432 protein-coding genes and 1 pseudogene (2 of these 433 only partly in view) are annotated in these 449569 nt (G+C 68.7%); 258 read left to right on the forward strand and 175 right to left on the reverse strand.

All coding sequences use genetic code 11. The features are described 5' to 3' along the window. From ACZ5BU_RS21895 to ACZ5BU_RS21905, 3 genes are all read left to right on the forward strand, one after another. A protein-coding gene (locus ACZ5BU_RS21895; RefSeq protein ID WP_465701509.1) for a carbohydrate ABC transporter permease crosses the window boundary here: on the forward strand, nucleotides 1-344 show its 3' portion. It extends 607 nt beyond the left edge of the window; only the last 344 of its 951 coding nucleotides appear in the window; its start codon lies off the left edge, out of view; it ends in the stop codon at nucleotides 342-344. Nucleotides 345-388: 44 nt separating this feature from the next. Next, nucleotides 389-2074, forward strand: a complete 1686-nt coding sequence (locus ACZ5BU_RS21900) for a type 2 periplasmic-binding domain-containing protein (RefSeq protein WP_465701511.1) — start codon at nucleotides 389-391, stop codon at nucleotides 2072-2074. A gap of 61 nt (nucleotides 2075-2135) precedes the next feature. After that, the gene (locus tag ACZ5BU_RS21905; RefSeq protein WP_465701513.1) at nucleotides 2136-3554 is read left to right on the forward strand and encodes an alpha-L-fucosidase; all 1419 of its coding nucleotides are present in this window, start codon (nucleotides 2136-2138) and stop codon (nucleotides 3552-3554) included. A gap of 10 nt (nucleotides 3555-3564) precedes the next feature. Here ACZ5BU_RS21905 and ACZ5BU_RS21910 read toward each other — a convergent pair whose 3' ends face one another. The 9 genes from ACZ5BU_RS21910 to ACZ5BU_RS21950 all read right to left on the reverse strand — a co-directional run bounded on the left by ACZ5BU_RS21910 (nucleotide 3565) and on the right by ACZ5BU_RS21950 (nucleotide 13788). Beyond that, complete coding sequence (locus ACZ5BU_RS21910) at nucleotides 3565-6087, reverse strand: LamG-like jellyroll fold domain-containing protein (RefSeq protein ID WP_465701515.1); 2523 nt, start codon at nucleotides 6085-6087, stop codon at nucleotides 3565-3567. Next, nucleotides 6054-7109 (reverse strand): LacI family DNA-binding transcriptional regulator, encoded by a 1056-nt coding sequence (locus ACZ5BU_RS21915; RefSeq protein ID WP_465701517.1) that lies wholly within the window; start codon nucleotides 7107-7109, stop codon nucleotides 6054-6056. The genes ACZ5BU_RS21910 and ACZ5BU_RS21915 overlap by 34 nt, the downstream gene beginning before the upstream one ends. An 11-nt stretch (nucleotides 7110-7120) precedes the next feature. Continuing rightward, nucleotides 7121-8266, reverse strand: a complete 1146-nt coding sequence (locus tag ACZ5BU_RS21920; protein ID WP_465701519.1) for a glycoside hydrolase family 99-like domain-containing protein — start codon at nucleotides 8264-8266, stop codon at nucleotides 7121-7123. A 28-nt stretch (nucleotides 8267-8294) separates the two neighbouring features. Next, on the reverse strand, nucleotides 8295-9065 hold the full coding sequence (locus ACZ5BU_RS21925) for a carbohydrate ABC transporter permease (RefSeq protein ID WP_465701521.1): 771 nt from the start codon (nucleotides 9063-9065) through the stop codon (nucleotides 8295-8297). A 22-nt stretch (nucleotides 9066-9087) separates the two neighbouring features. Continuing rightward, complete coding sequence (locus tag ACZ5BU_RS21930) at nucleotides 9088-10008, reverse strand: carbohydrate ABC transporter permease (RefSeq protein WP_465701523.1); 921 nt, start codon at nucleotides 10006-10008, stop codon at nucleotides 9088-9090. Between the two features lie 3 nt (nucleotides 10009-10011). After that, nucleotides 10012-11340, reverse strand: a complete 1329-nt coding sequence (locus ACZ5BU_RS21935) for an ABC transporter substrate-binding protein (RefSeq protein ID WP_465701525.1) — start codon at nucleotides 11338-11340, stop codon at nucleotides 10012-10014. 134 nt (nucleotides 11341-11474) lie between these two features. Beyond that, nucleotides 11475-11714, reverse strand: coding sequence for a hypothetical protein (locus ACZ5BU_RS21940; RefSeq protein ID WP_465701527.1), 240 nt, complete (start codon nucleotides 11712-11714; stop codon nucleotides 11475-11477). Then, on the reverse strand, nucleotides 11711-12709 hold the full coding sequence (locus ACZ5BU_RS21945; protein WP_465701529.1) for a molybdopterin-dependent oxidoreductase: 999 nt from the start codon (nucleotides 12707-12709) through the stop codon (nucleotides 11711-11713). Before ACZ5BU_RS21945 ends, ACZ5BU_RS21940 begins: the two co-directional genes overlap by 4 nt. A gap of 44 nt (nucleotides 12710-12753) precedes the next feature. Further along, on the reverse strand, nucleotides 12754-13788 hold the full coding sequence (locus tag ACZ5BU_RS21950) for a LacI family DNA-binding transcriptional regulator (RefSeq protein ID WP_465701531.1): 1035 nt from the start codon (nucleotides 13786-13788) through the stop codon (nucleotides 12754-12756). A gap of 154 nt (nucleotides 13789-13942) precedes the next feature. On the opposite strand from ACZ5BU_RS21950, the gene ACZ5BU_RS21955 reads away from it, so the two are divergent. From ACZ5BU_RS21955 to ACZ5BU_RS21965, 3 genes are read left to right on the forward strand one after another with little or no spacing between them, the layout of a single operon-like run. Next, nucleotides 13943-15202, forward strand: coding sequence for an ABC transporter substrate-binding protein (locus ACZ5BU_RS21955; RefSeq protein ID WP_465701532.1), 1260 nt, complete (start codon nucleotides 13943-13945; stop codon nucleotides 15200-15202). 1 nt (nucleotide 15203) lies between these two features. After that, nucleotides 15204-16163: a carbohydrate ABC transporter permease gene (locus ACZ5BU_RS21960; RefSeq protein WP_465701534.1), complete on the forward strand. Its 960-nt coding sequence runs from the start codon at nucleotides 15204-15206 to the stop codon at nucleotides 16161-16163. Then, nucleotides 16160-17011 carry a carbohydrate ABC transporter permease gene (locus ACZ5BU_RS21965; RefSeq protein ID WP_465701535.1) on the forward strand — a complete coding sequence of 284 codons (852 nt, stop codon included), beginning with the start codon at nucleotides 16160-16162 and terminating at the stop codon, nucleotides 17009-17011. The genes ACZ5BU_RS21960 and ACZ5BU_RS21965 overlap by 4 nt, the downstream gene beginning before the upstream one ends. On the opposite strand, the gene ACZ5BU_RS21970 is transcribed toward ACZ5BU_RS21965, so the two are convergent. The 3 genes from ACZ5BU_RS21970 to ACZ5BU_RS21980 form a co-directional block, all read right to left on the reverse strand. Further along, nucleotides 17001-17996 (reverse strand): TRM11 family methyltransferase, encoded by a 996-nt coding sequence (locus ACZ5BU_RS21970; protein WP_465701536.1) that lies wholly within the window; start codon nucleotides 17994-17996, stop codon nucleotides 17001-17003. The two genes, ACZ5BU_RS21965 and ACZ5BU_RS21970, sit on opposite strands and share 11 nt — an antisense overlap. 32 nt (nucleotides 17997-18028) lie before the next feature. Further along, nucleotides 18029-20824 (reverse strand): glycoside hydrolase family 3 protein, encoded by a 2796-nt coding sequence (locus ACZ5BU_RS21975; RefSeq protein ID WP_465701538.1) that lies wholly within the window; start codon nucleotides 20822-20824, stop codon nucleotides 18029-18031. 152 nt (nucleotides 20825-20976) lie between these two features. Beyond that, nucleotides 20977-22167: an ROK family transcriptional regulator gene (locus tag ACZ5BU_RS21980; RefSeq protein WP_465701539.1), complete on the reverse strand. Its 1191-nt coding sequence runs from the start codon at nucleotides 22165-22167 to the stop codon at nucleotides 20977-20979. 273 nt (nucleotides 22168-22440) lie between these two features. Between ACZ5BU_RS21980 and ACZ5BU_RS21985 the strand changes: the two genes are divergently transcribed. Genes ACZ5BU_RS21985 through ACZ5BU_RS22005 form a run of 5 tightly spaced genes read left to right on the forward strand, consistent with a single transcriptional unit; the run spans nucleotide 22441 to nucleotide 28889 of the window. Beyond that, a complete protein-coding gene (locus ACZ5BU_RS21985; protein WP_465701541.1) occupies nucleotides 22441-24105 on the forward strand; it encodes an extracellular solute-binding protein in 1665 nt (554 codons plus the stop codon). Next, nucleotides 24089-25081 carry an ABC transporter permease gene (locus tag ACZ5BU_RS21990; RefSeq protein WP_465701543.1) on the forward strand — a complete coding sequence of 331 codons (993 nt, stop codon included), beginning with the start codon at nucleotides 24089-24091 and terminating at the stop codon, nucleotides 25079-25081. The genes ACZ5BU_RS21985 and ACZ5BU_RS21990 overlap by 17 nt, the downstream gene beginning before the upstream one ends. Beyond that, the gene (locus tag ACZ5BU_RS21995; RefSeq protein ID WP_465701545.1) at nucleotides 25078-25983 is read left to right on the forward strand and encodes a carbohydrate ABC transporter permease; all 906 of its coding nucleotides are present in this window, start codon (nucleotides 25078-25080) and stop codon (nucleotides 25981-25983) included. The genes ACZ5BU_RS21990 and ACZ5BU_RS21995 overlap by 4 nt, the downstream gene beginning before the upstream one ends. Before the next feature lie 2 nt (nucleotides 25984-25985). Then, nucleotides 25986-28151, forward strand: coding sequence for a WD40/YVTN/BNR-like repeat-containing protein (locus ACZ5BU_RS22000; protein ID WP_465701547.1), 2166 nt, complete (start codon nucleotides 25986-25988; stop codon nucleotides 28149-28151). A 45-nt stretch (nucleotides 28152-28196) separates the two neighbouring features. Then, the gene (locus tag ACZ5BU_RS22005) at nucleotides 28197-28889 is read left to right on the forward strand and encodes a glycoside hydrolase family 12 protein (protein WP_465701549.1); all 693 of its coding nucleotides are present in this window, start codon (nucleotides 28197-28199) and stop codon (nucleotides 28887-28889) included. 43 nt (nucleotides 28890-28932) lie between these two features. Here the strand turns inward: ACZ5BU_RS22005 and ACZ5BU_RS22010 are convergent, their stop codons facing one another. After that, entirely contained in the window at nucleotides 28933-29637 is a 705-nt protein-coding gene (locus tag ACZ5BU_RS22010) for an NUDIX hydrolase (protein ID WP_465701551.1), read from the reverse strand. 69 nt (nucleotides 29638-29706) lie between these two features. On the opposite strand from ACZ5BU_RS22010, the gene nadA reads away from it, so the two are divergent. Together nadA and nadB are read left to right on the forward strand one after the other, a co-directional pair. Further along, entirely contained in the window at nucleotides 29707-30687 is a 981-nt protein-coding gene (gene nadA / locus ACZ5BU_RS22015; protein ID WP_465701553.1) for a quinolinate synthase NadA, read from the forward strand. After that, nucleotides 30684-32195 (forward strand): L-aspartate oxidase, encoded by a 1512-nt coding sequence (nadB, locus tag ACZ5BU_RS22020; protein WP_465701555.1) that lies wholly within the window; start codon nucleotides 30684-30686, stop codon nucleotides 32193-32195. Before nadA ends, nadB begins: the two co-directional genes overlap by 4 nt. A 27-nt stretch (nucleotides 32196-32222) precedes the next feature. Here the strand turns inward: nadB and ACZ5BU_RS22025 are convergent, their stop codons facing one another. Together ACZ5BU_RS22025 and ACZ5BU_RS22030 are read right to left on the reverse strand one after the other, a co-directional pair. Beyond that, on the reverse strand, nucleotides 32223-33128 hold the full coding sequence (locus ACZ5BU_RS22025) for a zinc-binding dehydrogenase (protein ID WP_465701557.1): 906 nt from the start codon (nucleotides 33126-33128) through the stop codon (nucleotides 32223-32225). A gap of 78 nt (nucleotides 33129-33206) precedes the next feature. Continuing rightward, complete coding sequence (locus tag ACZ5BU_RS22030) at nucleotides 33207-34082, reverse strand: LysR family transcriptional regulator (RefSeq protein ID WP_465701559.1); 876 nt, start codon at nucleotides 34080-34082, stop codon at nucleotides 33207-33209. A gap of 89 nt (nucleotides 34083-34171) precedes the next feature. Here ACZ5BU_RS22030 and ACZ5BU_RS22035 point away from each other — a divergent pair, with 89 nt between their 5' ends. Continuing rightward, complete coding sequence (locus tag ACZ5BU_RS22035; protein ID WP_465701561.1) at nucleotides 34172-35050, forward strand: LLM class F420-dependent oxidoreductase; 879 nt, start codon at nucleotides 34172-34174, stop codon at nucleotides 35048-35050. A gap of 3 nt (nucleotides 35051-35053) precedes the next feature. Here ACZ5BU_RS22035 and ACZ5BU_RS22040 read toward each other — a convergent pair whose 3' ends face one another. After that, entirely contained in the window at nucleotides 35054-35485 is a 432-nt protein-coding gene (locus ACZ5BU_RS22040) for a PRC-barrel domain-containing protein (RefSeq protein WP_465701563.1), read from the reverse strand. Nucleotides 35486-35768: 283 nt separating this feature from the next. Further along, nucleotides 35769-36554: a polysaccharide deacetylase family protein gene (locus ACZ5BU_RS22045; RefSeq protein ID WP_465701565.1), complete on the reverse strand. Its 786-nt coding sequence runs from the start codon at nucleotides 36552-36554 to the stop codon at nucleotides 35769-35771. 266 nt (nucleotides 36555-36820) lie between these two features. Between ACZ5BU_RS22045 and ACZ5BU_RS22050 the strand changes: the two genes are divergently transcribed. Beyond that, nucleotides 36821-37813: an NHL repeat-containing protein gene (locus ACZ5BU_RS22050; protein ID WP_465701567.1), complete on the forward strand. Its 993-nt coding sequence runs from the start codon at nucleotides 36821-36823 to the stop codon at nucleotides 37811-37813. A 33-nt stretch (nucleotides 37814-37846) separates the two neighbouring features. On the opposite strand, the gene ACZ5BU_RS22055 is transcribed toward ACZ5BU_RS22050, so the two are convergent. Beyond that, on the reverse strand, nucleotides 37847-39094 hold the full coding sequence (locus tag ACZ5BU_RS22055) for an MFS transporter (protein WP_465701569.1): 1248 nt from the start codon (nucleotides 39092-39094) through the stop codon (nucleotides 37847-37849). Nucleotides 39095-39149: 55 nt separating this feature from the next. Here ACZ5BU_RS22055 and ACZ5BU_RS22060 point away from each other — a divergent pair, with 55 nt between their 5' ends. Next, nucleotides 39150-40109: an ArsR/SmtB family transcription factor gene (locus ACZ5BU_RS22060; protein ID WP_465701571.1), complete on the forward strand. Its 960-nt coding sequence runs from the start codon at nucleotides 39150-39152 to the stop codon at nucleotides 40107-40109. A gap of 24 nt (nucleotides 40110-40133) precedes the next feature. Here the strand turns inward: ACZ5BU_RS22060 and ACZ5BU_RS22065 are convergent, their stop codons facing one another. Continuing rightward, nucleotides 40134-40994, reverse strand: coding sequence for an alpha/beta fold hydrolase (locus ACZ5BU_RS22065; protein WP_465701573.1), 861 nt, complete (start codon nucleotides 40992-40994; stop codon nucleotides 40134-40136). A gap of 136 nt (nucleotides 40995-41130) precedes the next feature. Between ACZ5BU_RS22065 and ACZ5BU_RS22070 the strand changes: the two genes are divergently transcribed. Both ACZ5BU_RS22070 and ACZ5BU_RS22075 read left to right on the forward strand, forming a co-directional pair. Next, nucleotides 41131-41763: a TetR/AcrR family transcriptional regulator gene (locus tag ACZ5BU_RS22070; RefSeq protein ID WP_465701575.1), complete on the forward strand. Its 633-nt coding sequence runs from the start codon at nucleotides 41131-41133 to the stop codon at nucleotides 41761-41763. Between the two features lie 189 nt (nucleotides 41764-41952). Beyond that, nucleotides 41953-42924, forward strand: coding sequence for an NAD-dependent epimerase/dehydratase family protein (locus ACZ5BU_RS22075; RefSeq protein WP_465701577.1), 972 nt, complete (start codon nucleotides 41953-41955; stop codon nucleotides 42922-42924). Here ACZ5BU_RS22075 and ACZ5BU_RS22080 read toward each other — a convergent pair. Then, nucleotides 42914-43348 carry a substrate-binding domain-containing protein gene (locus ACZ5BU_RS22080; RefSeq protein WP_465701579.1) on the reverse strand — a complete coding sequence of 145 codons (435 nt, stop codon included), beginning with the start codon at nucleotides 43346-43348 and terminating at the stop codon, nucleotides 42914-42916. The two genes, ACZ5BU_RS22075 and ACZ5BU_RS22080, sit on opposite strands and share 11 nt — an antisense overlap. Nucleotides 43349-43418: 70 nt before the next feature. On the opposite strand from ACZ5BU_RS22080, the gene ACZ5BU_RS22085 reads away from it, so the two are divergent. The 4 genes from ACZ5BU_RS22085 to ACZ5BU_RS22100 all read left to right on the forward strand — a co-directional run bounded on the left by ACZ5BU_RS22085 (nucleotide 43419) and on the right by ACZ5BU_RS22100 (nucleotide 46857). Then, a complete protein-coding gene (locus ACZ5BU_RS22085; RefSeq protein ID WP_465701581.1) occupies nucleotides 43419-44414 on the forward strand; it encodes an NADP-dependent oxidoreductase in 996 nt (331 codons plus the stop codon). Nucleotides 44415-44459: 45 nt separating this feature from the next. Next, complete coding sequence (locus tag ACZ5BU_RS22090) at nucleotides 44460-45326, forward strand: alpha/beta fold hydrolase (protein ID WP_465701583.1); 867 nt, start codon at nucleotides 44460-44462, stop codon at nucleotides 45324-45326. Further along, on the forward strand, nucleotides 45323-46132 hold the full coding sequence (locus ACZ5BU_RS22095) for a hypothetical protein (RefSeq protein ID WP_465701585.1): 810 nt from the start codon (nucleotides 45323-45325) through the stop codon (nucleotides 46130-46132). The genes ACZ5BU_RS22090 and ACZ5BU_RS22095 overlap by 4 nt, the downstream gene beginning before the upstream one ends. 122 nt (nucleotides 46133-46254) lie before the next feature. After that, nucleotides 46255-46857, forward strand: coding sequence for a TetR/AcrR family transcriptional regulator (locus tag ACZ5BU_RS22100; RefSeq protein ID WP_465701587.1), 603 nt, complete (start codon nucleotides 46255-46257; stop codon nucleotides 46855-46857). A gap of 25 nt (nucleotides 46858-46882) precedes the next feature. Here ACZ5BU_RS22100 and ACZ5BU_RS22105 read toward each other — a convergent pair whose 3' ends face one another. Continuing rightward, nucleotides 46883-47521 carry a TetR/AcrR family transcriptional regulator gene (locus ACZ5BU_RS22105; protein ID WP_465701589.1) on the reverse strand — a complete coding sequence of 213 codons (639 nt, stop codon included), beginning with the start codon at nucleotides 47519-47521 and terminating at the stop codon, nucleotides 46883-46885. 93 nt (nucleotides 47522-47614) lie between these two features. Here ACZ5BU_RS22105 and ACZ5BU_RS22110 point away from each other — a divergent pair, with 93 nt between their 5' ends. Both ACZ5BU_RS22110 and ACZ5BU_RS22115 read left to right on the forward strand, forming a co-directional pair. Continuing rightward, nucleotides 47615-48544: an NADP-dependent oxidoreductase gene (locus ACZ5BU_RS22110; RefSeq protein WP_465701591.1), complete on the forward strand. Its 930-nt coding sequence runs from the start codon at nucleotides 47615-47617 to the stop codon at nucleotides 48542-48544. 148 nt (nucleotides 48545-48692) lie between these two features. After that, nucleotides 48693-48839 (forward strand): hypothetical protein, encoded by a 147-nt coding sequence (locus ACZ5BU_RS22115; RefSeq protein ID WP_465701593.1) that lies wholly within the window; start codon nucleotides 48693-48695, stop codon nucleotides 48837-48839. Nucleotides 48840-48842: 3 nt separating this feature from the next. Here the strand turns inward: ACZ5BU_RS22115 and ACZ5BU_RS22120 are convergent, their stop codons facing one another. Beyond that, complete coding sequence (locus ACZ5BU_RS22120; RefSeq protein ID WP_465701595.1) at nucleotides 48843-49685, reverse strand: alkaline phosphatase family protein; 843 nt, start codon at nucleotides 49683-49685, stop codon at nucleotides 48843-48845. Between the two features lie 192 nt (nucleotides 49686-49877). On the opposite strand from ACZ5BU_RS22120, the gene ACZ5BU_RS22125 reads away from it, so the two are divergent. Both ACZ5BU_RS22125 and ACZ5BU_RS22130 read left to right on the forward strand, forming a co-directional pair. Continuing rightward, entirely contained in the window at nucleotides 49878-51200 is a 1323-nt protein-coding gene (locus ACZ5BU_RS22125; protein WP_465701597.1) for a TIGR01777 family oxidoreductase, read from the forward strand. Nucleotides 51201-51309: 109 nt separating this feature from the next. Next, the gene (locus ACZ5BU_RS22130) at nucleotides 51310-52284 is read left to right on the forward strand and encodes a cytochrome c oxidase assembly protein (protein WP_465701599.1); all 975 of its coding nucleotides are present in this window, start codon (nucleotides 51310-51312) and stop codon (nucleotides 52282-52284) included. 4 nt (nucleotides 52285-52288) lie between these two features. Here the strand turns inward: ACZ5BU_RS22130 and ACZ5BU_RS22135 are convergent, their stop codons facing one another. The 4 genes from ACZ5BU_RS22135 to ACZ5BU_RS22150 are packed head-to-tail and all read right to left on the reverse strand — an operon-like array spanning nucleotide 52289 to nucleotide 57217. Next, nucleotides 52289-54229, reverse strand: a complete 1941-nt coding sequence (locus ACZ5BU_RS22135) for a glycoside hydrolase family 127 protein (RefSeq protein WP_465701601.1) — start codon at nucleotides 54227-54229, stop codon at nucleotides 52289-52291. An 8-nt stretch (nucleotides 54230-54237) separates the two neighbouring features. Then, nucleotides 54238-55062, reverse strand: coding sequence for a carbohydrate ABC transporter permease (locus ACZ5BU_RS22140; protein WP_465701603.1), 825 nt, complete (start codon nucleotides 55060-55062; stop codon nucleotides 54238-54240). Further along, on the reverse strand, nucleotides 55059-55919 hold the full coding sequence (locus ACZ5BU_RS22145) for a carbohydrate ABC transporter permease (RefSeq protein ID WP_465701605.1): 861 nt from the start codon (nucleotides 55917-55919) through the stop codon (nucleotides 55059-55061). The genes ACZ5BU_RS22140 and ACZ5BU_RS22145 overlap by 4 nt, the downstream gene beginning before the upstream one ends. After that, on the reverse strand, nucleotides 55916-57217 hold the full coding sequence (locus ACZ5BU_RS22150) for an ABC transporter substrate-binding protein (protein ID WP_465701607.1): 1302 nt from the start codon (nucleotides 57215-57217) through the stop codon (nucleotides 55916-55918). Before ACZ5BU_RS22150 ends, ACZ5BU_RS22145 begins: the two co-directional genes overlap by 4 nt. Nucleotides 57218-57382: 165 nt before the next feature. Here ACZ5BU_RS22150 and ACZ5BU_RS22155 point away from each other — a divergent pair, with 165 nt between their 5' ends. The 11 genes from ACZ5BU_RS22155 to ACZ5BU_RS22205 all read left to right on the forward strand — a co-directional run bounded on the left by ACZ5BU_RS22155 (nucleotide 57383) and on the right by ACZ5BU_RS22205 (nucleotide 69987). Continuing rightward, nucleotides 57383-58402: a LacI family DNA-binding transcriptional regulator gene (locus ACZ5BU_RS22155; RefSeq protein WP_465701609.1), complete on the forward strand. Its 1020-nt coding sequence runs from the start codon at nucleotides 57383-57385 to the stop codon at nucleotides 58400-58402. Nucleotides 58403-58418: 16 nt separating this feature from the next. Further along, nucleotides 58419-59441: a LacI family DNA-binding transcriptional regulator gene (locus ACZ5BU_RS22160; protein ID WP_465701611.1), complete on the forward strand. Its 1023-nt coding sequence runs from the start codon at nucleotides 58419-58421 to the stop codon at nucleotides 59439-59441. Between the two features lie 95 nt (nucleotides 59442-59536). Continuing rightward, nucleotides 59537-61201, forward strand: coding sequence for a ribulokinase (gene araB, locus ACZ5BU_RS22165; protein WP_465701613.1), 1665 nt, complete (start codon nucleotides 59537-59539; stop codon nucleotides 61199-61201). Further along, nucleotides 61198-61875 (forward strand): L-ribulose-5-phosphate 4-epimerase, encoded by a 678-nt coding sequence (locus tag ACZ5BU_RS22170; RefSeq protein ID WP_465701615.1) that lies wholly within the window; start codon nucleotides 61198-61200, stop codon nucleotides 61873-61875. Before araB ends, ACZ5BU_RS22170 begins: the two co-directional genes overlap by 4 nt. 13 nt (nucleotides 61876-61888) lie before the next feature. Next, complete coding sequence (gene araA / locus ACZ5BU_RS22175) at nucleotides 61889-63406, forward strand: L-arabinose isomerase (protein ID WP_465701617.1); 1518 nt, start codon at nucleotides 61889-61891, stop codon at nucleotides 63404-63406. A 310-nt stretch (nucleotides 63407-63716) separates the two neighbouring features. Beyond that, nucleotides 63717-64856, forward strand: a complete 1140-nt coding sequence (gene chvE / locus ACZ5BU_RS22180) for a multiple monosaccharide ABC transporter substrate-binding protein (protein ID WP_465701619.1) — start codon at nucleotides 63717-63719, stop codon at nucleotides 64854-64856. 74 nt (nucleotides 64857-64930) lie between these two features. After that, the gene (gene mmsA, locus ACZ5BU_RS22185) at nucleotides 64931-66469 is read left to right on the forward strand and encodes a multiple monosaccharide ABC transporter ATP-binding protein (RefSeq protein WP_465701621.1); all 1539 of its coding nucleotides are present in this window, start codon (nucleotides 64931-64933) and stop codon (nucleotides 66467-66469) included. Next, nucleotides 66466-67731, forward strand: a complete 1266-nt coding sequence (gene mmsB, locus ACZ5BU_RS22190) for a multiple monosaccharide ABC transporter permease (protein ID WP_465701624.1) — start codon at nucleotides 66466-66468, stop codon at nucleotides 67729-67731. Before mmsA ends, mmsB begins: the two co-directional genes overlap by 4 nt. Before the next feature lie 21 nt (nucleotides 67732-67752). Next, entirely contained in the window at nucleotides 67753-68838 is a 1086-nt protein-coding gene (locus ACZ5BU_RS22195) for a LacI family DNA-binding transcriptional regulator (protein WP_465701626.1), read from the forward strand. A gap of 47 nt (nucleotides 68839-68885) precedes the next feature. After that, complete coding sequence (locus ACZ5BU_RS22200) at nucleotides 68886-69509, forward strand: VOC family protein (protein ID WP_465701628.1); 624 nt, start codon at nucleotides 68886-68888, stop codon at nucleotides 69507-69509. A 19-nt stretch (nucleotides 69510-69528) separates the two neighbouring features. Continuing rightward, nucleotides 69529-69987 carry a GyrI-like domain-containing protein gene (locus tag ACZ5BU_RS22205; RefSeq protein ID WP_465701630.1) on the forward strand — a complete coding sequence of 153 codons (459 nt, stop codon included), beginning with the start codon at nucleotides 69529-69531 and terminating at the stop codon, nucleotides 69985-69987. On the opposite strand, the gene ACZ5BU_RS22210 is transcribed toward ACZ5BU_RS22205, so the two are convergent. Beyond that, nucleotides 69968-70825, reverse strand: a complete 858-nt coding sequence (locus tag ACZ5BU_RS22210) for a ZIP family metal transporter (RefSeq protein ID WP_465701632.1) — start codon at nucleotides 70823-70825, stop codon at nucleotides 69968-69970. The genes ACZ5BU_RS22205 and ACZ5BU_RS22210 overlap by 20 nt on opposite strands. Nucleotides 70826-71030: 205 nt before the next feature. Here ACZ5BU_RS22210 and ACZ5BU_RS22215 point away from each other — a divergent pair, with 205 nt between their 5' ends. Both ACZ5BU_RS22215 and ACZ5BU_RS22220 read left to right on the forward strand, forming a co-directional pair. Next, nucleotides 71031-72611 (forward strand): flavin monoamine oxidase family protein, encoded by a 1581-nt coding sequence (locus ACZ5BU_RS22215; protein ID WP_465701634.1) that lies wholly within the window; start codon nucleotides 71031-71033, stop codon nucleotides 72609-72611. After that, a complete protein-coding gene (locus ACZ5BU_RS22220) occupies nucleotides 72608-73264 on the forward strand; it encodes a Rid family hydrolase (protein WP_465701636.1) in 657 nt (218 codons plus the stop codon). Before ACZ5BU_RS22215 ends, ACZ5BU_RS22220 begins: the two co-directional genes overlap by 4 nt. Here ACZ5BU_RS22220 and ACZ5BU_RS22225 read toward each other — a convergent pair. The 3 genes from ACZ5BU_RS22225 to ACZ5BU_RS22235 are packed head-to-tail and all read right to left on the reverse strand — an operon-like array spanning nucleotide 73246 to nucleotide 75668. Continuing rightward, entirely contained in the window at nucleotides 73246-73998 is a 753-nt protein-coding gene (locus ACZ5BU_RS22225; RefSeq protein WP_465701638.1) for a dihydrofolate reductase family protein, read from the reverse strand. The two genes, ACZ5BU_RS22220 and ACZ5BU_RS22225, sit on opposite strands and share 19 nt — an antisense overlap. Nucleotides 73999-74050: 52 nt before the next feature. Then, nucleotides 74051-74845: an alpha/beta hydrolase gene (locus tag ACZ5BU_RS22230; protein WP_465701640.1), complete on the reverse strand. Its 795-nt coding sequence runs from the start codon at nucleotides 74843-74845 to the stop codon at nucleotides 74051-74053. 34 nt (nucleotides 74846-74879) lie between these two features. Then, nucleotides 74880-75668 carry an SDR family NAD(P)-dependent oxidoreductase gene (locus ACZ5BU_RS22235; protein WP_465701642.1) on the reverse strand — a complete coding sequence of 263 codons (789 nt, stop codon included), beginning with the start codon at nucleotides 75666-75668 and terminating at the stop codon, nucleotides 74880-74882. A 110-nt stretch (nucleotides 75669-75778) separates the two neighbouring features. On the opposite strand from ACZ5BU_RS22235, the gene ACZ5BU_RS22240 reads away from it, so the two are divergent. Further along, the gene (locus ACZ5BU_RS22240; protein ID WP_465701644.1) at nucleotides 75779-76903 is read left to right on the forward strand and encodes a LuxR C-terminal-related transcriptional regulator; all 1125 of its coding nucleotides are present in this window, start codon (nucleotides 75779-75781) and stop codon (nucleotides 76901-76903) included. Between the two features lie 19 nt (nucleotides 76904-76922). On the opposite strand, the gene ACZ5BU_RS22245 is transcribed toward ACZ5BU_RS22240, so the two are convergent. Beyond that, a complete protein-coding gene (locus ACZ5BU_RS22245) occupies nucleotides 76923-78260 on the reverse strand; it encodes an aminotransferase-like domain-containing protein (protein WP_465701646.1) in 1338 nt (445 codons plus the stop codon). 63 nt (nucleotides 78261-78323) lie between these two features. On the opposite strand from ACZ5BU_RS22245, the gene ACZ5BU_RS22250 reads away from it, so the two are divergent. After that, nucleotides 78324-78938, forward strand: coding sequence for a DJ-1/PfpI family protein (locus ACZ5BU_RS22250; protein WP_465701648.1), 615 nt, complete (start codon nucleotides 78324-78326; stop codon nucleotides 78936-78938). On the opposite strand, the gene ACZ5BU_RS22255 is transcribed toward ACZ5BU_RS22250, so the two are convergent. Continuing rightward, nucleotides 78929-79708 carry a helix-turn-helix domain-containing protein gene (locus ACZ5BU_RS22255; protein ID WP_465701650.1) on the reverse strand — a complete coding sequence of 260 codons (780 nt, stop codon included), beginning with the start codon at nucleotides 79706-79708 and terminating at the stop codon, nucleotides 78929-78931. The two genes, ACZ5BU_RS22250 and ACZ5BU_RS22255, sit on opposite strands and share 10 nt — an antisense overlap. A gap of 157 nt (nucleotides 79709-79865) precedes the next feature. Between ACZ5BU_RS22255 and ACZ5BU_RS22260 the strand changes: the two genes are divergently transcribed. Continuing rightward, complete coding sequence (locus ACZ5BU_RS22260; RefSeq protein WP_465701651.1) at nucleotides 79866-82982, forward strand: sugar-binding protein; 3117 nt, start codon at nucleotides 79866-79868, stop codon at nucleotides 82980-82982. A 13-nt stretch (nucleotides 82983-82995) separates the two neighbouring features. Here the strand turns inward: ACZ5BU_RS22260 and ACZ5BU_RS22265 are convergent, their stop codons facing one another. Further along, nucleotides 82996-83604 carry a hypothetical protein gene (locus ACZ5BU_RS22265; protein ID WP_465701652.1) on the reverse strand — a complete coding sequence of 203 codons (609 nt, stop codon included), beginning with the start codon at nucleotides 83602-83604 and terminating at the stop codon, nucleotides 82996-82998. 148 nt (nucleotides 83605-83752) lie between these two features. Between ACZ5BU_RS22265 and ACZ5BU_RS22270 the strand changes: the two genes are divergently transcribed. The 3 genes from ACZ5BU_RS22270 (at nucleotide 83753) to ACZ5BU_RS22280 (ending at nucleotide 85106) form a co-directional block, all read left to right on the forward strand. Continuing rightward, complete coding sequence (locus tag ACZ5BU_RS22270; RefSeq protein WP_465701654.1) at nucleotides 83753-84196, forward strand: Hsp20/alpha crystallin family protein; 444 nt, start codon at nucleotides 83753-83755, stop codon at nucleotides 84194-84196. Between the two features lie 19 nt (nucleotides 84197-84215). Then, the gene (locus ACZ5BU_RS22275; protein WP_465701655.1) at nucleotides 84216-84530 is read left to right on the forward strand and encodes a hypothetical protein; all 315 of its coding nucleotides are present in this window, start codon (nucleotides 84216-84218) and stop codon (nucleotides 84528-84530) included. A gap of 132 nt (nucleotides 84531-84662) precedes the next feature. Continuing rightward, nucleotides 84663-85106 (forward strand): J domain-containing protein, encoded by a 444-nt coding sequence (locus tag ACZ5BU_RS22280; RefSeq protein WP_465701656.1) that lies wholly within the window; start codon nucleotides 84663-84665, stop codon nucleotides 85104-85106. 19 nt (nucleotides 85107-85125) lie between these two features. On the opposite strand, the gene ACZ5BU_RS22285 is transcribed toward ACZ5BU_RS22280, so the two are convergent. Beyond that, nucleotides 85126-85710: a CBS domain-containing protein gene (locus tag ACZ5BU_RS22285; protein WP_465701658.1), complete on the reverse strand. Its 585-nt coding sequence runs from the start codon at nucleotides 85708-85710 to the stop codon at nucleotides 85126-85128. Between the two features lie 289 nt (nucleotides 85711-85999). Beyond that, the gene (locus tag ACZ5BU_RS22290; RefSeq protein ID WP_465701660.1) at nucleotides 86000-87139 is read right to left on the reverse strand and encodes a site-2 protease family protein; all 1140 of its coding nucleotides are present in this window, start codon (nucleotides 87137-87139) and stop codon (nucleotides 86000-86002) included. A gap of 392 nt (nucleotides 87140-87531) precedes the next feature. Between ACZ5BU_RS22290 and ACZ5BU_RS22295 the strand changes: the two genes are divergently transcribed. The 4 genes from ACZ5BU_RS22295 to ACZ5BU_RS22310 all read left to right on the forward strand — a co-directional run bounded on the left by ACZ5BU_RS22295 (nucleotide 87532) and on the right by ACZ5BU_RS22310 (nucleotide 91096). Beyond that, nucleotides 87532-88017 (forward strand): pyridoxamine 5'-phosphate oxidase family protein, encoded by a 486-nt coding sequence (locus ACZ5BU_RS22295; protein WP_465701661.1) that lies wholly within the window; start codon nucleotides 87532-87534, stop codon nucleotides 88015-88017. Nucleotides 88018-88440: 423 nt separating this feature from the next. Next, on the forward strand, nucleotides 88441-88659 hold the full coding sequence (locus tag ACZ5BU_RS22300) for a hypothetical protein (protein WP_465701663.1): 219 nt from the start codon (nucleotides 88441-88443) through the stop codon (nucleotides 88657-88659). A gap of 286 nt (nucleotides 88660-88945) precedes the next feature. Beyond that, nucleotides 88946-89584: a hypothetical protein gene (locus tag ACZ5BU_RS22305; RefSeq protein ID WP_465701665.1), complete on the forward strand. Its 639-nt coding sequence runs from the start codon at nucleotides 88946-88948 to the stop codon at nucleotides 89582-89584. A 159-nt stretch (nucleotides 89585-89743) separates the two neighbouring features. Continuing rightward, nucleotides 89744-91096, forward strand: coding sequence for a serine/threonine-protein kinase (locus ACZ5BU_RS22310; protein WP_465701666.1), 1353 nt, complete (start codon nucleotides 89744-89746; stop codon nucleotides 91094-91096). 55 nt (nucleotides 91097-91151) lie between these two features. Here ACZ5BU_RS22310 and ACZ5BU_RS22315 read toward each other — a convergent pair whose 3' ends face one another. The 12 genes from ACZ5BU_RS22315 to ACZ5BU_RS22370 all read right to left on the reverse strand — a co-directional run bounded on the left by ACZ5BU_RS22315 (nucleotide 91152) and on the right by ACZ5BU_RS22370 (nucleotide 99979). After that, a complete protein-coding gene (locus ACZ5BU_RS22315) occupies nucleotides 91152-91364 on the reverse strand; it encodes a hypothetical protein (RefSeq protein WP_465701668.1) in 213 nt (70 codons plus the stop codon). Further along, nucleotides 91361-92140, reverse strand: a complete 780-nt coding sequence (locus tag ACZ5BU_RS22320) for a COG4280 domain-containing protein (protein ID WP_465701670.1) — start codon at nucleotides 92138-92140, stop codon at nucleotides 91361-91363. Before ACZ5BU_RS22320 ends, ACZ5BU_RS22315 begins: the two co-directional genes overlap by 4 nt. Before the next feature lie 70 nt (nucleotides 92141-92210). Then, on the reverse strand, nucleotides 92211-92774 hold the full coding sequence (locus ACZ5BU_RS22325) for a Chromate resistance protein ChrB (RefSeq protein WP_465701672.1): 564 nt from the start codon (nucleotides 92772-92774) through the stop codon (nucleotides 92211-92213). Nucleotides 92775-92780: 6 nt separating this feature from the next. Continuing rightward, on the reverse strand, nucleotides 92781-93494 hold the full coding sequence (locus ACZ5BU_RS22330) for a VIT1/CCC1 transporter family protein (protein WP_465701674.1): 714 nt from the start codon (nucleotides 93492-93494) through the stop codon (nucleotides 92781-92783). Between the two features lie 114 nt (nucleotides 93495-93608). Further along, entirely contained in the window at nucleotides 93609-94637 is a 1029-nt protein-coding gene (locus tag ACZ5BU_RS22335; RefSeq protein WP_465701675.1) for a cation diffusion facilitator family transporter, read from the reverse strand. Further along, nucleotides 94634-95014 (reverse strand): ArsR/SmtB family transcription factor, encoded by a 381-nt coding sequence (locus tag ACZ5BU_RS22340; RefSeq protein WP_465701677.1) that lies wholly within the window; start codon nucleotides 95012-95014, stop codon nucleotides 94634-94636. Before ACZ5BU_RS22340 ends, ACZ5BU_RS22335 begins: the two co-directional genes overlap by 4 nt. Before the next feature lie 84 nt (nucleotides 95015-95098). Next, nucleotides 95099-95938, reverse strand: a complete 840-nt coding sequence (locus ACZ5BU_RS22345; RefSeq protein ID WP_465701679.1) for an SAM-dependent methyltransferase — start codon at nucleotides 95936-95938, stop codon at nucleotides 95099-95101. 84 nt (nucleotides 95939-96022) lie between these two features. Then, on the reverse strand, nucleotides 96023-96862 hold the full coding sequence (locus tag ACZ5BU_RS22350) for a MerR family transcriptional regulator (protein WP_465701681.1): 840 nt from the start codon (nucleotides 96860-96862) through the stop codon (nucleotides 96023-96025). Nucleotides 96863-96877: 15 nt separating this feature from the next. Then, the gene (locus ACZ5BU_RS22355) at nucleotides 96878-97636 is read right to left on the reverse strand and encodes an ABC transporter permease (RefSeq protein ID WP_465701683.1); all 759 of its coding nucleotides are present in this window, start codon (nucleotides 97634-97636) and stop codon (nucleotides 96878-96880) included. Beyond that, nucleotides 97633-98382, reverse strand: coding sequence for an ABC transporter ATP-binding protein (locus ACZ5BU_RS22360; protein ID WP_465701685.1), 750 nt, complete (start codon nucleotides 98380-98382; stop codon nucleotides 97633-97635). The genes ACZ5BU_RS22355 and ACZ5BU_RS22360 overlap by 4 nt, the downstream gene beginning before the upstream one ends. A gap of 69 nt (nucleotides 98383-98451) precedes the next feature. Continuing rightward, on the reverse strand, nucleotides 98452-98619 hold the full coding sequence (locus ACZ5BU_RS22365) for a hypothetical protein (RefSeq protein ID WP_465701687.1): 168 nt from the start codon (nucleotides 98617-98619) through the stop codon (nucleotides 98452-98454). Then, on the reverse strand, nucleotides 98597-99979 hold the full coding sequence (locus ACZ5BU_RS22370) for a rhodanese-like domain-containing protein (protein WP_465701689.1): 1383 nt from the start codon (nucleotides 99977-99979) through the stop codon (nucleotides 98597-98599). The genes ACZ5BU_RS22365 and ACZ5BU_RS22370 overlap by 23 nt, the downstream gene beginning before the upstream one ends. A gap of 111 nt (nucleotides 99980-100090) precedes the next feature. Between ACZ5BU_RS22370 and ACZ5BU_RS22375 the strand changes: the two genes are divergently transcribed. Then, nucleotides 100091-100348 (forward strand): metal-sensitive transcriptional regulator, encoded by a 258-nt coding sequence (locus tag ACZ5BU_RS22375; RefSeq protein ID WP_465701691.1) that lies wholly within the window; start codon nucleotides 100091-100093, stop codon nucleotides 100346-100348. Between the two features lie 19 nt (nucleotides 100349-100367). On the opposite strand, the gene ACZ5BU_RS22380 is transcribed toward ACZ5BU_RS22375, so the two are convergent. The 5 genes from ACZ5BU_RS22380 to ACZ5BU_RS22400 all read right to left on the reverse strand — a co-directional run bounded on the left by ACZ5BU_RS22380 (nucleotide 100368) and on the right by ACZ5BU_RS22400 (nucleotide 103580). Continuing rightward, on the reverse strand, nucleotides 100368-100925 hold the full coding sequence (locus ACZ5BU_RS22380; protein WP_465701693.1) for a hemerythrin domain-containing protein: 558 nt from the start codon (nucleotides 100923-100925) through the stop codon (nucleotides 100368-100370). Then, nucleotides 100922-101350, reverse strand: a complete 429-nt coding sequence (locus ACZ5BU_RS22385) for an SRPBCC family protein (RefSeq protein ID WP_465701695.1) — start codon at nucleotides 101348-101350, stop codon at nucleotides 100922-100924. Before ACZ5BU_RS22385 ends, ACZ5BU_RS22380 begins: the two co-directional genes overlap by 4 nt. Next, nucleotides 101343-102320, reverse strand: a complete 978-nt coding sequence (locus ACZ5BU_RS22390; protein ID WP_465701697.1) for a TIGR03557 family F420-dependent LLM class oxidoreductase — start codon at nucleotides 102318-102320, stop codon at nucleotides 101343-101345. The genes ACZ5BU_RS22385 and ACZ5BU_RS22390 overlap by 8 nt, the downstream gene beginning before the upstream one ends. Before the next feature lie 90 nt (nucleotides 102321-102410). Further along, nucleotides 102411-103403, reverse strand: coding sequence for an SDR family oxidoreductase (locus tag ACZ5BU_RS22395; protein WP_465701699.1), 993 nt, complete (start codon nucleotides 103401-103403; stop codon nucleotides 102411-102413). 9 nt (nucleotides 103404-103412) lie between these two features. After that, nucleotides 103413-103580, reverse strand: a complete 168-nt coding sequence (locus ACZ5BU_RS22400) for a hypothetical protein (protein WP_465701701.1) — start codon at nucleotides 103578-103580, stop codon at nucleotides 103413-103415. Between ACZ5BU_RS22400 and ACZ5BU_RS22405 the strand changes: the two genes are divergently transcribed. From ACZ5BU_RS22405 to ACZ5BU_RS22415, 3 genes are read left to right on the forward strand one after another with little or no spacing between them, the layout of a single operon-like run. Further along, on the forward strand, nucleotides 103579-106428 hold the full coding sequence (locus tag ACZ5BU_RS22405) for an FAD-binding and (Fe-S)-binding domain-containing protein (protein ID WP_465701703.1): 2850 nt from the start codon (nucleotides 103579-103581) through the stop codon (nucleotides 106426-106428). The two genes, ACZ5BU_RS22400 and ACZ5BU_RS22405, sit on opposite strands and share 2 nt — an antisense overlap. Continuing rightward, a complete protein-coding gene (locus ACZ5BU_RS22410; RefSeq protein WP_465701705.1) occupies nucleotides 106425-108212 on the forward strand; it encodes a thiamine pyrophosphate-requiring protein in 1788 nt (595 codons plus the stop codon). The genes ACZ5BU_RS22405 and ACZ5BU_RS22410 overlap by 4 nt, the downstream gene beginning before the upstream one ends. 7 nt (nucleotides 108213-108219) lie before the next feature. Continuing rightward, nucleotides 108220-109296 (forward strand): enolase C-terminal domain-like protein, encoded by a 1077-nt coding sequence (locus ACZ5BU_RS22415; RefSeq protein ID WP_465701707.1) that lies wholly within the window; start codon nucleotides 108220-108222, stop codon nucleotides 109294-109296. A 10-nt stretch (nucleotides 109297-109306) separates the two neighbouring features. Here ACZ5BU_RS22415 and ACZ5BU_RS22420 read toward each other — a convergent pair whose 3' ends face one another. Then, nucleotides 109307-110611, reverse strand: coding sequence for a cytochrome P450 (locus ACZ5BU_RS22420; protein WP_465701709.1), 1305 nt, complete (start codon nucleotides 110609-110611; stop codon nucleotides 109307-109309). 136 nt (nucleotides 110612-110747) lie between these two features. Between ACZ5BU_RS22420 and ACZ5BU_RS22425 the strand changes: the two genes are divergently transcribed. The 5 genes from ACZ5BU_RS22425 to ACZ5BU_RS22445 all read left to right on the forward strand — a co-directional run bounded on the left by ACZ5BU_RS22425 (nucleotide 110748) and on the right by ACZ5BU_RS22445 (nucleotide 114912). Then, nucleotides 110748-110891: a GPGG-motif small membrane protein gene (locus tag ACZ5BU_RS22425; RefSeq protein ID WP_465701711.1), complete on the forward strand. Its 144-nt coding sequence runs from the start codon at nucleotides 110748-110750 to the stop codon at nucleotides 110889-110891. Nucleotides 110892-111058: 167 nt separating this feature from the next. After that, nucleotides 111059-111481, forward strand: a complete 423-nt coding sequence (locus ACZ5BU_RS22430; protein WP_465701713.1) for a low affinity iron permease family protein — start codon at nucleotides 111059-111061, stop codon at nucleotides 111479-111481. Between the two features lie 18 nt (nucleotides 111482-111499). Continuing rightward, entirely contained in the window at nucleotides 111500-113095 is a 1596-nt protein-coding gene (locus tag ACZ5BU_RS22435; RefSeq protein WP_465701714.1) for an alpha-amylase family protein, read from the forward strand. Nucleotides 113096-113167: 72 nt separating this feature from the next. Further along, nucleotides 113168-113893: an endonuclease/exonuclease/phosphatase family protein gene (locus ACZ5BU_RS22440; protein WP_465702672.1), complete on the forward strand. Its 726-nt coding sequence runs from the start codon at nucleotides 113168-113170 to the stop codon at nucleotides 113891-113893. 5 nt (nucleotides 113894-113898) lie between these two features. Beyond that, nucleotides 113899-114912: a DNA topoisomerase IB gene (locus ACZ5BU_RS22445; protein WP_465701716.1), complete on the forward strand. Its 1014-nt coding sequence runs from the start codon at nucleotides 113899-113901 to the stop codon at nucleotides 114910-114912. A gap of 32 nt (nucleotides 114913-114944) precedes the next feature. On the opposite strand, the gene ACZ5BU_RS22450 is transcribed toward ACZ5BU_RS22445, so the two are convergent. The 3 genes from ACZ5BU_RS22450 to ACZ5BU_RS22460 all read right to left on the reverse strand — a co-directional run bounded on the left by ACZ5BU_RS22450 (nucleotide 114945) and on the right by ACZ5BU_RS22460 (nucleotide 117347). Next, nucleotides 114945-115457, reverse strand: coding sequence for a GAF domain-containing protein (locus ACZ5BU_RS22450; protein ID WP_465701718.1), 513 nt, complete (start codon nucleotides 115455-115457; stop codon nucleotides 114945-114947). A 286-nt stretch (nucleotides 115458-115743) separates the two neighbouring features. Further along, nucleotides 115744-116967 (reverse strand): NRAMP family divalent metal transporter, encoded by a 1224-nt coding sequence (locus tag ACZ5BU_RS22455; RefSeq protein WP_465701719.1) that lies wholly within the window; start codon nucleotides 116965-116967, stop codon nucleotides 115744-115746. Beyond that, nucleotides 116964-117347: a hypothetical protein gene (locus ACZ5BU_RS22460; protein ID WP_465701721.1), complete on the reverse strand. Its 384-nt coding sequence runs from the start codon at nucleotides 117345-117347 to the stop codon at nucleotides 116964-116966. Before ACZ5BU_RS22460 ends, ACZ5BU_RS22455 begins: the two co-directional genes overlap by 4 nt. Nucleotides 117348-117481: 134 nt before the next feature. Here ACZ5BU_RS22460 and ACZ5BU_RS22465 point away from each other — a divergent pair, with 134 nt between their 5' ends. Together ACZ5BU_RS22465 and ACZ5BU_RS22470 are read left to right on the forward strand one after the other, a co-directional pair. Then, on the forward strand, nucleotides 117482-117898 hold the full coding sequence (locus ACZ5BU_RS22465; protein ID WP_465701723.1) for a CBS domain-containing protein: 417 nt from the start codon (nucleotides 117482-117484) through the stop codon (nucleotides 117896-117898). A gap of 199 nt (nucleotides 117899-118097) precedes the next feature. Beyond that, nucleotides 118098-118475, forward strand: coding sequence for a hypothetical protein (locus ACZ5BU_RS22470; RefSeq protein WP_465701725.1), 378 nt, complete (start codon nucleotides 118098-118100; stop codon nucleotides 118473-118475). Nucleotides 118476-118615: 140 nt separating this feature from the next. Here ACZ5BU_RS22470 and ACZ5BU_RS22475 read toward each other — a convergent pair whose 3' ends face one another. Then, nucleotides 118616-118777, reverse strand: a complete 162-nt coding sequence (locus tag ACZ5BU_RS22475; RefSeq protein ID WP_465701726.1) for a hypothetical protein — start codon at nucleotides 118775-118777, stop codon at nucleotides 118616-118618. Between the two features lie 455 nt (nucleotides 118778-119232). On the opposite strand from ACZ5BU_RS22475, the gene ACZ5BU_RS22480 reads away from it, so the two are divergent. The 7 genes from ACZ5BU_RS22480 to ACZ5BU_RS22510 are packed head-to-tail and all read left to right on the forward strand — an operon-like array spanning nucleotide 119233 to nucleotide 123653. Further along, the gene (locus tag ACZ5BU_RS22480) at nucleotides 119233-119727 is read left to right on the forward strand and encodes a Na+/H+ antiporter subunit E (RefSeq protein ID WP_465701728.1); all 495 of its coding nucleotides are present in this window, start codon (nucleotides 119233-119235) and stop codon (nucleotides 119725-119727) included. Next, the gene (locus tag ACZ5BU_RS22485; protein ID WP_465701729.1) at nucleotides 119720-119980 is read left to right on the forward strand and encodes an MrpF/PhaF family protein; all 261 of its coding nucleotides are present in this window, start codon (nucleotides 119720-119722) and stop codon (nucleotides 119978-119980) included. Before ACZ5BU_RS22480 ends, ACZ5BU_RS22485 begins: the two co-directional genes overlap by 8 nt. Further along, nucleotides 119977-120309, forward strand: coding sequence for a monovalent cation/H(+) antiporter subunit G (mnhG, locus tag ACZ5BU_RS22490; protein WP_465701730.1), 333 nt, complete (start codon nucleotides 119977-119979; stop codon nucleotides 120307-120309). Before ACZ5BU_RS22485 ends, mnhG begins: the two co-directional genes overlap by 4 nt. After that, the gene (locus tag ACZ5BU_RS22495; protein WP_465701731.1) at nucleotides 120309-120599 is read left to right on the forward strand and encodes a Na(+)/H(+) antiporter subunit B; all 291 of its coding nucleotides are present in this window, start codon (nucleotides 120309-120311) and stop codon (nucleotides 120597-120599) included. The genes mnhG and ACZ5BU_RS22495 overlap by 1 nt, the downstream gene beginning before the upstream one ends. Continuing rightward, nucleotides 120596-121546 carry an MnhB domain-containing protein gene (locus tag ACZ5BU_RS22500; protein ID WP_465701733.1) on the forward strand — a complete coding sequence of 317 codons (951 nt, stop codon included), beginning with the start codon at nucleotides 120596-120598 and terminating at the stop codon, nucleotides 121544-121546. The genes ACZ5BU_RS22495 and ACZ5BU_RS22500 overlap by 4 nt, the downstream gene beginning before the upstream one ends. Further along, nucleotides 121543-121911, forward strand: coding sequence for an NADH-quinone oxidoreductase subunit K (locus ACZ5BU_RS22505; protein WP_465701734.1), 369 nt, complete (start codon nucleotides 121543-121545; stop codon nucleotides 121909-121911). Before ACZ5BU_RS22500 ends, ACZ5BU_RS22505 begins: the two co-directional genes overlap by 4 nt. After that, complete coding sequence (locus ACZ5BU_RS22510; protein ID WP_465701735.1) at nucleotides 121908-123653, forward strand: complex I subunit 5 family protein; 1746 nt, start codon at nucleotides 121908-121910, stop codon at nucleotides 123651-123653. Before ACZ5BU_RS22505 ends, ACZ5BU_RS22510 begins: the two co-directional genes overlap by 4 nt. Before the next feature lie 3 nt (nucleotides 123654-123656). Here ACZ5BU_RS22510 and ACZ5BU_RS22515 read toward each other — a convergent pair whose 3' ends face one another. From ACZ5BU_RS22515 to ACZ5BU_RS22555, 9 genes are all read right to left on the reverse strand, one after another. Next, complete coding sequence (locus ACZ5BU_RS22515; RefSeq protein ID WP_465701737.1) at nucleotides 123657-124427, reverse strand: GAF and ANTAR domain-containing protein; 771 nt, start codon at nucleotides 124425-124427, stop codon at nucleotides 123657-123659. 93 nt (nucleotides 124428-124520) lie between these two features. Then, nucleotides 124521-125210, reverse strand: a complete 690-nt coding sequence (locus ACZ5BU_RS22520; protein WP_465701738.1) for a GAF and ANTAR domain-containing protein — start codon at nucleotides 125208-125210, stop codon at nucleotides 124521-124523. 86 nt (nucleotides 125211-125296) lie between these two features. Continuing rightward, nucleotides 125297-126076, reverse strand: coding sequence for a sigma-70 family RNA polymerase sigma factor (locus ACZ5BU_RS22525; RefSeq protein WP_465701739.1), 780 nt, complete (start codon nucleotides 126074-126076; stop codon nucleotides 125297-125299). A 98-nt stretch (nucleotides 126077-126174) separates the two neighbouring features. Next, a complete protein-coding gene (locus ACZ5BU_RS22530; RefSeq protein WP_465701741.1) occupies nucleotides 126175-126663 on the reverse strand; it encodes a DUF6328 family protein in 489 nt (162 codons plus the stop codon). 28 nt (nucleotides 126664-126691) lie between these two features. Beyond that, nucleotides 126692-127159 (reverse strand): SRPBCC domain-containing protein, encoded by a 468-nt coding sequence (locus tag ACZ5BU_RS22535; RefSeq protein ID WP_465701742.1) that lies wholly within the window; start codon nucleotides 127157-127159, stop codon nucleotides 126692-126694. 43 nt (nucleotides 127160-127202) lie between these two features. Next, nucleotides 127203-127982, reverse strand: a complete 780-nt coding sequence (locus ACZ5BU_RS22540; RefSeq protein WP_465701744.1) for a hypothetical protein — start codon at nucleotides 127980-127982, stop codon at nucleotides 127203-127205. A gap of 37 nt (nucleotides 127983-128019) precedes the next feature. Then, nucleotides 128020-128481: a hypothetical protein gene (locus ACZ5BU_RS22545; RefSeq protein ID WP_465701746.1), complete on the reverse strand. Its 462-nt coding sequence runs from the start codon at nucleotides 128479-128481 to the stop codon at nucleotides 128020-128022. Further along, complete coding sequence (locus tag ACZ5BU_RS22550) at nucleotides 128478-129278, reverse strand: ABC transporter permease (RefSeq protein WP_465701747.1); 801 nt, start codon at nucleotides 129276-129278, stop codon at nucleotides 128478-128480. The genes ACZ5BU_RS22545 and ACZ5BU_RS22550 overlap by 4 nt, the downstream gene beginning before the upstream one ends. Beyond that, nucleotides 129271-130023, reverse strand: a complete 753-nt coding sequence (locus ACZ5BU_RS22555) for an ABC transporter ATP-binding protein (protein ID WP_465701749.1) — start codon at nucleotides 130021-130023, stop codon at nucleotides 129271-129273. The genes ACZ5BU_RS22550 and ACZ5BU_RS22555 overlap by 8 nt, the downstream gene beginning before the upstream one ends. A 98-nt stretch (nucleotides 130024-130121) precedes the next feature. On the opposite strand from ACZ5BU_RS22555, the gene ACZ5BU_RS22560 reads away from it, so the two are divergent. Further along, nucleotides 130122-130805: a response regulator transcription factor gene (locus tag ACZ5BU_RS22560; RefSeq protein ID WP_465701751.1), complete on the forward strand. Its 684-nt coding sequence runs from the start codon at nucleotides 130122-130124 to the stop codon at nucleotides 130803-130805. 9 nt (nucleotides 130806-130814) lie between these two features. Next, the gene (locus ACZ5BU_RS22565; RefSeq protein WP_465701753.1) at nucleotides 130815-132098 is read left to right on the forward strand and encodes a sensor histidine kinase; all 1284 of its coding nucleotides are present in this window, start codon (nucleotides 130815-130817) and stop codon (nucleotides 132096-132098) included. An 84-nt stretch (nucleotides 132099-132182) separates the two neighbouring features. Here the strand turns inward: ACZ5BU_RS22565 and ACZ5BU_RS22570 are convergent, their stop codons facing one another. Further along, a complete protein-coding gene (locus tag ACZ5BU_RS22570) occupies nucleotides 132183-132605 on the reverse strand; it encodes a MarR family winged helix-turn-helix transcriptional regulator (RefSeq protein ID WP_465701755.1) in 423 nt (140 codons plus the stop codon). A gap of 80 nt (nucleotides 132606-132685) precedes the next feature. Here ACZ5BU_RS22570 and ACZ5BU_RS22575 point away from each other — a divergent pair, with 80 nt between their 5' ends. Beyond that, nucleotides 132686-133447, forward strand: coding sequence for an alpha/beta fold hydrolase (locus tag ACZ5BU_RS22575; RefSeq protein ID WP_465701757.1), 762 nt, complete (start codon nucleotides 132686-132688; stop codon nucleotides 133445-133447). A 24-nt stretch (nucleotides 133448-133471) separates the two neighbouring features. Here ACZ5BU_RS22575 and ACZ5BU_RS22580 read toward each other — a convergent pair whose 3' ends face one another. Beyond that, entirely contained in the window at nucleotides 133472-134743 is a 1272-nt protein-coding gene (locus tag ACZ5BU_RS22580; protein WP_465701759.1) for an ABC transporter ATP-binding protein, read from the reverse strand. 78 nt (nucleotides 134744-134821) lie between these two features. After that, nucleotides 134822-135961 (reverse strand): N-acetylglucosamine-6-phosphate deacetylase, encoded by a 1140-nt coding sequence (locus ACZ5BU_RS22585; protein ID WP_465701761.1) that lies wholly within the window; start codon nucleotides 135959-135961, stop codon nucleotides 134822-134824. Nucleotides 135962-136015: 54 nt separating this feature from the next. Between ACZ5BU_RS22585 and ACZ5BU_RS22590 the strand changes: the two genes are divergently transcribed. Then, a complete protein-coding gene (locus tag ACZ5BU_RS22590) occupies nucleotides 136016-136414 on the forward strand; it encodes a PASTA domain-containing protein (protein ID WP_465701763.1) in 399 nt (132 codons plus the stop codon). Nucleotide 136415: 1 nt separating this feature from the next. Here ACZ5BU_RS22590 and ACZ5BU_RS22595 read toward each other — a convergent pair whose 3' ends face one another. From ACZ5BU_RS22595 to ACZ5BU_RS22605, 3 genes are all read right to left on the reverse strand, one after another. Next, entirely contained in the window at nucleotides 136416-139145 is a 2730-nt protein-coding gene (locus tag ACZ5BU_RS22595; RefSeq protein WP_465701765.1) for a helix-turn-helix transcriptional regulator, read from the reverse strand. A 62-nt stretch (nucleotides 139146-139207) separates the two neighbouring features. After that, nucleotides 139208-139939 (reverse strand): universal stress protein, encoded by a 732-nt coding sequence (locus ACZ5BU_RS22600; protein WP_465701767.1) that lies wholly within the window; start codon nucleotides 139937-139939, stop codon nucleotides 139208-139210. 77 nt (nucleotides 139940-140016) lie between these two features. After that, complete coding sequence (locus ACZ5BU_RS22605; RefSeq protein WP_465701769.1) at nucleotides 140017-140661, reverse strand: HAD family hydrolase; 645 nt, start codon at nucleotides 140659-140661, stop codon at nucleotides 140017-140019. A 37-nt stretch (nucleotides 140662-140698) separates the two neighbouring features. On the opposite strand from ACZ5BU_RS22605, the gene ACZ5BU_RS22610 reads away from it, so the two are divergent. Next, entirely contained in the window at nucleotides 140699-141712 is a 1014-nt protein-coding gene (locus ACZ5BU_RS22610; protein WP_465701771.1) for a DUF4037 domain-containing protein, read from the forward strand. Next, a complete protein-coding gene (locus tag ACZ5BU_RS22615) occupies nucleotides 141709-142752 on the forward strand; it encodes an enolase C-terminal domain-like protein (RefSeq protein WP_465701773.1) in 1044 nt (347 codons plus the stop codon). The genes ACZ5BU_RS22610 and ACZ5BU_RS22615 overlap by 4 nt, the downstream gene beginning before the upstream one ends. Here ACZ5BU_RS22615 and ACZ5BU_RS22620 read toward each other — a convergent pair. The 8 genes from ACZ5BU_RS22620 to ACZ5BU_RS22655 are packed head-to-tail and all read right to left on the reverse strand — an operon-like array spanning nucleotide 142721 to nucleotide 153191. Next, on the reverse strand, nucleotides 142721-144235 hold the full coding sequence (locus ACZ5BU_RS22620; protein WP_465701774.1) for a sulfatase family protein: 1515 nt from the start codon (nucleotides 144233-144235) through the stop codon (nucleotides 142721-142723). The two genes, ACZ5BU_RS22615 and ACZ5BU_RS22620, sit on opposite strands and share 32 nt — an antisense overlap. Continuing rightward, a complete protein-coding gene (locus ACZ5BU_RS22625; protein WP_465701776.1) occupies nucleotides 144235-145980 on the reverse strand; it encodes a sulfatase in 1746 nt (581 codons plus the stop codon). The genes ACZ5BU_RS22620 and ACZ5BU_RS22625 overlap by 1 nt, the downstream gene beginning before the upstream one ends. Beyond that, nucleotides 145977-146807: an ATP-binding cassette domain-containing protein gene (locus ACZ5BU_RS22630; protein WP_465701778.1), complete on the reverse strand. Its 831-nt coding sequence runs from the start codon at nucleotides 146805-146807 to the stop codon at nucleotides 145977-145979. Before ACZ5BU_RS22630 ends, ACZ5BU_RS22625 begins: the two co-directional genes overlap by 4 nt. Beyond that, a complete protein-coding gene (locus ACZ5BU_RS22635) occupies nucleotides 146800-148494 on the reverse strand; it encodes a dipeptide/oligopeptide/nickel ABC transporter permease/ATP-binding protein (protein ID WP_465701780.1) in 1695 nt (564 codons plus the stop codon). The genes ACZ5BU_RS22630 and ACZ5BU_RS22635 overlap by 8 nt, the downstream gene beginning before the upstream one ends. Continuing rightward, on the reverse strand, nucleotides 148491-149432 hold the full coding sequence (locus tag ACZ5BU_RS22640; protein WP_465701782.1) for an ABC transporter permease: 942 nt from the start codon (nucleotides 149430-149432) through the stop codon (nucleotides 148491-148493). Before ACZ5BU_RS22640 ends, ACZ5BU_RS22635 begins: the two co-directional genes overlap by 4 nt. 4 nt (nucleotides 149433-149436) lie before the next feature. After that, a complete protein-coding gene (locus tag ACZ5BU_RS22645) occupies nucleotides 149437-150951 on the reverse strand; it encodes an ABC transporter substrate-binding protein (protein WP_465701785.1) in 1515 nt (504 codons plus the stop codon). 10 nt (nucleotides 150952-150961) lie between these two features. After that, a complete protein-coding gene (locus tag ACZ5BU_RS22650) occupies nucleotides 150962-152563 on the reverse strand; it encodes a sulfatase family protein (RefSeq protein ID WP_465701787.1) in 1602 nt (533 codons plus the stop codon). A 40-nt stretch (nucleotides 152564-152603) separates the two neighbouring features. Then, nucleotides 152604-153191, reverse strand: coding sequence for a PadR family transcriptional regulator (locus tag ACZ5BU_RS22655; protein ID WP_465701789.1), 588 nt, complete (start codon nucleotides 153189-153191; stop codon nucleotides 152604-152606). Between the two features lie 147 nt (nucleotides 153192-153338). Between ACZ5BU_RS22655 and ACZ5BU_RS22660 the strand changes: the two genes are divergently transcribed. The 3 genes from ACZ5BU_RS22660 to ACZ5BU_RS22670 are packed head-to-tail and all read left to right on the forward strand — an operon-like array spanning nucleotide 153339 to nucleotide 157492. Then, nucleotides 153339-154322: an acetylxylan esterase gene (locus ACZ5BU_RS22660; protein WP_465701791.1), complete on the forward strand. Its 984-nt coding sequence runs from the start codon at nucleotides 153339-153341 to the stop codon at nucleotides 154320-154322. A 60-nt stretch (nucleotides 154323-154382) separates the two neighbouring features. Further along, a complete protein-coding gene (locus ACZ5BU_RS22665) occupies nucleotides 154383-155126 on the forward strand; it encodes a beta-phosphoglucomutase family hydrolase (RefSeq protein WP_465701793.1) in 744 nt (247 codons plus the stop codon). Further along, on the forward strand, nucleotides 155123-157492 hold the full coding sequence (locus ACZ5BU_RS22670; RefSeq protein ID WP_465701795.1) for a glycoside hydrolase family 65 protein: 2370 nt from the start codon (nucleotides 155123-155125) through the stop codon (nucleotides 157490-157492). The genes ACZ5BU_RS22665 and ACZ5BU_RS22670 overlap by 4 nt, the downstream gene beginning before the upstream one ends. Before the next feature lie 36 nt (nucleotides 157493-157528). Here ACZ5BU_RS22670 and ACZ5BU_RS22675 read toward each other — a convergent pair whose 3' ends face one another. After that, nucleotides 157529-157783, reverse strand: a complete 255-nt coding sequence (locus ACZ5BU_RS22675) for a GlsB/YeaQ/YmgE family stress response membrane protein (protein WP_465701797.1) — start codon at nucleotides 157781-157783, stop codon at nucleotides 157529-157531. Nucleotides 157784-157887: 104 nt separating this feature from the next. Continuing rightward, complete coding sequence (locus tag ACZ5BU_RS22680; protein ID WP_465701799.1) at nucleotides 157888-158715, reverse strand: hypothetical protein; 828 nt, start codon at nucleotides 158713-158715, stop codon at nucleotides 157888-157890. 95 nt (nucleotides 158716-158810) lie between these two features. Between ACZ5BU_RS22680 and ACZ5BU_RS22685 the strand changes: the two genes are divergently transcribed. Then, on the forward strand, nucleotides 158811-159911 hold the full coding sequence (locus ACZ5BU_RS22685; RefSeq protein WP_465701801.1) for a DNA glycosylase AlkZ-like family protein: 1101 nt from the start codon (nucleotides 158811-158813) through the stop codon (nucleotides 159909-159911). On the opposite strand, the gene ACZ5BU_RS22690 is transcribed toward ACZ5BU_RS22685, so the two are convergent. Continuing rightward, nucleotides 159873-160745, reverse strand: a complete 873-nt coding sequence (locus ACZ5BU_RS22690; protein WP_465701803.1) for a DMT family transporter — start codon at nucleotides 160743-160745, stop codon at nucleotides 159873-159875. The two genes, ACZ5BU_RS22685 and ACZ5BU_RS22690, sit on opposite strands and share 39 nt — an antisense overlap. An 81-nt stretch (nucleotides 160746-160826) precedes the next feature. On the opposite strand from ACZ5BU_RS22690, the gene ACZ5BU_RS22695 reads away from it, so the two are divergent. Further along, nucleotides 160827-161720, forward strand: coding sequence for a LysR family transcriptional regulator (locus ACZ5BU_RS22695; RefSeq protein ID WP_465701805.1), 894 nt, complete (start codon nucleotides 160827-160829; stop codon nucleotides 161718-161720). An 89-nt stretch (nucleotides 161721-161809) separates the two neighbouring features. Here the strand turns inward: ACZ5BU_RS22695 and ACZ5BU_RS22700 are convergent, their stop codons facing one another. From ACZ5BU_RS22700 to ACZ5BU_RS22710, 3 genes are all read right to left on the reverse strand, one after another. After that, complete coding sequence (locus ACZ5BU_RS22700) at nucleotides 161810-162007, reverse strand: DUF1918 domain-containing protein (RefSeq protein ID WP_465701807.1); 198 nt, start codon at nucleotides 162005-162007, stop codon at nucleotides 161810-161812. 60 nt (nucleotides 162008-162067) lie between these two features. Next, nucleotides 162068-163096 (reverse strand): sensor histidine kinase, encoded by a 1029-nt coding sequence (locus tag ACZ5BU_RS22705; RefSeq protein ID WP_465702673.1) that lies wholly within the window; start codon nucleotides 163094-163096, stop codon nucleotides 162068-162070. Between the two features lie 419 nt (nucleotides 163097-163515). Then, nucleotides 163516-164193 (reverse strand): response regulator transcription factor, encoded by a 678-nt coding sequence (locus ACZ5BU_RS22710; protein ID WP_325037062.1) that lies wholly within the window; start codon nucleotides 164191-164193, stop codon nucleotides 163516-163518. Nucleotides 164194-164307: 114 nt separating this feature from the next. On the opposite strand from ACZ5BU_RS22710, the gene yicI reads away from it, so the two are divergent. Both yicI and ACZ5BU_RS22720 read left to right on the forward strand, forming a co-directional pair. Continuing rightward, nucleotides 164308-166509 carry an alpha-xylosidase gene (yicI, locus tag ACZ5BU_RS22715; RefSeq protein ID WP_465701810.1) on the forward strand — a complete coding sequence of 734 codons (2202 nt, stop codon included), beginning with the start codon at nucleotides 164308-164310 and terminating at the stop codon, nucleotides 166507-166509. Continuing rightward, nucleotides 166506-168413: a beta-galactosidase gene (locus ACZ5BU_RS22720; RefSeq protein WP_465701812.1), complete on the forward strand. Its 1908-nt coding sequence runs from the start codon at nucleotides 166506-166508 to the stop codon at nucleotides 168411-168413. Before yicI ends, ACZ5BU_RS22720 begins: the two co-directional genes overlap by 4 nt. Here the strand turns inward: ACZ5BU_RS22720 and ACZ5BU_RS22725 are convergent. Beyond that, nucleotides 168389-169408 carry a LacI family DNA-binding transcriptional regulator gene (locus ACZ5BU_RS22725; RefSeq protein ID WP_465701814.1) on the reverse strand — a complete coding sequence of 340 codons (1020 nt, stop codon included), beginning with the start codon at nucleotides 169406-169408 and terminating at the stop codon, nucleotides 168389-168391. The genes ACZ5BU_RS22720 and ACZ5BU_RS22725 overlap by 25 nt on opposite strands. Then, nucleotides 169308-170252, reverse strand: coding sequence for an EamA family transporter (locus ACZ5BU_RS22730; RefSeq protein ID WP_465701816.1), 945 nt, complete (start codon nucleotides 170250-170252; stop codon nucleotides 169308-169310). Before ACZ5BU_RS22730 ends, ACZ5BU_RS22725 begins: the two co-directional genes overlap by 101 nt. A 39-nt stretch (nucleotides 170253-170291) precedes the next feature. Here ACZ5BU_RS22730 and ACZ5BU_RS22735 point away from each other — a divergent pair, with 39 nt between their 5' ends. The 3 genes from ACZ5BU_RS22735 to ACZ5BU_RS22745 all read left to right on the forward strand — a co-directional run bounded on the left by ACZ5BU_RS22735 (nucleotide 170292) and on the right by ACZ5BU_RS22745 (nucleotide 172663). Continuing rightward, entirely contained in the window at nucleotides 170292-170789 is a 498-nt protein-coding gene (locus ACZ5BU_RS22735; protein ID WP_465701818.1) for a MarR family winged helix-turn-helix transcriptional regulator, read from the forward strand. A gap of 103 nt (nucleotides 170790-170892) precedes the next feature. Next, entirely contained in the window at nucleotides 170893-172329 is a 1437-nt protein-coding gene (locus ACZ5BU_RS22740; protein WP_465702675.1) for a glycosyltransferase family 87 protein, read from the forward strand. 73 nt (nucleotides 172330-172402) lie between these two features. After that, nucleotides 172403-172663: a WhiB family transcriptional regulator gene (locus tag ACZ5BU_RS22745; protein WP_465701820.1), complete on the forward strand. Its 261-nt coding sequence runs from the start codon at nucleotides 172403-172405 to the stop codon at nucleotides 172661-172663. 26 nt (nucleotides 172664-172689) lie between these two features. Here the strand turns inward: ACZ5BU_RS22745 and ACZ5BU_RS22750 are convergent, their stop codons facing one another. From ACZ5BU_RS22750 to ACZ5BU_RS22765, 4 genes are read right to left on the reverse strand one after another with little or no spacing between them, the layout of a single operon-like run. Next, a complete protein-coding gene (locus tag ACZ5BU_RS22750; RefSeq protein WP_465701821.1) occupies nucleotides 172690-173538 on the reverse strand; it encodes an ATP-grasp domain-containing protein in 849 nt (282 codons plus the stop codon). Continuing rightward, complete coding sequence (locus tag ACZ5BU_RS22755; RefSeq protein WP_465701823.1) at nucleotides 173495-174880, reverse strand: hypothetical protein; 1386 nt, start codon at nucleotides 174878-174880, stop codon at nucleotides 173495-173497. The genes ACZ5BU_RS22750 and ACZ5BU_RS22755 overlap by 44 nt, the downstream gene beginning before the upstream one ends. Next, nucleotides 174880-176130 carry a DUF2064 domain-containing protein gene (locus ACZ5BU_RS22760; protein WP_465701825.1) on the reverse strand — a complete coding sequence of 417 codons (1251 nt, stop codon included), beginning with the start codon at nucleotides 176128-176130 and terminating at the stop codon, nucleotides 174880-174882. Before ACZ5BU_RS22760 ends, ACZ5BU_RS22755 begins: the two co-directional genes overlap by 1 nt. Next, nucleotides 176127-176777 (reverse strand): glycosyltransferase family 2 protein, encoded by a 651-nt coding sequence (locus ACZ5BU_RS22765; RefSeq protein ID WP_465701827.1) that lies wholly within the window; start codon nucleotides 176775-176777, stop codon nucleotides 176127-176129. The genes ACZ5BU_RS22760 and ACZ5BU_RS22765 overlap by 4 nt, the downstream gene beginning before the upstream one ends. Nucleotides 176778-176899: 122 nt before the next feature. Between ACZ5BU_RS22765 and ACZ5BU_RS22770 the strand changes: the two genes are divergently transcribed. Beyond that, nucleotides 176900-177598, forward strand: a complete 699-nt coding sequence (locus ACZ5BU_RS22770) for a response regulator transcription factor (protein WP_465701829.1) — start codon at nucleotides 176900-176902, stop codon at nucleotides 177596-177598. Beyond that, nucleotides 177595-178749: a sensor histidine kinase gene (locus ACZ5BU_RS22775; protein WP_465701830.1), complete on the forward strand. Its 1155-nt coding sequence runs from the start codon at nucleotides 177595-177597 to the stop codon at nucleotides 178747-178749. The genes ACZ5BU_RS22770 and ACZ5BU_RS22775 overlap by 4 nt, the downstream gene beginning before the upstream one ends. On the opposite strand, the gene ACZ5BU_RS22780 is transcribed toward ACZ5BU_RS22775, so the two are convergent. After that, on the reverse strand, nucleotides 178746-179732 hold the full coding sequence (locus ACZ5BU_RS22780) for an NAD-dependent epimerase/dehydratase family protein (RefSeq protein ID WP_465701832.1): 987 nt from the start codon (nucleotides 179730-179732) through the stop codon (nucleotides 178746-178748). The genes ACZ5BU_RS22775 and ACZ5BU_RS22780 overlap by 4 nt on opposite strands. Beyond that, complete coding sequence (locus ACZ5BU_RS22785) at nucleotides 179729-180481, reverse strand: S-methyl-5'-thioadenosine phosphorylase (protein ID WP_465701834.1); 753 nt, start codon at nucleotides 180479-180481, stop codon at nucleotides 179729-179731. Before ACZ5BU_RS22785 ends, ACZ5BU_RS22780 begins: the two co-directional genes overlap by 4 nt. Before the next feature lie 159 nt (nucleotides 180482-180640). Here ACZ5BU_RS22785 and ACZ5BU_RS22790 point away from each other — a divergent pair, with 159 nt between their 5' ends. Next, the gene (locus tag ACZ5BU_RS22790) at nucleotides 180641-181138 is read left to right on the forward strand and encodes a hypothetical protein (RefSeq protein ID WP_465701836.1); all 498 of its coding nucleotides are present in this window, start codon (nucleotides 180641-180643) and stop codon (nucleotides 181136-181138) included. Nucleotides 181139-181142: 4 nt separating this feature from the next. Continuing rightward, nucleotides 181143-182123, forward strand: a complete 981-nt coding sequence (locus ACZ5BU_RS22795; protein ID WP_465701838.1) for an RNA polymerase subunit sigma-70 — start codon at nucleotides 181143-181145, stop codon at nucleotides 182121-182123. Here the strand turns inward: ACZ5BU_RS22795 and ACZ5BU_RS22800 are convergent. Further along, nucleotides 182105-183760, reverse strand: a complete 1656-nt coding sequence (locus ACZ5BU_RS22800) for a bifunctional 3'-5' exonuclease/DNA polymerase (RefSeq protein ID WP_465701839.1) — start codon at nucleotides 183758-183760, stop codon at nucleotides 182105-182107. The two genes, ACZ5BU_RS22795 and ACZ5BU_RS22800, sit on opposite strands and share 19 nt — an antisense overlap. A 66-nt stretch (nucleotides 183761-183826) precedes the next feature. Here ACZ5BU_RS22800 and ACZ5BU_RS22805 point away from each other — a divergent pair, with 66 nt between their 5' ends. The 11 genes from ACZ5BU_RS22805 (at nucleotide 183827) to ACZ5BU_RS22855 (ending at nucleotide 194305) form a co-directional block, all read left to right on the forward strand. After that, nucleotides 183827-185179, forward strand: coding sequence for an aminotransferase-like domain-containing protein (locus ACZ5BU_RS22805; RefSeq protein ID WP_465701841.1), 1353 nt, complete (start codon nucleotides 183827-183829; stop codon nucleotides 185177-185179). 72 nt (nucleotides 185180-185251) lie between these two features. Beyond that, entirely contained in the window at nucleotides 185252-186151 is a 900-nt protein-coding gene (gene pdxS / locus ACZ5BU_RS22810; RefSeq protein WP_465701843.1) for a pyridoxal 5'-phosphate synthase lyase subunit PdxS, read from the forward strand. Nucleotides 186152-186596: 445 nt separating this feature from the next. Further along, nucleotides 186597-188012 carry an N-acetylglucosamine/diacetylchitobiose ABC transporter substrate-binding protein gene (gene ngcE / locus ACZ5BU_RS22815; RefSeq protein ID WP_465701845.1) on the forward strand — a complete coding sequence of 472 codons (1416 nt, stop codon included), beginning with the start codon at nucleotides 186597-186599 and terminating at the stop codon, nucleotides 188010-188012. Between the two features lie 2 nt (nucleotides 188013-188014). Beyond that, entirely contained in the window at nucleotides 188015-189004 is a 990-nt protein-coding gene (locus ACZ5BU_RS22820; RefSeq protein WP_465701847.1) for a carbohydrate ABC transporter permease, read from the forward strand. Continuing rightward, nucleotides 189001-189891 (forward strand): carbohydrate ABC transporter permease, encoded by an 891-nt coding sequence (locus tag ACZ5BU_RS22825; protein WP_465701849.1) that lies wholly within the window; start codon nucleotides 189001-189003, stop codon nucleotides 189889-189891. Before ACZ5BU_RS22820 ends, ACZ5BU_RS22825 begins: the two co-directional genes overlap by 4 nt. Nucleotides 189892-190079: 188 nt before the next feature. After that, nucleotides 190080-190631 carry a DUF6891 domain-containing protein gene (locus ACZ5BU_RS22830; protein ID WP_465701851.1) on the forward strand — a complete coding sequence of 184 codons (552 nt, stop codon included), beginning with the start codon at nucleotides 190080-190082 and terminating at the stop codon, nucleotides 190629-190631. After that, the gene (gene pdxT / locus ACZ5BU_RS22835) at nucleotides 190628-191221 is read left to right on the forward strand and encodes a pyridoxal 5'-phosphate synthase glutaminase subunit PdxT (RefSeq protein WP_465701853.1); all 594 of its coding nucleotides are present in this window, start codon (nucleotides 190628-190630) and stop codon (nucleotides 191219-191221) included. The genes ACZ5BU_RS22830 and pdxT overlap by 4 nt, the downstream gene beginning before the upstream one ends. Before the next feature lie 31 nt (nucleotides 191222-191252). Continuing rightward, entirely contained in the window at nucleotides 191253-192014 is a 762-nt protein-coding gene (locus ACZ5BU_RS22840) for a YebC/PmpR family DNA-binding transcriptional regulator (RefSeq protein WP_465701855.1), read from the forward strand. Nucleotides 192015-192192: 178 nt separating this feature from the next. After that, nucleotides 192193-192630 carry a dihydrofolate reductase family protein gene (locus ACZ5BU_RS22845; protein ID WP_465701857.1) on the forward strand — a complete coding sequence of 146 codons (438 nt, stop codon included), beginning with the start codon at nucleotides 192193-192195 and terminating at the stop codon, nucleotides 192628-192630. A gap of 45 nt (nucleotides 192631-192675) precedes the next feature. Next, a complete protein-coding gene (locus tag ACZ5BU_RS22850) occupies nucleotides 192676-193137 on the forward strand; it encodes a hotdog fold domain-containing protein (protein ID WP_465701859.1) in 462 nt (153 codons plus the stop codon). 10 nt (nucleotides 193138-193147) lie between these two features. After that, a complete protein-coding gene (locus ACZ5BU_RS22855; RefSeq protein ID WP_465701861.1) occupies nucleotides 193148-194305 on the forward strand; it encodes a GNAT family N-acetyltransferase in 1158 nt (385 codons plus the stop codon). Here ACZ5BU_RS22855 and ACZ5BU_RS22860 read toward each other — a convergent pair. Further along, a complete protein-coding gene (locus ACZ5BU_RS22860) occupies nucleotides 194296-194649 on the reverse strand; it encodes a VOC family protein (protein ID WP_465701863.1) in 354 nt (117 codons plus the stop codon). The genes ACZ5BU_RS22855 and ACZ5BU_RS22860 overlap by 10 nt on opposite strands. Before the next feature lie 81 nt (nucleotides 194650-194730). On the opposite strand from ACZ5BU_RS22860, the gene ruvC reads away from it, so the two are divergent. From ruvC to ACZ5BU_RS22910, 10 genes are all read left to right on the forward strand, one after another. Further along, nucleotides 194731-195327 carry a crossover junction endodeoxyribonuclease RuvC gene (gene ruvC / locus ACZ5BU_RS22865; protein WP_465701865.1) on the forward strand — a complete coding sequence of 199 codons (597 nt, stop codon included), beginning with the start codon at nucleotides 194731-194733 and terminating at the stop codon, nucleotides 195325-195327. After that, nucleotides 195324-195926 (forward strand): Holliday junction branch migration protein RuvA, encoded by a 603-nt coding sequence (ruvA, locus tag ACZ5BU_RS22870; RefSeq protein WP_465701867.1) that lies wholly within the window; start codon nucleotides 195324-195326, stop codon nucleotides 195924-195926. Before ruvC ends, ruvA begins: the two co-directional genes overlap by 4 nt. 3 nt (nucleotides 195927-195929) lie before the next feature. After that, nucleotides 195930-196982, forward strand: a complete 1053-nt coding sequence (gene ruvB, locus ACZ5BU_RS22875) for a Holliday junction branch migration DNA helicase RuvB (RefSeq protein ID WP_465701869.1) — start codon at nucleotides 195930-195932, stop codon at nucleotides 196980-196982. A gap of 248 nt (nucleotides 196983-197230) precedes the next feature. Further along, nucleotides 197231-197689, forward strand: coding sequence for a preprotein translocase subunit YajC (gene yajC / locus ACZ5BU_RS22880; protein ID WP_465701871.1), 459 nt, complete (start codon nucleotides 197231-197233; stop codon nucleotides 197687-197689). Nucleotides 197690-197784: 95 nt separating this feature from the next. After that, nucleotides 197785-199554, forward strand: coding sequence for a protein translocase subunit SecD (gene secD / locus ACZ5BU_RS22885; protein ID WP_465701873.1), 1770 nt, complete (start codon nucleotides 197785-197787; stop codon nucleotides 199552-199554). Continuing rightward, nucleotides 199554-200735, forward strand: coding sequence for a protein translocase subunit SecF (gene secF, locus ACZ5BU_RS22890; RefSeq protein ID WP_465701875.1), 1182 nt, complete (start codon nucleotides 199554-199556; stop codon nucleotides 200733-200735). The genes secD and secF overlap by 1 nt, the downstream gene beginning before the upstream one ends. Then, complete coding sequence (locus tag ACZ5BU_RS22895) at nucleotides 200735-201274, forward strand: adenine phosphoribosyltransferase (RefSeq protein WP_465702676.1); 540 nt, start codon at nucleotides 200735-200737, stop codon at nucleotides 201272-201274. Before secF ends, ACZ5BU_RS22895 begins: the two co-directional genes overlap by 1 nt. A 131-nt stretch (nucleotides 201275-201405) precedes the next feature. Continuing rightward, on the forward strand, nucleotides 201406-203769 hold the full coding sequence (locus ACZ5BU_RS22900) for a RelA/SpoT family protein (RefSeq protein WP_465701877.1): 2364 nt from the start codon (nucleotides 201406-201408) through the stop codon (nucleotides 203767-203769). Between the two features lie 41 nt (nucleotides 203770-203810). After that, complete coding sequence (locus ACZ5BU_RS22905) at nucleotides 203811-204263, forward strand: hypothetical protein (protein WP_465701879.1); 453 nt, start codon at nucleotides 203811-203813, stop codon at nucleotides 204261-204263. 225 nt (nucleotides 204264-204488) lie between these two features. Continuing rightward, complete coding sequence (locus ACZ5BU_RS22910) at nucleotides 204489-205205, forward strand: hypothetical protein (RefSeq protein WP_465701881.1); 717 nt, start codon at nucleotides 204489-204491, stop codon at nucleotides 205203-205205. Here ACZ5BU_RS22910 and ACZ5BU_RS22915 read toward each other — a convergent pair. Further along, nucleotides 205202-206098 (reverse strand): hypothetical protein, encoded by an 897-nt coding sequence (locus tag ACZ5BU_RS22915; RefSeq protein ID WP_465701883.1) that lies wholly within the window; start codon nucleotides 206096-206098, stop codon nucleotides 205202-205204. The two genes, ACZ5BU_RS22910 and ACZ5BU_RS22915, sit on opposite strands and share 4 nt — an antisense overlap. 190 nt (nucleotides 206099-206288) lie before the next feature. Between ACZ5BU_RS22915 and ACZ5BU_RS22920 the strand changes: the two genes are divergently transcribed. Beyond that, nucleotides 206289-206888, forward strand: coding sequence for a papain-like cysteine protease family protein (locus ACZ5BU_RS22920; protein ID WP_465701885.1), 600 nt, complete (start codon nucleotides 206289-206291; stop codon nucleotides 206886-206888). A gap of 1 nt (nucleotide 206889) precedes the next feature. Then, complete coding sequence (locus ACZ5BU_RS22925) at nucleotides 206890-207681, forward strand: hypothetical protein (RefSeq protein WP_465701886.1); 792 nt, start codon at nucleotides 206890-206892, stop codon at nucleotides 207679-207681. A 24-nt stretch (nucleotides 207682-207705) separates the two neighbouring features. Here ACZ5BU_RS22925 and ACZ5BU_RS22930 read toward each other — a convergent pair whose 3' ends face one another. After that, on the reverse strand, nucleotides 207706-208563 hold the full coding sequence (locus tag ACZ5BU_RS22930; protein WP_465701887.1) for a hypothetical protein: 858 nt from the start codon (nucleotides 208561-208563) through the stop codon (nucleotides 207706-207708). Nucleotides 208564-208691: 128 nt separating this feature from the next. Between ACZ5BU_RS22930 and ACZ5BU_RS22935 the strand changes: the two genes are divergently transcribed. Beyond that, nucleotides 208692-212543: a hypothetical protein gene (locus ACZ5BU_RS22935; RefSeq protein WP_465701889.1), complete on the forward strand. Its 3852-nt coding sequence runs from the start codon at nucleotides 208692-208694 to the stop codon at nucleotides 212541-212543. 39 nt (nucleotides 212544-212582) lie between these two features. Here the strand turns inward: ACZ5BU_RS22935 and ACZ5BU_RS22940 are convergent, their stop codons facing one another. After that, a complete protein-coding gene (locus tag ACZ5BU_RS22940) occupies nucleotides 212583-213851 on the reverse strand; it encodes a DUF349 domain-containing protein (protein ID WP_465701890.1) in 1269 nt (422 codons plus the stop codon). 194 nt (nucleotides 213852-214045) lie between these two features. Here ACZ5BU_RS22940 and ACZ5BU_RS22945 point away from each other — a divergent pair, with 194 nt between their 5' ends. The 5 genes from ACZ5BU_RS22945 to ACZ5BU_RS22965 all read left to right on the forward strand — a co-directional run bounded on the left by ACZ5BU_RS22945 (nucleotide 214046) and on the right by ACZ5BU_RS22965 (nucleotide 219092). Then, complete coding sequence (locus ACZ5BU_RS22945) at nucleotides 214046-214735, forward strand: MBL fold metallo-hydrolase (RefSeq protein WP_465701891.1); 690 nt, start codon at nucleotides 214046-214048, stop codon at nucleotides 214733-214735. Beyond that, nucleotides 214732-216060, forward strand: coding sequence for a histidine--tRNA ligase (gene hisS / locus ACZ5BU_RS22950; RefSeq protein WP_465701893.1), 1329 nt, complete (start codon nucleotides 214732-214734; stop codon nucleotides 216058-216060). The genes ACZ5BU_RS22945 and hisS overlap by 4 nt, the downstream gene beginning before the upstream one ends. Beyond that, nucleotides 216057-217826, forward strand: a complete 1770-nt coding sequence (gene aspS, locus ACZ5BU_RS22955; protein WP_465701895.1) for an aspartate--tRNA ligase — start codon at nucleotides 216057-216059, stop codon at nucleotides 217824-217826. Before hisS ends, aspS begins: the two co-directional genes overlap by 4 nt. 88 nt (nucleotides 217827-217914) lie before the next feature. Next, nucleotides 217915-218742: a hypothetical protein gene (locus tag ACZ5BU_RS22960; protein WP_465701897.1), complete on the forward strand. Its 828-nt coding sequence runs from the start codon at nucleotides 217915-217917 to the stop codon at nucleotides 218740-218742. Beyond that, nucleotides 218739-219092, forward strand: a complete 354-nt coding sequence (locus ACZ5BU_RS22965) for a GntR family transcriptional regulator (protein ID WP_465701898.1) — start codon at nucleotides 218739-218741, stop codon at nucleotides 219090-219092. The genes ACZ5BU_RS22960 and ACZ5BU_RS22965 overlap by 4 nt, the downstream gene beginning before the upstream one ends. Here the strand turns inward: ACZ5BU_RS22965 and ACZ5BU_RS22970 are convergent. Further along, nucleotides 219077-219973, reverse strand: a complete 897-nt coding sequence (locus tag ACZ5BU_RS22970; RefSeq protein ID WP_465701900.1) for a sensor histidine kinase — start codon at nucleotides 219971-219973, stop codon at nucleotides 219077-219079. The two genes, ACZ5BU_RS22965 and ACZ5BU_RS22970, sit on opposite strands and share 16 nt — an antisense overlap. Here ACZ5BU_RS22970 and ACZ5BU_RS22975 point away from each other — a divergent pair. After that, entirely contained in the window at nucleotides 219954-220496 is a 543-nt protein-coding gene (locus tag ACZ5BU_RS22975) for a hypothetical protein (protein WP_465701902.1), read from the forward strand. The two genes, ACZ5BU_RS22970 and ACZ5BU_RS22975, sit on opposite strands and share 20 nt — an antisense overlap. Here the strand turns inward: ACZ5BU_RS22975 and ACZ5BU_RS22980 are convergent. Beyond that, on the reverse strand, nucleotides 220483-221172 hold the full coding sequence (locus ACZ5BU_RS22980) for a class I SAM-dependent methyltransferase (RefSeq protein WP_465701904.1): 690 nt from the start codon (nucleotides 221170-221172) through the stop codon (nucleotides 220483-220485). The genes ACZ5BU_RS22975 and ACZ5BU_RS22980 overlap by 14 nt on opposite strands. 20 nt (nucleotides 221173-221192) lie before the next feature. Between ACZ5BU_RS22980 and ACZ5BU_RS22985 the strand changes: the two genes are divergently transcribed. The 4 genes from ACZ5BU_RS22985 to ACZ5BU_RS23000 all read left to right on the forward strand — a co-directional run bounded on the left by ACZ5BU_RS22985 (nucleotide 221193) and on the right by ACZ5BU_RS23000 (nucleotide 227036). Then, nucleotides 221193-221699 (forward strand): hypothetical protein, encoded by a 507-nt coding sequence (locus ACZ5BU_RS22985; protein ID WP_465701906.1) that lies wholly within the window; start codon nucleotides 221193-221195, stop codon nucleotides 221697-221699. An 82-nt stretch (nucleotides 221700-221781) separates the two neighbouring features. Then, nucleotides 221782-223854 (forward strand): M64 family metallopeptidase, encoded by a 2073-nt coding sequence (locus ACZ5BU_RS22990; protein WP_465701908.1) that lies wholly within the window; start codon nucleotides 221782-221784, stop codon nucleotides 223852-223854. 5 nt (nucleotides 223855-223859) lie between these two features. Next, entirely contained in the window at nucleotides 223860-224633 is a 774-nt protein-coding gene (locus ACZ5BU_RS22995; protein WP_465701910.1) for a hypothetical protein, read from the forward strand. Nucleotides 224634-224819: 186 nt separating this feature from the next. After that, nucleotides 224820-227036, forward strand: a complete 2217-nt coding sequence (locus ACZ5BU_RS23000; protein ID WP_465701912.1) for a GxGYxYP domain-containing protein — start codon at nucleotides 224820-224822, stop codon at nucleotides 227034-227036. Here ACZ5BU_RS23000 and ACZ5BU_RS23005 read toward each other — a convergent pair. Further along, nucleotides 226949-227494, reverse strand: a pseudogene (locus ACZ5BU_RS23005) (AMIN-like domain-containing (lipo)protein); the annotation flags it as partial. The gene ACZ5BU_RS23000 and the pseudogene ACZ5BU_RS23005 sit on opposite strands and share 88 nt — an antisense overlap. 150 nt (nucleotides 227495-227644) lie before the next feature. On the opposite strand from ACZ5BU_RS23005, the gene ACZ5BU_RS23010 reads away from it, so the two are divergent. The 18 genes from ACZ5BU_RS23010 to ACZ5BU_RS23095 all read left to right on the forward strand — a co-directional run bounded on the left by ACZ5BU_RS23010 (nucleotide 227645) and on the right by ACZ5BU_RS23095 (nucleotide 246289). After that, a complete protein-coding gene (locus ACZ5BU_RS23010) occupies nucleotides 227645-228436 on the forward strand; it encodes a GNAT family N-acetyltransferase (RefSeq protein ID WP_465701914.1) in 792 nt (263 codons plus the stop codon). A 45-nt stretch (nucleotides 228437-228481) separates the two neighbouring features. After that, the gene (gene secA2 / locus ACZ5BU_RS23015; RefSeq protein ID WP_465701916.1) at nucleotides 228482-230995 is read left to right on the forward strand and encodes an accessory Sec system translocase SecA2; all 2514 of its coding nucleotides are present in this window, start codon (nucleotides 228482-228484) and stop codon (nucleotides 230993-230995) included. 100 nt (nucleotides 230996-231095) lie between these two features. Next, nucleotides 231096-231725, forward strand: a complete 630-nt coding sequence (locus tag ACZ5BU_RS23020; RefSeq protein WP_465701918.1) for a VC0807 family protein — start codon at nucleotides 231096-231098, stop codon at nucleotides 231723-231725. Then, entirely contained in the window at nucleotides 231726-231974 is a 249-nt protein-coding gene (locus ACZ5BU_RS23025) for a hypothetical protein (protein ID WP_465701920.1), read from the forward strand. It abuts the gene before it with no gap. Next, nucleotides 231971-232906, forward strand: coding sequence for a hypothetical protein (locus tag ACZ5BU_RS23030; protein ID WP_465701922.1), 936 nt, complete (start codon nucleotides 231971-231973; stop codon nucleotides 232904-232906). Before ACZ5BU_RS23025 ends, ACZ5BU_RS23030 begins: the two co-directional genes overlap by 4 nt. 69 nt (nucleotides 232907-232975) lie before the next feature. Further along, nucleotides 232976-234343: a replication-associated recombination protein A gene (locus ACZ5BU_RS23035; protein WP_465701924.1), complete on the forward strand. Its 1368-nt coding sequence runs from the start codon at nucleotides 232976-232978 to the stop codon at nucleotides 234341-234343. Continuing rightward, nucleotides 234340-234648, forward strand: a complete 309-nt coding sequence (locus tag ACZ5BU_RS23040; protein ID WP_465701926.1) for a nuclear transport factor 2 family protein — start codon at nucleotides 234340-234342, stop codon at nucleotides 234646-234648. The genes ACZ5BU_RS23035 and ACZ5BU_RS23040 overlap by 4 nt, the downstream gene beginning before the upstream one ends. 334 nt (nucleotides 234649-234982) lie before the next feature. Beyond that, entirely contained in the window at nucleotides 234983-235312 is a 330-nt protein-coding gene (locus ACZ5BU_RS23045) for an excalibur calcium-binding domain-containing protein (protein ID WP_465701928.1), read from the forward strand. Between the two features lie 171 nt (nucleotides 235313-235483). Next, nucleotides 235484-235894, forward strand: coding sequence for a DUF948 domain-containing protein (locus tag ACZ5BU_RS23050; RefSeq protein WP_167209706.1), 411 nt, complete (start codon nucleotides 235484-235486; stop codon nucleotides 235892-235894). After that, nucleotides 235891-236127, forward strand: a complete 237-nt coding sequence (locus ACZ5BU_RS23055; protein ID WP_465701930.1) for a DUF6167 family protein — start codon at nucleotides 235891-235893, stop codon at nucleotides 236125-236127. Before ACZ5BU_RS23050 ends, ACZ5BU_RS23055 begins: the two co-directional genes overlap by 4 nt. Before the next feature lie 5 nt (nucleotides 236128-236132). After that, nucleotides 236133-238802 carry an alanine--tRNA ligase gene (alaS, locus tag ACZ5BU_RS23060; protein WP_465701932.1) on the forward strand — a complete coding sequence of 890 codons (2670 nt, stop codon included), beginning with the start codon at nucleotides 236133-236135 and terminating at the stop codon, nucleotides 238800-238802. Between the two features lie 13 nt (nucleotides 238803-238815). Then, a complete protein-coding gene (gene ruvX / locus ACZ5BU_RS23065; protein ID WP_465701934.1) occupies nucleotides 238816-239274 on the forward strand; it encodes a Holliday junction resolvase RuvX in 459 nt (152 codons plus the stop codon). Next, nucleotides 239271-240488, forward strand: coding sequence for an endolytic transglycosylase MltG (mltG, locus tag ACZ5BU_RS23070; protein WP_465701936.1), 1218 nt, complete (start codon nucleotides 239271-239273; stop codon nucleotides 240486-240488). The genes ruvX and mltG overlap by 4 nt, the downstream gene beginning before the upstream one ends. A 1-nt stretch (nucleotide 240489) precedes the next feature. After that, complete coding sequence (locus ACZ5BU_RS23075) at nucleotides 240490-241314, forward strand: shikimate dehydrogenase (protein ID WP_465701938.1); 825 nt, start codon at nucleotides 240490-240492, stop codon at nucleotides 241312-241314. Next, nucleotides 241301-242851 carry an FAD-binding oxidoreductase gene (locus ACZ5BU_RS23080; protein WP_465701940.1) on the forward strand — a complete coding sequence of 517 codons (1551 nt, stop codon included), beginning with the start codon at nucleotides 241301-241303 and terminating at the stop codon, nucleotides 242849-242851. The genes ACZ5BU_RS23075 and ACZ5BU_RS23080 overlap by 14 nt, the downstream gene beginning before the upstream one ends. A gap of 14 nt (nucleotides 242852-242865) precedes the next feature. Further along, nucleotides 242866-243903, forward strand: coding sequence for a DUF2330 domain-containing protein (locus ACZ5BU_RS23085; RefSeq protein ID WP_465701942.1), 1038 nt, complete (start codon nucleotides 242866-242868; stop codon nucleotides 243901-243903). Between the two features lie 11 nt (nucleotides 243904-243914). After that, nucleotides 243915-244610: a prepilin peptidase gene (locus ACZ5BU_RS23090; RefSeq protein WP_465701944.1), complete on the forward strand. Its 696-nt coding sequence runs from the start codon at nucleotides 243915-243917 to the stop codon at nucleotides 244608-244610. A 170-nt stretch (nucleotides 244611-244780) separates the two neighbouring features. Further along, on the forward strand, nucleotides 244781-246289 hold the full coding sequence (locus ACZ5BU_RS23095) for an FAD-binding oxidoreductase (protein WP_465701946.1): 1509 nt from the start codon (nucleotides 244781-244783) through the stop codon (nucleotides 246287-246289). Here the strand turns inward: ACZ5BU_RS23095 and ACZ5BU_RS23100 are convergent, their stop codons facing one another. After that, nucleotides 246290-247402, reverse strand: a complete 1113-nt coding sequence (locus ACZ5BU_RS23100) for an ADP-ribosylglycohydrolase family protein (RefSeq protein ID WP_465701948.1) — start codon at nucleotides 247400-247402, stop codon at nucleotides 246290-246292. Between the two features lie 135 nt (nucleotides 247403-247537). On the opposite strand from ACZ5BU_RS23100, the gene ACZ5BU_RS23105 reads away from it, so the two are divergent. From ACZ5BU_RS23105 to aroB, 4 genes are read left to right on the forward strand one after another with little or no spacing between them, the layout of a single operon-like run. Then, nucleotides 247538-247738, forward strand: coding sequence for a hypothetical protein (locus ACZ5BU_RS23105; protein WP_465701950.1), 201 nt, complete (start codon nucleotides 247538-247540; stop codon nucleotides 247736-247738). A 49-nt stretch (nucleotides 247739-247787) separates the two neighbouring features. Beyond that, complete coding sequence (gene aroC / locus ACZ5BU_RS23110) at nucleotides 247788-248987, forward strand: chorismate synthase (RefSeq protein WP_465701951.1); 1200 nt, start codon at nucleotides 247788-247790, stop codon at nucleotides 248985-248987. Continuing rightward, on the forward strand, nucleotides 248984-249484 hold the full coding sequence (locus ACZ5BU_RS23115) for a shikimate kinase (protein ID WP_465701953.1): 501 nt from the start codon (nucleotides 248984-248986) through the stop codon (nucleotides 249482-249484). Before aroC ends, ACZ5BU_RS23115 begins: the two co-directional genes overlap by 4 nt. After that, complete coding sequence (aroB, locus tag ACZ5BU_RS23120) at nucleotides 249481-250599, forward strand: 3-dehydroquinate synthase (RefSeq protein ID WP_465701955.1); 1119 nt, start codon at nucleotides 249481-249483, stop codon at nucleotides 250597-250599. Before ACZ5BU_RS23115 ends, aroB begins: the two co-directional genes overlap by 4 nt. Here the strand turns inward: aroB and ACZ5BU_RS23125 are convergent. After that, the gene (locus ACZ5BU_RS23125) at nucleotides 250574-251275 is read right to left on the reverse strand and encodes a TetR/AcrR family transcriptional regulator (RefSeq protein ID WP_465701957.1); all 702 of its coding nucleotides are present in this window, start codon (nucleotides 251273-251275) and stop codon (nucleotides 250574-250576) included. The two genes, aroB and ACZ5BU_RS23125, sit on opposite strands and share 26 nt — an antisense overlap. A gap of 88 nt (nucleotides 251276-251363) precedes the next feature. Between ACZ5BU_RS23125 and ACZ5BU_RS23130 the strand changes: the two genes are divergently transcribed. The 3 genes from ACZ5BU_RS23130 (at nucleotide 251364) to ACZ5BU_RS23140 (ending at nucleotide 253596) form a co-directional block, all read left to right on the forward strand. Further along, nucleotides 251364-252485 carry an FAD-dependent oxidoreductase gene (locus tag ACZ5BU_RS23130; protein WP_465701959.1) on the forward strand — a complete coding sequence of 374 codons (1122 nt, stop codon included), beginning with the start codon at nucleotides 251364-251366 and terminating at the stop codon, nucleotides 252483-252485. Between the two features lie 10 nt (nucleotides 252486-252495). Continuing rightward, complete coding sequence (aroQ, locus tag ACZ5BU_RS23135) at nucleotides 252496-252933, forward strand: type II 3-dehydroquinate dehydratase (protein WP_465701961.1); 438 nt, start codon at nucleotides 252496-252498, stop codon at nucleotides 252931-252933. 69 nt (nucleotides 252934-253002) lie between these two features. After that, the gene (locus ACZ5BU_RS23140) at nucleotides 253003-253596 is read left to right on the forward strand and encodes a helix-turn-helix transcriptional regulator (RefSeq protein WP_465701963.1); all 594 of its coding nucleotides are present in this window, start codon (nucleotides 253003-253005) and stop codon (nucleotides 253594-253596) included. Nucleotides 253597-253611: 15 nt separating this feature from the next. On the opposite strand, the gene ACZ5BU_RS23145 is transcribed toward ACZ5BU_RS23140, so the two are convergent. Further along, nucleotides 253612-254718: a zeta toxin family protein gene (locus tag ACZ5BU_RS23145; protein WP_465701965.1), complete on the reverse strand. Its 1107-nt coding sequence runs from the start codon at nucleotides 254716-254718 to the stop codon at nucleotides 253612-253614. Nucleotides 254719-254831: 113 nt separating this feature from the next. Between ACZ5BU_RS23145 and ACZ5BU_RS23150 the strand changes: the two genes are divergently transcribed. Together ACZ5BU_RS23150 and fxlM are read left to right on the forward strand one after the other, a co-directional pair. Beyond that, complete coding sequence (locus ACZ5BU_RS23150) at nucleotides 254832-255329, forward strand: MarR family winged helix-turn-helix transcriptional regulator (RefSeq protein ID WP_465701967.1); 498 nt, start codon at nucleotides 254832-254834, stop codon at nucleotides 255327-255329. A gap of 2 nt (nucleotides 255330-255331) precedes the next feature. After that, nucleotides 255332-256468, forward strand: coding sequence for a methyltransferase, FxLD system (gene fxlM / locus ACZ5BU_RS23155; protein ID WP_465701968.1), 1137 nt, complete (start codon nucleotides 255332-255334; stop codon nucleotides 256466-256468). Here fxlM and ACZ5BU_RS23160 read toward each other — a convergent pair. Then, a complete protein-coding gene (locus tag ACZ5BU_RS23160) occupies nucleotides 256428-257294 on the reverse strand; it encodes a hypothetical protein (RefSeq protein ID WP_465701970.1) in 867 nt (288 codons plus the stop codon). The two genes, fxlM and ACZ5BU_RS23160, sit on opposite strands and share 41 nt — an antisense overlap. 134 nt (nucleotides 257295-257428) lie before the next feature. On the opposite strand from ACZ5BU_RS23160, the gene efp reads away from it, so the two are divergent. Beyond that, nucleotides 257429-257992 (forward strand): elongation factor P, encoded by a 564-nt coding sequence (efp, locus tag ACZ5BU_RS23165; RefSeq protein WP_465701972.1) that lies wholly within the window; start codon nucleotides 257429-257431, stop codon nucleotides 257990-257992. 24 nt (nucleotides 257993-258016) lie between these two features. Next, a complete protein-coding gene (nusB, locus tag ACZ5BU_RS23170) occupies nucleotides 258017-258427 on the forward strand; it encodes a transcription antitermination factor NusB (RefSeq protein WP_465701974.1) in 411 nt (136 codons plus the stop codon). A gap of 152 nt (nucleotides 258428-258579) precedes the next feature. Here the strand turns inward: nusB and bldD are convergent, their stop codons facing one another. After that, nucleotides 258580-259095 (reverse strand): transcriptional regulator BldD, encoded by a 516-nt coding sequence (gene bldD / locus ACZ5BU_RS23175; RefSeq protein WP_141851350.1) that lies wholly within the window; start codon nucleotides 259093-259095, stop codon nucleotides 258580-258582. 204 nt (nucleotides 259096-259299) lie between these two features. Between bldD and pyrR the strand changes: the two genes are divergently transcribed. The 9 genes from pyrR to ACZ5BU_RS23220 are packed head-to-tail and all read left to right on the forward strand — an operon-like array spanning nucleotide 259300 to nucleotide 269129. Continuing rightward, nucleotides 259300-259893 carry a bifunctional pyr operon transcriptional regulator/uracil phosphoribosyltransferase PyrR gene (pyrR, locus tag ACZ5BU_RS23180; protein ID WP_465701976.1) on the forward strand — a complete coding sequence of 198 codons (594 nt, stop codon included), beginning with the start codon at nucleotides 259300-259302 and terminating at the stop codon, nucleotides 259891-259893. Further along, nucleotides 259890-260825 carry an aspartate carbamoyltransferase catalytic subunit gene (locus tag ACZ5BU_RS23185; RefSeq protein ID WP_465701978.1) on the forward strand — a complete coding sequence of 312 codons (936 nt, stop codon included), beginning with the start codon at nucleotides 259890-259892 and terminating at the stop codon, nucleotides 260823-260825. Before pyrR ends, ACZ5BU_RS23185 begins: the two co-directional genes overlap by 4 nt. Then, the gene (locus tag ACZ5BU_RS23190) at nucleotides 260822-262114 is read left to right on the forward strand and encodes a dihydroorotase (RefSeq protein ID WP_465701980.1); all 1293 of its coding nucleotides are present in this window, start codon (nucleotides 260822-260824) and stop codon (nucleotides 262112-262114) included. Before ACZ5BU_RS23185 ends, ACZ5BU_RS23190 begins: the two co-directional genes overlap by 4 nt. After that, nucleotides 262111-262596 carry a PH-like domain-containing protein gene (locus tag ACZ5BU_RS23195; protein WP_465701982.1) on the forward strand — a complete coding sequence of 162 codons (486 nt, stop codon included), beginning with the start codon at nucleotides 262111-262113 and terminating at the stop codon, nucleotides 262594-262596. Before ACZ5BU_RS23190 ends, ACZ5BU_RS23195 begins: the two co-directional genes overlap by 4 nt. Further along, nucleotides 262593-263714, forward strand: a complete 1122-nt coding sequence (gene carA / locus ACZ5BU_RS23200; RefSeq protein ID WP_465701984.1) for a glutamine-hydrolyzing carbamoyl-phosphate synthase small subunit — start codon at nucleotides 262593-262595, stop codon at nucleotides 263712-263714. Before ACZ5BU_RS23195 ends, carA begins: the two co-directional genes overlap by 4 nt. Continuing rightward, a complete protein-coding gene (gene carB, locus ACZ5BU_RS23205; protein WP_465701987.1) occupies nucleotides 263714-267016 on the forward strand; it encodes a carbamoyl-phosphate synthase large subunit in 3303 nt (1100 codons plus the stop codon). Before carA ends, carB begins: the two co-directional genes overlap by 1 nt. Continuing rightward, nucleotides 267009-268082, forward strand: a complete 1074-nt coding sequence (locus ACZ5BU_RS23210) for a quinone-dependent dihydroorotate dehydrogenase (protein ID WP_465701989.1) — start codon at nucleotides 267009-267011, stop codon at nucleotides 268080-268082. The genes carB and ACZ5BU_RS23210 overlap by 8 nt, the downstream gene beginning before the upstream one ends. Beyond that, a complete protein-coding gene (gene pyrF / locus ACZ5BU_RS23215) occupies nucleotides 268079-268918 on the forward strand; it encodes an orotidine-5'-phosphate decarboxylase (RefSeq protein WP_465701990.1) in 840 nt (279 codons plus the stop codon). Before ACZ5BU_RS23210 ends, pyrF begins: the two co-directional genes overlap by 4 nt. A gap of 13 nt (nucleotides 268919-268931) precedes the next feature. Beyond that, on the forward strand, nucleotides 268932-269129 hold the full coding sequence (locus tag ACZ5BU_RS23220) for a hypothetical protein (protein WP_465701992.1): 198 nt from the start codon (nucleotides 268932-268934) through the stop codon (nucleotides 269127-269129). Here the strand turns inward: ACZ5BU_RS23220 and ACZ5BU_RS23225 are convergent. Next, entirely contained in the window at nucleotides 269099-269962 is an 864-nt protein-coding gene (locus ACZ5BU_RS23225) for a LysR family transcriptional regulator (protein WP_465701993.1), read from the reverse strand. The genes ACZ5BU_RS23220 and ACZ5BU_RS23225 overlap by 31 nt on opposite strands. 69 nt (nucleotides 269963-270031) lie before the next feature. Between ACZ5BU_RS23225 and ACZ5BU_RS23230 the strand changes: the two genes are divergently transcribed. From ACZ5BU_RS23230 to ACZ5BU_RS23275, 10 genes are all read left to right on the forward strand, one after another. Then, the gene (locus ACZ5BU_RS23230) at nucleotides 270032-270997 is read left to right on the forward strand and encodes an EamA family transporter (protein ID WP_465701995.1); all 966 of its coding nucleotides are present in this window, start codon (nucleotides 270032-270034) and stop codon (nucleotides 270995-270997) included. 9 nt (nucleotides 270998-271006) lie between these two features. Then, entirely contained in the window at nucleotides 271007-271387 is a 381-nt protein-coding gene (locus ACZ5BU_RS23235; protein WP_465701997.1) for a hypothetical protein, read from the forward strand. Between the two features lie 80 nt (nucleotides 271388-271467). After that, nucleotides 271468-271842 (forward strand): hypothetical protein, encoded by a 375-nt coding sequence (locus ACZ5BU_RS23240; protein WP_465701998.1) that lies wholly within the window; start codon nucleotides 271468-271470, stop codon nucleotides 271840-271842. A gap of 95 nt (nucleotides 271843-271937) precedes the next feature. Next, nucleotides 271938-272252: an integration host factor, actinobacterial type gene (gene mihF / locus ACZ5BU_RS23245; protein ID WP_141851332.1), complete on the forward strand. Its 315-nt coding sequence runs from the start codon at nucleotides 271938-271940 to the stop codon at nucleotides 272250-272252. A 53-nt stretch (nucleotides 272253-272305) separates the two neighbouring features. Then, on the forward strand, nucleotides 272306-272926 hold the full coding sequence (gene gmk, locus ACZ5BU_RS23250) for a guanylate kinase (RefSeq protein WP_465702000.1): 621 nt from the start codon (nucleotides 272306-272308) through the stop codon (nucleotides 272924-272926). A 2-nt stretch (nucleotides 272927-272928) separates the two neighbouring features. Beyond that, the gene (rpoZ, locus tag ACZ5BU_RS23255) at nucleotides 272929-273234 is read left to right on the forward strand and encodes a DNA-directed RNA polymerase subunit omega (protein WP_141851330.1); all 306 of its coding nucleotides are present in this window, start codon (nucleotides 272929-272931) and stop codon (nucleotides 273232-273234) included. Nucleotides 273235-273246: 12 nt separating this feature from the next. Further along, nucleotides 273247-274485: a bifunctional phosphopantothenoylcysteine decarboxylase/phosphopantothenate--cysteine ligase CoaBC gene (gene coaBC, locus ACZ5BU_RS23260; protein WP_465702001.1), complete on the forward strand. Its 1239-nt coding sequence runs from the start codon at nucleotides 273247-273249 to the stop codon at nucleotides 274483-274485. Nucleotides 274486-274691: 206 nt separating this feature from the next. Then, nucleotides 274692-275804 carry a winged helix DNA-binding domain-containing protein gene (locus tag ACZ5BU_RS23265; protein ID WP_465702002.1) on the forward strand — a complete coding sequence of 371 codons (1113 nt, stop codon included), beginning with the start codon at nucleotides 274692-274694 and terminating at the stop codon, nucleotides 275802-275804. Nucleotides 275805-275994: 190 nt separating this feature from the next. Next, nucleotides 275995-277188: a methionine adenosyltransferase gene (gene metK / locus ACZ5BU_RS23270; protein WP_465702004.1), complete on the forward strand. Its 1194-nt coding sequence runs from the start codon at nucleotides 275995-275997 to the stop codon at nucleotides 277186-277188. A 119-nt stretch (nucleotides 277189-277307) separates the two neighbouring features. Beyond that, entirely contained in the window at nucleotides 277308-279332 is a 2025-nt protein-coding gene (locus ACZ5BU_RS23275; RefSeq protein WP_465702005.1) for a primosomal protein N', read from the forward strand. On the opposite strand, the gene ACZ5BU_RS23280 is transcribed toward ACZ5BU_RS23275, so the two are convergent. Beyond that, entirely contained in the window at nucleotides 279329-279781 is a 453-nt protein-coding gene (locus tag ACZ5BU_RS23280) for an SRPBCC family protein (protein ID WP_465702006.1), read from the reverse strand. The two genes, ACZ5BU_RS23275 and ACZ5BU_RS23280, sit on opposite strands and share 4 nt — an antisense overlap. Nucleotides 279782-279862: 81 nt before the next feature. Between ACZ5BU_RS23280 and ACZ5BU_RS23285 the strand changes: the two genes are divergently transcribed. Next, on the forward strand, nucleotides 279863-280447 hold the full coding sequence (locus ACZ5BU_RS23285; protein ID WP_465702008.1) for a TetR/AcrR family transcriptional regulator: 585 nt from the start codon (nucleotides 279863-279865) through the stop codon (nucleotides 280445-280447). Here ACZ5BU_RS23285 and ACZ5BU_RS23290 read toward each other — a convergent pair. Then, nucleotides 280439-281428 (reverse strand): ArsR/SmtB family transcription factor, encoded by a 990-nt coding sequence (locus ACZ5BU_RS23290; RefSeq protein WP_465702009.1) that lies wholly within the window; start codon nucleotides 281426-281428, stop codon nucleotides 280439-280441. The two genes, ACZ5BU_RS23285 and ACZ5BU_RS23290, sit on opposite strands and share 9 nt — an antisense overlap. A gap of 64 nt (nucleotides 281429-281492) precedes the next feature. Here ACZ5BU_RS23290 and ACZ5BU_RS23295 point away from each other — a divergent pair, with 64 nt between their 5' ends. After that, a complete protein-coding gene (locus tag ACZ5BU_RS23295) occupies nucleotides 281493-282713 on the forward strand; it encodes an MDR family MFS transporter (RefSeq protein ID WP_465702011.1) in 1221 nt (406 codons plus the stop codon). Here ACZ5BU_RS23295 and ACZ5BU_RS23300 read toward each other — a convergent pair. After that, complete coding sequence (locus ACZ5BU_RS23300; protein ID WP_465702013.1) at nucleotides 282637-283977, reverse strand: MFS transporter; 1341 nt, start codon at nucleotides 283975-283977, stop codon at nucleotides 282637-282639. The two genes, ACZ5BU_RS23295 and ACZ5BU_RS23300, sit on opposite strands and share 77 nt — an antisense overlap. A 97-nt stretch (nucleotides 283978-284074) precedes the next feature. Between ACZ5BU_RS23300 and ACZ5BU_RS23305 the strand changes: the two genes are divergently transcribed. The 3 genes from ACZ5BU_RS23305 to ACZ5BU_RS23315 all read left to right on the forward strand — a co-directional run bounded on the left by ACZ5BU_RS23305 (nucleotide 284075) and on the right by ACZ5BU_RS23315 (nucleotide 286158). Next, entirely contained in the window at nucleotides 284075-285049 is a 975-nt protein-coding gene (locus tag ACZ5BU_RS23305) for an Lrp/AsnC family transcriptional regulator (protein ID WP_465702015.1), read from the forward strand. After that, complete coding sequence (locus ACZ5BU_RS23310) at nucleotides 285046-285663, forward strand: HAD family hydrolase (RefSeq protein ID WP_465702017.1); 618 nt, start codon at nucleotides 285046-285048, stop codon at nucleotides 285661-285663. Before ACZ5BU_RS23305 ends, ACZ5BU_RS23310 begins: the two co-directional genes overlap by 4 nt. A gap of 141 nt (nucleotides 285664-285804) precedes the next feature. Further along, entirely contained in the window at nucleotides 285805-286158 is a 354-nt protein-coding gene (locus tag ACZ5BU_RS23315; RefSeq protein WP_465702019.1) for a hypothetical protein, read from the forward strand. Here ACZ5BU_RS23315 and ACZ5BU_RS23320 read toward each other — a convergent pair. Together ACZ5BU_RS23320 and ACZ5BU_RS23325 are read right to left on the reverse strand one after the other, a co-directional pair. After that, nucleotides 286144-287262, reverse strand: a complete 1119-nt coding sequence (locus tag ACZ5BU_RS23320; RefSeq protein ID WP_465702021.1) for a hypothetical protein — start codon at nucleotides 287260-287262, stop codon at nucleotides 286144-286146. The genes ACZ5BU_RS23315 and ACZ5BU_RS23320 overlap by 15 nt on opposite strands. Further along, complete coding sequence (locus ACZ5BU_RS23325; RefSeq protein WP_465702023.1) at nucleotides 287263-288597, reverse strand: C39 family peptidase; 1335 nt, start codon at nucleotides 288595-288597, stop codon at nucleotides 287263-287265. It lies immediately after the preceding gene. 184 nt (nucleotides 288598-288781) lie between these two features. Between ACZ5BU_RS23325 and def the strand changes: the two genes are divergently transcribed. The 4 genes from def to ACZ5BU_RS23345 are packed head-to-tail and all read left to right on the forward strand — an operon-like array spanning nucleotide 288782 to nucleotide 292630. After that, nucleotides 288782-289330, forward strand: a complete 549-nt coding sequence (gene def / locus ACZ5BU_RS23330) for a peptide deformylase (protein WP_465702025.1) — start codon at nucleotides 288782-288784, stop codon at nucleotides 289328-289330. Next, nucleotides 289327-290259: a methionyl-tRNA formyltransferase gene (fmt, locus tag ACZ5BU_RS23335; protein WP_465702027.1), complete on the forward strand. Its 933-nt coding sequence runs from the start codon at nucleotides 289327-289329 to the stop codon at nucleotides 290257-290259. The genes def and fmt overlap by 4 nt, the downstream gene beginning before the upstream one ends. Then, nucleotides 290256-291671, forward strand: coding sequence for an RsmB/NOP family class I SAM-dependent RNA methyltransferase (locus ACZ5BU_RS23340; protein WP_465702029.1), 1416 nt, complete (start codon nucleotides 290256-290258; stop codon nucleotides 291669-291671). The genes fmt and ACZ5BU_RS23340 overlap by 4 nt, the downstream gene beginning before the upstream one ends. Then, the gene (locus ACZ5BU_RS23345; protein ID WP_465702031.1) at nucleotides 291668-292630 is read left to right on the forward strand and encodes a DMT family transporter; all 963 of its coding nucleotides are present in this window, start codon (nucleotides 291668-291670) and stop codon (nucleotides 292628-292630) included. The genes ACZ5BU_RS23340 and ACZ5BU_RS23345 overlap by 4 nt, the downstream gene beginning before the upstream one ends. A gap of 29 nt (nucleotides 292631-292659) precedes the next feature. On the opposite strand, the gene ACZ5BU_RS23350 is transcribed toward ACZ5BU_RS23345, so the two are convergent. Continuing rightward, on the reverse strand, nucleotides 292660-293616 hold the full coding sequence (locus ACZ5BU_RS23350) for a DMT family transporter (protein ID WP_465702033.1): 957 nt from the start codon (nucleotides 293614-293616) through the stop codon (nucleotides 292660-292662). Between the two features lie 100 nt (nucleotides 293617-293716). Between ACZ5BU_RS23350 and ACZ5BU_RS23355 the strand changes: the two genes are divergently transcribed. The 4 genes from ACZ5BU_RS23355 to ACZ5BU_RS23370 are packed head-to-tail and all read left to right on the forward strand — an operon-like array spanning nucleotide 293717 to nucleotide 298979. Beyond that, the gene (locus tag ACZ5BU_RS23355; protein ID WP_465702035.1) at nucleotides 293717-294934 is read left to right on the forward strand and encodes a cysteine desulfurase-like protein; all 1218 of its coding nucleotides are present in this window, start codon (nucleotides 293717-293719) and stop codon (nucleotides 294932-294934) included. A 13-nt stretch (nucleotides 294935-294947) separates the two neighbouring features. Then, a complete protein-coding gene (locus ACZ5BU_RS23360; RefSeq protein ID WP_465702037.1) occupies nucleotides 294948-296501 on the forward strand; it encodes an alpha-amylase family protein in 1554 nt (517 codons plus the stop codon). Beyond that, nucleotides 296494-297702, forward strand: coding sequence for an ROK family transcriptional regulator (locus ACZ5BU_RS23365; RefSeq protein ID WP_465702040.1), 1209 nt, complete (start codon nucleotides 296494-296496; stop codon nucleotides 297700-297702). The genes ACZ5BU_RS23360 and ACZ5BU_RS23365 overlap by 8 nt, the downstream gene beginning before the upstream one ends. A gap of 8 nt (nucleotides 297703-297710) precedes the next feature. Then, nucleotides 297711-298979 carry a glycoside hydrolase family 125 protein gene (locus ACZ5BU_RS23370; protein ID WP_465702042.1) on the forward strand — a complete coding sequence of 423 codons (1269 nt, stop codon included), beginning with the start codon at nucleotides 297711-297713 and terminating at the stop codon, nucleotides 298977-298979. Here the strand turns inward: ACZ5BU_RS23370 and ACZ5BU_RS23375 are convergent. The 6 genes from ACZ5BU_RS23375 to ACZ5BU_RS23400 all read right to left on the reverse strand — a co-directional run bounded on the left by ACZ5BU_RS23375 (nucleotide 298972) and on the right by ACZ5BU_RS23400 (nucleotide 304011). Then, nucleotides 298972-299817: an ABC transporter permease gene (locus tag ACZ5BU_RS23375; protein WP_465702044.1), complete on the reverse strand. Its 846-nt coding sequence runs from the start codon at nucleotides 299815-299817 to the stop codon at nucleotides 298972-298974. The two genes, ACZ5BU_RS23370 and ACZ5BU_RS23375, sit on opposite strands and share 8 nt — an antisense overlap. After that, nucleotides 299807-300703 (reverse strand): ABC transporter ATP-binding protein, encoded by an 897-nt coding sequence (locus ACZ5BU_RS23380; protein ID WP_465702047.1) that lies wholly within the window; start codon nucleotides 300701-300703, stop codon nucleotides 299807-299809. The genes ACZ5BU_RS23375 and ACZ5BU_RS23380 overlap by 11 nt, the downstream gene beginning before the upstream one ends. A 76-nt stretch (nucleotides 300704-300779) precedes the next feature. Further along, nucleotides 300780-301445: a response regulator gene (locus tag ACZ5BU_RS23385; RefSeq protein ID WP_465702049.1), complete on the reverse strand. Its 666-nt coding sequence runs from the start codon at nucleotides 301443-301445 to the stop codon at nucleotides 300780-300782. Between the two features lie 9 nt (nucleotides 301446-301454). Continuing rightward, the gene (locus ACZ5BU_RS23390) at nucleotides 301455-302099 is read right to left on the reverse strand and encodes a response regulator (protein WP_465702051.1); all 645 of its coding nucleotides are present in this window, start codon (nucleotides 302097-302099) and stop codon (nucleotides 301455-301457) included. Continuing rightward, nucleotides 302096-303238 (reverse strand): sensor histidine kinase, encoded by a 1143-nt coding sequence (locus ACZ5BU_RS23395; RefSeq protein ID WP_465702053.1) that lies wholly within the window; start codon nucleotides 303236-303238, stop codon nucleotides 302096-302098. The genes ACZ5BU_RS23390 and ACZ5BU_RS23395 overlap by 4 nt, the downstream gene beginning before the upstream one ends. Nucleotides 303239-303303: 65 nt before the next feature. Further along, entirely contained in the window at nucleotides 303304-304011 is a 708-nt protein-coding gene (locus ACZ5BU_RS23400) for a FadR/GntR family transcriptional regulator (protein ID WP_465702055.1), read from the reverse strand. A 47-nt stretch (nucleotides 304012-304058) separates the two neighbouring features. Here ACZ5BU_RS23400 and ACZ5BU_RS23405 point away from each other — a divergent pair, with 47 nt between their 5' ends. Further along, complete coding sequence (locus ACZ5BU_RS23405) at nucleotides 304059-305270, forward strand: alpha-hydroxy acid oxidase (protein WP_465702057.1); 1212 nt, start codon at nucleotides 304059-304061, stop codon at nucleotides 305268-305270. Nucleotides 305271-305276: 6 nt separating this feature from the next. Here the strand turns inward: ACZ5BU_RS23405 and ACZ5BU_RS23410 are convergent, their stop codons facing one another. The 3 genes from ACZ5BU_RS23410 to ACZ5BU_RS23420 form a co-directional block, all read right to left on the reverse strand. Next, nucleotides 305277-306410, reverse strand: a complete 1134-nt coding sequence (locus ACZ5BU_RS23410) for a sensor histidine kinase (protein WP_465702059.1) — start codon at nucleotides 306408-306410, stop codon at nucleotides 305277-305279. A 79-nt stretch (nucleotides 306411-306489) separates the two neighbouring features. Further along, on the reverse strand, nucleotides 306490-307128 hold the full coding sequence (locus ACZ5BU_RS23415) for a pyridoxamine 5'-phosphate oxidase family protein (RefSeq protein WP_465702061.1): 639 nt from the start codon (nucleotides 307126-307128) through the stop codon (nucleotides 306490-306492). Continuing rightward, nucleotides 307128-308384, reverse strand: a complete 1257-nt coding sequence (locus ACZ5BU_RS23420) for an MFS transporter (RefSeq protein WP_465702063.1) — start codon at nucleotides 308382-308384, stop codon at nucleotides 307128-307130. Before ACZ5BU_RS23420 ends, ACZ5BU_RS23415 begins: the two co-directional genes overlap by 1 nt. A gap of 120 nt (nucleotides 308385-308504) precedes the next feature. Here ACZ5BU_RS23420 and ACZ5BU_RS23425 point away from each other — a divergent pair, with 120 nt between their 5' ends. Next, on the forward strand, nucleotides 308505-308939 hold the full coding sequence (locus ACZ5BU_RS23425; protein WP_465702065.1) for a hypothetical protein: 435 nt from the start codon (nucleotides 308505-308507) through the stop codon (nucleotides 308937-308939). Here the strand turns inward: ACZ5BU_RS23425 and ACZ5BU_RS23430 are convergent. Beyond that, nucleotides 308932-309576, reverse strand: coding sequence for an alpha-ketoglutarate-dependent dioxygenase AlkB (locus ACZ5BU_RS23430; protein WP_465702067.1), 645 nt, complete (start codon nucleotides 309574-309576; stop codon nucleotides 308932-308934). The two genes, ACZ5BU_RS23425 and ACZ5BU_RS23430, sit on opposite strands and share 8 nt — an antisense overlap. 1405 nt (nucleotides 309577-310981) lie before the next feature. On the opposite strand from ACZ5BU_RS23430, the gene ACZ5BU_RS23435 reads away from it, so the two are divergent. The 7 genes from ACZ5BU_RS23435 to xylA all read left to right on the forward strand — a co-directional run bounded on the left by ACZ5BU_RS23435 (nucleotide 310982) and on the right by xylA (nucleotide 319405). After that, nucleotides 310982-313117 (forward strand): DUF222 domain-containing protein, encoded by a 2136-nt coding sequence (locus ACZ5BU_RS23435; RefSeq protein ID WP_465702069.1) that lies wholly within the window; start codon nucleotides 310982-310984, stop codon nucleotides 313115-313117. After that, the gene (locus ACZ5BU_RS23440; protein ID WP_465702071.1) at nucleotides 313095-314423 is read left to right on the forward strand and encodes an amidohydrolase; all 1329 of its coding nucleotides are present in this window, start codon (nucleotides 313095-313097) and stop codon (nucleotides 314421-314423) included. Before ACZ5BU_RS23435 ends, ACZ5BU_RS23440 begins: the two co-directional genes overlap by 23 nt. Nucleotides 314424-314512: 89 nt before the next feature. Further along, complete coding sequence (locus tag ACZ5BU_RS23445; protein WP_465702073.1) at nucleotides 314513-314797, forward strand: hypothetical protein; 285 nt, start codon at nucleotides 314513-314515, stop codon at nucleotides 314795-314797. A 240-nt stretch (nucleotides 314798-315037) separates the two neighbouring features. Beyond that, the gene (locus ACZ5BU_RS23450; protein WP_465702075.1) at nucleotides 315038-315733 is read left to right on the forward strand and encodes a hypothetical protein; all 696 of its coding nucleotides are present in this window, start codon (nucleotides 315038-315040) and stop codon (nucleotides 315731-315733) included. 137 nt (nucleotides 315734-315870) lie between these two features. Further along, nucleotides 315871-317088, forward strand: a complete 1218-nt coding sequence (locus ACZ5BU_RS23455) for an ROK family protein (protein WP_465702076.1) — start codon at nucleotides 315871-315873, stop codon at nucleotides 317086-317088. Then, nucleotides 317085-318248 carry a Gfo/Idh/MocA family protein gene (locus ACZ5BU_RS23460; protein WP_465702078.1) on the forward strand — a complete coding sequence of 388 codons (1164 nt, stop codon included), beginning with the start codon at nucleotides 317085-317087 and terminating at the stop codon, nucleotides 318246-318248. The genes ACZ5BU_RS23455 and ACZ5BU_RS23460 overlap by 4 nt, the downstream gene beginning before the upstream one ends. Further along, on the forward strand, nucleotides 318245-319405 hold the full coding sequence (gene xylA, locus ACZ5BU_RS23465; protein WP_465702079.1) for a xylose isomerase: 1161 nt from the start codon (nucleotides 318245-318247) through the stop codon (nucleotides 319403-319405). Before ACZ5BU_RS23460 ends, xylA begins: the two co-directional genes overlap by 4 nt. On the opposite strand, the gene ACZ5BU_RS23470 is transcribed toward xylA, so the two are convergent. Further along, a complete protein-coding gene (locus ACZ5BU_RS23470) occupies nucleotides 319406-320461 on the reverse strand; it encodes an epoxide hydrolase family protein (RefSeq protein ID WP_465702081.1) in 1056 nt (351 codons plus the stop codon). Nucleotides 320462-320515: 54 nt separating this feature from the next. Between ACZ5BU_RS23470 and ACZ5BU_RS23475 the strand changes: the two genes are divergently transcribed. Then, complete coding sequence (locus ACZ5BU_RS23475; protein ID WP_465702083.1) at nucleotides 320516-320818, forward strand: hypothetical protein; 303 nt, start codon at nucleotides 320516-320518, stop codon at nucleotides 320816-320818. 6 nt (nucleotides 320819-320824) lie between these two features. Continuing rightward, entirely contained in the window at nucleotides 320825-321550 is a 726-nt protein-coding gene (locus ACZ5BU_RS23480; RefSeq protein WP_465702085.1) for a YqjF family protein, read from the forward strand. On the opposite strand, the gene ACZ5BU_RS23485 is transcribed toward ACZ5BU_RS23480, so the two are convergent. Beyond that, the gene (locus ACZ5BU_RS23485) at nucleotides 321489-322238 is read right to left on the reverse strand and encodes a hypothetical protein (RefSeq protein WP_465702087.1); all 750 of its coding nucleotides are present in this window, start codon (nucleotides 322236-322238) and stop codon (nucleotides 321489-321491) included. The two genes, ACZ5BU_RS23480 and ACZ5BU_RS23485, sit on opposite strands and share 62 nt — an antisense overlap. 67 nt (nucleotides 322239-322305) lie before the next feature. Between ACZ5BU_RS23485 and ACZ5BU_RS23490 the strand changes: the two genes are divergently transcribed. Next, complete coding sequence (locus ACZ5BU_RS23490) at nucleotides 322306-322800, forward strand: MarR family winged helix-turn-helix transcriptional regulator (RefSeq protein WP_465702088.1); 495 nt, start codon at nucleotides 322306-322308, stop codon at nucleotides 322798-322800. A 166-nt stretch (nucleotides 322801-322966) separates the two neighbouring features. Here ACZ5BU_RS23490 and ACZ5BU_RS23495 read toward each other — a convergent pair whose 3' ends face one another. Next, the gene (locus ACZ5BU_RS23495) at nucleotides 322967-323803 is read right to left on the reverse strand and encodes an SGNH/GDSL hydrolase family protein (protein WP_465702090.1); all 837 of its coding nucleotides are present in this window, start codon (nucleotides 323801-323803) and stop codon (nucleotides 322967-322969) included. On the opposite strand from ACZ5BU_RS23495, the gene ACZ5BU_RS23500 reads away from it, so the two are divergent. The 7 genes from ACZ5BU_RS23500 to ACZ5BU_RS23530 all read left to right on the forward strand — a co-directional run bounded on the left by ACZ5BU_RS23500 (nucleotide 323804) and on the right by ACZ5BU_RS23530 (nucleotide 332890). Continuing rightward, complete coding sequence (locus tag ACZ5BU_RS23500) at nucleotides 323804-324235, forward strand: cupin domain-containing protein (protein WP_465702092.1); 432 nt, start codon at nucleotides 323804-323806, stop codon at nucleotides 324233-324235. It begins immediately after the preceding gene. A gap of 9 nt (nucleotides 324236-324244) precedes the next feature. Next, nucleotides 324245-327160 (forward strand): sacsin N-terminal ATP-binding-like domain-containing protein, encoded by a 2916-nt coding sequence (locus ACZ5BU_RS23505; protein ID WP_465702094.1) that lies wholly within the window; start codon nucleotides 324245-324247, stop codon nucleotides 327158-327160. Nucleotides 327161-327399: 239 nt separating this feature from the next. Beyond that, nucleotides 327400-329232, forward strand: a complete 1833-nt coding sequence (locus tag ACZ5BU_RS23510) for an ABC transporter substrate-binding protein (RefSeq protein WP_465702095.1) — start codon at nucleotides 327400-327402, stop codon at nucleotides 329230-329232. Next, nucleotides 329229-330323: an ABC transporter permease gene (locus ACZ5BU_RS23515; RefSeq protein ID WP_465702097.1), complete on the forward strand. Its 1095-nt coding sequence runs from the start codon at nucleotides 329229-329231 to the stop codon at nucleotides 330321-330323. Before ACZ5BU_RS23510 ends, ACZ5BU_RS23515 begins: the two co-directional genes overlap by 4 nt. 5 nt (nucleotides 330324-330328) lie before the next feature. Further along, nucleotides 330329-331204, forward strand: a complete 876-nt coding sequence (locus ACZ5BU_RS23520) for an ABC transporter permease (RefSeq protein ID WP_465702099.1) — start codon at nucleotides 330329-330331, stop codon at nucleotides 331202-331204. Further along, nucleotides 331197-332006: an ABC transporter ATP-binding protein gene (locus tag ACZ5BU_RS23525; RefSeq protein WP_465702101.1), complete on the forward strand. Its 810-nt coding sequence runs from the start codon at nucleotides 331197-331199 to the stop codon at nucleotides 332004-332006. Before ACZ5BU_RS23520 ends, ACZ5BU_RS23525 begins: the two co-directional genes overlap by 8 nt. Continuing rightward, entirely contained in the window at nucleotides 332003-332890 is an 888-nt protein-coding gene (locus tag ACZ5BU_RS23530; protein WP_465702102.1) for an ABC transporter ATP-binding protein, read from the forward strand. Before ACZ5BU_RS23525 ends, ACZ5BU_RS23530 begins: the two co-directional genes overlap by 4 nt. Nucleotides 332891-332926: 36 nt before the next feature. On the opposite strand, the gene ACZ5BU_RS23535 is transcribed toward ACZ5BU_RS23530, so the two are convergent. After that, nucleotides 332927-334960 (reverse strand): phosphocholine-specific phospholipase C, encoded by a 2034-nt coding sequence (locus tag ACZ5BU_RS23535; protein ID WP_465702104.1) that lies wholly within the window; start codon nucleotides 334958-334960, stop codon nucleotides 332927-332929. A gap of 254 nt (nucleotides 334961-335214) precedes the next feature. Here ACZ5BU_RS23535 and ACZ5BU_RS23540 point away from each other — a divergent pair, with 254 nt between their 5' ends. Together ACZ5BU_RS23540 and ACZ5BU_RS23545 are read left to right on the forward strand one after the other, a co-directional pair. Then, a complete protein-coding gene (locus ACZ5BU_RS23540) occupies nucleotides 335215-336666 on the forward strand; it encodes a tetratricopeptide repeat protein (protein ID WP_465702106.1) in 1452 nt (483 codons plus the stop codon). 34 nt (nucleotides 336667-336700) lie between these two features. Next, nucleotides 336701-337579, forward strand: coding sequence for a hypothetical protein (locus tag ACZ5BU_RS23545; protein WP_465702108.1), 879 nt, complete (start codon nucleotides 336701-336703; stop codon nucleotides 337577-337579). On the opposite strand, the gene ACZ5BU_RS23550 is transcribed toward ACZ5BU_RS23545, so the two are convergent. Continuing rightward, nucleotides 337519-338133 carry an excalibur calcium-binding domain-containing protein gene (locus ACZ5BU_RS23550; protein ID WP_465702110.1) on the reverse strand — a complete coding sequence of 205 codons (615 nt, stop codon included), beginning with the start codon at nucleotides 338131-338133 and terminating at the stop codon, nucleotides 337519-337521. The two genes, ACZ5BU_RS23545 and ACZ5BU_RS23550, sit on opposite strands and share 61 nt — an antisense overlap. 103 nt (nucleotides 338134-338236) lie before the next feature. On the opposite strand from ACZ5BU_RS23550, the gene ACZ5BU_RS23555 reads away from it, so the two are divergent. After that, a complete protein-coding gene (locus tag ACZ5BU_RS23555; RefSeq protein WP_465702112.1) occupies nucleotides 338237-338749 on the forward strand; it encodes a PaaI family thioesterase in 513 nt (170 codons plus the stop codon). Here the strand turns inward: ACZ5BU_RS23555 and ACZ5BU_RS23560 are convergent. From ACZ5BU_RS23560 to ACZ5BU_RS23570, 3 genes are all read right to left on the reverse strand, one after another. After that, nucleotides 338740-340002: an aspartate aminotransferase type Ic gene (locus tag ACZ5BU_RS23560; protein WP_465702113.1), complete on the reverse strand. Its 1263-nt coding sequence runs from the start codon at nucleotides 340000-340002 to the stop codon at nucleotides 338740-338742. The genes ACZ5BU_RS23555 and ACZ5BU_RS23560 overlap by 10 nt on opposite strands. Before the next feature lie 51 nt (nucleotides 340003-340053). Continuing rightward, nucleotides 340054-342450, reverse strand: a complete 2397-nt coding sequence (locus ACZ5BU_RS23565) for a penicillin-binding protein (RefSeq protein ID WP_465702115.1) — start codon at nucleotides 342448-342450, stop codon at nucleotides 340054-340056. Nucleotides 342451-342566: 116 nt separating this feature from the next. Beyond that, nucleotides 342567-343604, reverse strand: coding sequence for a zinc-binding dehydrogenase (locus ACZ5BU_RS23570; RefSeq protein WP_465702117.1), 1038 nt, complete (start codon nucleotides 343602-343604; stop codon nucleotides 342567-342569). 101 nt (nucleotides 343605-343705) lie between these two features. Here ACZ5BU_RS23570 and ACZ5BU_RS23575 point away from each other — a divergent pair, with 101 nt between their 5' ends. Beyond that, nucleotides 343706-344575 carry a helix-turn-helix transcriptional regulator gene (locus tag ACZ5BU_RS23575; RefSeq protein ID WP_465702118.1) on the forward strand — a complete coding sequence of 290 codons (870 nt, stop codon included), beginning with the start codon at nucleotides 343706-343708 and terminating at the stop codon, nucleotides 344573-344575. Nucleotides 344576-344655: 80 nt separating this feature from the next. Here the strand turns inward: ACZ5BU_RS23575 and ACZ5BU_RS23580 are convergent, their stop codons facing one another. Beyond that, on the reverse strand, nucleotides 344656-346926 hold the full coding sequence (locus ACZ5BU_RS23580; RefSeq protein ID WP_465702120.1) for a HelD family protein: 2271 nt from the start codon (nucleotides 346924-346926) through the stop codon (nucleotides 344656-344658). Nucleotides 346927-347141: 215 nt separating this feature from the next. Here ACZ5BU_RS23580 and ACZ5BU_RS23585 point away from each other — a divergent pair, with 215 nt between their 5' ends. Then, nucleotides 347142-347708 (forward strand): ferric reductase-like transmembrane domain-containing protein, encoded by a 567-nt coding sequence (locus tag ACZ5BU_RS23585; protein ID WP_465702122.1) that lies wholly within the window; start codon nucleotides 347142-347144, stop codon nucleotides 347706-347708. On the opposite strand, the gene ACZ5BU_RS23590 is transcribed toward ACZ5BU_RS23585, so the two are convergent. Continuing rightward, nucleotides 347624-348196 carry a TetR/AcrR family transcriptional regulator gene (locus ACZ5BU_RS23590; protein WP_465702123.1) on the reverse strand — a complete coding sequence of 191 codons (573 nt, stop codon included), beginning with the start codon at nucleotides 348194-348196 and terminating at the stop codon, nucleotides 347624-347626. The two genes, ACZ5BU_RS23585 and ACZ5BU_RS23590, sit on opposite strands and share 85 nt — an antisense overlap. 75 nt (nucleotides 348197-348271) lie before the next feature. Between ACZ5BU_RS23590 and ACZ5BU_RS23595 the strand changes: the two genes are divergently transcribed. After that, nucleotides 348272-348625 (forward strand): DoxX family protein, encoded by a 354-nt coding sequence (locus ACZ5BU_RS23595; protein ID WP_465702124.1) that lies wholly within the window; start codon nucleotides 348272-348274, stop codon nucleotides 348623-348625. A gap of 6 nt (nucleotides 348626-348631) precedes the next feature. Here the strand turns inward: ACZ5BU_RS23595 and ACZ5BU_RS23600 are convergent, their stop codons facing one another. The 4 genes from ACZ5BU_RS23600 to ACZ5BU_RS23615 form a co-directional block, all read right to left on the reverse strand. After that, complete coding sequence (locus ACZ5BU_RS23600) at nucleotides 348632-349843, reverse strand: sialidase family protein (protein ID WP_465702126.1); 1212 nt, start codon at nucleotides 349841-349843, stop codon at nucleotides 348632-348634. A gap of 89 nt (nucleotides 349844-349932) precedes the next feature. Next, nucleotides 349933-350766 carry a carbohydrate ABC transporter permease gene (locus ACZ5BU_RS23605; protein ID WP_465702128.1) on the reverse strand — a complete coding sequence of 278 codons (834 nt, stop codon included), beginning with the start codon at nucleotides 350764-350766 and terminating at the stop codon, nucleotides 349933-349935. A 3-nt stretch (nucleotides 350767-350769) separates the two neighbouring features. After that, complete coding sequence (locus tag ACZ5BU_RS23610) at nucleotides 350770-351699, reverse strand: carbohydrate ABC transporter permease (RefSeq protein WP_465702130.1); 930 nt, start codon at nucleotides 351697-351699, stop codon at nucleotides 350770-350772. Then, a complete protein-coding gene (locus ACZ5BU_RS23615) occupies nucleotides 351696-353057 on the reverse strand; it encodes an extracellular solute-binding protein (RefSeq protein ID WP_465702132.1) in 1362 nt (453 codons plus the stop codon). Before ACZ5BU_RS23615 ends, ACZ5BU_RS23610 begins: the two co-directional genes overlap by 4 nt. A 258-nt stretch (nucleotides 353058-353315) precedes the next feature. On the opposite strand from ACZ5BU_RS23615, the gene ACZ5BU_RS23620 reads away from it, so the two are divergent. Together ACZ5BU_RS23620 and ACZ5BU_RS23625 are read left to right on the forward strand one after the other, a co-directional pair. After that, a complete protein-coding gene (locus ACZ5BU_RS23620) occupies nucleotides 353316-355688 on the forward strand; it encodes a glycoside hydrolase family 3 N-terminal domain-containing protein (protein ID WP_465702134.1) in 2373 nt (790 codons plus the stop codon). 4 nt (nucleotides 355689-355692) lie between these two features. After that, nucleotides 355693-356742, forward strand: coding sequence for a LacI family DNA-binding transcriptional regulator (locus ACZ5BU_RS23625; RefSeq protein WP_465702136.1), 1050 nt, complete (start codon nucleotides 355693-355695; stop codon nucleotides 356740-356742). A gap of 6 nt (nucleotides 356743-356748) precedes the next feature. Here the strand turns inward: ACZ5BU_RS23625 and ACZ5BU_RS23630 are convergent, their stop codons facing one another. The 3 genes from ACZ5BU_RS23630 to ACZ5BU_RS23640 are packed head-to-tail and all read right to left on the reverse strand — an operon-like array spanning nucleotide 356749 to nucleotide 359364. Further along, entirely contained in the window at nucleotides 356749-357402 is a 654-nt protein-coding gene (locus ACZ5BU_RS23630) for a hypothetical protein (RefSeq protein ID WP_465702139.1), read from the reverse strand. Further along, complete coding sequence (locus ACZ5BU_RS23635; protein WP_465702141.1) at nucleotides 357399-358208, reverse strand: ATP-binding cassette domain-containing protein; 810 nt, start codon at nucleotides 358206-358208, stop codon at nucleotides 357399-357401. The genes ACZ5BU_RS23630 and ACZ5BU_RS23635 overlap by 4 nt, the downstream gene beginning before the upstream one ends. Beyond that, nucleotides 358120-359364 carry an MFS transporter gene (locus ACZ5BU_RS23640; protein WP_465702143.1) on the reverse strand — a complete coding sequence of 415 codons (1245 nt, stop codon included), beginning with the start codon at nucleotides 359362-359364 and terminating at the stop codon, nucleotides 358120-358122. Before ACZ5BU_RS23640 ends, ACZ5BU_RS23635 begins: the two co-directional genes overlap by 89 nt. A 59-nt stretch (nucleotides 359365-359423) precedes the next feature. Between ACZ5BU_RS23640 and ACZ5BU_RS23645 the strand changes: the two genes are divergently transcribed. Then, nucleotides 359424-360395, forward strand: a complete 972-nt coding sequence (locus ACZ5BU_RS23645; RefSeq protein ID WP_465702146.1) for an ArsR/SmtB family transcription factor — start codon at nucleotides 359424-359426, stop codon at nucleotides 360393-360395. Between the two features lie 19 nt (nucleotides 360396-360414). Here the strand turns inward: ACZ5BU_RS23645 and ACZ5BU_RS23650 are convergent, their stop codons facing one another. Further along, nucleotides 360415-362823, reverse strand: a complete 2409-nt coding sequence (locus tag ACZ5BU_RS23650) for a glycoside hydrolase family 3 protein (protein ID WP_465702148.1) — start codon at nucleotides 362821-362823, stop codon at nucleotides 360415-360417. Between the two features lie 46 nt (nucleotides 362824-362869). On the opposite strand from ACZ5BU_RS23650, the gene ACZ5BU_RS23655 reads away from it, so the two are divergent. From ACZ5BU_RS23655 to ACZ5BU_RS23670, 4 genes are all read left to right on the forward strand, one after another. After that, the gene (locus ACZ5BU_RS23655; RefSeq protein ID WP_465702150.1) at nucleotides 362870-363454 is read left to right on the forward strand and encodes a TetR/AcrR family transcriptional regulator; all 585 of its coding nucleotides are present in this window, start codon (nucleotides 362870-362872) and stop codon (nucleotides 363452-363454) included. 180 nt (nucleotides 363455-363634) lie between these two features. Further along, nucleotides 363635-364309 carry a CPBP family intramembrane glutamic endopeptidase gene (locus tag ACZ5BU_RS23660; RefSeq protein ID WP_465702152.1) on the forward strand — a complete coding sequence of 225 codons (675 nt, stop codon included), beginning with the start codon at nucleotides 363635-363637 and terminating at the stop codon, nucleotides 364307-364309. A gap of 58 nt (nucleotides 364310-364367) precedes the next feature. Beyond that, on the forward strand, nucleotides 364368-364691 hold the full coding sequence (locus tag ACZ5BU_RS23665) for a hypothetical protein (protein WP_465702154.1): 324 nt from the start codon (nucleotides 364368-364370) through the stop codon (nucleotides 364689-364691). Nucleotides 364692-364732: 41 nt separating this feature from the next. Beyond that, nucleotides 364733-365254, forward strand: a complete 522-nt coding sequence (locus tag ACZ5BU_RS23670; RefSeq protein WP_465702156.1) for a GNAT family N-acetyltransferase — start codon at nucleotides 364733-364735, stop codon at nucleotides 365252-365254. Here the strand turns inward: ACZ5BU_RS23670 and ACZ5BU_RS23675 are convergent. From ACZ5BU_RS23675 to ACZ5BU_RS23690, 4 genes are all read right to left on the reverse strand, one after another. Beyond that, nucleotides 365251-365982, reverse strand: a complete 732-nt coding sequence (locus ACZ5BU_RS23675; RefSeq protein ID WP_465702159.1) for an amidohydrolase family protein — start codon at nucleotides 365980-365982, stop codon at nucleotides 365251-365253. The two genes, ACZ5BU_RS23670 and ACZ5BU_RS23675, sit on opposite strands and share 4 nt — an antisense overlap. After that, nucleotides 365976-366704: an amidohydrolase family protein gene (locus ACZ5BU_RS23680; protein ID WP_465702161.1), complete on the reverse strand. Its 729-nt coding sequence runs from the start codon at nucleotides 366702-366704 to the stop codon at nucleotides 365976-365978. The genes ACZ5BU_RS23675 and ACZ5BU_RS23680 overlap by 7 nt, the downstream gene beginning before the upstream one ends. Then, a complete protein-coding gene (locus ACZ5BU_RS23685) occupies nucleotides 366701-367951 on the reverse strand; it encodes a DegT/DnrJ/EryC1/StrS family aminotransferase (RefSeq protein WP_465702163.1) in 1251 nt (416 codons plus the stop codon). Before ACZ5BU_RS23685 ends, ACZ5BU_RS23680 begins: the two co-directional genes overlap by 4 nt. Before the next feature lie 78 nt (nucleotides 367952-368029). Next, complete coding sequence (locus ACZ5BU_RS23690) at nucleotides 368030-369244, reverse strand: helix-turn-helix domain-containing protein (protein ID WP_465702164.1); 1215 nt, start codon at nucleotides 369242-369244, stop codon at nucleotides 368030-368032. An 88-nt stretch (nucleotides 369245-369332) separates the two neighbouring features. On the opposite strand from ACZ5BU_RS23690, the gene ACZ5BU_RS23695 reads away from it, so the two are divergent. Beyond that, nucleotides 369333-369947, forward strand: coding sequence for a maleylpyruvate isomerase family mycothiol-dependent enzyme (locus ACZ5BU_RS23695; protein WP_465702166.1), 615 nt, complete (start codon nucleotides 369333-369335; stop codon nucleotides 369945-369947). A 20-nt stretch (nucleotides 369948-369967) separates the two neighbouring features. Here ACZ5BU_RS23695 and ACZ5BU_RS23700 read toward each other — a convergent pair whose 3' ends face one another. From ACZ5BU_RS23700 to ACZ5BU_RS23715, 4 genes are read right to left on the reverse strand one after another with little or no spacing between them, the layout of a single operon-like run. Continuing rightward, complete coding sequence (locus ACZ5BU_RS23700) at nucleotides 369968-370531, reverse strand: dihydrofolate reductase family protein (protein ID WP_465702168.1); 564 nt, start codon at nucleotides 370529-370531, stop codon at nucleotides 369968-369970. After that, complete coding sequence (locus ACZ5BU_RS23705; protein WP_465702170.1) at nucleotides 370528-371775, reverse strand: FAD-binding oxidoreductase; 1248 nt, start codon at nucleotides 371773-371775, stop codon at nucleotides 370528-370530. Before ACZ5BU_RS23705 ends, ACZ5BU_RS23700 begins: the two co-directional genes overlap by 4 nt. Next, complete coding sequence (locus ACZ5BU_RS23710; protein ID WP_465702171.1) at nucleotides 371756-372595, reverse strand: helix-turn-helix domain-containing protein; 840 nt, start codon at nucleotides 372593-372595, stop codon at nucleotides 371756-371758. Before ACZ5BU_RS23710 ends, ACZ5BU_RS23705 begins: the two co-directional genes overlap by 20 nt. After that, nucleotides 372595-374556, reverse strand: a complete 1962-nt coding sequence (locus tag ACZ5BU_RS23715; protein WP_465702173.1) for a potassium transporter Kup — start codon at nucleotides 374554-374556, stop codon at nucleotides 372595-372597. The genes ACZ5BU_RS23710 and ACZ5BU_RS23715 overlap by 1 nt, the downstream gene beginning before the upstream one ends. A gap of 76 nt (nucleotides 374557-374632) precedes the next feature. Here ACZ5BU_RS23715 and ACZ5BU_RS23720 point away from each other — a divergent pair, with 76 nt between their 5' ends. Together ACZ5BU_RS23720 and cpt are read left to right on the forward strand one after the other, a co-directional pair. Beyond that, a complete protein-coding gene (locus ACZ5BU_RS23720; RefSeq protein ID WP_465702174.1) occupies nucleotides 374633-375910 on the forward strand; it encodes an MFS transporter in 1278 nt (425 codons plus the stop codon). Next, on the forward strand, nucleotides 375907-376434 hold the full coding sequence (gene cpt / locus ACZ5BU_RS23725) for a chloramphenicol phosphotransferase CPT (protein ID WP_465702176.1): 528 nt from the start codon (nucleotides 375907-375909) through the stop codon (nucleotides 376432-376434). The genes ACZ5BU_RS23720 and cpt overlap by 4 nt, the downstream gene beginning before the upstream one ends. Here cpt and ACZ5BU_RS23730 read toward each other — a convergent pair. Further along, nucleotides 376419-377024: a TetR/AcrR family transcriptional regulator gene (locus tag ACZ5BU_RS23730; protein WP_465702177.1), complete on the reverse strand. Its 606-nt coding sequence runs from the start codon at nucleotides 377022-377024 to the stop codon at nucleotides 376419-376421. The genes cpt and ACZ5BU_RS23730 overlap by 16 nt on opposite strands. A gap of 62 nt (nucleotides 377025-377086) precedes the next feature. On the opposite strand from ACZ5BU_RS23730, the gene ACZ5BU_RS23735 reads away from it, so the two are divergent. Genes ACZ5BU_RS23735 through ACZ5BU_RS23745 form a run of 3 tightly spaced genes read left to right on the forward strand, consistent with a single transcriptional unit; the run spans nucleotide 377087 to nucleotide 380994 of the window. Continuing rightward, nucleotides 377087-378088 carry a hypothetical protein gene (locus tag ACZ5BU_RS23735; RefSeq protein ID WP_465702179.1) on the forward strand — a complete coding sequence of 334 codons (1002 nt, stop codon included), beginning with the start codon at nucleotides 377087-377089 and terminating at the stop codon, nucleotides 378086-378088. Beyond that, a complete protein-coding gene (locus tag ACZ5BU_RS23740) occupies nucleotides 378088-379032 on the forward strand; it encodes an aldo/keto reductase (protein WP_465702180.1) in 945 nt (314 codons plus the stop codon). The genes ACZ5BU_RS23735 and ACZ5BU_RS23740 overlap by 1 nt, the downstream gene beginning before the upstream one ends. Nucleotides 379033-379065: 33 nt before the next feature. After that, entirely contained in the window at nucleotides 379066-380994 is a 1929-nt protein-coding gene (locus tag ACZ5BU_RS23745; RefSeq protein WP_465702182.1) for a GMC family oxidoreductase, read from the forward strand. On the opposite strand, the gene ACZ5BU_RS23750 is transcribed toward ACZ5BU_RS23745, so the two are convergent. From ACZ5BU_RS23750 to ACZ5BU_RS23760, 3 genes are read right to left on the reverse strand one after another with little or no spacing between them, the layout of a single operon-like run. Then, nucleotides 380981-381730 carry a cysteine hydrolase family protein gene (locus ACZ5BU_RS23750; RefSeq protein WP_465702184.1) on the reverse strand — a complete coding sequence of 250 codons (750 nt, stop codon included), beginning with the start codon at nucleotides 381728-381730 and terminating at the stop codon, nucleotides 380981-380983. The two genes, ACZ5BU_RS23745 and ACZ5BU_RS23750, sit on opposite strands and share 14 nt — an antisense overlap. Next, nucleotides 381727-383286 (reverse strand): amidase, encoded by a 1560-nt coding sequence (locus ACZ5BU_RS23755; RefSeq protein WP_465702185.1) that lies wholly within the window; start codon nucleotides 383284-383286, stop codon nucleotides 381727-381729. Before ACZ5BU_RS23755 ends, ACZ5BU_RS23750 begins: the two co-directional genes overlap by 4 nt. A 54-nt stretch (nucleotides 383287-383340) precedes the next feature. Next, entirely contained in the window at nucleotides 383341-383886 is a 546-nt protein-coding gene (locus ACZ5BU_RS23760) for a helix-turn-helix domain-containing protein (RefSeq protein WP_465702187.1), read from the reverse strand. An 88-nt stretch (nucleotides 383887-383974) separates the two neighbouring features. Here ACZ5BU_RS23760 and ACZ5BU_RS23765 point away from each other — a divergent pair, with 88 nt between their 5' ends. From ACZ5BU_RS23765 to ACZ5BU_RS23795, 7 genes are read left to right on the forward strand one after another with little or no spacing between them, the layout of a single operon-like run. Then, the gene (locus tag ACZ5BU_RS23765) at nucleotides 383975-384847 is read left to right on the forward strand and encodes an MBL fold metallo-hydrolase (RefSeq protein WP_465702188.1); all 873 of its coding nucleotides are present in this window, start codon (nucleotides 383975-383977) and stop codon (nucleotides 384845-384847) included. Then, nucleotides 384844-386037: an amidohydrolase family protein gene (locus ACZ5BU_RS23770; RefSeq protein ID WP_465702190.1), complete on the forward strand. Its 1194-nt coding sequence runs from the start codon at nucleotides 384844-384846 to the stop codon at nucleotides 386035-386037. Before ACZ5BU_RS23765 ends, ACZ5BU_RS23770 begins: the two co-directional genes overlap by 4 nt. After that, complete coding sequence (locus ACZ5BU_RS23775; protein ID WP_465702192.1) at nucleotides 386034-386768, forward strand: ABC transporter ATP-binding protein; 735 nt, start codon at nucleotides 386034-386036, stop codon at nucleotides 386766-386768. Before ACZ5BU_RS23770 ends, ACZ5BU_RS23775 begins: the two co-directional genes overlap by 4 nt. Further along, complete coding sequence (locus ACZ5BU_RS23780; RefSeq protein ID WP_465702194.1) at nucleotides 386765-387568, forward strand: ABC transporter permease; 804 nt, start codon at nucleotides 386765-386767, stop codon at nucleotides 387566-387568. The genes ACZ5BU_RS23775 and ACZ5BU_RS23780 overlap by 4 nt, the downstream gene beginning before the upstream one ends. Nucleotides 387569-387589: 21 nt before the next feature. Further along, a complete protein-coding gene (locus ACZ5BU_RS23785) occupies nucleotides 387590-388768 on the forward strand; it encodes a substrate-binding domain-containing protein (RefSeq protein ID WP_465702196.1) in 1179 nt (392 codons plus the stop codon). A gap of 8 nt (nucleotides 388769-388776) precedes the next feature. After that, nucleotides 388777-390078 (forward strand): FAD-binding oxidoreductase, encoded by a 1302-nt coding sequence (locus tag ACZ5BU_RS23790; RefSeq protein ID WP_465702198.1) that lies wholly within the window; start codon nucleotides 388777-388779, stop codon nucleotides 390076-390078. 12 nt (nucleotides 390079-390090) lie between these two features. Beyond that, a complete protein-coding gene (locus ACZ5BU_RS23795) occupies nucleotides 390091-390855 on the forward strand; it encodes a creatininase family protein (protein ID WP_465702199.1) in 765 nt (254 codons plus the stop codon). Here the strand turns inward: ACZ5BU_RS23795 and ACZ5BU_RS23800 are convergent. The 3 genes from ACZ5BU_RS23800 to ACZ5BU_RS23810 all read right to left on the reverse strand — a co-directional run bounded on the left by ACZ5BU_RS23800 (nucleotide 390848) and on the right by ACZ5BU_RS23810 (nucleotide 392600). Further along, nucleotides 390848-391273, reverse strand: coding sequence for a cupin domain-containing protein (locus ACZ5BU_RS23800; RefSeq protein WP_465702200.1), 426 nt, complete (start codon nucleotides 391271-391273; stop codon nucleotides 390848-390850). The genes ACZ5BU_RS23795 and ACZ5BU_RS23800 overlap by 8 nt on opposite strands. Nucleotides 391274-391388: 115 nt before the next feature. Beyond that, nucleotides 391389-391904: a VOC family protein gene (locus ACZ5BU_RS23805; protein ID WP_465702202.1), complete on the reverse strand. Its 516-nt coding sequence runs from the start codon at nucleotides 391902-391904 to the stop codon at nucleotides 391389-391391. Nucleotides 391905-391937: 33 nt separating this feature from the next. After that, entirely contained in the window at nucleotides 391938-392600 is a 663-nt protein-coding gene (locus tag ACZ5BU_RS23810; RefSeq protein ID WP_465702203.1) for a LysR family substrate-binding domain-containing protein, read from the reverse strand. Nucleotides 392601-392633: 33 nt separating this feature from the next. On the opposite strand from ACZ5BU_RS23810, the gene ACZ5BU_RS23815 reads away from it, so the two are divergent. Continuing rightward, entirely contained in the window at nucleotides 392634-393002 is a 369-nt protein-coding gene (locus ACZ5BU_RS23815; RefSeq protein WP_465702204.1) for a DUF5997 family protein, read from the forward strand. A gap of 10 nt (nucleotides 393003-393012) precedes the next feature. Here the strand turns inward: ACZ5BU_RS23815 and ACZ5BU_RS23820 are convergent, their stop codons facing one another. Both ACZ5BU_RS23820 and ACZ5BU_RS23825 read right to left on the reverse strand, forming a co-directional pair. Beyond that, nucleotides 393013-393741, reverse strand: coding sequence for an alanyl-tRNA editing protein (locus ACZ5BU_RS23820; RefSeq protein ID WP_465702206.1), 729 nt, complete (start codon nucleotides 393739-393741; stop codon nucleotides 393013-393015). Then, nucleotides 393738-394898, reverse strand: coding sequence for a pyridoxal phosphate-dependent aminotransferase (locus tag ACZ5BU_RS23825; protein ID WP_465702207.1), 1161 nt, complete (start codon nucleotides 394896-394898; stop codon nucleotides 393738-393740). The genes ACZ5BU_RS23820 and ACZ5BU_RS23825 overlap by 4 nt, the downstream gene beginning before the upstream one ends. Before the next feature lie 31 nt (nucleotides 394899-394929). Here ACZ5BU_RS23825 and ACZ5BU_RS23830 point away from each other — a divergent pair, with 31 nt between their 5' ends. After that, complete coding sequence (locus ACZ5BU_RS23830; RefSeq protein ID WP_465702209.1) at nucleotides 394930-395805, forward strand: NAD-dependent epimerase/dehydratase family protein; 876 nt, start codon at nucleotides 394930-394932, stop codon at nucleotides 395803-395805. Here ACZ5BU_RS23830 and ACZ5BU_RS23835 read toward each other — a convergent pair. Then, entirely contained in the window at nucleotides 395748-397121 is a 1374-nt protein-coding gene (locus tag ACZ5BU_RS23835) for an FAD-binding oxidoreductase (RefSeq protein WP_465702210.1), read from the reverse strand. The two genes, ACZ5BU_RS23830 and ACZ5BU_RS23835, sit on opposite strands and share 58 nt — an antisense overlap. 129 nt (nucleotides 397122-397250) lie before the next feature. Between ACZ5BU_RS23835 and ACZ5BU_RS23840 the strand changes: the two genes are divergently transcribed. From ACZ5BU_RS23840 to ACZ5BU_RS23860, 5 genes are all read left to right on the forward strand, one after another. Beyond that, a complete protein-coding gene (locus ACZ5BU_RS23840) occupies nucleotides 397251-397934 on the forward strand; it encodes a hypothetical protein (RefSeq protein WP_465702212.1) in 684 nt (227 codons plus the stop codon). Between the two features lie 9 nt (nucleotides 397935-397943). After that, nucleotides 397944-398492: a DUF6529 family protein gene (locus ACZ5BU_RS23845; protein ID WP_465702214.1), complete on the forward strand. Its 549-nt coding sequence runs from the start codon at nucleotides 397944-397946 to the stop codon at nucleotides 398490-398492. 11 nt (nucleotides 398493-398503) lie between these two features. Further along, nucleotides 398504-398947, forward strand: a complete 444-nt coding sequence (locus ACZ5BU_RS23850; protein WP_465702215.1) for a Rieske (2Fe-2S) protein — start codon at nucleotides 398504-398506, stop codon at nucleotides 398945-398947. A 150-nt stretch (nucleotides 398948-399097) separates the two neighbouring features. Next, entirely contained in the window at nucleotides 399098-404605 is a 5508-nt protein-coding gene (locus ACZ5BU_RS23855) for an ATP-binding protein (protein WP_465702217.1), read from the forward strand. Nucleotides 404606-404637: 32 nt separating this feature from the next. Then, on the forward strand, nucleotides 404638-406755 hold the full coding sequence (locus ACZ5BU_RS23860; protein WP_465702218.1) for a transglycosylase domain-containing protein: 2118 nt from the start codon (nucleotides 404638-404640) through the stop codon (nucleotides 406753-406755). A gap of 6 nt (nucleotides 406756-406761) precedes the next feature. On the opposite strand, the gene ACZ5BU_RS23865 is transcribed toward ACZ5BU_RS23860, so the two are convergent. Next, entirely contained in the window at nucleotides 406762-407097 is a 336-nt protein-coding gene (locus ACZ5BU_RS23865) for a hypothetical protein (RefSeq protein ID WP_465702219.1), read from the reverse strand. A gap of 206 nt (nucleotides 407098-407303) precedes the next feature. On the opposite strand from ACZ5BU_RS23865, the gene ACZ5BU_RS23870 reads away from it, so the two are divergent. Beyond that, nucleotides 407304-408152, forward strand: coding sequence for a slipin family protein (locus tag ACZ5BU_RS23870; RefSeq protein ID WP_465702221.1), 849 nt, complete (start codon nucleotides 407304-407306; stop codon nucleotides 408150-408152). A gap of 39 nt (nucleotides 408153-408191) precedes the next feature. On the opposite strand, the gene mgtA is transcribed toward ACZ5BU_RS23870, so the two are convergent. The 3 genes from mgtA to ACZ5BU_RS23885 form a co-directional block, all read right to left on the reverse strand. After that, a complete protein-coding gene (gene mgtA / locus ACZ5BU_RS23875) occupies nucleotides 408192-410858 on the reverse strand; it encodes a magnesium-translocating P-type ATPase (protein ID WP_465702223.1) in 2667 nt (888 codons plus the stop codon). 299 nt (nucleotides 410859-411157) lie between these two features. Then, complete coding sequence (infA, locus tag ACZ5BU_RS23880; protein WP_465702225.1) at nucleotides 411158-411382, reverse strand: translation initiation factor IF-1; 225 nt, start codon at nucleotides 411380-411382, stop codon at nucleotides 411158-411160. A 2-nt stretch (nucleotides 411383-411384) separates the two neighbouring features. After that, the gene (locus ACZ5BU_RS23885) at nucleotides 411385-412146 is read right to left on the reverse strand and encodes a GNAT family N-acetyltransferase (RefSeq protein WP_465702227.1); all 762 of its coding nucleotides are present in this window, start codon (nucleotides 412144-412146) and stop codon (nucleotides 411385-411387) included. A 291-nt stretch (nucleotides 412147-412437) separates the two neighbouring features. Here ACZ5BU_RS23885 and ACZ5BU_RS23890 point away from each other — a divergent pair, with 291 nt between their 5' ends. Together ACZ5BU_RS23890 and ACZ5BU_RS23895 are read left to right on the forward strand one after the other, a co-directional pair. Then, nucleotides 412438-413064 (forward strand): bleomycin resistance protein, encoded by a 627-nt coding sequence (locus ACZ5BU_RS23890; protein WP_465702229.1) that lies wholly within the window; start codon nucleotides 412438-412440, stop codon nucleotides 413062-413064. A 76-nt stretch (nucleotides 413065-413140) separates the two neighbouring features. After that, nucleotides 413141-416566 (forward strand): error-prone DNA polymerase, encoded by a 3426-nt coding sequence (locus tag ACZ5BU_RS23895; protein ID WP_465702231.1) that lies wholly within the window; start codon nucleotides 413141-413143, stop codon nucleotides 416564-416566. 156 nt (nucleotides 416567-416722) lie between these two features. On the opposite strand, the gene ACZ5BU_RS23900 is transcribed toward ACZ5BU_RS23895, so the two are convergent. Continuing rightward, a complete protein-coding gene (locus ACZ5BU_RS23900) occupies nucleotides 416723-417778 on the reverse strand; it encodes a hypothetical protein (protein ID WP_465702233.1) in 1056 nt (351 codons plus the stop codon). A gap of 1028 nt (nucleotides 417779-418806) precedes the next feature. On the opposite strand from ACZ5BU_RS23900, the gene ACZ5BU_RS23905 reads away from it, so the two are divergent. Continuing rightward, entirely contained in the window at nucleotides 418807-419265 is a 459-nt protein-coding gene (locus ACZ5BU_RS23905) for an SRPBCC family protein (protein ID WP_465702235.1), read from the forward strand. Here the strand turns inward: ACZ5BU_RS23905 and ACZ5BU_RS23910 are convergent. Further along, nucleotides 419243-419725 (reverse strand): MarR family winged helix-turn-helix transcriptional regulator, encoded by a 483-nt coding sequence (locus ACZ5BU_RS23910; protein WP_465702237.1) that lies wholly within the window; start codon nucleotides 419723-419725, stop codon nucleotides 419243-419245. The genes ACZ5BU_RS23905 and ACZ5BU_RS23910 overlap by 23 nt on opposite strands. A 79-nt stretch (nucleotides 419726-419804) precedes the next feature. Here ACZ5BU_RS23910 and ACZ5BU_RS23915 point away from each other — a divergent pair, with 79 nt between their 5' ends. Next, on the forward strand, nucleotides 419805-420377 hold the full coding sequence (locus tag ACZ5BU_RS23915) for an NADPH-dependent F420 reductase (RefSeq protein ID WP_465702239.1): 573 nt from the start codon (nucleotides 419805-419807) through the stop codon (nucleotides 420375-420377). 8 nt (nucleotides 420378-420385) lie between these two features. On the opposite strand, the gene ACZ5BU_RS23920 is transcribed toward ACZ5BU_RS23915, so the two are convergent. Beyond that, complete coding sequence (locus tag ACZ5BU_RS23920) at nucleotides 420386-421018, reverse strand: LysE family translocator (protein ID WP_465702241.1); 633 nt, start codon at nucleotides 421016-421018, stop codon at nucleotides 420386-420388. A 140-nt stretch (nucleotides 421019-421158) separates the two neighbouring features. Here ACZ5BU_RS23920 and ACZ5BU_RS23925 point away from each other — a divergent pair, with 140 nt between their 5' ends. Continuing rightward, nucleotides 421159-422388, forward strand: a complete 1230-nt coding sequence (locus ACZ5BU_RS23925; protein WP_465702243.1) for a BNR-4 repeat-containing protein — start codon at nucleotides 421159-421161, stop codon at nucleotides 422386-422388. Here ACZ5BU_RS23925 and ACZ5BU_RS23930 read toward each other — a convergent pair. Then, complete coding sequence (locus ACZ5BU_RS23930; RefSeq protein WP_465702245.1) at nucleotides 422381-424060, reverse strand: sigma-54-dependent Fis family transcriptional regulator; 1680 nt, start codon at nucleotides 424058-424060, stop codon at nucleotides 422381-422383. The genes ACZ5BU_RS23925 and ACZ5BU_RS23930 overlap by 8 nt on opposite strands. 150 nt (nucleotides 424061-424210) lie before the next feature. On the opposite strand from ACZ5BU_RS23930, the gene ACZ5BU_RS23935 reads away from it, so the two are divergent. Genes ACZ5BU_RS23935 through groL form a run of 8 tightly spaced genes read left to right on the forward strand, consistent with a single transcriptional unit; the run spans nucleotide 424211 to nucleotide 432721 of the window. Further along, nucleotides 424211-425842, forward strand: a complete 1632-nt coding sequence (locus ACZ5BU_RS23935) for a ferritin family protein (RefSeq protein WP_465702247.1) — start codon at nucleotides 424211-424213, stop codon at nucleotides 425840-425842. Between the two features lie 9 nt (nucleotides 425843-425851). Next, complete coding sequence (locus tag ACZ5BU_RS23940; RefSeq protein WP_465702249.1) at nucleotides 425852-426871, forward strand: 2Fe-2S iron-sulfur cluster-binding protein; 1020 nt, start codon at nucleotides 425852-425854, stop codon at nucleotides 426869-426871. 1 nt (nucleotide 426872) lies between these two features. After that, complete coding sequence (locus ACZ5BU_RS23945; RefSeq protein WP_465702251.1) at nucleotides 426873-427970, forward strand: aromatic/alkene monooxygenase hydroxylase subunit beta; 1098 nt, start codon at nucleotides 426873-426875, stop codon at nucleotides 427968-427970. Nucleotides 427971-427975: 5 nt separating this feature from the next. Next, nucleotides 427976-428311 carry a propane 2-monooxygenase effector subunit MimD gene (mimD, locus tag ACZ5BU_RS23950; protein ID WP_465702678.1) on the forward strand — a complete coding sequence of 112 codons (336 nt, stop codon included), beginning with the start codon at nucleotides 427976-427978 and terminating at the stop codon, nucleotides 428309-428311. Nucleotides 428312-428321: 10 nt separating this feature from the next. After that, entirely contained in the window at nucleotides 428322-429353 is a 1032-nt protein-coding gene (locus tag ACZ5BU_RS23955; RefSeq protein WP_465702253.1) for an amidohydrolase family protein, read from the forward strand. Further along, complete coding sequence (locus tag ACZ5BU_RS23960; protein ID WP_465702255.1) at nucleotides 429350-430042, forward strand: iron-sulfur cluster assembly protein; 693 nt, start codon at nucleotides 429350-429352, stop codon at nucleotides 430040-430042. Before ACZ5BU_RS23955 ends, ACZ5BU_RS23960 begins: the two co-directional genes overlap by 4 nt. Then, complete coding sequence (locus ACZ5BU_RS23965) at nucleotides 430039-431058, forward strand: NAD(P)-dependent alcohol dehydrogenase (protein ID WP_465702257.1); 1020 nt, start codon at nucleotides 430039-430041, stop codon at nucleotides 431056-431058. The genes ACZ5BU_RS23960 and ACZ5BU_RS23965 overlap by 4 nt, the downstream gene beginning before the upstream one ends. A gap of 13 nt (nucleotides 431059-431071) precedes the next feature. Continuing rightward, on the forward strand, nucleotides 431072-432721 hold the full coding sequence (groL, locus tag ACZ5BU_RS23970) for a chaperonin GroEL (RefSeq protein ID WP_465702259.1): 1650 nt from the start codon (nucleotides 431072-431074) through the stop codon (nucleotides 432719-432721). Between the two features lie 65 nt (nucleotides 432722-432786). Here groL and ACZ5BU_RS23975 read toward each other — a convergent pair whose 3' ends face one another. Further along, entirely contained in the window at nucleotides 432787-434244 is a 1458-nt protein-coding gene (locus tag ACZ5BU_RS23975) for an alkaline phosphatase PhoX (protein ID WP_465702261.1), read from the reverse strand. 160 nt (nucleotides 434245-434404) lie between these two features. On the opposite strand from ACZ5BU_RS23975, the gene ACZ5BU_RS23980 reads away from it, so the two are divergent. Next, nucleotides 434405-434794, forward strand: coding sequence for a hypothetical protein (locus ACZ5BU_RS23980; protein ID WP_465702263.1), 390 nt, complete (start codon nucleotides 434405-434407; stop codon nucleotides 434792-434794). 181 nt (nucleotides 434795-434975) lie between these two features. Here the strand turns inward: ACZ5BU_RS23980 and ACZ5BU_RS23985 are convergent, their stop codons facing one another. Then, complete coding sequence (locus tag ACZ5BU_RS23985; protein WP_465702265.1) at nucleotides 434976-436241, reverse strand: S8 family peptidase; 1266 nt, start codon at nucleotides 436239-436241, stop codon at nucleotides 434976-434978. A gap of 47 nt (nucleotides 436242-436288) precedes the next feature. Between ACZ5BU_RS23985 and ACZ5BU_RS23990 the strand changes: the two genes are divergently transcribed. The 3 genes from ACZ5BU_RS23990 to ACZ5BU_RS24000 all read left to right on the forward strand — a co-directional run bounded on the left by ACZ5BU_RS23990 (nucleotide 436289) and on the right by ACZ5BU_RS24000 (nucleotide 440003). Then, nucleotides 436289-438886, forward strand: a complete 2598-nt coding sequence (locus tag ACZ5BU_RS23990) for a CHAT domain-containing protein (protein ID WP_465702267.1) — start codon at nucleotides 436289-436291, stop codon at nucleotides 438884-438886. 66 nt (nucleotides 438887-438952) lie between these two features. After that, on the forward strand, nucleotides 438953-439528 hold the full coding sequence (locus ACZ5BU_RS23995; RefSeq protein ID WP_465702269.1) for an RNA polymerase sigma factor: 576 nt from the start codon (nucleotides 438953-438955) through the stop codon (nucleotides 439526-439528). Between the two features lie 4 nt (nucleotides 439529-439532). Next, nucleotides 439533-440003, forward strand: a complete 471-nt coding sequence (locus ACZ5BU_RS24000; protein ID WP_465702271.1) for a hypothetical protein — start codon at nucleotides 439533-439535, stop codon at nucleotides 440001-440003. On the opposite strand, the gene ACZ5BU_RS24005 is transcribed toward ACZ5BU_RS24000, so the two are convergent. From ACZ5BU_RS24005 to ACZ5BU_RS24015, 3 genes are read right to left on the reverse strand one after another with little or no spacing between them, the layout of a single operon-like run. Continuing rightward, nucleotides 440000-440431, reverse strand: coding sequence for a VOC family protein (locus ACZ5BU_RS24005; RefSeq protein ID WP_465702273.1), 432 nt, complete (start codon nucleotides 440429-440431; stop codon nucleotides 440000-440002). The two genes, ACZ5BU_RS24000 and ACZ5BU_RS24005, sit on opposite strands and share 4 nt — an antisense overlap. A gap of 9 nt (nucleotides 440432-440440) precedes the next feature. Further along, entirely contained in the window at nucleotides 440441-441262 is an 822-nt protein-coding gene (locus ACZ5BU_RS24010) for an IclR family transcriptional regulator domain-containing protein (RefSeq protein WP_465702275.1), read from the reverse strand. Between the two features lie 29 nt (nucleotides 441263-441291). Continuing rightward, nucleotides 441292-442785: an amidohydrolase family protein gene (locus ACZ5BU_RS24015; protein WP_465702277.1), complete on the reverse strand. Its 1494-nt coding sequence runs from the start codon at nucleotides 442783-442785 to the stop codon at nucleotides 441292-441294. Between the two features lie 190 nt (nucleotides 442786-442975). On the opposite strand from ACZ5BU_RS24015, the gene ACZ5BU_RS24020 reads away from it, so the two are divergent. Genes ACZ5BU_RS24020 through ACZ5BU_RS24040 form a run of 5 tightly spaced genes read left to right on the forward strand, consistent with a single transcriptional unit; the run spans nucleotide 442976 to nucleotide 447123 of the window. Next, the gene (locus ACZ5BU_RS24020) at nucleotides 442976-444106 is read left to right on the forward strand and encodes a CaiB/BaiF CoA transferase family protein (RefSeq protein ID WP_465702279.1); all 1131 of its coding nucleotides are present in this window, start codon (nucleotides 442976-442978) and stop codon (nucleotides 444104-444106) included. Beyond that, on the forward strand, nucleotides 444099-444890 hold the full coding sequence (locus ACZ5BU_RS24025; RefSeq protein WP_465702281.1) for a citryl-CoA lyase: 792 nt from the start codon (nucleotides 444099-444101) through the stop codon (nucleotides 444888-444890). The genes ACZ5BU_RS24020 and ACZ5BU_RS24025 overlap by 8 nt, the downstream gene beginning before the upstream one ends. A gap of 10 nt (nucleotides 444891-444900) precedes the next feature. Next, nucleotides 444901-445764, forward strand: coding sequence for a DODA-type extradiol aromatic ring-opening family dioxygenase (locus ACZ5BU_RS24030; protein WP_465702283.1), 864 nt, complete (start codon nucleotides 444901-444903; stop codon nucleotides 445762-445764). Continuing rightward, entirely contained in the window at nucleotides 445761-446120 is a 360-nt protein-coding gene (locus tag ACZ5BU_RS24035) for a hypothetical protein (RefSeq protein WP_465702285.1), read from the forward strand. Before ACZ5BU_RS24030 ends, ACZ5BU_RS24035 begins: the two co-directional genes overlap by 4 nt. A 10-nt stretch (nucleotides 446121-446130) precedes the next feature. Next, nucleotides 446131-447123 carry a quinone oxidoreductase family protein gene (locus ACZ5BU_RS24040; protein ID WP_465702286.1) on the forward strand — a complete coding sequence of 331 codons (993 nt, stop codon included), beginning with the start codon at nucleotides 446131-446133 and terminating at the stop codon, nucleotides 447121-447123. Nucleotides 447124-447200: 77 nt separating this feature from the next. On the opposite strand, the gene ACZ5BU_RS24045 is transcribed toward ACZ5BU_RS24040, so the two are convergent. Next, a complete protein-coding gene (locus ACZ5BU_RS24045) occupies nucleotides 447201-447863 on the reverse strand; it encodes an ATP-dependent Clp protease proteolytic subunit (RefSeq protein WP_465702288.1) in 663 nt (220 codons plus the stop codon). An 80-nt stretch (nucleotides 447864-447943) separates the two neighbouring features. Further along, a complete protein-coding gene (locus ACZ5BU_RS24050) occupies nucleotides 447944-448873 on the reverse strand; it encodes a nucleoside hydrolase (RefSeq protein ID WP_465702289.1) in 930 nt (309 codons plus the stop codon). 100 nt (nucleotides 448874-448973) lie between these two features. Here ACZ5BU_RS24050 and ACZ5BU_RS24055 point away from each other — a divergent pair, with 100 nt between their 5' ends. Then, nucleotides 448974-449569, forward strand: partial view of an ATP-dependent metallopeptidase FtsH/Yme1/Tma family protein gene (locus ACZ5BU_RS24055; protein WP_465702290.1) — the 5' portion only. 421 nt of this gene lie beyond the right edge of the window; the window shows 596 of its 1017 coding nt (coding positions 1-596); its start codon is at nucleotides 448974-448976; the stop codon falls past the right edge of the window.

Consider the following 449569-nt stretch of genomic DNA (forward strand, 5'->3'; position numbering starts at 1 on the left):
ACCTGCGGTTCCTGTGGTCGGTGGTGATCCCGCTGGCCAAGCCGATGATCGCGGTGGTCGCGCTGATGTACGCGATCATGCAATGGAACTCGTACTTCGACGCGCTGATCTACCTGAAGAACCCGGACCTGTTCCCGCTGCAGCTCGTGCTGCGGAACATCCTGATCCTGAACACGACCGGCGGTGGTGCCGTCGACGCGTCCGTCGTCATCCAGCGGCAGCAGCTCGCCGACCTGCTCAAGTACTCGCTGATCGTGGTCGCGAGCGTGCCCGTGCTGCTCATCTACCCGTTCGTCTCGCGCTACTTCACCAAGGGAATCCTGATCGGCGCCGTGAAGGGCTGATCCCCGGTATCACTCTGCCCTGTCCCAACCTCTGTGAGGAACCCATGTCTGTAAAGCTCAGTAGGCGGAGGCATGCCGCGATCGCCGGCATCAGCCTCCTCGCACTCGCCCTCGGGGCCTGTTCCGGGGGCGGCTCGAAGGATTCGGCGAGCAAGCCGTTGCCCACGATCACCGGCAACCCGGCCGTCACCCTCAACGTCTTCTCGCCGCAGGCCGCCGACGTGAACCTGGCCACGAACGACTTCACCAAGCTGATCAAGCAGAAGTTCGACATCACCATCAAGTGGCAGACCACGACGTACGACGGCGGCCCGGCGAAGGAGAAGCGGCAGATCTCCCTGGCCAGCGGTGACTACCCGGACCTGTACCTGCTGATCCCGTGGGTTGACCAGTTCACCCAGACCGACCTGTTGAAGCTGTCCAACCAGGGCGTGGTCGTACCGCTCAACCAGCTGATCGACCAGTACGCGCCGAACATCAAGAAGGCCCTGGACTCCACCCCCGAGTGGAAGGCGATGGCCACCGCGCCCGACGGCAAGATCTACGGCCTGCCGCAGTGGGTGGACTGCTTCCACTGCTCGTACCAGGACAAGCTCTGGATGAACTCGGCCTGGCTGAAGAAACTCGGACTGCAGCAGCCGAAGACGACCGAGGACATGCGCAAGGTCCTGGAGGCCTTCAAGACACAGGACCCGAACGGCAACGGCAAGGCGGACGAGATCCCGCTCAGCGCCGATGTGCGGGACTTCCTGATCCCGTACTTCATGAACGCGTTCATCTACGATCCGCAGGGTTCCAGCGGGTACAACAACTCGAGCTTGGTGCTGAAGGACGGCAAGGTCGACATCCAGGCGAACAAGGACGGCTGGCGAGAAGGCCTGAAGTACCTGAACTCCCTCTACAAGGAAGGCCTCATCGACAAGGGCGCCTTCACCCAGAACGGGGATGCGCTCTCGCAGCAGGGCAACCACGCCGGTACGGTGATCCTCGGTTCGGCGACCGTGCTGCACCCGGGCATCTTCGTCAACACCGGTTCGGCGGACGGACGGGACAAGCAGTACGACGCCGTACCGCCGCTGACCGGCCCGAACGGTGCCAACTACACCGGCTACAACTTCCCGAGTGCGCCGGGCGCGACCTTCGTGCTGACCAGCAAGGCGACGCCGGAGAAGCAGATCGCGGCCATCAAGATGCTCGACTACATCTTCACCGACCCGGGCCAGATCAACGGCCAGTTCGGGATGGAGGGCAAGGGCTGGACCGAGCCCGGTCCGAACGACGTCGCGCTCGACAAGTCACTGAAGCCGGTCTTCAAGCAGATCCCGCAGAAGCCCGGCACGGCGCCGCGGAACTCCGGGTGGGGCGCGATGGCGCAGTACAACAACACTGCCCACTTCCGGAACTCCGAGGCGATCGGCACCGACATCTACTCGCAGGCAGGGTACGAGCGTAAGTTGTTCGAGGCAACGAAGCTGTACGCCGGCCACGAGGACAAGTCCCAGATCTATCCGTTCTGGAAGGTCTGGATCGACCCCACCCTCGCCAACGAGGTCGCCACCCTGGAGACCAACCTCGACAGCTACGTCCAGCAGAACGCGCTGCAGTTCATCACCGGCTCGAAGAACCTCGACACCGACTGGGACAGCTACGTCAAGGGGCTCGACGGTCTCGGCCTCAAGCGCTACCTGGAGATCCAGCAGAACGCTTACGACAAGATTCCCAACAAGTAGCACCTCCGCGGACCGGCCGGAGCACACCGGCCGGTCCATCATCCCTGACGAGGAGCAACCTGTGTCGTTCGACGCAACCTTCGAGTCCCTGTCCACGTACGACTGCCCGGAGTGGTTCCGGGACGCGAAGCTCGGTATCTGGTCGCACTGGGGACCGCAGTCCGTTCCCCGGTACGGCGACTGGTACGCGCGGAACATGTACCGGGAAGGAAGCGACCAGTACCGGTACCACCTGCGGACGTACGGGCATCCGTCGCAGTTCGGGTACAAGGACGTCGTACAGCTGTGGAAGGCGGAGCGGTTCGACCCGGACGAGCTGATGGACCGCTTCGTGGCGGCCGGTGCGCGGTACTTCGTCGCGCAGGCCATGCACCACGACAACTTCTTCAACTACGAGTCGGCCGTCAACCCGTGGAACTCGGTGAAGGTCGGGCCGGGCAAGGACATCGTCCGGTTGTGGAAGGACGCGGCCGAGCGGCGCGGGTTGCCGTTCGGGCTGACCGAGCACCTCGGCGCCACGCTCGGATGGCTCGCCGTCAACAAGGGCGCCGACAAGCACGGGCCGTTCGCCGGCGTACCGTACGACGGCTCCGATCCGGCGTACCGGGACCTCTACCTCGACAACCGCCAGTACCTGCCGGAGGTCGACGTGGTGGTGCAGGATCCCTGGTACAGCGAGGATCCCGCGTGGCACCGGCACTGGCTCGAGGTGATGACCGAGGTCATCGACCGCTACCAGCCGGACCTGTTGTACTCCGACGGCCCGTTGCCGTTCGGCGAGGTCGACTACACGCCCGGCCTCCAGGCCGTGTCGCACCTGTACAACACCAACCCTCGGGCGGTGTACCAGCAGAAGGACCGCCGTCCGGAGGTGAGCGCGGTCGGGGTGATGGACATCGAGCGCAGCCAGACGCCCGGCATCCATCCTGCCCCGTGGCAGACTGACACCTCGGTCGGGGACTGGTTCTACAACGTCCGCGACGTCTACAAGACCTCGAGGCATGTGATCGAGATGCTGGTCGACATCGTCTCGAAGAACGGCAACCTGCTGCTGAACGTGCCGCAGCTACCTGATGGCGCCATCGACCTCGAGTGTTCGCAACTGCTCGACGACCTCGGGGCCTGGACCAAGGTCTGCGGCGAAGGCATCTACGGCACCCGCCCGTTCCGCGTCTTCGGCGAGGGTCCTTCGACCGTGGTGATCAAGGGCTTCACCGAGGACCGCGTGAACTGGACGAGCTCCGACTTCCGCTTCACCCGCCGCGACAACACCCTCTACGCGTTCCAAATGGCCCAGCCGGACGACGGCCGCGCCGTCGTCCGGAGCCTGGCCGGCCACGAGACGGCGACCGCGGTCCGCCTCCTCGGCCACGGCCCCGTCCCGTTCGAGCAGGCGCACGGAGTCCTCGTCGTTCGCCTCCCCGACACCGCGCCACACGACGTCGCCAACTGCCTGGCCATCGACCTGGCAACCGAATGAGCAGAGGAAATCAGCCTCCGTTCTGGGCGTAGAGGGTGGCGACCTCGCTCGGCGTGAGGGCGCGGTCGAAGACCCGGACGCCGTCGACCGCGCCGTCGAGGAAGTCGACCGGGCCGCCGCCGAAGCGGCCGCGGCCGATCGTCAGCGGACCGGTAGCCTTGTCGCCGAATCCGAGTACCGACGTCGATCCCGCCTGCTGACCGTCCACATAGATGGTCAGCGTCGACGCGGTGATGTCTCGTACGCCGACCAGGTGGTACCAACGTCCCGGCTGTACGGCGACGTCCTTGGCGACCGCGCGGGTACCAAGTGCAGCGAAGGCGAGGCGCTGGTCCGCTCCCGACCACTGCAGGAAGAACGCGCTGTTCTGGTCGCCGTCCTCGCCGACGACCGTCTGGAACCCGCCGCCGAGCTGGTTGAAGCGCACCCACGCCGACACGCTGTAATTGGTCTCGTCCGTCCTGAGCACCGGACCTGTTGTCGCCGCGGATCCGCCTCCACCGAACTCGACCGCTCCACCGGCAACGCCGTCGACCCACTGGAACGCGCCGGTCAAGGCGAGCGGGTTCGTCCCGGCCGAGTCGGCGACCGATGTACCGGACCCGTCGTCGAAGGACCACGCGTCGATGCCCTTCAAGCCGGGTGTTCCCTCCGGCGGAGTCGGCGGCGCCTTCGTCGCGGCGGCGATCACCTCCTGGTTGATCGTTCGCACTCGCTGCTCGTCGACCTTCGCGTACGCGCGGTCGTAGGTGAGCAGGCCCGGCTGCTCGCCTTCGATGTCCGTGATCTCGGTGTAGATCGAACCCGACAGTCCGTACGGCGCCCCTTGGTCCCGGAGCACCGTGGCGTTGGCGACGTACGCGTCGGTCAGGGCCGCGTTGCTGGTCACGGAGTTCGGCAGGTCGGTGGGTGCGCCGGGCCACCGATGCCCCTCGACGGAGTAGTTGTACCCGCCGTGCTCGCCGTCCATCGATGCGCGCGTCGCGTCCGGTGCCGGTAGCGCCGGACCGGGATAGACGTGCCAGTCGATGACGTCGCCGCTACCTGGATCGCCTGGCGTGTAGCAGCAGTTCGACCCGCTTCTGGGATTCATCAGCCGGGACGGATCCTGCGTCTTGAGTTGCGTACCGACGTCGGCGGCGGCCTGTACCGACCATTGCCCCCAGCCCTCGTTGAACGGGATCCAGCCGATGATCGACGTGACGTTGCCGAGCTGCCCGACGATCCGGCCCGCCTCCGCCCGGAAGTTCGCCTTCTCGCCGGCGGTCAGGCTGCCGCTGCTCTCCGGCGTCATCGCCGGAATGTCCTGCCAGACCATGAGTCCGAGCTTGTCCGCCCAGTAGTACCAGCGGGCCGGCTCGATCTTGATGTGTTTGCGAATGGTGTTGAAACCGAGGTCTTTCGTCTTCTGCAGATCGAACTTCAGCGCCTCGTCCGTCGGTGCGGTGTAGATGCCGTCGGGCCAGAATCCCTGGTCGAGCGTGCCGAGCAGGAACGTCGGCTGGTGGTTGAGGGTCACCCGCTGCTTCCCGTCGACCCGCTCGACGGCGATCTCGCGCAGACCCGCGTAGCTCTCCACCGCGTCGGACTTCACCCGGGCCGTGAACGTGTACAGATGCGGATCGTCCGGAGTCCACAGGTGCGGACGGGGTACGACGACCTTCAGCGGACTGTTGGCCGCCCCAACACCGGACGCGACCTTTCGAGTCCCGTCGAAGACGTCGACCGCCAGCATCGCAGCACTGGCATCACCGTTGTACGTCGCCCTGACTGTGAACGAACCGGTGTCGACATCAGGCGTCGCCGTGAAGCTCGCGATACTCGTGGACGCCACGGGCTCCAGCCAGACCGTCTGCCAGATGCCGGACGACGCGGTGAACCACACGCCGCCGAGCGGACCCGGATCGAGGCGTTGCTTGCCGACCGGGATGTGTTCGCTGTCGACCGGCGAGTGGACGGCGACGACGATCTCCTGCGGCCCGCTCGCGGTCAGCGCACTCGTGATGTCGGCGCTGAAGGCGTCGTACCCACCGAGATGCCGCGCGACCTGCTGACCGTTCACGAAGACGGTGGCGTCGTACGTGACCGCGCCGAAGTTCAGCCGCACGTGCCGGCCGTCCTGCGTGTACGTCTTCGGTACGTCGACGGTGCGGCGATACAGCATGTAGTCGTAGTGCTTCTGTACGCCGGACAGCACGGACTCGATCGGGTACGGCACCAGCACCTTCCCGCTGAGGCTCTGTCCGAAGGGGATGGGGGAGAAGCCGTCCCACGACGAGAACTGCCACAGCCCGTTCAGATTCGTCCACGTGGGCGATGCCGCGGTGGGCCGGGCCAGCTGTGGTCGAGGGTAGTCGGGCAACGCGTTGCTCGGAGACACCTGCGCAGTCCACGGTGTCGCGAGCGGGGGAGTGGCGCCGTTCCAGGTGGTGACACCAGCAGCACCCCCCGGCGGTGCGCCGAGGCTGGTCAGAGCAATCGTCGCGAGCAGTGCCGTCGCTACTTTGAGGATCCTTGATCTGTTGAACGCCATGTTGTCCGACTCCCTTGCTGAATGGTCGAGCCGCGCACGATGAGTTCCGGGGTGAAGGTGACCTGACGCTGTGGCCGGGACGGGTGGTCGGTGGACTCGAACAGCAGCCGTGCCGCCGACTCGCCGATGTCGTGGGCCGGCTGCCGAATCGTGGTCAACGGCACGACCGCGAGCTGCGCGTCGCTGATGTCGTCGTACCCGACGATCGCGATGTCGCCGGGGACCGACCAGCCGTCCCGGATGAGTTTGTTGACGATCGCGATCGCGATCATGTCGTTGCCGCAGAGCACCGCCGTCGGGCGCGGGCTCATCGCGGTGATCAGATCGGCCAGTTCGCTGCGCTCACGGACCGTGCGGCCGGCCGCGTCGGCGCGCTGCAGCAGGTGAGGATCCTCACCGGCCGCCTCGATCGCCTGCAGTGCACCTTCGAAACGTGCTTTCAGGACGAGATCGCCGCCAGGGCCACCGGCGAACAGCACGTTCCGGTGACCGAGGTCGAGCAGGTGCTTCATCGCCAGGAATCCGCCCTCGTGCTGATTGACGATGACGGCCGGCGTGCTCAGCGCCATGCCCTCGTGCCCGAGGACGACGATCGGGGTGCCGATCGACTCGAGGTCGCCGAGATCCGGTGGTTCCGCGGTGGCCGACGCGATGATCAGCCCGCCGGCCCGCATCTCGGCGAGGTTGCGGATGTACGTGCCCTGGCGGACCGGGTCGCCGGCAGTGTCGCAGTACACCAGCACGAAGCCACGGCTCCGGGCGACGTCCTCGACCCCGCGGGCAATCTCCGTGAAATAGGGGTTTGCGGCGTCGGGAACCAGTAGTCCCAGGGTGTGCGTGCGGTTTCCACGGAGCGTGCGTACGGCGCGGTTGGGAACGAACCGGGTCTCCTCGATCGCGCGCTCGATCCGCGCCCGGGTCTCGTCCGAGACCGCCTTGGTGCCGTTGATGTAGTTGGACACCGAACCGATCGACACCCCGGCCAGGGCGGCAACGTCCTTGATGGTGACATTCTTCGCCACTTTTTCTCCCACTAGCCGAACACCTCCCGGATCATCTCCAGGAAGCCGTGACCGTAGTGAGTGTCCGGGAGCAGCACCGATCCCTCCGTCCACTCGTTCCAGGCGTTGATCGTAACGACGGGATTCGGTGGGCGGTGCCGCTCGAGGAAGGAGCGGGCCAGCACGAGGCCTTCGCGGAACTCGGCCGGCGAGGGATCGAACGTGGTCGTCCACGGATAGCGCCCGCGGACGAACTCCCGACCCTGGTCGGTGCGCGGCGAAGCGTCCCACCCGACGGTCACGTTCGGATAGAACGGTACGTCGAGCTCCGCGGCGTACCGCTCGTACTCCGCGAATGCCGCCGCGCGCAGCGGCGCGATCCCGGACCGGGGAAACTCGAAACCGCTGAGGTCGGCGTGGTGCACCCAGACGTAGGAGGTCGTGGAGACGAAGCCGAGTTTCTTCACGAACTGGCCCGGATCGTCGAGCGTGATCGCTGCGGGGAGCACGCCGACGCCCCAGATCACCGCGTCCAGGTGGAGCCCCTTGAAACCTGCCTGCCTGGTCTGCTCGTCGAACCACCGCAGGGCGTCGGCCGTCTCCGCGACACCGCCGAGGCCGCGGACGAGATTGCCGACCTCGTAGATCGTCAACCAGGGCCGGCCGTCGACGGTGAGGTAGTTCGGGCGCGAGAAGTAGGCGTCGATGACGTGCCTGGCCAGCTTCTCGAAGGCGGTCCGGTCGATCGCGCCGTTCTTGAGCCGCCGCGCGGGCGGGCCGGCCGGGTCACCGTCGGGGTCACTGGCGGGAAAGATGTCGACCAGTTCGTGGTTCGCCCACATCAGGGCGAACTCGATGTCGGTGCTGTTCCGGGCTGCGAGCAGCCCATCGTCGAGGGCGCCCTGCAGGTAGGGCCCGTCGTCGTACCAGTAGTAGTCGACCAGAAAGCCGTCGACGCCGTACCGCCTGGCCAGGTCGATCTGGTGTTCCGCGGCCGCGGGGGACGCCTCGTCGAAGCGTCCGTCGAGCGGGATGCGCGGCTGCCGGTGCCCGTCGAACCGTGGTTTCGCCGCCGCGAGCAGCGTCCACTCGTCCCAGCCTTGGCCGAACCACTTCGCGTTCCGCGGATCCTGGTGCCAATCCGGGAAGTAGTACGCGAGGATCTTCGGTCGATCCATCGATCGGTGCTCCTTGCTCATCTGACGCTCATTTGACCGCGCCGGCGGAGATGCCGGTACGGAAGGTCTTCTGCAGAACGATGAACACGACGACGACGGGCAGCGAGATCAGGATGTCGGCCGCGAAGATCTTCGGGGTGTCGACCAGCCGCTCGCTCTGGAAGTACGTCGGCACCTGCGTGAGCACCTGCAGATCCGTCGACTGGATGAACAGCAGCGGTAGCAGGTACTCGTTCCAGGCCGCCAGGAAGGTGAAGATCGCGACCACGGACAGGATCGGCCGGCAGACCGGCACCAGGATGTGCCAGAAGAACTGCCACGCGTTCGCCCCGTCCAGGCGCCCGGCCTCGTAGAGCTCGGCCGGCAGCCCGCGGATGTAGTTGCTGCTGACAAGTACTCCGAACGGTATCGAGATCACCGTCAGCGGGATGATCACCGACCAGTACGTGTCGAGCAGCCCGATCGCCTGGATCACGTAGTACAGCGGCACCACCAGCGCGATCGCGGGCAACGCCAGCCCGGTCAGGATGACGACGGCGCCGGCCCTGGAGCCTCGCGGCCGCAGTACGGCGAAGCAGTACGACGCGCTCAGCCCGACGTACATGACCAGCAGCACGGTCGACACCGAGACGATCAGGCTGTTGATGAAGAACCGCAGGAACGGGGTCGACGACAGCACCACCGAGTAGTTGCCGAATCCCTCGCCGGACAACGATTCCTTCAGGATCAGCACGAGCGGTACGACGAGCACCACCAGCGCGACGATCACCAGGAACTGGCTGAGTACCCGGCCAGGCATCCTCTGGAACTGGAACACGTCGCTACCGGCTTTCGCTCGTCGACAGGCGGACCTGCAGGATCGAGAAGACGAGGGCCAGCAGTACGAGCACGATCGACATCGCCGCGCCGTACCCGGCGTGGAACTGCGCGATCACCTGCTTGTAGATGTAGCCGGTCAGCACCTGCGTCGTCGTACCCGGTCCGCCCGCGGTCGTCAGGAACACCAGGTCGAACATCTTCAGCGCGCTGATGAAGCCGAGCACGATCAGCACGAGGTGTGAGCCCCGGAGCATCGGTGCCAGCACGGTCCGGTTCAGCTGCCAGGTGCCGGCGCCGTCGATCCGCGCGGCTTCGAAGAGACCGCGATCGATCTGGCCGATCGCCGCGTCGTAGATGAGGAAGCTGTACCCGGTGTACTGCCAGACGTTGATCAGGATGATGGTGCCGAACGCCGTCCTCGGATCAGCCAGCCACGCCTGGTCGAAACCGCTCAGCCCGAGGCCCTGCAACAGCTGGTTGAATCCGCCGTCCGGCGTGAGCAGCGTACGGAACGAGGTGGCGACCACCGCCGGCGCGAGGACAACAGGAACGAAGACGAGCGTGCGGAGCAGCCCACGCAGCCGGACCTTGGTTCGAACGAGGATGGCCAGCGCGAGTCCGAGTACGAGTTGGATTGCAACTGTGGCCACCGCGAAGACGAGGGTGTTGCGCAGTGACTGCCAGAAGATCGGATCGTGCAGGAGCTTCGAGTAGTTCGCGCCGCCGACGTAGTTGGTCGGCGCGCCCACGCCGGACCAGTTGAACAGTGAGTAGAACGCGTTGGCCGCGATGCCCGCGTGGATGACACCGACGACCAGGATCAGTGCCGGTAGCGCCCACAAGTAGTCCGAGCGCGAGTGGTTACGGCGACGCGTGCGCTCCGGGGCCGGAGCCACGATCTCCCGTTGCATCAGTACGGTCATGGCCTAGCGGCTGACCGATTGGGACGCGGTCTGCACCTTCTTGAGTGCGTCTTCCGGGGACGACGTACCGGCGGCCACCGCGGACAGCGCGTCGCCGAGGGCCGTCGAGAGATCGCTGTAGGGGATCTGCCGGGCGCCGACCAGGTCGGTCAGCGATTGCTGCTGGCCTTCGATGTCGGCCGCCTGGATCGGGTTGATCACGTCGGTGGTCGCGACCTTGATCGACGTGATCGCCGGAATGTTTCCGCCGGCCGCCTGGATCTTCTGGCCGTCGCCGGCGGTGAGGAACTCGAGGAACTTGAACGCCGCGTCCTGCTTGGACGACTTCGCCGACACCGCGAACCCGTTGTCCGGGCCGCCGAACAGCTTGGTCGGCCGGCCGCCGGTGACCGGTGCCGGGAACGGCGCCGACAGGAACAACCCGTCGATCTTCTTCGTCACGGTCTTCTGGGCGTCGACCTGGCCCGTCTTGGTCATCGTCGCCGGCGTGTTCCAGGTGCCGAGGGCAATGAACGCGGCCTTGTCCGACAGGAAGGTGGTCTGCGCGTCCGGGTACTCGGTCGCCGCGGTGGCACCGGGCGGAATGATCCCGCTGGTGAACAGGTCCGACCAGGCCGTCATCGCCGTCACGAACTCCGGATCCGTCCACGACGCCTTGCCCTGAATGGCGTCGTACACCTTGCCCGGCGCGATGCTGTTGATCAGCGACAGGTACACGTCGAGGTTGACCCACGCGTCCTTGGCCCCGTGCGCGAGACACTTGACGTTGTGGGACTTCAGCGTCGCGCAGACCTGCTTCCACTGGTCGAAGTCGGCCGGCACCTTCAGCCCGTACTGGTCGAGGATCTTCTTGTTGTAGTAGACGAGTCCGGCCGCCGACATGTACGCCGGCAATGCCACCTGCTTCTTGTCCAGCTGCAGCTGGCTGAGCCCCTCCGGGTTGAACTTGCTCGCCCAGTCCTGGCCGAGGTCCTTGGCCGCGCGGTCCTCGACCGGAACCGCCAGTGGGCCGAAGTTCGTGGTCAGGTCGCCGGGCTGAACCTGGAAGACGTCCGGGCCCTTGTCGGACGACAACCCGGGCCGCAGCGCGGTGATGTAGTCGTTGTACGCGTACTGCTTGTACGTGACCTTGATCGACGGATTCGCGGCCTGGAACTCCTTGATCGCCTTCACGTTGTCGAACGCGTTCCAGCCCCACCAGGTCAGCGTCACCGGCCCGGACGCGGACGGCGACTTCGCCCCGGACGAACACCCGGCCACGCCGCCCAGGCCGCCCACTACGAGTGCGATCGCCGCGACAACCCCGGCCGCCCTCCTCCCGCTGCGCTCCATCTACCGGCTCCTTCGACGCTCCCGGAGTGAAATGTTTCACTCCGAAGTCGAGCATATGAAGCGGGCATAACGCGGTCCAGCAAGCGACCGGATCCGGCCATCGGGTGAAGCATTTCACCCGATGGCGGCGAAGGTCAGTAGCCGGCGAAGACGCTGCGCAGGGTGGCCTCTTGGCCGTTGAGGTTGGCCGGTTTGGTGATCCAGCTGAGGTTGCTCGTGGCGGCCTGGAGGATCTGCGGTACTGCTTCAGGGTCGAGGGTTGCGCCTGGGTCGGACGCACTGCGAACGTCCCAGGAATGCAAAGTGAGCTCGCTCAGGCGGAGCCGGCCCACCGTCACGACGTCCGCGGGCGCCGGCAGATAGCTCGGTGTCACTGCAGTGGTAGCGGCGCTTCGATCCACCACGGACGGCTGTCGTGTTCGATACGAACGACCCACTTGACCCAGTGGTAGCCCCGCCGGCCGGGGACCACCAGGCGGGCCGGCGCCCCGTGCCCGGCACTGAGGCTGTTACCGCCGACGCTGGTGGCGAGGAGCAGGTGGTCGGTCAGCGGGAGCCGACGGTGGTAGCCCGTCGCGCTCGTCACCTTTACCGTTCCGGTCGCACCGGCAGGGAGCAGTCTGCTCACTCGTACCCCGGACCACTCCTGCTCCGTCCACCACCCGCCGGTGCAGTCCAGGACTGCGATCAGCCGGTCGTCCCAGCCGCCGAGATCGTCCAGGGACCAGACGCGGGATGCGCCGCCGGTCGACACGGTCAGCCGCCAGGACGTGAGGTCGAGCTCGGGCACCGGGTCGAAGAGCCATGACGTGATCGGGATCGCGGCGACCGAGGACGACGCGAGTTTGAACGAGCCGGTGGATCGACGTACGCCGGACGGTGTGGCCACTGCGCTGGCCGCACGGGCGGTTCCCTCGAGGACTCCAGCTGTCGCCGCGACCACCCCGAGTCGCAGGAACCCGCGCCGCGAGAGGTCGGTCCGGCGTGCCCGGACCCGTCGATGGTGCGCATGCCACAGCGTGAGGATCGCGGCAGCGACGCCGGAGGCGACATGCAGCTGCAGCGTCGTGACGGGTGAGCCGGCCAGGAGAACACCGGCTCGGTGAGCCACGCCGGTAACCAGAGCAACGACCGTCATTGCGATCAGGAGCAGTGAGACGACCCGGCCGGGCCGCTGCGCGCGGTGCAGCGCTCGACGTACCACCAGCGACTTCCAGGGAACGAGGACGACGACGGCCAGGCCGACGGCCCCGTGCAGGAAGGCGATCGGCCACACGAGGCCGCCGCCGAAGACGAACATGCAGAGACCCGACACCGCGGCAAGCGGAAGCACGACCAGCAGAAGGAGATTGGCCACCCGACCATTCACTCGTCCACGGTAGTACCAACCGGAACCGGTGCCCGGTGGTTCAGCTAGTGCGGTACCGGTGCGGTGCTGGCTCGGACGATGAGTTCGGTGGCGAGTTCGAGCCGGTGGTGGGGGAGAGGCTCGCCGCGGTCGAGGGTGAGCACCATGTTCGCCGCGGCGGCTGCCATTTCGGTGAGTGGTTGCCTGATGGTGGTCAGCGGGGGAGTGACCCAGTTGGTGATCGGCAGGTCGTCGAAGCCGACGACGCTGAGGTCGGCCGGGATGCGTACGCCGTGCTCGGCGGCCGCGCGGTACAGGCCGAAGGCCTGCAGGTCGTTGTGCGTGACGACCGCGGTCGGCGGTTCCGCGAGGCTGAGCAAGGCGTGCCCGTGCGTCAGTCCGTCCTCGGCCTGAAACGTTCCCTCGCAGATCAGCTCGGGTGCCACCGGCGTACCGGCGTCGTCGAGGGCCGCTCGGTAGCCGTCCAGGCGGGCCCTGCTGGACAGCATCTGGGTCGGTCCGGTGATGGTCGCGATCCGCCGGTGCCCGAGCTCGAGCAGGTGGCGGGTGGCCGAGAGTCCTCCGCTCCAGTTGCTCGCGACAACGGACGGGAACGCGTGGCCGGGGTCGCCGGCGGGGTCGACCAGGACGAACGGGATGTCCCGGCTGCGGATCTGGTCGCTCTGGGTCGGGGTGAGGCCGGAGAACACTGCGATCACGCCGGTCGGCCGCCGGGCCAGCACTCCTTCGATCCAGCCGCGGCCAGGGGTGTGCCCGTGCATCTCGGACAGTACGACGCCCAGCCCGTTCTCGTCGGCCACGCGCTCGACGCCCTTGATGACCTCCATCGCGTACGCGCCGGCCAGTTCGTGGAAGACGAGCTCGAGCAGCGGGGCCTTGGTCCCGGGCTTCTTCAGCCGGCGGAAGCCGTGGGTGCGGATGATGCCCTCGACCTTGGCGCGGGTCGTGGGTGACACGTCGGACTGGCCGTTGATCACCCGGGACACCGTCGGGATCGAGACGCCGGCGAGTTCGGCGATCTGCGCGACGGTCATCGGCCGGCCGGTCGGGGCCGCCGCGGAATCGCTGCTAGCGGTCATGGCGGCGAGTGTAGCTCTGCGCCACCGAAACATTTCCCGGATGTTTCGGTGGCAATCTCGAAATGACCTGTTGACCCTGTGCAGTCGCAGCCTTACAGTTCCCCGCAATGATCGGCCGTGTTTCCGAAATTTTCGGAACGTGAGGGAGGTTGCCGTGAAAGTACGTCTCGGGCTCGTGGTTGCTGCTGTCGGCGCACTGGTTCTGGCCGGGTGTTCGAGTGGCGGTTCCGGGGCGGCCGACCAGAAGTCGTTCGACTTCTGGTCGTTCTCCGGGATCAACCAGAAGGCGGCCGTCGACGAGTACCAGAAGAAACATCCCGACATCCACGTCAAGCTGACCGAGGTCGGCTCGTCGGTGGAGACGGCGCAGGCGCTGACCACGGCGCTTGCCGGAGGCAAGGTTCCCGACCTGGTGCTGATCCAGGGTGACGACATGCCGAAGTTCGTCGAGCAGCCGCAGAACTTCGTCGACCTGCGCACCCTCGGCGCGGACGACGTGAAGAAGGACTACCTGGACTGGGTGTGGTCGCAGAGCGTCGCCAAGGACGGGCCGGTGCTCGGCATCCCCACCGACGTGGGCGGCCTGGCGATCGCGTACCGCAAGGACCTGTTCGCGGCCGCCAAGCTGCCGACGGACCGGGCCGCGGTCAGCAAGCTCTGGCCGACCTGGGACAAGTTCATCGAGGTCGGCAAGCAGTACAAGGCCGCGACCGGCAAGGCGTTCCTGGACAACGCCGGGACGAGCGTGTTCTACCAGGCCGTGAATCAGGGCGACATGAAGTACTACGACGCCGACCACAACCTCGCGTACGACCACAGCCCGCAGGTGCGGAAGGCCTTCGACTACGGACTGGCCGCGACACAGGCCGGCATCACAGCCAAGCTCAACTCGTTCACCGAGGCTTGGTCGGCCGGTATGACCAAGGGTGACTTCGCCGTGGTCGCGGCGCCGTCCTGGATGCTCGGCAGCATCCGTACGAACGCGCCGGCCACGAAGGGGAAGTGGGACATCGCCACCATTCCGGGCGGTGCCGGGAACTGGGGTGGCAGTTACCTCGCGATCCCGAAGAACGCCAAGAACCCGAAGGCGGCCTGGGACTACATCAAGGAGATGCAGTCGCCGCAGTCGCAGCTCACGCACTACGTCAGCGCGGGTTCACTTCCCTCGACGCCGTCGGTCTACAAGGACCCGAAGCTCACCTCGCACACGGATCCGTTCTTCTCGAACGCGCCGACCGGCAAGATCTACACCGACTCCCTGCTCGGCCTGAAGCCGTTCTACATCGGTCCGGACAGCTCGGCGATCGGGCAGGAGTTCCTGAACGCGATCACCAACGTCGAGCAGGGCAAGGGGGATCCGGCGAAGGCCTGGGACACCGCTCTGCAGAACATCAAGACCGCGATCGGGAAGTGAGGTGACGAGCAGTCTCACCGCGCCGCGCGCCTCGACCCGGCCACCGGTCGTGTCGAAGCGGCGGGTGCGGGAGAGTCTGGGCGAGCGGATCGCGCCGTACGCCTACATCGCGCCGTTCTTCCTGATCTTCGGGATCTTCGGCCTGTTCCCGTTGCTGTTCACGTTCTACGTCGCGTTGTTCGACTGGAACCCGGTGGCCGCGCACACCTTCGTCGGGCTCGACAACTTCTCCCGGCTGTTCGACGACCCGCGGTTCTGGAACGCGCTGCGGAACACGATCAGCATCTGGGTCCTGTCCACGGTTCCGCAGCTGCTGATCGCGCTCGGCCTCGCGCACCTGCTGAACCACGTGAGGCTGCGACTGGCGACCCTGTTCCGGATGTCGATGCTGGTCCCGTACATCACGTCGGTCGCGGCGACCACGGTCGTGTTCGCACAGCTCTTCGACCGCGACTACGGCCTGCTGAACTGGATGCTGCACCTGGTCGGGGCCGGTCCCGTCGACTTCGTCCAGTCGACCTGGGGCAGTCAGATCATGATCGCGACGATGGTGATCTGGCGCTGGACCGGGTACACGACCCTGCTGTACCTCGCGTCGCTGCAGGCCATCTCGCGGGACATCTACGAGGCGGCGTCGGTCGACGGCGCCGGGAACTGGAAGCAGTTCCGGCACATCACCATCCCGTCGCTCCGTCCGGTGATCGTGTTCACGATCGTGACCTCGACCATCGGCGGGCTGCAGATCTTCACCGAGCCGCTGCTCGTGTCCCGCAGCGCGCCGCTGACCTGCGGCCCGGTGCGGCAGTGCCAGACCCTCACGCTGTTCCTGTTCGAGCAGGGGTTCGGCCAGTTCAAGTTCGGGTACGGCGCGGCGATCGGCGTCACGCTCTTCGTCCTCGTCGTCGCATTCGCACTCCTCAACTTCTTGCTGTCCACGCGAATCCGCCGGGAGAAGCCATGACCGCTGTGACCACCAGGCGCCATCGAAAGCTCGACCGCGTGCCCTGGTGGGTCTATGTACTGCTGACCGTGGCCGTGCTGGTCGCCGTCTTCCCGCTGTACTGGATGTTCGTGGTGGCGTCCAACGACTCCGCCACCGCCTACAAGATGCCGCCGCGGATCGTCCCCGGCGGAAACCTGCTCCACCTCGCGGGACTGGTCTTCAGTACGGTGCCGTTCGTCCGGTCGCTGATCAACAGCGCTGCTGTGGCGGTGGCCATCGGTGTCGGCCAGGGAGTGCTGTGTGCGCTGGCCGGGTTCGCGTTCGCGAAGCTGCGTTTTCCTGGGCGGAACACGTTGTTCCTGATCGTCGTACTCACGATGACCGTTCCGACTCAGCTGGCCGTGATCCCGCAGTACATGATCATGTCCAAGCTCGGTTGGGTGGACACGTTGCAGGCGCTGATCGTGCCGGGCCTGGCCAGCGCGTTCGGGATCTTCTGGATGCGCCAGCACATCGCGTCGACGGTCTCCGACGAGTTGTTGCAGGCGGCAAGGATCGACGGCGCCGGCAGTTGGCAGATCTTCTGGCAGATCGCGTTCCCGCTGGTCCGTCCGGCCGCGTTCGTGCTGGGGCTGCTCGGCTTCGTCACGTCGTGGAACGACTTCCTCTGGCCGTTCATCATCCTCAAGTCGCCGGAGAAGTACACCGCCCAGATCGCGATCAAGGCGTTGCAGAACAGCTATGTCGTCGACCTCGGTCTCGCGATGGCAGGCTCGTTCCTCGCCACCGTCCCGCTGCTGATCCTCTTCGCCTTCGTCGGCCGCCGCCTCGTCACCGGCATCATGGACGGCGCCTTCAAAGGCTGAGCCTGCCTCCGACCTGGGCGGTAGCCGGATGCCCGTTGACCAGCAACTCGTGAGATCGAGTCAGCTGAAGGTTTGCGGACGCCCAGAGACCATGCGTCACCTCGGCTGCCCGGCGTGACAGGAGCAGCACCAGGCGACCGCGGCGTGGATCCAGCGTGCGATCGAAGCTGGCCATCATCTGTCGCGCGAAGGTGGAGAAGTCCAGGCCCTTGTCGTACTCGCCCCAGGGCGGATCGGTGACGATCGAACTCACCGACCCGCTCGGGATCGACGGAAGTTCCAAGGCGTCGTCGGCGACGACGGTGACGCGGCTGGAACGCCGGAGCTCCGGCGGAACCTTCCCCACCGCAAGATCCGAGTACGTCGCTCGGCCGTACGGCAGCGCGATCCGGGCGCGGACGATGGACCCACTGCCGGCGAACGGATCCAGGAACACGTCGTCCGGTCTCGGGTCGGAAGCCTTCACCAGCAACGTGGCGAGGTCCTTCCCCAAGCTGCCGGCGACGCCGGGGTCGACACCCCTGGTCAACCGTCGGCAGAACAGCATCGTTTCGTTGCCACGTCGGCCGATCACCCAGTACTCCACGCCACCACCACGAAGGCTGAGACGCGCCCCGGTGGTCTTCGCGATCGCGGACTCGAGCAGGGTCCTGGTCTGCCGGGGTAGTCCGATCAGCTTGCCGTCAACGCTCACCATCGTCCGGAAACTCGTCACCCGGCCCTGCCGACGCATCATCGGGGTCGAGCGGATCTGCTCGGCGAACTGTTCGGCCGCACGGCCGGCCGCGCATCGTCGTACCGATCCGAGCACACTGAAGACATTCTTCAGATAACCCAGGTTGCCGACCTTCGCCGGGCCGCTACCGGAATCGAAGATCAGGCTGCTGCCATCGGAGTCGATCACCTTCACCTTCGCCAGATCCTGTTGCAGAGCGTCGTTCACGAGTTCGCCGAGCCCCGCGCGGAACTGTGCGAAATAACGCATTTGCCGAACGTTATCGGCGATTCGCCTTGTCGTCAGGCGAATTTTCGCAGGTCCTCCAGTACGACGTCGGCTGCGGAGAAGATTGCGTAGAGCGTGTGTACTCCGGGCACGGGGGTGAGTTCACCTGTGAGCTCGATGAGGTCGTGCGTCGGCGGGATCTGCAGGGTGGTGAGGAGCTGGCCGTGCAGTGGGTCGTCCAGGCGGAGTTGGATGGTGGCCGGCCGGCCGCTGCGGTTGGCTGCGCGGGCACGGTAGCTCGTGCAGTCGAGCACGAGGTCGTCGAAAGCCAACCAGGCTTGGGGTTCCAGCGAAATCACGGCGTCGCCGCGCTCGGGAGTCGCGGCGGTCAGGGTGATCGCGCAGTACTCGTCGAAGGCGGTGGCGGCCAGGTCGAAGCTGCGCGGTGGGATGTGTTCGCCGCGGACGTCGAGGGTCGTGGTGAGGCGCAGATCCGTGCTGGAGCAGCCGACCATGATGCTGTGGCAGGCGGTCTCGACGCAGTGCTGGTCGCGGGTCACGTCCCAGAAACCGAGGTCGGCCGCCGCAACGGTGAGCTCGACCTCGACGGTCTCACCCGGCTGCAACGAGACCCGCCGGAATCCACGCAACTGCCGCAGTGGCTGCTTGACCCGGGACCGTTGCTGACGGGTGTACAGCTGAGCGACTTCGGTGCCGGGCCGGTCGCCGGTGTTGGTGACGGTGAACGTGACGCTGACCTCGCCGTCCGCCGGGATCGACGGTGTGCTCAGCCGCAGATCGCCGTACGCGAAGGTCGTGTAGCTGAGGCCGTGCCCGAACGGATAGAGCGGAGTGCCGCGGTAGTACAGGTACGTCGCGTCGGTCGTGATGATGTCGTAGTCGAGCAGACCGGGCAGATCGGCGGCCGAGTGGTACCAGGTCTGGGTCAGCCGGCCCGACGGGTCGTGGTCGCCGAAGAGGATGTCGGCCAGCGCGCGGCCGTACTCCTGTCCGCCGTGTGCCGACCAGAGGATCGCCGGCAGGTGCTGCTGAGCCCATCCGATCGCGAACGGGTAGCTGCTGGTGAGGACCAGTACGGTCCGTGGGTTGGCCGCGTGGACCTCACGGATGAGGCGTTCCTGGCCGGCCGGGAGGGCGAGGCTGTCCCGGTCCTCGGTCTCGCGGCCGTTCACGAGCGGGTGATTGCCTGCGACAACGATCGTGACGTCGGCCGTGGCCGCGAGCTCGGCCGCCCGGGCGGCGCCGTCGACCACCACGTCGACCTCGAACGCCGAACCCTCGTCGGCCAGTACCACCGTGCCGTGCTCGTCGACGGACAGGTAGCGGCCGCTGTGCTGATGCTGGATCAGCACCTCGTCGGCCTGCCGGACGAGCCGGAACGTCTCCTTGACCTCCCACCCGTTCGGTTCGGGCTGATCCGCGACCACCTCGCCGTCGTCGGCAACGCTCACGTGCTGCCCGTTCTGCACCGACCGCAGCGCCCACGCGCCACCGCCCCAGTCGAACAGGTCGAACTCGCTGCGCTCGGCGCTGATCCGCAGTGCCGCGTCCGGACCGACGGTGACGTACGACGCCGTACCGGCGACCCGGAGGCAGACGCGGTCGACGCCCTCGTGGTACTCGACCCGGTGTTCACCCAGGCGTTCGACGATGCCGTCGAGTGCGGTGATCCGATAGGGGAGCGTTCCCGCGTACCAGTCCGCCGACAGCGTGCCGGCCAGCGGGCCGACGACGGCGACCCGGGTGAGCGTCGACGCGGTGAGCGGCAGCAGCCGGCTCTCGTGTTTGAGCAGCACGATCGACTCGCGGGCCGCCTCCTGGGCGAGCTGCCGGTGTGCCGGGCAGTTGACGAGTTCGGGTTCGAGTTCCTGGTACGGGTCGAGTTCGGGCGGGTCGAACTCACCGAGCCGCATGCGGATCGCGAGGACCCGCCGGGCCGCGGCGTCGATGTCCGCGGCGGTGATCAGCCCACGGTCGAGCGCGGTGGTCAGCCGTTCGACGGTCGGAGCGGAGTTCGAGTCGTCCTGCGTGAAGCTGTCGACGCCGGCCTTGAGCGCGGCGGCGTAGGCGGTCGGTCCGTCGGGCAGGTACTGCTGCAGGCCGAACAGGTTGCCCGGTGCGTACGCGTCGCTGACCACCAGGACGTCGTCGGTCGTCCAGGTCCGGAGGACGTCGTTGATCAGCGGGCTCAGGTGGGTGGGCCGCCCGTTCACCAGGTTGTACGACGGCATCACCGCGACCGCCACGCCGGCCTCGATCGGTACGCGGTACGCCGGGAGTTCGTAGTCGTGCAGCACCCGCGGCGGGAGGTTGCTCGACGTCGTGCACCGGTCGGTCTCGTTGTTGTAGGCAAGGAAGTGCTTGAGCGTCGGCGCGGTCTTCAGGTACTTCGGATGCTCGCCGGCCAGACCGCGCGCGTACGCGGTCGCGATCACGCCGGTCAGCCAGGGATCCTCGGCGTACCCCTCCTCGTTGCGGCCCCAGCGCGGGTCGCGCAGCGGGTTGACCACCGGGGCCCAGACGTTCAGTCCTACGCTGGCCGGGTCCTTGTGGTGGAACACCCGTACCTCGTCGCCGACCGCGGAACCGACCGCGCGGACGAGGTCGGGATTCCAGCCCGCCGCGAGGCCGATGGCCTGCGGGAACACGGTCGCCGGACCGTGCCAGGCAACGCCGTGCAGGGCCTCGGTGCCGGTGCGGAACGCGTCCAGACCGAGCCGCGGAACCGGCGCTTGGTACTGATGCAGCAGCGCGAGCTTCTCGTCCTGGCTGAGCCGGGACAGCAGGTCGTCGAGCCGCTCGGCGGTCGGCCGGGCCGGGTCGCGGAACGGGACAGGTGGAGTACTCATGGCGATCGACTCCGTTGACTGGGCTTGTCGAAGCGCTTCGACAGATCGGACGTGAGACCGAGGGTGACATTCCACGCGCTCACGGTCAAGACCTCGGCCGGGTCCTTCGGATCTGCGCTTTCTGCTTGCGCGGGCTCGGCGTCAGCTCGGGCTCAGCCCGGCAGCCGGCCGCGGGTCAGCGGGGTCAGGGCGTGGGCGGTGGCGCCCAGGGGAGTCGCGGTGTGCGGGAAGGTGGACGGGGCCACGCTGCAGCCGCCGGCGTCGGGGGCGATGGCAGCTTCGCGGAGGGCTTTGTCGATCGCGGGAGCCAGGTGCTCGGCGAGCAGGGCGTAGCCGCCGCCGAGCACCACCACCTCCGGGTTGAGGATGTTGACCAACGCGGCGATGCCGTGACCGAGATGAGTACCGGCCTCGGTGAGCACCTCGATGACCTCCGCGTCCTGGTCGTGGGCGCGCCGCACCAGCGCGTCGAGCTGGCGCTGCGAGTCCTCCTCGTCGACCGTCTTGTCGACGCGGGCGAGGATGGCGGGCAGGCCGGCCAGCGCCTCGAGGCAGCCGTGCCGGCCGCACGGGCAGAGCGGACCGTTCGGGATCAGGCGGAGGTGACCGATCTCCCCGACATAGCCGAGGTGTCCTTGCAGCGGCCGGCCGTCGGCGATGATGCCGGCGCCGACGCCGGTGTCGCCGGAGAGCTGGATCAGGTTCGGCGTACCGGCGTACTCGCCGTACAGGTGCTCGGCGAGGACCCCCAGCGACGCGTCGTTGTCCACCGTCACCGGTATGTCCGGCCGGCCGAGTGCGGCCTCCAACTCGGCGCGCAGCGGCACGTCCCGCCAGCCCAGACCGGCAGCCAGGACGACGGCACCTTCGCGGTTCACCAGCCCGGGCACTCCGACCGTGATCCCGAGCACCCGCCGCCCGGACGACTGCACCGAGGCGATCGCCCGCCGGGCCAGTGCGCCGAGCGCGGCGATCGTCCGCGCCGGGGCGGCAGCGACACCCGGTCCGGCGCGGTGCCAGCGCAGTACCTGCTCGCCGGCCGCGTCGCAGGCGAGTGCGGTCAGACCCCGCGCACTCACCTCCAGCCCGATGGTCGCGTATGCCGAACCGTCGAGCACCAGCAGCGTCGCCGGGCGGCCGACATGGTTCTGGGTCTGCTGGGTCTCGCGCACCAGCCGGCGGTCCAGCAGCTCGCCGACGATGCTGGTGACGGTCGCCTTGTTCAGGCCGGTGCCGGACGCGATCGCGGCCCGCGAGCAGGGCGCCGAACGGCGCAGGTGCGCGAGCACCGCGGCCAGGTTGATGGCACGGATGTCGGTGTGGTCCGCGGTCTGTGTGATCAAGATCCGTCCCGTCGAAAGAAGTTCTGGGGGAGGTTGTGTGTGGTGATGCCACGCCTACTGCGCGGCACTCGGCACGGCACCTCGCCGCACGTGAGCAAAGGCCACGATGCTCCGCATCGAGTCCTTCGCCCCCGCACGCCGATGCACCGCACCGAGCACCTGCTCGCTACGCCGTGGCATCACCACACACAACCTAGTTCTACACCTTGTCGCGCTGGCCGCCCTGCGTTAATTTGTTTGGCGACCAGCCCAACTAATTCTAGGAGATGTGACGTGACAGGACCAGCGATCGGTGGGGCCAGCCGCCGGACCTTCATCTCCCTGCTCGGCGCCGGCGCGGCAGCCGCCGCGAGCGGGGTGACGTTGACCAGCTGTTCCAAGGGCGGCTCAGGCTCCAGTACGTCGGGGCGTGCCGAGACCGAGGACAAGCTGGCGGGCCTGCTGCCGAAGTACATCCAGTACGAACCGGTCAAGCCGGACCTGCCGGGCGAGAACGGCGCGTCGCCGGGCTTCACGCACTACCCGAGCGAGCTGAAGCGGGCCGTGCCGGACAAGATGGTGCCGAGCGGCAAGGCAGTGACGGCGATGACTCCGCTGTGGAGCCCGATCCCGCCGCTGGCCAACAACTCGTACTTCGACGCGAACAACGAGCGGATCGGCGCGCCGATCAAGTTCAACATCCTGAACGGCAACGACTACGGCGACAAGCTCGGCCCGATCCTTGCCGCCGGCAACGTACCTGAGCTGCTCTGCATCCCGGGCTGGAACATCTCCGGGCTGACCCGGTTCGGCCAGGCGGTGGACAAGCTGTTCGAGGACCTGACGCCGTACCTGGCCGGTGACAAGGCGTCGGCGTACCCGATGCTGGCCAACCTGCCGACCCGCGCCTGGGCGTACGGCGTCTGGAACTCGCAGCTGAAGGCGGTGCCGTTCCCGTCCGACGGGTTCCCGTGGATGATGATGTACCGCAAGGACATCTTCGACCAGCTCGGTGCGCAGCCGCCGAAGAACTCCGACGACCTGCTGGCGCTGGGCAAGCAACTGACCGACTCGAAGGCCGGCCGGTGGGCGTTCGGCAGCGTCGCCGACGAGGTGATCCGGGCGTTCGGTGCGCCGGGAGGCTGGCGGAAGGACTCCAGCGGCAAGCTGGTGAACAAGATCGAGACGCCTGAGTTCGAGGCGGGCGTGGCGTTCGTCCGGCAGCTCTTCCAGTCGGGGTACGTGCACCCGGAGGTCGTCGCCGGCGGCGGCGCGGACGAGAACGCGCTGTTCGAGGGCGGCAAGTTCCTGATCCGGCAGAACGGCCTGGGCGGCTGGCACGAGTCGTTGCAGCGGCAGATGCCGATCAACCCGAAGTTCAACCCGCAGCCGGTGCTGCCGTTCGCCCACGACGGTGGTACGCCGATCGTCTGGACCGGCGACCCGGCCGGGATCTTCACCTTCGTCAAGAAGGGGCTCGGCGAGGCACGGGTGAAGGAGCTGCTCGGCGTTCTGAACTACACGTCGGCGCCGTTCGGCACCGAGGAGTACCAGCTCTACAACTACGGGGTCCAGGGCAAGCACTACACACTGCAGAGCAACGGCGCGCCGAAGCTGACGCCGCTCGGGCAGAAGGAAGTCTCGCAGACGTACATCTTCCTCGGTGGGCGTCCCCTGGCCATCACCGAGAGCGAGTACCCGGGGTACGTCCAGTCGATGTGCGCCTGGCAGAACGCGGCGGCCAAGGTTCGGGAGAAGAACCTGTTCGAGGGCATCCGGGTGGAGCAGCCGGCCAAGATGGCCGCGCTGAACAAGCCGTTCGACGACGCGCTGCAGGACATCTACCGGGGCCGCAAGCCGGTCAGTTACCTGAAGACGGCGATCAAGCAGTGGCAGGACAACGGCGGTAACGAAGGCCGTGACTTCTACGCCAAGGTGCTCAGTGACAACGGCCGTTGAGCCTTCGGTGAAGGCGGAGGAGAAGCGAGAGGTCAAGGAACCCGTTCACCGGCGTCGGCGCGGCGGAGCCAAGTTCCGGCACCGGCTGCGCAGGGATTGGCCGCTCTTGCTGATGGTGGCGCCGGTCATCGTGCTGCTGGGCGTTTTCCACTACTTCCCGACCTTGGCGAACGTGATCGCCTTCCAGGACTACTCGCCGTACACCGGGATCCGGGGCAGCGACTTCATCGGTCTCGCCAACTTCCAGCGGATGTTCGCGGAGCCGGCGTTCTGGAGAGCGGTGGCGAACACCCTGTCGATCACCGCGGTGCAGTTGGTGTTCTTCTTCCCGGTACCGATCGGGTTGGCGTTGCTGCTGAACAGCGTCCTGTCCGCGAAGATCCGCAACGTCATCCAGGGCATCGTCTACCTGCCGCACTTCTTCTCCTGGGTTCTCGTCGTCTCGCTGTTCCAGCAGATGATCGGTGGCGCGGGCCTGCTCTCGCAGACGTTGCGCGAGCACGGTCACCAGGCCGTCGACCTGATGACGAAGCCGGACACCTTCATCCTGCTGGTCACCGGGCAGGCGATCTGGAAGGACGCCGGCTGGGGAATGATCGTGTTCCTGGCCGCGCTGGCGACGATCAGCCCGGAGCTCTACGAGTCCGCCGCGGCCGACGGCGCGAACCGCTGGCGCCGGCTCTGGCACATCACGTTGCCCGGCCTGCGTCCGGTGATCGTGCTGCTGCTGATCCTGCGTCTCGGTGACGCGCTCACCGTCGGGTTCGAGCAGTTCATCCTGCAACGCAGCGCCGTCGGCGGCAGCGCCGCGGAGGTGCTCGACACCTACGTGTACTACCAGGGTCTGCTCGTCGGCGACTTCGGCTACGGCGCAGCCGCTGGTTTGTTCAAGGGTGTGGTCGGTCTCGTCCTCGTACTGGTGGCCAACAGATTCGCTCACATGGTGGGTGAGCAGGGGGTGTATTCGCGCACATGACGACAAGAGCTGTCTGGGAAGAAGAGCCGACGATCGTCGACCGTCTGAGTAAGCCGGTGGTGCTGACGCTGATCGCGCTAGCGGTGGCGTTTCCGCTGTACGTCGTCGTGGTGACGAGCCTGTCCTCGACCGAGGCAGTGACACGTGCGGGCGGCCTGGTCGTCGTACCGCGGGAGTTGACGATCGCGGCGTACGTGCAACTGCTCTCCGGGGGAGTGGTGACGAAGGCGCTGGTCATCAGCGTGGCGATCACCGCTGTCGGTACGGCCTTCAGCCTCGGGATCACCGTCCTTGCGGCGTACGGACTCTCCCGGCCGGGATCGTTGTTCCACCGGCCGTTGCTGTTCGTCGTACTGCTGACGTTCCTGTTCGGGCCCGGCATCATCCCGAGCTATCTGCTGGTGAACTCGCTCGGCCTGATCGACCACTACGCGTCGCTGATCCTGCCGACCGCGATCTCGGCGTTCAACCTGATCGTGATGCGGTCCTTCTTCATGGGTATCCCGGGAGAGCTGATCGACAGCGCCCGGATCGACGGCGCGGGGGAGCTGTCCATCCTGCGCCGGATCGTGCTGCCGTTGTCGAAGGCCGTGGTCGCCGTCGTCGGGCTGTTCTACGCGGTCGGATACTGGAACGCGTTCTTCAACGCGTTGCTCTACATCAACGACAACACCAAGTGGCCGTTGCAGATGGTGCTGCGGACGTACATCGTGCAGCAACAGGCGCTCCCGACCGGAGCCGGCGGTATCGCGACCGGTGTCGGGCTGGGCCTGCAGCCGGCGCCCGGACTCGCGATCAAGATGGCGATCGTGGTGATCGCGATCGTGCCGGTGTTGTTGGTCTACCCGTTCATCCAGCGGCACTTCACCAAGGGCGTCATCATCGGCGCGGTCAAGGGGTGACAATGACCTTCGGACGCAGACAGTTCCTTGCCCTGGGCGCCGGTACGGCCCTCGTGGCCGCCGGTGGTACGAACGCCTCGGCCGCGTCGGCGTCGGCCGGGGGCTACCGCTGGCGCAACGTGGAGATCGTCGGCGGCGGCTTCGTCACCGGGATCGTCCACCATCCGGCGAAACGCGGTCTGGTCTACGCACGGACCGACATCGGAGGTGCCGCCCGCTTCGACACTCGGACCCAGCGCTGGGTCCAGCTGTTGCACTGGGTCGGTTGGGACGAGTGGAACTGGACCGGGGTCGAGAGCCTCGCCCTCGACCCGAACGACCCGCAGCTCCTGTACCTTGCCGTCGGCACCTATACGAACGAGTGGTCGCCGATCAACGGTGCGATTCTCCGCTCCTGCGACCAGGGCCGGACGTTCGAGCGGACGGACCTGCCGTTCAAGCTCGGCGGCAACGAGCCGGGGCGGTCGATGGGCGAGCGCCTGGTGGTCGATCCCCGCGACGGCCGCGTGCTCTTCTTCGGTACCCGCAACCAAGGCCTCTGGCGCAGCGGTGACCGTGGCCTCACCTGGGCGCGGGTCGACAGCTTCCCCGCCACCGGCAGCCCCGGGATCGGTATCGGCTTCGTGTTCGTCGACCCGCGCAACGGCACCGTCTACGCCGGTGTCTCCGATCCTGCGAATCCGCTCTACCGCAGCACGGACGCCGGCGCGACCTGGTCACCGCTGGCTGGCCAACCGACCGGACTTCTGCCGCACCACGGCGAACTGGGGGCCGACGGCAACATCTACGTCACGTACGGCGATCTGCCGGGGCCGTACGAGATGTACGACGGCGCCGTCCACAAGCTCGACACGGCGACCGGGGAGTGGACCGACATCACCCCGCTGCGCCCGAACACCGGCGGGGAAGCAGGCTTCGGGTACGCCGGCCTCTCGACGGATCCCCGCAGGCCCGGCACGGTGATGGTGTCCACGATGAGCCGGTGGGGGCCGGTCGACGACATCTTCCGCTCGATCGACGGGGGCCGGACCTGGCAGTCGATCGGCGCGCGGATCGTGCTCGACACGTCGGGAGCGCCGTACCTGAACTTCCACGGCACGGCCAAGCTCGGCTGGATGATCGGCGACATCTCGATCGACCCGTTCGACTCGGACAAGGTCCTGTACGTGACCGGCGCGACGATCTTCGGTACGGACGACGTGACCGGGGCGGAGGCGGGCCGCAGTACGCACTGGTCCGTCCGCGCGCAGGGCCTCGAGGAGACCGCGGTCCTGGACCTGATCAGTCCGCCGTGGGGGCCGCCGTTGATCAGCGCGCTCGGCGACATCGGCGTCTACCGGCACGACCGGTTGGACGTCGTACCGCCGGACGGGCAGGCGGCGAATCCGGTCAGCGGGACCTCTCCGAGTCTCGACTACGCGGCGCTGACCCCGGGGTTCGTCGTACGGCTGGCGAATGCGAACGCCGGTGAACGTGGCGCGTACTCGACCGACGCCGGGAAGAGCTGGCAGCCGTTCACCGGCGAGCCGGCCGACCTGACGCAGACCGGCAAGGTCGCGGTCAGTGCCGACGCGCGGACGATCGTGTGGTCGCCGGGTGATGTGGTCGCGCACTACTCCCGCGACCGTGGTGCGACCTGGACCGCGGTCGCCGGGCTTCCGGTCAACGCCGTCGTCGCCGGCGATCGGGTCGATCCGGCGATGTTCTACGCCTTCGATCCCGGAAGCGGTCAGGCGTACGTCAGCTCGAACGGTGGCGCGACCTTCACCGCGACGGCCGGCGGCCTTCCGACCGGAGCGGGGAAGCTCGAGACGGTACTGGATCGTGCCGGGGACTGCTGGCTCGCGGCCGGGTCCGGTGGGTTGTTCCGCTCCGTCGACCGCGGGCTGACGTACCTTCCGGTGACATCGATCGACGAGGCATACACGATCGGCTTCGGCAAGGCGGCACCGCACCGGTCGGAGATGGCCGCGTACACCTCGGGCGAGGTCGCCGGGGTGCGCGGCATCTACCGCTCGGACGACAGCGGCGCGTCGTGGGTGCGTGTGAACGACGACCGCCATCAGTACGCCTCGACCGGGGAGGCGATCACCGGTGACCCGCGCGTGTACGGCCGGGTCTACCTGTCGACCAACGGCTTCGGCATCCCCTACGGGGAGCCTGCCTGAGGAGTCCTGCTTCATCTCAACGCCCAAGGATGAGAGGAAACGGCAATGACGAAGTGGTGGAGAGCAGTAACAGCGGTGGTGACAGTACTCGCGGCGGGCCTGGTGGCCGCCGTACCGGCGAACGCGGCGGCCTGGTCGTCGTCGGACAAGTGGGCCACCTGGTCCAACGGCGGCTACACGCTCCGCAACGATGTCTGGGGCAGCGGCGCCGGACCGCAGACGATCTGGGCCAACTCGTACAGCAACTGGGGAGTCTGGGCCGACCACCCGAACACCGGCGGCGTGAAGGCGTACCCGCACTCGGCCCGCAACATCGGCAAGCGGGTCAGCGCCCTCGGCAGTTTGACCAGCAACTTCAACGTCACCCGGCCGGGCAGCGGGTCGTACTCGACGACGTACGACATCTGGGCGGACAACAACGCCTACGAAATCATGCTGTGGACCAACAAGCAGGGCGCGGTCGGCCCGATCGGCTCCAAGCAGACCACGACGACCGTCGGTGGCCACACCTGGGACGTCTACCGGGGGAGCAACGGCGCGAACGCGGTCTTCTCCTTCGTCCGTACTTCCAACACCAACTCCGGGTCCGTCGACATCAAGGCGGTCCTGAACTGGATCCGCAGCGCCGGCTGGATGGGTGACGCCACCGTCGGCGAGGTCCAGTTCGGCTTCGAGATCACCTCGTCGTCCGGCGGAATGAACTTCACCAGCAACGCGTACTCGGTCAGCTCTTCCTGACCCTCGCAGGCGGGGGCTCCTCGGTATTCGGGGAGCCCCTTGGTCAGCCGCGCGGCCGCAGTGCGGCGAAGGGGTCAGTCACGGTCAGCTCGTGGGTCACGAACTTGTAGACGGTGGCCGGACGCCCGCCGGACTGCCCGTGGGTCGCCGTCCGATCGGTCGCGACGATCACATCTCGCCTGGTCAGGACGCGCGTCAGGTTGGTGGCGCCGACCTCGTAGCCCAGCGCCGCGCTGAACAGGTCGCGCAGTTCGGCGATGGTGAACTCGGGTGGCGCCAGGGCGAACCCGATGTTCGTGTAGGACAGTTTCGCGCGAAGCCGCGCGACCGCCGCCTCGATGAAGAAGTGATGGTCGAACGCGGTGCGCGGCAGCTCGTCCACGCGGTGCCACCCGGTGTCCGCCGGCAGGTTGGGCCGTAGGTTGGACGGGACCAGACCGAGATAGGCCGTCGCCAGGACGCGGGTCCGCGGATCGCGGTCGATCGCACTGTGGGTAGCCAGTTGTTCCAAGTGGGCGACGCCCCGAACGTCGACCTTCTCCGCGAGATGACCGGTGATCGCTTCCCGGAGCCGTTCGGTGGGCCGGACGCCGCCTCCAGGCAGAGCCCAGCGGTGCTGGTACGGACTCCGCCCGCGCTTCCACAGCAGGACGCACAGCGCGCCGTCGCGGACGGACAGCACCACGGCGAGCACCTCGTGCGGATAGCTGGGGAAGTTAACCGCATCACCTTTCTTGGCTTCGGGCATGCCGGCGATGATACCGTCGCTCTAGTTATCGCCTGATAGGCGAAAACCTCGAACGAAGGAGAGGCGACCATGAGCGTTGCCCACGACATGGCAAGTGGCTGGCAGGAAGAGGTACGCCGGCTCGCCCGGGACCGGGACGCGGTGATCCTGGCCCACAACTACCAGGAGCCGATGATTCAGGACGTCGCCGACCACGTCGGCGATTCGCTCGCGCTGTCCCGGATCGCCGCAGGCACCGACGCCTCGACGATCGTCTTCTGTGGCGTCCACTTCATGGCCGAGACCGCCAAGCTGCTCAGTCCGGACAAGACCGTGTTGATACCTACTGCCCGGGCCGGCTGCTCGTTGGCGGACACCATCGACGCCGATCAACTGCGGGCCTGGAAGGCCGAACACCCCGATGCCGTGGTTGTTGCCTATGTCAACACCAGTGCGGCTGTGAAGGCCGAGGCCGACATCTGCTGCACGTCGTCCAATGCGGTGGACGTGGTGAACTCGATCCCGGAAGACCGGCCGATCCTGTTCCTGCCGGATCAGTTCCTGGGTGCGCACGTACGGCGGCAGACCGGTCGCGACAACATCGATGTCTGGATGGGCGAGTGTCACGTGCACGCCGGGATCAGCCCGGCGGACCTGCGCGCCCAGGTCGCGGCTGACCCCGCGGCAGAGGTCCTCGTACATCCCGAGTGCGGTTGCGCGTCGTCGGCGATCTGGCTCACCGGCGTCGGCGATCTGCCGGCGGACCGGACCCACATCCTCTCCACCGCCGGCATGCTGGAGACCGCGCGCGGCATGACCGCGAAGACCGCGCTGGTCGCGACCGAGATCGGGATGCTACATCAGCTGCGCAAGGTGAACCAGCACACGTCGTTCGTGCCGGTGAATCCCAAGGCGTCGTGCCGGTTCATGAAGATGATCACGCCGGAGCTGCTGCTGCAGTGCCTGCGTGAGGGGCGCGACGAGGTCCAGCTTCCGCCCGAGATCGTCGCGCGTGCGCGGCGTTCGGTCGAACGCATGGTTGCCATCGGCAAACCGGCAGGTGCCCGATGACCCTCTCTGTCGATGTCGTCGTGATCGGCTCCGGCGTCGCAGGTCTCTCGACGGCGTTGGGGCTGGCCGCTACTCGCAGCGTGCTCGTCATCAGTGCCGGCGACGGGAGTACACCCTGGTCGCAGGGCGGGGTCGCGGTCGCGTTCGGGGACGACGATCCGGACGAGCACCTGCACGACACCGACGCCGCGGGCGCCGGATTCTGCGATCTCCGCAGCGTCAGGACGCTGGTGGAGGAGGGGCCGCAGCGAGTCGCCGAGCTGATCACACGAGGCGCACGCTTCGACCGCAACGCCGACGGATCGTTGGCGAGGACTCTCGAGGGTGGCCACAGCCGTCCCCGGGTCGTGCATGCGGGCGGCGACGCCACCGGCGCGGAGATTCATCGCGCACTCCGTAGCGCTTTGCACCGAACGGGCGTACGGACGGTGGACGGACGCGTCACCGGCCTCGTCAAGTCGGACGGCGGTCGTGTCGTCGGCGTACTTCTCGAGGACGGCGAAGGGATCAGCCAGATCGACGCACGCGCGGTCGTACTGGCAACCGGTGGCATCGGTAACGCCTATCTGACGAGCACCAATCCTGTGGCGGTGAACGGCGACGGACTTGCTCTTGCGCTCCGCGCCGGCGCCTCGTTGGTGGACATGGAGTTCGTTCAGTTCCACCCGACCGTGCTCTTCACCGGTGCATCCGGTGGCCAGTTGCCGCTGGTGACCGAGGCTGTCCGCGGCGAGGGTGCCGTACTGCGCGACCTGGACGGCCGGCGGATCATGGCCGGTCTGCATCCCCGGGCGGACCTTGCCCCACGGGACGTGGTCGCCCGGGCGGTGGAGTCGACGATGCGCTGCGACGGAACCGACCACGTGTGGCTGGACGCCACAGCTATCCGGCCGGACGTCCTCCGCCGGCGGTTTCCGACCGTACTGGCATCCTGCGCGCGGATCGGGGTCGACCTGCTGACCGACCGGATTCCGATCGCACCCGCCGAACACTTTCTCTGCGGTGGCATTCGCACCGACCGCGACGGAGCGACCGGTGTGCCGGGCCTGTACGCCGTCGGCGAGGTGGCGGCGACCGGCGTACATGGGGCGAACCGGCTCGCGTCCAACTCTCTCCTGGAAGGGCTGGTGTTCGGGCGACGCGTCGCGACGGCGCTGACGCTCGATCTCCAGGCGGCCACCCGAGGGCGTTCGCAGGCAGTGATGCTCGGCCAGGACCATGAGCCGCAGAGGATCCGCGCGATCCTGACCGAGGCCGCCGGCATCCGCAGAGACGGCGCGGAACTGCAGGTAGCTGAGGAAGAACTCGATGCTCTCGGCAACGGGCCGTTGGCGACCGTGGCCCGATCCGTCATCGCCGCGGCGAGTGCGCGGCGGGACAGCCGCGGCTGCCACTGGCGATCGGACTACCCGCATCGGGACGAACGATGGGACGAGCACCTGGCCGTACGTCTCGATGAAGAAGACCGCCCGACGGTCGAGGGGCGCGAGCGCGCGGCAATTTCCTGAACAGAACCCAGCCTCGTCGTTGTGGGATCAGGAGATGGTGAGCACAGCCTTGCCGCGGAAGGTTCGGTTGCGTAGCCCGTCGAGGGCGCTGTCCACCTGGTCCCATCCGGCCTCAAGGCCCACCGGCGGCTGGAGGGACCCCGCGGCGACGAAGTCGACAAGCGTCCGAAGGTCGGCGCCGACGGGGGAGGGGTCTGCGTAGGACAGATAGCTGACCAGGTGTGCGCCCTCGTGACCGATGAAGTCGTACAGGTTGATGGACGCCTTGCGGCGGCTGCTCGCGCCGAAGACCACCACCGTGCCGCCCGGTGCGACTCTTCCGACGGCGGCTTCGAGCGACTCGCCGCCGACCGATTCGGTGATCAGCTCGAACAGCCCGTTCGCCTGCTCGACGGCCGGTACGACGGACCTGGCACCGTACTTCACCAGAAGCTCAGCCGCCTCGCCTCGACCGATCGCGGTGACCTCGCCGCCGGCGAGGACTGCGAGCTGGACCTGGAGCTGCCCGACGCCGCCGGTCGCGCCGGTGACAAGGACCTTCTTGCCGAGCAGGTTGCCGCCGATGCGCAGCGTGTTCAACGCGGCTCGACCGGCCAACGGCAGCGCGGCCGCGGGCTCGAGGTCGACGGTGTCGGGCAGTTCGGCCAACCGGGCTGTGGATACCGCCGCGAGTTCGGCCCAGCCACTGTCCTCGGCGAGCGCGACGACGCGTGCTCCGGTCGTCGGTCCCGAGCCGTCCGCGGCTGGTTCGACCACCACCCCGGCAATGTCCTGTCCCGGGCGCCAGTCCTCGGTGCGGGCCGCGAGCAGATCGAGTTCGCCGCGGTTGACGGAGAACGATCGTACCGCGATCAGCGCCTGATCTGGCGCCGGAACTGGATCGGCGACGGTCTGGACAACGAGCCCTGCGGGCGTGTTCACGAGTGCTTTCATGGGTCTATCTCAGGCCGTGAAAGCCGTTGTGAACAAGGCGACTTCGGCATGTTCACTCATCATCGATCGGCATGAATGTCAGGCTGCGGCCAGGCAGCTGTCCAGCAGGAGCCGGACCGCGGGTGCCGGAGGTCCTGGAGCGGTCGCGACCAGAGTCTGCAGGGGCGGGACGTCCAGGCGCCGCAGGGCGATCCGGTTGACTCGCAAGCGCTCGGCCGCCGAGGAGTACAGGACGGTCCAGGCCGGCGGTCCGGCGCCGATCTCGGCGAGTGCGTCGTACACGGAGCCGATCGCCGGGCCACGGGGTGGTTCGACGCCGGCCTGCTGAAGGAGGACGGTGACGACGTCGTACAGACCGGGGTTCGATTCGCGTGGGCTCAGTCTCAGTGGTGTGCTCGCCAGATCGGCGAGGGTTATCAGCGAGCGAGCCGCGGCCACGTGCGTCGCCGGTACCGCGGCCACGAGGGTCTCGTTCCAGACCGCAACGGTTTCGAGGCCGGTGACGTGCGCGGCGGGCCGCACGAAGGCGGCGTCGAGCTCACCGCGACGTACTGCGTCGAGACGATCGGCCAAGGGCAGGCTCACGAGACGTACGTCGACCTCGGGTGCAAGGGTTGCGATCGAGTCGAGGACCTGGTCGAGGCGATCTCCTAGCCCCTGGCTCGTCCCGATCCTCAGCGAACCCGTGATCTCCCCGGCGGGCTCGGCAACCGCGGACCGCAGCCGGCCGAAGGCCACCAGGGTGGCTTGTGCCTCCGGCAACAGCCGTTGGCCGGCCGCGGTCAGCTTGACCCGGCGGGTGGTGCGGTCGAGGAGCTGGACACCGAGCTCACGCTCCAGGCGCGCGACTTGCTGACTGACCGCCGGCTGCCCGATGTGCAGCCGCTCCGCGGCCCGGCCGAAGTGCAACTCCTCCGCGACAGCCACAAAGAACTCGAGCTGGCGAACTTCCATGATCCCGACTCCTGCCGTTGCAGCCGTCCGTCCTTATTCCCTCAACGTCTGCCGAGCGCGCCTTCTTCCGCGGTGATGTAATGGGTCGGATGCCGATGGAGGTTGCCTTGGAACTGGGTCTGCACTACTGGAACTACTCCCGTCCGGACGATGCTTCCCGGATCGCGCCGACGCTGGCCGAGACGGCGCGGATCGTCGACGACGCGGGGTTTCATCGGTTCACGGTGATGGACCACTACTTCCAGATGGAGCACCGTGGTACCGCGGACGAGCCGATGCTGGAGGGTTACACGACGCTCGGGTACGTGGCGGCGCGGACCGAGCGGGTGCAGTTGGGCCTGCTGGTCACCGGTGTGATGTACCGCTATCCCGGCCTGCTCGCGAAGATCGTGACGACCCTCGACGTGCTGTCCAGTGGCCGGGCATTCCTCGGGATCGGCGCCTCGTGGTACGAGCGTGAGCAGCGCGCCCTCGGCGTACCGGTGGTGCCGATGAGCGAGCGCTTCGAGCGCCTGGAGGAGAGCCTGCGGATCTGCCGGCAGATGTGGAGCGGCGACAACGGGCCGTTCGAGGGCCGCCATTACCAACTGGCGGAGACCCTCTGCGTACCCGCGCCGCTTTCGGCACCGCATCCGCCGATCATGGTCGGCGGTGGCGGGGAGAAGAAGACGCTGCTGCTCGTGGCCCGGTACGCCGACGCGTGCAATCTCTTCGCTGTCAGCCCCGATGACGTCGCCCGCAAGTTGGACGTACTTCGCGCGCACTGCGATGCGGAGGGCCGCGACTACGACACCATCACCAAGACGGCCGTCTACACGGATCGGGTGCTCGAGGACCCGGACGCGTTCTTCGCTGCCGCCGAGCAGTACGCCGGCCTGGGCATCACCGAGTTGCAGTTCATGCCCGACCGCGACCCGGTCGAGTTCGCGAGCCGCCTGGCCGACGAGATCGTGCCCCGCCTCACGTAGGTCTCAGCGCGGGAACGGGCCCCAGTACGGGGGATAGCCGTAGTACCCGTAGATGTCCTCGTAGTAGGTCGGCGCGGGCTCGATGTCGGGGTCGTACGCCGGTGCGCCCGCGACGTGGGTGCGCTCGGGTGCGATCTGTACGGTGTCCTCGCCGACGCGGACGACTGCCTCGACCGGGACCAGTTGCTTCCGCTCACCCAGGCCCAGGAATCCGCCGGAACCGACCTCGAGGAACCGGATCCGCCGCTCGGACTCGTCGATGATCAGGCCGTCCACCTTGCCGACCTCGTCGCCGTTGCGGTCGACGACCTTGCGGCCGCGGACGTCGTCGGCCGGATCTGCCACCTCCAGGGCGACGTCGGCCAGCCGGACCAACGTGTGCGCGGACCTGTCCTCGGCGCCGGGATCGCTGTTCATGCTCGGGTTGTCGCTCATCGTGCACCTCCTCGAGCTGGCGTCATCGGCCGATGACACGGTGCGAGCGCTCACCGGTCGATGACCTCTGTCCGGTACCCATTGGCATGCCGAAGCACGTGGATCAGGCGGACGTCAGAGGACAGGGTCATGGGTTGAGCAGGTGCAATGACTCTCGCGCTGGGCCTGCCGTACCGGCGAAGCTGTTGTTCACGGCCGGCCGCCGTCCGAGTGTCCAATCAGCCCGCTCGGACTGCCGTGGGCGGTCGGCCGTCTCCGTTCGAATGTTGCTGTACGCCGCAGCTCAGCAGTTGAGCGGTGGGAACGAGTAGCCGCTTGCCTTCAGGATCGGTAGCACCTGGTTGAGGGCCGCGATCGTCTGGGTGCGGTTGCCGCCGCCGTCGTGGAGCAGGATCACGGCGCCTGGGCGGGCGTGGGTGAGGATGTTGTGCACGATGGCGGGCGTTCCTGGGCGGGCCCAGTCGCGGGGGTCGATGTTCCACAGGACCTGGACCATTCTGGCGGCCCGGATCGCCGCGCGTACGCGGGGATTGGTGGCACCGTCGGGTGGCCGGAAGCAGGTGGAGGCGGGGCCGTCGAAGACTTCGTGGTGGAGGTCGCTGGGGGAGAGGGTGGTCAGGATCCGGTGGCTGACGGAGTGGCTGCCGATGGTGTTGCCGGCGGCGGTGACCTGTTCGCGGAACCCCGGGTGGGCGGACTCCATGTTGCCGACTTCGAAGAACGTCGCGTGGGCGCCGTACGTGCGCAGGACCTGCAGGATCGTCGGCGTCCAGTGCGGATCGGGCCCGTCGTCGAACGTGAAGAAGATGACCTTCTTGCCGCCGGCCATCGCGGACGCGGTCGGGTTCGGTGCCGGTCGCGGTACCGGAGACGTGGGCGTGCTGTTGTACGGCGTGGTGGTCGGTGCCGCGGGTGTCGGGCTTCCTCCGGCGGTCGGCTGTCCGCTGTGCCCGGCCGCGCATCCGGCGATGCCGATCGAGGCTGCGGCCGTTGCGAGTGCGACAGCGGCTGTCCGCGCCAGGACGTGTCGTCCGCGGGCATCCGGTACGAGTCTCCCCAGAATCCTCACAGCTGTCAGACGGCCGGGCGGCCGATTTGGTTGACCCTTTCGCGGGCCGGTTCAGAAGTACGCAGATTGTTGCCTACAGCCCCTGATGGCTTCGCGCCGGGCGCCAACCCCAGAATGCCAGACGAGACCCGGCTTTCGAGCTTGGCTGCACTCGGCCTGGCCGTGTGCGGCCCGACGCGAAGCGCTTTTGGTGCGCAATCCTCCGGTTCCCCATCCACGCCACTAAATTCATGTTCCTCGGCGACATCGGGGTGCATGCTGGTCCCATGGGCGCTGCTCTTCGGGTGTCCTCGCTGGGGTGGGGGCTCCTCTTGGTTGTCGGTGGATGTTCGGGCGGGGCGGATCCGGGACCTTCCGGACCAGCCACCGTCTCGGTCAGCCCTGCGCGTACGGCGGGATACTCCGTACGTCGTCAGGCCGTCATCGCGATCGAGAACGCGGACGGGCTGACCGCGGCAGGTGGAGCGCTCTGGGTGAAGACGGACGACGGTCGCGTCGTACGCGTCGATCCGGCAACCAACCGGGTCAGCGGCGAGCTGGAACTCGACACGAACTCGGACCCGAACGTCTACTGCCAAGGCATCGGGACCGACCAGACGTCGGTGTGGGCGTGCGCGACGACCGACAAGGGGACGGATGTCGTCAAGATCGATCCAGTGAGCAGACGGATCGTACGGCGGGTCTCTGTGGGCAAGGTGTTCGACCAACTGGCGCTGCCCTCGACCGCACGCGGTCTGTGGGTGCTGAGCGGATCCGGCGTGAGTCTTGTCGACCACGAAACCGGGCGAGTGACGAAGTACCCGCTCGGCGTCCGGGGTCTGCAGGTGGCTGCGGCGGGGGATCTGGTCGTAGCAACCTCGTCCACAGATAACGCAGTGATCGCTTTGGATGCCACCAACGGGTCCGTGATCGCGCGTACGACGTTGCCGGCACCGCGGCTCGCCGCGGTCAGCGGGTCCGACATCTGGGTCGACACCAGCGACGGCCTGGTCCGGCTGTCGCGGGAATTGAGGGCCAAGACGAAGTACCCGAGCCTCGGTGCCGGTGCGGGCGGCGACCTGGTCGCCACGCCCGACGCCGTCTGGCTGCGCGCCGGCAACGGCACCATCACCCGGCTGGACGCGTCGACGGGCCAGGCTGTCGAACAGGTCGCGCCGGACGGCCAGCAGATCACGGCAGGCAGCATGCTGATCGCCTACGGCAGCATCTGGACGACGTCAGGCGACGAGGGCACCCTGACCCGCCTGCGCCTCAGCTGAAGCAGATCCGCTCTAACTCGTCGACCTGAGCAGTCATTGTTTGCCGTCTGGGATGAGCTGCAGCTCCAGTGTCTTGTGGGCGGCGTGGTTGGCGAGTAGGGCGGTGGCGGTGCCGGTTGCGGCGAAGATGGTTCCTAGGGCGAGCCAGCCGAGGGTGCCGTGGTCGATGGCCGTGGTGGTGACGACGGCGGGGCCGAGCATGAGGGCGAGGGCCAGGCCGGTTTGGCTGAGGCCTTGGTAGGCGCCGGCGCAGGCGGGGTCGGCGAGTTCGAACGCCATGCCCCAGCTTCCGGCCTCGCCGCGCGTCTCGCCGGCGGACGAGGCGAGGGCGGCGAGTACCAGTACGCAGGTGGCCGCGGCGGCGCCGAGGTGACCTGCGACGGCGAACAGTACGCAGGCCACCAGCAGGAGCAGACCGGCTCGGCGTACCGATCGTCCGGCGCGGCGAAGGTCCTGGGTGCCGCGGGATGCGCGGACCTGGAAGATCGCGACGTACGCCGTGTTGACCACCAGCAGCGCGGACACGACGACGGTCGGCGCTTCGGTGTGGTCGGCGACCCACAGCGGTATGCCGACGGTCGTCAGGCCGAAGTGGATCGCGAGTACGGCGTTCAGCACGGTCGACGTCACGTACGTCCGGTCGCGCAGCGGCGACGGCCCTCGGGGGCCTACGGCAACGGCCGACTCGTCCATCCGCTCCGCGAGCCCGGGCACTCGCTTCCGCAAGCCGCTGAGTGGGATCGTGCCGAGGGTGGTGATGGCGCCGACCAGCACGATGGTCAGGCGGTACGCCGCTGCCGTGTCGACCACCAGCGCGAGACCCGCGAGCAGGGTGCCGATGCCGATGCCGACGTTCATCACCACGCGCAGGCGGGCGCGGACGGCAACGCGTTCCGGGCCGACGTACCACCGGGCGAGCAACGTCATCTGCGCGGTGCTCTGCAGGCCGCGGGCAGCGGAGACGCAGGCCGCGACCAGGACGAAGCTGACGACGTCGCGGGCCAGTGCGTAGCTCAGCAGGGCAACGCCGTTCGCGGCGAGGGCCCACTGCTGTATCCGGTCGGCGCCGTACCGGTCGCTCAGCCGCCCGCCGGCGTACGACGCCAGGACGCCGACTCCTCCGGCGACGGTGAGGCCGATGCCGACGGTGGTCGGCGACAGGCCGACTCCGCGGGTGAAGTACAGCGCGCTGACGGCGAAGAACATGCCACGGGACAGAGAGAGGGCAGCGACCGCGTAGGCGAGCGCCCGTTCGACGGGATCGCGGAGGAGTTCAGGCACGCGTCAGTTGTCGCATCCGGCTGCACCGGATGCCACCGATGTAGCGTATTGCTTCATGATCGAGTACGAGCTCGTGGGGAACGATCTCGGTGAGGTGCGCTTCGCGATCTCCCCGCTGAACGAGCTGGTCCTGTCGCTGCGGACCCTGCGCGACCCGGGCCGGTTCCCGTTGCAGTTGCCGTGGCTGCGAACCACCGAGCCGGCGCGCGCCGGGCTGAACCTGGATCTCCTGCGTGCGCTGACGAACGAAAAGTTGTGGACGCCGGACTTCCTGACCCCTCGGCCGTACACCCCACTCGGCAGGATCGAGGACGAGCTCGCGGCGCTGACCAGTACACCCGGCGGTGTCGTCCGCGCGGACCTGGCCGAGGTTCACCCGACGGCGCTACCGGCGGAACTACACGGGCGGCCGGACCGGGTCCTCGTCCGCGTACTGGCCGCGCTCCGGGACTACTGGGACGCGTGCTTCGAGCCGTACTGGCCGCGGATGCGGACCGTGCTCGAGGCCGACGTCGTGTACCGCGGCAGGGTGATGGCGCAATCCGGTCTCGCCGCGATGTTCTCCGACCTCAACCCGCACGTCCGCCTCGAGAGCAGCGTCGTACAGGTACGCCTGCGCACCGACCTCTCGTACCGTACGTCGACCGCAGGCCGCGGGTTGACGCTGGTGCCGTCGCTGTTCAGCCGACGGGCGTCGACGCCGATCTCCGCCGACGAACCGCCGCACATCATGTACCCGGCCCGCGGTCTCGGCACCCTCTGGGAGACGTCCACGACGTTGCCCGCCAGCGCCCTGGCCGACGTGATCGGCCGCGTCCGCGCCCGGTTGATGAACCTGCTCGAGACGCCCACGTCGTCGACCGAGCTCGCGCTGCGCCTCGACGTCACGCCGACCGCGGTCAACCAGCACCTCCGTGTACTCCGCGACGCCGGCCTCCTGAGCTCCGCCCGGCACGGTCGCTCGGTCCTCTACCGCCGCTCGGACCTCGGCGACCGCCTCGTCCGCGGCGCCTAGAGGCGACCGCCTCGTCCACGGCGGCTAGAGCGGTGGGCCGAAGGCGCACGCCACCTGGGTGGCGTGGGCGGGGTCGAGGGCGTTGGCGACGAGTTGGGCGACAGTCGGGTCGAACGCGAGCCCGACGTGTCCGACCGGATCGAGCGGGCAGCTGTCCTGGACGTACTCGTTCGTCACGCCAGGCTCTCTGATGAACGACGTCTCGTGCGGAGTCACCAGGGTGTCGAAGCGCGACGCGATCACGGTGTACTTCACGCCGGGCTGGGCGATCGGCCCCGCGGTCAGCCGCTGTACGGCGGACCCGCCGACGATGAGCTCGTCACAAGCAGCGCAGCCGAACTGCTGCAGGACCTGGTCGACGAGCGGGCCGAGGCCGAGGTAGTCGCCGACGCTGACGAGACCGCCGAACGACGTACCGTGCGTCGGCGGCGCCAGGGCGACGACCTTCCCGACCGCGTCGGCGTACCCGCGGACCTTGGGACCGTAGATGCTCTGGAAACCGCCCTCGGAGTGCCCGACGATGTCGACCTTCGCGGCGCCCGTGGTCGCACGGACGCGCTGGACGAACGCCTCGATCTCTGCCGACGACTGGGCGATCGAGATGGTGCCGCCGACGGGGATCGCCGGCGTCGCCTGGCCGTACGTCAGGGTGAAGGCGCAGTACCCCTTCGCGGCCAGGAACGGGCCCAGGTAGGAGTAGTTGCCCGGGCCGTTGCCGCCCAGGCCGTGCAGCAGGACGAGCGGGTCCGGGTGGGCGGCGGACGGCTTGCAGGTCCAGTCGTCGAATCCCGACGAAGTCGCCGCGTCGGCGGTGGTCGTGATCGAGGCGCCCATCAGCACTGCGGCGAACAGACCGGCGGCGGCCCGGCGAAGGCGGTTCGGCATGTCGACTCCCCGTGGTCATATCATGTGACGACAGCGTCACGGACAGTCGAGCATGGTTCCTGGTTATAAACAAGAGGTCGTGTTCAGAACCGGTCCGCCTGGTTACGAACCGTCGACTTTGGGTAGCGTGCAGCGCATGAGTAGGACCATTCGGGGACTCGACGCCGAACAACGCCGGGCAGAACGACGCGAGCAGTTGCTGGACGCGGCGCTCAAACTGTTCGCCGCCAACGGCTATCTCGGCACGTCGATCGAGCAGATCTGCAGCACCGCGTTCATCGGGACGAAGAGTTTCTACGAGCTGTTCGCCGGCCGGGAGGAGTGCTACCTGGCGCTGCTGCGGCGTACCTCCGAACGCCTCGAGGAACGGATGGCCGGCGTCGCGGCGCAGGCGACCGGGAACGAACGCCAGGAGGCGCCGAAGTTGCTCGCGGTCTTCGTCCACGCATTGGTCGACGATCCGCGCGTCTCGAAGGTCACGTTCGGCATGGCGTCCGGTATCTCCGAGGCGGTCGAGCGGCAACGCCGGGCGAACCGGCGCTGGGCCGCAGGATTCCTGGTCCAGCTCTGGGATCGGTACGACGGCCCGCAGCACGAGGAGCAGGACGCCGTCCGGCACAGCGTCGCGATCGGCCTCGTCGGCGGAATGTTCGACCTGATCTCGGACTGGCTCCTGGACGCGGACCTCACCGACGAGCAGCAGATCGAAACCCTGACCGACGACCTCACCACGTTCTACATCACCGTCCGCCGCGGCATCGCAAGCTAGCCGTGGCCGGTGGCCCCGGATCCGCCGTCCAAGGCGGAGCTCTACGCCGACGCGAAACGCCTGGGTATCAAAGGCCGCTCGAAGATGACAAAGGAACAACTGACCCGGGCCATCCGCCGCGCCTGACAACTGTCTCGCTCACCGATTCGGCGGCCCGGACCGCAGTGGACCCGCGGATAGCCTGGCGGCATGAGGATTGTCGTTGTCGGCGGAAGTGGGCATATCGGGACGTTCCTGGTTCCGCGGCTGGTGCGGGCAGGGCACGAGGTGGTGAGCATCAGCCGGGGACTGCGGTCCAGTTATCTCGACGACCCTGCCTGGACGGATGTGCAGCAGGTGACGGCGGATCGTGAGGCCGAGGATCGGGACGGTACCTTCCCGGGCCGCGTCGCGGACCTGAAGCCGGACGTCGTGGTCGACCTGATCTCGTTCACGCTCGAGTCCACGACGGCGCTCGTCGAACGGCTGCGCGGCGTCACCGGCCACCTGCTGTACTGCGGTTCGATCTGGCGGCACGGGCCGAGCCTGAGGTTGCCCGTTACGGAGGAGAACGGCGAGCCGCCGGTCGGCGAGTACGGCATCGCGAAGGCCGCGACCACGCAGTACCTGAAGGACGAGACCCGGTCCGGTGGGTTGGTGACCACCTCCCTGCATCCGGGCCACATCGTCGGCCCGGGCTGGCATCCGATCGGCCCGCTCGGCAACCTCGACCCAGCGGTATGGCGGACCCTCTCGGTCGGCGGACCGCTCGACGTACCTGGTATCGGTACGGAATTCATGCACCACGTGCACGCCGCCGACGTCGCGCAGGCGTTCGAGGCAGCTGTCGGACGACGTGAGGCGGCTGCCGGCGAGGACTTCGACATCGTCGCCCCGTCCGCCCTCAACGTCCGCGGCTACGCGCGGATCGCGGCGTCGTGGTTCGGGAAGACGGCGGATCTACGTACGGTGACGTGGGACGAGTTCCGCCGTACGACGGACGCCGGGGCCGCCGAGGCCAGCTGGGAGCACCTCGTCCGCAACCACTACGTGAGTATCGACAAGGCGCGGACGCTCCTCGGCTACACCCCACAGTACGAACCCGACGCCGCGATCCTCGAATCGGTGCGCTGGCTGATCGACCACGACCAGCTCACCGTCGCGAACCCCCTTACGGTGTGACCGGGGCGCCGCCGGCTTCGGTCAGCGCCTCCAGCACGCCCATCGGGACGAAGTCCGAGCCGGCGAAGATCGCGGTGGGCCGCTGCGGCCGGGCGAGGAGTTGCCGGGTGCCGCGATAGCCGCCTTCCTGGGTGTAGGTGGTGGACACGATGTCGATCTCGCCAGCCAGGCCGTGCGACCGCATCGCCTGCCGGTAGCCCTCGGCGCGGATCGCGTTCGGCATCTCCAGCAGGCGGACGCGATCTGTCTCGTGCTGCTCGATGTGGGCGATCCGGCGGTGGCCGAGCCCGGTCAGATGGTCGACGACGAGGGCGCCCAGCACTGAGAACGCCGGCCGCGCCGCGTGCACGAATGCCGTCGCTCCGTAACTGGAGTGGCGGCATTCGTGCGTCCGGGCGCGGTACTCGGCCTCTGGCCTTGACATTTAAACTGAGTCGACTCAGTATTGAGTTAGTTCAGATTTGAGTCGACTCGGTAAGGCGGAGTGAGAAGTCATGCGAGCGTTCGTCGTCAGGCAGTACAAGGGGCCGTTGGAGGAGGCGGACGTTCCTGAGCCCGTCGTCGGTGAGCACGACGTGCTCGTTCAGGTCCGGGCGGCCGGGCTCAACGTGCTCGACGAGAAGATCCGGGCGGGGGAGTTCCGGCAGGTCCTCCCGTACAAGCTGCCGCAGATCCTCGGCCACGACGTCGCCGGAACGGTGATCGGCGTCGGCGCAAAGGTGCAGGGGTTCCGGCTCGGCGACGAGGTGTACGGCCGGCCCGACAAGGACCGGATCGGTACGTTCGCGGAACGCATCGCGGTCGCCGAGACCGACCTGGCGCCGAAGCCGGTCTCCGTCAGCATCGAGGAAGCGGCCTCGCTACCGCTGGTGGCCCTGACCGCATGGCAGGCACTCGTCGAGCGCGGCAATCTCCGGCCGGGGCAACGGGTTCTCATCCACGCCGGCTCGGGCGGAGTCGGCTCGGTCGCGATCCAGCTCGCCAAGCACCTCGGCGCCACGGTCGCCACCACGGTCAGCGCCGGCAACGCCGACTTCGTCCGCGAGCTCGGTGCGGACGTCGTCGTCGACTACCGCAGCCAGGACTTCGAACAGCTCCTCGACGGGTACGACCTGGTCCTGGACAGCCTCGGCGGGGAGAACCTCGAGAAGTCGCTCCGCGTCCTGCGCCCCGGTGGCAAAGCGATCGGTATCGCAGGACCACCTGACGCGGCGTTCGCTCGTGAGCTCGGCGCAAACGTGCTGGTCCGGCTGGTGATGACCGCGCTCAGCAGCCGCATCCGCCGCCAGGCCCGGCGCCTCGGCGTGCAGTACGAGTTCCTCTTCATGCGCGCCAGTGGCGAGCAGCTTCGCCAGATCACCGCCCTCGTCGACGGCGGCGCGCTCCGGCCGGTCGTCGGACGGGTCTTCGACTTCGACCAGACCGTGGCGGCAGTGCAGTCGCTGGAAGCCGGCGGCATCCGCGGCAAGGCCGTCATCAGCAGGCCCTGACACCACCCATTTCATCAGGCATCAACCACGAAACAGGAGAACACCGTGAACACGAACGAACACCCACAGGACGCCGTCATCACCGCCTACAAGGACGCGCCCGCCCGCACCGTCGACGCGGGCGGCGTGACCTTCGCCTACCGAGAGTTGGGACCGAAGGGCGGGATTCCCGTCGTCTTCTTCGTCCACCTCGCCGGAACCCTCGACAACTGGGACCCCCGGATCGTCGACGCGATCGCGAAGGGCCGCCACGTGGTTGCCTTCGACAACCGCGGAGTCGGCGGGTCCACCGGCCAGGTACCGGATAGTGTGGAGGCGATGGCCGACGACGCCTACACCTTCATCACGGCGCTCGGGTTCGACCAGATCGACATCTTCTCGTTCTCGCTCGGCGGCATGGTCGCCCAGGCCCTGGTGGTGAAGCACCTGGAGCTCGTCCGCAAGCTTGTCCTCACCGGCACCGGCCCGAAGGGCGGCAAGGACATGGACAAGGTCGCCGGCGTCACGTACTACGACATCCTGCGCGCCACCCTGACCCGGTCGGACCCCAAGGAGTTCCTGTTCTTCAACCGCAACGCCACGGGCAAGCCTGCCGCGCGCGCGTTCGTCGATCGGCTCAAGGAGCGCACTGCCGACCGCGACGCATCGATCAAGACAAGGGCGTTCCAGACGCAGCTGAAGGCGATCAAGAAGTGGGGCCGCTCCACCCCCGACGACCTGTCGGCGATCACTCAGCCCACCCTGATCGCCAACGGTGACAACGACCGGATGGTGCCCTCGATCCTCTCCGAGGACCTGCACCGGCGGATCAAGAACAGCGAGCTGATCATCTACCCCGACTCCGGTCACGGCGGCATCTTCCAGTACCACCAGACGTTCGCCCCGCTCGCGGCCGAGTTCCTGGCCCGATGATGAGCACAACACCGACCGCCGCGAAGGTAGGGGTGACGAAGCACTTCACCTCCTCGATCCTGCTGTGGGTGCGTACGGACCAGCCCCGCCAGACCGGCATGGACTACTGGAAGGGCCCGCACTCAGGGATCATCTCGGCCACTCCGGGCCTGTTGGAATACCGGCAGATCCATCTCGCCGAGCACAACCCGGGCCTGTGGCCGGCCGCCGCCGGGGTGGAGACCTCGATTCCGGTCGACCGGAAGGTCGACGGCCTCGCAGAAGTCACCTTCCAATCGGCGTTGTCACCCCTCCAGGGGCGCAACCAGACCCAGCTCGCCTTCAAGGACGAGATCAACGTGTTCCGCCGCACCATCCTCTACACCGGACCGCCGAACTCGTCGCGCTGGTACGACGTCGCCGGCGCGGGCGAGAGAGTCGGTGCCCGGGCCCTGGTGTACCTCCGCCGCCGGGACGGGGCCGGCGCTGGTGAGTTCCGCAAGTTCGTCAAGACGCAGCTCGCGCCCGCACTCGCCGGCACCGGCGTACTGAAAGAGCTGCGTACGCAGACGTTCCTGCCCTGGATCGAAAAGCTGTGGGACACCCCGAACGTCGCGCACGACAACCCCGACGGCCAGCATTTCCACGCATCCGTCAGCCTCGGGTTCACCGACACCGCAGCACGGGACGCCTTCTTCACCAGCACCGCGATCGAGAGTCTGTCCACCCAGCTGGCACCGCTCGCCTCCGCGATCCACGCGTACGACGTCACCGCGGCCCTCACCTACGTGAAGAACGGCGCCATTCTGCCGCAGTACCAGCAGTAGCGACATCTCTCGCAACCCCCACAGAAAGAACGCAAACATGCCTTCTCGTGGCCGTGGAAGAATGAGCGCCGCACAGTGAAGCCCGGACAGCAGGAGCCCGTACAGCAGTGAAGGACGGCAGCATGTCACTTGACTCCCGACCGGTCGGACGGCGCGAGCGGAACAAGCAGCAGAAGCTCGAACGGATCACCGAGGCCGCCCGAGAGCTGTTCGCCGAGCGCGGCGTCGACGAGGTCACCACCCAGGAAATCGCCGACAGGGCCGACATCGGTACGGGCACCCTGTTCCTCTACGCCAAGACCAAGGGCGAGCTTCTCCTGCTCGTACAGAACTCCACCTATGCTGACGCGCTCGCACAAGGCAGGTCGGCGGCCGAGAGCGTCCCCGACATTCTCGACGCGGTGATGGCGATCGTCCGCCCGGTCGTGGAATGCAACCGCAAGCAGATCGACAACGGGCGGACCTACCTGCGGGAGATCGTCTTCGGCGACCCCGAAGAACCCCATCACCGCGACGCGCTCGTCCTGACCGTGCAGACCGAGCAGGCCATCGCCGACGTGCTGCAGCGCGACGGGCGCATCGCGGCCGCCGACGCCGCGACACTCGCGCACATCGTGTCCGCGATCATGTTCGTCAGCATGGCGGCGACGATCAACCTCGCGAACCCGGTCGACGACGTCGTCCAGGAGATCAGGGACCAGGTCCGGGTTCTGCTACCGAGCTGATCCCGAGGAGCCGCAGGGCAGCGGGCTAGGTGCTGCGGCCGGACCGGACCATGGCTCGATAGAGGGCCGTTGGGGCTGGTGGTTCGGGGAGGGGCGGCAGGTCGGCGTCCGGGGTGCTGTACGAGCGGAGCATGTGGGCGACGAGGCGTCGCCACGTGTCCGGGGCTGCGTCGCCGGTGGCGGCGACGACGCCGGCGTTGGCCATCAGGAGGATGACGAGATCTTCGGGGCTGAAGTCTGCGCGTAGACGGCCGGTGGCCTTGGCGCGGGTGACGAGTTCGACGTACCCGTTGTAGGCCTCGTCGCGCCGTGCCTCGAGGGCCTTGGCCGCTGGGAAGGTCATGGCCAGGACGTCGGCGAAGCCCCGGTCGGCGGCCTGCATGCCGCAGACGGCCTCGATATATCCGGTGAAGCCGTGCCATGGATCGGGATCGGCGAGGGCTTGCTCGACGGCGGCGGCGTAGGCGTCCATCCGGTCGGCGAAGACCGCGGTGACGAGCTCGTCGCGAGTCGCGAACCGGCGGGCCAGGGTGGCTTTGCCGACCCCTGCCTCGCGGGCGACCGAGGCCATCGAGACGTTCAGCCCCTCGGCGGCGTAGAGGCGGCGCGCGGCGGCCAGGATGCGGTCGCGGTTGCGCTCGGCGTCGGCGCGCAGCTCGTTCATGTCCACAGTGTAGCTAACTGGAACGCGCGGTCCACTTGTGGTTATGCTGGAACCGGAAACGGGAAGGCCGTTCCACTTATGGAAGGTGTTGCCATGCGCGCAGTAGTCCTCAACTCCACTCCCGGCACCCCGTCGGTGGGTGAGGTCGAGACCCCGAAGCCGGACGCCGGTGAGCTGCTGGTGAAGGTGGCGGCCTCGTCGGTGAACGGGTTCGATTCGTTCACCGCGGCCGGTTATCTGCAAGGGATGATGGAGCACCGCTTCCCGCTGGTGGTGGGGATGGACTTCGCGGGTCACGTCGAGGCGCTGGGCGATGACGTGGACGGCTTCGCGGTCGGGGACGCGGTCTTCGGCGTCGCGCGCAAGCCGTTCCTCGGCGCGGGCTCGATGGCGGAGTACGTCGTCGTGTCGGCCGGCGGCGGCGTCGTCGCGATACCGGACGGCCTGAGTCTGCAGGACGCCGGCGCGCTGGGGCTCGCGGGTACGGCGGCCTCGGATGCCGTCGACGCCGTCGAACCGGAGCCGGGGGAGACCTTGCTGATCTCGGGCGCCACCGGGGGCGTCGGCGCACTCGCGGTTCAGCTCGCCGCCGGGCGAGGCGTGCAGGTGATCGCCACTGCGCGCCCCGGCACTGAGACCGAGTTCGTGTCCGGGCTGACCGGATCGAAGGTCCATCCGGTCGACTACATGGCCGATCTGGAGGCCCAGGTGCGCGCGATCGCGCCCGACGGCGTGGACGCAGTACTGCATCTGGCAGGCGATCCCGAGCAGTTGGCCGGCCTGTTGCGGCCGGGTGGGCGGATCGCGTCAACCCTTGGTGCCGCGATCCAGCGCCAGGACGTCGTCGTACACGGGGTGATGGCCGACACCAACGCGCAGACCTTGGCCGACCTCGCGGCGCGGTCCGCGGCAGGTGAGCTTCGCGTACCGGTCACCGCCACCTACGCGTTGCACGAGGCGCCCGAGGCTTTCGCGGCCTTCGGGGCCGGTGCCCTCGGCAAGCTCGCCATCACCTGCTCGTAAACCCCAACAAAAGAAGGAGTTCTGATCGTGGTCGCGCCGAGCGAGTCGGCTGTCGACGATCTACAACCCCAGATCGAGTACAACTTGTACGGCGCTGTCACCGCGGCCCGAGCTGTACTGCCGGCGATGCGAACTCACCGGAACCGGCGTGTATGCCGCCCACGTAGCGATCAGCACCTGGATCGGCGAGAACGCCCCGGAAGGCTTCCCGTCCGCGACCCCCGAACAGATCGCCCCGCTCTACTGGGACCTGTACGAGGGCCGCGACCAGGCTGAATACGTATTCAGCGGTTGATGCTCAGTTCCAGCTGTCCGTGATCGGGGTGGTGTTGGCGGCGGCGCCGGCGTGCGGTAGGTCGTACATGTCCTCGACCGTGCGCAGTACGCGGAAGTGGTTGATCCGCTCGCTGTAGCTGCCCGGCTTGACCGGCTGGCCGTTGAAGATCGTGGCGATCCGGTTGCCGCTGGTGCGGTCGTCCTCGTCGAACGTGGTGATCAGCACGCTGTTGTGGGTCTTGGCCCACTGGACGTACGCGTCCAGGTGGCTCTTCAGCCAGCTGTCACCGGTCGCGACGGAGCAGTCGTGCATGTCGTTGCAGAGGTTGGGGATGACCCACGACACCGTCGGCAGTTGGCTGTAGTCGGTCGGGAAGGCGCTGAACGGCTTGTTGTCGGCAGCCGGTACGTTCTTGAAGTTGACCCACGGCGCGTGCTTCCGGGCGTACCGGCCGGAGGTGCACACCGTCGACCCCGTGGACGGCAGGTCCTCGGAGTAGCCGCTGAAGGTGAGGCCCTTGGCGATCAGCTGAGCGCCTTCGTTGTCGGTCGAGAAGCTGTGCGGGCAGGAGTCGTCGGTGATGCCCTGGTTGGATCCCGAGAACAGGTCGAGGTAGTTGGGCTGGCTCGGGTGCTCGATCGCGTACGAACTGGTGAAGTTCGCGCCGGTCGAGGCGAGCTGGTTGAAGTACGGGGCCTGGGGGTTGCCGATGATCGATCCGGCGGAGGTGTTCTCGAACATCACGATCACGACATGATCGGGACGCGGTACGCCGGTGACGGCGACGGCGGGTGCTGCCGCGGTCAGCGGAGTACACAGACCGAGGATCGAGGCGAGTGCGACTACGGGGCGGAAAGTGCGCACCAGGAGCTCCTTTCGAGAGCGAACAGTTGGACATCAGCGTCCAGCAGGACGCCGACCACCAACCCACCCTGCCCCGAACGACACTCCGACACCAGATGAACACGCCCGGTGAAGACTGAGCGTTCTCTCAGAAGACCTCCGGCCCGTGCGAGAGTTGTGCTGGTACGGCGTACGTCGGTGAGGAGCACCTTGATGGGACTGACCGGTAGTGCGATCGTGCGGGCGCCGCGTGACGAGGTGTATGCGTGGTACGCGCGGCCGGGGGCGGTTGTCCGGTTGACGCCGCCGTGGATGCCGGTGCGGATCGTTCAGGAGGCGACCGATCTGGCGGACGGGACCGCTGTTCTCGGGTTCCCGTTCGGGCTGCGGTGGGCGGCGCGGCACCGGGGCGCGCGGCCGCCGGAGCAGTTCGTCGACGTCCTCGAGTCCGCGCCGCTGAAGTGGGTGGTGCGGTGGCGGCACACCCACGACTTCGAGGAGGTCACGCCGGAGACGACCCGGGTGATCGACCGGATCGACAGCAACGTCCCCGCGTGGTTGCTGCGTTCGATGCTCGCGTACCGGCACCGGCAGTTCGCGGACGATCTGGCGGCGCGGCAGCGCGCGGTCGAGGCGGGGATGCGGCCGTTGACGGTGGCAATGACCGGCAGCCACGGCACCATCGGTACGGCACTGAGCGCGCTCCTCACCACCAGCGGGCACCGGGTGATCCGGCTGGTCCGGGGGCAGGCGACCGGGCCGGACGAACGTGTCTGGGACGTCGACGCGCCGGCGCCGACGCTGCTGCAGGGCGTGGATGCGGTCGTTCACCTGGCCGGTGCCTCGATCGCCGGCCGGTTCACGGCCGAGCACCGGAAGGCGATCAGGGACTCGCGGATCGGGCCAACCGGCGCACTGGCCCGGCTGGCCGCGGAAAGCGATCCCGAGGTCTTCGTGTCGGCGTCCGCGATCGGGTACTACGGACCGGATCGCGGCGACGAGCCGCTGCCCGAGTCCGCCGGGCGCGGGGAGGGGTACCTCGCGGAACTCGTGGCGGAGTGGGAGAACGAGACCCGTCCTGCCGCGGACGGCGGTCTCCGCGTGGTCAACGTCCGTACGGGTCTCGTCCAGACGCCGGCGGGTGGCGTACTAAGCTTCCAGTACCCGCTGTTCGCGGCCGGGCTCGGCGGTCCGCTGGGATCCGGACGTCAATGGCAGGCGTGGATCGGGATCGACGACCTCGCCGACATCTACCACCGGGCCTTGTACGACGACGACCTGAGCGGCCCGGTCAATGCCGTGGCTCCCGAACCGGTCCGCAACGAGGACTACACGAAGACGCTGGCCCGGGTTCTGCACCGCCCAGCCGTGCTCCGCGTACCCGCCTTCGCGCCCCGTCTCCTCCTGGGACAAGAAGGTGTTGAAGAACTGGCCTTGGCTTCGCAGCGCGTCGTCCCGACCCGCCTGACCGAGCTGAACCACACCTTCCGTTACCCCGACCTCGAGCCCGCCCTCCGCCACCTCCTCGGCCGTTAGGCACGCCAGGCCCCGAGGTCAGGGGCGGGCGGGGGTGTGTAATCCTGGCGGACGGCGGATTTCCGGACGAGTGGGTGGTGAGCGGGTGGACGGCGGTAGCGGTGCGCCGATGTCTGATCCGGGTGTGTTGACGTGGAGTTCTTTCGTCAGCAGTTGGCGGCCGGAGTTCGGTTGGTTCCTCGTCAGCCTGTTGCTCGCGGCCGGCTACTGCGTCCTGCGGTTCCGCGCTCGCTCCACGGTCCACCTCTGGCGGGTGGTGTCGTTCGTACTCGGCTGCGTGCTGCTGTGGGTGTGCGTGGCATCGGGGATCGGCGCGTACGCGATGGACGTGTTCTGGATGCACATGATTCTCCACCTGCTGCTCATCATGGTCGTACCCACGCTGCTCGTCCTGGGGCACCCGATCACCGTCGTGCTCGAGTCCCTGCCCGCCGACCGCCAGGCGCGGGCGCGACGGATCGTCGCATCGCGCGTGCTCGGGATCCTGACGCTGCCCACGACCGGGCTTGCCATCTACACCCTGGTGATCGTCGCGACCCATCTGACCGGGTTCATGGACCAGATGGTGATGCATCCCTGGCTGATGACAGGTGAGCAGGTGCTGTACGTCGTGGCCGGCTACCTGTTCTTCCTGCCGCTGCTCGGCGAGGAGCCGCTCCGCTCCGACCCGGGGTACCTGCTCCGCCTGGTGCTGTTCCTGATCGGGATGCTGCCGGACACCGTGGTCGGCATCGTGCTGCTCCAGACCGACCGGGACCCGTTCCCGATGATGATGAGCCACCATCCCTCCTGGGCCCCCGACCCGTTGACGGACGTCCACACTGCTGGCGGGTTGATGTGGGCCGGCGGGGACGGGCTGATGATGTTCGCCGCCGTCGGGCTGATGATCAGCGTCGTCGCCTCACCCCGCAAGCGCGATCGGATGGCGGGCAGCTGGCTGGACGGCGTACGCCGTACCGTGATCGCGGCGGAAGTCGGCGCCGACCCGGGCCGGCAACTCGACCCGGACAGCGACGAGGCGTACGAGGCCTACAACCGGATGCTCCAACGGCTCGCCTCCGACGAGCGAGGTAAGCGCTCGTAGACCTTCACTCGGCGAGCGGCAGCCAGACGCGCATCGTGGACGGACCGCGTTCCGCCCAGTCGTGGTACGGGACGAGCGGCACCTCGACGGCGTCGACCGGCTGCGGTTCACCAGGCGTGGAGACGTACGGCCAGTCGTTGGTGTCGTCGTTGTGGACGACGAGGACCCGGACGACCGGTACGCCGTCCTTCGTGATGATCGGCGCCGCCGGATCCAGCCGGACCTCCGCGACCTCACCGGCCCCGCCGGCCGCCACGAGGTCCAGGGATTCCAGGCAGAACACCTCCGGCCCGCGTTCGACCGCGACACAACCACGGACGGCGTCGATCCGGCTGTCCGGATGGACCACGCGCGGTTCGATCGGCAGGTCGAGCTCGACGCAGTCGCCGGCGCGGAAGGATCGCCGTACGACGGCCCACCCCGGCTGCGCGACCTCCGAGGTCACGATCCTGCCCTCGGAACGAACCCGGAGTTCGGCGTCGACGGCCCAGTGCGGGATCCGCAGCGACACCGTGATCGGCTCGTCGATCGCGACCGGAGCGGTGACCCGGACGCTGCCGGAGCGCGGGTAGTCGGTGTCGACGTCGAAGGCGATCGCCTGTCCGGCTACCGAGGTCCGGATCGTGCAGGCCGCGTACTGGTGGAGTTGAAGGCCCTCGTCGTCGGCCGTCGCGACGAACGCGTCCAGGCCGGCGAGCGTACGGGCGACGTTCGGCGGACAGCACGAGACCTCGAACCACGGCGCACGCAGCGACGACTCGGCCCGCGGCGAGACAGCGTCGTCGGCGGCCGGTGTTCCGGGCGTTCGTTGATGCAGCGTGTTGGCGTAGTAGAACGCCGTACCCGACTTCGACGGCGAGGTGGCCACGACGTTGAAGAGGGTCCGTTCGACGAGGTCGCTGTAGCGCGCGTCGCCGCGGGCCAGCGCCAGCCGCCAGCTGAACATGACCGACGCGATGCCGGCGCAGGTCTCCGAGTACGCGCGGTCCGGTGGGAGGACCCAGTCCTCGCCGAACGCCTCGTCCTGGTGGTGCGACCCCTGGCCGCCGGTGATGTAGGTGCGCCGGGCAACGGTGTTCCGCCACTGCGTCTGCAGAGCCGACATGAGCTCGGAGTCCGCGGTGTCCACAGCGACGTCGACCGCTCCGGCGGCCAGGTAGTTCGCCCGTACGGCATGGCCGCGCGACACGGTCGCCGCACGAATCGGCACGTCGTCCTGGAAGTACTGCTGACCCCACTCGATCTGCTTCAACGTTCCTCGGCCGCGGCGCTCGATGAACAGCCGCGCCTGTTCCAGGTACCGAGGCTCACCGACGGCACGTGCGAGTTCGGCCAGCCCGGTCTCGACGACCGCGTGGCCACAGACGCTCTGGATCCCGTCTGCTCCGAAGGCGTCGCAGACCAGGTCGGCGGCGCGCGTGGCGATGGTGAGCAGCCCGTCGTCGCTGTCCGGGCGGGTCCGGACGCGAGCGACCGCGGCCTGGAACAGATGTCCGAAGCAGTACAGCTCGTGGCCCCACTCCAGGTCGGACCAGCGGGCGGGTTGACCGGGGCGGCCCGTGTACGTGTTGAGGTAGCCGTCGGGCTCCTGGGCAGCCGCGACCCGCGCCACGACGGACCGGAAGAGTGTTTCCAGCTCTTGGTCGTCGGTGCGTCCGATCTCCCAGGCGAGTGCTTCGAGGTACTTGTAGATCTCGGAATCGGAGAACTCGCGGCCGCGGCGTCCGGCCGGCAACGTGCCCTGGGCGGCGCGGTCGAAGTTCGGGAGCCAGCCCTCGCGTTCCAGCCAGTGGTTGATGTGCGGCAACGTGTTGCGGGCGTTGACGCGCTGCCGCTCGGCCCAGAAGCCGCCGGTGATGCGTACCTCGTCCGATCCGAGCGGCCGGAACCGGCCCGTGCTCGGAGCGACTGGTACGAAGCCGGGCTGGTGATCAGTGAGTTTCATCCGATGTCTTATCCCTTGAATGCGCCCGACATGAAGCCGCGGACGTAGTGACGTTGAAGGAGGAGGAAGAGCACGAGGCACGGCAGCGCCAGGACGACCACGCCCGCCTCGGTCGCGCCGTAGTCGATGACGCCCTGCACCTGGACCCGGAGGTTCGAGACCGCCAGGGGCAGCGTGAGCTTGCTCGAGTCGTTGATCAGGATCAGCGGCGCGAAGAAGTCGTTCCAGGCGGCCAGGAAGGCGAACAGCCCGACGGTGATCAGTCCCGGCTTGACCGCGGGCAACAGAACTCGCCACAGCGCCGTCCAGGTGGAGCAGCCGTCGACCATCGCGGCCTCGTCGAACTCCCGCGGGATCGCCTCGAACGAGATCCGCATCATGAACGTTGCGAAGGGCAACTGGAACATGGTGAGCACCAGCGCCACGCCGAGGAGCGAGTTCTGCAGGCCGAGCTGGTTCAGCAGCACGTACAGCGGGATGAGCAGGGTGGCGTACGGGACCATCAGGATCGCGAGCGTGGTCAGGAACAGCAGGTTCTTGCCCGGGAACGAGAACCTGGCGAACGCGTACCCGCCGAGCAGCGAGATGAGCAGCGTCAGCAGCACCGTGGTGAGCGAGACGAACGCCGAGTTCGCCAGGTACTGCCAGATGCCCGCCTGGTACTTCGACAGGGTGTCGTAGTTGCCGAATCCCCAGCCGCTGCTCTGGCTCGTGCCCGCCTGCGGGGACACCGACGAGACGGCCGTCCACACCAGCGGGAACAGGAAGATGATCGCCAGCCCACCGGTGAAGATCCAGTACGGCGTCCGCAGCGCGAGCTTCGAGATCGTCATCGCTCCTCCGGGGTCCGGAACGCCCGCAGCTGCAGGACGTTGACGATCACCAGGGCGACCAGCACGATCACCGACAGCGCGGCCGCGGCGCCGAGATCGTTCTGCCCCTGGAAGGCGACGATGTAGATCAGCTGGACGACGGTGATCGTGCTGTTGTCCGGACCACCCTTGGTGAGGATGTAGAACTGCTCGAACGCCAGCAGCGACCCGGTGACGCACAGGATCGTGGTCAGCGCGAGCGTCGGACGCAGCAGCGGGAGCGTGATCCGGCGGAAGGTCTGCCACCGGGACGCGCCGTCGACCCGTGCCGCCTCGTAGATGTCGCCCGGGATGCCCTGCAGTCCGACCAGCATCAGCAGCATGTAGAAGCCGGCGAAGCGCCAGACGATCAGGAACGTGGTCGAGTACAACGCGGCGTTCGGCGTACCGAGGAAGGACAGGCCGAGGCCGCGCAGCGGCCCGACCAGGGGCGAGTACAGCACGTAGAAGAGCAAGGAAGCCGAGGCGAGTCCCAGTGCGCTCGGAACCAGAAACGATGCCCGGAGCAAGTTCTTCCAGCGACTGGATTCCTGGACGAGCAGGGCAAGTCCCAGTCCGAGGCCGATCAGTAGTACGGTCGCCAGGGCTGTGTACTTGGCGGTGAAGACGACCGAGTCGGCGAAGAAGCGGTTGTGGATCACCTTCTGGTAGTTGTCCGGGGCATTGAACCCCTGGTTGCCGCTGAGCAACGGCCACCGCGACAACGACATCCGGATCACCAGGAACAACGGGACCAGGAACAGTACGACGACGAAGACCGTGGTCGGGGTGGCGTAGAGCCACCCCTTGACGGCGTTCCGCCGGGACCTGTCGGTCACTGCGCCGCCAGGACGCCGGTGACCTGCTGGTTGTCCGCGTCGAGTTTGCCGGCGTCGCCGAACACCTGGTCCCGGACCAAGGTGAGCCACGGGCTGTTGGCGGCGTTGTACGCCTGCTGGAAGTTCAGCGCGACCGGCGTCTGGCCCTTGCCCGCGACCTGGTTGATCGTGACGAGACGCGGGTCCTTGGCGGCGTACTTGTTGTTGGCCAGGTCGGTGCGGGAGACGACGTCGTTGTCCTTGGCAAGGACCTCCACCTGGGCGTCCTCGCTCATCATCCAGTTCAGGAAGCTCCAGGCCTGGGCAGCCTTCTTCGAGTCCTTCGAGATGCCGATGCCGTCACCGCCGACGAAGGTGGACGAGCCGCCGGCAGGTCCGGGGATCCCGGCAACACCGGCGTCGAACTTGGTGGTCGACGACAGCAGCGTCGCGGGGTAGAACATCAGCCCGACCTTGCCCTGGGTGAAGCCCGCGGTCCAGGTCGCGCCGGTCTCGTCCTTCGACGACGGCAGGACGGCGCCCGACGTCCACAGGTCTCGCCACGTGCTGAAGATCTTCTTGCTCGGGTCGTTGGTGAAGTTCGCCTGGTTCCCGTCGGGGTTCATCACCTGGTCACCGGCCGCCCACACGCTCGGGAACCACGTGAACACTAGGCAGCCGCCGCAGTTCAGCCCGGTCGCGGTGCCGTACACGTCCTTCTTCTTCAGCGCCTGGATCTTCTTCGCGTCGGCGGCGTACTCGTCGAGGGTGGCCGGCGCCTTCTCCGGATCGAGTCCGGCCTCCTTGAAGAGCTGCTTGTTCCAGAACAGCATCGACAGGTCGAGGACGAACGGCAGCACGTAGTTCTTGCCGTCCAGGGTGCCGGCCTTCATGTGGCCCTGGTTGATCTGGTCCTTGAAGCTCAGTTGACCGACGTTCGAGCTGATGTCCTTGAACAGCCCCTGCTTGACCCAGTTGGGTACGTACACGATGTCGGCGGCGAACAGGTCCGGCAACCCGCCGGACCCGGCCGCGGCGCCGACCTTGGCGACGTAGTCGTCGTTGGGTACGACAGTCAGCTGGACCTGGTTCTTGTGGTTCTGGTTGTACGCCGCGACGAGCAGCTTCGCCTGCTTCTCCAGCGGAGCGCGGGTCCACAGCGTCAGGGTGGTTCCGTCGTCGGTCCCGCCGGCCGGGACGTCGACCGCCTTCTGGGCTCCGCCGCCGTTCCCGCCGCACGCATTCAGGGCCAGCACCGTGGTGGTCACACCGATTGTCAGCAAGGCCCGCAGACGGCCTCCGCGCTGCCACGAGATCATTCCTACTCCTCAGGCTGGGTGAAAACGGTTTCTTGGCCTCGGAAGCGCGAGGCGTACTAATTTACGAAAGAGACCGAAAAGGTTTTCGGCTGCGTGTAAGGTAAGTGCGGGTCGAGTGGGCGTCAAGATCTCGGCACCGATCGGAGACGAGGAGCCACGAGGAGCATGGCGGGTACCGACGCGAGGGTGGTCACCCTCAGCGATGTCGCGCGGCTGGCCGGAGTGTCGGTGGCGACCGCCTCGAAGGCGCTCAACGGCCGCAGCCAGGTCGCGGCTCGGACGCGTGCCCGGGTCGAGGCGGCCGCGAAGCAGTTGTCGTTCGTCCCGAACCGGATGGCGCAGGGCCTGCTCGCCGGCCGGACCGGCACGGTCGGCCTGCTGACCAGCGACCTGCAGGGGCGGTTCGTGATCCCGATCCTGATGGGCGCCGAGGACGCGTTCGGGGCGGGCCGGGTGAGCGTGTTCCTGTGTGACGCGCGGGAGGACACGATCCGCGAACAGCATCACCTGCAGGCTTTGCTGAGCCGTCGGGTCGACGGCCTCATCGTCGTCGGCAGCCGGACGGATCCGCGGCCCACCCTCGGGCACGAGATTCCGGTCCCGGTCGTCTACGTCTACGCGCCGTCCGACGATCCCGGCGACCTGTCCCTGGTTCCCGACAACGTCGCAGCCGGCCGCCTTGCCGTGGAGCACCTCGTCGCATGCGGCCGCCGCAGAATCGCGCACGTGTCCGGCGATCCGGGCTACGCGGCGGCACTCGACCGTGCGGCAGGGGTCGAGCAAGGCCTCGAGGCAGCCGGCCTGGAGCAAGTCGGCGACAGCATGTACGCCGACTGGTCCGAGCGCTGGGGCCGCGACGCGACCGCCGTACTGCTCGACCGTCACCCCGACATCGACGCGATCGTCTGTGGATCCGACCAGATCGCCCGCGGCGCGTTGGACACCGTCCGGGACCGGGGCCGGGTCGTACCGGACGACGTGGCCGTGATCGGCTTCGACAACTGGGAGCCGATGGTGGAGAACTCCCGTCCGGAACTGACGAGCATCGATCCCAACCTGCAACTCCTCGGCCGCGCGGCTGCCCAACGGGTGTTCGCCGCGCTGGACGGCGACGAGCTCGGGGCCGGCGTCCACCATCAGGCACCCCGCCTCGTCATCCGCGGATCCACAGTCCCGCGCAGCTGAGCCCTACTATTTCCACATGGTGAGAGCGGGCTGGGGAAACGGGCGGGCGCCGAGCATGACGGACGTTGCCGCGGCGGCCGGTGTCTCCCACCAGACCGTGTCCCGGGTGCTGAACGGCTCTGAGCTGGTTCGGGCCGAGACTCGTGCCCGCGTGCTGGCCGCCATCGACGAGTTGGGCTACCGGCGCAACAACGCGGCCCGCCAGCTGGTGACGAACAGGTCGCACCGGATCGGGATGATCGCCGCACACCTGGTCCTGCACGGACCGGGCCGGATCGCCGTGTCGGTTCAGGAGGCCGGCCACAAGGCGGGGTACGACGTCTCACTGGTCGCGGTCGAGGACTTCTCCTCGCAGTCACTCCGGGACGCGGTCGATCGCCTGCTCGACGAGGCAGTCGAGGCGATCGTCGTCGCCGTTGCCCATCGCGAGGCACTCGAGCAGGTCAGCACGCTCGAGGTGCCAGTCCCGATGATCGTCGTCCAAGGAGTCAGCGTTGGGCAGCGGATGGCGGTCGGCATCGACCAGGAGGCGGGGGCCCGGGTCGCGGTGGAGCACTTGCTCGACCTCGGCCACCGGCGGGTCGCCCATGTCACCGGGCCGCTGGAGTGGGTGGAAGCCGGCCAGCGGCGGGTCGGCTGGCAACGAGCGCACGAGGACCGGCGGGTTCTGCCGGGACCGGAACTGTCCGGCGACTGGTCCCCGGAGAGTGGCTACAAGGCCGGTCTGCGGATCGCCGAGGATCCGGACGTGACGGCGGTCTTCGTCGCCAACGACGGGATGGCGATGGGGCTGATCTACGCGCTGCACGAGAAGGGTCGCGACGTGCCCGGCGAGATCAGTGTGGTCGGGTTCGACAACGGTCCCGAAGCGCCGTACCTGTGGCCGGCGCTGACGACCGTCGACCAGGAGTTCTCCCTGCTCGGCCGGCGCGCCGTCGAACTGACCCTGCGAGCGTTGGGAGGGGAGGCCGACCCGTCGACCCAGCTGATCCGTCCTACCTTGGCCGTCCGCGACTCCACGGCACGGCCTGAGAGTTAGCGCTAACACTGACGGTCCGAAACGGCCGTACAACGCTTGACAATACGAAATGTTAGCGTTCACAGTAACGTCACCATTGCTGAGAGGAACTGTGCATGAGCTCTGAAGAGCGCTACGTCGTCGGGGTCGATTTCGGCACCCTGTCCGGCCGCGCTGTCGTCGTCCGGGTCTCCGACGGAGCCGAGCTCGGTACGGGCGTCCACGAGTACGCGCACGCCGTGGTCGACGACCGGCTGCCGGCGACCGGTCTGCGGCTTCCGCCGGAGTGGGCCCTGCAGGTTCCGGACGACTACCGTGACGTGCTGAAGATCGCCGTACCCGCGGCGGTCGCCGCGTCGGGGATCGACCCGGCGCAGGTGATCGGAATCGCCACCGACTTCACGGCCTGCACGATGGTTCCGTGCCTGGCCGACGGCACGCCGCTGAACGAGGTCGACGGGCTCGCGGACCGGCCGCACGCATACGTCAAGCTGTGGAAGCACCACGCCGCGCAGCCCCAGGCCGACCGGATCAACGAGCTCGCCCGCGAGCGTGGCGAGGACTGGCTGCCGCGCTACGGCGGGTTGATCTCCTCGGAGTGGGAGTTCGCCAAGGCGCTGCAGTTGTTCGAGGAGGACCGCCCGCTCTACGACCAGATGGAGCACTGGGTCGAGGCCGCGGACTGGATCGTGTGGCAGCTGTGCGGCAGCTACGTACGAAACGCCTGCACCGCCGGCTACAAGGGCATCCTGCAGGACGGCCGGTATCCGTCGACGGAGTTCCTCGAGCAACTCGCGCCGGGCTTCGGCGGCTTCGTCGCCGACAAGCTGGAACACCCGATCGGCCAGCTCGGTTCCGCGGCCGGCGCGCTGACTGCCGAGGCCTCGGCGTGGACCGGCCTGCCCGAGGGCATTGCAGTTGCCGTCGGCAACGTTGACGCGCACGTGACGGCGCCGGCTGCTCAGGCCGTCGAGGCGGGCCAGATGGTCGCCATCATGGGTACGTCGACCTGTCACGTGATGAGCGCGGACGTGCTGCGTGAGGTGCCCGGCATGTGCGGTGTCGTCGACGGCGGCATCATCGCAGGTAGCTGGGGTTACGAGGCCGGCCAGAGTGGGGTCGGCGACATCTTCGGTTGGTACGTCGACAACGCCGTACCGCCGTCGTACCACGAAGCCGCGGCCGCCGCGGGGGAGTCTCTGCACGAACACCTCACGAGGCTCGCCGCCGACCAGGCGGTCGCGGAGCACGGACTGGTCGCGCTCGACTGGCACAGCGGCAACCGGTCGGTGCTGGTGGACCACGAGCTGTCGGGACTGGTCGTCGGCCAGACGCTGGCGACGCGCCCGGAGGACGGCTACCTCGCCCTGCTCGAGGCGACCGCGTTCGGTACTCGCGTCATCGTCGAGACCTTCGCGGCCAGCGGCGTACCGGTGCAGGAGCTGATCATCGCCGGCGGTCTCGCGAAGAACGCGCTGCTGATGCAGATCTACGCCGACGTCACCCGGCTGCCGCTCTCGATCATCGACTCCGAGCAGGGGCCGGCGCTGGGTTCGGCCATCCACGCCGCAGTCGCCGCGGGTGCCTATCCCGATGTCCCGGCCGCGGCCAAGAACATGGGCAAGGTCAAGCGCGCCGTCCACGTCCCGGACGAGCAGCGGGCCAAGGTCTACGACGAGCTGTTCGAGCTGTACGTCGAGCTGCACGACTACTTCGGACGGAACAGCAAGCTGATGCGGAAGTTGAAGGCGATCCGGCGTCAGGCGGTGGAGGCGAAGTGAGCGCGATCGCGGAAGTCGCCGGTACTCTCACCCGGCTGCGGGCCGAGGTCTGCCGGCTGCACGCGCAGCTTCCGGCGTACGGGCTGGTGGTCTGGACGGCGGGCAACGTCTCCGCCCGAGTCCCTGGTCACGACCTGATGGTGATCAAGCCGAGCGGCGTCGCGTACGACGAGCTGACCCCCGAGAACATGGTCGTCTGCGATCTGCACGGCCGGGTCGTCGAGGGTGAGCACGCGCCGTCCTCGGACACCGAGGCCCAGGCGTACGTCTACCGGAAGATGCCGGGCGTCGGCGGTGTGGTGCACACCCATTCGCCGTACGCCGTCGCGTGGGCCGCACGGGGTGAAGCGATCCCCTGTGTGACGACGATGTGCGCGGACGAGTTCGGCGGCGCGATCCCGGTGGGGCCGTTCGCGGTCATCGGTGACGACTCGATCGGCCAGGGCATCGTCGAGACGCTCCGCGGCTCGCGCTCGCCCGCGGTGCTGATGCAGAACCACGGCGTCTTCACCATCGGGCCGAACGCCAAGGCGGCCGTCAAGGCGGCGGTCATGTGCGAGGACGTCGCCCGGTCGGTACACCTGGCCCGGCAGCTCGGCGACCCGATCCCGATCGAGCAGTCGTACGTCGACCAGCTCTTCGATCGCTACCAGAACGTCTACGGACAACGATGACCGGAAGGACCGCATGTCTGTGAACAGCACTGAGACCGCCCGCGAGGTCTGGTTCCTCACCGGCAGCCAAAGCCTGTACGGCCCAGGCACTCTCGAGCAGGTCGCCGACCAGTCGCAGGCCGTCGCCAAGCGGCTCGCCGACGCCGATCTGCCGGTGCGGATCGTGTGGAAGCCCGTGCTGCTGGACGCCGACGCGATCCGCCGGCAGATGCTCGAGGCCAACAGCGCGCCGGAGTGCGTCGGCGTGATCGCGTGGATGCACACCTTCTCGCCGGCCAAGATGTGGATCGCCGGGCTCGACGCGCTCCGCAAGCCACTGCTGCACCTGCACACGCAGGCCGCCGCCGCGTTGCCGTGGGCAACGATCGACATGGACTTCATGAACCTGAACCAGGCCGCTCACGGCGACCGGGAGTTCGGCTACATCCAGTCCCGGCTCCAGGTTCCGCGGAAGACCGTCGCCGGGCATGTGGAGTCGCCGATCGTCCAGGAGCGAGTGGGGTACTGGGCTCGCGCGGCGCTCGGCGTCGCCGAACTCCGTTCGCTCAAGCTCGCCCGCTTCGGCGACAACATGCGCGACGTCGCCGTCACCGAAGGGGACAAGGTCGAGGCGCAGTTGCGGTTCGGCGTCTCGGTCAACACCTACAGCGTCAACGAGCTCGTCGCGGCGGTCGACAGCGTCGGCGGTGACGACGTCACCGCCCTGGTGGAGGAGTACGTCGACACGTACACCGTCGCGCCCGAGCTGCTCCCCGGCGGCGCCCGCCACGAATCTCTCCGGTACGGCGCCCAGATCGAGCTCGGTCTCCGGACGTTCCTAACGGCCGGCGGGTTCCGGGCGTTCACCTCGAACTTCGAGGACCTCGGCGGGCTCCGACAGTTGCCGGGGCTCGCCGTGCAGCGGCTGATGGCCGACGGCTACGGATTCGGCGGCGAGGGCGACTGGAAGACCTCGGTGCTGCTGCGGGCCAGCAAGGCGATGGCCGACGGGCTGCCGGGCGGCACGTCCTTCATGGAGGACTACACGTACCACCTGGTGCCGGGGGAGGAGAAGATCCTCGGCGCCCACATGCTCGAGGTGTGTCCGTCGATCACGTCGGCCCGCCCGTCCCTGGAGATCCACCCGCTGTCGATCGGCGGCCGCGAGGACCCGGTCCGGCTGCGCTTCACCGCCGATCCGGCGGACGGCATCGTGGTCGGGATCGCCGATCTGGGCGATCGCTTCCGGCTGACGGCCAACGTCGTCCATGTCGTCGAGCCGGACGAGGCGCTGCCGAAGCTGCCGGTCGCCTGTGCGGTGTGGAAGCCCGAGCCGTCGCTGGCCACGTCGGCCGAGTCCTGGCTCGTTGCCGGCGCACCGCACCACACCGTCCTGACGACGGCCCTCGATCGCGAGATCTACGAGGACTTCGCCGACATGCTGTCGGTCGAGCTGGCCGTCATCGACGCGTCGACGACCGTACGGGAGTTCCAGCGCGAGCTGCACTGGAACGACGTCTACCACCGGATCAGCCGGGCCGGAGGCCGCTGACACCTGGCACGACCTCGAGAAGAGCAGGCCCCCGCCCGTCCGGCGGGGGCCTGCTCTTTCTTGTTGCCCTCAGCAACCCGGTGAGTAAGTTTCAGTTGTTAACGTGTCCAGCGATTGGTGGGGATTTACCAGACCTCGGTGCAAATCAACCCCTGACGAGCGAATCCCTTCCAGAGAACGCTTTCCAGGCCAATGTCGTTACGGGACCGTGACGCCCGGATGACTGGTTCATGTCTTGACCGGTCGCCGTGATAGCGCCAATATGTGAACGCTAACAATCCCGTGAGGACTCCGTGGAGGGGAAGAGCTTGTGAAGAAGAGGTTTGTTGCCGCGTTGAGCGGCGCCCTGCTGGTGCTCGGCCTCGCGGCCTGCGGCGGACAAGGAGCGGGCGGCAGCACCGACACCGCCAGTCAGCAGCCCAAGGACCTGACCATCGGGGTGTCGATGCCGACGCAGACGTCGGAGCGCTGGATCGCCGACGGCAAGGCCGTGAAGGAGAAGCTCGAGGCGAAGGGCTACAAGGTCGATCTGCAGTACGCGAACGACGACATCCCGACCCAGTCGCAGCAGGTGGACCAGATGATCACCCAGGGCGCCGACGTGCTGATCATCGCGGCGATCGACGGGACCGCGCTGAGCAGCCAGCTGCAGGCGGCGGCCGACAAGAAGATCCCGGTGATCGCGTACGACCGGTTGATCCGCGGCAGCCAGAACGTGGACTTCTACGTCAGCTTCGACAACTACAAGGTCGGCGTCGCCCAGGCGACGGCGCTGCTGCGCGGGCTGGGCCTGGAGAAACCGGACGGCTCGAAGGGCACCAAGACCGGGCCGTTCAACATCGAGGTGTTCGCCGGCTCGCTGGACGACAACAACACGCACTTCTTCTTCAACGGCGCGATGGACACCCTGAAGCCGTACCTCGACAACGGCTCGCTGGTGGTCAAGTCGAAGCAGACGAAGCTGGAGCAGGTCGCGATCCTGCGCTGGCAGCAGGAGGCGGCGCAGAAGCGGATGGAGAACCTGCTGACCTCGAGCTACCACGACGGCAGCAAGGTGAACGGCGTGCTCTCGCCGTACGACGGCATCTCGCGCGGCATCATCACCGCCCTGCAGAACGTCGGTTACGGTACGGCCGCCAGCCCGATGCCGGTGATCACCGGCCAGGACGCGGAGATCGCGTCGGTGAAGCTCATCAACACCGGTGTGCAGAGCTCCACGATCTTCAAGGACACCCGGCTGCTGGCCGAGCAGGCCGTGAACGCCGCGCAGGCGTTCCTGCAGAAGAAGACGCCGGAAGCCAACGACACCAAGTCCTACGACAACGGCGTCAAGGTCGTCCCGGCGTACCTGCTGCCGATCAAGACCGTCTTCAAGGGCGACATCACCAAGGAACTCATCGACTCCGGCTACTACACGGCCGCCGAGGTGGCCGCCGGTCAGGCCAAGTGACTGTACGGCCGGGCCGGGCGGAGTGAATCCGCCGGGCCCGGCCGCTCGGCCGGTCTGATCGCGAAGGAGGTTGTATGAACGACGTGCTGCTCGAGATGCGGGGCATCACGAAGAGTTTCCCCGGGGTCAAGGCTCTCGAGGACGTCTCGCTCGCCGTCCGGCGGGGCGAGATCCACGCCATCTGTGGTGAGAACGGCGCCGGCAAGTCGACGCTGATGAAGGTGCTGTCCGGTGTCTACCCGACCGGGAGCTACGACGGCGAGATCTGGTTCGACGGAAAGCCCGTGCACTTCGGTGGCATCCGGGACAGCGAAGCGGTCGGCGTCGTCATCATTCATCAGGAACTGGCGCTGGTGCCGTACCTGTCGATCGCCGAGAACATCTTTCTCGGCAACGAACGCCGTGGACGCGGCGGGCTGATCGACTGGAACCGGACCAACGCGGAAGCCCGGGAGCTGCTGGCCTCGGTCGGACTGGACGAGAACCCGGTGTCGCCGGTGATCCAGCTCGGCGTCGGCAAGCAGCAGCTGGTCGAGATCGCCAAGGCGTTGTCCAAGGACGTCCGGCTGCTGATCCTGGACGAGCCGACCGCCGCACTCAACGACCTGGACTCGGCGCACCTGCTCGAGCTGCTCCGGCGGCTGCGGGACCGGGGGATCACCTGCATCATGATCTCCCACAAGCTGAGCGAGATCACCGCGATCGCCGACTCCACCACGGTGATCCGGGACGGTCGCACGGTCGAAACCCTGGACATGAGCTCGGGTGACGTGACCCAGGAGCGGATCATCCGCGGCATGGTGGGACGCGACCTCGAGAGCTTCTATCCGGAGCGCGTCTCCGAGCCGGGGCCCGAGGTGCTCCGGATCGAGGACTGGACGGTGTGGCACCCGGTGCAGCCGCGCAAGGTCGTCGACGGCGCCGGGCTGAACGTGCGGGCCGGTGAGGTGGTCGGCATCGCCGGGCTGATGGGTGCGGGTCGTACCGAGCTCGCGATGAGTGTCTTCGGGCGCTCGTACGGGCGCAACATCAAGGGCCGGCTGTACATGCACGGCAAACAGGTGCAGGCGCGAACCGTCGCCGAGGCGATCGGCAACGGCATCGCCTACGCCACCGAGGACCGCAAGCGGTACGGCCTGAACCTGATCGCCGACGTCCGGGCCAACGTCTCCGCGGCCGCGCTCGGCAAGCTGTCCCGGGCCGGCTGGGTCAACGGCAACGAGGAGATCAAGGTCGCCGAGGACGGCCGCCGGGACATGAACATCAAGACGCGCACCGTGATGGATGTGGTCGGCACCTTGTCCGGCGGCAACCAGCAGAAGGTCGTGCTCTCGAAATGGCTGTTCACGGATCCGGAGGTGCTGATCCTGGACGAGCCGACCCGCGGGATCGACGTCGGCGCCAAGTTCGAGATCTACACGATCATCAACCGGCTGGTGGCCCAGGGCAAGGCGGTCGTCGTGATCTCCTCCGAACTCCCGGAACTGCTGGGGATGTGTGACCGGATCTACACGTTGTCGGCCGGCCGGATCACCGGTGAGATGCCGGTCGGCCAGGCCACTCAGGAAAACCTCATGGCGCTCATGACACAGGAGAAGGAGCTCGCCGGATGACCAGCACCAAACCAACCACTCGGCCGCCGGACGCAGCGGCGGAGAGCGCGTCGGCAGAGAGCGCCTCCGCCGCCGCGCTGCACGTCGGCACCAGCGATCCGCTCACCCTGATCACGCGCAACCTCCGGCAGAGCGGCATCTACATCGCCTTCGTGGTGATCGTGGCGCTGTTCGCCTTCCTGACCGACGGTGTCCTGCTCAGCCCGGGCAACATCACCAACATCGTGCTCCAGTACTCCTACATCCTGGTGCTCGCGATCGGCATGGTGATCCTGATCATCGCCGGCCACATCGACCTGTCGGTCGGGTCGATCGTGGCGTTGACCGGTGCGGTGTCGGCGGTGCTGGTGATCCAGCACGACCAACCGTGGTGGGTCGGCATCGTGGCCGCCGTGGCGGTAGGTACCGCGGTCGGTGCCTGGCACGGTTTCTGGGTGGCCTATGTCGGCATGCCGGCGTTCATCGTGACCCTGGCCGGCATGTTGCTGTTCCGCGGCCTGACGCTGCAGGTGCTGGACAACGTCTCGCTGTCCCCGTTCCCGGCCCAGTACCAGAAGGTCGCCAGCGGCTTCCTGAACGGCCTGATCGGCGGGCAGGGGTACGACGCTTTCACCCTGCTGATCGGGGCGATCGCGGTGGCCGGATACGCCGTCAGCGTGTTCCGTACCCGGATGGCACGCATCCGCTACGAGCAGCCGGTCGAGTCGTTCCCGCTGTTCGTCACCCGTGTGCTGCTGGTCGCGGCGGTCGTCATGTACTTCGCCTGGCAGCTGGCGCACGCGCGCGGACTGCCGATCGTCCTGATCATCCTGGCGGTGCTGGTGATCCTGTACGGGCTGATGACCAAGAACACCGTGTTCGGTCGCCAGGTGTACGCGATCGGCGGCAACCTGTCCGCCGCGATGCTGTCCGGTGTGAAGGTCCGCAAGGTCAACTTCTGGATCTTCGTCAACATGGGATTCCTGGCCGGTATCGCCGGGGTCATCTACTCGTCCCGGTCGAACGGTGCCCAGCCCGCCGCGGGTAACATGTTCGAGCTGGACGCCATCGCGGCGGCGTTCATCGGCGGCGCGGCTGTCGCGGGTGGCGTCGGTACGGTGGTCGGTGCGATGGTCGGCGGCCTGATCATGGCGGTCATGAGCAACGGAATGCAGTTGATGGGTATCGACCAGTCGACGCAGTCCGTGGTGAAGGGCCTGGTGCTCCTGCTGGCTGTTGCCTTCGACATCTACAACAAGCGCCGCGCCGGCGCCACCCGCTGACGAAGGAGTCGGAGACCAGGTATGGATCGCCCCGTTGCGGGTCCGGCGGGCCCCGGCACCAACGGCACCAACGGAACCGCGCTGGCCGGGGCGACCCGTTCTCTCGGCATGGCCGACGTCGCCGCCCGGGCCGGTGTGTCGCACCAAACGGTGTCGAGAGTCATCAACGGCCACCCGAACGTGGCGGCGGCGACCCGCAAGAAGGTTCTGGAGGCGATCGCCGAGCTCGGCTACCGGCCCAACAGCGCGGCCCGGGCGTTGGTGACCGGGTCGTCCCGCACGATCGGCCTGGCGATCGCCAACGTCAGCCAGTACGGGCCGGCTCAGACACTGCTCGGTCTGGAACACGCGGCCCGCGAGGCCGGCTATTTCCTGACCGTGTCGGTGCTCGACGACGACACCGCCGCCACCCTGCGCGAGGCCGTCGAGCGATTGGCGTCGCAGTCCCTCGACGCGATTGTTGCCTTGAGTACGTACGAGGGTGCTGTGCACGCGTTGCCCGACGTACATCCGAGGGTGCCGCTGATCACCGTCCAAGCGGAGCGGAGCGGGCAGGACGTCGCGGTCTGGGTCGACCAGGAAGCAGGTGCCGCACTCGCCACCAGGCACCTGCTCGACCTCGGTCATCGCACGGTTCATCACCTGCGAGGGCCGGCCAACGCGCTCGAGGCGGATGCCCGGGAACGCCGGTGGCGGACCGAGCTCGAGTCGGCCGGTGCTCCGGTTCCGGCTGTGCTGCACGGCGACTGGTGGCCGCCGACCGGCTATCTGGCCGGTCGCGAGCTGATCGCGCGTCGTCGTGGGGGAGAGGAAGTCACCGCGGTCTTCGTCGCCAACGATCAGATGGCGCTGGGGTTGCTCAGCGCGTTCGACGAAGGCGGGATCCGGGTGCCGGAAGACATCAGCGTGGTCGGGTTCGACGACGTCCCCGAGGCGCCGTACTACGTCCCGCCGCTGACGACCGTCCGGCAGGACTTCGCCGAACTGGGCCGGCGGGTCGTCCAGGCGGTGCTGGCCAGAATCAGCGGTACGTCGTTCCAGCCTGAGCCGGTTCAACCGCATCTGATGGTCCGCAACAGCACGGCCGCACCGTCCCGCGACAGTTAGTCAGGAATCAAGAAGCACTTGACGGCCGCGGTTCCTAGGTTTGAGGCATGACAAACCTTGAGAGTGTGGTTCTGGAAGTGGCAGACGTCGAGGCGACCGAGCGGTTCCTGGCCGATGCCTTCGGGCTGACCGGGCAGGTGCGGGTGCGTGCGACTGCTGCGGAGACGAGCGGGTTCCGTGGGTTCACGTTGTCGCTCATCGTGGGGCAGCCGGGTACGGTCAGCTCCTTGTTCGACTCGGCGGTCGAGGCCGGCGCGAGTGTGGTCAAGCCGGTGACCAAGTCCTTGTGGGGGTACGGCGGTGTCGTGCAGGCGCCGGACGGGACGATCTGGAAGATCGCGACGTCGGCGAAGAAGGACACCGGTCCGGTGACCCGGGCGATCGATTCGGTCGCACTGCTGCTCGGCTGCGAGGATGTTGCCGCGAGCAAGAAGTTCTACGTCGAGCAGGGGTTGACGGTGGGCAAGAGCTTCGGGCGCAAGTACGTCGAGTTCGACGGCGGCGGTCGGGTGAAGCTCGCGCTCTACGGCCGGAAGGCCCTCGCCAAGGACGCCGGCGTACCCGCGGACGGGACGGGTTCGCACCGCATCGTCCTGGCCGCCACCGGCACCACCTTCACCGACCCCGACGGCTTCGCCTGGGAGCCGATCCGCGAACCCTCGACCCACTGATCAACCGTACGATCGACGGATGGATGTCGACGTACAGACCGTCGGCCCGCGCCGGTTGGCCGCGGTCCGGCGGGAGCTCGCGCCGGGCGAGGTCGGCTCGGCCTGGCGGCCGGCGCTGGACCTGGTCTGGGACTTCGTCCGCAGCCGGCCGGGCCTGTGGACCGACGGTCACAACATCTTCGTCTACCACCACCGCCCGGACGCGCCGCTCCTGTGCGAGTTCGGGGTCGAGGTGACGCGGGACTTCGAGGCTGCGGGCGAGGTGTATCCAACCGAAACGCCGGGCGGCGAGGTCGCGATCGCCGTCCACCGCGGGTCGTACGACCTGCGCGAGGCGTACGACACGATCGACCGCTGGATGTCAGCCAACCACCGGGAGTCCGCGGGGCATACGTGGGAGATCTACGGAGACCCGACCCCCGATCCGGCCGACACCGAGACGACAGTCGTCCACCTGCTCACGCCCCGGCCGCGGTGACGATCGCGTCGGTGGCGAAGCCGGCCAGCAGGCCGACGAGGATGCAGCAGGTGGTGAGCTCCTTGAGGCCGGCCTTGCGGGCGACCGAGAGCAGTTCGATCACGACGTACAGGATCGAGCCGGCGGCGAGTCCGAGGAACGCGACCGACAACGTGTCGTTGACGAACCGCTGGCCGACGAGGGTTCCGACGAAGGTCGGGCCGCCGCCGATCAGGCCGAGCAGTGCGAGCGTCGTCCAGCTCGGCCGTTCCCCGGCCGCGGCGAGCGGCGCGACGATGCCGAAGCCTTCGGTGGCGTTGTGCAGTGCGAAGCCGACGATCAGCAGAACGGCCAGCGACACCTCGCCGGTGGCGGCGGAGTTGCCGATCGCCAGACCCTCGGCGAAGTTGTGCAGCCCGATCCCGGTCGCGATCATCGTCGCCAGGCCGGCCGCGGCGGACCTGGTCCGCGGCTGGAGCGCGGGGTCCCCGGTGGACGCGGCGCCGGGGCCGATGCTCGAGGCGGCCGCACGCCGCCGCGCGGTCCAGCGGTCGTAGTACACGAGTCCGAGCAGCCCGACCGCCAGTCCGGCGGCGAGGACGACGCCGTTGCCGAGCGACGTACCCCAGTGTTTCCCGGCCAGCGCCTCGTCGATCGGCTCCCAGGCATGGGTCAGGACGTCCCAGAACAGGAAGACCAGGATCCCGATCGCGACCGCGTTCAAGCCGGCCTTGAGCCGGGGCGCCGGGGTGCGCAACCGGCCGATCGGCAGGCCGAGGTAGATGGTGAAGCCGGCGATCGCACCGAGAACGGCGACCTGTGAGCTGGACATGAAGAACTCCGAGACCTGGTTGAACACCCAAATACAGCTTGGAGAGTAGAGAGGTAAGCCTGACCTAACAACCCCTGAGCAGTAGGAACTTTGTCACGTCCCCGGGTGCGGCAGCGTCCCGGAAACATACCTGCTGGTACGAGTGTCTTGCCGTTACGGTGCTGACACGCTCTGAAAACATCATGTCCTTACCTTTCTGGTCAGTTAATCGTTGTCCAGTGAGGAGTAAGGCATGGCGCAGACCAGACGGCAGTTTCTGCAACAGGTCGGGATCACCGGCGGGGCCGGTGTGCTGTACTCCACGATGTCGGCGCTCGGCCTCACGAGTGCGGCCGAGACGCCCGCGTACGCCGCCCCGGCGCGGGTCGAGTTGAACGGGCGGAACAAGCACGTCGTCATCCTCGGGGCGGGCATCGCCGGCCTCACCTCGGCGTACGAGCTGCTGAAGGCCGGCTACAAGGTGACGCTGCTCGAGGCCCGCCAGCGGCCGGGTGGCCGGAACTGGACGGTTCGCGGCGGCACCGTGGAGACCGATCTGGCGGGGAACACCCAGCGCGCGACGTTCTCATCCGGCCAGTACATGAACGCCGGCCCGGCCCGGCTGCCGCAGCACCATGTGACGCTGGAGTACTGCCGCGAGCTCGGCGTCGCGATCGAGCCTTTCGTCAACCAGAACGCGGACGCGTACCTGTACCGCGAGGGTTCGACTGCTCTCTCCAACCAGCCGATCCGGCACCGCACCGCGAAGGCCGACGTGTACGGCTACGTCGCCGAGCTCCTCGCGACGGCGACCGATCAAGGCGCCCTCGACTCACTGTTGACGGCGACCGACAAGCAGGCCCTGATCAGCTTCCTGAGCAGCTTCGGATCGATCGGCAACAAGGCGTCCGGCTTCGCCTACACCGGTACCGACGGCCGGCGCGGTTACACCGTCGAGCCCGGCGCCGGTCTGGAGGCCGGTACGACGGCCGCGCCGTACGCGCTGAGCGACGTCTTCGCCAGCGGTGTCGGCAACTACTTCTCGTTCGAGTTCGGCTGGGACCAGGCGATGATGATGTTCCAGCCGGTCGGCGGGATGGACCGGATCCCGTACGCGTTCGAGCGGGCGATCGGCAAGGACAAGATCCGGTACGGCGCCGAGGTGACCGGACTGCGCAACACCACCGCGGGCGTCGAGGTGACGTACACGACCGCCGGCCGGACCCGGGCGATCACTGCGGACTACGCGATCTGCGCGCTGCCGCCGCACCTGGCCGCGCGGATCCCGTCCAACCTGCCGGCCCCGATCCTCGAGGCGCTGAAGTACGCCGTACCGACGAACGCGAACAAGATCGGCATCGAGTACGGCCGGCGTTGGTGGGAGGAGGATCTCAAGATCTACGGCGGTATCACCAACAGCACGCTGGACACGGTCAACACCTGGTACCCGTCGTACAACTTCCACGGCGAACGCGGCACCGTCATCGGTTACTACAACACGGGCGCGAATGCCAACAAGTACGGCGCCCTGACGCCGGCAGCCCGGCTCGAACGCGCCCTGTCGCAAGGCGCCAAGATCCACGGCGACGTGTACACCAAGGACGTGAAGGCGGCGTTCTCGGTGAACTGGATGGGTACGAAGTACTCCGAGGCGTCCTGGGTCAGCTGGCCGTCGCAGACCGACGGGATCTACGCCCGGCTGCTCGATGCCACCGGCAACATCTACTTCGCCGGCGACCACCTGTCGCACGTCATCGCCTGGCAGCACGGCGCGATCACGTCGGCGCGGGCGACCGTGACAGCGCTGCACAGCCGGGTGGCGGCGGGCCGATGAAAACACGTCTCATCGCAGGGGCGGTCGCCCTGGTCGTTTCCTTCTCGGCCGGCGCCGGTACGGCAGCCGGTTGGTGGGACAAGCCGAAGCCGCCGAAGCCCGGCACCGTCGTGCCCGCACTGCCGGCCGGCCAGTCCAATCCGATGATCGCGTCCGGTGTCGGGATCGGCGCCAACACACCGATCTACAAGACGAGCGGGATCGGCCCGTCGGCCCTGAATACGGGCGCCCCGGCCGGCAGCGAGGCGTCGTACATCGACACCGCGATCTTCCCCGGCGGTACGTTGCCGGCGGGCGTCACGATCACGGAAGCCCAAGGAATCAACGTACTGCGGCGTATCGGCGAGAACCTCGCCGCGGCCGGACTGTCGTACGCCGACGTCTACACGATGCGGGTGTTCCTGCAGAACCCGTCCGGCGCGGCCACCGCCGACTTCGCCGGGTGGAACCGCGCGTACCGCCAGTACTTCGCCAACACCGACCTCACCACCGGCGCGTACGTCCCGGTTCCACTGGGTACGGCGCCACCCGCCAAACCCTTCGTGGTGAACAAGTCCCGCCCGTCCCGCTTCGCCCTGGAGATCGAAAACCTCCCGGTCACCGGCTGGCTGGTCGAGGTAGAAGTAGACGCCGCCTACCCACCCAAACCCTGAACGACGTAGTGCAGCCGGACTGATCCGCTGGTGTCGGCGTGAACCGACAGCAACCTCAGCCCGGTAGGCAACTCACCGACTGCGAGCGGCGGCCCGTCCATCACGGACGGCGTACCAAGCCCACCGATCAGAGCAGGCAACACCGTCAGATACAACTCGTCGACGACCCCCGCCCTGAGCAACGCCCCGTTCAGGCCGCCGCCCGCAGTCGACAACACGCACGTCACGCCGAGCTCCCCACCCATCAACGCCAACGCCCGCCTCAGGTCGACCCGTTCCTCGCCGGCGACCAGGTAGCAGATCCGTTCGCCTCGGAGGTAGCCGAGGTAGTCCGCCGGCGTCGACCGCGAGACCAGTACCAACGGATCCCAGTCCGCATGCTTCTCGGTCCACCGAACGCGCCCGCGACTGTCGACGACGGTGAACCACATGTGCGGCGGTGACACCTGACCCGTAACCTCCGACGGAAGGAAGTGCCCGTCGGCATCACCGTCGTACGGCGGAAGCTCGTCCGGGTCCCCGGCAACCAAGCTCCCGCTGCCTTCGAGGAGGGCGTTGCAGCCGTACTTCTGTCTGACCACCTCGAGCACATCCACCGGATCGGTTGTGGGCGGTGTCATCGCCGCCCACAACTCCGAACTCGGCCGATGCATCAGCAACGCATCGCGTGCAAACGCAACCTTCCCGTCAGCACTGGCCTCAACGCTGACCACCACCCGCGGTCGATCCACCATCGCCGTCCCCTCACCTTGCTGGAGGACAAGCTCTACCGGGTGGCACCGACAGTTAGCCGGGGAGGTTGTGGTTCTTGAGCCAGTCGAGGGTTGCGTTGGCGATGTCTTGCCAGCCGTTGTCGATGGTGAGGGAGTGGCCGCGGCCTTCGAACTGCTTCAGTTCGGTGACGGCGGTGGAGTCGCGGTACTGCTTGAACGTGGATCTGGTGACGACGTCGGGGACGGTGTGGTCGGCGGTGCCGGAGATGAGCAGGAGCGGGCCGCGTTCGCTGTTCGCGGTGTCGACCGCGGCCTGCGCATGCATGACGAAGTTCGCGGCGGCGGCCTGGAAGAGCGGGCGGGCCGGGGACGGGATCGTCCAGCGCTGGAAGAGCTCGGCGGACTCCTCCTCGCTGACGGCGTTGCCGAAGCCGTACCGGAATTCCTTCTCGGTCAGCGTCACCGAGCGGTGCAGGTTGGCCGGGTTGCCGAGCGCCGGGAGCCCGGAGCGGAGCTGTGCGAGTGGGAGCGGCAGGACGCCCTTGATCTGGGCCGGGTCGATCGCGACGGCCGCCGCGCCGTGCCCCTGGCCGAGGAGCTTCTCGGCGAACAGCCCACCGAAGGAGTGACCGATCAGCACCGGATCGTCGAGTTCGGCGACGATCGCGGCGTAGTGGTCGGTCACGTCGTCGATGCTCAGGTCGGCGACCGCGTCCGGGTTCGCCCGGGCCTCCTCGACCGTCGGGGCCTCGTGCGGCCAGCCGGGCGCGACCGGTTGGTAGCCGGCCGCGGTGAAGTGCTCGATCCACGGTTGCCAGCTGGTGGCGTGCAACCACAGTCCATGAATGAAGACGACCGGCCTCGGCATCGCAGTACTCCTTTGTCGGGGTGATTCAGGTGGTTCAGATGGTGGTGACGAGTCCGCCGTCGATCACGAAATCGGCGCCGGTGACGTTGGCGGAACGCTCACTAGCCAGCAGCAGGACGAGATCCGCGACCTCGTCCGGCCGGGTGAAGCGGCCGGTGACGCTCTGCGCCGCCGCGCCGGCCTGGATGTCCGCGGCCTGGGTGCCCTGCACCTTCGCCAGGGTCGCCGCGACACCGTCCTTGCCCAGCCAGAGGTCGGTCGCCACCGGTCCTGGACTGACGGTGTTGACCCGTACGCCCTGCGGGCCGAACTCCTTCGACAGCGACTTGCAGAGATTGGCGAGCGCACCCTTGGCGGCGCTGTAGTCGATGACGAGCGGGTCGGGCAGGAACGAGTTGACCGAACTGACCGTGACGATCGAGGACCGGGACCGCCGGATCAGGTGCGGGAGCGCCGCCCGCATCGTGCGGACCGCGGCGAAGAAGTTGATCGCGAAGACGTCCGACCAGTCCTGATCGGTCACCGACAAGTACCCGTCGGGCCGCGGGCGGACCGCGCCGACGTTGTTGACCACGATGTCGAGTTGTTCGTACTGCGTGATCGCCTCGGCGACGAGTGCCGCCGGACCGGTCTCGGTGGTGAGGTCCACCCGGACCGGATGCAGCCGCCAGCGTTCCGCGAGCAGGTCAAGTTCCGGGCTGCCCCGAAGCGACCCCGCGACCACGAACGCCCCTTCCTCCGCGAGCCCGCGCGCGATCGCCAGTCCGATGCCCTTGCTCGCCCCAGTGACCAGCGCGACCTTGCCGGTGAGATTCAGCTCCACGGCGCCAGGCTAGGTTCCGCGGCAGGTCCGGCGCCCCACGTAAATGCGTAGTTCCTTGCTGTTCGGCCGACGGAACTGGGAGGCTCGACCTGGGGAGAGAGGGGGGTGGGATGGAACGTGCGCTTCAACTGGTTCTCGACCGTGTCGAGAGCGGTCCTTTCCGGAACGAGAACGTCAGCCCCGCGGTGCTGGACTCCTGGCGCCGGTCGGCCGCGGCGGGTCTGCATCCCGGATCGATCCATCCGCCGTACGACGCGGACATCGACGACGACAGCAGGTTGCAGTGGGCGGCCGGGCCGGCGATGACCGCCGTGAGCGCGGACCTGCCGGACCTGCGCTGTGCGCTGCTGCTGACCGACCGGAGGGTCCATGTCGTCCAGCGGTGGACGCGGACCGCGCGGACGGCGCTGCAGATGGACGCGGTCGGAGCCGCGCCGGGATTCTTCTGCGACGAGGCCGTTGTCGGTACGAACTCGATCGGCCTGGCGGCGAGAACCCGTGGTGCCTCGCTCGTCCGCGGCTTCGAGCACTACGCCGACGCGTTCACCCGGATCACGTGTTCCTCGCGAGCGGTGCTGGACCCGTTCACCGGGCAGGTTCTCGGTGTCGTCAACCTGACCGTCGCCGAGCCCGCTCCGTGGCAACTCATGGGCGCCCTGGTCGGCCGGATCGTCCACGAGACGCAGCAACGCCTGCTGGACGAAGCCGGATCGCGGTCGACCGCCCTGTACGAGACCTTCCTGCAGGCTCGCCGCCGGACCCGGGGCCCGATCGCCGCCGTCGACGGCAGCACCCTGTACGTCAACGCGGCCGGGAGCCGGATCGTCGCCTCGACGGACCGCGAGACACTCTGGTCCTGGGCACGGCAACGCGCCGGCGTCACAGCTCCCGGCGTCCTGCGGCTGCCGGCCGGGCCGACGCGCGCAGCGTACGAGCCGATCCACGACGGCCCGGAACTCGTCGGCGCGATCATCCGGTTCGCGCCGCCCGAGCCGCTGGAGCCGCCCGATCCGCCGGCCGCCGGTACCGGAACGTCGTGGGCGCGCCTGACCGATTCCGAGCGCAGTGTCGCCGAACTGGTCGCGGCCGGGCTCACGAACCGCGAAGCAGCGGCGAAGCTGTTCCTCTCCCCGCACACGGTCGACTACCACCTGCGCCACATCTTCCGGAAGCTCGACATCGACTCCCGCATCCAACTCGCCCGAATCACCATCCCCAACGCTGGGAAGCAGTGACGGAGACCGCGCAGGAGAGTCAGACGTACGGATCCTCTTCGACCGCCTGCCGGACGTGCTGGAGGGTTTCGCGGAGCTCGGCCGGGCCGATCGAGCCGAGGGCGAGGCGGAGGGCCTGCGGTACGTGGGTCGTGGTCGCGAACGGTTCGGCGGTGGAGACGGAGATGCGTTGCCGGTGCAGGGCCGCCGCGATGCGATCCGCCCGGGCGTCCTCGGCCAGCGGCAGCCAGAGCAGGTACGACGACGGATCGCCGACGACCGGTAGACCGTCGAGGACCTCGCGGGCGATGGCCTGCCGCAGCGTGGCGTCCGTTCGCTTCTGGGTCTCGAGGCGGTCGACCGTTCCGTCCTCGAGCCAGCGGCGAGCGATCTCGGTCAGCACCGCCGGAGTGTTCCAGGTCGTGGCTCGGACGGCGCGCTCGATCGTCGCGACGTACTCGTGGGGTGCGGCCACGAAGCCGACGCGGAGTCCGGTGCCGACGCTCTTGGACAAGCTGGAGACGTAGATGGTCGTCTCCGGTGCCATGGCCGCGAGTGGGGGAGGGCTGGGGTCGGCCAGGTATGCGTAGGCCGCGTCCTCGATGATGAGCAGGTCGTGGCGGCGCGCGATCGCGACGAGCCGGTCGCGCTCGGCGGTACGCAGTACCCAACCCAACGGGTTGTGCATCGTCGGCATCGAGTAGACGGCGCGTACCGGTCGTTGCTTGCAGAGCTGCTCGAGCGCGTCGAGATCGGGACCGTACTCGGTCGCAGGCAGGGCGGCCAACTCCAGCCCGAGCGCGTCGGCGAGCACTTTGAAGCCCGGGTAGGTCAGTGCATCCACCGCGACCACGTCGCCCCGCCGGAGGGTGGCCATCGCTGTCACGGCCAGGCCGTGCTGGGCTCCGCTGACGACGAGGATCTGATCGGCGTCAACGCTCAGCCCACGACGCTCGACGTGGCGAGCGAGCGCGGCCCGGTCGCCGGCCCGCCCTCGATGCGGCTGGTACTGCAGCAACGAGTCGATGTCACCGGCGCCTGCGAGCTCGCGCAGTGCCTGCCGCAGCAGGTCCCCCTGGCCCGGGACCGACGGATAGTTGAACCTGAGGTCGACGTTGCCGGCCGCCACCAGCTCCTGGTCGATTCCCTGGCCGGACAAGAGCGTGGCATCGCGGACGAACGTACCCCGGCCCTGCTCTCCGGTCACCAGGCCGAGCGCTTCGAGTTCGGCGTACACCCGGGACGCGGTGACCAGGGCGATGCCCTCGCGCGCGGCGAGTTCGCGGTGGGTCGGCAGCCGGGTTCCGGCCGGCCAGCGCCCGGCGCGGAGGTCGGCCGCGAGGACGTCGACGACCTGCCGGTACCGGGGGATCCGCATGGCGCCGATTGTATCCATGACAATTCTTCGACTGTCATGCATCGGCGCTCCTAGCCTGGCCGCATGCACACCGCGATCCTGACCTTCGACGGCTACAACGAACTCGACTCGCTGATCGCCCTCGGCATCCTGAACCGGGTGAGCGCACCCGGCCGGCGGGTGTCGATCGCGAGCCCGGCGCCACGGGTCCGGTCGATGAACGGCGTCACCCTCGACGCGATGATCGACCTCGACGAGGCCTGCGAGGCCGACGCGGTGATCGTCGGGAGCGGCCGGAAGACCCGCGAGGTCGTCGAGGACCCGGGCGTCATGGCGACGCTGGCCCGGCTCGATCCGGACCGGCAACTGCTGGCCGCGCAGTGTTCCGGAACGCTGGTCCTGGCCAAGCTCGGCCACCTGGACGGAGTCCCTGCCTGCACCGACCTCGTCTCGAAACCGTGGGTCCTCGCGGCCGGTGTCGAGGTCCTGAACCAGCCGTTCTTTGCCCGCGGCAACATTGCGACCGCGGGCGGCTGCCTTGCGTCGTCCTACCTGGCTGCGTGGACGATCGCCAGGCTGCACAGCGTCGAGGCTGCCGACGACGCCATGCACTACGTGGCCCCGGTGGGGGAGAAGGACGAGTACGTCGCGATGGCGCGGCGCGCGGTCGGACCGTACCTGCCCAAGGTTTACGTGTAGGAGGAGCGGCGGAAGGCGATCGGGGACATGCCGACGCGGCTGGTGAACAGCCGGGTGAAGTAGGCGGGGTCGTCGTAGCCGACCCGGCGGGCGACGGCCGCCACCGGGAGGTCTTCCTCCGCGAGTAGGACCTTCGCGGTACTGAGCCGGGTGTTCAGGACGAGTTCGTGCGGGGTCGCGCCGGTCGTACGGCGGATCACCTCACGCAGTTCCTCGACGGTGAGGCCGAGCCGGTCGGCGTACGACTGGATGCTCATCGGCGTGCACGCGAGCTCCGCGAGCCGGCCGGCGACCTCGTCGGCCGGCTGCGGCGCGGTCTGCGCGATCAGGTCGAACAACGCGGCCGCGGTCTGTACGGCGTTGTGCTCCCGGCTGACCCGGAGCAGCCGGGTGAAGGCGCGGTCGACCTGTCGTGGATCCGGGTACTGGCTGACGGGTTCGGTACCGAGATGGCCGAGGGTCGTGAGCGCCTCGGTCGCGGGACCGGCGAACAACGTCCACGCCTGCCGCCAGCGGGTCGCCGGTACGTAGCTGTGCAGGACGCCGGCGTGCAGCCGGAGCATCGCCGGCGCGCGTACGTCGTACAGCTGCCGGTCCGGACCGTACTGCAACTGGCCGCTGCCCTCGGTGACCCAAACCAGTGCGTGACACCCGAGGGCGCGCTCGGGCGTCGGCCCGGGGTTGTTCTCCCGCTCGCCCGCGCCCAGGCAGCAGAGTCCAAGTTTGCGCTCGGTCGCGCTCGGAGTCGGGTAGATCGACCAGGCCTTCATGCCGACAAGAGTCCAACAAGTCGCGCACGAGCGTCCATTCGGGCGAACTTCCTGGGTGCCGAACCGTTGACAGCTGCCCTAATCGGGTCTCAAGGTGTGATGTGCGAAACCGCTTTCGCCTATCCGTCTACTCGTGTAGACGCAGTCAGGAGCGCCGATGCTTTTTACGGTTCGGAAGATCGTGGCGGTGGTCGCCGTGGGGCTGCTCACCGCGACGCAATTGGTGTCGACGGCCGCGGCCGCGACCGATCCGGGGATCGTGTTCAGCAACCCGGTGGCGGCGGACGGGATCACCGCGTGGCCCGGTGACGCGGACAAGACTCCCGAGCATGCGGCCTCGACGCGGCTCGGTGTGCCGTGCTGGCAGACCAGTAACGACCCCAAGGATCAATACCTCTACCTGAACCTCGACAGTGCCCGGATCCCGGCCGGCGCCACCGACGCCGTACTCACGGTCAACTACTTCGACACCCCGGGCCAGCAGCTCACCGCGCAGTACGACAGCGTCAGCGCCGCGTTCACCCCGCTGCCGTGGTTCACGTTCCCCGGCACCGGTGCCTGGTCGAGCACCCAGTTCAGGTTGTCGAACGTCAACTTCCAGAACCGTGCGAACGGTGCCGACATCCGGCTGATGGCGAATGCGCCTGGTGGCGTCATCAGTTCGGTCTGCGTCAGCTCGGTGAGCGTCTCGTTCGCGGACACGACCGGCATCACGGTCACCAACCAGAGCCTGGTCTTCCAGCAGGGCTCGGGCAACGTCACGCTCACCTCGACGGCGCCGTCCGTTGCCTGGAGCATCACCGACGACCAGTACCTACCGGTTGCCTCGGGCAACATCACGAACGGAACCATCAGCACCGCATCCCTCGGTCCTGGTTTCTACAACCTCCGCCTGACCGCGGGGTCGACAGTCGTCGGTACCACTCTGGCCGTCATTACACCGCTCCCCGCGGGGACCCAGTCGCCGACCGGCAGGTGGGGTGTGAACACCCACATGGCGCACTACTACGACCTCAGTGGATCCCTGATTCGTACGCTGGCGCTGGCCGGCTTCTCGCACATCCGGGAGAGCCTGGAGTGGCGCAGTATCGAGTCCGGTGCTCCGGGCAACTATGCGGTCCCGGCGCAGTACGACGCGATGATGGCCGACGCGAAGGCGAACGGCCTGACGCCGCTGCTGGGGACCGGCTACAAGAACCCGCTCTACGACGGCGGTCATACTCCGAGCACTCCGGAAGGGCTCGCGGCCTACGGCCGGTACCAGAGCTGGTGGCTGAAGCATTTCGCGGGGACGACCAACGACATCGGAACGTACAACGAGTATTACATGTCCGGTTTCAACGACAGCGCCTGCGGCATCACGGGTGCGTGTTTCGTGCCGTTGATGAAGGCGGCGTACGAACAGACGCACGCCGACAACCCGAACGCGAACGTCCTGGCCGATGTCGGTCCGAACAGCGGCGACACCTCCTTCCGTGACCAGGTCCTGTCGCTCGGCGGCCTGAACTACGTGGACACGATCGACGCGCACATCTACACGTTCGGCGGCCCGGAAGGAAACCTGGACACGCAGATCCAGAGCCTGCGTACGGCGGCCGACGCGAACGGCGGCGCCGGTAAGCCGATCTGGATCAGCGAGCAGGGCTACCCGACCGCGCCGAGCTACGGCGGCTCGATGCTCGACCAGGCCCGCAAGTCGATCCGCAACGACGCGCTGATGATCGCGAACAACGTCAGCCAGTTCTACTGGTACGACGCCCTGAACGACGGCACCAACCTGGACGACAAGGAGTCCACCTTCGGCCTCCTGCAGGCGCCCGCCGGCCCGATCGCGGGCATGGCCCCGAAGCCCGCGCTGGTGGCGAAGGCCACGACGATCCGCGCGCTGAGCGGACTGACCTACAGCGGCCGCGACAACCTGGCGGCGCCGCTGTACTCGTACCGCTTCGGCACCACCCGCGTACTGTGGTCGACCGCTACGGGCACCTCGTCGGTCAACCTGAGTACGGCGAGCCCGCTGCAGGTCACCGATATGTACGGCCACCAAACCACTCTGACTCCGACGAACGGCGTCGTGACGATGACCGTCGACCAGGACCCGGTCTTCGTGAAGGGCCCGGCCACCGGCGTCACCGTCACCACCGCGCCGGACCTGAAGGTCGCCGCCGCCGACCCGTCCAACTCACAGGAGCCGACCGCCGTCACGGTCACGCTGAAGGGCAACGCGCACAACCTCGGGCCGCGGGAGGTGACGATCGCCGGTCAGACCAAGCAGGTGCTGGTGGTTCCGGGCAAGGACACCACCGTCACGATCCCGGTACCGCCCAGCGACACCCTCGGCGCACGCCACCTGGTGGCGTCGGTGTCCCGGAACCACCAGCCGACCGCGCGTCTGGTCGCGTGGACCAGCGTCGAACCGGCGACCAGGATCCGGGTGCTTCCACAGCTCACCACGGACCTGCAGACCTCGCTCGGCGTCGAGCTCACCAACACCAGAGCGAGCACCGCGGCGACGATCCAGGACCTGACCTGGACCATCGCCGGGCAGCACGGCACGGCCGGCGCCGGCCAGTCGATCGAACCGGGGCAGAAGGCAACGATCTCGGTACCGCTGACCGGGCTCCAGCCGTGGAAGGCGTACGCGTACACCGTCGACGTCACCACGACCGACGGCAACAAGGTGTCCGCCAAGGGCACCACCGCGTTCGACCCGATCGTGCCCTCGGCAACGACTCCGCAAAGCTCCATCGACCTCGCGACCGACGCGAGCTGGATCGCCTTCAGCCGCCCGTGGGGTGGCGCCACAGACCTGTCGGGCACGGCCAACTTCCAGTACGACACGACTGGTCTGACCATCAACGCAGACGTCACCGACGACGTGTTCTCGCAGACCGAGACCGCACCCACGCTGTGGCGCGGCGACAGCCTGCAGTTCGCGATCAGCAACGGCCTGCCCGGCGAGAACGCGACCTCCACCGAGATCGGCGCCGCGCTCCTGCCGACCGGTACGGCCGTCTACACCTTCAGTCCGACGGCCGGGGCCACGCCAGGCGCCTCGGCGGAGATCACCCGCACCGGCAGCGTCACGTCGTACCGGATCAAGGTGCCGTGGACGGCACTCGGGTTCACGACCCAACCGGCAGGGCCGGTCGCGATCTCCCTGGCCCTGAACGAGAACGACGGCGCCGGCCGGGTAGGCGCGATGCAATGGGCGAGCGGCATCGTCACCGGCAAGACCACCACGCTGTACCTGCCCGGAACCTTCACCGGTTAGCTGAAAGCAGGTATCACCCTGAGCGGCCGGCGCGGTCGGTGGTACGGATCGTGTCGGCCGTGTCGGTGAGGTTGGTGATCTCCTCGGCCAGGCCTGGGTGGCTGGCGCGGAGTCTGGGGCCGGCCATCGTCAGGGGCTGGATGAGGTCGGCCGCGTCGTCGCCTCCGAGTGCTTCTCGCAGGTGAGCGATGACCGCGTCGGCCTCGGCCGGGGACGGGTTCGTGGCGTCGGAGGGCAGGGCGGTGATCCGGCCAGCGAGCTGGCGCAGGGCCGCGGCGTTGTCGCGAGCCCAGCGGACCACGGCGCGATCAGCTGAGCGGCGGTCGCGGGCGGCCTGCACGCGGTCCTCGCGAGTGGTGTCGGGTGCCTCGGCCGCGTGCGGTTTCAGCCGCAGGTAACGACGCTCCGCGGCCTGGCGGCTGGCCAGACCGAGCGTGGGCGCGATCTCCGCCCACGTCACGCCGCGCTTGCGGGCCGCGTCGACAACGAGGGGCTCCCATTGATCGAAGTACGCACGCAGCCGGTGCAGCGTGGTGAGTGTGGCCAGCAACTGCGTGGCATCGGCGTCGGCCAGCGCCCCGGGCGTCCGCAGGAGCTCGAGGCCGTCGAGTCCGTCGTCCATAGGTTCTCCGTTCGTCGCCTTGGCTGTTCGTCCTGGCTGTTCGTCACTGAAAGGATGACATCTGGGCTTGTCATCGGTTCGATGACATGTTAAAACAGGAATGCGTGTTGACACCACCAGTCAGTCGACGATCAGGAGGTGCGGACCGATGTTGATGCGCACAGATCCCTTCCGGGAGTTGGACCGCCTGACGCAGCAGTTCTTCGGTAGTTCGGGCGGCCAGGGGACGTGGTCGCGGCCCAACCCGATGCCGCTGGACGCGTACCGTTCCGGCGACGAGTACGTGATCGCCTTCGATCTTCCGGGTGTCGCACCCGATGCGATCGAGCTCGACGTCGAGCGCAACGTGCTGACGGTGAAGGCGGAGCGGCGTCCGACCGACGTTCCCGAGGACGTCGAGATGCAGGTCGCGGAGCGGCCGCTCGGGGTGTTCTCCCGGCAGTTGTTCCTCGGCGAGACACTCGACACCGACAAGATCGAGGCGCACTACGACGCGGGCGTCCTGACCCTGAAGATCCCGATCGCCGAGCAGGCCAAGCCGCGGCGGATCGCGGTGAGCGGCGCCGACAAGCGGCAGCAGATCGACGCCTGATCCACTCGGGAACAGTCCGATGAAGGCAGACAGCCTCGACGCTGTGGTGGTGGCCGGCACGGCGGTTGCCACCACACCGGTCGACCTTGCCGAACTGGTGTGCGACGACCCGGACCTGCTGCGCCGGGAGTTCGACGAGTTGATCGCGGCGAGCTGGGTCGAGCCTCCGCCGGACCGTCCGCGAGGACCGCGGCGCAGCCCGCCGCGGCGGCCGGTCCCGCTCGCGCGCCGCCGGCACCGGCTGCCGGCGGCGGCATCGCCCGCGGCCGCCGAAGCCAGTACGCCGGCCGCACCGGCCAGGCAGCGCGGCCCTCCGGAACTGAAGTATCGGTAAGTATCGGTAAGTACGGTCACACTCCATCCAGGAAGCGCGCGACGTGGCGGCCCGCGGCATCCCCGACGGGTTCAACGTCCCACCCACGAGGTCAGCGTCCCACCGTCGAGGCCGCCGCGCCGCGTCCCTTCCATGTCCCTTTCCACCGCGATGAACGATCACCTCGAACCCGATCTGTACGAAGCCCTCGGCGTCCCGGCCGCCGTGACCGGCGCCGAGCTCGATCACGCCTTCCGTACGCTCGCCAGGCGGCTCCACCCGGACAGCGGCCGGGACGGCGGTGACGGTGAGGCGTTCCAGCGAGTCCTCGCGGCGTACGCCGTACTCCGCGACCCGGTCGCCCGTAGCAAGTACGACCAACGCCGGGCGGACCTGAATCGCAAAGCCGAAACGCAGACCCCGCGATCTCGCGGTGTGACTGTTCGTACTGGCCGGTCGGCCGAGCCCCTCATCCGCGTAGGCCCGGTGCGTCATGAGAGCGCCGCAACCCAACCACACCGTCGCCCACCCGCCTCGGCGAAGGTCTCTGGCTTCGGGAACGGGCGCCACGACACCGTGGACCGACCGGTCGCGTGACGCCCATCTGCTGCCTGGGTCAGCCGGCGTGGACGGCGATGACGCCGGACACCGAGCCCGCGACGGCCCGCGCGCGTTCGCACTCGACCTCGCCGGTCGGGCCGTACACGTGGACGATCCCGTCGTCCACCTCGACCTGCCAGTCGAGGTCCCGGTCCCGCAGCAGTTCGATGATGTCGTGTCGGATCCGGGCGTCCCGGCCGGCGAGGTAGTGGATCACGTCGCTGCGGCTGATCATGCCGACCACCCGATCGCCGTCGACGACCGGCAGGCTCTTCACCATCGTCTCGCGGAGCAGGTCGATCGCGCCGTCCAGCTCCTCGTCGGCGCGGACACTCATCACCAGGTGGGCCATCTGTTCGGCGACGCGGCGCGGACGATAGCCGGCCGAGAGCCGCATCGGGTACGACGGGACGCGGTCCAGGACCAGTAACGCGTCCGGGATCAGATCCGCCTCGCTGATCACGCCGACCAGCCGCCCCTGGCGATCGACGACCGGCATCGCGGTGATCTGGTTCCGGTCGAGCAGCCGCAGTGCCTCGCTCACCGGCGCCTCACCGAGCACCGTGATCGCGGGCGTGGTCATCAGGTCTCTGACTCGCATGGTCCTCACCTCTCCACGCCACCAGTCGACGCCGAACGGCGTACACGCGATCAGAGCCGAAGGTCCCGACTCACCAAGGCGTCTCGCCCGGCCGCCACCGCCCCGAGCCGACCAGCCCGGCATCTTTGGGTGCCCACCAACCATTCCGAGCGCGTCCAGATGGTTGGTGCGTACCCAAAGAAGTCTGAGCAACGACTCGCGCGTGCGGTTCCGTCCGCCGGCACCCGTGATGCTCCGCCTCCTGCGACGCCGCCGGGTCTGGCACCGGGGCCGGCGGCCCGCGTAGGGTTCAGGCCGGCTGGGCTGCTGGACGGAGGGTGGCGAGCCGGACCAGCCGGCTGACGTCGTGGCGCTGGACCACGCCGACCAGGCGGGTGCCGGGGGCGACGACCAGCGCCAGCTCGTCGGCGGCCGGTGACATTCGGCTGACCAGATCGGCGAGCAGGTCGTCGGGGTGGGCGACCGGTACGTCGGCCAGCGGCCGTTGCACGTCCGCGATCCTGAGCGAGGCCCGCCGTACGGCGGGAACCCGCGCCAGTCTGCGCAGCGACACCGTCCCGGTCGGGTTGCCGTCGAGGTCGACGACCGGGAACACCGCCTCGTGCGTGTGCGGCGCGATCTCGGTGACGAACCGGTTGACCGGCATCGCGGCGTACGCGGTCACGGTCGGCCGCGACATGGCCGCGCCGACGGTCGTTCGCCCGAGCGTGACCCGCAGCCGGACCATGCGCGTCTCGGCGGTCACCGACGTGATCACGAAGAATCCGACCATCACCAGCCAGAGACCGGTGACTCGACCGCTCGACCACTGCACGAAACCGAGGCCCGCGAGCAGGTAGCCGATCACCTGCCCCGCCCGGCCGGCGGAGAGCGAGGCGCGATCAGGATCACCCGAGCGCCACCAGAGGGCCGCGCGCAGGATACGACCGCCGTCCAGCGGAAGTCCGGGCAACAGGTTGAACGCGGCGAGGAAGACGTTCATGACGCCCAGCCACCACAGCGAGGTGACGATCAGCTGCGGCGCTCCGACCGTGTTCAGCAGCAATGCGCCGGCGCCGGCACCGGCCCCCAGGCCCAGACTTGTCAGCGGGCCGGACGCGGCGATCCAGAACGCGGTTCGCGGCGAAGCCGGCTCGCCGTCGAGCGAACTCGCTCCTCCCAGCATCCACAAGGTGATGCGCTGAACGGGCACCCCTGCCCGCAGCGCAACCACCGAATGCGCGAGTTCGTGCAACAACAGCGAGCCGGCGATCAGGAGTCCGCACACCAGACCGGTCGCCCAGTAGGTGGCAGATGCGTGGCCTGGGGCCAGTTGGGGCAGGACCGCGGTCGCGAGTCCGTAGGCGACCAGCAGGATGAGCAGGAGCAACGACCAGTTCGCTCCGACCTCCACGCCCGAGATGCGGCCGAACCGAATCGTCTGCTTCATTTGCCCTCCTGCCGGCGCCCCAGAAGACAGCGGAAGTCTCCGCCGCTGAGCGACCTGTTCGGGCCGTCCGGCAGGCGACTTGGGGAATGCCTTTCCGGACAACTGCCCTGGCTTCCGCTGTCCACCATCAGTACAGCCCCGGCCCGCGCCTTCGGGCAGGGCCGAAGGTCCCCTCGCATCGGGGTCACCGGACCCGTCCGCCGATATCGACGGTGTCGCGAGGCGGTCCTGAAAAGCTCTTCCTCGCCCTGACCTGATCCTCTGTGCCTCCGGTCCAGCGGTGAAGTCGACCTGTGGTGGCCGGGACCTTCGGCGGCGAGGTCGGGGCATAACTCCCTGGGGTCGTGTACGCGCCGACGCTTCTCTGAAGCTACGACGTGGGAGGTTCAGCGATGACGAACGCAGCTTCGGCTCTGCCCGATCCGGAACCCGGGCAGTGCCCGATCGAGGCCCCGAGTGAAACATTGGGTGAGGCCCTGGGTGAGGCCCTGGGTGAGGCACTGAGTGAGGGCGAGTGCCGGCGGTTGATGGCCACCGTTTTGATGGGACGCCTCGTGTTCCACGAAGCTGGTCTGCCGGCGGTCCGACTGGTGAACTTCGTCATGGACGACGGTGCGGTCGTCTTCCGCACCGCGCGCGGTCAGAAGTTCGGGGCGGCGCTGCGAGGCGACGTGGTCGGCTTCGAAGCCGACGACTACGACGCGGACACCCAGTGCGGCTGGACGGTGACGATGGTCGGGCGTGCCCGTACGGTCACGGATCCCGACGAGCTGGCGCAAATCGCCCAGCTGCCGCTGCGGCCGTGGGTGACCGGCCCGAAGCCATACCTGGTCCGGGTCGAGGACGCGACCATCCACGGCCGCAGGCTCGTTCCGTGATCTCAGGATGTGCAGTTCGACTCGCCGGCCTGCGGATCCCAGCAAGCTGGAGGGTTCTGCCGCGGGTCCGTGCGAATGTCAGATAAGGCGATGTCTCGCGTTGTCATGGGGCTGCCTCCGCGCACGCGAGCCGGTACAACCAGCCTGGGCCGGGGAAGGACAGTGTCTGGCGGCGATGGTTGCCCGTGGCAAGTGCTTTGCAGGCTCGGTCGACGTGGCTGTCGTGGAACGCGATCGAGTGGTAGCGTCGATATCGCAACTAGGTAGCCCCGGACCCGGCGCCTGAAATGGCATCTTCTTGGGGGCGGCTGGTGAGAATCTCGCGCAACCACTCGGTGTCTCGTGCCGATGATCCGGATCTGGCGGTGCTGCGGATCGCGGTCGGCAACACGTCTGCTCGTCGGTCGGGAGTGGAGTGGTGAGATGACTGTTGCGTTCTTGGAGCGGTTGGCCCACTCGGTCCTTTTCGACTCGTGGCGCACCGAGGAGCTGGTGGCAGCGCTGATCTGTGTGGACGAGGAGATGGGCGAGTGCCGGCGGCGGCAGGACGGTGGACCGGAGACGATCAACATACGGCTCCAGATTTATCGACAGCGCCTGCAGCGCGAGCTGGAGCGACGCTCGGCTCGAGGTGACGAGTAGACGCAGGGCGACCGGACGAGCCTCCTCACGTCGTCCGGCCCTGGGGGAGTCCGGCGACACCGACTTCCGCCCGCCGCACGGAATGATGTAGCGCGGCAGGCGGAGGTCGGCGGAGGTCGGCGGAGTCACGCCGAGCACCTGGCTGAGCGCGGATACCACTGGCCGACAAGGCGATCGCGACGATTTCGAACCGGTGGCCGTCCGCCGAGGAACGCTAGCCGAGCCCAGCGGACCGTGGTCTGACGAGAACGCGTGTTCGGTGCGAAGGGAAACAGGGGGCGCGGTGATGGGAGCAAGTAGCCACTCGGCCGATGGCAGGGGGACCCGCGGTCCGCGGTCCGCGATCTACCGAGCTGTTTGGCGGGTGTTCTGCGGAGTGCTCGCCCTGTTCGGCCTTGTCTTGGCCGGATTGACGCTGCCTGCCGACGTCCTGGAGCTGGCAGTCCTGACCGCACTCGTCGCTGCGACGATGGCTGTGACCTTCTACGGCAGTGTTGACAGGACCGACGGCGCCCGCTGGACGAGGACGCAGGTTGTCGTCGCCTCCGCTGCAGGTTCTGCGGCGATCACTTTGGTGCTGGGGCTGAGCGTCGAGATCGGTTCGAGCGTGCTCTGGCTGACCGTGCTCGTGGCCGCCGGTTCACCGCCGGCTGTGGAGTGGTATCGAGCGAGGCTGCATCTCGGTACGGCGCACGCGCGAACGCACGCACCGGAACGCAGTACGGCCGACCTGTGCCGGCAATGGCGTGAGAGCTACGAGGCACTGCGGTGCGCGAAGACCGACCGCCAGCGGCTCCGCATCGTCATGGAACGCCAGCACTGCCTGGACGAACTCGGCCGCAGGGATCCTGAAGGTCTGGAGGCGTGGCTGTCCTCGTCCGCCAGCGCCGCGGGCGACCCCGCCCGCTTCCTCAAACGTCAATGACCGTACGGAGTTCGCGGGCCGGCAGTAACCCTGCCTGCCGGCTCCATAATCATAGTTTGGTCGTGAACATGCAGTGGCGCCGGGCGTATGGCGTGTGACGCCTTGTGTAACTAGTAGGGTGGAAGATTGGACTGGCGGACTGCGTGGGTACGGGGACGGATGTTGATTGCGGAGCGGTACCGGCTGGGAGCGTCTCTCGGGCGTGGCGGGATGGGGGAGGTCTTCCGGGCCACCGACGAGTTGCTCGGCCGTGAGGTCGCGGTCAAACTCATGCTCAGGTCCGGCGGTGACGGCACCCCCGCGGCCGCCGAACGGTTCCAGCGCGAGGCGCGAGCCGCCGCGCGGCTGAGTGACGCGCACATCGTCGCGGTCTACGACTTCGGGCAGGACGGCGACAGCTTCTACCTGGTGATGGAGCTGGTCGAGGGTCGTTCGGTCGCCCGGGAGGTCGACGACGACGGGCCGCTGCCGTGGGAGCGCGCGGTGGAGATCGTCGAGCAGGCCGCGGCGGGGCTCGCCGTTGCGCATGCGGAGAACGTCGTACATCGCGACATCAAGCCCAGCAACCTGATGGTGTCCGCGGACGGCGTCGTGAAGGTCGCCGACTTCGGGATCGCCGCGCTGCCGGGCGCCGAGACGCACGAGCTGACGATGACCGGGCAGATCCTCGGCAGCCCGTACTACCTGTCGCCGGAGCGCGCCCGCGGTCTGAAGGGCGGGCCTGAGTCGGATGTGTACGCGCTCGGCTGCGTGCTGTATCAGCTGATCACCGGGCGGCCGCCGTTCATGGGCGACCATCCGACGGCAGTGCTCTACCAGCACGTCGACACCGAGCCGGTGCCGCCGAGCCGGCTGCGGCCGGAGCTGGCGGGCCCGTTCGAGGCTCTCCTGCTCCGGATGCTGGCCAAGGACCCGGCGGCGCGCCCGACCGCCGCGGAACTGACCAACCTCCGCGCGGCCGCCGACCGTCTTGCCGCCACGACGCCGCTGGTGGCCCCGCCGGTCGTGGCCCCGACCGACGCGGTGGTAACCCGGCCGATCGCCACGCCACCCGCGGCGCGCCCAGCCCCGAAGTCCAACAAGCCGATCCTGATCTCCGCGCTGGCTCTGCTGGCCGTCGCCGCTGCGGTGACGACAGGTGCCGTGCTGCACAACACCGGCGACCGCACCCCGCCGACCGTCGACATCGGCCCGCAGCAGACCACCGGTACGCCGACGACCACGCCGACGACGGAGCCGTCCCACACCACCGCGACGAGCCAGCCGACGCACCGTACGACGAACACCCCGTCGTCCACTCCGAGCACCACCCCGAGCACGACGCCAACGACGACTCCGTCCACGCCGAGCGCGACTCCCACCACCACCCCGTCGTCGACGCCGACCAGCACCCCGACGAAGACGCCTTCCTCGCCGTCTCCGTCCCGTACGCCGACCACGACACCACCCACCACGTCGTCGACGCCGACCAAGTCGTCGAACCCACCACCGTCGAACACTCCGACGCCGTAAGAGCTGTCGGGGTACGCCTGGCCGCTCGCCCGCGCGGAAGCACCCGCAGTGGCGGTTACTTCTTTCGTACGTCGATCGCCAGGCTGATGGAGAAGGCTGCGAGGACGAGTACGGCGCCGAGCAGCGTGACGGCGGTGTCGCTCAAGGCGCCGCTGAGCAGGACCGCGACCAGGACGGCGAGCGTGGTGACCACGGCGGCGGCGATCTTCCAGTCGTCGCCGATGATGAAGTCGTACCAGAACTGGCCGAAGGCCTTCAGGTACTTCATTGCTGTGCCTCCACTGGAACGGCGACGGCCGGTTTGCGCAGTGCGGTGATGAAGATCCGGCTGAGCAGCAGCCAGGCAGCGATCAGGACCAGGATCATCAGGTCGTGGCCGGGCCAGGCGAGGCTTTCGCGGCCCGAGCGGAAGATCCCGATGCCCTCGACGGACCAGTACGTGCCGAACGACGCGAGCAACAGGCCGACGCCGTACTTGAGCAGGTTCTCGTTGATCATCGACAGCGGGCGGCGGAGGGCGATGGCGATTGCGAGGACGACGACGACCGCGGCAGCCGCGGCGGCGGAGGCGATCGGGATGTTGTTCGCGTTCAGGCCGAAGGTGAGGACGATGAACACGACCTCGGTACCTTCGAGGAACACGCCCTTGAAGGAGACCATGAAGCCGAACAGATCGAGCCCGCCCTTGGCCTCTCCGGCGGCCTGCGCGGCCTCGGCCTCGGTGCGGTAGATCGCGTCCTCGTCGTGCACGGACTTGCGGCCGGCCGATCTCAGGATCGCCTTGCGCAGCCACTGCAGGCCGAAGATCAGCAGCAGTCCGCCGATCACGAGTTGCAGCGCCGACTCGGGCAGCCACGTGGTCAGCGCATAGCCGGCTGCGAGAGTGACCACCGCGAGGACGGCGAGTGCGGCGAACGTGCCGGCCATCGCCGAGCGCCAGCCGCGGGTGTATCCCATCGCCATCACGATCGTGGTGGCCTCGACCATCTCCACGAAACACGCGGCGAACGTCGCGATGACCAGACCCCAGGTTGCCGCGTCCATCGCTCACGTCCCGTCGCAGGGGGATGAAACATCTGCTGCATGAAACGCTAGTTACATCGGCGTACCGGTGTCAAGGCCGGCCCTCGGTCCGCTCGTACACGTCGGCCTCGAACTCCTCCAGCAACTGCTCACAGTCGGCGACCTTGCTCCGGGCGAGTTCTTTGCCTTCGGCACCCATCCAGTCCCGGCCCTCGACCTTCGCCAGCCAGCGGCGCAGCTTCTCCAGGTCCTGGCGGATCTCCTCGGCCTCCTCGAAGGTGTAGTTCTCCCGGAACCGCTCGAACTCGATCTCCTTGACGAACTTGGTGTCGCACTCCTCGACGATCTCCGCGTACTCCTTGGCCGACTGGCTGCGGAAACCCTCCGCGAACTGTTCGCGGACGTCGTCCTCGACGTCGGTGAGGGTGAGGAACACACTCGATCCGCCGAGCTCGGTGACCCGGGCACGGACCTTCTCCAGGCCGGTGCGCAGCTCGTCACGATCCGGCAGTACGCAGACCGCCTGCTGTACGTAGAACCCGCCGAGCCGCTTGAGGTCCCGCCAGACCGCGACGCGCGCCCGCGACGAATCGCTCGGGACCTTGTAGATCAGCATCAGCCAGCTGTCCGGTGTCGTACGTCGCGTGGTCGCCATGTCGGATCAGGACAGCCCGGTCCCGACGGCGAGACCGATCGCGAACGTGACCGCGGCCGACAGGCCACCGAGGAGCAGTTGCCGGCCGCCGCCGTACCAGAACGGGCGCGCGGTGATCTTGCCGACGATGCCGCCGGTGACGACCAGGCCGAGCGCGCTCAGCAACAGCGCGGGCAGGATGCCGCCGGCGCCGAGCACGAACGGGATCAGCGGGATCAGCGCGCCGACGGCGAAGGCGGCGAACGACGAACCGGCTGCGACCCACGGCGAGGGCAGGTCGTTGGGGTCGACGCCGAGCTCCTCGCGGACGTGGACGTCGAGTGCGACGTCGGGGTTCGCGGTGAGCTCGCGCGCGACCTCCGCGGCCAGCTCGGGACGCAGTCCCTTGGCCTCGTACATCAGTGCGAGCTCGCGTTCCTCCTCGACCGGGTGGATCTCGAGCTCGCGTTTCTCGACGGCGATCTCGGCCTGCATCAGCTCCGTCTGCGACGAGACCGAGGTGAACTCGCCGGACGCCATCGAGCATGCGCCGGCGACCAGCCCGGCGAGTCCGGTCATCAGTACGACCTTGCCGGTCGCGCCGCCGCCGACGACGCCGGCCACCAGCGCGAAGTTCGACACCAGTCCGTCCATCACCCCGAACGTTGCCGGTCGCAACCATCCGCCGGTGACGTCGCGATGCGAGTGGTGGATCTCGGGTTCCGCGAGCTGCGCGGTCATCGGGCCGTCCTCTCCGCAACTGAGGTGAGCGTAACCTCAGTTAAAACGCATCATCTGTTACATCAGCAGCGTAGGTGGCGACAAGGCGCCCAGGCAACGAAGGTGAGCCGAACCTCAGCGGTGATGGGCGACCAGTTCGTGGGCCTGCCCGGCCTCGGTGGGCAGGGGTTCGGTGTGGATGGTGGCGGACGTGAGGCGGCGTACGCCGTGAATCAGTTCGTGTTCGACCTGGTGGCTGAGGCGGTGCGCGTCGACGAGCGAGGTGTTGGTGTCGACGGCGATCCGGGCCTCGGCGCGCAGGCTGTGCCCGAGCCAGCGGAGCTGGATGCCGTGGACGTCGATGACACCTGGCGTGGCGCGGATGACCTGCTCGGCCTGGTCGACGAGAGCCGGGTCGACCGCGTCCATCAACCGGCGGTACACCTCGCGCGCGGCGTCGCGCAGTACGAACAGGATCGCGACCGTGATCAGCAGGCCGATGATCGGGTCCGCGAGCCGGAAGCCGAGCCACGCACCGATCGCGCTGAGCACGACGGCAAGGCTGGTGAAGCCATCGGTACGGGCGTGCAGGCCGTCGGCGATCAGCGCCGCCGAACCGATCCGCTTGCCGGTGCGGATCCGGTACTGCGCGACGATCTCGTTGCCGAGGAATCCGACGACGCCGGCGATGATCAGTACGCCGACATGCCGGACGTCGGACGGGTGGATGAAGCGCATGATCGCCTCGTACCCGGCGTAGGCCGACGACAGCGCGATCAGGACCACGACGACGATGCCGGCGAGGTCCTCGGCGCGGCCGAAACCGTACGTGTAACTACGGGTGGCGAGCCGGCGGCCGACGACGAACGCGATCGCGAGCGGGATCGCGGTGAGCGCGTCGGCGTAGTTGTGCAGGGTGTCACCGAGCAGGGCGACCGAGTTCGTGTAGATCACGATCACGGTCTGGATCAGCGCGGTGAGGATCAGGCCGGCGAAGCTGATCTTCAGGCAGCGCATGCCCTCCTTGCTCGCCTCGAGTGCCGAGTCGACCTTGTCCGCACTGTCGTGCGAGTGCGGTACGAAGACCTCCCTGACTTTCGTCAGCCAACCGTGCCCGTGCCCATGCCCATGACCGTGTCCGTGCCCATGGCCAGCGCTGTTCATCGGCTGCTCCTGACGTGGGCGACTCCACCCGCGGCCCGGTGATGTTCCGGAAAGCCCCCGCCGGAGTGTTCGGCGTGATAGATCGCGTCCTCGACCAGCTGGCCGGCATGCGAGTTCTCGATCCGGTAGAAGACCTGGTTGCCCTGCTTGCGGGTCCGCACCAGCCGCGCCATCCGCAGCTTGGCCAGATGCTGCGACACCCCGGCGGGCGACTTCCCGACCGCCTCGGCCAGCTCGTTCACCGGCCGCTCACCGTCCAGCAACGCCCACACCAGCCGCACCCGGGTCGCATCGGACAACATCCGGAACACCTCGACGGCCAGCGCCACCTGCTCCTCGTCCGGATCCCGCCGCAGTTGCTTAGTATCTGCACGCATACGTAGATACTAAGACATTACGGATCCGGGAAACAGAACGACCCCACCCACCGCGATCGGTGGATGGGGCCGGGGGAGGAAGGGCTACGGCTTGCGGCCGACGCCTACCCAGAGGCTGCACATGATGTCGGTGAACTCGCCGCGGTCGACGTACGCCTGGGTTTCCTCGTCGGGGAACCAGCGGAAGGGGGACACCACGCCGGGCTCGATGAGCTCGGTGCCGTCGAAGAAGCGGGTGACCTCTTCCTTGCTGCGGACCTGGGCCTCGCCGCCGTCGGCCTTGTAGACGACCATCGCGCGCTCCCACAGCTCCGGAGCGAAGTCCGGGGTGCAGTGCGAGAAGATCAGCAGCGAACCCGGCGCGAGCGGCTCGAGCAGCTGCCGGACCAGGTCGTACGGCTGCAGGTGGTCCGGGAGGTAGTGGAAGACGCCGACGATGCTGAGCGCGACCGGCTTGGTGAAGTCGATCAGGTCCTTGACCTCGTCGGAGCCGAGGATCCCCTGTGGGTCGGTGACGTCGGCCTCGAGGTAGGCCGTCTTGCCTTCCGGCTTGCTGACCAGCAACGCGCGCGAGTGCGCGAGCACGATCGGGTCGTTGTCGGCGTACACCACGTGGGCCGACGGGATGATCTTCTGGACGACCTCGTGCAGGTTCGGCTCGGTCGGGATGCCGGTGCCGATGTCGAGGAACTGCGTGATGCCCTGCTCGGCGGCGTACTTCGCGGCCCGGTGCATCCACATCCGGTTCGACAGAGCGGCGGTACGGAAGCCCGGGAACGCCTTGAGCAGGTGCTCGGCGGCCTGCCGGTCGATCTCGAAGTTGTCCTTGCCGCCGAGGAAGTAGTCGTACACCCGGGCAGGGTGCGGTCGGTCCAGGTTCAGCTTCTCGTACATCCCCGGGTCGACGTCCTGCGAGTCAGCCATGAAGTTCCCATTCGTGCTGCGGGTTCGGTACCGATATGCCATCGTAACCGGCGCGCGACGGACCGTGACACCGGCACCTCGACCCTACCCGTCCGGGGCGTCACCCACACCCGCCGCGGCGCGCCCCGGAACGGGTTTAACCGAGCCTTGAAGTCCCAGCCTTTCGGTAGGGACATGTTCAATTCGGGTCCAGCCTTTCCAGCCGCGTTCTTCGAGGATCCGGAGCAGCCGAACGGCCTCCGGCGCGGACTCGAGCATGACCGAGTCGAGCAGTTCGACGAGCTTGTCGTCGAACGGTTCGTTCCCCAGCTCGCCGGCTTCGTAGGCCCGGGCGTACACGCGTTCCAGGACGTCGGCCATCTCGTACAGCAGATTGTCGTCGCCCTCGCTCTCCACCGCCTTGTTCACCAGGCTGTAGAGCTTCTGCGTGTCGGGATCGTTCAGCTGTTCGTGCTTCGCGGCGATCGCGACGTCGATCACGTCCGGGACCTGCGCGGCGACCATGATCCAGGCATCCCGCTCCATCTCGATATAGCGCTCGCTGATGCCGTGCTCGCGAAGCCGGTCGAGGTAGCCCACCACACTGTCCGGGAGCGCGAGGTGATCGCCGGCGGCGAGGCGGGCGAGCCGCCGGCGAGTCTCCTGGATCCGGCGGATCTCCGCGCGCAACTCGTTGTCGATCTGCCGTACGCCGTCCTCGAACTCCTCCGGCTCCGCGTCGAGCAGTTCCTGCACCCGCGCCAGCGGTACGCCGGCGTCGGCCAGCGTGTGGATCCGGATCAGCCGGACGACGGCGGCCGAGTTGTACGACCGGTACCCGGAGCGGTCCCGGTCAGGCTCCGGCAGCAACCCGACCTTGTGGTAGTGCCGGACGGCCCGCACCGTTACTCCGGCGTACGACGCCAGCTGGCTGATCGTGAGCATAGGATCCAGCCTGCCTCAGGCGGACTTGCGGCGATAGGCGAGGATCGCCAGGACGTACGCCACGACGAGCACGCCGACGCACCACGCCAGCGCCGTCCAGATGTCGTTGCCGACCGGCTGCTCGGCGAACAGGGCGCGGATCGTGTTGACGATCGACGTCACCGGCTGGTGCTCGGCGAACCACCGCACCGGACCCGGCATCGTCTGCGTCGGCACGAACGCCGAGCTCACGAACGGCAGGAAGATCAGCGGGTACGCGAAGGCACCCGCGCTCTCCACCGATCCCGCGGTGAGCCCGGGGATGACGGCGAGCCAGGTCAGCGCCAGCGTCGACAGCAGCAGGATCCCGGTCACCGCGAGCCAGGCCAGGACGCCGGCGCCGGAGCGGAAGCCCATCAGCAGCGCGACGCCGACGACGATCACGAGCGCGATCAGGTTGGCGACCATCGACGTGACGACGTGCGCCCAGAGCAGGCCCGACCGGGCGATCGGCATCGACTGGAAGCGTTCGAGGATTCCGCTCTTCAGATCCATGAACAGCCGGAACGCGGTGTAGGAGATGCCGGACGCGATCGTGATCAGCAGGATGCCCGGCAGCATGAAGTTGATGTACTTCGTCCCGGTGGAGATCGCCCCGCCGAACACGTACACGAACATCAGCATCAGCGCGACCGGGGTGAGTACGGTCGTGATGATCGTGTCCAGGCTGCGGGTGATGTGGCGCAGCGTCCGGACGGTCAGGGCGAGGGTGTCGCTGAAGAAGTACGTGTTCATCGCCGGTCTCCAATGATGGCCAGGAAGATCTCCTCGAGCGTGGGCTGCTTCTCGACGTACTCGACCTCGGCGGGTGGGAAGAGCTGTTTGAGTTCGGCGAGCGTGCCGTCGGCGATGATCCGGCCCTGGTGCAGGATCGCGATCCGGTCCGCGAGCTGCTCGGCTTCGTCGAGGTACTGCGTGGTCAGCAACACCGTCGTACCGGAACCGGCGAGCTCCTTGACCATCTGCCAGACCTCGATCCGCGCCTCCGGGTCGAGGCCCGCGGTCGGTTCGTCCAGGAAGATCACCGGTGAGTCCCCGATCAGGCTCATCGCGATGTCCAGCCGTCGCCGCATACCTCCGGAGTACGTCCCTACCTTGCGCCCACCCGCGTCCGTCAGCGAGAACCGCTCCAGCAGCTCGTCCGCGGTCGCACCCGGGTCCCCGAGGTGCCGCAGCTTGGCGACGAGGACGAGGTTCTCCCGCCCGGTCAGGATCTCGTCGACGGCCGCGAACTGCCCGGTCAGGCTGATCGACCGGCGTACGTCCGCGGCCTGCGTCGCCACGTCGAACCCGTTGACGGCAGCCGTACCCGCGTCCGCCTTCAGCAGCGTCGCGAGGATCCGGATCGTGGTCGTCTTACCGGCGCCGTTGGACCCGAGCAACGCGAAGATGCTCCCTGGTGCCACGTCGAAATCCACCCCACGCAGCACCTCCTGTTTTCCATATGACTTCTGCAGTCCCTGAACCCGAATCGCACTCATGCCGATCAGGATGAAGGGTTGACCCTACGTCAAGGTCAAGCCGGCGCCACGGATTTCCGGCGTGAGGGGCTAGCGGCCGATCAGTCTGCTCAGCCACGTGCCGCTCTGGCCCTCGGACTTGGGATGGCCGGCGCACCACTGGTCGGCGGGGACGCTCGCCTTGACCTGCGCGACGTGCTGACCGCAGCCCGCCCAGGTGGTCTTCGAGCAGGTCTTACAGACGACGGGTCGGCACATGCTGGTTCTCCTCCAGGAGGGTCAGGCCGGTCTTCGCGGCGTTCTCGAACTGGTCGTCAACGGCAACCAGTTGGCGCCCGGCCGCGTGCAGGAACGACGCGGCGATGGACGCCCGGTACCCGGCGGCGCAGTGCACCCACAGCTCGCCGGGCGGCACCTCAGCGATCCGCCGGGGCAGTTCGTGGACGGGAATGTTGACCGCGCCAACGATCCGGGCGGCCTGGTGTTCCTCCGCCCGGCGGACGTCGAGGACGACGACGTCCCGATGATGCCGGACCTGGGCGAGGTCGGCGAACGTTGCGGCCGGGAACGACACCGGAGTACTGCTGCTCCACTGCTCGGGTCCGCCGGTCGCGTAGGCTGCGGGGCGGTCGATGCCGATCCGGACCAGTTCGCGCTGGGCCTCGGCCACGTCGGCCGCGGTCTCGCCGAGCAGCGTCAGCGGAGCGCCCCAGCTGATCAGCCAGCCGAGATACGTCGAGAACGCGCCGTCGAGCCCGAAGTTGAGGGTGCCCGGTGCGTGACCGGCCGCGAACGCGGTCCGGGTGCGCAGGTCGACGACCCATTCGCCGGCCTCGATCCGGTGCCGCAGTTCGGCGGCGTCGGCGCGCTCGGGCAGCGCGAGGTCGGGAGCTGTGGGACCGGCGGCGTTGGCGGGGGCCATGTGTGCGTAGTACGCCGGCCAGGCGCCGAGACCGTCGAGCAGGTCGCGGACGTAGTCCGCTTCGTCCTGCGTGAGGACGGGGTTGGTGCGTTTCTCCTGCCCGATGGTCGATTTCTGGGCATCGGACTGGGTCGCGGAGCAGAACGAGCCGAATCCGTGGGTGGGATAGACCACGGTGTCATCGGGCAGCGCGCGGGCGAGTTTGTGGGCGGAGTGGTGCTGGTGGTGCACCAGCACGTCGGTGTGGTCCGGCCCGAGCAGGTCGGGCCGGCCGGTCGCGCCGTAGAGGAGTGATCCGCCGGTGAAGACCGCGACCGGTTCGCCGTTGTCGGTGAGTGCGTACGAAAGGTGGGTGAACGTGTGGCCGGGGGTGTGGATCGCGCGCACCTGCATCCCGTCGCCGATGGAGACGGTGTCACCGTCGCGCAGCGGCGTACGGTCGAACGACACGGAGTCGTCGGCGTTGATCAGGTACGCCGCTCCGGTGGCCCGGGCCAGCGCGAGACCGCCGGTGACGTAGTCGTTGTGGATGTGCGTCTCGAAGACGTGCGTGAGCCGGACGTCGCCGAGCAACTCCAGCACCCGGTCGATGTCGCGCTGTGGATCGACCACGAACGCCACCTGTCCGTCGTCGACCAGGTAACTGCGGTCGCCGAGCGACGGCGTCTCCACGATCCGGATCCGCACCCTGCCCATCGCCGTCCCTCACTCACTCAAGTGGATCCCCCTAGGGGGTTGGTGGAGAATGTAACAGATCCCCCCTGGGGGATGTAAAGTGAGCATCCTGAACCGACAGGAAGGCCGGCGATGGACTTCGAGCCCGACGAGATCAAGCCGATCATCACCCGGATGAAACGCGCCCACGGACATCTCGGCAGCGTGATCCGGATGATGGAGGAAGGCGCCGACTGCGAAGCCGTCCTCACTCAGCTGGCCGCCGTCAACAAGGCCCTGTCCCGGGCCGGTTTCGCGATCGTCAGCACCGGCCTCCAGCACTGCCTCACCGAGGAGAACCCGGACCTCGACAAGGCCAAGATGGAGAAGCTCTTCCTCGCCCTGGCCTGAGGCGTATCAACGCGTCGGGCTACAAGTTGCCGTGGTCCTCGACCGTTTTCTTGAGGTCGTCCTTGGGCAGGTTCGAGATGTTCGGGATGTCGGCGTTCTTGGCCTGCTGGGAGAGCTGGTCGCGGGTCATGTCGCCGGGCTGTTCGCCGAGGTGCTGTTTGCGGCTGGCGGCGAAGGCTTCGCCGAGCTCGGCGCGGCGCTCGTCGGGCAGGTTGGAGCGCATGCCTGGCAGGACCTTGGTCTCCTCTTCCTCGACATGATGCGTCACGGCGTCGACCAGGTTCTGGAGGACCTTGTCGAAGTCGGGCGACAACGGGTCCGTGGCGGCCAGTTTCGCGAGCAGTTGGTCGGCCTCGATGTGCTCCTGCTGGCTGTGTGAGACCTCCTCCTTCTCGCCGGCCTCCGCGGCGGCGACCGGGTACACCTCGGCCTCCTCGGCGCGGCTGTGCGCGGTCAGCAGGGTGGTCAGCACCGGCAGCAGGTTCGGGCGCTTGTCCGGCTCGTTCTTCAGTTCGTCGAACAGCCGCTCCACCTCGCGGTGGTCCTGCATGATCAGGTCGACAACGTCCACGCTCATGGGTGCTCCTTCTCCAGGGTCGTCTTGATGGTGGTCAGGGTCCGTTCGAGTTCCTCGTCCACGGCGGTGGACTCGGTGGTGTGCAGCCGGACGGTCAGGGTCGAGGTGCCGTCGGCAACGAAGCCGACGACCAGCTCGCCGCCGTACCGGTGCCCGCCGTCCATACCCCAGCGCAGCGTCCGGTCCTCGTCGAGTACCTCGATCCAGCCGTCGCGATGCCCGCCGCCGACGGTGACGTCGACGTCCTCGTGCACGGCCTGGTGCGGCCGCCGCGCCTCCGGGCCTTGGGCCGTGACCGGGATCTCGGTCGGGTGCAGCGAGGTCAGCCAGGGGATGTACCCGGGCAGTTTGCCGAGATCGGACAGCCGTTCGAAGACGATGTTCGGCGCCACGTCGACCGTGATCGATGCTTCGTGCTCACCCACGGGAGTACTCCTTCCGACGACGCACTTCGGGCAGTACCTCGGTCCGGTAGAGGTTCATCATGTCGACGCTGTACGGGCCCATGTTCGCGACGTACACCTCGTCGAACCCGGCTTCGGCGTACGGCGTGAACGCCTCGACGTGCACGTCCGCGTCGGGGCCGCAGGCAACCGACTTCGCCGTGGCCTCCTTGGTCACCAGCTGCGACGCCTGCTCGAAGTGCCGCGGTGACGGGAGCACCTGGGCGAGTTCACCGGGCAGCCCGGCGTTGGCCCAGATGCGGTGCGCCTGCTCGGCGCCTTCGTCCGCGGTCGGCGCGTAGCTGACCTTGAACCCGGCCTGCGCCGGCTTGTCGCCGCCACCGTGATCGCGGAATCGACGCAACAGGTCGGCATCGGGGGAGGTGGTCACGTACCCGTCCCCGATCCGGGCCGCCAGGTCTGTTGCCTCGGGCCCGAATCCGGACAGGTAGATCGGCAACGGTTCGTCCGGCTTGGTGTAGATCCGCGCGGTGTCGACGGTGTAGTGCTTGCCGTGGTGGCTGACGAACCCGTCCTCGGTCCACAGCCGGCGCATGATCTCGACCGCTTCCTCGAGCATCTCCAGCCGTACGTCGACGGTCGGCCAGACGGATCCGACGATGTGCTCGTTCAGCGCCTCGCCGGAGCCGACACCGAGGCGGAACCGCCCGTTCAGCAGTACCGCGCTGGTGGCGGCCGCTTGCGCGATCACCGCCGGATGGGTCCGTACGGTCGGACAGGTGACCGCCGTCGTCACCGGCAGTTCGCAGACCTGCGAGATCGCGCCGATCGTCGACCAGACGAACGCGCTCTGTCCCTGCTCGTCGTTCCACGGGTGGAAGTGATCGCTGATCCACAGGGCGTCGAACCCGGCCTCCTCGGCCATCCGCGCCTGCTCGATCAGCTCCGCGGGCGTGTACTCCTCGCTGGACAGGAAGTATCCGATCTTCACGCTGCAACCCTCCGATCAGTCGCTCACCCTTCCCGTGCCCGCCGCCACACCTTGCATTCGCACGGATTGCCGGAAACGTGGGCTCGCCCTCTATCGCCGGCTGCGGGTGAAGTAGGCGGTGGCGGCGGCTGCGGCGGCTGCTGCTGCGGTGAGGAGGTTGCGGTGGCGGGACGCCCAGACCTGGTAGCTGCGGGAGGTGGAGCGGGCATTGAAGACTCCATGGGCGCCGAAGTCGCGGGATCGGTCGTCGGCGGGTCCCCACAGGTTCGTGGGCTGTTCGTTGGGTTCGTCGGTCTGCTGGGACTTGTAGCCGGTGCGCGCCAGGTAGCGGTCGAGCAGGCCCGCGGCGAACTTGTTCGCGATGATGGTCAGGGCGGTGGGGCCACCGACCCAGTACTCGCGGCGACCTGGGTGGTCCGCCGCGTAGACGATCGCGTCCGCGGCGACCTCCGGCTGGAAGATCGGTGGTACGGGTTGTGGGTGCTTCGGCAGGCGTGACAGCACCCAGGAGAACTGGGGTGTGTTGAGCGCCGGCAGCTGCACCATCGTGACGCGGACGTGCGACTTGTCGTGGAGCAGTTCGCAGCGCAGCGAGTCGTGGAATCCCTGGATCGCGTGCTTCGCCCCGCAGTACACGGACTGCAGCGGGATCCCGCGGTATGCCAGCGCCGAACCGACCTGCACGATCGTGCCGTGGTCACGGGGCTTCATCCGGGTGAGGGCCGCCCGGGTCCCGTTCACGTAGCCGAGGTACGTGACGTCGGTGGCGCGCCTGAACTCGGCCGGGTCGATCTCCAGGAACGGCGCGAACACCGACGTGAACGCGACGTTCGCCCAGACGTCGATCGGCCCGAGTTCCTTCTCGACCCGTTCCGCGGCCGACTCGACCTGTGCCGGGTCGGCGACGTCGACCGACAGCGGCAGGGCGGTACCCCCGGCCTCGGTCACCTCACGGACCGCCCCCTCGAGCCCGGCCTCGCCGCGGGCCAGCAACGCGACCCGGTCCCCGCGCCGGGCGAAGGCGACCGCGGTCGCCCGCCCGACTCCGCCACTGGCTCCGGTCACCACGACAACCTGTCCCACTGTGCCTCCTCAGCTAGCGGCCTGGCGTTCGAAGATCTCGGTGATCTCCTCGACCGACAGTTCCTTCATCCCGTTTCCGGTTGACCGCTCCGGGCCGGTCGAAACGCGTTTGCTGCAAAGTGCGCCGGGTACCGGCCGGACGGTCGAGGTCTGGAGGTCGCCAGTGGCGGTGGACATGGAGGTCGACAGGATCCGTACGCCTGACGGCTTGCCGGGCGCGCTGGAGGCCGCTGTCGACGGCGAGGTACGGTTCGATCCGGGGTCGCTCGCGACCTACTCGTGCGACTCGTCCAACTACCGGCAGATACCGCTCGGGGTCGTCGTGCCGCGGACTGTGGACGCGGCGGTCGCAGCGGTCGAGGTGTGCCGGCAGGCGGACGTGCCGGTACTGTCCCGCGGCGGCGGTACCAGCCTCGCCGGTCAGACCACGAACGCCGCGGTCGTGATCGACTGGACGAAGTACTGCAACCACCTGGTGTCGGTGGACGCGGCTGCGCGGACCTGTGTCGTCGAGCCCGGAATCGCGCTGGACGACCTGAACGGTCAGCTGGCCGCGGACGGGCTGATGTTCGGGCCGAAGCCGTCGACGCACCAGAGCTGCACGATCGGCGGGATGGTCGGCAACAACTCCTGCGGTGCGAGCGCACAGGCGTACGGGAAGACGGTCGACAACGTCCGGCGGCTCGAGGTGCTGACCTACGACGGTGCCAGAATGTGGGTCGGACCCACGGATGAAATTGCTGGCGGCAACGACCGTGGTGTGGAGATCCGTCGTGAGGTGCTCGCGCTGCGGGATCGTCATCTCGCCGCTTTGCGCACCGGCTACCCGAAGATCCCGCGCCGGGTCTCGGGGTACAACCTCGACTCGCTGCTGCCCGAGAACGGCACGGACCTGGCGAAGGCGCTGGTCGGTAGCGAGGGCACGCTGGTCACGGTCCTGCACGCGGAACTGGAGCTGGTGAAGGTTCCGAAGTACCAGGTGATGGTCGTGCTCGGCTACCCGCGTCTGGAGGACGCCGGGCGGGCGGTACGCCGGATCCTGCCGCACAAGCCCTGGCAGCTCGAGGGTCTCGACGAGGTCCTGATCGACCTCGAGCACGAGGAGCACACGGTCGACACCGCGATCGAACGGCTTCCGGAAGGCCGCGGCTGGCTGACCGTGCAGTTCGCCGGCGACACCTTCGAGGAAGCGGACCGGGCCGCGAAAGCCCTGATGGACGACCTGAAGGACGACGAGGCAACGATCAGCTACCTCGACGATCCGGGCCGTGAGCAACAACTGATCGAACTCCGGGAGGCCGGTCTCGGCGCGACCGCCCACCCAGCCGCGAAGCACGAGAACTGGGAGGGCTGGGAGGACTCCGCCGTACACCCGGACGACTTGGGCGACTACCTGCACGATCTGCGCGAGCTGCTCAACCGGTTCGGGTACGACGAGACCGAGACGTCGCTGTACGGGCACTTCGGGCAGGGCTGCGTGCACACCCGGATCCCGTTCGAGCTGCGCACCGCCGACGGTATCGCGCGCTATCGGGACTTTGTCGAGCAGGCGGCCCGGCTGGTGAAGCGGTACGGCGGTTCGCTGTCCGGCGAGCACGGCGACGGGCAGTCGCGGGGCGAGCTGCTGACGACGATGTTCGGGCCGGAGCTGGTCCAGGCGTTCGGTGAGTTCAAGGCGATCTTCGATCCGCGGAACCGGATGAATCCGGGCAAGATCGTGGATCCCAACCCGCTCGACTCGCACCTGCGGCTGGGGACCTCCTTCGCGCACCCTCCGTTGCCCACGGAGTTCAGCTACCCGCGCGACGACGGGAAGTTCAGCAAGGCGACGATGCGCTGCGTCGGGATCGGCAAGTGCCGGCAGTCCTCGTCCGCCGAGGGCGAGGTGATGTGCCCGTCGTACCTGGTGACCCGGGAGGAGGAGCACTCGCCGCGCGGGCGGTCGCGGTTGCTGTTCGAGATGGTGCGTGGAGAGGTGATCCCGGACGGCTGGCGGTCGACCGAGGTGCGGGACGCGCTGGACCTGTGCCTGGCGTGCAAGGGCTGCAGGACGGACTGCCCGGTCGGGGTGGACGTGGCGACGTACAAGGCCGAGTTCCTGTCGCACCACTACCGGCATCGGCTGCGGCCGATGGCGCACTATTCGATGGGTTGGCTGCCGGTGGCCGCCCAGCTGGCCCGTCGTGCTCCGCGGGCCGTGAATGCTGTCACGCAAGCGCCGAGGCTCGCCAAGCTGCTGAAACGGGCGGGCGGGATCGCGGACGAGCGGCAGTTGCCACGGTTCGCGGAGCAGCCGTTCACCGACTGGTTCTCGCAACACCCGCTACGCCAGGGGCGCCGGATCGTACTCTGGCCGGACACGTTCACGAACTTCTTCCACCCGTCGATCGGCATGGCGGCGGTCGAGGTCCTGGAGGCGGCGGGATATCAGGTCACCGTCCCGGAGCGCCCGGTGTGCTGCGGCCTGACCTGGATCTCGACCGGCCAGCTCGGGATTGCGAAACGGGTCCTGCGGCGGACGATCGACGTACTGCGGGACGCGATCCGCGCCGGCGTACCGGTCGTCGGACTGGAGCCGTCGTGCAGCGCGGTGTTCCGGTCGGACGCGCCGGAACTGTTGCCCGAGGACGAGGATCTGCGGCGGTTGTCGAAGCAGTTCGTCACGTTCGCCGAGCTGTTGAAGGACTGGGATCCGCCGCAACTCGGCGTCCACGCGATGGTGCAGACGCACTGTCATCAGCACGCGGTGCTGTCGTCCGACGCGGACCTGATGCGGCGGGCCGGGATCGACCGTGAGCAGCTGGACTCCGGCTGCTGCGGCCTGGCGGGCAACTTCGGCTTCGAACGCGGGCACTACGACGTGTCGATGGCGGCCGCCGAACGCGTGCTGCTCCCGAAGGTACGGGCCGCGGGCAACGACACCGTGATCGTTGCCGAAGGCTTCAGTTGCCGAACGCAAATAGAACAAGCGACCGACCGGCGGGCCGTACACCTCGCCGAACTTCTTGCAGGAGGGTTGTCATGAGCACGACTGTTGGCGATTTCGTACTCCAGCGCCTGCGCGAGTGGGGCGTGGACCATGTCTTCGGGTACGCCGGGGACGGCATCAACGGACTGCTCTCCGCCTGGCAGAAGGCGGACAACCAGCCGCGGTTCGTGCAGGCTCGGCACGAGGAGATGGCGGCCTTCGAAGCGGTCGGCTACGCGAAGTTCACCGGCCGCGTTGGCGTCTGCACGGCGACCAGCGGCCCGGGCGCGATCCACCTGCTGAACGGTCTGTACGACGCCAAGCTCGACCACGTGCCGGTGGTCGCGATCGTGGGGCAGACGGCCCGCAGTGCGATGGGCGGCAGCTACCAGCAGGAGGTCGATCTGCACACGCTGTACAAGGACGTCGCGTCGGACTACTGCGAGACCGTGATGGTTCCGGAGCAGCTGCCGAACGTGCTGGACCGGGCGATCCGGATCGCGGTGTCCCGCCGTACGGTGACCGCGCTGATCATCCCGTCGGACCTGCAGGAGCTCGAGTACACGGCGCCGTCGCACGCGTTCAAGATGGTGCCGTCGAGCACCGACCTGAGCTGGTCGGCGCCGGTTCCGGCGCCGGAGCAGCTCGATCGTGCGGCGGAGATCCTGAACGCCGGTTCGCGGGTCGCGATCCTCGTCGGTCAGGGTGCGCGCGGCGCGGTCGACGAGCTCACCGAGGTCGCGGAGCTGACCGGTGCGGGTGTCGCGAAAGCCCTGCTGGGCAAGGACGTTCTGCCCGACGCGCTGCCTTGGGTGACGGGTTCGATCGGCTTGCTCGGGACGCGTCCGTCGTACGAGCTCATGATGGACTGCGACACCTTGCTGGTGGTCGGTTCGAACTTCCCGTACACCCAGTTCCTGCCGGAGTTCGGCAAGGCGCGGGCGATCCAGATCGATCTCGATCCGACGATGATCGGGATGCGGTACCCGTACGAGGTGAACCTGGTCGGCGACGCCGCGCGGACGCTGCGTGCGCTGATCCCGCTGCTGCGGCGCAAGGAAGACCGGTCGTGGCGGTCGGGGATCGAGAGCAACGTCCGGCGCTGGTGGGAGGTCATGGACCGGCGCGCACACACCTCGGCGGACCCGATCAACCCGGAGCTGGTGTTCCACGAACTGTCGGACCGGTTGCCGCGGGACGCGATCCTGGCGTCGGACTCGGGCTCGGCGGCGAACTGGTACGCGCGGCACATCAAGATCCGCGAGGACATCCGCGGTTCGCTGTCCGGGACGCTCGCCACCATGGGGCCGGGGGTGCCGTACGTGATCGGCGCGAAGTTCGGGCTGCCGGACCGGCCGGCGTTCGCGCTGGTGGGGGACGGCGCGATGCAGATGAACGGGATCAACGAGCTGATCACGATCGCGAAGTACTGGCAGGAGTGGGCGGATCCGCGGCTGGTGGTCGCCGTGCTGCACAACAACGACCTGAACCAGGTGACGTGGGAACTGCGGGCGATGGGAGGCTCGCCCCAGTTCCTGCCTTCCCAGGAGCTGCCGGAGTTCCCGTACGCCGGGTACGCAAGGCTGCTCGGGCTGCACGGGGTGACGGCGGAGAAGCCGGAGGAGGTCGTACCGGCCTGGGAGGAGGCCTTGCGCGCGGACCGGCCGTGCGTGGTCGAGTTCCGGACCGATCCGGCGGTGCCGCCGATCCCGCCGCACGCGACCTGGGACCAGATCGAGAAGGCGCTGGAGTCGATCGTGCGCGGTGACAGCGACCGGGCCGCGATGATCAAGGAGGGCGTCAAGTCCAAGATGCAGGAGTTCCTGCCCGGCAAGTCGTGATCCGGCCATGATCGAATCGGTCAAGGCGTCCGCGTACACGATCCCGACCGACGCGCCGGAGGCCGACGGGACCTTCGCCTGGGACAGCACGACGCTGATCCTGGTGGAGGTCTCGGTCGACGGCGTGACCGGGACGGGCTGGACGTACGGGTCGCCGGCCTGCGCCACGGTCGTCGCGCACGACTTGGCCGCGGTGGTGGCCGGCCGTGATCCGATGGACGTCGGCGGGTCGTGGAACGCGATGCGATCGGCGCTGCGCAACATCGGGCGGCCGGGGGTGGCTGGGATGGCGATGTCGGCGGTCGATTGCGCATTGTGGGACTTGAAGGCGCGTCTGCTCCAGTTGCCGTTGCACCGGTTGCTCGGCGCGGTGCAGGACAGCGTGCCGGTGTACGGCAGCGGCGGCTTCACGACGTACGACGACCGGCAGTTGGCGGATCAGCTGTCCGGGTGGATCGGCCAGGGGATCCCGCGGGTGAAGATCAAGATCGGCGAGAGCAGCGGGGCGATCGAGGACCGGGATCTGGCCCGGGTCGCCCAGGCGCGGAAGGTGATCGGCTCCGCCGACCTCTACGTGGACGCGAACGGCGGGTACACGGTCGGCCAGGCGTGCCGGGTGGCCTCGCGGCTGGCGGAGTACGACGTGGTCTGGTTCGAGGAACCGGTGTCGTCGGACGACCTCGCCGGGCTGGGCGTGGTCCGCGACCACACCGGCATCGACGTGACCGCGGGAGAGTACGGGTACGACCTGGCGTACTTCGCGCGGATGTGTCCGATTGTCGATTGTCTACAATCCGACGTGACTCGCTGCGGCGGGATCACCGAACTGCTCCGCGTCGCCGCCGTCGCCGAGGCGCACGGCCTGCAGATCTCGGGGCACTGTGCTCCGGGACTTCATCTGGCGGCGTTGGCCGCGGTACCGAACCTCCGCCATCTCGAGTGGTTCCACGACCACACGCGCATCGAAACGATGCTGTTCGAGGGCCTGCCGACCCCGGTTGACGGGCAGGTGAGGCTTGGTGATTCCCCGGGGCACGGTCTGACCTGGTTGCCTTCGGCTGCTTCGCCGTACCGCGTTGCCTAGCGGGGGTTGCTCAGCGCGGTGTTGGCCAGAAGCCGATCCGGACGGCCGAATGACTGAACGTCTTGGGCATCGCCCCGGCCAGTCGCGCGCGGGTCTTCGGATCGGGGTCGAGGTCGTACCGCGTGGCGACGTGGCTGGCCGCGACGCTGGTCGTGAGGAGTACGACGTTCCGCCCCGGACAGCCCGCCGGGCCCGCACTGAACGGGATGATCGGCCACGGCCCGTCGGCGCGACCGTCGAGCCAGACGGCGGGCTCGAAGTCGTCGGCGAAGTCGAGCGCCTCATCGTCACGGTGGAACACCGAGCTGACGATCGCGAACTCCGTACCGGCCGGCGCGATCCGGTCCCGCCAGACCGTGGGCTCGCCGGCTTGGCGCAGTACGACGAGCGTGGTCGGCCACAGTCGCAGCGATTCCTGGACGGCGGCCCCGGCGTACGCCAGCAACGGCGAAGCCTCCGGGTGGCGCGCCTCCGCGACGATCGGCTCGAGCAGCGACGGACGGCTTCCGAGTACTGCGAACAGCCGCCAGAGCGCGATGCCGGCGGCGTCGAACGCGAACAGCCAGTGCGGCACCTGCCCGGCCGGGTCCAGTTCCTCGGGCTGCCGGGGGAGGGACTCGACCAGGCTGCCGGGCTCGGCCCGGTCGACGTACTGGGCGATCGCGGCGAGGAAGTTGCCGCGGAGCTCGTCGTGGCTGGGGCCGAACTGCGCCCAGTTCGCGTCCGCGCGGAGCTGGTCGAGGTGGGCGGTCAGTTCCGCGTCGTCGCGGGCGCCGTCGCCGAGGACGATCCGCCGAACGGCCCGCGACCAGATCGCCCGGAAGTCGTTCCAGCCGAGCGTCGCGTACAGGCCGTCGAACTCCTCCTGGATCACCTCGACGAACCGATGACCGTGACGGTGGACCGGCTGGTGGCTGTCGAGCGCCTGCTCGTTCAGCTCCCGGCGCGGTGCTCGCAGGGCCGAGTTGGTCACCAGTACCGCATGAGGCTGGAAATGCGTCAGCGAACTGACCTTCTCACCGGTCGCCGCGGAGAACGGTTCGGGTGTCTCGGCGAGCAACCGGTGTACGTCGTCGGGTGCCAGTACGAGCGCGATCGTCCGGCCCGGAAGGCGCACGAGGACGGGACCGTCGCCGTACTTGCGGCGTAACCGCCGTACGCAACGCAGAGCGCGGTCGTCCACGTGCAGCCGCTCGGCCAGCGTGCCGAGCCGGGGTCTGCGCAGAACCGGTCCCTGGGCGACGACCGGTCCGAGTACGTCGCGCAGGATCCGGCCGGTGTCGAGCGCGGAGGCGAAAGGGAGCGAGGTCGGCATGCCGCTCCGGTTTCCGCGCGGCCCGCGTCGAAACCCGCGGGTTTGCCGTGAACCGGCCAGGGCACCGGAATTCCGGCACGGGGATCCGACCCGCCGGGACCTTCCGGCCGGCAATACTCAGAAAAGGGGAAGGACGATGGATTTCATTCTGTGGATCATCGCCGCGATTCTGGTGATTTCCGGAATCGTGACGATTATCCGTGGCGCAGTGTTGTGGGGCATTGTGCTGATCGTCATCGGCCTCCTGGTCGGGCCTGGTGGCGTCAGTATCTTCACCTGACCCGCGCGCACCGACCGGCACGATGCCGGATCCAGGCGCCCCCGTGCAGCTCCGGACGTGCACGGGGGCGCCTGCACGTCAGGCGTGCTAACCGGATGGGTTCTGCGGGCCACCAATTGGGCACTTGGGAGGCAGCCGGTGACGCCGGCCGGAATCCGGAGGATGACATGACCGATACGGTGGAGAAGGCAGACGAGAATGCACACATGCCGTCGGACGTGTCGGGGCGTCCCGGCTTCTTCGACCGGTTCGCGACGGCGGCGTCGGAGTTCGCCTCGCGGGCCTGGTTCTTCGGCCTCTGCGTACTGCTAGTCGTGGTGTGGGCCCCGTCGTACTTCGTGATCGGCACGCTGGACACCTGGCAGTTGATCATCAACACCGCGACCACCATCATCACGTTCCTGCTGGTCGCGCTGCTGCAGAACTCGCAGCGCCGGTCCGACGAGTCCGTGCAGGACAAGCTGAACGCCGTCGCCGCGGCGCTGGCCGCGCTGATGGAGGAGCATGCCGAGAACTCGCCGGACCTCCAGGACGCGACCCGGGAACTTCGGGATGCGGTCGGCCTCGAGGACCGTGAGAAGAGCTCGTAGGGAGGGTACCGGCCGGCTATGCGACTCGACGGACGGGTGATCTACCAGTTGGATCCGGCAATGTTTTTCGACTCCGACGGCGACGGCGTCGGCGACCTCGAAGGCGTGGTCCGGAAGCTCGACCACATCCGGGCGGTCGGAGCCGACACGATCTGGCTCCAGCCGTTCTACGTCTCGCCGTACCTGGACGCCGGGTACGACGTGGTCGACCATCGCGACGTCTCCGCCCGGTTCGGCACGATGACGGACTTCGAGAACCTGGTCGAGCGGTGTCATCGGCTGGACCTGAAGGTGATCGTCGAACTCGTCGTCCAGCACACCTCCGTGCACCATCCGTGGTTCCGGGCGGCCCGTGACGACCCGGGGTCGCCGTACCGGGACTACTACGTCTGGGCCACCGAGCCACGCGACGATCCGGCGGTGGCCGGGCCGGTGTTCCCGGGGGTCGAGGACTCGATCTGGGCGTACGACGAGCATGCCGGAAGGTACTACCGGCACGCGTTCTACCGGCACCAGGCGGACCTGGACGTCGGCCACCCCGCGGTTCGCGAGGAGATCGCCGGGATCGTCCGGCACTGGCTGGACCGGGGCGTCGACGGCTTCCGGGTGGACGCCGTACCGTACATGGTCCGGCAGGCGGCGCTGACCGACGATCGGGACAACGGCTGCTGGTTCCTCACCGAACTGGCCGCGGTGGCGGGGGACGCGCCGCTGATGGGCGAGGTGGACGTACCGCCGGAACAGTACGACGAGTACTTCGGCAACGCCGACCGCCTGCACGCCGTACTGGACTTCTGGACCAACAACCTGCTCTTCCTGGCGCTCGCGCGGCGGCAGGCCGAACCGATGATCCGTGCCCTGCGCAAACAACCGGAACCGCCGGACGGCTGCACGTACGTGAACTGGCTGCGCAACCACGACGAACTCGATCTCGACCGGCTCGACCCGGCCGAGCGCGCCGAGGTGATGGCGGCGTTCGCACCGGCCGCGGAGATGCGGGTATTCGGGCGCGGCATCCGTCGCCGGCCGGCGCCGATGTTCGACGGCGACGTCCGCCGGATCGCGATGGCGCACGCGATCGTCCAGTCGTTGCCCGGGGCACCGGTGGTCCGGTACGGCGACGAGATCGGGATGGGCGACGACCTGTCGTTGCCGGACCGGATGTCGGTACGTACGCCGATGCAGTGGACGGCGGAGCAGAACGGCGGCTTCAGCAAGGCACCGCCCGGCGTGGTCGGCCCCGGACCGGTCGAGCACGGGCCGTTCGCGTTTTCCCAGGTGAACGTCGAGAGCCAGGAGCTCCGGTCGGACTCGTTGCTCAGCCGGGTGTCGCAGTTGGTCCGGATCCGGCGGGAGCTGGGGGAGTTGCCGTCGCACGGGTGCGAGCCGGTCTCGCTGGATCACCCCGCGGTGTTCGGCGTACTGCACCATCGCGCGGACGCCTCGGTGCTGATGCTGGCGAACCTCTCCGCGGACGAGGTCCGGCTGCGGCTTCCGTACGACGTACGTGCCGATCTGCTCGCCGACAGCGAGTACGACCCGGCCCACAAGGACTCCGTACAGCTTGCGAGCCACGGCTACCGCTGGCTGCGCGTACACGACAACACGAGGTGAATCAGCGTGTCCTCGGGTTGTCGCGGGTACCGGAAGGGCGATCCGAGGAAGGTGAGAACAGCAGTGAGGTTCATGACGTGGAACGTCTGGGGACGGTTCGGTGACCGGTGGTTGCGCCGGCAGCGCGCGATCGCCGAAACGGTGCGCGGGCAACGACCTGATTTCGTTGCCCTGCAGGAAACCTGGAGCAGCGACGGAGAGGCGCAGACGGGCCTGCTCGGGCTCGAACTCGGGATGACACCGGTCTTCGCGCCGTCCCGGATGCCGCCGGACCCGGACCCCGGCGTACAGCTGGGACTGGGCATCCTGAGCCGCTTTCCGTTGCGGGACGTCGAGCAGCACACGCTGTCGACCGGCACCGTCGCGCTCCGGGCGGAGATCCGGCTCGGGACGGAAAGTCTGCACTTCATCACCAGTTGCCTGGACTGGGAGAGGGACCACCAACAGCAGCGGTTCGAGCAGGCGACTTCGCTGGCCGCCCTGGTGTCCGACCTCGAGGCCGGTGGCGACGACGTGATCGTGGCCGGCGAGTTGAACACTCCACCCGACGCACCGGAACTCGAACCACTGCTCGCCGTTCTCGACGACTGCTGGCAACCACAGGTGTACGACGGTGTCACCTACAGCTCCCGCAATCCGTATCTCGGCAAGGGCGAATGGCTCGAGGACCACCGCATCGACTACATCCTGGCGAACCAGCTGAAGGTCACCGGGTCCCGTCTGGCCGGTCTCGACGAGGACCACGGCAGGCCGCCGTCCGACCACTATGCCGTCGTCGCCGACATACGGGTCGGCTGAGCCTCATGCGACTGCGCCGCAGCCATCCGGAGGCCGAGGGGTTCAGCCGTCGGCGCCGTGGCGCGGGGTTCAGCTATCTCGATGCCGAAGGCAACGTGATCGATGACACCGACGTGCTCGAACGGATCCGTACGCTGGCGATCCCGCCGGCCTGGGACGACGTGTGGATCTGTCCGTTTCCGAACGGCCACATCCAAGCGGTCGGCACCGACGAGGCCGGACGGAGGCAGTACCTGTACCACGACGACTGGCGGGTGGCACAGGACGCCGGCAAGCACGATCGGGTCCGTCAGCTGGCCCGGAAGCTGCCGGCGTTCCGGGAGGCGGTCGACGCGGACCTCGACCGGAAGGGCCTCGACCGGCGGCGGGTGCTGGCGGTCGCACTGCGGATGCTGGACTACGGCGTCTTCCGGACCGGCAATACGCGGTACGCCGAGGAGAACGGGAGCCGTGGCGCGGCGACGCTGTTGCGCCGCGACGTCCGGGTGAGCCGGGGCAAGCTGGTGTTCGACTTCCGGGCGAAGGGTGGGCAGCGCCGTACGGCCGAACTGGACGACGAGAAGCTGGTGGCGGCGGTGCGTTCGCTGAAGCGCGGGCGGCACGGGACTCCGCGGTTGCTGGTGTACCGCGATCGGGACGGGTACCACGAGATCGACGCGGGGATGATCAACGAGCGCTTCCAGGAGTTGGTCGGTGACGACTTCACGGTCAAGGACCTGCGGACCTGGACCGCGACGGTCCATGCCGCGGTGGATCTCGCCGAGGCGGATCCGCCGGCCACGAAGAAGGCGCTGAACGCGGCGGTGAAGGACATGCTCGAGGAGGTCTCGGAGCATCTCGGCAACACGCCGGCGGTGGCGCGTTCGTCGTACGTCGATCCGCGTGTCGTCGAGCAGTTCGAACACGGCCGCACCATCGCGAAGACCGTCCGGCGGGTCGGCGACGACCTTGACGACGAGGACACCCGGGCTGGCCTGGAACGATCGGTGAACAAGATCCTCGACCACGACGCTCGGTAGATCCACGGGGCCTTCATCGCTGCTGCCTGCGGTCAGTTCCGATGGTGTTCGAAGGTTCGCGCGAGTGGTACGGCGGCGTGGAGTGCGAGCAGGTGGGCGATGGCGACCGAGTCCGGGCCGAAGCGGTGCGGCTCCTCGGCGTACCAGGTAACGAATCCGAGGGTCCTGTCGGCGGTGGCCAGGCGCGAGCTGAGCACGCTGCGGACGCCGAGCTCGGTCACCGGGCCGTTCCAGGCAGGCCAGCGGGTGTCGTCCGCGGTGTCGTCGACGACGACCTCGGTGGGGCCGTCGGGGCGGGCGAGGCAGGACCAGCACGGCCCCTGCCGGACCGCGATCTGCAGGTGGTCGGCCGCCGCGGCCTCAGCGTCCGTCGCCGGGCCGCAGCGCAGTTTCGGGCGCCTGCCGCACAGGATCAGGCCGACATGGCGGCAGCCGACCGCCGGGGCGGCGAACTCCACGATCGCCTCGAGCAGCTCACCGGGTCTCTTCCGGTCCTGCAACCGTGCCGTCGTCTCCGCGAACTCGCGCGCCAGCTGACCGTGCATACCGATCGATCCTCCAAGGACGGAATCACGCCCGGCGGGTCCTCCGGGCCGGCACCGACACCGACACAGTTGCCAGTGGCAACGTCGTTGAAAGTTCAGGCGCCGAATCCCGCACTTCTTGAGGATCCGCCTCCATGAGACAACCGAACCCCCGCCGCGTCAAGCGCACTTTCGTTGTCAGCCGGCAACAGACCGTTTGCCGGAGACCGCTCCGGGCACCGGTCGGTGACACGGTGCGAGAGGAGTCCGTCATGCCCGCCGACGACCCGACCGCCCGGGCCGTCAGTCAGCCCTTGAGCGATCCCAGGTGGGTGACGAGCATCAGGATCGGGCCGGCGATCGCGACGGTGCAGACCACGGCGTACGAGAGCCAGGCCATCGGGCGGGCGAGGATTCCACTGGCGTGCTCGCCCATCACCTGGCGGTCCTGCGAGACCCGGACGATCGGATAGAAGGACAGCGGCATCGCGATTGCCGAGGCGATCACGGCGTACTCGGTCAGCTGGACCGGATGGACCCGGGTCTGGACGATCGCGAACCCGATCCCGGCCGCGGCCAGCATGGTCGCGAACCAGCGTGGCGCGCCGCGGATACCCTTCGTCTCGCCCCATGGCCAGCGCTGGTGCTGCGCGAGTGCGTACCCGCAGGAGAACGCACTGTCGATGGTCGCACCCGCGATCGCCGCGAACGCTCCGACCACGGCGGCGTAGAACCCGATCGGCCCGAGCTCGTGCATGGCCTGCTGCAGGACCGTACTCAGGCTGTCCGGAGTGATCCCGAGCGGCATCAGTTGCTGTGCCGCGACGATCGTCAGGCTGGCCGCGATCAGCCCGCCGAGCGGGAACCCCAGACCCGAGTTGGCCTTGTTCACGGACAGGTCCTTGGTCGTCCACTTCTCCTCGATCGCGCCGGAGGAGTAGAAGTAGATCTCGTACGGCATGATCGAGGCGGCCGTCATCCCGACGACGAAGTACCAGTACTGCGGTCCGCCGCCGCCGGGGATGAACCCGCGGCCGATCTCGTGCCACGCCGGTCCGTGGTGGAACAGGGCGACGAGGTACACGACCAGGCCGAGGCCGAGGTACCCGAAGACGCGCTCGATCGTGTTGAAGGACAGCAGCAGACTGGACGCCACGATGATCAGCAGGCCGACGAGCGTGAAGAAGCCTTCGTTCCAGCCCAGCACGTAGTGCAGGATCAACCCGAGTCCGCCGAGCTCGGCGGACAAGGTGATCAGGCAGACCGCCAGGCCGGCCACCAACGTTGTCGTGGACAACCATCGGGGATAGCGATCGCGGACGAGATCGAAGTTGGCCTTGCGCGCGACGATCGCGACCCGGCCGCTGAGCTCGGCCAGTACGACGCTGACGATGACTCCGATTACGACCGCCCACAGGGTGCGGTAGCCGAAGAGCGCACCGGCCTGGCTGTTGAACACCAGTTCGCCGATGTCGACGAACCCGCCGAGTGCGGCGATGATGCCGAGGGCAACGCTGAACAGCCGGCTCATGACGCCATCCGGTCGGCGTCGGCGGCCAGGCGCAACAGCGTCGCTCGTGCGTCCTGGGCGAGAGAGACGTCGTCGGGCCGGATCGCCATCGAGCCGAGGGCGGCGCCGATCTGGTCGGCGAGTTGCTGCAGCTCGTCGTACTTCGGGAGTCGCTGGTCGTACACGTTCTTCTCGATCTGGTCCGTGTCGTCCTGCAGCTCCTGGGCGTGTGCCCGGGCGAACGTCGCCCCGGCCCGGCCCGCGGCGATCTCTCCGGCCAGCGCGGCGCCGTCCATGGCGTCACTGTGCAGGCTCTGCGCGTTGATCTGCACGCGGTCGGCGGTCGACTCGCACCCGGTCACCACGAGCAGGCAACCGAGGCACACGGCAACGGCTTTCATGCCGGACCGGTTCCCTTGCAGGAAACAATTCAACCGCCGCGCGTACCCATGGTTTTCGCTGCCCAATGGTTTCCGCATGGCCCGGTTGGGCACCGCGCCCGGCGTACCGCCGAACTGCTGAGGAAGGTGATGACGTGACGACCGCGAGAGATCTGATGACACCGGGCGCGGAGTGCGTGGGCGAGCACGAGACCCTGGCCGTCGCGGCACGGAAGATGCGTGAGCTGGACGTCGGCGCGCTGCCGATCTGTGGCGAGGACAACCGGCTCAAGGGCATGCTGACCGACCGCGACATCGTGGTGAAGTGTGTCGCCGACGGCGGCGACCCGTCGAAGGCCATGGCCGGCGCCTTCGGCGAGGGCAAGCCGGTGACGATCGGCGCCGACGACTCCGTCGAGGAGGCGTTGCAGACGATGGAGAAGTACAAGGTACGGCGCCTGCCGGTGATCGACGGCGACAAGCTGGTCGGGATGCTCGCCCAGGCCGACGTCGTACGGGCCGCACCCGGCCGCGCGGGGCGTACCGTCAGCGACATCTCCGAGCCGTCCTAGCAGGCGGTTGGGCCGGTGCGAGGAAGGTGCCGGAGGCAACGGTCGGTACGCAGGAGGGGTGCCGGGGGTGTACGAGGCGTTGAACCGCGCGTCGACGGTCGAGGTGCGGCTGCGGGTAATGGGCCCGGCGAGCCGTTCGCGATAACGGCTCGCGGTGCCCGGGTCGTTTGGGGTTAGGTATCGCGGGCACCGGAAAGCCATGATGAGCAGAGCGTGGCGAATGGTTGCCGCGGCGGCTCTGCTGGTGTTCGTACTGGCGCCCGCTGCGGCCGGTTCGGCAACCGCACAGGCGGCGCCGTCGCCGTCTCCGACGCTGGGTTCGAACTCACCGGCGCCCAACCCGCCCGGCTCGGCAGACTCGAGCCCGCGGGACTACAAAGGCGCTGGGTGGATCGTGGCAGCCGTACTGGTCGTCGCGGTCATCGTCGGAGGCGGCACGCTGTACCTGTCCCGCAGCCGACGCATAGACCTGGAGACACTCAGCAGTGCGGAAGACGAGCGACGCGCCGCCATGGAGCGAGATGCGGCCGACGAGCACGGAGCCGGCGCCAGGCATGACGCGCCGGACGGCCGGTAGGCGCGCTCGTACGAGAAAGCGCGTTGGGCCAACCAGAACGGGATCGGTCGTCGATCCGTGACCAGTCGGCGGCCGATAACCCGGTCCCGGCCGGCGCCTACTCGTTGCGGTGGGCACCGGCTCCGGGGTCAGTCGTCGGATCAGTCGTTGCGGGGGAGCTGTTCGTCCGGGTCCTCGTCGGGTTCGGGTTCCGGGTCGGGGTCCGGTGAGATGTCCGGGTCGTCGGATGGGGTGGTCGGATCGACGCGATCCGGATCGGCGATCGGTGGTACGGGGCCTGGTGGATTCGGGATCGTGTTCATGTCAGCCTCCTCGCGAACGGAACTGTGAAGTGCCGGTTCCCCTGGCCCGTACCGCCATGCGTGGCTACTCGGCGGGCCGGGAGACGTGAGACCCAGTTCTCGTGCCAACCGCACTCAGCGTGTCCCGGCTCGACCGAGCTGTCAGCCTCGACCGCCCCTTGGCGGCCGGGTGCGCGGGGGATGTTGCCGCCAGGGAGAACTTCTGGCCAGTCGCCGGGCGTGCGGTGACGCCTCGAGGCGGACGGAAACGCCACGAGCGCGGTCGGCTGTGCCGGGAAGATCGTCCATTGACCTGTCCTTCGCGGACTGGACGTGCGGGCCCCGCGTTTTTGGAGGGCTGTTCCTTTCCATCTACTCCCGGAAACCGGTCCGCGTCAACCCGGCATCGTTGTCAGAGGCCAACGAATGCGCGGATTCGATCTCGGGTACCTCTCGAAGGGCGGAAGGGAGTCCTGATGGCGAGGCCTGCGACGACGGTCGGGACGCTGACGTTCTGGTGTTTCCTCGCCTGGTTAATGCTCACCGGTTCGTTGACTGTTGAATCTGTCGCAGTCGGCTTGGGGGTCAGCCTGGTGGTCGCCTGCTCGCTCGCGCCGCTCGGCCGAGCTGTTCCGCCGTGGCGGGTGCTGTCGAATCTTCGGCTGGCCGGTTTCGTTGCCTACAAGGTGCTCCGGGCGAATATCTCGCTGGCGCGGCGGATCTGGACGCCGGCGTTGCCCTTGGCGACGGGAATGGTCATCGTTCCGACCCGGTTCGGCGACGAGGGCCGCGTCGCGGCGGTAGGGATTGTCAGCTCGCTGATTGTCGACAATCAGATCATCGACCTGGACCTGGTACGGCGCGAACTGGTGTACCACTGCGTCGCCGTACCCGCGGAGGACCGGCGGTACGACGAGATCAACGGCCCGCTCGAACGCCGGATGCATGCCGAGGCAGGCCACGATGACTGAGATCTTAGGATTGTCGGCAATCCTCGAGCTCGCCGTGGCCGGGTTGCTCGTGGTCCGGCTCGCACTCGGGCCGTCGGTCACCGATCGGGTGGTCGCGCTCAACGCCGTCTCCACCCAGGCGACGCTCTCGTTGCTGTTCTTCGCGGCGTTCGCCGACCGCACGATCTACCTCGACGTCGCCCTGTGGATGGCGTCGTTCAGTTACCTCGGTGCGCTCGTCTGGGCGCGATTCCTGGAGCGTGGTCTGCTGTGAGGGCGGCAATCGTGGTCGTACTGTCGTTGGTCGGCCTGTTCTTCTCGCTCTCCGGAGCGGTCGGCGTCCTGCGGATGCCCGACGTCTACTCGCGCATTCAGTGCACCTCGAAGGTCATCACGATGGGTGCGGTACCAGCCTTGCTTGCGGTTGCCGTTGGCAAGGGGTTGTGGTCGCAGTACGGCGTACATGCTCTGCTGGTGTCGTTCCTGGTGCTGATCCTCAACCCGGCCGCGTCGCATGCGCTCGGCAGGGCGGCGTACAAGACAGGTATTCGGCAGTGGTCGGGCGCGGTGGCCGACGAGCCGCGGACTCGCGGGAGGTCGTGATGTTCTGGGTGCTCGACTACCTGTGTCTTGCCGTGGTCCTGACCGGCGCGGTGCTCGTGGTACGACTGCGCAACCTGGCCGGCGCCGCGATGGCGTTGTCGCTGGTCGGGACGGTGCTCGGTCTGCTGTTCGTCGTACTGGGCGCGCCGGACGACGCGCACGCGCAGATCGTGGTCGGTGCGATCGCACTGCCGACGCTGTACCTGATCGCGATCGGCAAGACGCGGACCGATGTCGAAGACCGCACCGAACTCGGCGAACCGGCCGACGATCCGGACGACCGGCCATGAGAAGGGTTGTCGCCGGGTGGGTCCTCGCTGTCGCGACGGCGGTCGTACTCGGGCTGGCCGTCGTAGGCCTCCCGCGTGAAGGCGCCGGTCTGCCGGACATCGCGCGGCAGGCGATGACGGTCGCATTGCCCCAGTGGCGTACGACGGAGCCGGTCAGTGAGGTCGTCTACGGGACAAGGGCTTTCGACACGTTCGGCGAGACGTTCCTGCTGCTCGCGGCGGTGGTCAGTGTGCTGCTGCTGGCGCGGCATCGCGAACGGCGACGGGAGTACTTCGGCGAGGAGGAGGCCGGGCTGGAGGAACAGCAGTACGAGAACCCGGGCGACGAGCCCATCGGCCCGGCCGAACGTGCCGCCCGCGCGGCCGACGCCCGCGAAGAAGGAGTCGGAGGACGGGAAGGCCCGGGGCCGCGGACGCCGGATGCGGAGGCGGTCGGTGCGCGAGCCGCGGAGCCGGCGCAGGCGATGACGGTCGTCGTCCGGGTCGCGGTCAGGTGGGTGTTGCCGCTGCTGGCCGTCGCGGGCTGCTATCTGGTGCTGGAGGGCTACTCGCCAGGCGGCGGCTTTCCCGCGGGTGTCGTGTTCGTCGGGCTGGTGCTGCTGGTCTACGCGGGATTCGGTTACCGGCGGATCGCCAGGCTGGTCCGGCCCGGTCCGCTGGAGGTGCTCGAGCTGATCGGCGCGCTGCTGGTGATCGTGGTACTGGCCCTCGGGCTCGTACTGGAAGGCTCGTTCGGCGCGAACTGGTTGCCGCTGGCACCGGAACGGACGCTCCGCAGCGGCGGCACCATGCAGGCGTTCTCGCTGGCGGAGCTGATCGAGGTCGGCACCGGCCTGACCATCGTGATCTTCTCGCTCCTCGCGGTCCGCCACGACTGGACCCCCGCGAACCCCGACGACGACACCGACGACGACCCGGACGACGAGACCGAGGAGGTGAAGCGGTGATCGTCGCCAACTACCTCGCCGCCGCGGTGATGTTCGCCCTCGGGGTGGCGACGATCCTGTCCCGGCGGAACCTGATCAAGATCGTCATGGGCCTGTCGCTGATCGAGTCCTCGAGCTACCTGTTGCTACTGTCGACCGCGTACCGCCGGGGCTCCACCGCGCCGGTGCTGCTGAGTCCACCAGCAGGCCGGTCGGAGCAAGATCTTGCCCACGGCAACGTCGCGGACCCGGTATTGCAGAACATCTGCCTGACCGCGATCGTGATCGGCGTCGCGGTCACCGCAGTACTGCTGGTCACCGTCGTACGCATCGCTCAGCACTACCGGACCCTGGACGCCGACCGGGTCCGCGACCTGCGCGGGTGACGGTGAACCCCGCGCTCCTCCCACTGCCAGTGGTCCTGCCGATCGCGGGCGCGGTCCTCGCCCCGCTCCTCAGCCGGGTCTCGTCCCGTGCCCCGTTGATCGTCTCACTGCTTGCCATCGCCGGCGCGTCGGGTGTCCTGCTGTCGTTCGCCCCGGACGTGTACGGCGGACGTCTGCAAGGTCATGCGCTGGGACACGTCGGCCCGGTCGACGGGCGGCAGCTCGGCATCACCGTGACCGCCGAGCCGTTCGGCCTCACCTATGCGTTGCTGACCGCAACGATCGGGACGTTGCTCCTGCTGTACAGCCTGTCGGAACTCGGCGGACTCGGTGCGCACGAGGCCGGCTGGTACGCGTGCCTCGCGCAACTGTTGCTCGCAGCAATGATCGGTACGGCGCTCACCGCCGACCTGCTGAACCTGTTCGTCTGGTTCGAGGTGGCGGCGCTGGCGAGCTACGGTCTCACCGGGTTCTTCCTCGAGCGACCTTGGGCGCTGGAGGCTACCTTCAAGATGATGGTGCTGACCAACCTGGCCGGCTTCTTCGTCTTCGTCGCCACCGCCCTGCTCTACTCCGGGCACGGCGCGCTGAACCTCGGGCAGCTGCAGCACGCACTGGCCGGGAACGCGAGTACGGCGGACCTGGTGGCGCTTGCCCTGCTGCTCGCCGGATTCGGGACAAAGGCCGGGCTGATGCCGTTCCACGGTTGGCTGGCCGACGCGCATTCCGCGGCGCCCGGCCCGGTGTCGGCGATGTTCTCCGGGCTGATGGTCAACCTCGGCGTGGTCGCGATCGCCCGCGTCGCACTGGACCTGTACGCCGTACACCGGACCGCTTTGCCGGGCATCCTGCTGGTCCTGGGCCCGATCTCGGCGATCGCCGGTGCCGCACTCGCGCTGGGCCAGGACGACCTGAAGCGGCTGCTGGCCTACGACACCGTGTCCCAGATGGGGGTCCTGCTGACGGCCGTCGGCGCCGGCTCGCTCACGGCGGTCACCGGCTTCGTGTACCACCTGATCGATCACGCGCTGTTCAAGACCCTGCTGTTCCTGTGCGCGGGCGCGATCGTGCACGCCACCGGGATGACCAGACTGTCGCAGATGGGCGGCCTGGCCAGGCACCGGCCGCTGGCGACGGCGGCGTTCCTGCTCGGTACGGCGTCGATCGCGGGCGTGCCGCCGCTGAACGGGTACGCGTCGCTGGGGCTCATCCACGACGCGCTCCGCTCCGAGCACCCGGCTGCGTTCGTCGCCGTGCTGGTCGCGCAGGTGCTCACCGTGGCCGCGCTCGGCCGGGCGACGTACCTGGCGTTCTTCCGGCGGCGGGACGACGACTACGACCCGCTGGAGCGGAGGCGTCCGGGCGCGCTGATCGCGTTCGGCGTACTGGCGGCCGGTTGCGTGGCGTTCGGCGTACTCCCGGGCTTCGTCGTCGACCACGTCGCCGCGCCGGCGGCCGCCGTACTGCTCGACCAGCACGCGTACGCCGCCGCGGCGCTCGCCGGCGAGGCCAGGATCCACGCGACCACACCGGCGTTCGAGTACTTCGCGCCGGACGAACTCCTGATCGCCGCCGGCTGCATCGTGGCGGGCGTCCTGCTGTGCATCTGGTACGTACGCCACCCCGAGCCGCGCGTCGTCACGATCCTCCGGCGTCTGCACACCGGCTCGGTGAACGACTACGCCGCGTACTCGATCCTCGGTCTGATCGCCTCCACCGCAGTACTACTGACCGTACGCTGATCCTCAGCTCGAGGGCAGGCGACGGCTGTCGATCAGCTGCTGGGCGACCTCGCGGAGCTTGGTGTTGGTGTCCTGGGAGTAGCGGCGCAGCACCTGGAAAGCCTGGTCGCTGTCCAGGTTGTAGCGCTCCATCAGGATGCCCATCGCCTGTCCGACCAGCTTCCGGGCGTCGACCGCGACCTTCAGGTGTTCCTCGCGCCGCGCAGTCGCGACCGCGACGGCGGCGTGCCGGGCCAGGATGTAGGCGACGGCGATCTCGTCCGGCCCGAAGGCGTCCGGCCGCTTGCTGTACAGGCCCAGGACCCCGACCGGTCCGGCCGACGTCCACAGCGGTACGTCGAGCACGCTGCGTACTCCGAGCTCGAGGACCTTCTTGGCCCAGTCCAGCCAGCGCGCGTCCTGCACGAGGTCGGGGATCAGGACCGTCGCGCGCTCCTCCATGCAGAGCACGAGCGGGCCGTCGCCGCCGGCGGTCTGGAACTCGTAGATCTCGGCGACCACCGGATCGGTGACCGCCGGAATCTCCAGACGGCCGCCGCTGGACCGCAGAGCGACACCGGCAAACGAACAGTTGAGTGCCTGGAGCGCGAAGTCGACGACCGCTTGGATGGTCTCCTCCACACCGTCCGCTTCGTGCATCTCCAGCGCGAGCCGGGAGAAGCGGTCTGCCGCTGACTGCCCGGAGTCCGCCTCGGCTGTCCGCCCAGCTGAAGCCGCTGCTGAAGCCCCGGCCGGATCTTCCGAGCCGCTGTCTCGCCGATCGATGTCCGTCACCTGTTCATCATGCATCGCGCCGGGCCGCGAGCCCAGGCAACCGCGCGCCGAGGTCGGCTGTGGTGAAGCACGAAGGGCCCGATTCGTACTGCGTCATGGGCTTTCCCGGAAGTCGAGGCGACGGTTGACGATCTGCTCGGCGATCTCGTCGATGGTCGCATCGTGCGCGAAGGCGTGCGCCCGCATCAGCGCCAAGGCGTCCTCCGGCGAAACCGGTAACTGCACCGCGACCATCCCCGTCGCCTGATGGACCACGGAGCGGGCCGCCCAGGGGCCGCCGGAGTCCCCGACCGAGGTGCCGTGCAGTACGGCGACCCCGACCGCGTCGGCGAGGAACTGGACGACATCGGCCGGCTCGCGCAGACGGTTCTTCGTGTAGACGCTGAAGACCCCGAACGGATGGCCGGCCGGTCGCATCGGGAAGCAGTGGATGGTGATGGCGCCGACCGCCTCCAGGGCGGACCGGGCGAACGCGGGCCACCGCCGCCCGGCGGCGCCCCGCAGGTCGGTGACCACCGGCTCGTTGCACCGGTACGCGTCCCGGCACGGGCCTTCGCCGAGGACGTCGTGCAGATTCTCCAGCTCGGCTGCCACGCTGTCGGTCGCGGCGAGCGTCATCCGGTTGCCGATGTCGTCGCTGTTGATGCTGATCGAGCTGCCGCGGCCGCCGGCCAGCCGACGGCTTGCCTCGCACAGGCGGACGGCGAGCCGCTGCTGCGGATCGGCGGCCGCGACGAGCCTGGCGAGCCGACCCAGCACCGCCGCTCGATCCACGACCCTCATCTCCCGATACCGATAAGGGGCTGTCCTTCCGCCCTGTGAAGTTTCGACTGTGCCGCTGTGCGCTCCTTCCGGTCGCTCTGCCGCGTTCAGGCCGAGAGTGCGAGCTGGAGGTTGATGATGATGATCCGGAGCCGCCGCGACACCTGCATCTGGCTGACGCCGATCTCGGCGCCGATCTCCGCCTGGGTGCAGTGGTCGACGAACCGCCTGCGCAGGATCAGCTGATCCCGCTCCGGAAGGTTGCGGACGACCGGCTGCAGGGAGTGCACCTGGTCGACGAGTTCGTACGTGTTGCCCGGTTGGGCGACCTCACGTGCCGGTGCCGGCCCGCCACCCTCCGTGGATCGCTCGGCGTCCAGGGAGCTCGGCTGGAAACAGCCGCGGGCCTGTTCCGCCTCGATGATCTCGGCGACGTCGACACCGATCGCCTCTGCGAGCTCCGTGTGGTCGGGCCAGTGGCCGAGAGCGATCGCGAGCTTCCCCTGGACCGCGCTCACCTGGGACTGGATCTCCTGCAGCCGGCGCGGGAGTTTGATCGCCCAGGCGTTGTCGCGAAAGTGGTGCCGGATGCCGCCGCGGATCGTTGGTACGGCGTACGACCGGAAGTCCGAGCCGGGTGTCGGCCGATAGTTGCGGGCGGCCCGGATCAGGTGCTCGATCGCGATCTGTTCGAGGTCGTCGTCGTCGACACCGCGACCGCGGTACCGATGGGCGAGCGTGCGGGCGAGCGGCATACCGCTGACGATCGCCTCGTCGAGGAGCTGTTCGCGGCGTGGGCCGCGACTGTCGTGTGCCGCCCGGAGCAGGTGCTCGGTTCGGGCGGACTCTTCGGCGTAGGGCGCCGGGACTGGACTACTCGTTGCCATTGCGGGTTGTCCTGCCTGTGTCCGTCCCGGCCGAGCGCGGCACACGTTTGGACCGCAACCGGGACCACCCCCGGGTACCCCGCTGTTCCACAACCGAATCATCGGCGTCTGCGCCGCACGTACGCCGGGATCGCCAGCCAGAACGCCAGGAACCACAGCAGCACGCCGCCGACCATCGCCACGGCGGCGCCGCGGGGGAGTACGACGTCCAGCGCGATCAGCAGGCCGCCGCACATCGACGCGACGAGGAACGCCATGCCGCCGCGGGCCAGCCGGTCGGCGATGATGACCAGACGGTCCCGCAGACCCTGCTGGTAGAGGACGCGGTGGAACGCCACCGGCGCCAGGAACAAGACGACCGCGAGCGCCGCGGCCGTCAGCGTGCACGCGTAGATGACGTGCGTGAACCCGTCTGTCGTGTGGAACTGGTTCTGGAACGCGATTCCGAGCAGGAAGGCGAACAGGATCTGCGTACCGGTCTGCACCAGCCGCAACTCCTGCAACAGTTCGTTCCAGTGCCGATCGAGCCGCTCACCGGACGTCTCGCCGTCGCGCTCGTACCCGAGCGACTCCTTGAGCGAGTTCATGGCCCTCCGGTACCCGGTCTGTCGTACATCAGGCGCCTCCTGCCGACGTCGGGAGGTGGCGGACCGCGCGCATCGGGGCGTTGCCCGCGGCCGCCTGTACGAGGCGCTCGAGGGCGTTCGTCCAGAGCAGGTCGTAGTGATGGAGCCGGCCGGCCGGGATGCCGCCGTGGGTCAGGATCAGGTGGGCTCCGCGCCGGGCCGGGACCACGTCCACGAGCACGGTGCTCGCCCGGTGGGCGGGATCGTTGAAATCGGCCCGGAAGTAGTGCGGTGGTTCGCACGTCACCACCAGGCCGGTTTCCTCGGTCTCCGACCCGGTCCTGATCGCGAACGCGCCGTACTGCGTGTCACTCAGCACCGTTGGTCCGAACCAACTGCTGAGGAGTTCCGGCCTGGTGACGAGATTCCACAGGCGATCCGCGGCACATACCAGCGTTCTGACATACCTGAGCTGCGGCGCCCGACTTGTCTTCTCTGCATATGGTGTATGCGCCATGCCCGCCCAGTGCCCAGGTTTGGCCCTGGGTAGTCGGCAGTCCTCAGTTGAAGATCTCGACCAGGCGGAGCGCCTCGCGAGGCCCGCGGAGGCTGAGTTCGGCGACTTCGCCGACTCCGCGAACGTAGTACTTGGTGTCCAGCACACCCGGTTCGAGAGCGGTGGTTTCCAGGGTACGAAGGGCTCGGTGGAAGGTTCCGAACGGTACTGTCACCCGGGCCGAGCGGTCGACTGCCTCGAACACGTCTTCGGCCTGACCGGGGTACCACTCCTGCCGGAAGAATCGGCCGAGTTGCGGGTGGACCTGCATGAAGACGCCCGGTTGCGCACCGCCGACGCCGGCGTGGAAGGAGCCTTCGCGGCTGACGACGTGTCCGTGGGCGTCGAGTTCAGCCGTGTCCTCACCGAAGTACCAGACGTTGCCGCATTCGTCCTGGGCGTAGTAGTCGCTGGTCCGCTCGGACAACACGTTGCTGAGGTACAGGCGATCCTCAACGACCCTGGTCCGGACACCGTCCACCAGTTTCGTTCGAGGGCTGACCTTGACGATGTCGAGGGCTGGTTCGCCGTCCTTGGTTCCCGTGTAGACCATCGTCCTTCCGACCGGCAGCGGGAACCACCGATTCGTCACTGACGCGGTGAAGTCGTCCGGGTCGATCCGTGGGTGGTACGACGCGCCGGGGCCGAACACCGGAAGCCTGCACTTCGAGAAGTGGTTCGACGAGGACACCGCCGACGTACCGCTCGCGAGCGCGTCCGCCGGCATGGCTGGACACAGGATCAGCAGTGCCGACACAACAGCAGCTGAACGTCGAATGCGCATGATGGCCTCCTGGTGCGATGAAAGTGGCCCCTCGTCGCTATCGCCGATGGCGCAGCCGGCCGGCGAGCGTGGCGGCGCCGAGTAGCGCGGGGATGATGAGGACGACAGGTACGGCGCCGCCGGTGTCGAGCGTGGAGCGTGGCGTGACTGTCACGTGCACCGGCCGGCTCACGATCAGCGGGCCGGTGGTGGGGATCAGGACCACGTAGATCGTGAAGTGTCCTGCGTTGACAGCCTGGAACTCCCAGGACAGCTGCGCATCAGCCGCCGCGACCGGCTGCGTCACTGCGCTGGTCCAGTCCTCGAGATCCACGTACGTGCCGTCGAGACTTGCGACGTTGAGATGAGCGATCGCCGGCGGGGATCCGGTCACTGTGGACTCGAGGGTCAAGGTGTCGCCGATCGAGGCGTTCAGCTGATCGTGGTCCAGGGTGATCGTCGGATCGGCGGTGGGCACGGCCGCGAGCAGCGCCAGGCAAGCCGTGGCCAACAGCATCATCGGGAACCTCCCGCGGTGAGCTCGAGCAGACGTGGCGCGGCCGCGATCGCGACCAGGGCAGCCGCGACGACGACCGCTGGAGCTGCCAGATAGCTGACGTCATGCGTCCAGTCGCGCCCGCTGACAACGATCTGAGAGATGTAGTGCAGGGCGGAGCCGACCGGGTTGACGCGCACGAGGACGTCGCCGATGCTCGTCCGCGGCAGGACCGGGAGCTGGGTCGGGGCGAAGAGCGCGAGCAGGAGCAGCAGGCTGACCGCCAGGCTCGTCTTGTGCGAGTTCGACACCGAGCTGATCAGCACACCCAGCCCGGCCAGTCCGACCGCAACCGTCGTACCGACGACCGCTGCGAGCAGCGCCGCGGGCCGGGCGACCGTGACGCCCCGGCCGAGCACCCAGAGGTAGGGAAAAGAGACCAGCAGGCAGGCCAGCCACATCGTCGTTGCCGCGAACAACTTGCCGCCCGCGATCGCTCGACGGGAGACAGGGGTGAGGAGGAGCGTCTCGAAGGTGCCGCGCTCCCGTTCGCCACTGACGGCATCGGCGCTGATCACCAGCGTGAGCAGTACTCCGACCGCGAGCGCGACCTGCAACGTCAGATTGACGGCCTCCCGTTGTTCGAGGAAGTTCATCGCCCGGTTGCTCGCCGCGAGATAGGTGATCGCGCTGAGCAGCACACTGTAACCGAACAGAAGTACCGGTCCGCGGCCGCCGATCCACAGGTTGCGGCACTCTTGCTCCGCAACGACTGTCCAACGCCCGCCGCGCACCGCACCGGCCGGCCGGTCGTCAGCCATGACCGATCACCTCAGGTCGTGCCGTTTCGCCGGTCAGTTGCAGGAACGCCTCCGCAAGTCCGGTGCAGCCGGTCGACTCGACCACCTCCGCGATCGTCCCTGCGGCGCGCAACTGCCCGCGGTCGAGTACGAGAATCCGATCGCAGAGCTGCTCGACCTCGGTCAGCGTGTGCGTCGACACGATGACTGTCGCGCCACGCCGGTGCGCGATCCGGTCGACGGCGGCGAGGATCTGCCGCTGGCCGGCCGGGTCGAGACCCAGGGTGGGCTCGTCCAGGAACACCACGGCCGGATCGTTGATCAGCGCCCGCGCGATCCCCAGACGTTGCCGCATGCCCCGGCTGTACCTGGAGATCCGCGTATTCGCCCGCTCGGCCAGTCCCACCTCGCCAAGCAGTCGGTCGGCGGCCGCGCGCGCCGCCGGCCGGGACTGCCCGAACAGCCTGGCGGCATACGTCAGGTACTCCCGGCCGGTCTGCCGATCGGGGTAGCCGGCGCTTTCGGGCAGCACGCCGATCCGGCGCCTGATCGCGGCCGGATCATCGCCGGGTACGCCGGCCACGGTGAACCGGCCGCCGCTCGGACGCAGGATCGTGGTCAGCAGCCGGATCGCGGTCGTCTTCCCGGCACCGTTCGGCCCGAGCAGCCCGATCACCTCGCCGGCCTCCGCGGTGAAGCCGAGACTGTCGAGCGCGGCGTGGTCGCCGTACCGTTTACTCAGGCTTTCGGCCTGCACGGTGATCATGGGGCGAGGCTAGGCCCCGACCGCTGAACCCTGACTGAACGAGATTTTCAGCCCAGGTTCAGCTGGACCGGGGCAGGATTGCCGGCGAGGAGGTTCGGATGCGCGCGCTGGTGGTCGAGGACGAGCCACGACTCGCGAGTGGCTTGCGGAACGGTCTGGAAGCGGAGGGGTACGCCGTCGACGTCGCGCTCAACGGCACCGGTGGACTCTGGCTCGCCCGCGAGCATCGGTACGACGTGGTCGTGCTCGACGTGATGCTGCCCGGAATCGACGGATTCACGATCTGTTCCACGCTGCGGAGCGAGCTCAACTGGACGCCGATCCTGATGCTGACGGCTCGTGACGCCGACGCCGACCAGGTACACGCTCTCGATTCGGGTGCAGACGACTACCTGACGAAGCCGTTCTCGTACGCCGTTCTGATCGCCAGGCTGCGGGCGTTGCTGCGGCGCGGGGCTCACGAACGGCCGGCCGTACTCGAGGCCGGGGAGCTCCGGCTGGACCCGGCCGGCCGGCGTGCCTGGCGGGGGCCGGCGCTACTCCAGTTGACCGCGCGGGAGATGTCGCTGCTGGAGTTCCTGCTCCGCCGCCGGGACGAGGTGGTGTCGAAGCGCACGATTCTCGAACACGTGTGGGACGACGACTTCGATGGTGATCCCAACATCGTCGAGGTCTACGTACGGCGGCTGCGGACCAAGCTCGGTCAGGACACGATCGTCACGCTACGCGGCGCGGGCTACCGGCTCGCGCACTCGGCCGATGGTGCCGACGGGGCGGTGTAGGAGGCGAGGATGCGGCTTCGGGTGACCTTCGGTGCCGTCGTGATCGTCGGTGTCGCGTTGGTGGCTGGTTCGGTCGTTCTGCTGGCGCTGCTCGGGTCGGTGCTCACCGGTCAGGTGTGCAGCCAGGTCAAGGACCGGGCTGCGATCCTGGCCGCGGCGCCCCAGGTCCCGGTTGCCGAGGCCGGCGAGTTGGTCCAGGTTCTCGACCCGTCCGGGGACGCTGGGTCGACGTCGGGCATCGCGGATCCGGGTACGGGATGTTTGAAGGCGGAGCCGCCCGGCTACGGCGAGGATCTCGTCTTTGCGGCCGCGTCCGGCGCCGGCCACCGGGTGGTGGTCGGCCATCCGCTGGTCGACGTACTCGATTCCACGCGCTTCCTGCAGCGGGGGCTGCTGGTCGGCCTCGCCGGCCTTCTCCTCGTGGTCGGTGGTGTCACCTGGGTGGTCACCGGCCGGGTGCTGGCGCCGGTCACTGCCCTCCGTCGCGAGATGGACGGGATCTCTCCGGCCGAGTTGCATCGCCGGGTACCGGCCGATCGGCACGACGAGATCGGTCTGCTGGCGCGGACGATGAATCGGATGCTCGAGCGGCTGCAACGGTCGCACGACAAGCAGCAGAGATTCGTTTCCGACGCCTCGCACGAGCTGCGATCGCCGATCGCCGCGATCCGGCAGCACGCGGAAGTCGCCCTGGCCCATCCGGACCGCACCACGGTGCCGGAACTGGCCGCGGTCGTTCTGACCGAGGATCTTCGGATGCAGGACCTGGTCGAGGATCTGCTCGTCCTTGCCCGCGCCGACGAGGAGGGGAGTACGGGCGGCCCGGCCACGTCGGTCGATCTGGACGATCTGGTCTTCAGCGAGGCCGATCGCTTGCGCCGGGCAACGAACCTGACGGTGGACGTCACCGCGGTGTCTGCCGGACAGGTACTGGGCGAAACCGGGGCACTCGCTCGCCTGATCCACAACCTCGCCGACAACGCAGGCCGTTACGCGCGCCGGCGGGTGACGTTCGAGCTCTCCGAAGGCGCGCGATCGGTGATCCTGCGGGTCTCCGACGACGGCCCGGGGGTTCCGGTCGCGGATCGCTCACGGGTGTTCGACCGGTTCGTCCGGCTGAATCCCGCCCGGTCCCGGGATGCCGGCGGAACCGGCCTCGGCCTGTCGATCGCCACCCAGATCGTCCGTCGCCACGGGGGCGAGGTCCGGATCGAGACGTCTCCGTCCGGCGGCGCCACCTTCGAGGTCACCCTGCCGAGCGCGGCCGGCCAGGTTCAGCGGATTCACGAGTAACCGTGTCCGGGGCGAGCGGCTGCCCCGCGGCCCGGTCGTGACCGCTTCGGTCCTGATAGTTCTTCGGTCCTGATGATTCGCTGACTACGCCGTGGGGTCCGGACCCAGGGCGAGGTCGAGGAGGTCGCCCAGTTGCTGGAGTTGCGCGGCGGACAAGTGGTGGAACGACGTCTTGAAGACGGCGTTCACGGCCTCCTGACCGTCGGCGCGGAGCTGCTCGCCCTTGGGGGTCAGGCGGTGTTTGACGGCGCGGCCCGGGCCGGGGACGCGTTCGATCAGGCCGCGGTCGGCCATCCGGGTCGCGAGGGAGCCGAACGACTGGTCTGTCTGGAAGGTCAGCACGGCGAGGTCGTGCAGGGACGCGTCCGGGCGCCGGTCCAGGTGTCGCAGGGTGTCCCACTGCACGAGCGAGAGGCCGAGCGGTGCGAGCGCCTGGCTCAAGGCGCGGTGGTGACGGTACTGCAGGCGCTTGACGGCCAGGGCGACGTCGGCGGGCTGATGCTTCATGCCGGTCACTATATCAGGTTGTTTATATCAGGATACTGATCTAAGGTTCCTGATATAAACAACCTTGTGAGGGAGTAACGATGAGTACGCCGATTCCCGCCGGATCGTTCCGGCCCCTGACCACCGCCGCCGGCATCACCGGTCAGGACCGCGACCGGACCCGGCCGTTCCTGCTGCTGCACGGTGGCGGCGGCGTGCTGACGATGGCCGGCTTCGCCGACCTGCTCGCCTCGCGCACGCACTCGAGGGTTCTGCTTCCTACGCACCCCGGCTTCGGCGGTACGCCGCGGAACGAGTCGGTGACGGATGTGCGGGAGCTGGCAGCGGCGTACGTCGGGATGCTCGACGAACTGGACCTCGCCGACGTGACCGTGATCGGCAACTCCTTCGGCGGCTGGCTCGCCGCGGAGATCGCGCTCCAGCACAGCCCGCGGGTCGGCGCCGCGGTGATCGTCGACGGGATCGGCATCGAGGTCGACGAGCATCCGCTGACCGATGTGAGCGGATTGTCGATTGTTGACATTCAGAAGCTGTCCTGGCACGACCCGTCGAAGGCGCCGGTGCCCGTGAGTGCGGGCGGCACCGGTCCGAGTCCCGACGTACAAGCGCTGATCGGCTACACCGGTCCGACGATGTCCGACCCGACCTTGCGCAAGCGCCTCGCCGGTATCGAGATCCCGGTGCACGTCGTCTGGGGCGAGAGCGACCGGATCGCCGGACCCGAGTACGGCAAGGTCTACGCCGACGCGATCCCGCGGGCGACGTACACGCTGCTGCCAGGGACCGGCCACCTACCGCAGCTCGAGACACCCGAGGAGCTGCTCGACGCCTTGAGGTTGTGAGGTACGTCGGCTGTCTGCATTCCGTCAGCGGATGATGCGGTCCACGCGGTGGCCTGTGTGGTCGAAGATGTGGATGCGGGTGGTGTCGAGGGCGAGGTGGATCCGGGTGCCGCGTTGCAGTTCGGTGTCCACCGGGAGTTCGACGACGAGGTCGGCGCGGCGGTGCGTCGGGCCGTGCGGCTCGACCGGGGGAGCGGGCGGAGCGCCCACGCCGATCCGGTTGCGGAGGCGGGCGAGGAGCGACTGCGGCGGGCCGGCCGCCGGAGCAGCGTGGGTGGGACGCAGGCGGCCGATCCGGTCCGGGTCGACGACGTCGATACCGCACTGGACGAACGCGATCGACTGCTGGCCGTGGAACTCGAACGCGCGGATCGTCCCGGTCAGCTGGTTCGGCGCGTCCTCGGTGGTGATCAGCCGGAACGCGTTCGAGCGGGCGCCGACGATCACCGGCGCGCCGTGGTGGTGCCGCAGGATCAGCGAGCGCCGGTCGGTCGGGTCCAGGCCGATCGACTGGTTGCCGAGCTCGAGCCGGACGCGGTGGTGGGCGGTCACGTTGACGGTCGCGGCCAGCAGGTTGATCCGCGGCGTTCCGAGGAACCCGGCCACGAACGCGGTCGCCGGGTCGTTGTAGACCTGCGTCGGCGTACCGACGTCCTCGATCCGGCCGTCGCGCATCACCGCGATCCGGTCCGCGAGCGTGAGCGCCTCGACCTGGTCGTGGGTCACGTACAGCGTGGTGACGTTGAGGTCGCGGGTCATCGCGCCGATCTCCTGCCGGAGCTCGGTACGCATGGTCGCGTCGAGGTTCGACAGCGGCTCGTCGAGCAGGAACACCTGCGGTCGCCGGACCAGCGCCCGCCCGATCGCCACCCGCTGGCGCTGACCGCCCGACAGCGTGCGCGGCATCCGGTCGAGGACGGAGTCGATGCTGAGGATCTGCGCGAGTCCTGCTGCGGTGGTGCCCGCCTCGGCGTCGCCCTTCCCGGCGATCTGCAGCGGGAACATGATGTTCTCCTGCACGGTCCGGTTCGGATACAGGGCGCCGGTCTGGAACACCATCGCGACGCCTCGTTCGCGGGGGGCCAGCTGGGTCCCGTTGGTGCGTCCGAACCAGACCTCGCCGGCGGTCACCCGCTCCAGCCCCGCGATCATCCGCAACAGCGTGGTCTTCCCGCACCCCGACGGCCCGAGCAACACCATGAACTCACCGTCGGCGATCTCCAGCGACAGCTCGTCGACGGCCAGGTGTTCGCCATCGAACACCTTGGACACACCATCAAGCCGGATCGCCGTCATGTACGCCTTATACGGGAACTATTGGTTCACCGGCAAGCACGGCTGCATGTACGTGCAACTGCCTGAACGCTTGACTTTTCAGGGGTTGCGGACGGCTCGTCCGTTGACGACGACTGTCGTCAGGTCACCGAGGCCGCCGTCCGCGGTCCGGGTGAACTGCAGGAGATCGGCCCGGGTGCCGGGCTCGAGTCGGCCGCGGTCGTGGAGGCCGAGCAGGTTGGCGGGGGTCGTCGTGGCCATCGTGACGGCGACGTCCAGCGGGAGACAGTTGGTGGACCAGCGAAGGCAGTCGAGGAGCGATGCACCGCTGCCGGTGAGGTACGGCGTACCGGTCAGGCGGAGGCTGCCGTCAGGCGTGACGGTGACCGCGCCGCCGACCGCGGTCTGGTAGTCGCCGGGCGCACAGCCCGCGAGGGCCGCGGCGTCGCTGGTGAGGACACAGCGTTCGGCGCCCTTCGCGCGGACCAGGGCGGTGAACGTGTCGGCGGGCAGATGGTGGCCGTCGGCAATCAATCCGGCGGTCAGCCGGTCCTCGGCGAGCTGCGCCCAGATCGGGTTCCGGTGCCGGTCGAGCTGTGTGGGCAGCCCGTTGCCGAGATGCGTCGAGAACCGTCCGCCGGCGGCCGCGAACGCGTGCACGTCGTCGGCCGTCGCCATCGAGTGGCCGATCGACGGCAGTACGCCGTTCGCCGCGAGGTGCCGGGTGAACTCGATCGAGCCCGTCCGTTCAGGCGCGATCGTCATGATCGCGATCGCGCCGTCCGCGGCGGTCTGCCAGCGGTCGAACTCGTCCGCGTCCGGGTCCCGGATCGCCGCCGGGTCGTGCGCACCACGAGCACCTTCCACGGACGAGATGTACGGGCCTTCGAGATGCAGACCCGGTACGCCGTACGCGACGACCGGATCGTTCGCACGCGCGGCGGCGGCCGTCTTGACGAGCGTGGTCGTGGTCGCGTCGTCCGCAGAGATGATCGTTGGGAAGACCGTTGTCACGCCCTGCGCCCAGAGCGCGCGGACGAGCGCGGGCAGTTCGTTGGCCGACGGGTCGTTGACATCCATTCCGCCGTACCCGTTGAGCTGGAGATCGACCAGCCCGGGAATCAGCAGCAGGTCCGGCGCGGACGGGTGGTCGGCGACCTCCTCGATGCCGGCGGGGGAGTACCGCACCCGCACGCCGCGTCCGGCCGCCGTACGACCTTCCAGGATCTCGCTCGTCACAGCGCGCCTCCACAGCGTCTGGTTGCACACGGAGTAATGGGGTATTCATAGTGAGTGACTAGGGCGCTGATCATCGTTGGGCTCGCGCTGTTCACGCTGACGGCGTGTGGAAGCTCGGGCACGGCTGGAAGCCGGCCCACCGTGACCGCGACTGCAACGACGACGGTGACCACCACCGTCACGCAGACGGTGGCTCCTCCACCGAACACCGCGGCGCGGCCTTCCGTCCAGCAGGGTGTCGTACCGAATGTGGTCGGGTTGAACCACCAACTCGCCCAGGACACCATGCAGGCCGCCGGCTTCTACTTTCTGACCGAAGAGGACGCCACCGGCCAGGGCCGGTTGCTGATCAACGACCGCAATTGGGTCGTGGTGTCGCAACAGCCGGCCGGCGGCACGAAGGCGTCGCCGGACACCAAGATCGTCCTCCGCTCCAAGAAGATCGGTGAGTAGTTCAGCGCGCGAGTGCGGTGCGAAGCTGGCGTCGGGAAGTGATGCCGAGCTTGGAGAAGGTCTTGCGGAGGTGCCATTCGACGGTCCGGGGGCTGATGAAGAGCTGGGCGGCGATTTCCGGGTTGGTCAGGCCGTCGCGGGCGAGGGCGGCGATCTGCGCTTCCTGGGCGGTGAGGTCGTTGGTGGTTTCGGGGGTGCGTTTGCGGACGGTTTCGCCGGTGGCGAGGAGTTCGTGGCGAGCGCGGTCGGCGAAGGCTTCGGCGCCGATCGTGGTCAGCTGTTCGTGGGCGGTACGGAGGTGTTCGCGGGCGTCCTGACGGCGGCCTTCGCGGCGGAGCCATTCGCCGTACAGGAGTTCGGCGCGGGCCAGCTCGATCCGGAGCGGGGTCTTGCTGAGGTGGTCGATCGAGGCGCGGTACGCGTTCTCTTCGTTGGTGAGGAGGGCGTGGGCGCGGGCTTCCATTCCGCGGCCCCATTCGGTGGGGACGGCGGCTACGCGGTTGTTCAGCCAGGTGTGGGTGGTTTCGACGAGTTTGGTGTCGCCGGTTCGCGAGGCGGCCTCGGCCAGTTCGCCGACGACGAGGGCGCCGTACGCGACCGGATCGTGTTCGAAGACCTGGAGGGCGGCGTCGCGGGCCGTTTCGTAGCGTCCTAGGCCGTTGTTGAGCAGGGCGTTGGTGTACATCGCGATCGCGGTCATCCGGCCCTGGTGCTGGGCGCGGGCCTCGCGGATCATCGCGTCGATCAGCGGGGTTGCGGTGGATTCGTTGCCGCGGAGGGCCTCGAGCTGCATCGCGCCGATGCCGAGGACGCGGTTGCCTGTGGCGTTGGCGATCTGGCGTTCTTCTTCGACGTACGCTGCCGTGGCGGCCAGGTCGCCGGTCATCGAGACGACGTTCGCGCGGAAGTTGAGCGCCCACTGGAGCTGGACGAGGGCGCCGCTGTCGCGGGCGATGCGCTCGTGGCGGGCAGCTAGTTCGAGGGCTGCGTCGAGGTTCCAGACGTCGATCGCGACGATCCCGCTTGCGCGGTTGCCTGCCAGCCACAACCACCCGCGCACATCCGTTGGTTCACCTTCCCGAGCCTGCTCCAGAGCCTTCACCAACAGTGGAGCGGCCGCTGCGAAGCCCTGGGTGAAGCGAAGCGCCAAGGCCTGAAGCAGAAGCTCACCGGAAGGGCCGGTGGTGCCCCGAGGTGCGGGCGGGGTGGAGGGGGCGGGGATGGCGGAAGCGACTTCTTCGAGGATGGTGGGGGTTTCGGGGCCGCTGGACCAGATGGCGGCGGAGATTGCTTCCAGGTAGGTGATTCGGGCCTGGGTGTGGTCGTGGGGCTCCAGTTGGGTGGCGGCCTCGACGAGGGTGCGGGCGGCTTCGGCGGTGTGGCCTCGGTCGAACGAGATCTGGCCCCGGAGGCGGGTGATTTCGGCTTCGCGCAGCGGGTTCGCCGGGCCGGTGGCGGCGCCGCCGAGGAGCTCCAGGGCGGCGTCGAGGGCGCCGGCGCTGCGCTTCGCGGTGGCTGCGGCCAGTACGCGGTCCGCGCGCAGTCCCGGGTCGATCGTCAGGGCGGCCGCGCGTTCCAAGAAGATGCCCGCGGCAAAGAATCCACCACGGGCACGTGCGCGCTGGGCGGACTGCTCGAGCTCCGAAGCGACGTCCTCGTCCGGCGTCATCGTCGCCTGGGCTCGGTGCCACGCGCGCCGGTCCGGGTCCGTCGCGGGATCGGTCACCGCGGCCAGCGCCCGGTGTACGGCGAGGCGCTGCTGCGGGGTCGCCGTACGGTACGCCGCCGACCGGACCAGCGGGTGCCGGAACCGGATGTGCTGGTCGAACGTGATCAGCCCGGTCTCGACCGCCCCGGCCGCCGCGTCGGCGCCGAGCCCGAGCTGTTCGGCGGCCCGCCACAGCAACGTCGGGTCACCCAACGGTTCGGCCGCCGCGGTGAGCAGCAGCAACCGGGTATCGGTCGGCAGTACTTCGAGACGCCGGACGAACCCGTCCTCGATCCGCCCCGCCAGCGAACCGGAAGCCAGCCCGTCGGCCAGCTCGGCGGCCGTCCACGCGCGGGGAAGTTCGAGCAGCGCCAGCGGATTGCCGCGGGTCTCGGCGACGATCCGGTCCCGGACCCGCGGGTCGATCGGACCCGGCAGCACCGAGTCCAGCAACGCCCGCGCGTCGGCGTCGTCGAGCCCGCGGACCGGCAGTACGTCGAGGCCGTCGAACGCGTGCTCGATCCCGTCCCGGACCGCGAACACCATCACCACCGACTCGGCCGCGAGCCGCCGCGCGACGAACGCGAGGATCCGCGCGGACATCAGATCCAGCCACTGCGCGTCGTCGACCACACACAACACCGGCTGGTCGCCGGCCGCGAGCAGGTTCAGCACCGCCAGCCCGATCAGGAACCGGTCCGGAGTGGGCCCGTTCCGCAGCCCGAACGCCGTACCGAGAGCGTCACGCTGCGGAGCCGGCAGCCCGTCGAGCTGATCCAGGAACGGCAGGCACAGCTGGTGCAGACCGGCGTACGCCAGCTCCATCTCGGACTCGATCCCGGCCGTCCGGGTGATCCGGCAGCCCTCGGCCCCGGCGACCATCGCGTCCAGCAACGCCGACTTGCCGACCCCGGCCTCGCCGGTGAGCACCAGCACCCGACTACGCCCGGCCTTCGCCTCGCTGACCAGCCCGTTCAGTACGTCGTACTCCCGCTGCCGGCCACGGAGCTCTGTCTTCCCCACCCCCGGAGCCTAAGCGATCAGGCTGAGGCTCCCGCGCAGATGGTCAACTGCCGGCCGCAGGGTCAGACCAGTACGACCGGGCCGCGGGCCAGGCGGGCTACCTCGGTGTTGGGGGTTTGCTGGCGCCAGTGACGGTCTGCTGTGAGGACGGTCAGGGCTGCGGCGTTGGCCTCGGCGAGGACCGCACTGGTGCCGTCGGCGGTGCCGCAGCGCACGTCGACCTCGGGGTAGGCCGTCCGCCACGCCGACACACAGTCCGCGTCGGCGGTCGTCTGCAGCACGGTCAGACCAGTACCCCGACGGTGTGCCGCGCCGAACGCGAAGCCCAAAACCTCCGTCCGGTCGCGCCCGTCGACGGCCACGACCACCCGGCCCGAGGACGGTCCGAACGTACGATCCGGCGTCAGCCCGACCACCGCCAACGAGGCCTTGGTACGCCGGGCCAACCGGCGCGACAGCTTCCGTTCGAACCGGTGTCCGTGGCTGATGACGACGAGCGCACCGTCCTCGGCCTCGCTCAGCAGGGCGTCGACCGGACGGCCCGGGAAGACCGTCGAGCTGATCCGCAGGCTCGGGAAGATCTTCCGGACGTGCTCGATCGCGTCGTCCACGACCACCTCAGCGGTTTCCAGGTCGCGCTCTTCCACGGTGAGCTCACCCAGTGCGTCGAGCAGGTACGGCCAGCGGAACGCGTAGACCACGCGCAGCTCGGCGCTCCGGGCTGCTGCTTCCGCGGCCGCCCACTCCAAGGCGTCCTGCTTGTCCTGCTCCAGTAGAACTACGACCTGCGTCACGGTGGCGCCTCCCTTTCCTGTGACACCACCGTCTCGTCACAGGCGGGTGCCTCGCACCAGGGAGAACCACGGGTCTCTCACTGGTCCAGCAGCCCCAGGGCCTCACTGATGGACCCGGTCACCGGCGCCCCGGTCGTCTCCAGAGCCTCACGCGTCATCGCACCAGTGGTGACGAGAACACACTGCGTACCGGCCGCCTGCGCCGCGTGAGCATCGTCAACAACGTCCCCGATCAGTACGACGCCAGCCGGGTCCAACTGCTGCTCCTGGAGGTGCCGCACGAGGCTGTCCGCCTTGGACCCACCGCCGATCTCACCGGGCAGCCCGTCCACGCGAGTGAAGTACTGCGTGAGCCCGTACTGCTCCACCGTCGGGGTGAGCCGCGAGTGGAACCACATCGAGAGCAACGACTGGGTCCGCCCGCCGGCGCCCCAGGCTCGCAGTACGTCGTGAACACCCGCGGCGAGCTCACACGTGTGCAGGAGCGCGTCGTACCGGTCGTGGTAGAGCTTGTCGACCTGCTCCCACTCCTCGTCGTCCAGTACGCGCTGCAGGACTTGCTCGTACGAGAGCCGCATCGGCCGTGCGTACGCCGCCTGCCACTCGCTCCACGTCAACTCCGGCCGCCCGAAGCCGGTGCAGACCTCGTTGACGGCGGCCAGCACCGCATGGTTGTCGTTGAGCAGCGTGCCGTTCCAGTCCCACACCACATGCGAAATCACGAGCGACACCTTAGTCGGCAGTGAGAAGATGCTCCGCATGCCTTTCGTCAACGCACAGGAGCTGTCGGGCGGCTTCTACACGGACGTGATCGCGCCTGTGCTCGGCAGCACCGGTCACGCGGCTGGTCTGCTGGGCTGGGGCTCCGATGTGCTCGGCTACGACACCGAACGCTCGATGGACCACGACTGGGGTCCACGACTGATCGTCCTGGTCGACGAGCCCGAGGCCGTCCACAAGCAGATCGAGGCCGTGCTACCGGACGAGTACCGCGGCTTCCCGGTTCGGTTCGGCTCGTCTGTTCATGCTGTGGAGCACCGCGTGACTGTGGCGTCGCTGAGCGACTGGCTGCGCGGGCACCTGGGCTTCGACGCGTCGCATGGCATCGGTGTGGACGACTGGCTGGTCACACCGCAGCAACAGCTCCTGGGTGTGGTGAAGGGACAGGTGTATGCCGACGACGGGCGGCTCGCGCCGGTGCGTGCAGCGCTCGCCTGGTACCCGGACGAGATCTGGCGTTGGCTGCTGGCCTGCCAGTGGACCCGGATCGCGCAGGAGGAGCCGTTCGTGCAGCGGACCCACGAGGTCGGCGACGAGCTCGGGTCCCGGGTCGTCGCGGCACGCCTCGCCCGCGAGGTGATGCGGCTGGCGCTGTTGCAGGCCCGTGAGTACGCGCCGTACACGAAGTGGCTGGGTACGGCGTTCGCCCGCCTCGGGCATCCGGACGGGCTGGACCGGGCGCTGGCGGATACGGTTGCCGCGGGCAACTTTGCGGACCGGGAGCGGGCGCTGGTGACGGCGTACGAGCTGGTCGCCCGCCGGCACAACGCGCTCGGTCTCACCGCCCAGCTGGACCCCGCGCCGCGGCAGTTCTTCGACCGTCCGGCGATGGTGCTGGAAGCCGGTCGCTTCGCCGAGGCCTGTCATGCGACGGTCTCGGATCCGCAGCTGAAGCGCGTCGGTCCGATCGGGTCGATCGACCAGTTCGTGGACAGTACGGACGTACTGAGCAATCCGTCCGCCTACCGCCGGCTCGTGGGGGTCTTCCGGTGACGTTGTCGCAGCACCTGATCAGCTCGGTCAGCACCGTGGAGGTGCCGTACGAGTATCTGCGGACGATCGGCCGCAACTCGTTCCTCGGCGGTCACGGGAACGGCGGCAGCGTCACGGCCTACGTCGTCGAGACCGACCGCGGCGGGACCGGCTGGGGACTGCCGTTGTACGACGGGGATCCCGGTCCGCTGATCGGGCGGCCGCTGGCCGGGCTGATCGATCCCGACCGCGGGGTGACCGACGTGGTGGCGGAGTTTCTCGACTACCCGTTGCACGATCTCGCGGCGCTGATCCTCGAGGTACCGGTGTACGCGATGCTCGGTGCCGCCGGGTCGCCGCGGGTGCGGTGCTACAGCGGCGGTATCTACTTCGACGATCTGGACGGCGGGCTGGAGGCGATCCGGACGAACCTCGCGCAGGACCACGCGTTCGGGTTCCGCGACTTCAAGCTGAAGATCGGCCGCGGGCACCGCTGGATGGACGCGCGGGCCGGGCTGGCGCGGGACATCGAGGTGACGCGGCTCGCCCGCGAGCTGTACCCGGACGCGGCGATCCTGGTCGACGGCAACGACGGGTTCACCGTGAACGGCCTGTTCGAGTACCTCGACGGTGTCGCGGACTGCGACCTCTACTGGATCGAGGAACCGTTCGCGGAACGCCGCCCGGACCTGCAGGCGCTGCACGAACGCCTGCAGGGATCGACCCGGGTTGCAGACGGCGAGTACGACCCCGACGTCGAACACGTCCTGGCATTGGCAGCCGCGGGTCTGGTAGACGTCGTCCTGATGGACGTGATCGGCCACGGCCTCACCAAATGGCGGCACACCATGCCACGGTTGGAGGCCGAGGCGTCACCACACGCCTGGGGTCTACCTCTGAAGACCCTGTACGCCGCCCATCTGGCAGCCGGACTCGGAAACACCCCCATCATCGAGGGCGTCCCCGGACCTGGCAGCTACACCCTCGAAGACGGTTACGTCGTGCTCTCCGACGAGCCCGGCTTCGGCCTCACGCTTGACCGCGGGCGGGCAGACGCTTGAGGTACTCCGCTACGTGTCCTAACGCCTTCTCGTCGGCCCAGGACCAGTCAGGCGCGGGCGTTGACGGGCCGTGGTACGGCAGGTCCTTGTAGTGCGCCTGCAGCTCACCTAGACGTACGGTCAGCGCTGCGCGTGTAGCGGCGTACGCCGGATCGTCCGCGACGTTGACGAGTTCGTCGGGGTCTTTGACCAGGTCGTACAGCTCCCACTCGGAGTCGAACAGCCGCTCCGACGACCCCGGGACACCAAGACCGGCACCGTAGTAGTGGATGAGCTTGTACTCCTTCGTCCGTACGCCGTAGTGCGCCGGAGCGTGGTGGATCGGGTCGTCGTGCTCCCAGTACCTGTAGTAAACCGCGTCCGGCCAGTCCGGCACCTCCTCGCCTTGCAGCAACGGCAGGAAGCTCCGGCCCTGCGAGGTGGGCAGCGCCGACGCAGGATCCAGCCCTGCCATCTCCAGGAACGTCGCGGCGAAGTCCACGTTCGTGATCATGTCGTCGCAGGTACTACCGGCAGCGATGACCGACGGCCAGCGGATCAGCATCGGCATCTGCAACGACTCGTCGAACATCAGCCGCTTGTCGAACCAGCCGTGGTCGCCGAGGAAGAACCCCTGGTCGGACGTGTAGACGACGACCGTGTTCTCGGCCAGCCCCTCGGAGTCCAGTACGTCCAGCAGCCGGCCGACGTTGTCGTCGATCGACTGCACGCACTGCAGGTAGTCACGCAGGTAGCGCTGGTACTTCCACCGCATCCGCGCCTCCCGGTTCTCCGGGCCCCGCAGCTCGGCCGGCAGTTCGTCGTTGAGCTCCTCCGCGGCCAGATCGTCGGCCACGGACATGTGCACGCCGCGGACCGACTGGCTGCGGGTGCTGTGGTCGTCGAACAGCGTGCTCGGCTCCGGGATCGAACCGACCGGGTACAGGTGCTTGTGCTTCTCGTCCGGCACCCACGGCCGGTGCGGCGCCTTGTGGTGCACCAGCAGCAGGAACGGCCGCTCCGGGTCCCGCTGCCGGATCCAGTCGATGCTCTGGTCCGTGACGATGTCCGTCGCGTAACCGGGAACCGTCGCGGCACCGTCCGGCCCGATCATCAGCGGGTCGACGTAGTCGCCCTGCCCCGGGAACACCCGCCAGGCGTCGAAGTGCCGCGGCGCGGATTCGGCGCGTTCGCCCAGGTGCCACTTGCCGAACAGCGCGGTCTGGTACCCGGCGTCCTTCAGCACCTCGGCGATCGTCGGCACCCGGTAGTCGATCTCGGTCCAGATCGACGCGACGCCGTTCACATGGCTGTACGTACCGGTCAGGATCGAGGCCCGCGACGGCGAGCAGATCGAGTTCGTGCAGTACGTCGCGTCCATCCGGACGCCCTCCTGGGCCAGGCGGTCCAGGTACGGCGTGCTGTTGACCTTGCTGCCGTACGCAGAGATCGCGTGCGCGGCGTGGTCGTCGGACATGACGAAGACGATGTTCGGGCGGGACATCAGCTCACCTTCCGGAGGGCCTCTTGGACTTCGTGCATCATCTGGACCGTCATGCCGGGATGCCCGGCGAACACCTCGAGCAACGGAGCCGTCGGATTGAGCCGCCGCATCCCGTCCAGCCCGGCCAGGATGTGACCCGGCAGCACGTCCGGGTACCGATCCAGAACCTCAGCCAGGGTGAGCGTCCGCAACGGGCTGTCGGGTTCCAGGTCCTCACGACGTGCAGCCGGCTGAAGCGCTCGCTGCGCTTGCTCCCATTGGTCCTTGATCAGCAAGTGCTCAGCCAGCACAGGCCCATCCAAAGGCAGGCCGAGGCGTTCGTACTGTTCCGGCGGGGCGTCGTTGGCGCGCATGAGCTCGACCATCAAGCCGGCCAGCCGTAGCTCCAGTTCCTCGTCCTGCAGCGGGTTCTGTTGGTGCGGGTCCTCGTGCAGGTCGAAGAGGAGCGACCCGTGCCACCAAGGGTTCCCGAATGACGAGGCCTGGACTCTGAGTACGGGGGAGCCCTTCGTGAAGGGCAGGGCTGGGTGTAGCTGGGCGTGCTGCAGCTCCACAGGGGTGAAGCGGGAGCGCATGTGGGTGGGCATGAGGGTGTAGTTGTACAAGGGAGTGTTGGACGGGTCCGCACACGCGCGCATGTAGACGTAGCGGCCGTCTGTGACGTTCACGTGGCCGCCGTGCGCTCCGAACAACGCCCCCGCGCGCAGCTGACCACCGGCCAGCGGGAGGCCCTGCATGTCCGCGGGAGCATCAACAGCGAAGTACTCGAGCAGCGTCGGCGCGATGTCGATCGTCTGTACCAGGTCGTCCCGCCGTACACCGGCTGCCCGCTCACGCGGATCCCACACGAAAAGCGGCGTGTGGATCGTCTCGTCGAACCAGGGCTGCACGCTCTTGCCCCACCATCCCCGCTCACCGAGCAGGAACCCGTGGTCGGTGCACGCGATCAGCATCGTGTCCTCCCACAACCTGTGCTCGTCGAAGAGATCAAGCACGCGTCCCAGCGACCGATCGCACATCGCCAGCAGCGACAGGTACTCACCGCGCGCCCGCTCGACCTCCTCCGGCGTCTCGACCACCCGCCGGTACGACGGCCAGTCGAACACCGGCGCCTCCGTGTCCACTCCCAGCAACCGCCGGTACTGGTCGTAGCTGAAGAACGGCTCGTGCGGGTCGAACGTCTCGATCTGTACGAACCACTGGTCCTCGGAGCGGTTCGTCTCGATGAACTCGATCCCCGCGTCGAACGTGAGCGTCTGGCAGTGCTGCGCCTCGTCCTGCATGTGCTGCCGGTTCACCCAGTCCTGCCGGCTCATGAACGACGTAGCGTTCAGGGTCTCCGGTACGTCGGGCTCCCGCACCTGTCCCTTCCACCGGTCGCCCTCCTGCCCGCGGAAGAACTCGTACGTCGAGTAGCGGTTGTGGTACGTCGCCCCGCCGTCCTCCCAGTAGTGCTGGTGGTCGGTGGCCAGATGCGTGTGTACGCCGTTCTCACGGAGCAGCTCTGGCATGGAGTCGTCGTACGGCTCGAGCGGACCCCAGGAGCGGTGCAGGAAGTTGTACCGGCCTGTGTGCAGCTCACGCCGTGCCGGCATACACGGCATGCTCCCGGCGTAGCAGTTCTCGAACAGCACTGTGTGCTCCGCCAACCGGCTGAAGTTCGGCGCATGTACGTCGGATGCGCCGTACGGCGGGAGCATCCGCCGGTTGAGCGAGTCGTACATGACCATCACCGCGCGGCTCATGCGACCGCCTCGCCGGCCAGCAGTGCGTGGCGTTCGTGGCGGCGGATCGCCTGCCTGTCCGGGTCCGGGATCGGCGCGGCCATCAGCAGCCGTTTCGTGTACGGGTGTTCCGGTCGCTCGGTCACGTCCGCGGCATCCCCGTACTCGACGATGTCGCCGCGGTACAGCACCGCGACCCGGTGGCTGATGTGACGGACGACCGCAAGGTCGTGGGAGATGAAGAGATAGGCCACACCGGTCTCCTCCTGGATCGAGATGAACAGGTCGAGGACACGCGCCTGCGTGGAAAGGTCCAGCGCGGACACCGGCTCGTCGCAGACGATCAGCTTCGGCCGGAGCGCCAGCGCCCGGGCGATCGCGATCCGCTGCCGCTGCCCGCCGGAGAACTCGCGCGGCAGCCGGTGTACGGCGTCCTGCGGCAGCCCGACCTGGTCGAGCAAGGTGCGGACCCGGTTCGTCGCCGTACCGCGGCCTGCCGAACCGCGGGCGACCAGCGGCTCGACGAGAATGTCCTCGACGGTCATGGAAGGGTTGAGCGAGCTGTACGGGTCCTGGAACACGACCTGGATGTCGTCGCTCAGCCGCCGGCGCTCGCGGCGCGACATGCCGACGAGCTCCTGCCCGTCGAACCGGATCGAGCCCGAGCTGACCGGGACCAGGCCGAGGACGGCCCGGCCGATCGTGGTCTTGCCCGAGCCGGACTCGCCGACCAGGCCGAGCGTCTCGTGCTGCTTGATGTCGAAGGACACGTCGTGCAGCGCCTTGAAGCCCTTCGACCGCCAGCCGCGGCCCGCGTACTCGACCACGACGTTGGTTGCCTCAAGCATGGTTCACCTCCAGCTGGGGCCGTGGCGCAGTGTCCTCGAGCGTGGATCCGAGCAACGTCTGCGTGTACGGGTGCTGCGGGCTCGCGAACAACGGCCGGACGTCGTTCACCTCGACGATCCGTCCGTCCTGCATCACGGCCACCCGGTCGCAGATGTCCGCGACCACGCCGAAGTTGTGCGTGACCAGCAACATCGCCATTCCGAACTCGGTCTGCAGCCCGCGCAGCAGGTCGAGGACCTCGGCCTGCACTGTCACGTCCAGCGCGGTCGTGGGCTCGTCCGCGATCAGCAGCTCCGGCTTGCCCGACACCGCCCCGGCGATCAGCACACGTTGCGCCATCCCGCCGGAGATCTCGTGCGGATAGGCCGCGAACGTCCGCCGCGGTTCCGGAATCCCGACCCGCTCCAGCAGCTGCAGCGCCTCGTCCACAGCCGCCCGCTTCGACAACCCGGACACCACCCGCAACGGCTCCACCAGCTGCTCTCCGACCCGGAAGCACGGATCGAGGTTCGACATCGGTTCCTGCGGGATGTACCCGATCCGCTTGCCTCGCAGCATCCGCCGCTCGGCCTCGGGCAGCCGCGCGAGCTCACGCCCGTCGAAGACGATGCTGCTCCGGCCAAGCAACGTGCCACCAGGCGACAGCAGCCCGAGTACGGAGAACGCGGTCTGCGTCTTCCCGGACCCCGACTCACCCACCAGTCCCATCACTTCTCCGTGCCGTACGTCGAGATCGACGCCGTGCACCACTTCGCCGTAACCGGCGCCGCTCGGGTACCCGACCGTGAGGTTGGTGATCCGCAGCAACGGCAGGTCGCCGGTGCCAGGTGTCGCGGGTACGAGCTTCGGTGCCGCGGGCGGTTTGCGCGGCCGGTCGGTGCGCTGGATGGCGTCGCGGATCGCGTTGCCCAGCAGCACCAGCGACGCGACGGTGAGCGCGATCGTCGTACCGGGCCACCAGATCGCGATCGGTGACGTGTAGATGTTCGTGAACGCGTCCTGCAGCATCCCGCCCCAGGTCGGCGTCCCCGGATCACCGAGACCGAGGAACTCCAGCCCGGACTGGACGACGATCGCGATACCGGCCACGACCGCCGCCTGGATCACGATCGGCGCGCGGACGACCAGCAGTACGTGCCGCCCGATGATCCGCGGATCGCTGAGTCCCGAGACCCGCGCGGCGTCGACGTACAACTCGTGTTTGACCGCCATCACCTGGCCGCGGACCAGCCGATGGAACCCGGGGGAGAGCATCACACCGAACGCGACCATCGCCAGGTAGATCGAGGACCCGAGCGCCTGGAACAGCGCCAGCAGCACGATCATTGTCGGCAGCGCCATCAACAGGTTGGCGCCCCAACCGAGTACGCCGTCGAGCAGACCGCCGTAGTACCCACTCAGCAGCCCTGAGACCACACCGAGCACTAGGGCGACCGACAGCGCGATCACAGCACCTGTCAGCGTGTTGCGACCCGCATGCAGCAACCGGCTGAAGATGTCGCGCCCGGCCCCGTCACCACCGAGCAGGTAGCCACCACCGGGACCTGCATTGATCTTGTCGAGCCGCAAGGTAGTAGGACTGTGCGGCGCAATCAACGGCGCGAAGATGCTGGCCAGGACGATCACCAGCAGCACCACCAGCGCCGCCACCGCCAGTGGGTTGCGGAAGACCTTCCGGATCGTCATTGCACACGCACCTTTGGGTTGACCCAGCCGCTGACGATGTCGATGACCAGGTTGACGATGACGACCAGGACGACAAGCGTGACGACCACGCCCATCAGCACCGGTACGTCGCCTTGTAGCGCGGCGTTGATGGTGAGGGTGCCGAGGCCGGGGATTGCGAACACCTTCTCGACCACGACGGCACCGCCGAGCAATGCGATGAACTGCAACGACAGGACGGTCAGTGCGGGCGTAGCGGCGTTCCGCAGGGCGTGCCGGAACAGTACGGACCGCGGGCTGATGCCACGGGCCCGGAGCGTGCGAACGAAGTCCTGACGCAGTACGTCGATCACTGCGCCGCGTACCTGCTGTGCGGCCGACGCGGTGCTCCCGATCACCAGGGACGCCACCGGGAGGACGAGGGCCGCAGCCCAGCCACCTGGTGACTCCGAGAGCCGTACGTAGCCGGTCGCGGGCAGGACTCCGAGCGTGACCGAGAAGAAGACCACGAGAACCAGTGCGACCCAGAAGTTCGGCAGGGCGAACCCAGCGACGCTCAGGACCTGGATGACCCGGTCCAACCAACCGCCACGCACAGCCGCGGCCACACCGAGCCCGACACTGATCAGTGCGGTCAGCGTTACGGCGAGGACGACCATCGACAAGGTCACAGGCAGCCGGTTGGCGATTGCTTGGGCCACGGGCTCGTTGGTGAACCATGAGATGCCCAGATCACCACGTACGGCGTGTTCCGCCCAGGAGCCGAGCTGCGCGAGCAGGGGCTTGTCCAGACCGAGCTCGGCGTTCTTGGCGGCCAACTGGTCCGGAGTGGCGTTCTCACCGAGCAGGTTGCGCGCGACGTTGCCGGTGCCGGAGAAGGCGAGCATGAACGTGATGCCCGCGATCACCACCACCAGGACGACGCAGGCGACCAGTCGGCGTCCGACGAAGGCGAACATGCCGTCACTCCTTCGGGGCGAACGAGGCAATGCTCGGCGCCACGTTGTAGGCCTGCATGGTCACCGCGGTCTTCGCGTCGCTCAGGAAGACGCTGTTCTCGCGATACCACGGGTCGAACCATGCGTTGTCGACGAGCCACTTGCTGACCGCCTTCATCGCGGCCGGGAGCTGCGCCGCCGGCGCGTTCTGGGCGGCCGCCAGTAGCTTGTCGAGCTGCGGGTCGCCGGCCTTCAGCGGGTTCCACGGCGACTTCCGGGTGACCGCCTTCTGGATGTCCTGCCACGCGGACTGACTGCCGAGCGTCATGAACGCGACCGGATACTTGCCGGACAGGATCTCCGGGATGACCGCGTTCGCCGGCACCTTGACCCACTTCACCTTGATGCCGATCGTGCCCAGCTGCTGCTCGATGATCGCGTTGTACTGGGCGAAGCCGGGCGACTCCGGCATCGTGATCGAGAAGCCCGATCCGTACCCGGCCTCGGCGAGGAGCTGCTTCGCCTTCCCCGGGTCGTAGTTGTACGCGGTGTCGAGCGACTTGTCGTACCCGTCACCGGCCGCGTTGAAGATCTGCGTGGTCAGCGAGCCCGCACTGTGCGACACGTTCTTCAGGATCGCCTCGCGGTCGAACGCGTAGTTGATCGCCTTCCGCACCCGCAGGTCCTTGAGCGCCGGGACGAGCTTGCCGTCGTGATCCATCAGTAGCAGACCGTTCCAGTTGACCGGCGTGGTGTTGACGGTCAGCCCGCTGCGCTTGGCGTCGGCGAGCGAGTTGGTGTCGGTCAGGGTGGCGTTCAGCTGGCCGGCCTTGAGCGCGTTCAGCCGCGCGGTCAGGTCGTTCATCGGCTTGATCACGATCTTGTCGTACGGAAACGCCGACGCGTTCCAGTAGCCTGGGTTCCGCTTGTACGTATAGGTGCTACCGGCAACGGTTCCGGACTTGTCCAGGACGTACGGGCCGCTGCCGACCGGCGTGGTCGCGACATCCTTCGCCTTCAGGGACTTCGGGCTGGCCATCACCCCGCCGACGCTGGCGAGGTAGTCGATCATCCCCGGGTCCGGCGCCTTCAGCTTGAGGTTGATCTCGGTCGGGCTGACGATCTGGTACGTCGCGATCGACCGGCTCATGTACGAGTTCTGCCCGGTTCCGGCGGCCAGGTTGGTCAGGTTGTCCTTCACCACGGTCGCGTCGAACGGCGCACCGTCGGTGAACTTCACGCCGCTCTTCAGCTTCAGGGTGAGCGTGGTGCGGGCGGCGTCGTACTTCCACGAGGTCGCGAGCCAGGGCTGGAGCTTGTTGTCCTTATCGCGGGTCAGCAGGGTGTCGAAGACCGGCGACCAGTACTGCATCTGGTTGCCGATGTTCAGCTGCGTCGGGTCGAAGGAGTTGTTGTCGAGGACGTTGCCGATGGTCAGCGTCTTGGCGGCGGAGGAGCTGGCGCCGGCGCCGGAACAGGCACCGACGCCGACGACAAGTGCGGCAGCTGCCAGAAAGGCGCTGCAGCGGCGGATGAGCATGAGGGGCTCCTTAGCGTGCTTCAGAGGGTTCAGGGACCGGGACTTCCGGGCTGGGCTCGTAACCGAGCCGCCAGGCCTTGACCCAGATCGGTGCGGATGGGACGAACGGGGCGGTGTAGAGCTGCCAGCTTCGGCGCTCTGCTGCGGGAGAATCGTTGGTCCAGCCGATGACCGCGCCGTCCGTCGAGCACGTGAGCGCCACCAGGCCGGCACGGTGTTCGACGGCGTGTTCGACAGCGGGTTCGACGGTTTCGGGGCGGCGGCCGTTCGGGCGCCACTCGGCGAGCAAATCACCTTCGGGTCTTCGGCCGAGGTCGCCGGTCGTGTCCAGCCAGTCGTCGAGCGCGCCGGACAGCCGTTGCCGGGTCTCGGCGTACTCGGGCAGGCCGGCCAGGTTGTGTTCCTCGTGCGGATCGGCCTCGACGTCGTACAGCTCCTCGGGCGCACGCTTGCTGGCGGCAACGATCGAGCGCTGGAGGTCGGTGAGGATCGACGGCGGTACGCCGAACGCCAGCTGTTGCTGGGCTTCCTGCGCGAACAGCCGGCGCAGTTCCTTCCAGGTCCAGAGGTTGTCCGGGTACTCCGTGTGGCCCATCGGCGACCGGTCCGGGTGCAGATGCCGGGTGTACCGGAACCGCCGGTCGCGGATCGAGCGGGACGTGTCCTCGGCCTCACCCATCCGATCCCGCGCGCTCACGACGTACCCGGACCGCTCCCGCGGCTTCCCGTCCGGGCCGATCAGTACCGAGCCGTGCATGTGCTCGGGTACGTCGAGCCCGCACATCGCGAGCATCGTCGGCGCCAGGTCCATCAGCGCGACGGGTTCGGCGTACGACGTACCGCCGGTGATCTTGGCCGGCCATCGGACGATCAGCGGCTCGCGGAACCCGAGCTCGGTGGCCCACCGCTTCCCACGCGGCATGCCCAGCCCGTGGTCGCTCCAGAAGACGACAATCGTATTGTCAACAATCCCATCGTCTTCGAGCTGATCGAGGATGCCGCCGGCCCAGTGATCCAGCTGGCTGATCAGTTCGAGGTACCGCCGCCACGACGTCCGGTACACCTCGGTGTCCGGGTGATACGGCGGAACGTCCGCCTTCTCCACGCGGACAGCGTCCGGCGTCTTCCGGGCGAACTCCTCGTCGCTCAGGTACAGCTGCGACTCGTGCGTGATCAGGCTGTGGAACGCTATGAAGAACGGCTGCTCCGGGTCGTCCCGCAGCCGCCAGTGCGCGTGGTCGCCAAGTGCGTCGTACGTCGGCTCGGGGATGTCGACCTGGAAGTCGGTGAACGCGGTGTTCCCGGTCCAGTAGCCCGCGGCCCGGAAGTACTCCGGCAGCAGCCGCACGTACGGCGGGGGAGTGGCGCGGGTCCGCATGTGCATGGTGCCGATCGCCGGCGGGAAGCACCCGGTCACGATCGCGCTGCGCGACGGCCCGCAGACCGGTGCCGCGGAGAACGCGCGGTCGAAGCGGAGACCCTCGGCCGCGAGGGCGTCGAGCCGTGGCGTACATGCTTGCTCGGCGCCCGGCCAAACTCCTGCGTAGCAACCAAGATGCGGGTTGATGTCATGCGTGCTGATCCAAAGCACGTTCGGCCTGGAAGGAGGCATGGCTGTGCTCCTGAAGGGGCAACTGCGCTTGGGTTCGCGGTCAGTCGACCGCGCGGATGCGTCGCTGGGAGCTGCGGCTCTGCAGCTCTTCGCGGAGCCCGATGCACCAGGCGACGTGCTGGTCCATCAGCTGCGAACCGAGTTCGTGCGAGCGCTCTTCGACGAGGCCCTGGAGGTCGGCGTCGAACGGGAGCTCCGGCTCCTCGGGGACGGTACGGTCCCGGTCGCGGTAGCGCTTGATCTGCAGCTGCCGGGCGAGGATCTCCCGATCGAGCAGCTCGATCACCTGGTCGGTCTCGAGGAAGCCGCAGAACGCCAGCCGCCCGTAGAACCCGGGATCGCGGGTGTAGATGGTGGTCGGGGAGTACGGCGCCGTCAGCCAGTCCATGAACACCGTGATCCCTTCGTCGGTGACCCGGTAGGTCTTGGCGTCCTGGGCGCCCGGCCGGGGTTCGACCGTGTGCCAGACCCAGCCGCGCTCCTCCATCGACGACAGGCAGCGGTAGACCTGGCTCATCTGGGTGTTCGGTCGGAGGAACGTCCCGCGGGCGTCCATGTAGCGCTTCAGGTCGTACCCGGTGCTGGGGCGCATCAGCAGCACGCCGAGAAGGATGTGCTCGAGCTTCACGATCGCCTCCGAACGGGTATGACACAAGTGGAATACCCGAGAGGACACCACAAGTGGAATACCCCGTCAAGAGTTCGAGGCCCTGTCCAGTTATGGACATGCCTTACCGCCGCAGTCGAGTCGGGCGTAAGTTTGTCGCTCATGGCCATGTTCGACCTTTCCCTCGACGAGCTCCGCGAGTACCGGCCCGACGTGGCCGCTCCCGCCGACCTGGTCGACTTCTGGCGCCGCTCGATCGAGAAGGCGCGCACCGACGACCTGTCCGCCACGTTCATCGAGATCGACAACAAGCTCGCGCTGATCGACACCTACGACGTCACCTACGCCGGCTTCGGCGGCTCGCCGGTGCGGGGCTGGCTGCACGTCCCGGCCGGCGCCGACGGCCCGCTGCCGACCGTCGTTCAGTACCACGGCTACAGCGGCGGCCGCGGTCTGCCGCACTCGACCACGCTGTGGGCGCAGGCCGGGTACGCGCACTTCGTGATGGACACGCGCGGCCAGGGCTACAGCCAGGGTGGTTTCGAGAACACCCCGGACGACACGCCGTACGCCGGGATCAACCACACGCCGGGCTTCATGACGCTCGGCATCACCGACCCGGAGACGTACTACTACCGCCGCGTGTACATCGACGCGGTGCGGGCGCTCGAGGCGGCCCGGACGTCGCCGTTCGTGGATCCGGACAAGCTGATCGTCAGCGGCGGCAGCCAGGGCGGTGGCATCTCGATCGCCGCGGCCGGCCTCGCCCCGCTGGCCGGGATCGACCTGCTCGGCTGCGCTCCCGACGTACCGTTCCTGTGCTACTTCGAGCGCGCGCTGCAGATCACCGACAAGGACCCGTACGGCGAGATCACGCGGTACCTGCAGGGCTTCCGGCAGGAAGTCGACCCGGTGCTCAAGACGTTGAGCTACTTCGACGGCGTGAACCTCGGCCGGCTGGCCACGGCGCCGGCGCTGTTCTCGGTCGCGCTGATGGACGGGACCTGCCCGCCGTCGACGGTGTTCGCCGCGTACAACCACTACGGGAGCCCGGACAAGAGCATCGAGGTGTACCAGTACAACGAGCACGAGGGCGGGCAGACGTACCAGCAGCTCGTCCAGCTCGACTGGTTCGCCCGGATTTTCGGATGAAAGCCTCCCGTTAGCCTGGCTTTGGCTTGCCGGACCGGTTGACCGGCTAGCGTGGGCGGCATGCTCGGACTAGCTACGGGGATCCAGGCCTGTTTGTTCGACCTGGACGGCGTACTCACCGACACCGCTGCCGTCCACGCAGCGGCGTGGAAGGAGATGTTCGACGAGTTCCTCCGCGACTACTCGGCGCAGCACGGCATCGCGTTCGTGCCGTTCGATGCCCGCGCCGAGTACGACGCGTACGTCGACGGCAAGCCGCGGGCCAGCGGTGTACGGGACTTCCTGGCGGCGCGCCAGATCACGCTGCCCGACGGCACGCCGGACGATCCACCGGCCGCGATGACCGTGAACGGGCTCGGCAACCGGAAGAACGAGGCCGTCCAGCGGCGGATCCGGACCGAGGGCGTGCACGTCTTCGAAGGCTCCCGGCGGTACCTGCAGGCTGCCGAGCAGGCGGGCCTCCGCCGGGCGGTGGTGTCGTCGAGCGCGAACACCCGCGAGGTGCTCGACGTGACCGGCCTCGCGCAGTACGTCGAGGAGGTCGTCGACGGCGTGACGATCCGGACCGAGGGGCTGAAGGGCAAGCCGGCCCCGGACACGTTCCTCGCCGCGGCCGCCCGGTTCGGCGTCGAGCCCTCTGCGGCGGCCGTCTTCGAGGACGCACTCGCTGGTGTGTCGGCCGGCCACTCCGGACACTTCGGGCAGGTCGTCGGCGTCGATCGCGTCGGCCAGGCCGCCGGCCTGAAGGCGCAGGGCGCCGACATCGTGGTCAAGGACCTCGCAGAGTTGCTGGAGGACAAGTGATCGATCGAGGACATCACCCGGTCGAGCCCTGGCGGCTGCGGGAGACCCGGCTCGCGATGGACAAGCTGGCCCAGTCCGAGTCGCTGTTCGCCCTGTCGAACGGTCACATCGGCCTGCGCGGCAACCTCGACGAGGGCGAGCCGTACGCGATCCCCGGCACCTACCTCAACTCGTTCTACGAGCAGCGCCCGCTGCCGTACGCCGAAGCCGGCTACGGGTACCCGGAGTCCGGGCAGACCCTCGTCGACGTCACCAACGGCAAGCTGATCCGGCTGCTCGTCGACGACTCGCCGTTCGACATCCGCTACGGGTACCTGAGCAAGCACGAGCGGTCCCTCGACTTCCGCACCGGCATCCTCGAGCGCGACGTCGACTGGACGTCGCCGGGCGGCAAGCGGATCAAGGTCCGCAGCCGCCGGCTGGTGTCGCTGACCCAGCGCGCGGTGGCCGCGATCGAGTACGTCGTGGAGCCGGTCGACCAGCCGGCCCGGTTCGTGATCCAGTCCGAGCTGGTCGCGAACGAGGCGCAGCCGAAGCTGTCCGACGATCCGCGGGTGGCGGCCGTTCTCGACAATCCGCTGAAGCCGGTCAGCCACGACGGCGGCGAGCACGGGACCGTACTGATCCATCGCACGACGCGCAGCCAGCAGTTGATGGCAGCCGCGATGGCGCACGAGGTGGACACGACGGTGCGGTACGCGATGGACCAGGACGTACGCGAGGACTGGGCGCGGACCACGGTGATCGCCCAGCTGCAGCCGGGCGAGAGCCTGCGCGTGGTGAAGTACTTGGCGTACGGCTGGTCCAGCCTGCGGTCCGAGACCGCGATCCGGGACCAGGTCGCGGCCGCGCTCGCGAGTGCGCGGTTCTCCGGCTGGGACGGGCTGACCAAGCAGCAGGTCACCTTCCTCGACGACTTCTGGGACGGCGCCGACGTCGAGGTGGACGGACATCCGGAACTGCAGCAGGCGGTCCGGTTCGCGCTCTTCCACGTACTGCAGGCGGGCGCGCGGGCCGAGCGGCGGGCGATCCCTTCCAAGGGTCTGACCGGCGCGGGGTACGACGGCCACACGTTCTGGGACACCGAGGGCTTCGTCCTGCCGGTGCTGACCTACACGAAGCCGGACGCGGCCGCCGACGCGCTGCACTGGCGGCACTCGACGCTGGAGATGGCGAAGCAGCGTGCCGCGGAGCTGGGCTTCCGGGGCGCGGCGTTCCCGTGGCGGACGATCCGCGGCCAGGAATGCTCCGGGTACTGGCCCGCCGGGACGGCGGCGTTCCACATCAACGCCGACATCGCCGAGGCCGTCATGCGGTACTACCGGGCCACCGATGACGAGGCCTTCCTCGACGAGGTCGGGCTGGAACTCCTGGTCGAGACCGCCCGGTTGTGGATGTCGCTGGGCCACCACGACCGTGACGGCCGCTGGCACCTGCCCGGTGTCACCGGTCCGGACGAGTACAGCGCTGTTGCCGACGACAACGTTTTCACCAACCTGATGGCCGCGCGGAACCTGAGGTCGGCGGCCGCGATCGCCGCGAAGCTGCCGGCCAAGGCCCGCGAGTTCGGTGTCGACAGTGAGGAGGAGGCGTCCTGGCGGGACGCGGCCGCCGCCGTCTACCTGCCGTACGACCACGACCTCGGTGTCCACCCACAGTCCGAAGGCTTCACCGGGTACGCGGTCTGGGACTTCGAAGGCTACAAGGACAAGTACCCGCTGCTGCTGCATGCGCCGTACTTCCAGCTCTATCGCACGCAGGTGGTCAAGCAGGCCGACCTGATGCTGGCGACCTACTGGTGCGGCGACGCGTTCACGCCCGAGGAGAAGGCCCGCAACTTCGACTACTACGAGCGGCTGACGGTACGGGACTCGTCGTTGTCCGCGTGCGTGCAGGCGGTGATGGCGGCGGAGGTCGGTCATCTCGACCTGGCCTACGACTATGCGTACGAGGCCGCGCTGATCGACATGCGCAACCTGCACCACAACACCGGCGACGGGCTGCACATGGCATCACTGGGGGGTGCCTGGAGCGCGCTGGTGGCCGGGTTCGGTGGGTTGCGGGATCAGGAGGGCACGCTGTCGTTCGATCCGGCGCTGCCGATGGGGTTGTCCGGGCTGAACTTCACGGTCCGCTGGCGTGGTGTCCGGCTGAAGGTCGAGATCGACCCGGTCGCGGTGAAGTACACCGTGCACGACGGGCCGGGTGCTTCGATCACCTTCCGGCACGCGGGTGAGGACGTCACCGTCACCGTGGATCAGCCGGTCGTGCGGACACTGCAGAAGCGCCGTCCGCTGCTGCCCCGGCCGCCACAGCCGCTGGGCCGTGAGCCACGGGCGGCGATGGCGATCAACGAGGACAGCTGACGGACGGCACTCCGGGTTCTCTGGAATGCAGCGCGGTCAGTTCTTGCTCTTGGCGGCCAGCGACTCGGCGGTGCCGACCAGCATCACCGACGAGATCACCGCGACCACGAAGCCGATCAGGTTCAGGTCGAAGATGCCGCCGGTGCCGAGGATGCTCGCGATCGTGCCGCCGATCACCGAGCCGGCCAGGCCGAGCAGCAGCGTGGCGAGCAGGCCGAGCTTCTGCTTGCCGGGCGTGAACAACCGGGCGAGTGCTCCGATGACGAGACCGGCGATGATAAAGCCCAACATGACTGAAGTCCTCCGAGGTGTCGAACGGTATGACTCCAGTCTCCGGTTTCGACCGGCGCAACGGCAGTGGAGTTTGCCCTGACCCGACCCGGACCCGACCCTGGTCAGGAGCCGGCGGTCATGCCGAGGAGGGGACTGTCCGGAAGCAGTCGCGGAGCACTCCCGAGCTGGGTGAGCACGGTCGCGCCGAGCTGACCCGCGGCGCGTTCGTCGCCGTGCAGCAGCGCCGTGTACCCGGCCCCGCAGTCTGACCGGGAGCCGAGAATCGCAACGTACAGCTGGATGTCCGGCAGGTTCGGGTGCGACTTGAGCATGGTCGTGGTGGTCCGGGCGCAGCGGATCAGCGTCGCCCGGCTGCGTTCCATGCTGGTCTTGAGCAGCAGCTGATCGGCGAGCGCCTTCACGACGAAGTACTCCGCACTCGAGGCCTGGTTCTGGACGTACCGGACGCTGGCCGGCTCCTTGACGTTGTCGCTGAGCGCGCAGATCGCCCACTGTGGAGGCAGCGTGATGATCTGCGTCTTCGGCACGTACGTCGGAACGCCGTGCAGTTCGGCGTCGCCGTTGTTGTTGACCGCGATCAGCGCGGACCGCGACGCCGCGTCCTTCGGGTTCGCGTACGGCGCGGCGATCAGCCGGGTGGTGAAGGATGCGTCCGGTACGACGACCACCGTCAGGCTGCCCGTGTTCTTCAGGAGCAGCGACGTACGGCTGGGATCGGTGCTGGCGGTCAGGACGACCTCGTCGGTGTCGGCGGCCGGCGGCAGCGCCTCCTTCGACTGCGCGCAACTGGTCGCCGGCTTGTCCGCCGCGGGAGTCTGCGACAAGACGATCGACGGCGGCGCCGACTCCGGTGCGCCGGCCCCGTCCGCGCCCGAACAGCCGGCTACGACCAGCAAAACAACACTGGGCAGGAACACTCGACCACGCACCGTCACGAAACACCCCCTACCATCCGAGCCCAGGTCCCCACCCGCTCGGCGTCCGCTTTCAGAATACTGTCCGACCTGAGACTTAGTCTCTGGGCGTGACCGTTCATCAGCTGACGAAGCGCGACGCGAGGCGGCTGGCCGTCCGCGCGCAGCTGCTCACCGGCGAACGACCCACCGACCTGTACGACGTGGTCCGCGGGCTGAACGTGCTGCAGCTCGACCAGACCGCGTACGTCGCACCCAACGCGGACCTGGTGCTGTGGAGCAGACTCGGCTCGTCGTACGACGCCTCCGAGCTGGCCGACGCGCTCGCCTCGCTGCAGCTGGTCGAACTGCGCGGGTTCGTCCGGCTGCCGGAGACGCTGGCGCTGTTCCGGGCCGAGATGGCCGCGTGGCCGTCCGACGGCGAGCCGCTCGACTGGCAGACGTACCGCGGCGACTGGGTCCAGGCGAACGAGGGCTGCCGGCTCGACATTCTCGAACGCCTCCGCCAGGACGGCCCGCTGGTGATGCGCGAGCTGCCGGACACCTGCGTGCGGCCGTGGAAGTCCACCGGGTGGACCAACAACCGGAACGTGTCGCAACTGCTCGAGTTCATGATGCAGCGCGGCGAGGTGGCGGTCGCGGGCCGCGACGGCCGGGACCGCCTGTGGGATCTGGCTTCTCGGGTGTACCCGGACGATCCGCCGGTGCCGATCGCGGCGGCGCGCCGGATCCGCGACGAGCAGCGGCTCCGTTCGATGGGCCTGCTGCGCGCGAAGGGACCGGCCTGTCCGGGCGAGCCGCTGGACGCCGGTGCAGCGGGGGAGCGGGCGGTCGTGGACGGCGTCCGGGGTGAGTGGCGGATCGATCCGGAGCTGCTCGACCAGCCGTTCACCGGCCGGACCGCGATCCTCTCGCCGCTCGACCGGCTGGTGTACGACCGCAAGCGGCTGACCGAAATCTTTGACTTCGACTACCAGTTGGAGATGTACAAGCCGGTCGCGAAGCGCCGCTGGGGGTACTTCGCGCTCCCGATCCTGTACAACGACCGCCTGGTCGGGAAGCTCGATGCGATGTCGGACCGGAAGGCCGGCGTGTTCCGGGTCGACGCGATCCACGAGGACGAGCCGTTCTCCAAGACCCTGCGGGCCGCCGTCCAGCGCGAGATCCGTGACCTAGCCAAGTGGCTGCAGCTGGAGCTGGTCGGTGCGTGACTCCCGGTGGGCACGCTCGATCGACTGACCCCAGAACGTGCCGGCCAGCATCAGCAGCGCACCGAGCACCGCGGGCACCGTCAGCCGCTCGTCACCCAGACCGATGCCGAAGGCAACGGCCCAGATCGGTTCGGTGCCGAGCAGCAGGCTGGCCCGGCCGGCGGACGTCCGCTGCACCGCCCAGGTCTGCGCGAGGAACGCGAAAACGCTGCAGAACAAGGCGAGATAGACCATCTGCAACCACGTGCCGACGCCTGCGTGCGTGGGAAGATGCGGTACGGCGGGCACCGCGAACAGCGCCGTACCGACAAGGGTCTGGATCGTTGTCAGCTGCAACGGTCGGAGCCCGGTCGAGAGCCGTCCGACGAGGACGACGTGACCCGCGCGGACGACAGCAGCGGCAAGCATCAACAGGTCACCGACGCCGGGAGTGTGCAGGCCGTGCGCGGACATCAGCAGCCCGACGGCGATCACACAGGTGCCGGCCGCGAGATAGAACCGCGGCGGGAGTCCACGGCGATCGAAGAGCGGCGTCAGGACCAGCGTCAGGCTGATGATCAGCCCGGCGTTCGCCGCGCTGGTGTGCGTGACGCCGTACGTCTCCAGCACGAGGACCGACGCCTGCGTGAGGCCGAGGATCAGACCGGCCTTGAGTTCGTTCCGGCGGATCCCGCGCGCCAACGGGACCAGGGCGATCGCGGAGATGGCGTACCGGAGGAACAGCACGGTCAGCACCGGCGCGCTTCCGGTCGCGGTCTTGGCTGCGAGGTAGCTCGATCCCCAGACGACGGCGACGAGCAGCAGGACGAGATCGGTACGGCGGGATCCGGGCACGAGGTCAACGGTGACGCGAGCTGTCGTTGAAGCCAAGTACCAACTTCTTCAGCGACGGTGAAGTAGATCTACAGTATGAGGATGGACGAACGGCAGCTGCGGGTGCTCCGCGAAGTCGGCGAGCTGGGGAGTGTGACCGCGGCCGCCGAGGCCCTGCTGGTCACCCCGTCGGCGATCTCCCAGCAACTGCGGTTGCTGCAGCGCTCGATGCCGGTGCCGCTGACCGAACGCGACGGCCGGCGGGTCGTCCTGACCGCGGCCGGTCGCGCACTGGCGGGTGCCGCCGCCGAGGTCGAGTCGGCGCTGGCGCGGGCGCGGCAGACCGTCGAGGAGTTCGTCGAGCAACCCGACGGGGTGGTGACGGTCGCCGCCTTCCACAGCGCGGCCGCCGCGTTCTTCCCACGGCTGCTCCGGTCCGGGGCCGCGCCGCGGCTCAGCCTGCACGACGAGGACGTACCGCAGGACGAGTTCCCGCCGCTCACCCGCGAGTACGACGTCGTCCTGGCGCACCGGCTGGATCACACGCCGGCCTGGCCGCGGACGGTCGCGGTCACGCCGTTGCTGCACGAGCCGATGGACGTCGCCGTACCGGCCGGCCACCCGTTGGCGGCGAAGCGGTCACTGACGCCGCGGGACGTGGCCGGCGAGCCGTGGATCACGGTCCACGACGGGTTCCCGCTGCTGGCGACGATCGAGGCGATCGGGGCGGCCGCCGACCGGCGGCTCGACGTGGTGCACCGGGTCAACGAGTTCACGGTGGTCGCGGAGATGGTGGCCGCCGGCGCCGGGCTCGCGCTGATCCCGCGGTGGACGGCGCGGCCGCATCCGGGGATCGTCCTCAAGCCCCTGCGCGGTGTGCAGACGCGGCGGCACGTGGACGCGCTGCACCGCCCGGAGCGCACGGCGCGCCGCGCAGTACGCACGATCCTGTCCGAGCTACAGACCGCAGCCGCGGCCGTCCGACACTCCGACTGACTTTTCGAGGCATCTTTGTGAAGCCACCAGCCGTTTCGGCCGCCCCGGAATGGTCGGTAGCTTCTCAAAGATGGCGCGTGATCGGCGCGCTAGTCGGGCTCTTCGGTGTGCACGATGTGCGCGTCCGGCCCCGGGAAGAACAGCGAGTCGGAGTCCGTGTCGCTCCAGTGCACCAGGTACGGCGGGGCGCCGGACGGATCGTGCACCTCGACGATCTGCCCTTCCCGCCGGTGCGCCAGCAGATGACTGCTTTCCACGACGACCTGATCGCCTGCCACAGCTTTCACCACATCCACCTCCTCACCACCAGCTTGATCCAGCACGGCGGCGGACACCACCCCTCGGTGTCAGCTCGGGAGGGTGACAGTGGCTGTCGTACCGCCGCTGGGGGAGGAGGCGAGGGTAATGGTGCCGTGGTGGGCGCGGGTGATCTCGCGGGCGATCGACAGGCCCAGGCCGGAACCTCCGCTGGCCCGCGAGCGGCTGGTGTCGAGGCGGACGAAGCGTTCGAACACGCGCTGCCGGTCCTCCTCGGGGATGCCGTCGCCGTCGTCCTCGACCGTGATCACCGCGGAGCCGTCGTGCTCGGCCGTCGTCAGCATCACCGTGGTGTGCGCGGCGCGGGCGGCGTTGTCGACGAGGTTCCGCAGTACCTGACTCAGCCGGGCCGGGTCGCCGGTGACGCGGACCGGGTGGACGTCGCCCTTGACGGTGAGCTCGGGCTTGGAGTTGCGCAGCCGCTTGATCTCCGCCTCGACCAGGTCGTCCAGGTCGACGTCGGTCTGCCGCATCCGGATCCCGGTGTCGTCGGCCTTCGCGAGCAGCAGCAGGTCCTCGACGAGCTGCCGCATCCGGTCGGTCTCGGTCTCCATCACCTGCCGCAGCTCACGCCACGCCTTGCCGGTGGTGTCAGCCTCGATCACCTCGAGTGCTGCGGTGAGCGTGGCCAGCGGCGAGCGCAGTTCGTGGCTGGCGTCCGCGACAAACGCGCGCTGGGTCGCCTGCCCGGTCTCCAGCCTGTCGAGCATCTCGTTCATCGTCACCGCCAGCCGGGCGATCTCGTCCCGCGTCTGCGGGACCGGGACCCGCTCGGTCAGGTCCCGCGTCCCGATGCCCTGCACCCGGGACCGGATCCGTTCCACCGGCCGCAACGCCTGCCCGATCATCAGCCACCCGGCGATACCGACGACGAGCAGCAGCAACGGGAACCCGATCAGCAGGTACTTCGAGACGGTCCGGACCGTCTGCCGCTGGGTCTCCACCGACGATGCGACCACCACGGTGTACGTCGTCCCGTGATAGGCGGCGCCCTGCGCGACGATCAGGAACGAGTGGTCGTCGTCGATCAGCGGCATCTCGCCGACCTCGGCCCGCATCAGCGCGCCGTCCGGCGGCCGCAGATCGGTCAGCGGCGAGTTGTCCACCCGGGACGACGAGGCGGCGACGATCTTCCCGCTCGGGTCGAGGACCTGGATCAGCTGACTGGCCCGGGTGGTGTTGGCCAGGTCCTCCCCGAGGCCCTTCGTCCCCTCGGTACTGACCTGGCGGGCGACGTCGGCGACCCGGCCCTCGGCGGCGTCGGAGACCTCGGTGATCAGTGCCCGCTGCAGGAGCAGCAGCAGCGCGGCGGCGCCGACCAGCAGCGCGACCGCGACCACGATCACGGCAGCGGCGGTCGACCGGCTCCGCACACTGGCCTGCCGCAGGCCGCCGGCGGTCCGGTACCACCCGTCAACGCGACGTCGCACGACCGTGCTCACCCCACCAGTTTCGCAGGTCCGGACTCAGTTGACTCTCAGCCGCCTTCCGGGTTCAGCCGGTAACCCATCCCGCGGATGGTTTCGATGGCGTGCCGGGCGAACGGCGTGTCGATCTTCTTCCGCAGGTACCGGACGTACACCTCGACCACGTTCGGGTCGCCGTCGAAGGCCGGGTCCCAGACGTTCTGCAGGATCTCGGTCTTGCTGACCGTGTCGCCGCGGTGCCGCATCAGGAACTCGAGCAGCCCGTACTCGCGCGGCGTCAGCGTGATCTCCCGCCCGTTCCGCTCCACCCGGCGGCGGGCCACGTCCAGCGACAGGTCGCCGGCCATCAGCACGACCGGCCGCTCGGGGCCGCCGCGCCGGATCAGCGCGCGCAGCCGGGCGACCAGGACCAGGAAGCTGAACGGCTTCGTCAGGTAGTCGTCGGCGCCCAGGTCGAACGCGTCGGTCTGGTCGTACTCGCCGTCCTTCGCGGTCAGCATCAGCACCGGCGTCCAGATCCCGCGGGCCCGGAGCAGCTCCAGCACGCGGTACCCGTTCAGCTTCGGCAGCATGATGTCCAGCACGATCACGTCGTAGCTGTGCTCGGTCGCCGCCCAGACGGCGTTCTCGCCGTCGTGCACCAACTCGACCACGAAACCGGCGTCGGTCAGCCCGCGGTGGACCGTGTCTGCCAGCCGCAGCTCGTCCTCGACCATCAGCACTCGCATTCCGACAGTGTCACCGCAACCCGCTGAGAATCCGCTGAGAGCCCCAGAGATTGACGGCGGCAGGCGGTCCCCCTAGCGTTGTCGAAGCGCTTCGACAATCGGGAGGCCGGACAGATGAAGTTCACCGACGGGTACTGGCAGTTACGTCCGGGACTCAGCCGCCTGCGGCCGGTCGAGGTCGAGAGCGTCGAGGTGGGCGACCGGGAGCTGACCGTTTACGCGCCGGCCCGGCGGATCGAGCGGCGTGGCGACACCCTCAACCAGCCGCTGTTCACGGTGACCTTCAGCTCGCCGGCCCGCGGCGTGATCGGGGTCCGGATCGCGCACCACGTCGGCGGCCGGCCCGCGCGGCCGTCGTACCGGCTGAACACCGGCACGGACCACCCGGTGAAGGTCGAGGCCGGCCCGGCCGAGGCGCGGCTGACGTCGGGGGAGCTGAGCGTGGTGATCGCGCTCGAGGGGCCGTGGGACGTCCGGTTCGAGCAGGACGGCCGGCCGCTGACGAACTCGGGGGAGCGCAGCGTCGGCCTGATTACCGATGCCGAGGGCAACCAATACGTCCACGAGCAGCTCGCGCTCGGCGTCGGCGAGACGGTCTACGGCCTCGGCGAGCGGTTCGGCCCGCTGGTGAAGAACGGTCAGATTGTCGACAGTTGGAATGCCGACGGCGGGACGTCCAGCGAGCAGGCGTACAAGAACGTCCCGTTCTACCTGAGCAGCAAGGGATATGGGGTTCTTGTCGACAATCCTGCACTCGTCTCGTTCGAGCTCGGCTCGGAGGTGACGTCCCGCAACCAGTTCAGCGTCCGGGGGCAGGAGCTGCAGTACTACGTCTTCGCCGGGCCGACCCCGAAGGACGTGCTGCGCCGCTACACCGGGCTGACCGGACGTCCGGCGCGGGTGCCCGCGTGGTCGATGGGGCTGTGGTTGTCGACCTCGTTCACCACCGACTACACCGAGGAGACGACGAGCTCGTTCGTCGACGGCATGGCTGAGCGGGACCTGCCGTTGAGCGTCTTCCACTTCGACTGCTTCTGGATGCGCCAGTTCCACTGGTGCGACTTCGCCTGGGATCCGGTGGCGTTCCCGGACCCGGCCGGTATGGTCCGCCGGCTGAAGGAGCGCGGCCTGCGGGTCAGCCTGTGGATCAATCCGTACATCGCGCAGCGTTCGGCCCTGTTCGAGGAGGGCCGCCGGCTCGGGTACCTGCTGAAGCGGCCGGACGGTTCGGTCTGGCAATGGGACATGTGGCAGGCCGGGATGGCGGTCGTCGACTTCACCAACCCGGACGCGACCGCGTGGTTCCGCTCGAAGCTGCAGGCGCTGATCGACCTCGGCGTCGACTGTTTCAAGACCGACTTCGGCGAACGCATCCCGACCGATGTCGTCTGGTACGACGGTTCGGACCCGGAGCGGATGCACAACTACTACGCGCAGCTCTACAACGCGGCCGTCTTCGATCTGCTCGAGGAGAACCGCGGCGACGGCGAGGCGGTGCTGTTCGCGCGGTCCGCGACGGCCGGCGGCCAGCAGTTCCCGGTGCACTGGGGCGGCGACTGCGAGTCGACGTTCGAGGCGATGGCGGAGTCGTTGCGCGGCGGGCTGTCGCTGGCCGCGTCCGGGTTCGGCTACTGGAGCCACGACATCGGCGGGTTCGAGGGCACGCCCGATCCGGCGATCTTCAAGCGGTGGGTCGCGTTCGGCCTGCTGTCGTCACACTCGCGCCTTCATGGATCCTCGTCGTACCGCGTCCCGTGGGCGTTCGACGAGGAAGCGGTCGACGTACTGCGGAAGTTCACCAAGCTGAAGCTGTCGCTGATGCCGTACCTGATGACCGCCGCGGAGGAGGCGCACAGCGACGGGGTGCCGATGATGCGGCCGATGGTGCTCGAGTTCCCGGACGACCCGGCGGTCGCGTACCTGGACCGCCAGTACATGCTCGGCCCGGACCTGCTCGTGGCGCCGGTGATGAGCTCCGACGGTGAGGTCTCGTTCTACCTGCCGCGCGGTCGGTGGACGTCGCTCCTGACCGGCGAGGTGCTGACCGGGCCGGGCTGGGTGCAGCAGACGCACGGCTTCGACAGCGTTCCCCTGTACGTCCGCGAGGGCGCGGTGATCCCGATCGGCGCGGTCGACGACCGTCCGGAGTACGACTGGTCCAACGGCGTGGAAATGCGGTGGTTCCAGCCGTCCAACGGACAGGTGACGACAGTGCGGCTGCCCGGCGCCGAGGTCGAGCTGGCCTACCGCGACGGCAGCGTGGAGTCTCGGGTGGTCGAGGGAAAGAGCACGTTCACCGTCGAGGTACGCGGATGAAGCTCTGGTACGGCGGTGACTACAACCCCGAGCAGTGGGACCCGGCTGTCTGGAAGGACGACGTCGAGCTGATGCGCCAGGCCGGGGTGAACCTGGTGACGGTCGGCGTCTTCTCGTGGTCGAGCCTCGAGCCGCGGCCGGGTGAGTACACCTTCGGCTGGCTCGACCAGGTACTCGACCTGCTGCACGACGGCGGGGTGAGCGTGGATCTCGCCACCCCGACGGCGTCGCCGCCGCCGTGGTTCAGCCGCCTGCACCCGGAGGGGTTACCGGTGACCGCGGACGGCGTACGGCTGACGCACGGGAGCCGGGACACGTACTGCGCCTGCGCCCCGGCGTACCGTGACGCCGCGCGAGGGATCGCCGGCAAGCTGGCCGAGCGGTACCACGATCACCCGGCGCTGGCGATGTGGCACGTACACAACGAGTACGGGACGACGTGCTACTGCTCGCTGGCGGCAGAGCGGTTCCGCGGCTGGCTCCGGGAGCGGTACGGGTCGCTCGACCGGCTGAACGAGGCGTGGACGACGGCGTTCTGGAGCCAGGGGTACGACGACTGGCGCGACATCGAGCCGCCGCGGAAGACGCAGTACCTGGTGAACCCGACGCAGTATCTGGACTTCCGGCGGTTCTGGTCGGACGAGTTGCTGGCTGCCTTCGTCGAGCAGAAGACAGCGCTGCGAGCGCATTCCGACGCACCGGTGACCACGAACTTCGTGTTCGGCGGCTGGGTTCCGGTGAACCATGCGCGCTGGGCCGCCGAGGTCGATGTGGTTGCCATCGACCACTATCCGGACCAGGCCGGGATCGGCGCGGAGGAGCAGACCGCGTTCGGCGCGGATCTGGCCCGCGGCTGGGCCGGCGGAAAACCGTGGCTGCTGATGGAACAGGCGGCCGGCGCTCTGAACGAAGGCCGCCGCTGGCATACGAAGGAGCCGGGCCGGATGGCGCGGCACAGCCTGTCGCACGTCGCCCGCGGATCACGCGGCGCGCTGTTCTTCCAGTGGCGGGCGTCGCGGGGCGGTGCGGAGATGTACCACCCGGCGATGGTTCCGCACGCGGGGCCGGAGAGCCGGATGTTCCGGGAGATCACCGACCTCGGCGCGGTCCTGCCGCGGCTGGCTGAAGTTGCCGAGAGCAACGTTGTCGCGGACGTCGCGATCCTGTGGGACGCCGAGTGCTGGTGGGCGATGCAGGGTACGCACCTGCCGTCGTCGGACCTGGACTACCTGAAGGCCGTCCGGTCCGCGCACCGGCAGTTCTGGCGCGCGGGCGTGACCGTCGACTTCGCGGCACCGGACGCGGACCTTTCCTCGTACGGCGTCGTGGTGGTGCCGTCGCTCTACCTGATCTCGGACGAGGCCGCCGCGAACCTCACGGCGTACGTCGAGAACGGCGGGCAGCTCGTGGTCGGGTACTTCAGCGGCATCGTCGACCCCGACGCCCGCGTCCGGTATGCCCTCACCGAGCTGCTCGGCGTCCAGGTCGAGGAGTTCCACCCCCTCGCGGACGAGGTCGCGCTGGCGTCCGGCGGGCGCGGGCGGCTGTGGAGCGAGGACGTTCGGGCAGTGTCGGCCGAGGTGGTCGACCGGTACGCCGGGGGAGTGCTGGACGGGAAGCCCGCGATCACCCGGCGGCAGATCGGGGCGGGTACGGCGTGGTATGTCTCGACCGAGCTGGACGATGAGACCGCTGCCGCGCTGGTCGAGAACCTCGTCGGCGTCGGCGAGCCGGTGGAGACGGTGCGTCGCCGGTCCGGGCAGATGACCTGGACGTTCCGGATCAACCACGGCGACGAAGAGGTCGTCGTACCCGCGAAGGGTGTCGAGTTGGTGAGCGGAATGGCTGTCGACGGTGAGCTGACGGTGCCGCCCGGAGGTTATGCGGTGGTGCGGTCGGAGTGAGGGCCGGAGCTGCCGCGGGCGGTCAGCGCCGGCGGCAGCAGGGTCAGCTCCGGCACGGTGCCGCCCTCGAGCTTGGCGATCAGCGCCTCGACCGCCTGCCCGCCGATCTGTTCTGCCGGGATCGTCACCGACGAGAGCTGCGGCACCTGCCGTTCGGCGACGTCGTCCGCGCAGATCGCGACCAGCGACATGTCCTCCGGCACCCGCCGGCCGAGCCGTCGCAGTACGTCGAGCAGCGGACCGATGATCGGCTCGTTCTGTACGACGAGCCCGGTGAGGTCAGGGTGTTCGTGCAGCAACTGCCCGACCGTCTGCAGGATCGCGTCGAACGTGTGCTCGCACGGTGTCTCCACCCCGAGCATCCCGCGCCGGGCGGCAGCCTCGGCGAACCCGGTGAGCGTCCGCTGCGCGAACCCGGTCTGCCGTTCGTAAACGGCGGACGGCGTACCGAGCAGGGCAAGCGACCGATGACCGAGATCGGCGAGGTGGTCCACGCAGAGCGCGCCCGCGGCAACGAAGTCGAGGTCGACGCAGGTCAGCCCGTCGGCGTCTTCGGGATACCCGATCAGCACCGACGGCATCGGCAGGTCGCGCAGCACCGGCACCCGTTCGTCGTGCAGCTCGACGTCCATCACCACGAGCGCGTCGACCAGCGAGGTCTGCGCCACCCGCTCCAGGCCGTCGGGTCCTTCGTCGGCCGTGAGCAGCAGTACGTCGTGATCGAACTGGCGGGCCGTGGTCACGATCGCACTCGCGAACTGCATCATCACCGGTACGTGCATACCGGTCCGCAGCGGCATCACCAGCGCCAGGACGTTCGAACGCCGGGCGGCGAGTGCGCGGGCACTCGCGTTCGGCCGGTAGCCGAGGGCGCGGACGCTGCGCTGCACTCGCTCACGGGTGTCCGGCGAGATCGTCCGCTTCCCGCTCAGCACGTAGGACACCGTGCTGGTCGCCACCCCGGCGTGCCGGGCGACGTCCGCGATAGTGACCATGCCGCCATGATCGCAGCTGACTGAACGCGATGCCCAGCAGCACGAGCCCGAGTCCCAGAATCTGCCGGCTCGTCAGGACGTCCCCGGCCCACGAAACGCCGAGCAGTACGCCGGTCACCGGGTTCAGCAGGCCGATCAGGCCGACGGTCGCGGCGGGCAGCCGCCGGAGCCCTGCGAACCAGGCGGTGAAGGCGAGCGCGGTCGCCACGAGGCCGACGTAGGTGAAACCGGCGACGGCCGGCAGGTCGAGGTGCGGCGGCGCGCCCTCGATCAGGACCGCGAACGGGATCAGCACCAGACCGCCCGCGATCAACTGCCACGACGTCGTCGCGAGCGAGGCGCGGCCCCACTTCTTGACCAGTACATAGCCGAACGACGACATCGTCAGCGCGGCCGCCGACGCGGTGACGCCACGGAGGTCGACAGCGGCCGACCCGGCGCCGAGCAGTAGTACGACGCCCGCGACGCCGCCGGTCGCTCCGATCAGGACGAGCGCGGTCGGGCGTTCCGCGAGCAGACCCCAGGCGAACAGGGCCATCGTGAACGGCGCCGCGGACATGATCGTGGACGCCAGGCTGACCGGCAGCAGTTGTGAGGCCAGGTAGATCAGCGCGAAGAACGCGCCCATGTTGCAGATCCCGAGCACGACCGAGCGCCACCACCAGGCGCCGCGCGGCAGCTCGCGGGCGATCGCGAGCAGGAGCAGACCGGCCGGTAGGGCACGGAAGACCGCGCCGTACAAGGGATGTCCGGCGGGGAGATACTCGTGCGTGACGAAGTAGTTCGTGCCCCAGGCGATCGGCGCGATCGCGGTCACCAGCGACCAGCGAAAAGTATCTTCCATGGAAAACACTATATCTTCCCGGGAAGATATAGTGCAGGTATGGACCATGTGGCGAGAATCCAGGCGGCGTGGAAGGTCGAGCGGCCCGACGTCGACACCACCCCGCAGGGGGTGATCGGGCGGCTGCACCGGATCGCCAACCGGTTGACCGGCGAGCTCACGCTGCTCTACGCGCAGTACGGGTTGACCGAGGGGGAGTTCGACATCCTCGCCGCGCTGCGCCGGGCGGGAGCGCCGTACGAGCGTGCGCCGGGGGAGCTCGCGCTGCACACGATGGTGACGACCGGCGCGGTCACCAAACGGGTCGACCGGCTGGAGGCGGCCGGCCTGGTCCGGCGTCGGCGCAGCGACGCGGACGGGCGCGGCCGGGTGGTGCAGCTGACCCCGGCGGGGCGGCGGCTGATCGACAAGGCGTTCACCGCGCACATGGCGAACGAGCGGCGGCTCCTCGACGCCTTGACACCGGAGGAATCGGCTCAGCTCGAGAAGTTGCTGACGACGTGGCTCGCGCGGCTAGAACCGACGACAGAATCCTGACGCCACGCAGGGGACCTGTGAGACGACGACGGCCCAAGGTGGGTAACCTCGGCGCCTAGCGGTGTCTGACCCGGGCTGTTGCCGGGTGAGCCGATAGGAGATGATGCCCACCGTGACCGGACCACAACGCGAGCTCGCGCCGACGCCGTCGGAGGCCGATCCGGCCGTCGCCGGCCTGACCGTCGGGCTCGGTGGACCGTCCGGGCGGTTCGCCCGGCTCGGGTCGTCGTGGTGGACGCCGCTGCGGATCGCGCTGGCGGTCTGCACGATCACCTTCGGTCTCGGCGTACTGCAGAAGGCGCCGTGTATGGAGGCCGGCTGGGACCGCCAGAGCTGGAAGCCGTTCAAGGCGCTGTGCTACTCCGACATCGGGTTCCTCTACCAGGAGCGCGGTTTCGCGGAGGGTAACTGGCCGTTCCTGGACACCGGCAACTACCCGGTGCTCGAGTACCCGGTGCTCACCGGCGGTTTCATGGAGGTCGCGGCCCGGATCACCTGGCTGATGACCGGCGACCCGAAGAAGGACCTGACCGTCGAGCAGAAGCGCGACACGGCCGGTGTGTTCTTCCTGGTCAACACCGTCATGCTGTTCCTCTGCGCGTTGCTCGTCGTCGGCCTCACCGTCGCGACCGCTCGCGGCGTGCAGCGAAAACCGGGCGCGGCCCGCGGGCAGCCGCTGGACGCGCTGTACGTCGCTGCCGCGCCGGTGCTGGCGTTGACGTCGACGATCAACTGGGACCTGTTCGCGGTCGCCCTGACGGCCGGGGCGATGTTCGCCTGGTCGCGCGGGAAGCCGATCTGGTTCGGCGTCCTGCTCGGGCTCGGGACGGCGGCGAAGTTCTACCCGTTCCTGCTGCTCGGGCCGTTGCTGATCGTCTGCCTCCGCGGGCGGAAGCTGTGGCCGTGGTTCCAGGCGGCGATCGCGGCCGCGGTCGCGTGGGGTCTGGTGAACGCGCCGATCTACCTGCTGGCGAAGAACGAGTGGCTCTCGTTCTGGCAGTTCAACGACCAGCGGGAAAGCGACTACGGCTCGATCTGGTACGTCCTCAAGCTCGCCAAGCACGAGGTCACCGACGTCAACCAGCTGAACATCGTGATCTTCGCCGGGCTCTGCCTGTCGATCGCGATCCTCGGGTTGATGGCGCCCCGGCCGCCGCGGTTCGCGCAGCTCGCGTTCCTGGTCGTGGCGGCGTTCCTGCTGATCAACAAGGTGTACTCACCGCAGTACGTGCTGTGGCTGCTGCCGCTGGTGGCGCTCGCCCGACCCCGGTTGCGGGACTGGCTGATCTGGCAGGCCTGTGAGTGCTTCTACTGGATGCTGGTCTGGATGCATCTGGCGCAGTTCCTGCAACCGGGCGATCCGAACGTACCGGACCGGATCTACTGGTTCTCGGTGATCCTGCGGATGGCCGGCACGCTGTGGCTGATGCTGGTGGTCGCGCGCGACATCCTGCTCCCGGAGAACGATCCGGTCCGGCGGGGCGACGCGGTCGACGACCCGTCCGACGGCGTGCGGTCCCGGGCGTTGGCGACCGCCTGATGAATGTCTACTAACTCGATCATATTTCGAGACAAAGGTCGCGCGGGGTCGCGGACGTTCTACCGTCGGTGTCATGAGGCCGACGCTGACCGTGATCGTGGATCCCGCCGACCGCTGGATGAGCCGCGCGGCGTGTATCGGCCAGGCGCCCGCGTACGACGAGACCGCCACCCGCTGGGAGCAGCGCAAGGCGCGTGAGCTGTGCCTGAAATCGTGCCCGGTCCTCGAGGAGTGCCGGGAATGGGCGCGGCGGACGAAGTACACCGGAACGGCCGCCGGCGAGACCCTCCTGTACGGACGCCGCCGCGGCCATCCGGAGTGTGCCGCCAGCTAGGCCCTGTCTGGTAATCCAGCCAGGACCTAGATCCGGGCTGCGACCGCCGCGGCCAGCTTCTCGACCGCGGCGGGGGCCTGCGGGAAGAACAGGTACGGCTCGATGAGCTCGATCTCCATCAGCAGGAAGCGGTCGTTGACGACCACGCCGTCGACGCGGGCGTAGACCGGCGTCGGGCCGGCGGCTTCCAGCGCGGCCTGGGCGCTCTCCAGGACGGCGGCAGGCGGCTCGGTGAGGACGGTCCGGCCGCCATACGACTCCTGGACGCGGTAGTCGCCGTCCGCGGGCCGCTTCACGACAGCGTGGCTGAACTCGCCGTCGAAGAACAGCACCGACCACTCACCGTCGGACTGGATCTCCGGGACGAACGGCTGGACGAGGTAGACCAGGTCGGGCAGTTCGTTCAGGGCCTGCTCGAGCTCGGGGGAGCCGGCGAGGCCGCGGACCGTGTGCAGGGCGTTGCCGCTGACGGTCGGCTTGATGACGATCTGCTGGCCGCTCAGTCCGGCGACCACCTCGCGCAGGCACGCGCCGGCCGCGACCTGCGACGGGACGATCGGCACACCGCGCTCGCGGAGTTCGAGCAGGTACTGCTTGTCGCTGTTCCAGCGAACCTGGTCGGCGCTGTTCAGTAGCGGTACGTCGGCCTTGCTCAGCTGGGCGAGCCATTCGGTGAATTCCTCGTACCGCAGGAAGTAGTCCCAGACGGTGCGCAGCAGGACCGCGTCGTACGCGGACCAGTCGACCGACGGGTCGGTCCAGACCTCCACGACCGGCTCGAGGCCGGTGGCGCGCAGTGCGTCGAGGAGTGGGCGGTCGTCGGGGTGCAACTCAGCGAGTTCGGCCGAGGTCGCGAGGGCGATGCGTTTCGTCACGCCCGTCAGTGTTGGTGGGCAGGGCCCGTCCGGTCAAACCTGATTCGGCAACGAACCGGTGACGGACGGTGCTGACCGTGACAACGACGACTGCCGCGGCCAGGTGGATCAGGCCCTGGCGGGTGTCGTGCCCGAAGCTCGCGTAGGCCAGGTAGGAGGCGAGTGGTACGGCGATCCATTCGGGGCGGCGGGCGAGTCCTGCGAGTGCGATCAGCGGGAGTCCGTACCAGGGGTAGGTCGGGGTGGCGATCAGCAGCGCGGCGCCGTACAGCCAGCAGCAGGTGAGCGCGATCGGGTCGCGTTTGGCGCGGTGGAACGCGAGGGCGGCGAGTGCGAGTGCGAGGGCGGCGGCGGTGACCTGGCGGGCCTCAGGAGGCAGCAGGAGCGCGAGAATCGCCGATCGGGAGCTGCCGTCGTCGAACCCTTCCTGGTTGAGGTAGCCGGGCAGGAAGCCGAGCACCAAGGTGCCGACGGCAAGGATGTGCGGAAGGTAGGTTGCCGCAAAGGTGCTGAGGGCAACTATCGGCCGCCTGCCGCGGAAGGCCGGGAGAAGTAGGAGGGGGAGGAGCTTCACGCTGCCGGCCGCGCCGAGGAGGATCGCGGCGAGTTTCGGGCGGCGCGCGGTGGTGATGACGGCGGCGGTGATCAGGAAGGCGGCGAGCACGTCGACGTGGGCCGCGTTGCCGGCCTCGAGGACGACGATCGGTGACCAACCCCACAAGGCGCCGGCGCGCGGATCCCGTACGGCGAGTAGCCACGCGAGCGCGATCGCGATCAACGCGGCCGCGACCTGCAGGCCCAGCGTCCCGGCGGACCACGGCGTCACCAGCGCGATCGCCGCGAAGTACGCCTCCGCCACCGGTGGGTAGATCGTCGGCACTCCCGGCCTGTTGATCCGGGTCCGCGCGTCGTCCACCGGCAACTGCGCCGGATCCTGCGGTATCCCCGACACCCCCGACCGCTGCTGAGCCGACAACCCCGGGAACAACACCGGATCCCGCAACCCCGCGAGCGCATCGTCGAGCGGCACATACCGGTACGGCGAATGGCCGGCCAACTGCACCCGCCCGTCCCACACGTACCGATAGGCGTCCGTACTGGTGATCGGCGCATGCAAGACCCCCGGCACCTGACAAACCCCGGCAACAACAACCACGGCAGCCACACTCAACCCGCGCCCGAACCGCCAAACCAACCCACCGACGAGGATCGCGCCCATCACCAGCACCACATCCGGCCACCACCCGCGCCCAACCGCGAAGAGCACCCCCGCACACACCCCACCCGCCACCAGCCCCAAGCCAACCGCACGCGTGCCGGCAGCCTCGACCCGTGTGGGCATCAGGCGGTCCGGCGGAGGGTCAGGAAGGCGCGGTGGGGGGTGCGCCAGTCCTCGGTCGGGTAGAGGTTGGTGTTGCGGGCGTGCCGGAGCAGGGTGTGGGTCCCGACTCTTGCCCAGGGCAACGGAGTGGACCGGCGGCCGGTGGGGGTCTGGAGGACGATCGGGGACGTGTCGTCGAGGCTGTCGTCCGTGTCCACTTCGACGAGGACCAGGCCGTCGGGCCGGACCAGTTCGGCGCAACGGCGGAGCAGGTCCACCGGGTCGCCGCCGATGCCGATGTTGCCGTCCATCAGGACCACGCTGCCCCAGCGGCCTTCGCCGGGCAGCGGTTCCTGCACCGGGCGGTGCAACGCCGCCGCCCCGCGCGAGGTGGTCAGCGAAACGGCCCGCGGCGACACGTCGACCCCGAGCGCCGGGATCCCACGTTCGGCCAGCGCCGTCACGATCCGCCCCGGACCACAACCGATGTCCAGCACCGGTCCCTCGCACCGGCTGAGCGCCAGCCGGTCCACGTCGTCGGCCGGCGCCGACCACCGTTCCAGCTCCGACAGCGACGGCACCTTCCGCCCATCGATGCCGGTAGCAACGACCCGCGCCTTACCACTCAGTGCCTGGTCGAACAGCAACCCCGGATGCGCCGAGTGCTGCAACCGCCGGTACAACCGTGACACCCGCAACTCGGGGAACTCGGCCGCCAGGTACGCCGCATCCCGGGGCGTGTCCATGTCCCGCAGCGTCGGCAGCATCCCGACCTGCAGTCCCAGCGCCCGCAGCCGCCGCAGCTGGTCCCGCCCGGTGTGATCGGTCGACATCGGTACGCCGGCCAGCGCCCGCCGGTCCGGCGTACGCATCCCGAGACACCAGTACCCGCCGTCCTCGGTCAGCCCGAGCACCGCGTCGTACCCGCGCCATTCGAAGCCGACGAGCTCCGGCGCCACCTGCGGCGTGTCCATACCGATCAGCAGCATCGGCGAGCCGTCGTACGCGTCCTCGAACGCCGCCGCGATCCGCTCGCCCAACCCGTCTCCCCGCTGCGCGACCACCTCGAGTCCACCCGGCAACCACGACCCCGGCGATCCCTCCAGTGAGATCACCACCCGCGCACCTGTCGCCCGTACGGCGCTCAACGTGTCCACGAGCGACGCCCGCGCCAACGCCGCCGCCTCCCGCGGCGTGAACTCGGTCTGCAGCCGCGTCTTCACCCGCCCGGCGACCGGCTCCTTCGCGATCACGATCACGGTGCCTCTCACCGGGCCAGCACCTTCGACATGTCGAGTACGGCGCGCGCCGCCCCCAGTGGCGTACCGGTCACCTTCGACCGCCCCGAGCGTGGCAGGTAGTCGACGTCCACCTCCGCGATCCGCCAGCCGGCATCGGCCGCCCGTACGACGGTCTCCAACGGGTACCCGGACCGCCGGTCCGTCAGCCCGAGCCCGAGCAGCGCCGTACGACGAGCCGCCCGCATCGGTCCCAGATCGTGCAACGAAACGCTCGTACGCCGCCGGATCCGCCGCGACAGCTCGGCGTTCGCAAGCCGTAGGTGCCACGGCCAGGCGCTCCGCGACACCGGACGCCGCCGCCCGACGACCAGATCCGATCGGCCGCTCTCGACCGGCGCGGTCACGCGCACCAACTGCCGCGGATCGAGCGACGCATCCGCGTCCATCACCGCGACCACCTCCGCCGACGCCGCCTCCAGCCCGGCGTGACACGCGGCGCCGTACCCCTTGAGCTCGCATTCCACGACCGTCGCCCCGAGCCGCGCGGCGACCTCCGCCGAGCCGTCGGTCGAGCCGTTGTCGACGACGATCGCGCGGACGCCGGCCGGGAGCCGTTCGAGCACCCAGGGCAGGGCAGCCGCTTCGTTCAGGCACGGCAGGACGAGATCGACGGGCATGGTTCGACGGTATGGACGAAAGGCGGCCCGTGGTGCGCGATTGCGGCTACGGGTCGCTTACGGCGTACTGCGTTCCGCTCCTGGTGCGCGGGTCGGCGGACCGGAGGATCTACGCTCTGAGCGTGGCTACTCGTGTGCTGGTCGTCGACGACGACCCGACCGTGTCCAACGTCGTCTCGGCGTACCTGACCAAGGCCGGGTACGCCGCCCGCGTGGTGGCGGACGGCCTGTCCGCGGTCGAGGTCTGGCAGCAGTGGAAACCGTCCGTCGTCGTGCTCGACGTGATGCTGCCCGGCCTGTCGGGACTGGAGGTCCTGCGCCGGATGCGCGCGGCCGACGACGGCGCCGCGGTGATCATGCTGTCCGCGCGCGGCGAGGAGGAGGACCGGCTGGTCGGCCTCGAGGTCGGCGCGGACGATTACGTGGTGAAGCCGTTCAGCCCGCGTGAGCTGACGCTGCGGGTGCAGGCGCTGGTGCGCCGCGAGGAGCGGCTCGCCGGGCTCGACCTGACGCCGACGAAGCTGAGCGCGGGACCGGTGACCGTGGACACGGCGGCGCGGCGTGCGTACCTCGGCGAGGAGGAGCTGTCGCTGACGCACCGCGAGTTCGACCTGCTCGCGTACCTCGTGGGACATGCCGGTAAGGCGTACACGAAGGCCGAGCTACTGCGCCGCGTGTGGGGCTGGGACTTCGGAGATTCGTCCACGGTCACGGTGCACGTACGGCGGTTGCGCGAGAAGATCGAGGCCGATCCGTCGGATCCGAAGCTGGTGCTGACCGTGCCGAGGACCGGGTACCTGTTCGCGGGTGACGCCGGATGAAGGACATGGCGACGATCCTCGCGCTCACCACGTTGTGGACATTGGTGGTGGCGGCGGTCGGGGCCGCGGTGCTGTGGCGGTTCCGGCGGCGGTCGTTGCGGATCACGATGATCGTGGCGGCGCTCGCGCCGATGGCGGCAGCGCTGGCCGCCGTACTGCAGAGCGTACGGGCGATGTTCATCTCGCAGCACGACTCGTGGGTGGTGCTGTGGACGCTGGCGTTCGCGGCGCTGCTCGGGCTGGCGATGTCGGTGTTGCTCGGGCACTGGATCAGTACGGGCTCGCGTGACGTCGGGCGGCGGTTGCGGCAGCTCGGGACGTCGTACGACGCGCCGGAGGTGGCCGGTGGCGCCGTACCGGCGGAGCTGGCCGAGCTGACGAACGAGCTGGAGATGACCCGGAAGAAGCTGGCCGCGTCGCACGAGCGGGAACGGGCGCTGGAGGCGAGCCGGCGGGAGCTGGTCGCGTTCATGTCGCACGATCTGCGGACGCCGCTGGCCGGGCTGCGGGCGGTGTCGGAGGGTCTCGAGGACGGCGTGATCGACGACGTACCCGGTGCGCTGCGGCAGATGCGGTCGACGGTGGACCGGATGACCGGGCTCGTGGACGATCTGTTCGAGCTGTCCCGGTTGTCGGCCGCTCCCGCAGACTCGCGGCCTCGGCGCCGGTCGGCGGTGAGCTTGCGAGAGCTGGCCGAGGACGTCGCCGGGGAGAACAACGAGCATGCGCGGGCGGAGGGTGTGCAGCTCGCGGTGTCGACGCCGAGCGGCGACGACCGGCTCGCCGTCCAAGGGGATCCGGACGAACTTACGCGCGCGGTCACGAACCTGGTGGGCAACGCGATCCGGCACACCGCTCCGGGCGGGACGGTGACGCTCGCCGTCGATCGTGAGTCCGACGGGCGAGTGAGGCTGGCCGTGACCGACGGCTGTGGTGGCATCCCGGCGGACGACCTGGAGCGGGTCTTCGACGTCGGCTGGCGCGGCGACGAACAACGCACCCCGGAAACGGCCGCCTCCGCCTCAGGCGGCGGTGGGCTGGGTCTGGCGATCGCCCGCGGGGTGGTCGAGTCCCACGACGGAAACATTGCCGTCAGCAACGTCGACGGCGGCTGCGCCTTCGAGATCGACCTGCCGCCGGTGCACAGCTAGAGGTCCGGCTCTCGCACCAGGTCCGCCACGCCGGTGGTCAGGTCGTAGGTCGGTTTCCAGCTGAGGTCGGACTTGATCCGGTCCGATGATGCGGTGATGTGGCGGACATCGCCGAGGCGGTACTCGCCGGTGACGATCGGGGGTGGGGCGTCGTACGCCTTGCAGAGTTCGGTGGCGACCTCGCCGATGGTGGTGACGGTGCCACTGCCGACGTTGTACGCCGTGAATCCGAGCTGCTGGGGGAGCGCGGTCGCGGACAGCGTGACGGCGGTCGCGACGTCGCGGACGTGGACGAAGTCGCGGCGCTGGCCGCCGTCCTCGAAGACGCGCGGCGTTTCGCCCCGTTCGAGCGCGGACCGGAAGATCGCGGCGACACCGGCGTACGGCGTGTTGCGCGGCATCCCCGGTCCGTACACGTTGTGGAACCGCAGCGCGGTCACCCGCCCGCCGGTCTCGCGGGCCCAGGCGGCCGCGAGGTGTTCCCCGTTCAGCTTGCTGGCGGCGTAGGCGTTCCGCGGATCGAGCCGCGCGTCCTCGTGGACGAGCCCCGGCCGCAGGAACGCACCGCAGTACGGGCACGGGGGCTCGAACCGCCCCGCCTCCAGATCCTCGACCCGTCGCGGCCCTGGTGCCACCTGCCCGTGTTGGTCGCAGTCGTACCGACCTTCGCCGTACACGACCATCGAACTCGCGTACACCAGATTCCGGACGCGGCCCATCGACTTGAGCAACACCGCGGTACCCAGACTGTTGTGCGACACGTAGTCGTCGATGTCGTTCAGATCGACCCCGAGCCCGACCTTCGCCGCCAGATGCACCACGGTGTCCACACCCTCGACCGCCGCGGCAACCGCCCCCGCATCCCGTACGTCGTTGCCCCCGGCCCGCAGATCGAACACCGCCACGTCGTGGCCGTCAGCAACCAATTGCTCATGAACGTGCCGCCCGATGAACCCGGCACCCCCGGTCAGCAGGACCTTCATGAGCGGTGGCAGACGCAGTCGGCGTCCGGCTTGGGGAGCTGGCTGATGACGTCCTTCAGCAACTGCTGCAGGCGTTGGATGCTCTGTTGGAAGGCCGCGAAGACCTCCGCCTGGGTGACGCCGGTGCCGGCTTCCACGCCCGCGTCGTGATCCGTGACAACCGCGATGGACGTGTAGCAGAGACCGAGCTCGCGGGCGATGGCCGCTTCGGGGGCGCCGGTCATGCCGACAACGGACCATCCTTGTGCAGCGTGCCACTGGGATTCGGCGCGGGTGGAGAATCGCGGGCCGTTGATGACGACCATCGTGCCGTCGGGTACGACGTTGCCGGAGGCAATGACCGTCGCGCGGCCGGTCGGGCAGTACGGGTCCGCGGCAGAGGTGTGCACGACCGGCGCGACGTCGTACACGGTGTGCTCGCGACCCCACGTACGGTCGACGTACTGATCCGGGACGACGAATGTGCCCGGGGTCAGCTCCGGCTTGAGCGAACCGACCGCGCACGGCCCGAGCACCTGCCGCACACCCAGCGAACGCAGCGCCCACAGGTTCGCGCGGTAGTTGACGCGATGTGGCGGGAACCGGTGGTCGGCGCCGTGCCGCGGGATGAACGCGACCTCCCGCCCGTCCAGGTCCCCGACCACCGGCGCCTCGCTGGGCGCCCCGAACGGGGTGTCGATCTCGATCCGCTCCACACCGGGCAGGAACGAGTAGAACCCGGACCCGCCGATCACGCCGATATCAGCCATACCGCCGACGCTAGTGCTCCCCGCGACCGCGCCTCCCCGATCCCGCCACACCGTCAGCACCCCGTAACCTCCCCCAACTTTGAGAAGCCACCGATCATTTCGCTGCCCTCGAAACGGTTGATGGCTTCTCAAAGATGGTGGAGGTGATCGAATGGGGGTGTGGACGGGTCCTGGGTGTCGGTCCTGGTGAGCGCGGTCGGCATGGTGTTGCTGCTGTTCGGCGGTTACGCGAGCTGGACCGCGGAGCGCCTCGACCGGCTACATCATCGGGTCGACCTCGCGCGTGCCTCGCTGGAGACCGAGCTGGCCCGCCGTGCGGCACTGGTCGCGGAACTCGCCGGCAGCGACGTCCTCGACCCGGCGTCCGCGTTGCTGCTGCTCGACGCCGCGCACCGCGCCCGCTCGGTCTCGCTCGACCCGATCGGGGAACGCGAACAGGCCGAGTCCGCGCTGACCCGCGCGATCCATGCCACCGGCACCGACATCGAACCCTGGGCTGGCGAGCTCACGCTGGCGATGCGCCGCGTGCAGCTCGCGCGCCGTTTCCACAACGACGTCGTCGTCTCGACCCGCGACCTGCGCCGGCGCCGCCTGGTCACCTGGTTCCGCCTCGCCGGCCACGCCCCGATGCCGGCCACCATCGAGCTCGAGGACTGAGAGCATGGACCCCATGACGTCGGCGGACGGATTCGCGGAGGAGGCCGAGCGGTACCGGCACGAGCTGCGCGTTCACTGCTACCGGATGCTCGGGTCGTACGACGACGCCGAGGACGTGGTGCAGGAGACGCTGCTCCGGGCGTGGCGCGGGCGGGACGGGTTCGAGGGCCGGTCGTCGGTGCGGGCGTGGCTGTACCGGATCGCCACGAACGCGTGCATCGACGTACGACGTCCGCGCCGGGTGCTTCCGTACCAGCTGGAGCCGGCCTCGTTCCCCGCGACCGCGTTGCCGCCACGGGAGGACGTACCGTGGCTGCAGCCGTTTCCCGACGTACTGCTGGACCGGGCGGCCGAACCGGACGCGGTCGCGATCCGGCGGGAGACGATCGAGCTCGCGTTCCTGCTCGCGATCCAGCACCTGCCCGCGCGGCAACGCGCCGTACTGATCTTCCGCGACGTCCTCGGCTGGTCCGCCCGCGAAACCGCCGAAGCTGTCGACCTGTCCGTTGCCGCGGTCAACTCGGCCCTGCAACGCGCCCGCCCGGTCCTCCGCGAGCACCTACCTCCACATCGCACGGACTGGTCCGCCCGCGACACCACCGAGTCCGAACGCAACCTCCTGAGCCGCTACCTGACCGCATGGGAGGCAGCCGACCCTGCCGCCCTGGCGGCCCTCATGCACGAAGACATCCGCATCACGATGCCGCCGTACCCCTTCTGGTTCGAGGGAATCGACGACGCCCTCCGCTCGCTGACCCCCAACCTCACCCCGGACTTCCGCGGCCACTGGCGCTTCCACCCCACCACCGTCAACCACCAACCAACCCTCGCCGCGTACCTGAAGCCCCCAGGGAACGCGACGTACAACCTCTTCGCCCTCGACATCTTCCGCATCGAACAAGGCCGGATAGCCGAAATGACCGCGTTCGAAACCACCGACCACCACCTCTACGGCCTGCCCGCGTACTACTTGGCGTCCGCGTAGACCTCGACGGTGGCGGTGGTAAAGGCGAAGTTGGTAGGGGTGCGGCCGAAGGTCAGCGTGCCGGCGAGGTTGCTCGCCTGTTGGATGGCTTCGGTGACCCGGGGAGCTTCGTCGGCGGGGCAGTGCACGATGACCTCGTCGTGCTGGAAGAAGACGAGCTCGGCCTTCAGCGGGGCGAGGGTCTGGCGGAGGGCCGCGAGCATCAGCAGGGCCCAGTCGGCAGCGCTGCCCTGGACGACGAAGTTGCGGGTGAAGCGGCCGCGGGCTCTCGCGCGGCGCGGGTCGGTGGTCGGGAGATCGGCGGGCGGACCCTCCAGCAACGCGGCATCGAGCGCATGCCCCGCGGGTGGGCACGTGCGGCCGAGGTACGTACGGACCAGCCGGCCTTCTTCGCCGAGCCGGGCAGCGTCGTCGACGTACGCAACCGCCTGCGGGAACCGCTTACGCAGCATCGCGAGGTTCTTCAGCCCGTCGCCCGACGTCTGCCCGTAGATCGCACCCAGTACGGCGATCTTCGCCTGCCCGCGATCACCCGCGAAGGCCTGGTCCGAGACCGCCTTGTACAGGTCGCCCGGATCACTCGCGACCTCCATCAGCGCCGGATCGCGCGAGATCGCGGCCAGGATCCGCGGCTCGAGCTGCGACGCGTCGGCGACCACCAACCGCCACCCGGGATCGGCCACGACCGCCCGCCGGATCACCTTCGGGATCTGCAGACCCCCACCACCATTGGTGATCCACCGCCCCGACACCGTCCCACCGGGCACGAACCCCGGCCGGAACCGCCCGTCGTGGACCCAGTCGTTCAGCCACGACCACCCGTTGGCCGTGTAGATCCGGTACAGCTTCTTGTACTCCAGCAGCGGCGCGACTGCCGGGTGGTCGAGGTGCTCGAGCTCCCACTTCCGCGTCGTCTTCACCTCGTATCCGGCCTGCTTGAACGCCTTCAGCACCTCCGCCGGCAGCTCCGGCCGCACCCGGTGCCCGAACGAGGCCGAGATCTCGTCCGCCAGCTCGGTCAGCCGCCGCGGCTCGCCCGAGCCGGCGAACCGCTCGCCGAGCAGCTCGCTCAGCACCTCCCGATGCGCCTGCGCGCTCCACGGCAGGCCGGCCAGATCCATCTCGGCGGCGATCAGCATCGCCGACGATTCCGATGCCGTGAGCAACCGCGTCCGGTCCGGGAACTCGGTCAGCGCGTGCCGCCGGAGCTGATCGGCGTACACCTTGAGCAACGCCCCGAACGGCACCGGCTCCGCGGCGATCTCGAACAACGACGACTGCTCACCCGGTACGACGGCCCGCAACGGCGGATCCGCCGGGACCGGACCACCGCTCAACCGTCCCCACGCGGCCGCGGCCGACCGTGGCTCGCCGAGCCGTCCCTCGTGTCCGAGCAGCAGACCCTCGGTGTTCTCGATGTCGTAGCAGCGCTCGACCCGGACACCGGCCGCGAGCAGCCGCGGATAGATGTCCGCCGACGCCCGCCACACCCACCGCGAGACGTACGGCCGGGACGCGACGGCCTGCACGAGATCCGGCTCGTGCAGTACCTCGCCGGCGGGCTGCCCGTCCGGGTGCAGCGCGACGAGCGTCGCGCCGCCGCCCTCACTCGGGGCGATCGCCCACCGTTCGTCCATACCCGAATCCAAGCACCCACGACGGACAGTCCGCGTTCATCAGGCCAGTTGTGGGAAGCTGGACTTATGTGGCGGGTCGGGGACCTGGATAACGCGGACGGTACCAAGACCGAGCAGGTCGAGGGGCTGGTCCTGCGGCGGATCGAGCGCGGCGACCTCTCGATCGGGTCCCGGCTGCCCTCGGAACGGGTCCTCGCGGAGCGCCTGGGCGTCAGCCGGGTGACCGTCGTCCGCGCCTTGGAGAACCTGCGGCGGGACGGCGTACTGGAGACCAAGCGCGGTTCCGGGACCGTCGTACGCCCGCTGGACCGGCTGCTGGACCCGGTGGCGCCGGCGTCGACGGTGACGCCGGGGGACCGGCCGGTACTGGACCTGCGGTTCGCGACGACGGCCGCACCGCACGACGTGGCGGAGGCGGCGGCGCAGATCGTGCAGGACGGATTGCCGCAGGCGATGGGTGGTGACGGCCCGCCGCCGGGTGGATCCCAGGAGCTGAGAGCAGCCTTGGCAGATCGCCTCACCACAGAAGGTGTTCCGACCGAGCCGGAGCAGCTGACACTCACCGTCGGCGCAGCTGCCGGTCTGAATGCCGCCCTGGCCGGATTGGACCTCGGCCCGGGAGTAGCGATCACCGAGACACCGACGTACCCCGCTGCCTTTGACCTGCTGCGGAAGCACCGCCTGGACGTGGCGGGGTGGCCGGCGGGCGTTTGGGACATCGATCAACTGGCTCACTTGTGTCGGCGGCATCGGCCGAAGGTGATCTATCTCCAGGCGGACAACCACAATCCGACCGGGCTGAGTCTGCCGGCCGATCGGCGCCAGGCCGTCGTCGAGATCGCGCGGAGATACGGCGCGGCTCTGATCAGCGACGAGACCATGCGGCCGCTCTGGCTGGCGAACGGTCAGCAGGCCGAGCCGTTGAGCCGGTATCCCAGGACAGTCAGCGTCGGTTCGCTGTCCAAGACCGTTTGGGGTGGGTTGCGGGTCGGCTGGGTCCGGACCGGGAAGCAACTCAGGCGCCGGATCAACACTGCGGCTCAGCTCAGTGTCGCGTCGCCCAGTGCGCTGGATGACCTGCTGGCGCAGGCGATCGTGCCGAAGTTGGACAAGGTGATCGGACGACGGCGTACGCGGCTGCGGGCCAACCTGAACGCGCTCGAGACCGGACTGCGGACGCTCGACGGTGTGGCGTGGCCCACGCCGACCGGCGGGATGACGCTCTGGCTCGAGCTGACCGAGACGAGAGCCCGGCGGGTCCTGGACGCAGCCCGGGAGCAGGGTCTGTTGCTCGGTGCGGGCGATCTGTTCACGCCGGACGCGACCGACCGCCGGCACATCCGGATCCCGTTCACCGCGCCACCGGCGACGCTGCGGCTCGTCGTCGCCCGGCTCGGCGAGGCCCTTCAGTCCACTTGATTCGGAGTGGACTGAAGTTAGGTGCACGACGCCTCCTAATCTGGGAACGAGCCCCACGACCAGGAGGATGCAGTGACCGAGAACCAGACGCCCACCACCGGCACCGCGAAGGTGAAGCGCGGGATGGCGGAGATGCTCAAGGGCGGCGTGATCATGGACGTCGTCACCGCCGAGCAGGCCAAGATCGCCGAGGACGCCGGCGCGGTCGCGGTGATGGCGCTGGAGCGGGTCCCGGCCGACATCCGCGCGCAGGGCGGCGTGTCCCGGATGAGCGACCCGGACATGATCGACAGCATCATCGCCGCGGTCTCGATCCCGGTGATGGCCAAGGCCCGGATCGGGCACTTCGTCGAGGCGCAGGTGCTGCAGAGCCTCGGTGTCGACTACATCGACGAGTCCGAGGTGCTCACCCCGGCCGACTACGCGAACCACATCGACAAGTGGCAGTTCACCGTGCCGTTCGTCTGCGGCGCGACCAACCTCGGCGAGGCGCTCCGCCGGATCACCGAGGGTGCGGCGATGATCCGCTCCAAGGGCGAGGCCGGTACCGGTGACGTCTCCAACGCGACCACCCACATGCGCCAGATCCGCCAGGAGATCCGCAAGCTGCAGAGCCTGCCGGAGGACGAGCTGTACGTCGCGGCGAAGGAACTGCAGGCGCCGTACGAGCTGGTCAAGGAGGTCGCGCAGCTCGGCAAGCTCCCGGTCGTGCTGTTCACCGCCGGCGGTATCGCCACCCCGGCCGACGCCGCGATGATGATGCAGCTCGGCGCCGAGGGCGTGTTCGTCGGCTCCGGCATCTTCAAGTCCGGCAACCCGGCCCAGCGCGCCGAGGCGATCGTCAAGGCCACCACGTTCCACGACGACCCCGACGTGATCGCCAAGGTCTCCCGCGGCCTCGGCGAAGCCATGGTCGGCATCAACGTCGACGAGATCCCGCAGCCGCACCGGCTCGCCGAGCGCGGCTGGTAAGTAACTACATATTAAGTAAGTACATAGTCAGAGACCCGATCATCGGCTGCACGCCGATGATCGGGTTTCGGCGTTTTCGAGCAGCTATCCACTTGCCATGAGGTCACGAAATGGGATCGGATTCGGCGCGTCGGTCGCGGTCCGGGTGCAGGAGGGCAACCGTGGGGGCGTGTGTTGCACAAGGCGTTCGGGGTCATCGCCCGCCGGTTGCCGGGTCCAGGACTCGCCGTCCGAAGGCTTGACGCCGAACGACTTTGGCAAAGACAATGCGAAACTACTTGAGCGAGCAGTGCGCGTTCCAGTGCGTGCTGCTGCCGACCGCGTGGCTGGACCGTGAGCAACCAGCCACGCCGAGCGCTGGCCGCCTACGGACCGGGGGACGCTCACCACAAGGGGCAGGTGCCAACAGCACCGTCGGGAATCTAGTGAGAAGAGGCAGGACCAAATGAGCGAGACCAGCAAGATCGGACGTCGGAGTCTCCTGCGGGGGAGCCTGGCGGCGGCCGCGGTGCTTCCCCTCGGCGGCGCACTCGCCGGCTGCGCGACCGGCGGCAGCAACAGCAACGGCAACTCCGGGTCGACCGGGACGAAGAGCGCGGACAACCCGTTCGGGATGGCGGACAAGTCGTCCGTCGACGCGGTGATCTTCAATGGCGGGTACGGCTACGACTACGTGACGTTCGCGGCGAACATCGTGCAGCAGAAGCACTCGGGCTCGACGGTCAAGGTTTCGCCGTCCACGCAGATCGCCCAGCAACTGCAGCCGCGCTTCGTCGGCGGCAACCCGCCTGACCTGATCGACAACTCCGGTGCGAACCAGATCGGCTTCAACACGATCCTGGACCAGCTGGAGACGCTGGACGACGTCTTCGAGGCCGACAACTACGAGGGCAAGAAGATCGCCGACACCCTGTACCCGGGTGCCAAGAACCCCGGTACGTTCGACGGCAAGTTCGTTGCCATGAACTACGTACTCACCCTCTACGGCCTGTGGTACTCCGACAGCCTCTTCAAGGCCAACGGGTGGACGCCGCCGAAGACGTACGACGACCTGCTCGACCTCGGCGCCAAGGCCAAGGCGAAGGGCAAGTACCTGTTCGTCTGGGGCAAGGAAGCCGCGACCTACTACCACACCCTGGCCGTCGACTCCGCGATCAAGGAGGGTGGCGACGAGGTCCGGCTGGCGCTGGAGAACCTCAAGGAGAACTGCTGGTCGCTGCCGCAGCTCCAGGGCGTCTTCAAGGCCATGGAGACCATGGTCAAGAACGGGTACTTCGTCCCCGGCGGCGCCGGCACCCAGTTCACCGCCGCGCAGGCGAAGTGGAGCAACGACCAGATGGCGATCCTGTACCCGTCGGGTTCCTGGATCGAGAACGAGATGAAGAAGGCCACCAAGGCGGGCTTCGACATGAAGGGCATCCCGGAGCCCACGCTCACCGCCAGCCCGAAGCTGCCGTGGGAGTCCCTGCGCAGCGCGGCCGGTGAGCCGTTCGTCGTACCGTCCAAGGGCAAGAACGTTGCCGGCGGCAAGGAGGTGCTGCGGGCCATGCTGTCCAAGGACGCGGCGACCAACTTCGCCAAGACGCGGCTCGCGCCGACGATCGTCAAGGGTCTGGTGCCCGCGGACGGCTTCGGTTCGACCGCGCTGCAGTCGCAAACGCAGATGCTGGACGCGGCCGGTACGAACGTCTTCGACTACCAGGTCTTCGGCCTGTACGGCATGAACACCGACCAGCTGGTGGTCTGGAACTCGTTCCTGTCCGGCCAGCTGGACGCGGCCGGCCTGACGAAGGGCCTGCAGCAGATCACCGACAAGGTGCGCAACGACAGCTCGGTCAAGAAGATTCCGGTCACCAAGTGACCATGACGCAAGATGTCGTGACGGAGGGCGGACCCACGCGGTCCGCCCGCCGGCGCCGCCGCCCGCTGACCTTCGACCGGGTCAGCTTCATGGTCGTGTTCCTCGGACTGCCGCTGGCGGTCTTCGTGATCTTCGTGGTCTCGCCGTTCGTGCAGGCGCTGTGGTACTCGCTGACCGACTGGTCGGGTTTCAGCTCGGGAATGAACTTCGTCGGCTTCGACAACTACGTGAAGCTGTTCCACGACGACATCTTCCTGAAGGCCGTCCGCAACAACGTCGAGCTCGCGCTCGTGGTGCCGATCGTGACCATCTTGCTGGCGCTGACGCTGGCCACGCTGGTGACGATCGGCGGTTCGGGGACCGGGACCGTCCGCGGCCTGCGGAACTCCGGCTTCTACCGGATCGTGTCGTTCTTCCCCTACGTGATCCCGGCGATCGTGATCGGCCTGATCTGGGCGCAGGTGTTCACCCCGGCCTCGGGCATCCTGGACGCTGTGCTGTCGAAGATCGGGCTGCACGGGTTCGAGAACTACGCGTGGCTGGGGGACGCCCGGACCGCGATGCCGGCCTCGATGTTCGTGATGATCTGGGGCTTCGTCGGCTTCTACATGGTGCTGTTCATCGCCGCCATCCGCGGTATCGACCCGGAGGTGTTCGAGGCGGCCCGGATCGACGGCGCCGGCCGGTTCCGTACGGCGGTGTTCCTGACCCTGCCGCTGATCCGCGACAACGTGCAGACGGCGTACATCTACCTCGGGATCGCCGCCCTCGACGCCTTCGTGTACATGCAGGCGCTGAACCCCGGCGGTGGCCCGCAGAACTCGACGCTGGTCATGCCGCAGCAACTGTTCACCACGGCCTTCACCAAGGGGCAGTTCGGCTACTCGACCGCGATGGGTGTGGTCCTGGCCGCCGTGACGATGCTGTTCGCGGGGCTGGTCTTCTTGGTGAACGCCCTCACCGGCGGACGTGAGCGAAAGGTACGCCGATGACAACCACCGCCGACCGGACCGAGGTCGTCGCCGGGTCCCGCGCGTCCGGCGCGGGATCCCGGGAGGGCAAGGGGGTTGCCACCACCGCCCACATCGCGCTGATCCTGTGGTCGCTGCTGGTCATCCTGCCGCTGGTGTGGACGCTGCTGTCCTCGTTCAAGTCGACGCAGGAGGTGCTGGGCAACCCGCTGTCGCTGCCGGGCAAGCTGCGGTTCAGCAACTACGCGCACGCCTGGACCACGGCCGGAATCGGCCGCTACTTCCTGAACACGGTGATCGTCGTCGGCTCCTCGCTGGTGCTGGTGATGGTCCTCGGCGCGATGTGCGCGTACGTGCTGGCCAGGTTCACGTTCCCGGGCAACCGGCTGATCTACTACTCGATGCTGGCCGGACTGACGTTCCCGGTCTTCCTGGCGATCGTGCCGCTGTTCTTCGTCCTGAAGAACTTGTCACTGCTGAACACCCTGCCAGGCTTGATCATCACGTACGTCGCGTTCGCGCTGCCGTTCACCGTGTTCTTCCTGCACTCCTTCTTCAAGGCGCTGCCGGGTGAGGTGTACGAAGCCGCGCAGATCGACGGCGCGGGGGAGTGGCGGTCGTTCTTCTCGGTGATGTTGCCGATGGCACGGCCGGGGATGGCGTCGGTCGCCATCTTCAACTTCCTCGGGTTGTGGAACCAGTTCCTGCTGCCCGTTGCCCTGAACACCGACTCGAACAACTACGTGCTCTCGCAGGGCATGGCGTCGTTCGCGTCGCAGGCCGGTTACGCGGTGGACTTCGGTGCGCTGTTCGCGGCCGTGGTGATCACGGTGGCGCCGGTTCTGGTCGTCTACATCATCTTCCAGCGGCAGTTGCAGGTCTCGGTGACCGCCGGAGGTGTGAAGTAGGAGGGTAGGTCAGGTCTCCCGCTCCCACGCCTACTGCGGGGCACTCGGCACGGCACCTCGCCGCACGGGTGCAAAGGCCACGATGCTCCGCATCGAGACCTTCGCCCCCGCACGCCGATGCACCGCACCGAGCACCTCCTCGCGACGGCGTGGGAGCGGGAGACCTGCCCTCGACTACCCTGGGCGGTATGCACGTCGACGAGCGGACCGCCCGGGAACTGCGCGGCCTGGCCCGCGTCCTGGTGCGATCGGGGTACGCCGACCACGCGGCGATCACAGCCGCCCTGACCGAGGCGGTGCAGGAGGACGCACCGTCGATGGACGCGGCGTCGCTCGTACCGCTGCTGATCGGCGAGGCGGTCATGGACCTCGACGCCGAGGCCGCCGAGTGGCCCGCGACCACCGATCCGGATCGGCTGGACGCCGTCCTGAGCGAGCTGGAGAGCCTCGGGCTCGTGGTGGTCCGGTACACGCCGGACCACCACGTCGCCCGTGCAGCGCTCGAAGCCGCGGAGAATCCGCAAGGCCTGGTGTTCTTCACCGACACCGACGTCTGGCACGCCGTCGACTTCGGGATGCTCGAGCTCAAGCTCTGGCATCCCGACACCGGCAACGTCGCCCCCGGTGAGCCGTTGCTGGAAGACGTGCTCGCGCTCCTGCACCAGCACGACCTCCCCGCCGTCTTCGACGAGGGCCGCATCGAGGTCACGCTCAACTGGCAACGGAGAGTGACGCTGTGACCGTGATCGGTGTGTTCGCGCTGCAGGGCAATGTGCGTGAGCACCTCGCGATGCTGACGTCGGTCGGGGTCGAGGCTCGTGCGGTACGCCGGCCCGCGGAGCTCGAGCAGGTCGACGCGATGGTGCTGCCGGGTGGCGAGTCGACCACGATGTACAAGCTGGCGCGGACGTTCGACCTGTTCGAACCGCTGCAGAAGCGGATCGCCGACGGGATGCCCGCGTTCGGCACCTGCGCCGGGATGATCATGCTGGCGAACGAGATCACCGGCGGGATCGCCGGTCAGGAGACCCTCGGCGGGCTGGACGTGACCGTCCGGCGGAACGCGTTCGGGCGCCAGGTCGACTCGTTCGAGGCCGATCTCGAGTTCGCCGCGCTGGATACGCCGTACCACGCGGTGTTCATCCGTGCACCGTGGGTGGAACGCGTCGGCAGGGACGTGGAGGTACTCTCGACGGTGAGGTCGGGCCCGGCCGCGGGTAGGATCGTCGCGGTTCGCCACGACCGGCTGCTGGCCACGTCGTTCCATCCGGAGATGACCGGGGACGCCAGGCTGCACGGCTACTTCGCCGAGCTGGTCCGCGGCCGCTAGACGCTTAAGAGGTTAGAAGGGTTGGTTCGCCATGTCAGGCCACTCCAAGTGGGCCACCACGAAGCACAAGAAGGCCGTCATCGACGCGAAGCGCGGCAAGCTCTTCGCGAAGCTGATCAAGAACATCGAGGTGGCCGCCCGGATGGGCGGTGGCGACCCTGGCGGGAACCCGACCCTGTACGACGCCATCCAGAAGGCGAAGAAGTCCTCGGTCCCGAACGACAACATCGACCGCGCGGTCAAGCGCGGCTCCGGCGCCGAGGCCGGCGGCGCCGAGTACCAGACGATCATGTACGAGGGCTACGGCCCGAACGGCGTGGCGATGCTGGTCGAATGCCTCACCGACAACCGGAACCGGGCCGCCGCGGACGTCCGGACGGCGATGTCCCGCAACGGCGGCTCGCTCGCCGACCCGAACTCGGTCGCGTACCTGTTCAACCGCAAGGGCGTCATCGTCGTCGCCAAGGAGCAGGACGGTAAGTCGCTGACCGAGGACGACGTGATGGAGGCCGTGCTCGAGGCCGGCGCCGACGAGGTCAACGACCTGGGTGACTCCTGGGAGGTCGTCACCGAGGCCACCGACATGGTCGCGGCCCGGACGGCGCTCCAGGACGCCGGTATCGACTACGACTCCGCCGACGTCCAGTTCGTCCCGTCGATGACGGTGGAACTCGACGCCGACGGCGCCGGCAAGATCTTCCGCCTGATCGACGCCCTCGAGGACAGCGACGACGTCCAGAACGTCTACGCCAACTTCGACGTCTCGGACGAGATCATGGCCGAGGTCGGCTGACCCACCCCGGTTCTGCTGAGGCCGGCGTACCCCACACGGGTACGCCGGCCTCGACATGTTCGGGCGAGTGTGTCGAATTCGGGGGGGATGTGTTCGACGCTCTGGTGAGTGGTTGCCTGTTCGGGCGCCGACTAGTTCAGGGAGCGTGTGATGAGCGCAGCTACACGAGGGGCAGCGGATGGTGTTCGGGGCGAACACGTTCCGGCTGTTCACGGAGATGATCGGCTTGAGCAAGTTCCCGCTCGGAGCGCTCGACCCCGAGCTGGAGCGGATGCGGACCATGCCGAGGACGGTTGTGTCGTCGACGCTCGACGGACCGTTCGACTGGCCGGACGCGACGGTCGTGTGCGGGGATGCCGTCGAGGCGATCGCCCGGCTCAAGGAGGAGTCCGACGTACCGCTGCGCTCGCACGGGAGCCTGTCGCTCAACCGGGCCCTGATGGCCGCCGGCCTGGTCGACCGCGTTCAGGTGACGGTCTTCCCGGTGATCGCGGGCAAGACGGGAGTCGAGCCGGTCTTCGAAGGAGCCGCCGACTTCGACCTCGAACTGGTCCAGAGCCGCACCTTCGACAACCTCAGCCAAGAACTCACGTACCGCCCCACGCTGCACGCCTGAAGGTTCCTCTTCACGGGGGATGTGACTCGTGGGTAACATTGGGGGATGAGCCAGGTGCTGGGGTTGTGGGAGCGGTTGCGTGGGGTGCCGGGCGGGGAGCGGGTGTTCTCGTGGGGGTTCGCCTGGAAGGCGCCCTACTTCCGGTCCGTACGGCCGCGGTTCGTGCAGGTCAGTCCCAACTACGCGGCGCTGACGTTGCCGAAGCGGCGGGCTGTGCTGAACCACATCGGGACCGTGCATGCGATTGCCGTGTGCAACGGTCTCGAGGCCGCGATGGGTGCGCTGGCGGAAGCGACGATCCCGGCCGGCAAGCGCTGGCTGCCGAAGGGCATGGAGGTCGCGTACCTCGCCAAGTCGACGTCCGACATCACCTGCTCCGCCGAAACCGATCCGGGGACCTGGACGGCTGGCCCCGACGTACCGGTGAAGGTGCGTGCGACGCGTGACGACGGCACGGTGGTGGTCGAGGGAACAATTCACCTGTGGGTGACGGACAAGAAGACGTAGGGTCTCCCGCGTGACTGAACTGCGGGTGGTGGACGTCACCGAGGAGCAACTCGACTCGGTGTGGCAGGTACGGATCAGGTCGTTCGGCCCGGGTGGTGACCGGGACGAGTGGAAGAAGAACGCGTCGACGTTCATCGAGGACCGGCGGATCGTCGGTGTGGTCGACGGTGACGAACTGGTCGCGGCGGCGCGGATCTGGCCGTTCGAGCAGTGGTGGAGCGGCCGCCGGGTGCCGATGGGCGGAGTGGCCGGCGTCGTCGTCGCCCCGGAGTACCGCGGTCGTGGGGTCGGCAGCCTGATGATGCGCGCGGTGCTGCAGCGCTGCGTCGAGAAGGGGTATCCGCTGACGGCGCTGTACCCGGCGACGACTGTTCTGTACCGGCACCTGGGGTACGAGTTCGCGGGCGGACACTACAAGTTCTCCTTCCAGGCAGCCGATCTGCGTACTCTCGGCGGCCGCGGTACGGCGGTCCGCAAGGCGACGCCTGCCGACGTGGACCGGGTGCTCGAGCTGGCTACCGCGTCGAACACGGCGAAGCGGACGAACGGGCCGCTGATCTGGCCGCGCTCCGAGGTGCTGTCGTGGCTCGAGGACGAGGACAACTTCGCGTACATCGCCGAGGACGGCTTTGTCGTGTACCGCTGGTCGGACGGCGACCTGGTCGTCGACGAGATCATCGCCGGGTCCGAGGAGACCGCGCGGGCGTTGTGGGCGACCGTCGGCTCGGGTGCGTCGATCGCGACCACGGTCCAGGCGTACTGCGCTCCGTTCGACTCGATCCATCTGCTCGCGGAACACGAGGCGTCGGGCGATGCGCGGCTGGTCCGCTGGATGCTCCGCCTCGTCGACGCCCCGGCCGCGCTCGCGGCGCGTGGTTTCGCGGAGAACGCCGTACTCGAGGCCGATCTCCGGATCGACGACCCCGAACTGCCGGCGAACACCGGCGACTGGCACCTGTCGATCGCCGACGGTGCTGCCGAGCTGAAGCCCGCCGAGCCGTCGGCCGACGCGCTCCGCCTCGGACCGCGGGGACTGGCAGCGCTGTACGCCGGCACGCCGCTCGCCGCCCTACGCAACGCAGGCCTGGCCGCCGGCGGAGACGCCCTCGACACCGCAACGGACGCAGTCTTCGCCGGCGGGACGCCGTACATGCTCGACTACTTCTGAGCGGGAAGCTGCCCGACGCAGAACTCGTTCGATTCCGGGTCGGCGAGCACCCACCACGCAGTTCCGTACTCGGAGTGCTGCTCGAGCCGAGTGGCGCCGAGCAGGACCAGGCGGTTCACCTCGGCCTCGACGTCCTCGACGAGGAGGTCGAGGTGGAGGCGGTTCTTGCTGAGCTTCGGTTCCGGGACTCGTTGGAGAGTGATCGGGAAGCCGTCGCCGGTCGGCGGCTCGAGGGCCGCATAACCCTCGGCCTCGATCGGCGTCCGCCGGTAGTGCAGCGCGGCCGACCAGAAGGCCGCAGCAGCCTCCAGGTCGGTGCAGTCGAGCGTGAGTTCCATCCGCATAAGAGCAGTGTGCGGCGCGTCGATTTCTATCGGTGGGACGGCGCCGACTAGGGTTGTCGAACAAACGTTCGGAGGTGGTCCATGCGGGTGCTCGGCGTCGACCCGGGGCTGACCCGGTGCGGCCTCGGCGTTGTCGAGGGGACACCGGGGAGGCCGCCGGTGCTGGTCGCCGTCGGGGTGATCCGGACGCCGGCCGAGCTGGACGTGTCCAAGCGACTGGTCCAGATCGAGGAAGGCCTGGACGCGTGGATCGCGAAGTACCAGCCGGACGCGGTCGCGGTCGAGCGGGTGTTCGCGCAGCACAACGTCCGTACGGTGATGGGTACGGCGCAGGCGTCCGGGATCGCGATGGTGGTGGCGGCCCGCCGTGGGCTGCCGGTCGCGCTGCACACGCCGAGCGAGGTGAAGGCCGCGGTGACCGGATCGGGCCGCGCCGACAAGGAGCAGGTGACCACGATGGTGACCCGGATCCTCAAGCTGAGTGAGCGTCCGACGCCCGCCGACGCCGCCGACGCGCTGGCGCTGGCGATCTGTCAGGTCTGGCGCGGCGGAGTGGCGGGCAAGCTCCAGCAGGCGGCCGCCAGCCGGGCCAACCTCGAGGCGGCCGCGCAGGCCCAGTCGCGGCTGCAGGTGGCGAGATTGCGTGCCGCGGTGGCGGCACAGGAAGGCAAGCGATGATCGCGTTCGTACGTGGACCTGTGGCGGCCATCGGGGTCGACAGCGCCGTGGTCGAGGTCGGGGGAGTGGGCCTGCAGGTGTACTGCGACCCGGGCACGCTGGCCGGTCTACGCCCGGGGCAGGAGGCCCGGATCGCCACCTCGATGGTGGTCCGCGAGGACTCGCTGACGTTGTACGGCTTCGCCGACGACGACGCGAAGAACCTGTTCGAGCTGCTGCAGACCGCGTCCGGTGTCGGCCCGAAGCTGGCCCAGGCCGCGCTCGCGGTGCTCAGCCCGGACCAGTTGCGGCAGGCCGTCGCGACCGAGGACCTCGCCGTACTGGTGAAGGTTCCGGGCATCGGGAAGAAGGGCGCCCAGCGGATCGTCCTGGAGTTGAAGGACAAGATCGGTGCGCCGTCCAGGACCGTGACCGGCCGGCCGCTGCAGGCGCAGGAGGCGTGGCGTGATCAGGTACAGGCGGGCCTGGTCGGCCTGGGCTGGTCCGCGCGGGACGCCGAGGACGCCGTGACCGCGGTGTCACCGCTGGCCGCCGACAACCCGAACCCGTCCGTCCCCGACCTGCTGCGGGCCGCCCTGCGCGTGCTCTCGAAGGCCTAGCCGATGGAAGACAACGTGCGCCCATTGGTCTCCGCGGACGCAGTGGATCTCGAGGAACGCAAGATCGAATCCGCGCTCCGGCCACGCACGCTGGCCGAGTTCGGCGGTCAGCGCCGGGTCAGCGAGCAGCTCGAGCTCGTACTGCACGCGGCCCGCGGGCGGAACCGTACGCCCGACCACGTGCTGCTCTCCGGCCCGCCTGGGCTCGGGAAGACCACGCTGGCGATGATCATCGCCAGCGAGATGTCGGCACCGCTGCGCGTCACCAGCGGCCCGGCGATCCAGCATGCCGGCGACCTGGCCGCGATCCTGTCTGGGCTGGGCGAGGGCGAAGTCCTGTTCCTGGACGAGATCCACCGGATGTCCCGGCCCGCGGAAGAGCTGCTCTACATGGCGATGGAGGACTTCCGCGTCGACGTGATCGTCGGCAAGGGCCCGGGCGCGACCGCGATTCCGTTGGAGATCCCACCGTTCACGCTGGTCGGTGCGACCACCCGGGCCGGCCTACTGCCGGGGCCGCTGCGGGACCGGTTCGGGTTCACCGGGCACCTGGAGTTCTACGAGGCGGCCGAGCTGGAGAAGATCGTGAACCGGTCGGCCGCACTGCTCGAGGTCGACATCACGCCGGAGGGCGCGACCGAGATCGCCTCCCGCTCCCGAGGGACGCCGCGGATCGCGAACCGGCTGCTCCGCCGGGTCCGCGACTACGCCGAGGTCCGCGCGGACGGCATCATCACGCTCGCGTTGTCCAAGGCCGCCCTGGATCTGTACGAGGTCGACAAGATGGGCCTGGACCGGCTGGACCGGTCCGTCCTGGACGCGTTGTGCCGCCGGTTCGGGGGCGGACCGGTTGGTCTTTCCACGCTGGCGGTTGCGGTCGGCGAGGAACGTGAGACCGTGGAGGAAGTAGCGGAACCTTTCCTGGTCCGGTCGGGCTACCTGGCCCGGACGCCGCGCGGCCGCGTCGCCACGCCCGCGGCCTGGCGGCACATCGGCCTGAAGGTCCCCAAGGGCGCGACCTTCGCGGACACGCTCTTCGACGCCGAAGACGACTGACGACGACTGAGTACGACTGAGGAGTCCAGCCCCGAACTGAACAGCCGGGAACCACTGACGGCGCCGGTACGTAGACACTCCGTAGCGAGTAACTCAAACGTGACCCGGTGTCATGAGGCAGTTGTTGACGCTCAGGGTTAGACTCCCCGGTGGCCTGACCTCCAGGTCTTTCCGCTGCGACCCTGCGCGCTCCCGCAGAGCGTGCCGGACGCCCGTACAACCGACCCGACGAAGGATTCTGAGACCCGATGCAACTCCTCGCCGTACCGATGGCCTCTTCCGGGGGCGGCGGCATCACGCTGCTCCTGCCGCTGATCCTGATCGTCGGAATGATCTGGTTCATGAGCCGCACGCAGAAGAAGCAGCGCCAGCGTCAGGCCGACACGGTCGCCCAGCTGCAGCCCGGCACCAAGGTGATCACCACCAGCGGCCTGGTCGGCATCGTCGAGGAGACCGATGACGACTACGTCACCCTGGAGATCTCCGAGGGCGTCCTCGTGCAGGTCGTCAAGGCCGCGGTCGGCCGGGTGATCCCGGACGAGGACGCCGCCGAGGAGCCGGCCGCCGCCGACGACGCCACGGATGTCACGGACGCCGACGAGGCCAGCACGCCGGAGAAGGTCGACGTACCGGACGCCGGTGCGGACAAGGCCGCCGGCAAGGTGCAGGACACGCCGAAGCTGCCGCCGACGCACACCGAGAACTGATTACCGTCCCAACGGCCTGCGGCGCGTCGTACGGCGTCCTGTGAACGATCCAGTGACGGTACGGCGCGCCCAGAAGTACAAAGGTTGAATCTGACGTGGCAACGACTTCGACATCCCGCCCCGCGCGGAGCCTGATCACCCTGCTGGTGGTGATCGTTCTGCTGTTCGGGATCATGGCGCTGACCAAGACCTGGAAGCCCAAACTCGGTCTGGACCTGCGTGGCGGCACCACGATCACGCTGACCGCCAAGACCATCGACGGTACCGGCAAGGTCACCGCCGACCAGTTGAACGAGGCGAAGAACATCATCGGCCAGCGGGTGAACGGCGCCGGTGTCGCCGAGGCCGACATCACCACCTCCGGGTCGAACATCATCAACGTCGCCGTACCCGGTGCCACGAAGGAATCCCTGGTGTCGCAGGTCGGTCAGACCGCCCTGCTGTACTTCCGGATCGTCTACGGCGCGCAGGCCACGGCCCCGCAGCCGACACCGACGACGACGCCGACGCCCAAGCCCAGTACGAAGCCGAGCGCGACGCCGAAGCCGAGTACGAAGGTGACGCCGAGCGCCACGATCAAGCCGACCACCAGCAGTACGCCGAAGGGCCGGGCCTGGACGAGCGCGCTGGGCCAGGCCACGCCGACGCCGACGCCGGCCAAGTCGAGCACCACCCCGAAGGCGAGTACGACCCCGACCGCGCCCGCCACGACGCCGTCGACCCCGGCCGCGAGCAACGACCCGCTGCAGTACACGCCGGACGCGGCCACCCAGGCAGCTTTCGCGGCCTTCAAGTGCGCCGACAAGGACAAGCAGTCCGACGACCCGAAGAAGCCGCTGTTCTCCTGTGACAAGGGCGGTCAGTACAAGTACCTCCTCGGCCCCGCGGTGATGGCCGGTACCGACCTGTCCGACGCCTCGGCCGGTATCCCGCAGAACGGCCTGCAGTGGCAGGTCAACCTGAAGTTCACCGGCGAGGGCGGCAACAAGTTCCTCAAGGCCACCACGGCGATCTCGCAGCGCGGCCAGGGCCAGAACCTGTTCGCGATCGTGCTGGACGGCGTGACCATCTCGACCCCGAGCGTGGACAAGCCGATCCCGGGCGGCCAGGCGCAGATCACCGGTACGTTCACCGAGGCCGAGGCCCGTGATCTGGCGAACGTGCTGAAGTACGGCTCGCTGCCGGTGAAGTTCGAGATCTCCTCGGTCGACACGGTGTCGCCGCAGCTCGGTGGTGACCAGTTGTCGGCCGGCATCTGGGCCGGTATCGCCGGCCTCGCGCTGGTCGTGATCTTCTGCTTCCTGTACTACCGCGGTCTCGGGATCGTCGTGGTGGTCTCGCTGCTCGCGGCCGGCATTCTCACCGGGACCCTGGTGATCCTGCTCGGCAAGGCGATCGGGTTCACGCTGACCCTGGCCGGTATCGCCGGTCTGATCGTCGCGGTCGGTATCACCGCGGACTCGTTCATCATCTACTTCGAACGACTCCGCGACGAGGTCCGTGAGGGTCGCAGCCTGCGCTCCTCGGTCGAGACCGGCTGGGCCCGCGCCAAGCACACGATCATCGCGGCCGACTCGATCTCGCTGCTGGCCGCGATCGTCCTGTACGTGCTGGCGATCGGCAGCGTCCGCGGCTTCGCGTTCACGCTCGGCCTGACGACGCTGATCGACCTGGTGGTGGTCTTCCTGTTCACCAAGCCGGTCGTCACGATGCTGGCCCGGACCAACTTCTTCGGCCACGGCCACAAGCTGTCCGGCCTGGATCCGGAGCATCTCGGCGTCGAACGTCTGCCCGGGCAGACCAGACCGACGGGCCGGCCGCGCCGGACGCCGTCGACGCGCAAGCCGGTGGGAGGCGAGGTCTGATGTCGAAGCTCGGACAGATCGGTGCCAAGCTGCACCGCGGTGAGGTCTCGTACGACTTCATCGGTCACCGCAAGTTCTGGTTCAGCCTCTCGGCGATCCTGGTCCTCGTCTCGCTCGGTGGCCTGTTCGTCCGCGGCCTGGCGCTCGGTATCGAGTTCCGCGGCGGTGTCGAGTACGAGGCGAAGGTCAAGGTCACCAACAGCACGGTGAACGACTTCACCAACGCGGTGAAGGCCACCAACTCCAAGGGTCTCGGCGACCCGGTCGTGACCACGATCAACAACGAGAAGGTCCGGGTCCAGACCAAGCCGCTGGAGCAGGCCGACATCGGCACGGTGCGCGCGGCGATCGGCAAGGAGGCCGGGATCCCGGCCGACCAGGTCACCTCGCAGCAGATCGGCGCCTCCTGGGGCAAGCAGATCGCCGACAAGGCGATCATGGCGCTGATCGTGTTCCTGGCCCTGGTCTTCATCGTGATCTGGCTGTACTTCCGGGAAGCCAAGGCATCGTTGGCCGCGATCATCGCGCTGGTCCACGACGTCTCGATCACGGTCGGGGTGTACGCGCTGGTCGGGTTCGACGTCACGCCGGCGACGGTGATCGGCGTCCTGACGATCCTCGGTTACTCGCTGTACGACACGGTCGTCGTGTTCGACAAGGTCCGTGAGAACACCCGCGGGATCACCGCGTCGAACCGGTTCACGTACTCCGACGCCACCAACCTGGCCGTCAACCAGACCGTGGTCCGGTCGATCAACACCACCGTCACCGCGCTGCTCCCGGTCGGCGCGATCCTGGTCGTCGGCACTCTGGTGCTCGGTACCGGCCCGCTGAAGGACCTGTCGCTGGCGCTGTTCGTCGGTATCGCCGTCGGTGCGTACTCGTCGATCTTCATCGCGCCGTCGCTGCTCGCGGTCTTCAAGGAGCGCGAGCCGGCCATGCAGGCGCTGAACAAGCGGGTGTCCGCGAAGAGGGTGCAGGTCGCGAAGGCGGAGGCGGCTCCGGCCGAGGTGGCGACCGCCGGTGCGCCGGCGGCCGCGCGGTCCGTCGTCCAGGACACGCCGCGGAAGGCGGACCGGGCCACCGGTTCGGCGCCGGCGCCGACTTCGCGGCCGATGAAGGCCACGGCCGCCGGGCGCCCGCAGCCGAGCCGCAAGCCGCGGTCGAAGCGCGGTAAGTGATGCGGTCGCTGGAGAAGGTCCTCGCCGACGGCATCCGCGACATCCCCGACTACCCGCAGCAAGGGGTGGTGTTCAAGGACATCACCCCGCTGCTGGCCGACCACACCGGTTTCGGCCAGGTCGTGGAGGCGCTGGCGGCGGCCGGTAGGGACGACGACGGCAACCCGGTGGTCGACAAGGTGGTCGGGATCGAGGCGCGCGGGTTCATCCTCGCCGCCCCGGTCGCGCTCGCCCTCGGCGCCGGGTTCGTCCCGGTCCGGAAGAAGGGCAAGCTGCCGGCCGCGACGTACGAGGAGTCGTACGCGCTGGAGTACGGCGAGGCGACCATCGAGGTGCACCAGGACGCGTTCGCGCCCGGGGACCGGGTGCTGGTCATCGACGACGTCCTGGCCACCGGCGGCACCGTGGAGGCCTGCCTCCGGCTGATCCGCCGGTGTGGCGCGGAGGTCGCCGGTGCGGCGGTGCTCCTGGAGCTGTCGTTCCTGCCGGGCCGGGCGCGCCTCGACGGCGAGCACGTCACGGCGCTGCTGACGGTGTAGGTACAGGTACACTCTCCGCAGCCGTCGGGTGACCCGGCGTGTTGTCCACAGGCCGGTCTGCCTGGCTGGACGAAGGCCTCTAGACTGGTGGCCTGTCGGCGGAGGGACACAACGTGGGCGAAGACCCGGCGATGACATCTGCGGTACCGAACGCCGTACCGCAGGACCCTCCGCGCGCGCCGTCACCGGTGCGCCCGGCTCCGGCGTCACCGCCGCCCGCGACCCAGCCGCCGCGGATCGCGCCGGCCCGGGTCCGCGCCCGCCTCGCCCGCCTCGGCGGCACCCGGCACCCGAACCGGGCGCCGATGCTCGAGCCGCTGTTCCGGGTGGTCCGTGCGACCCACCCGAAGGCCGACCTCGGGATGATCGAGCGCGCCTACCGGACCGCGGAGAAGTACCACAGCGGCCAGATGCGCAAGTCCGGCGACGCGTACATCACCCATCCGCTCGCCGTCGCCACCATCCTCGCCGAGCTCGGTATGACCGCGACCACGCTGTGCGCCGCGCTGCTGCACGACACCGTCGAGGACACGCCGTACACGGTGGACGAACTGACCCGCGACTTCGGCGAAGAGATCGCCATGCTGGTCGACGGTGTCACCAAGCTGGACAAGGTGCGGTACGGGGAGTCCGCGCAGGCCGAGACGATCCGCAAGATGGTCGTCGCGATGTCCAAGGACATCCGGGTGCTGGTGATCAAGCTGTCCGACCGGCTGCACAACATGCGCACGCTCGGCTCGCTCCGGCAGGAGAAGCAGGAGCGGATCGCCCGCGAGACCCTGGAGATCTACGCCCCGCTGGCGCACCGGCTCGGTATGAACACGATCAAGTGGGAGCTCGAGGACCTGGCGTTCTCGACCCTGCACCCGAAGGTGTACGACGAGATCGTCCGCCTGGTCGCCGAACGCGCCCCGTCCCGCGACGAGTACCTGGCCACCGTCATCGACCAGGTGCACGAGGACCTGCGCTCGGCGAAGGTGAAGGCCACCGTCACCGGCCGCCCGAAGCACTACTACTCGATCTACCAGAAGATGATCGTCCGCGGCCGCGAGTTCGGCGACATCTACGACCTGGTCGGCATCCGGGTCCTGGTCGAGTCGGTCCGCGACTGCTACGCGGCCCTCGGCATCATGCACGCGCGGTGGAACCCGGTCCCCGGCCGGTTCAAGGACTACATCGCGATGCCGAAGTTCAACATGTACCAGTCGCTGCACACCACCGTGATCGGCCCGCAGGGCAAGCCGGTGGAGCTGCAGATCCGGTCGTTCTCGATGCACCGCCGCGCGGAGTACGGCATCGCCGCGCACTGGAAGTACAAGGAGGACCCGACCTCGGTCGCGCCGGACACGCCGAGCACCGAGGTCGGCGGCCCGAACGACATGCCCTGGGTCCGGCAGCTCGTCGACTGGCAGCGGGAGACCTCCGACCCGTCGGAGTTCCTGGACTCGCTGCGGTTCGAGATCAACAACGCCGAGGTCTACGTCTTCACGCCGCGCGGTGACGTGATGTCGCTGCCGGTCGGGTCGTCGCCGGTCGACTTCGCGTACGCCGTGCACACCGAGGTCGGGCACCGCTGTATCGGTGCCCGGGTCAACGGCCGCCTGGTGCCGCTGGAGAGCACCCTGGAGAACGGCGACGTCGTCGAGGTCTTCACCTCGAAGGCGCAGGGCGCGGGTCCGTCCCGCGACTGGCTGACGTTCGTCAAGAGCCCTCGCGCGCGGAACAAGATCAAGCACTGGTTCTCCAAGGAACGCCGCGACGAGGCGATCGAGCAGGGCAAGGACGCGATCGCGAAGCAGCTCCGCAAGGAGGGCCTGCCGCTGCAGCGCCTGCTGTCGCACGAGACCCTGACCGCGGTCGCCAACTCGCTGCGCTACCCGGACGTCACCGGGTTGTACGCCGCCGTCGGCGAGCAGCACGTCAGCGCCCAGGCCGTCGTACGGCGTCTCATCGAGACGTACGGCGGCGAAGAGGGCGCGGCGGAGGACCTGGCCGAGGGGCTGCGGCTGCCGCAGTCGCGGGAGCGGCGGAAGCGGACCGCGCGCGGCGACGCCGGCGTCATCGTCAAGGGTGCGACGGACGTGCTGTCGAAGCTGGCCCGGTGCTGCACGCCGGTGCCGGGGGACGAGATCATCGGCTGGATCACCCGGGGCGCGGGCGTCTCGGTGCACCGGTCCGACTGCGCGAACGTCGAGAACCTGAAGACCCAGCCGGAGCGGATCGTCGAGGTCGAGTGGGCGCCGACCGCGCAGTCGGTGTTCCTGGTGGCGATCCAGGTCGAGGCGCTGGACCGGGCGCGGCTGCTGTCGGACATCACGCGGGTGCTGTCGGACTACCACGTGAACATCCTGTCCGCGGCGCTCACCACGACCCGCGACCGGATCGCGAAGTCCCGCTTCACCTTCGAAATGGGCGATCCGACCCATCTCGGACACGTACTGAAGGCGGTGCGCTCGGTCGAGGGCGTATTCGACGTCTACCGCGTCACGCAGTAGACCAGGACAGGCTTGACCCGTCGGCCAATCATCATGGGGGCATGGCGGACAACCGGACTGGACCACCCCTCGGCCTGAACTTCTTGCTCCCGATCCTCGGTGTCGTGACGGTGATCCTGGCGGTGCTCGTCGTCGCCGCCCTGCGTCCGCTTGCCGTCCCCGCGGACGCACCGACCGCGGCCGGTAAGGTCGTGAAGGCTTCCAGCTTGAGCCGCAACCGATATGCGAACTGGATCGACGTTGCGTACACCCTCCCCGACGGTCGCCAGATCACCGCGCGTACGTCGCGGTTCCGGGTCGAGGACGCGAAACCTGGCAATGAGGTCCAGGTCCGCTACAACCCCGACCACACCGACCGCATTGCCGTGGTCGGCGCTGAGGAGAGTTGGTCGAGCCGCTGGATCTACGTCATCGTGGCTTCGCTGTGCGAGCTGCTGGTCCTGGTCGCCGTACTCCGCCGCTGGTCCCGCAACCGCAAAGTCGTCGCGCGGTAGTTGTTCACGCGCGCGGTTTGTGGGTGTAGGGACACTGCGAACATGAGGCGTCGAGCGTTCATGATCGCAGGTGTTGCGCTGTTGGCGGGCTGCAGCGATTCATCGGGTCAGAACCAGGCGAGTTCCTCCAGCGCTCCGCCGTCTACCACCACGCCGTCTGCAACCACGCCGCGGTCCACACCGACCCCGGTGCCCTCTGCCTCGCCGACGGTTGCGCTGCCGGCCGTGCGGTCGTGGGCTCCTGGTCCGGGTGAGATCGAGCCCGAGGTCAAACGACTTGCTGTGGCGGCCGTGGTGAAGCTGTTGCAGCCGACCGAGACGCGCGCAGCGATCGACGTGATCGAGGCGCAGTACGGCGGGATCCTCACCGACTCGGCCAGTGTGCTGGTGCCTTGCCGCGTGTACTCGATCAGGGCGAACCGTTTGATCACCGGCGGTACGACGGTCGACGTACGCCTGAGCAAGTCCGCGCAAGGAATCTGGCGCGTGACCGCGACCCACCCCGCGCAGCCCGGAGCGCCGGTGCCGAGCCTGTCGACGGCCGCGCGGCAGGTGCTGGCGAGCGAACAGATCTCGTTGCCTCCGGCATCCGTCGCGGACATCCGCTCCGGGCAGGTCCACGACAGCGTGCTGACCGCGATGCTCGAGCTGGCGAGGACGTACCGGATCGGGATCAGCGTGATCCGCTCCGGTCACCCGATCGATGTCTTCGGCACCGATCGCCCGAGCGACCACCCGCGCGGCCGGGCGTTCGACACCTGGCAGATCAACGACCACGCGGTCGTGTCCCCGTCGACGCCGCGCTCCCTCGTCACGTCGTACATGCGCGCCGCCGAATCACTCGGCTCCTACAACGTCGGCGGGCCGTACCTGCTGTCGGGCGCGGCGTACTTCTCCGACCGCACCCACCACGACCACGTCCACGCCGGCTTCCGCGTCTAGTCCCATTCCCACGCGATCCCGACCGTTCCGGACGGTGCGGACGGTTCGATGACGTGGACGCGGCCGTCCGGGGTGAGCATCAGGTCGCGTTGGACGAGGTTGGGGCCGGTGGTGTGCCGGCGGCGGACTTCGTGGACGCGGACCGGGAGCGCGGCGCGGTCGAACTGGACCTCCAGCACGTAATGCATCCCGCCCCACTCGCTGAACCGCTGATAGTCGGTGGACGGCAACTTGTTCCGGTCCTCGATCTCGTACCGCACGACGGCGGTCTCACCGACCGCGAGCACCCGGTCGAGCAACAGTTCGCCGAGCAGCGCGCCGGCCTCGGGGGAGCGGGCGACCCGGCCGATCCGGCAGCCGCTCTCCGCTCGCAGCGCGAGCCGCTCGGCATCACACCCGGCCTCGCCCTGGTGCGCGATGATGAGGCGATCCACCGGCTGTACGGCGACCACGCTCTGGCACACCCGCCGCCGATAGGCGCTCCGCTCCGCGTCGATCCGTACCTCCTCGAGAACGGTGACGTTGCGCAACCGCCCGTGGGCGTCCCGGCGGAGCCGATCGAGCATCCGGGAGAGGGCCTCGGCGTAGTCGACCACGGCGTACGGCTGGGCCTCCGGCTCTGTGCGCTGCGGCGGGATGCGTACGGTCAGCCAGCCCGGAGGTACTTCGAGAAGCTCCTCCAGGGCCGTGATCGTCGCCCGTGAGTCCTCGCGCGGCACGCGGCGGCCGCTCTGCCAGGTACTCAGGGTCGCCACGCCGACGTGCAGTCCGCGGTCGGCGAGATGGGTCCGGATCCGGTTCAGGGCCAGGCCGCGACGGGCGATCGCCTGCCGGAGCGCGTCCGCGAACGACACTTCCGCGGTCACCGTAGGGACTTCGACCGGCTTGATCATGGGCCCACGCTCCTTTGCCGCAGCAGTGTAAACATTCACACCACTGTCTGGCACTGGTTCGTCACACACCGTTCACGGTTGTCTGCCGTTCACACCGTCGTCCGGCGCGCGTGACGAGTCCTTGCCGCGCCGTGGCCGGCTGCTGACGATGGACTCCGCCCATCCCGCAGTACCTCGCAGAGGAGGACACATGCGCAGGCCCCGCCCCAGCCTCCGACGACCCGGCCGCTCCTGGTCGTTGCTGTTGGCCACCATCCTCGGACTGGCCACGCTGGCGCCGCTCGCCCCGGACGCCACCGCGGCCGCACCGTCCAGCTACTACCTGAACGTCACCGGCCAGGCCCAGCAGAAGACGAACTGGTGCTGGGCTGCCAGCGGCAACAGCATCGCCACGTTCTACGGCTATTCGTACAGCCAGAACCAGTTCTGCAACCTTGCCTTCGGCTACTCGATGAACAGCACCTGCCCGAACAACCAGGCCACCCTCGGCAACGACCAGAACGCGTTCCGGGCGATCGGGATCAGCACCGGCAGCTACATCTCCGGAACGCTCGGCTTGAGCACGCTGGTGTCCGAGATCGCGGCCGGCCGGCCGGTGATGACGCGGATCGGCTGGACGTCGGGCGGCGGGCACATGATGGACATCATCGGGTACGACTCCTCGGACTCGACGATCGAGTACTACGACCCGTGGCCGGACGACCAGCGGTACAACTACTCGACGTACAGCTGGTACAAGTCCAACTCGCAGTTCACCTGGACCCACTCCCTGTACCGGATCGGAGCCTGATATGCGCCGCCCGAAGAACACCTTGCTCCGCTGCGCCGCCGTACTCGCCGCCGGCCTCGGATTCGCGGTCGGCGCCGCGGGCTTCGCGGGCGCCGCCGGACCGCGGCCGGTCGGGCGGGCGGAGTTGTCGGAGGCAACTACCGCGGCGCGTTCGGCGACCGCGCTCAGCCTGCTGGCCAAGGCGGGTGGCACATCCGCCAGTGCTGCGAAGGCGGGGACGACGGTTGCCTCGGACACCCATCCGATCTACGCCCTCAACCCCGCCTTCGTCCGCGACGCGGGGGCTCCGGTAGCCACCTTCTGGTACGCCGCCACCAGTGCCACCGCCGGCGGTAAACCGCTGACCGTTTACACGACCCCGGACGCCACCGGCAGCTGGCAGACCGTAAACGTTGCCACCGGCAACACCGAGGCCCGGATGGCGAAGGCAGCCGCCGGTGACACTGTCTTCACCGAGCCGCAGATAGGCGCCTGGTACGCCCTGACGTCCACCCAGGTCCGCCCTCTGAACCCGTCCGCCGTCCGGTCCATCGGCAGCAAGCCCATCACCATCACCGCATACCAGAACCTGATCGCCCACCGCTACTCCGACAAACTCCCCGGCTCCCACTACAACGACCTGGGCACTGCGGGCGGCTACGACACAACGGCCTCATCCGACACCACCACACCAGCCGCAACCACCCTCCAAACCCCGACCCACAACCCCACCCTCCCAATCACAGCAGCCGCCGCCCTAACCCTCCTATCCCTCCTGTACCTCCGCCACCACACCCAACGAACCGCCCGCTGAACCACACGCGCCCCCGGCGTCTTCTCACCAGCGTCGGGGTAGGCGTGGTTGTTGGCAGAGGAAGCTGCCTACGGCTAGTTCGAGGGCTGGGTAGGAGCCCCAGAGGTCGGTGCGGCGGACGGAGATGATGTGCCAGCCCAGGGCGTCCAGTTCGGCGCGCCGGGTCTCGTCTTTCAGTTGTTGCTTGGTGGAGGCGTGCCACGCGTCGCTGTCGTACTCCAACCCCAACCAACGCCCGTCGACCGGCTTGTCGGGATACCCGAGGTCGAGCCGGTAGGTGCGGCCGTTTCCTTCGACGCGGACCTGTAGCTCGGGGCGGGGAAAGCCGGCGTCGAACAGGCGGAGCCGGAGCCAGGACTCGCCGGGGGATGCGGCCCGGCTGTCGGCGAGGCGGAGGATCTGTGCGGCCTGCGAGTTGCTGTCCTCGGCGAAGTACGTGATCGCCGCGTTCCGAAGGCCGTTCAGCGACATGCCGGAGTGGAGAAGGGCGTCGATTGCCGAGAGCGCGAAGGGACGCGGCAGGTGTCTGGCCAGCTCGATCGCGGTCGCCTCGCGGGTGGTGACCTTCAGGCCGACGACCTCGGTGCTCGGCCGGTCGGCGAAGGTCCACTGCGGGCGGAACAGGTCTTGGCTGAGCGCTGTCGTCTCGATGCCGTGCAACCAGGCGGCGGCCCGGCCGCAGATGGTGGCGTCAGCAGGTACGACCAGGCTCAAGGCGTGGGCGCGCAACTCAGGGGTGTCGCGCACGCGGACGTCGACGTACACGCCGGAGATCAGTTCACGGATCTCCCCGCGCCCCAGCAGCCAGGGCAGTTTGCGGCCGACCTGGTGGGGTCGGAAGGGGAGGCCGTTCCAGTAGTAGGGGAGGTCAGCTGGGAACATCGCAGCAGGATGACTGAAATCCCTTGTGGGTGCGTTGAGTTGTCCACAGGGGGTTGACAGCGGGGGCGGTGAGTGGGGTAGTTGCAGGAGCCAACAAACGCGCTCGGGGGACTAAGGGGAGTGCGGGTATGAGGAGTCGGCGTGCGATAGCGGGGATCGGGTCAGCGGCGCTCATGGCGGCGCTGGTTGCGGCGCCTTCGGGGGCGGCGAGTGGGGTGGTCGCGGACGACACCCCGACACTGAAAGCGGGGACAGCACCACCGCGTATCAACGAGGACGACGAACAGGTCCAGCTCCAGCGGGACCTGTTCTTCATGAGTCGCCGTACGGCGGGCGATCAACAGCTCGACAACCAGCAGGCGGGTGCGTTGCGCGCCGCCGCGGCGCGGTCGGCCGCGGACCTGCGCAAGAACGGGACGCCGAGTCCCGGCCCCGCGACGTTCACCGGTCCGTGGGCCGGCGCCGGCCCGAACCCGATCGTCCAGGTGACCCGGAGTACGCCGATCTTCACGGCGATGTCCGGACGAATCGGGGCGCTGGCGATCCGGCCGAGCACCGGCCAGTTCATCCTCGGTGGTGCGCAGGGCGGGATCTGGCTGTACGACCCGTCGTCCGGCACCTGGTCGCCGAAGACCGACGGGCTGCCGTCGCTCGCGATCGGCGCGCTGGCCGTGGCGCCGACCAACGACGCGATCGTGTACGCCGGTACCGGTGAAGGCGCGCTGTCCGGCGACAGCTACTTCGGCAACGGCATCCTGAAGTCGACCGACGGCGGCCAGCACTGGGCGCAGGTCTCGGGCGACTTCTTCGAAGGGGTGTCGACGTCCGCGCTGGTCGTTGACCCGACCAACGCCAACCACTTGTACGCCGCGATTCTCCGTGGGCGTGGCGGAGCCCGTCGTACGACGCCTCCCGTGCACTCGCAGTACGGCGTCTGGGAGTCGAAGGACGGCGGTACGAGCTGGACGCTGCTCAAGGGCGCGAAGTCCGAGCTGAACGGCGCCACCGACCTGGAGATCGACCCGCGGAACCCGAACGTCCTGTACAGCTCGTTCTGGGGCGACGCGATCTACAAGAGCACCGACGCCGGCGCGCACTGGGCGCCGATCATGACGGGTCTCCCGGCGGCCGACTACGCCGGCACCGCGACCAGGTTCTCGCTCGGTCTGTCGCATCCGGCCGGGCGGGGCGCCGTACTGTATGCGGGCTTCAACTGGAACGACCAGCCCGCGCGCATCTTCAAGTCGACGAACGACGGGGCGAGCTGGTCCATGCTCCCGGCCGGATCCGGCGCGGACAAGGTCGAGGACTACTGCGCCGAGCAGTGCACGTACGACAACGTGGTCGTCGCCGATCCGAACAACCCGGACATCGTCTACGTGGCCGGGCAGTTCAACTACGCGATCGGCTCCGGCGGGATCTTCCGTTCCGACGACGGTGGCCAGACCTGGAAGAACCTCGGCTGGGACCTGCACCCCGACTACCACGCGGTGGCGCTCGACCCGGCGAACCCGGCGCACGTGCTGATCGGCAGCGACGGCGGCGTCTGGTACAGCGCCGATCGCGGCGGCCGTCCGAACGGCAGCGATCCGCTGAACGCGGTGACGTGGCAGAACCTCAACGGTACGGTCGATCCCGGCACCGCCGCGGTCACACATCGCACCGGTCTGCAGCTCGCTCAGTTCACCTCGATCGCGAACGTGCCGAGCGTCCCGGCCAGGATCTGGGGCGGCACCCAGGACAACGGTACGGACCGCAAGTCGACCGCTTCGGACAGCTGGTTCGACGTGGCCAGCGGCGACGGCGGACAGGTCATCGTCGACCCGAACGACGCCAGCTACGTGTTCGGTACGTACTTCGGCATCTCGCCGTACCGCTACACCGACGGCGGCGCGCAGTTCTTCTCGAACCAGACGATCGCCAACGGCATCAACCTGACCGACCGGGCCGAGTTCTACGTCCCGTGGGTACAGAACAAGCGCAAGACCGACCAGCTGTTCCTTGGCACCTACCGGCTCTACCGCACCGACAACGCGAAGGCACCGTCCGCGGGTGACGTGCACTGGAAGCCGATCAGCCCCGACCTGACCAGTGGCTGCACCGGCGCCGCACCGAACGGCGGCCGTGGCTGCTTCATCTCGGCGATCGGGACCGGCGGTGGCGACGCCGTCTACACCGGCTCCGAGGAAGGTCTCGTGTACCTGAGCACCAACGCCCAGGTAGCCAACAGCCCGACGTGGACGCGTGTCGACCGCGGCGTGCTGCCGAAGCGGCCGATCACCCAGATCGCGGTCGACCCGAGCAACTACCGGATCGCCTACGTCGCGTACGCCGGCTTCAACCAGGCGACCCCGTCGCGGCCGGGGCACGTCTACAAGACCACCGACGGCGGCGCGACCTGGAACGACATCAGCTTCAACCTGCCCGACAGCCCGGTGAACTCGGTCGTCCTCGACCCGTCGTACGCGAACACGCTGTACGCCGGGACCGACGTCGGCGCGTTCGTGACGCATGACGGCGGCGTGCACTGGGCGCCGCTGGGCTCCGGGATGCCGGACGCAGCGATCTGGCAGCTCGACCTGGACGCGTCGCACCGCGTGCTCGCGGCCGGAACCCATGGTCGCGGTGCCTTCCGGAGCTTCGACAGCACCGCGGTGCCCGCGCTCGTCGTCAGTACGGCGGACTCGGGACTGCCGGTCGGACCGTCGAGCCGGCTGGACTACTCGATCACGCTGAAGAACATCGGCAACGCGCCCGCGACCGGGGTGTCGCTGACCGATCCGGTCCCGGCGAACACGTCGTTCCTCGATGCCGACAACGGCGGTACGAACGTCAACGGCGTGGCGACCTGGTCCGGGCTGACCGTTCCGGCGGGCGGCAGCGTGACCGTGCACTTCGGTGTCCGGATCGCCAACTCGAGCAAGCTCACGGCGATCGTCGACGACGGCGTACGGGCGACGTCCGCGGAGGGACCGTTCACGACCGGTTCACCGGTGACGACGCCGATCGCGCCGCCGTACGCGGCCGTACTGACGCCGGCGACGCAGACCGACGGCGGACGGCCGGGCACGAGCCTGACCTACCCGCTGACGGTGAAGAACCTCGGGTTCACGACCGACAGCTACACGTTCTCGAGTACTGGCGGGACCGATCCCGTCACCTTCCTCGACCCGACGTGTACGACACCGCTCACGTCGACGGCGGCGATCGCGCCCGGTGGTAGCACCTCGATCTGCGTACGGGTGTCGATACCGGCCGGAGCCACCGGCACGAACACGGCAACCGTCGTCGCGACGTCGGTCGGCAGTCCGGGTGTCACGGCGAGCGCGGCGATCAAGACGATCGCGGTCACGGTCGACACCTTGCTGGTCGACAACGACAACAACTCGCCCGATGTGCAGAGCGCGTACGCGACAGCCTTGACCAGCAAGGGTGTTCCGTTCGAGACGTGGGATCTCGGCACGGACAGCAACCTGCCGCAGAACTACCTCCTGGCCCACAAGAACGTCGTGTGGTTCACGGGGAACAGTTACCCGGCGCCGGTCACGCCGTACGAGTCCCGGTTGAAGGCCTTCCTGGACGGCGGCGGCCGGTTGCTGATGTCCGGTCAGGACATCCTCGACCAGGCGGCCGGTACGACGGCGTTCGTGCACGACTACCTGCACATCACCTGGGACGGCACCGAGGCGCAGAACGACAAGGCCACGGCCGCGGTCCACGGTGTCGCCGGGAACCCGGTGACGAACGGCCTCGGCGCGGTGGCGCTGGATCACGGCGTGCTGGGCGCCACGTTCGAGGACGAGGTCACGCCGAACGGCGGTGCGACGCCGGCGTTCACCGACGACGCGACCCAGCCGGACGCGCTGACGTTCGCCGGTACCTACAAGGTCGTCTTCCTGGCCTTCCCACTGGAGGCCTACGGGACGGCGGCCGACAAGGCCGACCTGATCGGCCGCACGATGGCCTTCTTCGGGCCGTAGCCACCAGGCTGACAGGGGGTGCGGACCCGCACCCCCTGATCAGCTGAAGTCGGCGAGGGCGTTCTGGGCCTGGGTGAGCCATTCGCGGCGGGCGGCGATGGCTTCCCGGGCCTCGGTGGCTTTGCGGGTGTTGCCCTGGGACTCGAACTTGGCAGCCTGCTTCTCCAGGTCGGAGATCAGGGACTGGAGTTGTCTGACCGTGGCCTCGGCGCGGGCGCGGGCCTCGGGGTTGCTGCGGTTCCAGACCTCGTCCTCGGCGGACTTGACGGCCTGTTCGACGGCGCGCAGGCGGGCGTCGATGGTACGCATCGAGTCGCGCGGGACCTTGCCGATCTGGTCCCAGCGGTCCAGGTAGTCGCGGAGCTGCTCGCGGGCGGTGCGCGCGTCCTCGACCGGCAGGATGCTTTCGATCTCGACCAGCAGGGCTTCCTTGGCCTTGAGGTTCTCGACCTGTTCGGCGTTCTCCTCGGCCTGGACGGCGTCCCGCGCGCCGAAGAACTGGTCCTGAGCGGCCCGGAAGCGCGCCCACAGCTTGTCGTCGACCTCGCGGGGTGCGGGGCCGACGGCCTTCCACTGGCGCATCAGGTCCCGGAAGCGGCCGGACGTCGGGCCCCACTCGGTCGAGGAGGCGAGCGACTCGGCCTCCGCGGCCAGCTGCTCCTTCACCTGTGCGGCCTCGTCCCGCTTGGAGGAGAGTTCCGCGAAGTGCTGCTTGCGGTGCCGCGTGTACGTCGTCCGCGCGGAGGAGAACCGGTGCCACAGCTCGTCGTCGGACGACTTGTCCAGCCGGGGGAGCGCCTTCCACTCGTCCAGGAGCTCGCGCAGCCGGGTGACGCCGTGCCGCCAGTCGGTGCCGGCCGCGATCGTCTCGGCCTCGGTGGCGATCTTGGTCTTGGCGGAGCGCGCCTCCTCGACCTTCGCGGCCCGTTCGGCCTTGCGCCGTTCGCGCTGCTGGGCGACCAGTGGCGTGAGTGCGTCGAGCCGGTCCCGCAGGCCGTCCAGGTCGCCGACCGCCTGCGCGTCCTCCAGCGAGCTGCTCACCTTCTTGACCGCGGCGCGCGCGTCGTCCGGCGAGACCGTACCCGCCTGGACCCGCTGTTCCAGCAGCTCCACCTCGAACGCCAGCGCGTCGTACCGGCGGGTGTAGAAGGCGAGCGCCTCCTCGGGGTTCGCGTCCGGCCACTGGCCGACCGCCCGTTCGCCGTCCTTCGTCCGTACGAAGACCGTTCCGTCCTCGGCTACCCGGCCCCAGTTCTCTCCGGCCACAACTCGCCCCTTCCGGCGGTATGCACTGCGCTCGTGCCCCATTCTGGTCAGTACCCGGTCCAACCGCGCGGACAGGGCCTGCCTGGGCGCGTCGAGCCGCTTACTCGACGCCTATCCCTGAACAATCACAAACTCCCAGCTCAGGCGCAACGGGGTTGAGTCACAATCCGGTTCGAACTCACCCCAGCCCGACCGGTAGCCTTGGTGGGTCCAGAACGGTTCCAGGAAGGCTTGTCGTGCTCATCGCCGGGTTCCCCGCGGGGTCGTGGGGTACGAACTGCTACGTCGTCGCCACCGGCCAGGGCGCGGAATGCATCGTGATCGACCCGGGTCAGGACGCGACCGCCGGCGTCGAGCAGGTCGTCGGGGAGAACAAGCTCAAACCGGTCGCGGTACTGCTCACGCACGGTCACGTCGACCACATGTTCTCGGTGCTCCCGGTCTGCGGGACGTACGACGCGACCGCCTGGATCCACCCCGATGACCGGCACCTGCTCGCCGACCCGATGGCCGGGATCAGCCCGGAGACGGCGCGGATGCTGCTCGGCGGCAACCACGAGTTCGCCGAGCCGGACGACGTCGCCGAGCTGAAGGACGGGCTGTCGCTGGAGCTCGCGGGCCTGAACTTCACCGTCGACCACACCCCGGGGCACACCCGCGGTTCGGTCACGTTCACCACGCCGTACGACGGGCCCGAGGACGTGCCCGCGGTGCTGTTCTCCGGTGACGTGTTGTTCGCCGGGTCGATCGGCCGGACGGATCTGCCAGGCGGCGACCATCCGGCGATGCTGCATACGTTGGCCACCAAGATCCTGCCGATGCGCGACGAGATCGTCGTGCTGCCGGGTCATGGTGGCCAGACCACGATCGGCCGGGAGAAGGCGACCAACCCCTACTTGCAGGACCTGGAGATACAGAACATATGAGTAAGGTGACCCCACTCAGCGGGTTCCCCGAGTTTTTGCCGAACGAGCGGATCGTCGAACTGGAGTTCCTCGACACGATCCGGGAGACGTTCGAGTTGCACGGTTTCGCCTCGATCGAGACCCGTGCGGTCGAGCCGGTCGAGCGGCTGTCCGATCAGGGCGAGGACGCCGACAAGGAGATCTACGGCGTCCGGCGGCTCGCGGCGAACGCCGACGAGGACGCGGCCCTCGGCCTGCACTTCGACCTGACCGTGCCGTTCGCGCGGTACGTGCTGGAGCACAGCGGCAAGCTGGTGTTCCCGTTCCGGCGCTACCAGATCCAGAAGGTCTGGCGCGGCGAACGCCCGCAGGAGGGCCGGTACCGCGAGTTCACCCAGGCCGACATCGACATCATCGACAGCGGCGAGCTGCCGTTCCACTACGAGGTCGAGCTGCCGCTGGTGATCGCGGACGCGTTCCGCAAGCTGCCGATCCCGCCGTTCCGGATCCAGGTGAACACCCGCCAGATCCCGGAGGGGTTCTACCGCGGCCTCGGCATCGAGGACATCACCGGCACGCTCCGGATCGTCGACAAACTGGACAAGATCGGCCCGGACAAGGTGACCGAGCTGCTCACCGAGGCGGGCCTGTCCGCGGAGACCGCCAAGCAGGTCCTGCGGCTCGCCGAGATCTCCAGCACCGACGCGTCCTTCGCGGACCAGGTGCGGGCACTCGGGGTGCAGCACGAGATCCTGGACGAAGGGCTCGAGCGGCTGTCGCAGATCATGACGGCGGCGAACGAGCACGCGGCCGGGTTGCTGGTCGCCGATCTGAAGATCGCGCGCGGGCTCGACTACTACACCGGGACCGTGTACGAGACGCAGCTGATCGGGGACGAGGGGTACGGGTCGATCTGCTCCGGCGGGCGGTACGACTCGCTCGCCTCCGACGGGAAGACGACGTACCCCGGCGTCGGTATCTCGATCGGTGTCTCGCGGCTGGTGCACCGGCTGATCTCCAAGGGCCTGCTGACCGCGAGTCGTCGTACTCCGACTGCTGTGCTGATCGCCCTGAACTCTGAAGAAGACAGAGCCGACGCGATGCGGACCGCGATTCAGCTGCGCGGGCGGGGGATCGCGGTGGAGGTCGCGCCGGCCGCCGCCAAGTTCGGCAAGCAGATCAAGTTCGCTGATCGGCGGGGGATCCCGTTCGTCTGGTTCAGCACCGAGAACGGTCCTGAAGTGAAGGACATCCGCAGCGGCGAGCAGGTCCCGGCCGACGCCGCCACCTGGGCCCCGCCCGTCGAAGACCTACGTCCAAGCATCATCACAGAGGAGAAGTCGTGATCCGTAACCGTTCCGCAGGTTCGCTGCGTGCCGAGCACGCCGGCGAGACCGTCGTGCTCGCGGGCTGGGTGGCGCGGCGGCGCGATCACGGCGGCGTGGCGTTCATCGACCTGCGCGACTCGACCGGCACCGTCCAGGTCGTGATCCGGGACGAGGACGCCGCGCACGGCCTGCGTTCGGAGTACTGCCTGAAGATCGTCGGCGAGGTGTCGCCGCGCCCGGAGGGCAACGCGAACCCGAACCTGCCGACCGGCGAGGTCGAGGTGATCGCGACCGAGGTCGAGGTGCTGAACGAGGCGGCTCCGCTACCGTTCCCGGTCGAGGAGCACCACGCGACCCCGGTGAACGAGGAGATCCGGCTCAAGTACCGCTACCTCGACCTGCGTCGCCAGGGCCCCGGTGCGGCGATCCGCCTGCGCAGCAAGGTCAACCAGGCCGCGCGTGAGGTGCTCGCGCAGCACGACTTCGTCGAGATCGAGACGCCGACGCTGACCAAGTCGACGCCGGAGGGCGCCCGCGACTTCCTGGTCCCGGCCCGCCTGCAGCCCGGTTCGTGGTACGCGCTCCCGCAGTCGCCGCAGCTGTTCAAGCAGCTGCTGATGGTGGCCGGGATGGAGCGGTACTACCAGATCGCCCGCTGCTACCGCGACGAGGACTTCCGCGCCGACCGGCAGCCGGAGTTCACCCAGCTCGACATCGAGATGAGCTTCGTCGACCAGGACGACGTGATCGCACTGGCCGAGGAGGTCCTGACCGCGCTCTGGAAGCTGGTCGGGTACGACGTGCAGACACCGATCCCGCGGATGACGTACGGCGAGGCGATGGCGCGGTTCGGATCCGACAAGCCGGACCTGCGGATGGGCCTCGAGCTGGTCGAGTGCACGGAGTACTTCAAGAACACGCCGTTCCGGGTGTTCCAGGCGCCGTACGTCGGTGCCGTCGTGATGCCGGGTGGCGCCGACCAGCCGCGCAAGCAGCTCGACGCGTGGCAGGAGTGGGCCAAGCAACGTGGCGCTCGCGGGCTGGCGTACGTCCTGGTCGGTCAGGACGGCGAGCTGGCCGGTCCGGTCGCGAAGAACCTGTCCGAGGAGGAGCGCGCGGGGATCGCCGACCACGTCGGTGCGAAGCCGGGCGACTGCATCTTCTTCGCCGCGGGTCCGGTGAAGACGTCGCGGGCGCTGCTCGGTGCGGCCCGGCTGGAGATCGGCCGCCGCGGCGGTCTGATCGACGAGTCCGCCTGGTCGTTCGTGTGGGTCGTCGACGCGCCGCTGTTCGAGCCGGCCGACGAGGCGACCGCCGCCGGTGACGTCGCGGTCGGGTCCGGTGCCTGGACCGCCGTACACCACGCCTTCACATCGCCGAAGCCGGACTCGCTGGAGACGTTCGACACCGACCCGGGCTCGGCGCTGGCGTACGCGTACGACATCGTCTGCAACGGCAACGAGATCGGCGGCGGGTCGATCCGTATCCACCGCGAGGACGTGCAGAAGCGGGTCTTCAAGGTGATGGGCCTGACCGACGAGGAGGCGACCGAGAAGTTCGGCTTCCTGCTCGACGCGTTCAAGTTCGGCGCGCCGCCGCACGGCGGGATCGCGTTCGGCTGGGACCGGATCACCGCGCTGCTGGCCGGTACGGAGTCGATCCGCGACGTGATCGCGTTCCCGAAGTCCGGCGGCGGCTTCGACCCGCTGACCGCGGCGCCGGCCCCGATCACGCCGGCCCAGCGCAAGGAAGCGGGTGTGGACGCCAAGCCGGAAAAGGCCTGAGCTCATCCTTGACTCTCACTGTTTGTATCAATACATTTGGTACAAACAGTGAGAGGAGCTGGTTGGTGTGCAGGCCTCGGTCTGGTTCGTGGGACTCAGCTTGGTGCTGGCGTTGCTGTGGTGGCAGCGGAAGACGGCGGCGCGGAAGTCGGTCGACCGGCTGATCGAGCGGGGCGGGCTGTCGACGGAGCCTGGGCTCGTCGACGCGGCGCTAGCCTGGCACCAGCGGCGCCAGGAGTTGTTGCTGATCGGCGTCTGGGTCGGCGTCCTGGCCGCCGCTGTGGCGATGTTCATCGCCGGCCACGGCTGGGACGTGCAGCTGATCACCTGGTCGGTCGCCGCGGCGGTCGCGGCCGGGGGACTCGCGGCGCTGCTGCACGCGTACCGGAACGTTCGCGCGGCGCGCCAGGACGGTCTGCGTACGGCGTCGTTGCACCAGCGCCGGCTGACCGACTACCTGAGCCCGATCGAGGTTGCCATCCACCTGGTCGCCGTGGTGATCCCGCTCGTCGGCATCGCCCTCGGTACGGTCGTACTCGGTGGTGCTGATCGCCCGGCGCGTGGGTGGGTTCTGGTGGTGAGTGGTGCCGTCGCCGTGTTGCTGTGGACGGGTGGTGTCGTGCTGCAGCGGCTGACGTTGAAGGTCAACCGGCCGTCCGCGGGGGCGGGCGAGCTCCGCTGGCAGGAGGCGTTGCGCGGTACGGCGCTGCGCGACCTCGGTGCGGTGATGCTCTGCGTCAGTTGGCTCCTCGGCGCGGCGGTGCCGCTGTCCTTCCACTGGCCGAACGGCGTACCCCACTTCGTCGAGCCCTTGTCCCAGCTCATGTTCAGCGGTTCAGTGATCCTCGTGGCGATCCTCAGCTTCGCCGGTACGAACCGGCAGGTACTCGGGCGGGTCCGGCGGGTCGCCGGATGATCATCGCGGTCGACCCGGCGGCAGCGAAACCGCCGTACGAGCAGGTGAAGGACCAGATCGACGGCCTGATCCGGGCGGGCGAACTGGCGCAGGGCACTCGACTGCCCACGGTTCGCCAGCTGGCCGGCGACCTGGGGCTGGCGGTCAACACGGTCGCCCGCGCGTACAAGGAACTCGAGGCCGACCGGCTCGTCGAGACCCGCGGCCGCAACGGCACCTTCGTGCTGGCCTCGCGCAGCCGGGTCGACGACGAAGAGACCCGAGCGGCGGCGACCGTCTTCGCCCGAGCCGCCCACCGGGCCAATCTCAGCCTCGCCGAGGCCACGGAGATCCTTCAGCGCGCCTGGTAGGTGACGCGGAGGCCGCCGGCCGGGTTGGGTTCGATGGTCAGCTCGGCCCCGTGAGCTCGGGCGACGGCGGTGATGATGGCCAGGCCGAGGCCGTGCCCTTGGGACTCGGCACGCTGGAACGGCGCGGTCAGCCGACTGATCTCGTCGGACGTGATCTTGCGGCCGGTGTTGCTGACCGTGAGGCGGCCGTCGGCGGTGGCAACGTCGACGATGCCGCCGGGGACGTTGTGGCGGATGGCGTTGGCGAGCAGGTTGGCGACCAGGCCGGCCGTCAGCGGTACGTCGCCTGCGATTGTTGTCGGGGCCAACGTTGTGCGGATGTTGATGTCCCGGGCGGCGGCTTCGGGCTCCTGCGCTGCGACGGCTCGTGAAGTCAGGTCGGCGAGGTCGAAGCGCTCCCAGTGGGCGATTCCGTCGTACCCGGTCGCCAGGGTGAGCAGGGCGTCGATCAGTTGCTCCTGCTGCCGGTTGAGGTCCAGCAGTTCCTCGCACGCGGACCGGAGCGAGTCTTCGGACGGGTCGGCCAGTGTGAGTTGGAGGAGCGTTCGCTGCACGGTCAACGGCGTACGAAGCTCGTGCGACGCGTTGGCGACGAACTGGCGTTGTGCGGTGAACGACTCGTGCAGCCGCTGCAGCAGGTCGTCCAGCGTGCCGGCGAGCTCGGTGAACTCGCTGTACCCGGGCGGCACGCGCAGCCGGGACTCCAGGTCCTGAGCGGACATGCTCCGCGCGGCCTGCGTCATCGTGTCGAGCGGCCGCAGTGCCCGTCCTGCGACGATCCAGCCGACGGCGATCGAGCCTGCTGCGAGTAGTACGAGTGCGACGGCGGTGTAGCGCAGTACGGCACGGAGGTTGTTACTGGTGTTGCTGCCCTGGAACATGCCCAGTGCAACGACGGCCGTGTGTGCGGCCGCGACCACCTGTGGCACCAAGGTGCTGCTCAGCGGTGTGTACGCGGGACAGGCGCCCGTGGCCGTACTAGGTGTGCTTGTGGTCAGTGGCGAGTACAGCACCGGTCTCATCCACACCACGCTCGCTGCTGTGCCCAGCCGGACGCGGGTGATGGCGGCCAAGACGCTGGTGGTCGCCGCGGTGGTGGCTGTGGCCGCAAGCGCGTTGGCCCTGTTAGGCCTCGTCGAGGGCGCTGAGCTACGCCCAACGGCCCGCGCCGTTGCGTACCTCGTGCTCATCGCGCTCCTGAGCGTAGGAATGGCAGCCGTCGTACACGACTCGGCTGTAGCGATCGGTTCTGTGCTCGGACTCCTCTACCTCCCACCGATCCTCGCCCCACTCGTAGCAAACCCGCACCTGATCGAAGAGCTCGCCCCGATAACCGCAGGCCTCCCCGTACTCACCGCCTGGTCTGCTGGCGCCCTACTGGCCGGCACACTCAGACTGCGATGACGTTGCCGCCGTCCTGCTCGATCACCTGCAGCCCGGCGCGTTCCAGCTCGGCGCGGAGCGCGTCGGGTTGCAGGTGGCGGCGGTGGGGGAGGTACCAGGTGCCGTCGAGCTGTACGGCGTCATCAGTCGGCTGGGTCGTCTCCTCGTAACAGATGCCGGTGCGGGCGTCGTACCGGAACCCCTCTCCGTAGACGCGCTCCGGGTCATACACAGCCGTCGACAACACGTAGTACCCGTCCAGGCGTTCACGCACGGCAGCAAGCACCTTCGCCCGGTCAGTGTCGGTCACGATGGACTGCACGCAGTAGCTGTCGAGCACCACGTCGTACCGCTTGCTCCCAGCGGGCATCGCACACACGTCCTGCACAGCGAAGTTCACCTGCAAGCCCCGCTCGTCGGCAAACCGCCGAGCCAGCGCGATCGCCTCCGGGATCAGATCGATCGCATCAACCCGAAACCCACGCGCCGCCAGGAAACAGGCGGTCGGCCCCGTCCCACAGCCGTACTCCAGGACCTCGCCGCCAACAGACAGCCGATCGAGAACGCTCTCGAGGAACGCCCGGTTCGGGAAGTTGTCGAAGGTCCAGCTCTCGCCGAACAGGTCGTTCCACTGCGTCAGCCCCTCCTGCATGAGCTGTCGGTAGGCGGTCTGGTGCTCGGCGTAGTAGTACCTCATGGGCCGTACTATTGCTGGCCATGGAGCAGGAGGTCGAGCGGGCGCACCGGCTCGCCGCCGAGGCGGAGGCGGAGCGGATTCAGGCGGAGGTGGAGGAGGCGCACTCCGATCCAGCTGCTCAGCAGGAATGGATCCGGCAGTCCAACCTGACGTACGGCGGGCTCGGTGCCGCCGGGCTGGTGGTGGTGCAGCCGTTCCTGACCGCGCAGCCGCTCGACCTGACCGCGACCATCTGCGTGGTCGCGTTCGCGGTGTCGATCCCGTTGCTCGCGGCGCTCCTCGTGCTGAACCTGCAGGAGGAGTACCGCCGCCGGGTGACCCCCTCGCGGCTCGTCTCGTTCGCGAAGGCGGTCGCGCAGGGCTCGGCGTTCGTCGGCATCGCCGCGGCGTTCTGGCACATCTCGTTCATCGCCGGGATCGTCTTCGTGCTGGTCGCGTTCTTCGCGGTCGGCGTGCACTCGTCCGGGTACATGCAGCTCGAGTACGACGGTACGTTCCGGTCGAGGTTCCCGCGCCGTAAATCCTGATCCCCTGTATCACCGGCCCTCGACGAGCACTCCGCCTGAGTAGGGGGTGTTCGTTGGGGGCGCCGCTGTGTAAGGGGGAGCAATGGCTGACAGCATGACTGTGCTGCGCAAGGCAGGGCCGCCTGGGGTGAAGCGGAACATCGCGGTGCTGGGGGACGGGTTCACCGCGGTCGATCAGGTCGCGTTCAACACCTGGGTGCAGACGACGCTCATCGACGGCGTCTTCGGGCACGACTACTTCAGTGAGGACGCGTCGGCGTACAACATCTACCGGGTGAACCTGGACTCCGTCGACTCCGGAGTCAGCACCCGGACGTACGACGAGCACGGTACGCCGACCGACCCGTCGGACGACACGATCTCGTCGGAGACAATCCACGACACCGCGCTCGGGATGATCTTCAGCGGGTCCTGGGCGCACTGCTGGCTCGAGTACGGGCCGGATACCGAGGCGCGGATCCAGGCCGCGCTGAACAAGTGGGTGCCGGACTGGAACGAGCTGCTCGTCGTACTCAACAACCCGAACTACGGCGGCTGCGGTGGCGGCGGCCGGGCGCACGTACCGATGGGCGTGAACTGGACCGTCATCGCGCACGAGTTCGGCCACGGGATCGGTGGTTTCGCGGACGAGTACTCGGCCGGCGGCGCGTACACCGGTGGCGAGCAGGGCTGGATCAACCTGACCACGATCACCGACCGGGCGACCACGAAGTGGGCGAACCTGATCGCGCCGAGCACACCGCTGCCGACCGGCATCGGGTCGGCCGCGAACTACAACAACGGCCCGCGTCCGACCGACTGGAACAGCAACACCGACGTCGGTCTGTTCGAGGGCGGCGGCACGTACAACACCGGCATCTACCGCCCGGTCGAGAACTGCCGGATGGACAGCAACACCCCGCCGTACTGCCCGGTCTGCTACACCTCGATCAAGACCGCCCGAGACCACGAGACCGAGCACACGTTCCGGAACGCGTACGCCGGCCGCTTCTACGGCACCGGCCGCAGCGACCTGCTGTTGCACCACGGCACGTCGATCCAGCTGTTCCGCGCCGACGGGACCGCGCTCGAGCACACCTTCAGCGCCGTCGAACGGGTGCCAGGATCCTGGCAGTTCATGCCGAACGACCAGGTGTATGTCGGTGACTTCGACGGCGACGGCACCGACGAGGTCGCGATCTTCAACGGCGTCGACTGGGCGATCCCGTACCTCGGCCTGCTCAAGTCCGACGGCGCCGGCGGGCTGCACCTGGTTGCGCGGTACGACGGCGACATCCCCGGCTGGGGTGGCTTCGCCGCCCACGACCGCTTCCTGGTGGCCGACCTGAACGGTGACGGCAGCGACGACCTGGTCGTGGTGAACACCGACGACTGGTCGATGCCGTACGTCGGCCTGCTCCGCTCGACCGGTAACGGGTTCTGGGTCAGCCAGCGGTACGACGGCGACATCCCGGGCTGGGGCGGACTGGCCAGGCACGACGAGTTCTTCGTCGGCGACCTGACCGGCAACGGCTCCGACGACCTCGCGATCTTCAACGGCGACGACTGGTCGATGGCGTACGTCGGCCTGTTCTCCGCGAGTGCGTCCGGGTACTCGATGATCCACCGGTACGACGGCGACATCCCCGGCTGGGGCGGACTCGCGCAGCACGACCGGCTGATCCTCGGCGACTTCGACGGCGACGGCAAGTGCGACCTGTTCGTGTTCAACGGCGACGACTGGTCGATGGCGTACCTCGGCATGTTCCGGTCGACCGGGTCCGGGCTCGCGTACGTGCACCGTTACGACGGCGACGTACCGGGCTGGGACGGGCTCGGACGGCACGACCAGTTCTTCGCGGCCGACATCGACGGGTCCGGGCAGTGCGACCTGTGGGTGTGGAACTACCAGGACTGGTCGACGGAGTACCTCGGGCGGATGCTGAGCTCGGGGATCGAGCTGAAGGCCGACTACGTCGGTGACTGGGTCGGCGAGTGGAACCTGGGCTCGGTCGACCGGTTCGAGCCGGCCCGGATGACCGGACGCGCCGGCAAGCCGCAGCTGTACGTGCACAACACCGACTGGTTCGGCGTCATCGACGGGCGCCGCGGCGTCACGCTCGACCGCATCTACTACCGCTGGATCCACAACTACCGCTTCGGCCGGAACTGGTGATGACGATGAAACAACCCAAAGGCAGCCACGCGGAGCGCGTGGCCCGGCCTGACCGACGCCCGACCAAGACACAGGCAGGAGAGGTACGTAGGCAGCACGCCGCTGTACCGCCGCACGCCGGACCGGCAAAGCCCGTAGCTGCTGGAGACGCCGAGCAGGCGGCCCGCCCCGATCCGACACGTTCGGCCAAGCCCGCCTACGACCACGCCGCAGCGGCCGGCACCCGCAAGGCAGCGCAGCCGGCCGGCGGCTGGCCGGATCAGCAGGCCGCGCACACCCGCCGTACGGGCGCACCGGACGAGCAGTACGTCCGCCTGCGGATCCGCGTCCGCGGCGATCGGCTCACCGTCGTCGACAGCCACCTGGTGGACGGTCCGTTGGCCCAGTCGACCACGTTCCACGGCGCCAACGCGTACGAGGTCACGCACCACGACCGCCTGCTGCACGCCGGCACCGTCGCGGACCCGAACACCCAGCGCTCCTTCCCGAACCTCGACGGCCCGGCGGAGCAACGCGGCCACAACGTGACGCCTCGCGAGATCTACGAGTTCACTGCGCGCGTACCGGCCGCCGACATCACGGAACAGACCCGCGGCGACATCCACGTCCGGCTGCACCGCGTCGACGAGCCGGCCAGCACCGACCACCTGGGCGCCGCACCACTGGCCGCCCAGCTCCAAGGCCGCCTGACCCAGGTAGCCGAACTGGTGGGCCTGCCCGAATCCACCCTCCCCGAGGCCATCGAGTCCCGCGGTGGCCGCACCGGCACTGGGCACTGACAACACCCAATGGTGTCTGGCGACAAGCAATAGCTTGTCTCCAGACACCATTGCTTGTTGCAGGTTCGGCGGAAACGATTCCAGATTCGTCCGGCCAACGTTGTAACGAGCTCTGTACACGGCGTCGTCGCGTTGCTAGATTCCGGGCAGATTTGACATCGATGTCAACCTCAGGGAGTGGTCACGATGGTTTCGAGACGTGCGTTCCTGGCGGGCAGCGGTGCGGTGACGGCGGGGTTGGTCCAGCCCTTCGCATTGACCGCAAATGCTGCAGATTCATCGACGTCCGGCAGCCCCGCTCGGCTGCTGCCGGTGTTCAACCGCCCACGACACCTGGACTACGGCGACGTCAGCAAGCTCAGCGGGGGAGACCAGACCCTGCTGACAACGTTGCAAGGCGTGGTCAACCGTACCGAGCCGGAGTTGTACTTCATCTACGACACCGGGACCGAGAGTGTGCCGGACGCCAAGTGGCTGTCCGACATGCGCCTGCCGACGAAGCTGTACAAGAACCCGCTGGACCTGGTCACGAAGTACCGGAACCGGATCCGGGGCGCGATCGTGTACGACGCCGCCGTACCGGACTCGCTGAACGTGGCGACGACGCTGGCCGGCCTGGAGAACTCCGTCGTCGCTGACGCGGACCAGGCGAAGGCGTACGGCCTGAAGATCGTGAAGGACCTGCGCGGGATGTTCGACGACGACCGCGTGAAGACGTACCGGTGGCAGCTGGACAACCTGTTCCCGCGGGTCACCAAGCAACTGCTCGCGGGCCTCCCGCCGACCCGGGTGGTCGACGTGGAAGGCGTGCAATGGCAGGAGATCGCCCGCGAGACCCAGCAGATCCGCGACTCGTCGAACCGCGGTACCTACAACCTGGACGTCTCCGCGAAGCTTGGCAAGGAGGCCGTGTACGTCCGGTTCGCGGACTCGTTCACCGACGACGGCTGGGGTGCCTCGGTACGGCACGTGTCGATCAAGGCGAACGACACCGTGATCGCCACCTTCGAGCCGAACACCCCGGAGGAGGCGCCGTACCTGTTCGACGGCTCGCACTCCTCGATCGGTGGTGAGGGCAACCGGTTCGCCGACGGCGGCAACTACTGGATCTACCGCATCGCCCCTCCGGCCGGTACGACCTCCCTCGTCGTCACCGTGGAGATGTGGAACCAATACCTCGTCAGTGCGACCGACACGTCGCCGACCCGGGTCGAACCGTTCCCGTACTTCCGCGACTACGTGGTGGCCACCAAGGCCCTGGTGAGCTGGCTACCACCGGGCGGTGCGACGGGCGACCTGCTGATCGAGCACTACGCGAAGTGGCCGACGCTGGCACCGTACATGGGCTGGTTCGCGAACGACGTCTCCGGTGAATGGGATGGCGTCGACCTGGCCAGCAAGGGCGGATCGCCCGTGGTCGCGGCCGACTTCTACATGAACGGCACCGTGCACGCGGGCTTCACGTCACCGATCTCGCCGAAACCCCGTCCGATCAGGCGGATCGACCAGCCGAAGAACAAGGTGTACCTGACGCTGACGTTCGGCGAGGGCGACAACATCCAGTACTGCCAGCGCCGGCTGCGCGAGATCTGGGACGACCCGAAGCGTGGCGAAGTACCGACGAACTGGACGATCGACCCGCTGCTGGCCGAGGCGGGCCCGAACATCTACAGCTACTACCAGAGCACGGCGACCGCCAACGACCTGCTCGTCTGCGGGCCGTCCGGCGCGGGCTACACCTACCCGGCGTCATGGGCTCCGGACGAGCTCACGCAGTACCTGAAGATGTCGGGTTCGTTCATGAGCCGTACCGGGTTGGACGTGGTGTACGCGTACAGCGGGCGGCAGGACAACACGTGGGTGCTGCTGTCGAAGGAGATCGCCGAGGGGTACGCCGCCTACACGCCGACGAAGGGGATCATGCAGACCTGGGACGGCGACACGTTCGCCGTTCGCCAGGGCGGCATCCCGATCACCGGCGGGTGGGGCGCACCCGGTAAGGCGGCCGAGTTCAAGGCCGCGCTGGACCAGCGGATCGCCGGCTGGGACGGTACCAAGCCATTGTTCATCTCCGGACTGATCGGCGCCTGGTCGTGGACGCCGTCGGACATGGCCGAACTCGGTGCGTTGCTCGGCGATCCGTACGAACTGGTCCTCGCGAACAGTTTTTACGATCTCCTCAACAGGTGCTGTAATCACCAACGCGGTCGCCCGGGGGAGGATCCGGGCGACCGCTGGGGTGGGGCTTACCAGTGGTGCGCGACGTCGATCACCAAACGGCCGTGCGTACCCGGACCCGCCAGCGTGAAGACACGGAACGGAAGCCGGGCGCGGACGCCCAGCCCGAGGTTCGTCTGCCCCTCGAAGCTGCCGGCGAACGCGACCTGCCGGAACGTCCTGTAGCCGGTGACGTCGGTCAGCTCCCTGGGGTTCTTCGGCGCGTACGTCGCCTTGCCGGTGTTGATGTTGTACGCCGGTGCGCGGACGACGATCTGCAGTTTCGCCCCGCCCCGCAGCGGAACCAGGAAACCGGCTCCGTCGGTGTAGACGTTCTTGACGTAGCGGACGTCGTACCCCGTTCTGCCGCCGGCCAGATCGACGACGAGACGGTCGAAGCAGGCATGGCGTCCGGTGCGTACGTTCACGACCGCCGTCGCGGTCGGCGCCTGCACCCGATTGTTTGTCTTGGGCAACGATCCCCAACCGCGCGGGCAGGACGCGGTGCTGGTCGAGGCGGTCGCGGTGGTGTGGGGGGCGGACGACGAGCCGGCGAGGTTCGGCGCGGCGATCGCGGCCGCGGGGATCGCCGTGATCGCGACGGCGGCGAGGATCGTCTTGCGAGAGATGTGGTGGATGTTCATGATTCCCCCCTTCGAGGACACTTACTTGGACGAGACCAGTTGCCAACTGGTTTGCTCTCGGACCCGGTAATTTCCGGTGCCCGATCGCACACGGACCGCAAGCGAAACCCGGACTCCAAATTCCCTTGCCGGGCAGGGCACGATGAGGGGATGACGCCAGACGAACTGCTCGACGTTTTCCACCGCCGGATCCGCCTCCCGGACGCGGATGCGATCCCGGGGTGGAAGCAGGAGCACGTCGGCCCCATCCACCGTTCGTACGTCGAAGGACCCGAGGGCGCCGGGTTCGTCGAGTCGCCGCGAGGGCTGGGGGAGGACCCGGACGCGGTGATCGACCAGGAGGTGTCGTTCTTCCGCGAGCGCGGCCTGCCGTTCGAGTGGAAGACGTACGCGTACGACGAACCGGCCGACCTGGGTCACCGGCTCGAGCGCAAGGGCTTCGCGAAGCAGGAGCGGGAGACGCTGATCCTCGGCGAGGTCGACCGCATCCTCGAACGCCCCTCCGCGCTACCGTCGAAGGTCCGGCTGCGCGAGGCCGACGGCCCCGCCGACTACCGGAAGATCGCCGCCCTCACCGACTCCCTCTGGCACAGCGGACCGGAGCGGATCGTGGACCGCCTGGCCGGTGAGGCCCGGATGTTCCCGGACCGCTTGTCGGTGTTCCTGGTCGAAGACGTGCTCACCGACGGACCGGCGGTGTCGGCCGCCTGGGTCCGGTTCCACCCCGGCACCGGGTTCGCCAGCCTGTGGGGTGGCGGGACGTCGCCGGAGTGGCGCCGCCGAGGTCTGTACGGAGCTCTGCTCGCGCATCGGGCACGGTTGGCGAAGGAGCGCGGCTACGAATTCCTCCGGGTCGACGCCTCCGAGGACTCCCGCCCGATCCTGCAGAAGCTAGGTCTCTACGCCGTCACAACCACGACACCGTACGAGTGGACACCCTGACCTGACCTGCGGAACGACACACTGAGGCTGTACGTTGCCTGCATCATGGCCCTGAAAATCGCTTCCCGCTTCCGCCGGCTGCTGCAGCGCCCCGGCTCGATCGATCTCGGCCCGTACGAACGGCTCACCCAGCTGGTCGGCGAGGCGGAGGAATCGGTCCTCTCCCTCACCGACGAAGAGCTCACCGAAGCGGTCGCGGACCTGCGGACCACCGGCGGGCTGCACGAGGACGAGCAGATCGAGTTCCTCGCGCTCGCCCGGGACGCGGGACGGCGGGCGATCGGCGAGCGGGCGTTCGACGGCCAGGTCGTCGGCGCGCTGGCGATGCTGCAGGGCCGGGTCGTCGAGATGGCGACCGGTGAGGGCAAGACGCTGGCCGGCGCGATCGCCGCCGCCGGGTACGCGATCGGCGGCCGCAAGGTGCACGTGCTCGCGGTGAACGACTACCTGGCCAAGCGCGACGCCGAGTGGATGGGCCCGGTGTACGAGCTCCTCGGCGTGACCGTGTCGCACGTCGGCCAGGCGTCCAGCCCACAGGAGCGCCGGGAGGCGTACCAGGCCGAGGTCTGCTACGTACCGGTCAACGAGATCGGGTTCGACGTCCTGCGGGACCGCCTGGTGACCGACGTCGCGGACCGGGTCACCGTCGAGCCGGACGTGGCGCTGGTCGACGAGGCCGACTCGGTGCTGATCGACGAGGCCCGGGTGCCGATGGTACTGGCCGGTGCGACGCGTTCCGAGGCGCTCGACGACGACGTCGTCCAGCTGGTCCGGACGCTGCGCGCGGGCGTGGACTACGAGGTGGACGGCGACGGCCGGACCGTCGGGCTGACCGACAAGGGCACCGACAAGGTCGAGGCCGCGCTCGGCGACATCAACCTGTACGACGACGAGAACCTCGACCGCCTGACCCAGGTCAACGTCGCGTTGCACGCCGAGGTGCTGCTGCGCAGGGACGTCGACTACCTGGTCCGTGACGGCAAGGTCAGCCTGATCAACAACAACCGCGGCCGGGTCGCGAAGCTGCAGCGCTGGCCCGACGGTCTGCAGGCCGCCGTGGAGGCGAAGGAGGCCGTCCCGGTCAGCGACTCCGGCGAGGTGCTGGACAGCATCACGGTGCAGGCGCTGATCAAGCAGTACAAGACCCTGTGCGGCATGACCGGTACGGCCGTCGTGGTCGGCGAGTCGCTGCAGGAGTTCTACGACGTCGAGGTGGCCGTCGTACCGCCGAACACCCCGAACATCCGCAAGGACGACCAGGACCGGCTCTACCTGACCGTCGACCAGAAGAACGAGGCCCTGGTCAAGCACATCGCCGAGGTGCACGAGACCGGGCGGCCGATCCTGATCGGCACGCACAGCGTCGAGGAGTCCGAACAGCTCAGCGACCGGCTCGAAGCGGCCGGGATCGAGCACGTCGTCCTGAACGCGAAGAACGACGCCGAGGAGGCCGCGATCATCGCGGAAGCCGGCGTACCTGGGACCGTGACGGTGTCGACGCAGATGGCCGGCCGCGGTACCGACATCCGGCTCGGCGGCAAGGACGAGACGCACGACAAGGAGAAGGCCGTCGAGCTCGGTGGCCTGTACGTGATCGGCACCGGCCTGCATGCCTCCCGACGGCTCGACGACCAGTTGCGTGGTCGCGCCGGCCGGCAGGGCGACCCGGGCGGGACGCTGTTCTTCGCGTCGCTCGCCGACGAGCTGGTCACGCGGTACTCCGTCTCCTCCGGCCTGCGCCCGCACCCGGACGACACCGGCCGGCTGACCGACCGCAAGTCGATCGGCGTACTCGAGCACGCGCAGCGGGTCGCGGACGGCGCCAACGCCGAGCTGCACCGGACCACCTGGCAGTACAACCGGCTGACCGGCCAGCAGCGCGCGATCCTGCTGGAGACCCGCGAGAAGGTACTGACCGAGGACCTCGCCGCCGAGGAGCTGGCCGAGCGGGCCAAGGAGCGGTACGACGAACTGGTCGACGAGGTCGGCGAGGACGTGGTGAAGAGTGCGGCGCGGCGGATCGCGCTGGGGCATCTGGACCGGCGCTGGACCGATCACCTGGCGTACCTTGCCGACCTACGCGAGGGTATCCACCTGCGGTCGCTGGCCGGCGGCATCGTGCACCTGAAGCCGATCGACGAGTTCAACAAGTCCGCGATCGCATCGTTCGACACGCTGATCTCCGATGCCTGGGACGACGCGGTCGAGACCTTCACCACGGCTGAGATCACCGCGGACGGCCTGGACGAGGAGGCCAGCGGGATCCCGCGGCCGACCGCGACCTGGACGTACCTGGTCAACGACAACCCGTTCGGTACCGAGGCCGACCGGATCCTCGGCCGCCTCCGCAACGCGATCAAGCCCGGCTCGGTCGCCGAAGCGGAGGAAATCCTCCCGGAGCAGTTCGACGAGGACGACCTCCCCGACGAACTCCGCGACGCCGACGACGCCGACGACTCGGACGCCGACGACTCGGACGCCGACGACTCGGACGCCGACGACGAGCTGCCGGAGGAGCTGCGCGGCACCGAGGATCCAGAGGATGACGTGAAGAAGTGAGCTCACCGGACGGTTCCGGGTTCTGACTCCGACTTTGGTCTAGGGGTGCCTGGCCGTCGGCTCGATGCGGACCGGCGGTTTCCGGGGCGAGGCTCTTCGCATGCCCACGCACCGCGGCCCCTGGCTACTCGTCGTCGACATCGCGATTCCGCTCGCGCTGTACTACGGCCTCAAAGCCCTCGGAGCGAATGACCTGACCGCTCTGCTGGCCGGCGTAGTCCCGGGACTGATCAGTTCAGCGGTGTCCCTGGTGCGCAATCGGCGTACCGACCTGGTGGGGATGGCCGTCGTGCTGAGCATGGTGGCGAGTTCGGTGATCGCGGTGGTCGGTGGCGATGCGCGGTTGCTGCTCGTCCGGAACGCGTGGATCAGCCTGCCGTTCGCCGGCATCACCTTGTGGTCGCTGCGGCATCCGCAGCCGATGACGTTCGTCGTCACCCGCGCGCTGTTCGCGCCCCGGGCGCCGGTGATGGATCAGCTCTGGGAGACGAACGAGCGATTCCGGGACGCCTGGAAATGGATCACGGTCTGGTGGGGGATCGCGACGATCGTCGACGGCGTGGTGCGGATCGTCGTCGCGTACACGCTGCCGATCTCCGTCGTACCGGCCACCGACCCGGTGATCACGATCGCCACCATCGTCGTACTGCAGATCCCCACCATCGTGCTGCTGCGGCGCAGCGGCACATGGCACCTCGTGTTCGACCCCAGGCGCTCTACAGTCGGGTGAATGACCGACTACTTGACGCAGGACCGCATGCGCGAGCTGATCGACGGCGGCCAGGCGACGCCGATGCTGGCCGGGATGGAGATCGGTCCGACCTTCTACGACAACCGCTGGTGGTACATCCCCACCGAGGCTACCGACGACGCGGACTACCAGCCGGCCGACCCGGAGAAGGCCGAGCGGTTCGACTCACTGAAGCGCCGCGCCGACGCGGTCGAACAGGTGCAGGCCGAGCTGGACGGCCGGCAATGACCCCGCGAGCCGAACGCCGGGAGCCGAGCCGGGACGAACTGGCCGCCGCACAACAGGTGGTGGACCTGTTCGCCACGGAGGCCCTGCTGGCCCTCGACCGGTACGAGCAGTCCTTCCCCGCTGACACCCCCGACAAGGCACGACGTACGGCGGATCGGCTCGCGCACTGGTGGCAGAGGCTCGGACTGGACGACGTACGACCGGACCGGGCAGGCACCGATGCCGAGCAGATCCTGGCGAAGGCCGCCGAGATGTCGCTGAACCCGGACAACAAGTGGGGTGTCAGCCTCGAGGAGGCATCCGCGCAGGCGATCAGCGACGCGTCGATCGGGGGGCGACCGCTGCCGGCCAAGAGCATCGAGGACTTCCGGAAGGAGTTCGCCGACGCGTACGGCGGTCGCGCGCAGGAGCCGGACTGGGACGACACCTGGCTGACGGAGTCCCTGGTCCGGTACCGGCGGGCGAGTGTCCTGCGGGACGTGGTCGCGGAGGGCGCGAAGGTCCGGGTGAGCGAACCGCTCCGCCAGGCGGCCGACGAGCTCGTCCGCCAGGGACAGCAGTTGATGGACAGCCGGATGGACCTCGCCCGGCGCCAGGAGGCGCCGATCAGCCGCCGCGAGGTGTTCATGCGGCAGGCCAGGAACGCGTCGGCGCTGCTTGCCTGGAACCTCAGCGTCGACATGACCGGCGCCCCGCTCTGGGCCGACGTGGCGCTCAAGGTGCCGGCCGTCGCGCTGTACACCAAGGCGTTCGCGGACGCGTGGCGCGACCACGACCAGGCGGTCGGCTCCCGGCTCGACCCCGCCCAGGCCCAGCTCCGCGCGGTCCGCAAGGATCTCGCCGACACCCTCGACACCGAGTCGCCCGCCACCCGCCGCGACCACCGCGCCCTCCGCAACGCCGCCGACCGCCGCCCCGGCCCAACCCGCTAGCACCGCCACCCGCCGGCCCCGACGACCGCGGGGACGTGGGATGTCGGTGGGGGTGGATAGGCTTTTCGGGTGAGTGATGGGTTGTTCGATCTTCCGGGTGCGCCGGCGCCTGCTCGTGGGGGCGGGAGTCTGGCGGACGTGGACCACACCGCGGCGCCGCTCGCGGTGCGGATGCGGCCGCGGAGCCTTGACGAGTTGGTCGGGCAGCAGCATCTGCTCGCGCCGGGGTCGCCGCTGCGGCGGCTGGTGGAGGGCGACCAGCCGATGTCGCTGCTGCTGTGGGGTCCGCCGGGGACCGGGAAGACCACGATCGCGGCCGTCGTCTCGCATCAGACCAACCGGAAGTTCGTCGAGCTGTCGGCGGTGACGGCCGGCGTGAAGGACGTCCGGCAGGTGATCGACGGCGCCCGCCGCGACCTGGCCCGCGCGACCGGCACCGTCGAGACGGTCCTGTTCATCGACGAGGTCCACCGCTTCACGAAGGCCCAGCAGGACGCACTCCTGCCCGGAGTCGAGAACCGTTGGGTGACTCTCGTCGCCGCGACCACGGAAAATCCATTTTTCAGCGTCATCTCCCCGCTGCTGTCCCGCAGCCTCCTGCTCACGCTCGAGTCGCTGACCGACGACGACATCGCCGTACTGCTCGATCGGGCACTGACCGACGAACGCGGCCTGAACGACGAGTTCGAGCTGGCCCCCGACGCCCGCGACCACCTCCTGCGGATGGCAGGCGGAGACGCGCGCCGCGCCCTCACGTACCTGGAAGCGGCCGCCGGTGGGGCCCGGGCCAAAGAGGCGAAGGTCATCGACCTGAAGACCTTGGAGACGGCGGTTGATCGGGCTGCGGTGCGGTACGACCGGGCCGGCGATCAGCATTACGACGTGGCGTCGGCGTTGATCAAGTCGATCCGGGGGTCGGACGTCGACGCGGCGATGCACTACCTGGCCCGGATGATCGAGGCGGGGGAGGATCCGCGGTTCATCGCGCGCCGGCTGGTGATCTCGGCCAGCGAGGACATCGGGATGGGCGACCCGACCGCGCTCGGGGTCGCGGTCGCGGCGGCCGAGGCGGTGCAGCTGATCGGGATGCCGGAGGCGCGGATCAACCTCGCGCAGGCGGTCGTCGCGCTCGCCCTCGCGCCGAAGTCGAACGCGGTGATCATGGCCGTCGACGCGGCGATCGCGGACGTGAAGGCGGGCAAGGTCGGGCCGGTACCGCCGCACCTGCGGGACGCGCACTACGCCGGCGCGAAGAAGATCGGCCACGGGTCCTCGTACCAGTACTCGCACGACGACCCGCGCGGCGTCGTCCCCCAGCAGTACGCCCCCGACGTGATCGACGGTATCGACTACTACAACCCCACTCGCCGTGGCGGCGAGGCGTCGTACGCGGACCGTGTCGCGGCGATCCGCAAGATCCTCCGGGACCGTAAGTGAGCCGGACAGCAGACCACGTGGCCGCGTTCAACGAGGCGGTCCGGACCGGGGACTGGGACACCTTCGCGGAGCGGTTCGCGGAGGACGCGACCATGAGTTCCGTACAGGTACCGGCCGGACCGTTCGAAGGTCGGACAGCCATCGCGGCGGCGTACCGGGAGAATCCTCCGGACGAGACCATGACGCTGATCGAGGACGGCGACGAGCGGGCGCGTTTCCGCTGGTCGGGCGGCGGTACCGGCTCGATGGAGCTGCGCTGGGCACCCGACGGGACCGTTCAGGCACTGACGGTGAGCTTCGATTGAAGCGCTCGACTGGATAAGCTGCCTGTCGGCCTGGGGGCGAAAGGGTTTGCTGGTGAGGCAGTTCCGCCTAGGTCGACATGTCCGGAAGTTCGGTGCGCGGCACAGCCGCCGGCGCGTACCGGTGCTGAAGTTGGGAGCGGTCGCGGCTGTCGTGGTCGCGTTGGCCGGCGCCTGGTTCTTCGTGCCGTCCAGATCGCACGACACGGCCGATTCGCAGGCTCTGCGGCCCACGGGTTCGCCGGTCGAGCGGTCGCAAGGTACGTCGCGTTCGAGCACCAGGCAGTCCATTCCCGTGGGGAGACCGATGCAACCGGTGTCCCCACAAGGTCCGACGATGACGCCGATGCCGCCGGGGTCAGTTCCGGCTCGAAACACCCCTGGCAGTACGACGCCGAGCCCCGGCACGTCGAGCACGACCACCCGGACGACAACCACGAACCCGTCGACCAGTTCATCAACGACCAGCCCGCCCAGCACCACGACCCCAAGCACGACGCCGGCCTCGCCGTCGACGACGCCCAGCAGCACTCCCTCGGTCGCGTACAAGAACTGCGCCGAGGTCCGGGCCGCCGGCAAGGCGCCCCTGCACCGCGGCGATCCGGGCTACACCCCGGAGCTCGACCGCAACGGCGACGGAATCGCCTGCGAACGCGGCAATTCCTGAGCGTCACCGACTCGTCGCGGATCCGGGCGATCCGGTTTGGTGAGCGACTGTGATGTGAGGGATGGTGTCCTGGAGCGGAGTGCGGTATGGCCGCGCGATAAGGTCATGCGGTCCACAAGGTCCATAGGGTGGGCACAAGCACGAGGTCGCTACGGAAGGTGGATCGTTTCCATGAGCGTCGGTGAAGTCGCGGGGCTGATAGCCGCCTGCGCGCTGCTCATCCTGGTGGGCCTGCTGGCCTATCCGATCCTGAAGCTCGGCAAGGTGTTCGACGAGACCCGGATCATGGTGAAGGGCGTCTCCGATTCCAGCGTCCCGCTGCTCGGCGAGGTGACCACCACGGTGGCGACCACGAACGCCCAGCTGGCCAAGGTGGACACGATCACCGACAACGCGACCACCGTGACCACGAATGCGGCTGCGCTGATGTCGCTGTTCTCGGCCACCGCGGGCGGTCCGCTGGTGAAGGCGGCCGCGTTCACGTACGGCGTCCGCCGGGCACTCGGTGAGCAGCAGCGCAAGGACGTCGCCAAGCGCGTCAAGGACGAGATGAAGGCCGAGCGGAAGGCACGGAAGCGGTGAAGCGGATCTTCTGGCTGATCATCGGGATCGCCGTCGGCGTGTACGCCGTCACCAGGCTGAAGAAGCGTGCCAAGGTGCTCGCCCCAGCGGGAATGCAGGAGTCCGCGGCCAAGCTGGCTGCCGCGGTCCGGCACTTCGGCGACCAGGTCCGTGAGGGCATGGCCGAGCGCGAGACCGAGCTGCGGGACGCGCTCGGCATCGAGGACACCAACGATCGTGAGGACTACCGGTAACACCCATGGAAACCAGTGAGATCAGGCGGCGGTTCCTGCAGTACTTCGAGGACCGGGGCCACACGGTGGTGCCGAGTGCGCCGCTGCCGTCGCCGGACCCGAACCTGCTGTTCAACGTGGCCGGCATGGCCCAGTTCGTGCCGTATTTCGTCGGCCAGCAGACCCCGCCGTACCCGCGGGCGACCAGCGTGCAGAAGTGTGTCCGCACGCTCGACATCGACGAGGTCGGCAAGACCACCCGGCACGGCACGTTCTTCCAGATGAACGGCAACTTCTCCTTCGGCGACTACTTCAAGGAGAAGGCCATCGAGTACGCCTGGGAGCTGGTCACCAAGCCCCAGAACGAGGGCGGCTACGGCTTCGACGAGTCGGTCCTGTACGCCTCGGTGTACTACGAGGACGACGAGGCGATCGACATCTGGAAGCGGGTCGCCGGGCTGCCCGACGACCGGATCGTGCGGCTCGGGATGAAGGACAACTTCTGGTCGATGGGCATCCCGGGCCCGTGCGGCCCGTGTTCGGAGATCCTGATCGACCGCGGCCCGGAGTTCGGCGCGGACCGGGACTGGGAGGCGGGCGACCGCTACCTGGAGTTCTGGAACCTGGTCTTCATGCAGAACATCCGCGGTGAGGGCGGCGGCAAGGAGGGCTACCCGATCCTCGGCGAGCTGCCGAAGAAGAACATCGACACCGGTCTCGGCCTGGAGCGGGTCGCGTACCTCCTTCAGGGCGTCGACAACATGTACGAGATCGACGAGATCTACCCGGTGATCGAGCGGGCGTCGGAGCTCAGCGGCCGCAAGTACGGCGTGGAGCACGTCGACGACGTCCGGTTCCGGGTGGTCGCGGACCACGTCCGCAGTGCGCTGATGCTGATCGGCGACGGCGTCACCCCGGGCAACGAGCAGGGCGGGTACGTCCTGCGCCGCCTGCTCCGCCGGGCGATCCGTTCGATGCGGCTGCTCGGCTACGAGGACCCGAGCCTGGTCGAGCTGCTCCCGGTGAGCCTCGAGCAGATGAAGAAGTCCTACCCGGAGCTGGTCACCGACTTCGGCCGGATCAGTCAGGTCGCGTACGCCGAGGAGGAGGCGTTCCGCCGTACCCTCACGGCCGGTACGACGATCTTCGACGTGGCGGTACGCGACACCAAGGCGTCCGGTGCGCACCAGCTCGAGGGCGCCAAGGCGTTCCAGCTGCACGACACGTACGGCTTCCCGATCGACCTGACCGTCGAGATGGCCGCCGAGCAGGGCCTGAACGTCGACACCGAGGGCTTCAAGAGCCTGATGAAGGAGCAGCGCGAGCGGGCCAAGGCCGACGCGCGGGCGAAGAAGGCCGGGCACGCGGACACCTCGGGGTACCGGGAGCTGCGGGACAAAGGTGTCACCGAGTTCACCGGCTACCAGGAGCTGTCGACCGACTCGCAGGTCCGCGGCCTGCTCCGGGAAGGCCAGGTGGCCGAGTTCGCCGAGCAGGGCGAGACCGTCGAGGTCGTGCTGGAGAAGACCCCGTTCTACGCCGAGTCCGGTGGTCAGATCGCGGACGAGGGCCTGATCGTCGGCGACGGCCTGAAGCTGAAGGTGCTCGACGTGCAGCGGCCGGTGAAGGGCCTGATCGTGCACCGGGTCGAGATCCTCGAGGGCGTACTGCGTCCGGGCAGCGACGTGCACGCCCAGGTCGACCACGAGTGGCGCGTCTCGGCCTGCCAGGCCCACTCGGGTACGCACGTCGTGCACGCTGCGCTCCGCCAGGTGCTCGGCCCGAACGCGCTGCAGAGCGGTTCGTACAACAAGCCCGGGTACCTGCGGCTCGACTTCGCCTGGACGTCGGCGCTCGACCCGGCGACCCGTTCGGAGATCGAGGAGGTCGCGAACCTCGCCGTACGGCAGGACCTCCCGGTGTCCGCGCAGTACATGACGCTGCCGGAGGCCCGCGACTGGGGTGCGCTGGCACTGTTCGGTGAGACGTACGACGAGCAGGTCCGCGTGGTCGAGATCGGCGGCCCGTGGTCGCGCGAGCTCTGTGGTGGCACGCACGTGAAGCACTCGTCGCAGGTCGGCGCACTTGCCGTCACCGGCGAGTCCTCGGTCGGCGCCGGGGTCCGGCGGATCGAGGCGTTCGTCGGCATGGAGGCGCTGCACTACCTCGGCAAGGAGCGGGCGCTGGTCCGGCTGCTCAGCGAGAACCTGAAGACCCGCCCGGAGGAGCTGCCGGCGAAGGTCGCGGACCTGTCCGAGCGCCTGCGCGCCGCGGAGAAGGAACTCGAGCGGATGCGGGCGGCCCAGGTGCTGCAGGCCGGTGCCGAGCTGGCGAGCAACCCGAAGGACGTCTTCGGTGTGCAGTTCGTCGGCCACCGCGCACCGGACGGTGTGAACGGCGGGGATCTGCGCAAGCTGGCCCTGGACGTCCGCGGCCGGATGTCGAACGACAAGCCGGTCGTGGTCGCGGTGCTCAGCGTGAACGACGGCAAACCCGGCATGGTGGTCGCGCTCAACGACACCGCCCGTGAGTGGCGGCTGAAGGCCGGCGACCTGGTCCGGATCGCGGCCGAGAAGCTCGGTGGCCGGGGTGGCGGCAAGGACGATGTCGCGCAGGGTGGCGGCACGGACGCGGCCGGTGCCGACGACGCGCTGAGCGCCGTCGAGCACGCCATCGGCCACCAGGTCACGGGCTGATGGACCACCGCTGATGAGACGGGGCGTGCGGATCGCGCTCGACATCGGCGACGCGCGGATCGGCGTCGCCAGCAGCGATCCGCACGGGATCTTGGCGACTCCGGTGGAGACTGTCAGGCGCGGACCGGGCGATCTGGATAGGATCGCGGCACTCGCCGCCGAACTGGAGGCGTTCGAGATCGTGGTGGGGCTGCCGCGTTCCCTGTCCGGGGGCGAGGGGCCGGCCGCGGCGAAGATCCGGGAGACGGCGGAGCAGGTGCAGGACAAGGTGCGCGAGAAGAACTCGGGGACGGCGGTGCGGCTGGTGGACGAACGGTTCACCACGGTCACCGCCGAACGGCAGTTGCGGGAACGGGGCAAGAAGGGCTCCAAACGGCGTGCGGTGGTCGACCAGGCCGCGGCGGTCGTGATTCTCCAGCACGCGCTCGACCTGGAGCGTGAGACCGGCAACCCACCCGGGAGGCCTCTGTGAACGGACCATCGGTGGACGAAGACCTGAACGAGGGCGAGGAGCAGCGCGACGACCTGGGCAATGATCTGGGAAGTGGCCTGGGCCTGCGCGCCGAGAGCCGGGTGGAGCGGCGGGCGAGCCGGCGCCGGGCCCGTGGCCGTCGCGCCTTCGGTTGCTTCGCCGGCCTGGTCTCGCTGCTGGTCGTCGGCGCGATCGTGGCCGGTGCCGTGGTCGGTTTCGGCAAGGGCAAGGACGCGCTCGCCGGGATCTTCTCCGCGCCGGACTACCAGGGGCAGGGCACCGGCACGGTGGTGGTGGAGATCTCCAAGGGCCAGGCGGTCTCGTCGATCGCGGACACCCTGGAGAAGAAGGAGGTCGTGAAGAGCGCCCGTGCCTTCGAGCGGGTGGCCCGCGACGACCCGCGGTCGCTGCAGATCCAGGCCGCGACGTACACGCTGCGCAAGCACATGTCCGCCAAGGCCGCGCTCGACCTGATGCTGAACACGGCCGAGTCGGTGCGGGTGACGCGGATCAGCATCCCGGCCGGCAAGACCAAGGCCGAGGTCGCGCTGATCCTGCAAGGCTCCAAGATGAAACTGCCGGCCGGTGCGGCCGCGAAGGCGCTCGGCAACCCGGCCCTGCTCGGCCTCCCCTCGTACGCGAACAACAACGCCGAGGGCTTCCTGTTCCCCGGGACGTACGACGTGCCGAAGAACGCGAACGCGTACACGATGCTCAAGCTGATGACGGCCAACTACGCGAAGGCGGCCGCCTCGCTGGATCTGGTGAACAGCGCGAAGCGGAAGGGCCTCGAGCCGTACCAGGCCGTGATTGTGGCGAGCATCATCGGCGCCGAGACCAACCGCCCGCAGGACTACCCGAAGGTCGCGCGGGTGATCTACAACCGGCTCGCCGCCGGCATGTACCTCGGGATGGACTCGACCGTGCACTACGTGGTCGGCAAGGACGGCGGTGTCTACACGACGCCCGAGCAGCGTAAGAACCCCTCGCCGTACAACACGTACAACCACAAGGGTCTGCCGCCGACGCCGATCAACTCGCCGACCCGCGAGGAGCTGAGCGCGGCGATCAACCCGGCGCAGGGCTCCTGGAAGTACTTCACCCTGGTCAACCTCGACACCGGCGAGACCGCGTTTGCCACCACCTACGCCGAGCACCAGGCGAACGTGCAGAAGCTGCAGACGTGGTGCCAGGCACACAAGGGGCGGTGCTAGCTTGACCCGTTGCGCCGTTCTCGGTTCGCCGATCGCGCACTCGTTGTCGCCGGCGATGCATCGGGCCGCGTACGCCGCGCTCGGGCTGGACTGGACGTACGACGCGTTCGAGGTCGAGGAGGACGAGCTGCGCGGATTCGTCGCGTCGCTCGGCCCGGACGTCCGTGGGTTGTCGTTGACGATGCCGTTGAAGCGGGTCGCGCTCGACCTGGTGGACACCGTCGATCCGGTCGCGCAGCTGATCGGTGCGGCGAACACGATGATCTTCGAGCCGGACGGGTCCCGCGCGGCGTACAACACCGACGTACCGGGGCTGGTGAACGCGTTCGCCGAGCAGGGCATCACGGCCGCGGAGACCGCTGTCGTTCTGGGTGGTGGCGCGACCGCCGCGTCGACGCTGGCGGCGTTGCGCGGGATGCAGGTGCGCGAGGTGACTGTCGTCGTACGGGACATCGCCAAGGCCGAGCGGTTGCGGGATCTGGCAGCGGAGTTGGGACTCCGTACGTCGGTGGCGGACTTCTCGCAGGTGGAGCAGATCGGCGGCTTCGACCTGTGTGTGTCGACGTTGCCCGGTGGCGCGGTCGACCCGTGGGCCGAGCACTTCGCCGGCGTCGCGCCGGTGGTGTTCGACGTCGCGTACCACCCGTGGCCGACCCGGCTCGCGATCGCGGCGCACCGGATCGGTACAGAGCTGTTGAACGGACTTGACCTGCTCGTGCATCAGGCGACCCTCCAGGTGGAGATGATGACGGGTAGGTCGCCGGCTCCTCTGGCGGCCATGCGGACTGCTGCCCGTGAGGAGCTGGGGGATCGTGAGCCTGCTTGACCGTCGCACGGTCCTGATCGCCGGTGCCGCCGTGACGCTGGCCGGCTGTGGCAACGCCAAGAAGGACGCCGGCGGTACTACGCCTTCGCAGACGCCAACAACGGCGCCGTCGACCACGGCACCGCCGCCCAGTTCGACAGCGCCGAGCGCAACCCCTAGCAGCACCCCTAGCAGTACGTCGTCCACCTCCGCGCCCACCCTGACCTCGGCCGCGCCCGGCTGGACGAGCTTCGGCAAGTCCCTGAAGGGCCGCCTGTACCTCGCCTCGACTCCCGGGTACGCCGCCGCGCACCAGCTGTTCAACCCGCGCTGGGACAGCGTCCGCCCGACGGCCGTGGTGAAGGCCGCGGCGCCGTCCGACGTCCAGAAGGCGATCGACTTCGCCCGCGCCAACAAGCTCGTACTGGTCCCGAAGAGCGGCGGCCATTCGTACGTCGGCGCGTCCACCATCCCCAACGGGCTTCAGTTGGACGTCGGCGGCCTGAAGAGCATGAGCTACGCGAACGGCGTCCTCACCGTCGGCGCCGGCGCCCGGCTGTACGACGTCCACGCGTTCCTGGATCGGTACGGTCGCTCCCTGCCGACCGGGACCTGTCCGACCGTCGGTGTCGCCGGGTTGACGCTCGGCGGCGGGATGGGGATCCACACCCGGACGTACGGGCTGACCTGCGACCGCGTGGTGTCGATGGGTGTGATCACCGCGGACGGGAAGGCGCACAACGTCAGTGCCTCCTCCGAGCCGGACCTGTTCTGGGCGCTGCGGGGGAGTGGCGGCGGCAACCTCGGTGTGGTCACGTCGTTCCGGTTCGCCACGATCCCGGCGACCAAGCTCGGGTTCTTCCGGCTGACCTGGCCGGAGTCGCAGGCGGCCGCCGTGGTCCGCGGCTGGCAGAAGTTCGCGCAGACCGCGCCGACGACGTCCTGGGGCAACCTGCACATCGATGCCAAGAGCAACGGAACGTTGTCGGTCCACGTACTCGGGGTCTCCACCACCGGCAACGCGAACGCGGCCGCCGCGCAGCTCGAGTCGTTCGTCGGCGCGAAGGCGTCCGCGCGGAGCATCTCGGTGAAGTCGCACCTGGAGGCGGTGAAGTACCTCGGCGGTGGTACGACGAGTCCGCGGCAGGGTTTCCTCGCCGGTTCCGATGTACTCAAAGCTCCGATGGACGCGGCCACGATCACCGCGCTGCTCGGCGCGGTGAAGGCAGCGGCTAGGGCCGGTACGCCGGCGTCCGCGATCCTCGACCCGCTCGGCGGACAGGCCGCGAAGCAGCCGGCCGGCGGCTCGTCCTGGCCGTGGCGGAGCGCCCTGGCCACGATCCAGTGGTACTCGTCGTCCCAGAACAGCGCCGCGAAGACCTTCATCGCGAACGGTCATCGCGCGGTCCGGTCGCACTCCGCGGGCGCGTACGTGAACTACCTCGAGGCAGGCCGGCCGGTCAGCGCGTACTACGGCGCGAACGCGGCCAAGCTCCAGGCAACGAAGAAGAAGTACGACCCGACCAACTTCTTCCACGCGCCGTACACCCTTAGCTAGCTAGTGTTCCGCCAGTGAAGCTCTGGCGGGTTGTTGCGGGTGTGCTGGCGGTCGGGTTCGTGGCGGCCGGGGTGAGGCCTGCGTGGGCGTGTGCGTGCGGCGGTTACCTGCCGGACGCGCAGTCGCAGGCCCGTGCGTACGGCGAGAACGCTCTGGTCCAGTACACCGGCGGCACCGAGCAGATCACGCTGTCGATGGCCGTCCAAGGTACGTCGAAGAAGGCCGCGTGGATCATGCCGGTCCCGGCCGCGGCCAAGGTCGAGCTCGGCGACAGCGAGCTGTTCTGGCGGCTCGACCGGATGACGCAGCCGAAGCGGGTGGTGAAGAAGACGTACTGGCCGTTCCGTGACCTCGGGATCGGCCGCTCCCGCAACGGGGTCGGCGCGGCGGCACCGCCGTCCGGCGTCAACGTCCGTCAGCAGATGGTGCTCGGCCCCTTCGCGGTCACCCGGCTGACCGGCTCCAGCGGTACGGCGGTCACGGACTGGCTGGGCAAGAACGGGTACGTCGTACCGGCAACGCTCGCCGCGAACCTCACGCCGTACCTGACCGAGAAGTGGGAGATCGTCGCGGTCAAGCTCGCGCCGAAGCGGGACGGGGAGACGCTGTCTGGCGCTACGCCGCCGCTGCGGCTGACGTTCGCGTCGGAGCGGATCGTCTACCCGATGCGGCTGAGCAAGGGCGCCACCACGGCGCAGACCGTCACCGTGTACGTCGCGGCCGAACACCGCGTCGACGCCACGAAGGTGCCGTACGACGGGGTGAAACCGGAACTGTTGTTCGCGGGACGGGTCGAGGACGAGGCGCTGCCGAAGCCTGCGGACTTCCTGACCGCGTACACGGCGACGTACCCAGACCCGAGCCGGATCACCGACGACTTCACGTTCGCGCCGGCCGCGAACGACGACGAGTTCCAGCGGGTCACGTACGTCACCGAGAACGACGGGCTGGTCAGCACGCTGCTGGTGCTCCTCGGCGGCGTACTGCTGATCGGAGCCGGCGCGGTGGTGCTCACGCGGGTGCTGGTCAAGCGGTCCGCTCCCAGACGCTAGGCTGCACGATCGTGCCCTTGCTTGCTGCCGGGATCGGTGTGGTCGTGTGCGGTCCAGCCGCGTACGTCCTCGGTCCCTGGCTGATGCGGCGCATCCCGGAGCCGGTGCTGGACGAGGGGGAAACCAAGACGCTCTACGCGTCACTGGCTGATCCGAGAGCCGCGGTCTGGTGTGGTGGTCTTGCCGCGTTCGCAGGCGGGTTGCTGGGTTGGCTACTCGGTGTTGATGCCGCACTGCCTGCCTGGCTGGTGCTGGCGGTGTCTGGCGCGGTCCTTGGGTACATCGATTCGCGCACGCGGTTCCTGCCGTCGATCATCATCTGGCCGACGTACGGTCTTGTCGGCGTTGCACTGCTCGCTGCGGCGTTTGCTACAGGGGAGTGGGGCTCGTTGCGGCGGGCAGCGATTGCGGGAGCGATCGGGTTCGCGGTGTTCTACGTGCTGTGGTTCGCGTTCCCGCGTGGCGTCGGGTTCGGCGACGTACGGCTGTCCGGGTTGCTCGGGCTGCCGCTCGGGTGGCTCGGCTGGGGGCAGTTCGTGTCCGGGCTGTACGGCGGGTTCTTCCTCGGCGCCGTGGTCGGGATCGTGCTGATCGCGACCCGGGTGATGACGCGCAAACAGATGGTCCCGTTCGGGCCGTTCATGCTCGTCGGGGCGCTGGCCGGCGTACTGCTCGGCGCGCCGTTGGAACGGTTGTACGCCGGATAGTGGAGTACCGCACTCCACCAGATGGTTGATGTGCGGGCACCGCCGCTCTTCCTAGGGTCGAGGTATTCGAACTCTCGGGAGGGAACTTCATGCCAGTCAGTCGTCGTGGCCTGTTGGCCGGAACGGCAGTCGCAGGTGCAGCACTCGCCATCCCTGGTACGGCGTCCGCCGTGACCACCGCTACCGCCGCCGCCGCGGGTAGCAGGATCGGTCCGGGCGACGCCCGCTACCAGGACCTGGTGACCCGCGGGCAGAACCGGCGCTTCGTCGGCACACCGGACTACGTCCGGGTGATCCGGTCGCCGCAGGACGCCGTCGCCGCCGTACAGGAGGCGGTCAGCAGCGGCAAGCGGATCGCGGTCCGCGGCGGCGGGCACTGCTTCGAGGACTTCGTGGACAGCAGCGACATCGAGGTCGTACTGGACATGTCGACGAACAACGACATCACCTGGGACCCGCGGTACCGGGCCTTCTCCGTCGGCTCGGGCGCGATCCTGGAGAACCTCTACAAGGAGCTGTTCTTCGGCTGGGGCGTCACCGTGCCGGGCGGCGGTTGCCTCGGCGTCGGCGTCGGCGGGCACTTCGCCGGCGGTGGGTACGGTCCGCTGTCCCGCAAGTACGGCTCGGTCGTCGACCACCTGTACGGCGTGGAGATCGTGGTCGTCGACGCTGGCGGCCGCGCCCGCACGGTGGTGGCGACCCGCGACAACGAACACCGCGACCTGTGGTGGGCGCACACCGGTGGCGGCGGCGGGAACTTCGGCGTCGTGGTCCGGTACCTGCTGCGCAGCACCGGGTCGACCGGCCGGACGCCGGAGGAATCGTTGCCCAAGGCACCGGCCGCGCTGCGCTCCACGCTGCTGGTGTACGACTGGCCGAAGACCACCCAGGCCGACTTCGTCCGCACGGTACGGAACTGGTTCACGTTCTTCGAGCAGCACAACACGGCCGACTCGCCGTACGCGACGCTCTACGCGCCGTTCGTGATCACGCAGAAGAAGGCCGGCCAGTTCCTGCTGTCCACCCAGATCGACGCCGCCGCGCCGGACTCGGAGCAGCTGATGAACGCGTTCAACGCCGCGATCACGGCGGGCGTCCAGGTCAAGCCGCAGACGATCGACGTCGGCGTCGGGCCGTTCCTGCACCTGACGATGGAGCGCTCGATCGGCGAGACCGCGACGCCGAGCCGCGGCAAGTACAAGGCGGCGTACCTGAAGAAGGGCTACACCGACGAGCAGATCGTCTCGCTGTACAACGCGATCACCGACGAGAACTACAACGGCCCCGAGTCGTCGGTTCTGCTCATCCCGTACGGCGGCAAGGTCAACACCGTGCCGTCCGGCGCGACCGCCGCCGCGCAGCGGGACGTGGTCGCCAAGATGGTGCTGACCGCGTCCTGGGAGAACCCGTCCGACGACGCGATGCACCTCGCCTGGGCGCGCAAGTCGTACGCCGACATCTACCGCGACACCGGCGGTGTCCCGGTGCCGAACGCGATCAACGCCGGGTCGTACATCAACTACCCGGACAGCGACCTGGCGGATCCGGAGTACAACAAGTCAGGGGTGCCGTGGCACGACCTGTACTACCTGGGCAACTACCCGCGGCTCCAGCAGGTCAAGGCGAAGTGGGACCCGGGAAACGTGTTCCACCACAAGCTGTCGATCGAGCCTGCGTAATCACCACCCGGGATAGCGGGTCGTCCACGCCGTGTGTGGCCCGTAGTCGCCGTGCAGGCGGTTGCCCTGGGTGAACTCCAGGGCGAAGTCGTCGGCGAGCTGCAGGATCACCGAACGGCCCTCGACGGTGAAGACGAGCTCTGCGGGGAGAGCCGTCTCACCGTGCAGGGCACCGAGGATGTTGCCGCAGATCGCGCCGGTGGAGTCGCTGTCACCTGAGTGGGTGACGGCGAGCGAGAGGGCGTCGAGGAACTGTTCCGGCTCCGGGTACGCGAGGGCGGCGTACACGGCGATCGCGAGCGCCTCCTCGGCGACCCAGCCGCCACCGAGATGCTCGACGGTGACCGGGTCGGCGGGTGCGGTCGCGGCCAGGTGCCGGGCGAGTACGAGTGCCGTACTGGTCTCCTCGTGGCTCTCATGCCGGACCAGGAGGCTCGTCGCGTTCTCGATCGCGTCGTCGAGCGTGGCGCCGTTGGTCAGCTCGTGAACGATCGCGGCGAGCGTGCCGGAGGCCAGCTTGCCGGTCGGGTGACCGTGCGTGTATCCGGCGGCGTCCGCGGCCGCGTCGAAGACCCACTCAGTCGGGAACAGGTGGGGGAGCAGCCCGAAAGGCGCGACCCGCATGACGCCGCCGCAGCCCTTCGAGTCGTTGACCGCCTGCGCCCCGAACTGCGCGATCTTCGGCTCGCCCTTTCGCGCCTCGGTGAGTGCGGTCAGGCAGGTGTTGCCCGGCGCCCGGCGCGCGTACAGCCACTGCTCGGCCTGCAGCCAGCCGTCCCGCTCACCACTCGGCCCGGTCATCGTCTGCGTGTCGAGCCACCGGTCGTACGCGTGCTGTACGACGGCCACCGTGAAGCCGAGCCCACGATCGGTCCGGACGCTCGCGCGAATCAGCCCCTCGACCGTGAAGAGCGTCATCTGGGTGTCGTCGGTGATCGTCCCGGCCGGCCAGCCCTCGCCGCCGGGCACGAACTCGCGTACCCCGTCCGGGTACTTCGCGACGATCGACCGCCCGTCCTCGAACTCCACCGGTCCGCCCAGCGCGTCCCCGATCGCACCACCCAGCAGGCATCCCCGCACCCGCGCCCGCCACGTCTCCTCGTCCTGCCTCATGCCAAGACCCTATCGATGGTGGTGCCAGCGCTACCCCGAAGACGGGATCTGGGGCCAGTTCGCGCGGAGCCTGCTCCTTCTAGTGTCGTTGTTACAAGCAACCGATCGGCAACCGATCGCGAGAAGGAGCAGACGATGACCACCGCATTCCGTCGTACCGCCGGGCGTCTGGCCGTGGCGGCGCTCGCCACGACCGCCCTCACGGGCGCCGCGATCGCCGGCGGTCAGGCAGCCACGGCCAGTACGACCTGCAAGCACTCCGCGATCGCGAAGACGTTCAACGCCGTCCTGTCCGTCCGCACCGGCCCCACCCATGAGGACCAGGCCTGCGGCTGAGTCTGAGACCGCCGTCCGGACCGTGGGCCGGGCGTGAAAGAATCGGCGCATGCTGCGCTGGCTCACCGCCGGCGAGTCGCACGGACAAGCGCTCGTCGCCGTACTCGAAGGTCTCCCCGCCGGGGTCGAGGTCACCACTGATGACGTGGCCGACGCCCTGGCCCGTCGGCGGCTCGGCTACGGCCGCGGCGCCCGGATGAAGTTCGAGCGGGACGAGGTGACGTTCGTCGGCGGCTTCCGGCACGGGCTGACGCTCGGTAGCCCGGTCGCCATCCAGGTCGGCAACACCGAGTGGCCGAAGTGGGAGCAGGTGATGAGCGCCGACCCGGTCGACGCCGAGACGCTCGCCGGCCTGGCCCGGAACGCCCCGCTGACCCGCCCGCGGCCCGGTCACGCCGACCTGGCCGGCATGCAGAAGTACGGCTTCGACGAGGCCCGCCCGGTGCTCGAGCGGGCGAGCGCCCGGGAGACCGCGGCCCGGGTCGCGCTCGGCGAGGTCGCGGCGCGCTTCCTCCGCCAGGCGTACGGCGTGACCATCGTCAGCCACGTCGTCGAGCTCGGCACGGTCAAGGCGCCGTACGGCGTGATCCCGGCGTACTCCGATGTCGCTCGGCTCGACGAGGATCCGGTGCGCTGCCTGGACCCGGACGCGAGCAAGCAGATGGTGGCCGAGATCGACGCCGCGCAGAAGGCCGGCGACACGCTCGGCGGCGTGGTCGAGGTCGTCGTCGACGGTCTCCCGCCGGGCCTCGGCAGCTACGTGCACTGGGACCGGCGGCTGGACTCCAAGCTGGCCGGTGCGCTGATGGGTATCCAGGCGATCAAGGGCGTCGAGCTCGGTGACGGGTTCGAGCTGGCCCGGACGCCGGGGTCCCAGGCGCACGACGAGATCGTCGCCGAGGACGGTTCGGTACGCCGTACCAGTGGGCGCTCGGGTGGCACCGAGGGCGGGATGAGTACCGGCGAGACGCTGCGGGTGCGGGCGGCGATGAAGCCGATCGCGACCGTACCGCGGGCGCTGCGCACGATCGACACCGCGACCGGCGAGGCCGCGGCGGCGCACCACCAGCGTTCGGACGTCTGCGCCGTACCGGCGGCCGGGATCGTCGCCGAGGCGATGGTGGCGCTGGTGCTGGCCGAGGTGTCGCTGGAGAAGTTCGGCGGTGACTCGGTCGCGGAGACCGCGCGCAACCACGAGTCGTACCTGGCGAACCTGCCGAAGACGATCACCCCGCGGGAGTGGGAGTGAGCCCGCTCGTCGTCCTGGTCGGCCCGCCCGGTTCGGGCAAGTCGACCATCGCCGCGGTGCTGTCCCAGCGGCTCGGCGTCCGGCACCGCGACACCGACGCGGACATCGAGGCCGTCGCGGGCAAGCCGATCTCGGACATCTTCGTCGACGAGGGCGAGCCGCACTTCCGTAAGCTCGAGCGGGCCGCGATCGCGACCGCGCTGCAGGACGACGGTGAGGTGCTTTCGCTCGGCGGCGGCGCGATCCTCGACCCCGCAACCCGCGCAGAACTGGCCGGCCACACGGTCGTCTTCCTGGACGTCAGCCTCGGCGAGGCAACCAAGCGCGTCGGCCTCAGCGTCGCCCGCCCCCTGCTGCTCGGCAACGTCCGCACCCAGTTGCGCAACCTGATGGAAGCCCGCCGCCCCCTCTACACCGAGGTGGCCAAACTGACGGTCCTCACCGACAACAAAACCCCTGACGAGATCGCCGACGAAATCCAGGAGCACCTCGCATGACTGGCGGGCCGACGCGAATCCGCGTCGCCGCGGCGGCTCCCTACGACGTTGTCATCGGCAACAACTTGCTCGGTGAGCTGCCGGTGCTGCTGGGCGACGGGGTGCAGCGGGTGGCCGTCGTCCACCCGCGGGCGCTCCGTGAGACCGGTGACGCGATCCGGGACGATCTGACGGCGTCGGGGTTCACCGCCCACGCGATCGAGATTCCGGACGCCGAGGACGCGAAGACCGCCGAGGTGCTGGCGTACTGCTGGTCGGTGCTCGGGCAGGCCGGGTTCACCCGGTCGGACGCCATCGTCAGCGTCGGCGGCGGAACCACCACCGACCTGGCCGGCTTCGTCGCGGCGACCTGGTTGCGTGGCGTGAAGGTCGTACACATCCCGACCACTTTGCTCGGCATGGTCGACGCAGCTGTCGGCGGCAAGACCGGGATCAACACCGCCGAGGGCAAGAACCTGGTCGGCGCGTTCTGGGAGCCGGCCGGTGTGCTCTGCGACCTGGCCGCCCTCGAGACCCTGCCGAAGAACGACTACGTCAGCGGCCTCGCCGAGGTCGTGAAGTGCGGGTTCATCGCCGACCCGGTGATCCTCGACCTGGTCGAGAAGGATCCGGCCGCGGCCGCCGGCCCGTCGTACGGCGCGACCGAGGAGCTGATCGCCCGCTCGATCCAGGTGAAGGCCGACACCGTCGGAGCCGATCTGCGCGAACGGACCACGGCCGCGGGCGGCCGGATCGGCCGCGAGGCGCTGAACTACGGCCACACCCTCGGCCACGCGATCGAACGCGTCGAGCGGTACAAGTGGCGGCACGGCGCCGCGATCAGCATCGGCATGGTGTTCGTCGCCGAACTGGCCCGCGCGGCCGGCCGGCTCGACGACGCGACCGCCGATCGGCACCGCGCGGTCCTCGAATCCCTCGGCCTCCCGGTCAGCTACCGCGCAGACGCCTGGCCGCACCTGCAGGACGCGATGAAGCTCGACAAGAAGACCCGCGCGGACCGGCTGCGCTTCGTCGTCCTCGACGGCCTGGCCAGGCCGACGATCCTCGAAGCGCCCGACCCGAGCCTCCTGATCGCGGCGTACGGCGAGATCAGTTCATCAGCAGACGGAGGGTGAACTCGAAGCGGTCGGGCCCGGTGCCGGAGATCAGCTCGGCCGCGTGCCGCCGCGTCTCCGGGAACTTGTCCGCGGGCAGTGCGATGAAGCGATCCAGCAGCTCGTCGTGGCTCAGCACCCATTCCTGATCGTCGTCCCGGCGCCGTAGCCGGACCAGCGACTGCTCGAAGGCATACGCGCTGACGTAGAGGGACAGCGCGTCGCGGGTCCAGCCTGCGGTTCGCGGGTCGAGACCGCCCGCGAGCAGGATCGCCAGGATCCCCTCGCCGACCCGCAGCGTTTCCAGGTTGGTCGGCACCACGGCCAGCGCGGCGCGAGAGACTCCGGGGTACTTCAGGTACAGGTCGCGGATCTGCGTGTACACCTCGAGCAGCTGCTCGCGCCACGCGGCCGGGTCCGGTTCGGGGAGTACGACCTCGGAGTAGAGCCTGCCGATCAGCAGCTCGTCGAGATCGTCCTTGTTGACGATGTGCGCGTACAGCGACGACGGTCCGGTGCCGAGGACGGCGGCGGCCCGGCGGATGGTCAGCGCGTCGTATCCCTCGGTGGCGACGACTTCCAGGGCCGCGTCGGTGATCCGTTCGACCGTGATCGGTGGTTTTCTCGGCGCGGCGTCGGTCGCCGTCGCGGGCTGGGCGCGGCGGGCTGCGCGGCGCCGGCGGGGATCGGCGGGCATGCCGGGCACTATACCTTGACACGATCTAAGTTCGTTAGATAGAACCTAGATCGTAATTAACGAACTAAGTTCGTCAAGCGGAGGTGTGATGCGGGTATCCGTTGCCGGAGCCGGTCTGGGTGGTCTCGCGCTCGCGCAGGGTCTGCGTGCTGCCGGGATCGAGGCCGACGTGTTCGAGCGCGATCCGGGAATCGTCGCGCGGTTCCAGGGCTACCGGCTCGTCCTCAACCCGATCGGTTTCCAGGCGGTGCGCGACTGCCTGCCGGAGCGCTGGCACCCGCTGCTGGACGAGATCGTGATGGAAGCCTCGGCCGAGCAGCTGATCCTGGATCCGCAGCTGAACGAGCTCGGTAGGCTCGGCGCGAGCCGGACCGGCATCGTGGTAGATCGGCAGGTGCTGCGGCACCTGCTGCTGACCGGCCTGACAGTCCACACCGATGCCGCGCTCACCGGCTACGACGTGCTGGCCGACGGTGCTGTCCAGGCTCAGTTCGCCCGCCGGGACCCGGTTACTGCCGACCTGCTCGTCGGCGCGGACGGTGTCACCTCGGCGGTCCGCGGGGTGTTGTCGCCGCAAACCGTTCCGACCGACACCGGCGTCCGGTTCGTCATCGGCCGCACCCCGCTCACGGACGAGTTCGCCGGCTTGTCGAAGGCGTACGGTTCGAAGATCGCGGGTGACGGCGTCAGCCTGCTGCTCGGCGCGATGCGCTTCCGGACGCCGCCGAAGCAGGCCGCCGAGCGCCTCGCCCCTGAGGTCGCGCTGCCGGACGTCGGCGACTACGTTCGCTGGGCGATGATCCTGCCGCCTCACGATTCCCGTGCGGACCTGACCGCGCAGAAGGCCGTACTGTCCAGGATTGACGGGTGGCATCCGGATTTGCGCGCACTGATCGAGCAGGCCGACCCGGACAACAGCACGCTGCTGTCGATCCGGGTCGTCAAGCCCGGTGAGCGCTGGGCGTCCGGTCCGGTCACGTTGCTCGGCGACGCGATCCACGCCACCTCGCCCACCGGCGGCAACGGTGCGAATACCGCGCTGCGCGATGCCGACCTGTTGCGCTGCTGCCTGATCGAGGCTGACGAAGGCCGCCAGAGCCTGCTCGATGCGGTCGGCGACTACGAGCGGCAGATGTTCGAGTACGGCGCCGAGGCCGTGCGCAGCAGTCTCGAAAGGCTGCCGGCGTTCGCTCCCGGAGCGAAACTGTAGGGTGATGGATGTGAGCAACCGCGTGCTGGTGCTGAACGGTCCGAACCTCGGCCGGCTGGGATCACGAGAGCCCGAGAAGTACGGTACGACGACGTTCGCCGAGCTGGTCGGCGTGTGTGAGAAGACCGGCGCCGAGCTCGGCCTCGACGTCGAGGTGCGGCAGACCGACGACGAGGCGGAGCTGGTCGGCTGGCTGCACGAGGCCGCCGACACCCGGACCCCCGTCGTCCTGAACCCGGCTGCCTTCACCCACTACTCGTACTCGCTGCGCGACGCGATCGCCCAGCGGACCGCACCGCTGATCGAGATCCACCTGACCAACCCGGCCACCCGCGAGGAGTTCCGGCACACCAGCGTCGTGGCCGGCGTGGCCACCGGCACCATCGCCGGCTTCGGCCTGGACTCCTACCGCCTCGCCCTCCGCGCGCTCACCACCCTCGAGTCGTAACCAAAGTGCCCGATCGGGCATCAGGTGAGTGTGGGCGGCATTCAGGACGCTCGGGTTTGGGGGACAAGGATGACGATTCCGGTCTGGGTGAAGGCGCTCGACCCGCTCTCGCAGTTCGGCCTGGTGTACACCTTGGGGCATCGTCCGGAGGTCCGGCTGATCGACGAACCGGAGGCGGCCGCGGTCGCACTGGTCGCCGTCGACGCGCTCGACGCCGGTGCCGTTCAGGTCCTGCGGGCCGCGACGCAGCGCGGTTGCCGGCGGATCGTGCTGATCGGCAACTCGATCGACGACGACGCGCTGATGACCGCCGTCCAGCTCCGTGTCTGCGGCGTACTGCGTCGTACCGAGGCGACCGGTGACCGGATCGTGCACCTGGTGCAGGCGGCGGCTGCCGGTGACGGCAACCTGCCCGCCGGACTCATGGGCCGGCTGCTCGGTCAGCCGTCGAGCGTGCACCGGCTGCCCGGCGCCGGACTGTCGGACCGCGAGACCCAGGTCCTGCGGTTGGTTGCTGATGGCAAGGACACGCAGGAGATCGCCCGCGAGCTCTCATACTCGGAGCGGACGGTCAAGAACGTCCTCCACGACGTCACCAGCCGCCTTCAGCTCCGGAACCGTTCGCACGCTGTCGCCTACGCCCTCCGCCAAGGCCTCATCTGACAGAGCGACGCGTGATCAGACGCCACGCACAGGCTCCGGCTTGTTCCGATGGAGTGCGGCGCCCGGCCGCGTCTGCTGATCAGTTGTCTTGCCGGTGGCCGTGCCAGACTGCCGCACGTTGTTGGTATCGGTGAGCATCCGAGCCTTGAACGCGTCCCTGAGCGCTCCTCTGGCCTGCGGCGTCGCCTCGGGATCGACGGCCGCGACGACGGTCTCCAGCCGGTCTCGCGCGGCACCCTGCTCGGGGAACACTGCCCGCGCGTCGGTGCAGGCCCGATGCAGCTCGGGAAGGTAGCTCTGGCCATGGAATTCGTCGCCCAGCCCGACGGCCAGCTTTTCCGTGGTCTGCAGCAACCACTGCTGCTGTTCGCCGGTGAGTTCGCCGGTCCGCGCCTGCACAACGGCGTCGGCGAAACCCGGACCGTCGGCCCAGCGGCCGTCGACGAAGTCCTGCTCGTGCAGAACCTGGCTCTGGTCCCACCAGGACCGGACCTCCGCACGGGATATCTGCGTACTCTCGTCCACTGCCACGGCGGATTCGAGGGTGGCGTCGAAGTTCTTGTCCTGGATCTCCTGCATGCAGTACGGCGCCTTCTCGCCGGTCGCCAAGGACTCCTGCAACAAGCGGTCCAGAGCGCGCACCTCACTCACGCACTGCGGACCTGCGACGGAGTGCACCTCGATGCGGTGCGGCTGACGATCCGCCACGTCCGAGGGCCGGCCCAGCTGTTCGACGAAGTCGTTCAGCCGGTTCTGGCCCGCCAGGTTCGAGTCGATGGCCACGTCGAGCCTGTTGTCGCGGGCGTGATCGACCAGCATCGCCGTCCACTCTTTGGTGTCGTCGTCGACGGCCTTGTCGAGCTCTTTCTGCTGCCGCTCGTCGCCGCTGCGCAGTTCGTCGAAGCGTGGATGCAGCGGACGGACCTTGCCGCCACCGATCACCTGCGCCTGCAGGGTCTCGGCGTACGTCGACTTCCCGATACCCGGCTGGCCGTGCAGGAGCACCGCGACAGGCGCGTCGCGCTGTTCGGCGGCGCCGAGCACTGCCGGCGCGACCACCCGGGCGAAATGCTCCCCGTGCTGCTGTTGGGTGAGCAGTGGACGCACTCTGTCCTGAGCCATGTTCGGCAAGCTAGCAACCGGTATGGGTCAGCCTGCGGACTTTTCGTCGTGGTCGAAACGTTCACGGCCGACAACTCTCTCAGCGCTAAGTGAGTTGGCGTTAGGGTGGACGGATGGCAGATCACGTCGACCTGGTGCTCGAGCAGTGGCGCGAGCGGCGGCCGGACCTGGATGCGTCGCCGCTGGGGATCATCGGCCGGATGAGCCGGCTCGGCGCGCTGTTCGACGCCGAGCTGCGGCGGAACTTCGCCAAGCACGACCTGGACCGCGCCTCGTTCGAGGTGCTCGCCACGCTGCGGCGCAGCAACCCCGAGCACAGCCTGACCCCGGCCGGGCTGATGCATGCGTCGATGGTCACCTCGGGCGCGATCAGCCAGCGGCTGGACCGGCTGGAGGCGCGCGGCCTGGTCACCCGGGCGCCGAGCGAGACGGATCGCCGCGGCGTACAGGTGACGCTGACGCCCGAGGGGCTCGAGCTGATCGACAAGGTGCTGCCGACCCACGTCGACACCGAGGAGCAGCTGCTGGCGGGCCTGTCCAAGACCGAGCGCGACCAGTTGGCGGGACTGTTGCGGACGCTGCTGGAATCGCTCGGGGACAAGCGGGACTGACCATGACCGGCGCGGCATCACTGCGAACGGCCCTCGTCCAGCACCTGGTGTCGGCCGGGACGATCCGCGACGTACGGATCGCCGCCGCGTTCGAGGCGGTACCGCGGCATCTGTTCGTGCCGCACGTCCCGTTGCAGCTCGCGTACGCCGATGACGTCGTACCGATGAAGCAGGACCAGGCCGGGGTGCTGACGAGCTCCGTGTCGCAGCCGAGCATTGTCGCGCTGATGCTGCAGCAGGCCGCGATCCGGCCGGGGGACCGGGTGCTCGAGATCGGATCCGGAGGCTACAACGCCGCGCTGATGCGGGACCTGGCCGGCCCGGACGGTGCCGTGACCACCGTCGACATCGACGCGGACGTGACCAAGCGGGCGCGGGCGTCGCTCGACGAGGCCGGGTACGGCGATGTGGCCGTCGTACGAGCTGATGGGGAGTTCGGTTGGCCGGACGCGGCGCCGTACGACCGGATCGTGGTCACGGTGACGGCGTGGGACATCGCGCCCGCGTGGCTGCGGCAACTACGGCCGGACGGGCGGATCGTCGTACCGCTGCGGTTGCGTGGGCAGACGCGGTCGATCGCCTTCGACCAGGTGGGGGAACACCTGGAAAGCAGGTCCACGACGATGTGCGGGTTCGTGAGCATGCAGGGAGCTGGTGCGCACTACGAGCGGTACGACGCGGGTCTGACGTTCGACGAGGACCAGGAGGACGAGCCACACCCGCCGGAGGACGTACTGAGGCTGCGACGTGAGCAGAGCTGGTCAGGGATCCAGGTACCTCGCGAGGAGCCGCTGCTCGATCTGTACCTGTGGCTTGCGAGCACACTGCCCGGCTACTGCGTTCTCACTGGCGACGAGTGGCCGTGGGTGGCGGCCGTCGCAACTGCGGACGGCCTGGCGTACGTGTCCACGCGGGCGGGCCGGGACGAGTCGCTCGTCGAGCTGGGCTGCAGTGGTCACGGGCCGGACGCATGCCTCTTGATGGACCGCATGCTCGAGCAGATGCGTGCGTGGGGCGGTAAACAGCCGACGTTTCAGGTGCATGCGGTAGGTGCTGAACCGCCGGCGGGCTTTCACGTTGCCCGACGGCACAGCTCCATCACCGTGCAGTGGGTGGAGCCGGCCGCGGCGGGTTGCTGACGGTCTGCCAGAGCTCGTCGATGTCGGACCGGTCGTCAGGCTCCGGCGTGTCCACCCAGCCGCTGGCCCAGACGTTGTCCTCGCGGTCGTCCAGGTTGAAGATCGACTCCGCGAACGCGGCGGAACCGACGTAGCGCCCGTCATCCTCGTCGGGCTCGTTCGGTACGGAGGAAGTGGACCGAGTGGACGGCGGCGTCACCAGGGAACGTGCGTACTGCTGCGCCTCGAGGATGCCGAGCTGGCGTTCCTCGCTGAGCAACCGGACGGCGCCGACCTCGTTGCCCGCGTTCATCAGCTCCCGTACCCGGGTGTCCAGGTCCTGCCGCGGGGCCGGCAGATTGTTCTGCGGCGGGCGATGCGCGGGCGGCTGGTAAGGCCCGGGGTTGTACTGCACGGGGAACTGCTGAGCCGGCTGGAACTGACCGGGCGCCTGGTACGCCGTCGGTGCGTACGGCTGGGTCGGTACCTGACCCGGGGGAGCCCACTCGCCCGGTCGGGGTGCCTGCCGGCCCTGCTGAAGCAGCTGCTGCAGCACGGCCGCGGCCTGCTGGCTGCCCTGCGGGGCACCAGCCTGGGCCGGGAATGACGACTGACCCGGCGCGGGGGCCGGAGGAGGTCCGCCAGGACGGGCGGCTTGGGTGTACTGGCCCTGGAACTGGATCGGCTGGTTGCCGCCCTGCTGCGCCTGGATCCGTTCGACCAGCGCCTGCATCCGCTGGCGCTGCTTGGCGTTCGGCTTGGCGTTACGGCCGCCGGACTGCTGCTTCGCCTTGTTGATCAGACCGAGCACGATCATCACCACGACGAAGATCACGAACCCCGTCATCGCACGGCCTCCTGGCACTCGGTGGACGATCAAAGCCAGCCTACGGCCAACGCAGGTCCGCCGAATCGGAGGAAGCCAGGTCCGACCGCTACAATCACGTGTTACCGCTGATCGATTTCGAAGGGCTTACCCGCGTGGCAACGACGAACGACCTCAAGAACGGCATGGTGCTCGACCTGGACGGGCAGCTGTGGTCCGTCGTCTGGTTCCAGCATCACAAGCCGGGCAAGGGCGGCGCCGTCGTCCGCACCAAGCTGAAGAACGTGCTCTCCGGCAAGGTGGTCGACAAGACCTTCAACGCCGATGTCAAGGTCGAGGTGGCGACCGTCGACAAGCGCGACATGACCTACCTGTACAACGACGGTTCGGCGTACGTGTTCATGGACAAGTCGACGTACGACCAGCTGCAGCTGCAGCCGGACGTGGTCGGCGACGCCGTGCACTTCCTGCTGGAGAACCAGGACGCGATCGTCGCGGTGCACGACGACCTCCCGCTGTACGTCGAGCTCCCGGCCTCGGTCGAGCTCCTCGTGGAGTACACCGAGCCGGGTCTGCAGGGCGACCGGTCCACCGGCGGCACCAAGCCGGCCAAGCTGGAGACCGGCTACACGATCCAGGTCCCGCTGTTCCTGACCACCGGCGAGAAGGTCAAGGTGGACACCCGGACCGGGGACTACCTCGGCCGCGTCAACTCCTGACCCAGAGAGTCGGCAAAAGAGAACATGTCTGCCCGGAGCAAGGCCCGCAAGCGCGCCCTCGACGTGCTGTTCGAGTCCGAGGTCAGGGGGCTGCCGGTCGGCGGCACCCTGGCCGACCGGGTGGCCGACAACGACCCGCCGGTGAACGAGTTCACCGTGGCGCTGGTCGAAGGGGTCGCGAAACACGTCGAGCAGATCGACGACCTGCTGGAGACCCACTCGGTGGGCTGGACGCTGGACCGGATGCCGGCCGTCGACCGGAACATCCTGCGCATCGGTGCCTACGAGCTCCTGTACGACGACCAGGTCCCGGACGTGGTCGCGGTGAGCGAGGCGGTGGCGCTGGCGCGGGACCTGTCGACCGACGAGTCCCCGACGTTCGTGAACGGGCTGCTGGCCCGGTTGCTGCAGTTGAAGCCGACACTCGGCCTCTGAGGTCGGAGGGGGCGAGACCCTCTACTTCGCTACCTGGCCCGGTGACCGTCTCGGTACGGTCCCGGGCCACCTTTTCGCGGTGGTGTGGGAAGGCGGGCGGCCGTGGGCCAGCTGCTACAAGCCCCGACCGTCTGGTTTGCCTTCGCCTGAAATCAGGCGCCGGCGGCCTCGGACGACTCTTCGACGTCACCCTTCGCCTCTGGGTTCAGCACACCCCAGGAGATGAAGCGTTCGGTCAGCGTCGTCGGAGACTCGTCGTAGATCACCGCGAGCGTCCGCATGTCGTCCTGACGGATCGACAGCACCTTGCCGTTGTAGTCCCCACGCTGAGCCTGGATCGTGGCCGCGTACCGCGTCAGCGGACCGGCCTCGCTCGCGTCGAGGTGTTGCAGAGCCTCCAGGTCGAGGATCAACCGGGGAGGAGCGGCAGCCGCAGCAGCCGCGCTGGCGTTTCCAGGCAGCAGTTCACGGATGGGCACGCCGTAGAAATCGGCGAGCTCCGCGAGCTTCTGGACTGTGACGGCTCGATCGCCACGCTCGTACGAGCCGACGACGACCGCCTTCCAGCGACCCTTGGACTTCTCTTCCACGCCATGCAGCGACAGTCCTTGCTGCTGGCGGATGGCACGTAACTTGCCACCCAGTGTCTTCGCGTATTCGCTAGGCACGCTGGTTCTTCCCTCCGACTAGTTCGTCATTCCGGCCTGCCGGAACAGCCCGGTTCTGGTGAACCCCCCTCGATTACACAGAGTAACAATATTCTGGGGGTGAGGCCAGCGTCAAGACGGCGTGTCACATCCGATACCATGTCAACCGGTCCGAACGTCCTTTAAAGACCTGTCCCGAGAGACAGAAAAGGAGGAACGGTAGCGATGAGCCCTGCCCAGAGCGCAGAGCAACCCGAGTTCGCGCAGCCGCTGGAGCGCAGCAGCCGCGAAGTTCTCGACGCTTCCGACATTTCCCGGGCACTGACCCGGATCGCGCACGAGATCCTCGAGCGCAACCGCGGTGCCGACCCGGTCGTCCTGCTCGGCATCCCCACCCGTGGAGTCCCGCTGGCGCGGCGCGTCTCGGCCCGGATCCAGGCCGTCGAGGGGCAGAGCGTACCGACAGGGTCACTCGACGTGACCATGTACCGCGACGACATCGGTCTCAAACCACCCCGCGGCCTGGAACACACCGACATCCCGGCGGACGGCATCGACGGCAAGGTCGTCGTGCTGGTCGACGACGTGCTGTTCTCCGGCCGGACGATCCGCGCGGCCCTGGACGCCCTCGGCGACCTCGGCCGTCCGCGCGCCGTCCAGCTCGCGGTCCTGGTCGACCGCGGCCACCGCGAACTGCCGATCCGCGCCGACTACGTGGGCAAGAACCTGCCGACCTCACTGGTCGAGCGGGTCACCGTGCACCTGACCGAGTTCGACGGAGAAGACGCCGTCCTGATTGCCGACAAGGGGGCGAAGTGAAGCATCTGCTGAGCGCGGCCGACCTGAGCCGGGACGAGGCGAACCTGATCCTCGACACCGCCGGGGAGATGCGGTCGCTGGCCGACCGCCCGATCAAGAAGCTGCCCGCGCTACGCGGCCGGACCGTGGTGAACCTGTTCTTCGAGGACTCCACCCGGACCCGGATCTCGTTCGAGGCCGCCGCCAAGCGGCTGTCCGCGGACGTGATCAACTTCTCCGCCAAGGGCTCCAGCGTGAGCAAGGGCGAGAGCCTCAAGGACACCGCGCTGACGCTGCAGGCGATGGGCGCCGACGGCGTCGTCTGCCGGCACGGTTCGTCCGGCGCGCCGCACCTGCTGGCGAAGTCCGGCTGGATGACCGGTTCGGTGGTGAACGCCGGCGACGGTACCCACGAGCACCCGACGCAGGCGCTGCTGGACGCGTTCACGATGCGCCGCCACCTCGGCTCGCTGGAGGGCCGCCGGATCACGATCGTCGGCGACGTCCTGCACTCCCGGGTCGCCCGGTCCAACGTCCTGCTGCTGTCCACGCTCGGGGCCGAGGTGACCGTGGTCGCCCCGCCGACGCTGCTGCCGGTCGACATGAGCACCTGGCCGTGCGGTACGTCGTACGACTTCGACTCGGTGCTGCCGAAGAGCGACGCGGTGATGATGCTGCGGGTGCAGCGGGAGCGGATGAACGACGCGTACTTCCCGAGCGCCCGCGAGTACACCCGGCGCTACGGGCTCGACCGGAACCGGATGGCACAGCTGCCGGACGACGCGATCGTGCTGCATCCCGGCCCGATGAACCGCGGCATGGAGATCAGCGCCGAGGTCGCCGACTCGACCCGCTCGGTGATCGTCGAACAGGTCACGAACGGCGTGGCGATCCGGATGGCCGTCCTCTACCTGCTGTTGTCCGGTACGAACGAAGGAGAACCCACGGCATGACCGCATACTTCATCACCGGCGCGAGCATCGTGGGCGGTGACGTGGCGGACCTGCTGATCGACAACGGCGAGATCGTTGCTGTCGGCACCAACCTCGACGTACCGGACGGCGCCACGCGCATCGATGCCGCGGGCCTGGTCGCGCTGCCCGGGCTGGTCGACCTGCACACGCACCTGCGGGAGCCGGGCCGCGAGGACGCCGAGACCGTCTTCACCGGTACCCGGGCCGCCGCCAAGGGCGGGTTCACCGCGGTGTTCGCGATGGCCAACACCGACCCGGTCGCCGACACCGCGGGCGTCGTCGAGCAGGTCTGGCGGCTCGGCCGCGACGCGGGGTACGCCGACGTGTACCCGATCGGCGCGGTCACCGTCGGCCGGAAGGGTACTCAGCTCGCGGAGCTCGGCGCGATGGCCGACTCGGCCGCGCGGGTCCGGGTGTTCTCCGACGACGGCGACTGTGTCTGGGACGCCGCGCTGATGCGTCGCGCGCTCGAGTACGTGAAGGCGTTCGACGGCGTGATCGCCCAGCACGCGCAGGAGCCGCGGCTGACGCAGGGCGCGCAGATGAACGAAGGCGCCCTGTCCGGCGTCCTCGGCCTGACCGGCTGGCCGAGTGTCGCCGAGGAGGCGATCATCGCCCGCGACATCCTGCTGAACGCGCATGTCGGTTCGAAGCTGCACGTCTGCCACCTGTCCACGAAGGGTTCGGTGGAGATCGTCCGCGCCGCCAAGCGCCGCGGGCTGGAGGTGACCGCCGAGGTCACTCCGCACCACCTGCTGCTGACCGAGGACCTGGCCGCCTCCTACAACCCGGTGTACAAGGTGAACCCGCCGCTGCGCACCAAGGAGGACGTCGAGGCGGTCCGCGAGGGCCTGGCCGACGGCACGATCGACATCGTCGCCACCGACCACGCGCCGCACCCGGTCGAGGACAAGGACTGCGAGTGGAGCGCGGCCGCCTTCGGGATGACCGGGCTGGAGACGGCGCTGAGCGTCGTACAGCACGCGATGATCGACACCAAGCTGCTCACCTGGGCCGACGTCGCGGACCGGATGAGCTACCGCCCGGCCGCGATCGGTCAGGCTCCCGACCACGGGCAGCCGCTGGTCGCCGGTGCGCCCGCGAACGTGGTGCTGTACGACCCGCGGGTCGAGCGGACCGTCGTACCCGAGGAGTCGGTGTCGCTGTCGCGGAACACGCCGTTCGACGGGATGACGCTGCCGGGCAAGGTCGTCGCGACCTTCCTGCGCGGTACGCCGACCGTCCTGGACGGTGAGCTGACCCGGTGAAGGCCTTCCTGGGCATTCTCGGCACGCTGCTGGTGCTGGCGGCGGGCTACTTCGGTATGTATCGCGGCTGGCGCAACCGGCAGGCGCGACAGGCCGACCTCGCGCCGCTGCCGACGGCTCCGGCTGATGACACGCGCGGGGTCGAGGGTGTGTACGTCGCCACGACCAGCGCCGGCGACTGGATGGACCGGATCGCCGTCCACGAACTGGGCGTCCGCAGCGTCGCGGACCTGGCCGTCAGCGCGGACGGCCTGATCTTCCACCGGCAGGGCGCGGCGGACGTCTTCATCCCCGCGGACCACCTGACCGCCGTCCGGACCGACCGTGGCATCGCCGGCAAGGTGACCGCGGAGAAGTCCGGCCTGGTGGTGGTCACCTGGACCCACGACGGCCGCGAGCTCGACACCGGGTTCCGCCCGCGTCGCAAGGCCGACACCGCCGCCCTCACCGCATCCATCTCGACCTTGATCGGAGCACAATGAGCCAGCCAGCGCTGCTCGTCCTCGAGGACGGCCGGGCGTTCGCCGGTACGTCGTACGGGGCGACCGGATCCACGTTCGGCGAGGCGGTGTTCACCACCGGGATGACCGGCTACCAGGAGACACTGACCGACCCGTCGTACCACCGGCAGATCGTCACCCAGACCGCGCCGCACATCGGCAACACCGGGATCAACGACGAGGACGACGAGTCGCAGCAGATCTGGGTCGCCGGGTACGTCGTCCGCGACCCGGCCCGGGTGCCGTCGAACTGGCGCGCCAAGCGCTCGCTCGACGAGCAGCTGCAGGCGCAGAACGTCGTCGGGATCTCCGGGATCGACACCCGGGCGCTGACCCGGCACCTGCGCGAGCGCGGTGCGATGCGGGCCGGGATCTCCACCGAGATCCTGGACGCCGGTGAGTTGTTGAAGAAGGTCCTCGAGCAGCCGCCGATGGTCGGGGCCGACCTCGCATCGGAGGTGACGACCTTCGAGCCGTACGTCGTCCCCGCTGAAGGGGACAAACGGTTCACCGTGGTGGCCGTCGACCTCGGGATCAAGTCGATGACACCGAAGCGAATGTCCGAGCGTGGCATCGAGGTCCACGTGATGCCGGCGACCACTTCGCTGGAGGACATCCTCGCGGTCAACCCGGACGGCATCTTCATGAGCAACGGCCCGGGCGACCCGGAGACCACCGAGCACCCGACGGACCTGCTCAAGGAGCTGCTGCAGCGCGGCAAGCCGTACTTCGGGATCTGCTTCGGGAACCAGGTCTTCGGGCGGGCGCTCGGGCTCGGGACGTTCAAGCTGAAGTACGGGCACCGCGGCATCAACCAGCCGGTCCTGGATCGCGCGACCGGGAAGGTCGAGATCACCGCGCAGAACCATGGCTTCGCGGTCGATGCGCCTCTGGAGGAAACGGTCGAGACGCCGTACGGCACGGCTGAGGTGAGCCATGTCTCGCTGAACGACAACGTCGTCGAAGGACTCAAGCTCACCGGCCACGACGGCCGGGTGCTCGCGTTCTCTGTGCAGTACCACCCTGAAGCGGCGGCGGGTCCCCACGACTCGGCGTACCTGTTCGACCGCTTCGTCGAGCTGATGGAAGGACGGGCCTGATGCCCCGCCGCACAGACATCGAGTCGGTGCTCGTCATCGGCTCCGGCCCGATCGTGATCGGTCAGGCCTGTGAGTTCGACTACTCCGGGACCCAGGCGTGCCGGGTGCTGCGCGAGGAGGGCTTCCGGGTCGTCCTGGTGAACTCCAACCCGGCCACGATCATGACCGACCCGGAGTTCGCCGACGCGACGTACGTCGAGCCGATCACGCCGGAGTACGTCGAGAAGGTGATCGAGAAGGAGCGCCCGAACGCGCTGCTCGCCACCCTCGGCGGCCAGACCGCCCTGAACGCGGCGATCGCCCTGCACGAGAACGGCGTACTCGAGAAGTACGGCGTGGAGCTGATCGGCGCCTCCGTCGACGCGATCCAGCGCGGTGAGAACCGGGAGTCGTTCAAGCAGATCGTCGAGAAGCTCGGCGCGTCGGTGGCCCGGTCGGTGATCTGCCACGCGCTGGACGACGTGATGGGGGCCGCGGACCAGCTCGGGTACCCGCTGGTCGTCCGGCCGTCGTTCACGATGGGCGGTGTCGGCAGCGGGATGGCGTACGACGAGGCCGACCTGCGCCGGATCGCCGGCGCCGGGTTGCAGGCGTCGCCGACGACCGAGGTCCTGATCGAGGAGTCGATCCTCGGCTGGAAGGAGTACGAGCTGGAGGTGATGCGCGACAAGGCCGACAACGTCGTGATCATCTGCTCGATCGAGAACGTCGACCCGATGGGCGTACACACCGGTGACTCGGTCACGGTCGCGCCGGCGATGACGCTGACCGACCGCGAGTACCAGGTCATGCGGGACCTTGCCATCGGCATCATCCGCGAGGTCGGCGTCGACACCGGCGGCTGCAACATCCAGTTCGCGGTGAACCCGGCCGACGGCCGGCTGATCGTGATCGAGATGAACCCGCGGGTGTCCCGCTCGTCCGCGCTGGCGTCGAAGGCGACCGGGTTCCCGATCGCGAAGATCGCCGCGAAGGTCGCCATCGGCTACACGCTGGACGAGATCCCGAACGACATCACCAAGCAGACCCCGGCCAGCTTCGAGCCGACGCTGGACTACGTGGTGGTGAAGGTGCCGCGGTTCGCGTTCGAGAAGTTCCCGGCCGCGGACGCGACGCTGACCACGCACATGAAGAGCGTCGGCGAGGCGATGGCGATCGGCCGCAACTACACCGAGGCGCTGCAGAAGGCGCTGCGCTCGCTGGAGAAGCCGGAGGCCCGGTTCTCCTGGGCCGGTCACGCCGCGAGTGAGCTCGAGCCGTTGCTGGAGGCAATCAAGACGCCGCACGACGGCCGGCTGCGGACGATCATGGACGCGATCCGCGCGGGCGCCACGCCCGAGCAGATCTTCGATGCGACCAAGATCGACCCGTGGTTCGTCGACCAGCTGTACCTGATCCACGAGACCGCGCTGCAGGTCGCGGCCGCGCCGCGGCTCACGCCCGAGGTGATCAAGCTCGCGAAGCGGCACGGGTTCTCGGACCTGCAGCTCGCCGAGATCCGCGGGCTGACCGAGGACGTCGTCCGAGGGGTGCGGCAGGCCCTCGGGATCCGGCCGGTGTACAAGACGGTCGACACGTGTGCGGCCGAGTTCAAGGCGGAGACGCCGTACCACTACTCCTCGTACGACGAGGAGACCGAGGTCGCGCCGCGGACCGAGCCGGCCGTCTTGATCCTCGGCTCCGGGCCGAACCGGATCGGTCAGGGCATCGAGTTCGACTACTCCTGTGTGCACGCGTCGATGGCGCTGCGCGAGGCCGGGTACTGCACCGTGATGGTGAACTGCAACCCGGAGACGGTCTCGACCGACTACGACACCTCCGACCGGCTGTACTTCGAGCCGCTGACCTGCGAGGACGTGCTCGAGATCGTGCACGCCGAGCTGCAGGCCGGACCGGTCGCGGGCGTGATCGTGCAGCTCGGCGGCCAGACGCCGCTCGGGCTGGCGCAGCGGCTGGCGGACGCCGGCGTACCGATCGTCGGGACGTCGCCGGAGGCGATCCACCTCGCCGAGGAGCGCGGTGCGTTCGGGAAGGTGCTCGCGGACGCGCAGCTGCCGGCGCCGAAGCACGGTACGGCGCTGTCCGCGGACGAGGCGCAGGCGGTGGCCGAGGAGATCGGGTTCCCGGTGCTCGTCCGGCCGTCGTACGTGCTGGGTGGACGCGGGATGGAGATCGTCTACAGCGCGGCCGAGCTCAGTGCGGCGATCGAGCGGCTCGGCGGCGGGGAGGCGTTCGAGCACCCGGTGCTGATCGACCGGTTCCTCGACGACGCGGTGGAGATCGATGTCGACGGGCTCTTCGACGGCGACGAGCTGTTCCTCGGCGGCGTGATGGAGCACATCGAGGAGGCCGGGGTGCACTCAGGCGACTCGTCGTGCGCGCTGCCGCCGATCACGCTCGGGAACGCCGACATCGAGAACATCCGGCGGTCCACCGAAGCGATCGCGCGCGGGGTCGGCGTCCGCGGGCTGCTGAACGTGCAGTACGCGCTGGCCGGCGACGTGCTGTACGTACTGGAGGCCAACCCGCGGGCCTCGCGGACGGTGCCGTTCGTGTCGAAGGCGACCGCTACGCCGCTGGCGAAGGCCGCTGCCCGGGTGATGCTGGGTGCTTCGATCTCGGAGCTCCGGGCCGAGGGCATGCTGCCGGCCTCCGGGGATGGCGGAACGTTGCCGGCGTCGACGCCGATCGCGGTGAAGGAGGCCGTGATGCCGTTCAACCGGTTCCGGACCATCGACGGCGCGTCGGTGGACACGGTGCTGGGCCCGGAGATGCGGTCCACCGGTGAGGTGATGGGCATCGACGACACGTTCGGTACGGCGTTCGCGAAGTCGCAGGCCGGTGCGTCGCAGCCGCTGCCGACCGACGGCAAGGTGTTCGTGTCGGTCGCGAACCGGGACAAGCGGCACATGATCTTCCCGGTCAAGCGGCTGGCGGACCTCGGGTTCCAGATCTACGCCACCGAGGGCACGGCGGACGTACTGCGGCGCAACGGGGTCGAGGCTGTCACGGTCCGGAAGAGCAGCCAGGGGCCGGGGCCGAACGGTGAGCCGACGATCGTCCAGATGGTGCAGGACGGCGAGCTCAACCTGATCGTCAACACCCCGATCGGCATCACCCAGGGCGGCTCGCCGCGGCTGGACGGGTACGAGATCCGCAGCGCGGCGGTCGCCCGCAACATCCCCTGCATCACCACGGTCCAGGGCCTCGCCGCCGCAGTACAAGGCATCGAAGCCCAACGCGCCGGCGACATCGCGGTCCGGTCGCTGCAGGACTGGGTCCCGAGGATCCACGGTGCCTGAGTTGGCAGTACGACCGCGACGGTCGGCGTACGAGCGCGTCGTACGGCCGGTGCTCTACCGGCTGGGGCGCGGGGACGCGGAGGTTGCGCACGAGCAGACGCTCGCCGGCCTCCGCCTCCTCGAGCGGATCCCCGGCGCGACGCGCGCCGGCGCCCGCCTGTTCGGCGCAGCCGGTTCTGCCACGCCCCGCACCGTGTTCGGCGTGCGTTTCCCGTCGCCTGTTGGGCTGGCGGCTGGGATGGACAAGAACGGGATCGCGTTGCGCGCCTGGCCTGCTGTCGGGTTCGGGTTCGTGGAGGTCGGCACGGTTACCGCGCATCCGCAGCCGGGGAACGAGAAGCCGCGCCTGTTCCGCCTCGTCGAGCACGAGGCGGTGATCAACCGGATGGGGTTCAACAACCGCGGCAGCGCCGCGCTGGCCGAGCGGCTGGCGGCGTACGGCGACCTCGGCTACCCGCTCGGGATCTCGATCGGGAAGTCCAAGATCACCCCACTGGACGACGCAGTCGAGGACTACGTGACCTCGCTCCGCCGCCTCTACCGCTACGGGGACTACTTCGCAATCAACGTCAGCTCCCCGAACACCCCCGGCCTCCGCGAACTGCAGGACGCCGGTCACCTCAAAGAACTTCTGACCGCCCTCCGCACCGAGGCCCAGGCGCTGACCGTCTCCGGTCTCGCCCCGAAGCCGGTCCTGGTGAAGATCGCGCCCGACCTGACCACCACGGCGATCGACGAACTCCTCCAGGTCTGCACCGACACCGGCGTCGCCGGCATCATCGCCACCAACACGACGATCGGCCGCCCGGGCGTCGAAACCCACCCGCTCGCCGCGGAAACCGGCGGCCTGTCGGGCCGCCCGCTGACCGAGACGTCGGCCAAGGTCGTTGCGCACATCCACGCGCAGACCGGGGGAGCGCTGCCGATCATCGGAGTCGGCGGCATTCTCGTACCGTCCGATGCCACCCGCCTCTTCGACGCCGGCGCCAGCCTCGTCCAGGTCTACACCGGCCTGATCTACAAAGGCCCGGGACTGATCCGCCAGATCAACAGGAGCTTGCCATGAGCAACAACAAGCCGTTCGGCGCCCGGCTGCGCGCCGCGATGGACACCCGTGGTCCGCTGTGCGTCGGCATCGACCCGCACGCGCACCTGCTGGACGCCTGGGGCCTGCCGGACACGGTCGAGGGCCTGGCGTCGTTCACGTACGGCGTGGTCGACGCGCTCGCCGACCGGGTCGCGGTGTTCAAGCCGCAGTCCGCGTTCTTCGAGCGGTTCGGGTCGGCCGGGGTCGCCGTACTCGAGCAGGCCACCATCCGGCTCCGGGACGCCGGCGCGCTGGTGATCATCGACGCGAAGCGCGGTGACATCGGTACGACGATGGCCGGGTACGCGTCGGCGTACCTGTCCGAGAAGGGCCCGCTGGCGTGCGACGCGCTGACGGTCAGCCCGTACCTCGGGTTCGGTTCGCTGCAGCCCGCGATCGACGAGGCGCGGGAAGCCGGCGCCGGGCTCTTCGTCCTCGCGCTGACGTCGAACCCGGAAGGCCCGCAGTTCCAGTCGGCCCGGACCGCCGACGGCCCGACCGTCGCCGGCGCCGTACTCGACGGTCTGCGCGAGTTGAACGCCGGCGCCGACGGCCTCGGCTCGTTCGGCGCGGTCGTTGGTGCGACCATCAGTTCCATCGACGAGAACCTGGACATCAACGGCCCGCTCCTCGCCCCGGGCCTCGGCGCCCAGGGCGGCACCGCCGACAGCCTCACGAAGGTGTTCGGTCCGGCCGTGCACAACGTCGTACCGTCCAGCTCCCGCGAGATCCTGACCGCCGGCCCCGACGCCAAGGCCCTACAGGACGCGGCGGCCCGTGCCAACGACGCGTACCGGGCGGTGCTCGGCTACTGAGTACCCTCGTCGGATGACTGCAGGCTTGGAGTTGTGCAGGCGGTTCTACGACGAGATCGTGCGGCACGTCGTCGACGTGCCGCACAGCGCCGCACTGATCGGCCGCGGCTCGGAGGTGCTCGGGTTCGACGATAAGATGTCGACCGACCACAACTGCGAGGCGCGCTGTGGTGGCCGTCGTCAGCTGATCGACTTGCTTGGCTCCCGGTAGATCTCCTGGAGTAGGTCCACGGCGGGCTGGGTGGCTGGGTGTGGGGCTTTGTGGTGCCAGATCAGGTGGACGTCTACCGGGGGAGCGTCGCGCACCGGGCGGTACGTGACGCCGTCGCGGCGGTACTGCGTCGTGGTCGCCTGCGGGGTCATGCCGACGCAGCGGCCGGAGGCGATCGCGGCCAGCCAGTCGTCGACGTCCTGCGTGTATTCGATCGCGGGGCGCGCGTCCTCCGGCCAGAGATCAGCCGTGGTGCTCCCGGTCCGCCGGTCGATGACGAGCGTCCGCGTACGGAGCTGGTCGAGGGTGACGGCGCGCTTCCGGGTGAGCGGGTCGTCGGCCGGTAGCGCGCAGTACCGCGGCTCCTGGGTCAACAGGACATGCGCGAACCGCCGGAGGTCGAAGTGGTTGCGGACGACAGCGAGGTCGCACAGTCCTTCGGCGAGGCCGCCGGTGGTCGTGTTCGTACGGATCAACTGCAACTCGACGCCGGGATGTTCGGCGGCCCACCGGCGCTGGAACTCGCGGGTGTGGCTGCCGAACGCCGACCACGCGTGGCCGACCCGCAGCCGGGTGTGACCGCTGGTCGCCTCGGTCACCAACTCGTCGAGCTCCGCGAGGATGTGCCGCGCGCGGGCGAGCACGCGAACACCGGCGGCGGTCGGGGTGAGCGAGCGGCTGGTGCGATGCAGCAGGCGAACGCCGAGTTCGCGTTCGAGTGCGAGCAGGTTGCGGGAGACGGCGGCCTGGGAGATCCCGAGTTCGATCGCGGCGTCGGTGAACGTGCCCGAGTCGACGATCTCCACCAGGCACCGCAGCTGCCGGATATCCATGACTCCAGCGTATAGATCGCCCGTCCCGTGCATTTTGCGTACGGCCCCGGCGAGCGGATTCTCGGGAGTGTGAGGCGAGATCGGTTGGCCGGAGTGGTGATGATGCTCGGCAGCGGGCTGTCGACGCAGGTCGGTGCGTCGGCGGCGGCGCTGGCGTTCCCGGTGATCGGCCCGGCGGGCGTGGTGGCGATCCGCCAGTGGGTCGCCGCGATCGTCATGCTCGCGATCGGCCGCCCCCGGCTACGGTCGATCACGGCCGCGCAGTGGCGGTTGATCGGTGCGCTCGCCGCGGTCTTCGCAGTGATGAACCTGTCCCTGTACACAGCCATCTCGCGCATTGGCCTGGGCCTGGGCGTCACCCTCGAGTTCCTCGGCCCGCTTTCCGTTGCATTGCTGGGCTCTCGGCGCGCGCTCGACCTCGTGTGCGCCCTGGTCGCCGCGCCGGCTGTTGTCCTGTTGGCCCGTCCACAACCGACAACGGACTACGTAGGCATCGCGTTCGGCCTGCTCGCGGCGATGTGCTGGGCGTTCTACATCCTCCTGAACCGCCGCATCGGCCGAGAGTTGCCCGGCGCAACCGGTTCCGCAGCAGCCGCCGGGTTGTCCGGCCTCGCTTACGTACCGGTCGGCATCGTCGTACTGCTTCATCACCCGGCCACACTGGCCGCGGCGTCGTACGCGTTGGTCGCCGGTGTGCTGTCGTCTGCTTTGCCGTACCTGGTCGACGTACTGACCCTGCGCCGGGTTCCCGCGCAGTTCTTCGGGGTGTTCATGAGCGTCAACCCGGTACTCGCGGCCGTCGTCGGCCTCGTCGTACTGGATCAGAAGCTCGCGATGCTCGACTGGATCGCGATCCTCGTGATCGTTGCCGCCAACGCCGTAGCGGTTGCCTTGGGCGCTGACGTAGTACGTCACGAACCGGTTCCAGTCCAGGGGTGCGATGTTGTTCACGGCGTGCCGGAGCTGCCGGTGACCCCGGCGTTCGGAAAGGTGTCGGCGGACGGGGAGCCACAGTCTTCCCGCGCGACACAGTGAAGGAACACGATGCGGAAGCTGGCAGCCCTCGCGGCCGTTGTGACGATGAGTGTTGGCGCCCTGACGGCTTGCTCGAGTGGCAACTACTGCGACAACCTGAAGGGCTACGTCGACTCGGCGAAGAACCTCGACATCAAGGACTCCGACGCCGTCGGCAAGATGCTGGACCAGGCCAAGAAGGTGTCGAAGTCGGCGCCGAAGGACCTGCAGGACGACTGGAAGGTCGTCATCGACTACGCCGAGAAGGCGCAGGCGGCCAAGGGCGACACCAACAAGCTGATGGAGCTGGCCAAGAGCGACGGCTCCAAGATCCAGCCCGCCATGGACGCGATCACCAAGCAGGCGAAGGACAGCTGCAAGGTCGACCTGCAGGGCTCCGGCTCCAACTGATCCGCAGCTCCTGTACGGGCCTGGTGGGACGGCTCTGCCCGTTCCGTTCCACCGGCCCGGCCGGGTAGTAGCGTGACGCTGTGAAGCGAACACTCGCCGTTCTCGCGACCGTAGCCACCGGTGCCGGTCTGCTGACCGCCTGTACCGACGACCAGGCGTACTGCGTCGATCTGGCCAAGTACGCCGCCAAGGCGGTCGACGTCGACCCGCAGAAGCCGGTCGACTACGTGAAGATCCTGGACGACGCGAAGAAGCTCCAGGGCTCCGCCCCGAAGGACGTCAAGGACGACTGGGGCGTCGTCGTCGCGTTCGCCGAGAAGGCCAAGAAGGCCGGCTCCGACGCCGCTGCGTTGAGCAAGCTCGGCAAGGAGACGCCGAAGGTGATGACGGCGTACAAGAACATCACCAGCGAGGCCAAGGACAGCTGCAAGGTGGACCTCCCGGCACTGAAGTGACGACTCCGTACGACATCTGCCCGATGCCGGGCCGACGGCAGGCTGAACCCGTGTTAGGTTCCCTTGCGAAGCCATACAACGGGACAGGTGAAACGGTGCCACTTCCTACTTTGACCCCGGAGCAGCGTGCGGCAGCTCTGGACAAGGCCGCGGCGGCGCGGCGTGAACGAGCCGAGATCAAGAACCGGATCCGGCACTCGGGAGCGTCTCCGACGGAGGTGCTGCACGAGGGGCAGACGAACGACGTGATCGGCAAGATGCGGGTCAGCCAGCTGCTGCAGTGCATCCCGGGCGTCGGCAAGGTCCGGGCGCAGCAGATCATGGAGCGGGCGGGGATCTCGGAGACCCGGCGGGTCCGCGGCCTCGGTTCGAACCAGATCGCCGCGCTCGAGCGCGAATTCGCGGAGTGATCCAGGTGAGCCAGACCGAAACGCTGACTGGCTCGTTGGACACTGGTGTGACCATGACCACGCACCCGAACGAACCTGCTCCGACCGACCACGGAGAGCGGCCGCCGGCCCGGTTGACCGTGCTGGCGGGCCCGACCGCGGTCGGCAAGGGGACGGTGGCGGCCGACATCCGCGAGCGGTTCCCGGACATCTGGATCTCGGTCTCGGCGACCACCCGCAAACCCCGGCCGAAGGAAGTGCACGGCGTGCACTACCTGTTCGTGTCCGACGCCGAGTTCGACCGGATGATCGCGGACGGTGAGCTGCTGGAGTGGGCGGTCGTCCACAAGGCCGCCCGGTACGGCACGCCCCGGCAGCCGGTGCTGGACATGCTCGCCACCGGCCGGCCCGCGCTGCTGGAGATCGACCTGCAGGGCGCCCGCCAGGTCCGCGAGACGATGCCGGAGGCACAGTTCGTGTTCCTGGCCCCGCCGAGCTGGGACGAACTGGTCCGCCGGCTGGTCGGCCGGGGGACCGAGACCGCCGAGGAGCGCGAACGCCGGCTCGAGACCGCGGTGCTGGAGCTCGCGGCCGAGAAGGAGTTCGACGTGACGATCGTGAACGCCTCGGTTCGGGAGGCTGCCGATCAGTTGGTAAAGTTGATTCGATCACCCTCCATCTCTGGAAAGAGCTGAACTTGTCTGGCAACCAGCCCGTCGCCATCGGCATCACCTCGCCGCCGATCGACGACCTGCTCACCCACACCGACTCCAAGTACAAGCTCGTGCTGTACTCGGCCAAGCGGGCGCGGCAGATCAACGCCTACTACTCGCAGCTCGGCGAGGGCCTGCTGGAGTACGTCGGTCCGCTGGTCGAGACGCACGTCCAGGAGAAGCCGCTGTCGATCGCGATGCGCGAGATCAACGAGGGCGTGCTGACCTGCACCGACATCGACCCCGAGGCCGAGGCGGAAGCCGCCGCGGCCGCGGAGAAGTCCGAGTAACCCGGACTTCTCGTGCCCACGCACAAGCCGAACGTCGTGCTCGGTGTCGGCGGCGGCATCGCGGCGTACAAGGTCTGTGACCTGCTGCGGCGGCTGACCGAGTCCGGGCACAGCGTCCGGGTGGTGCCGACCGCCGCCGCGCTGGAGTTCGTCGGCGCGGCCACCTGGGCGGCCCTGTCCGGGCAGCCGGTGACGGCTGACCCGTTCGACGACGTGCAGGAGGTTCCGCACGTCCGGATCGGCAAGGCCGCGGAGCTGGTCGTGGTGGCGCCCGCGACCGCGAACCTGATCGCCAAGGCCGCGCACGGGCTCGCCGACGACCTGCTCACGAACACGCTGCTGACGGCGCGCTGCCCGATCCTGTTCGCGGCGGCGATGCACACCGAGATGTGGGAGCACCCGGCCACCCAGGCGAACGTCGAGACCCTGCGATCCCGCGGCATCACGGTCCTCGAGCCCGCTGTCGGCCGGCTGACCGGCGCCGACACCGGCCGCGGCCGGTTGCCGGAGCCGTCGGAGATCTTCGCGATCAGCCAGCTGATGCTCGCCGACGAGGCGGCCCGCGCCGCCGGCCAGTCGGTCGCCGACCTGACCGGCAAGCACGTACTGATCAGCGCCGGCGGGACCCGCGAACACCTCGACCCGGTGCGGTACCTGGGCAACTCCTCGTCCGGCAAGCAGGGCTACGCGCTGGCCCGGATCGCGGCCGCCCGCGGCGCCAAGGTCACGCTGGTCGCGGCCAACTCCGAGCTGCCCGACCCGGCCGGCGTGCAGGTCGTCCCGGTCGTCTCGGCCCAGGACCTGTACGACGAGATCACCGGCCGCGCCGCTGACGCCGACGCGATCGTGATGGCCGCGGCGGTCGCGGACTTCCGCCCCGCGGACGTGGTCGAGCACAAGATCAAGAAGACCGCCGACGGCGCCGTACCGGCGGTCAACCTGGTGCAGAACCCGGACATCCTGAACACGATCTCGCACGACCGCGCCCGCTCCGACCAGGTGATCGTCGGGTTCGCGGCGGAGACTGGCGACGCCGACCACACGGTCCTCGAGCTCGGCCGGGCGAAACTCGACCGCAAGGGCTGCGACCTCCTGGTCGTCAACGACGTCTCCGGCGGCAAGGTCTTCGGCAGCGACCTCAACGAAGCCGTCATCCTCGACCGTACGGGCAGCGCGCTCCCGGTACCCTCCGGCAGCAAAGACGCCCTGGCCGGCGTCATCTGGAACCTGGTCGCCACCCACTGGTCGTAGGCCCTGTCTGGTGATCCATCGCCTACTGCGGGGCACTCGGCACGGCACCTCGCCGCACGGGTGCAAAGGCCACGATGCTCCGCATCGAGTCCTTCGCCCCCGCACGCCGATGCACCGCACCGAGCACCTCCTCGCTACGGCGCTGGATCACCAGACAGGACCTAAGAGGACACAAGCTGTCCGCTTCCGTCCGTAAGGTCGGAACCATGGAGATCACCTGGGGCGCCGTGGTTGCCCGCCGGATGCGGCGGCACGGTCTGACGGAGCCGTTCGGTACGGCGGTCGACGCGGTGCGGGCGATGTGCGGCGCGCATGCGCAGATCGCTGCGGCGGGGGAGTTGTCGGTGGCGTTGCGCGTGGCCCGGGCGGATCGCGCGGCGGTGCAGCGGGACGAGGGGCTGGTGAAGACGTTCGGGCCGCGGGGGACCGTGCATCTGCTGCCGCTGGAGGATCTGCCGATGTGGACCGGGGCGTTGTCGGCCTTGCCGTCGAACGGCCGGCAGCCCGAGCCGATCCGGATGAGCGCGGACGAGCTCGACCAGGTCGTGGTGGCGATCGGCGAGGCGCTCGCGCACGACGACCTGACCGTCGACCAGCTGACCGAGGAGGTCGTACGGCGGACCGGTGAGTGGGCTCGGACGCCGACGATCCCGGCGTTCCAGGGCGCGTGGGCGCGGTGGCGGCAGGCCGTGAACCTCGCGGCGCACGCCGGCGTGCTGTGCCACGGGCCGATGCGCGGGCGGCTCACGACGTACTCGAATCCGCACCGGCTGCGGCCGTTCGACCCGATGCCGCAGGAGCAGGCGCTCACCGAACTCCTGCACCGGTACCTGTACTCCTACGGTCCCGCGACGCCGCAGCAGTTCGCGCGCTGGCTGAACGTGCCGCCGACGACGGTCAAGCCGTACTTCGACGATCTCCCGCGCGCGACGCTGGCAGACCAAACCGTATGGTATGCCCCGGACGACGGCGACTTCCCGGACGAGCGGGCGGAGGGCGCGCGGCTGCTGCCGTACTTCGATGCGTACGGCGTCGGCAGCTTCCCGCGCGAAATGCTCTTCCCGGGCAAGGCGTTCGAGCGTGCGACCGCCCGCGGCCAGGCCGGGAACTATCCGTTGCTGCTCGTCGACGGCGTCGTCGCGGGCGTCTGGCACCAGAAGAAGACCGGTCGGACACTGCACGTGACCGTCGAGGCGCTGAGCACGCTGAACCGGCGCCGGCGCAAGCTCCTGGACGCCGAGGTGGACCGGGTGGCTGCCATCGTCGATGGCGTGCCGTCGCTCACCCTCGGCGAGGTGAAGGTCGGCGCGCACGCGTGAAACCCGACCGTGTGTCCAATATATGATCATGGATCTCGTATGGCGGACGAATTCGGAGCGTCGCCGGGCCAGCGGGGGAAACTGCTGGCATACTTCCCAAGATGCATCGCCAACCGCCGGTGCAAGGGGGGATCGCGCGGCCGTGCCAACGCGCAGCCGGGCGGCACACGAGGAATTCGAGGGAGAACTTGTGGCGAGGCGCCTTTTCACGTCCGAGTCCGTGACCGAGGGTCACCCGGACAAGATCGCTGACCAGATCAGCGACTCCATCCTCGACGCGTTGCTGGCCGAGGACCCGAAGAGCCGGGTCGCGGTGGAGACCCTGATCACGACGGGTCTGGTGGTTGTCGCGGGTGAGGTCACCACGACGGCGTACGTCGACATCCCGGGGATCGTGCGCGCGCGCATCCTCGAGATCGGCTACGACTCGTCCCTGAAGGGCTTCGACGGCGCGTCCTGTGGGGTGCAGGTCGCGATCGGGAGCCAGTCGCCGGACATCGCGCAGGGCGTCGACACGGCGTACGAGACGCGCTCCGACGCGTCCAAGGACGAACTGGACCTGCAGGGGGCGGGCGACCAGGGCCTGATGTTCGGCTACGCGTCCAACGAGACGCCGGAGCTGATGCCGCTGCCGATCACGATCGCGCACCGGCTGTCCGAGCGGCTCGCCGAGGTACGCAAGAACGGCACTCTGGCCTACCTGCGGCCGGACGGCAAGACCCAGGTCACCATCGAGTACGACGGTGACAAGGCGGTCCGCGTGGACACCGTGGTGGTGTCCAGCCAGCACGCGGCCGACATCAACCTCGACACGATGCTGACGCCGGACATCAAGAAGCACGTCGTCGACCCGGTGCTCGAGCAGTTCGACATCGACTCGGACGACTACAAGCTGCTGGTGAACCCGACCGGCCGGTTCGAGATCGGCGGCCCGATGGGCGATGCCGGGCTGACCGGGCGGAAGATCATCATCGACACCTACGGCGGGATGGCGCGGCACGGCGGTGGCGCGTTCTCCGGCAAGGACCCGTCGAAGGTCGACCGTTCGGCGGCGTACGCGATGCGCTGGGTGGCGAAGAACATCGTCGCGGCCGGGCTCGCGGACCGGGTCGAGTGCCAGGTCGCGTACGCGATCGGCAAGGCCGCGCCGGTCGGCTTCTACGTCGACACGTTCGGCACCGAGAAGGTCGACGTCACCAAGATCGCCGCCGCGGTCCGCGAGGTCTTCGACCTGCGGCCGGCCGCGATCATCCGGGACCTCGAGCTGCTCCGGCCGATCTACGCCCAGACCGCGCGGAACGGCCACTTCGGCCGTACCGGCGAGGACTTCACCTGGGAGCGCACGGACCGGGTCGAGGCCCTGAAGGCTGCGGTCAACAAGTAACGGCGTGTGGCCCGGCTGTCTGTCATGGCAGCCGGGCCTTCGCACGTCCAGCGCCGGTTGTCCACAGCCGTGGTGTCGGCCTCCGACGGAGTGTCGCCGTGGCCGACTACAGTTTCCCGGTGACATCGAACGGAGACTCGCCCGAGCAGCTGACGCTGCTGCGCGACACCGTTCGGAAGTCGCGTACCAAGGAGCCGGCCGAGATCACCACGACGTTGCCGGTGGCACGGATCGCGGTCGATGTCTCGCTTCCGCATCTGGACCGGCCGTTCGACTATCTGGTGCCCGGCGACATGGCGGAGGCCGCCCAGCCGGGGGCGCGGGTCAAGGTGCGGTTCGCCGGCAAGGACCTGGACGGGTTCGTGCTGGACCGGCTCGACGAGTCCGACCACGACGGCAAGCTGGTCCGGCTGCGCAAGGTCGTCTCTCCCGAGCGGGTGCTGACGCCGGAGATCGCGGACCTCTGCCGGGCGGTCGCCGATCGGTACGCCGGGGTGCTTGCCGACGTCACGCGCCTGGCGGTTCCGCCCCGGCACGCGAAGGTGGAAGGGGAGCCGCTGCGGTGCGATCTGCCTTTGCTGCCGCCGGTGTCGACGTCCCGTTCGGAGTGGTCGCCGTACCCTGCGGGTTTTCTCGACGCGGTCGCGCGGGGCGAGGCGCCGCGGGCGGTGTGGACCGCCGTACCGGGTGCTGACTGGCCGCTGGCCTTCGCGCAGGCTGCTGCGGTGTGTGCGGCTTCTGGTCGTGGGGCGTTGCTGCTGGCGCCGGACGCGCGGGACCTCGAGCGGCTGGCGGCGGCGTGTACTGCGGTGCTCGGGGAGTCGGGGTTCGTCACGTTGTCGGCGGATCTGGGGCCGACGGCCCGCTATCGCGCGTTCCTGGCCGCGTTGCACGGTCGGGCGCGGGTGGTGATCGGGACGCGGGCGGCGGCGTTCGCGCCGGTGGCGGATCTCGGGCTGGTGGCGATCTGGGACGACGGCGACGAGTCGTACGCCGAACCACGCGCGCCGTACCCGCATGCCCGGGAAGTCCTGCTGCTGCGGGCGTTCCGGCAGCAGTGTGCCGCGCTTCTCGGTGGGTTCGCGCGGTCCGCGGAGGCGGCGGCGTTGCTGGAGTCCGGGTTCGCGCACGAGCTGATCGCGGACCGGAAGGCGATCCGCGCGGCGGCGCCGGCGGTGCACATCGCGGGGGAGTCGGACATCGACCTGGCCCGGGACCCGTCGGCGCGGGCGGCGCGGTTGCCGCACCGGGCGTTCGAGATCGCCCGCGAGGGGCTGCGGTCCGGGCCGGTGCTCGTCCAGGTCCCGCGCGCCGGGTACCTGCCGAGCCTCGTGTGCCAGACGTGCCGGGCGCCGTCGCGGTGCTCGACGTGTGGCGGGACCTTGCGCCGTACGGGGGGATCCGGGCCGGCCAGCTGCAGCGTGTGCGGCCGTCCGGCGGCGGATCACCGGTGCCCGGAGTGCGGCGACACCCGGATGCGCGCGGCGATCGTCGGTGCCCGGCGTACGGCGGAAGAGCTCGGTCGAGCCTTCCCCGGCGTCGTCGTCCGTACGTCGGGCGGCGACAACGTGCTCGACTCGGTCTCGGACGCGCCCGCGCTGATCGTCACCACTCCCGGAGCCGAGCCTGTCGCCGAGGGGGGGTACGCCGCGGCCCTCCTGCTAGACACCTGGCTGATGCTCTCCCGCCCCGACCTGCGAGCCGCCGAGGAAGCCGTCCGGCGCTGGTTCAACGCGGCAGCTCTGGTCCGCCCAGGCGCTCCTGTCATCCTCGTCGGTGACCCGTCCGCGCTACCCCTGCAGGCGATCGTCCGCTGGAGTCCCGAGGGGTACGCGCTTCGAGAGATCGAGGAACGCCGTACCGCCCGGCTCGCGCCGGCCGCCAAGCTCGCGGAGTTGACCGGGCCACCGGAATCCGTGAACGACCTGATCGCCCGCCTCCGCGACCTGATCCCGCCCTCGGCCGGTCTGGAGGTCCTGGGCCCGGTCGACGTCGACGACGAAACGGCGCGCGCCGTGATCCGCACCCCGCGCGCCCACGGTGCCACGCTCGTCCGTTGTCTCAAGGAAGCCCAGTCGGCCCGCGCCACCAAGAAGACCCCCGGCACAGTCCGCCTCCAGGTAGACCCACCCAACTTCGGCTAGGCGGATCGACTCGCGTGGTACGCCGCCAGCACCGGCGGAAGGCCATCGGTCATCATCTTGCGCCGTACGTTTGCCAGCAGCTTGGACATCACCAGGCCACCTGCCCCCGTGAAGCCGGTGTGCTCCCAGGTGAACCGGGTGCCACTGGCGGTCTCCTCGAGGAGGTACCGCACGTCAGTGACATCGTCGCTGTCCTTGTCCCCGCGCCAGGTGTAATGCAGCGACCGGGGCGCATCGACGGCGACGACCTCGCAGTACACAACCCCGGCCCAGCCGAAGGTCGGCTTGCCGACGAAGCGGAACTTGGTCCCAGGAGTGGCTTCGAACTCCTCGGGGCGGCCGCCCTGCCCGGTCGTGGTCCACTGCGCAACGCACTCGGGATCGGTCAGCACAGTCCAGACCTCCCCGATCGGGTACGGATACTCGCGTACAACGGTGTACTGGCTCATTTCTCCTCCTCAACCGGCGGGCCGGGGATCAGCCTACCTAACGTTAGGTAGATTAGCCTACCGTGCGTTAGGCTGGCGTTCATGGACGATCTGACCACGCCTCGCCGATCCGGCCCGAGTACGCGCATGGCCATCCAGCAGGTCGCGCTGGAGCTGTTCACCCGGCAGGGGTACGAGGCGACCTCGCTGCGGGAGATCGCCGACGAACTGGGCATTCAGAAGCCGTCGCTCTACTACCACTTCAAAGGCAAGGAGGACATTCTCCGTTCGCTGTTCGCTGCGCGTGGCGACGAAGCCGAGCAACTCCTGGACTGGGTCAAGCATCAGCCGCGGACTCCCGAACTGGTCAAGGCCACCGTGCTGCGCTGGGTCGAATCGTTCTCCGCGGACAAGCTCCGTGGCATCCGCTTCCTGGCGGCCAATCCGCTCCTTGCTCGTACGTCCGACGATCGGATCGGCTCGGCCCTGGCCCAGCTCGTGGACGTCCTGGCCGACCTGTTGCCCGAGCAAGGTCCGGAGCAGATTCTGCGCTTGCGGATGGCACTGCTGAGCATCAACGCGGCCGTCGACGCCGCCACGCTGACCGCGTTCGCCGACGCGGAGATCCTCGCCGCCGCTCGTGCTAACGCAGTCGCCGCGGTGGATGCGCTGCTCGCGTCAGGCTGACGCTGCGAGCGTGGTTGAGGCGGTGAGCAGTTGGTTGCCGAGGGACGTGCGGTGGTAGAGGACCGTACGGCCGTCGCGGCGAGAGGCGACGACACCGGCGTTGCGGAGGATGCCGAGGTGGACGCTGAGGGTGGGAGCGGAGACGCCCAACTGGTGGGCCAGATGGGTCGTGGACATCGGGAGGTCCAGGTGGCTGACGATGGCGGCTCTCGTACGGCCGACCAGGTCGGCGAGGGGTGAGTCGGTGGCGTCCTGGCGGTCTTCCCACAGGCGGCCGAGGCCTCTGGGCGGGTAGGTGATGGTGGGGACGTGCGGTGCGGCGGTGACGGCCAGGCCCGCGGGCCAGGTGAAGACGCAGGGGACCAGGAGGACGCCTTGGCCGGCCATCGGTTCGCCGTCGCAGCAGTACGGGCGGTCGATCTCGATGCGGTCGCTGCGGTAGTGGATCGACGGGTGCAGGTTTCGGAACAGGCGTTCCAGGCCGCCGCTCGCCAGTTCGTCCAGGCGGAACGCGAGGTCTTCCTGGAGCAGGGCGCGCATCCGGCGCCAGTCCGGTTCGATGGCGCGGCGCCAGTACGAGTCGAGGGCTTGAGTGATGCGTTCCAGGGCGGCTGCTGGGTGGGCGATCAGGTCTGGCAGCAGCGGATGTGGGGTGTCGGCGTGCAGTTTGCCGAGTTCGCTCACCACGAGGTCGTGGGGTGTCGCGGCGATCGCGGCCAGGCCCGACTCGAAGCTCGTCGAACGGCGCGGCGGCGCCGGCGTGAGGAAGTCGGGGACGTAGCCGTCCGGCGGGATAATTGCCTTGAGCAACGTCAGGTCGTCGCCCTCGACGGTCGGCCGGATCTTCTGCAGCCATGGGCCGTGCACGCTGCGCGCAGTGTTGTTGCTCAGCGCCCGGACACTCGTCATGGCTTCCCACAGCGGCGACAGCGCGAACCGGATCCGCCCGACGTCCCCGGCGTTCAGCCTGATCGTGATCACCGAGACAGATTAGCCCTGGGACTAATCGTCGACAATGCGACGGTGACCCGGGAGAGTTGATCCCATGAGCGCAATCGCCGTCGGCAGCACTCGCAGCCCAGCCCTCCCGCGCGCGTTCTGGGCGCTGTGGGTGTGCCAGCTGGTCAACCGGCTCGGCAGCTTCGTCCAACCGTTCCTCGTCCTCTACCTCACCCATGATCGCCACCTCTCGGCCGGTACGGCGGGAGCAGTCGCGGCGGCCGTCGGCGCCGGGACTGTCACGGCGCAGCTCGTCGGCGGGTTCCTGGCCGACCGCGTCGGCCGCCGCCTGACCATGCTGATCTGCTTCTTCGGTACGGCGGCCGCCCTGATCCTGCTCGGATCCGCCCGGGAGATGGCGCTGATCTGGGTCTGCGCGTTCCTCGTCGGCCTGCTCGGTGACCTGTTCCGCCCGGCGGTGCAGGCGACGGTCGCCGATCTGCTCGACCCGACCGAGCGCGTCCGTGCGTACGGCCTGCTGTTCTGGGCGATCAACCTCGGCTTCTCGGTCTCGACCGTCAGCGCGGGTTTCCTCGCCTCCTTGGGTTACGGCGTGCTGTTCTGGGTGAACGCCGCCACGTCGGTGATCGCCGGCCTGGTCATCTGGACGATGGTGCCGGAGAGCCGCCCGGCTCCGGAGCAGAACGAGGTACGCCGGTCGCTGCTGCCGGTGGTGATCCGCGACCACGTGTTCCTGCTGATGATCCTGATCCAGATCGGCTACGCGACGATCTACATGCAGGGCTACTCGACCCTCCCGCTGGCGATGTCGGACGACGGCCTGTCCTCGCGGACGTACGGGCTGGTGATCGCGCTGAACGGCGTCGTGATCGTGCTGATCCAGCCGTTCCTCGGCAAGTGGATGGTCACGCTGGACCGGCCGAAGCTGCTCGCGGCCTCGATGCTCGTGGTGGGGCTCGGCTTCGGCGTCGGCGCGGTCGTGCACAGCTGGTGGGGCTACGGACTCTCGGTGGTGGTGTGGACGATCGGCGAGATCGGGTTCGCCGCGGTGATCGGCGCGGTGTTCGCCGATCTCGCTCCGGTCGACCTCCGCGGCCGCTACATGGGCCTGTCCGGGATGGCGTTCGGCGTCGGTACGGTACTCGGCCCACTGGCCGGCACGAACGCACTCGAGCACCTCGGCCCGACGATCACCTGGCTCGGCTGCGCCGTCCTCGGTGTGGCGATCTTCATCGGCCAGTATTCGCTGGCACCTGCTCTGCACGCCCGAGCCGAAGCAAACATGGCAAACGCGGCGAGCGCATGAGGTGTGCGGTCCCGACCGTCACCACGATGGCCGCGACCGCCACCCATACCGCACGGTCGATCGCGACCGGGTGCCGCAGGAACACCGACCCGAACGCCGCGACCCCGAGCGTCCCGCCGAACTGCTGCACCGCGTTGAGCAGTCCCGCCGCGGACCCGGTCTGGTGCGGCTCCACTCGGTGCAGCGCCTCGCTGAAGAACGAGGTTGTAAACAATCCGACACCGATCCCACCGAGCGCCAACGCCGGCAACAGCACGTACGGCGACATCGCCAGCCCCACCAGCAGGACGCCGAGACCGACGTACATCAGGCGGGAACCGAGTCGCGCGACCAGCCACTGACCGGCGGCGAGGGAGGCGATCCCGGATGCGGCGGACCACGGAAGCAGGACGAGGCTGGAGCGCATCACGCCGTGGTGCAGCGTCAGTTGCTGGTGCAGTACGACGACCAGCGTCACGCCGCTCATCACCGCGAAGAACAGCGTCGAGGTGAGCAGCGCAGGTGCGAATCCGCGGTGCGCGAACAAACTCAACTCGATCAGCCGCCCATCGGGCCGACGGCGTTGCTGCAGCACACAGGTGCCGAGCAGTACGACGCCGGCCGCGAGCAGGAACCAGTCCCGGGACTGGAGGATCGGGTAGACGACCAGCGCCGTACCGGCGGTCAGCAGCGCCGTCCCGAGTCCGTCGATCCGTGGCGGTTGCGGAGCGGCCGACTCGGGGAGCAGGTGTGACAGGGCGAGTACGGCGAGGCCGAGCGGCACGTTGACGAGGAAGACGGCGCGCCACGAGGTGGCCTCGGTGATGACGCCGCCGAGCAGCGGACCGGAGATGCCGGCCAGTCCCATCACCGGACCGATCGTGCCGAGCGCCTTGGACAGCGAGCTGCCCGTGAAGCTGGTCTTGATCAGGCCGATCGTCTGCGGAATCACCAATGCCGCGGCCGCGCCCTGGACCGCGCGGAAACCGATCAGCAGCGACGACGTGGACGCGAGTGCGCAGGCCGTTGACGTGAGGAGGAAGACGGCGACGCCGATCCGGAAGCAGCGCCGACGGCCGAAGCGGTCGCCGAGCCGGCCACCGGTGATCAGCAACGCCGCGAACGGCAGTGTGTACGCCGCGCTGAACCACTGGAGGTCCGCGGTCCGGCCGCCGAGCTCCGTGTGGATCACCGGCGCCGCGACCTGGACGATCGTCGCGTCGAGCAGGTTCATCGCCTCGGCCACCAGCAGGGCGACCAGGCCGATCCATCGTGTGTTCTTCATGCCGCCACGATGAGATCTGCGGGTTGGACATTCCAGAAAGTATGAAGTTTCTGCAGGAATCTTCCATCGGCGCGCCGGGTAAGCGATGATCTTCACTATGCTTGATGGGATCGACCGGGCCCTGATTCATGCCTTGCAGCTCGACGGCAGAGCGCCGTACAGCCGGATCGGGGAGGTGCTCGGCGTCTCGACGCAGACCGTCGCGCGCCGCTTCAACCGGCTGCGCGCGGAGGCCGGGTTGCGGGTGGTCGGCCTCCCCGATCCACAGGTCGCCGGTCGCTCGCAATGGCTCCTCAGGCTCACCGCGACACCACAGGTGGCTCAAGACCTCGCGGGCGCGCTGTCGCGCCGACCGGACACCAGTTGGGTCAAGCTCGCGTCCGGTGGCACCGAGATCGTCGCCACTGTGCACGGCACTCCGTCGGACGGGAACGCGCTGCTCCTGAACGACATCCCGCGGACGAGCGGCATCACCTCGGTGTCGGCGCACCTCCTCCTGCACCTGTACGTCGGCGGTCCGGCGGCGTGGCGTGGCCGGGCCAAGAGCCTGACCGCCGCTCAGCAGGCCGCGCTCGCGCCGGCCGCCGCGCACTCGGAGCAGCCTGCCAGGTTGACCCCGAACGACGGGAAGCTGCTGACGGCCCTCGGCGAGGACGGACGCGCCACGCATGCCGACCTCGCCGTACGTACGGGGTGGTCGGCGGCGACCGTTGCGCGGCGGCTCGACGACCTGCTGCACAGTGGCGCGATCTTTCTCGACGTCGCCGTGGATCCGAGTGCGCTCGGGTTCACCACCAGCGCGATGTTGTGGCTGTCCGTACCGCCGGCGCATGTCGACGCCGTGGGGCGGGCGCTGGCCGACCACGACGAACTGGCTTTCGTCGCGGCGACCACCGGCCGGACCAACCTGGTCACGCAGGCAATCGCCGCCGGCCCGGAGGCGCTGCACCGCTACCTCACCGAACGCGTCGGCGCGATCGAGCACATCACCGGGATCGAGACCGTGCCGATCCTCCGGACCGTGAAAGCGGCCGCACCGTTCGCGCCCGGTCTCGTAGGGTGGCGGGTATGAGTGAGCGGACGGTCGACGTGGTCGTGTTCGACATCGGTGGGGTGCTGCTGGACTGGAGTCCGACGTACCTGTACGCCGAGCTGATCCCGGACGAGGAGGAACGGACTCACTTCCTGACCAAGGTCGCAACGCCGGCCTGGAATCACACGCTGGACGAGGGGCGTCCGTGGGCCGAGGCGGTCGCGGAGCTGACCAGCCTGCATCCGGAGCACGCCGAGTGGATCGAGGCGTACGACACCGGTTGGCTGAAGATGGTGAAGGGCGTGTTCGAGGACACCGCTCTTGTACTCACGGAGCTCCAGGAAGCCGGCGTGCCGACGTACGCGTTGACGAACTTCTCCGCCGAGAAGTGGGAGGTGGCGAAGGATGCGTTCGGAGTTCTCACACACTTCGACGGCGAGATCGTGTCCGGCGTCGAGCAGACCGCCAAGCCGGACGAGAAGATCTACCGGATCCTGATCGAGCGCTTCGGGCTGGACCCTGCGCGGACGTTCTACACCGACGACATGGCGTACAACGTCGACGGCGCCCGAGCGGTCGGCCTGGACGCCGAGGTCTTCACCGATGCGGCGACCCTCCGCGCCCAGCTGCGAACCCGTGGGCTGGCAGTCTAGGCCCGGTGACCCGTACTCCTACCGATCTTCGGTCGCGAGCTGTGCGTCCGGAGTGCGCGCATCACGGAGCTCGGGACCTGCTGGTACCACCCGCCGGCCGCGGATGCGCCGGAGATCAGCGGTGAGTTCGACCTCACGGACGTGTTCACAGCGATCCGGAAGCGGCCGCCGGAGCTGGCCTGGAACGGCTCCTCCGACGAGGAGCGGGAGTTGATCTCCGAGTTCCTGCAGCTGATGAACCCCGACGCGGGCCGGACGACGCAGTTCGTGAAGCTCGACCTCACGTACCCGGAGTACCCGGAACAACTTGCGATCACCAAGGGAACGCTGGGTTGGCAGTACCTCTTCACCGACCTCTCCCTGGACCACGAGGAAGGACAGCCGCTACAAGCCGGTGCGGCGCTCCACCGGCGCCGGTCCGCGGGTGCGGATCACCGGCGTGATCGGCCTCGGCCGGCTGAAGATCCGGCACAGTCGCCGCTAGACAGCCGCTGAGATCGTCTCCGTGTACGTCGGAGTGGTCGCGAGGTGCGCCGCCTCGACGTAGATCGTGTTGTTCTGGCAGGTCATCGGGGTGAGCGCGACGCCGGGCTTCCCGCCGTACATGGTCTGCGGCTTCGCGACGCCGGGGCGCCAGCGGTTGATCTGGTACGTTTCCTCGCCGGTTGGGCTGACCGTACGCGTCTCCCAGAGGATCCAGTTGCCGCAGGCAAGGATCGTGTCGGTGACGACGGTGCCGAGCGGACGGGCGGGGGAGTCGCCGGACTCGCGGACGTACGCCTTGCTCTGGTACTGGTCCGGGTCGTTGGCGCCGACCTCGGACCAGACCGTCGCGCCGTGCAGGGTCGCGCCGCTCCACTGGATGCAGTTCGTTGCCGCCGGCACCGGTTGGATCGCGCCTCCGGACAGTGGTGCGGTCAGGACGCGCTTGCAGCGGCGGGCCGTATCCGGCGCGATGATCTCGCTGAACGTCACGGTGTCGGCGGACACCACTGGGTCGGCAACGTACCCGGGAGCTGTGACGCAGGTGATGCTGCGGGACTTCAGGGTCGCGAGGTCGGCAACGATCAGGCAGGAGCGGTTCTTGGCGTCGGTGGAGCTGTAGGCGAACGTGCCGTCATACGCGCCGATCTCCGGCTCGGACACCGGCGGGATCGCCGGCGTCGTCGCCTTGCCGGTGGTGAGGTCGTAGCGGATCACCTTGATCTGCGGGTCGGGGCCGTCTGAGCGGATGTCCTCGAGCAGCGCGTAGTGGTCGTCGATCACGACGGGGGACTGGGCGACGAAGCCGGTCGCGGGGACGTGCCGGACCACGACCTTCTGGGTGGCGCGGTCGGTGACGGTCGTCGTACCGGCCTCGTCGCTGCCGCGGGTGACGACGTACTTGCTCTGCTGGGTGACGAGGTGCTGGCCGTCGACCGGTTGCCGTAGGACGTTCGCCCAGGTGGGCAAGGCCGTACTGACGTCCGCCGGGGTCGGTGTTTCGGCTGGGGGCGGCGTAGTTGCAGGCGTGGTTTGCGGTGTGGTTTCCGGCTTGGTGCCGGAACAGCCCGCGAGCAGGAGGATAAGGGTGCCTACGGCAACGGTACGGCGACGCATCTACAGGCCGATGTTCTGGAAGGAGTTGGCCAGGGTGGCGTTGAACAGTGCGCTCGCGGGGATGTTCCGCGGGCCGTCGGTGACGTTGCCGCGGCTGTTGAAGCGGCGCTCGTTGAACACCTCGAAGATCGCGATCGTGCCGTTCTTCTTGTCGTAGCCGCGGCCGACCTGGTAGTGGCCGCTGTGGTTGAACGCGAGGTACGGGAAGTACCGCTTGAGCAGCTGGACGTGCTCGATCACCGGGGCCTTGTAGACGCCGAGGTGCTTCTGGTGCACGGCGAAGAAGGTCTGCGCGTTCCAGCTCGAGACGTTCTGCACGACGTACGTGCCGGCGGACTTGGGCCAGGTGGTCTTCAGGTTGGTCTGTTGCACCATCGCGGAGATCGCCGTACCGCCGGTGGTCGAGCCGAGGTCTTTCGCCCAGGACGCCTGGGTGTCCTTCTGGTTGTCGTCCGCCCAGTCGATCGACTGGAACGTCGCGGGGCCGCACCAGTACCCCTTCTCCTGCGAGGTCTGGTACCCCTTCATGATGTACGCCGAAGCCGGCGTCACCACCGGCGCCGCCGGAGTCGTCGGCACCGGCGTAGACGGCCCGGTCGTCGGACCAGTCCCCGTAGGAACCACCGTCGGAGTAGCAGTAGGCGTGGCGGTGGCGGTAGGTGTGGCGGTCGGCGTGCTTGTTGGCGTGAGGGTCGGTGCCGGAGTCGGGACAGCCGCCTGGGGTGTGTTCCCCTCGCCCGACGCCAGTTCGCGGAGTTCGCGGGCCTTTTCGCGGCCGTTCCAGGCGGACTGCATCTCGCTGAGTTCGGCGGTGACGCGTTGGCTCTTCGGGAGGGCGGCGCGCTGGGCGACGAACGCGGCGGGGGTCAGGTCACCCGTCGGGATGTCCTGCTCGGCGCCGGCCTCGTCCGCGGCGCGCAGGCGCGGCTGCTCCATCAGCGCATGCCGCTGGGCACCCGTCGGCACCTGATCCACGAACCCGAGCCCGAGGCAGTAGTTCTCGGTCTCGAGCTTGAAACACCGGAGCATCGACGCGGCCTGCGCAGACGTGTCCGCAGACCGCAGCTGCACGTCCCCCGGCGACGTCTCCGTCACCTCCTTCACCACCTCACTCCACGACCGCGCCGCAGGCGGCTCGTCCGAACCGGTCGCCTGCGCCCCGCCGGGACTGGTGGGGTCCGCGGTGGGCTCCCCGGTTGCGATACCGGTGGGCTCCGCAGACGGCTGGGTGACGGGTTCCGGGTCGTGGGGTTGGTAGGCCTGGGCGGTGAGGGGTGCCTGGGTGAGCAGTGCACCCAGGAGGACCAGAGTTGCCCCCCGTGCTGCTGTGAGCATTGGGTCTCCCGAGCGGCGTGTGACGGCAGTGACTGTAGGTACGCCTGAGACCACAGTACGTGCTTATGGCAACGAACGGGAGGGGGCCTCGCACCGGAATCCACCGCACCGGCCATCTCACCGGCCATCTCACCGGCCAACTAAACTGTTCCGGTCCAGGTCCGTGAAGCGCTGTGGAGAGTCTGTGTCGGTCCAACCCATCCGCCTGTTCGGCGACCCCGTGCTGATCACCAAGGCCGACCCGGTCGTCGACTTCGACGCCGAGCTGCGCCGCCTGGTCGCGGACCTCACCGACACCATGCAGGACGCGCCCGGCTCCGGCCTGGCCGCGCCGCAGATCGGCGTCGGCCTGCGGGTGTTCACGTACCACATCGAGGGCGAGCTCGGACACCTGATCAACCCGGAGCTGACGCTGTCGCCGGAGGAGCAGTTCGGCCCCGAGGGCTGCCTGTCGATCCCCGGCCTGACGTTCGACTGCCGCCGCGCCGAGTCGGTGATCGCCAAGGGCTTCAACATGTACGGCGACCCGGTGGTGATCGAGGGCTCCGACCTGCTGGCGCGCTGCATCCAGCACGAGACCGACCACCTCGACGGCATCCTGTTCGTCGACCGGCTCGACCGGGAGACCCGCAAAGCCGCGATGAAGGCGATCCGCGAAGCCGAATGGTCCGGCCTGGCCGGCCCACCTCAGATCAAGGTCTCGCCCCACCCCACGAACGGATTCGGTCTGTGAGAGTCGTCTTCGCCGGTACGCCGGAACCTGCTGTCACCGCGCTCGAGGCGATCGTTGCCAGCCGCCACGAACTGGTCGGCGTCGTGACCCGGCCGGACGCGCCCGCGGGGCGGGGGCGGAAGCTGGTTGCGTCGCCGGTCGCGCAATACGCCGAGGAGCTCGGTGGGATCGAGATCCTGAAGCCGGTGAAGCCGAGCGATCCGGAGTTCCTGGCGCGGCTGCGGGAGATCGCGCCGGACTGCTGCCCGGTCGTGGCGTACGGCGGCCTGCTGCCGCAGGCGGCGCTGGACATCCCGGAGCACGGCTGGGTCAACCTGCACTTCTCGGTGCTGCCCGCCTGGCGGGGCGCGGCGCCGGTACAGCACTCGATCATCTCCGGTGACGACGTGACCGGTGCGAGTACGTTCCGGATCGTGAAGGCGCTCGACGCCGGCCCGGTGTACGGCGTACTCACCGAGCCGATCGGACCTGAGGACACGTCCGGCGACCTGCTGCACCGACTGGCGGTGTCGGGTTCGAAGCTGCTCGTTGACACGCTCGACGGGATCGAGGCGGGGGTGCTCGAGGCGCGTGAGCAGCCTACCGACGGGGTGACGCTGGCACCGAAGATCACCGTCGAGGACGCCGAGCTGGATCTGGCGGCGCCGGCGCAGCGGGTCGACCGGCTGGTACGCGGGTGCAACCCGGCGCCGGGGGCGTGGACGACGTTCCGGGGCGAGCGGCTGAAGGTGCTCGCCGTACGGCTGACCGCCGACGAACTCAAGCCCGGCGAACTGCAGGCGACCAAGTCCACCGTGAAGGTCGGCACCGGCAGCAAGGCGGTCGAGCTGGTGACGGTGCAGCCGCAGGGCAAGAAGCCGATGGCGGCGGCGGACTGGGCGCGCGGTGTGCGGTTGACCGACGAGGATGTCCTGGGGCTTTCGGCGTGAGTGATCGTTCGCCGCGTAATCGTGGGCCGCAGCGCGGGGCGGACCGGGTACGGCAGGTCGCGTACCGGGTAATCCGCCAGGTCACCGCGGAAGGCGGCTACGCGAACCTCGCACTGAACAAGGCACTCCGCGACTCGCGGCTGTCCGGGCGCGACGCCGCGTTCTGCACGGAGCTGGTCCACGGGACACTGCGCTGGCAGGGTACGTACGACGCCTGCCTCGCGCGCTGCGTCTCGCGCCCGCTCGGCGAGCTCGATCCCGAAGTCCTCGACATGCTCCGCCTCGGCTCCCACCAGCTACTGAACATGCGCGTGGACTCGTACGCTGCCGTGTCCGAGATGGTCACCCTCACCCGCTCCGAGCTGGGCCAGAAACGCACCGGCCTGGTCAACGCGGTACTCCGCAAGATCAGCCAGCGCACCCTCGCGCAATGGATCACCACCGTCGCCCCGAGCTGGCAGGACGACCCCCTGGGCCACCTGGCAATCGCCGAAGCCCACCCCCGCTGGGTGATCGAAGCCTTCGATCGTGCACTCGCCGATGGGCCGGGCGCCGCCCCGCCGGGTGAGGCCGCGAATGAGCTGGAGCGGTTGCTGGTTGCCGACAACGAGCCTCCTCGGGTGACGCTGGTGGCTCGACCCGGGTTGTCGGATGTGGACGAGTTGGTGGCGGCGGGGGCGGTTCCGGCGAGGTGGTCGCCGTACGGAGCTGTGCTCGAGGGTGGTGGAGATCCGGGGCGGATCGCGGCTGTTGCGGCCGGGCGGGCCGGGGTGCAGGACGAAGGGTCTCAGTTGGTGGCCCTTGCGTTGGCCTCGGCGAAGGTGGATGGCGACGACGCGAACTGGCTGGATCTGTGTGCGGGACCGGGCGGCAAGTCCGCGCTGCTCGCGTCGCTCGTCCAGGACGGCCGGCTGACTGCCGTGGAGCCGCTCAAGCACCGTGCCGAGCTCGTACGGCAGAACCTGCGGGCGATCCCGGGCGACCACAAGGTGCTCGTCGGGGACGGTACGAAGCCGACCTGGCCGGCGGGCTCGTTCGACCGGGTGCTGGCGGACGTCCCGTGCAGCGGTCTCGGTGCGCTCCGGCGTCGACCTGAGGCGCGCTGGCGTCGTACGCCGGAAGACGTGGAGGACCTCCGTCCGCTTCAGGAGGCCCTGCTCGACTCCGCGATCACCTCGGTCCGGCCGGGCGGTGTCGTCGCGTACGTGACCTGCTCCCCGCACCCGGACGAGACCCGCGCCGTCGTCGACGCCGTACTGGCACGACGCGACGACGCGACCCTCGAGGACGCCCGCGCGCTGTTCCCCGGCGTACCGGACCTCGGCGACGGGCCCGACGTACAGCTCTGGCCGCACCTCCATGGCACCGACGCGATGTACCTGGCGCTGATCCGGCGCGCTCCGCTCCGATGAGCCGGAATCATCACCTCGTCGGGCTGACGTCGGCGTTCGGGATCGGGATGCTGGTCGCGATCCAGTCCAGGATCAACGGCGAACTCGGCGGCCTGCTCGGCGACGGGATCCCCGCGGCGCTGATCTCGTTCGGTACCGGCCTGTTCGTGCTGCTCGTCATCACCGCCCTGGTGCCAGGCGTCCGGCGCGGACTGGCCAACGTCTGGCGCCAGATCCGCGTGCCGATGCGCGGGTACGGCGGCCTGCGCTGGTGGCAATGCCTCGGCGGAGTCGCCGGCGCGTTCCTCGTCGCGACGCAGTCGATCACGGTCTCGGTGATCGGCGTCGCGGTGTTCCTGGTTGCGGGCGTCGCGGGTCAGGCGATCAGCAGCCTGGTCGTCGACCGCCTCGGCTTCGGCCCGGCCGGTCCGCAGCCGCTCACCGCGGTCCGGATCGTCGGCGCCGCGATCGCGCTCGTCGCGGTCGGTCTCGCGGTGTCGGACCAGCTCGGTCACCCCGACGGCCTGCTGCTCGCGATCCTGCCCGCCGTCGCCGGGGTCGGCAGCGCCGTACAGCAGGCCATCAACGGCCGGGTCGCCCGGACAGCGTCGATCGATGCGTACGGCGCGGTCGCGGCCGGCGTGGTGAACTTCCTCGTCGGCTTCCTCGCGCTGCTGCTCGTCTTCGCCGTCGACCTGGCGTTCCGCGGCGCGCCGAAGCACCTGCCGAGCGAGCCCTGGCTGTACTTCGGTGGCACGTGCGGCGTGATCTTCATCAGTGCCGCAGCAGCCGTCGTCCGGGTGGTCGGCGTCTTCGTCCTGGGCCTCGGCACGATCGCCGGTCAGCTGATCGCGAGCCTGTTCATCGACATCTTCGTCCCGGTCGCCGACAAGCCGATCACGGCCCCCGTCGTCGCCGGCACGCTGCTCGCGCTCGCTGCAGTCGTCGTCGCGGCGGTGCCGAATCTGCGTCGCGGGTAGCGCGGATCCCCACCACTCACCAACTGCCCTCAGGTAACCGCCGGCGCCGGGACAGCCGGCTTCCGACGGAGGCCGGTGAAGAGGCCCTGGGAGACGGCGACGCCGAGGAGGACGATCAGGCCGCCGACCGGTTGGTACCAGGTGACGTGTTCGTGGAGCACGATCACACCGACCACGATCGAGAACACCGGCATCAGGTACGTGACCATCGACGAGCGGCTTGCACCGATCAGCCGGATGTTGCGCATGTTGAGTACGAACGCGAGCCCACTGCCCAGCGCACCGAGCGCGACCACGCTCAGCACCACCTTCAGCGACAGTGACCACGGCGCGGGCGGTGCCTGCCCGGTGACCAGCGGTGCAACGACGGCCAGCTGAACCGTTGCGCAGAGCAACAACGCGGTGGACAGCGCCGTGCCGGACAACGAGGTACCGGCCAGGAACCGTTTCTGGTAAGGGATCGCGAGTCCGTAGAAGAACGCGGCCAGCATGCACAGCCCCTGCCCGACGAGGTCCGCGCCCCCCTGCACGCGCCACGCGCCGAGCACGACGAGCATCCCGAGGAACCCGATCAGCAACCCGAACCCGCGCTGCGCCGAGAACTTCTCGGTCCGGAAGATCAGCACCGCGATCGGCAGCACGATCAGCGGCGTGATGCCGTTCCAGATCCCGGCCAGCAGCGACGGGATCCGCTCCTCGCCGTACCCGAACAGGGTCCACGGGATCGCCGAACCGATCGCGCCGACCACGAACGAGTGCGCCCACAACCGCGGGTCCCGCGGCAGCGGCTCGCGCTTCACGATCAGGATCGTGAGCAGTACGACGGAACCGGCCAGCACCCGGCCGAACGCCAGGTAGAGCGGCGGCAGCTCGCGGACGCCGACCGAGATGAACAGGAAGCTGCAGCCCCAGATCGCCGCGAGCGCGATCATCGTGGGAAGCCAGGCCCGCACAGGTGCGGTGTCAGGAGTCGTTACCGTGGTCACTCCTGGCATCCTGCACTACCTGGCGGACAGTTTGCGCATTTTTATCCGTATTCGGGCAGATGCTGGCAAAGAATGTCAGCAGCGAGGGAGGATGACGCGCATGAGTTCCTATGACCCTGCCTTTGACGTCGTGGCCGTCCGCAAGCAGTTCCCCGCGCTCGACGAGGGTGCCGCGCACTTCGACGGGCCGGGCGGTTCGCAGACTCCGCAAGCCGTCGCCGACGCGGTCGCGCGGACCATGACGTCGGCGCTCGCGAACCGCGGGCAACTGACCCCCGCCGAGCGTCGCGCCGACGAGACTGTCGTGAACGCCCGCGAGGCAGTGGCCGACCTGCTCGGCACCACCGCCCAGGGCATCGTGTTCGGCCGTAGCATGACCCAGCTCACGTACGACTTCTCCCGGACGCTCGCAAAGACCTGGAAGCCGGGCGACGAGGTGATCGTCACCTGCCTCGACCATGACGCGAACGTCCGTCCGTGGGTGCAGGCCGCCGAGGCCGTGGGTGCCACCCTCAAGTGGCTGAGCTTCGACCCGGCGACCTCCGAGCTCGACGACATCGCGCCGCTCCTGACGGACCGCACCCGCCTGGTCGCGGTCACGGCCGCCTCCAACCTCCTCGGGACGCGTCCCGACACGCAGAAGATCGCCGACCAGGTTCACGCGGCCGGTGCGCTGATCTACGTCGACGGCGTGCACCTGACCGCGCACGCGCCGGTCGACACGCGGTACGCCGACTTCTACGTCTGCTCGCCGTACAAGTTCTTCGGCCCGCATCTCGGTGCGCTGACCGCCGCGCCGGAGCTGCTCGAGACGCTGAAGCCCGACAAGCTCCTGCCGTCGACGGACGCGGTACCCGAGCGGTTCGAGTTCGGCACGCTGCCGTACGAGTTGCTCGCCGGCACGACGGCCGCGGTCGACTTCATCGCCGGCCTCGGCGGCTCCGGCAGCACCCGCCGCGAACGCCTGGTCTCCTCGCTCCACCTGGTCGAGCAGTACGAGGACGCGCTCCGTCACGACTTGGAGGCCCGCCTTGCCGCGATCCCCGGGATCACGCTCCACGGTCACGCCGCGCACCGTACGCCGACCCTCCTGTTCACGCTCGACGGCCATACGCCGGCGGCCGTCGCGGAGCACCTGGCCAGGGAGAATGTGAACGCCCCGGCGGGTTCGTTCTACGCCTACGAGCCGGCGAAGCACCTCGGCCTCGGTCCGGCCGGCGCGGTCCGCGCGGGCCTCGCGCCGTACAACGATCAGGCGGATGTCGACCGTCTCGTGGCCGCGGTATCCGCCTTGACCGGTTCGAGAGGCACTAACTAAAGTCTCTGGGGAAATGAGAGAACCCAGCGCCTTCTTCGTCCAGACGGACCCCTCGGACGGATTGGTCACCCCGTCCCGCGCGGGCGCCGAGATCACCTGGAACGACGGCACCGTCGAGGTGACTGCCCAACGCATCTCCCGGGTCGCGCTGCGCTGGTCGGAGAAGCTACCGGCCGATGCGCTGATCCTCGGTGACGCCTGGGAGCGCTCGTACGGCGACCTCCAGTGGCGACACCTGCAGCCCGAGCGGCTGCTGCCCTGGTACTTCCTCGTCCACTCGAGCGCGGGGACGTTCGGTGCAGGCGTCGACGTACAGCCGAACGCGTTCTGCGCGTGGACGGTCGACGGCGACGGGTACACGCTCTGGCTCGACCTGCGCAACGGTGGCGGTCCCGTTCACCTGGAGGGACGTACGCTGACAGCAGCAGTCGTGCGACGATTCGACGACGCGGGCACTCCCTGGCAGACCCTGAACGCAGCGGTCGCCTCCATGAGCACCCGGCTACCGGCGCGACCTGAGCCCGCGCCGGTAGCCGGGCCTGTCGTTGGTGCCAACAACTGGTATTACGCGTACGGCGAGAACTTCGACGAGAAGGCGGTCCTGAAGGACGCCGCCACGATCGTCGAGCTCGCCGACGGGCATCCGGTGAAGCCGTTCAGCGTCGTCGACGACGGCTGGTACCCGGGCGGCGTCTGCTCCGGCGGCCCCTGGGACCGCGGTATCCCTGGCGTCTTCGACGACCTGGCCGGTACGGCGGCCGCGATCAAGTCGATCGGCGCGCGACCCGGCCTGTGGTTCCGGCCTCTCCTGGTCCGCGAGCCGTCGGCGCTGGCTTCGAAGGTGCCGCACGACAAACCAGGCCGCGCCCTTGACCCCACTCACCCCCAGGTAATCGACGACCTACGCTCCGATCTCCAGCGGTTCCGGTCCTGGGGTTTCGAGCTCGTGAAGCACGACTTCAGCACCTACGACATCTTCGGCAACTTCGGTCCCGCCATGGGCTTGCGACTGACTGCTGACGACTGGCAGTTCCACGACCCGACCCGCACCACCGCCGAGATCATCCTCGACCTGTACCGCGAGATCCGCACCGCCGCCCAGGACCTGCTGCTGATCGGCTGCAATACCGTCGGCCACCTCGCCGCCGGCCTGGTCGACGTTCAGCGGACCGGGGACGACACGTCCGGCCGGGACTGGGAGCGGACCAGGAAGATGGGCGTGAACACGCTCGCGTTCCGTCTCCCGCAGCACAACCGCTTCTTCACCGTCGACGCGGACTGCGTCCCGTGCACCCCGCAGACGCCGTGGGAGCTGAACACCCGCTTCCTCGATCTGATCGCGCGGTCCGGTACGGCGCTGTTCCTGTCGATCGATCCGTCCGCGAGGACCGCCGAGACGGACCGCGACCTCCGCGCCGGGATCCGGCTCGCCCTCGACGGCGGAGAACCCGGCGGCATCGAGCCGACGGACTGGCTGTTCAACACCACGCCCAACGAGTGGCGAGCGGGCGGCCGGACGGTCGAGTACAACTGGTCGCGGCCGTGGGGTGCGGACCCGAATGGCTAGACGAGGAACGAACCTGGATCGGGTCGGCGGGTTCAACGACGCCGTCGTCCTGGACGCGATCCGCCGCAGCGACCAGCTCAGCCGGGTCGAACTCGCCGAGGCGACCGGCCTGTCCGGGCAGGCGATCTCGAACATCGCGCGCCGCCTCCTCGACGCCGGCCTGGTCCGTGAGGCCGGCCGGCTGCGCGGCGCCGGCCTCGGCAAACCACGTACTCTGCTCGAACTCGAACCCACCGGCCAGTACGCCGTCGGCGTCCACCTCGACCCGTCCGTCGTCACCGTCGTACTGCTCGACCTGACCGGCGAGGTGATCGCCCGGCGGCCGGTCGACCAGTACGCCGACGACCCCGACCTGCTGATCGACGGCATCGCGAAGACGATCGAGGAAGTGATCGCCTCGTCGGGCGCACCCCGCGATCGGGTCACCGGTGTGGGCATCGCCGCGCCCGGCCCGATCGACGTCGAGCGCGGCGTGGTCGTCGACCCGCCGAACCTCTCGACCTGGCACCTCGTACCGCTGCGCGACCAGCTGCAGGAGCGCACCGGTCTGTCGATCATCCTCGACAAGGACGTGACCGCTGCCGCGTCCGCGGAGAAGTGGGCCGGGCAGGGCGGGAGCTTCGTGTTCTTCTACCTCGGTACGGGCGTCGGCGCCGGGCTGGTGATCGGCGACGAGGTGGTCCGCGGCGCGTCCAGCAACGTCGGCGAGATCGGTCACGTGGTCGTCGACCCCGACGGGCCGGTCTGCTACTGCGGACGGCGCGGCTGCGTCGGCGAGGCCAGCCAGCCGCGGTACCTGGTACAGCAGGCGGTGCGGGCCGGCGTACTTGCCGAAGGCATCGATCTCGACGACCGGCTCGCGGTGGAAGCCGCCTTCGCCGAACTGTGCGCGCTCGGCGGTGAACCGGGTGCGGCCCGGGACATCCTGACCACGCTGGCGGCTCGGATCGCCAAGGTGGTCGAGGACATCGCGAACCTCCTCGACCTCGACCGCGTGGTCTTCGGTGGTCCGCACTGGGAACAACTCGCGCCGGTCCTGAACGACGCCGTACGCGAGGCTTTGAACGGCCGGTTCCTGGTGCAGGCGGTGCATCCGTTCGACGTCACCGATACCGCGCTCGGCGCCGATGTCGGCGCGATCGGCGCCGCCACCCTGGTCCTGGACCGGACCTTCAACCCCGGTCTCGTCGGTGAAAGGTAGATGTGTTGATGATCGACCCCGAGGTCCTCGCCCGCGCGACGGCCGCTGTTCGGACGGCCAGCGGCGACGACGTGATCGCAGAGATGTTCCGGCGTTCGATGGCCGAGAACCTGCCCGCGGTCGCCGAGCGGCTGCCGGACGGGACGACGTTCGTGCTCACCGGCGACATCCCGGCGATGTGGCTGCGCGACTCCGCCGCCCAGCTGCGCCCGTACCTGCTGCTGTGCAAGGACGATCCGGGGCTGCAGGAGGTCCTGATCGGCGTGCTGCACCGCCAGCTCGAGTACGTCGTACTCGACCCGTACGCGAACGCCTTCAACAAGGAGGCGAACGGCTGGGGGCACGTCGACGACGAGACCGAGATGTCGCCGTGGGTGTGGGAACGCAAGTACGAGATCGACTCGCTGTGCTTCCCGCTCGAGCTGGCGTACCGGCTGTGGCGGATCACCGGGCGTACGGACGTGATCGACAACCGATACCGGGCTGCGGCGGAGGCGATCGTCGAGCTGTGGACGGTGGAGCAGGACCACGAGGCGAATTCGTCGTACCGGTTCCAGCGGCACGACGACCGCGACTCCGACACGCTGGTCCGGGACGGCCGCGGCCGGCTGACGAAGCCGACGGGGATGTCGTGGAGCGCGTTCCGGCCGAGCGACGACGCGACCGAACTGGGCTTCAACGTGCCGGGCAACATGTTCGCCTCGGTGGTGCTCGGGTACCTGCAGGAGATCGCGACCGAGGTACTGCGAGACGAGCCGCTGGCCGACCGCGCGAAGGCTTTGAAGGCCGAGATCGACGAGGGGATCGCCACGTTCGGCACGGTCGACCATCCGGTCCACGGGCGGGTGTACGCGTACGAGGTCGACGGGCTGGGGGAGGCGTTGCTGATGGACGACGCCAACATGCCGAGCCTGCTGTCGATCCCGCTGACCGGGTACGCCGCGGCCGACGACCCGACGTACCTCGCGACGCGTTCTCTGCTGCTCAGCCCTGACAACCCGTACTACTACAGCGGCAACGCGGCCGCGGGCATCGGCAGCCCGCACACCCCACCCCGCTACATCTGGCACATCGCCCTGGCCGTCCAAGGCATCTCGAGCACGTCCGCCGAAGAACGCCAGCACCTCCTCGAACTCCTCCGCGACACCACCGGCGGCACCGGCCAGATGCACGAAGGCTTCGACGTCGACGACCCGCGCAAGTACACCCGCGAATGGTTCTCCTGGGCCAACGCCATGTTCTGCGAACTGGCCCTGACCCACGCCGGCATCAGGTGACGTCGCGGCGGCGGGTCGTCCAGGCGGCTAGGGCGGTGAAGGCTGTGCAGTAGGCGAGGAGGGTCAGTAGGGCGCGGCCGCCGCTGACGGCGTCGCGTACGCCGGGTGGGGCGTCGGAGGTGGCCATGCCGGTCACGCTGAAGACGAGGGAGCCGGCGTTCGTGCCGGGGAGGAGGTTGGCGAGCCACTTCAGGCTCGGGAGGAGACTGCTGACTACTCCGGCGAGCAGGGTCTCGATGCCGAGGATCCAGACGACGCCGAGGCCGATCGGTAGCGCGACGTTGCGGAAGGCAACGGCTAGGACGGCACCGGCCAGGCACCACATCATCAGTACCAACCAACCGCCGGCCAGACCTTGGAGGAGGTCGCCGAGGCTCGGCCAGTTGGTGGCGCCGTTCTCCGCGGCCGCGATGCCGATGCTGCAGAGTGCGCAGGCCGTGAAGATGCCGAGCACCCAGAACGCGATCATGGTGCCTAGGGCAAGGAATTGCGCGCCGAGGATCGTCAGCCGGCTCGGGCGTTGGGTGAGGACGGTCTTCAGGGTTCCCCAGGAGTACTCGCCGCCGATCACGATCGCGCCGAGGACCAGGGCGAGCGCGCCGGCGAAGATCGGGTAGCCGCCGATCGTGTTGTCGATGACTCGTTCGGGGAGCATCCCGCGGAGGACCTGGGCACGCGGTACGCCGGCCGTACTCGGGGAGTCGTCGCCGGTCGTGTACGCGAGGTACGGCAACAAGTACCCGAAGATCAGGCTCAGCACGAGGCCGGCCCCGAACAGCACCCACACGGCGGATCGCTTGCGCAACTTGAGGATCTCGGCGCGGTAGCTACCCAACATCGGCCTTCTCCTCGCTGGTGAGTTGGAAGAAGATGTCCTCGAGGGCGCGTTCGGTGACGTGCAGTTCGGACACCTCGATGCCGGCCTCGACGAGGGCACGGTTCACCTCGGCGGCCCGCTGCGGATCGACCTGCAGCCGGAGCGTGTCGTCGTACTGATGAACCGCTCCGAATCGTGCGAGCAGCGTCTGCGCCTCCTGCTTCGGGACGGCCCGGACGACTAGTTCCTGCTCGCCGCGCAGGTCGCCGACGTTGTGCTCGGCGACCATCCGGCCGGCGTTGATGATGCCGACCCGGTCGCAGATCTGCTGCACCTCGCCGAGCAGGTGGCTGGACAGCAGTACGGTCCGCCCGCCGGTACCGAGCTCGCGGATCAGCCGCCGCATGTCGCGCATCCCGGCCGGGTCGAGGCCGTTCGTCGGCTCGTCGAGGATCACCAGCTCCGGGTCCTTCAACAGCGCGGCGGCGACGCCGAGGCGCTGCTTCATCCCGAGCGAGTACGTCGAGAACCGGTCCTGCGCCCGATCCGCCAGGTCGACGAGCTCCAGCACCTCGTCGATCCGCTGCCGCTTCACCCCGGCGTACTCCGCGAGCAGCCGAAGGTTGTCGAGCCCCGACAGGTACGGGTAGAACGCCGGCGACTCGATCATCGACCCGGTCCGCCGGAGTACGCCGGACTCACCGGGCCGCCCGCCCAGCACTCGCACCGTCCCACTCGTCGGCGCGATCAGCCCGGTGAGGATCCGCAGGGTCGTCGTCTTGCCCGCACCGTTCGGACCCAGGAACCCGTACACCTCGCCCGGCCGCACCGTCAGATCGACACCGTCAACCGCCACGGTGTCGCCATACCTCTTCGTCAGCCCACTGACCTCAACCAGCGCATCCATACCTCGAGCGTGCCGGTCAGCGACCGCCCACCGCGTCGCCTCGGGGGAGTGACCCCACCTACCGCCGTGGGAGTACTCAGCCCAGCCAGCCCGGGCGGACCAGGCCTGTCTGGTAGGCCACCACGACCAGCTGGGCGCGGTCGCGGACGCCGAGTTTGATCATCGCGCGGCTCACGTGGGTCTTCGCCGTCGCGGGGCTCAGCACCAGCCGTCCGGCGATCTCGTCGTTGGACAGGCCTTCGCCGACGAGTGCGACGATCTCCCGCTCGCGTTCCGTGAGTACGTCGAGTTCCTTGCTGGCATGCGGTTGCCGCGACCGCGACGCGAACTCCGCGACCAGCCGCCGCGTCACCCCCGGCGACAACAGCGCATCCCCGCGCGCGACCACCCGTACCGCCTGCAGCAGCTCGACCGGTTCGGTGTCCTTCACCAAGAACCCGCTCGCCCCGACGCGCAGCGCCTCGAACACGTACTCGTCCAGGTCGAACGTCGTCAGGATCACCACATGTACGTCGGCCAGCTCCGGGTCGGCCCCGATCCGCCGGGTCGCCTCCAGGCCGTCCGTACCGGGCATCCGGATGTCCATCAGCACCACGTCGGGCTTCTCCCGGCGCGCCACTACAACGGCCTCCGCACCGTCCGAGACCTCACCGACAACGGTGATGTCGTCCTCGGAGTTCAGCAGCGACCGGAACCCGGCCCGTACCAACGCCTGATCGTCCGCCAGCAGCACCCGAATCATGCGGGGAGCCTATGCCAGCCCCGCGTCATGGGCGAGCAGCGCGACCTGCGTACGGTTGCCGAGCTCCAGCTTGGTGAGGATGTGCGAGATGTGCGCCTTCACCGTGGCGAGGCTCATGAACAGCTCGGTCGCGATCTCGGCGTTCGCCTTGCCCTGCGCGACCGCGAGCATCACGTCGTACTCCCGGGGCGACAACCGCTCCAGCTTCCGCTGGGCGGTCGTGTGCGCATCGGCCTGCGTGGCGGCGCGATCCATCAGCCGCCGGGTGATCGCCGGCGACAGGATCGGGTCCCCGGCCGCGACCCGCCGTACCGCCTCGACGATCTGCGCCGGGGGAGTGTCCTTGAGCAGGAACCCGCTGGCCCCGGCGCGGAGCGCGTGCAGGACGTTCTCGTCGGTGTCGAAGGTCGTGAGTACGACGACCTCGGGCGGATTGGTCCGCGCCCGGAGCCGGCGGGTCGCGACGATGCCGTCCACTCGAGGCATCCGCAGGTCCATCAGCACGATGTCCGGGAAGTGCGCGTCGACGGCGGCCGGTACCTCGTCCCCGTCGGCGGCCTGCCCGACGACCGAGATCCCGTTCGCGCCGTCGAGCATCATCTCCAGGCTGGCCCTGACCAACGCGTCGTCGTCCACCACGAGTACCCGGATCATGGGGGCCACGGTAGCGAGGCCTCGAGCCGGAACACGCCACCGGGCTCCCTGCCGTGGTCCAGCGTGCCGCCCGCGAGCTGGACCCGCTCGGTCAGCCCGACGAGGCCGGTCCCACTGCCGGGCACCAGCGGCGTACCGTTCGCGGCCGGGTTGGTCAGCTCGATCCGCAAACCGCCACCGGGCCTGCCTGTGACCGTCAGGGACACCGGATGTCCGGCCGCATGCTTGCGGGCGTTCGTCAGCCCTTCCTGTACGACCCGGTACGCCGTCCGCCCGGTTGCCGGGGGCAACGACGTGGGGTCCGCGACCTGGTCGTCGTACGAGATCGTGGTCCCCGCCGCCCGGGACTCGTCGACGAGTGCCCGGAGGTCGCCGAACGTCGGCTGCGGGCGTGCCTCGTACACATCCTCGTCCCGCAACACGTTGATCACCTCGCGCAGCTCGTCGAGCGCCTGGTGTACGCCGGTACGGATCACGCCGGCCGCCTTCGCCAGCTTCTCGGGGGACGAGTCCGGACGGTACTCGAGCGCGCCGGCGTACGTCGCGAGCAGCGACAGGCGATGCGCCAGTACGTCGTGCATCTCGCCGGCCATCTTCGTACGCTCCAGGGTCCGCGCCTCCGCGACCCGGCGGCCCTGCTCGGTCTCGGCGCGACGGGCGCGTTCACGTAGCGATTCGAGGAGTTGCTGGCGTGCTTGGACGCCTTGGCCCCAGCCGAGCAGACCGGCGTGGACCACGACCACGAGGACGGCGTACCACAGGTACGGCAGGCCGTGGATCGGTTGCCAGAGGCCCTGAATCAGGTGGGCGACGGTGCCGGCGCCCGCGACCAGGACCGCCGTACGGAGCGGACGCCGGAACGAGACGTTGAGCGTGCCGGCGGTCGACGGTGGCGTGGCGGCGGGGGAGAGCGCGGCGAGTACGGCGAGCGCGATCGCCCCTTGTACCGGGCGCCGGAACATCAGCGGCAGCAGGCCGACCGAGACGATCCCGATCACGATGTCCAGCCACAGGAACTTCCGGTGTTCCGGGTCTGGCAGCCGCCCGATGATCGTCAGCGCCACCAGCACCGCAATCGCGCCGACAGTCAGAACCTCAACAGACCGCCGAGGCCGCCGCGGCACGCACAACTCGTCCATCCCCCGAGCCTAAGCGCCTCCGTCCCACCCCCACCACCAACCAAAGTCGAACCCCTTGCCCCCGCCTATCCGTCGCCGAAAGGCGCTAGGTGCGCCGCCTGATAGAACCCCCGGATGTGCGCGGTCACCAGTTCGGCCGCGCGCTCCGCCTCCCCACCCCGCACCGCTGTGAGAATCGCCCGATGTTCGGCCCGCAACCCGACCGCCGTTCCCTCCCAGTCCGGCAGATTGGGCACCGCCGCCATCACGTACCCATGAATCGCCGACCGCAACGAAGCCATCACGGCAGCGATCAGCACGTTCCCCGCCAACCTCGACAACGCGACATGGAACTCCGCGTCGAGCAGATGGAACTCCTCCGGCGACAACCCGTTGTCGTCCATCCGGTCCAGCAGTTCCTCGGCGACCTTGAGCGAGCCCTCGTCGAGCGACCGCGCCGCCGCCTCCCGCGCCGCCCAGGACTCGAGCAGCAGCCGGGTCTCGACCACATCGCCCATCGGCAGATGATTGGTTGCCAGGTGCAACCGCAGTACGGCGGTCAACGGCGACACCGGCTCCGCCACGATCACCGCCCCGGCCTCCGGCCCGGACCCGGTCGCGGTCCGTACGACGCCCATCGCCTCCAGCACCCGGACCGCCTCGCGCACCGACGGACGGCTGATCCCGAGCTGTTCCGCGAGCGCCCGCTCTCCGGGTAGCCGCCCGCCGATCCGCAGCCGCCCGGCCGCGAGATCGGCCTCGACCCGGTGCAGGACCAGCTCGTAGTTCTTCATGTGGACGACTCTATCTGTGTGGTCGGACCACACGATATGTTGTGCTCATGACCGATCGCCAGATGCCCAAATGGTCCGAGCTGAAGCCGCTGCTCCGGCCGAAGCCGATCACGGTGAACCCGACCGACCGCCGGCTGGAGAAGGCGCTGACGATCGCGGACCTCCGGACGATCGCCCGCCGCCGGACGCCGCGCTCCGTCTTCGACTACACCGACGGCGCCGCCGAGGCGGAGATCAGCCTGCGCCGCGCCCGCCGGCTGTTCGCGGAGCTGGAGCTGCAGCCGTCGATCCTGCGCGACGTGTCCGAGATCGACCTCGGTACGTCGATCCTCGGCGGCCGCTCCGAGCTGCCGTTCGCGTTCGCGCCGACCGGCTTCACCCGGATGATGAACCACGAGGGCGAGAGCGCGGTCGTGAAGGTCGCCGAGGACATCGGCATCCCGTACGCGCTGTCCACGATGGGCACCACCTCGATCGAGGACGTCGCGGCCGCGGCACCGAACGCCCGCAAGTGGTTCCAGCTGTACGTGTGGAAGGACCGCGACGCCGGTGAGGACCTGGTGAAGCGGTCGGCCGCCGCCGGGTTCGAGGCGCTGATGCTGACCGTCGACGTACCGGTCGCCGGCGCCCGGCTCCGCGACGTGCGCAACGGCTTCACGATCCCGCCCTCGCTCACCGCGAAGACGGTCCTGGACGCGTCACTGCACCCGGCCTGGTGGGCGAATCTCCTGACCACCCGCCCGCTGACGTTCGCCTCGCTGTCCGCGTGGCAAGGCACCGTAGCCGAGTTGCTCGACAAGCTGTTCGACCCGACGATGACGATCGACGACCTGAACTGGCTGCGCTCGATCTGGGACGGCCCGCTGATCGTCAAGGGCATCCAGACCGTCGACGACGCCCGCCGGGTCGTCGACGCCGGCGCCGACGCGGTCGTACTGTCCAACCACGGCGGCCGGCAACTGGACCGCGCGCCGACGCCGCTGCGTATCCTCCCGGACGTCCGCAAGGCGATCGGCAGCGACGCGGAGATCTACCTCGACACGGGCATCATGTCCGGCGCGGACGTGGTCGCGGCGATCGCGCTCGGCGCGGACGCCTGCCTGGTCGGTCGCGCGTACCTGTACGGCCTGATGGCCGGCGGGCAGCGTGGGGTGGCGCGCGCCGCGGAGATCCTGACCAAGGAGGTACGGCGAACCATGGCGCTACTGGGCGTCTCGAGCGTCGCCGAGCTGAACCCGTCCCACGTCAAGCTGCCCTGACGAAACCTACAGCGGTAGCGTCGCCGTGATCCGCAGGCCGCCTGTGGGTGTGCGGTTCGCGGTGAGCGTGCCGCCGAGTGCGGCCGCGCGTTCGCGCATGCCGGAGATGCCGTTGCCCTCCTTCGGCTGCGCGGTCAGCGATTCTCCGTTGTCGTCGATCTGCAGTACCAGCGCCTGCTCGCCGTACTGGATCCGGACGGTCGCGGACGTGGCCTTGGCGTGCCGTACGACGTTCGTCAAGGACTCCTGGATGATGCGGAACGCCGCGCGGTCCAGGCCGCTGGGTAGCGGCCGCGGATCGCCGTGGACGATCTTGTGCACCTCGAGCCCGGCTCTCTTCGTCCGGTTGATCAGGTGGTCCAGCTGGTCGAGCCCGGTGACCGGTTGGCGGGGCGCTGTCTCGTCGGACTGCCGCAGTATGCCGACGATCGAGCGGAGCTCCACCAAGGCTTCCTTGCTGGCGTCCTTGATCGCTGACAGCGCTGGAGCGGCCTGCTCGGGTTGCCTGTCGACCAGGTGCAGCGCGGTGGATGCCTGCACGTTGATCAGCGAGATGTGGTGCGCGACGACGTCGTGGAGTTCCTGTGCGATCCGCAGACGCTCCTCGCCGGCACGGCGGAGCTCCTCCTCCTTGCGGGTCCTCGCGGCCGCCATGACGCGGTCGCGGTGCGCGCGGAAGAGCTCGGCCAGGAAACCGAGGACGCAGAAGCACGTGCCGACGAGCAGTACCTGGTAGATGCCGTCCTGGCCGAGACCGAGGACGATGCGGCCGCCGACGTGGCCGACGTACAGCGAGATCAGCCCGGCCCAGCCCGCTAGTCGGTGGCCGAGCCGGATCGTGGTGAAGACCGCGATCACGAACGGGATGATTACGGGGCCCCACGGATACTCGCGGAGCATGTAGAAGAGCGTCGCGCCGACTATCACCCACAGCACGGGGACCGGGTGAGTGTTGCGCCAGAACAGTGCGAGCGCCGCGATCAGCACCAGTACGACCATCAACGCGTCGGGCTGGTGCCGGTCGGTCTGACCGCGCGCCGCACCGAACGTCCCGACCACGCAGAACGCCGCCAGCACGATCGGCAGCGTGTAGCGGCGCACTCGGGCCCCGAGATCGGGGACGTCGACAGGTTGGGTCACACTACTGAACCGTAGAGGGCGGCCGGGGCGGGTGTCATCGTCGCCACGGAGTACTTCGGTCTGCGCCCGCGGTGGTAGTTCAGTATTTGACCTTGTAGATCTTCTCTTCGTACGCGACGCCGTAGTACTCCTCCAGCTCGGCCAGGTCGGCGTCCTGACGCTCCAGCGCCTTCGCGATCCGCGGCCGGCTCGGGATCGCGTCGGGCTCCCAGGTCTCCGGCTTCCAGAGCTGCGAGCGCAGGAACGCCTTCGAGCAGTGGTGGAAGATCTCGTCGATCTCGATCAGCAGCGCCAGTTGCGGCCGGTTGCCCTTGACCACCATCTCGTCGAAGAACGGCGCTTCCTTGATGATCCGCGCCCGGCCGTTGATCCGCAGCGTGTCACCGCGGCCGGGGATGAAGTAGATCAGCCCGACGTGCGGATTGGAGAGGATGTTCGTGAACCCGTCCACCCGCCGGTTACCGGCTCGCTCGGGGATGGCGATCGTGGTGCTGTCGAAGATCTTGGTGAACCCGGCCGGGTCGCCTTTGGGGGAGACGTCGCAGTTGCCCTGCGCGTCGGAGGTGGCAATCAGTACGAACGGTGAGGCCGCCAGCCACTGAAGGTCCAGCTCGTGCAGCTCTCTCCGTGTCTTGCCGGCGGCCGCGGCCAGCGGCTGCGGGACGACCTCACGCAGTTCGTCGTACGTAGTGATCTCGACCAGTCCGGGAATCTCCATCAGGCGGCGCTCTCCTCTACCAGCGACGGCGTGGCGTCCTCGTTGACGGCCCTCGTCCGCGCAGCCCATCGTACGGCGGGACCAGTCGCGCAACTGGTCCCCAGGAACAGTGCACCGACCACCAGCCAGCCGACCGGGCCCCAGCCGAGGATGACCGTGGTGAGCAGCGCCGGCCCGAGCATCCGGGCGATCGCGGGGCCGGTTCCGAAGAAGCCCTGGTACTGACCCTGCTTGTCCGCGGGCGCCAGTCCGAAGCTGATCTCCCAGGCGCCGGACGCCAGCTTCATCTCGCCGAGCGTGAGCAGCGCGGCCGCCACGACGAGTACTGCGGCGGTCGGGGCCGGCCCGAGGTCGGTCGCGGTGAGCGCGAACACGGCGCATGCTGCCAGCATCGCCAGTCCGGCGTACCGCACGGAACGGGCCGCGGTCCGCAGATCCTTGACAGCCTTGGCGATCCGGACCTGGAAGAGCGCGACGCCAATGGTGTTCACGATCATCAGCGACGCGACGACCCAGCTCGGCGCTTGCGTACGGGTGACGATCCAGAGCGGTCCGACCAGGCTGATCAGCGGCATGAAGAGCAGCATCACCGCGTTCAGCAGCGCGAGTACCGCGTATGGGCGGTCGTGCAGAACCGCCAACCGCGGTTCGCCCTTGATCCGGATCGTGGTTGCAATGGACGGGACCCGCCGGATCAGCGCCGCCGCGATCAGGAAGCTCAGCGCGTCGATCCCGAAGACGATCAGGTATGCCGCTTTGCTGTCGAAGCGCAGCGCGATACCGCCGAGAAGCGCGCCGACCGCGAGACCTGCATTCACCGTGGACTGGAGGAAGGCGCGGATCCTGGTCCGCTCTTCCGGCTGCACGAGCCCGGCCAGCAGGGCCTGCCGGGCCGCAGTGAGGCCGGTCTGGCTGCAGGCGTAGAGGATCGCGGCGACCAGGAAGCCCGCGAAGCTGCGAACGACGAGGAACGAGGCCACGGCGGTCGCCGTACTGAGCGCGAGCAGTACTGCCGTGCCGCGGGCGCCCTTGCGGTCGGCGAGGTTGCCGAGCGGTACGCCGGCCAGGAAGCCGAGCAGCCACGCGATCGTCAGCCCGAGCCCGACCTCCGCGGTCGAGAGCCCGACGACCCGGGTGAAGAACAACGCCGAGGTGACGACGAACGCACCGTCGCCGACCGAGTTCGCCAACTGCGCCATCGCGAGGTCCCGCGGCGCGCCGGCGGGGGGAAGCATCTGCCCAAGTCTGCTGCTCATGTCGTTGAGCCTAGGGCTCCTGCGGCCCAGATGTGAGGTCCATTTCCGAGTATGTATGATGGGCCACTTTCGTCTGTGGATAACCCGGATCCGGCTCCGGAACGCGGCATCTTTTTAGGCATGAGCTTCGAACAGCTGCCCTCGACCTGGCCCGACCAACCTCTCACCGACCCCGCGTCCGCCGCGAACGTGGTCGATCTGATGGTCTCCATCGGCGACCGCCACCTCGGCACCCTCACGGTCATCCTCTGCCATCCCGACGCCCGCTACCGATCAACCGTGACAGTGAAACTCCCGCGGTTCCCCGCCCACACTCCGGCCGAACTCTGCCGAGCCGTCCTCGAGCCGATCATCCCCAGCCTCCAGACCAGCCCCGACGCCCCGGTAATCCTCGCCCTCGGTCGCCGACCATACCCTCCGAGCGCCGACGACCTCGACGGGGAGTGTGCGAAGGTTGCCACCGCTCTGTGCGAGGACGCCGGCGTGCGCCTCCTCGGCTTCTACGTAGCCACCAAAGACGGAGTGCACCAACCTGCTCTCGCGGCCCTCACCTGACACCCCGCGGGCGGAACTGGATGCTGATCCGCGGCCCCACATGCCCGGCCGCCTTCGGGATCGCGTGCTCCCACGTCCGCTGACACGACCCACCCATGACGATCAGGTCCCCGTGCCCCAACGGATACCGCACCGTCGACCCCACCGACGAATCCCCGAACCCAGGCCGCGGCCGAAGCGCCAGCACCCGCGGCTCACCGACCGAAAGGATCGCCACCATCGTGTCCTCGTGGTTCCCGCGCCCGATCCGGTCCCCGTGCCAGGCAACGCTGTCCTTGCCGTCCCGATAGAAACACAACCCCGCCGTCCGGAACGGCTCACCCAGCTCGTCCGCGTAGTGCGCACTCAACTGCTCCCGAGCCGCATCCAGGATCGGCAACGGCAGCCGCGCGTCCTCCCCGTAGAAACACAACAACCGGGGAACGTCCACCACCCGGTCGTACATCTGCCGCCGCTCAGCCTGCCAAGGCACCTCCCGCGCCAACCGCCCGTACACCTCGTCAGCGCCACCCAACCACCCCGGCAACACATCGACCCAGGCTCCACGCCCCAGCTCGGTCCGAGTCACCCCGTCCAACGACCCCAGTTCCGGATCCTCGAACCCACCCAGCAACGAGCCCTGAAGTTCAGCACCCATCCCCCCACCCTACCCGAAACTCGAACAAACGTTCCCCCAATTTCCACCCCAACCCGACCACGGACCGACCAGCCGCCCCTGCCACACCCCACCTCGCCCGACCGCACCCACGCAAACCCACCTCGACCACCCGACACCCCGATGCCCGCCCACCCGGCCACACCGACCTGCACGCGCCGTCCCACGGCGCAAGACCCCGCAGCGACCACGCCGACGCCCCCGAGCTCCTGCTTGCCACGCGCCGCCGCGAGCACCGGCCGCGAACAGCGACGGCGAACACCTGCCGCGAACAGCCAGGGCGAACACCCGCGGGCGGGGCGCGGACCCCTCAAGCGACGTACGTCCCGCCACTCACCACCCGCAGTCGACCGCGGACTCCCGGCCGTTCCCGTCAACCACGAGCAGCCGTCGGGCCGTCCTGCGTCCCTGCGCCGTCGTGGCGCCGCGAGCATCGCCACCCGTCGGCGTACTTCGCGGCCCGCCGGGGTGTGACCGCGCCCCTCCGCCGCCCACGAAGAGCGGGGACACGTTCGCGCTCGGTGAGACCTGGACGCCCGCGCCGCCTGCCCGCGCTGTCCGCACTGCACCTGCGCCGGCGGATCAGGCATCCACTGGCACCCACGACGCGCGAACACCTCACCGAGCCCGCTCCACGAGACGAACGCCGACAGTCCCTCTCGTAGCGTTCGCGCGACCGACGCACGCCGCCCGCACGCGCCGCCCTGGATCACCCGTCCCGGATCACCCGCCGTTCGCCAGCCGTGCTCCGCCCCGTCGCTGCGCCGGCTGTTCTGCGCCCCATCGCTGTGCCCCGTCGCGACCTACCTGTCACGTACCCGGTTGCTCCGGCCCGCCCGCCCCCGTCCACCCCGTCACGCCGGCTCACCCCGGTCACCCGGCCTGCTCCCTGTGGTCACCGCAGCGTGCTCTGACCAGCTACCGCGGCCCGCTCCGGACACCTGGACGAGCCGGTCGCGCCGACCCGCGTAGGACCATCTCGGACCGCCCGGTCACACCGACCCAGCTCAGCCCAATCGACTACGGCCGCCCATTCGACCAATGGCCGCCCGCTCGATCAACGTCCGACCACTCGACCAGCGTCGGCCACCTCGGTTCACCTCGCCATGACGCGATACGGTCCGCCGGCTGCCCGACCGTAGCGGCAGGCGCTGCCCGGCGTTCGTGCGTTTGCCGCGCACCTCCGGCGCCACGCCCCGGGCGCCGTGTCAGGGGACTGAAGTTGCTTCCGGCAACTATCCCGTCCGGCTCGGCAAGCTTCCCGGTCCACGAGGATTGCATACCCGGTTCCGACGCTCGGCGCGTGTGATGTTTTCCCTTGTGGACAAGGAGATTCACCCTCCTCCCGAGTTTGGCCGCCTGCCCACAATGGCGTAGAATCGAACACATGTTCGGGATCGATCTGAGTGCGCTACCAACCCGCGACCTGCTGGAGCAGGCAACGGGCTGTCGCGCAATCGCGAACCGGGCCGACGCCAGCCTGCTCGAGTGCGCCCAGATCTACGCCGACCGCTTCCACCCGTCGACCTGCCCGTCCCGGCCCACTCGCGGCGCCCGTGACGGCCGCGAACGAGCTGTCGTCCTGGGCGGTGACGGCTGCCCGGAGATCGCGGAGTTCGCGGTCGCCGAGTTCGCGATGGTGATGGGTGTGTCTCCCGGGGTCGGCCGTGACCTCATCGCCGACGCCCTCGCGCTGCGCCACCGCTTCCCATTGACCTGGGCCCGCATCCAGGAGGGTGCGGCCACCCCGTGGAAGGCGCGGCAGATCGTGCGCGCCTGCACTAATCTCGACCATCCGGCCGCGGAGTACGTCGACCGCCGGGTGTCCGAGATCATCGACACGATCTCCCCGTACCGTCTCGACAAGATCGCCCAGGCCGCCAAGCGGTGCGCCGACCCGCAGCGCGCCGCCGACGAGGCCGCGGCGGCAGCTGACGAGCGTGGCGTGTTCGTCGGCCGGGGCGACAAGCACGGCAACAAGACCATCTACATCAAGGCCCCCGCAGCCGCCGTCAACCGCCACGACTCGGCGATCGCCGCCATCGCCGAAGCCCTGAAAACCTTGGGCGACACCCGCCCCCTCCAGCACCGCCGAGCCCAGGCGATCGCAATCCTGCCCGACCCGCGTTTCACCCAAGAACTCCTGACCCAAGCCGGCCCCCGACACCCCTCAGACCAATGCCCCACCAAGCCGCCTGTGACGGAGTCGCCGGCGACTGAGCCGACCGGGACTGAGCCGACCGGGACTGAGCCGACCGGGACTGAGCCGACCGGGACTGAGCCGACCGGGGTCGGGTCACGTGGGATCGCGCCGCCCGCGATGCAGCCCGGTCGCTCCGGACCGAGGCACATTGAGCCCGAAGCCGGTGGACCGAGCTTCGGCGCTGGCATCGCGGGCGGGCGAGACGTGACTGGTGTGCTCGAGCCGTTGGGGCCGCCGGATGATCCGTGGTTGGAGGCTGGTGGGCCTGATGATCTTGACCTGCTGTCCGATCCGTTCGACAGTCGCATACTGCGGAAGGATCCGCGGCCAACGGGCGGACCCGACGAGGGTGCGCCCATGGATGCGGTCGCCCTCCGGGTCCTCAACGCCCGGCTCGCACAAATCAAACAGGACGCGTACGCCAACCCGAGCTACCTCGATCACTCGAGCGGCCGTGAGAACCCCAACAACTCCGGCACCCTGAACAACACGCGCGCCTTGGACCTCTCAGGCCGGGTTGGCCACTCCGACAACCCGCGGGACGCGAGCAACCGCGGAACCTCGGGCTTCCCGGGCTTCCCGGGCTTCCCCGGCGGCCCGAACAACCCGAGCGAGCCGGGTGACCCGGACCGCGCAAGCCAGTCGGGCGACTCGTACCACTCGGGCGACCGCAACAACTCGGGCGACCGGAACAACACGGGCAACTCGAGCGACCCGGGCAGCCGTGGCGTGCAGGCGCGGGTTGGGCTGGGTGGGGGACAGGTGCGGCCTGGGAAGACTGAGGTTGTCGTGCACTTGACCGACCACACCTTGGCGAGTGGAGCCGGTGTGCTGCGGGTTGAGTCGATCGGGCCGCTCTTGGCCGCGCAACTCACCGAACTCGTCGGGTACGGACCGTACGTCGTCAAACCCGTCATCGACCTCAACGACGCCGTCAGCGTCAACGCCTACGAGATCCCCACCCGCATCCGCGAACGCGTCAAGCTCATCCACCCCGTCGAGCTCTTCCCGTACGGCACCCGCGAAACCACCGACACCATCGACCTCGACCACATCGAGCCCTACGACCCACTAGGTCCGCCCGGGCAGACCAGTACCACCAACCTCGCACCGCTGGGCCGCTTCGGCCATCGGGTGAAGACGCACGCCCGCGGCTGGAGCGTCCGCCGGATCGACGACAGGACGCTCGAATGGACCACACCTCACGGCTTCAGGTTCCGCGTCGACCCCGAGGGCACCCATCGCGTGGACCCGCGGATCGACCAGACTGCCGTACGCAGCTCAGTCAGGAGGACGAATGCCGCGACTGCTGATCCGTAACGTCTCCGTCCTGGTGGTTCCCGAGCAGGGGGAGTGCCGCGTCGACAAGGCGCAGGACATCCACGTGCAGGATGACCTGATCGTCGCGATCGCGCCCACCGACCCGAGCGGCTCCGCCGAGGAGGTGATCGACGGGACCGGGTTGCTGGCGGTGCCGGGGCTGGTGAACTCGCATACGCACAGTCCGATGGTGATGATGCGCGGAGCCGCGGAGGATCTCTCGATCGAGAACTGGTTCAACCGGCGGATCTGGCCGATGGAGGTGAACCTGACGCCGGAGCGGGTGCGGGTCGGTGCGCGGCTCGCGTGTGCGGAGATGCTGCTCGGCGGCGTGACGACGTTCGTCGACCACTACTTCCACGCGGACCAGATCGCCGCCGCCGCGATCGAGGCCGGGATCCGGGCGGACCTGGCGCCGACGTTCTTCTCCTCCACGGAGAAGAAAACACAGGCGGCCTTCGACGCGACCCGGGCGCTCCGGGAGTTGCATCCGAGGATCACCGCGACCCTCGGACCGCACGCGACCTACACCGTGAACGACGACGACCTCAGGCGTACGGCGGAGGTAGCGCGAGCCGAAGGGTTCCGGATCCATCTGCACGCGGCCGAAACCGACGACCAGACGCAGGCCTCGGTGGACAAGCACGGGGTCACGCCGGTGCAGGTGCTCGAGCGGACCGGGGTGCTCGACGCCGGCGTACTCATCGCGCACGGCTGCGGGATCCGGCCGGCGGACCTCAAGATCCTGGAGCGGTACGCGGGTCGTACGGCTGTGGCGTCCTGCCCGAAGGTGTACCTCAAGCTCGCGATGGGCGAGGTCACCCCGATCAAAGGGCTGAAGATGTCAGGCGTCGACGTAGGCATCGGTACCGACGGAGCCGCCGTACACAACACGCTCGACGTCTGGGAGGCGATCCGCATGGTTGCTCTCACCCAGAAGCAGCGCGAGCACGACGCCGAGTGGATGACGCTGTCCGACGTGCTCCGCCTTGCCACGAGGGGTAGTGCCGCCGCGGCGGGTCTCAACGGCATGGTCGGTGTACTCGAACCAGGCCACCAGGCCGACATCACGCTCGTCGACCTCAACGCGCCGCACAACCAACCGCTCCACGACCCGCGGGCCGCCCTCGTCTACTCCGTCAGAGCCACCGACGTCGTCACGGTCCTCGTCGCCGGGCAAGTCGTCGTACGCGACCGCCGGCTCACCACGATGGACCTCGACGAAGTCCTGGCCGACGCGCGAGCCCTGGCACACACCCTCGTCGACCTCTCCGCAGGCGGCGCCGTCCAGCACTACGACCCCTAAGCTCCTCACGCCCGAGGTGACCGCATTCGGGGAGCACCTGGTCGGCGAGGGGACCTCGTCGCGCGGACGCCGGAGCGGGGAGGGGCGGCGTGATCGGAATGTGCTTCACCGGTGGGTTCGCGCTGGCCACCGCGGTCGAGGAGGCGCCGGTGCTGAGTCAGCCGTCGACGCACGACTGGATGGCAGCCAAGGAGCGCTTCGTGACGCTGCGTGCACAACTTGGTGACGCATTCGAGGTGATCGAACTGGACTCCGCGCCAAGCAACGCCGAGGGATACCCGCGCAGCGCGCAGTCGGTGCTCACCCGGGACCTGCGTGAGGACCCGCCGAACTCGGCCTTCCACACCCCCACCCGTTCCTCCGGGAACACCTGAACGCAACGGCGTGACAACCGTCCGTTCGGAAATGCAAAGATCGCGTTGGGTAACCCGGACGGTGTGATTCGGTGGCCCTGTGGTGGGGAAGTCTTTCGTTGTCCGGGGGTTGATCGTTGCTGTCCGCAAGTCCGGGGGAACGGTGGGTGACACCATCATTCTTCCTCTGGTCCTGGGTACCGGACACATGGCACGATCGGCCACCGAGGCACCACAGGGGACTGGGACGAGTGAGGCTGTATGAACGGTCGGACTGCGGAGGACAACCGGATCCCGGTGAACGGGACCGCGGGTACGAACGGAAGCAGCAACGGTCACGGTCCGCAACCAACTGCTGACCTCGGAGCACCTACCGAGTGGCGACCGGGACAGAAGATCGCTGAGGTTCAGGTGCCGCAGTCGGAGTGGCTGTCCGAGGTACGGGACCGCCCGCGGGACCCGAGCGGTACGACGCTGCGCCAGTTCAACACCCCCGTCCGGGTCGACGAGATCGCGGTCGCCGCGATGACGCTCGCCGAGGACCTGCACGCGGCGACGCAGAACATGCCGGAGTCCGTCGAACTGCGGCGCTTCCGCCGGGAGCTCGACCAGGCCGCGACCACATTCCGCGACCTGGCCAGCAAGCTCGAGGTCACCGCCGGCAAGCTCGTCCGGCTCGCCGCGAACGAGGGCCAGGCCTGTGGCGTCGGCTGGGGCGTCTGCCCCGAGCACGGCCTGACGCTGATGAACGTCGGCGACACGGTCACCTGCCACGTGCTCGGCTGCGGCCGTGAGAACGTCGGCGAGGTCGAGCGCTGCGAGCACCCGGTCACGTACCGGGTCGTCGACGCGGCCGGCCCGTCGCTGCTGACCTGCGCCGGCCACGCGATCGCCTGCCGCCTGTACTTCGACAACCCGGTCATCACCGCGACCGCCGACAGCATGGAGCTGTTCTAAGCAGCTCGCCGGTACGCGCCAAGTACAGATCTAGGCAAAGTCCTGCAAGAACTTCACAGCTACGCAACTCTTGACGCCTCGTCGGCATGAACTTAGTTTGTTGGATCAACAGACAAAGTCGACGGAGGGCTGACGCGATGGTGAACCGGGGTGTTGCCGCCGACCACGTGTCGCTCCGTCGCAACAACCTCTCCGTCGTACTGCGCCACGTCCACGACCTCGGTCCGCGGTCGCGGGCGCGGATCGCCGAGGAGACCGGCCTCAACAAGGCGACCGTCAGCAGCCTGGTCGCCGAGCTCGTCGAACGTGGCCTGCTCCGCGAAGGTTCCGCCGATTCCAGCCGCGCCCTCGGCCGCCCGGGGCAACTCGTCGAACTCGACGGCACCGGTGTCTGCGGCGTCGGCGCCGAGATCAACGTCGAATACCTGGCGATCGTCGCGCTCGACCTGGCCGGCAACGTCGTGCACGAGAAGCGGGTGCCGGTGGACGTCGCGCACCTCGGCCCCGGTACGACGCTCGACCGGTTCGCCGAACTCGTACAGGAAACCGTGAACGCCGTGGACGCCCGCGGTGGCCGGTTGGCCGGCGTCACGCTCGCCGTACCCGGTCTGGTCGAGGGCGAGACCGGCGAGCTGAAACTCGCCCCGAACCTCGGCTGGAGCGAGGTGTCCGTCGCCAAGGAGATGCGCAAGCGCCTCGGAGAACCGACGTACCCGCTGCAGGTGGACAACGAGGCGAACCTCGCGACGCTGGCGGCGTACGCCGAACTGCGCGAGCACGATCTCGTACTGCTGACCGGCGCCGTCGGTGTCGGTGGTGGCGTGGTATCCGGCGGGCAGTTGCTCCGCGGCGCCCACGGCTACAGCGGCGAGGTCGGGCACATGCCGGTGGCGCCACCCGGGCAGACCTGCGGCTGCGGGCGGACCGGCTGCTGGGAGACCGTCGTCGGCCTGACCGCACTGTTGCGCAAGGCAACGGATCGCGACGACCCGGTACGGGATCCGTCGCTCGACGTGGAGCAGCGGCTGGCCGGTGTCGTGGAGCGCGCCGAGGCGGGTGACGTACGGACGCTGACCGCGTTGAAGGACGTCGGTACGTGGCTGGGCATCGGGGGAGCGATCCTCGTGAACATCCTGAACCCGGCGGTACTCGTCCTCGGCGGGTACTTCGCCGTACTCGGACCGTGGCTGGAAGAGCCACTGAAGAAGGCGCTCCGCGAGCGCGTGCTCGCGCAGGACGGCGGCGGCTGCCGGGTGGTCCGTTCCGACCTGGGCTTCGGCGCGGCCGTCCGCGGCGGCGCGCAGATCTGTCTCGACCAAGTATTCGCCGACCCGACACAGCTAGGAGAGTCATGACGAACCTGGGCATCGGCCTGATCGGCTACGCGTTCATGGGCGCGGCCCATTCGCAGGCCTGGCGGAGCGCGCCGCGCTTCTTCGACCTGCCGCTCGATCCGCAGATGAACGTCCTGTGCGGCCGGAACCCCGATGCGGTCGAAGCGGCCAGGGTGAAACTCGGCTGGAAGGAGACCGAGACCGACTGGCGCAAGGTGCTCGGCCGCGACGACGTCCAGCTGGTCGACGTCTGTACGCCGGGTGACAGCCACGCGGAGATCGCGATCGCGGCGCTCGAGGCCGGCAAGCACGTACTGTGCGAGAAGCCGCTGGCCAACACCGTCGAGGAGGCCGAGGCGATGACGGCGGCGGCGGAAGCGGCCAAGGCCAAGGGGATCCGCTCGATGGTCGGGTTCACCTACCGGCGGGTGCCGGCCATCGCGCTCGCCCGCCAGCTCGTTGCCGAGGGCAAGATCGGGACCATCCGGCACGTCCGCGCGCAGTACCTGCAGGACTGGATCGCCGACCCGGAGGCGCCGCTGTCCTGGCGGCTGGACAAGACCAAGGCCGGCTCCGGCGCGCTCGGCGACATCGGCGCGCACATCGTCGACATGACGCAGTACATCACCGGCGACACGATCGGCGAGGTCAGTGCGCGGCTGGAGACGTTCGTGAAGGAGCGTCCGGTCGCGGCCGAGCACTCGGGTCTGTCCGGTACTGCTGGTACTCAACGGGGACCGGTCACGGTCGACGACGCTGCGGTGTTCCTGGCGACCTTCCGCAGCGGCGCGCTCGGCGTCTTCGAGGCGACCCGGTTCGCGACCGGCCGGAAGAACGCGATCCGGATCGAGATCAACGGCAGCCTCGGCAGTCTCGCGTTCGACTTCGAGGACATGAACCTCCTGCACTTCTACGACGCAGGAGACGACTCGAGGACGGCGGGCTTCCGCCGCATCCTCGCCACCGAACCCGATCACCCGTACGTCGGTGCGTGGTGGCCGCCGGGCCATCTGCTCGGCTACGAGCACGGGTTCACCCACCAGGCAGTCGACCTGGTCACGGCGATCGCCGACGGCACCGACCCGGCGCCGTCGTTCGCCGACGGGCTGCAGGTCCAGCGGGTGCTGGCCGCGGTCGAGGCCAGTTCGAACTCACGTCAATGGCAGGAGATTGCAGGATGAGTGACTACACCCCGTCCAAGGACGACAAGTTCTCCTTCGGGCTGTGGACCGTCGGCTGGCAGGGAGTCGACGTCTTCGGTACGGCGGTGCGCCCGGCGCTGGACCCGGTGCACACGGTCGAGAAGCTCGCGGAGCTCGGCGCCGCCGCGGTGACGTTCCACGACGACGACGTGGTCCCCGACGACAGCACCCGCGACCAGGTGCTCGAACGCTTCAAGAAGGCGCTCGCCGAGACCGGCATGGGCGTCGAGATGATGACCACCAACCTGTTCGCGCACCCGGTCTTCAAGGACGGTGGCCTGACCGCGAACGATCGTCAGGTACGCCGGTACGCGCTGGCGAAGGTGCTGCGCAACGTGGACCTGGCGGCGGAGCTCGGCGCGACGACGTACGTCCTGTGGGGCGGTCGTGAGGGCGCCGAGTCGGGCGGGTCGAAGGACGTCCGCGCGGCGCTGGACCGCTACAAGGAGTCGATGGACATCCTCTGCGCGTACGTCCGCGAGCAGGGGTACGACATCCGCTTCGCGATCGAGCCGAAGCCGAACGAGCCGCGCGGTGACATCCTGCTGCCGTCGATCGGCCATGCCATTGCCTTCATCAACGACCTGGCCGACCCCGAACTGGTCGGCATCAACCCCGAGGTCGGGCACGAGGAGATGGCCGGCCTGAACTACGCGCACGGCATCGCGCAGGCGCTGTGGCACGGGAAGCTGTACCACATCGACCTCAACGGGCAGCACGGTCCGCGGTTCGACCAGGACCTGCGGTTCGGGGCCGGAAACCTGCGCGGGGCGTTCTGGACGGTCGACGCCCTCCAGGGATCCGGAACCTACCCGGCGTACGAGGGGCACATCCACTTCGACTACAAGCCGCCGCGGTCCGAGGACGAGGAAGGTGTCTGGGAGACCGCGCGTGCGTGCATGCGGAACTACCTGATCCTGCGGGAGAAGGTGCGCGCGTTCCGTGCGGATCCCGAGGTCGTTGAGGCCCTCGCCGCGGCGCGGGTCGCGGAGCTGTCCGAGCCCACCCTGGCCGAGGGTGAGTCGCTGGGCGACCTGCGCAACGCAAAGTACGACCCGGAGGCGCTGGCCGATCGCGGTCTCGGCTTCGAGAAGCTCGACCAGCTCGCGATGGAGCACCTCCTGGGTGTGCGGTAACTAGAGCTTGCCGAAGAAGGCGCGGAGGTCCTCGACGACCAACTCGGGGACCTCCAGCGCCGCGAAGTGCCCGCCGCGGTCGAACTCGGTGTAGTGCACGACGTCGAACTCACGCTCGACGAGCCGCCGGACCGTGCTGTCGTTCGGGAACACCGCGAGGCCGATCGGCACCGGGCAGTACGAGACCTGTGCGCCCCACGCGGACTGCGCCTCGCAGTACAGCCGCGCCTGGGAGCCCGCGGTCCGCGTCAGCCACGTCAGCGTCACGGTGTCGAGGATGTGGTCGTTGCTGATGGCACCTTCCCGGTGGCCGTAGTCGTCGTACCACTCCAAGTTCCAGGCCAGTTGGCCGATCGGGGAGTCGAGCAACGAATAGGCGAGGGTCTGCGGGCGCGTGCCCTGGATCGCGGCGTACCCGGATCGTTCGTTCTGCCAACGATCCAGCCCGCCGAGTCGTTGCTGTTCCGCCTCGGTCAGGTCCTCGCCCTGCGGGAACACGAAGTACCCGTCGAGGTGCAGGCCGATCACTCGCTCCGGGACGAGCCGCGCCAGCACGGGACCGATCCGGGCACCCCAGTCGTACCCATGGACGCCGTACCGCTCGAAGCCGAGCTGTTCCATCAACGCGATCCACGCGCGCGCCATCCGGTCGACACCCCAGCCGCTCGTGGTCGTGACGCCACTGAACCCGAAGCCAGGCATCGTCGGCACCACCACGGTGAAGTCCTGCGCGAGCGCGTCGATCACCTCGAGGTAGTCCGACGCCGCGCCCGGCCAACCGTGCAGCAGCAACAGCGGCGTGCCTGCACCGGTCTGCAGGTAGTGCACCCGTTGACCGTCGATCTCGGTCACGAACTGTGGATACGTGTTCAGCCGCTTCTCGAACCGGCGCCAGTCGTACGCCGTCCGCCAGTACTCGGTCACGTCACGCAGCCGGCCGAGCTCCACGCCGTACGACGAACCCGCGTCGGGCAACTGGTCCGGCCAGCGCGCCGCGTCCAGCCGGCGCTGCAATTCATCCAACTCCGCTTGCGGTACCTCTGCTCGAAACTCCATACCAACGACCCTAGAAGCAGTACCGGACAGGGCATGACCGCTACGCTCGACTCCATGAAGTACGTCGCACGGATCGTCGAGGTGCCGGAGCACGGCATCAAGCTGGAGCCGGTGGACGGGACCACGGTTCCGGAGCAGCCGACCGAGGTGAACCTGCTCGGGATGGCGATCGCGCTGGCGCTCGGCGCGGCCGGGTACCGGCATCACGCCGAGCAGCGGGATCCGGCGTTGCAGACGCTGGACGCGCTGATCGCGGGTGACGCGGTGATGCCGTGGAAGCCGGGCACTGCCGGCTTCATGGTGTGTGAGCTGAACGACGGCCGGCCGACGTGTGAGGTTCGGCCGAACGCTGAGTGACTTGGCGTGAGCTGGCCGGACGCTCCCACCCTACCGCGGCCGCGCATCCTGCGGCAGCGGTGGCTGGATCTGACCTTTGTCCATTGGGCTTTCGAGCCTGCCGAGGTCGCGCGGTTCTTCCCGCCCGGTACGCGACCGGACACCTTCGAGGACCGTACGTACGTCGGTCTGGTGCCGTTCCGCATGGTCGACACCGGCCTGCCTGTCGGACCACGTGTGCCGTACTTCGGGTCGTTCCTCGAGACGAACCTCCGGCTCTACTCCGTCGACGAGACCGGCCGGCGTGGTGTGGTCTTCCTGAGCCTCGACGCCGACCGGCTGGCCGTGGTGGCGGCCGCCCGGAGCGTGTTCGGCCTGCCGTACCGGTGGGCGCGGATGACGCATGAGCGCGACGGCAGCCACCACCACTACACCTCGGTTGTACGTCGTTCCGGCGCCTCCGCGACCGTTGGCGTCGAGATGGGGGAGCGGCTCCGGATCGGGCCGTTGGAGGACTTCCTCACCGCGCGGTGGGGCCTGCACGTACATCGCGCCGGCCGTACCTTGTACCTACCGAACGAGCATCCGCCGTGGATCCTGCACGCCGCGACGCTCACCACGCTGGACGCGGACAGCCTGCTGCGGTCGGTGGGGCTGGAGCCGCCGGGGCGGCCGCCGGATCACGTCGCGTTCAGCGCGGGGGTTCCTGCTGAGTTCGCCGTACCATCAGCTCCGCTGTCTGCTCGACGATGAAGCCGATGCCGAGCTGTCGTCCCCAGCGGTGCACCTCGGTCGCGAGGGCCGCTGACCCGGCCTCGTCACCCTCGTCGCGGAGCAGGATCGCGAGGTGGACCTGCTGGGCGAGTGCCGGGCGGAGGTGCCCGTTCTTCTGCAGGAGCTCGGTCGACCGCTCCCACTGCTCTCGCGCCGGCTTCAGGTTCCCGGCGGCGTGTGAGTGGTGGCCCAGGTGGCGAAGCGCCTGCGCCTTGGTCAGTTCGTCGCCCAGTTCCAACGCGAGCGTGTAGTGCTCGATGGCCTCTGCGGGCTGCTCGTACACGTTGTCGGCGATCGCGCCGGCCCAGAAGCTCGCTACGCCCCGTCGTACGTCGTCAGGGGCGTCCTTGATCAGCGTGAGCATGCGGTCGCGGAGGTCGCCGTCGCCGGAGTTGAACAGCGCGTCCGCGTAGTCCTTGCGGAGCTTGAGCATCGCGAGGTCCCACGAATCGCCGGGGACGGCGGCGAGCGCTGCCGTGGCGTGGTCGGACTGTTGACCGAAGTCGTGGTCGACCGCGACCGAGGCCCGGGCGAGCGCGAGGATCTGCTGCTCTTCGGGGTCTTCGGATTGGGCGGACGTGAGGAGGGCGGTAGCGGCGGTCCAGTGGCCGGCGAGCATCAGTTTGTGTGCTGCGTCGGCGACGGCGGTTGCTGGGAGTTGGCTCATGTCCGGAAGAGTATTTCGACGTCGAAACATTTGACAACTAACCTTCACGCACTGAAAAGTTAGCTCGGTGAAGGACTTTGTGGACACGCACATCGACCTCTGGTCGGGAGAACTGCCGGAGCTCGACCGGGACGTCGAGGGGATCACCGTGCGCCTGCAGGTGCTGACCCGGTACCTCGAGCGTCGGCGGGAGGCTGTGCTGGCGACGTACGGGCTGCAGCTCTGGGAGTTCAAGACGCTGCACATGCTGCGCCGCGGCGGTACGCCGTACCAGGCGACGCCCGGGCAGCTCGCCCGGCAGCTGAACATGTCCCCGGCCGCCCTGACGAACCGGCTGGACGCGCTCGAGCGCCGTGGGTACGTCGAACGCACCCACGACCGGGACGACCGTCGCAAGGTCGTCGCCACGCTCACCCCCGAGGGCAACCGGCTCTGGGAACGGAGCATCGGCGACATCGCCCTGGTCGAGGAGGAGCTGATCCACCAGCTCCCCAGCGCGGACCGAACCACCCTCGACAACCTGCTCCGGCGCCTCGTCGTCGCCACCGGAGAAGATTCTTAGCCGCTGGATGTCAAGAACGTCCGTCTACCTCCGACGTACCTGCAAACGTCGAGAAAGGACGGAACGATGGAAACCCTCAACCTGATGGTGTCCCTGAGCCACTTCGCCAACGAGAACCCCAAGAACAAGCACGGCCTCAGCGTCCCCGCCGGCCGCCGCCGCAAGTTCAAGCTTTGGAGGCTGGGCGGAGGTCTTCCAGGATCAGGTCTGCGACCGCGCGCATTCCAGCAGCGTTCGGGTGGTACGGGACGAAACCGCCCAGGTTCGGCGGCAGCAGCGTGAACCCGGTCGTCCATGGTTCGGCGGAGCCGATCGCGTGGTCACGACTGGCCGCCGACGCGGCGATCAAGTCCGCGCCGGTGGCCGCGGCAGCCTTCGCGAACGAGGCGGCGAGTCCGTCGGCCATCGTCGCGATGCTCGGCAGCTGTTCCTCGTTCAGCGGTACGTCGAGGCGCGGGCGGGTGGCCGGGCCGACCAGGCTCAGGTAGTCGACCAGCATGATCCGCGCCTCGGGCGAACGTTCGCGAGCGCGCTCGACGACGGTCGTCAGGGCGTCCGCGACGGTCTGGTACGCGGCCTCGTCCTTGAGGTAGCTGACCCGCGCGCGGATCCGGTTCGCGACGCGGCGGCCGAAGATCGTGGCCGGCTTCGCGACCGTGTTGAGGAAACTCCCGCGCAGGAACGTACCGACGTACTCGAGATCGTTGCCGCCGACCGTGATCGTGACCAGCGCGGTGTCCGGGGTCAGCGCGTCGAGCTGCGGCGGGGCGTCGTTCTGCGGGGTGTCGAGGAGGTGCGCGGTAGTGGCGCCGGAGTACGTGACGTCGACCAGATCGAGACCGAGCTCGGCGGCAACCAAGTGCGCGTAGTTACGGCCCGAACGACCCGCGGCCGCCTCTACCATCGGCCTGATCCCCGGCCCGGCCGCGAACGAACTGCCAAGCGCGACATACCGACTGCCCGATGGGATCACCGGATCACAATAGAGCGAAGGGAACACCACATGTTCACTCGGGGAGCGCTCGCCGCCCTGGCCGCCGGCGGACTGGCGATCGGCCTGATCCCGTCTGCGGCCGACGCGACGCCGAGCTCAGGAGTCACCGCGACGATCATCTCCCAGTCGACGATCGGGCGGACCGAGTACGTACTGCGCGAGATCACCATCCAGCCAGGCGGCACCACCGGGTGGCATTTTCACGACGGGACTCTGTACGCGTTCGTGAAGGCGGGGACGCTGACGCACTCCGGCTCGAACTGCCAGACCGACGGGGTGTACCGCGCCGGCGCCGCGTTCACGGAGCCGAGCGGATCGGACCACGTGCACCTCGGGCGCAACCTGGGGACGAAGCCGCTCGTACTCGACGTCCTGTACGTACTGCCGGCGGGCAGTCCGCTGTCCGAGGACGCGGCGAATCCGGGGTGTCCGTTCCAGTAGCCTGCCGCCGTGACTGACGATGCCTTCGGTACGACGGGAATCCGCGAACGGGTGCTGGCCGGATGGGCGGCGGCTCCTGTTCGCTTCCGCGAGGACGCTAACGCCGAGGAGGAGCTGGCTCTCGGAGGGTACGCCGATCGGGTCGTCATCGAGCTGGCGCAGAACGCCGCCGACGCCGCCGCCCGCGCCGGGGCGGCGGGACGTGTGCTCTATGAGCTCCGGGGAACCACCCTCGTAGTCGCCAACACCGGCGCACCACTCGACGCCGAGGGCGTGCAGTCGCTCGCGACCCTTCGCGCGTCCGCGAAGCGAGACGACGCAGGTCCGGTCGGGAGGTTCGGTGTCGGGTTCTCCGCTGTGCTCGCGGTGACGGACGAGCCGGTGGTGTTGTCGCGGACCGGGGGAGTGCGGTTCTCGAAGGCGGATACTGCGGCGGCGGTTGCCGAACTGGCGTCGTTGGAGACCGAGGTGCGCCGCCGCGACGGGCAGGTGCCGGTACTTCGGCTTCCGTTCGAGGCCGAGGGTGAGCCGCCGGCCGGGTACGATACTGCGGTCATCCTGCCGCTGCGGGACGAGGCCGCGGTCGCGCTCGTACGGCGTCTGCTCGCGGAAGCTGACGACGCCCTTCTCCTCGCACTTCCTGGACTCGACCGCATCGAGATCGACACCGACGACGTCCGCCGCGTCCTCGAGAACGTCGAGGATCGCTGGTACATCCACCGCGCCGGCGGCGTCTTCACTCCCGCCGAACGCGAGCAACTCTTCGCGGATCGTCCCACCGAAGAACGCACCCGCCCGACCTGGTCGGTCGTCTGGGCGCTTCCTCGCGCCGATCGCACCCCACCGACCGTCGTCCACGCACCCACTCCCACCGACGAACCGCTGTCGCTGGAAGCGTTGCTCTTGGCAACTTTCCCGCTGGACTCGACCCGACGGCATGTCGCGAAGGGCCCGTTGACGGACCGCCTGGTGCGGGAGGCCGCGACGGCGTACGCCGAGCTGCTGCACAGCCGCGCCGAGGCCGGCGATGATGTCCTCGGTCTGGTGCCAACTGGTCTGGCTGCAGGCACGTTGGACCGAATGCTCCGCGAAGAGATCCTGCACTGGCTACCGGGGACCGCGATGCTTCGAGGGGGGTTGTTGCGGCCTCGGGATGCCGTCGTGGTCGAGGGGGCCGATGACGCGTTCAACGGGGTCTTGGCGTCGCTTGTCGTGGGCTTGATCGGTGAGCGTCGGGCGGACCGGCAGGCGTTGGATGCCTTGCAGGTAAGGCGACTTGAGCTGGCTGAGGTCGTGGATCAGCTTGGGGGAGAGGAACCGCCGGGCTGGTGGCGCACCCTCTACACCTCCCTCGCGGAGATGGTCACCGATCCGCTGCTCCGCGAGTCGCTCGGAACCCTCCCCGTCCCGCTCGCCGACGGTCGGCTAGTCCGCGGTGCGCGCGGGCTGCTCCTGCCCGGTCCCGAGATCCCGCTCGACACGCTCACCGCCTTCAGCGAGTACGGCGTACGCGTCGTTCACCCGGACGCCGTCGCCCCAGCCCTCGAACGCCTCGGCGCGATCCCCGCGACTACGCGTACCCTCCTCGAGGACAGCGCGGTCCGGACCGCGGTCGAGCATTCCGCCGACGCAGCGGACCCGGACGCGATCGCGCACGCCGTACTCAGCCTGGTCGCCGCCGACCCCACTCAGGCCGACGGCCTCTGGTGGCTCTCCGATCTGGCCCTGCGCGACGCCGACGGCGACCTCGTCCCCGCGAACGCCCTGGTGATCCCAGGCTCGGCCGCGCACGCGGTCCTCGACCCCGACGAGGTCGCGCCGGTCGCGAACGAGGTCGTCGACCGCTACGGCCGCCCCGCCCTGGAAGCTGTCCTCAGCACCCTCGCCGTCGTCACCGCGTCCGACGTCGCCCTCGACAACCTCCCCGAATCGCTCCAGGACCTCGACGCGATCGACGACTGGGTGTACGACGTGGCGCCCGGCGGCTCTCCGTACGGCGCGACGGTCGGCGAACTCGAGGTGATCCGCGACCTCGACTGGATCACCGACTGGCCGAAAGCCCTGCAAGTACTGGGCTCCGACCCCGCCCTGCGCCGCGCCCTCGTCACCCAGGTCCGCGTCGTCGGCCCGGACGACCGCCCGCGCGACGTACCGTCGTACGCCGCCTGGTGGATCCGTGAACACGTCGACCAGCTCGCGGGTCGCGCCGACCCGGACGCCGAACCGGTCCTCGCCACCTTCCTCGACGAACCACCCGGCTGGACGGCAGATCTCGACCCCGAGGTCCGCACAGCGATCGGCCTGGTCCGCGACGTCGGCGACCTGGACGCCGCCGGCCTCGCACTCGTCCTCGACCGGTTGGCCGACCCGGACCGGGACATCGACGAGGCCGCGATCCTCCGGCTCTGGTCCCGCCTCGGCACACTCGCGGTGTTCCCGGGCGAGGCGCCCGCGCAGGTACGGGTACTCGATCCGGACGGCGGCACCCGAGTCGTGGACGCCGACCACGCGGTCGTCGTGGACGGCCCGATGTGGGTGCAGCGCGACGACCTCGGCGGGTTCGTGATCGGCTCCGGCGCGACCGCGGACGGGCTCAGCGACCTGTTCGACGTACCGCTCGCCCAAGAAGTTGCCGAAGGCAAGATCGACGGCACCGGTACGGCGGCCGACGTACCGCCGCTCGTCCGCGAACTGGTCCCCGAGGTGCCGGCCGGCTGGTGGGAGCACGAGGAGCTCACGGTCGACGGCGTTGAGGTCTCCTGGTGGGTGGACGCGGACGGCGCGCCGCATGCGGCGACGTTCGACGGGCTGGCGAAGGCGCTCGCGTGGGCCGCCGGGCGCTGGGACCGGCGGCATGTGATCCGCGCGGTTCTCAACGAACCGGACCGTTCCGTCGAGCTTTTGACCGACGCGGTCTACGACTGACCGGATCCGGCCGTCGGCACACCGCGTGACGATGGTTGGAAGCGTTTCCGCCTAGAGGCGTCACCCAGAGCGAGCAACGTTGTCAAAGGTTGATATATCGACTGATCTGCGGATATGACGTTGCGGTTGCAACGTGGGAACGAACTCTTGTCAACGTTGTCAACGCTACTTATAGTCCGTGGCACCTCTCGGTCGGTGATCCGCCTGTCCATGCAACGTCAACGGAGGTGACATTCATCATGAATGACGCGCCGCGCCCGCAGTACGAAGATGTCGAAGACGTCGTCCGGTACCAGTTGAGCCGTCGAGCCATGATGGGCGGTGGTGCGGCAGCGTTGACCGCCTTCCTCGCCGCCTGTTCCGGTGGTGGCTCGTACTCCGACAAGCCGGCGAACAACAAGCCTGTCGCCACCAAGTCCATCCAGATCGGCAAGGCGAACATCCCGGTCCCACGCGACCAGACGGTCATCGTCGGCCAGGTCGACTACACGGTCTTCGACAGCTTCAACGGCATGATCCCGAACGGTTCGCCCTCGGGCGCCGGCGTCGAGTTGAGCACGGAGCCGTTGTTCTTCCTCAGCTTCGCCACCGGCAAGCTCACGCCGTGGCTGGCGACCGAGTACAAGTACAACGACGCCTTCACCGAGCTGACCATGAAGTTCGATCCCAAGGCCCATTGGAACGACGGTCAGCCGTTGGGTGCGAACGACTTCAAGTTCACCGTGATGCTGCTGAAGGACCGCCCGGACCTGTTCGGGGGTGGTGGCGACCTGAAGGAGTTCGTCAAGTCCGTCGACGTTCCCGACCCGCACACCGCGGTGGTCAGCTTCCTGAAGCCGGCGCCACGCTTCCACTACAACTTCATCGCCGCGATCGCCGGGGCGCCGAACAACATCATGCCCGAGCACATCTGGAAGTCGCAGGACCCGACGAAGTACAAGGACAACCCGCCGGTCCGCAGCGGCCCGTACAAGCTGAAGCAGGCGATCCGGAACCAGAAGATGTTCATCTGGGAGAAGGACCCGAACTACTGGAACAAGGACAAGCTCGACGTCAAACCACAGTACGTCGTGTTCCAGAGCACGTCGAAGCAGCTCGACCAGGCGTCGCTGGCGTTCGAGCGCGCCGAGTTCGACGTCGGCTCGGTCGACGAGCCGCACGCCAAGCAATTGCGGAACACCGGTTACCCCAACCTCGTGACGACGCAGTTCCACGACCCGAACCCACGGGTTCTCTGGCTGAACTGCGACCCGGCGCGCGGCGTGATGGCGGAGCCGAAGATGCGCTGGGCGATCAACTACTGCATCGACCGGGAGAAGATCGGCAACTCGATCTGGCCGGTCAAGGTCCCGCCGGCGCAGTACCCGTGGGCGGACTACCCGACCAACGACAAGTGGAAGAACGACGATCTCGCGAACAAGTACAAGTTCGAGTTCAACCCTGACAAGGCGAGTCAGATGCTGGACGAGATCGCGCCGAAGAACGCGGCCGGCAAGCGGACGTACAAGGGCAAGGAGATCAACCTCGAGATCATCACGGTCTCGCCGGTCGACGGCCCGGAGTACGCGATCGCCAACCTGCTGAAGACCCAGCTGGGCAAGGTCGGCGTGCCGGCCACGCTGCGCAGCCTGGCCGGCAGCGTCCACGACGACAAGTTCCAGCGCGGCGAGTACGACATCGACTCCAACTGGGCCGGCTTCGCGATCGACCCGGTGCAGCTGTACACCGACTGGACCAGCGACAAGTACCAGCCGATCGGCAAGAACTCGGCGGGCAAGAACAAGATGCGGTTCCGCAACCCCGACTTCGACAAGACCATCGATCAGCTGGGCCAGCTCAACCCGGATTCGCCGGAGGCCAAGCCCCTGCTCGACAAGGCGCTGGAGATCTACTTCCAGCAGCTGCCGTTGCTCGCCTCGATCCAGACCGGCTACCCGTCGTACTTCAACACGGCGTTCTGGAAGGACTGGCCGACCGACGACAACCTGTACGAGGTGCCGCTGAACTGGTGGCCGCACTTCATCTTCGTGCTCGGCAAGATCAGCGCCACCGGGCAGAAGGGACCGGCGTGACGGCGGAAGCCCCGCCGGTGGTTGCTGTGGACAAGAGCCAGGACTCCGCATCCCGTTCCGGGGTGCGGGCCTGGCTGTCTCGGCATCCGCTGGCGGCGTACGCCATCCGCAGGTTCGGTCTCTACCTGGTGGAGCTGTGGGGAGCGCTGACGATCGCGTTCTTCTTCTTCCGGATGATGCCGGGAGATCCCGTCCAGACCTTGATCCAGACCCTGCAGCAGAACTACGTCTACAACGCACAGGCGAGTACGGAGCTCATCGCCCGCTACCGGCACGAGTTCGGGCTGGACGGGAACCTGCTGACCCAGTACTTCAAGTACATGGAGAAGCTGGTCCTGCACGGTGATCTCGGGCCTTCGCTCATCAACTACCCGACCCCGGCGCAGACGGTGATCCTGCGGTCGTTGCCGTGGACAATCGGTCTGCTCGGCATCTCCGCCGTGCTGGCGTGGATCCTCGGGATGGTCATCGGCGCTATCGCCGGCTGGCGGCGCGGCAAGCTCGGCTCCGCGATCGCCACCAACCTGTCGATCGCACTGTCGCACGTTCCGTACTTCTTCGTCGCGCTGATCCTGGTGTACATCTTCGCGTATTCGATGGGCCTGTTGCCTGCGAGATCGGCGTACGACTCCAACATCAATCCCGGGATCAGTTTCGCGTTCATCGGCAGCGTCCTGAAGTACGGGTTGCTGCCGGGGTTGTCGATCGTGATCATCGGGACGTTCAGCTGGATCCTGTCCACCCGGATGCTGATGATCCCGATCCTCGGCGAGGACTACCTGGTGTACGCCGAGGCGAAGGGGCTGAAGGGCCGCCGGATCCTGACCCGGTACGCGCTGCGGAACTGCTACCTGCCGCAGATCACCGCGTTCGGCATCTCGCTCGGCTTCATCTTCAACGGCAACGTCCTGGTCGAGCAGCTGTTCAACTACCCAGGTCTCGGGACCACCCTGGTCACCGCGATCCAGCAACTCGACTTCAACACGATCCTCGGCGTCACCGACATCGCGATCTTCTCGGTGCTGACCGCCGTCCTGCTGCTGGACCTGCTACTTCCGCTGCTCGATCCGCGCGTGAAGTACTGGAAGTGATGACGATGAGACTACTGACCGCGGTACTGCGAACGATCCGAAACAGCCGGCGGCTGGCGACCGGGCTCATCATCCTGGCGCTGCTGGTGCTGATCGCCCTGTTCAGCCCGTTGATCGTGAAGGCGATCGGTGGGGGGCAGGATCCGATCGAGTTGGCGGCGTACGACAAGTGGCTGGTGCCTGGGCCGGATCATCTGCTCGGGACCGATCAGTTCGGGCGGGACGTGTTCGCGATGGTGGTGAAGGCGCTCGCGGTGTCGCTGCAGATCGGGGCGATCGCCGGGGTGATCTCCACCGTCGTCGGCGTGATCGTGGCGTTCGTCGCCGGGTACAAGGGCGGCTGGATCGACGGGATCCTGTCGACGTTCACCGGGATCCTGTTGGTCATCCCCACGTTCCCGTTGCTGATCGCGCTGTCGGCGTACGCGAAGAACGTCAGCCTGTTCCAGGTCGGGGTGATGATCTCGATCTTCTCCTGGCCGTTCGCGGCCAAGACGATCCGCTCGCAGGTGCTCAGCCTGCGGACGCGGCCGTACGTCGACCTCGCCCGGGTCAGCAAGGCCCGCGACGTGGAGATCATCGTGACCGAGCTGCTGCCGAACCTGCTGCCGTTCATCGGCGTCGGGTTCGCGTCGTCGGCGCTCGGCGCGATCTTCGGCCTGGTCGGCCTGGAGATCATCGGCCTCGGGCCGGGCGGGGTGATCGACCTCGGGCAGATCATCTTCAACGCGATCGGTACCGGTGCGCTGACGCTGGGGGCGTGGCCGATGTTCGTGGTCCCGATCGGGTTGCTGACGTTGCTGTTCGCGGCGCTGAACATGGTGAACATCGGCCTCGAAGAGGTCTACAACCCGCGGCTGAGGGGAGTGGCCGGTGAATAGCGTTCTCGAAGTCAAGGGGCTCGAGGTCGTCTACTCGACCAACCGCGGCGACGTGAAGGCGGTCCGCGGTATCGATCTCGACGTACGACGGGGTGAGATCCTCGGGATCGCCGGGGAGTCGGGCAGCGGGAAGAGCACGCTCGCGGTCGCGTTGCTCCGGCTCCTCAAGGCACCGGGCAAGGTGACCGGGGGATCGGTGATGTTCCACCCGGCCGGGCGGTCGCCTGTGGATCTGCTGAAGGTGCACGGCGAAGAACTGCGGGTCCTGCGGTGGTCGGCGTTGTCCTACCTCCCGCAGGGTTCGATGAGCTCGCTGAACCCGGTCATGCGGGTACACGATCAGTTCAAGGACGTGATCCTGGAACACGCCCCGAGCCGCAAGGACTCACTGGACGAGCTGGTTCCGCGGCTGCTCGAACAGGTCGGACTGGAGGCACGCGTCGGCCGGATGTATCCGCACGAGCTGTCCGGCGGGATGAAACAGCGCGTACTGATGGCGATCGCGGTCGCGCTCGAACCGGACCTGGTGATCGCGGACGAGCCGACCACCGCGCTGGACGTCACGATCCAGCGGGTGATCCTGCAGTCGCTCGCGGACCTGCGGACCGACTTCGGTGTCACGTTGATGGTCATCTCGCACGACATGGGCGTGCACGCACAGCTCGCCGACCGCGTCGCGGTGATGTACGAAGGACAGCTGGTCGAGGTGGGCGACGTACGGCAGGTGTTCAAGGATCCGCAGGATCCGTACACCCGGCAGCTGATCGAGTCGATTCCGAAGTTCGGCAGGAGGGCATCGTGAAGTCAGAGCTCGAACTTCGTGGCGTACAGCAACGATTCCACGCCCGCGGGGTCGCCGAGGGCTACATCACCGCGGTCGACGACGTGAGCTTCAGCCTGGCCGCGTCGCCGCCGCAGATCGTCAGCCTGGTCGGGCAGAGCGGCAGCGGGAAGAGCACGATCGCCCGCAACGTCCTCGGTCTGCAGAAGCCGACGGCCGGATCGGTACTGTACGACGGGAAGGACATCTTCAAACTCAGCCGGGCCGAGTACGACGAGTACCGGCGCGACGTCCAACCGGTCTTCCAGGACCCGTACGCGATCTTCAACCCGTTCTACCGGGTCGACCGCGTGCTGTGGAAGGCGGTGAAGAAGTTCAAACTGGCCGGCACCCGGGCCAAGGGCCTCGAGCTGATCGAGGAGTCCCTGCGCGCGGTCCGGCTCGAACCGGAGAACGTCCTCGGCCGCTACCCGCACCAGCTCTCCGGTGGCCAACGGCAACGAATCATGCTGGCCCGCGTCCACATGCTGCGGCCGTCGTTCATCATCGCGGACGAGCCGGTGTCGATGCTGGACGCCCAGGTCCGCAAGCACTTCCTCGATATCCTGCTCGATTTCCAGCGCGAACACGGCATGACCACGCTGTTCATCACCCACGACCTGTCCACGGTCTACTACCTGGGCGGCGAGGTCATGGTCATCACCAAGGGTCAGATCGTCGAACGCGGCACGGTCTCCACGGTGATGCACGAGCCCTCCCACCCGTACACCAAACTCCTGCTCGACTCGATCCCGCAGCCGGACCCGGACCAACGCTGGACCACCCGGATCGCCGTCGACGAACTCGACCACCTCGACGACAAGACACCCGGCGACACGACCGCCCCGGAAGCCCCGATCATCTAGACCGGGGCCTCCGGGCTTGTTCTAGACGGGCCTGTTCTAGACGGTCTTGATCGCGGGGTCGCTGAGGCCGGGCACGCCGGTCTCGACGTGGCCGGCGAACCGGCGGAGGTAGGTGGTGTCGTCGGCAGTGCTGACCGAGACGTCGTACCAGCGGGTCGTGGTGGTGACGGTGTACTTCGTGGTGCCCTTGCAGAGGTCGAGCGCCGTGGACGAGCCGCCGTACGAGTTGGTGACGGTGACGCGGCGGGCGGCGCCGGACGTGAAGGTGAGCTCGACGTCGCCGGTGGTCGCGTTCTCGCGGGCGGTGATCTCGAGGGCCGTTGCGGGCTTGCCCTTGAAGGTGCGGAGGAAGCCGTTCGGGCCGTGGACGGTGAGGTCGGTGACGCCGCCGGAGTAGATCGGGTTCCAGCTGTCGGCGACGGTCTTGCCGGCCTCGGTGGTGTACGTCCACGGGCCGTCGGTGCGGTTCGCGGACGTGATCAGGAACTGCGCGCCGGCCTGCGGGCCCGAGCTGAACGTCAGCTTGTACTTGCCATCGGCAACCGTACCGTCGACGACCGGTGCGTACGGCAACGGACGCGTGCGGCGGCGGCCGCGTTCCTGGGCCGGAAGCTTGCCGGCCGCCGGCGGTGTCGGTACGTAGTCCGGGTGCCGCTTGTTGTCCGGCGGCTGGTACGCGCTGGTGTCCGGGAGCGTCGCGGGCTGCGTTGCCGACGTACCGAAGTCGAAGGCCGAGCTCAGGTCACCGCAGACCGCGCGCCGCCACGGCGAGATGTTCGGCTCGTGGACGCCGAAGCGGGACTCCATGAAGCGGATGATCGACGTGTGGTCGAACACCTCGGAGCAGGTGTAACCGCCGGTGCTCCACGGCGACACGACGATCATCGGGACCCGCTGACCCAAGCCGTACTGGCCGTGTGCGGCCTTCGCGCCGGTGTACAGATCGAGGGTGGGATCGACCGTGGACAGGCCTTGTGACGAGGACATCGGGGGGAACGGCGGGACGACATGGTCGAAGAAGCCGTCGTTCTCGTCGTACGTGATGAACAGCGCGGTCTTGCTCCACACCTCGGGGTTCGCGGTGAGCGCGTCGAGGACCTGGGAGATGTACCAGGCGCCGTAGTTGGCCGGCCAGTTCGGGTGCTCGGTGAACGCCTCTGGCGCCGCGATCCAGGAGATCTTCGGCAGCTGGTTGTTCTTCACGTCAGCTGCGAGCTGGGCGAACAGGCTCTCGCCGGCTTTCGCGTTCGTACCTGTGCGAGCCTTGTCGTACAAGGGGTTCCCGGGCTGCGCGTTGCGGTAGTTGTCGAAGTACAGCAACGAGTTGTCGCCGTAGTTCCCGCGGTACGCGTCGTCGATCCAGCCCCAGCCGCCGGCCGCGTCCAGCCCGTCGCCGGCGTCCTGGTAGATCTTCCACGAGACCCCGGCCTGCTCGAGCCGTTCCGGGTACGTCGTCCAGCTGTAGCCGGCCTCGTCGTTGCCGAGGACCGGGCCGCCGCCGGTGCCGTCGTTACCGGTGTACCCGGTCCACATGTAGTAGCGGTTCGGGTCGGTCGAACCCATGAACGAGCAGTGGTACGCGTCGCAGAGCGTGAACTTGTCCGCGAGCGCGTAGTGGAACGGGATGTCCTCACGGGTCAGGTACGCCATCGTGGTCGTCGTCTTCGCCGGGATCCACTGGTCGTACCGGCCGTTGTTGAACGCGGCGTGCGCGTCCGGCCAGCTGTGCGCGAGGTCCTGGATGAACTGCAGCCCGAGGTTGTCCGCCTCCGGCCGGAACGGCAGGATCTCCTTGCCGAGCGCGTTCTTCTGGTAGAACGTCGGCTTACCGCTCGGCATCGTCACCGGCCGCGGGTCGCCGTACCCGCGAACACCGTTGAGCGTGCCGAAGTAGTGGTCGAACGAGCGGTTCTCCTGCATCAGGACGACGATGTGCTCGACGTCCTGGATGTTGCCGAACCGGCGGTGCGCGGGGATCGCGGCGGCCTGCTCGATGCTGTTCGCCATCGCGGCGAACGCGGCCGAGCTACCGGCCAGCTGCAGGAACCTCCGGCGGTTGATGTCTGGCATCTGGGTCTCCTTGTCGGGGCGGGTGGAGCCTCCGGCACCCTAGACCGATCGTCCGGACCCGCGGAAGGTGCTGGCGGGACGAATCAGGTGTGGTATGTCGCCTACTGCTCCAGCCTCGCCTTCGCACGATTCACCCACTACTTGACCGGCGGCCGACCACCAGATGTCGCCCGGGTGTACCCCCGCCGCCGGGACGTGACAGAAGGTGGCATTTCGAGCTGCGGTTACACCCTGGACCAGTCACACTTGGTCAGATGAGCTACCAGCAGTTACCGCCGCCGACTGGTCTCCCGTACGCGGGACCGCCACCCAAACTGCCGTCGACCTACGTCCACGATCCCCTGGCTGTTGCGCTGGGCAACGCTTCGCTGCTGGGGCTGGGATACTTCCTCATTCGCCGGTTGCTCTTCGGTGCCATCGGTCTCCTCGGTACGACGATCCTTGTCGTACTGCTGTGCACCCAGCGCGCGTCCGGGTACGAGTTCGCCCTGATCGGCTGGGGTCTGCTGCAAGTCGTCCACGGCTGGTTTCTGGCGAGCCGGCAACCGCTGCGGGCGGCCAACCTCACCAAGCGGCTGGTCGCCCTCGGCGTCACGCTGCTGGTGTTCGCGGGCGTCGCGTTCGAGCGGTACGACGTACACCGGATCGACAAGGAAGCCGTCGCGGCGCGGGACGCCGGCACCTGCGACGGGGTACGGACTGCGCAGGCGAAGTACAACGTCGGGCATCGCATCGGCGACGCGCCACTGACCACCCGCGTCGAGACCGACGTGGCCGCCTGCGACCGGATCGATCAGGCCGCCGACACGCTGCGGACCGCGACGTCGGCGGTCGATGTCAACGGGATGCAGGCGGGATTCGACACCCTGGCCTCCGTCCTCGCGCAGCCCAACCAGGAGCACACCGTGCAAGCCGCACTGGACGAGTTCCTGAAAGGGTTGCCGCTGAAGGACCCGTGCCAGACGTTGACGGTCAGCAACTGGCTGCGGGCCCGTACGAAGGCGGGCAACATCCTCGACCAGGCCAACGTGGTCGTCCCGCGGATCGAGCCGGACGCGCTCCTCGGCTGCGGCGACACGCTGGCCGCCGCCAAGGACTGGCCGAACGCGCGCAGCATCTACGCCCAGCTCGTGATGCGCTACCCGCAGGCCAAGCAGACGGACCGTGCTCGCGCGGGGATCAAGAAGGCCGACTACGAGATCCTGCAGGCGAAGATCCTCGCGGAGCTGGCGCGCGTACGCGGTCTCGTCGCCTCCGGCGAGTACTGCTCGACGCCGGCGAGGTTCAGCCCCGCACCACGGCTCCGGCCGGGTGTGAACCGGGCAGTGTTCTCCGGCGCCAGCGCCTACGTGAGCAAGCTGCCGTCGCAGTGGAAGGGCACGACGGCCGACAACGCCGCGCTCGTCGTCTGCGCGGGGGAGAAGAGCCAGGGCCCGGCCGTGCGCACCTGCCAGTACCAAGGCATCAAGGGCTACCTCGGCCTCCGGTCGGTGACGTTCCACAAGATCGCCGTACCGGTCGACGTGTACGAGCTCCGCACCGGCCGGTTGATCATCCAGTCGACGGTGCAGATCAACGGCTCGGCGTGTCCGGCGACGATCTCCTTCACGACCTTCTACGGCGTCGGATCGCCCGATCGGGACATGGACGTGACGCCGACGACCGCAACGATTCAGGAGGCGTTCCGGGCACTCGTCGTGCGATAGTGAATCAGGGCGTGCACGCCGAGGGGGCCCCGCGATGACCGGTTACCCGATCAAGACCTACCGCTACCTGCGGATGGCGATGGTGGCGATGATCGTGCTGCTCGGCGCCGCGGTGGTGATCGAGTGGTCGAAGACCGACCCGCACTGCCTGCAGACGTCGATCAGCGCGTACTACTACACCCCGGTCCGGGCGATCTTCGTCGGTGCCCTGATCACGATCGGCGTCTGCATGGTGGTGCTCAAGGGCAACACCGAGACCGAGGACATCCTGCTGAACGTGGCCGGCATGCTCGCGCCCGGCGTCGCGCTGGTGCCGACGCCGGGGCAGGGGCACTGCCACTCGGTACCGGTGGTGCTCGGGGACGCGGCCGCCAACGTCTCGAACAACATGCTCGCGCTGTTCGTGGTCGGCGTACCGTGCCTGCTGCTGACCGCGGTCTTCGTCGTCCGTGACCGGATCCTCGACCCGGCCGAGTGGACTCCGTTGTACATGCTCGGCCTCGGGGTCGCGGTGCTGATCTTCGGCGGCGGGCTGGCCTGGTTCCTGGTCGACCGGCCCGGGTTCATCGGGCACGCGCACTACGCCGCCGCGATCGTGATGTTCGCCTGCATCGTCGTGGTCGTCCTTGTGAACGCCGAACAACTCCGGCGCAAGCATGGCGTACCGCGCTCACGGGCCAACCGGTACTCCGTCATCGCGGTCGCGATGGTCGCCGTACCGCTGCTGATGTTCGCGTGGGCGAAGCTGTTCGGCTGGGCGCACTCGGTCCTCGGGATCGAGGCCGCGCTCATCGTGTTGTTCGCGGCGTTCTGGATCAGCCAGACCGCCGAGCTGTGGAACGAGGGACTACGTCAGGAGTTGCCGCGGTCGCAGGCCACGCCGTCGCCGTTGCGATCCAGCGCCTCCGAGTAGCCGGGGTCGCCGCGGTGCAGCGGTGCCTTGCCGGCGGCGCGGACCTCGGCGCAGCTCTTGTACACGACGACCGTCGGCGTCGGGGGCGGCGTCGATGCCGGTGTTGGCGGCATGGCGGTTGGCGTGGGTGTCGTACTGGTCGTGGTGCTCGACCGAGTCGGCGTCGGCGTCGGGGTCGTGATTTCCAGCCGTGCCGGACGCTCGGTTCGCTGCACGGTTGGCTTCGCCACCGGGGTTGCCGTCGGCGGTGCCGTCGCCGAGACGGTCGGGTGGTACAGCGGGGCCGTCGTCGTGGAATCGTTGTGGCCGAACGGGTTCAGCAGTACGAGCGCCATCAGCGCGGCCGGTACCACGACCAGCGCGAGGGCGGTGATCGGGCGCGTACCGCCGTACCTGCCGATCGGTCCCCGGACCGGCCGGCCGTGCTCGTCGACCCAGAACGCCCACCTTCGGGGCGGCGCAGGCCAGGACTCAGGTGGTTGCCAGCGCCGTGGTGGCCGCCAGTCCGCTCGCGGTGGTGACGGCCACTGCGGCGGTGTGTTGAACTGCCTCACTTCGATCCTCCCGCAGGGCAGCCTATCCACAATCCACTGAGAACGTGCCCAGGAGAGCTAAGTCTCGTTGACAGACTCAGCCGGGTGGTGTGAGGCTCGCTCCATGACGGAGATTCAGCAGGGCGTGCGGAGCCGGACGTTCGAATGGACCGACCCGGCGCAGACCGCGGCGCGGCTCGGGCGATCGTCCGGGCTGGAGATGCTGCGCGCGATGCGCGACGGCGAACTGCCCACGCCACCGATCCTGCATCTGGTCGGCGGGACCGGGTTCGAGGTCGAGGAGGGCAAGGTCACCGTGCTGATGCCGGCGGCCGAGTTCCACTACAACCCGCTCGGCACCGTGCACGGCGGCGTCATCGCGACCCTGCTCGACACGGCTGCCGGCTGCACCGTGCACTCGACGCTGCCGGCCGGCGTCGGCTACACGTCCCTCGACCTGATGACCCGCTTCATCAGGCCGGTCACGATCGAGTCCGGCCTGCTCCGCTGCGAGGGCGGGATCATCAGCCGCGGTCGCCGTACAGCGGTCGCCGAAGCGCACCTGTACGACGAACGCGGCAAACTCCTCGCCCACGCAACCTCGAACTGCCTGATCTTCGAACTACCTCAGGCCTGATCGGCCAGGAGCTTTTCGCTTGCGACCAGGCGGACGCAGGTGGCGAGGCCGGTGATTGCGGCCTCGACCTCGGGCAGTTCGGGGTACGTCGGAGCGATCCGGATGGTCTGGTCGGTCGGGTCGTCGCCGTACGGGTGGGTGGCGCCGGCCGGGGTGATCGCGATGCCGGCCGCCTTCGCCTTGGCGACCACCTCGCGGGCGCAGCCCTCCGGTACCTGCAGGCTGACGAAGTACCCGCCGGCGGGTGCCGTCCAGGATGCGAGTCCGGTGCCGCCGAGTTCGGCGGTGAGGATCTTGTCGACCGCGTCGAACTTCGGCCGGATCAGCTCGGCCAAGGTACGCATGTGATTGTGCAGCCCGTCGGCGTCGCGGAGGAACTGTACGTGCCGGAGCTGGTTGATCTTGTCCGGGCCGATGCTCCGCTTGACCGTGTGGCTCAGCCACCACTTGATGTTGTCCGGGGACGACCCGAAGAACGCGACGCCCGCACCGGCGAACGTGATCTTCGAGCTCGACCCGAACACGAACGCCCGGTCCGGGTGCCCGTTCTCGGCGCACAGCGCGAGCACGTCGGCCAGCTTCGCGGGGGAGTCGGTCAGGTGGTGTACGGCGTACGCGTTGTCCCAGAAGATCCGGAAGTCCGGCGCCGCGGTCTCCATCGCGGCGAGCCGGCGGACCGTCTCGTCGGAGTACACCGTGCCGTCCGGGTTGCTGTACTTCGGCACGCACCAGATGCCCTTGATCGCGGCGTCCCCGGCGACCAGCCGCTCGACCACGTCCATGTCCGGGCCGTCGGGTGTCATCGGCACCGGGATCATCGTGATCCCGTACCGCTCGCAGATCCCGAAGTGCCGGTCGTACCCCGGCACCGGGCAGAGGAACGACAGCCCCTCGACGTCGGCCCACCGGGTCTCCGCGCCCGGAACCTTCCCGAGCAACGCGAACACGACCGCGTCGTGCATCAGCTCGAGGCTCGAGTTCCCCGCGGCGAGCAGCTGCTCCATCGGGACCTGCAGATCCTCCGCGAAGATCGCCCGCACCTCGGGCAGCCCGTTCAGGCCACCGTAGTTCCGCAGGTCGGTCCCGTCCGCCGACACCGGATCCCCACTCAGCTGGAGCACCCCGTTGGCTGCGTCCAGCTGCTTGGGCGACGGCTTCCCCCGCGTCAGATCGAGCTTGAGCCCCTTGGCCACCAACGCTTCGTAATCCTGGCGCGCACGCTCAACCTGGGCAGTCAGCTCATCGACACTCACGGGGAGTCCTTTCACAAGTACTAGGTGTTGGACCCCAGCCTAGTGACTGCCTCAGCGGCCTCTGCACTTGGGGAACTTCGGGTCCCACGGTGGGCAGGTGGGTGGGGGCGGGATCGTCGGTGGCGGGACCGGGGGAGTGACCGGTGGGGTCGGAGGCAGAGCCTTACTGCCGTTGGAGATGAACAGGACGACGACCGAGCCGGCCGGGGCGCCGTCCTCCTGGCGGGGGTTGGTCCAGGCGACGGTGCCGGCGGGCGCGTCGGAGTCGACCTGGGGACCGTGGTCCATGCGGACCTGGAAGCCCATCGACAGCAGCTTGGTGGCGGCGTCGGCGGGCGTCATGCCCTTGACGTCGGGCAGGTCCTTGACGTTGCCCCGGATGATCTTGTCGTCGGCCTTGACGAACTTGGTGCTCGGCTCGCCCTGCAGCGCGAGCTGCATCGCGGTCTCCCAGATCGGACCTGCCGTACCCGAGCCGGAGGCGTCCTTCAGCTTCTTGCCGTCGAACGTCTGGCCGATCATGTTCTCGATCTTCGGGTCGGCGTCCGCGACGACGGAGGCCGCCGCGAGCCGAGTCGAGTACCCGGCGAACCAGACCGCGAGGTTGTTCTGGATGGTACCGGTCTTGCCTGCCAGGTCGCTGTTGCCGAACTTCAGCTTGCCACCGGTACCGCCCTTGGCCATCACCTGCTGCAGCACGTAGTTGACACCGTCCGCGACACCAGGCGACAGCACCCGGTGGCAGTTCGGCCCGGGGGTGGGGATCTGCTTGCCGGTCTTCAGCGAGGTGATCGACGTGATGACCTGCGGGCTGCAATACATGCCGCGGGCCGCGAACGTCGCGTAGGCGTTGGACAGCATCAGTGGCGTCACCAGACCGGCCGATCCCAGCGTGTACGACACCACCTGCTTGAGCGGCTTCAGCTGCTGGGCATCGTACATACCGAGCTGGTTGGCGATGGTGGCGATCGGGCAGATGCCGATCTGCTGCGAGAGCTGCAGGAAGTAGGTGTTGGTCGAGGCGCGGGCCGCGTCCACCATCGACGGGTCGAGCACGGTCTTCGTCGAGTTCTTCGGGACGTAGTTGTCGGCCGAGGTCGGGCCGTTGCAGGTGCTGAAGTTCTTGCCGCTCAGGTCGATGGTCTGCGGCGAACGGATCCGGTACGTCGTCGGCACCCCGCGGGCGAGCGCGGCGGCGATCGTGAACGCCTTCATCGTCGACCCGTTCTGGAAGCCGCCGAAGCCGCCGGCGTAGGACTTCTCGACGTTGTAGTTGTACGCCGTCTGCCCCTTCTTCGCGCCGTACGGACGGCTCTGCGCCATCGCCTTCACCAGGCCGGTGTTCGGCTCGACCATCGTGACCGCGCCGATCACGTCGTCGGTGGCCTTGGAGTGCTCGGCGATCGACGTCGCGGCGGCCGCCTGGATTCGCTGGTCCAGCGACGTCTTGATCACCAGGCCGGACGTCTCGATGTAGTTCTCCCGCTCGTCCGGCGTCTTCCCGAACCCGTTGTTCTCCTTCAGCTTCGAGACGACGTACTCGCAGAAGAACGGGTACTTCGAGTTCGCGCAGCCGTTCGGGATCCGCTGGACCTTCGCCGGGTCGAGGACCGGGGTCTTGATCGCGTCGGCGGCCTGCTTGGCGGTGATGATGTTCAGTTCCTGCATCCGCCGCAGGACGACGTCGCGGCGGGCCTTGGCGCGCTTCGGGTTGTCGATGGGGTCGTACCCGTTCGGGTTCTTCACGATCCCGGCGAGCATCGCGGCCTGCGGCAGGTTGAGCTTGGCGGCGTGCACGCCGAAGTAGTGCGAGGCCGCGGCGTCGATGCCGTACGAGCGGTCACCGAAGAAGGCGAGGTTCAGGTAGCCGTTGAGGATCGCGCCCTTCGACATCTGCTTCTCGACGGCGATCGCGTAGCGCAGCTCGGCGATCTTCCGCTCGTACGTGTCGGCGGTCGCCTCCTTGACCTCCTCCGGCGTGCGGGCCTTGTTGATCAGGGTCTGCTTCACGAACTGCTGGGTGATGCTCGAGCCGCCCTGCTGGACGCCGCCGGCGGACTTGTTCCGCAGCAGCGCGCGGAGCGTGCCCTTGAAGTCGAGCGCGCCGTGCTCGTAGAACCGGTCGTCCTCGATCGCGACGATCGCCTTGAGCATGATCGGGCTGATCTGCTTGAGCGTCACCGGCGTCCGGTTCTGCTGGTACAGCGTGGCGATGGTGCGGCCTTCGGAGTCCTGGATGATCGACTTCTGGGCCAGCGGCGCGGTCTCCAGGTCCTGGGGCAGGTACTGGACCGAGTCGTGCGCCTTCGCCGTGGTCACGCCGACCAGACCGGCGAACGGGAGGGCCAGCCCGGCCGTCAGAGCCCCGGCCACCGCACTGGCGACCAGGAACACGAAGACCGACCACACGACACTGGGTCGCCTGGCCCGTCGCTCGCCTCTGTGCATGGTTGGGCAGGTTACGTGAGGCCGGGGCCTTCCGGGAGTGTCCTCGTTACAGAATTTACACATTGGCTCATCGATCTCACCCTTAGTGACGAAGCCTTCACTGCCAGGCGATCATCTCACGGCTCGATCAGGACCTTCAGGGCGGTCCGGTCGTCCATCGCCCGGTAGCCGTCCGGGATGCCGTCGAAGCCGACCGTCCGGTCGAAGACCTTGCCCGGGGCAACCGTGCCGTCGAGGACGCCGGGCAGCAGCCGTTCGATGTACGCGCGCGCCGGGGCCGGACCGCCGGTGAGCGTGAGGTTCGGCAGGAACAAGGTGCCGAATCCGATCGGCGCCTCGTCGTACTGCGGCACGCCGACGCGGCTGATCACCCCGCCCGGCCGGACCACGCCGAGCGCCTGCTCGTACGCCGGCAGGTGCCCGACCGCCTCGAGTACGACGTGCGTACCGTCGCCGCCGGTGAGTTCGCGAACCTTCTCGATCCCTTCCGCACCCCGCTCGGCCACGACGTCGGTCGCCCCGAACTCGACGCCGAGATCGGTACGGTCCTTGTGCCGGCCCATCAGAACGATGCGCTCGGCACCGAACTGCCTGGCCGCGAGTACGGCGAGCAGCCCGACCGCACCGTCACCGATCACGGTGACGGTGGTCCGCTCGGACACACCGCCCTTCAGAGCCGCGTGGTACCCGGTGCCGTAGACGTCGGAGAGCGTGAGCAAAGAGGGGAGTAGCGCGGGATCCGCACCGCCGGGGACCTTCACCAGCGTGCCGTCTGCCAGCGGTACTCGTACCGCCTCCGCCTGGCCGCCGCCGACTCCGTTCGCGTTCCAGAAGCCGCCGTGCCGGCAGGACGTCTGCAGGTCCTCACGGCAGAAGTCGCACGTCCCGTCAGACCAGGCGAACGGCGCGATCACGAAGTCGCCCTTCCGCAGCGTGCTCACCTCCCGCCCGACGTCCTCGACGACGCCGACGAACTCGTGGCCGATGGTCTTGCCGCCCGGGGTGTCCGGAAGGTTGTGGTACGGATGCAGGTCGCTGCCGCAGATGCAGGACCGTACGACCCGCACCACGGCGTCCGTTGGTTGCTGGATCACCGGATCCGGTACGTCGACGACGCGCACATCTCCGGCGCTGTATATGTAGGTCGCTCGCATGGCTTCAGTGAAGGCCGTTCCGAACGGCCGCGGCAGTGCCTGTCGTTCCAGGTAATGCCAGTGCCTCCCTCAGCGCCGTACCGGTCCGTAGGCTGGAGGACATGGACCACCGAGCCGAGATCAAGGAGTTCCTGAGCTCACGGCGGGCACGGCTCACTCCCGATCAGGCTGGCCTGCCGGCGTACGGCGGCGGCAACCGCCGCGTGAAAGGGCTGCGCCGCGAAGAGGTGGCGCTGCTTGCGGGCGTCTCGGTGGACTACTACGTCCGGATGGAACGCGGAAACCTCGCCGGCGCGTCCGAGAGCGTCCTGGAGGCACTCGCCCGCGCGTTGCAGCTCGACGACGCGGAGCGCGACCATCTGTACGCGCTGGCCCGTGAGTCCGACGCGACCCCGGTACGGCGACGTCCGGCGGTCAAAGGTGTACGACCGGCGTTGCAGCAGGTCCTCGAAGCGATCACCGACGCGCCGGCCTGGATCCGCAACGCGCGGTTCGACATCCTCGCGGCGAACCAGCTGTCGCAGGCGTTGTACGCGTCGATGTTCGCCGACAGCCGCCGCCCGGCGAACACGGCCCGCTTCACCTTCCTCGATCCGGCCGCGCGGGACTTCTTCGTGGACTGGAACCGGGCCGCCGACGACATCGCCGCCGTACTGCGCCTGCAGGCCGGGAAGAACCCGCACGACAAGGCGCTCAGTGACCTGATCGGCGAGCTCTCCACCCGGAGCGAGACGTTCCGGTCGCGGTGGGCGGACCACAACGTCCGCTTCCACCGCTCCGGCCGGAAGAAACTCCACCACCCGGTCGTCGGCGACCTCGAGATCGACTTCGAGGCGATGGAGTTCCCGTCCGACCCCGGCCTGACCATGGTCGTCTACACCGCGCCGCCCGGCAGCCCCACCGCCGACGCGCTGAAGCTCCTGGCCAGCTGGGCGGCCACCCGAGAAACTGTTGCCCAAGACAAGGAATAATCCTGTGCAGATCCTCCCCGAACCGCCGACCGCGAAAGGCCCGGCGGAATGGTTCACCGGCGACGTGTGGTTCGACGTCGTCATCCGCGGCGAGGCCCCGTCCCGCGTCCGCGTGAAGTGAGCACGGTGGGGAGGTCGCCGAGGATGGTCAGTCGTTTGGTGGCTCTGGTGACGGCTACGTAGAGGTCGGAGAGACCGCGGTCGGAGTTGGTGACGATGCCTGCTGGGTCGGCGATGATCACGGAGTCGAATTCGAGGCCTTTGGATTGGGGGACGTCGAGGAGTGCGACCGCGCCGTCCAGGACAGCGGGGTCGTGGGTGTGGGCTACGTGGGGGAGGGCGTTGGCGAACTCGTCGTAGCGGGAGGCGGGGACGATGTCAGCGATGCGGCCGTCGCCGATGGCGCGCTGTTCGGACTTGATGGTGGCGCGGAGCGCGTCGACGAGGCACTCAGCCGGGACCGGGTCAATGAAGGGGCTGACGCCGGTGTCGCGGACCGAGGTGGGTGGTTGGAGCGTCGGGTCGATCGCTTCCAGGATGTTGGTGGCGACCTTCATGATCTCGGCGGGGGTGCGGTAGTTGACGGTGAGTTCGGCGGTGCGCCAGCGACGCGGGGCGTAGTGGTCCAGGAGTTCGGCCCAGGACCGGAGGCCGGAGGCGGATCCGGTCTGCGCGATGTCGCCGACCAGCGTCATGGATCGGCGTGGGGCACGGCGCATCAGCATTCGCCAGTCCATCGCGGAGAGTTCCTGGGCCTCGTCGACGATGACGTGGCCGAACACCGACGTACGCTCAAAAGCACCACCGTCGGAGGACGATGGGTTGGCGAGTTGCTGGGTGCGCTGGGCGATCAGGTCCCGGAACTGCTCGATCTCCCAGGGCATGATCTCGATCCGTTCGGCGGTCAGCTCGATGTCGACCACGCCGCTCGCGTACTCCCGGTTCGCCTCGGTCGCGGCAGCCGCCTGCGATGCCTGGCGCTTGCGGCCGACGACGACGTCCGCGGTCTCGCCGAGCACTTCGGCTGCCTCGTCGAGTAGGGCGGCGTCCGAGGGAGACCACGAGGCCGACAGTGGCCGCAGTACGGCGGAACGCTCGGCGCTGGTGAGGTACGGCGCAGCGGTTGCGAGACGGTCGTCCGACGAGAACAGGACCGAAACGAGCAGTTGCGGTGTGAGCTCGGGCCACAACCGGTCGAGCAGCCCCAGCACCTGGTCGTCCTGGAAGAGCTCCTGCTCGAGGTCCTCGACGTCCGCGTCCCCGACGTACTGCTTGCCGATCCGGTCGACGATCTGCTTGGTCAGCGTCTTGATGATCCGCCGGACGAAGATCGGCCGCGCCCGGTTGTGCAGTGGCTGCGTCGCCAGCGCGCCCTGCTGTGCCTTGGCGATCGCGTCGGGTCGCAGGACGAGCTCGTCGGAGTTGACCTTGAACCGGATCGGTCTGGCCGGCACGATCCGGAAGCCTGCGACCGCCTGCGCGATCACCTCGGCCATCGCCAGTTCGCCCTTGATCCGCGCGGCCTCGGCGGACTCCGGCGCAGTCGCGGTCACGCCCGGGAACAGCTCGCTCACGGTGGCGAGTACGACGTCGTTCTCGCCGAGCGAGGGGAGTACCTGGTCGATGTAGCGCAGGAAGGTGGTGTTGGGCCCGACCACGAGTACGCCGCTACGTCCGAGCTGCTCGCGATACGTGTAGAGCAGGTACGCCGCCCGGTGCAGCGCCACCACGGTCTTGCCGGTGCCCGGACCGCCCTGGACCACGAGTACCCCGGGCAGCCCGGAGCGGATGATCTCGTCCTGCTCGGACTGGATCGTCGCGACGATCTCGTTCATCCGGCCGGTGCGGTTCGCGCCGAGTGACGAAAGCAGCGCGGCCTCGCCGATCAGCGTGCTGCGTTCGCTGTCGCCGAGTGCGTTCGCGTCCAGCAGGTCGTCGTCGACGCCGACGACGGTGCGGCCGTGCAGACGGATGTGCCGGCGGCGCTTGACGCCGAGCGGCTCCGCCGAGGTAGCCCGGTAGAACACCTGCGCGACCGGTGTCCGCCAGTCGATCAGCAACGGGTTGTAGTCGTCGTCGAACAGCCCGATCCGCCCGATGTGGAACCGTTCGCCGGCAGTCTCGTCGATCCGTCCGAAACACAATCCGCGTTCGACCGACGACAATTGCGAGAACCGTCCGGAAAAGAGTTTTGTGAACGACTCGCGTTCGGACCGGGCTTGGTCGGTGCCGGTGGTTTCCTCGCCCTGGACCCGCCCGAGTTCGCCGCGGGCCTTTTCCCGTAGCACATCGAGCCGTTCGTACATCGCGGTAACTTCGCCTTGTTCTGCGGCGATCTCCTGCTCAAGCACGTGGTTCCCCCGACCTCTCTTGCATTGCCCGAAAAGCTTTGATATTCTGAGCTTGTGAGCCCGTAGAGGGCTCTTTTCTATTTCTCGACACAAACACCCAACAGTACCTTTCTGGTCGGCTGAAAGGCAAATGTGTGTGGTGTCAAACATCCGCTTCACAGCTGACTGCCAGCCAAGTCGAAGCATGTGCTCAGTGGGCGATCCGACACTGAGGTGTGTTCGTAATCGGGCGCCTCACCGGCCTGGGCTCTGCAGTCCTCCTGCTGGCGCAGGTCGTGCTGATGGCGCGCGTACCAATCCTCGAGGCCGCGTTCGGGCAGGACCGGCTGGCCCGCATCCACCGCATCACCGGGTTCACGTCGTTCAACATGATGCTGGCGCACCTGGTCACGATCACCTGGGGCTACGCAGCCGGCGAGCTGCGGCGGACACCGGCGACGCCGTGGGACCTGACGGTCGACTACCCGGGCATGTTGCTCGCGGTCGGCGGGACGGTCGCCCTCTGCTTGAGCGTCATCACCGACGCCCGGACCGGCGTCACGCCGATCGTGCTGGCGTCGGTGACCGTCGTCCATCGGTTACTCGCCCAGGCCGACATCGACGCGACCGCGGCCTTCGCGCTCGGATCGGAAGGACTCGCCTGGTTGCAGTCGCGCCCGAACCGCGCGGGCCTGGTGATCCTCGCCGACGGGACACGTCAGGTCTTCGGGAACAGCACGCGGGCGACGACGTCGGCCACCATCCGCCGCGGAATGGGGCGGTGGGCAACGAAGTGGCGGTAGAAGAACGGGCTGGTCAGTAGGTCCGTCGTCAACTCGGGGTCGGTGTCCGGCGCGAGCTCGCCGCGGTCGCGCCCGCGTTGCAGGGCGATGAGCATCGGCTCGCGGCGCCGCTTCGTCAGGTCCTGGTGGATCTCCGAGAGGGCTGGATCGCGTTCGGCGGCGTCGATGAACGCGGCGAGCAGCCGGGGGAACGGCGTCCGTTCGAGCAGCGTGACGAACGCGGTCAGGATCTCGGTGACGTCCTTGGTGACCGACCCGGTGTCGGGCGCCGGGAACGGACGGTACGTCGCGTCCATTGCGTCGACCAGCAACGCACCTGTGGTCGGCCAGCGGCGGTAGAGCGTCGCCTTGCTGGCACCGGCGCGGCGGGCGACCGCCTCCATGGTGAACCCGGCCAGGCCGGACTCGTCGAGTACCGCGAGCGCGGCCTCGAGCATTCGCTGCCGGGCACCGTCCCCGCGGCTGACGGGCCTGGTCGTGCCGGCCATTGATCCACCTCCATCGAAACGCTATCGTACCGTTAGTGGAAGAGTACGGAGCCGTTTCGATAGCCGGTGAGTCGGATGCGAAGAACCTACTGGGCCACGACCGCGATCGTTGTGGGGGAGTGTGCCGTCGGCGGCACCATGGACCTGTTCCGGATGGCGCCGTTCTACCCGATGCTGATCGACCTCGGGTATCCGAGCTACCTGTCGACGATCCTCGGCAGCGCGAAGCTCGCCGCCGCGGTGGTGATCGCCGTACCGGGGCTGCCGCGGCTGAAGGAATGGGCGTACGCCGGGGTCATGATCAACATGACCGGCGCGGTCGCGTCCAACGCCGCCACACACCGGTACTCCGGAACGGTCGCCCCCGCCGCGTTCGCCGTACTGGCGTTCGCGTCGTGGGCGACCAGACCCCGCAGTAGGAAGCTCTAAGGGCCCTCAGCCGTCCAGCGAGATGATGCCCGCCTCGACGGGCCCGGATTTGCCGTACTGCGCTCCCGTGATGACGAAGACCAGGCCGCGGTTCTGCGGGTCCCCGGGGCCTTCCAAGGGGATGGTGTATCGGCTGTAGCCGGCCGGCATCGGCGACGAGAGTCGTGTCCAGGCCCCGGGGTCACCGAGGTCGCGGTTGATGAAGAAGTCCTGATCGTCGTTGCCCGTGACGACGATCGTTCCGTTCACGCCCCCCGACTGCGACCACGAAACGACGGGGGCACCGTTCGGGGCGTTGCCGTTCTGGTCCAGGAGCGGGGTGTCCGGGGAGAACCGGAACGACTCCGGGTCCTTCGCAATCCGGTAGTGCACGTGGTACGAGTAGTTGTTCTGATCGGGGTTGGTCGGGTCGTCGGGCTCCCCGAATTCGTACGTCATGATCCACAGGTCGCCTTTCAGCCGTGCCACCGTGGTCATGCCGGGCCGCTCGGCGTAGGCGGTTCCGGTCGCGTCGTCGACGACAGGACCCCACGTGTACAGGTCCGTGCTGGTCTGATGCGCGAGCTTCTGGCCGAAGTTCGGGTCGCGCTGGTCGGAGTAGTAGCAGATCAGGTTCTCGTTGTGCAGCAGCAGGAACGGCTCCCACACCGGCGTCGCGCCGTTCGTCGTGTTGGCCGGTCCGCCCTGGGCCACGGTGCTCAGGAACTGCCACGTGAGGCCGTCGTCCGTGCTGGCGTACAGCTGGATGTTCGTGCTGCCGAAGTTCTTTCCGAGCCAGTTGCACGCGAAAAGCAGCGCGCCCTTGGGAAGACCGGCGAACGCACGAGGCAATTGATAGAGGAACGGCTGCAGATACACCCCGGTTGCCGTACCGGCGTTCGGTACGCTGCTCTGCTTCGCCCACGTGCGGCCGTCGTCATCACTGCGGTAGAGAGGGAACCCCGGGCCACCGCCTTGGTAGGTTGCGAGCAGGGTCTGCGACTTGCCCGGCGCCGCGGTGCCGAGCCGGACAGCGCGAGCGTAGGACGTGCGCCCACTTTGACCGGCAACGACGACAGGTCCGAACGGAACCTCTCCACCTGGATCTGCGAACGCCGGCCCCGCAACGCCCAGGCCCACGCCCGCCGCCGCTGCTGCGCCCGCACCGAGAAGCACTCGGCGGGAGATCTGCGGCGTCTGGTCGGTCGAATTACTCACGGGTGCATTGCGATACTTCACTTCTGCCTCCCTGGTGAACAATTGGATCCCCCGCTGGGCACAGAGATGCGCATGGCTCGGCTCTGACCAAAAGCTCCGAGCAGAAGGCTCTAACGACTGAAGCCGGCGGTCAGGCCGCTGAGCAGTTGTCGTCGGCCGATGGCGTACAGGATGACGATCGGCAGCGTGGTGAGTACGACGGACGCGAGCACCGCCGGTACGTTCACGCTGTACTGACCCTGGAACGTCCACAGCGCCAGCGGAAGCGTGCGCTTGTCAGGGCTCTGCGTGAGGATGAGCGGCAGCAGGAACCCGTTCCACACGGCCAGGCCGTTGTAGATGCTGACGGTCACCAGCGCCGGCCGGGTGAGCGGCAGCGCGAGCTTGCGCATCATGCCCCACTCGGTCGCGCCGTCGACGCGCATGGACTCGAAGAGTTCCTTCGGCACGTCGCGGATGAAGTTCGCCAGAACCAGCACGGACAGCGGGATCGAGAACGCGATCGACGGCAGGATCAGCGCCAGCAGGCTGTCGTACAGGTGCATGCGGATGATCAGCAGGTACACCGGGATGATCGTCGCCTGCAGCGGGATCGCCAGTCCCATCAGGAACAGACCGCTGACCCCGGCAAGGAACTTGCTGCCGGCGCCACGGATGATCGCGTACGCCGCCATGAACGAGATCCCGACCGCCGGGATGATCGTGCCCGCGGTGACGATCACGCTGTTCAGGAAGTACCGCGGGAAGTCCGACTGGATGACCAGCTTGTAGTTGTCCGCGGTCGGCGCGGACGGCAGCGCGAAGGGGTTCTGGGAGAAGTACGCGCTCTGGTCCTTGAAGCTGGTGACGACGATCCAGTACAGCGGGATCAGTACGATCGCCAGCCAGACCCAGCCGGCCAGGCCGCCGAACCAGTTGAGCTGCCCGAGCTTACGAGCCTGCATCGGTCACGCACCTTCCTGCTGGCTGGCCGTCGTACTGCCGCCCAGGCGCCGCAGGAGCAGCGCGAGCGCGAGGCCGAGGAGCACGATCAGCGAGGCGATCACGCTGGCCGGTCCCATCTGGTTGGACATGAAGCCGCGCTTGTACATGTCCAGCGCGAGCACCCGGGTGGCGTCACCGGGACCGCCCGCGGTGAGCACGAAGATCAGGTCGAAGAAGGTCAGCGAACCGACCACCATCAGCGTCGACGACGTGATGATCGTGTACTTCAGCTGCGGCACCGTGATGCTGAAGAACTGCCGGACCCGCCCGGCGCCGTCGATCGCGGCCGCCTCGTACATCGTGGTCGGGATCGCCCGGACGCCGCCTTGGTAGATCAGCGAGTGGAACGGGATGAACTGCCAGGACACGATGAAGATCAGCACGCCGATCGCCAGGTTGCTCTTGCCGAGCCAGTCCTGGGTGAGGAAGCCGATCTTCAGCCCGGCGCCGAGCCCGAAGTTCGGGTCGAGCAGGGCCTTGTAGGTGATCGCGATCGCGGCCGAGCTGAGCAGGAGCGGGATGAAGTACAGCACCGCGAGGAACGCGCGGTAGCGTTGCCGGCCGGCCAGGAACGTGCCGAGTAGCAGGCTCATCGGCGTCTGCACGGCCCACGAGAGGATCATGATCTCGAAGGTCACCAGGATGCTGTGCAGCAGTTCGGAGTCGCCGAGCACCGACTTCCAGTTGGACACCCCGGCGGCGTGGATCGCGCCGAGGCCGTCCCACTGGGTGAAGCTCAGGACGAGTACGCCGATCAGCGGGATGACGCCGAACACGACGAACAGCAGCAGGGCGGGCAGCACCATCCAGGCGACCGGACCGCTCCGCCCGACGCCGGACGACGGTCGTTGCTCGGTCGCCGCCGGCGCGACGGGCGGAGCGGTAACTGTCACTGGCCAATCACCGCGTTCATGTTCGTCGCGAACTGCTGGGGAGAGATCGACAGCTGGAACAGCTTGGCGATGTTGTCGAGCAGCGTCTCGGCCTGGGTCGGGCTGAGCGCCTGGTCCCAGGACTGGGCGAAGTTCTTCGCGTTCGCCGCGGTGTCGTAGACGAAGTTCAGCCAGGCTTTGTCGTTCGGGTCACTGATCGAGGAGAGCTTGTCCTTCGCGCTCTTCACGAGCGGGACGTTGCCGGACTTCACCCAGGCGTCGACGGTGGCGTCGTCGAGGGTGTTGTTGGCGATGAACTTCTTCGCGGTCTCCTTGTCGGCGGCACTGGCCTTGGAGGAGATCGACATGTACTGCCCCGGGTTGCCGACGGTGTCACTCGGGTCGCCCTTGCCGCCGTCGACCGGCGGGAAGTTCATGTAGCCGAGGTGCCCGCCGGTGACGAAGTCCTTGCCGGACGACTTCATACCGCCGTACGTCCAGGCGCCGTGCAGCATCATCGCGGCCCTGCCGGTGTAGAGCAGTGCCTGGTCGGCGTTGGAGTCGGCGGTGATGGAGGAGAAGCCCTTGACGAAGCCGTTCGCCTTGATCAGCTTCTGCATCTCGTCGAGCGCCTTGAGCGCGGACGGGTCGGACCAGCCGTCCTTCTTGCCGTCGAAGATGTTCTGGAAGACCTCGGCTCCGCCGATCCGGTCGAACAGGAACTCCAGCCACATCATGTTGGTCCAGCGCGACTGGCCGCCGAGCGAGAACGGCGCGATGCCCTTGTCGTTGAACTTCGGCACCAGGTCCATGATGTCGCCCCAGGACTGTGGCGGCTGGGCACCGATCTTCTCGAACGCGCGCTTGTCGTAGAACAGCACGATCGGCGTGACGGCCTCGCCCGGCACCGCGTAGAGCTTGCCGTTGACGGTGGCCGCGGTGAACGCCGACGGGAAGATCGAGTTCTTCAGATCGGTCTGCTGGTTGAACCAGTCGGTGAGGTCCTCGACCTGGCCGGCTTCCACGTAGGCCTTCAGGCCGCCGCCGCCCCAGCCCCAGATCAGCGTCGGGCCCTGGCCGGCACCGATGGCGGTCTTGATCTTCTGCTTGAACGCGTCGTTCTGGAACTCGGTCGTCTTGATCTTGCTGTTCGGGTTGGCGTCGTTGAACCGCTTGACCTGCGCCTCCCGGATGGCCTGCTGAGGCTGCCCGGTGAGGAACCAGTACGTCGCACCGCTGCCGGTGTTGCCGCCGGCTCCAGTGGTCGACCCGGGCGTGCTGCTCGGGCCGGAGCTACCGCAAGCCGCGAGGCCTGCCGCCAGCGCGCCACCGCCGACCAGGCCGAGGAAAGTACGCCGGGATGTCGTGTTGGGATCCACAGTGATCTCCGTACTCCGTGCTGCCCCCACAGGTTGCGGAAGCACCTGCCGATATGACTTGTTTTCGAAACATAGATTTCGGAGATGTGACTGTCAAGACTTGAACTGAGGACTTTTCGGGGTCACAGTGTGGTCACGCAATCGCTGGTCACACAGGCGATTCGTGGCCCGTGGCCGATCGCCGGGGTCCGCCGGAGAGTTTCGAAAAGTTTTCGATAATTGCTCACCGAAACGAATGATCATCAAAGGGAGATTTTCTTGTCCATCTCGACCGACCGGCCCTGGCGCGACTCCTCCCTGCCCGCTGCGGAGCGGGCCGGCCTGCTGCTGGCGGCGATGACGCTGGAGGAGAAGATCGCCCAGCTCGGCAGCCGCTGGGCCGGTAACGACATGGACGACAAGGAGCTGGCCGAGCGGTCCCCGGACGAGACGATCAACGTCGCGCCGATGGAGGACGTGTTCTCGACCGGTGGTTCGGTGTCGCTGGAGGAGGCGAGCCGCGACGGCCTCGGTCACCTCACCCGCGTCTGGGGCAGCTACCCGCAGACGGTCGAGCAGGGCGTGGCCGAGGTGATCCGGCAGCACGAGGTCGTCCTGAAGGGCTCCCGGCTCGGCGTACCGGCCCTGGTGCACGAGGAGTGCCTGACCGGGTTCACGACGTACGGCGCGACCGTGTACCCGGCGTCGATCGCGTGGGGCGCGACGTTCGATCCCGGACTCGTCGAGCGGATGGCGGCCGCGATCGGGCGGGACATGGCCGCGGCCGGCGTGCACCAGGGACTGTCGCCGGTGCTCGACGTGGTCCGCGACTACCGCTGGGGCCGGGTTGAGGAGACGATGGGCGAAGACCCTTATCTGGTGGGGATCCTGGGCTCTGCGTACGTCCGCGGCCTGCAGAGCGCGGGCGTGATCGGGACCCTGAAGCACTTCGCGGGGTACTCCGCCTCCCGGGCCGGCCGGAACCACGGACCGGTGTCGATGGGGCGCCGCGAGCTGCTCGACATCATCCTGCCGACGTTCGAGACCGCGATCGCGACGGCCGCCGCCGGGTCGGTGATGAGCTCGTACGCGGATATCGACGGACTGCCCGCGGGCGCCGACCCATGGCTGTTCACCGAGGTACTGCGCGACGACTGGGGCTTCGAGGGCACGGTGGTGTCGGACTACTGGGCGGTGCCGTTCCTCGCGTCGATGCACCGCGTCGCGGCCGGCGACGCCGACGCGGGCGCACTCGCGCTGACCGCCGGCACCGACGTCGAACTCCCCGACACGATCGGGTACGCCGGGCTGGCGGACAAGGTCCGTTCCGGCGAACTCTCCGAAGACCTGATCGACCGAGCCGCCCGGCGAATCCTGCACCAAAAGGCCGAACTGGGCCTCCTCGACGACGACTGGACCCCCCAAGCCTCGGTCAGCACCGAGTCCATCGACCTGGATTCAGAACAGAACAGAGCGATCGGCGCCGAGCTGGCCGAGAAGTCCATCGTCCTTCTCGACGCAGGCACGGTCCTCCCACTCGCCAACCTCACGAAGGTCGCCGTCGTGGGCCCGTGCGCCGACGACCCGCGGACCTTGATGGGCTGCTACGCCTTCCCGAACCACGTCCTCCCGCGCTACCCCGAGCGGGGCCTCGGTCTCACCATCAACACGCCACTAGATGCCTTGCGCAACGAGTTGGCGGGCGTGGAATTGTCGTACGCCAAGGGCTGTGAGGTCATGGGCGACGATCGCTCCGGGTTCGAGCAAGCCGTCGCGCAAGCCCGGGACAGCGAGCTGACGGTTGCGTTCGTCGGTGATCTGTCCGGGTTGTTCGGGCATGGGTCGTCGGGGGAGGGGTGTGACGCTGAGGACCTGCGGTTGCCTGGGGTGCAAGGGGAGCTCGTCAACGCGCTGCTCGACACCGGGAAGCCCGTGGTGCTCGTCGTTGTGTCCGGGCGGCCGTACGCGTTGGGGGAGTTCGACGGGCGGCTTGCCGGGTTGGTGCAGGCGTTTCTTCCAGGGCAGGAAGGCGCGGCGGCGATCGCGGGAGTGTTGAGCGGGCGGATCGTGCCGAGCGGGAAGTTGCCGGTACAGATCCCGCGGCATGTAGGTGGGCAGCCCGGTACGTACCTGCAGCCGGCGCTCGGGAGTGTCGAGAGTGCGGGGATCAGCGGCCTCGAGACGCGGCCGTTGTACCCGTTCGGCTACGGGGCGTCGTACACGAGTTTCTCGGTGGGCGAGCTGCGGCTGAGTGCGGAGGAGTTCGGCAGCGACGCCGAGTTCACCGCCACGGTCCGGGTGACGAACACGGGCGGACGGGCCGGTGACGAGGTCGTCCAGCTGTACCTGCGTGACGTGGTCGCCCAGGTGGCGCGTCCGTTGAAGCTGCTGACCGGGTTCGCGCGGGTGTCGCTTGAGCCGGGACAGGCCGCCGAGGTGACGTTCCGCGTACATGCCGATCGCACGGCGTACACGGGTTCCGATCTGCGCCGGATCGTCGAACCTGGGGAGTTCGAAGTGATGGTGGGCACGTCCGCACTGGACCTGCCGTGTCGTGCGATGCTGCGGATGACGGGGGATGTGAGGGTGGTGGGGCACAACCGGGTCCTGACGACGCCGGTGTCGATCAGCGCAGACCCAGGAGGAGGGTGATGAGATGTCGCGGTTGAAGGGTCGCGTCACCCTGGCGACGGTGGCCGGGTCGGCCGGTGTCTCGGTCGCCACGGTCTCCAAGGTGCTGAACGGACGCAGCGACGTCTCGCCCGTCACCCGCGCACGCGTCCAGGAGATCCTGGAGAAGCACGGGTACGTCGGCCGCCGTCCGGAGCCCGCGCACCGGGCCACGGTCGAGCTGTTCTACCAGGGCGTCGTCAACGCGTACTCGGTCGAGGTGATCCAGGGTGTGGTCGAGGCGGGCCAGGCGGCCGGCATCGACGTCGTACTGAACTCCCGGCCGAAGCATCCGCCGACCACGAACGCGAACCCGGGTCGCGCCGCGTCCTGGATCCGGCAGCTGATCGCGAACGGCCGGCGGGCCGCGATCGGCCTGACCAGCGAGCTGACCGACGCGGACCTGGCCGCGCTGGCCCGGGCCCGGTTGCCACTGGTGGTGATCGACCCGGCGAACACCCCGGAGCCCGAGGTGACCAGCGTCGGCTCGACGAACTTCGCCGGTGGCATGGCCGCCGCGCAGCACCTGCTGTCCCTCGGCCACCGCCGGATCGGGTACGTCGGAGGTCAGCCGACGTCGGGCTGCAACCAGGCCCGGATGAGCGGGTTCCGCAGCGTGATGGACTCGGTCGGCGCGGTCGTACCGCCGGAGTACGTCTGGCTCAGCGACTTCCTGTACGACGACGGCGTGGCCGGTGGATCCGCGCTGCTCGACCTGGCCGATCCGCCGACCGCGATCTTCGCGGGCAGCGACGAGGTCGCGCTGGGTGTCCTGGAGGCTGCGCGGGCGCGTGGTCTGCGGGTCCCGGAGGACCTCAGCCTGGTCGGCTTCGACGACACCGAGGTTGCCCGCCTCGCGTCGCCGCCGCTCACCACGGTCCGCCAGCCGCTGCGCGAGATGGGCGCGGTCGCCCTCCGGACGGCGCTGCAGCTCGCGGCGGGGGAGCCGGTCGCGTCGCACCACGTGGAGTTGGCGACGACCCTGATCGTCCGCGGCTCGGCCGCCCAGCACGGCCTCTCGATCGCGGCCTCCTAGTCCGTCCTAATCCTTCCGGTCCGCGATGGTCCGGGTGGCCAGCGCCGCGAGCACCAGTACGGTCAGGCACACGACCGCCCACAAGGTTGTCGGTGCCGCGTTGACGTCCGCCGTCTTCTCGTTCGACAGCACCGTCATCAGCGCGCGGATCGGGGAGAGCCACCGGACCATCATCAGCAGGATCAGCGCGACCGCGGTCAGCATCGCGATCCCGATCCGCCGGATCAGCAGTCGCGAACACAGCACCCCGATGGCGGCGCCGATCATCGCCGCCGCGAGTTGCGCGCCCGCACCGATCAGCACATCGCCGGCCGTCACCTTGTGGTTGCCGGTGATGATCGGGACGATCAGCCCGAACACGAGCAGCGGCATGCACCAGGTGAAGACCACGGCGACGGTCATCGCGAGGACGCGCAGCGAGCTGCCGACGGTGACCAGCATGATCTGCCGCTGCGTCGGATCCTCGTGGTTGACGATCGCGACGGTCATCCAGGTCGAGCACACGAGCATGACCAGCACGCAGAACGCGTACGCCGATTGCAGCGGTCCGTTGTCGGACGTCGTACCGACCGCGATGACCCCGAAGAAGATCAGCATCGGCGGGAGGTAGCGCTGGGAAAGCAGCACGCTGTGCATGAGGTACCGGTACAGGGAGGTCATTTGACCCGCCGTACGGTTGTGACCGACCAGCCGTGGTTCAAGGCGGTCAGTAGCGCGGCGTCGTGGCGGCCCGTCGGCAGCGTCAGCGTGACATGGCCGTCGGAGCGCCGTACGTCGAGGACGTCGGGGTGCCGGGTCCAGTCGATGTCCGCGCCGGGGACCAGCGACACCTCGGTGATGCTCGGCTGCTCCGATGTCGCGGTGAGCCGGCCGTGGGTGATCTCGCAGACGCGGGTCGCGGTCGTACGGACCGTCTCGGTGGAGTGCTCGGTGAAGACAACAGCCGCGCCCTGCTCGGCGGTCTCGGTCAGGAGTTCGCGCAACGTGCTGTGGGCGTTGGCGTCGAGGCCCGACCAGGGTTCGTCGAGGACGAGCAGCTCTGGTGGTTCGAGCAGCGCTTGGGCCAGCGCCACCTTCTGCGCGTTGCCCTTCGACAACTTGCGCATCGGCGTGCCCGCACCGCCGGTGAGTTTCAGCCGGTCCAGGAGCTCGTGTGCGCGGTCGTGGGCGGTCCGGGTGTCCAGCCCACGGATCCGTCCCAGGTGGGTGAGGTACGCCGACGCCGACAGCCGATCGTGCGACGCGAACACGTCCGGCACGTAACCGACCAGGCGGGCGTCACGCTCGACCGAACCCGCGGACGGCTGCGACAGCCCGACGAGCAGCCGCAGTACGGTCGACTTCCCGGAACCGTTGGCGCCGATCAGGGCGACCAGTTCACCCGCGTTCAGGTGCAGGTCGACGTCGGTCAGGATCTCCCGCCGCCCGTACCGTTTGGAGACCTTCCGCAGCCGTGCCACTTCCATGCAGTGAGCTTAGAGGGCGGGTCAGGGCAAGAGAGACCAGCAGCGAGGCGACGGCGCACGCAGTCATCGTCGGCGCGGGCGCGGTCAGGTCGGCGAACGCGCCGGCGAGGATCGCGACCACTCCGAACGTCGTCATCCGCAACGCGGACTCCAGCCCGAGCACCTGCCCGCGCAGGTCGCCGGGGGTGAGATCGACCAGGAGCTCCTGCTGCGCGAGCGACGCGGAATACCCGCTGCTGCCGATCGCGACGAGGACGCAGAGCACCGCGATCGGCAGCTCGAACGCGAACCCGAGGAACGGTACGGCGAGTACGAACCGCAGGAACCGCGCCGCTGTCCGCCGGCCGTTCCGGGTCAGGAACCGGCCGACCACGAGGTCGCCGGTCATCATCCCGGCGGCCCCGGCCGCGAGCAGCCAGCCTGCGCGCGAACCGGCGTACGGGACGAACAACGCCTCGCAGCCGACGATCAGCCCGTTGGGCAGTGCGAGCGCGAGCAGCAACGGGCGGGTACGGCGTTGCGCGAGCAGCGTACGGTTCCCGCGCCAGGTCTCGGCGAGGCCGGTCCGCGCGACCCGGCGTGGCGGGCGGTCCCGGAGGCCGAAGCGGTTGACGAGTACGGAGACCGCGGAGAACCCGGTGGCCAGCCACAGTACGGTCGACGGGCTGAGGGTCTGCAGCAGGATGCCGGCGATGCCGAAGCCGGCGATCTGCATCGCGCCGACCGACAGGTTGATCGCCGACCGGCCGAGGACGAACTGCCGTTCGTCGACCACCTCGCTGAGCAGGCCCCAGCGCGCACCGCTCCCGATCGACAGGCCGTACGCCAACGCGAGCGCCAGCACGAGCCGGGCGGCGGGCGGGAGGTCGAAGGCGGCCTGCGCGGCGACCTCGACCGTGGCAAGCAGACTCAGCATCGTGAGGACCTGCCGCGGCCGCGCGGTGTCGGCCGCCGACATCAGGGTCGAGAGGCCGAGCACCTGCGCCAGCGACGGGCCGAACATGATCATCGCGGCCAGCAGCGCGGAACCGGTCGTGCTGTCGACCAGCAGCGCCAGCGTCAGGCTGGTCATGGTCGCCGACGCGTTGCTCAGCGCGCTGCCGATCCACAGGTTCCGGAACTCGGAGTTGGCGAAGATCGCCCGGTAGGTACCCATGGTGTGCAGGATCGACTGGAGGCCGGCCGCCGCCTAGAGTTTCGGATGGAGGCGAAACGTTGTCCGAGTTCCTGGTCGATGCCGACACCCTGGTGAACGCCAGGTTCGGTACGTCGCAACTCACCGAGACGGTGTCCGCGCTGAAGCTCTTGCGGGCGCCGGTCGAGCCGTGGTTCCGCCCGTGGAAGGACGCACACGTCGGCGCGTACCGGGCCGTGCTGAAGGCGAACCCGTTGTGGGCGACATTGATCGACAGCTCGTTCGGGGTCAGCTGGGCCGCGGACTTCCTGACCTTTCCGCCGCTCGAGCCGGACCTCACGTTGGAGGCGGAGCTCGCGTATCTGACGTCGTTGGACGACGACCAGATCCGCGCGGATCTCAGTGTCGTACGGACACCGCTGCCGGCTGTCATCCGCGAGACGTCCGGGCTGGCCGGTGCGGCGGCAGACCTGCTGCGGTGGGTGTGGAAGGAGACGGTCGAACCGGATTGGCCGCGGCGGCTGCGGGTCCTGCAGGCCGACGTCGTATCGCGGACGTCGCGGCTCAGCGAGCAGGGGTGGTCCGGCGTACTGAGCGGGCTCGGACCCGACGTGCAGTGGCTGGGCGACGGGCGGATCCAGGTGAACCGGTGGGACTACCCGGTGACCGATGTTCGCGGGCGCGACCTGATGTTCATCGCGGCACACACGCAGCGCGTCAACGTGAGCTGGCGGTTACCGGACCGGTTCGCGTTGACGTACCCAGTGACCGGGATCTTCGCGCCCGCTGAGGAGCCGGCCGAACCGTTGGTGCAATTGCTCGGCCGGAACCGTGCGCGCGTCCTGGTCGAGGCGGCATCGCCGGTGAGTACAACGTTGCTCGTCGCAACGACCGGGTTGTCGCTGGCAACGATCTCGGATCACCTGCGGGTGCTGACCGACGCCGGTCTGCTGGAACGCCGGCGTTCCGGGCGGTCGGTTCTGTACTGGCAGTCCGATACCGGCCGCCGCGTCGTGCGACGGCCGGCATCGGACCCTTCCGAGCCCGGTTAGAGCTCGTTCAGCCGGGCAGCTAACGAACCTGCAGCTCGGTGGCGAGCGGCAGGTCCGAAACCGACGAGCCGGCTCGGATCGTGAAGGCACCGGGCTCGGTGGTCCAGCCGTTCTCCCAGTGCTCGAAGGTGTGCTCGTGCAGCGTGACCGTGATCTCGCGCGCCTGTCCGGCGTCCAGCCGGACGACGGCGAACCCGGCGAGCCAGCGCACCGGGCGGTCCACCGCGCTGTCCGGGCGTTCGGCGTACACCTGGACGACGTGCTTGCCGGCCCGGTCGCCCGTGTTGCGGACGGTCAGTGCAACCGACGACGGGTCGTTCGCCCGCAGGTCCGACAGCTCCCACGTGGTGTACCCGAGCCCGTGGCCGAACTCGTACGCCGGTTCGGTACCTGCCTTCAGCCAGGCGCGGTACCCGATGTGGATGCCCTCGTCGTACCGCACGACGCCGTTGTCCGGCGTGACGTTGATGACCGGTACGTCGGCCTGCTCCCGCGGCCAAGTGGTGGGGAGTCGGCCGCCCGGCTCGGTCCGGCCGAGGAGTACGTCGGCGAGCGCGTCGCCGTACTCCTGACCGCCGAAGTACGTCGCCAGCACCGCGGCGACGTCGTTCCGCCAGGGGAGGAGGACGGGTGAACCCGCGTTGACGACCACGACCGTCCGCGGGTTGGCCGCCGCGACCGCGCGGACCAGATCGTCCTGACGGCCGGGAAGTTCGAGGGTGGTGCGGTCGTATCCCTCGGACTCGACCTTCGAGTTGGTGCCGACGACAACGAGTGCGACGTCCGCGGTGCGGGCTGCGGCGACCGCCTCGTCGATCAGTGCCTGCGGGTCGTCGTTGGCCGGCTCGACGCCGACGGTGATGCTCAGCGCGTTGCCTATACCGCCTTCCAGCTTGGGCAGATCGAGCTCGATCCGGACGTCGACCGGCTGCCCGGCGGTGACGTTCAACGGGGCTGAGATGGACGGCGGGGAGAGCAGCGCGGCACCGAGGTCGTTGCCTACCGGTACGGCGGTGTCCTCACGAAGAAGCTTGCCGTCGGCAAAGATCCGGCCGTGGCCGACCGACGCGAACCCGAGGTTGACCGGGCCGGACTCGGCCGGTGTCCAGGTGGTCCGGAACTCGACGACCGCGGACTCGCCGATCGGCGCGTTGCCGCCGAGGTACACCAGCGCGCTGGAGAACCGGTCCTCGGCGAACAGCTCCGCGCCGTCGGCCGCCAGGAACCGGACGCGGGCGCCTTGCTCGCCGGACTGCGGGTTCGTCATCGCGCCGAGCGGGAACTCCGCGACACCTTCCTGGACGACCGCGCCGATCGAGTAGGTGATGTCGGCGTTCGGAAGCGCCGCACGGAGACCGTCGAGCGGCGAGACGACCTTCTTCGGAATCACGGTCGCACTGCCGCCACCCTGGGTGCGGGCCTCCCGGGCGTTGTGCCCGATGACCGCAACCTTCGCCAGCTCGTCCGCCCGCCAGGGCAACTCCCCGCGACCGTTGGCGAGGAGGACGGTTCCTTCGGCTGCTGCCGTTCGTGCGAAGGCTGGTCCGTCGACCTGCGGTGGGTCGGCCGGCTTCTCGTAGCCTTCCAGCGCGCCGACGCGAGCCGCGAGGGTGAGGATGCGCAGGACCTTGCGGTCGATCGCGTCCTCCTTCACCTCACCGGACCGGACCGCCTCGACCAGGGCGTCGCCCCAGGCGCCGATCGGGCCGGGCATCGCCAGGTCCTGCGAGTGCTTCGCGCTCTCGATGCTGCGGACCGCGGTCCAGTCGCTGACGACCACGCCGTCGAATCCCCAGTCGGTGTTCAGCGGGGTCTCGAGCAGGTCGTTCTCCGAGGCGGTGGCGCCGTTGATCGAGTTGTACGCGCTCATCACCAGCCACGCCTTCGACTCGGTGACGGCCTTCTCGAACGCGAGCAGGTACACCTCGCGGAGCGTGCGCTCGTCGACCTCCACGTTCGCGGTGAAGCGGTCGGTCTCGAAGTCGTTCGCCACGTAGTGCTTCGGGGTGGCGCCGACGCCGAGCTCCTGGACGCCGGCGACGTACGCGGCGGCGAGGTCGGCGGTCAGTACCGGATCCTCGCTGAACGCCTCGAAGTGCCGGCCGCCGAGCGGGGAGCGGTGCAGGTTGATGGTCGGGCCGAGTACGACGTCGACGTTCTTGCGGCGGGCCTCGAGCGCGGACACCACGCCGTACCGATGCGCGATGCCGACGTCCCAGGACGAGGAGAGGGCCGTCGCGGACGGGAGGTTGAGCGACGGGTCGCGCTCGTCCCAGACCGCGCCGCGGACACCGCTCGGGCCGTCGGACAGCACCATCGAGCGGAGTCCGATCGACGGCAGAGCGTGGGTCGACCAGAAGTCCTGGCCGGTGAGGATCCGGACCTTCTCCTCCAGGGAGAGCCGGCCGAGCAGGTCGTCGAAGTTCATGGCGACGATGCTACGTCTGAAAACCGAGTGATGCTAGGTTTTGGATATGGCTACTTCCCGGGGTCCGTACGCGAAGGGGGTCGCGAAGCGCGCCGAGATCCTGCGCGCGGCGCTGGAGGTGATCGCGCGGCACGGCTACCGGAAGACGTCGACGCGCGAACTCGCCGCCGCGGTAGGGCTGAGCGAGGCGGGGATGCTGCACTACTTCGGGTCGAAGGAGAAGCTTTTCGAGGAGGTACTGCGTGCCCGCGACGAGGCGGACATGGAGCGGATCGACGCCACCGACTCGATCGACGGCCTGCAGGCGGTCATCCGCCACAACGGCACAGTCCCCGGGCTGGTGCAGCTCTACTCCACGTTCTCCGCCGAGGCCGGCGACCCCGACCACACCTCCCACGCCTTCTTCGTGGACCGCTACGCCGCCCTCCGCACCCGCCTGGCCGAAACCGTCCGCACCCGCCAGTCCGAAGGCACCCTCACCCCGGACGCCGACCCGGACACGATCGCCACCCTCCTGATCGCCCTGTCGGACGGCCTCCAAGTCCAATCCCAGTACGAACTCACCACAGCCCCAGCCGAAGCCTTCCACCACCTCCTCGACCTGCTGTCCGGCCCAACGCGCAATAGTTGACCCATGACGAAGTCCGCCCAAGGCCCCACCCCACCAGCGGACCGAACCGCCCCTCCCGCGCCTGCGGCGCCCACCGCGTCTGCCTCCCCCACCCCGCCCGCCGGCGATGGCCGGCGGGTGCTTGGGCGGGAGGTGTGGTTGGTGCTTGCCTTATCGCTGGGGGCGTCGGGAGTTGCTGCTGTGATCTCGTTCGCGGGGGTGTTGACGTCCGGGAAGCCGTTGGGTGGGCAGACGGCGGTGATCGTGGGGTCCCGGGCGCCGGGGCGGCCTTGGCTGGATCTGGCGTGGCAGGTGTTCGCGGTGGTGACCGCGTTGGTGCCGGTCGCGTTGGTGGGGCACTTGCTGGTGCGCGGCAGGGAGTCGTTCCGGACGATCGGGTTCGACCTGCGGGACCGGTGGCGGGATCTGGGGCGCGGTACGGCGATCGCGGCGATCATCGGCGGTGCGGGACTGGTGTTCTACATCGGTGCACACGCGTCCGGCGTGAACCTGACCGTCGACCCGTCGCAGCTGCCGGACTACTGGTGGCGGATCCCGATCCTGATCGCCGTCTCCGCGCAGAACGCCGTACTCGAGGAGGTCGTCGTGCTCGGCTACCTCAACCACCGGCTCGACCAGCTCGGCTGGTCGGTCCGCCGGGCCACCGCGACGAGCGCCCTCCTCCGCGGCTCCTACCACCTCTATCAGGGCCTGGGCGGCTTCGCGGGCAACGTGATCATGGGCGTGATCTTCACCTACCTGTACCGCCGCTGGGGCCGGGTGATGCCGCTCGTGGTCGCGCATACGCTGATCGACACCACCGCGCTGATCGGCGCGACGTACCTGCTCGGCAAGGTCTCGTGGCTGCCCAGCTGAACGTTTTAGTCGACGACTGACACGTAACCGATTCGTACCCCGGCGGGTTGTTGGTGTCGTGACAGTCAACGGGGAAATCGCAAGTCCGCCCGAAATCGATGCCGGCCTGGCCGCCGCCGCACTGTCGGTGTTCGCGCACCGGCACGAAGTCGTCCACTTGCTGTACGCCGCCACCGACGAGCCGGACGCGCTCGCCCGGATCGGCGGCCTGCTGAACGTGGAACAGGCGACCATCGCACGCGTCCTGGACCAGCCACTGCGCTGGATGCTTCCGCAGTTCCGTTCCGAACTCGAGACAATCGCGGGAACGCCCGACGCCGCTCCGATGCGCGCACCGGCGAGCACGCCCGCAGATCTGGAGCAGGCAGCCGCGGCTCAGTAGCTCGGGGTACGACGCACCGCTCCATCACCTAGGTTGGAGCGGTGCAGACGCATGGCCGGGACATCCTGGAGATCGCGGACGAACTGACGACGGCGTACGTCGAGGTGTTCACCGCCCCACCGTTCGCGCACCGGGACCCGCAGCAGACCGGCAGCTCGTTCCGGAAGCGGCTCGAGGGTGATGCGGAGCGGCCCGGATTTCAGGCGTGGATCGAGCGTTCGGGGGACGGGCGGATCGCCGGGTTCCTGACCGGGTGGACGACGCCGGCGCCGTTCCGGACGGACCGGTCGTACGGCAGCGTCCTCGACCGGCTCGGTGCGGAGCAGGTCGAGGAGCTGTTGATCGGCGCGTTCGAGGTCGACGAACTCGGCGTACGACAGCATGCCCGCGGCACCGGCCTCGCCCGCCGCCTCCTCGAAGCCGCCACGCAAGAGAACCCCCGCGCCTGGCTGCTCGCCTGGAACCAGAACCACGACGCGATCGCCTTCTACCGCCACCTCGGCTGGCAAGAACCCGAGGTCCGCGGTCCCGAAACCGACATCCTGGTCTTCGTGAACCGTTAGAGCCCGAACAACGCCTGGGCGTTCTGGTGGGTGATCGCCGCGTGCTCCTCCGGGGTGAGGTCGGCTGCCTCCAGGGCGCCCAGCGCGACGGAGGGATCGATCAGGGTAGCGTCGGTGCCGAACATCATCCGGCCGGGACCGATCCGGTCGAGGATCCAGCGGATGCGGTTCGCCTCCGGGGCGGACCAGCACGGCTCGAACCAGATCCGGTCGGAGCGGTCCGCGGCCTCGGGGACCCGCGGCCAGCCGTGAGCGCCCATGTGACCGGCGAGCACCCGCGCGCTCGGGACACGTGCGGCGACGTCCGCGAGATCGACGACCGTGTCGCCCCACGTGTGTACGAGGGTCGGCAGGCCGTACTCCGTGGTCAGCTCGATCGCCGCCTGCATCCGCGGGGTACTGATCGGCGTCCGGCTGTACTCGCTGTGGATCTTCGCGCCGACCCACCGCGTCCGCCCGTCGCCGGCGAGCAGCTCGTCGAGGTCCTTCCGGGCCTCGTCCAGCCGCCGCGGGTCGACGACGATCATGCCGCGCAGCCGCGGGTCGGCCGGCAGCTGTTCGGCGAGCGAGCGGTTGCCGAGCGGAGCGTCGTACACGATGGCCTCGATCGCGGAGACCAGCTGGAGGTCGATGCCGAAGCGGTCCAGGCCGTCGAGGTTGACGTCGATACTGGCGGAGTCCATCGAGAAGAACCACGGACCCCAGTGCGCGTGTACGTCGATCAGCATCCGGGCTCCAGGAGGCTGCTGAGACTGCGGCTCCCGGCCTGCGTGATCTCGTCCGCGCTGAGCTTCGACGTGAGCAACCGCCGTACGACGGAACGCGTCTCGTGGAACGGCGTACGGCTGCCGAACACGAGCCGCTCCGCGCCGACCTCGGCGGCCACGATCTCCAGCGAGTCCGGCCCGGTCAGCATCCGCGTCGACGTGTGGAACCCGGGCTCGGACCGGGCCAGCACCACGAAGTCCCCGAGGTAGTAGAAGTGCGTGTCGAGGAACACCACCCGCGCTCCGAGCCCGCGCAGTGCCGGACCGACCTTCCGTACGTCGCCTTCGACGAAGATCGTCAGCCCCGCGTCGACGAGCAGCTGCACGACGTGACCGAACGCCGGGTACCCGGGCTCGACCCCCTGCGCGGTCGGCGCCAACCGCACCGCCCGCGGCGGCGTCGTACGAGCAAGCTGCCGCTCCAGCTCCTTCTCCGCGCCGAGCGGATCGCGCAGGTCGAGCACCGGGACCGCCGTCCATCCGTTGCCGGCGGCAACCTCAGCGGCCTCGTCGTTCCCGGACGGTACGTCGAAGTGCACGGCCCGCAGCGCCGCCACCAGACCGCCCGAGATCCCGCTGTCCGCGAGTACTTTCGCGATGTTCTCCGACCGTCCCCAGCGCCCGGTCGTCACGTCGTGACCGACCAGGAGGTCGCAGTCGAGCAGCGGGGGAGTTTCGCTCATCGGGGCTCCAGGGCGCTGAGAACACTGTGGACCTTGCGGATCGCGGCGGCGATGTCGTCGACGTCCGCGTCGGTGTAGTTCTCGTTCCAGGGCAGTACGAGCAGCGTGCGCCCGATCAGCTCCTCGGCGTTCGGGCAGAGGCCGACCGGGTACTCGACGTCCTGCAACGGGAACCCGGACCGACCGTACGTGATCCGCTCGCGAACCGCAGGTGCGGCGTACAGCGGGCTCGTCAGGTACCCGCCGTTCGCCGGAATGCCTTCGGCCGTCAGCGCTGCCGCCCAATCGCGCAGGTCACCGGCCGCTTCGGAGACGATCAGCGGGTACTGCCAGTACACGTGATCGCCACCGTCCGGCGGCACCGTCACTCCGGGCAGGTCCGCGATCGCCGCGGACAGCCGCGCGGCCGCCGTACGGCGATCCGCCACGACGCCGCGGAGCTTGGTGAGCTGCGCGCGGGTCACCGACGCGACCAGCTCGGTCATCCGGTAGTTGAGCGCCAGGAAGAGGTACGTACGTTCGTCGGTGTCGCGCGGCCAGCCCTTGTCCGCGAAGAGCCGCATCCGGCGCGCGTGCTGCGCGTCGTCGGTGACCGTCAGGCCGCCGTCGCCGGCGCTGATGTGCTTGGTCTGCTGCAGGCTGAAGCACCCGATGTGCCCGATCCGGCCGACGTACGTGTCACCGACCGGTGCGAGGTACGCCTGCGCGCAGTCCTCGATCAGCAGGATCCCGCGCTGGTCGCAGAGCTCGCGCAACTCCCGGACCGCAGCCGGTTTGCCGAACAGGTGGACGACGATCACCGCCTTGGTGCGCGGCGTGATCGCGGCCGCGACCGTCTCCGGCGTCAGGTTTCCGGTGATCGGGTCGACGTCCGCGAACACCGGTACGGCGTTCTGCATCATGATCGGGAACACCGTACCCATGTCGCTGATCGGTGTGGTGATGATCTCGTCGCCCGGGTCCGGGTTCACCGCGGCAACAGCTAGGTGCAGTGCCGCCGTACCCGAGCTGCAGGCGACCGCGTACCCGGCGCCGAGCAGCGACGCGAACTCCAGCTCCAGCGCCGGAACCTCGCTACCCCAGGTGGCCGACAGCATGCCGCTGCGCAGCACCCGCTCGACCGCCTTCACCTCGTCGTCGCCGAACCGCCGGCCGCTCGCGTTCATCGTCGACGGCAACGGCTCGGTGCGGACCGGCGTACCACCGTCACGAGCCAGCCGGCTGTCCTCTGCGGATCGCTTGTTCACAAGGCCTCCCGGACAGCGGACGACGAATTACGGTCATGGCTGAAATTATCCGGGCCGGCCTGGTGCGTCAACCGCCGGTCAGAGATGTACGCGGTACACGACCAGCGGACGGCCGCTGCCGGTGCCGAGCTGGGTACCGGTGGCATCCGCGAGGCCGGCCCGCTCGAGGCGGTTCAGGACCCGTCGCGCGGTGCGCGGCTGGATGCCGAGGTGATCGGCGACCGAACGCGTGGTGAGGCCGTCCTCCGGGGTGGCGCGGACGAGTTCCTGGAGACGCTCGAGGGTCGCCTTTGAGAGGCCGGCGCGCTGCGCGAGGAGTTGCAGCTTCGAACGCTGCTGAGCTCGTGGCGGTGCGCCGCCGACCAGGACGAGGTCGATGTCGTTGCGCAGCGACACGACGGCGGCCGTACGACCGGCTGTCTTCGCGCGGCCGAGAGCGCGGCGGGCCAGCGCCTCCGTCTCGGTTCCCGAGCCGCCGATGCCGAACCCGATCCGGACCGGCCCGAACTGTTCCTTCAGGCGGGACAGCATGCTCAGTTCGGTGAACGCGGACGACGCCTGCTCGAGCGGTCCGCGGGTCGCGACCATCATCCAGCGCTTGTCGTCGTACCGGATGATGCTGCCACCGAGCGTGCCGGCCTCGCGGCGCAGTGCGCTCTCGGCGTCCGGCGAGATCTCGACCAGGCCGAGCGCGATCTGCGCGTCGTCACTGCGCAGAGCGTCATGGACGAGCAGCAGGCTGTTCACCGCGGAACGGACCGAGTGCACCGACGGCGCGAGCCGCAGCGTGGTCTGCTCGGTCCGGAGCTTCTCGTACGCCGATCGCAGACAGGTGATCGCGACCTTCGCCCGCGCCTGCTGGTGGAACTCGACCATGTCGTCGAGGCTCAGTCCGGGCCGGTACGGCAGCACCTTGACGCCGCGCATCGGCAGCCCGACCTCGTCGAACGTCTCCCGGACGTCGGCCTCGTCCAGTACGTCGATGCTCAGCGAGGTGACGTCCTGCCCGTCCCGGAGCAGCTGGACCAGGGCGCGCATCAGCGTGGCCCCGGTGTACTCGACGTACGCGGCCGGCCGGTCGAGCAGGTCCTGCGCGGCGGCGATCTGGTACGGGACCACACCGGTGAACAGCCACGCGTCCACACTGCCCGGCGCGTCCGCCATCACCTTGGGCGTGTCGGTCTCCCGCCGGTACCGCAGCGGGACCACCTCGACACCGCGCAGCCCCTTCACGATCCGGCTGCTCGAGGTGACCAGGTCCGACGGCCCCACCACTCCGATCGTCGTCACCATGTACTGGTCCCCTCCTCCATGCGGGTCAGTCTCACCACAAGACCCCACCGCTGCAAGAACCCGCGCCGTCGTGGGCTACGTTCCCTTCATGGAGCGGGTTCTGGACTGGATCGACACAGGTACGGCGCTGTGCCGTGGCGCGCTGACCGACCTCGATGCGCCGTCACTGCTACCGGGCTGGTCGCGACGCCACGTAGCCGCACACCTGTCCCTGAACGCCGAGGCCCTGGGCAACTTAGTGCACTGGGCCCGAACCGGCGAGGAACGGCCGATGTACCCGTCCGCCGACGCGCGGAACGCCGACATCGAGAAGGGTACGGCCCGCTCGGCCGACGAACTGCGCTCCTGGTTCGATGAGTCAGCCGCCGCTTTGGCTGCCGCGATGTCAACCCTCACCGATGCCCAGTGGCAAGCCCCGGTCCGAACCGCCCAGGGCGCCCCCGTCCCCGCCACCCGAATCCCCTGGATGCGCTCCCGCGAGGTCCTCATCCACGCCGTCGACCTTGGCACCGGCATCACCTTCGTCGACCTACCACCCGACTTCCTCACCGCCCTCTGCGACGACATCCGCACCCAACGAGGCGACGTACCGACCGTGACCGGAACCCTCCCGGATGTTGCGGCCTACCTGTCCGGCCGCCCGTACACCGAGGTCCTCACCCCGTCGGGCGATCCGGCAGAACCGCTCCTACCCTGGCTCTGAACGTACCGCGGCCTCGGACGTCAGGCAGGTGCGTTCAGGACGCGGTAGCGGAGGTGGGTGACGTCTCGGTCGGGGAGTTGGCGGACGTTTTCCAGCTCGATGTAGTCGTCGGGGAGGTTGTCGAAGAGGCGGCGGCCTCGGCCGAGGAGGACGTTGACGACGTGTAGTTCGAGTTCGTCGAGTTGGCCGGCTCGGAGGAGGGCCTGGGCGGCGCCGGCGCCGTGGACCAGGACGTCTTTGTCGCCGGCGGCGGCTCTTGCCTGGGTGGCGCACTCGGTGACGTCGGTGACGTAGCGGGCGGTTCCGGGTGGGGTGTCGTCGGGGTGGTGGGTGAGGACGAAGATCGGTACGCCGTCGTGGTGGTCGCCGTTCCAGCGGCCGGCGTGCTCGTACGTACGGCGGCCCGCGATCACCGCGCCGGTTGCCTCCGCCTCGGCGTACACCTGGCCGCTCGGGCCGTCGGAGTTGCGGTCGTCGAGCCAGTTGAACAACCGGAAGCCGCCCCGACCCATCGGTTCCTCGACGCTGTCGTCGGGACCGACGATGAAGCCGTCGACGGACATGCTCATGTACAGGCGGATCATCGGCTACCTCCGAGTGACTGCGGGAACTGGAAGAGGTTGGTGGGGTCGTACTTGTGCTTGATGTCGAGCAGCCGTTCGTAGTTGCGGCCGTGGTAGGCAGTCTGCCAATCGGGGAGGTCGGGGTCGGGGAAGTTCGGGTAGACGCCGCCGGATGCGTGGGGGTGGGCGAGGGACCAGGAGTGGCGTACGGCGGTGCGATCGGGGGCGGTGTGTTCGAGGAGGAAGCGTTCGGTGCGGTGGGGAAAGGCGGTGGCTTCCGGCGGGATGCGGTTGTAGGCGCCGCCCATCGGGGTGAAGTTGAGGGTGCAGCCGGTGTCGAGGAGTTGGTCGATCGTGGTTCGGGGGAGCGCGGCGCGGAAGAATTCGGACTTGCTGTGCATGATCCGGTCGTCCGGGTCGCCTTCGGAGAGACTGCGTTTGAGGTCGGGCCAGTTGAGGTCGTCGCGGAGTTCGAGATCGCCTTCAGGGAGATGGCTCGGGTCGAAGGCGACCAGGGCGGCGCCGAAGACCTCGGCGCGGTCGGCGGTGACGGTGAGGCTCGCGGTGATCTCGTCCGGGGCGTCCGGCGCCCAGGTCTGCCACGCGTCGATCACCTCGGCGGCGCGTTCCCGCGGCCAGGTGATCCGGAAGCGGGTCGCAGCCGGCGACGGTACGGCGTCGAACACGAGCGAGGTCACCACCCCGAACTGCCCACCACCCGCACCCCGCAACGCCCAGAACAGCTCCGCCTCCCGCTCCGCGGCACACTCCACAACGTTGCCATCAGCAAGCACCACGGTCGCCGCCGCCAGCCGGTCACACGTCAACCCGTACTTGCGTCCCAGCAGCCCCAACCCACCCCCGAGCGTCAACCCCACAATCCCCACCGTCGGCCCACACCCGGCCGGTAACGTCAACCGGTACACATGCAACTCGCGGTAGACAGACGCAAGCCGCGCCCCGGCCCCGACGGTCGCCCGGCTGCTCGCCCGACCGGGCGAGACCTGGGGCTGCTCGACTTCCACCGTCGACATGGGGGAGAGGTCGACGAGTAGGCCGGTGGTGGAGGAGCGGCCGGCGAAGCAGTGGCCGCCGCCGCGGGGTGTTACCGGCAGACCGGCGGTGCGGGCGTACGCGAGGGCTTCGGCCACGTCGTCGGGGGTGGTGCAGCGGGCGATTGCCTGCGGACGGATGTGGTCGTACTGCGGCAGGCCCGGGCGGCGGAGGGTGTCGTACAGCTCGTGGTCAGGACCGATCAGCTCCATGAGCTGACGTTAGGACGCCACGTGCCCGCCGCGCTTGAACAAAACGGGCGCCCAGGAACGGCGCCCACGACGCGGTGTGGTCGTGGCCGCAGTCGCACCGGTCGGCCTTGTCGCCGAGGAGGTCCCGCGGCGTCACCCCGGTCAGCCGTACGCACTCGCGCGTCAGGTGCGCGTGATCGGCGTACCCGACCTCCGCCGCCAGATCCGCCAGGCCGCTCCCGAACCCGGCCTGCGCCAGCGCCAGGTATCCCTGGAACCGCAACGTCCGCTGCAACGCCTTGGGCCCCACCCCGGTTGCCGTCAGGCAGCGGCGCCGCAGCTGGCTCTCCGACAACGCCAGCTCGTCGGCCAGCGTAGCGATCCCGGCAGGCTCCCACGGCATCAACCGCCGTACCAGCTCCGCCACCAGCGGATCCGGCCGCACCTCCTGCCCGACCAGGTACCGCTGCACCCCGAGCAGGGCCGCCTGCGGACTGGCGGCATCCGCCACCAGAGACCCGATCACGTCCGCCAACGGATCCCACAGGTCCACCGCGCAGTCCACCAGCTCATCGGCCGGACCGCCGAGCAGCGGCGTGCCCGCACCCGGCATGAACCGCACCCCGACGATCGTGGTCCGCGGCGGAATCACCTGCAGGTGCGCCCGCGTCAGCGGCCCGATCAACCGCGGTACGCCGCCCACCGGGCAGTGCAGCTCGACCCCGCCCGTCGGCAGGTCACGCTGCGGGTACGGCGAGGCGCCGGTGCGCTGGATCCAGACCGTACGGACGAGACCGACCAGTGCGGGCACCGGCGCGCTCTCGTCGTACGTCTGCTCCATCAGACCTCGATGTGCGAACCGATGATGACGGTGCGGTCGCGGGGGAGACTGAACGCCTCGGCGGCGTCGGCGGTGATGTGGGACGTGGCGAGGAACAGCTGTTTGCGCCAGCCCGCCATCGTCCGTGCCTTGCCGCGCCGGAGCTCGATCTTGGACAGGAAGTACGACGCGTGCTCGAGATCGAGCGCTCCCTCGGACTCGGACGGGTCGAGCAGCGCCAGTGCGGCCGGTACGTCGGGGCGCTCCATGTAGCCGAACTTGATCGTGACGTGCGTGATCCCGTCGTCGCCGTACCCGAGGTCGTTCACCGTGACCCGCTTGTCGTCGGAGATCCGCGGAACCGGTTCGGTGTCGATCGCGACGATCACCACGTGCTCGTGCCGGACCTGGTTGTGCTCGACGTTCGCCCGGAGCGCGAGCGGTGCGCTGACGCCGCCACGGTTCAGGAAGATCGCCGTCCCCGGAACCGTACGGACCGGCAACTTGCCGGAGCTCAGCTCGTCGATGAACTCCTGCAGCGACCCCTCGGCGCCTTCCCGCTCGCGGGTGACGACCTCACGGCCGCGCTGCCAGGTCGTCATCACCGTGAACGAGGTGAGCGCGATCAGCAACGGCAGCCACGCGCCGTGGAACAGCTTGGTCAGGTTGGCCGCGATGAACAGCCCGTCGATCAGGAGCAGCGGCACGGCGCCGGCCAGGATCAGCCACCTCGGCACGTTCCAGCGGTAGTGCGCGACGTAGAAGAACAGCAGCGTCGTGATCGTGATCGTCCCGGTCACGGTCATGCCGTACGCGTACGCCAGCGCGGCCGAGCTCCGGAACGCGAAGATCAGCGTCAGCACCGACACGAACAGCAGCCAGTTGACGAACGGTACATAGATCTGGCCCATGGTGGTCGCCGACGTGTGCGTGATCCGGAGCCGCGGCAGGTACCCGAGCCGGGCGGCCTGCGCCATCACCGAGTACGCACCGGTGATGACGGCCTGGGACGCGATCACGGTCGCCGCGGTCGCGAGCAGCACGAGCGGCAGCCGTCCCCAGTCCGGGACCAGCAGGAAGAACGGGCTGCTGATGTTCGCGTGGTCCTTGAGGATCAGCGCGCCCTGTCCCATGTAGCTGAGCGTGAGGGCCGGCAGCACCAGGAACAGCCAGCCCCGGCTGATTGCCTTCCGGCCGAAGTGCCCCATGTCGGCGTACAGCGCCTCAGCGCCGGTGATCGCCAGTACGACCGCCGCGAGGGCGAAGAACGCGATGTGGAAGTGCCCGGCCAGGAACCCGATCGCGTACGTCGGGGACAGCGCCTTGAGGATCTGCGCGTGCTCGAGGATGCCGCCGATCCCGGCCGCGCCGATCACGGCGAACCACAGGATCATCACCGGCCCGAACGCGCGGCCGATGGACTCGGTTCCGCGGCGCTGGACCATGAACAGCCCGATGATGATCACCGCGGTGATCGGGATCACGTACTCGCCCAGCGAGGGCTGCACGGTCTTGAGTCCCTCGACCGCGGACAGCACCGAGATCGCCGGCGTGATCATGCCGTCGCCGAAGAACAGCGATGCGCCGAACAGGCCGACCACGGCCAGTACCGCGGCGGCCTTGCGGCCCGGGTGTGTGGAGCGCCATTTGCGGAGCAGCGTGATGAGCGCCATCACCCCGCCCTCGCCGTCGTTGTCGGCGCGCATCGTGAGCAGGATGTAGGTGACTGTGACGACGAGCATCACCGACCAGAAGATCAGCGACACCACGCCGTACACGTTGTGGTCGCTGACCGGCACCGGGTGCGGGTCCTCCGGGTTGAAGACCGTCTGCAGGGTGTAGATGGGACTGGTGCCGATGTCGCCGAACACGACACCGAGGGCGCCGACGATGACGGCGAGCTTCGCCGTGTCGTGCATGGTGGGGTGCCCCGTGTCGTGCCCTGTGTCGTGCGCCGTGGGCTGGGCTTGCTGATCCGTCACGGGACCGGACGATACCCGCCTGGGGAGCTATCGGTGTGCATGTCGAGGTCTGGCGGACGGCTCCGACGTACCGGGTATGACAGCCGAACGAGTACTGCGGACCTACCTGACGCTGGTCGCGGTGTCGACGGGGGCGTCGTCGATGATCTGGGGGATCAACACGGTGTTCCTGCTGGACGCCGGGCTGAGCGTCGGGAAGGCATTCGCGGCGAACGCGTTCTTCACCGCGGGGATGGTGCTGTTCGAGGTACCGACCGGGGTCGTCGCGGACACGGTCGGTCGGCGTACGTCGTACCTGCTGGGGACGGCGACGCTGATCGGTACCACGCTGGCGTATCTGTTCCTGTGGCGGGTACACGCGCCGTTCGTGTGGTGGGCGGTGGTGTCGGCGCTGCTCGGGCTCGGGTTCACGTTCTTCAGCGGCGCGACGGAGGCGTGGCTGGTCGACGGTCTGCACGCGACCGGGTACAGCGGGTCGCTGGACGACGCCTTCGCGAAGGGTCAGGTCGCGAACGGGATCGCGATGATGGCCGGCTCGATCGGCGGCGGAGTACTCGCCCAGGTCACGAACCTCGGGATGCCGTACGTCGCCCGCGCACTGTTGCTGACGGCTACCTTCGCCGTCGCCTGGCGCGCGATGCACGACACCGGCTTCACCCCGAAGCCTCGCGTCTCGGTACGGGGCGAGATGGCCGTGATCGTCCGCGCGTCCCTACGCCACGGACTACTCAACCGCCGAGTCCGCTGGGTGATGCTCGCCGGACCGTTCACCGCCGGGGTCAGCGCGTACGGCTTCTACGCCGCCCAGCCCTACCTCCTGCAGCTCTACGGCCACACCCATTCCTACGCAATAGCCGGCCTCTCCGCCGGCATAGTCGCCGGAGCCCAAATAGCCGGCGGCACCGCAGCCCCCCACCTGTCCCACCTCTTCCAGCGGGCCCCGGAGCGAAGCGGAGGGGCGGGGGACCGGATCGGAATGCTGATCGGCGCGATCGTGTTGTCCGCCGTGATGATCGCGGGTCTTGGCCTTGTGACGTCCTTCTCGGCCGCGCTTGTGTTGTTGATGGTGTGGGGTTCGATGTTCGCCGCGATGACGCCGGTGCGGCAGGCCTACCTGAACAGCAACATCCCGTCGGAGCAACGCGCAACCGTCCTGTCGTTCGACAACATGCTCGGCTCCGCCGGCGGCGTCGTGATCCAACCGGCCCTCGGGCGTACCGCGGACGTCTGGGGCTACGGACCGGCGTACCTGGTCTCATCGGTGGTCCAACTGCTCGCCGTACCGATCCTCGGACTCGCCCGGCGTAAACCGGTCGAGACCGCCGGTGAGCAACCTCTAGCCTTGCGGGCGTGACGGCGCGACTGATCATCCTCAACGGCGGTTCGAGTTCCGGGAAGACCGGGATCGTACGGTGTCTGCAAGCCGTACTGCCCGATCCATGGCTCGGACTGAGCGTGGACGACTTCGTCGACGCGCTCCCGGCCGTGATGGAAGGCGGGATCGAGTTCGGCCCGGACGGCGGCGTGTCGGTCGGCCAAGCGTTCCGCGAACTCGAAGCGGCCTGGACCGCCGGCATCGTCGCGATGTGCCGCGCCGGCGGCCGCGCGATCGTCGACGACGTGTTCGTCGGCGGACCGTCGTCCCAGCAACGTTGGCGCGACGCGGCCGGCGACCTGGACACCGTGTTCGTCGGCGTCCACTGCGACCCGCAGATCGCCGCCGGCCGGGAGACCGCCCGCGGCGACCGCACCCGCGGCATGGCCGAGCAACAGGCGTACGTCATCCACGAGGGCATCACGTACGACGTCGAGGTCGAGACCTCCCACACCGAGTCGATCGACTGCGCCCGCGAGATCGCCGACTATCTGAAGAGCTGATCCACGCCGGCCAGTGTGCTGATGATCCGGGCCCGGTGGTCCACCGCCACGGCCACCTCGTCATCACCGGCAAGTATCCGCCGTACCGCCTCCAGGTGGACGATCCGGTAGGCCGCCACGGTCAGCGCCGCGGTCAGCTGTGGATCACGTACGCCGGTCCGCTCCATCGCACCGGCGATCGCCTCCTCGATGTGCTGCAGCAACTCCCGCGCCCGGGCCTGCAGCGCCCGCGACTCCGCCACCACTTCCCAGAACCGGCTGAACTGCGCGCGGATCGCCGACAACGGGTGCCCGTCGTCCGCGAGCCGGACCAGCAACTCCGACAGCGCCTCCACTGCCGATAGACCCGCCGACCGATCGTTGACTGCGGCAACGACCAGCGCCTCCGCCTCCGGATACCGGTCGAACAGCATGTCCTCCTTGCGGGGGAAGTGCGCGAACACGGTAGGACGCGCGACGTCCGCCGCCTCGGCGACCTCGGACACCGACACGGCGTCGAACCCGCGCTCCAGGAACAGCCCGGTCGCGACGTCGGCGATCCGCGCCCGGACCTCCGCCTTCTTCCGCTCCCGACGGCCCTGGTGCTCCATAGGCTTAACCATACTGGATAAAAAGATGTACTGGGTATGACTTCAGCTGTAGGGTGCTGAGCATGACTTCGATCGGGGTGAACTACGACACCGGCTTCGTCTACGGCGGTCGCAACACCCGTCGGCGCTTCGACGCCGGCGCCGTGCGCAGCGACATGGTGGTGATCGCCGAGCAGCTGCACGCCCCGGCGGTCCGGATCTCGGGCGACGACCCGGACCGGCTGGTGTTCGCCGCCGAGGCGGCTCTCGCCGCGGGCCTGGACGTGTGGTTCTCGCCGATGCCGACCGACCTGGAGCCGGCCGAGTTCATCGCGTTACTCAGCGGCTGTGCCGCCCGGGCCGAGACGCTCCGGCAGCACGGCGAGGTGGTTATGGTCCTCGGCTGCGAGCTGACGCTGTTCTGCAAGGGGTTCGTCCCGGGTGAGACTTCGCAGGAACGGATTGCGCTGATGTCGGATCCCGCGACCTGGACAGACCCGGTGAAGGTCGGGCAGCTCCAGGCCGGACTGGCCCGCTGGAGCACCGTCCAGGCCGAGCTGGCCGCCGCCGCGCGGAAGGTGTTCGGCGGCCGGATCACGTACGCCTCCGGGATGTGGGAGGACGTGAACTGGGACCTCTTCGACATCGTCGCCGTCGACGCGTACCGGGACGCTCAGAACGCCGCGACGTTCACCGACGAGCTCGCGTCGCGGTTCAAGTGGGGCAAGCCGGTGGTGGCCACCGAGTTCGGCTGCTGCACCTACCGCGGTGCCGCCGGCCGGGGCGGGCTCGGTTGGGCGATCGTCGACCCGAAGTCGGATCCGCCGGCGCTCGACGGCACGTACGAGCGACGGGAGGAGGAACAAGTGGAGTACCTGCTCGACCTTGTCGAGGAGTTCGACCGGATCAACCTCGCGGCCGCGTTCTGGTTCAGCTTCGCCGGCTTCGAGCTGCCGCACCGCCCCGACGATCCACAGCACGACCTGGATCTGGCGGCGTACGGCCTGGTCGCGGTCGACGATGACGGCAACTGGAGGCCGAAACAGGTCTTCGCCAAACTCGCCGAGCTGAACGCGGACCGCTGATGGAACAGGTCAGGCTCGGACGGACCGGTCTGCGGGTGTCGCGGATCTGCCTCGGCATGATGAGCTTCGGGACCGGCGGCGCGCGGGAGTGGCACCTCGACGAGGACGCGGCCGGCCCGATCGTACGGCGGGCCGTCGACGCGGGCGTGACGTTCTTCGACACCGCGGACGCGTACTCGAAGGGCACCGGCGAGGAGCTGACCGGGCGGCTGCTGCGGAAGTTCTTCGCGCGCCGCGAGGACTACGTGCTCGCCACCAAGGTGTACTACCCGACCGGGCCCGGCCCGAACGACCGCGGCCTGTCCCGCAAGCACATCCTGGACGCGATCGACGCCTCGCTGCGTCGGCTCGGAACGGAGTACGTCGACCTGTACCAGATCCACCGGTGGGACGACGAGACGCCGATCGAGGAGACGATGGACGCGCTCGCCGACGTCGTCCGCGCGGGGAAGGCGCGGTATCTGGGCGCGTCGAGCATGGCCGCGTGGCAGTTCGCCAAAGCGCAGCGGGTGGCGCCGGTGCCGTTCGTGGCGATGCAGAACCACTACAACCTGGTGTACCGCGAGGAGGAGCGCGAGATGATCCCGCTCTGCATCGACCAGGGCGTCGGCGTGATCCCGTACAGCCCGCTGGCCCGCGGTCTGCTGGCGCGGACCGGCAGTACGACGAGAGCCGGCACGGACCCGGTCGCCGACGACCTCTACGGCGCCAACGATCGCGAAGTGGTCGACGCCATCCACGCATTGGCCGCCGAGCGCGAGGTACCACCGGCGCAGATAGCGCTCGCCTGGCTGATGGGGGCGACCGGGGTGACCGCTCCGATCCTCGGGGCGACCAAGACACGGCACATCGACGACGGTGTGGCGGCGGTCGAGCTGGTGCTGTCGGCGGCGGAGCGCGCCCGGCTCGAGGCGCCGTACCGGCCGCATCCGGTCTTGGACTGAACATCGCGCGCGAGTGCGTGAAAGGATTCAGGGGTGCGCCTGTCTGAACAGCAGCGGATCGACCTGGAGCGGTTGGCGGAGTCGGTGCTGCCGGGGGAGGGCTGGCAGCGGTCCGCGGTCGCGTTCGTCGAGCGGGTGCTGACCGAGGATCGCCCGGACTGGGTCGGACGGGTCGAGCGCGCGCTGGCCGGTGAGGACCGGGACTGGCTGGTGCGATTGGTTGCGCAGGGCTACTACGCGGAGCCGGCGGTCTGGGAGTCGGTGAGGTGGCGGACGGGGGAGTTCGCCACCGTGCAGACCAAGCTGCGGGTTACGCCGTGGGAGGCGTTGGCGCAACGGTACGACTGCGTGGTGATCGGGTCGGGCGCCGGTGGTGGCGCGGCGGCTCAGGTTCTCGCGGAGTCGGGGCGGTCGGTGCTCGTCGTCGAGCTGGGCAGCTATCCGTCGACGGACGCGCTGGCCCGTGATCACCTGCGGAATCCCCGCTCGACGCTCGGGCTGCCGGCGCCGACCGATCCCGATCCGGCCGGGCGGCCGCGGGTCGCGATCGCGGACGGCGTACGGTCCCACGTCCTGCCGCCCGACGGCGCTTGGGGGAACAACGCGTTCACGGTCGGCGGTGGCACCCGCGTGTACGGCGCGCAGGCGTGGCGGTTCGTACCGCGGGACTTCCGGATGGCCACCACGTACGGCGTACCGGACGGCAGCTCGCTCGCCGACTGGCCGATCTCGTACGACGACCTCGAGCCGTACTACTCGCTGGCGGAACAGCGGTTCGGGGTGAGCGGCGGCGGAACGGATCCGTGGCACGGGCCGCGGTCGATCCCGTTGCCGATGCCGCCGATGCCCCGGACCGGTCCGGCGAAGTTGCTGGCCGGTGCCGCTGAGCGGCTCGGGTGGGGCGCCCTCGACGTACCGCTGCTGATCAACTCGGTCGACTACCAAGGACGCGCCGGCTGTGTGCGGTGCGGGCAGTGCGTCGGGTTCGCCTGCCCGGTTGAGGCGAAGAGCGGCACGCACAACACCGCCCTGCCCGCCGCCCTCGCCACCGGCAACTGCACCCTCGTCACCGGTACCACCGCCGAGCGACTCGTCACCGACGCGACCGGCCGTGTCGTCGGGGTCGCGCTGGTCGGCGGCAACGGGCGGCAGACGATCCGCTGCGACGAGGTCGTGGTCGCGGCGGGCGCCTCGGAAACGCCGCGGTTGTTGCTGAACAGCGCGCACGACGGCGAGCCGTACGGGATCGGCAACAACCACGACCAGGTCGGCCGGCACTTGCAGGCGCATGTGTACGCCGGTGCGGTCGGGTTGTTCGAGGACGAGGTGGTCGATCTCGTCGGGCCGGGAGTGTCGATCGCGACCTGCGACTTCCGGCACGGCAACGACGGGCTCGTCGGCGGCGGGATGCTCGCGAACGAGTTCGTGCCGACTCCGGCGTCGACGTACGACTACCTGACCGGCGCCGGGTTGATCCCACCCGCCGGGGTGGAGAGCGTGCAGGGTATGCGGCACGCCGTCCGGCGGATGGTCCGGGTGGTCGGGCCGATCCAGGAGATGACGTCGGCGGACTCTCGCGTCCGCGTCGATCCGTCGGTCCTGGATCGGTACGGGAACCCGGTGGTGGTGACGAGCGGCTCGATCCACCCCGAGGACGCCCGCGTACACGACTTCATGAGCGCCAAGGCTGTGGACTGGCTGACGGAGGCGGGTGCGGTCCGGACATCGGCGTCGAGGCTCGGGAGCCTGGGCCGGCCGAGCATCGGCCAGCATCAGGCGGGAACATGCCGGATGGGTGACGACCCGGCCCGCTCGGTCACCGATCCACACGGACGTGTCTGGGGACACGACAACGTATGGATCGCCGACGCCTCGCTCCACGTCACCAACGGCGGCGTGAACCCGGTGCTCACCGTCCTCGCCAACGCCCTCCGCGTCGCCGATCACCTCACTCGCCGTTAGCAATCCCCTCCAGCAGTGCCGCGGTCGTGGTGGTGAAGCCGTAGCACTGGCGCACGTTGTAGAGGGTGGCGTCGAGACAGTACGGCGGGGACGTCGTACCGACGGCGTCTTCGATCAGGACCACGTCGTACCCGAGATTCGCGGCATCCGTGAGTGTGTTGAGGACGCACTGGTCGGCGTTGACGCCCGCGAAGAGCAGCGTGTCGACCCGCAGGTTGCGGAGGATCGAGTCCAGCGGGGTGTCGACGAAACCGCTCATGCGGTACTTGTCGACCGCGATGTCCCCGGCTTCGGCGACCAGTTCGTCGACGATCGCCGCCGCCCACGAACCGGCTTGCAGGACAGGCGATCCGGACGCGCCGGTGGTCGAGCCGATGCCGCCACCTTCTCCGGCCGGGTCGTAAACGTGACGTACACCAGGCGGAAGGTTGGCCTGGTCCTCGCGGTTGCCCCAGTTCACCCAGACAACCGGTACGCCCTGACTGCGCAACTGGGGGAGCAGCGCCGCGACGACCGGGATCGGCGCCTGCGCACCGGCGATGTCGACGCCGATGCCGGCCAGCCAGCCGTCGGGATGGCAGAAGTCGTTCTGCAGATCGACCACGATGACCGCTGTCCGGGCGAGGTCGACGGTCAGCTGTTGTGGTTGGGCGTGGACCGTGATCGGAGCGGCTGGCAGTGCGGGCCGGCGCAGGTCCGCGGAGGAGGTGGCGAGCGTCCAGGTGTTGCGGGTCATCGGGCGTCCTCGTCGATCAAGGCGAGTAGGGAACGGTCGCTGCCAGGACGGCCGGCGAGGCAGAGACCGGCGGGAAGGGTGCCGACGCGGGCGGCCGGGATGCTGAGGGCCGGGAGACCGGCAAGCGATGCCAGGCAGGTGAGGCGCAGGGTCGCGCCCCGGATCGTGTCGATCGCCGCGGCGTCGGCGTCGACCGGAGGCGCTGGGCTCGCGGAGGTCGGCAGCGCGAGAACCGCGTCCGGTGCCAGGAGTCCGTGGAGCTGCGCTCGAGCGTTCTCCAGCGTGGCGCGGGCGGTATTCTCCTGCGCCTCGTCGACCTCCGCGCCGCCCCGGAACCGTGCTTCGATCGCTGCTTCGAATTCACCTGGATGCGCGCGCACGAACTTGCAGTGTTCCCGCCAGGCCTCTGCCGTCTGGACCGTACGGAATGCGGTGAACCAGGTTTCCAGTGCTGCAGGATCCAGCTCCACGACGCGTACGGGCAACCCGTGACGCAGTGCCAGGGCTCGGAGCGCGGCCTCGACCGCGAGCCGGGCGTCCGGTGTGGCGAGGTCCATCAGCGTTGGCGCTACCAACAGTTCGCGAATCGGTTCGACATCGGCTGCCGGGAGCAGGACGTCGGCCGCGGCGGCGAGTACGTTGCCGGTCCGCGCGAGCACGCCAACGGTGTCGAAGGACGGCGCCAACGCGACCAGCCCGGTTCGGTCGACGGCGTCGAACGTCGTCCGCAGCCCGTACAGACCGCAGTACGACGCAGGTACCCGGACGGAGCCGGCCGTGTCCGTGCCGAGCCCGATCTCCGCGTGCCCCGAGGCGACAGCCGCCGCCGGTCCGCTGCTCGACCCACCAGGGATACGACCGGGGGCCGCGGCATTCGCGGGCGTTCCGTAGTGCACGTTGGTTCCGGCGAGTGAGAACGCCAGCTCGTCGGTTTGTGCGATGCCCGCGATGTCGGCCCCTGCGGCGAGCAGCTTCGCCACTGCGCCCGCGTGCGCTGTCTGCACCGGTGCGGTTGCCAGCCAGCCCGGATTCCCCGCGCCGATCCGCTGCCCGGCCACCGCGAACAGGTCCTTCACCGCGATCCGCATTCCCACCAGTGGTCCTGAGCCACTGCCGCGCACGAGCGGAACATCCTCCGGGCCGACCCGCCATGCCGCTGGATCCGCAGGGCCCGCACCCGGTGGGGCGGGCGGAGGTGTTGCTGAGACATGTGCGAGCGTCACCTGCCAGGTGTCGCCGAGGCGCTGCCAGAGCTGGGTCTGTACGCCGGTACCACCGTCCGCGCGGGTCGTCTCGGCGACCAGTACCGCGGAGTGCTCCGTGAGCCCACGCAGATGGACGCGTTGCAGGACCCGGTCGGGAACACCTTGGCGTCCGGCCCGGAAGCTCGCGATGTGGTCGTGGCCGACCAGGACGTCGCCGGGCCCGGCGCGCAGCGTCGCCGGATCGTCGGCGAGGAAGGCGTCGAGTTCCGGTACGTCGTTGGTGAGCAGGGCTCGTTCGTAGCGACGGAAGGCTGCGAGCAGACCCGGGTCGCCCAGCACGTTGTCGGTCATCGAGGTCGAGCGTAGGCATGGATGTTGATGTGGTGAACATCTGTCGCGAGATGCTTACGCCTGCGAAACATGCTCGTCACCGTGCACCATCAGCACGACGCAGGGCTCGGCGCCGGCCCGGCGGAAGCGGTGCAGGACGCCACCGGAATAGCTCACCGAGTCGCGGGCCCCGAGGGTCCGGACGGTGCCTTCGGCCTCCGCGGACTCGCGGGTCTCGACCTGCAGTGTTCCGGTCACCACGTACAGGAACTCCGGCCGGACGTGGCTGAAGAACTCCTCGAACTCGGTGCCGATGTCGGCGAACTCGGTGACGTCGACGCCGCCGTCGTGCAGCAGCAGCCGGGTGCCGGTGCCGATGGTCGGCGCCTCCCCGGCCACCGGGGCCGCGGCCGCGAGCAGGCTCTGCTGAGTCGTTCCGAGCGCCTCGGCGATCAGGAACAGCGAGCGCATCGACGGGCGGGCCCGGCCGCGTTCGATCTGGCTGAGGAACGGATGCGACAGCCCGGTGGCGGCGGCGATCTCCACCAGCGTGCACTTGCGGGTGTGCCGCAGGGCGCGGATCGCGGACCCGAGCCGGGCGTCGATCTCGTCTTGGTTCATACAGCCGGTCCTCCACAGAAATCTGCCCGAAACCGAGCGGTCCTAGGCTCTCCAATGTTACTCACATCAACATTCTGGGGTGAGCGGCATGGCCGACTGGTTCGAGGTACGCGAGCTGGGCGAGGGGTTCCGGCTCATCGCCGAGCCCGGTCACGCCAACAGCTTCCTGGTCACCGGGACGACGACCGCGCTGCTGTTCGACACCGGCCTCGGGATCGCACCGATCGCTCCGGTCGTCCGCGAACTCACCGGCCTCCCGCTGATCGTCGTGAACTCGCATGATCACCTGGATCACCGCGGCGGCAACGCATCACTGCTCGGCGATCCCGGCCTGCTGGCGATCGCGGCCCACCCGCTCGGCCGGCCCACGGAGGTCGACGAGAGCTTTCTCCGGATGTACGAGGACGCGATGCGCTCGGCGTACGACGACTATCGGCGCTACCTCGACCTCGACCGGCAGAACTTCTTCGTGGCGTCCGTCCTACCTCGGCTGCGCGAGCTGCCGGATCTCTCCGGCTGGCATGTCCCGCCCGTCCTGCCCACGCACTTCCTGGCCGACGGCGAGGAGATCGACCTGGGCGGCCGGGTCCTGCGCGTGCTGCACACCCCCGGGCACGCGCCCGACGCGATCTGCCTGTACGAAGAGGCAACCGGTGTGCTGTTGTCCGGCGACACGCTCCTCGCGGCCGCCTACTGGCTGCACGGCGAGGGCGCGGACCTCACAGCCTTCGCGTCGTCGACGCAGCGGCTCGCCGACCTCGCACCGAACCGGGTGCTCGTCGCGCACAACCTGCTCGCGGAGCTGCCCGGCCGGTCCGTGGCCGCCGTCGCCCGGGCCGCGCGGCGTGTTCTGCACGGTGATTCCGAGCCGTTCGCCGACAAGGACCTGCTGGGCCGGCCGGTGGAGCGGCACGAGGTCGGCGATGTCGTGATTCTCACCGCGCCGGGCGAGGCCGCATGAACGTCGGCGAGCAGTTGACCGCGCTTTCCGGCGTACGTACGCCGGACGGCTCCGTCGTGGATCTGACGTTCGAGGACGGGCTGATCAGCACGGTCCGGCCGTCCGCGGAACCCGGTGGGTGGCGGGTGCTCCCGGCTGCGGTCGAGCCGCATGCTCACCTGGACAAGGCGCTGACGGCCGACCGCGTCGACACCGAGCAGAACGATCTGCCGGCCGCGATCGCGCAATGGCGTGACCTCAGCGCCGGACTCGACAGCGCCGACATCTACGACCGTGCCCTGCGCGCGGTACGCCGGTACGTGGCGCAAGGCATCACGACGATCCGGAGCCATGTGGACCTCCCGGGGACCGGCGACCCGATGCGCGGCGTCGACGCGCTCATCAAGCTCCGCGAGGATCTGGCCGATCGGGTGACACTTCAGCTCGTCGCGCTGGCCGGTCACCAGACCCCGGACGACCTGATCTACGAGGCGCTGGAACGGGGCGTCGGCATCGTGGGCGGTTGTCCGCACCTCGCGGACGCCCCGGGCGCGGAGATCACCCGGTTGCTCGACATCGCCGAGCGCACCGGCTTACCGGTGGATCTGCATGCCGACGAGCAGGTGGCGGCGCCTGAGCTGGATCTCGAAGAGCTGGCCAAGCAGGTGACCGCCCGTGGTCTCGAACAGACCGTGACCGCGAGCCACTGCGTACGGCTGGGATCGTTGCCGCCGGAACGGCTGACGCCCGTACTCGAACTGGTCGCCAGAGCAGGGATCGGCATCGTCACGCTGCCGATCACCAACCTCTATCTGCAAGGCCGGGATGCGACCCATCTGGTGCCCCGTGGACTGACCGCCGTCCGGGCGATTCTCGATGCCGGCATCCCGTTGGCGGCGGGCGGTGACAACCTGCGGGACCCCTTCAACCCGGTCGGGCGTGGCGATCCCTTCGAGACCACGGCGCTTCTCATTGCGGCAGGACACCTGCGTCCGTCGGAGGCGCTGACGGCGGTGACGACGGGTGCCCGCGCCGTACTCGGGCTACCGGCGACCGGTCTCGCGGCCGGCGGTCCGGCGGACCTGATCGTCGTACCGGACGCCGATCTCGGTGCGGTTCTCGCGGGATGGGCAGACACACGCATCGTCGTGCACGGCGGCCGGGTGGTGTCCAGCACCAGTGTGAACACGGTTATGGAGGGCCTGACGTGACGAAGACGTTGGTGATGGAAGAGGTCTCGAAGACGTTCCCGACCGGTACGGTCGCGCTGACCGGGGTCGATCTGGTCGTTGCGCCCGGCGACTTCGTATCCGTGGTCGGGCCGTCCGGGTGCGGGAAGTCGACCCTTCTGCGGCTGGCGGCCGGGCTCGAGGACGCGACCGGCGGGCGGATCGAGGTCGAGGCGACCTCGACGAGCTACGTCTTCCAGGAGCCGACCCTGCTGGAGTGGCGGACCGCGCTGGCGAACGTCGAGCTGGTTGGCGAGCTCCGCGGCGTACCGAAGGCGGAGCGGAAGGAACGTGCGCGAGAAGCGTTCGACCTGGTCGGGCTGACCGGCTTCGAGCGGCAGTTCCCGCGGCAGCTGTCCGGCGGGATGCGGATGCGGGTGTCGATCGCGCGGTCACTGGTCGCGGAGCCGGAGCTGGCGTTGTTCGACGAGCCGTTCGGTGCGCTCGACGAGATCACCCGGCTGCGGATGCAGACCGAGCTGCAACGGCTCTTCCAGCTGAAGGCGTTCGCCGGGTTGTTCATCACGCACTCGATCCCGGAGGCCGTCTACCTCAGCAACCGGGTGCTGGTGATGAGCGGACGGCCGGGGCGGGTCGTTGCCGACTTCAACGTTCCTTGGGCGTACCCGCGGCCGCCCGAGCTGCGCTACGAACCCGAGTTCACCGCCCTGACCGGCGCGGTGTCGGCCGCGCTGGAGAGTGACCACTCATGACCAGGCGACCGTGGTACGTACGGCTCCTCCGCGCCGCCGGTCCGATGGTCGGCGCACTGGCCACCGCGATCGGTCTCTGGTACGTCGTCAGCTACTTCGTGCTCAGCGACGACCGGCGGTTCATGCTGCCGCCGCCGCACGAGGTGATCAAGACCTCGCTGCTCGACCCGGTGCACCTGCAGCCGATGCTCGACGCGTTGGCACTGTCCGTACGGGTCGCCGTGGTCGGGTTGCTGATCGCGGTCGTGCTCGGCGTCACCCAGGCGGTGGTGATGGTGCAGACGACCTGGCTGGAGAAGGCCCTCTACCCGTACGCCGTGATCCTGCAGACGGTCCCGATCCTCGCGCTGGTGCCGTTGCTGGGCATCTGGTTCGGGTACGGGTTCAGCAGCCGGGTCGTGGTCTGCGTGATCATCTCGCTGTTCCCGATGATCTCCAACACGCTGTTCGGGCTGCAGTCGCCGACGGCGGCCGCGCACGACCTGTTCACGTTGAACAAGGCAACGAGATGGCAGCGGCTCGTGAAGCTGCAGTTGCCGGCTGCCGTACCGGCGATCTTCGGCGGGTTGCGGATCTCCGCCGGACTGTCGGTCATCGGCGCGATCGTCGGGGACACGTTCTTCCGGCAGGGCCTGGTCGGCATCGGCGGCCTGCTGGACATCTACACCGCCCGCCTGCAGACCGAGGACCTGTTCACCGCGATCGGCCTGGCGTCGGTCTTCGGCGTCGCGTTCTTCACGGTCTTCGCCACGCTCGACCGGATCGTCGTCGGCCGCTGGTACGGGGTCGTCCGCCGGTAACCACATCAGTGAGGAAGAGTCATGAACCGTAGGATTCCCATCGCCGCGGCCTGCACCGCCGCGCTCGCCGTACTCACGCTGTCCGCCTGTGGCAACGGCGCCACCACCACGACCTCGTCAGCCGGGCAGCAGGTCAGCACCGCGGCGACTGCCGGATCGGCCAAGGATCTGTCCGCCGTCTGCCCGAAGACCGTGGTGATGCAGCAGGACTGGCAGCCGGAGGCGGAGCACTCGGCGATGTACCAGCTGGTCGGCCCCGGATACACCGTCGACACCGCGAAGAAGCGCGTGACCGGTCCGCTCGTCGCCGGTGGTGTGGACACCGGCGTGAAGGTGGAGATCCGCGCGGGTGGCCCGTCGGTCGGTTTCCAGCCGGTCCCCGCGCTGATGTACCTGGACAAGAGCATCCTGATCGGCGCGGTCAGCTCGGACGCGGCGATCGCCGGATCGGTGAAGCAGCCGACGACCGCGGTCGTTGCCCCACTCAACAAGAGCCCGCAGATCCTGATGTGGGACCCGAAGACGTACCCGGACGCCAAGACGATCGCCGACGTCGCGAAGACCGGGGCGGTGGTGGTGACCGCCGGCGACATCATCCCCAAACTGCTGATGTCGAAGGGCCTGATCACCAAGCAGCAGATCGACACCGGCTACGAGGGCACGCCGGCCCGGTTCGTCGGTGACCCGAAGATCCTGCAGCAGGGCTTCATCAGCGCCGAGCCGTACATCTACGAGCACGAGGTCAGCGCCTGGAAGAAGCCGATCGGCGACCAGCTGCTCGCCGACATCGGCTACAACATCTACCCCGAAGCGTTCTCGGTACGCACCGAGGACGTGGCGAAACAGTCCGCCTGCTTGAAGAAACTGGTCCCGATCCTGCAGCAGGCGCAGCTCGACTACCAGTCCGATCCCGGCCCGGTGAACAAGCTCATCGTCGAGCTGGTGCAGAAGTACAACACCGGCTGGACCTACTCCGAAGGCGTCGCGACGTACGCCGCCGAATCGATGGCGAAGAACAAGATCATCGCCAACGACCCGGCCACCGGCAGCCTGGGCGGGTTCGACGAGCAGCGGGTGGCCGAGATCATCGCCACCTTCGAGCCGATCCTGAAACAGGGCGGTGCATCGATCAAGCCGGGGCTGGCGCCGAAGGACCTGGTCACCAACGAGTTCATCGACAAGTCCGTCAAACTCAGCTGAGGAGCCCGATGACGACGACGCCCCTTCGCCAGGCCGAGCAGTTCGCCGAGTTGCTGCGCCGGGAGCTCGGTGACCGAGTGGTCTCGACCGACGCCCGGACGATCCGGCGGGTCTCCGCCGACTGGGCACGGCTGTCGCCGATCCTGCGGGAGAAGCTGCCACCCGGACGGTTCCTCGCCGACGTCGCGGTCCGCCCGACCGAACCCGAGCAGATCCCGGCGCTGCTGCAGCTGGCCTACGAGTACGACGTACCGGTCACACCGCGCGGCGCCGGTACCGGAAACTACGGGCAGGCCACGCCGTTCTCGGGCGGCGTCCTCCTCGATCTGCGCGGACTGGACCAGGTCGTCGCGGTCGAGGACGGCCAGGTCCGGACCCAGCCCGGCGCGCGGCTCACGACGATCGATCGTGCGGTCCGCGCGGCCGGCGCGGACCTCTGGATGTTCCCGTCCACCAAGGGTTCCTCGCTCGGTGGCTTCATCGGCGGCGGCAGCGCCGGCACCGGCACGATCGAGTACGGAACGACCGCCGACGGCTGGGTGCGGGAGCTCCGGATCGCGCCCTGCGACGGCAGCGGTACGACGTTCAGTGTCTTCGGAGACGACGCGCTCGCCTATATCCACGCGTACGGCGTCACCGGTGTCATCACCGAGGTCACAGTACGGACCGCGCCGGCCCGCGAGTGGGTGGCGTTCTACGCCGTCTTCGACAGCTACGCGGCCGCCGTGGAGGTGCATCGCGCGCTGCCCGGACTGCCGGTGCTGCCGCGGCTGGCATCCGCGGACGAGCCGCCGCTGGTGGCCAACCTGCCGGCGCCGGTGGACCTCGATCCGGACCGGGTCAGCCTGCGGATCATTCTCGAACCGTCCACGGTGGCAGAGGTCTCCCGGCTGGTGCGGGCGGCCGGCGGCTCGGTGGTGGCCGTACTGGAGGACTACGGGCAGACCGATCGACTCAGCACCATGTCGTACAACCACCCGATCTTCTTCCTGCAGCAGTCCGGGTATCCCTGCTTCCACCTGGAGGTCGGTGGCCTGCCGTTGTGGGACGACCCGGACGCGGTCCGCTCGGTGTACCCGAACTCGTACATCCACCTCGAGCTCGGACACCACGGGCCGATCGGGATGCTGGTCGCCGACTACGAGAGCGAGGAGCAGGTGCTCGCCGGATTCGCCGAGTTGCAGAGCATCGGGATCGGGATCCATTCACCACACCAGTGGAACGTCGACCGGCACGTCGAGCAGATCCTCGCGACCGTGCCGCGGACGGATCCGAAGGGCCTGCTGAACCCCGGAAAGCTCAACGCCTGAAGGAGTTTCCCCATGTACTTCGTGGACCACACGTTCCCCGAGATCGCCGGGCTGCCGCCCGAGACCGTCGCCGTCCTGCCGCTGGGCGCGATCGAGCAGCACGGCCCGCACCTGCCGGTGTCGACCGACTACCTGATCGCGTCCTCGGTCGCCGAAGCCGCGGTCTCGGCGGCGGTCGCGGACGGCGTACCGGCCGTACTGCTGCCGGCGCTCGCCTACACCAAGTCCGACGAGCACGCCTGGGCGCCGGGGACGATCTGGCTGTCGTGGGAGACGTTGATGCGCACGCTGATCGACATCGGCCGGTCGCTCGCGGCGACGCCGATCCGGCGGCTGTTCTTCCTCAACGGGCACGGCGGCAACTCGGCCCTCGGCCAGGTCGCGTGCCGGGAGTTGCGGCGCGAGTTCGGCCTGCAGACGTTCCTCGGGCACCCGTCCGTTCCGGTGGACCACGGCGGCCGTACCTCGGAGCCGGCCGAGCTCGGGATGGGGATCCACGGCGGCTTCCACGAGACCTCGATGGTGCTCCACCTCCGGCCGGACCTCGTCCACCTGGACCTGGCGGCGCCTGCGGTGCCCGCCGGACTCACGACGTACCAGCAGATCGGCTTCGGGAAGCCGGTGAGCTTCGGCTGGCTGTCCGACGACTTCGGGCCGGCCGGCCACATCGGTGACCCGACCGGCGCCTCGGCGGATGTCGGCAAGGCACACTTCGAGGCCGCCGTGGAGACCACGGCGGCCGCGCTGGCCGAGGCGGCGCGCTTCTCGGTCAGCTGATCAGTGCGCTGATCTCGTCCGCGGTCAACGCCGTGGCGGTGCCGTTCGTGACGAGCTCGGCGAAGCCGCCGTCGTCGGCCATCACGGTGACCGTGAACAACTTGTCCGTCGCGCTGGTGTTGACGATCCGATGCTCCGAACCGGGTTGCAGGACCAGTACGTCTCCTGCGCTCAACTCGACCACGTTCTCGTCACTGTGCGCGCGGGCCTGACCCGACAGCACGATGAAGATCTCGGCCGAGTCCGGGTGCGAATTCAGCGGCTGAGCCCCGCCGGGCTGCCAGATCTCCAGGAACACGCTCGTAGTGGACCCGTGCTTCGGCCCGGCCAGCTCGGCCAGCCGGACGGTGTCGTCCGGCGAGATCAGGTACGCCGGCAGCTCCTCCAGCCGGCGGACGACAGGCGGCTCCCCACTCATTGCGACTCCTCGAATGTTGAGGTGATCAACATTCGCCACGCTATCCCGCCGTGGTGACGTGCAGATGACGTGCATGTGTCAGTCGGCGCGCCGCACGATCCGCGGCGGCCGAAGGTCAGCCGACCCGGGAGATCCCGACACCGCTGCGGGCGTCCCGGCCGTACTTGGCCAGCTCGGCGGGGAGGTCCAGCCGGGCGACGCCGTTCTTGTTCCGGTCCTCGTCGGTGAGCAGGTCGGCCGGGATGATCCAGACGATCTCGAACTCCAGACCGTCGGGGTCCTTGCCGTACAGCGACTTGGTGGTGCCGTGGTCGGACGCGCCGACCAGCGCACCGGCCTCGCTCAGCGCACCGGCCAGGGACTCGAGGTCGCCGAGCGTGTCGACCTCCCACGCGAGGTGGTACAGCCCGACCGTCGTCCGCCCGGCACCGGACGGACCGGCCTGGGACCCGATCTGGAACAGGCCGAGGTCGTGGTCGTTGGCCGACCCGGGTGCGCGCAGGAACGCCGCGCCGGGGATCGCGTCGCCGGACTCGGTGTAGCCGAAGCCGAGGACGTCTCGGTAGAACGCGACGCTCGCCGCGACGTCGCGCACGTACAGGACCGCGTGGTTCAACCGGAAGATCGCCATGTGAACCATGTTAGTTGAAGACTCAACTTATTTCTAGCGGCGGCGCCTGGGTTTCTTCCGCGGGCTTTCCTGAGGCTTGGGCTTGGCCTCCTTCCTGGGTACGGCGGGACCGCGCGAGCTGTTCACCGTCCGGCCGCGGACGATCCCGATCAGGTGCTCGACCAGCTCGCTGGTCTCGTCCTCCCGCCAGCTGAGCGCGACCTGCGACTCCGGTACGCCGGTCAGCGGGCGGTAGGTGAGGTCCTTGCGATGGTGCAGCCGGGCCAACGACTGTGGCACCACGAGAAGCCCGGTGCCCATGGCCACCAACTCGATCGCGTCACCGGTCCGCACCGGACGGTCCTCGATCAGCCGGCCGGGCGGGTGGTCCCACTCGAGGACGTCGTCCTGCGGGTGCAGCATCAGCTCGTCGGCGAGGTCGTCGGTGGTGATCTCGTCGGCGGCCGTGATCACGTGGTCCTTCGGTACGACGACGACCGTCTGCTCGACGTACAGCGGGATCGCGTGCAGGCCGGTGCGGTCGATCGGGAGCCGGAGGAGGACTGCGTCGAGCTCGGCGCGGCGGACCAGGTCCGGAGCCTCGGCGGCGGCGACCTGGACGAGCTCCAGCGGAATCCGGGGGAGTCGCTCGGCCCAGATCCGGGACCATTTGGCGGGCGTCACGCCGGGGACGTAGCCCAGCCGGAATCCGGTCACGGTTCTGAGGTTACCGGGCGTTACGCTGCTGCCATGACAGCGCGTAAGGCCCAGACCATGAAGCCCGCCACCGCGGCGAAGAAGCTGGACGTGTACCTGCCGGCCACGCCGGCCGAGTTCCAGGAAAGCGTCGTGTCCCGGGACGAGCTGAACGCGTTGCAGACCGACCCGCCGGAGTGGCTGCGCGAGCTCCGGAAGAACGGCCCGCACCCGCGCTCGGTGGTCGCGGCGCGGCTCGGTGTGTCGATCAGCGGTCTCGCCCGCGCCGGGATCACCGAGGCGCTGACCACTGACGAGATCGACGCGATCCGGGACGAGAACCCCGACTGGCTGGAGCGCGAACGCGCCACCCAGGCCGAGGTCCGCCGCCAGGAGGCCGAGCTGCGGGAGCAGAAGCGCTGACTGAGAAGCGCTAACTGATCCGGACCCGCAGCCGGCGGAAGCCGCGGCCCTTGCTCTCCATCTTCACGACCTCCATCCGGCCGATCATCGCCGTCGAGGCGACGTGGGTGCCGCCGTCGGCCTGGGTGTCCAGGCCCTCGATGTCGACGATCCGGACGACCTCGATGTCCGGCGGGAGCAGGTTGGTCGCGGTCCGGATGATGTCGGGGATCGCGAACGCCTCGTCCCGCGGCAGCGTGCTGACGGTGATCGCCCGGTCGGTCCGGATCTCGGCGTTGACCGCCTCCGAGACCCGGTCCTTGAAGTCCGGCGGTACCTCGTCCAGGCCGAAGTCCATCCGCGCCGACAGCGGCTCCATGTTGCCGCCGGTGACGAGTGCCCCGAAGTCGCGGAACACCACGCCGGTGAGGACGTGCAGCCCGGAGTGAGTACGCATCAACTGAGTACGCCGTTCGTCGTCGAGCGCGCCCCGGACCACCGTACCGACGACCGGAACCGGGTCGTCCTCGTGCGGGACCAGGTACAGGTCGTCGCCCTTGACGGTCCCGGTGATCCGGGTCCGGACCCCACCCCACAACAGCACGCCCTCGTCCGGCGGCTGCCCGCCACCGCCGGGGTAGAACGCGGACCGGTCCAGCACGATCCCGCGCTCCGGGTCCACGCCGACGACCGTCGCGTCCCACTCCCGCACCGACGCGTCGTCGAGGTCGAGCCGATGGGTGTGACCGTGAGCGCTCATGACTCCACCAGCGCTGTGAAGGCGTCGAGGGCGCGGTGGATGTTGTCGACGGAGTTGGCGTACGAGAAGCGCAGGTGGCCCTCGCCGCACGCGCCGAAGGAGGTGCCCGGTAGGCAGGCGACGCCGGCTTCGTCGAGGAGGCGGTCCGAGAGGGTTGCTGCCGGTACGCCGAGTTCGGTGATGTTCGGGAACGCGTAGAACGCGCCGCCGGGCTCCAGGCAGGACACGCCAGGTACGTCGTTGAGACCGGAGACGATGACGGAACGCCGTTCGCGGAACGCCTCGCGCATCCGGTCGACGTCGTCCCACGGGCCTTCGAGCGCTGCGATCGCGGCGTACTGGCTGAACGCCGACGTGCACGACACCGAGTTGATCATCAGCCGCGTCACCGGCTCCACCAGCGGCTCCGGGAACACGCCGTACCCGAGTCGCCAGCCGGTCATCGCGAACGTCTTCGACCAGCCGTCGAGCAGCACCGTCCGGGAGGCCATGCCGTCGACGTCGAGCACGCTGTGGTGGTTGCCGTCGTACCGCAAGGCCCAGTAGACCTCGTCGCTCAGCACGACCAGGTCGTGCTCGATCGCGATCTCCGCGATCGCCTGCAGCTGCTCGGGTGTCGACGCGCTGCCGCACGGGTTGTGCGGCGAGTTGAGGATCAGCAGCTTGGTCCGATCGGTGACCAGCGAGCGCAGCTCCTCGGGATCGACGACGAACCCGTTCTCCTCACGCAGCGGGATCGGGACCGGCGTCGCCCCGGCGAAGGACGCGATCGATGCGTACATCGGGAAGCCTGGGTCCGGGTACAGAACCTCGTCGCCCTCCTCACAGAGCGCCAGGATTGTGAAGAACATGATCGGCTTCGCCCCCGGCGTGATCAGCACCCGGTCGGGCGTCGTCCTCAGCCGGCCGGTGCGCTCGAGGAAGTCCGCGACCGTGGTCCGCAGCTCCGGGATGCCCGGCGCCGGGACGTAGTGCGTGTGACCCTCGTCGAGCGCCTGCTGCGCGGCGGCGATCACGTGGGCCGGGGTGTCGAAGTCCGGCTCGCCGATCTCGAGGTGCACGATCTCGCGACCGGACGCCTCGAGTGCCTTGGCCTTGGCCAGCACCTCGAACGCCGACTCGGTCCCCAACCGGTCCATGCGCTGAGCAAGCTTCACGGCCTCACTGTAGTTCTGCAAGGATTGCCCCGTGGCACGGGTAGCGGTTACCGGAAGCAGTGGGAAGCTCGGTCGAGCCGTCGTCGACCATCTGGCGGACAACGGGTGGGACGTGGTCGCCCTCGACCAGGCTCCGCCGGCGCGCGCCGACGTGACGTCGACGCGGCTGGACCTGACCGATTTCGGCCAGACGTACGAGGCGATCGCCGGGATCGACGACCGGCACGACGGGGTCGACGCGGTGGTTCATCTGGCCGCGGTCCCGGCGCCGGGCCTGCGGCCGAATGCGGCGACGTTCCACAACAACATGACCGTGACGTACAACGTGTTCTCCGCCGCGCTGCGGGCCGGAGTCCGGAACCTCGTCTGGGCGTCGAGCGAGACCGTCCTGGGACTGCCGTTCGACCAGTTCCCGCCGTACGTGCCGGTGGACGAGGACTACCCACCGCGACCGAACAGCACGTACTCGCTGGTCAAGACGCTGGAGGAGGAGCTCGCCCGGCAGCTCTGCCGGTGGCACCCGGACCTGAAGCTGATCGGGTTGCGCTTCTCCAACGTGATGTACCCGGAGGACTACGCGCAGTTCCCGTCGTTCGACGCCGACGCGCAGGCCCGCAAGTGGAACCTGTGGGGCTACATCGACGCCCGCGACGGCGCGCAGGCGGTCCGCAAGGCACTCGAGTACGACGTGACCGGGACGGACGTGTTCATCGTCGCCAACGCGGACACGGTGATGTCGCGGCCGAACGAGGAACTGCTCGCGGAGGTGTTCCCCGGCGTGCCCGTCAAACGACCGTTCGGACCGAACGAGACGCTGCTGTCGATCGACAAGGCACGCCGGTTGCTCGGCTACGAGCCCGAGTACTCCTGGCGAGGCCCGAACGGGAAGAGCGTGTCCGGGTCGTAGGTCGCGCGTACGTCGGCCAGCCGCGCGAACGTGTCCGCCGGCCAGGACGCCTCGTACGATCCCGGTCGTGCGAACCCGCCCGCGAAGTTCACGGTCATCTCCGTACTGATCCACGGCTGCAGCTTCGCCAGCATCCCGTCGACCGTTGCCGGGAGCACCTTTTCGAACAGGTCCGGGTTCGGTACGCCGATCAGCGTCATCGTGCACGCCCCACCGCGGCCACCGACCGCGCTGCCCTCGGGGACGTCGCGCTCGGTCGCGCCGCCGAGATGCCGGACCTCGACCGCGATCAACGGCAGCTGCTGGTCCGGGCCGGCCACGTCCAGGAAGGCCGCGGCGAAGTCGGCGTCCAGTTCGTCGAGCATCAGCCCGCGGTCCCAGGACGGCGTCGGGTCCTTCGGGTCGTTGTGGATCAGCGCGATGTCGGCGGCCGGCATCTCGCCGACGCCGTCGATCAGCGTCGTAGCGGCGTCCCGGATCGGCTGGAACAGCCGCTTGCCGTCGGCCGCGGCACCGACGTACGCGAACCGGACGCTGAGCACGGTCTTGCCGCGCAGCGGTGCCGGGATGAACTCCAGCGGCGGCAGCCGGAGGATCACGACCGACGAGTTCGCCTCCTCGGGCAGGGTCCTGGTCCACTCGACCCAGGTCGAGAACACCGGCGCGATCTGATCGGTGTCGAAGAACACCGAGCCGCCGTACAGCGTGCTCAGCTCGACCAGTGCGAAGTCCATCGCGGTAACGATGCCGAAGCCGCCCTTGCCGCCGCGCAACGCCCAGAAGAGGTCTTCGTTCTCGTCGGCGCTCGCGGTCAGCGCGCCGTTGGCCGTCACCACCCGGAAGCTACGCACCCAGTCGGACGAGAAGCCGTACGTGCGGGCCAGCGGGCCGAGGCCGCCGCCGAGCGTGTACCCGATACAACCGACCGCGTCCGAGGCGCCGGTGATCGGCGCGAGCCCGTGCGGAGCGGCGGCCGCGACCACCTCGGCCCAGCGGGAGCCGGCGTTGATGTGTGCGGTCCTGGTCTCGGCGTCCACGGTCACGCCGGTCATCCGGGTCGTGGTCACGACGATCCCACCCTGCATCGGGTTCGGGATGCCGTGGCCGGTGGCCAGGATGCGGACCGGCGTACCGGTCGCGGCGGCGGCCCGGACGACCGCGACGGCGTCGTCCTCGGACGTCAGTCCGACCACGACGTCGGGCGTGTGCGTCACCGCCAGGTTGAACCCGGACAGCTCCTCGGCGTACCCCTCGTCGGCGGGCTCGAACACCGGCCCTGCCACGACTCCCCGGAGCTGCTCTGCCAATGCACCCATGAGTGCCTCCCCTCTCCAGCCCCGCAGTCTTCCTGGCGAAGGGGTCAGACCCCCTGTTGACCACGGACCGGTACGGCGGGATTCTCGATCCCAGGGGATGGGGGCGATATGGGCCGACGGAGCCCGTTGGTGACACTCGTGGCGGCCGGCGCCGGCCTCGTGGCGCTTCTCGTCGTCAACAGCACCTTGACCGGCGCGAGCACGTACACCGGCAGCGCACCGACGCCTGCCTCGGCGACCACACCGGCCCTGCCCACCACACCGAGCCCGTCCACCACGCCGTCCATCACACCGAGCCCGTCGATCACACCGTCGCCGCCGTCACGGACTCCGCCCCGGACGACTCCGGTCCGTCAGGTCGTCACGGTCTACGCCGGGCACCTGCCGGGCCGCCTGGCCAGCCTCGCGATCGCCGTCAAAGGCGGACGCTCCGTCGCCTACTACTGCGACGGCCGCCGGGTGGAATCCTGGTTGACCGGCACCGAGACCGCCGGCCGCCTCGCCCTGCGGTCGAAGACCGGTGACCGGCTGACCGGAACCTCGACCGGTACGTCCGTCACCGGCGTCGTCACGGTAGGTGGTCAGCGGCAGCCGTTCACCATCCCCGAGGTCGGCCCGCCGGCCGGTCTGTACCGGGCGAAGACCTCGAGCTCCACGATCGGCTGGATCGTTCTCCCGAACGGCAAGCAGGTCGGCATCGACAACGACGGCACCCCGGGTCCCGCTCCGCCCCTCGTGCCGCAAAGCGGTGCCGCCCGATTGGGCGGTACGACGGTCGCGGTCACGTCGATCACCGGCGACGAGACGTTCTGAGGAGATGCTGTGACGACAGTTCCGGTCAAGGCCGCGACCCGGGTCGCGCTCCCGTTGTCGGTCGGCGCCGCGGTCGCGATCGCACTCGGCCTGTACGGGCGCCTCCATCAGCCGACCGGGGTCGCGATCAACGTGGCCGGATTCTCGAGTGCCCGGTCGGTGAAGACCTGGCTCGCCACGGTGGCTTTGCTGCTGGTCGTCGTACAACTGGTCTCGGCGATGGCGTTGTTCGGGCGGATCCGGCCGTTGGCGGGCAAGCGGTGGCTGGGGCCGGTGCACCGGTGGACGGGACGAGCCGCGGTGGCGGTCACGCTGCCGGTGGTCGCGCATTGCCTTTATGCCTTGGGTTTCCAGTACGACGAGCCGCGGATCCTGGTGCATTCGGTGCTCGGGTGCTTCTTCTTCGGCGCGTTCGCGGCCAAGATGCTCACTCTCAGCCGGACGGACACGCCGCGCTGGCTGTTACCGACGGTCGGTGGGGTCGTCTTCGCCGCCCTGGTCGGACTGTGGCTGACCTCGTCGCTGTGGTTCTTCACCACCTTCGGCATCATTCGTTGAAAGGACGGGCGATGGACGAACCGAGTCGCCGTACTGTCGTCGCCGGCGCTGCCGCTGCGGCCGCCGCTGGGATGGCCGCCGTCGCAGGATGCAGCACGTACGGCGAAGCCGGCACCGCGCCCAGCTCGAATCCTGGCTCGAATCCGGGCTCGAGTCAGGCGCCGGCGAACGGCGTACTCACCAAGACCGCCGAGGTGCCGGTCGGTGGTGGGGTGATCCTCGGCGCCAGCCAGGTGGTGATCACGCAGCCGAAGGCCGGCACGTTCAAGGGGTTCAGCTCGATCTGCACCCATTTGCAGTGTCAGGTCGCCGACGTGGCAGGCGGCACGATCAACTGCGGCTGCCACGGCAGCAAGTTCAGCATCAGCGACGGCTCGGTCGTCAACGGCCCGGCCGCGCGGCCGCTGCCGGCCAAGCCGATCACGGTCTCCGGAGGATCGATCCGGCTCGCCTGAGCGCATAACAGCAGTAAAAACACGCCGGGAAGGGGGGCCGACTCGACGGTAACGGCGATCGACTGAAAACCTGTGCCAGCGACACCTGTCTCCTGCGATCCAGGGGAGAGGTCTGTCCGCACAGCTCAGGGTGAGACACGGAGGCGGTCGATGTTCAAGCGTATCGCAATAGTGAACCGGGGTGAAGCCGCGATGCGGCTGATCAACGCGGTCCGCGAAGTCAACGCCGAAGGCGGTGACCCGATCGAGACCGTGGCCTTGTTCACCGACGGCGAGCGCACCGCGACGTTCGTACGGGCCGCGGACATCACGTACCCGCTCGGCCCGGCGTCGGCCCGGCCGTACCTGGACCTCGCGCTGCTGGAGCGGGCACTGCTGGAGACCGGGGCGGACGCCGCCTGGGTCGGCTGGGGGTTCGTCGCCGAGGACCCGGCGTTCGCGGAGCTGTGCGACCGGATCGGCGTGACCTTCATCGGTCCGTCGGCCGAGGCGATGCGCAAGCTCGGCGACAAGATCGGTTCGAAGCTGATCGCCGAGGAGGTCGGCGTACCGGTCGCACCGTGGAGCCGGGGTGCGGTCGAGTCGCTGGACGCGGCCCTCGAGGCCGCGGACCGGATCGGGTACCCGTTGATGCTCAAGGCAACGGCCGGTGGTGGCGGCCGGGGTATCCGGGTGGTCCGTTCCGCCGACGAGCTCTCCGACGCGTACGCGCGGACCAGTGAAGAGGCGGCCCGCGCCTTCGGCAGCGGCATCGTGTTCCTCGAGCGGCTCGTCACCGGCGCCCGGCACGTCGAGGTCCAGGTGATCGCGGACGGCCAGGGTACGGCGTGGGCGCTCGGCGTCCGGGACTGCTCGGTACAGCGCCGCAACCAGAAGGTGATCGAGGAGTCGGCGTCGCCGCTGCTGTCCGCGTCCCAGGTCGACGACCTCAAGGCATCGGCTGAGCGGCTCGCGATCGCGGTCGGGTACCGCGGCGCGGCGACGGTCGAGTTCCTGTACCACCCGGGGGAGAAGTCGTTCGCGTTCCTCGAGGTGAACACCCGGCTCCAGGTCGAGCACCCGATCACCGAGCTGACCACCGGGTTCGACCTGGTCAAGGCCCAGCTGCACGTCGCCTCCGGCGGGCGGTTGGAAGGCAGCAAGCCGCTGGAGAGCGGGCATGCGGTCGAGGCCCGGCTGAACGCGGAGGACCCGGACCGCGACTTCGCGCCGTCGCCCGGGCGGATCGCCGTACTGGATCTGCCGGCCGGTCCCGGGATCCGGGTCGACACCGGGGTGAGCGCCGGCGACAGCATCCCGGCCGACTTCGACTCGATGATCGCGAAGATCATCGGGTACGGCCGGACCCGCGAGGAGGCGCTGGCGCGGCTGCGGCGCGCGATGCAGGCGACGACCGTACTGATCGAGGGCGGCGCGACCAACAAGAGCTTCATCCTCGAACTGCTCGACCAGCCCGAGGTGATCGACGGCAGCGCCGACACCGGCTGGATCGACCGGGTCCGCGGCGAGGGCCGGCTGATCTCGCACCGGCACTCCGGGATCGCGCTGGTCGCGGCCGCGATCGAGGGGTACGAGGACGCCGAGCAGGTCGAGCGGCTCCGGCTGTTCGAGACCGCGCACGGCGGACGTCCGCAGGTGCAGCACGAGGTCGGCCGCGCGATCGACCTGAAGCTGCGTGGCGCGAGCTACCGGGTGACGGTGGCGCGGATCGGCCCGGAGCGGTTCCGGGTCGGCGTCGGGAACGGCAACGACCACCTGAAGGTCGTGGACGCCGAGCTGGAGCGCCTGGACGAGTACACGAGCCGCCTGGTCGTCGGCGGGCAGCGGTTCCGGCTGGTGACCGCGACGCACGGCCCGGTGCATCTGATCGAGGTCGACGGCGTCACCCATCGCGTGAGTCGCGACGAGGGCGGCGTACTGCGTTCGCCCGCGCCGGCCCTCGTCGTGGCGACGCCGGTGCAGGCAGGCGCCGAGGTCGAGGCCGGTCAGCCGGTGCTGGTGCTGGAGTCGATGAAGATGGAGACGGTGCTGTACGCGCCGTTCAAGGCGACCGTGAAGGAGCTGCAGGTCTCCACCGGCAGCCAGGTCGAGACCGGTGCCCCGCTGCTGCGGCTCGAGCCGGTCGCGGACGAGAGCGCGGCGGTCGAGGCCGCTCCGGTGCACAACGGCGTCGAGCTGGACCTGCCGAACGGGACCGGCGAGAAGTCCGCGGCCGAGCGGGTGGAGCGCGGGCTGGACGACCTGCGGAGCATGCTGCTCGGGTTCGACATCGACCCGCAGGACGAGGGCGGCATGCTCGCGGACTACCTGACGGCACGGGCGGAGCTCGCGCATCAGCAGTCCGGTCCGCCGGTCGGCTCCGAGATCGACCTGCTGACCGTGTTCGCGGACTTCGCCGAGCTGAGTCGGAACCGGCCGGCCGGGGCGGACACCTCGATCGAGAACCGGGTCCACAGCCCGCGCGAGTACTTCTACACGTACCTGCAGAGCCTCGACCCGGACCGCGGCGGGCTGCCGTCCGAGTTCCAGGCGCGGCTGACCCGGGTGCTGAGCCACTACGGCGTGACCGGGCTGGAGCGGAGCCCGGAGCTGGAGGAGGCGGTCTTCCGGATCTTCCTGGCGCAGCAGCGGTCGACTCCCGACGTACTGATCGTCACGTCTGTGCTGCAGCGGTGGATCGCAGAGCCGCTGCCGCTGGACGAATCCGTGCACGACCTGCTCGACCGGCTCGTGCTGGCCACCCAGTTGCGGTTCCCGGTGGTCGGGGACCTTGCCCGGAGCGTGCGGTTCCGGTGGTTCGACCAGCCGCAGGTGGACGCCGAGCGGGCGTCGATCATCGCGGGCGTCGGCGACGAGGTCGCCGACCTGGCCGCGCACCCGGACGCGCCGGACCGGCAGCAGCGGATCGACGCGCTGGCGGCGATCCCGGAGCCGATCGTCCGGTTCCTGGCCCAGCGGCTCGAGGGTGGCTGGGGCGAGCAGGAGCCGATGCTCGAGGTGCTCGTCCGCCGTCACTACCGCGAGTACGAGCTGCACGACCTGCGCGCGTTCGCCGTCGACGGGCGGCCGTTCGCGACCGCCGACTACACGATCGACGACAAGCCGAGCCACCTGGTCACCACGGTCGGTACGGTCGCCGAGCTGGCCGATCCCGACAGCGCGCTGTCGCGGGCGCTGACCGAGCGGATCGAGGCTCGGACCGCCGGCCACGAGGCCGTCGTCGAGCTGTACCTGTACGGCCCGGACCAGCCGGACTCGCAGCAGGAAGCGTCCGAGACGTACCGGCGGATGGTCGCCGACCTGCCGATCGCCCAACGGGTACGGCGGATCTCGGTCGCGGTCGCCCCGGGCCAGGGCGATCCGGTCTCGTACTTCACCTACCGCCCGGCCGGCGGGTCGATGACCGAGGACGACAACGTCCGCGGCGTGCACCCGATGGTCGGCCGCCGGCTGAACCTGTGGCGGCTGCGCGACTTCCGGATCACCCGCCTGGACGCGCCGGAGGACGTACTGCTCTACTACTGCGTCGCACGCGAGAACGAGGCCGACCGGCGGCTGGTCGCGCTGGCCCAGGTCCGCCAGTTTGCGGTCGCCCGCGACGAGGACGGCCAGGTCACGTCGCTGCCGCACGCCGAGCGGGCGATCTCGAACTGCCTGGAGGCGATCCGGCGAGCCCGGACCGCGCGCGGCGCGGCCGGCGCGAAGCTCGACATGAACCACGTCTGGGTGCAGATCTGGCCGGTGGTCGACGTCCAGGTCGACGAGGTGGCCGCGCTGCAGCGCAACATCGCCCCGATGACCGCGGGCGCCGGGATCGAGGAGGTCCTGGTCCAGGGCGACGTGGCCGCGCCGGACGGCACGGTCAACCCGGTCGCCGCCCGGTTCTACTACCAGCACGGCGCGGGCGTCGTGACCTCGATCGAGCAGCCGCCGACCGGGCGGTTGCTGCCGCTGGACGACTACGCGCAGAAGGTGCAGCGGTCCCGGCGGCGGAACACCATCTACCCGTACGAGGTCAGCGGCATGGTCGCCGGCCGCGGCGGTTCGTTCGTCGAGCACGACCTGGACGACGCCGGCAACCTGGTCCCGGTGGACCGGCCGAAGGGCCTGAACAAGGCCGGCATCATCGTCGGCATCGTCACCACGCCGACCGAGCGGTACCCGGAGGGCGTCACCCGGGTCGCGATGAGCGGCGACCCGACCATGGCCCTCGGCGCGGTCGCCGAGGCCGAGTGCTCGCGGATCATCGCGGCGCTCGACCTGGCCGAACGGCTGCGGATCCCGGTCGAGTGGTACTCGCTGTCGGCCGGTGCCCGGATCTCGATGGACTCCGGTACCGAGAACATGGACTGGGTCGCGAAGGCGCTGAAGCGGATCGTCGAGTTCACCCAGGCCGGCGGCGAGATCAACGTCGTGGTCGCGGGCATCAACGTCGGCGCGCAGCCGTACTGGAACGCCGAGGCGACGATGCTGATGCACACCAAGGGCATCCTGGTGATGACGCCGGACAGCGCGATGGTGCTGACCGGCAAGCAGACGCTGGACTTCTCCGGCAGCGTGTCGGCCGAGGACAACTTCGGCATCGGCGGGTACGACCGGGTGATGGGCCCGAACGGCCAGGCGCAGTACTGGGCCGCGGACCTGAAGGGCGCGCGGGACGTCCTGATGACGTACTACGACCACACGTACGTCCTCCCGGGCGAGCACGGACCGCGGCGGGCGCCGACGTCCGACCCGCTGGACCGCGACGTCACGCCGTACCCGCACGAGGTGGCCGGCAGCGACTTCAAGACGATCGGCGAGATCTTCTCGTCCGCGACCAACCCGGACCGGAAGAAGGCGTTCGACATCCGTACGCTGATGCGGGCGGTCACCGACCAGGACCACCCGGTGCTGGAACGCTGGGCCGGGATGGCCGACGCCGACACCGCGGTCGTGGCGGACGCGCGGCTCGGCGGGTTCCCGGTCTGCCTCGTCGGGATCGAGTCCCGGTCGGTGCCGCGCCGGGGCTTCCCGCCCACCGACGGCCCGGACACGTACACCGCGGGCACGCTGTTCCCGCGGTCGTCGAAGAAGGTCGCGCGGGCGATCAACTCGGCCAGCGGGAACCGGCCGCTGGTGGTGCTGGCGAACCTGTCCGGGTTCGACGGCTCGCCGGACTCGATGCGGAACCTGCAGCTGGAGTACGGCGCCGAGATCGGCCGCGCGATGGTGAACTTCCAGGGCCCGATCGTGTTCTGCGTCGTCTCCCGGTACCACGGTGGTGCGTTCGTGGTGTTCTCGAAGTCGCTGAACCCGTCGATGACCGTGCTCGCGGTGGAAGGATCGTTCGCCTCGGTGCTCGGCGGCGCGCCGGCCGCGGCGGTGGTGTTCGCGGGTGAGGTCGACGCGCGAACGGCCGCGGATCCGCGGGTCGCGTCGCTGGCCGAACGGGTCGGCTCGGCGTCCGGCGCGGAGCGGGCGGCCCTCGCGACGGAGCTCGCCGACGTACGAACCGTCGTACGGGCAGAGAAACTGGGCGAGGTCGCGACCGAGTTCGACCGGGTACACAGCATCCAGAGAGCCCGCGACGTCGGGTCGGTCGACGAGGTGATCAAGGCGAGTGAACTGCGACCAAAGTTGATCGAGGCAATCAATTCAGGGGTACCCGGACAGTGACCGGAGCGTGATCGGTGGTCTAGCCTGGAGTAATGCGTACCGGCAGGGGCGGTCGCAACTGGGCTCGCTCGTTGATCATGTTCATCGGCGTGAGCGCGCTGTCCGGTGCGCTCGCGGCCGGACTGGCGATCCCGTTCGCGGGCTTCATCGGGCAGGGATCGGCGCAGGTCGCGGCGACCGTTGAGAGTCTGCCCAAGGAGTTCGAGAGCGATCCACTGGCCGTCCGCACCCGCATCCTCGCCGCCGACGGCTCGCTGCTCGCCACGCTCTACGAGCAGAACCGGGTGCCGGTACCGCTGAGTTCGGTCGCGCCGATCATGCGCAAGGCGATCGTCGCGATCGAGGACTCCCGCTTCTACGAGCACGGCGCCCTCGACCTGAAGGGCACGCTGCGCGCGATGGTGCGTAACCAGACCGGCGGCGAGGTGCAGCAGGGCGGGTCCAGCATCACCCAGCAGCTCGTCAAGATGAGCCTGGTCGAGAAGGCGAAGACGGCGGCCGAACGGGCCAAGGCGACCGAGGTCTCGTACGAACGCAAGCTGACCGAGCTGCGGTACGCGATCGCGGTCGAGAGCGAGTTCTCCAAGGACGAGATCCTCGAGCGGTACCTGAACCTGGCGAACTTCGGCGCCGGGACGTACGGCGTGCAGGCCGCCGCGCAGCACTACTTCCGGACCACGGCCGCCAAGCTGACGCTGCCGCAGGCGGCGCTGCTCGCCGGCATTGTGAAGAACCCGAGCGGCTACAACCCGGCCAACGACGCCGCCCGCGCCCGGGCCCGCCGCGACACCGTGATCAAACGAATGCTCGAGCTCGGCGTGATCACCGTCGGCCAGGCGAACCAGGCGCTGCGGACACCGGTGATCGACGAGTCGCGGATCGAACCGGTACCGAACGGCTGCGCGAACTCGCGGTACCCGTTCTACTGCGACTACGTTGTGTCGAAGCTGCTGCAGAACCCGGCGCTCGGCGCGACCGTGAAGGACCGCGACCACTACCTGAAGACCGGCGGGCTGCAGATCCGGACCTCGATCGACCCGAGGATCCAGGCCGCCGCGCAGGCCTCGATCGACAAGCACAGCAAGCGCACCGACAGCACCATCGCCGCGATCACGATCGTCGAGCCGGGCACCGGCCTGGTCAAGGCGATGGTGCAGAGCAAGCCGTACGGCAACGGGCGCCATCAGACCAACTACAACTACAACGTCGAGAAGTCGTACGCCGGCGGGTACGGCGGGTTCCAGAACGGCTCGACGATGAAGGCGTTCACGATCGCGGCCGCACTGGCCAAGGGCATCCCGATGGACTACCGGATCAACTCGCCGGAACAGATCGACCTGTCCAAGGCGAAGTTCCAGACGTGTCACGGGTGGACGCGCGATCCGACGTACCGGCCGAAGAACTCCACCAAGAGCGGCGACCTGACGATGGTCCAGGCGGCGCGGTTCTCGACGAACACCTACTTCCTGCAGCTGTCGGAGCGTACCGGGCTGTGTTCGATCGCGAAGATCGCGGCCAAGCTCGGGATGTACAACGCGCAGACCGGCGGGCCGCTCGACCAGGTGATCTCGATGACGCTCGGCGTCGGGTACGTGACGCCGCTGATGCTGTCGAACGCGTACGCGACGTTCGCGGCGCGCGGGAAGTACTGCAGGCCGCTCGTCGTCACGTCGGTGCGGGACAAGTCCGGACGGCCGGTGCCCGGGCCCGGGATCGACTGCCGGCAGGCCATTCCACGGCAGGTCGCCGACGGGGTGAACCGGGTGCTGAGCCAGGTGATGATGCCGGGCGGGACGGGTGGCCACCTGCGGTTCGGGACCCGCGACATGGCCGGCAAGACCGGAACGATCCAGCAGAACCTGGCCGTCTGGTTCTCCGGCTACACCCCGAACCTGGCCGCCGCCGCGGTCGTCGCGGACGCGAGCCTGCCGTACAAGAATCTGATGCGGCAGACGTTGAACGGGGAGCGCATCGCCGACCCGACCGGCTCCGGTACCGCAGGCCCGCTCTGGGAGTCCGCCATGCAAGCCGCCCTGCACGGCCTTCCGGTCGAGCGGTTCGTCGCCCCGCCGAAGAAGATGATCGGCGACCCGAATCCGAAGCCGCCCCCGCCGGACAAGAAGACCCCCAAACCGAAGCCGCACGGCTGAACCGGGTCAGAGGGGTCTCAGGTCGGCTCCTCGGACCCAGGTGAGCTCGCCGTCCTTGGTCCGGAACCGGCCGAGCCATTCGCCGTTGTGCCGGATCCAGACGTCGAGCTCGCCGGTGGTCCAGGTCGCCCGCTGCACCTGCTGAGCAGGATCGACGTGCCGTACGGCGTCCGCGGCGCGGGGGCCGTGGGCGTCGTACTGCACGTCCAGATCGGAGGCGAGTTCGCGGGCCCGCGCCTCGTCGTCGATACCTGTTGCACGCCACCCGTTGACCGCACCGTCCCAGACGCCGAATCTGTTGGATCCGTCGTCGGACGGGCGAACCGTGAACCGACCAAGCATGTTTTCAGATTAACGCCTCATCGAACACATGTTCTAGTCTTGATCGGAACGGGAGGTGTGTGTGATGGGCGACAGCGCCCCGTCGCGATCGGCTGCGGGCCGTTCGGCCGGGAGGCCAGGGACCTTCGACTCACGTCGCACGCCGATCGGCGAGCAACGCTGGAGGAGTGGCTGCTCCGGCCGCTCGAGCTGAGGAAGTGCGCACCATGACGCTGTTCCTGATCATTCTCGCCATCTTGATCCTGCTCGGACTGACGTTGTCCGTACGGGTCGTCACGCAGTACGAGCTGGGAGTGCTCTTCCGGTTGGGCAAGGTCAAGGTGGTGAAGAACCCGGGGCTGACGCTGATCGTGCCGGTCGTGGACATCCTGCGGAAGGTGTCGCTACGGATCGTCACGATGCCGATCCAGTCCCAGGGCATCATCACCCGGGACAACGTGAGTGTGGACGTGTCGGCGGTCGCGTACTACCGGGTCGTCGATGCGGTGAAGTCCGTGGTGGCGATCGAGAACGTCGAGGCCGCCATCAACCAGATCGCGCAGACGACACTGCGTAAGGTGGTTGGGCGGCATACTCTCGACGAGACGTTGTCGGAGACCGATGTCATCAACGCCAACATCCGCGAGATCCTCGATGTGGCCACCGTCGAATGGGGCGTGGTGGTGACGCTGGTCGAGTTGAAGGACATCCAGCTGCCCGACAGCATGAAACGGGCGATGGCCCGTCAGGCCGAGGCCGAGCGGGAGAAGCGCGCCAAGATCATCGCGGCCGAAGGCGAGGCTCTCGCGGCCGCGGCACTCGGGGACGCCTCCGACACCATGATGGCGCACCCGCTCGCATTACAGCTGCGCAACCTGCAGAGCCTCGTCGAGATCGGTGTGGACAAGAACACCACGGTGGTGTTCCCGGCTCCGCTGATGAGCACGATTGGCGAGCTTGGCAGCTTCCTGAGCCGGGAAGCAGCAGCCGCTGTGCCGGTCCCGAAACCGGCTTCTGCCGTCGAGCCGGTCCCGGAAGTCATCACCAACGGGTCGCCCGTCGTCGCTGGACAGTAGCCGTCCGGTGGCCCGTCAGGGCGAGCCGGACGGGAAACACTAGTGTTCCCCGGTGGGTTGGCCGGTGGCCGGTGGCGAAGCGGTACTGAAGTAGCCTGCCCGTCGGCGGAGATGGCGACGGTGGTCGTGGACCCTGGGCGGGGCCGTTACCTGGACCGCGCCGTAGAAGAACCGCTTGCCGGCCTCGATCAGGACCAGGTAGCCGATCACCATCGCGATCAGTGCGGCGAAGAATGCGCCGGGGAGCGGCTGGAAACCCAACGCGTGTGCGATCGGCGTCGCCGGAAGAACCGCGCCGATCGTGACGATCCCTACCGCGGCCAGGGTGAGCGGCAGGCTGGGATGACTGCGGAAGAACGGGATCCGCCGGGTCCGAATCGCGAAGATGACCAGGGTCTGAGTGGCCAGCGATTCGACGAACCAGCCCGAGCGGAACTGAGCCGGCCCCGAGTGGAAGACCCAGAGCATCACCCCGAAGGTGAGGAAGTCGAACACCGAGCTGAGCGGACCGAAGAAGATCATGAACCGCCGGATGAACCCGATGTCCCAGTGCGATGGCCGCCGCAGCTGGTCCTTGTCGACGTTGTCGGTCGGGATGGCGAGCTGGCTGCTGTCGTAGAGGAGATTGTTGAGCAGGATCTGCGACGGAAGCATCGGCAGGAAGGACAAGAACAGCGACGCACCCGCGGCCGAGAACATGTTGCCGAAGTTGCTCGAGGTCCCCATCAGGACGTACTTGATCGTGTTGGCGAAGATCCGCCGACCCTCGGCGACACCGTCGGCCAGGACGTCGAGGTCCTTGTCGAGCAGGATCACATCCGCGGCATCCTTGGCCACGTCGACGGCGGAGTCCACCGAGATCCCCACGTCAGCGGCGTGCAGGGCGAGCGCGTCGTTGACGCCGTCGCCGAGGAACGCCACCCCGCCGCCACTGCGCCGGTGGGTCCTGACGATCCTCGCCTTGTGTTCGGGGCTGACCCGGGCGAAGACAGTCGTTGTCTTCAGCGCCGCGGCGAGCTGGTCGTCGTCGAGTGCGTCGATCTCGGTGCCGGTGAGTGCCTTGCGTGATTCCAGACCGAGGTCCTGGCACACCTTCTGCGCGACGGCGGCGTTGTCGCCGGTGACGATCTTGACGGCGATGCCGAGGCCGGCCAGCCGGCGGAGTGCCTCGGCGGCGTCGAGCTTCGGCGGATCGAGGAACACCAGCAGGCCGACGAGCCGCAGTCCGGACTCGTCGGCGGCCGTCACGGCCTCGCGCGGATACGGGAACTGCCGGATCGCGACCGCGACCACTCGGTTCCCGTCGGCGAACTCGGACCGCAGCGACGCCTCGGCCGAAGCCGGTACCTCGAGGCAGCGAGCCAGGACGGACTCGGGTGCGCCCTTGGTGATCAGCTGCAGCCGGCCGGTGGTGTCCTTGACGAGCACGGAGACCATTTGCCGTTCGTGATCGAACGGCAGGACGGCGACCTGGGTGAAGCCGGCGAGTACGGTGTGCTGCGCACCGGCGGCCGGTGAGTTCCACAGCGCCTGGTCGAGCGGATTTCCGCCCACCCCTGGTCCCGTGGACGAAGCGTTCTCGGTGCAGAGCAAACCCCAGCGCAGGACGGCGTCCGGGTGCTCGGCGCCTGCGGGTACGGCGCGCATGAAGCCGATGCGGCCCTGGGTGAGGGTTCCGGTCTTGTCCGTGAACAACGTGTCGACGTCTCCGAGATCCTCGATGCACACCAGCCGCTTCACCAGCACCTTCAGCCGGCTCATCCGCCGCGACCCCGCCGCCAAGCTGGTGGACACGACGGCGGGGAGCAGTTGCGGAGTGATCCCGACCGCGATCGCCAGGGAGAACAGCAAGGCGTCGAGGATCGGCTTGTGCAGCGCGATGTTGAGGCCGAAGATCACCGTCGTCAGTGCCGCGCCCACGTACACCAGCAGCATCGAGAACTTCGCGAGTCCGACCTGGAACTCGGTGTCCAGCGGATGAGTGTTCAGGCCGGCCGCGATGGTGCCGAACTCGGTCCGCGGACCGGTACTGACCACGACGCCGACCCCGCTGCCGGAATGTACGACAGTGCCCATCAACGCGCAGCAGGTCAGCTCGGCCAGCGCCGTACCGATGTCGACGCGGTCGGTCGATTTGCTCACCGGCAGGGATTCGCCGGTGAGGACGGACTCGTCGCACTGCAGTCCGTGGACCGACAGCAGCCGGATGTCGGCAGGTACCACCTCGCCGAGCCGCATCTGCACCAGGTCACCGGGGACCAGAGTTGTCACGTCCACAGAGACCTGCTGCCCGTCCCGTACGACGACCGTCTGGTGACGGATCTGTGAATGCAGGGCCTCGGCGGCCTGCTCGGCGCGGAACTCGTTGACGAAGCCGAGTCCGACGGACACTCCGACGATGACGCAGATGATGATCGCGCTGCCGCGCTCGCCGACCACGTACGACGCGATCGCGGCCGCGACCAGGAGACCGAGCAGGGGTGAGCGCAGTTGATGCCACAGCACCGGAAGCCAGCGAGCGCGATGCGAACTGACCGCGTTGGGGCCGAAGGTCGCCGTACGCTGCTCGACCTGACCGCTGCTCAGCCCCGATTCGGGCCGCACCTCCAGGTCAGCGAGCAGATCGGCGACGGATCGAGCCGCAGCCGCGGCCAGTTCGCCGGTGGCGCCGGTAGGCCCGGGGCGCGCCGCTGCGGACAGCGTCATCGCCGGACCTGGCCGGTGATCGATGCACCGCCCGCCTCGGACGGGACCATGACGCATCGACGAACCTCGTTCCACGATTTCACGGGCTGATTCTGCGGGTCGCCGACGATTCGGCGGCAGGGCCAGAGGACCCCTGCTGGTCGGCAATCGACCTGCTGCCGCAGAACCGGCGGCTGGACAAGCGTTTCGCCTCGAGCCGGACTCCGCGGCGACCGGACGATCCCCGTCTCCGAGCAGTGACGGGTTCACGGCATACCGCGCTCGGCAGTGGGGCGCTGCCGAGCGCGGTGACTGTGAGGTCAGTTCCGGTAGCGGAAGATGATCCGGCCCCGGTCCAGGTCGTACGGGCTGAGCTCCACCAGGACGCGGTCCTCGGGGAGGATCTTGATGTAGTTCTTCCGGATCTTCCCGCTGATGTGCGCGAGCACCTTGTGACCGTTACTGAGCTCGACCCGGAAGGTGGCGTTCCGGAGGCACTCCACGACCGTGCCCTCCAGCTCGAGACCGCCTGGTTTTCTGGGCATGGTCAGGCCCTCCCGGTGGTGAGTTCGAGACTGCGGCCGGTGCGTTCGGCGCCGATGCCTTCGAGCAGGGCCAGTGCGGCCGTGTTGGTCTCGTCCACCTCCGCGGTGGCTGCTGCCGTGTTGCTCAGGGCATGGCTCAGGAGGGCCCGGGCGATGCCGCGTCGTCGCTCGGTGGCCAGGACGGCGACCAGGCCGATCCGTGGGCGCCGGGTGTGCGTGGCCAGGCGCAGCAGGCCGACGTACCGGCCGTCCCGGATCGCCACGGTGTACTTCGTCGGGTCGAGCGGCCTCGTCCCGCCCTGCCAGGGCAGCACTTCCGCCGGCATCGTGTGCCAGCCGGGGCCGGCCTCGACCTCGGCGCGGATCGCCCGGTCGAGTTCACGCAGCGGAGCCTCGTCGGCGGTGCTGATCGTGATGCCGGGCGGTGCCGGCGCCGGTTCCTGGTTGCCTGGTACGAGGAATTCCGACTCGCGGCGCCAGATCGTGAGTCCGGCGCGTTCCCAGTTCGCGATGAGGTTGTGGTCGGTCTCGTCGACCACGGTGTACAGCGGGTCCGGCTGATCGGCCAGCATCACCGCAGCGAGCTGGTCGAAGACGGCGTCCTGCCAGGTGTCGATGCTGAGGAAGGTCCGGCCGTCGAGCCGTCGCGACGCATAGCCGCGGCCGACGGTCAGATCGTTCCGGATCGCGTGCCACTGGTGGCCGGCGACCTGCGAGATCGTCACCCCGGTCCGGTGGCGCGGCCGGATAGGCAAAGGGTTCATAGGTGTTTCCTTTCGGGAGTCGCGGCGCTCCCGACGACACCTACGTCAATCGCCCGCCCGTGACCACGAGAGGGGGAGCACCCACAGCGCTGCACTGTTCATGGGGGCATCACCTCCAACTGCTCTGTCACGGACAACGAAACGCTAGCAGCACGCTCGCTGCACCGGCCAGCCATTTACAGTGCTAGATTCAGGCGAAAGCGCGGGGTCAGTCTCTGGTCCGGGGCGCAACGGCGAAGGCGCCGAAAGGGCAAGGCCCACCTACTCCAGCTCAACCTGGGAGGCGCGCCAATGCCCACACTCGAAACGTACAAGAAGCAAGCCAAGCAACTCCTGCGGTGGCACCGCGACGGCAACCACTCGGTCGGTGGCCGCATCCGGCAGCTACCGCGATACCGCGATGTGACGGATCACGAATCGCTCGCGCTGAACTTCAAGCTTGCGGAGGCGCAGGAGGTCATTGCGCTCGAGGCGGGCTACGACAGTTGGGCCGCGCTGAGGGCGGCCGTCGAGGACGCCTCGCCGCGACCACCCGAAGCATCGAAGCCCGCCCAGCTCGACGCCGCGCGGCCGGTCCTGTTCGTTCGCGATGTACGGGCGGCCGCCGAGTTCTATCGCGATCGCCTCGGGTTCCGTGTCGACTTTCTGCACGGGCGCCCGCCGTTCTACGGCTCGGTGTCGCGCGACGGCGCTACCTTGCACTTGAGGTTCGTGCATGAGCCGGTGCTCGTTGCGGACCCCGCGCGCGAGGAAGGACTCATCATGGCCTTCATCGAAGCCCGAAACGTCAAGGAGCTGTACGCGGAGTATCTCGCGGCCGGCGTGGAGCCGGCCCAGAAGCTCACCAAGCAGGCCTGGGGCGGCACGGACTTCATCGTCCGCGACCCGGACGGCAACACCCTCGCCTTCGTCGGCTGAACAAAGCCGGGGACCACCTGAATTTCGGTTCTTCGAACAAGTGTTCTATTCTTGGTGGGGACGGGAGGTGAGTGGGATGGGGTACAACAACCCTCCGATCAAGTGGTCGGAGTTGGAGCGGAAGTTGTCGGATCGGTCGCGGCCGGGCAGTCACGGTGGGCGGCCGGTGACGGCTGATGGTGGGGACAGTCCGGCGTGGTCGCAGCACCGGGGGCCGTACGTTCCGGAGCCGGTGCACCGGCCCGCGCACGCGGTGCCGTATGCGGAGCTCCACGTCCACTCGAACTTCTCCTTCCTGGACGGTGCCTCCCAGCCGGAGGACCTGGTCGCGGCCGCCGTCCGGCAGGGGTTGCACGCGCTGGCGCTGACCGACCACGACGGGTTCTACGGCGCGGCACGCTTCGCCGAGGCCGCCGCGGCGTACTCGCTGCCCACTGTGTTCGGGGCGGAGCTGTCGCTGGGGCTGACCGGTCCGCAGAACGGGGTGGCCGATCCGGAGGGCAGTCACCTGCTGGTGCTGGCCGAGGGGCAGGAGGGGTATCACAAGCTCGCCGGTGAGATCACCGAGGCGCAGTTGAAGGGCGGGGAGAAGGGCAAGCCGGTCTATTCGCTGGAGCGGCTTGCTGACAAGGGTCGTGATCGCTGGGTGATCCTGACCGGCTGCCGTAAGGGGCTGGTCCGGCAGGCGCTGGAGCTCGGCGGGCACGCCGACGGTCCGGCCGCGGCCGGCCGGGAGCTGGACCGGTTGACCGCGCTGTTCGGCCGGGACCGGGTGGTCGTCGAGCTGATCGACCACCATCTCCCCGCCGACACCACCCGGAACCGGATCCTGGCCGGCCTGGCGGCAGCTCGCGGCCTTCCGGTAGTTGCCACGAACAACGTTCACTACGCGACCCCCGCGCAGTACAAGCTGGCCGCGGCGCTGGCCGCCGTCCGGGCCCGTCGCGACCTGGACTCGATGGACGGCTGGCTGCCGTCCAACGGGATGGCGTTCCTGCGCTCCGGCGCGGAGCTGACCGCCCGCTTCCAGCGGTACGACGGAGCCGTGGCGCGCTCGGTGACGCTCGCGGACCAGCTCGCGTTCGACCTGGCGCGGGCGAAGCCGAAGCTGCCGCTGCGCGACGTACCGGACGGGCACACCCCGATGTCGTGGCTGCGGCACCTGACGTTCGAGGGCGCGGCCCGGCGGTACGGGACCCGCGAGGAGCGCCCGGATGCGTACCAGCGGCTCGAGCGGGAGCTGGCCGTCATCGACGAGAAGGAGTTCCCGGGGTACTTCCTGATCGTCGAGGACATCGTCCGGTTCGCCCACGACAACGGGATCCTCTGCCAGGGCAGGGGATCCGCGGCGAACTCCGCGGTCTGCTACGCGCTCGGGATCACCGCGGTGGACAGCATCCTCTACAACCTGCCGTTCGAACGGTTCCTGGCCACGACCCGGGCCGAGGAGCCGGACATCGACGTCGACTTCGACTCGGGCCGGCGGGAGGAGGTGATCCAGCACGTCTACTCCAAGTACGGGCGGCACAACGCGGCCCAGGTGGCGAACGTGATCTCCTACCGCCCGAAGTCCGCCGTCCGCGACATGGCGAAGGCCCTGGGGTACTCCGTCGGTCAGCAGGACGCCTGGTCGAAACAGGTGGACGGCTGGAGCCCCGAGATCACCTCGACCGAGCACGACATCCCGCCGCAGGTGGTGGCGATGGCGAGCGAGCTGCTGAAGTTCCCCCGGCACCTGGGGATCCACTCCGGCGGGATGGTGCTGACCGAACGCCCGGTCGGCGAGGTGGTGCCGATCGAGCACGCCCGGATGGAGAACCGTACGGTCCTGCAGTGGGACAAGGACGACTGCGCGTGGATGGGGCTGGTGAAGTTCGACCTGCTCGGGCTCGGCATGCTCGCCGCCCTGCAGTACTGCCTGGACATGGTCCGCGAGCAGCTCGGGGAGCACTGGGAGCTGCACACGATCCCACGCGAGGAGGCCGGGGTCTACGACCAGCTCTGCCGGGCCGACTCGGTGGGTGTCTTCCAGGTCGAGTCCCGGGCCCAGATGGCGACCCTGCCCCGGCTGAAACCGCGCCGGTTCTACGACCTGGTCACCGAGATCGCGCTGATCCGCCCCGGCCCGATCCAGGGCGGCGCCGTGCACCCGTACATCCGCCGCCGGACCGGGGAGGAGCCGATCACCTACCTGCACCCGAAGCTGCAGCCGGTGCTGGAGCGGACGATGGGCGTGCCGCTGTTCCAGGAACAGCTGATGCAGATGGCGATGGCGGTCGGCGAGATCGACGGCGACGAGGCCGACCTGCTCCGCCGCGCGATGGGTTCGAAACGCGGCATCGAACGGATCTCCTCGCTGAAGGAGAAGCTGTACGCCGGGATGGCCGGCAACGGGATCACCGGCGAGCTCGCCGACGACATCTACGCCAAGATCGAGGCGTTCGCGAACTTCGGGTTCGCCGAGTCGCACTCGATCAGCTTCGCGCTGCTCGTCTACTCCAGCACCTGGCTGCGTCTGCACTACCCGGCCGCGTTCCTCGCCGCACTGCTCCGGGCGCAGCCGATGGGGTTCTACTCGCCGCAGTCACTGGTCGCGGACGCCCGCCGCCACGGGGTCGAAGTACGGCGCCCGCACCTGCACCTGTCAGGTGTCGACGCCGGGCTCGAGTACCTGGTCGACGGGCAGGAACTCACCGGGCCGACCGGGTCCCCGGACTGCCTCGCGGACCCGCAGCCGCCGGTGGGGCCGTTCGACCCGAAGGCGCCGTTCGACACCACCGCGCACCGGCGCGACGGCGCGTTCGCGGTCCGGCTCGGGCTGGCCGAAGTACGTACCGTGGGGGAGAAGGGGGCGGAGCTGATCGTCGCGGAACGCGACCGCGGCGGGCCGTTCACCGAGATGGCCGATCTGGTCCGCCGTACCGGCATCACCGCGGCACAAGTGGAGGCGCTGGCGACGGCCGGAGCATTCGACTGCTTCGGTCTCGACCGGCGGCAGGCACTGTGGGAGGCGGGCCGCGCGGCCGAGGAACGCCCAGGTCAGCTGGCCGGGATCACCGCGGCCGGCCCACCGCCGACCCTGCCCGGGATGAGCGACATCGAAGCCGACATGGCCGACCTGTGGTCCACCGCGATCACCACCACCAGCCACCCGATGCAACGCGTCCGCGAACAACTCCGCGCCGAAGGCATCCTGTCCGCCGCCGAGCTCCGCGAAGCCCCCGACGGCGCCCGGGTCCGGGTCGCCGGTGTCGTCACCCACCGCCAACGCCCCGCGACCGCCTCCGGCGTCACCTTCATGAACCTCGAGGACGAGACCGGCATGGCCAACATCGTCATCACCGTCGGCTGCTGGCACCACCACGCCGCCGTAGCCCGCAACGCCGCCGCCCTCATCATCCGCGGCCGGGTAGAACGCTCCGGCGAAGTAACCAACCTCTCCGCCGAACACCTCCAACGCCTCCCCCTAGCCGCCAAAACCAAATCCCGCGACTTCAGATGACCGACACCGCTCCGCGTCGCCCGCCTTGTTGGCCGCCTCCGGCGGTGGGTGTTGTGGTGGGTGGGGCGTCGTCTCTTCGGAACTATTTCGCCGCCTGGTGCCGATTTAGTTCCGGAAAGGCCTGATCGCTCGTCCGGAGACGTCGAGATGCCTGCATCAGCTCGACGACGACCTGATTCGGTTGAGGATGTCGGCGGCTAGAGCAGCGCGTGGGGTGTTGGTGCCCAGTGATCTGCGAACATCGTCGGACTCGAGGGCGCGCTGCAGCTGTGTCTTGTTCTCAGGGCTCAACACAGGCACCATCAGACTCGCGACAGTCAGTGCGTGGTACTGCTCGAAGTCCGAGCGCGGCGTCTCGATCGCGTTCAGTACCAGGGTCAACTCGGCCAGGGTGGTGTCGCCCTCCATCAGAGCGAGCGCCACGATCCGGCTGCCCTCGGAGCCCTGGTTGAACAGGTGCGTGACGTCGAGTGTCGTGAACCGCTCGGTCAGCCGGAGCGCTTTGGCCTGGCGGACGATCTCAGACATTGCCGTCTCATGGGCGGTACCGGCGGGCGTTTTGGTGAGCCGCTCGTACTGCAGGATCAGGTCCGTCACGGCAGATTGAGGTGCGCCCGCGGTACCTGTACCGGCGGTGGCCGAGGCGATCTGGTTGTTCGCCTGTTCGCGGGCGGTCTGTGCGGTTTCGGTGTCGCCTGCCCGATCTGCGCGGCGGGCGAGTTCGAGGAGTGCGTCGGTGGCGCTCATCAGCAGGCCGAGGCGCAAGCGCGCGTACAGCCAGCCGGTCAGGAAGCCGACCACGAAGAAGTAGATGACCACGCTGCCCGCAAACGAGGTTCGACCGTTGCCTTCGCCCAGTGCCGGGGCGAGCGAGTGGAAGAGTTGCCCGCCCTCGCGCTTGATGGCGGCGAACTGGGTGAGACCGACGCCGACGATGATCTTGGTCAGCCAGTCCGAGATCTGCTCGAGGTTGGTGTTCGCGCCGACCGTGCCGATCGCGCGAGTGGCGTCCGCGCCGGCTTGGCGGTCGTTGCTGACGGCGGTCCGCGGTACGCCGAAGAGGATGCCGGTCAAGACACCGCTGCCCAGCGCGGCCGCCGCGATCATCACCGACGCTGATACGACCGACCAGCTCGCATTCGGGCCGAGCGCCGCGTACAGGATCGTCGCGGCTAGCCCACCGGCGACCGCCGTGGTCTCCACGACGTACACGCTGGAGAACCTCGTGGGCGGCGTGCTGTCGTCCGTTGCTGCCTGGCGTCGCCAGAATTGCCACCAACGCCGCTGAGTCTTTCCGGATTGCTCGGCCACAATCCCACCCCCTACCCCTGGGACTGAGAATGGCGTGGTTGGTGCACCGTGTAAATAGCTCGCGTGCGTCAATGCAACGGTTAGGAGAATGCACTACTACCGCGACGGTGGTGTCGGCGGCTTTCGGGTGAAGCAGCCGCTTGTTCTCGGGCGTGAAGTGAGTCAGCGAGGGAGAAGTGACCGTTAGTACGGCCGGTTGCGATCCATCCCGCCACGCCGTGCGGTGAATGTATGGAGTGCTTGAACGACAGCCGAACATCTGTGCCTACAGCAACTATCTCGGCGGTGCCGCCCGGGATCCGCATATCCAGGGTGGTCTCGTCCAGACCTGATTGTCCGCGATCAGATCCGGATACTGCCCGGCAATCTCGGGCTGCGAAAGGCCGTACTCGCGCAGCCCTTGTCCGTCGCGATTCACGCCGTACAGCAAGAAGGCGCACGCGAGGTCGTCTCAAGAGACCTCCATTTAACCCCTCTGGCATTGGCCTAAACAGGTCGGTGCGACAGATACCGTCAATGCGCAAGCGACCGACTGACCCGACGAGGCCGGTCCGTTGCCGTCGCCCAGCGCGGGGGCGAGTGAGTGGAAAGTTGCGTGCCCTCGCGCTTGATGGCAGCGAACTGCGTGAGGCCGACGGCCACGATGATCTTGGTCAGCCAGTCGGAGATCTCTTCCAGGTTGGTGTTCGCGCCGACGGAGCCGATCGCGGGAACTGTCCACGGCGTAGACCGCAGAGACCTTGCCGCCCGACGATGTGCTGCCGCCTGCTGTCGAACGGCTCTGCCGGAGCGCCACCAGCGCCGCCCGCTGGTCTGTTCTTCGTGCTGCGCCGTCACAACCAACCCCCACAACCCACAACCCTCACCCCTGTCCTGAGAATGGCGAATCGATCACACTCGGTAAAGATCTTGTGCTCAGAGGAGGAGACATGGCTGTCGACGTGCTCACCGAGATCGTGATTGGTCGGCCGGTTGAGGTGGTGTCCGGGTACGTCGGGGATCCGTCCAATGCGCCGGAGTGGTACGCGAACATCGAGTCGGTGGTGTGGCAGACCGAGCCGCCTGTCGTGGTGGGATCGCGGATGGAGTTCGTTGCGCATTTTCTCGGGCGGCGGCTTGCGTACACGTACGAGGTCGTCGAGCTGGTGCCCGGGCGGCGGATGGTGATGCGGACGGCGCAGGGGCCGTTTCCGATGGAGACCAGCTACGAGTGGGTCCCGGCTGATGAGGGAGCTACTCGGATGACGTTGCGGAATCGGGGTGAGCCGAGTGGGTTCGCCGGGGTCGCCGCTCCGCTGATGGCGGCGGCGATGCGGCGCGCGAACACGAAGGACCTCGCCAGGCTGAAGCAGCGGTTGGAGCAGGTCAGCGGCGGTACACCGCGCTGAGGTTGCCGTCGGGGTCGACGGATTCGAGGATCGCGCTGGTGATCGCGGCCAGTTGGGTGATCTGGTCGGGGGTCAGTACGTCGATGACGTGCCGGCGGACTGTTTCGACGTGGCCGGGGGCGGTTGCCTTGATCTTCTTCCAGCCGGTGGGGGTGAGCCTGGCGTTGGTGGCGCGGGCGTCCTCGGGGCAGGGGAAGCGTTCGATCAGGCCGCGGTCCTCGAGGCGCTTCACGACGTGGGACAAGCGGGGGAGCGTGGCGTTGGTGTGCTGCGCGAGCGCGGTCATCCGCAGCGTCCGCTTCGGGGCCTCGGACAGCATCGCCATCACGTAGTACTCGTAGTGGGTCAGGTCGGCGTCCCGGCGTAGCTGCGAGTCGAGGACGCCGGGCAGCAGCTCGAGTACGGCGGCCAGCCGCACCCAGGCGGTCATCTCGGCGTCGTCCAGCCATCGTGTGTCCACGACAACATTCTAATGGTTGTAGCTACAACTAAAGAGCGCTATCGTGATGGTTGAAGGTACAACCAAAAGGAGCGAGAGCATGACGCACGTCAGCATCATCGGTAGCGGCAACATGGGCCAGGCGATCTCCGCGGTCGTCGCGAAGGGCGGCAACACCGTCGAGCTGTTCAACTCCACCGACAAGGACAAGGCGGTCACCGGCGAGGTCGTCATCCTCGCGACGCCGTACCCGGCCTACGAGCAGGTGCTCGCGGACCGCGCCGACCAGCTGGCCGGCAAGGTCGTGGTCGACATCAGCAACCCGCTGAACTTCGAGACCTTCGACTCGCTCACCGTGCCGGCGGACGGTTCCGCGGCCGCCGAGCTGTCCGCGAAGCTCCCGGACTCCAAGGTGCTGAAGGCGTTCAACACGACCTTCGCCGCCACGGTTGCCACCGGCAAGGTCGGCGAGGTCCCGACGACGGTCCTGATTGCCGGTGACGACGCGGACGCCAAGGCCCTGCTGGCGGGGGTTGTCTCGGCCGGCGGCCTGCGCGCCGTCGACGCCGGCTCCCTGAAGCGTGCCCGCGAGCTGGAGTCGCTCGGCTTCCTGCAGCTCACCCTCGCGGTCGGCGAGAAGACCCCGTGGACCGGAGGTTTCGGCCTGGCCTGAGAAGGCCGCTAACGCAACAGCGCCAGGCGTACGCCGAGCCCGATGAAGATCCCGCCCGTGGCCGTGTCGATCCGGCGACGGGCGGTACGCCTGGTACGCAGCCAGTCCCCGATCCGTCCGGAGAGCAGTCCGACCGTGCCGTCGACGAGGAACTCGAGCACGATCAGGATCGCGCCGAGGACGGCGAACTGCAGCCACACGTGACCGCGCGCCGGTGACACGAACTGGGGCAGGAACGCGATCGTGAACGTGACCATCTTCGGGTTCAGCAGGTTCGTGGTCAGGCCGGTGAGGTACACCTTCCGTCCGGACATCGTGCCCTCGCCGGCCGGCGTGTCCTCAACGGGATCGTTCCGGTGCCGGATCAGCTGGACGCCGAGATAGACGAGGTACGCCGCGCCGGCAATCCGCACCGCGGCGAACGCGACCGGCACCGCCGCGAACAATGCCGCGAGCCCGGCCGCCGCCACCGCGACGTGCACCAGTTCGCTCGTCGCCACGCCCGCAGTCGCGAGCAGACCCGCCCGCGGCCCGTTCCGCATGCCACAGCCCAGGATGAACAGCATGTCCGGGCCGGGCGTGATCATCGCGATCGCAGTGGTCAGCAGGAACGCGAGCAGCAGATGCGGGTCGACGGGCATGTTTCCGATCCTCGCACGAGTCTCTGACCAAATGATGGCAAGCGCTTACCCACGGACGGCGAAGTCTGCGAGCATGGGTGCCCATGGCGCGAGTGATCAATGACAACGGTGCTTGGTGCTGGTTTCAGGACGAGCGGGCGATGGTCGATCCGGACAGCGGTGTGCTCGTTGTCGGGTCGATCGCGGCGCCCGAAGGGCCAGGTGGTGACGCCCGGGCCGGCAACGTCGAGCTGACGGTCGTCGATCTGCGAACCGGTACGGCGGACATCGTGGTACTGCATGAGAACTTCGAGGCGGACGATCACGATGTGCCGGCGTTGTGGCGGCGTACGGATGGCCGCTGGCTGGCGGTCTACACCAAGCACAAGACCGACGACCTGACGCGCTGGCGGGTAAGTGAGCCGGGTGATCCGCGGACGTGGGGTCCGGAGCGGACGTTCGACTGGAGCGGGTTCACCGGCGGGCGCGGCGTCACGTACTCGAACCTGCACGAGCTCGACGGCCGGCTGTACTGCTTCGCGCGGGCGGTGAACGACGACCCGTGCGCGCTGGTGTCCGACGACGAGGGCGACACCTGGACGTACGCGGGCAAGCTCTTCACCCGCCCGAAGGTCGGCTACGTCAACGGCTACACGCGCTACACGTCAACTCCGAAGCGGGTCGACCTGATCACGACCGACCACCATCCGCGCGACTACAACAACTCGGTCTACCACGGCTATCTCGAAGCCGGCGCGCTGCACCGCACCGATGGCACCACCATCGACGAGAAGGCGCTGGACGCCGACGCCCCGTCGCAGGTCGAACTGACGACGATCCTCCAGGCGGACTCGGTCTGGGACGGCGAGCCGATGACGCACTGCTGGACCGTCGACATCCGCCACGTCGGCGACGAGCTCGCGGCGATACTGCTGGCCCGTCACAACACTCCGGAGAACCCCGAGGACGCGTTCGCACGCGAGCATCCGGTGCCGGACCACCGCTTCTTCTACGCACGCCTCGCGCCCGGAGACACCTGGCAGGTCAACCAGTTGGCCAAGGCGGGTCACGGTCTCCTCAAGCACGAGAACGACTACACCGGCCTGGTCGCGATCGACCCGTACGACCTCGACTCGCTGTACGTCTCCACGCCGATCGACCCGCGCGACGGCACCGCGTGCGAGCACCACGAGATCTTCCATGCCCGTACGGCGGACGGCGGCGCAACGTGGACGTGGACGCCGGTGACCGAGAACTCGACCGTCGACAACCTCCGCCCGATCGTCGCGCCGGGCGACCCGAGCCGGATCCCGCTGCTCTGGTTCCGCGGCGAGATGACCGCGTCCCAGCACTACAACTGCGAGGTCGTGTTGCGCGACGAGCTCAGGTGACGATCGCGTAGTCGCGGATCTTCCGGTAGATGGTGGCCCGTGACATCCCGAGGGCCAAAGCCGCGGCCGCCTTGTCGCCCTGGTGCGCGGCCAGCGCGTCGACGATCGCGTCCCGCTCCAGAGCCTCCAGCCGGGTCAGGTGCCGGCGCGTCGTCGCCCGGCATTCCGCGGGCAGCTCGTCGAGCTCGACCACTCCCGACCGGCGCCGCCGCGCGACCTCGCCGAGAACGCTTCGCAGATGCGTCACGTTGCCCGGCCAGGGCAGCCGCATCAGCTGGCTGATCGCCGCCTGCGACAACGTCACCCCGGCAACTCCGGTCCGCGCGAGCAGATGCGGCACGAGCGCCTGTACGTCGTCCAGGTGATGCCGCAACGGCGGTACGGCGACCGTTCGCGGGAAGAACCGCAGCAGCTGGGTGTCGAGTTCGTCGCGGGTATCGGACTGGCCCGTGATGACGGTCAGCGCGATCCATGGGTCGTCGGACAGGCTGTCGCGGACGGTCTGCAGGACGTCGACGAGCGCGCGGATGTCTTCGGTGGAGAGCAGGTGGGCGTGCCGCAGTACGAGATCCGAACCTGACCCGAGCTCGGCGGTCGCGGCGCTGACCAGCTCCGGGTCGGCCGCGTCGAGGATCACCAGCCGGTTGCCCGGACGGGAGTAGTTGTGCACCGCCCGCAGCAGCGTCAGTTTGCCGGTCCCCGGCTCGCCCTCGGCGACGATCCACTCGGCGCGGCCCGCCGATTCGAGGACCTCCTGCGTCGTGTGCCGCCACAACGCGCTGGTACCGATCACGCCGGGCAGGGTTGGCACCCGCGCCGCGGCGCTCCGCAGGCTGGAGCGGTGCTCGCGGACCTGGACGATGCCGCCCGCGAGCCGGTCGCCGAGGAAGGTCGGCTGGTACGCGAGCCGCGCGGTGAATCCGCTGGGCAGGTCGGCGATGAAGGTGGCCGGCCGGGTGCCGCCGCGGGCGTCCCGGGTCCGGTCGATCAGTGCGGCCTGGTCGGTCGAGTCGAAGTGCGCCTGGGCGTGCGCGTTGATCATGAACACCTCCTCGCCGAGCGCGATCACCGAGCCGCCGGTGTGCCGGCAGGCCGCGTAGTAGTCGCTCAGCAAGGCCTGGTCGAGCGCGTTCGCCTCCTCGACGATCCGCTCCTGGATCCGCCGGGCGGCGAGTTTCGCGAACGACAGCAGGACCGCGTTCGAGTTCCGCGCCTGTGTGGTGATGTCCAGTACGCCGAGCTGCCCGCCGGTGACCGGATGCGTGATCGGTGCGCCGGCGCACGCGAAGCCTCGGAGTACGCCGGTGTAGTGCTCGGGTCCGCGGACCAGGATCGGGCCGCCGACCTCGAGCGCCGTACCGATCCCGTTGGTGCCGACCTCGGACTCGGAGTACGTGAAACCGGGGGACAGGTCGACCGCGTCCAGGCGGCGGATCAGCGCCGGGTCGCCGCCGCGGCGGTCGAGCACGATGCCCTTGGCGTCGGTCAGGATGATGCAGACCGGCTCGTTGGTGAGTTCCGAGGCCAGCGCGTCGATGACCGGGCGGGCCGCCCGGGTGAGCGTGGTGTCGACGTCGAGCCCCGGGATGTACGCCGGGGAGGGCTGGTCGACGTCCACCAGCGACGCCTCCGACCGCTGCCAGGACAGCAGGATCGACTCGCGAAGCGACATCGTGCACCTCCTCGATCGACGGGATCTCCCCAGCGAACACCGACCAAGGTAGTCCGGCAACGGTGTGACCGGTATCTCACATTGAGACAGCAGCCCCCTGAAGGTCCGGCTTTCATCACTGCAATCAGCCCGACCCCTGGAGGCAGGCACATGAGCAGGCAAAGTCTCACCAAGGCCCACGCGAAGATCACCGAGCTCTCGTGGGAGCCGACCTTCGCCACCCCGGCGACCCGGTTCGGTACGGACTACACGTTCGAGAAGGCGCCGAAGAAGGACCCGCTGAAGCAGATCATGCGGTCGTACTTCCCGATGGAGGAGGAGAAGGACAACCGGGTGTACGGCGCGATGGACGGCGCCATCCGCGGCAACATGTTCCGTCAGGTCCAGCAGCGCTGGCTGGAGTGGCAGAAGTTGTTCCTCAGCATCATCCCGTTCCCGGAGATCTCGGCGGCCCGGGCGATGCCGATGGCGATCGACGCCGTACCGAACCCGGAGATCCACAACGGGCTCGCGGTCCAGATGATCGACGAGGTACGGCACTCGACGATCCAGATGAACCTCAAGCGGCTGTACATGAACAACTACATCGACCCGGCCGGCTTCGACATGACCGAGAAGGCGTTCGCGAACAACTACGCGGGCACCATCGGCCGGCAGTTCGGCGAGGGGTTCATCACCGGCGACGCCATCACCGCCGCGAACATCTACCTGACCGTGGTCGCCGAGACCGCGTTCACCAACACGCTGTTCGTCGCGATGCCCGACGAGGCGGCCGCGAACGGCGACTACCTGCTGCCGACGGTGTTCCACTCGGTGCAGTCCGACGAGTCGCGGCACATCAGCAACGGGTACTCGATCCTGCTGATGGCGCTCGCCGACGAGCGCAACCGGCCGCTGCTCGAGCGCGACCTGCGGTACGCGTGGTGGAACAACCACTGCGTCGTGGACGCCGCGATCGGCACGTTCATCGAGTACGGCACGAAGGACCGCCGTAAGGATCGTGAGAGCTATGCGGAGATGTGGCGGCGGTGGATCTACGACGACTACTACCGCAGCTACCTGCTGCCGCTGGAGAAGTACGGCCTCACGATTCCGCACGACCTGGTCGAGGAGGCGTGGAACCGGATCACCAACAAGGGCTACGTGCACGAGGTGGCGCGGTTCTTCGCGACCGGATGGCCGGTGAACTACTGGCGGATCGACACGATGACCGACAAGGACTTCGAGTGGTTCGAGGACAAGTACCCCGGCTGGTACTCGAAGTACGGCAAGTGGTGGGAGAACTACAACCGGCTGGCGTACCCGGGCCGGAACAAGCCGATCGCGTTCGAGGACGTCGGCTACCAGTACCCGCACCGCTGCTGGACCTGTATGGTGCCGGCGCTGATCCACGAGGACATCGTGGTCGAGAAGGTCGACGACCAGTGGCGGACGTACTGCTCGGAGACCTGCTACTGGACCGACGCGGTCGCGTTCCGGAGCGAGTACGACGGCCGTCCGACGCCGAACATGGGCCGGCTGACCGGGTTCCGCGAGTGGGAGACGCTGCACCACGGCAAGGATCTGGCCGACATCGTGTCCGACCTCGGGTACGTCCGCGACGACGGCAAGACACTGATCGGGCAGCCGCACCTCGACCTGGACCCGAAGAAGATGTGGACCCTCGACGACGTCCGCGGCAACACCTTCAACAGCCCGAACGTGCTGCTGAACGAGATGACCGACGCGGAGCGCCAGGCCCACATCGCGGAATACCGCGCCAACGGCACGAAGGTCGCCTGAGGACAAACCATGGCCGACAAACACCGTATCCAGTTCGAACCGGTCGGCATCGAGATGGAGGTCGGCGAGGACGACAAGATCCTGGACGCGGCGTTCCGGCAGGGCATTCACCTGATGCACGGCTGCAAGGAGGGGCAGTGCTCCGCCTGCAAGTCGTACGTCCTCGAGGGTGACCTGCAGATGGAGCGCTACTCCACCTTCGCCTGCAACGATGCCGAGGTCGCCGAGGGCTACGTGCTGCTGTGCCGCGCGCACGCGTTCAGCGACTGCACGATCGAGCTGCTCAACTTCGACGAGGACGAGCTGCTCGGCGGCATCCCGATCCGGACCGTCTCTACGACGGTCGCCGCGATCGAACCGGTCACCCGGGACATCGTGTCGCTGCGACTGAAGCCGGCCGAGGCGTTCGACTTCAAGCCGGGGCAGTACGTCGACCTGACGATCCCGGGCACCGACGAGCACAGGTCGTTCTCGATGGCGACGACACCGTCGGGTGAGATCGAGTTCCTGATCAAGAAGTACCCGGGCGGCCGGTTCTCCGGCCTGCTCGACGACGGTCTGCGGGTCGGCGACGAGTTGATGATAACCGGGCCGTACGGCTCGTCCACCCTGAAGGACGGGCACGTGCTGCCGGTGATCTGTGTCGCCGGCGGGGCCGGGATGGCCCCGATCCTGTCGATCCTGCGGCACCTGCGCGAGACCGGCAGCACCCGGCCGGTGCGGTTCTACTACGGCGCCCGGACGGCGGACGACCTGTTCTACCTGGATGCGATCCGCGAGCTCGGGGCAGGGCTCGCCGACTTCGAGTTCGTGGCCTGCCTGTCCGAGTCCGCGGACCCGGCGTACGAGGTCGGCAACGTCACCGAGGTGGTCGAGCGCCGGGAGCCGCAGCTCGGCAGGTGCGAGACGTACCTGTGCGGACCGCCGCCGATGGTGGACGCGGCGCTCGGCCTGCTCGAGGCGCACGGCGTACCGAAGGACCAGATCTTCTACGACAAGTTCACCAGCCCAGCCAGCGATGGAGCCTGAGATGACACAGACGAAGCAACGCAGTTTCCCGAGGATCGAGTTCACCGACTCCGAGGCCGGTGCGCTGGAGTTTCCCAGCTCGACGAGCCGGACGTACAACTACTACAAGCCGGCCAAGTTGCGCGCGACGATGTACGAGGACGTCACGGTCGACGTACAGCCGGACCCCGACCGGCACCTCAGCCAGGGCTGGATCTACGGCTTCGGCAACGGCCCGGGCGGCTACCCGAAGGAGTGGACGGCGGCGAAGTCGTCCAACTGGCACGCGTTCCTCGACCCGAACGAGGAGTGGGACCAGAGCATCTACCGGAACAACTCCGCGGTCGTGCGGCAGGTCGACCTGTGCCTGCAGAACGCCAAGCGGGCCAGGGCGTACGACGGCTGGAGCCCCGCCTGGCTGAAGTTCATCGAACGCAACCTCGGCGCCTGGATGCACGCCGAGAACGGGCTCGGCCTGCACGTCTTCACCGCCGTGCAGCGGTCCGGCCCGACGAACATGATCAACACCGCGGTCGCGGTGAACGCGGCGCACAAGCTGCGGTTCGCGCAGGACCTCGCGCTGTTCAACCTGGATCTGAGCGAGGCCGACGTACCGTTCGACGGCTCGGCGCACCAGGAGGTGTGGAAGTCCGCGGCGGAATGGCAGCCGACGCGCGAGGTGGTCGAACGGCTGACCGCGGTCGGCGACTGGTGCGAGTTGCTGTTCGCAACGAACATCGTGTTCGAGCAGCTCGTCGGCTCGCTGTTCCGCAGTGAGCTGGTGATGCAGATCTCGGCCCGCAACGGCGACTACATCACGCCGACGATCGTCGGCACCGGCGAGTACGACTACGACCGCGACCTGGGCTACTCGCGGAACCTGTTCCGGCTGCTGACCCGCGACGACGCGTACGGCGAGACCAACAAGGTGCTGTTCGGCGAATGGCTGCAGACCTGGGTACCGCGGTGCATCGATGCGGCGCATGCGCTGCAGCCGATCTGGTCGCAGCCGGCCGACAAGGCCGTCACGTTCGCGTCGAGCTTCGACGCGGCCAAGCAGAAGTTCCGCTCGTTGCTCACCGAGCTCGGGCTCGACACCCCGAAGGAGCTGGACCAGTGACCGCGATGCAGTTCGGATCCCAGACCGAGTTCTCCAACAAGTGCGGCGTGACCCTGATGAACACGCCGGTCGGACGCGTGGTCGCGGACGTGATGGGCGCCAAGGACGGTGTCGAGCTGACCGAGTACCCGTCGATGATCCGAGTCGACGGTACCGGCGTACTGGACTTCGACTACGCCGAGCTGACCGACGCGCTCGGGTCGGACTTCGACGGGTCGGTGTTCGAGGAGATCAGCTCGACGCACTACGGCCGGATGGTCCACCTCGACGAGCGGACCCTGTTGTTCGCCAGCCCCGAGGACGCCGCCGAGTACATCGGCTTCGACCTCACCGCCCACTAGGAGGGCAGTCATGTACGAGAAGGACGGCGAGAAGTACTACGTGGTCGACGCGCACGTCCACATCTGGGACGGCCGCGAGTCGAACCAGAAGAACGTGCACGGCAAGCAGTTCATCGACTGCTTCTACGACTACCACCGCAACCTGAGCCCGGAAGAGGTCGTGTGGGACTACGACACCTACACGTACTACGGCGGCCAGCGGTTGATGAAGGACGTGTTCGAGGACGGGTACGCCGACCACGCGATCTTCCAGGCCACGCTGCTGAGCGACTTCTACAAGAACGGGTTCGGCCAGACCGAGGAGGCGTTCGGGCTGACTCAGGCGCATCCGGGCAAGCTCACGTACAACCACGCGTACGACCCGCGCAACGGTGAAGCGGGCCTCGAGCAACTACGCCGGGACGCCGAGCGGATGAACCTGAAGGGCGTGAAGCTCTACACCGCGGAGTGGCACGGGGACTCGCGCGGGTACAAGCTCGACGAGCCGTGGTCGCGCCGGTACCTGGAGGAGTGCCTGAAGCTCGGGATCAAGAACATCCACGTACACAAGGGCCCGACGATCCGGCCGCTGGACCGGGACGCGTTCGACGTCGCCGACATCGACAAGGTCGCGACGGACTACCTCGACCTGAACTTCATCGTCGAGCACGTCGGCCTCCCGCGGCTGGAGGACTTCTGCTGGATCGCCACCCAGGAGTCCAACGTGTACGGCGGACTCGCGGTCGCGATGCCGTTCGTGCACGCGCGGCCGAAGTACTTCGCGCAGATCATCGGCGAGCTGCTGTACTGGCTCGGCGAGGACAAGATCCTCTTCGCCAGCGACTACGCGTTGTGGACGCCGAAGTGGCTGGTGGAGAAGTTCGTCGACTTCCAGATCCCCGGCGACCTGCCGGAGTACGCGCCGATCACGACCGCGCAGAAGAAGAAGATCCTCGGCCTGAACGCGGCCGCGCTGTACGACCTCGACGTGCCGGAGGAACTGCGGTTGCCGACGGACGCCGGCGACGCGGCTGCCGAGGTCGCAGTAGGCGCACGGTCATGATCGCCGTCGCAGCGTCACTGTCCGACAAGGTCCTTGCGGCCTTGTCGACGGTGGTGGATCCCGAGCTGGACGAGCCGATCACCGACCTCGGCTTCGTCCGCTCGGTGCGGATCCAGGACGGCGGCGTGACCGTGCACCTGCGGTTGCCGACGTCGTTCTGCTCGCCGAACTTCGCGTACCTGATGGCGTCCGACGCGGTTGACGCGCTGCGCCGGGTGGACGGTCTGCGTGGCGTCGTCGTACAGCTGGACGACCACCACGACTCGGACAAGATCAACGCCGGTCTTGCCGCGGACGCGGGGTACGTCGGCACGTTCGGCGCCGAGGCGGAGGAGAGCCTGGACGACCTCCGGCGGATCTTCCGGGAGAAGGCGCACCTGGCGGCGATGGAGCGCTGCGCCGCGGCGCTCCTGCGGGACACCGATCTGATTGTTGACAATCTGCAGCTGGTCACGATCGCCGATCTGCCGGAAGGGCCGCACAAGGAGGCCTTGCTCCGGCGGCGGGTGGCGATCGGCCTCGGCGTTCGTTCGGACGATCCGGTGGTTGTCGACGAGAACGGCGGACCGCTCGCGGCGGACGACGTACCGCTGCGGTTGCGGTTCGCGAAGTCGGTGCGGATCTCGATGGAAGGCAACGCGCACTTCTGTCGAGGACTGCTGGCCACGAGGTATGGGAGTACGACATGAGAGCGGTCCAGGTTGTCGGGTATCACACCGACCTGAAGTTGGCCGACGTACCGGAGCCGAAGGTCGAGGGCCCGCTCGACGTGATCGTTCGCGTGGGCGGCGCCGGGGTGTGCCGGACCGACCTGCACATCCTCGAAGGGCAGTGGGCCGAGAAGTCCGGCGTGACGCTGCCGTACACGATCGGCCACGAGAACGCCGGCTGGGTGCAGGCGATCGGAGACGCGGTCACGAACGTGAAGCCAGGCGACAAGGTGATCCTGCATCCGTTGATCACCTGCGGGCTGTGCCGCGCGTGCCGGTTCGGCGAGGACGTGCACTGCGAGAACAGCCAGTTCCCGGGGATCGACACCGACGGCGGGTACGCCGAGTACCTGCGGACCATGGCCCGCAGCGTCGTACGGATCGACGACAGCCTGGAGCCGGCCGACGTCGCGGCGCTCGCGGACGCGGGACTCACGGCGTACCACGCGGTCCGGAAAGCGGCGGCTTCGCTGCGGCCCGGCGACGTGTGCGTGATGATCGGCGCCGGCGGGCTCGGGCACATCGGCATCCAGGTCCTGAAGGCGATCTCGGCCGCCACGCTGGTCGTGGTCGACCGCAACCCGGCCGCCGTCGAGCTCGCGGTGTCGATCGGCGCCGACCACGGAATCGTTGCCGACGGCACCCAGGTGCAGCAGGTCCTGGACCTCACCGGCGGCGCCCAGGCGGTGGTCGACTTCGTCGGGGAGGGCGGGGCGACCGCCGAGGGTGTGGCGATGCTGCGGCGAGCCGGCAGCTACTCCGTGGTCGGGTACGGCGAGAACCTCGACGTACCGACGATCGACATCATCTCGACCGAGATCAACTTCGTCGGGAACCTGGTCGGCTCCTACACCGACCTGCAGGAGCTGATGGTGCTCGCCGCCCAGGGCAAGGTCACCCTGCACACCAGCAAGTACCCGCTCGCCGATTACCAGCAGGCGATCGACGACCTCGGCCGCGGGCTGGTCCGCGGCCGGGCGATCCTGATCCCGTGAGAGGGGCCTGAACATGGCCAAGGAACTGCGGTTCAACGAAGACGCGCGCCGGTTGCTCGAGTCCGGGGTGAACGCCTTGGCCGACGCGGTCAAGGTGACGCTGGGCCCGAAGGGCCGCAACGCCGTCCTGGAGAAACTGACCGGCCCGCCGACCATCACCAACGACGGCGTGACGATCGCCCGCGAGATCCAGCTGCGGGAGCCGTTCGCGAACATGGGCGCCCAGCTGGTCAAGGAAGTCGCGATGAAGACCAACGGCGTGGTCGGCGACGGTACGACGACCGCGACCGTCCTCGCCCAGGCGATGGTCCGCGAGGGCCTGCGCGCGGTCGACGAAGGCGCCAACCCGATGCGGGTACGCCGCGGCATCGAGCAGACCGTACCGGTGGTGGTGGCGACGCTGCGGTCCTGGGCCGCGGACGTCGGCGGCGGACAGGACCTGCGGAACATCGCGACGATGGCGGCCGGTGACGACGAGTCGATCGGCGAGGTGATCGCCGAGGCGGTCGAGCGGGTCGGGCGGAACGGTGTCGTCAGCACCGAGGAGTCCGACGGGCTCGGGCTGAGCGTCGAGGTGGTCGACGGGATCGAGTTCGACCACGGCTACACGTCGGCGTACATGGTCACCGACAAGGAGCGGATGGAGGCGGTGTACGAGCGCCCGGTCATCCTGCTCACCAATCGCAAGATCAGCCAGGTGCAGGACATCATGCCGACCGTCGAGGTCGCCAAGCGCGCGGACCGGCCGCTGGTGGTGCTGGCCGAGGACGTGACCGGGCCGGCGCTGCAGTTCCTGGTCGGCGGCAACATGCACGGCACGATGCAGTCGGTCGTCGTCCGGGCACCTGGCTTCGGGCACCGGCGGATCGCGGAGCTGGAGGATCTCGCGGTAGCACTCGGCGGGCGCGTGATCGCGCAGGACACCGGGCTCGAGCTGGCCGAGGTTTCGCTGGAGCACCTCGGTACGTGTGACCGGATCACGATCAGCGAGAACGGTACGACGATCGTCGGCGGGCACGGTGATCCCCGGCTGGTCGAGGCGCGGCTGGCCCAGCTCGAGACGCAGTTCGAGCGCGCGCGGATCGACGCGGACCGGGACAGCCTGCAGTTGCGGATGGCGCGGTTGTCCGGGCGGGTCGCGGTGATTCGGGTCGGAGGCGCGACCAGCGTCGAGTTGAAGGAGCGGATGCTCCGCGTCGAGGACTCGCTCGCCGCTACGCGGGCTGCTGTCGAGGAGGGTGTTGTTGCCGGCGGTGGTACGGCACTGGTCCAGGCGCGGGAGGCGGTGTCTCGCGTCGAGTTGACTGGTGACGACGCGGTCGGCCGCGAGGTCGTACGGCGCGCGCTGCCGGAACCGCTGCGGTGGATCGCGATCAACGCCGGGTACGACGGCGACGAGGTCGTGAAGAAGGTGGCCGACCTGCCGCTGGGACACGGGTTCAACGCACTGACCGGGCAGTACGGCGACCTGTTCGACGAGGGCGTGATGGATCCACTCAAGGTGACCCGCGCGGCCCTCGAAAGCGCCGCGTCGATCGCGGCGCTGCTCATCACCACCGAAACCGCAGTAGTCGAGGAGGTCCTGGGCAACCCCGGCGCCATCATGGCCCCCGGCTTCGGCGACCTGGCCGAGGGCATGGTCCGCCCGTCCAACATCTACTGAAATGGCCACGTCCGAGCCGCGCCGGCTTGCCGCCGCGGCTCGGACGTTCGGTCTGCTGGAGGCGCTCAGCCGAGGTAGTCGCGCCAGGGGCCGGTGACCGCCAGCGTGATGCCCGGGGTCTGGATGTTGACGAACAGCACCTTGCCGTCGGCGGAGAACGACGGGCCGGTGAACTCGGAGTCGTTCAGCATGTTCCGGGCGATGGCGTACGCCGGGCCGCCCGGGGTCGCGCTCAGCACGTGGCTGCTGGCGTTGCCGTCCTCGGCGAGGACCAGCGAGCCCCACGGGGTGACGGTGACGTTGTCCGGGCTGTCGAAGTTGTAGTCGTCGTACTTCGCGTCCGGGCCGAGGTCGGCGGCGGCGTTGTCCGGGAAGTACGTGACCAGCTGGATGGTCTCCGTCTTGTAGTTGTAGAACCAGACCATGCCGTCGTGCGGGACCGCGTCCTTGGGCAGGTCCGCCGTACCGGACTCGGCGTACGAGTTCACGACGTACACACCCTGCGCGGTGCCGAAGACGCCCTCGAACTTCTTGCCGCGGGTGATCTGGCCGTCGGTGAACTGCTTGCGGACCGACGTGGTGGTGCCGTCGCGGTCCGGCACCGCGACCCACTTGACCCGGAACGGGCGGAGCAGTTGCGCGGAGGTCAGGTACGCGACGTCCGGGATCGGCTGCCCGTCGTCACCGAGGATGGCCAGCGCCTCCAGGGTGCCGAAGTCCTTGTTCTGCAGGTCCTTCCAGCTGTTCGGGCCGAGCTTGTAGCCGAGCGGTGCCGTCCAGCGGTAGAAGCTGCCGTTCGGGCCGGAGGCGTCCTCGGACAGGTAGACGTGGGTGCGGTCCGCGTCGATCGCGAGCGCCTCGTGGGCGTACCGGCCGAGGGCCTTCAGCGGGACCGGGTGCGCGGTCTTGCCGTCGCCCCAGACCTCGAACACGTACCCGTGGTCCTTCAGCCGGGTGGTGCCGTTGGCCTTGTTCTCGGTCTCCTCGCACGTCATCCAGGTGCCCCACGGGGTCGGGCCGCCGGCGCAGTTCGTCAGCGTGCCGGAGATGCCGACCCACTCGCCGAGGTTGCGGCCGTCCTTGTCGACGTCGATGACCGTGCAGCCGCCGGCCGCGCCGACCCCGCTGTCGTAGACGGTGCCCTCGATCTGCGGTACGCCGAGCTCGTTGGCGCTGCCGATCTCGTGGTTCTGGATCAGCTGGTACCGGCCCGCGCCGGCGTTGAAGACCGCAGTGCCGTCGTGCAGCGAAGGCGTCGGGTGGCCGCTCTTCAGCTTGGTCTCGCCGGCCTTCGTGACGATCTTGTACTTGAACCCGGCCGGCAGCGCGAGGATGCCGTTCGGGTCGTCGAGCAGCGGCGGGAAGGGCCGGTGCTGCGGGAACGGCGCGCCGCTTCCGCCGTTGCTGCCGTGCGACGCCGGCGCGGCCTCGGCAAGCGTCGGTACGGCACCGACGGTGCTGAACCCGACTCCGGCGGCACCGGCGGCGGCTCCACGGAGGACGGAACGACGATCGACAGACATGTGCAACTCCTTGGCAAGTGGCGGTTCCCGAGGTATCGGATCCTTCAGCCCGTTGGCTGACGGATGGCAAACTCCAGGTGAACTGCTCTCAGCCAATACTCAGTAAGTGCATCTGCAACGAATGCTTGCCGCCCGGCGTCTACTGTGGGAGGTGATCTTGATGCGCAGGGTGATGATCGCGGTGCTGCTCACCGCACTTCTGGTTGCGTGCGGCAACGAACCGACGAGTGGAGGACAACCGTCCATGACGCCGAGCACGAGTAGCAGTTCCGAACCCGCCACCCCGGCCGGAGGTCTGGTCGAGCAGGCCAAGGCCGACCTGGTGCGACGGCTCGGCGTGGACGCCGCCAAGGTGTTGGTGATCAGCTCGACCGAGGTGACCTGGCCGGACGGCAGCCTCGGCTGCCCGGAGCCGGGGATGCGCTACACGCAGATGCTGGTGAACGGGAACCGGACCGTCCTCGAGGTCGACGGGAAGCAGTACGCGTACCACTCCAGCGCGCACCGGGCGCCGTTCCTCTGTGAGCATCCGGCGCCGACCGTGCGTTGAAAACTTTCCTGATTACCGGGTGTATCAACCCGCGCCGGGCCGACTCCGCAGAAATGTGGGGGAAGCCTTCGGGCCGTTGCAGGGGGGAGGGCGGCGCGGGGCTGCATAGAGGGGGAGGCTGACGCGGTGCGGAGGGTCCGATTGGTCAGGCCGCACCGCGTCGGCGCTTGCTAGGCGCTTTCTACGGCAGCGACGCCAGTGCGTCGCCGGCCCGCAGGACCGGGCCGGTGCCCGGCTCGGGCTGGGTGAGTGCGAACGCCAGCAGCGCATCGGCCGCCTGCTTGGCGCTTTCACCGGTGACGGACATCCGGCCCGCGATCAGGCCGGCCACCAGCGGCGTCGCGAACGACGTACCGCTCCAGCGGGCCATGCCCTGGAACGAACGCATCTGGCCGGTGTACGGCGGTTCGGTGCACCGGTAGTCGCCGGTGAGGAACGCGTTCACCAGATCCGTGCCCGGTGCGTACACGTCGACCCACCCGCCGAAGTTGCTGAACGACGCTCGGTCCCGCCCATTGTCCGCGAGCGCGCCGACGCCGACCGTCTCCGGGAACGCGGCCGGCCAGAAGAAGTTCCTGCTCGACTCGTTGCCCGCCGCGGCGACCAGTGCCAGGCCGTTGATCCGGTCCAGCCGGGTCTCGATGAACACGTCCAGCCCGAGCGGCGCCAGGTTGAAGCGGGTCCGCGTCCCGGCCGACAGGCTGATGATGTCCGGCGCCAGGTCGAGTACCTCGTCCAGCGCCGCCGCGAGGTCGAACTCCCAGATCGCCCCGGCCCTGGTGAAGTAGCTCTTCACCACGATCTCCACGTTCCGCGCGATCGCCCGCATCACGCCGGCGATGAACGTACCGTGCCCGGCGTACGGCCGGATCAGCCCGGAGTCGAACGCGTTCTCCGGGTCACCGGTGACGCCGTTCAGCCAGTACGCCGCGGGCGCGTCCGACCAGCCGACGTCGAGTACGACGACCTTCACCCCACGACCGTCCGCCGCGCCGGCGGACAGGAACGGTGTCGGCAGCACCGGGTCCGGCGGGATCCCGGGCGGTACCTCCTCCGGCTCCGTCGCGGGACACGGGCTGACGCTGGGGCAGACGTAGAACAGGTGTTCCGGGGTGACCACGCCGCGGCCGAGGCGCAGGTCTGCGTACCGCAGGAACCGTTGGGTCGGCGAACGATCTTCCGGCGCGCCGTCCGGGACGCGATCGGGGAGGATCAGCCGGGTGACGCCGCCGATCCCGCCCTCGGCCGGTTGGCCTCCTTCGAACAGCTCGATCACCCGGGTCAGGTCCTCGTCGCGGATCAGCACGACACCGGTGCGGTACAGGTACTCCGCGCCCTCCGGCTCCTTCTCCCAGTCCGGCGGGAAGATCTCCACCTCTTTGCCGAACGCCTCCAGAATCAGCTCGATCTGAGCGACGTACTTTCGTCCGTTTGATTGATTTTCCATCTCCTGGTTCCCCCCTAGAGCTACGAAATGCTCGTTATCATTACAGAGTGCCACCGGCCGGGGGGAGTGCCGAGGCAGTAGAAAATCTGCTGCCGCTCGCGTTGTCGCGCCCGCACGACGCGATCGCTTCCGCACGTACGTTGCTGGCCGCGGACCCCGCCACGGTCGAGGCGTCGATCGCGCATCAGGCGTGGGGGATCGGGCTGCGTCAGCTCGGCGACGTGCCGACGGCGGTTCGCGAGCTGCGGACAGCGCTGCGGCTGGCGGAGCAGTCCGGGCGTTCGGAACGCGAGGCGGACGTCCTTGCCACGCTGGGTGCAACGCTCGGCCGGGCAGGGCGGAGCCGCGAGGGACTGGCACGGCTCGATCGGGCGGTGGACCTCAGCCGGGGTGCGTTGACGGGGCGGGTGCTGTTGCGGCGGGCCGACGTACTGCTCGTCCTCGGCCGGCACCGCGAGGCGCTCGACGATCTGCGGTCGGCGATCTCGCGGTTGCGGCGGTCGGGCGATCAGGTCTGGGAGGCGCGGTCGCGGAACTACCGCGGCTTCATCCAGCTCGCGCTCGGCGGGACGCAGCGGGCGGACGCGGACTTCGCGGTGGCGGAGAAGTTGTACGCCGCGACCGGGCAGGAGTTCGAGTACGCCGAGGCGCGGCAGAACCGCGGGCTGGTCGCGTACTCGCGGGGCGATCTGCCGGCCGCGCTGCGGTACTTCGACGAGGCGGGCCGGCGGTTCGCCGCGGTCGGGGTGGTGTGGCCGGACCTGGCGATCGATCGATGCGGGGTGTTGCTCGCCGCGGGGCTCGGGGCTGAGGCGGTCGCGGAGATGGATCAGGCGCTCGGAGCCTCCGGAGGTACGGCGACGAAGCGCGGGGAGCTGTGGTTCGCGGCGGCGACTGCTGCGCTGGCGGCTGGGGACGCGGCTGGGGCGCGGGAGCGGGCGGAGAGGGCGCGGCGGTTGTTCTCGGCGCAGCGGCGTGAGTGGTGGGCGGTGCGGTCGTCGATGGTTGTGCTGGAGGCGCGTTACCAGTCGGGAGAGCGTGGTGATGCGCTGCTCCGGCGGGTGAGTTCGGTGGCGCGGCGGTTGGATGCGTTGGGGGCTTCGGAGGCGTCGGCGGCGCACTTGCTGGCTGGGCGGTTGGCGTTGGACGTGGGGCGGGTTCGGGCTGCTGATCGGCAGTTGGAGTTGGCGGGGCGGCACAGCAAGGATGCGCCGCCGATCGCCCGGAGTGCGGTGTGGTTGGGGAAGGCGTTGCGGGCCGAGGCTCGGGGCGAGGTGCGGCCGATGTTGTCGGCGTGCGCTCGTGGGCTGGATGCGTTGGACGAGCATCGGCTGACGATGGGGGCCACCGAGCTGCGGGCGCTGGCGACTGGGCAGGGCGCGGAGTTGGCTGGGCTGGCGCTGCGGGACGCGTTGCGGCGGGACGATCCGCGACGGTTGCTGCTGTGGGGCGAGCGGTGGCGCGCGACGGCGCTCGGCGTACCGCCTGTTCGCCCGCCGGACGGCCAGCAGTTGGTGAGCGAGCTCGCTGCTTTGCGGGACGTCGTACGGCGGTTGGACGCGGCGCCGGATCCGTTACTGGAGAAGGAACGCCGGAGGTTGGAGAAGGCCGTACGAGACCGAGCTCTCCGTGCTGCTGGTGAATCGTTGGGCGGCCGGGCAACCCGGTTCGACATCGACGAGCTGATCGAGGCTCTGGGCCGAACGGTCCTCGTCGAGCTCATCGAGATCGCCGGCATCCTGCACGCAGTAGTGGTAAAGGACGGCCGGATAACCCGCCACGAGGTGGGGCCGTTGGCAACAGCAGCCCTCGAGGTAGAACGCTCGAGATTCCGCCTTCGCCGCCTGGCCCACGCCCGCGCCGGCACCTCGCGTATCTCCTCTCCAGGGCCTTCGCTTGAGGTGCTGGGGGAGCGGTTGGGTGCGGCGATCCTTGGGACGGTGCGGGAGTTGCTTGAGGATCGGGCTGTGGTGGTTGTCCCGCCGGGCCGGTTGCAGGCTTTGCCTTGGGGGTTGGTGCTGGGGGATCGGGCGGTGAACGTGGTGCCCTCGGCGGCGGCGTGGTTGCGGGCGCGGAGGTTGCGGCCGCCGGTGGATCGGCGGGTCGTGCTGGTGCTGGGGCCGGGGTTGTCGGCCGGACGGACGGAAGTGATGCGGCTGGCGGAGCAGTACCCGGACGCGACCGTACTCGCCAACGGCGACGCGACCGCGGAGAAGGTACTGCGGGCCCTCGACGGCGCGTGGATCGCGCACATCGCCGCGCACGGGACGTTCCGTTCGGACAGCCCGTTGTTCTCGTCGTTGCGGCTCGACGACGGACCTCTCACCGTCTACGACTTCGAGCGGCTGCGCAAGGCGCCGTACCGGATGGTCCTCTCGAGCTGCGACTCCGGACTCGCCAAACCGGTCGGCGCGGACGAGCTGCTCGGCCTGAGCAGCAGCCTGATCCCGCTCGGCGCGGCCGGCATCCTCGCGAGCGTCGTACCGGTCAACGACCCGGCGACCGCCCCGCTGATGCTCGCCGTACACGAGAACCTGCGGGCCGGGCAGTCGCTCGCGGAAGCGTTCGCGACCGCCCGCCAGGTTGCGCGCGGCGACCCGGTCGCGGACGCCGCGGGCCGGTCGTTCGTCGCCCTCGGGGCCTGATGTATCACCAATCGTCCCGGAGCGCTCTGTACCTGTAAGAGAGCGGTCCGGTGGAAGGGGGACGGCATGCGGGACGACCCGACGGTCGTCGACCTGGTCACCAGGGCCAGGGACGGCGAGAAGAGCGCGTGGGACGAGCTGGTCGAGCGGTACGCGCCGCTGGTCTACTCGATCTGCCGGCGGTACCGGTTGGCGCAGTCCGACATCGACGACGTCGGGCAGAGCGTGTGGCTGCGGCTGGTCGAGCACCTGCCCGGCCTGCGCGAGCCGGCCGCGTTACCGGGCTGGATCGCGACCACGACCCAGCGCGAGTGCTTTCGGCTGATCCGCGCGACCAGCCGCGTCGAGCCGGTCGACCTGGACGGTACGCCCGACGTACCCGAGCAGGCGATCGCCGAGGAAGAGGTACTGCGGCACGAACGCGGCACGATCCTGCGGACCGCGTTCGGCGAGCTGTCGCGGCGCTGCCAGCAGCTGCTGTCGTTGCTCATGCAGGATCCGCCGGCGCCGTACGACGAGATCAGCCGGCGACTGGAACTACCGATCGGCAGCATCGGCCCGAACCGCGCGCGGTGCCTGGGCCGGCTCCGGCAGACCCCGGCACTGATGCGGTTGGCAACGAACGGACCCGACGAGGGATGAGGAGGTGAGACCCGTGATGGACCCGGACTGGAACGACGACGAGAAGTTGATCGAGGCCCTACGAGAGGCGTTGGCCTCGGCGGACGACGTACCGGCTGCGTTCGTCGAAGCCGGCAAGTCGGCGTTCGCGTGGCGGACGATCGACGCGGAGCTGGCGGCGCTCACCTACGACTCGGCGCAGCAACCACTGGACGCGCTGGCGATCCGTTCCGAGAGCGCGATCCTGCGGTCGCTGACGTTCGCCTCGGACGGCTGGACCGTCGAGCTGGAACTCACCCCGAACGCCGTCCTCGGGCAACTCGACCCACCCGAGGTCGGCACCGTCACCGCCCGCGGCGACGGCGGCAAGCTGGTCACCGCGGACATCGACGAGCTCGGCTTCTTCGTCCTCGGCCCACCGCCGACCACACCGTACCGTTTGGTCTGCACGATGCGATCCGGCACGACAATCCTCACCGGCTGGATCACGCCCTAGGCGGCAAATACCTGCGAGTCGTCCGCGAACGCCTTGAATTCCAGGGCGTTTCCGGCCGGGTCGAGGAAGAACATCGTCCACTGCTCACCGGTCTGCCCCTGGAAGCGGACGTACGGCTCGATCACGAACTCCGTACCGGCCGCCTTCAGCCGCTCTGCGAACTTCTGGAATTCCTCGACAGTGAGGATCAGCCCGAAGTGCGGCACTGGTACGTCGTGCCCGTCGACCGGGTTGTGGATCCGCTGCGGCCGAGCCGGCGCGAGGTGCGTGACGAACTGGTGACCGTGCAGATTCCAGTCGATCCACGTCTCGGAACTACGACCTTGCTCGAGGCCGAGAACGTCACCGTAGAACTTCCGCGCAGCGTCCAGATCGTCGACGGGCATCGCGAGGTGGAACCGGGGGATGGGGGAGTCGAGAATTGTCATGCGGACAATTCAAGCAGTGGTCCGGTCCCGTTGTTCGAGTTCGACGTGGGGGCGCGACTGCCACAGCGCCCACTCGGCGCTCACGTCTCCGGCGGTGCGGAGCAGCAGCGGCAGGTGATCGTGGAGCAGGGTGTCGACCGTGGTTTCCGCGGCGTGCACCGTGACGTTCATCGCGGCCCGGACGGTCCCGTTGCCGTCGCGTACCGGCGCTGCGACCGAGCGGACCCCGGGCGCGAGCTCCTCGTCCGCGAGTGCCCAGCCGCGCGCGCGGATCTCGGTGAGCTCGTCGCGCAGTTGCTCCGCGGTACGGCCGATGTACGGCGGGAGCCCGGCGCGGCTCGGTTGCGCGAGTACGTCGGCCAGCTCGTCGGGCTGTAACGCGGCGAGGAGCACCTTGCCCTGCGACGTCTGCACCGCCGGGAACCGCGTCCCGATGTCGACGCGGAGCGCGATCAGCTTCGGCACCGACACGCGGGCGACGTACACGATGTCCGAGCCGTCGAGTTGCGCCATCGACGACGACTCGCCGGTCCGCGCGACCAGCGCCTCGAGGTGCGGTTTCGCGATGTCCCACAGGCCGAGCGAACCGACGTACGCCATCCCGAGCGTGAGCACCTTCGGCGTCAGCTGGAACGAACCGCCGGTGGTGCGGACGAAGCCGAGCTCCGCCAGCGTCAGCAGCAGCCGGCGCGCGGTCGGCCGGGCCAGACCGGCCGCGGCCGCGACCTCGGACAGCGACATCGTGCGGTGGCCGGCGTCGAAGCAGGCGAGCACGTCCAGCCCACGCGCCAGCGCCTCGACGAAGTCCGGACCTGTGCCGCGTCCTGCCATCTGTCCTCCTGCTCTCTGCTCTACGCTGCTTACTCCGCACCGAAGATGGTGCCACGTGCCTCGCGGGTGGAGTCGGACTTGTAGGCCGTGTACTGGTACGGGTTGTCCAGCACCTCGCCCTTCGGCAGCTCCGGGTTCATCCCGCTCTTCCAAGCGTCCTCGCCGAGCGCCGACCGCAGGTACTCGACGGTTGCCTCGACATCCCGTCGTACGGCGGCCAGGTCGCAACCGACCAGGTGGTGATCCTGCTTCACGATGCGACCGTCGACGATCACCGTGTGGACGTCGCCGCGCTGGGCCTGGAACGCGACCTGCCCGTACGGGTTGATCAGCGGGAACGACACGGGTGACGCGTCGTTCTTGATCAGGATCACGTCGGCGGTCTTGCCTGGTTGGAGGCTGCCGAGGTCGTCGCGGCCGAGCGCCTTCGCGCCGCCGCGGGTGGCCCAGTCGACGACATGCTCGGCGCGCAGATGGCTGTGTGTCACGGTGGCGCCCTTCATGTGCGCCTCCAGGTGTTCACGGGCCCGGTCGGCGCCGAGCGTCGTACGCATCGCGCTGAACAGGTCGCCGCTCCACCACACGCTGGTGTCCATCGAGAGCGACACCGGGATGTTGTGACGGCGGACCTGCCAGGTGGGCGGGTAGCCCTGGCCGGCGCTCTGCTCGGACTCGGTGGAGACCGAGATCGAGCCGCCGGTCGCGGCGATCCGCTGGTACGAGTCGGTGGTCAGCGTGGCGGCGTGGACGTAGATGTTCTTCGGCGTCATGAAGCCGTTCTCGTGCATCAGCTTGATGCCGTTGTCGTTGGTCGCGCCCCAGACGCCGGCGTGCGTGGTGACGGCGACGTCGAGGTCACGCGCGACCTCGAACGCGGCCCGCTCCGGGAACGAGGGGTCGCCGGTGACGTCGAACGCCAACTGCAAACCGAGCTGGTCGTCTTCCCGCAGCTGCTCCAGGAACGCCCGTACGGACGGGTCCGCGGTCCACTCCCAGGGGCCGGCCTGAATGTTGCCGTAGGCAAGGACGAACCGGCCGGGTACAGCCCGCAGCGCGTCCACGGCTGCCTCGGCGTGCTCGACGCTCTGCAGGCCGTGCGACCAGTCGACCGTGGTGGTGACCCCGGCCTCGAGCGACTCCCACGCCGACGTCAGGTTGCCGGCCCGGATGTCCTCGGGGCGGAAGGTCTTGCCGTGCTCGAGGTAGTACCAGACGAAGTACTGCGTGAGCGTCCAGTCGGCGCCGTACGCCCGCATCGCGGTCTGCCACATGTGCCGGTGGGTGTCGATCATCCCGGGCATCACGATCCCACCGGTCGCGTCGATGGTCTGCGTGCCCTCGGGGACGTCGAGTCCCACGCCGACGTCTGCAATCCGATTGTCGACAATCAGAACGTCGGCATCCTGCAGGATCGTGTGCCGGTCGTCCATCGTGAGCACGGTCCCGCCTTGCAACAGCAACGGCCGCCCGGCCGCCGGCGCGGGACCGCCGCCCGCCTGGCCCGGCGTTTGGTTCGTCGTCATGATCCCCTCCAGAACTCTCCGGACATACGTCCGTATCACGGTCAACGGGGCGATGAGGCTCACTCTGTGCTGGCCGCCCAGCGCTGTCAAGAGCTCGCAGCGTGCAGTTGACACGCGTCCACGGCGGGCTGAGACTGAAGCGATTGAAGTGTGCGGACAGCTGTCCGCAAATGCTCGCCGGGAGGCTGGAGTGACTGGTCCGTTGTCGGGGCTGCTGGTGGCCGACTTCTCGCGGATCCTCGCCGGCCCGTACGCGACCATGCTGCTCGCGGACCTCGGCGCGGACGTGATCAAGGTCGAGGCGCCGGCCGGTGACGACACCCGGTCCTGGCAACCACCGGTCCGCGACGGCATCTCGACGTACTACCTCGCGGTGAACCGGAACAAGCGGTCGATTGCACTCGATCTGAAGGATCCCGTGGACGTGGCGGCGGCGCGGGAGCTCGCGCGGCGGGCCGACGTACTGGTGGAGAACTTCCGGCCGGGTGGGCTGGCGCGGTTCGGGCTCGACTACGAGACCGTTGCCGAGGGCAACCCTGGCGTGATCTACGCGTCGATCAGCGGGTTCGGGTCGGGGCCGCGGGGTGCGGCGCTGCCCGGGTACGACCTGATCGTGCAGGCGATCTCCGGGTTGATGAGCCTGACCGGCGATCCGGACGGGGAGCCGTTCCGGGCCGGGATCTCGGTGTTCGACGTGATGGCGGGCCTGCACGCGACGATCGGCGTACTCTCCGCGCTGCACGTACGCGCGGAGAGCGGGCGCGGGCAGCACGTCGAGGTGAACCTGTTGTCGTCGGCGTTGTCCGGGCTGGTGAACCAGTCGAGCGCGTACGTCGCGGGTGGCGTCGTACCGCAGCGGATGGGGAACAGCCATCCGAGCCTGTTCCCGTACGAGCCGCTGCCGTGCGCGGACGGGGAGCTGATCATCACGGCCGGGAACAACGGGCAGTTCCGCAAACTGGTCGAGGTGCTCGGGGTGCCACAGCTGGCCGACGATCCACGGTTCGACCGGAACGAGAAACGTACGGCGAACCGGGACGAGCTGCGCCCCCTGCTGGTCGAACGGCTGCGGACGCGTACCCGGATGGAGTGGTTCACCGACATCATTGCGGCCGGCGTCCCGTGCGGTCCGATCAACACGGTCGACGGCGGCGTCGCGTTCGCGGAAGACATCGGGCTGGACCCGGTCGTCACGATCGGCGGGATCCCTGGGGTTCGCAATCCGATCACGTTCTCCGACACCACCGCGTCGTACCGCCTACCCCCGCCGGACCTCGACGAGCACGGCACCGAGCTGAGGAAGTGGCTGACGAATGAGTGACGAGCCGATGGCCCCGCCGACGTTTCCGACCTCGCTCGGTACGTCGACGGCGGACGAGATCCGGCTGCTCGGGCAGGACCTGACGGCCGACCTGATGGGCAAGGTCGGCTTCGGTGAGCTGGCGTTCTGGCTGGTGGCCATGCGCCGCCCGACACCCTCCGAAACCCGAGTCTTTGAAGCCGTACTGGTCGCACTGGCCGACCACGGCTTCACCCCGACAGCAATCGCCGCCCGCCTCACCTATCTGTCAGCTCCCGACTCGCTCCAGGGAGCCCTGGCCGCCGGCCTCCTGGGCGGCGGCAGCCGCTTCCTGGGCGTCACCGAAGACTGCGGCCAGTTCCTGCATGCGGCACTGCGTGAAGAGCTGCCAACCGATGATGCGGGCTGGGACGACCTGGCGCTTGAGCTCGTCCGCCAGTCCAGGACCAGCGGCACGTACATCCCCGGGCTTGGGCATCCTGTGCACAAGGTGCAGGATCCTCGGACGCCTGTGTTGATCGGCATCGCTCGTGAAGAAGGGCTGGAAGGGCCGCATCTGAAGCTGTTCCAGGCAATCGGGCGGGTACACGAGCAGGTGCTCGGCAGAAGGCTTCCGTTGAACGGCGCAGGGGTTTGTGGGGCCGCGCTCGCCGACCTGGGACTGCCGGTGGAACTGCTGCGCGGGTTCGCGCTGCTTGCCCGCGCCGCGGGACTGCTCGGGCAGCTCGCCGAGGAGCGACGGCGGCCGATCGGCATGGACGCCTACCTGACCATCGACCGCAACGCCGAGTACGTCGAACCCTAAGGAGCGCCAGATGGCCACAGTCGCCGCGGTGATCGCCTCCACCCATCATCCGTTCTACTACCGCGCGAGCACCGCGACCGGTGCGGACCGTCCGCCGTTCGCCGACGAGTGGGTCGCGAAGATCACCGCGTTCCGCGAGACGCTGACGAAGGCGCGCCCGGACGTCCTGGTGATGGTCGGCAGCGACCACTTCCACCAGCTGTGGCTGGACAACATGCCCCAGTTCCTGGTCGGCAAAGCGCCGTACTTCGACGCCAACTGGTACAACGAGGAACGCGAGTTCGGCCTGCCCCGGATGCGCCTGGCCGGTGACGAGCAGCTCGCGTCGCACATCCTCCGCAACGGCCTGGACGCCGGCTTCGATCTTGCCTTCAGCAACGAACTGCGGATCGACCACAGCATCACCTGCCCGATCATCACGCTCCGCCCGGACGCGGACCTGCCGATCGTGCCGATCTACACGAACATCTTCGCGCCGCCGCTGCCGCGACCGGGCCGGTTCGTCGAGCTCGGCCGGACGATCCGGCAGCTGGTCGAGTCCTGGCCGATCGACAAGCGCGTCGCGATCATCGGTACCGGGCACCTGTCGCTCGAGCTCGGCGGCCCGCGGCAGTTCGGCGAGCACGGGCCGGACCCGGAGTTCGACCGCAAGGCCGTCGACTGGATCGCGAGCGGCGACCTCGAGGGCTGCCTGTCCGAGGTGACCCTCGACAGCCTGCACCTGCCCGGCAACGCGACGCACGGGTTCATGGACTTCATGCTGATGATGGGCGTCGCGGGCGCCGGCGCGAAAGCCGATCACGTCGACTCACTGGACCTGTTCCACACCATGGAGGCGTACTTCACCTGGTACCCGAACGGAGCGCCGGCATGAGTAAGTACTTGCTGAACAAGTTCCTGTACACGGTCGACCGCGACCCGGAGCTGGTCGAGCGGTACCGGGACGACCCGGCCGGGACCGTGACGTGGTGGGAGGCCGAGGTCGCGAACCAGCTCCTGAACTGCGCGGTCCCGGAGAAGTCGACGTGGCAGTCGTTCACCGACGCGGAGCGCAAGGCGTTGCGGGAACAGGACCACGTAGCGCTGTTCGAGCTGGGTGCTCATCCGTTCCTGACCCTGACGTTGTTCATCGCGATGTTCGAACGGGACCACGGGCCGCTCGAGTACCAGAAGGCGTACGGCCGCGCGCTGCAGACGCACTCGTTACCGTATCCGGACATCGCCACCTGAGGAGACCGACGTGCGAGCCGCAGTACTGCACACCCATGGTGAACCGCCGACGCATCGCGAACACCCCGATCCGGTTGCAGGCGAGGGCAGGTCGATCGTTCGCGTGACGGCCGCGCCGATCGTCCCGCTGGACCTCCTCTGCGCCTCCGGTACGTCGTACTTCGGCGCTCCGGCGCTGCCGTACGTCCCCGGCGTCCAGGGCGTCGGCGTGGTGGAGGAGTCGGCGACGGTCGCACCCGGTACGAGGGTGTTCTTCGCGACGTCCGCGGGGATGGCGCCGGGCGACGGCAGCCTGGCCGAGCGGGCCGCCGTACCGGACGAGGACTTGGTCGTACTGCCCGCGCCGGATGACGGGCCGGCGGACGGTGCCGAGGTGGCGGATGCGGCCGTGGCGGCGATCGGGTTGTCGGGCGTTGCAGGGTGGATGACGTTGACGTGGCGGGCGCGGATGCAGCCGGGCGAGCGGGTGCTGGTGCTCGGCGGGGGCGGTGCGGTCGGGCAGGTCGCGATCGGGGCCGCCCGGGTACTCGGCGCGTCGCGGGTGGTGGCCGTCGTACGGTCGGATGCTTCGCGGGAGCGCGCGCTCGCGGCCGGCGCCGACGAGGTAGTTGCCTTGAGCGACGATGTGGACGAGTTGACGGCACGGCTGGGGGAGCCGGTGTACGACGTGGTGATCGACCCGGTGTTCGGGGTGGCGGCGACGGCTGCGGCGCGGGTGCTCGCGCCGGGTGGGCGGCTGGTGAATCTCGGCGGGTCGTCGGGCGACGAGGCGGTGTTCTCGTCGGCGGTGCTGCGGAGCAAGTCGGCGAGCGTACTCGGCTACACGAACAACGCACTGACCGCGGCGCAGCGGCACGACGCGCTCACTGCCGTACTACGGCACGCAGCAGCCGGCGCCATCACCGTCGCCCACGAAACCGTCACGCTCGCCGACATCACCTCCTCCTGGCAACGCCAGTCCACCGGCGCGACCACCGGCCGCCTGGTCCTCACGTTCCCCTGACCCCGCACCCGCTCAAGGCCCAGCCTCCGGGGCCGCGGAACAAGCTATTGCCTGTTCCGCGACCCCGGGAGGTGTTGTCAGAGCAGGCGAGTGACGAGGCCGTACGTTTCGGCTTCCGAGGCCGAGAGGACGCGGCCGGTCTCCAGGTCGGACGCGATCTCGTCGGCCGGGCGGCCGGTCGCGCCGGCGATCAGGTCGCGCAGCCGCGCGGTCCGGCTCTCGTGTTCGGCGGCGAGGATGGCCAGCTCGTCCGCGGTGCCGTTGGCGGTGAACTGCGGAGCCGTGAGGACGAACGTCGTGTGGCGATGGGCCTCGCGCTGTGCGCCGGCTGCGAGAACGGCGATCGCCGCTCCCCGGACGGTGCCTCGGGCAACGATGTGTACCGGCGAACCGATCAGCTCGATCGCCGCCGCGACGGAGAGTGCCGCCTCCAGTTCGGAGTCGGTGGACGACAGGTGGAGCGTGACCGGGTCGTTGCTGCCGGCATCGAGGAGCAGCAGTTGCGAGGCGACATGACCGGCCAGCTGGTCGTCGAGTCGTCCGCCCACCAGGATCACCCGCTGGGCCAGCAACCGATCGGCCAGCTCCCGCTCGACCGTGACCGAGGTCGGCTCGTACCAGGCGGGCAGGATCGGCCGCGGTGGTTCCGCAGGTTCCGGCTTCGAGGGCTGCCCGGGCCACGGGCCGGGCACCTCCGGACCGTGGGGTGGCCAGGTGGCAGTCGATTGTTCGACGTACATGGGTGTCCTCCTTCGACACCTCCACCTTGCGGCAGCGGAGGCCCGCGGAGAAAGGGTGTTCCGCTGTCAGCAGACGAGTCTCAGCCGAGTGCGGCGACCGCCGCGATCAGCTTGTCCCAGAACGCTTCCCGATCCAGCTGTACCGCGATCCGCGCGTTGGCCGGGCGGCCCGTGTAGCCGTCCAGGTCGACGACGGTCGCTCCGGCCGTCCACTCACCAGCGGTCTCGACGACGAGGTTCGCCTCCACGCAGCCCACGATCGCTGGGTCGATGACGCGCGCGACCGCGACCGGATCGTGCAACGGCGGGAACTCGAAGCCGAAGAGCTCGGAATACGTCGACGCGAAGAACGTCATCCACTCACCGCAGACCCGCGCGAGCGGCGTGCCGAGCTGGGCGAGCCGCGCGAGCACGTCGTCGGTGACCAGCGCCTGGTGCGTGACGTTCAGGCCGCACATCGTGAACGGGACCCCGGAGCGCACCACCACGTCGGCCGCCTCGGGATCGACGTACGCGTTGGCCTCGGCGAGCGGGGCGATGTTGCCGCGGCCGGTGGATCCGCCCATCCAGACGATCTCGGTGATGTTCGCGGAGCAGTCCGGCGACTCGATGAGCAGGCGCGCGATGTTCGTCAGCGCACCGGTCGCCACGATGGTCGCGGTTCGTTCCCGCAGTACGCCGGTCAAGAGCTCCTGCGCGGTCGCTGCGGACTCCGGAACGGAGGGCTCGCCGGTGAACGTCGGTCCGTCGAGGCCGGTGCGGCCGTGGACGTCGTCGGCGATCCGCAACGGCCGTACCAGCGGCCGGTCGGCGCCGCGCGCGACGGGGACGGTGGAGACGCCGGCCAGTGACAAGACGCGGCGGGCGTTCAGCGTGCACTTGTCGACGGTCTGGTTGCCGGCGACGGTCGTCACCGCGAGCAGTTCGACGGCGGGGTCGGCGACGGCGAGCAGGATCGCGAGCGCGTCGTCGTGGCCGGGATCGCAGTCGAGGATCAAGGGCGTGACCATGCATCAGCGTACTGTGCGCCCGTCGTGTGCCCTGGTCGAGTGCTCTGGTCATGTCCCGGAATTGCTGGGTCCCGGCGGGTTGAGGTCCTATGTTTGCTGCATGAGCGAGAAGGAACCGCCGGCCAAGGACCAGGCCTCCGACCCGAGCGGTGCGGACCAGAACAGCGACCGGAAGAGCAACGGGTCGCAGCGACCGCCGCACAAGCCATGGCGGACAGAGGGCCTGCCGGCCGGGCACGGGGACGACGACAAGCCGCCGCGGCCGCGCTGGTGGAAGTGGGCGGCGTGGATCATCGGCGGCTACCTCGTGCTGTTCCTGCTCACCACGGCACAGGACCAGATGTCCGGTGCCGAGCAGACGATCGCGTACACGGACTTCACCACGCAGGTGCAGAAGCAGAACGTCGCCGAGATCTTCTCCCGCGGCGACACGATCGAGGGGCGCCTGAAGCAGGCGGCGGACATCCCGGGCAAGAGCGGGTCGACGTACACGAAGTTCACCACCGAGCGGCCGACGTTCGCGAACGACAACCTGTACGGCGACCTGCAGAAGGGCGGCGCCACCGTTCGGGCCACGCCGGTGGTTGCGCAGCGCGGGGTGCTGTGGAACCTGCTGATCTCGCTCGGCCCGTTCATCCTGATCGCGGCCTTCTACTTCTGGCTGTTCCGGCGCAGCCGGGCCGGTGGCGGCATCGG

The organism is Kribbella sp. NPDC031520 (genome assembly GCF_055580825.1).

Excerpts from the sequence above, each read along its gene's own strand:
- ACZ5BU_RS23150 (WP_465701967.1), top strand. The coding sequence starts at position 254,832 with ATGGCAGATCACGTCGACCTGGTGCTCGAGCAGTGGCGCGAGCGGCGG.
- ACZ5BU_RS23575 (WP_465702118.1), top strand. The coding sequence starts at position 343,706 with ATGGACCACCGAGCCGAGATCAAGGAGTTCCTGAGCTCACGGCGGGCA.
- ruvB (WP_465701869.1), top strand. The coding sequence starts at position 195,930 with ATGGAAGACAACGTGCGCCCATTGGTCTCCGCGGACGCAGTGGATCTC.
- ACZ5BU_RS22905 (WP_465701879.1), top strand. The coding sequence starts at position 203,811 with ATGGCGGACAACCGGACTGGACCACCCCTCGGCCTGAACTTCTTGCTC.
- fxlM (WP_465701968.1), top strand. The coding sequence starts at position 255,332 with ATGACCGGCGCGGCATCACTGCGAACGGCCCTCGTCCAGCACCTGGTG.
- ACZ5BU_RS22340 (WP_465701677.1), bottom strand. The coding sequence starts at position 95,014 with ATGCGTGCAGATACTAAGCAACTGCGGCGGGATCCGGACGAGGAGCAG.
- ACZ5BU_RS24025 (WP_465702281.1), top strand. The coding sequence starts at position 444,099 with ATGAGTGACGAGCCGATGGCCCCGCCGACGTTTCCGACCTCGCTCGGT.
- ACZ5BU_RS21920 (WP_465701519.1), bottom strand. The coding sequence starts at position 8,266 with ATGGATCGACCGAAGATCCTCGCGTACTACTTCCCGGATTGGCACCAG.
- araA (WP_465701617.1), top strand. The coding sequence starts at position 61,889 with ATGTCTGTGAACAGCACTGAGACCGCCCGCGAGGTCTGGTTCCTCACC.
- ACZ5BU_RS21925 (WP_465701521.1), bottom strand. The coding sequence starts at position 9,065 with ATGCCTGGCCGGGTACTCAGCCAGTTCCTGGTGATCGTCGCGCTGGTG.
- ACZ5BU_RS23675 (WP_465702159.1), bottom strand. The coding sequence starts at position 365,982 with ATGCTGATCGACGTACACGCGCACTGGGGTCCGTGGTTCTTCTCGATG.
- ACZ5BU_RS22460 (WP_465701721.1), bottom strand. The coding sequence starts at position 117,347 with ATGAAAGCCGTTGCCGTGTGCCTCGGTTGCCTGCTCGTGGTGACCGGG.
- ACZ5BU_RS22795 (WP_465701838.1), top strand. The coding sequence starts at position 181,143 with ATGGACCCCATGACGTCGGCGGACGGATTCGCGGAGGAGGCCGAGCGG.
- ACZ5BU_RS22625 (WP_465701776.1), bottom strand. The coding sequence starts at position 145,980 with ATGAGCCGCGCGGTGATGGTCATGTACGACTCGCTCAACCGGCGGATG.
- ACZ5BU_RS21910 (WP_465701515.1), bottom strand. The coding sequence starts at position 6,087 with ATGGCGTTCAACAGATCAAGGATCCTCAAAGTAGCGACGGCACTGCTC.
- ACZ5BU_RS23050 (WP_167209706.1), top strand. The coding sequence starts at position 235,484 with ATGAGCGTCGGTGAAGTCGCGGGGCTGATAGCCGCCTGCGCGCTGCTC.
- ACZ5BU_RS23105 (WP_465701950.1), top strand. The coding sequence starts at position 247,538 with ATGACCACCGCATTCCGTCGTACCGCCGGGCGTCTGGCCGTGGCGGCG.
- ACZ5BU_RS23770 (WP_465702190.1), top strand. The coding sequence starts at position 384,844 with ATGAACGTCGGCGAGCAGTTGACCGCGCTTTCCGGCGTACGTACGCCG.
- ACZ5BU_RS22530 (WP_465701741.1), bottom strand. The coding sequence starts at position 126,663 with ATGAACTCGCTCAAGGAGTCGCTCGGGTACGAGCGCGACGGCGAGACG.
- nadB (WP_465701555.1), top strand. The coding sequence starts at position 30,684 with ATGACCCTCTCTGTCGATGTCGTCGTGATCGGCTCCGGCGTCGCAGGT.
- ACZ5BU_RS22985 (WP_465701906.1), top strand. The coding sequence starts at position 221,193 with ATGGAGCAGGAGGTCGAGCGGGCGCACCGGCTCGCCGCCGAGGCGGAG.
- ACZ5BU_RS21950 (WP_465701531.1), bottom strand. The coding sequence starts at position 13,788 with ATGACCGCTAGCAGCGATTCCGCGGCGGCCCCGACCGGCCGGCCGATG.
- ACZ5BU_RS23450 (WP_465702075.1), top strand. The coding sequence starts at position 315,038 with ATGAACGGTCGGACTGCGGAGGACAACCGGATCCCGGTGAACGGGACC.
- ACZ5BU_RS23535 (WP_465702104.1), bottom strand. The coding sequence starts at position 334,960 with ATGCCAGACATCAACCGCCGGAGGTTCCTGCAGCTGGCCGGTAGCTCG.
- ACZ5BU_RS22620 (WP_465701774.1), bottom strand. The coding sequence starts at position 144,235 with ATGTCCCGCCCGAACATCGTCTTCGTCATGTCCGACGACCACGCCGCG.
- ACZ5BU_RS22355 (WP_465701683.1), bottom strand. The coding sequence starts at position 97,636 with ATGAACACGTACTTCTTCAGCGACACCCTCGCCCTGACCGTCCGGACG.
- ACZ5BU_RS21995 (WP_465701545.1), top strand. The coding sequence starts at position 25,078 with ATGACGACAAGAGCTGTCTGGGAAGAAGAGCCGACGATCGTCGACCGT.
- ACZ5BU_RS23720 (WP_465702174.1), top strand. The coding sequence starts at position 374,633 with ATGACAGCCGAACGAGTACTGCGGACCTACCTGACGCTGGTCGCGGTG.
- ACZ5BU_RS23420 (WP_465702063.1), bottom strand. The coding sequence starts at position 308,384 with ATGAGCAGCAGACTTGGGCAGATGCTTCCCCCCGCCGGCGCGCCGCGG.
- ACZ5BU_RS23855 (WP_465702217.1), top strand. The coding sequence starts at position 399,098 with ATGTTCAAGCGTATCGCAATAGTGAACCGGGGTGAAGCCGCGATGCGG.
- ACZ5BU_RS22895 (WP_465702676.1), top strand. The coding sequence starts at position 200,735 with ATGCGGTCGCTGGAGAAGGTCCTCGCCGACGGCATCCGCGACATCCCC.
- ACZ5BU_RS23000 (WP_465701912.1), top strand. The coding sequence starts at position 224,820 with ATGGTTTCGAGACGTGCGTTCCTGGCGGGCAGCGGTGCGGTGACGGCG.
- ACZ5BU_RS23225 (WP_465701993.1), bottom strand. The coding sequence starts at position 269,962 with ATGGATATCCGGCAGCTGCGGTGCCTGGTGGAGATCGTCGACTCGGGC.
- ACZ5BU_RS23625 (WP_465702136.1), top strand. The coding sequence starts at position 355,693 with ATGTCGCGGTTGAAGGGTCGCGTCACCCTGGCGACGGTGGCCGGGTCG.
- ACZ5BU_RS23695 (WP_465702166.1), top strand. The coding sequence starts at position 369,333 with ATGGAGCGGGTTCTGGACTGGATCGACACAGGTACGGCGCTGTGCCGT.
- ACZ5BU_RS23220 (WP_465701992.1), top strand. The coding sequence starts at position 268,932 with ATGACTGCAGGCTTGGAGTTGTGCAGGCGGTTCTACGACGAGATCGTG.
- ACZ5BU_RS22560 (WP_465701751.1), top strand. The coding sequence starts at position 130,122 with ATGCGCGCGCTGGTGGTCGAGGACGAGCCACGACTCGCGAGTGGCTTG.
- ACZ5BU_RS23805 (WP_465702202.1), bottom strand. The coding sequence starts at position 391,904 with ATGGCGATCTTCCGGTTGAACCACGCGGTCCTGTACGTGCGCGACGTC.
- ACZ5BU_RS22545 (WP_465701746.1), bottom strand. The coding sequence starts at position 128,481 with ATGATGCTGTTGGCCACGGCTTGCCTGGCGCTGCTCGCGGCCGTGCCC.
- araB (WP_465701613.1), top strand. The coding sequence starts at position 59,537 with ATGAGCTCTGAAGAGCGCTACGTCGTCGGGGTCGATTTCGGCACCCTG.
- ACZ5BU_RS22480 (WP_465701728.1), top strand. The coding sequence starts at position 119,233 with ATGGCGAGGCCTGCGACGACGGTCGGGACGCTGACGTTCTGGTGTTTC.
- ACZ5BU_RS22525 (WP_465701739.1), bottom strand. The coding sequence starts at position 126,076 with ATGGCAACGAGTAGTCCAGTCCCGGCGCCCTACGCCGAAGAGTCCGCC.
- ACZ5BU_RS22570 (WP_465701755.1), bottom strand. The coding sequence starts at position 132,605 with ATGAAGCATCAGCCCGCCGACGTCGCCCTGGCCGTCAAGCGCCTGCAG.
- ACZ5BU_RS22240 (WP_465701644.1), top strand. The coding sequence starts at position 75,779 with ATGGAACGTGCGCTTCAACTGGTTCTCGACCGTGTCGAGAGCGGTCCT.
- ACZ5BU_RS22540 (WP_465701744.1), bottom strand. The coding sequence starts at position 127,982 with ATGCGCATTCGACGTTCAGCTGCTGTTGTGTCGGCACTGCTGATCCTG.
- ACZ5BU_RS22345 (WP_465701679.1), bottom strand. The coding sequence starts at position 95,938 with ATGGCTGACTCGCAGGACGTCGACCCGGGGATGTACGAGAAGCTGAAC.
- ACZ5BU_RS23520 (WP_465702099.1), top strand. The coding sequence starts at position 330,329 with ATGAGACTACTGACCGCGGTACTGCGAACGATCCGAAACAGCCGGCGG.
- ACZ5BU_RS22155 (WP_465701609.1), top strand. The coding sequence starts at position 57,383 with ATGGCGGGTACCGACGCGAGGGTGGTCACCCTCAGCGATGTCGCGCGG.
- ACZ5BU_RS22350 (WP_465701681.1), bottom strand. The coding sequence starts at position 96,862 with ATGCTCACGATCAGCCAGCTGGCGTCGTACGCCGGAGTAACGGTGCGG.
- ACZ5BU_RS22010 (WP_465701551.1), bottom strand. The coding sequence starts at position 29,637 with ATGCCCGAAGCCAAGAAAGGTGATGCGGTTAACTTCCCCAGCTATCCG.
- ACZ5BU_RS23280 (WP_465702006.1), bottom strand. The coding sequence starts at position 279,781 with ATGAGCCAGTACACCGTTGTACGCGAGTATCCGTACCCGATCGGGGAG.
- ACZ5BU_RS23935 (WP_465702247.1), top strand. The coding sequence starts at position 424,211 with ATGAGCAGGCAAAGTCTCACCAAGGCCCACGCGAAGATCACCGAGCTC.
- ACZ5BU_RS23235 (WP_465701997.1), top strand. The coding sequence starts at position 271,007 with ATGCGGAAGCTGGCAGCCCTCGCGGCCGTTGTGACGATGAGTGTTGGC.
- alaS (WP_465701932.1), top strand. The coding sequence starts at position 236,133 with ATGGAAACCAGTGAGATCAGGCGGCGGTTCCTGCAGTACTTCGAGGAC.
- ACZ5BU_RS22845 (WP_465701857.1), top strand. The coding sequence starts at position 192,193 with ATGGTGTTCGGGGCGAACACGTTCCGGCTGTTCACGGAGATGATCGGC.
- ngcE (WP_465701845.1), top strand. The coding sequence starts at position 186,597 with ATGAGCGAGACCAGCAAGATCGGACGTCGGAGTCTCCTGCGGGGGAGC.
- ACZ5BU_RS22470 (WP_465701725.1), top strand. The coding sequence starts at position 118,098 with ATGATGAGCAGAGCGTGGCGAATGGTTGCCGCGGCGGCTCTGCTGGTG.
- ACZ5BU_RS22260 (WP_465701651.1), top strand. The coding sequence starts at position 79,866 with ATGCTTTTTACGGTTCGGAAGATCGTGGCGGTGGTCGCCGTGGGGCTG.
- ACZ5BU_RS23895 (WP_465702231.1), top strand. The coding sequence starts at position 413,141 with ATGGGGTACAACAACCCTCCGATCAAGTGGTCGGAGTTGGAGCGGAAG.
- aroB (WP_465701955.1), top strand. The coding sequence starts at position 249,481 with ATGACTGGCGGGCCGACGCGAATCCGCGTCGCCGCGGCGGCTCCCTAC.
- ACZ5BU_RS24010 (WP_465702275.1), bottom strand. The coding sequence starts at position 441,262 with ATGGCAGGACGCGGCACAGGTCCGGACTTCGTCGAGGCGCTGGCGCGT.
- ACZ5BU_RS22080 (WP_465701579.1), bottom strand. The coding sequence starts at position 43,348 with ATGTCAAGGCCAGAGGCCGAGTACCGCGCCCGGACGCACGAATGCCGC.
- ACZ5BU_RS23735 (WP_465702179.1), top strand. The coding sequence starts at position 377,087 with ATGACTTCGATCGGGGTGAACTACGACACCGGCTTCGTCTACGGCGGT.
- ACZ5BU_RS23885 (WP_465702227.1), bottom strand. The coding sequence starts at position 412,146 with ATGAACCCTTTGCCTATCCGGCCGCGCCACCGGACCGGGGTGACGATC.
- ACZ5BU_RS23640 (WP_465702143.1), bottom strand. The coding sequence starts at position 359,364 with ATGGGTACCTACCGGGCGATCTTCGCCAACTCCGAGTTCCGGAACCTG.
- ACZ5BU_RS23125 (WP_465701957.1), bottom strand. The coding sequence starts at position 251,275 with ATGCCCGCCGATCCCCGCCGGCGCCGCGCAGCCCGCCGCGCCCAGCCC.
- ACZ5BU_RS22320 (WP_465701670.1), bottom strand. The coding sequence starts at position 92,140 with ATGGACGCGGCAACCTGGGGTCTGGTCATCGCGACGTTCGCCGCGTGT.
- ACZ5BU_RS22140 (WP_465701603.1), bottom strand. The coding sequence starts at position 55,062 with ATGACGATCTCGAAGCTCGCGCTGCGGACGCCGTACTGGATCTTCACC.
- ACZ5BU_RS22450 (WP_465701718.1), bottom strand. The coding sequence starts at position 115,457 with ATGCACGGTCAGCTGGCGCGCGAGTTCGCGGAGACGACGGCACGGTTG.
- ACZ5BU_RS22840 (WP_465701855.1), top strand. The coding sequence starts at position 191,253 with ATGTCAGGCCACTCCAAGTGGGCCACCACGAAGCACAAGAAGGCCGTC.
- ACZ5BU_RS23300 (WP_465702013.1), bottom strand. The coding sequence starts at position 283,977 with ATGAAGAACACACGATGGATCGGCCTGGTCGCCCTGCTGGTGGCCGAG.
- ACZ5BU_RS23765 (WP_465702188.1), top strand. The coding sequence starts at position 383,975 with ATGGCCGACTGGTTCGAGGTACGCGAGCTGGGCGAGGGGTTCCGGCTC.
- ACZ5BU_RS22220 (WP_465701636.1), top strand. The coding sequence starts at position 72,608 with ATGAAAACACGTCTCATCGCAGGGGCGGTCGCCCTGGTCGTTTCCTTC.
- ACZ5BU_RS23870 (WP_465702221.1), top strand. The coding sequence starts at position 407,304 with ATGACGCTGTTCCTGATCATTCTCGCCATCTTGATCCTGCTCGGACTG.
- ACZ5BU_RS22265 (WP_465701652.1), bottom strand. The coding sequence starts at position 83,604 with ATGGACGACGGACTCGACGGCCTCGAGCTCCTGCGGACGCCCGGGGCG.
- ACZ5BU_RS23395 (WP_465702053.1), bottom strand. The coding sequence starts at position 303,238 with ATGGACGAGTTGTGCGTGCCGCGGCGGCCTCGGCGGTCTGTTGAGGTT.
- ACZ5BU_RS23160 (WP_465701970.1), bottom strand. The coding sequence starts at position 257,294 with ATGACGGGGTTCGTGATCTTCGTCGTGGTGATGATCGTGCTCGGTCTG.
- ACZ5BU_RS23540 (WP_465702106.1), top strand. The coding sequence starts at position 335,215 with ATGAGCTACCAGCAGTTACCGCCGCCGACTGGTCTCCCGTACGCGGGA.
- ACZ5BU_RS23485 (WP_465702087.1), bottom strand. The coding sequence starts at position 322,238 with ATGAGCCAACTCCCAGCAACCGCCGTCGCCGACGCAGCACACAAACTG.
- ACZ5BU_RS22285 (WP_465701658.1), bottom strand. The coding sequence starts at position 85,710 with ATGCGAGTCAGAGACCTGATGACCACGCCCGCGATCACGGTGCTCGGT.
- ACZ5BU_RS22330 (WP_465701674.1), bottom strand. The coding sequence starts at position 93,494 with ATGACCGCGCAGCTCGCGGAACCCGAGATCCACCACTCGCATCGCGAC.
- ACZ5BU_RS24005 (WP_465702273.1), bottom strand. The coding sequence starts at position 440,431 with ATGACAATTCTCGACTCCCCCATCCCCCGGTTCCACCTCGCGATGCCC.
- ACZ5BU_RS22230 (WP_465701640.1), bottom strand. The coding sequence starts at position 74,845 with ATGCCGAGGCCGGTCGTCTTCATTCATGGACTGTGGTTGCACGCCACC.
- ACZ5BU_RS23385 (WP_465702049.1), bottom strand. The coding sequence starts at position 301,445 with ATGATTCGGGTGCTGCTGGCGGACGATCAGGCGTTGGTACGGGCCGGG.
- ACZ5BU_RS23405 (WP_465702057.1), top strand. The coding sequence starts at position 304,059 with ATGACCGATCGCCAGATGCCCAAATGGTCCGAGCTGAAGCCGCTGCTC.
- ACZ5BU_RS23800 (WP_465702200.1), bottom strand. The coding sequence starts at position 391,273 with ATGAGTGGGGAGCCGCCTGTCGTCCGCCGGCTGGAGGAGCTGCCGGCG.
- ACZ5BU_RS23755 (WP_465702185.1), bottom strand. The coding sequence starts at position 383,286 with ATGACCGACAACGTGCTGGGCGACCCGGGTCTGCTCGCAGCCTTCCGT.
- ACZ5BU_RS23455 (WP_465702076.1), top strand. The coding sequence starts at position 315,871 with ATGGTGAACCGGGGTGTTGCCGCCGACCACGTGTCGCTCCGTCGCAAC.
- ACZ5BU_RS22820 (WP_465701847.1), top strand. The coding sequence starts at position 188,015 with ATGACGCAAGATGTCGTGACGGAGGGCGGACCCACGCGGTCCGCCCGC.
- ACZ5BU_RS22270 (WP_465701654.1), top strand. The coding sequence starts at position 83,753 with ATGTTGATGCGCACAGATCCCTTCCGGGAGTTGGACCGCCTGACGCAG.
- ACZ5BU_RS22935 (WP_465701889.1), top strand. The coding sequence starts at position 208,692 with ATGAGGAGTCGGCGTGCGATAGCGGGGATCGGGTCAGCGGCGCTCATG.
- ACZ5BU_RS22275 (WP_465701655.1), top strand. The coding sequence starts at position 84,216 with ATGAAGGCAGACAGCCTCGACGCTGTGGTGGTGGCCGGCACGGCGGTT.
- ACZ5BU_RS23965 (WP_465702257.1), top strand. The coding sequence starts at position 430,039 with ATGAGAGCGGTCCAGGTTGTCGGGTATCACACCGACCTGAAGTTGGCC.
- ACZ5BU_RS22405 (WP_465701703.1), top strand. The coding sequence starts at position 103,579 with ATGGAGGTCGACAGGATCCGTACGCCTGACGGCTTGCCGGGCGCGCTG.
- ACZ5BU_RS22430 (WP_465701713.1), top strand. The coding sequence starts at position 111,059 with ATGACCGATACGGTGGAGAAGGCAGACGAGAATGCACACATGCCGTCG.
- ACZ5BU_RS22125 (WP_465701597.1), top strand. The coding sequence starts at position 49,878 with ATGGGACTGACCGGTAGTGCGATCGTGCGGGCGCCGCGTGACGAGGTG.
- ACZ5BU_RS22705 (WP_465702673.1), bottom strand. The coding sequence starts at position 163,096 with ATGCGGGCCGAGGTCGGCGAGATGCCGCTGATCGACGACGACCACTCG.
- ACZ5BU_RS23285 (WP_465702008.1), top strand. The coding sequence starts at position 279,863 with ATGGACGATCTGACCACGCCTCGCCGATCCGGCCCGAGTACGCGCATG.
- ACZ5BU_RS23605 (WP_465702128.1), bottom strand. The coding sequence starts at position 350,766 with ATGCAGGCTCGTAAGCTCGGGCAGCTCAACTGGTTCGGCGGCCTGGCC.
- ACZ5BU_RS23940 (WP_465702249.1), top strand. The coding sequence starts at position 425,852 with ATGGCCGACAAACACCGTATCCAGTTCGAACCGGTCGGCATCGAGATG.
- ACZ5BU_RS22915 (WP_465701883.1), bottom strand. The coding sequence starts at position 206,098 with ATGATCAAGCCGGTCGAAGTCCCTACGGTGACCGCGGAAGTGTCGTTC.
- ACZ5BU_RS22455 (WP_465701719.1), bottom strand. The coding sequence starts at position 116,967 with ATGAGCCGGCTGTTCAGCGTTGCCCTCGGCATCATCGCCGCACTCGGC.
- ACZ5BU_RS22900 (WP_465701877.1), top strand. The coding sequence starts at position 201,406 with ATGACATCTGCGGTACCGAACGCCGTACCGCAGGACCCTCCGCGCGCG.
- ACZ5BU_RS23700 (WP_465702168.1), bottom strand. The coding sequence starts at position 370,531 with ATGATCCGCCTGTACATGAGCATGTCCGTCGACGGCTTCATCGTCGGT.
- ACZ5BU_RS23020 (WP_465701918.1), top strand. The coding sequence starts at position 231,096 with ATGCCCACGCACCGCGGCCCCTGGCTACTCGTCGTCGACATCGCGATT.
- ACZ5BU_RS23360 (WP_465702037.1), top strand. The coding sequence starts at position 294,948 with ATGAGAGAACCCAGCGCCTTCTTCGTCCAGACGGACCCCTCGGACGGA.
- ACZ5BU_RS22920 (WP_465701885.1), top strand. The coding sequence starts at position 206,289 with ATGCGCAGGCCCCGCCCCAGCCTCCGACGACCCGGCCGCTCCTGGTCG.
- ruvX (WP_465701934.1), top strand. The coding sequence starts at position 238,816 with ATGAGACGGGGCGTGCGGATCGCGCTCGACATCGGCGACGCGCGGATC.
- ACZ5BU_RS23915 (WP_465702239.1), top strand. The coding sequence starts at position 419,805 with ATGACGCACGTCAGCATCATCGGTAGCGGCAACATGGGCCAGGCGATC.
- ACZ5BU_RS24030 (WP_465702283.1), top strand. The coding sequence starts at position 444,901 with ATGGCCACAGTCGCCGCGGTGATCGCCTCCACCCATCATCCGTTCTAC.
- ACZ5BU_RS23945 (WP_465702251.1), top strand. The coding sequence starts at position 426,873 with ATGACACAGACGAAGCAACGCAGTTTCCCGAGGATCGAGTTCACCGAC.
- ACZ5BU_RS22730 (WP_465701816.1), bottom strand. The coding sequence starts at position 170,252 with ATGGAAGATACTTTTCGCTGGTCGCTGGTGACCGCGATCGCGCCGATC.
- ACZ5BU_RS22300 (WP_465701663.1), top strand. The coding sequence starts at position 88,441 with ATGACTGTTGCGTTCTTGGAGCGGTTGGCCCACTCGGTCCTTTTCGAC.
- ACZ5BU_RS22775 (WP_465701830.1), top strand. The coding sequence starts at position 177,595 with ATGAAGGACATGGCGACGATCCTCGCGCTCACCACGTTGTGGACATTG.
- ACZ5BU_RS22675 (WP_465701797.1), bottom strand. The coding sequence starts at position 157,783 with ATGTTGGGCTTTATCATCGCCGGTCTCGTCATCGGAGCACTCGCCCGG.
- ACZ5BU_RS22970 (WP_465701900.1), bottom strand. The coding sequence starts at position 219,973 with ATGTTCCAGGGCAGCAACACCAGTAACAACCTCCGTGCCGTACTGCGC.
- ACZ5BU_RS23890 (WP_465702229.1), top strand. The coding sequence starts at position 412,438 with ATGCCCACACTCGAAACGTACAAGAAGCAAGCCAAGCAACTCCTGCGG.
- ACZ5BU_RS23500 (WP_465702092.1), top strand. The coding sequence starts at position 323,804 with ATGTTCACTCGGGGAGCGCTCGCCGCCCTGGCCGCCGGCGGACTGGCG.
- ACZ5BU_RS23390 (WP_465702051.1), bottom strand. The coding sequence starts at position 302,099 with ATGATCCGGGTACTCGTGGTGGACGACGACGCGTTGGTCAGGGCCAGC.
- ACZ5BU_RS22665 (WP_465701793.1), top strand. The coding sequence starts at position 154,383 with ATGCTCGGACTAGCTACGGGGATCCAGGCCTGTTTGTTCGACCTGGAC.
- ACZ5BU_RS21965 (WP_465701535.1), top strand. The coding sequence starts at position 16,160 with ATGACCGCTGTGACCACCAGGCGCCATCGAAAGCTCGACCGCGTGCCC.
- ACZ5BU_RS23440 (WP_465702071.1), top strand. The coding sequence starts at position 313,095 with ATGCCGCGACTGCTGATCCGTAACGTCTCCGTCCTGGTGGTTCCCGAG.
- infA (WP_465702225.1), bottom strand. The coding sequence starts at position 411,382 with ATGCCCAGAAAACCAGGCGGTCTCGAGCTGGAGGGCACGGTCGTGGAG.
- ACZ5BU_RS22195 (WP_465701626.1), top strand. The coding sequence starts at position 67,753 with ATGGATCGCCCCGTTGCGGGTCCGGCGGGCCCCGGCACCAACGGCACC.
- ACZ5BU_RS22925 (WP_465701886.1), top strand. The coding sequence starts at position 206,890 with ATGCGCCGCCCGAAGAACACCTTGCTCCGCTGCGCCGCCGTACTCGCC.
- ACZ5BU_RS23010 (WP_465701914.1), top strand. The coding sequence starts at position 227,645 with ATGACGCCAGACGAACTGCTCGACGTTTTCCACCGCCGGATCCGCCTC.
- ACZ5BU_RS22780 (WP_465701832.1), bottom strand. The coding sequence starts at position 179,732 with ATGAAGGTCCTGCTGACCGGGGGTGCCGGGTTCATCGGGCGGCACGTT.
- ACZ5BU_RS22315 (WP_465701668.1), bottom strand. The coding sequence starts at position 91,364 with ATGAAGTACCTGAAGGCCTTCGGCCAGTTCTGGTACGACTTCATCATC.
- mimD (WP_465702678.1), top strand. The coding sequence starts at position 427,976 with ATGCAGTTCGGATCCCAGACCGAGTTCTCCAACAAGTGCGGCGTGACC.
- ACZ5BU_RS22475 (WP_465701726.1), bottom strand. The coding sequence starts at position 118,777 with ATGAACACGATCCCGAATCCACCAGGCCCCGTACCACCGATCGCCGAT.
- ACZ5BU_RS23820 (WP_465702206.1), bottom strand. The coding sequence starts at position 393,741 with ATGAGCGCTCACGGTCACACCCATCGGCTCGACCTCGACGACGCGTCG.
- ACZ5BU_RS22520 (WP_465701738.1), bottom strand. The coding sequence starts at position 125,210 with ATGAGGGTCGTGGATCGAGCGGCGGTGCTGGGTCGGCTCGCCAGGCTC.
- ACZ5BU_RS21935 (WP_465701525.1), bottom strand. The coding sequence starts at position 11,340 with ATGGAGCGCAGCGGGAGGAGGGCGGCCGGGGTTGTCGCGGCGATCGCA.
- ACZ5BU_RS22710 (WP_325037062.1), bottom strand. The coding sequence starts at position 164,193 with ATGCGAGTGCTGATGGTCGAGGACGAGCTGCGGCTGGCAGACACGGTC.
- ACZ5BU_RS23475 (WP_465702083.1), top strand. The coding sequence starts at position 320,516 with ATGAAGTACGTCGCACGGATCGTCGAGGTGCCGGAGCACGGCATCAAG.
- ACZ5BU_RS23310 (WP_465702017.1), top strand. The coding sequence starts at position 285,046 with ATGAGTGAGCGGACGGTCGACGTGGTCGTGTTCGACATCGGTGGGGTG.
- ACZ5BU_RS22990 (WP_465701908.1), top strand. The coding sequence starts at position 221,782 with ATGGCTGACAGCATGACTGTGCTGCGCAAGGCAGGGCCGCCTGGGGTG.
- ACZ5BU_RS23730 (WP_465702177.1), bottom strand. The coding sequence starts at position 377,024 with ATGGAGCACCAGGGCCGTCGGGAGCGGAAGAAGGCGGAGGTCCGGGCG.
- ruvA (WP_465701867.1), top strand. The coding sequence starts at position 195,324 with ATGATCGCGTTCGTACGTGGACCTGTGGCGGCCATCGGGGTCGACAGC.
- ACZ5BU_RS23710 (WP_465702171.1), bottom strand. The coding sequence starts at position 372,595 with ATGGAGCAGACGTACGACGAGAGCGCGCCGGTGCCCGCACTGGTCGGT.
- ACZ5BU_RS22425 (WP_465701711.1), top strand. The coding sequence starts at position 110,748 with ATGGATTTCATTCTGTGGATCATCGCCGCGATTCTGGTGATTTCCGGA.
- ACZ5BU_RS22205 (WP_465701630.1), top strand. The coding sequence starts at position 69,529 with ATGGATGTCGACGTACAGACCGTCGGCCCGCGCCGGTTGGCCGCGGTC.
- ACZ5BU_RS23980 (WP_465702263.1), top strand. The coding sequence starts at position 434,405 with ATGCGCAGGGTGATGATCGCGGTGCTGCTCACCGCACTTCTGGTTGCG.
- ACZ5BU_RS22325 (WP_465701672.1), bottom strand. The coding sequence starts at position 92,774 with ATGGCGACCACGCGACGTACGACACCGGACAGCTGGCTGATGCTGATC.
- ACZ5BU_RS23905 (WP_465702235.1), top strand. The coding sequence starts at position 418,807 with ATGGCTGTCGACGTGCTCACCGAGATCGTGATTGGTCGGCCGGTTGAG.
- ACZ5BU_RS22630 (WP_465701778.1), bottom strand. The coding sequence starts at position 146,807 with ATGCTTGAGGCAACCAACGTCGTGGTCGAGTACGCGGGCCGCGGCTGG.
- ACZ5BU_RS22550 (WP_465701747.1), bottom strand. The coding sequence starts at position 129,278 with ATGGCTGACGACCGGCCGGCCGGTGCGGTGCGCGGCGGGCGTTGGACA.
- ACZ5BU_RS23960 (WP_465702255.1), top strand. The coding sequence starts at position 429,350 with ATGATCGCCGTCGCAGCGTCACTGTCCGACAAGGTCCTTGCGGCCTTG.
- ACZ5BU_RS21975 (WP_465701538.1), bottom strand. The coding sequence starts at position 20,824 with ATGAGTACTCCACCTGTCCCGTTCCGCGACCCGGCCCGGCCGACCGCC.
- ACZ5BU_RS23705 (WP_465702170.1), bottom strand. The coding sequence starts at position 371,775 with ATGGAGCTGATCGGTCCTGACCACGAGCTGTACGACACCCTCCGCCGC.
- carB (WP_465701987.1), top strand. The coding sequence starts at position 263,714 with ATGCCCCGCCGCACAGACATCGAGTCGGTGCTCGTCATCGGCTCCGGC.
- ACZ5BU_RS22695 (WP_465701805.1), top strand. The coding sequence starts at position 160,827 with ATGGACGAACGGCAGCTGCGGGTGCTCCGCGAAGTCGGCGAGCTGGGG.
- ACZ5BU_RS22610 (WP_465701771.1), top strand. The coding sequence starts at position 140,699 with ATGCCTTTCGTCAACGCACAGGAGCTGTCGGGCGGCTTCTACACGGAC.
- ACZ5BU_RS22435 (WP_465701714.1), top strand. The coding sequence starts at position 111,500 with ATGCGACTCGACGGACGGGTGATCTACCAGTTGGATCCGGCAATGTTT.
- ACZ5BU_RS22825 (WP_465701849.1), top strand. The coding sequence starts at position 189,001 with ATGACAACCACCGCCGACCGGACCGAGGTCGTCGCCGGGTCCCGCGCG.
- ACZ5BU_RS22105 (WP_465701589.1), bottom strand. The coding sequence starts at position 47,521 with ATGAACGAGCTGCGCGCCGACGCCGAGCGCAACCGCGACCGCATCCTG.
- ACZ5BU_RS22245 (WP_465701646.1), bottom strand. The coding sequence starts at position 78,260 with ATGCGGATCCCCCGGTACCGGCAGGTCGTCGACGTCCTCGCGGCCGAC.
- ACZ5BU_RS22255 (WP_465701650.1), bottom strand. The coding sequence starts at position 79,708 with ATGAAGGCCTGGTCGATCTACCCGACTCCGAGCGCGACCGAGCGCAAA.
- ACZ5BU_RS23835 (WP_465702210.1), bottom strand. The coding sequence starts at position 397,121 with ATGGGTGCATTGGCAGAGCAGCTCCGGGGAGTCGTGGCAGGGCCGGTG.
- pyrR (WP_465701976.1), top strand. The coding sequence starts at position 259,300 with ATGAGCCCTGCCCAGAGCGCAGAGCAACCCGAGTTCGCGCAGCCGCTG.
- secF (WP_465701875.1), top strand. The coding sequence starts at position 199,554 with ATGTCGAAGCTCGGACAGATCGGTGCCAAGCTGCACCGCGGTGAGGTC.
- ACZ5BU_RS23370 (WP_465702042.1), top strand. The coding sequence starts at position 297,711 with ATGATCGACCCCGAGGTCCTCGCCCGCGCGACGGCCGCTGTTCGGACG.
- ACZ5BU_RS23265 (WP_465702002.1), top strand. The coding sequence starts at position 274,692 with ATGGAGATCACCTGGGGCGCCGTGGTTGCCCGCCGGATGCGGCGGCAC.
- ACZ5BU_RS22150 (WP_465701607.1), bottom strand. The coding sequence starts at position 57,217 with ATGATCTCGTGGCAGCGCGGAGGCCGTCTGCGGGCCTTGCTGACAATC.
- ACZ5BU_RS22335 (WP_465701675.1), bottom strand. The coding sequence starts at position 94,637 with ATGAACAGCGCTGGCCATGGGCACGGACACGGTCATGGGCATGGGCAC.
- ACZ5BU_RS22440 (WP_465702672.1), top strand. The coding sequence starts at position 113,168 with ATGACGTGGAACGTCTGGGGACGGTTCGGTGACCGGTGGTTGCGCCGG.
- ACZ5BU_RS23325 (WP_465702023.1), bottom strand. The coding sequence starts at position 288,597 with ATGCTCACAGCAGCACGGGGGGCAACTCTGGTCCTCCTGGGTGCACTG.
- ACZ5BU_RS22830 (WP_465701851.1), top strand. The coding sequence starts at position 190,080 with ATGCACGTCGACGAGCGGACCGCCCGGGAACTGCGCGGCCTGGCCCGC.
- ACZ5BU_RS22035 (WP_465701561.1), top strand. The coding sequence starts at position 34,172 with ATGCCGATGGAGGTTGCCTTGGAACTGGGTCTGCACTACTGGAACTAC.
- ACZ5BU_RS22650 (WP_465701787.1), bottom strand. The coding sequence starts at position 152,563 with ATGCCTCCTTCCAGGCCGAACGTGCTTTGGATCAGCACGCATGACATC.
- ACZ5BU_RS22995 (WP_465701910.1), top strand. The coding sequence starts at position 223,860 with ATGAAACAACCCAAAGGCAGCCACGCGGAGCGCGTGGCCCGGCCTGAC.
- ACZ5BU_RS22555 (WP_465701749.1), bottom strand. The coding sequence starts at position 130,023 with ATGATCACCGTGCAGGCCGAAAGCCTGAGTAAACGGTACGGCGACCAC.
- ACZ5BU_RS23555 (WP_465702112.1), top strand. The coding sequence starts at position 338,237 with ATGACGGAGATTCAGCAGGGCGTGCGGAGCCGGACGTTCGAATGGACC.
- ACZ5BU_RS22400 (WP_465701701.1), bottom strand. The coding sequence starts at position 103,580 with ATGTCCACCGCCACTGGCGACCTCCAGACCTCGACCGTCCGGCCGGTA.
- ACZ5BU_RS22640 (WP_465701782.1), bottom strand. The coding sequence starts at position 149,432 with ATGTTCGCCTTCGTCGGACGCCGACTGGTCGCCTGCGTCGTCCTGGTG.
- ACZ5BU_RS22380 (WP_465701693.1), bottom strand. The coding sequence starts at position 100,925 with ATGAGCGTGGACGTTGTCGACCTGATCATGCAGGACCACCGCGAGGTG.
- ACZ5BU_RS23630 (WP_465702139.1), bottom strand. The coding sequence starts at position 357,402 with ATGACCTCCCTGTACCGGTACCTCATGCACAGCGTGCTGCTTTCCCAG.
- ACZ5BU_RS22725 (WP_465701814.1), bottom strand. The coding sequence starts at position 169,408 with ATGGTCACTATCGCGGACGTCGCCCGGCACGCCGGGGTGGCGACCAGC.
- ACZ5BU_RS22410 (WP_465701705.1), top strand. The coding sequence starts at position 106,425 with ATGAGCACGACTGTTGGCGATTTCGTACTCCAGCGCCTGCGCGAGTGG.
- ACZ5BU_RS23365 (WP_465702040.1), top strand. The coding sequence starts at position 296,494 with ATGGCTAGACGAGGAACGAACCTGGATCGGGTCGGCGGGTTCAACGAC.
- ACZ5BU_RS23145 (WP_465701965.1), bottom strand. The coding sequence starts at position 254,718 with ATGGCTCAGGACAGAGTGCGTCCACTGCTCACCCAACAGCAGCACGGG.
- ACZ5BU_RS23780 (WP_465702194.1), top strand. The coding sequence starts at position 386,765 with ATGACCAGGCGACCGTGGTACGTACGGCTCCTCCGCGCCGCCGGTCCG.
- ACZ5BU_RS23985 (WP_465702265.1), bottom strand. The coding sequence starts at position 436,241 with ATGGAAAATCAATCAAACGGACGAAAGTACGTCGCTCAGATCGAGCTG.
- ACZ5BU_RS21900 (WP_465701511.1), top strand. The coding sequence starts at position 389 with ATGTCTGTAAAGCTCAGTAGGCGGAGGCATGCCGCGATCGCCGGCATC.
- ACZ5BU_RS22295 (WP_465701661.1), top strand. The coding sequence starts at position 87,532 with ATGACGAACGCAGCTTCGGCTCTGCCCGATCCGGAACCCGGGCAGTGC.
- ACZ5BU_RS22370 (WP_465701689.1), bottom strand. The coding sequence starts at position 99,979 with ATGGGCAGGGTGCGGATCCGGATCGTGGAGACGCCGTCGCTCGGCGAC.
- ACZ5BU_RS22290 (WP_465701660.1), bottom strand. The coding sequence starts at position 87,139 with ATGAAGCAGACGATTCGGTTCGGCCGCATCTCGGGCGTGGAGGTCGGA.
- ACZ5BU_RS22025 (WP_465701557.1), bottom strand. The coding sequence starts at position 33,128 with ATGAAAGCACTCGTGAACACGCCCGCAGGGCTCGTTGTCCAGACCGTC.
- groL (WP_465702259.1), top strand. The coding sequence starts at position 431,072 with ATGGCCAAGGAACTGCGGTTCAACGAAGACGCGCGCCGGTTGCTCGAG.
- ACZ5BU_RS24035 (WP_465702285.1), top strand. The coding sequence starts at position 445,761 with ATGAGTAAGTACTTGCTGAACAAGTTCCTGTACACGGTCGACCGCGAC.
- ACZ5BU_RS22040 (WP_465701563.1), bottom strand. The coding sequence starts at position 35,485 with ATGAGCGACAACCCGAGCATGAACAGCGATCCCGGCGCCGAGGACAGG.
- ACZ5BU_RS23650 (WP_465702148.1), bottom strand. The coding sequence starts at position 362,823 with ATGAACTTCGACGACCTGCTCGGCCGGCTCTCCCTGGAGGAGAAGGTC.
- ACZ5BU_RS22850 (WP_465701859.1), top strand. The coding sequence starts at position 192,676 with ATGAGCCAGGTGCTGGGGTTGTGGGAGCGGTTGCGTGGGGTGCCGGGC.
- ACZ5BU_RS23760 (WP_465702187.1), bottom strand. The coding sequence starts at position 383,886 with ATGAACCAAGACGAGATCGACGCCCGGCTCGGGTCCGCGATCCGCGCC.
- ACZ5BU_RS23690 (WP_465702164.1), bottom strand. The coding sequence starts at position 369,244 with ATGGTGACGACGATCGGAGTGGTGGGGCCGTCGGACCTGGTCACCTCG.
- ACZ5BU_RS22930 (WP_465701887.1), bottom strand. The coding sequence starts at position 208,563 with ATGTTCCCAGCTGACCTCCCCTACTACTGGAACGGCCTCCCCTTCCGA.
- pyrF (WP_465701990.1), top strand. The coding sequence starts at position 268,079 with ATGAGCAACAACAAGCCGTTCGGCGCCCGGCTGCGCGCCGCGATGGAC.
- secA2 (WP_465701916.1), top strand. The coding sequence starts at position 228,482 with ATGGCCCTGAAAATCGCTTCCCGCTTCCGCCGGCTGCTGCAGCGCCCC.
- ACZ5BU_RS23570 (WP_465702117.1), bottom strand. The coding sequence starts at position 343,604 with ATGCGAGCGACCTACATATACAGCGCCGGAGATGTGCGCGTCGTCGAC.
- ACZ5BU_RS21930 (WP_465701523.1), bottom strand. The coding sequence starts at position 10,008 with ATGACCGTACTGATGCAACGGGAGATCGTGGCTCCGGCCCCGGAGCGC.
- ACZ5BU_RS22065 (WP_465701573.1), bottom strand. The coding sequence starts at position 40,994 with ATGCCGAACCGCCTTCGCCGGGCCGCCGCCGGTCTGTTCGCCGCAGTG.
- ACZ5BU_RS22000 (WP_465701547.1), top strand. The coding sequence starts at position 25,986 with ATGACCTTCGGACGCAGACAGTTCCTTGCCCTGGGCGCCGGTACGGCC.
- ACZ5BU_RS22965 (WP_465701898.1), top strand. The coding sequence starts at position 218,739 with ATGATCATCGCGGTCGACCCGGCGGCAGCGAAACCGCCGTACGAGCAG.
- ACZ5BU_RS23470 (WP_465702081.1), bottom strand. The coding sequence starts at position 320,461 with ATGGAGTTTCGAGCAGAGGTACCGCAAGCGGAGTTGGATGAATTGCAG.
- ACZ5BU_RS22130 (WP_465701599.1), top strand. The coding sequence starts at position 51,310 with ATGTCTGATCCGGGTGTGTTGACGTGGAGTTCTTTCGTCAGCAGTTGG.
- ACZ5BU_RS23795 (WP_465702199.1), top strand. The coding sequence starts at position 390,091 with ATGTACTTCGTGGACCACACGTTCCCCGAGATCGCCGGGCTGCCGCCC.
- ACZ5BU_RS22735 (WP_465701818.1), top strand. The coding sequence starts at position 170,292 with ATGGACCATGTGGCGAGAATCCAGGCGGCGTGGAAGGTCGAGCGGCCC.
- ACZ5BU_RS23030 (WP_465701922.1), top strand. The coding sequence starts at position 231,971 with ATGACCCCGCGAGCCGAACGCCGGGAGCCGAGCCGGGACGAACTGGCC.
- ACZ5BU_RS22050 (WP_465701567.1), top strand. The coding sequence starts at position 36,821 with ATGGGCGCTGCTCTTCGGGTGTCCTCGCTGGGGTGGGGGCTCCTCTTG.
- ACZ5BU_RS22765 (WP_465701827.1), bottom strand. The coding sequence starts at position 176,777 with ATGCCCGTCGATCTCGTCCTGCCGTGCCTGAACGAAGCGGCTGCCCTG.
- ACZ5BU_RS22485 (WP_465701729.1), top strand. The coding sequence starts at position 119,720 with ATGACTGAGATCTTAGGATTGTCGGCAATCCTCGAGCTCGCCGTGGCC.
- ACZ5BU_RS23305 (WP_465702015.1), top strand. The coding sequence starts at position 284,075 with ATGCTTGATGGGATCGACCGGGCCCTGATTCATGCCTTGCAGCTCGAC.
- ACZ5BU_RS23435 (WP_465702069.1), top strand. The coding sequence starts at position 310,982 with ATGTTCGGGATCGATCTGAGTGCGCTACCAACCCGCGACCTGCTGGAG.
- ACZ5BU_RS23680 (WP_465702161.1), bottom strand. The coding sequence starts at position 366,704 with ATGAGCGAAACTCCCCCGCTGCTCGACTGCGACCTCCTGGTCGGTCAC.
- ACZ5BU_RS21970 (WP_465701536.1), bottom strand. The coding sequence starts at position 17,996 with ATGCGTTATTTCGCACAGTTCCGCGCGGGGCTCGGCGAACTCGTGAAC.
- ACZ5BU_RS22250 (WP_465701648.1), top strand. The coding sequence starts at position 78,324 with ATGCACACCGCGATCCTGACCTTCGACGGCTACAACGAACTCGACTCG.
- ACZ5BU_RS23930 (WP_465702245.1), bottom strand. The coding sequence starts at position 424,060 with ATGTCGCTTCGCGAGTCGATCCTGCTGTCCTGGCAGCGGTCGGAGGCG.
- ACZ5BU_RS22980 (WP_465701904.1), bottom strand. The coding sequence starts at position 221,172 with ATGAGGTACTACTACGCCGAGCACCAGACCGCCTACCGACAGCTCATG.
- ACZ5BU_RS22070 (WP_465701575.1), top strand. The coding sequence starts at position 41,131 with ATGAGTAGGACCATTCGGGGACTCGACGCCGAACAACGCCGGGCAGAA.
- ACZ5BU_RS23380 (WP_465702047.1), bottom strand. The coding sequence starts at position 300,703 with ATGGATGCGCTGGTTGAGGTCAGTGGGCTGACGAAGAGGTATGGCGAC.
- ACZ5BU_RS22500 (WP_465701733.1), top strand. The coding sequence starts at position 120,596 with ATGAGAAGGGTTGTCGCCGGGTGGGTCCTCGCTGTCGCGACGGCGGTC.
- ACZ5BU_RS22110 (WP_465701591.1), top strand. The coding sequence starts at position 47,615 with ATGCGCGCAGTAGTCCTCAACTCCACTCCCGGCACCCCGTCGGTGGGT.
- ACZ5BU_RS23850 (WP_465702215.1), top strand. The coding sequence starts at position 398,504 with ATGGACGAACCGAGTCGCCGTACTGTCGTCGCCGGCGCTGCCGCTGCG.
- ACZ5BU_RS22575 (WP_465701757.1), top strand. The coding sequence starts at position 132,686 with ATGAGTACGCCGATTCCCGCCGGATCGTTCCGGCCCCTGACCACCGCC.
- ACZ5BU_RS22030 (WP_465701559.1), bottom strand. The coding sequence starts at position 34,082 with ATGGAAGTTCGCCAGCTCGAGTTCTTTGTGGCTGTCGCGGAGGAGTTG.
- ACZ5BU_RS22095 (WP_465701585.1), top strand. The coding sequence starts at position 45,323 with ATGATGAGCACAACACCGACCGCCGCGAAGGTAGGGGTGACGAAGCAC.
- mgtA (WP_465702223.1), bottom strand. The coding sequence starts at position 410,858 with ATGACGCTGTCCGCAGCGGCGCGCCCCGGGCCTACCGGCGCCACCGGC.
- ACZ5BU_RS22580 (WP_465701759.1), bottom strand. The coding sequence starts at position 134,743 with ATGACGGCGATCCGGCTTGATGGTGTGTCCAAGGTGTTCGATGGCGAA.
- ACZ5BU_RS22535 (WP_465701742.1), bottom strand. The coding sequence starts at position 127,159 with ATGGCGCATACACCATATGCAGAGAAGACAAGTCGGGCGCCGCAGCTC.
- ACZ5BU_RS23790 (WP_465702198.1), top strand. The coding sequence starts at position 388,777 with ATGACGACGACGCCCCTTCGCCAGGCCGAGCAGTTCGCCGAGTTGCTG.
- nadA (WP_465701553.1), top strand. The coding sequence starts at position 29,707 with ATGAGCGTTGCCCACGACATGGCAAGTGGCTGGCAGGAAGAGGTACGC.
- ACZ5BU_RS23860 (WP_465702218.1), top strand. The coding sequence starts at position 404,638 with ATGCGTACCGGCAGGGGCGGTCGCAACTGGGCTCGCTCGTTGATCATG.
- ACZ5BU_RS23510 (WP_465702095.1), top strand. The coding sequence starts at position 327,400 with ATGAATGACGCGCCGCGCCCGCAGTACGAAGATGTCGAAGACGTCGTC.
- mmsB (WP_465701624.1), top strand. The coding sequence starts at position 66,466 with ATGACCAGCACCAAACCAACCACTCGGCCGCCGGACGCAGCGGCGGAG.
- hisS (WP_465701893.1), top strand. The coding sequence starts at position 214,732 with ATGAGTAAGGTGACCCCACTCAGCGGGTTCCCCGAGTTTTTGCCGAAC.
- xylA (WP_465702079.1), top strand. The coding sequence starts at position 318,245 with ATGAGTGACTACACCCCGTCCAAGGACGACAAGTTCTCCTTCGGGCTG.
- ACZ5BU_RS24045 (WP_465702288.1), bottom strand. The coding sequence starts at position 447,863 with ATGTACGTCGAACAATCGACTGCCACCTGGCCACCCCACGGTCCGGAG.
- ACZ5BU_RS22305 (WP_465701665.1), top strand. The coding sequence starts at position 88,946 with ATGGGAGCAAGTAGCCACTCGGCCGATGGCAGGGGGACCCGCGGTCCG.
- ACZ5BU_RS23920 (WP_465702241.1), bottom strand. The coding sequence starts at position 421,018 with ATGCCCGTCGACCCGCATCTGCTGCTCGCGTTCCTGCTGACCACTGCG.
- ACZ5BU_RS22085 (WP_465701581.1), top strand. The coding sequence starts at position 43,419 with ATGCGAGCGTTCGTCGTCAGGCAGTACAAGGGGCCGTTGGAGGAGGCG.
- ACZ5BU_RS22720 (WP_465701812.1), top strand. The coding sequence starts at position 166,506 with ATGAAGCTCTGGTACGGCGGTGACTACAACCCCGAGCAGTGGGACCCG.
- ACZ5BU_RS23375 (WP_465702044.1), bottom strand. The coding sequence starts at position 299,817 with ATGTTGGGTAGCTACCGCGCCGAGATCCTCAAGTTGCGCAAGCGATCC.
- ACZ5BU_RS22420 (WP_465701709.1), bottom strand. The coding sequence starts at position 110,611 with ATGCCGACCTCGCTCCCTTTCGCCTCCGCGCTCGACACCGGCCGGATC.
- ACZ5BU_RS22645 (WP_465701785.1), bottom strand. The coding sequence starts at position 150,951 with ATGCTCATCCGCCGCTGCAGCGCCTTTCTGGCAGCTGCCGCACTTGTC.
- ACZ5BU_RS23045 (WP_465701928.1), top strand. The coding sequence starts at position 234,983 with ATGACGCCGATGCCGCCGGGGTCAGTTCCGGCTCGAAACACCCCTGGC.
- nusB (WP_465701974.1), top strand. The coding sequence starts at position 258,017 with ATGTCTGCCCGGAGCAAGGCCCGCAAGCGCGCCCTCGACGTGCTGTTC.
- mmsA (WP_465701621.1), top strand. The coding sequence starts at position 64,931 with ATGAACGACGTGCTGCTCGAGATGCGGGGCATCACGAAGAGTTTCCCC.
- ACZ5BU_RS22635 (WP_465701780.1), bottom strand. The coding sequence starts at position 148,494 with ATGACGATCCGGAAGGTCTTCCGCAACCCACTGGCGGTGGCGGCGCTG.
- ACZ5BU_RS22365 (WP_465701687.1), bottom strand. The coding sequence starts at position 98,619 with ATGTGCCGACCCGTCGTCTGTAAGACCTGCTCGAAGACCACCTGGGCG.
- ACZ5BU_RS22160 (WP_465701611.1), top strand. The coding sequence starts at position 58,419 with ATGGTGAGAGCGGGCTGGGGAAACGGGCGGGCGCCGAGCATGACGGAC.
- ACZ5BU_RS23415 (WP_465702061.1), bottom strand. The coding sequence starts at position 307,128 with ATGGAGATTCCCGGACTGGTCGAGATCACTACGTACGACGAACTGCGT.
- ACZ5BU_RS23655 (WP_465702150.1), top strand. The coding sequence starts at position 362,870 with ATGGCTACTTCCCGGGGTCCGTACGCGAAGGGGGTCGCGAAGCGCGCC.
- ACZ5BU_RS22755 (WP_465701823.1), bottom strand. The coding sequence starts at position 174,880 with ATGCCCACACGGGTCGAGGCTGCCGGCACGCGTGCGGTTGGCTTGGGG.
- ACZ5BU_RS23025 (WP_465701920.1), top strand. The coding sequence starts at position 231,726 with ATGACCGACTACTTGACGCAGGACCGCATGCGCGAGCTGATCGACGGC.
- ACZ5BU_RS23865 (WP_465702219.1), bottom strand. The coding sequence starts at position 407,097 with ATGCTTGGTCGGTTCACGGTTCGCCCGTCCGACGACGGATCCAACAGA.
- ruvC (WP_465701865.1), top strand. The coding sequence starts at position 194,731 with ATGCGGGTGCTCGGCGTCGACCCGGGGCTGACCCGGTGCGGCCTCGGC.
- ACZ5BU_RS23975 (WP_465702261.1), bottom strand. The coding sequence starts at position 434,244 with ATGTCTGTCGATCGTCGTTCCGTCCTCCGTGGAGCCGCCGCCGGTGCC.
- ACZ5BU_RS24015 (WP_465702277.1), bottom strand. The coding sequence starts at position 442,785 with ATGACGACGAACCAAACGCCGGGCCAGGCGGGCGGCGGTCCCGCGCCG.
- ACZ5BU_RS22215 (WP_465701634.1), top strand. The coding sequence starts at position 71,031 with ATGGCGCAGACCAGACGGCAGTTTCTGCAACAGGTCGGGATCACCGGC.
- ACZ5BU_RS22940 (WP_465701890.1), bottom strand. The coding sequence starts at position 213,851 with ATGGGGCACGAGCGCAGTGCATACCGCCGGAAGGGGCGAGTTGTGGCC.
- ACZ5BU_RS22740 (WP_465702675.1), top strand. The coding sequence starts at position 170,893 with ATGCCCACCGTGACCGGACCACAACGCGAGCTCGCGCCGACGCCGTCG.
- aroC (WP_465701951.1), top strand. The coding sequence starts at position 247,788 with ATGCTGCGCTGGCTCACCGCCGGCGAGTCGCACGGACAAGCGCTCGTC.
- ACZ5BU_RS23750 (WP_465702184.1), bottom strand. The coding sequence starts at position 381,730 with ATGACCCGCAACACCTGGACGCTCGCCACCTCCTCCGCGGACCTGCGC.
- ACZ5BU_RS23995 (WP_465702269.1), top strand. The coding sequence starts at position 438,953 with ATGCGGGACGACCCGACGGTCGTCGACCTGGTCACCAGGGCCAGGGAC.
- ACZ5BU_RS23545 (WP_465702108.1), top strand. The coding sequence starts at position 336,701 with ATGACCGGTTACCCGATCAAGACCTACCGCTACCTGCGGATGGCGATG.
- ACZ5BU_RS23355 (WP_465702035.1), top strand. The coding sequence starts at position 293,717 with ATGAGTTCCTATGACCCTGCCTTTGACGTCGTGGCCGTCCGCAAGCAG.
- ACZ5BU_RS23400 (WP_465702055.1), bottom strand. The coding sequence starts at position 304,011 with ATGAAGAACTACGAGCTGGTCCTGCACCGGGTCGAGGCCGATCTCGCG.
- ACZ5BU_RS22495 (WP_465701731.1), top strand. The coding sequence starts at position 120,309 with ATGTTCTGGGTGCTCGACTACCTGTGTCTTGCCGTGGTCCTGACCGGC.
- ACZ5BU_RS23425 (WP_465702065.1), top strand. The coding sequence starts at position 308,505 with ATGAGCTTCGAACAGCTGCCCTCGACCTGGCCCGACCAACCTCTCACC.
- ACZ5BU_RS23345 (WP_465702031.1), top strand. The coding sequence starts at position 291,668 with ATGAGCCGGAATCATCACCTCGTCGGGCTGACGTCGGCGTTCGGGATC.
- ACZ5BU_RS24050 (WP_465702289.1), bottom strand. The coding sequence starts at position 448,873 with ATGGTCACGCCCTTGATCCTCGACTGCGATCCCGGCCACGACGACGCG.
- ACZ5BU_RS22135 (WP_465701601.1), bottom strand. The coding sequence starts at position 54,229 with ATGAAACTCACTGATCACCAGCCCGGCTTCGTACCAGTCGCTCCGAGC.
- ACZ5BU_RS22075 (WP_465701577.1), top strand. The coding sequence starts at position 41,953 with ATGAGGATTGTCGTTGTCGGCGGAAGTGGGCATATCGGGACGTTCCTG.
- ACZ5BU_RS22565 (WP_465701753.1), top strand. The coding sequence starts at position 130,815 with ATGCGGCTTCGGGTGACCTTCGGTGCCGTCGTGATCGTCGGTGTCGCG.
- ACZ5BU_RS22310 (WP_465701666.1), top strand. The coding sequence starts at position 89,744 with ATGTTGATTGCGGAGCGGTACCGGCTGGGAGCGTCTCTCGGGCGTGGC.
- yajC (WP_465701871.1), top strand. The coding sequence starts at position 197,231 with ATGCAACTCCTCGCCGTACCGATGGCCTCTTCCGGGGGCGGCGGCATC.
- ACZ5BU_RS22785 (WP_465701834.1), bottom strand. The coding sequence starts at position 180,481 with ATGGCTGATATCGGCGTGATCGGCGGGTCCGGGTTCTACTCGTTCCTG.
- ACZ5BU_RS23740 (WP_465702180.1), top strand. The coding sequence starts at position 378,088 with ATGGAACAGGTCAGGCTCGGACGGACCGGTCTGCGGGTGTCGCGGATC.
- ACZ5BU_RS22100 (WP_465701587.1), top strand. The coding sequence starts at position 46,255 with ATGTCACTTGACTCCCGACCGGTCGGACGGCGCGAGCGGAACAAGCAG.
- carA (WP_465701984.1), top strand. The coding sequence starts at position 262,593 with ATGAGCCAGCCAGCGCTGCTCGTCCTCGAGGACGGCCGGGCGTTCGCC.
- ACZ5BU_RS23140 (WP_465701963.1), top strand. The coding sequence starts at position 253,003 with ATGACGATTCCGGTCTGGGTGAAGGCGCTCGACCCGCTCTCGCAGTTC.
- ACZ5BU_RS22200 (WP_465701628.1), top strand. The coding sequence starts at position 68,886 with ATGACAAACCTTGAGAGTGTGGTTCTGGAAGTGGCAGACGTCGAGGCG.
- ACZ5BU_RS23190 (WP_465701980.1), top strand. The coding sequence starts at position 260,822 with ATGACCGCATACTTCATCACCGGCGCGAGCATCGTGGGCGGTGACGTG.
- ACZ5BU_RS23565 (WP_465702115.1), bottom strand. The coding sequence starts at position 342,450 with ATGCACAGAGGCGAGCGACGGGCCAGGCGACCCAGTGTCGTGTGGTCG.
- ACZ5BU_RS23955 (WP_465702253.1), top strand. The coding sequence starts at position 428,322 with ATGTACGAGAAGGACGGCGAGAAGTACTACGTGGTCGACGCGCACGTC.
- yicI (WP_465701810.1), top strand. The coding sequence starts at position 164,308 with ATGAAGTTCACCGACGGGTACTGGCAGTTACGTCCGGGACTCAGCCGC.
- ACZ5BU_RS23815 (WP_465702204.1), top strand. The coding sequence starts at position 392,634 with ATGACAGCGCGTAAGGCCCAGACCATGAAGCCCGCCACCGCGGCGAAG.
- ACZ5BU_RS22805 (WP_465701841.1), top strand. The coding sequence starts at position 183,827 with ATGTGGCGGGTCGGGGACCTGGATAACGCGGACGGTACCAAGACCGAG.
- ACZ5BU_RS22280 (WP_465701656.1), top strand. The coding sequence starts at position 84,663 with ATGTCCCTTTCCACCGCGATGAACGATCACCTCGAACCCGATCTGTAC.
- ACZ5BU_RS22745 (WP_465701820.1), top strand. The coding sequence starts at position 172,403 with ATGAGGCCGACGCTGACCGTGATCGTGGATCCCGCCGACCGCTGGATG.
- ACZ5BU_RS23430 (WP_465702067.1), bottom strand. The coding sequence starts at position 309,576 with ATGGGTGCTGAACTTCAGGGCTCGTTGCTGGGTGGGTTCGAGGATCCG.
- ACZ5BU_RS23595 (WP_465702124.1), top strand. The coding sequence starts at position 348,272 with ATGCGAAGAACCTACTGGGCCACGACCGCGATCGTTGTGGGGGAGTGT.
- ACZ5BU_RS22800 (WP_465701839.1), bottom strand. The coding sequence starts at position 183,760 with ATGGACGAACGGTGGGCGATCGCCCCGAGTGAGGGCGGCGGCGCGACG.
- ACZ5BU_RS22660 (WP_465701791.1), top strand. The coding sequence starts at position 153,339 with ATGTTCGACCTTTCCCTCGACGAGCTCCGCGAGTACCGGCCCGACGTG.
- ACZ5BU_RS23635 (WP_465702141.1), bottom strand. The coding sequence starts at position 358,208 with ATGGAAGTGGCACGGCTGCGGAAGGTCTCCAAACGGTACGGGCGGCGG.
- ACZ5BU_RS22415 (WP_465701707.1), top strand. The coding sequence starts at position 108,220 with ATGATCGAATCGGTCAAGGCGTCCGCGTACACGATCCCGACCGACGCG.
- ACZ5BU_RS22005 (WP_465701549.1), top strand. The coding sequence starts at position 28,197 with ATGACGAAGTGGTGGAGAGCAGTAACAGCGGTGGTGACAGTACTCGCG.
- ACZ5BU_RS23100 (WP_465701948.1), bottom strand. The coding sequence starts at position 247,402 with ATGAGGCAGGACGAGGAGACGTGGCGGGCGCGGGTGCGGGGATGCCTG.
- ACZ5BU_RS23320 (WP_465702021.1), bottom strand. The coding sequence starts at position 287,262 with ATGCGTCGCCGTACCGTTGCCGTAGGCACCCTTATCCTCCTGCTCGCG.
- ACZ5BU_RS22360 (WP_465701685.1), bottom strand. The coding sequence starts at position 98,382 with ATGAGTGCGATTCGGGTTCAGGGACTGCAGAAGTCATATGGAAAACAG.
- gmk (WP_465702000.1), top strand. The coding sequence starts at position 272,306 with ATGACCACGCACCCGAACGAACCTGCTCCGACCGACCACGGAGAGCGG.
- ACZ5BU_RS23130 (WP_465701959.1), top strand. The coding sequence starts at position 251,364 with ATGCGGGTATCCGTTGCCGGAGCCGGTCTGGGTGGTCTCGCGCTCGCG.
- ACZ5BU_RS22060 (WP_465701571.1), top strand. The coding sequence starts at position 39,150 with ATGATCGAGTACGAGCTCGTGGGGAACGATCTCGGTGAGGTGCGCTTC.
- ACZ5BU_RS23590 (WP_465702123.1), bottom strand. The coding sequence starts at position 348,196 with ATGGCCGGCACGACCAGGCCCGTCAGCCGCGGGGACGGTGCCCGGCAG.
- ACZ5BU_RS23785 (WP_465702196.1), top strand. The coding sequence starts at position 387,590 with ATGAACCGTAGGATTCCCATCGCCGCGGCCTGCACCGCCGCGCTCGCC.
- ACZ5BU_RS22445 (WP_465701716.1), top strand. The coding sequence starts at position 113,899 with ATGCGACTGCGCCGCAGCCATCCGGAGGCCGAGGGGTTCAGCCGTCGG.
- ACZ5BU_RS23295 (WP_465702011.1), top strand. The coding sequence starts at position 281,493 with ATGAGCGCAATCGCCGTCGGCAGCACTCGCAGCCCAGCCCTCCCGCGC.
- ACZ5BU_RS22860 (WP_465701863.1), bottom strand. The coding sequence starts at position 194,649 with ATGCGGATGGAACTCACGCTCGACTGCACCGACCTGGAGGCTGCTGCG.
- ACZ5BU_RS22375 (WP_465701691.1), top strand. The coding sequence starts at position 100,091 with ATGGACTTCGAGCCCGACGAGATCAAGCCGATCATCACCCGGATGAAA.
- ACZ5BU_RS23925 (WP_465702243.1), top strand. The coding sequence starts at position 421,159 with ATGGTCGATCCGGACAGCGGTGTGCTCGTTGTCGGGTCGATCGCGGCG.
- ACZ5BU_RS23460 (WP_465702078.1), top strand. The coding sequence starts at position 317,085 with ATGACGAACCTGGGCATCGGCCTGATCGGCTACGCGTTCATGGGCGCG.
- ACZ5BU_RS22225 (WP_465701638.1), bottom strand. The coding sequence starts at position 73,998 with ATGGTGGATCGACCGCGGGTGGTGGTCAGCGTTGAGGCCAGTGCTGAC.